Below are 461,373 nucleotides of genomic sequence, written 5' to 3'. Positions count from 1 at the left end.
CGGGGCAGACATTGTTTATCTGCCAATACGCACTGGAGCAAGAGGTCGCGGTGGCCGGTGGCAGTGAGGTGGATTCTCACTACCGCGTGACCTTGAGCAACAAAGGGGTGGGATTGGTTAGCGCCACCGCCGAACTTTCACTTCTCCCATCGCCAGACCTGAATTATTCCGCCACGGTGATTAGTGGTGGATCCCAATTGTTCTCTGATATTGCCAGTAACGGAAGTGTTGCAGGTAGCGAAGTACTGGTGATTCGCCACCCGGCAAGTCAGCCCGTAGACTTTGCCAAGTTTGCCTGGAACATTCAGCCCGGCGAATCCCTCACCAACGTAGAAGGGGACAGTGGTCACAATACCCTGCAGGGTAGCGACGGTGCCGACACCATTGATGGCAAATCGGGTAACGACACTATCTACGGCGGTGATGGCGATGATGTGATCATCGGTGGAACCGGTGCGGACAAGCTTTATGGCGAAGGCGGCAACGATACCTTCATCATTGAAGGCAATGATGGTCATGCAGATCGTGTAGAAGGTGGCGATGGGTTCGACCAGGTGATCGGTGGTGCCGGAGACGATGCCATCCGCCTGAGTGTGTTCTCTGGCGCTGCAACCGTTGAGCGTATTGATGGGTCCAGCGGCTTCAATGCGATTTACGGCACCAGTGCACACAATACCCTAGATTTTTCCAATACCGAACTCGTCAATATTCAGTTTATCGACGGTCTCGCAGGTAACGACACCATCTACGGGAGCTCGGCGAACGATAAAATTATTGGCAATAGCGGCAGTGACAAGCTCTATGGCAATGCTGGCGATGACATCTTTGTAATCGAAGGCAATGACAGCGGTTATGACCGGGTAGAAGGTGGTACCGGCTTTGACCAGGTGGTTGGCAGTGACGGCGATGACTGGTTCCGGTTCTCTGCATTCAGTGGCGATGCCCGGGTAGAGGCCATCGACGGCGGTGCCGGACTGAATCAGATCGTCGCCAGCAGCGCGAACAATACTTTGGACTTCCGGGATGTCAGTCTGATCAATATCGCTCGCATAGAGGGTGCTGCGGGTAATGACACCATCTATGGTTCCTCTATCGCAGACACCATTATAGGTGGTTTGGGTAGCGATAAGCTTTACGGTGAAGGCGGTGATGACCGCTTCCTATTAACCGTCGGCGATACTGGTTTTGAGCGTTATGAAGGCGGTGAAGGGGACGATTGGATCGTCGGTACCTCGACGGACGATAGCATTCGCTTGAGTGCCTTTAGTGGTAACGCCCGTGTAGAAGTGATCGATGGTGATGGCGGGGTAAACCAGATCCTGGGCAGTACCGCCAACAATACCTTGGATTTCTCCGAGACGCAGTTGATCTCCATCGACCTGATTGATGCGGGTAAAGGCAATGATACGGTCAAGGGCTCCACTGCGGCAGACGTCATTATCGGCGGGCTAGGCTCAGATCTGATCTACGGCAATGGTGGAGCTGATACTTTCCAAATCACCCATGGGGACACAGGCTTCGACCATTATCAGGGGGGCGATGGCGTCGACCGTTTGCTTGGTACAGAGCTTGATGACGATATTCGTCTCACTGTGTTTAGTGGTAATGGCCGAGTTGAAATCATTGACGGCGGCGCGGGTGTAAACCGACTGGTAGCGTCCAGTGCGAACAACACCTTTGATTTCAGTGAGACTCAATTACTGAATATCAATGAGATTGATATGGGCGCGGGTAACGATACTGTATACGGAACCGATAGCGCGGACAGAATTCTTGGCGGCCCCGGCTCTGACAGGCTGTATGGTAATGGCGGCGACGATGTGTTCGTTGCAACCGTAAGCGATACCGGTGCAGACCGCTACGACGGCGGTGAAGGTTTCGATACCCTGTTGGGTAGTGCTGAAGATGATGAGCTGATCTTGTCAGTATTTAGTGGTGAAGCCCGGGTAGAGAGAATCGATGGCGGCGCTGGTACAAACGTGATTCGCTCAAATACTGCCTATAACACACTGGATTTCCGTGGGGTTGAGCTGATCAACATCGGATTGATCGACGCCGGTGCCGGAAATGACACGGTGTATGGTTCAGATCTCGCTGATGTAATTGAAGGCGGTATCGGTAGCGACACCTTGTATGGTGAAGGCGGTGACGACCTGTTCAAGTTGACTGCGGGCGATACTGGCTTCGATCAATATCGCGGCGGTGCGGGTACGGATACTCTTCAAGGTACTACTGGCGATGATATATTCCGCTTCAGTGCTTTTGCCGGCGAAGCTTCGGTAGAAATTATCGACGGCAATGGTGGTGCGGATACTATTGAAGCCACCACTGCGAACAACACGCTTGATTTCTCAAATACGCAGCTGATCGGTATTGTTTCCATTGATGCCGGTGACGGGAATGACACCGTATACGGCACCTCTGGTGCGGACACCATTATTGGCGGTCCGGGTAGCGACTACCTGGATGGCGGAGATGGCGACGATACGTTTATGTTTACCGCAGGAGACACCGGCAGCGATCGTTACAGTGGTGGTAACGGATTTGACCAGCTTCTGGGTACTGATGCTGACGATGACATTATTCTGAGCGTGTTCAGTGGTGCGGCAACCCTGGAGCGCATTGATGGAAAACTGGGCGTTAACCGCATCCTCTCCAATAGTGCCAATAACACATTGGATTTCTCTAATACCGAGTTGGTCAATGTCAGTGAAATCAATGCCGGTGACGGAAATGACACGGTAATTGGTACAGAATCCGCTGACTTGATTGTCGGAGGTCTTGGCAGTGACAACCTGTATGGAAACGCCGGAGATGACGTTTTCCTACTGACCACAGGTGATACCGGCTTCGACCGCTACGAAGGTGGCGACGGTATGGACAGCGTGCACGGGACCAGCGGAGATGATGTGTTCCGACTCAGTGCCTTTAGTGGAAATGCCACTGTCGAGGCAATTGACGGAAAAGGCGGAAACGATCAAATTTCCGGCAGTTCTGCGAATAATACTTTCGACTTCCGCAATACTTCTCTGGTTAATATCGCGCTGATCGCCACCCAATCCGGTAACGATACCGTCTACGGTACGGATGCTGCGGACACCATCGAAGGCGGCCTCGGCAGCGATAACCTTTACGGAGAGGGCGGTGATGATGTATTCCTGCTAACTGCGGGAGACACTGGGTACGATCGCTATGCGGGAGGTGATGGTGCGGATGAGCTTCGAGGTACGACCGGAAACGACCTGATCCGACTGGCAGCATACTCCGGCGCTACCACCGTTGAACGAATCAACGGCAACGGTGGCCAGGATGTCATTCAGGGCACCACCGGTAACAACACCCTCGACTTCTCACAAACAGAGCTCTCCAGTATTGCTGAGATTGACGCGTCGAAAGGAAACGATACCGTTCACGGCTCTGCATCGGACGACACTATCCGTGGCGGAGAAGGCACAGATACGCTCTATGGTAATGCTGGTGCCGATATCTATATCTTCGCCCGCGGCGATGGTTCGGACTCCATCCGTGATTCAGGCTCCAGCAATGGAGATACCCTTTATTTTGAAGGTGCGATAGCGCCCGAAGAGATTTGGATCGTGAAAAATGGAGCACATTTAGATATCTATCTACTTGCTGGGTCCGAGAAGATTCAGATCGTAAGCTGGGAGTCTCTCGATAATCGTATCGAGAGTATCGCCACAGAGTCGGGAGCGAGCTTGGCTTTCGATATGATCGGAGGCCTTGCAAATACCATGACTACAATAGGTGTGCCTGTTGATGGTGCTATCTCACTTGATGCAGAGCAGCAGGCTGATGTGGCGGAAGCAATCCAAATGGCTTGGCAGTAACAGTCTTTCAGCCAGAGATGCCCTGGACTACTAAAGAATCGAAAATTTACTAGTATTACCAGGGCTACACTGGGGTCAGCTTTGAGAATTGATTAGACTTGGAAGTGAATAATGAGTAAGCAGCTTCCTCTTAAGCGGATTGACTACAATTTGATAAGCGCTGTTTTTGCATAAATAATGAACAGTTTCTGTGTGGCGTAAATACCAGTTTACGCTACCTAGAAGAACCTCTTGCTACGCTTGCTTTTTGATCATTTATAATGGGTTATCTAATTTTTGTGCGTGGGCCGGGCTGACAGAGGTTTTCGCGCGTGAAAACGTCTAAAAAGTGATCTACTTTGTAGGAGACGGGCCGTGTTTGGCGAGCTTGCCTGCAGCGGTCTCGGTATTTATGACGGCATCTCACGATTCCGATTTCTCTGAAGAGAGTACTATCAATGGTTTTATTGCGCAGGCTTCACGTGGCCACTCCGACCATTATTAAAAAAGCCCGCCTTAGTGCGGGCTTTTTTGTTTTTGAATTTTAAGTCCGCTTAAATCTGTGGGGACGGTCCGCTCTTCAAAGTGTCCAACTCGAATCGCTTGGCTACCGGCATTTAGTGTATCGAGGTATGCCAGTGTGATTGCAGCCACCTGCCAGAAAGCGCAAGTGGCCACCATTCGAATAACTTATATTTTCTTCGGGGAAATCCGCATCGTGATGTCTGCGTGAAAGACTTCCTCATCATTGGTATCAAACACGCTGACGGGCATCACCACATCCTGAGCGGAGTCCCAATGAAAGTCGTCCACCTTGCACACCGCGCGTAAGTCGGTTTTGGCCATCTTCAGGTATTGCACGGTCATGCCCACCGGAATCCAGCGGAAGTTGCCATTCAGGGATACGTCCAGGCATACGCCTCCGGCCAGTTCCGCAGCGTTACACATGGCGATGGCGTGCACGGTTTTAATGTGGTTTTGTACTGCGCGGCGCTTCTTCAGTTTTACCTCAATCAGGCCTGGCTGTATCTGTGTGAAGCGAGGTTTGATTGAACTGAAGTAGGGGGCATTGAAGCAGACAATTTTGCTCACCAGCCAGCGGCCAAGGCTGTTGTCGCCCAGGGTGTTCCAGAGTTTCAGAATTGGGCTTTTGGAGGGTACGTAGGCCATTTGCTATCTCGTGACTCGCGGCATCATAGGGTTCCCCATCGTGCCCCTTTGTTACCCGCAAATTAAGTGTCAAACTGCCCGATGGGCTTGTCCGTATCACTAGTTGTTATCCTCAGCGCTTTACCATTAGTTTTTTCTGGCGCAAATGGATTGGTTGGGCGGTTTGAGTCTATTCAGTGGGTAGGGCTCTTTAGCAGTCTGGTGCGCAGCTCGTTTGCCCCAACTAGCAGCATTTCGTAACCATTGCCAAATGCATTGGGATTGTTCCAATCCATACGCACTATCAAGTCTTCCGTGCCATCGCCATCCAGGTCACCTCTGGCCAGAAGGGTATAATCAATATCAAGGCCAGCAAGGCTACTTCGGACCACTGTTGGGCTTATTTCGACTATTTCAAAGTTGGGGAAAGCCTGTGCTATTTCTTGATTTGATGCCGGCGATGGGTCACCTCCTAGATCCGGGGTGGCACTTGCAGGTAGTTGCTGAATAAGCTCACTGGTAAGTGCAGGGGGGAAGAATGACTTTCGGGAGTTGCCTGCAGAGAAGTAGAGCTTTAATACCTCGCAGTTCACGTTCAACATGGTGAATAGTGAGAACTGATCTTCCCGAATCTCGCTTGCCTTGGTCTGCTTGATGTCTCCGCAGGTCTGAAATTGGATCGTTGATCCATTTTTTGTGTCCAGTTCGTAGTCGAATTTGCTCTCGTTGTAGTTTTTTCCGACCTCGACGAGTCCTGCGAAGTTGTCAGTATAAATAGCTTTTTCGATATGCGGGTTGCCGGACTTTTCGGTACAGGCGGAAATAATCATTACCGCAAAGAGAGTTAATAATGATCGCATGATGTCGTCCTCAGGGCTGTACCGAAACCGCAGTTTGGTGGGCAGACTTAAGGAGATTCAGAACGTATGCGTTCCTGCTGGGGCTGACCTGAGGGCGGTGGCTCTCGGTACTCGCGGCCAGCCAATTTTCGTTCTGTATGGCCTTGTTGAACTTTATGAACTGGTTTTTCAGTTTGGTAGCCCCAATGTTAAATATCATGTCGAACAATGCTAGCTGAACGTTATGCGGAAAACTGTCGAAGTTTTTTGCGTAGCCATTTGCAGTGCTATAGAGCGTGCTTAACTCGATGTAGAAACTACTGATATGCCGATCCCGCTGAATCTCTATGTCACTGTCTTTCATGATGAGTTTGCAATACTGTTTGTACCATTTAGCGCGAAAGTTCCGCTTCTGTTTTAATACGTGATCAAACTCTTGCTGCTTTTCAGCGGTGGTGGCTGGTGTCGTCGCGATCCCGTTTTGCGTGTTGTACATCGGAATCGTTGTTATGGCATAGCGGTCTGGAATCAGGTGTCCTATGCCGACGGTGACTTTGCCAACCGTATCTAAATAAAGATGGTTGTAGCGGCCTTCGTACTCTTCGAGCTTCTTCGCCACGGTGTGCTTTATTGCCGGGTTAAGAGGCATGCTTTCATTCCGTAATGATTTTCTAAGGCCTAATTTTATCTCTGTCGCTTCATGATTTGAATCGAGAGTTCAGGTACGATCGTTCAGAGTCTCGAGCATAAGGCCTAGGAATTTGATAAAGCGGGCGGAGTCTTAATATCGGTAACCGTGAAACATGCCAGGTGTGGTGGCATGACAAAATATGGTGAACAGCCTAGCTGTTAGTTTGGCGCGTAAAGCAGCATTGGCTCCTAGCTTTTATCCCACAACACCAAATCTCTGCCTACACTTGTTCTTCGATAAAAAGAATCACAGGATCGCAGATGGCCGTTTTCGTAGAAAAAGGCCTGGACGGGTGTTTCGATGTAGAGTCCAAGCTCATCATGGAATACTGCACAGCCAACCGGATACCTACCCAGGTGTTCGAGCCGTTCGATATTTGCAGTGGCAAGCTCTCCCTGAAGTATGCGCAGCTGGTGGTAGGCTGTGTTGGTGCGGTCAAGGATGCATTGAAAACCCTTGGTGCGGCGCCGCCATCTCTTGATCCCTATCCCGCCTCCCTAAGACCCTATCTCCGCCGGGCCGTATGGCCAACTACCGCAGGGAACCTGCTCAACCGCGTTCAGCGTGGGGAAATGGCGTTTGCCAAATCGGTGGCCTGGGGGCTGGTGCCGGGCAATGTCTATTCCCCGGAGTGCGACAACAATGCACTGCACTACGCACCGCCTGCGCTGGATGTGTACGCCTCTGAGGTGGTGGAGTGGTTGTGTGAATTCCGCCTGTATGTGGTGGACGGGACGATCGTGGGTGGCGGCCAGTACGCCGGTCCAGCGGGGCCCTCCATCGATATGCGCGTGGTGCACAGGGCGCTGAAAGCATTTCAGGCCGATCCTGCTGCGCCGCGGGCCTTTGCCATGGATTGGGGGGTGATGGCGAGAGGGCACACCGCCCTGGTTCAGGTAAAAGACGCCTGGTCGCTCAAAGCGTTTGGTGATATCCATGCGGCCAGTTACTACCGGGTATTGAAGGCGCGCTGGAATGAGCTGGTGGGAGCAGCGCGCGTGGAGGCGAGTGGTCAGCGGGCCGCTGCCGCGGTGTTTAGCGGCCGTTCTGTATCGATTTGAAGCGTGACTCGGCGCTGGAAATTGTGTCGTCTATTAACCCTGATGTAGTCTTTGACCCTGACTTTTCGAACCTCGCCGAACTCAAAGACATAATAAATGCCTTCATACCGCTCTTCTGCTCGCCTTTCTCGCCGCTATGCCTGCCTCGGCGTTTTGATTCTCAATATTGTGGCTGCCCTTTTGGCCGGGTGTAGCACGCCGGCACGTCAGGTGGTTTCTGAAACATACCACAGTGAGAAGCCGCGCATCGATCAATGGGCGGCAGACTGGCACAAGGATTCTGATGCCGAGTTCCGCACGGACAGGTCGGTGCTGGTGGCCACCTATGCGACAACCGAGTTTACCAGTGTGAAGCGCTTGCGCAGCACCGACGAACTGGTGTCCGCAAAAACACCGATGATTGTGGCATGGCTGGAAATGAAAAAGGGACCGCAGGCGATTCCGTTGTACAGGTATGTGGTAATCCCCCTGAAATATGTAAGCGCAGAGACACTTATCCAGCAGGGCGCCTATATCAGTGAGCAGAAAGACCTTGGGCTGCCCGCACAAACGCCTGCAGGTTCGTATAAGGGTGCCTTGGTTACCGACTGGCAATACTGCTATGCCTGCTTTGCCCAGCGCGAGATCGAAGAACTGGAAATGCGAGACCTGAACTTTCTCACATCCAATGTAAAACGCGGGATGGAAGACCGCTCGTTGGGTGGCTTGTACTTTCTGAACACGGCAGCTGCGGCACGCACGCGCTCTGCCGGTACGGCGACGTTGACCGTGGAAGTAGGGGAGCGTGCCCGGGAGCAACAGCAGGCATTTACCGATTATTACCTGAAAAACAGGGCCGCCCTGGCGGATGCCCGTGAGGGAGATGCGCGCTATCGCCGCTTCTGGCGCGAAGAGGTCGAACCGCTCCTGTTCGATGCTTTTGCCGTGTCCCAGGGTTGTCCGAAAGATTTCCAGTCGTCCCGTCAACGCTATAAGCGATTGGCACCGATATGTGTGGAACAGCGTATCCGCCTGAACCGGGAATATGTGGAATGCCGGAGCGATGCACTGGCGCGGTACGACCTGAATACTTACCAGTCTCAATTTGCGCAGCTGCAGCAGCGTGAGAGTGCGTTGTGGGCCCAGTCCAGCGGATCCCTTCGCCGCATGATGATACCGCCGCAGGAGGTGGTGCCGAAGGCGGTGAAATGGATCGACGAGGCTGCGGAGGGAATCGAAAGCGCTTACCGCGACCTGGAGAATATTGAAAAGGCAGAAGCACGGGCGGCGGCGTCAAAGCAGCGCGCGGAAGCCTTTAGTCAGGCTACCTGGCAGTCGACATTCAGTGCCATCAGCAACCGCAATGCGCAGGTGTTACAGCAGTCTCGCCAGATCAGTACCATGGTCGACCGTGCACAAACCGCACCCCGTCCGGCGTTTGGTAAACCGAACGCGGAGCGAAAACCTGCGGAATCGGATTCGGAAGCGGGAAACAAAGTGCAGTATAGGCCCGACACGGCGAGCCCTGCACTCGTCGCCGCTGCCAAGGAAGCAGAGCCCATGGGTGCCGAAGAAAATAGCGAAAATGCCTATGTGGGTGCGGGGCGCGATTATCCGTTCAGCGGAAGTTCCAGCAGCTACTATCAGCGATCCATGGCGATCGATCTGGCGGAAACCAATTTGCGCAATCAGGCGGCCGAGTTCTGCGGGAGCAGCTACAAAGCGGAGATTCGCTGGAGCCCGGATGCAGAGTGTAAGCAGAGCGCCGCGGCCGAGAGTTTTCTCTGTACACGGGATGCCCTGGTGAACTGTTACGAAAACCGCTGCGAGCGGGAATTCTGCGGAACGCGATCGCCCTAGTATTCGATCGCTTCCTTTTAATGTTTAAAGTCCGGGCACACCGGATTTTACCCCCCGGACTTTTAATCCGCGCTTACTGCTTGCCGGGAGCTTTCAGAAATTTGGTGAGTGCGGCCATATAGCGGTCAAAGTCTTCAAACTGCGGTACATGACCGATGCCGTCCAGCTCCACCAATTGCGCATTCGGAATCGCCTGCGCGGTTGTTTTGCCCAGTCTGTCATAGCGGCCGAGATTGGCGCGGATGGATTCCGGTGCGCGGTTGCGGCCAATGGCGGTGCGGTCGCGGGTGCCGATAATCAGCAGGGTGGGGGCCTTCAGGTCGCCGAATTCGTACAGCACCGGCTGGGTGAACACCATATCGGAAGTGCGTGCATCAATTTCCGCAATCTTGTCGGCGTCCGGACCAATGGTCCAGCCGGCCTGAATGGCCAGGAGCGGGTCGTAGGCCGCTTTCCATTTACCGTCAAAGTAGGCGGCGGTCATATAGTTTTTCACCTTCTCCGGGGTCTGCTGTTTTTCCTGGGCGATGGCCTGCTCGATGGGCTGATAGGGCGTGACGCGTTTCCAATCTTCCAGGCCGATGGGGTTGATCAGCACCAGCTTTTCGACGGTTTCCGGGTACATCAGGGCAAAGCGGGTGGCGAGCATCCCGCCCATGGAATGGCCGGCGACAGTGGCGCGGGAAACGTCGAGCCTGTCCAGCAGTGCCTTGGTGCTGTCTGCCAGCGCCTGAAAGGTGAACTGGAAGCCCTCCGGCTTACTGGATTTGCCAAAACCAATCTGATCCGGCGCGATAACCCGATAGCCCTGTCTGCTGAGGGCATCGATGGTGCTCTGCCAGTAGGCGCCGGAGAAGTTCTTGCCGTGCAGTAACACAACGGTTTTGCCATTGGCGTCCGCTGCCGGCGGTACGTCCATATAGACCATTTCCAGTGGCTGCTGCTGGTCGCGGAACGCAAAGGTCTCGACCGGGTAGGGGTAGTCCATATCGCTCAGGCGGGCATCCTGGGGTTTTACCGCAGGGGCGCTTGCTGCGGCCAGGGAAGCCGGCGGCCAGATCAGGCCGAGCGTGGCCATGACCAGGGGTATAAGAAATCGGGGCAACAGGGGCAGTCGGATCCACGATTGGCGGGTGGCATTCAGCATAAGTCTTCGTACTCCTTGAGGTATTGCGAATGTTCGGCTGGGTGAGTCGTGGTTCTGCTCTCTGCACGATCGCGCCGCTGTTAATTTGTTCTGTTTATAAAACGACCTGGACAGCAGCGCTGATGATCATAGCACTGATAGATGACTGACCGAATTTACCGCGATGGATTCCCGGTGGCTGTCGGGTCTACTACAGGGCATGGCTCCAAGGGGCTATTTGTGTGCGAGGAATCACAAATTTCATCGAGTTCTGTTTAAAATGGCTGCTGGTCCCTCTCCGTAGATGATTCGCCGTGAATAAATCGTGCCGCTTCATCGGCGGCCACAATGAGTTCGAGACGTAGCAATGGCCCGCACCCAGCAAATCGAAAACCACTTCCGCCAGACCGTATCCGATGCCCGCAATCTTGCCGCCACCCTGGAACAGGGCCAGGCGGAAATGCCGCTGGCCGAGCACTTCGGTAGCCTGATTCAATCTCTGGATCGCCGACCGTTTTCCGTCACGCTGCTGTGCCTGGACAAGCCCAGTCGGGAGCGGGTGCTGAAGTGGCTGTACGGCCACCAGTTTGCGGTTTTCTCACTGCAGATTTCCGGGCAGATCGGCCTTTTGGAAGTGCAGCTGAAGGACAAGGGCTACGCGGTTGAAAACAGCAGTGGCTCGCGTCAGGAGTTCGATACTTGGGAGGAGCTGGTACAGGTGGTGGGCGATTCGTCCGGCATGACGGACAGCGGTGGCCAGGAACTCACACTGGTGACGGAGCGGGTAAACGACCTGAAAAACCTCAACCTGCTGTTGCCGGATAGCACAAAATTTGTGCAGGAGTCGCCCGCATTACTGACACGTATTCTGCGCGAGACCAATATTCTGATGGTGGCAGGGCATCCGCACTACGCTTTGTCGGAAATCGAGCGCGGTGTGATCAATGATCTGATGGCGGAGATGGAAGGCTTCTGGCCGTTGCTGCCCGTGGATGAGCTTGCGGAAGAGGTAAGTATTCCGGAGAACGGCTGGTGGCAGCAAGTGGCACGCCCCAAGATCAACCTGCCACCCAAGCTGATTACCACCCATGTTGAGGCCGAACTGCCCGGGTTCCTTACTAGCCCGGAAAATGCGCTGCGCCAGACCTTGCAACTGCTGCTGCTCGGTCGCAAGGCGGAGACTGCGGTCGAGGCGGTCAACGAGCGGCTGTCTCAGGAGCTGCGTCAGCTGGAGAGCCGCAAAAAGCGCGAAGCGCGCAAAACCCAGACCAGCGCTGCGTTGGGCAATGACATGGGCTTCGCCAGTCAGCTGCGCAACCACCTCGGGGATGGGGTGAGTGACATCAATAAATCCCTGCAGGAAAAGGCCCGTCGCAACGACACTGGCACCGGCAACGCCGGTCAGCAGTTGAAGCAGTTTATCGACTCCATGCACATCGACGATTTGGCGATGGAGACGGGGTACAAATCGATCAAGCTATCTCTCAGCAACAAGTATCAGGAATCCCTTACCCGTTTTCTGCGCGACGCCTTGAAAAACGGGGTTAAACGCGATGCGGAAATGCTCAATAGCGAACTGGATTCCCTCAAGCGCTCCCTGTCCAATGAATTCAAAAGCAAGACCGGCGTGGAACCGGTACTGGAGTTCGATCCGCTCAATCGCGATGGCCTGATTGATGATCTCGCCAGCTCGGTGAATCTGGAGATGCGCTACCAAGGCGAGATGCCCAAGCGCGGCTTTTTTCAGCGTTTGGGGGAAGCGCGCCGCGCGGCCTTCGTCATTCTGATGAGTGTTTCACTGCTGGCGATGATGGGTATCAATCTGCGGGATAACCCGCTGATCGGCGTCATTATTTTCTTTGTGTTTGTTGGTGCTTTTGTGTTCACCTATTACGGCTGGAAGCGGGAGGACGAGGAGCGCCTTGAGAAAGAGGTCAGCCGCGTGCGCGAGGAAGTTCTCGGCAGCAGCCGCCGGCTATTGGGGGAACTGACCCGTGAGAAGCAGTCGCGCATCGGCGATTTTCTCGAGCGCACCAAAAAACAATGGCAACTGGTGCTGGACCGCACCTTGCAAGACTGGCAACAGCGCGAGCGCCAGACCAGCGAAAAGCAATCCCATCAGTCCCGCCAGCGCCTGGCGAATATCGATACGCTGATCAATCAGTGGCAACGGCAACAGCTACCCGCGCAGAAACTACAGGGCAGCGTAAGCAAGATCGTCAGTGATTGTCGGGCCCAACTCGAAATGCTGGTGGACGCTTGATCCATTTAACAGCTGCCCCAGCGCCGTCTCGGTCAGTGGCACATCGGTAACCAGTGCAATGTAGGAATCCGTTGTGGGGGTGTCCGGTGCAATCAGCCCCGCCTCCCACACACCGCCGCTTTCCGGGATGGTGATGGCGTTTGCCTGGCGCATGGTCAGATCCTGTCGCAATATATCCACCTCACCATTTTGATACACGCCCAGCAGGTGCAGGTAGCCGGGGTTCCCGGCTTTTATCTGCCAGCGGTATTCGGTGGCCGCAGGGACCTGGAGGGGCAGTCGCTGGCCGTTGACACGCTCCGGGTAGAGGGTGAGTTGGCGACGGTCAGGCTTACCAGGAATGGTTTTGCAGTTGCTGTTCTTGGCATATCAGATATTCGCCCAACCATTGGGTGTGCTGTTCGCTTTATCCAGTTTCTCGCGCTTGCGCTGTTCCGCTACCCGCGCCCAGTCTTCAGCCTCGTCGCGGCTGGATTGGGCATCACTTTTTTCTGCTGTGCAGCTGGATGTCATCCGCAGGCACTGGCCCAGTCCATTGCTGGCATCGCCGTGATGCTGCGCGGTCTGTTCCGCGAAAACCTTCGCCGCGTCGGCGTGCTCCTGAGCTTTGTCGCGGTTGGCTTCGGCGGTGACCTGGGCGTTGAACGCATCCAGTTTTGCATCCAGTGCGCGATTCTTTGCATCCATGGCTTCTTTGAGCAGCTCGTTGAAGCGGCTGCGACTTTCCTGCGCGGCGTCCTCGGCGTAACTCAGCAGATCCTGGATGTCGGACTTGAGGCCGTCGGTGTCGTCCCGTGTCTGTTGGGTATCCTGGGACAGCCGCTGGATCTGTGCGAGTAATTTGTCGACTTCACTGGCGTTGACGTCTGCTGTGGCGTGCGCCCGCTGCGCGGCATCGTCGAAACGCTCGGCAGACTGCATAGAGGTTTGCGCATTGGCGGACGCGGTCTGTGCGGAAGAGACTTCGCTCTGGGCGCGCCCCACCGCAGCGGTGGCCTGGGCGGTTGCAGACGCAGATTCGTTCGCCGCGCTGCCCGCCTGCGAGGAAGCCGCGTTGGCCTTGGCGCTGTCGTCTTCCGCGGACTGGCGGTTTCTCTCGGCGGTTTCCGCCTGTTGCTGTGCCTGTTCGCTGGCCTGTTGTGCAAGGTTTGCCTGTTGTTCGGTTTCTGCACGCAGACGAGCGGCCTCGGTGGCGAGATCTTCTGTACTTTGCTGTTGATTGCGGGCAGCGTCGGCAGCACGCTCCGCGGCAGACTTTTGCGTGTCAGCGGATTCCGCCGAGGAATTTGCGGTGTTTGCGTTATCTTCCGCGGCACTTGTGGCATCACCTGCGTTCTCGGCCTGCTGCTGTGCGCGCCCGGCGGAATCGGTCGCGGTATCTGCACCGGTTTGTGCGCTGGTGGCAGCGGTCCCGGCATCGCCGGCCTGGGACGCGGCGGTACCGGCGGCCTGGGACGCGTCGTTGGCCTGCGAGCGTGCAGCATCGGCAGCCTGGCCAGCGTTGCCGGCGTGGTCGCGCGCCTGCTCACTGGCGCTGCCGGCCGCGGATGCGGCGGACTGCGCTTCCTGCGCGGAGGCATTGGCACTGCTGCTTTGGGACTGCGCATTGCTCGCCGCACCACCGGCGGTCTGGGCGCTGCCCTGAGCGCTGCTGGCGGCACTGGCGGAGTTGCCGGCCTGGGCCTGTGCGTTGCTGGCCGCGCTTTGCGCGGCACTACTGGATTGTTGCGCTTGGTTGGCGGCGGCATTGGCGGTCGTGGCAGCGCGGCTTGCCTCGTGCGATGCGTTTTCTGCCTGGCGGGAGGCACGGCCGGCATCTTGTGCTTCGCGCTCTGCGGAATCCGAGGCGCTTCCGGCTCTGGCCGCGTGTCGCTGTGCTTCGCTGGTTGCCTGCTGGGATTGCAGTGACTGTTGCTGGGCGGTATTGGCGCTGCTCTGTGCCTGTTGCGCCTGCTGGCCTGATCGGTTGGCGGATTCGGTAGCCGACTGGGCCGTGCTGCGTGCCTGTTGCAGGGCTTCGCGGCTGGCCGCGGCCTGCTGCTGGGCAACACCTGCTTCGATTTCCGCGGCCTGTTTGTCGGCCTGTGCCTGCTGGGCAGCCTGGCGGGCCTGTTCGGCTTCCGCGCGAGCCCGCGCCAGTGCGGCTTCCAGTTCGCTGCGGTCTTTGGTTGTGGAATCCATGACAGTGTCCTAGTTCGTTGACCGCATTAAATGCTGTTGGCTGCAGAGCGCGCATCGGATGCCGCTTCGCGGGCATCGCCGGCGGCGTCGTTGGCAGTGCTCAGGGTGTCCCGCGCGGTGTCCACGAACCCTACGATCTGTTGCGCGCCGTTTTGCGCCTCGCCGGCATAGCGCTCGGCGGTGTCCATATGCTTTTGCGCGTCGATCATTGCGTCCATGGCTTTTTCGTTGTGTTTCCACGCGTCGGTGGCCGCATTCTTTGCATCCAGTGCTTCACTTTCGGTTTTGTCCACCGCGGCGATGGCATGTTGCTCCATTTCCGACAGCAGCTTTGCCAGTTGTTCAGAGGTCGAGCGGGCGTCGTCGCGCAGGGACTCGGCTTCCTGTCGCGCCGCCTCTGCCTGTTGCAGTTGTTGTTCTGCGCGGGCCAGGTAGTCCTGTGCACGGCGCAGTGCCTCGTCGGTCTGTTCCGCACTGCTGTGCGCCTGATAGGCGGCACTGGCGGCGGCGGACGAAGCGGACTCCGCCTGGCTCGCCTCGGACTGGGCTTCGGATGCGGCAGCAGATGCCTGTGAGGCTTCCGACTGGGCCTGTGACGCGGAAGACTGCGCCTGGCTTGCGGCACCGGCGGCCTGGCTGGCGTCGCTGTCGGCTTGTTGTGCCGCAGACTCCGCCTGTTCGGCGGCCGCACTGGCCGTCTGCTGGGCCTCGTCGGCTTCTTCCGCTTCGCTATCGGCGGTTGTGCGGGCTTCTTTTGCACTCTCCGCCTCTTCGGCAATCGCCTGGGCCTGCTGCTGGGCCAGTTCCGCCGCTTTTTGCGCGGCCAGCTGCTGTTCTTCACTGCTCACTGCGGCATCCGCCGCGCGGGTTTCGCTCTCCTGGGCCACGTCAGCGGCGCTCTGTGCCTGGTCGCGCAGGGTACTGGCGGTTTCCGATGCTTCCGCCGCGCGCTCGGCTTCCTGAGAAGAGCGGTTGGCGGCGTCCGTGGCGCTGTCGGCCTGAGTCTGGGCATCGGTTGCGGCCGTTGTGGCCTGATCGGCACCGGTTCTCGCGGTGTCGGCGGACTCGCCGGCATCTCCGGCCTGGGTGTGTGCCTCGCCGGCCGCGGTGCCGGCGTCTGTGGCCTGCGCCTGTGCGTCCTGGGCGGAGCTATTCGCCGCGCCAGCCTGGTTTTGCGCGTCTGCCGCGGATTGCCCCGCCTGAGAGGCCTGGTTCTGGGCGTCGGTCGCCGCGGCGTTTGCCTGGGACGCCTGGGTCTGTGCATCGCTGGCGGAAGCCCCGGCGGCGTTGGCCTGTTGTCCTGCGCTGCTCGCTGCGGAGCCGGCGGTACTGGCCATCTGTGCCGCTTCACTTTGATTTGCGGCAGCATCGGAACTGGCAGAGCGGGCGGCCTGTGCTTCCGAGTCGGCACTGTCCGATGCCTGGCGGGCCTCGGCGGCTTCGCGCTGCGCTTCGGCGGCGGCCTGCGCGGCCTGGTTGGCCTGCTGTTGTGCATCGCTGGCGGAGGAGCTCGATTGCTGCGCACCGCTGGCGGCCTGGCTCATGGAGTCGGTCACTGCCTGGGCCTGCTGCTGGGCCACATTCAACGCTTCCTGGTTCTGTGCCGCCTGATCTTTGGCGATGGAGGCTTCGCCTTCCGCCTTCTGTTTTTCCAGTTCGGCGTCCTGCGCAGCCTGACGGGCTTTTTCCGCTTCGGCGCGTGCCTGGGCAAGCTGCTGTTCAAGTTCGCTGCGAATGGAGCTGAATTCCTTGCTGGGCATATGTGAGATTCCTGGCAGATACGATCAATGTTGTTGTAGTTGTGTGATTTATTTCACATTTTACGGTGGCGCCTTTCAGCGAGAAAGTTCTTTCTCAAGCTCCTGCTGGGCTTTGGCTACGCGGAATTCTTCCAGCAGGTTTGTGGCGAGTCACTGGGCGAAGGTTTCTGGCCTGGACTGTCCCGAGTAGGTTTTGCAGCGCGACCAGTCACTCTCACTCAGGCGATCGATGATATGGGTGCAGGCTTCTTCCGCAAGGCCAGGCTGGCTGTGGCACGAGTCGGCGAGGCGGTCGAGCTTGCCGATCCATGCTTCAGAGAGGATTAACGCTGGCCAGGAATTCGTACTGCGCATGAGATTGTTTTTGTCGTTTTTTATTTACTGCAAGTTCAGTCGCGGATATTGGTGTCGGGAAATCCACGCTGGATGACAGCATCTGCATCGACTGGATGTGATTTTCCCGGACTCGTGTTTGATCGTCGCATTTTATGCTGCGCAATTCACGCATTAAATGGTACCCTTGTCGCATTATTGAGCACTTTCAATAAAGAGCTGGGTGATTGTGTGTAATGCACCGATTTGGCCATCTGTAACAACAACGAAAACAGCACGCATCCCATCACATGAAACAGGTCGTATCGTGTCTTTTGGCACTGACTTCGTGCATTTCGGGCAATTTGGTCTGGGGCGACAGCGAATTCAATCGCTGGAAACAGAAGCAGCGCGGCGCCTTTGAGGGATTTGTTACCGCCCGTGACCGTGAACTTGCGGAGTATTTGCGCACCAGCTGGCGTGAATTCCAGGCGCATAAGGCGCTGGTTCGCGAGCAAACGCCAAAGCCGAAACGCCGGCCTCGTGTTCCGCAATTAGAAGCATCGCGGGGAGCGATGGAACCAGCTCCGGCGAATAGCCCTTTCGGGTCTGACTCTTTAGAGCCATTACTGGCTCCCCAGCCAATACCCGCCGCACCGAAAAAAAATCCTGTCACTCAACCCGGTACTGTTTCCGAGCAGAAATCGCCGCAACAGGAAGATTTAATTCGCGTTGGTCTCAATGGTGGCGCGCTGCGATTTCCTCAGGCGCCCAACCTGCGAAACGTGCGCCTGATGCACTTTGTGCAAAACGGATTCAAATATCAGACCAACGATGAGCGATTCGGCGGTGAGCGCTATCTGTTGCCCTCAGAATCTATTTACTACAACGCGATCGACTGTCAAGACCGATCTGTAGTTCGAAGGGGTAACGCCCACTATGCTGGCGGTGAATTGACGATGCTTCACAGGTTGCCCGCCGCTCGACGCGCACCCTGCAGGGCAGTGGTTGCAGAAACGTAATTTAAAATATTGGAAAACGACACAATGAATCAAAGCGCAGTTGCTGGACTTGTGGGGCTTGATGAAAGTGCCAGCGCAGATCAGATACGGGAGGCGATCGCACAGAAAATCGTGCAATTGCAGCAGGCTCAAGCCAAGGCGCCGACGGATGTTTTGCGCAACAAGTATCAGCGGCAACTGGATCAATTGCAGCTTGCTCGTGGGCAATTAACTGCACAGGGCAACGAGAGCGGGCATGTGAATGCCGCTCTTTCGCAGACCAAAATGGCGGACCTGCCGCAGTCGGGCACGCAGTTTGACGGGGCGAACAATGTGCAAATTCGGCTTCAATCCGGTCAGCTTCTTGCCAACCGCTACGAAATTCGTGAGCAGATAGGCTCGGGTGGCATGGGCGCGGTGTATCGTGCGTACGATACGACCCGGCAGGATGAGATCGCGCTCAAAGTGTTATTACCCGGATTGGTTCGCAATGAGCGGGCCCGCGAGCGCTTTCTGGATGAAGCGCGCATCTCGTCCAAGCTGAGCCATCCGAATATCGTCAATGTATTCGACGTCCAGCAGGATGGGGATCTCTTTTTCCTGACTATGGAGCTGCTGGAGGGGCAGGACCTGCGACAGCTGATGGAGGTGCGGAGTCTCACTCGTCAGCCGTTCACCGAGGAGGAAGCCCGCGGGTTGGCGGTCACACTCGCGCAGGCACTCGTTCACGCGCACCAGTTTACTGTTCACCGGGATATCAAGCCTGAGAATATCTGGGTCACCGAAGACGGTGACTACAAGATTATGGACTTCGGTATTGCCCGCATTCAATCCGCGAGCCAGCGCACCCAGACCGGTGCGGCCATGGGGACTGCCTATTACATGGCACCGGAGCAGTTGAAGGGCAGTAACGCCATTGACGGGCGCGCCGATCAATATGCGCTGGGGGTGTTGTTGTATGAACTGCTCGCCGGTGAAGTCCCTGCGGGCCGATTCCGGCCGCTACGCGATCTTCGTAAAGATTTGAGCAAGCGTTTTACCGACGATATTGAAAAGGCACTGGATACACTGCCCGAAGGGCGCTTTGATGATATGGCCGCGTTTGCGCAGGCGTTGGAAAAAAACAAAGGCCGGACCAGGTTGAACCTGCCCTGGAAAGGAATCGGTATCGCTGCCGGCCTACTGGTGGCGCTGTTCGGCGTCGGTGGTCTGGCTTCCAGTGGATATATCGGGTTAGACAGCCTGAAAAGCCTGCTGCCCATGAGCAAGGAAGAGATTGCCATACGCAAGGCCGGTCTCGCCCGTATTCAGGGGGAAATCAAGGTGCTGAAACAACGTCTGGATTCTTCCAGACGGGGTCTCGACAGTGATCTGCGGGATGCAAAACGCAACGAGAGCCCGGAGTTGAGAGCATTGGAAAATTGGCAGCAGGTTACAGAGCAGGGCATTTTCTCAGGCCACCGTCTGACGGAGCTGGAAGGAGATTTGTCGATGGCTGAGACGTTGTTGCGCGATGAGGCCTTTGATCAGGCGCAACCGGTCTTCGAGAAAGTGCGTTCCGGTTTTTCTGCCTTATTGGAGGATTTCGATGCGGCAGCCGGGCTCCTTACGGCACAAGCGGCCTTCGATGAAGCCCGAAACGACTGGGAGCGTGTACAGGATGAGTACAGTTTGAGTGCACCTGCTCAGGTATCCGCAGCACTGGAGGCGAAGAATCAGGCAGTACTGGCCGAGCAACGGGGCGACTTTGCCGCCGCCCTGGCGGGCTGGAAATTGGGTGAGAAACAGTGGCGCGAGGCTCCAGAGGCCATGGGCGACGAGATCGCTCGTATTGATGCGGAAAGAAAGGCAGCCGTAGCGGCCGTCAAGCGCAAACGGGATGCGGAAGCGGCGGAGAAAAAGCGTCGGGCAGAGCTTGCCGCGGCAGAACAGCGGCGCCGCGAGGCAGAAAGAATGGCGGAGCAAAAGCGCCTCGAAGAGCTGGCACGTAAAGAAGAGCAGGCAAAAATGGATAAGCTGCAACCCCTTGTTCGAATCGCGCCTCGCTATCCGATACAGGCGGCGCGGGATGGCATTGAAGGGTTTGTGATCGTCGCGTTTGATATCAATGAGGTGGGTGCGGTTGAAAACGTCCAGGTGGTGGATTCGCGCCCCTTACGTGTGTTTGACCGTGAAGCAAAAAAAGCGGTATCCAAATGGAAATATAAGCCTCTGATCGAGGATGGTGTTCCAGTGCGCACGCGCGGAGTGATGACACAATTGGACTTCACTCTGCAGTAATTGGGTGAATTTTTATACGAATAACATGCGCTGTGAGTGTATGGAAATAGCCGCAAAGCGGAAAGACTTTTTGGAGAAATACATTGTTGCATTTGGGGATAGACCTCGGAACCACATTCACGGTAGCGGCCTTCGTCAACGACCGTGGCCAGCCGACCCTGTTTCCGGATTTCCACGATGCCAATGAATTCCGCACACCCAGTGTGGTGCATCTTGGGGAGGAGGGGTGTCTGGTGGGCACGCCGGTGGAAGAAATTCTGGAAGATGAACCGGGGTTACCTCACGCGCGTTTTTTCAAACTGGATATGGAGGCGAATCGGCCAGTTTTTACTGATAGCGATAAACGGGAGTGGTATCCACAGGCACTCTCGGCGCTTGTGTTAAAGAAAGTCCTCAAGGATGTCGATGCGTTTGCCCACGAAGATATCGGTGGTGTACTGATTGCTGTGCCTGCCAATTTCAACGATGCACAGCGTCGGGCAACCAAGCTCGCCGCGCAGATGGCAGGCATCTCGCAAGTAAAGTTGATTGAAGAGCCTGTGGCGGCGGCTACTTTTTATGGAGTGCATCAGGTCGGCGGAGAGCAGACCCTGTTCGTATATGATCTGGGCGGTGGCACTTTTGATGCCACGGTACTGCAGTCTTCCGAGGGTGGGCTTTACGCGCTGTCGACCCAGGGCAGTAATCGCCTTGGTGGTAAGCACATCGATGAGCGCATCGTACGGTTTATTGTCGAAGAGTTTGAGCGTCAGCACGGGTTCAAACCGGACGATCCCGTGTCGCTGCAAACCCTACGCCGTTTCGCCAATGAGGCAAAACACACCCTGGCTAAACCGGGTAAAGGCCGTGTCAACAAAACACTGGTTCTCGGAGGTCGCACGCTGGAATTTATTCTGACAAAAGATCGCTTCAACCAGCTCATCGACGATTTTGTCGATGACACTCTGGCGGTGTGTAACAGGGCATTACAGGCTTCGGGTATGGATTGGGGCTTTATCGATACCGTGCTTCTTACCGGTGGATCATCACTGCTACCTCTGGTGTTGGATAAGGTCGCGCGAGCGAGTGGCAAGGCACGTGACCAGCTGGTGTGCAAGCAACCCCATCAGGCGGTTGCCTACGGCACGGCCATTCTGGCCCAGCAGACCTTCGGCCATTCAACTGGAAAAGCACTACAGTCCATCTGTTCCTATGATCTGGGAATCCGGACCCTCGGGCGTGATGGCGAGCCGATGGTAAAAGTATTGATCGAACAGAACTCCGCGGTTCCCGCCAGTGCAGTCACCACCTTTTATACCAGCCGTGACGACCAGACCCGCATGATCATCGAGGCGGTGCAAAAACGCGGTGAGGGTGAGTCCGCGGAAGAAAAGAGTCTGGGGTATTTTGCGTTCGGCCCTATCGAAAATCCGCGCAAGAAATATCCGGTTGAAATTGAAATGTGCTATGACCTGGAAGGGATAGTGACCATCACCGCGAGGGATCCGGAAACCGGACGGGAAATTCGCCAGGTCATGGATGAAGAATCCGAAGCGTTGGATCGCGCGCTGCTCGAACAGCAGGGTTGGCTGCAAAAGCTGGATGTCAATAGTTAAAGCGTGGAAGCCAGATTGATACAGGGGCGAATTGAGAGCATTGCCGTATCCCGGGTGGGGCACGTACGTGAGCACAATGAAGATGCGGTGTTCAACGATGATGAGCTCGGCTTGTGGCTCGTCGCGGATGGTATGGGCGGACACGCTGCGGGTGAAGTGGCGAGCCAATTGGCGGTGGATACGGTGGCGCAGGACATGATGGCGGGGGATGACCTGCGCCTGGCGGTGCAGCGTGCCCACGTGGTAATTAAAGCCGCCGCTCGCGATAACCCCGCTCAGTCGGGTATGGGTACCACGCTTGTTGCGGTACAGCGATGCCGGCGTGGATTCCGGCTGATTTGGAGCGGCGATAGCCGTGTTTATGCCTGGCACGGGAAGGGGCGACTGCGACAACTGACCCGGGATCATTCCTTTGTGGAGGATCTGATTGAGCGTGGGGTTCTGAGTGAAGAGGAGGCCCAGAGTCACCCGAAAAAAAATCTGATCAATCAGGCCCTGGGCTTGGTGGAGCTACCGCATCTGAATCCGGGTGAATCCTACTATCGACCGAGCTCCAGGGGTGGGCTAATGCTTTGTTCGGATGGTGTCAGCGATATGCTCAGCCCCGGTGAGCTGAGTGATATATTGACGTCGGGTGGCAATCTACAGGAAACCGCAGCAGCGCTCACGCGTGCGATCGAAGGCACCAGTGCAACAGATAATTTCAGTTTTGTTCTGTTGGCACACCCCGCACCAGGCCTGAAAGGTCTGCTTCAGCAATGGCTCGGGCGCTAGCTCCAGCCTGCGAATTATTAATTTAGATACTTTTTTCATGGTGCAGACCCTTTCAGTATTTCAGTAAAACCGGGTACTTCAGATATTCCTGGTCGTAGTAAGGGCTGCGCTGATAGAAAAAAGCAAGCCTGGCGGAGGGGTTCTCGGCGAAGGTTTTGTCCTGTAAGCGCTTCTCAAAGGTGCTTCTCAGATCGGCATCCTGCGCCAGCATTTTTTCTGCTAAGGGAATGAGTGCGTAGGGTTCCGCGTACTCGGTACGCTGGAAAATCTGGTTGAAGAATCCCCATTGGAAAAAGGAGTCAGGGCCACGAGGGTCCAGGAGCGCAGTGGCAAGCTTTCCCAGTGGCTGGTTGGTGGATACCTCAAGGTAATCATCAACCCCCCGTTGAATGCGTTCTTGCGAGAACTTGGCATCGACACGGAAGTGGCCTTCAAACTGGGCCTTGCCAAATTCGTGAGCTTCAGCAGTGAACTGTGTAAGCGGGAGTGGTCCACCCTTGGCATCGGAAACTTCGATGCCGTGCGCTTTCAGGCGCTCGATGACGAGCTTTTCATGGCGGGGGATGTAAAAGGCTTCCGGTACGCGCACTTCTACGGCTTTAACGTCGTCTCTGAATACCGGTAATCCCAGATAATCTCTGGCTTTGCCGAGCCAGACCACACTTTCTTTGCCGCTGATGGGATTCTGTTTTTTCTCGTAGGCCATGCCTTTGAAGGGCTTTTCAGCATAGACGCTGAGGTCTGGTGTCTTGTTGGCACTCCAGGCAAGAACCTGGGTCTGTGGGCGCTGCTGCTGATCTTCCGCGATGGCCGCGCGCAGTGCATTGCCGTGCTCCGCGAGTGAGGCGAGGCTCGCCTTGATCAGTTCATAGGTGCCCAGCACACGCTGACGATACGGCTTCAGTGAGTGGTTTTCCACCAGCACGGTGGGTGTGTGACGGAGGTCGCCGAGTCCGTTGGAGTAGCGGGGGCTGGCGGTCCAGTGGCTGATGCCCTCGGCGAATTCATCGCTGTTTACGCCGAAAACCAGCGGGCCGGGAATGTGCCCGGCTTTAGTGAGTGCACTGTCCACGTTGTGCTGAAAAGTCTGTTCGAGCCAGCGGGCAATCTTCGGCGAATCGCTGGCAAAGGAGCCGTTGTAGCCATAGGTGATGTCGTACTGGTAGTCCTCACCATCTGTGACGTGGATGTCCAGGTAGAGTTCTGGCTTGTACTGGTTGATCACGTCCATCACCGCGCGCAGTTCTGGTGTGTCCAGTTTGGCGTAGTCGCGGTTCAGGTTGAGGTTGTTGCGGTTGGTGCGCCAGCCCGCGTTGTGTGGCCCGCGCTGGTTCATTCGGGTGTAGGGGCCGGCGCGTTCGTGTCCGTCGACATTCAGGATCGGGATGATCAGCAGGTTGACCTTGCTGATAAGCGCTTTCAGCGATTTGTCACCGCCGATATAGTCTCGCAGCAGCATAAAGCTGGCGTCTTTGCCGTCAATCTCACCGGAGTGGATACCCGCCTGGGCCAGCAGGGTAGGCTTGCCGTTGGCTTTCGCGTCGCTGCCACCTTCCGTCACGGTAATCAGCTGGATTTTGCGGCCGCTGTTGGCGGCACCGATATCGCTTACCTGAATATCGTCACTGGCCGCCGCCAGTCGATTGGCAAAGGCTCGGGTTACTTTGTAATCGGGGGTGGTTTTGAAGTCGCTGGCTTCCGCTGGGGTCACCCAGTCGCCTTTCTGCTGGACGAGCTTTTCCGATGCACCCTTCCAGGGAAGCAGTTTTGGGAGTGGGGCGGTCAGTTCATTGGACGCCATAACAGCAGTGCTGCTGGCCAGGACCAGCCCCGCAATAAACCGGCACAGGTGTGAGCATACGCGGTGGCGGAAGGCGGGCGTGCGATGAATGGACGTCAGGGACATTCGGGGGCTCCACGGTGTAGGTAGGATCTATCTTTATTAACGGGCCGCACTCAGGGTAGCTGCCAGCCAAATCGCTCAATCAATGTCATAAGACAGCCTCTGGGTGGTGCCACAATCTCGAGGCGCTCACTGGACTCAGGGTGCTGTATGGACAACCGATAGGCATGCAGCAAGAGTCTTGCACATTGCAGCTCTTCTGCGAAGAAGCGGTTGTGGGTGGATTTGCCGTATTTCGGGCAGCCGATTAGCGGGTGCGACAAGTGCTTGAAGTGACGACGAATCTGGTGGCGGCGGCCCGTCTTCAGTTCCACTTCCACCAGGGAATAACGGCTGCTGGGGTAGCGGTCGACGGAGTAGGGGAGCTCCACAGTGCCGAGACGCCGGAAATGGGTAATCGCATCCTGGCGGGGTAGATCGCTTTTTGGCCGTTTGCGCTGGTGCTTGAAGTCCGCCACCGGCGGCAGTGGGTGGTCGATGACACCGCTTTCCGGGCAATAGCCGCGACAGATGGCGAGGTACTGTTTGATCGAGGAGTCACTGTCCAGTTGCCCCTGCAGTTTGGCGGCTGCCTCTCTGCTTTTGCCAAACACGATCACACCGGACGTTGGTTTGTCCAGCCGGTGCACCGGGTACAGGTGCACACCGACCAGATCCCGCAGGTACTGTAGCAGGATGCGGTCTTCATGCTTGTCGATATCCGAGCGGTGCACCAGCCAGCCCTCCGGTTTGTAGGCGGCGATAAGATGGTCGTCTTCAAAAAGTAACTCTGGTGTCATTTGCGAGGCGCTGCTCGGCTGAAAACGGAATGGAATTATAAAGTGTGTCTTAGCGAGAAACACGCAGAGAGCTGAGCAGGATTGCGAAAATTTCCGGAAGAGTATTGATACGGGGCTAAAGCCAATAAAGCCAATATGGTTACCACCAAATTTTTACTGTTGATGAATACATCAACAGGAGACATGAAATGCAGTTGCGGAGCAAGCCTAGCCATTAGTGATCAAAAGTCTGACAGAAGTTGCGTCGGCCTTTGTTTTACCGGGGGGCGGGAGAAGCTGGACACAACAATATTCGCTGGCGATTCAGTTGGCAAAATGATCTTTCTGAACACATTTTTGACGGCGATTCTATATTTCTGCAGCATAACTTGTGTAGCATGTTGGCGACTTGCGGTACACGTTTTTAATACGGCGTACCAAGTAGCAATTGTTGTTGGTTTTCTGACCATATTTTTACAAGGAAGTGATGATGTTGATTGATAGGCTATCGAGCCTCCTAAAGTGGTTTCCGGTGTTTTTTGTTGCTGTTTTTACTTTTCTGGTGACTGCCTGTGTACCGGATAGCGATACACTGGATGAAATTGAGGCATTCTCCGAGCGCACAGAGACACTGCTGGAGAAGGATCGAGCACTGACGGATGAGTATGGAGCGCTGGTCGAAGAGCTTTCCCGCACTGTGAGTGAAACCGGTAGTGCCAAAGCCGCAGTAGAGTCGGGCGTGTACGACAAGTTGGCGGGAAACATGGATAGTGCACTGGCACTGGCCACTCAATATCAGCAGGAACTTGAGTCGCTGTTTGCGCAGCTGGATCAGGATTCGCCGTGCTACCACCCGGAAATTGCCGATAACCTGAAGACGGCGATCGCCGAAAAGCGCCAGATTGCGAGTGCATTGCGCCAGCTGAAGGGTGCAGACTTGGAAGAGGGCGGCGCGATTATTGTTGCACTCAATGCTACCCCAAAATCCTTTGCGGCCGGCATGAGCAATATGGTGGAGATGTTCAAGGTCTGTAAAGTGCCAGCGGCGATGGGGATGACAAAGTCCGAGCTCAACGAGCATTCGAAATCCGCGGAGAGTAGTGATTCAGAAAGCGGCGATTTTGATCATCGGTCTGCGGGCGATCTGACAGTAGAAAAGTACACAAAATCGAAGAGTGTACTTCCATTGAAACCCATTTGGATCAATCGACTTTTGCCAACCGATGTTGAAGGTATCTCGGATCTGGAGGGCGTCCAATTGAGTGATGGGGTGACGATTAATGAGGGGCTCGAGGTGGTATTGCCTGAGCCGTATCGCAGTGATCTCACCAAGCCCTTTACCTTTCGTATTACCGGTACGGTGGCCGATAAGTACAGCGAGTACCAGTTGGCGGTGGATGTAACCCGCGTCGGTTACACACCGGTGACGTCATTAAATTTTGATAATGCGGGTCTCGCCAAATGTATTGATAGCATTGCCTCGGACAAGGGTTTCCGTTTTGTGGAGGAGATCGAGAAGATTTCATGCACAGCCCATGAAGAATCTCCTCTTGCGTTAACGGAGCTATTCCAGCTTACGAATCTGACGGATATTGAGATAAACAATTTCAATATGGTGGATATGGCTAAGGCACCATTACCAAAGAGTGTTTCCGAACTGAAGTTTACCGGTGGGACCTTGGATGGGCTGCCGAAATTTACCAATATTCATGGTCGCCTGCTTCTATGGGGCGCAAAAGTTGAAGATTGGTCACAACTTTCCAAGGTGGCTGTAGAGAAAGTGTTTGTGGATGAGCGGGCAGCAGACTGCGATTTGGTGCGCTCATGGGATGAGGAACGTTCCGACCTGGTGGTGACTCACCATGGGTTGGATGCTGGGGAAAAGGTGGCGCGCATGATGCGCATGGAAGATGAGGATAATGTTACTGGCGTTGTTTCAGGGTGCACGCTGTAGCTTAGTGGTCCATGCGGAAAGTTGTGTAACTGTTCGCTTCGCCAAAGTGTCCAGCTCTGCGTTAAGAAAGCTTGAAATAGAACCACTATTCCTGCGCTTTCTCGCCTTGATCTGAACACTTTGGCTGTGCTCCTTAGTTACCGAACTTTCCGCATGGACCACTAGCTTCGGAAGCGCGCAGCCCGGGCAATCCGGTTGCGCAAAACCCGCTGTTACGCAAGGCGGCGCCCATACCCGGGCCAAGTCCGCCGACCGCTTTGACAGCAAGCAACAAACCAGAAAAGCAGCGCGGGAGTGGGACAGCTCCCGCAGCTGTTGATGGAAGTTCGGGCACACAGAGTCACTGCTCGTACGCTATTCTCGCCGGTAATTCACGAATACAATATTGGTACGTTTATTCGCTGGCTAGCTCGATGTCCTATCCCCTCCGCCCTCTCACCGAATACTTCCGCCGCTGTTATCGGGCGGACAGCTATGACCTCGCCCTGTCCAATATCACCAAGTTGCCCGCAAACCGCAGGATGTATCTCGACGGTGAGGATGCGCTCGGGTGTGGCGATCTGCATCGTATTCCTGTGGTCGGGCAGGCGGCGGAGCAGCTCGCTGCACTGGCGGACAGCTATCGCCGGGAGCGCCGCCTGGTGTACGGGACCTTTTTGATTTCTGGCAGTGTGGCGAATGCGACCGGGCTCAGCCGACAGCGCAAAATTTGCGCGCCGCTGATCTATGTGCCGGTTGCTTTCATTACGGATGAAGACCTCTTTATTGAAGCGGATGCAAGTGATGCGAGGATCAATCTGCCCCTGCTGCGCAATCTGTTGAAGCCGGATGTGGATGCATCTGCGATAGATCAATTTCCGCAGGTGCAGTGGCCCATGACGAGCAGCCTGATCACGGCAATCGGCCAGTGGCTGAAACGCTATAGCGTGCTCGGTGACCTTGAGGAACTGGGGCGCTGGCCCAAATTACAGGGAGAGGATGTGCTGAAGCGCAGACTTTCCGGGAGTGCGCTGAAGATCAGTTCGGCAACTTGTCTGGTACTTGCCGATCGCTCTCGCGGTGTGCGGGGAGTATTGCACGAGCTTGCCGCTCTGGCTGAGGCTGACCGACACTCCAATCCGGTTGTTGAGCTTCTGGGTCAAACACCATCCACTGTGAAATCTCGATCCAAGACGCGATCGGTCAGCACGCCAATGTCATTACCGGTCCTGCTGTCTGAAACACAAGCGCATGCACTCGAGAGTGCAGCAAAAAGTACGTTGAGCCTCGTATCCGGGCCGCCAGGAACGGGAAAGAGCTACACCATCGCGGCTATGGCTATCGACCGGGTGCTACAGGGCGAGTCTGTACTGATTGTTTCGAAAACCCGGCATGCTGTGGACGTTGTCGGACAGAAGTTAGCCGATACCTTTGGCTTGCAGGCGGGTGTTGTGAGTGCGGGTAGCGAAGGTCTTTCTCGTGGGCTGAAATCGCACTTGGATAGCTTGCTGAAAGAGGGGTTGCCGGCAGATGAGAGTTCTCTGGCAGAGGTGCAACAAAATCTGGCGAACCGTCGCAGACAGCTGGACCGGGTCGAGCGCCAGTTTGTGCGTTCACTGCAGATGTCTGCGGTGCAGCGCCCAAAGGGCTTGCTGGGTTTGTGGCGAAGATTTTCCGGAAAAATAGCGCGTGCGTGTACCGGGGCAAAATCTGAAATTGCGCCGCTATGGGATCTTCAGAAAACAATAGGTGAAAGCCGGAGGCAGTTTGAAACTGCTGCCAAAGCATACTTGAACACCGCACGTAATGAATGCCTGGCACATTTGCTCGAAACAAAGCGGTCTACTTTGTCGTTGTTCAACCAGGCGCTCCGTTCGCGGACCTCCAAACGGCAGGCGGAGCGGTTTGCAGCGCTGGATTTCAGCGCGGTTCTGGAGGCATACCCGATCTGGCTGGTGTGTTTGGATGAGGTAAGCGATACCTTGCCGAACATCCCGGGTATGTTTGACCTGGTGATCTTTGACGAAGCCACCCAGTGCGACATTGCCAGTGCGTTGCCAGCTCTGCAGCGGGGCCAGCGCGCGGTGATCGTCGGTGATGGAAAGCAGTTGCGACATGTTTCATTTTTATCGCGAAAAATGCAGGCGGGCATCTGGAACGATGTTATGGAAGAAAGCGGCGGTCCACCTTCCAAATTCAGTTATCGGGAGCACTCACTGCTGGATCTCGCTTCCGATGTGATCGGGAAGCAGTCAGCGATTTCTATGCTCGATGAACATTATCGCAGCAAGCCCGATCTGATCAGCTTCAGTAATGCGCGCTTCTATGGTGGCCGCCTAAAAATCATGCAGTCGCGCCCTGGCGCGTTAGATGATGCAGGCCTGTCTTTTCGTCTGGTCGACGGTGTGCGCAGTGCCAGTGGTAGAAACTCTCGGGAGCGTGATGAGGTTGTGACAGAATTGCGCGCACACCTGAATCAATACGCGCATTTACCCACAATGCCATCGGTGGGGGTGTTGTCTCCGTTTCGGGACCAGGCAGAGTATTTGGATACGGAAATTCGCAAGGCATTTAGTGCGCAGGAAATATCTCGAATGTCCCTGCGGGTTGCCACCCCATACGGCTTTCAGGGGGAGGAGCGAGATTTCATGCTGTTGTCGATTGCCATAGACCCGGTGAGCGCGCGTGCGGGAGCCTATTTGAATCGGCCGGATATGTTTAATGTGGCTGTTACCCGCGCGCGGAAACGGCAGCTGATTATTCACTCTATCGAGAAAGGCGCTCTGAGCGATGGTAATTTATTCGCGCACTATCTTGCCCATGATCATCGGAATGATCACGCGGGAGCGAGTCAGGGTGCTTGTGGGTTCGCCGCGGAAGTGCGCGAGGTTCTGGAGGAGCAGGGGGTTCAATGCTGGGTTGGTTATACCGTGGCCGGACAGGTCGTCGACGTGCTGTGTGAGCGCGATGGTCAATATTTTGGTATCGACCTGACAGGGTACCCCGGTACTTTCTGTGATTACCTGGACCTGTCCATATACCACGCCTTGCATCGGGCTGGAGTGCCACTTTTCCCGTTGCCACATAGTCAATGGCAGTCGGATCGTGAGCGATGTCTGGAGTTAATACACGGTTTTCTGAACAGGAATAACCCCTGTGTCACCGAACAGCCGTCGCTCGAAGCGGAGTCCGCTATCCGCCGGTGAGCGGAGTGTTGCGATCTGTACCATGGTGCTGCTTGTCTGCGCAGTCACCCTTGGTCAGCATCTTGGCTTTGCAATTCCCGTGTTTGCCTGAGAATATCCGGCAACGCTTTTTCGTCGGCGTCGAGGACGTCGAGGATGGCCACCAATAAGTCGGCGGAGAACATGCACTTGCTGACTTTGCTGCGCAGGTTTTCCGGGGTGACGGCGATGCCTTTGTTGGAAAGGGCGCTGGCAAGATCGTTGTAGCGCACGCCTTTCAGGGCCATGGCGGCGCGGACGTAGCGGGCGATGGCCTGCTTGTAGGGGCTCAGGGCGCGGTGGTTTTCGAGGCTTTGCTTCTGGTCCATGGTACTCTCTCTATTTGTTACGCATGATAGCCGTATGTGGTTTATTTGCAACAAAAGTGCCCGATACCCGTTGACCATCAAAAATTTACTGTTATATTTGTGACTCATATTCCACATGTGCAAGGGAGTTGAAATGACCTGGAACAACGAAAACCTGCGCCAATTGGCCGAAAATCACCCCGACTGGGTGGTCGAGGCGGAGGGCGACTGTCTGAGCGTCTCTAACGATGAGGGTGTAGATGCCTTTATTTATGTAGGCGAGCGGCAGATTGTGGTGGAGAGCATCCTGTTCCCCGTCAGCCAGGTAGAAGACGAAGCGGCCCTGAACCGGCTGATCCTGCAGACACACCAGCTGGTACCGCTGACCACCGTGGCGATAAAGAGCATTGGTGGCAATGACTATTACGTAGCCTTTGGTGCACTTTCTGTGTCCAGCAAAGACGAAGTGGTGATCGAAGAGGTGGAAACCCTGTTTGGCAATGTGGGCGATTTCCTGGACCTGTATTCCGCGCAATTTGAATTGGAGGGTGTAGCATGAGCCTGAGTAAAATCTGGACCGCACTGCGCGGCGCTGTAAACGAAGGTACTGAAGCGATTGCTGACAGCCAGTCTCTGCGTATCCTCGATCAGGAACTGCGCGAAGCGAAAAGTGAGCTGAAAGCCTGTGACGAAAACCTGACCAAGATCATGGCCAAGCGCAAGCTGGCGGAGAACAAGGCCAAGGCGCTGCAGGCGGATGTAGACAACTACACCAACCACGCCATTGCCGCGAGCGAGAAGGGCGACGAGGCGCTGGCCATTGAGTGTGCCGAGCGTGTTGCCGAGCTGGAAACCCAGCTGGAAACCGAACAGAGCATTCTGCAGGGCTTCAAAAGTTCCGAAATCACGCTGAAGAGCAATATCTCCAAGGCGAAGGCCAATGTGCGTCGCATGGAGCAGCAGATCGATCAGATCAAAGCGACGGAATCTGTGCAGAAGGCCCAGGTTGCGGTTTCCAGCCGCCATATGGGTGCCAACAGCAAAGTGAAAACTGCGCTGGACAGCATGGAGCGCATCAAGGCCAAGCAGCAGCAACGCGCTGCAGAGCTGGAAGCGGCGGAAGAGCTGGCTACCGAAGAAAGTGGCTCCAGCCTGGACGCCAAGCTGAAGTCCGCGGGCATCACCCCGGGCGGACAGGTTAGCGGTAGCGATAAACTGGCACAGCTGCTGGCTAAACGCACCCAGGCCTAAACCATGTTGATCTATAAAGTGCGACGCCTTTTGGCGTCGCTTTTTATTAGGGCCAGTATCACCACCGTTCTCGTGACCACCGCAACCTATGTGATCGGCAGTTATCTGCTGTTGTCACTGGCAGGCGAGGCGGACATTGTCGCACCGGAAAACTTCTTCTATTGGCTGGTGGTTACCGCGTCCACCGTGGGTTACGGGGATTTTTCTCCCACAACTGTGTGGGGCAAAGTGGCCGTAAGCCTGTGGGTGATTCCCCTCGGACTCAGCCTGTTTGCGATGATCGTAACCCGGGTGGGCTTTGGTGTGACTGAATTTATCCAGCGGGGCAAAAAGGGGCTGCGCAATATGAACCATGAAAACCATACGGTAATTATCGGTTGGAACGGTACCCGTACTCTGCGCCTGATCGAATTACTGCTGTCAAAAACCAATGGCGATGCTGCGGAAGTGGTGTTGTGTGTTGAGGCGGAAATCGAAAACCCGCTGCCTGGCCGTATCGACTTTGTCAAAGTCGATTCGTTCTCGCACCGGGAGAGTATGCTGCGCGCGAGCCTGGACAAGGCGGCCCGTATCATCATCGATAATCCGCTGGACGATGTGACTCTCACTACCGCATTGTTCTGCGACAAGATCAGTCCCAATAGCCACAAGACCGCCTATTTCCAGGACGAAAACGTGGGTGAGCTGTTGCGCGCACACTGCCCGAATATCGAGTGCATTCCCTCGGTGGCGGTCGAACTCCTGGCAAAATCCTCCCTCGATCCCGGTTCCGCGCGTCTGCACCGGCAGCTGCTGGACAGTACCTATGGAATGACCCAGTACAGCGTGGAATACCAGGGCGATCAGTCGATTCCCTTCGGCGCTTTGTTCGATCATTTCAAGCACGGGCTTGCAGCCACATTGCTCGGTGTGCGCCGCACGGGTGAGCAGAAAATTGAAATCAATCCATCGCTGAGCGCACCGGTAGAGGCGGGAGATACCGTCTACTACATTGCCGAGCAGCGTCTGCCGGCCAGCCGGTGTTTTGATGTAAAAGTCGATGGCAAGGAAGGTCAGGACGCATGTTTGGCAAACTGATTGATAAATTCAAAAAGCCGGAAGTGAAGCCGCAAACCCCGGAAATCATGGGCTTGCGCCTTGGAGCCAGCTTCGAGGTCGATCCCCTGGCGATTCGCCTGATACTCGATGAGCTGACCATCGAATCGTTTGAACCCACCCAGATCATCAAGGCCGCCGGCGTTGTAGATCTTGACGGTACCTGGGTATACCGCTTCTATACCGACGACGATGCCTGGCTGCAGGTGGTCGCAGAAGGCGGCCAGCGCGATGAGCATGTGGTGGATGTGAAACTGTTTCACTTCTACGACACCCGCGACATCGCGACAGACGCTACGTGGAAAAACCTGCTGGATAAAGAGATCGGCGCGGGCACCTATGCACTGGATGGCCGAGACTACCAGCGCGTATGGACCTCCACCGGCGACTACCACAACCCGGTGCACATGGCGGAGACCACCTACGACGAAGATGGTGCACATTCCAGCACCGATCAATTCACCATGCTGTTCGAGCGTCCACTAACGGACGAGCGCACAGAATCCCTGTTTCTTTCTGCAGAAGAAAAACTGGAGACAGGGGGTTACCTCAGTCGGTGTCTGGTATTGAGTACCGGCATCTCACTTACGCCATCGCAAATTACCATTCACGGATAACAAGGAGTCTCTTCGATGGAACAAAATTACGATTTACTGACAGGCATCCTGCACTTTGCTGCCTATTTTGGCATTTCGCTGGTTTTGCTGATTGCCTTCAAGTTCCTGTACGCACTGGTTACTCCGCAAGATGAATGGAAACTGATTCGTGAAGACAAAAACACCGCTGCCGCCATCGGCTTTGGTGGTGCAATTCTCGGTTTTGCCATCGCACTGGGCGGCGCTGCCAGCAACTCCGTTTCTCTGGTGGATTTCGCTACCTGGGCCCTTATCGCATTGATTGCACAGCTATTGGCCTTTGCGATCATTCGTTTCCTGTTTATGCCGCGCATCGTTACCCGTATCGAAGACGGTGAAATCAGTGCAGGTGTCATGCTCGCCGCTACCACGATTTCCGTTGGTGTTCTGAACGCCGCCTGCATGTCCTACTGAGTGGGGGACCGGTTATGAAATCGATCAAACGCAGTAAAAACATTAACCTGGCAAATATGCGCAAGCATGCCGGGCGCAACTTTGTCTTGCGCCCGGTGGCGCTGGGCATTGTTGCGGCCCTGATGGGCTGTAGTTCCAAAGAGGAAGTGAAGGTCGTCGCATCGGTGCAGGATTGTGTCGACAAGACCGAGTTGGACCAGGAGCAGTGCGAAGCAGCCTATCAGCAGGCGCTGCGCGAAGCGGAGCGCACCGGGCCGAAATACGACTCGCGCCAAATGTGTGAAACCGAGTTCGGTAACTGCCGCCAGTCCGGCAGTTTCTGGCTGCCGCTGATGACCGGCTTTATGGTTGGGCAGATGCTCGACGGCGGTAACCGCAATCGCTATTACAATCCGGTGTATCGATACACCAACCCTTTCTCCAATCATTACGACCGTTTGATGACTTCCGACGGCAGTGTGATTGGTCGTTCCGGCAAGGTGAACTACACCGTGCCGAACTCCGCTACCAAGCCCAAACCCACGGTGACCAAGACGGTTTCCCGCGGTGGCTTCGGTTCTGTTGCGTCGGCCAAGTCCAGTTGGGGCGGCGGGCGTTCCGGGGGCTGGGGGGGCTGATCCTTGCTGCGCATGCCCATCAAACCGCGCCCGCACTGGAAAGAGCGGGCGCGGGAGTTCGGATTCGGCTTTCACACCATGTATGGGGAACCCTACTGGGATGAAAGCGCCTATTATCAGTTCTCTCTCGAACAGATAGAGCGGGACCTGGAAGACCCCACCGAAGAAATCCATCAAATGTGCCTGGAAGTGGTGGCGAAGGTGCTGGCAGACGACGAGCTGTTGCGCCGTTTCTGTATCCCTGAGCGCCACTGGGGCTTCGTGCGCAGCTCCTGGGAAAACGGCGATCCCAGCCTGTACTCCCGCCTGGATTTCGCCTACACCGGCAAGGGGCCGGCCAAGCTTTACGAAAACAATGCCGACACGCCCACCAGCCTGTTTGAGACCGGTTTCTGGCAGTGGCTGTGGCTGCAGGACAACGTGGATAGTGGGGCGCTGCCGCGACAGTCGGATCAGTTCAACAGCTTGCAGGAAAAGCTGGTCAATCGCTTCAAGGATCTGCAGTTTCTGACCCCCGGCCGCGCACTGCACTTCGCCTGTTGCAAGGGCACCGAAGAAGACCGCGGCACCGTGCAGTACCTGCAGGACTGCGCGCGCGAGGCGGGCATCGATGAGCACTTTGTATTTGTCGAAGACATCGGGCGCGATGCGGCGGGGCAGTTTACCGATCTACAAGATCAGGTGATCACCTGGATGTTCAAACTCTACCCCTGGGAATTTATGTTCCGGGAGGAGTTTGGCGAGTATTTGGGGGGCAACAATATCCGCTGGCTGGAACCGCCGTGGAAATCGATCCTCTCCAACAAGGCGCTGTTACCCATGTTGTGGCGGCTGTTCCCCGGGCACCCGAACCTGTTGCCGGCGTTTTTTGAAGACGAGCTGGAAAAGGCGGCCGCGCACGATTCGCTGGTAAAGAAACCGATCTTCTCCCGCGAAGGTGCGAATATCTCCCTGGTAGAGGGGGCGTCGCTCAAGGCCGGCGGCGACCCATCGGCAGAGGCGCTTTCGGACGGGCCCTATGGGGAGGAGGGGTATATTTATCAGGCCATGTATCCGCTACCGAAGTTCGGCGACAACTACACCCTGATCGGTAGCTGGCTGATTGATGACGAGGCTGCCGGTATTTCCCTGCGGGAAGACAGCGGTCTGATCACCCTGGATTCCAGCCGCTATTTACCGCACGTTATTCTTTAGAAACGGCCCGCTTCCGTCTTCTACTAAGACTTCTCGCTTAGGGCCACTGTTCCAGTGGCCCTAAATACACCCAGCGCTTTTTGTACAGCTTGAACTGTGAGATTTCATGGAGCGCCCGCTCTTCCCCCCCGTCGTGAAACCACGCCCGAAATTCCACGATCGACGACTTTAAACCCTTTTTGTATTTGATAACCTCAAGCCTTGCCCACTGCGTGTTCAGGTCACCGTTGTTGAGCTCCGGGCAGGTGTCCGGGTGCCAGCTCTTTTTCAGGTAAGGGATATTGCCGGTGACATAGGCGCTGTAGCGGCTGCGCATCAGGGCTTCTGCGTTGTTGGGGTAGGTCTGGCCGGACAGGTAGAGTCCGCAGCACTGATCGATGGGTTTGCCGGTACCACAGGGGCAGGTGGTGGACATCAGGGCCTCGCAGTCTACGCAAATGGTCGCGCATCATAGCAGCTGGGACCGAGACTGGCAGGTCTTCGCCGGCAAGTTAAGGTGGAGGATATCTGCGCCAGACCTGCTAGGCTGAATGGAGAGGCCCGCGTTCGGGTCTGCTCCCCGGTGTGGCCGTGGTTTGGTGCCGCCGGAATGAATTGACCGAGGGTTCCCCTATGAATCGCAGCTACCCATGGGTATTTGGCTGTTTGATACTTGCGTGTCTATCGCCCAATTCTGTTGTCGCACAGAGTGATTCAGAGGGGGGCGAAAGTGTGGGGCAGCCCGGGGGAGGGCAGAGCCCTTACCTGAGCTTTTGCCAGGAGCGCTTCTATGACGAGGATGACGGAATTATTTACTGCAACTGGTCGGTAAATTTCCACTACGCGTGCCTTGCGCCTTATCCGTCCAGAATTCCGCGACAGGCGGGGTCGCTGATTTCCAAGCCCGAAGTGGTCGGTGAATGCGATAACGGAGAGCCGATTATCAAAATTCTACATTACTGACCGCTTAAGCCGAGCCGGGCGCATCAGCGAGCAGTGTCGAGATCTTTTGCTCCAGTTGATCGTAGGTAAACGGCTTCTTGATGCAGTCGAGAATGCCGTCGGCGAGAATTTCCTGCACCTTGCTTTCCACGCTGTAACCGGTGGATAGTATGGCTTTTATGTCCGGGTTGATGCGTTTCAATTCTGCGAACAACTGTTGTCCGTCCATCTGCGGCATGATCATATCCAGTAGCACCAGCTCTATGTCCTCGTAGTGCTTTTGGTAAAATCCAATGGCTTCGGCGGCGGTGGCGAATGTGTCTACCTGGTGGCCGTGCATCTCGAAAAGAGTTTTGGAATAGCTGCGCACGATGATTTCGTCGTCGACCACCATCATACGAATAGAGCGCGCACAGGGCCCGACGCTACGGCCACTTTGCTGTTTACTGCAATCATTGATAATCGGTAGATAGAGATCAAAACAACTGCCTTTGCCTACTTCTGAGCGGCATTGAATGGCGCCTTTATGCAGGTGCGTGGTGCCGTATACCGCTGCAAGCCCAAGGCCCGCGCCGCGTCCACATGCCTTGGTGGTAAAAAAGGGCTCGAAAATGCGCTGGCGGATCTCCTCTGTCATCCCCAAACCACTATCTCTGACAGTGATTTGCAGGTATTGGCCGGGTTCCAGCTGGAAATCCGAAATTGCGATGGGCTCGGTGACTGTAATATTGCTGGTGCTGAACACCAGCTGGCCGCCTGCGGGCATTGCATCCTTGGCGTTGATACCCAGGTTCAGCAGCGCACTCTTCAATTGGGCCGAATCGCCTTTTACATGTGGCAGTGCCGCGCGCAACTGCTGCCGTACCACAATGCGGCGGTCGATGGTGCGCTCCAGCATGGAACAAACATCGCGCACGATATCGTGTGTGTTGCAGTCGTGTAGCTGATAGGAACCCTTGCGGGCAAAGGTGAGGAGTTGCTTGGTGAGTTCGGCTGCATGGTGGGCGGTGGTCAGAATCTGGGTCGCATATTCGGATATTTTTGCATCGTAGGTCGTCTGCTTGATGACCTCGGCGAATCCGGCGATGCCGTGCACCATATTGTTGAAGTCGTGGGCGATACCTCCCGCGAGTTCACCAATGGCCTGCATCTTCTGTGCCTGGCGCAACTCCTCTTCGAGCAGGCGTTGCTTGGTAATGTCAGTTCCGATACTGAGCACGCCGATGGCTTCGCCGCTGTCATCGGTCAGAATTTTGTTGGTCCATGCAATCCAGACACGGGTGCCGTCTTTGGTGACATTCTCGTTGACGTTGTAGCGGTGTTCTTCGGGATGGTTGCAGATGTGGTCCATCAGCGGGCGAAGATCACGGCCAGTGGTTTCGTTCTCGGGAACGATGGTGCCGACCACATGCTTGCCGATGATTTCTTCTTCCGAGTAATCGAAAAAGCGCTGCGCGTACTCATTGAAGAAGGTGACGATTCCGTTGCGGTCCCAGCGGAGAATGATCGAGTTCGCGTGCTCTACCAGCTCTCGATAGCGCTCTTCGCTTTTGCGCAGCGCTTCATATACCTCATGGGAATCCCGGTGGTCGGTTCGAGGTTCTGATTCGGCAGGTGCGCGCAGCGCGACTCCTGTTTTTACTGTGGTTTCCATTTGTCCTTCCTGGAACCTGGGAACGTTTTTCGATTGCAACACGGCTCAACAGAATTGTCTAGTAAACGGACAATTCCGATCGCGGTGGAATCTCCGGTTGCTGCCAGCATCACATTGTTGTTGAATCCGATGGGGCTGTGAGAAATTTGATAATAGTTTCCTAACAACAGATCAGGGGGTAGGAAAGGGCATGCGCTTATTATGGGGATCGGTAACAAGATCGGTGCAGCGATGGCATCGCCTGACAGTGGCGATCGGTGGCGCAGTAGTGGTTGCCGCGCTAACCGGCTGTGGCGGAGACAAGGAAAAAAGCTCTGACAGCCCGGATTTCGCCCGTCAGGGGGACTTTCCCAGCACCTATTCGGCAGATAAGGCGGCGCCCGTACTGATTCGCGGGGCGACGGTTTTGACCGGCACCGGCGAAAAGTTGCTCAGTGCGGATGTGCTTCTCAAGGACGGCAAGATTGCGGCGGTTGGCGAAAAGCTGAAGGCCCCGAAGAAGGGCCTGGTCGTGGAGGGCGCAGGCAAGTGGGTGACGCCCGGTATCATCGATGTGCATTCCCACCTGGGAGATTACCCGGCGCCCTCGATTGAGTCCTCTCAGGACGGCAATGAAATGACCGCACCCAATACAGCGCAAGTATGGGCAGAACATTCCGTTTGGACCCAGGACCCACAGTTCGCGCTGGCCCTGGCGGGCGGGGTGACCACACTGCAAATCCTCCCGGGCTCTGCCAATCTGTTTGGCGGCCGTGGTGTGACACTTAAAAACGTACCCGGGCGCAGTGTGCAGGACATGAAATTTCCCGGCGCTCCCTACGGCCTGAAAATGGCCTGTGGGGAAAACCCCAAGCGTGTGTACGGCGGCAAGGGCAGCTTGCCATCCACGAGAATGGGTAATGTCGCCGGTTATCGGCAGGCATGGATCGACGCTAGCGCCTACAAAAAGAAGTGGGAGAACTACCACAGTAATGGTGGTGATGCACCGGACCGGGATCTGAAAATGGAAACCCTTGCCGGTGTGCTAAACGGTGAGATCCTGGTGCATAACCACTGCTACCGGGGTGAAGAAATGGCCATCATGATGGACATCGCGCGCGAGTTTGACTTCAAGATCTCCACTTTCCACCATGCGGTGGAGGCCTACAAAGTGGCCGACCTTCTGGCCGAAAACAATGTGTGTGCAGCCATGTGGGCAGACTGGTGGGGGTTCAAACACGAAGCGTTTGACATGACGGAGGCGAATATCGCCATCGTCGACCAGGCCAAGGCCTGTGCCATGATTCACTCGGATTCTGCGGTGGGTATTCAGCATCTTAATGAAGAAACCGCAAAAGCGATGGTGGCAGGTCAAAGGGCGGGCTTTGAAATTCAACCTCGCCACGCCGTTACCTGGATGACCCGCAACCCGGCGCGCGCGCTGGGCATTGAGGAGGTCACGGGAACCCTGGAAAAGGGCAAGATGGCGGATGTGGTAGTGTGGTCTGCAGACCCTTTCAGTGTCTACGCCAAGGCGGAGCAGGTGTTTATCGATGGCGTGCTGATGTTTGACCGCAGTAACCCCGAGCGGCAACCGCACAGCGATTTTGAATTGGGTATTCTGAACGCAGACGGCGAACGCCTGCCGGACGGAGGAGAGCGCTAATGGGAATTTCGAATACGCTCAAAGCCGGGGTAAAAATCACCCTGTTTTCCCTGCTCGGGTTTGCGGTTGCTGTGCACAGTGAAAGTATCCTGATCAAGGATGCCCGAATTGTGACCCTCGGTGATCAGGGAACCCTCGAGAATGGTGATCTGCTGGTTCGTGACGGCAAGATTGTGCAGGTTGCTGACGACCTCGGCGATATCACCGCTGACCTGATTATCGATGGCCGGGGAAAGGTGGTCACGCCGGGGTTGATCGCGCCCAGCAGTGAGCTGGGACTGACCGAAATCGGCGCGGCCGCTTCGACCAACGATGGTGCTGCTACCGAACAGTCCATTGGGGCTGCCTTTAATCCGCTGGTCGCGTTCAATCCTCATTCCACATTGATCCCGTTCAACCGCGCCGGTGGCCTGACGCGCGCCGTAGTGCTGCCATCGAGTGAGGACAGAATCTTTGCCGGACAGGGTTTTGCCATCAAGCTCACCGGCGATTTCGATAGCGTGACAGATCAGAACCTGGTGCAAAAGGTGTACTTTGGCGAGTACGGGGCACAGTTGTCCGGCGGCAGCCGGGCAATGGCCTACGCTCAGCTGGAGAGCGCACTGGAGCAGGCAAAAGAGTATTCAGATAATCGCGATCAGGTGCGCCGTGGGCAATGGCGCGAGCTCGACTTCGCAATGGACGACCTGGAGGCACTGCAGCCGGTGCTGCGTGGCGAGCAGCCCCTGCTGATCAGCGCGGACCGCGCCAGTGACATACTGCAGGTTCTGGCGCTGGCGAATAAATTCCAGATTCGGCCAATTATTATCGGTGGCGCAGAAGGGTGGATGGTCGCTGGTCAGCTGGCCGGGGCCCGCGTTCCGGTGGTGGTGGATGTGTTGGGCAATACGCCGGATGCCTTTGAGAAGCTGGGCGCGCGGATGGATAATGCCGCGCTTCTGCACAAGGCTGGCGTCACCGTTGCGATTAGTGGCCCTGGATACGCGGGTTCTCACAACAGCTACCTGTCGCGGCAAGCGGCAGGTAACGCGGTTGCCTACGGCTTGCCGTTTGAAGAGGGGGTACGCGCGGTAAGTGCCAATGTTGCCACGATTTTTGGCCTCGATGGGGGTGTGTTAGCCCCGGGTGGTGTTGCGGAACTGGTGCTGTGGAGTGGTGATCCCCTGGAAGTCACAAGCTTTGCCGAACTGGTGCTGATCGATGGCAAACCCCAGTCTCTCGTCAATCGTTCCACGCGGTTGCGGGATCGTTACTTACACCCCAAAGCGGGTACCGGACATGGATATAAAAACTGATGATTAGTGTAGAAATTACCGCGCTCTATGGCGGACTGTGTGCATTACTGGTGATTGCGCTGGCGTTTAACGTGGTGAAGTTCCGCCGTGGCAAAAAGGTCGGTATCGGCACCGGTGGCGATAAAGAGGGGGCGGTGTTAGTCCGGGCTCACGCCAACGCGATTGAGTACATTCCCCTGGCGCTTATCCTGTTGCTGGTAGCGGAGATCAACGGGGTTTCCGCTGTGTGGTTGCACTGTCTTGGTGGCGCACTGGTTTTTGCGCGGATTCTGCACGCGATCGGCCTGATTGGTGGAAAAGGTGGCTATCACCCGGGGCGTTTTATCGGCACTTCGCTGACCTGGTTGGTGATCATCATTCTGGCGGTGATCGATATCGCGTCAGTCTTCTGATCCCGCTTGAGCTTAAGGCCGGCTTGCAGGCAAAAAAAAGCCCGGCAAGCCGGGCATAGTACAGGGATGGAAACCAGAATATTGGTATCCAGGGGGGATTACTGATTTGCCGCCAGCGGTGTGACGTTTTCATCGCTGGACTGCTCGTCCTGCTCTTCGGCGGCGAGCAGTTCTTCCGGCTTGCCTTTACAGGCCTTGGCCAGGACTTCGCGGCGCTTGGCCAGCATCAGGCCAATTTCTTCGCTGGCTTCTTCTGAAACGCCCTCAATATTGCGCTCGATCAGAGCGGTGATGTTGGCAGCGAGTTCCAGCATCTTGTCGTGTTCTTCGGCATCTTTCTTGTTATCGAACATGGCTCCGTCTCTATCGCATTTCCAAACGGCTACTACCGCCATATTGGGCCTCCTGAGGTCTTGGTATTGTGGTTATGTGTTGTTGATGTGGATGGATGTACAGTATCTGTATGGATATTCAGTGTCAACTGCAAAAACACCACATTCCGCGCCAGTGTACGCGCTGAGGGCCGGTTAGGGCTAGCTGAGGAGGGGGAGGCTAGAAGCCGCCACCATTGTCGAGCCACTCCTGTTCCGCCGGGGTGGACTCTCTGCCAAGTGCCTGGTTGCGGTGTGGATACCGCCCGAATTCCCGAATGACCTTCTGGTGGGCGACGGCAAACCGGTGGTAGCCCGCCGCCGCCTCGGCTTCCTCGGTCGTGACGCCGGCGATATCCGGTGCAAAATCCCGTTGCAGCTGGTCGAAATAGGCCACCGACTGGTCCTGAACCTCTGCGAGCTCAGAGTGCTCGAGTGGCATGCCCGCAAACGCGCGCTGGTGGAGACCCAGGTGCTTGTGGGTGTTGTCGCGGACCATGCTTTGAGCGATGTCCAGCGCCAGCGCATCACCGGCAAACGCCTTGGCTGACCCGCGATAGATATTCCGGCTGAACTGGTCGCACAGCAGGATCAAACCCAACTGTCCGCCCTGTGCGTTCCGCCAGGTGTCCAGATGCCCGGAAATCGCCCGGTCGACACTGGTGGCGAAGCGGCTGCGAATCTCCTCGTCAAACTGGTCACTGCGCTGAAACCAGCGTGCGCGCAGGTCCTCCGCCGGGTTTGCGTTCAGGTTTGTGGTGCCAAACCAGAATTCGAGTACCTCTGCAGGCGTGACCGTTTCGGGGCTCATAGCTTGCTCCTTCAAATATTTTGTGTGGATTGCATCCAAAGTGCTTGCTGTCGACGTCCATCAGGGGAAGGGTAAAAGCAGGCATCGGGATTCCCAAAGCCTGATATCAACTGCCTAAAAAAGGTACAATCTGGCGCCATAGATGGTTGGGGTAGGTCGTTCGTCTATCTATCACCATCGCCGGGCGGGGTTGGCCGGGGCATTTCCCTGCTTTGCCTCAGATCAGTAAGAGCGAGATAACACCAATGAGAGCGAATGAAATCAAGCAACGCGGCCCACTGAATACCTGGGCGCTGGCCCTGGTGGCCGCACTGGGTATGGTCGCATCGGGCAGCCTGCTGGCCCAGGAGGAAGATACCGTGGCACCCAAGCCGCCGGTACCGCCAGCCCCGGTAGTCGCGCCAAAGCCGGTTGAAAAGGAAGCCACTAAACAGGTGCGTATCCTGCGCCAGGAAGATGGCACCCTGCGTATCCATACCCGCGACGAGAATGGCGAAAACGCGGATGTTGAGATTGACCTTGGCGAAGCCTTCGGTGGCAAGGTGACCCAGCGTATCTACGAGAAGCTGGAAGAAAAAGGCATTCTGGACGAGAAAGGCCTGGTGGTTGAGCAGGCGCTGGATTCTGTACCGCGCAATATCAGCATCGGTATCAAAGCTGACGTGGAGCGTGCCGAGCGCATCCGTGAGCGGGCGGAACGGGCTCGGGAGCATGCGGAGCGTATGCACGAGCACGCCTATGCAGTTCACGAAGAAAAGATTAAAGAGCAGCGCCGGGGAGGTCCGGACATGGACTGGTTGATCGGCATTGTGGCAATTCTCGCGGTATTCGGCACGCCGATCCTGATTGTCTGGATGGTGACTCGTAACAACTATCGCAAGAAGCAGTTGTTGATGGAGAACATCAATCGCATGGTGTCTGAAGGCCGGGATATCCCACCTGAGCTGCTGGATGCGATGGACCGGGAGGGTACCAATACCTCCAAGGATCGAGGAGTCACCCTGATCGCCATTGGTGCTGCTGTGTTTATCTGGCTTTCCATTTCCACCGGTGTGGATGTGGGTAGCCTTGGCCTGATACCCCTGTTTATCGGGATCGCCCGCTACGTCAACTGGAAGCACGACCAAAAACAAGCGGGTTAAGGGCAACCAATAAATGAACCTCGATGATGGGGATCTGATCAGGCGCGTCGTCGAAGACGGGGACCAGCGGGCGTATGCCCAGCTGGTTCGTCGCTATCAGTCACAGCTGCGATTCTCGCTCCGTCAGCTGTGCGATGGCGACCAGGGTCTTGCGGACGATATGGCGCAGGAGGCCTTTATCAAGGCCTATAAGGCGCTGCCCGCGTTTCGTGGGGATGCGCGCTTCAGCACCTGGCTGTACCGTATTGCCTACAATCTGGTCATGAGTCACAAGCGCAAAAACGCCCCGGTGGTAGACCAGGAGGCGGTGGACAATGCCCAGTCCCAGGAAAGCGTCGAAGAAGCGCAACAACTGGGTATGGCCAGGGACTTGAATTCGGCTATGGGGGAATTGAGTGATGCCCAAAGGCAGGCGGTGCATCTGTGCATGCAGCGCGGCTTTTCACACGAAGAGGCGGCAAGCATTATGAAACTGCCGCTGGGCACGGTAAAATCCCACGTTAACCGCGCGCGGGCCAAGTTGCAGTCTCTGCTTCAGGCCTGGCGGGAGGAGGTAGTCAGTGGCTGATTTCGACAAACAGTCCGCAGATTCGCAAAACGGTAATCCCCAGCAAGAGTGGGGTGGATCGGAAGGTATGGTCATCAAAAACGGTGTTGTGCACGCCGCCGGGCCCATGGGCGACGGCGAGCCAGATTTCGACACCTGGCTTTCTCAGCAGCTGCAGTTCAGCGAGCCGCACCTGGACGACGACGGCTTCTGCGAGCGGGTAATGGCGGATTTGCCGCCGGTGCCGGCCAAGCGCGCTGAGCGCCGCGCCACCCGTTACCAGTATGCGGCGGTCGTAATGGCTTCGGCGATTGTCTGCTGGCAATTCCCGCTGCGGGAAGTGCTGGTGGCTGCGGCGGAGCAGAGTATCAGTCTGTACAGCCTGGTTGGACTGGGTATGCTGGGATCGCTGGTGGCGATGACCGGCGGCATCATGGCAGCCCGCCGCTGATTGGCGGGCAATCAATTTAGCAATTCTACATCTTCACTTCTGAACGTATTCAGTTCTGATACTGGCCCAGGCGCAATTCTCCGCGCTTGGAGACCCGTATCGCTGGCAGGATCGACTTCTGCAATCCTAACTTTGCCTCCAGTTCATAGGGTACGGTATCCCCCTGCAGCCGAACCAGCTCTGTCATGGCCATGATCGAGCCCATCAGGTTGGCTGAGGCGTCTACCACAATGGCATCCTGGCCGTAGGCCGGAATCACCGGCAGATTATTCGAGGTGCCCGTTATCACTTTGTGTCCCGCGAGCTTAAGCGTGTAGTACAGTCCGGAAAGGGCCAGGGCGCTGTCATTCGGGTTGAAGACCCGCAGGTGAATGCGAAAGCGCAGGTCGCCGCTGTGGTTGTTCGGTAGCGGCTCTACCGCGGTGACCTGAACATCCGGCTTTTCGAAATTCGGTGAAAGGGATGCGCACCCCTGTACGAACCCCAGCAGCAACAGAAGTGGCAACAACCGCAGGGCTGTCTTCCGTCTGGCGAGCTTGCTTGTGACCCATCCGAGCGGACGCGCCAGTGCCTGAAAACTTCTTGTGCCGGTGACCGTATTCAATGCGTACTCCTTGAGAAATCCCATAATTCCACTACCGCTAGCCTAACCATCTGGTAGGCTCAGGGCTATACTCTTGTGGTCGTTTGGACGGGCAAGGATAGCCAATGGAGTTTGCAGAGCTTCAACCAGAACTACAGCAGTGGATTCGCGATGCGGTGAAAAGTGGGCAGCACCTTTCTGTGATGGTGGACGCCCTGCTGAAAGCCGGCTATCAGCCAGGCATATCCCAGGCGGTAGAGCAGTGTATTCTCGACCACGGGGTTGGCCTCCGCCATGCCAGCGCAACGCTCACCCAGGTCGGAAAATCCCATACCAGGGACACTTCCGCGCCCTGGATAGCAGCGCAAACCAGTGAACGCGATGCACGCTTCCATGCATTTACCGCCGACGGTAACCAGATTGACCTGGAAGACCGCCAGGTGGAAGTTCGCTTTGCCATGAAAAAGCCCAATATAGTCCTGTTCACGAACCTCCTGTCCGATGATGAATGCGATGCGTTGGTCGATATGTCCAGGCCCAACCTGCAACCCTCCCGAGTGGTGAACTCTGACCGCGGCTCCTTTGACCTCAGGAATACCCGAACCAGCTCGGGCACCTATTTCAGTCGCGGCGAAACACCGTTGATTACGGCGATTGAAGCGCGGATTGCGCGACTTCTCTGTGTCTCGGAAGACCGCGGAGAACCGCTGCAGATACTGAATTACCAGGTGGGTGCGGAATATCGGCCCCATTACGACTTCTTCAATCCGGAAAAACCGGGGAATCATGGGGTTCTTTGCTCAGGCGGCCAGCGGGTCGGCACCCTGATCATGTACTTGAATGATGTGGCATCCGGTGGCTCGACGGTATTTCCCCGGCTGGGTCTGGATGTACTGCCACAAAAGGGCGCGGCACTATTCTTTTCTTACACCAGTGATTCGGGTGATCTCGATTATCAGACGCTCCACGGAGGCAGTCCGGTCCTCGCCGGCGAAAAGTGGATTGCCACCAAGTGGCTGCGTATGCGGGAATATACGCCCGGCGCCTCCTGACAGGGCAGGGTGATGTTCCCCCGGTTCTCGAGCACGTCGTCAGTCCAAAGTCCGCCGGTGGATCCGGAGAAAGCCAAGGAGTTGGCTGAATCTCTGGAGCTTGCCAGGGTGGCACCTTCCTCTTTTACCGATGTCATCGACACGGTTTCCGAATCTTTGCTGAATATCTGGCACGGGTTTCTTGGGCACATCCCGTTTTTCGCCGCCAGCGTATTGATGTTGCTGTTGACCTGGCTGATTGCCACAGTTGCAGGAAAGTTTGCCCGGCGCTTTGCCAAAAAGACTACCCGACGCCCCTCCCTGCAGGATCTGTTGGTCCGTCTGCTACGAATCTTCATCTGGGTGATCGGGCTCCTGTTTACCGCCATGGTGCTGTTCCCGGGGCTTACGCCGGCCAAGGCCCTGGGTGGGTTGGGGTTGCTGTCAGTGGCGGTCGGGTTGGCGTTCAAGGATATTTTTGAGAATTTCTTCGCCGGCATCCTCATCTTGTGGCGTTTTCCATTCGAGGCGGGCGATGTCATCAAATGTGAAAACGTATCCGGTCGTGTAGAAGCGGTAGAGGTGCGTAATACCACAATCCGTCGTACTACCGGAGAGCTGGTGATTGTGCCGAACCTGTTTCTGTTCAAAAACCCCTGTGAAATTCTGACCGACCGCAGCAAGCGACGTTTTACCATCACGGTGGGGGTGGCGTATGGCGTGGATGTGGATGCTGCGGTGGACGTGATTGAAGAGGCTGTGCTCGCCTGTGATCTGGTCCGGGACGACGACCCGGTTCAGGTGTTCCCGCACGAGTTTGGTGATAGCAGCATCAATATCGAGGTTACCTGGTGGGCGGGCTCCACACCCCTAGAGGAGCGCAAATCCCGCGGTCAGGTGGTGGCGGCTGTCAAAAAGGCGCTGGATGCGGCGGGTATGGAGATTCCGTTCCCCTACCGCACGCTGACGTTCAAGGAGCCTCTGTCCATTGATGAGGCTCCGTCGGTGCCGGGGGGCAGCTGATCAGAGCGTGCTGTCCGGCTGATTCTCCGGGCGGGCGCTCTCGAAGGCGGGGAGTGCGGCGCAGGCTTTATTGATACCAGCAATTGTCGGGTAGTCGCTTACCGGAACACCGAAGCGCTCGGCATTATAGATTTGCGGCACCAGGCAGCACTCAAATAGCCCCGGGGCCTCACCGCCGGCAAAGTCGGTACCGCAGGCATTCAGCTGCTCGGCGAGCTGAACCTCAAGCGCTTCAAACCCCAGTCCTATCCAGTGACGAACCCATTCGACCTTCTGCTCATCCGATGCACCTAGTTCAGATTGCAGGTATTTGAGTACTCGCAGATTCTGAATGGGCTGTATGTCGCAGGCCACGTTGTAGGCGAGGGCACGGACGCGGGCGCGCGCGGTTGCGCCGGTAGGTAGCAGGGCAGGTTCTGGATGCTGCTCGTCCAGCCACTCCAGAATCGCGAGGGACTGGGTCAGTACCTCGCTGTCGTCTGTCATCAGTGCCGGTACCAGGCCCTGGGGATTCAGCTTCCGGTGTGGCGCTTCTATTTGTTCGCCCTTGAGCAGATTAACCGGATGGTACTGAAAATCGAGGCCTTTCAGGTTCAGGGCGATACGTACCCGGTAACTGGCGGAAGAGCGGAAGTATCCGTGAAGCTCCATATCAGGGGTTCCTCTACAAATGGCAGGGAGTGGGTTTGGGGCAATGGGTTAACTGCCGCGGGATGGGGAGTACCGGTATCCACGCAAACAGTTTGCGTAAACTTAGTGAAAGGCTGACAAAAATGGCGTGAAACGCCGTATAATACGCGGCCAATTTCTTTCAATGCTGTACAAACGTGCCCGATTGGCTGGAGAGTTGCCTGTCGCGCCGTTCTTCCCGTCAGCGGCAGCACCCTGCCAAAAAAATCCTGCGGCAGTGGTTACAATTGAAACCAATCTTAGTTACATTTGATATTTGGTACAACCGGATTCCTAGCAGGTACAAAAACCGCGATGACAAACGACACCACCAACAGCGAAACTCACAGCGAACCTGGGGCATTTAGTGATCCCATCGACGCCGTGCGTCCAGACGATCTACGGTTGGAAAAATTCCTGCCATATCGTTTGTCGGTTCTGTCCAACCGGGTGAGCAATGCCATCGCGGACGCGTACAGTGCGCGCTTTGACCTCACTATTCCAGCCTGGCGGGTGATGGCGATTCTCGGTCGTTTTCCGAATCTATCTGCTGCCGATCTCGTGGAGCAGACAGCGATGGATAAGGTGGCGATCAGTCGAGCGGTGTCCATTCTGATCAAGAATGACTACATCACTCGCAGTGAAGATCTCGCGGATCGTCGTCGCCAGGTGCTCAACCTGTCCGAACTGGGGCGCGACGTATACGAGCGCATCGTACCTCTGGCACAGCAGTATGAAAACGACCTGATGGGTTCGCTCTCTGCGGATGAGCGCAACCAGCTCGACAGTATCATTGAAAAGCTGATGGCGCGTGCGCAGGACTGGGCGAACCGCGGCCTGATCGACTGATCTGCTTTTCTTCTGCCATTCTTACATTCATTTAATCGAATCGACTTGTCGGTGTGCTTTTGCGCGCACGCCGCCCAGAATTTTCAGGAGTGACCATGTTTGACCACCTGAGCAGCCTGCCTGCGGACCCCATTCTCGGCCTGCTGGCCACTTACCGCGCCGATGACAACCCCCGCAAGATCGACTTGGGGGTGGGTGTTTATAAAGACGAAGCGGGGCATACCCCCGTGCTGCAGGCGGTGAAAGAGGCGGAAACCCGCCTGCTGCGCAGCGAGGAAACCAAGGCCTATGTCGGCCCTGCTGGCACCGCGGGTTTTAACACGGCTATGCAGGAGCTGGTATTGGGCGCCGGCCATCCGGCTTTGGTGGGAAATCGCGTACGCTCCGCGCAAACTCCCGGCGGCTGTGGCGCATTGCGTGTCCTGGCAGAATTTGCGAATCGTGCCAAGGAACACGCCACTATCTGGGTGAGTGATCCAACCTGGGCCAACCACGTTCCACTACTGGGTAATGCTGGGCTGCAGATCAAGAGCTACCCCTATTACGACCGCGCTACCAGCAGTCTCAAGTTCGATGAGATGGTGGAAACTCTGAAGCAGGTAGGAGAGGGCGAGCTGGTCCTGTTGCACGCTTGCTGTCACAACCCCTGCGGTGCAGATCTGAGCCGAGAACAGTGGAAAGTGCTGGCTGAAATGGCCCAGAAACAGGGTTTCACACCGTTTATCGATATGGCCTATCAGGGCTTCGGTGACAGCCTGGATGCTGATGCGTACGGATTGAGGCTGATGGCCGAATCCGTACCGGAAATGCTGGTGGCCGCTTCCTGCTCGAAAAACTTTGGCCTGTATCGAGAGCGTGTGGGTATGGCGATGGCGATCTATCGCGATGCTGATGCGGCAGACCGCGGACAGAGCCAGTTATTGAATGTGGTGCGCGGCAATTATTCCATGCCGCCGAATCACGGTGGTGCCATAGTGGAAGCGATTCTCACCGACGCCGGTCTGCGGGCGAATTGGGAGGCGGAACTCACCGAAATGCGTGAGCGCATCAACAGCCTGCGCTCCGGTCTGGTCGATAGCCTGGAAAAAGCCGGTGCGGTGGGTGACTTCCATTTTATCCAGCAGCAGAAGGGCATGTTCTCATTTTTGGGGATTACACCGGAGCAGGTGCAGAAACTGCAACAGGACTATTCCATCTATATGGTAGATTCCAGTCGCATCAGTATCGCGGGCTTGAGCCAGAGTAATATGGCGTACTTCTGTGAATCTGTTGCTGAAGTTCTAGAGTCCTGAGTCATTGTCTGAATACATTGTTTGAAGAGTTAGCCGTAAATGGAAGTTGAGGTAGAAACCACCGTGACCGAGCAGCGCGAACCTGAATCATTGGTAAAGCCCTGGGATCCAGCCAGCTGGCGCAAGCGTACTGCGCACCAGCAGCCAACGTATCGATCGGACCGTGATGTGCAGTCGGTGGAGGCTCAACTGGCGGGGTATCCGCCGTTGGTGTTTGCGGAAGAAGCTCGGGAGCTTCGCCGGCAGCTGGCGGATGTGGCGGAAGGCAAGGCGTTTTTGCTGCAGGGCGGCGACTGTGCTGAATCCTTTGCGGACTTCAATGCCAATCGCATCCGCGATACCTTTAAAGTGTTACTGCAGATGGCGGTTGTGCTGACTTTTGCTGGTAACCTTCCGGTGGTCAAAGTCGCACGAATGGCAGGGCAGTATGCGAAGCCCCGCTCTGCGGATACGGAAACCGTAGGCGGGATCGAGCTGCCCAGTTATCGCGGCGATATCATCAATGGTATCGACTTCACCGAGCAGGCGCGGGTACCGGATCCACAGCGGATGCTGACGGCCTACAACCAGTCCGCTGCCACCCTCAATTTGTTGCGCGCCTTTGCCCAGGGTGGATTGGCGGACCTGCATCAGGTACACGCCTGGAACCTGAGCTATCTGGAAAACAATCCGCAACGCGATCGCTACCTGCAACTGGCTGAGCGCCTGCAGGATGCCCTGGAGTTTATGGCGGTGTGCGGGGTGAATTCCAGTAATACCCCGGCGATCCGTGAAACTACCCTGTATACCTCGCACGAGGCGTTGCTGCTCAATTACGAGCAGGCACTGACCCGCACAGACAGCCTCACCGGCAAGTGGTATGACTGCTCTGCGCACATGTTGTGGATTGGAGAACGCACTCGCCAGCTGGATGCGGCGCATGTCGAGTTTCTTGCCGGGGTATGGAACCCGATTGGCGTGAAGGTGGGGCCGAATATGGCCACCGACGAGTTGATACGCCTGATTGACCGACTGAACCCCAACAATGAGCCCGGCAGGCTGACCCTGATTACCCGTATGGGTGCGGATACGCTCGGGGAGAAGTTGCCCGCTCTGGTGCGGGCCGTGGAGAAGGAGGGGCGCTCTGTTGTATGGAGCACAGATCCCATGCACGGAAATACCGAAAAAGCGTCCAGCGGATTCAAGACGCGTAATTTCGATAATATCTTGCGGGAAATTCGCGATTTCTTCGCCGTACACCGTGCCGAGGGTACGCACCCTGGCGGAATCCATTTGGAAATGACCGGGCAGCATGTCACCGAATGTACCGGGGGCGCCTGGAAAATTTCGGATGCCGATCTTGCCAGCTGCTACCGAACTCAGTGTGACCCGCGCTTGAATGCGGATCAGGTCCTTGAGCTGGCGTTCTGTATCTCTGAAATGTTGCGGGATGGTCGAAACGGAAACGTCTGAGTGGGTGATCTTTACGGAAAAGGGGAGAGGGATTGATGCAGCTCTATATCGGCAATAAAAACTATTCGTCCTGGTCGCTGCGACCCTGGTTGCTGGCCACGCAGCTGGATATTCCTTTTGAGGAAGTGCTGGTGCCCTTTGATGAGGGCGGTAGCTGGGACAAGTTTCGCGCCTTTTCCCCCACTGGCCTGGTACCTTGTCTCGTCGATGGCGATATTACCGTTTGGGATTCCCTGGCGATCACTGAGTATCTGTTCGAGTCGAATCCTTCTGTCTGGCCAGCTGATGTGGCTGCGCGCGCGTGGGCGCGTTGCGCTGCATCGGAAATGCATGCGGGATTTTTTGCGTTGCGCAATCAGTGCAGCATGAATTGTGGCGTGACAGTGTCTATGCATCAGATTGACGAGGCCCTCAAAAAGGACCTCGCTCGACTCGAAGAACTGTGGCGACAGGGTTTGGAGCGTTTTGGAGGCCCATTCCTGGCCGGTAAGCAATTTACCGCGGTTGATGCTTTCTTCGCTCCAGTGGTATTCCGCCTGTACGGCTACCAGCTTTCCCTGGGAGAGGATGCCATGGCTTATGCCGAGCGAATGCGGGAGCTGCCGCCAATGCAGGCCTGGGTGCGTGATGCCATCCGCGAGCCCTGGCGGGAAATCGGCCACGACAATGAGTTACTGGCGGTCGGTGATATTGTCGAGGACCGCAGGTTGTAAGCATCCCCGGGGCCACGCCGCTGGCCCCAGGTTTCAGAGTGGCCGGTCCGGCCTTCTCTATTGCTAGAACAAAAGAATACACTTAATAAGTCGTTATCAAATTGCCAAAATGATATCAATTGAACGAATCTCCTGCCTTGTTGATCAGTAGTGGGGGAATGTTCTGTCCCGTATCCGGTTTGCCGCTTCAAACTGGTAGCTTGTCCCGCCGTCGTAGATAGATATATAGCTGCGGGGTACACTCGACCATTCTGAAATCTAATAACGATATGAATACCATCCAACTTACACGAGGATCGAGTCGATGCGTCAAACATTGATCGCCATATCCATCGCCGCTGCGCTGGCAACGGTGGCCGGCTGCAGCAAAGAATCCGAACAAGCGGTTTCTGCGAAACCTTCGGAGCAGGTCTCTGCTTCTGCGGAAATTGTGTCAGAAGTCGCAAGCAATAATGCGCTGCTGGCAGAGTGGGGCGGTCCTTATGGTGGTGTGCCCGCCTTCGACAAAATGAAGGTGGAAGACCTGAAGCCAGCGCTGGAATACGGCATGGCGCAAAACCTGGACGAAATCGATAAGATCGCCAATAACCCGGAAGCGCCGACTTTTGCCAACACCATTGAAGAAATGGAGCGGAGCGGCAAAGAGTTGAGTCGCGTATTCACGTATTGGGGAATCTGGAGCGGCAATATGTCATCTCCGGAATTCCGTGCGGTGCAGGCGGAGATGGCTCCAAAGCTTTCTGCTTTCAGCTCGAAGATTATCCAGAACGATAAACTGTTCCAGCGTGTGAAGGCGGTTTACGACGCGCGCAATACCGCTGATCTGACCGCGGAGCAGAAGCGAGTAGTTGAGCTGGTTTACGATGAGTTTGCGACAAATGGTGCAACGCTGTCCGGCGCTGACAAAAAACGTTACGCGGAAATCAATACGCGCCTCGCTGAACTGCATACCAAATTTGCAAATAACGTATTGGCGGACGAAGAAGGCTACGATATTTTCCTGACCGAAGATCAGCTCGCTGGCCTGCCGGAATCATTTGTCAAAGCGGCTGCTTCCATGGCGGAAGAAAAAGGCCAGAAGGGCAAGTACGCGATCAAGAATACCCGCTCCTCCATGGATCCGTTCCTGACGTACTCGGAAGACCGTGCCCTGCGTGAAAAGGTTTGGACCAACTACTATAGCCGCGGTGACAACGGTGGCGAGCACGATAATAATGCGATCATCGCTGAAATCCTGCAGTTGCGAGACGAGCGTGTTGCGCTTCTCGGTTTCGACAATTATGCCGAGTGGCGCCTGCAAAACCGTATGGCGAAAAATCCGCAAAATGCCATTGAGCTGATGGAAGCGGTATGGCCGGCGGCTGTTGCCCGTGTGCACGAAGAAGTGGCGGATATGCAGGCCGTCGCGGATGCGGAGAAAGCCGATATCAAGATTGCGCCCTGGGACTACCGTTTCTATGCGGAGAAAGTGCGCGCGGCGAAGTACGATCTTAATTCCGACGAAGTGAAACAGTACCTGCAGTTGGATAAACTGCGTGAAGGTATGTTTTACGTAGCGGGCGAGTTGTTCAACTTTGAATTCTCGCCAGTGAAAGAAGGTAGCGTGCCAGTCTTCCATGAAGACGTAAAAGTCTGGGAAGTTACTGACAAGACCTCCGGTGAGCATATCGGCCTTTGGTACCTGGATCCCTTCGCGCGTACCGGTAAACGCTCTGGTGCCTGGGCCAGTATGTACCGCGACCACACCACCTTCGACGGCAAGGAAACCGTACTGGCTTCCAACAATTCCAACTTTATCAAGGGCGCTCCAGGGGAGCCGGTGCTGGTCGGTTGGGACGATGCGGAAACCTTCTTCCATGAGTTCGGCCACGCGCTGCATTTCCTGGCGTCCAACGTCAGTTACCCGACCTTGAACGGTGGTGTACGCGACTACACCGAGTTTCAGTCGCAGCTGCTGGAACGCTGGCTGAGCACCGATCCGATCATCGACAATTACCTGGTGCACTATAAGACCGGTGAGCCGATCCCGGCGGAGCTGGTTGCCAAGATCAAGAAGGCTGCCAACTTCAATCAGGGCTTCGCGACTACCGAGTACCTGGCATCTGCACTGGTGGATATGAAGCTGCACACGTCTGATCCGAAGGGGATCGATCCGGACAAGTTCGAGCGCGAGACTCTGAGCGAGCTGGGTATGCCGTCTGAGCTGGTTATGCGTCACCGCACACCGCACTTCGGGCATATCTTCTCTGGCGAGGGATACTCCGCAGGCTATTACGGATACATGTGGGCTGATGTGCTGACTTCTGACGCGTCTGAAGCGTTCGCGGAGGCGGAGGGTGGTTTTTACGATAAAGAAGTGGCCGGCAAACTGGTGAAATATTTGTTTGCACCGCGCAATGCGATTGACCCGGCGGATGCCTACCGTCTGTTCCGTGGGCGCGATGCGGGGATTGAGCCGCTGATGCGTGATCGTGGCTTCCCGCTGCCCGGTAGTGAGGATGACTCAACGGCATCTGCCGGCGAGTGATCCGGCCGAGTTGATCACAAGCGAAAAAGGCCGCGATGTTCCCACATCGCGGCCTTTTTTATTTCACTTTCATTCCGATTTCAATTCACTTCCGTCGTAAGGTGCCGACCGGTGAATGGCGGGTAATGAGCCGGCACTATTTTTCCAGTAGCTGATCCAGTGGTAGTTCGGTCCGGTAGCGTACCTGTTTCAGCGAAAAGCTACTTTTGATGTGGTCAATTCCCGGCAGCTCCGTCAGTTTCTTGTCCAGAAACTCCTGGTATGCGTGGAGGTTCGGTACCACTACCCGCAGCAGGTAATCGAAGTCTCCTGTCATCAGGTAACACTCCATCACTTCCGGCCACTGCCCGATGGTCGACTCAAAATGCTGTAGCTCTTTCTTCACCTGGTGGTTCAGGGTCACCTGAATAAACACGCTGACTGGGAGACCGACTTTATCCGGTTCCAACAGGGTTACTGCCCGTTTGATAAACCCCTGTTCGTGGAGGTTTTTCACCCGGCGCGAGCAGGGAGAGGGAGAGAGGCACACTTTCTCAGCCAGTTCGATGTTGGGAATCGTGGCATCTTCCTGAAGGATTTCCAGAATGTGCTTATCAATGGCATCCAGTAAATAGGCCATGGTGGTACCTGATAGTCTCTGTTGGTCTCGAGGACCCAATTATTGCAGAAATCTCATCTGAAGTGGTGATTTATAGCCGTCTGTCGGTGGAATCGTAGTGATTTTGGTATGACCTGCCCGTATTGCCGGTGATAGTTTACGGCAAACAATAAACGGCGCGGTCCCACCCGGTGTGTGACCGGCGCGGCGGTCTATGTAGCCGACAGCACAAGCGAAGGTACCCCACGATGGCGATGGTTGAAAGCGATCAGGAACTGGGCTTTGATAGCGAATACTCGCTCAAAGCGGCCTTTACCCGCGATAGCGGACGCGTATTTCTCACTGGCATAGACGCCCTTGTGCGTCTTCCCCTGATGCAGAAGCGCCTCGACGAGCAGGCGGGTCTGAATACCGCAGGTTTCATCTCGGGCTACCGGGGCTCGCCGCTCGGTGGGTACGACCAGTCCCTGTGGCGCCACAAGCAGCTGCTGGCGGACCGGGATATCCACTTCGAACCCGGGATCAATGAGGACCTGGGCGCGACCAATATCTGGGGCACCCAGCTACTCGACCACTATCGCCAGCAGGCCACGCGCGATGGCGTTTTCTCCATCTGGTACGGCAAGGGCCACGGTGTAGACCGCAGTGCGGATGTATTCCGCCAGGCCAATATCCAGGGCACCTCCCGGCACGGAGGTGTGCTGGCGTTGTGTGGCGACGACCACACGGCTGAATCCTCCATGTTTTCCCACAATACCGACCAGATCTTTGAGTCGGTGATGATGCCGTTACTGTTTCCCGCCACCATCGATGAGTATCTCACTCTGGGGTTGGCTGGTATCGCGCTGTCCCGCTTTTCCGGTCTCTGGGTCGGGTTCAAGACTATTACCGAAACCGTGGAAGCGGGTGCGTCCATTCAGGTTCCCGGGTTACCGCAGTTCGTTTTGCCGCAAGGCTTCCCGGTTCCTGCCCACGGGCTCAACTACGACCCGCATCTCAACTGGCCGGCAGAGCGGATGGAGTACGAGCGGCGCATGCTGGAGGAGCGGCTGCCGGCGGCGCGGGCATTCGCCTATGCCAATGGTCTCGACAAGAACGTTGTAAGTGCGTCGAACAAGCGTTTTGGCATTGTGACCGTGGGCAAGGCTCACGGTGATCTTCTGGAAGCGTTGAAACTGCTCAACCTCTGCGAGCAGGACTTGCTCGATGCCGGTATTTCCGTACGCAAGATCGCGATGAGTTGGCCACTTGAACCCCGCGGTATGAGTGAATTCGCGGAGGGGATGGAGCGTATTCTGGTGGTGGAGGAAAAGCGTCCACTGGTGGAAGACCAGATCAAGAACCTCTTTTACGGGTGGGATGACGCGCGCCGTCCGAAAGTAGTCGGTAAAAAAGATATTTCTGGCAATGACCTGCTGCCGGCGATCTGGGGTTTTGGTCCGGACCATGTGGCGAAAGCCATCGCTCGCTGGCTGGCGGATACGGCACTGGCAGAAAAACTGATTCCGCTGGCCGAAAAACTCGGCTCTGCGGTGCCGGCAAAAGCCACTGGACTGCTGGCACGGGAGCCGATTTTCTGTGCGGGTTGTCCGCACAACTCATCGACGAAGCTCCCTGAGGGTAGCACCGGGAGTGCCGGCATTGGCTGCCATATCATGGCGCTGGGAAAAGGGCTGCGCACGGATACGTATTCCCACATGGGAGGCGAGGGCGCGCATTGGGTGGGGCTGCACCGCTTTTCCAGCGCCAAACATATTTTCCAGAATATGGGGGATGGCACCTACAACCATTCCGGTTTGCTTGCCATTCGCCAGGCTGTGGCGAGCAAGATCAACATCACTTACAAGATCCTGTTGAACGATGCGGTCGCCATGACCGGCGGGCAACCCACCGATGCCGAGGTTACAGTACCGACACTGTCACGGCAGTTGAGTGCGGAAGGGGTGGGGCGGGTTTGCCTGGTCAGTGAAAATCCCGATCACTGGCGTCGTCGCCGGGAACAATTACCCGGGGATCTGGAAATATTTCATCGCGATGCCCTGGATGATGTACAGCGGCAGCTGCGCGATACATCGGGTGTTACAGCGATTATTTACGAGCAGGTATGTGCGGCGGAGAAACGCCGTCGTCGTAAAAAAGGTCAGATGGAAGACCCATCCCGCCGCCTGTTGATCAACCACCGCGTATGTGAAGGGTGTGGAGATTGCAGCGTGCAGTCCAGCTGTATCGCCGTCGAGCCTCTGGAAACGTCGTTTGGACGCAAGCGCCAGGTTAATCAGTCCAGCTGTAACAAAGATATGCGCTGCGCTGACGGATTCTGTCCGAGCTTCGTCAGTGTGGAAGGTGGTGAGCTCAAAAAGCCGGAACTGAACACTCTGGCCGAAGCCATTGATACTGCCAGTCAGGACCTGCGGCCTGCACCGGAGCCGAAGCTGGATCAGCCGCTGAATATTCTGGTGGCCGGCATTGGTGGCAGTGGCGTGCTGACCGTTGCGGCGTTATTGGGAATGGCGGCACACCTGGAGGATAAGGGCAGTACTACCCTCTACTTCACCGGTCTTTCTCAAAAAAATGGCGCGGTAGTGGCCCATGTAAAAGTGGGGCGCTCGCCGGAAGATATTACCACTGCACGTATTCGTGACGGTGCTGCAGATCTGCTGCTGGGTTGCGATATGGTCACCGCGGCGGGGCAGCGCAGTAAGTTTTCCAGCGGGCAGATGAAGGCAGTTGTGAACACCGCTGAAGTACCCGTGGCAGCCTTCGTGCGCGATAACGACTTGGCGTTTCCTGCGGACGCGACTGCCGGCAGCATCCAGTCTGTGGCGGGCGAGTACTTCGCGTTTGATGCCAATCGATACGCGGAATCCCTGTTTGGCGATACCGTTGCTGCGAATCTCATGATGTTGGGTTATGCCTGCCAGAAAGGTTTGTTGCCGGTAAGTCGTGGAGCGCTGGAGCGCGCGGTGACCCTTAACGGTGTCGCGGTAGAGAACAATCTTCGTGCTTTCCGCGCGGGTCGGTTGCTCGCGGAAACGCCCCGGGCCATCGATCAGATTCTGGCGCCCGCACAGGTTGTGAAAATGGTAGAGCCTCTGGAAACGGCCGAGCAACTGATTGCCCGCTTGGCCGGGGAGTTGCGGGAATACCAGAATGCGTCTTATGCGCGCCACTTCGAGACCGCACTGCAAAAGGTACAGCGGGCAGAATCGAGTATTGTTGGCGCCGGCGAAGCCGTAACGCGTGCAGCTGCGCTTAGTCTTTTCAAGGCAATGGCCTATAAAGACGAATACGAGGTGGCACGCCTTTACAGTAGCGAAAGCTTCCTGAAACAGCTGCGGGATACATTCAGTGGTGATTACAAACTCAAATTCCTGATGGCGCCACCGCTGATTGCCCGCCCCAATGCCAGCGGTAAAATCCGCAAGATTGCGCTGGGCTCCTGGATGGGTCGAGTGCTGCCACTGCTCGCAAAAGGCAAGGTATTGCGTGGAACGCCGCTCGATATTTTTGGCTATACCGCAGAGCGCCGCGGTGAGCGGCGCTGGGCGCGAGAAGTACGGGAAGTTGTATTGCAGGTTGCTGGTTGCCTCTCCGTTGCAAACCTCGCGCAGGCGGAGGAGTTGCTTTCGTTGCCGCAAAAAGTGCGTGGCTACGGACATATCCGTGCACAAAAAATGGACGAGATTGTCGAGCGCTGGCGCAACCTGCGGGCCCGGTTCAGAAACCGGGACACTGGAGCGGGGCTTGGTAATATGCTGACCGAACGGCGCTAAGAGACTTCTACACAACGCAAAAAGCCCGGAATGCCCGGGCTTTTTGCGTTTTTTTTGGCAGGAAATTTACTGTGGCTTGATGGATAAAAACGGATTGACGATTTTTCCGAAGATACCTGTCAAGGCTACCGGGGCCTCCACCACTGACAGGCAGAGGCACTCTTGATCCTGGGTGGCGGTAGGGCGGTGTACTTGCCCCGGCTCTCGCACTAGGAAATCTCCCGTTGTATACACGCCGTCGCCATCGGAAAAGCTACCGTAAAGCACCATGGTAATCTCCCTGCCGCGGTGATCGTGCTCGGCGACCTTGCTACCCGGTGCAATGCGATGAAAAGACACTTCTCGCTCATTCTGGCCCGTTTTCAGGCGTGCCTCTTTTAATCCCTTCGACAGGCGGCGCCAGTGAAGTATCGGGTTGTCTGCGAGTAACTTCCTGACCACTGGCGGTACCGCCGCAAATATCGGGTCCCAGGGTGGTCGGGGTTGGTTGTCTGAAACTGACCGGTGGCTCGCGGATACCGCTGGTTCCGCATCAATCCGCTGCATCAGCTTGCTGAAAGCGCCGGCATCGTCATTTCCTGCAGTCCCGGCGGGGGTAGCGGTGGCAAGCAGGTTGCCTCCAACACTGTTGAGCAGCTTCATCTGCGCAGCGCACTTGGGGCATAGCTGGATATGGGCCGAAACTACCAGGCTGTGGGCCCAGTTGAGGCTACCACTGGCATATTCCAGCAATAAATTGTTGTCGGGGTGGTGGTGAATCATAGCTCCCTACCTGACCTCTTTACCTGGCAATGGTGCTTTGAAGTTTCTTGAGGGCCAGACGCACGCGGGATTTAACCGTGCCCAGCGGCAGTCCTAACTCCTCGGATATTTCACTGTGGGATTTGCCTTCCACATAGGCTTTCTCGATAACGTGGCTCTGCTCTGGTGGAAGAGTTTCCAGTCCCGCGGCAATGGCGTGCTGATTGCGGGTTTGCTGCAGGTACACCAGTGGCTGCTCGTCCTGGCTGTCATCCCAGATATCTTCGACATTGAGGCTGTCGTCGGCGGCTGGTTGCCGACTGCTTCTTCTCAGCGCATCAATGCGGCAGTTGCGCATGATAGTGAACACCCAGGTGCTCGCCGCCGCCTTCTCCGGACGAAAGGTGGGTGCCTTGGTCCATACTCGGAACATCACCTCCTGAACGAGTTCATCGGCTGCCTCGGGAGCTGAGCTTTGTCCCCCGCGGCTGAACTGGAAGCCGCGGATCAAGGGGGCAAAGTGGCTAAACAGGCGCTCGAAAGCCTGCCTGTCCCGGTCGCGGCCAACGCGAACCAGCAGACTGCTCCACTCGTCGTCTCTTGTCTGATCAGGTGCCTGCACGCTGCTCTTTCCGCCCTGTGTGGGATGTATTGCGACCATGATAGCTAAACCGGTCTCCGTTTTCTGCCTGTCTGCACTTGCTCGACTTGTGTACGGAATCCGATGCGGCTTGGATCACTCAGCGAGCCGGAATAATACTCAACACGGCCACAATGGTCCGGTGGCGGGTAATCCGAAATCGGCGCCTGGGCGTAAATGACTCCATGTTCCCTGTTTGGCAAAGGAAAGAGACTCGCAATGTCTGATGTCCTGGAGCGATTAGAAGCCCTGTACGCCGATTTTCTGAAAGCGGATGCCGAATCCATAGCCGATGTTTATGCGGCCAATGTGGTTTTTCGTGATCCGGTACACCAGATTGCGGGTATAGAGGCGATGCAAGCGTATTTCGCCGGTGTGTCGGTCAACTTGCTGGAATGTCGGTTTGAATTTGAACGGACAGTCCGGGACGGGCGCTGGCACAGCCTCTGGTGGTCGATGCACTACCGTCATCCAAAACTCAAGGGTGGAGCGTTGCTGACGCTGCGTGGTGCCTCGCTAGTGGGTTTGGATGAACACGGAGACCGTGTGGTATTACATGAGGATGTATATGACCTCGGCGCAATGATCTATGAGCAGGTGCCACTGCTCGGTGTCGTTATCCGGCAGATAAAGCGGCGCCTGGGTGATCCTGGGTAATAGTGGAGGGCAGAGTGACTGATTCAGCGCGATGGTCGAACAAGTTAAACATATGGATCACCGGCGCCGGTTCCGGCATCGGCGAGGCTTTGGCGCGACGTCTTATTGCCGATGAGCACTTTGTGATTGTCAGTGGGCGAACTCGCGAACCGTTGCTCGCGATCCAGCAATCGGCACCCAAACGCGTGAAAGTGTTGGACTGTGATGTAGGAAACGACCAGTCCATGTCTGAAGCCGGGGCAGCACTGCGCGACGTGACAGACCAGCTGGACCTGGTGATTGCCTGTGCGGGTATCTGTGAATATGAGAATGACCTGACGATGGACATCGGCCGTTATCGCCGAGTCTTCAATGGGAATTTTTTCGGTGTGGTCAATACGCTCAGGGAGTCGCTGCCTCTACTGTCGAACAGTCGTGAACCGGTCTTCGTTGCTGTTGGCAGTTTGTCTTCGGTGGTTGGCTTTCCCCGTGCGGAGGCCTATGGCGCTTCCAAAGCGGCAGTGGAGTATTTCCTCCAGTCGCTGCGCGCGGACACTGTGCATGTTCCCCTGCGTACCGTTCTGGTCCGCCCCGGATTTATCGACACCCCGTTAACGAGAACGAATGATTTCAACATGCCATTTCTGATGAGCCCAGATGAAGCGGCCGAGCGTATTCTGTCCGGCTTAAAACGCAATCAGCACGTTATCGATTTTCCCCGGCGCCTGAGCTGGCCGCTGCGTATGCTCCGATGGTGCCCGGCGGTCTGGTTTCGCCTGATTGCACCTCGTCTGACCAGAATACGTAAATTGAGGAGATCGTAATGCGGATTGCGATTATTGGTAGCGGGATTTCCGGGCTGACCGCGGCTTATCTGCTGAATAAAGACCATGAGATAACACTGTTCGAGGCAGATGACCGCCTCGGCGGCCATACCGCCACGGTAGACGTCGTGGAAGGTGAGCGGAGCTTTGCGGTCGATACCGGGTTTATCGTGTTTAACGACTGGACCTACCCGAATTTTATCAAATTGATGGATCAGTTGGGTGTTGAAAATCTGGCTACCGATATGGGGTTCAGTGTATCCGCTCCGGCGTCAGAGTGCGGACGGCAACGGGAAATTGAGTATGCCGGAAATAATTTGAATGCGCTTTTCGCCCAGCGTCGAAACCTTCTGGACGGCGGTCATTGGCGTATGTTGCGGGATATCGTTCGCTTCAATCGCGCTGCAGTGGAGGACTGGAAGCGCGGCGCGCTGCACGAGTCCACAACACTTGGTGCCTACCTGGATGGCAATGGATATTCCGCTGAGTTTGCCTCGCGCTATCTTGTGCCCATGGGGTCCGCTATCTGGTCTGCGAGCATGTCTCGCATGCTGGATTTTTCGGTCGATTTCTTTGTGCGGTTTTTTTATAACCACGGACTGTTTAATCTCTTCAACCGCCCTCAGTGGCGTGTAATAAAGGGAGGTTCGAGAAGTTATATTGCTCCCCTGGCCCAATCGTTTTCCGATCGCATTCATCTCAGCACTCCTGTACAGCGTGTAATGCGTATGGGGTCGCATGTAGAGGTGGAGTATCGGCCGCCATCGGGTGAAGTGTGTTCGCAGCACTTTGACCAGGTGATCTTCGCGTGCCACTCGGATCAGGCACTGGAGATCCTCGGTGATGCCGATTCCGCCGAAAGTGACATTCTCGGCCATATTCCGTATGAGAAAAACTCGGTCGTACTGCACACCGACGAGCGCCTGCTGCCAAAACGGAAGTCGGCGTGGGCAAGTTGGAACTATCGCCTGCAGGGCGATGAGTCCGTATTGCCTGCGCTCACATACAATATGAATATTCTGCAGCGTTTAGACTCCGAAAAAACGTACTGCGTAACCCTGAATGCGGATCAGCTGATTGATCCAGAAAAAGTGATCGGGCGATTCGAGTACGCGCATCCGCAATTCTCTGTGCAGGGGAACACGGCACAAACGCGCTGGGCGGAGATTAATGGTGTCAATCGCACCTGGTTTTGTGGCGCCTACTGGGCCAATGGCTTTCATGAGGACGGTGTTGTGAGTGCGGTGCGGGTGGCCAAGGCATTGGGAGTGGATTTCTGATGCGTAGTGGCATCTACTCCGGATGGATTCAGCATCGACGATTTTCGCCGAGAACGCACTGGTTTCGCTACCAGGGATTCATGGTTTTTGCGTTTCTCGATGAGATTCCCAAGATTCTGGAGCAGTCGTGGTTGTGGTCCGCATCGGCATTTTCCCCCGCCCGTTTCTGTCGTGAAGATTTCTACGGCGATCCTTCTGTCCCACTGGATCAGGCCGTCCGTGACAGGGTGGAGCGCGCGCTCGGAGAGCGCCCTGTAGGGCCCATCGCGTTCCTGGCCAATTGGCGATACTTTGGATACAACATGAACCCCATTAGTATCTATTACTGTTTTGATGCTTCCGGGGAGCAGATCCAAACATTGCTGGTAGACGTTCACAATACGCCCTGGAATGAGCGCCATGGCTATGTGCTACCCGTAAATGGCGGAAGGGTTCAGAGAGCCATTTTCAACAAGTCGCTGCACGTTTCGCCGTTTATGCCCCTCGAACAATCCTATCATTGGCGAAGCACGACACCGGGAAAGCGCCTGACCGTGAGTATCCGCTCAGAGCAAGGAGGGGAGTGTGTTTTCGATGCCTGTATGTCGCTGCAGCGGGAGGAGATTACCCCTGCCGTATTGGCCCGCAAATTGATCCGATACCCACTGTTTACCGTAAAAGTCATTGGGGCCATTTACTGGGAAGCGCTCAGGTTATGGCTCAAGCGCGTACCCATTCATACGCACCCCAAAACGTGAATTACGAATTTTCGACTAAATTTTTGTGTTGGAGAGATTTGTCCGTCATGAACCCTATGCAGAAAGACATTGCGGAAACGGCTGTACCCCCTGTTTCTTCGGATACCGGGCAGGAGGAACTAAATTCCGCTGAGCTCCAGTGGTTCGATCGACTCGCCAGAAAGTTGGTGTTGGCAAAACTGCGCTCGATCAGTGTGGGGACTCTTTACGTTCATGAGAATTTCGGCGAAAAGTCGGTGGCTCAGTTTGGACAGGTTGCAGGCTTCTCGGATATCGAGGCGCACATTCATGTCGACGATCCGTCGACGTACACCCAGGTACTTCTTAACGGAACAATTGGTTCTGGAGAGGCCTATATGGAATCGGCGTGGCGCTCACCGGACTTGGTTCAGGTGATCCGGCTGATGGTCGCCAATGTCGACTTGCTACAGGACCTCGACTCGCGCTGGAGTTTCCTGCACAAGGCAGTGCTGAAAGTGTTGCATCGATTGAATATGAACTCTCTGCGGGGTTCTCGAAAGAATATCGCTGCGCACTATGATCTTGGAAACGATTTCTTCGGGCTTTTTCTTGATCCCACGATGTTGTACTCGAGCGCGGTGTTTCCGTCCGATGGTGCGAGCCTGACTGAGGCATCTGAATTCAAAATGGCCAGGATTTGCCGCAAGTTGCAGTTGAAGCCTTCCGACCATCTGCTCGAAATTGGTACCGGCTGGGGCGGCATGGCGGTTTACGCGGCGAAGCACTTTGGGTGCAAAGTGACTACGACCACCATTTCCCGCGAACAGTACGAATATGCAAGGTCTTGGGTTGAACGGGAAGGGCTGGGTGACAGGGTAACGCTTTTGCTCAAGGATTATCGAGAGCTGGAAGGGCAGTTTGACAAGATCGTATCAATCGAGATGATCGAAGCAGTCGGTCATCAGTACTATGCCACGTTTTTCAGTCGCTGCAGCGCGCTTCTGAAAGAGGATGGAATCATGGTGATGCAGGCGATTACTATCCAGGATCAACGTTTCGATAGCTACAAGAACAGTGTTGATTTCATTCAGCGCTACATCTTCCCTGGCGGTTGCCTGCCATCCAATCAGGTCGTCGCAAATAATGTCGCCGAGCACACCGATATGCAGATCGTTGGGCTCGACGATATTACTTTTGATTATGCAAAAACGCTCGCGTCCTGGCGTGATAAATTTTTCGAACATATCGATGATATCCGTGCTCAGGGTTTTGACCAGCGCTTTATCAATATGTGGGACTTTTACCTCTGCTATTGCGAGGGCGGTTTTCTGGAGCGGGCTATCAGTACTGCACAGTTCACCTTCGCCAAGCCCCGTTGTCGCAAGCTTCCGGATTTGCACTGATACAGTTCTCTTACCCTGATGCGAACTTTGAGCAGTTAACGGAGTTATACGAGTTCCTCAATGATCACGTCGCTACTGGTTATGTCACTTTCGGTGTTTGGTTGTGCCGCTCCGGAAGACGTCAACGAGCGCGCTGAAATAGTCGGTCTAGCGGTATCACCCGCCGATGGCGCTGCGCAATATTGCGAGTACTTCCTTCCTGATCAGGGCCAGTGGCGTGTTCTGTACTTTGATCCCGCGGGAGTGAAAATCGCAGAAAAGCGGTTGCATGGTGATCTGGTTAGCGAGCCTTTGGTCACGGAGCCCCGGCCCGAGGTCGCACAGGAGGACTTTCGGCTTGGGGAAGTCCGGGAGGTTGTACGGGCCGGTGGAGACTGGTTGCTGCGCTATCGTCCGCATGCAGGCGCGAGAATGAAGGAGCGAACTGTGCCCGTCTCGCAGCTGGATGTGGTGGACGCGGGGTTCGATGCTTATGTGCGCGAGCATTATCAAGTTCTCGCGGCAGGGGAAGCGATAGAGTTTGGCTTTGCGTCGCCGCCACACGGTCGCGCTGTTCGCTTGCAGGCCCGTTCCGCATCCTGTCGCTCGAGTGAGGCATTCCTTTGTGTCGACGTCGGTTTGGCCAGCGGACTGTTGCGCTGGATATCTGGCTCGCTTATCTACCTCGAGTACGCGGTCGCGTCTGGCGGCGCTGGATTGCCAGATCAGGATCTGCGCGCTGCCGATCGCGTCGGGCTCCGTCTCAGCAAATTCCGCGGTACCGTGAATGTGCTGGATGGCGCGGGCGAATCCCAGGTTCTCGAAATCCAGTATCACTATCGGTAGGGTGGACAAGCCCACCATTCTGGTCACTTAGCGCTGCCTACCTTTCAGTCTCTCTCCACTTTCACTCCTGTGTCACTGTTACTTCCATCCAGCTTTTCTCTAAGCGACATCTTGTATATTGCAAACCACCATGGCGCGATCTTCCACATTGGTCTAAACCTAAGAGGATACAGGCGACAAAATGTGATGAGGAGCGCCAATGAAGTTCAGTTTTATGGCCGCTGTGGGCCTGAGCGCAGTAACCCTGTTTGGCTGTGCCTATCAGCAGGAGCAGGTGTACGGAGCCGGCGATATCGTGATCGATACGCAGGGGGTCAATATGCGGCAATATCAGCTGGACTTGGCAGACTGCAAATCCATGTCGATGGCGGCGCGCAATGACGCCGGTCGACGCGGTGTCACTCGTGCCGCGGGAGGCGCGTTGCTGGGCGGTGCGCTGGGCGCAATTATTGGTGATACCAGCAGCGCCGCGGCGGGTGCTGCAGCGGCCGGTGCGCTGATCGGCGGGGTTAGTGGCGTGGGTAGTGCCCATGCTGAACAGAATTACATTGCGCGCAACTGCCTGCGCGGACGCGGGTATCGAGTGTTGAACTAGTGCTGCGGTAAGTTATTCGGCAAACCACAGGATGTTGCGCCGGGCTTGTAAGCCCGGCTTTTTTGCGTCTGGTCGCTGCTTGGTGTGCCTGTCTCCGATTCTCTGTCATCAAACTGACATGAAAAATTCATATCCCTGACTCCACCTTTTCGAATATGTCGTTAGAATCTCCGCAAAAATAGCAGGGGGTTTCATGCGCATATTTTCTAATCTGATTTTGACGGTTTTCCTGTCTTTCGCTGGTGGCTTGGTCGCCGCCGAGCCACAGGACAACGTGCACGCGAAACTCGAACAGCGTGTTTCTGCGATCATTGACCGTATGTCTGAAGAGCTTTCACCGGCCGAGCGAATTGCGCTGACGCCGGAGTCAGTGGTGGCGTTTCTCTCGCCGGAGGAGCGCGATTACCTCGGCACGGCTTTTTCCCGCTTCCAGGTAGATCGCAGTGCGGTCATTTTTGTCGCATTTGACGCGTCCTACGGAGAGACGCCGTTCTGGCTTGTTGACCAGAAATTCACTCGTCGTGCGGAGCTGGATTTTATCGTGGATGAGGAAGACCCATACCACGTGTGGTCTAAAGAGGTGGCGCCTGGTGCGGTGCACCTTGGGGTACCGAGCCTCTCCGGCGAGCTGAAACCCTATCTGGTCTTTGCTGCTCCGGCCAATGGGCGCGAGATGGTCAGAATCACTCCGCTGACGGCAGGCGCTGATGTTGAAATTGCAAAGGTCGGCGGCAAGCCGTTTATTGACGACAACGATTACTTCAATACCCTGCCGAAAGCATTGGTGGGGCTTCCGGTGCTGCGTAGTTTCGAGAGTTGGGAGCTTGTTTCCCGCTTTGTTGGGTATTTCCGTGAGACGCGCTACCCGTCATCTCCGCGCCCAGACCATTTACAGCTGACCTGGCAGGGAGACCCGGCGACCAGTGCCACGGTGCAGTGGCGGACCGATGACAGTGCGCGTCAGGGGCTACTGTGGGTGGCACCCAAAAGTGACTTCTTTGCGCGCGGCATGAAAGGAGTAGAGCGCAAGACCGCCAAATCTATCGAATTGCGCACCCGTCAGGTGGTCAATGATCCGGTGGTGCGATTGCACCGGGTTGCCTTGCAGGGACTCAAGCCCGCGACCGATTACCTCTATGCGGTGAGTGCCGACGGCGGCAAGAGCTGGAGCGAGCCGCGAGAGTTCCGCACCGCGGCGTCCGTGCCGAATGAGCCATTCTCGTTTGTCTATCTCGGTGACCCCCAGAATGGGCTGAATCGCTGGGGGCAGTTGATCCGTCAGGCCGACTTTGAATTCCCGCACGCGCGCTTCTACATGATTGCGGGAGACCTGATCGATCACGGCCAGGAACAGGATAACTGGGACCAGTTTTTCCACGAGGGCAGTTCCGTATTCGATCGTTCCATGGTGGTGCCGGCACTGGGCAACCACGACAGCCACGGTGGCCACCCGACCCTGTACCTGAAGCAATTTGCGTTGCCTGAGAACGGCAGCAGCAAGCTGGATCCCGGGCGCACGTACCATGTGACCTATCAGGACTTGCTTGTGGTGGTCATGGACTCCAACTATCACCTGGTGGAACCCGAGCTGCAGGTGGACTGGCTGGATCGAGTGCTGGGCGAGAGCGATGCACGCTGGAAAGTGGTGATTTATCACCACCCGTTCTATGCCTCCCGCGAAGGGCGTGATAACAAATCCATCCGCGATACCTGGGGCCCAATCTTCGACAAACACAATGTCGATATCGCATTCCAGGGGCACGATCACGCCTATATGCGCACTGTCCCAATGCGTGGCAACGAGCCGGTTGCCAAGGGTGAGCAGGGCACTATCTATCTGGTGGCCGTCTCCGGCACCAAAATGTATGAGCAGGAGTTACCGGAGTTTGCGGCGTTTGGTGCAGTGAATACCCGAACCTATCAGGTAATCGATGTGGACCCACTGATCGGCTCACTCAAGTACCGTGCAATTGACGATCAGGGAACGGTGATTGATGAGTTTTCACTGATGAAACCGGCGGGAAGCGCGCAGGCCAAGAGGTAATAGCGGTCCTGAAAAATATCATCCAGTGATAGATCCAGACACAAAAAAGCCCGGAATTTCCGGGCTTTTTTGTGTCTGGAACCGTTGGCGCAGTTACTGCCCCAGGGTGAACAACTGAGTGTTGCCACCAGTGGCAACGGTATTGATGGTCTTCGTTTTTTCGTTGGCGAAGCGGAACAGGTAGTGCGGACCACCGGCTTTGGGACCGGTGCCGGACAGGCCCATACCACCAAATGGGTTTACGCCAACTACCGCGCCGACCATGTCGCGGTTTACATAGCAATTGCCTGCGTCGATGCGTTTGAAAATCGCTCCGGCACGCCCTTCGATACGGGAGTGCAGCCCGAAGGTCAGGCCGTAGCCTGTAGCGTTGATCCGGCGGATTACATCTTCCAGCTCGTCGGCCTTAAAGCGCACCACATGCAGGAAGGGGCCAAATACTTCGCGCTTGAGCAGATCAAAGTTTTCAATCTCGACTACCTGCGGGCCAAAGAACGTACCGCTGGCTGGCTGTTTTGCCGCGTCGAAGGAGAATAGCGGCTTGGCTTCCTGAGCCATACGCTCGCGATGTTTCTCAAGCAGACCCAGGGCTTTTTCGTCAATGACGGGGCCGATATCGGTTTCCAGTCTGGACGGATCGCCCAGGCTCAGTTCTTCGCACGCGCCTTTCAGCATGTTCAGCAGGTTGTCCGCGATCACGTCCTGTACGCAGAGGATGCGCAGTGCGGAACAGCGCTGACCGGCACTGAGGAACGCGGATTGAATGACATCGTCCACCACCTGTTCGGGCAGGGCAGTGGAGTCCACGATCATTACGTTCTGGCCACCGGTTTCCGCAATCAATGGAACAATCGGACCATCTTTGGCAGCCAGCTGCATGTTGATGTGCTTGGCGGTTTCTGTTGAACCGGTGAAGGCAACACCGGCAACGCGCGGGTCATCCAGTAGTGGTTTGCCGACGGCGGCGCCTGTACCGGTAATCAGGTGCAGTACCTTTGCCGGAACGCCCGCTTCATGCATCAACTGGATGGCGCGGGCGGCGATCAGTGGGGTTTGCTCTGCGGGCTTCGCCAACACGCCGTTGCCGGCGGCAAGAGCGGCGACTACCTGGCCGGTGAAAATGGCCAGTGGGAAATTCCACGGGCTGATGCAGACAAAGACACCGCGGCCACACAGGCTCAGTTCGTTGCTTTCACCGGTTGGTCCCGGCAATACCGTCGGTGTGCTGAAATGCTGGCGTGCACCGTTGGCGTAGTAGCGACAGAAGTCGACCGCTTCACGCACTTCAGAAATACCGTCGTTCAGGGTTCGGCCGGCTTCGCGGCAGATCATTGCCACCAGCTCGTCCAGGTGTTGCTCGTACAGGTCGGCGACCTTGTCGAGGATCTTCGCGCGTGCATTGCCGCCGAGGCGGTTCCAGGCACGCTGGTGCTCGGATGCCAGTTCGAACGCTTGCTGAATTTGTGCCGCACTGGCGTTGGCAGTATGGCCGACCAGTTCGCCGGTCGCCGGGTTCACCACGGGCAAATCTGCCGCAGTGGCAACACCGTTAACGATGGGACCACCGGTCCAGGATTGATCCTGGGTGGCTTCCACTGCCTGCAGCAACGGCCCGACGGCATGTGGGTCAGTAAGCTCGATACCGGATGAATTTTTGCGTGGCAATGCCTCGTGGCCCAGATAGATGTCCGCTGGTACCGGGATTTCCGGATGGCGGTACGGGTTGCAGGCTTCACTTTGCTTGAGGGTATCCTGCACCAGTTCTGCGACCGGTGTTTTTTCGTCCATAAAGCGGTTGACGAAAGAGCTGTTGGCACCATTTTCCAGCAGGCGGCGAACCAGGTAGGGAAGCAGGTCTTTATGTGCGCCGACCGGCGCATAGACCCGTACCGGTACGCGCTTGCCGTGTACCGCTTCGATCTGGTCGTAAAGCAGATGGCCCATGCCATGCAGGCGCTGGAATTCGTAGTCATTCCCGTCGCCTGCCAGCTCAAGGATCAGGCCTACGGTGTAGGCGTTGTGGGTGGCGAATTGCGGGTAGATGGCATCGCGACCATCCAGAAGTTTCTTCGCGCACACCTGGTAGGAGAGGTCGGTGTGGCACTTGCGGGTATACACCGGGTAATCCGCCAGGCCCATCTGTTGCGCGTGCTTGATCTCGGTGTCCCAGTAGGCACCTTTTACCAGGCGCACCATCAGTTTGCGCCCGGTGTCGCGGCCGAGGGCGATCAGCCAGTCGGCGACGTGGGGGGCGCGCTTTTGGTAAGCCTGCAGAACAAAGCCCAGCCCCTGCCAATTGGCCAGCTCCGGATCGCGGGCGAGAGACTCAAAGATGTCCAGGGAGATATCCAGGCGCTCGGCTTCTTCCGCATCGATGTTTAGTCCCATATCGTACTTGGCCGCGGCTGCACACAGGGACTTTACGCTGGGCAGCAGTTCGGTCATTACGCGCTCGCGCTGCAGTTCGCTATAGCGCGGATGCAGGGCCGAAAGCTTGATGGATATGCCGTTGGCCTCCACCACATCGCGTTTGGTGTTGTCAGCGCCAATGGCTTCAATGGCCATCATGTAGGCGTCGTAGTAGCGCTGCGCATCGGACATGGTGCGCGCGCCTTCGCCCAGCATATCGAAGGAAAAGCGGGTGCCCGGCACGTTTTCCGCGGGGCCACGTTTGAGTGCTTCCTTGATGGTGCGACCGAGCACATACTGGCCGCCCATGATTTTCATCGCCTGCATCATGGAGGTGCGGACCATGGGCTCGCCCATGCGGCTGACCAGGCGTTTCATCATGGTAGATGGCTTTTCCGTGATGTCCGGGTCCAGCTCCACAATGTTGCCGGTGAGCATCAAACCCCAGGTGGAGGCATTCACGAACAGGGAGTCAGATTGGCCGCGATGGCTGGACCAGTTGCCAGAGTGCACCTTTTCGGCGATCAGTTTGTCGGCTGTGTCCGCGTCCGGTACCCGCAGCAGGGACTCCGCCAGGCACATGAGCGCCACGCCCTCCTTATTGGAAAGGCCGAACTGCTGAAGAAAGGCATCCAGTGTGCCGCGCTTGCTGCGCTGCTCGCGGGATTTGACCACCAGCTGGCTCGCGGTCGACAGGATTTTCTCCCGCAATGCTTCGCCCGGGCGCGGGGCCGCCAACAGCTCACTGACGCACTGGTTCTCGTCCGCATGCAGATACTTGCGGGCGTTCTGGCGCGCGCTCTTCAGTTCTCCGGCGAAGTGTGTAGGCATAGGTATTTCCTTAGAACTCCCTGGGGGAAATGGATGCAGGATAAAAACCCGGATTATGTGGGATTAATCCCAGAATTAATCTCCATTTTGGAAGAAAGTGTGGTTAAATATCGGGGTTATCCGGTTAATCACCAGTAGGGTATTTTGCTATGTCTCGGAAATTGGAAGATCTGGACCGTATTGATCGCCAGATTCTGCGGATTCTTCAGCGCGCAGGCCGCCTTCCCAATGTGGAACTGGCGCGACGCGTCAATCTGAGTCCTACGCCGTGCCTCGAACGGGTCAAGCGTTTGGAGCGTGAAGGCTTTATTAAAGAATATGTTGCGCTGCTGGACCCGCTGAAGGTCCATGCGGGCCTCGTTGTCTATATCCAGGTATCCCTGACGGATACCGCGACCGAAGCGCTGGAAGCATTCAATAAGCATTTGTCCAGTCTCGAAGAGGTTCAGGAGTGCCACATGGTGGCCGGCGGCTTTGACTACCTGGTAAAAATTCGTATCAAGGATATGCTCGGGTACCGCCAATTCCTTGGCGAAAAGCTCGCTTCGGTACCCGGTGTGCGGGAAACCCATACCTATGTGGTGATTGAGGAAGTAAAAACCGATACCTCGGTGGCTATCCCGGAGCAGGACCTCAAAAGCGGCAAGCGCTGAGTGTTCCGTGGTACCCGTCTCTGTATGGAAACGTCCGTTCCCCAGACCGTGAGCAATAACCGCCGCGCGACCTGGTTTGCGCTGGCGGCAGTGCTGTGCTGGTCTACAGTGGCCAGCGCATTCAAGCTATCCCTGCAGTATCTGTCTCCGCTGCAGTTGGTGACCATTGCGTCTGTTGTATCCACCGTGTTTATGGGGGCGGTAGTAGTGTGGCAAGGGCGTGTGCGGGAAATAGGCTGTGCCTGGCGGCATTCCCGGGGCTGGTTTCTTGCTCTGGGATTTTGCAATCCCTTCCTCTATTACCTCGTTCTGTTTCATGCCTATGATTTGCTGCCGGCACAACAGGCACAGCCTCTCAATTACACCTGGGGAGTAGTGCTTGCGCTGTTATCCGTGCCGGTGCTGAAGCAGACGTTGCGCCGGCAGGACCTGCTCGCTGGTCTGGTGTGCTATGGCGGGGTACTGGTGATTGCCACCCGGGGGAATCTGGCCGAGCTTCACTTTGAGCAGCCTTGGGGCGTTGCGCTGGCACTGCTCAGTACCCTGATCTGGTCCTGCTACTGGTTGTTGAACACCCGTATCGGTGGCAATGCGGCGGTAAATCTGTTTCTGACATTCTGTTGCGGGCTGCCCTGGTTGGCGGCTGCAGTGTGGTGGCAGGGGGGATGGCATTGGCCGCCGCTCGCCGGTTGGATTGGTGCTACCTACGTTGGCCTGTTCGAAATGGGAATCGCCTTCCTACTCTGGCAGGCTGCGCTGATGCATTGCGACAATACTGCGCGTATCAGTAACTTTATTTATCTCTCCCCGCCGTTGTCGCTGTTGCTGATTGCCCTGCTGGTTGGAGAGAGTATTCACCTGGCCACCATTGGTGGGTTGGCACTGATACTTCTGGGTGTGGCAATCCAGCAGGGTGCAGTACGGCGGTTGTTGCTGGGTCGAAAGTCGATTAAACACTTATAACAATAACGATGCATTCCGGGATATACGTAACGGCCAGATGCATTCGAAGATGAGCGAGAAACTGTCATGAATTTTGAACTGTCCGATGAACAACAGATGATTCAGGAAGCTGCGCGGCAGTTCGCTGACAGCGAACTGAAGCCGATAGCCGCCGATCTGGATAAAACCGGCAACCGCCCGCTGTTTTTACAAAAGCTCAAGGAACTGGCAGAGCTTGGGTTTATGGGAATCAATATCGACCCGGAATTCGGCGGTACAGGGGCGGGAACCGTCGCCTTCGGTCTCGCCATTACTGAAATTGCGCGGGGCTGTGCCTCCACTGCCACCACGACTTCGGTTACCAACATGGTGGCTGAAGTGATTCAGACAATGGGAACCGAAGATCAAAAAGGGTATTTTCTGCCCAAGATCTGCAGTGGCGAATACCCGGCGGGATCATTCTGTCTGACGGAGCCAAGCTCCGGTTCCGATGCTGCGGCCATGCGAACCCGTGCGGTGAAAGACGGTGATCACTACGTTTTGAATGGCAGCAAACTGTTTATCAGTAGTGCCGAGTTTGCCGGGGTGTTCGTGGTTTGGGCGGTGACCGATTCCGCAGCGCCGAAAGGAAAGGGCATTTCCTGTTTTCTGGTGGAGGCCGGTACGCCGGGACTGGTGATCGGCAAGGCAGAAGAAAAGATGGGGCAGAAGGCCTCGGTCACGAATGAAGTCGCCTTTGAAGATTGCCGTGTGCCTGCGGCCAATATGCTGGGTGACGAAAACCGTGGTTTTCGCATAGCTGCAGGTGAGCTGGCGGGTGGTCGGATCGGCATTGGCTCTCTGGCGCTCGGTATCGGGCTCGAAGCATTGGATTGCGCTCGGGCTTATTTACAGGAGCGCGAGCAGTTCGGCAAACCATTGGCCCAGTTCCAGGGTTTGCAGTGGCAGTTAGCGGATAAATTTACCGAGATGGAGGCTGCCCGTCTGTTGCTGTTACAGGCTGCATGGCAAAAGGATGTCGGCAAGCCATTCGGGCCTACAGCGTCCATGGCAAAACTGTATGCTTCTGAAAAGGCCAATGAAGCCTGTTACGTTGCCCTGCAAATGCATGGTGGTGTTGGTTACACTCGTGAGTTTCCACTTGAGCGGATGGCGCGCGATGTGCGTATCACCACTATTTACGAGGGTACCAGTGAAATTCAGCGCTTAATTATTGCCCGTCATCTACTGGAAGGCGTGCGCTAACTCGCGAGTATCGGCCACACTCGCAATAAAAAAGCCCCAGTAGCCGCACCCGGCTGCTGGGGCTTTGTGGTTTGTGGGGTAGGCCACGGTTCCCGTTTCAAAGATTTTAAGGAGGGTCGGATTTTGAATCCTCAGACTGACACACCCCAAAGACAGGCTTGGCTGGTCGGGGCGCGGGAGGCCATCCCGTTGCTTGGTGGATATATCCCCGTGGCGATTTCCTTTGGTCTGATTGCGGTGCAGTCCGGGTTTACTGCGTGGGAGTCGGTACTGATATCCACGCTCGTTTACGCCGGTGCATCCCAATTCCTGTTTGTCGCTATGGTCGCTGCCGGTGCGCCGCTGTGGTTTGTGGTGGTAATGACTTTGTTGATCAATGCGCGGCACCTGGTCTACGGCCCGAATATTGCGCCCTGGCTTTCAGGAAGCCGATGGTGGCCCTGGCTGATGCATGGATTGACCGATCAGATTTTCGCGCTGTCTCATGTGCGCCTGCCCCAGCTCCGAGCCGATGAGCGGATGGGCTGGTATATCGGTGTTTCTGTCGTTGCATGGTTCAGCTGGATTGGCGGGACGGCACTGGGGGCTGTTGCTGGCAAAGAGTTAACACAGCGCTGGCCGCTGCTCGGCGAAGTCATGCCGTTTGCTCTGCCCGCGTTGTTCCTGGTTTTACTGGCTCCGAAATTCGCGTCCAGACACTGGGCTATTACTCTTGCTGCAACGGTCACGATCGCACTTTCCTTTGCCGTGTTCGGTATGAAAAACGCCGCAATTCCAATTGCTGCCCTGTGTGGGGGGCTGGTGTATTACGGTCTTAATATCTTGGTGCGCGACAAAATTAACCGCGCTGGTGGGGGATAGAATGGGTAGCGAACTCTGGTTTGCGCTAATAGCCACTGCACTGGGCACCTTCTTGATGCGGGCACTGCCGCTGATGTGGATGCGTCGACACCTCATGCGAAAGCAGGCCGCCAATTCGCTGGATGCAATGCCTGCATGGCTTACGGTGCTCGGACCGCTGATGATTTCCGCGATGTTTGGCGTGTCGCTGGTGCCATCGACAATCAACGCCGTCAGCTGGTGGGCAACGGGTGTCGGTGTGCTGGTTACCTATGTTGTGTGGCGCTATACCCACTCGCTAGGCTGGCCGGTGTTTGCCGGTGTCGCCGCATACGGGGGCATCGTACTAATGGTCAGCGCCGGCATTTAATCGGGATTGCGGCGTACAGATCACCCTGGATGTAATTCGTGCTCAGATTGACGGTGGCGTTGGCCGCAGCAACCGGCAAGCGCTACTACACTCTGCCTATAAAGACCTGATTGTGAGAAGACTGAATTTTCGATGTCGAGTCACCTAATCGCGCTGTTAAAAGCCTGGTATCCGTTGCGGGATCGTTGCGACTGGGTTCTGGGCAGCGTCTATAAAACCGAAGGCCCCTGCTACCGAAAAGCGGGCGCAATGATGCTGTTCAGTTCCGACGGGCACCAGCTCGGTATGCTGAGTGGTGGTTGCCTCGAATCAGATATTCACCAGCAGGCCCGCCGGGTTATGCACAGCCGGCGTGCGGTTACCCTGACCTATGACGGCAGTGATGAAGACGACCTGTCGTTCCAGCTTGGGATAGGGTGTGGTGGTACCGTGCATATCCTTTTGCAGCCGGTGTATCAGGAGAATCTCTACCTTCATCTGGACCAGCTGCATCAGGCACTGCAATCATTCCGCTCCGGTTATTTTTATCAATTGATACCGGGTAGTGATGGTTCGGTGTGCACCCGCTTTATGGGCAACGATCCCGTGGAGCGTCGTTCTTTTCGGGGCAGTGCGCAGCTCGTGGAAGAGGGCACAACTCTCTGGTTGTGCACCGCGGTTTCACCGCCACCCCACCTGCTGATTGTTGGTGGTGGAATTGATGCTCGACCACTGGCAGCGATGGGGCACCAATTGGGCTGGCGTATCAGTGTCTGGGATTCTCGTCCAGCCAACGGGCGGCGAGAGTATTTTCCTCATGCCGATGAACTTCTGAGCTGTCCGGTAGAAGAGTTGCGAGACTTCGCCCGTAATCAGCAGGTCAACGCAGTGGTGTTAATGAGTCACAATATTGCACTGGATGCTGCGGCTTTGTCGGTTCTACACGGGGAGTCGCTGTTGTATCTCGCACTGCTTGGCCCGCATAACCGCCGGGATCGCGTCGTTCGCGAGGCCGGCCTCGAATCGAACCAAACACAGCAAAAGATATCCGGTCCAGCGGGTCTTGAAATCGGTGCGGACCTCCCGGAAACCATCGCGCTATCCATTCTCGCTGAGTGCCAGGCTGTGTTGAATCAGGGAAGCGGGCGATCTATCAGCGGTACGCTTGCCCATGTCTGAGCTCCGAATTGCGGCACTTATTATGGCTGGCGGTGCGTCGACGCGATTCGGTGGCTGCAAGCATCTGGCTGATGTCGATGGCCAGCCCATGCTGCTACGGGCTATTCACTGTGTTCGGGAATTGGTCACGGATACCTACGTGGTTACCGGAGCGTGGCACCGTGAAATCAGCAAGGCCTTGTGCCACGAGCGCCGCGCCGGTGTGACACTCGTACGTAACGCCGAGTGGCAAAGGGGGCTGGGTACGGCAATCGCCACAGGGGTAGGTGCACTTGAGGCCGAGTATGATGGGGTACTGATTACTCTTGCGGATCAGGTGGCCGTTACCCGTAACGATATCCGGGCACTCCTCACGCAATTTCAAGGGGATAATATGGCCTGCGGGGTTTATGCGGGAAGCCGGGGGGTGCCGGCTATATTTGGTGCGCAATATTTTGATCTTCTTCTTCGCCTCTGTGGTGATCAGGGGGCGCGGTCAATACTGAATACTGCGGAATTCCCAATTGCCGAGTGTGAAATGCCGCGCGCTGCCATTGATATAGATACCCACCAGAATCTTGTTCGTTGGCACGAAAACTAGTGGTCCATCGAATCGGACGGTTCCGAGCATACTCACCTGCGGCCTCCTGGCACAAATCTTCTCCCACTATTTCGCTGTGGGAAAATCATCAAATCTGTTTAATTCCCCACGCTTATCGTATCGACAACCTAGTGTAATCCGGGAAATGGTGCCGAAGTACTACTTTATGCAATACCGGGACTCTCCCTGGGTGGAACCGTGGTATTGACGGATAAGGGCGAAAAGTTAACGGTTTTGACGCTAACCCTTTCTCCGAGAAAGAATAATATTTGATCTTCGAAACAAACTTGGATGATTAGCAATGCGACGTTCTGCACTTAAACTGGCTTTACCGCTATTAACACTTATGGCGTGTTCCGCAAATGCGGAGACGTTTACCCTGAATAGTAGTGATATCTCTCACGGCGAATTCATGAATAAGCAGCATGAATTCCAGGGGTTTGGTTGCAGTGGCGATAATGCCTCACCGCAACTTTCCTGGAAGGGCGCTCCGGAAGGCACCGAAGCGTTCGCGTTGATGGTCTACGACCCGGATGCGCCGACGGGCAGTGGCTGGTGGCACTGGCAGCTGATCAATATTCCTGCTTCGGTAAACAGCCTTCCGGCTGGAGCAGGCGATCCAGGTAAGAAACTGGCGCCAGACGGTAGTGTCAGTATCGCCAATGACTACGGCGTAAAGGGATTTGGTGGCGCCTGCCCTCCGCAAGGCCATGGTGTACATCGATATCAGTTCACTTTGCACGCTCTGTCGAAAAAACTCACCCTTCCTGAGGGCGCATCTGGAGCCCTGGCTGGCTATATGGTGAAGGCGCACTCTCTGGCTTCCACGAACATAGAAGCCCTGTACGAGCGTAAATAAACAGCCAAAGTCTCCAGTGCTTGGAAGACTATTTCTTGCTTAGGTGGCAGGGTGCTGTAGAATTTTGCCGTATCACTGCTCGCAGAAAGCCTTTCCTGCGTATTCGCTTGAGATGATGGTTTATCTCGGTCACTCGGTGGTGTTATTCCAATGGATGGACAGGAAGCGTTGTGGTTTCAGGTAAATTAATGGGGCAGCGGGCTCTCTCGCACGAAGTGCTTAAGGATATGGCAAGAACCGCTGTTGGCGGTAGCGCTGTCCTGCCATTTTCCGTTTATTCTTCGGTCAAGGAACAGCGCTTGGCCAATGTTCCCGTTATTAAGCCGCTACTTATCTTTATTCTTGGTGGCACTAAGCTCCTGGGAAAGGAAAAGGAGAAGTGCCCCTCAGGAAGTTTTGTATTCCTCTCCAATAGCCCCGATGTGGATATGAGAAATATCCCCAGTAGCGATAATGAGTATTTTGCTGTATTGCTGGAGTTTGATTATTCTGACTTCAGTCAATTTGGACACAAACCGAAGAGTTCTAAGAAGTATTTCCAGGGGGAGATTGATAGATCATTAGGTTTGGCTCTCGGTCAGCTGATAGAGTTTTCGACTCAGGTGCCACATGAGGCCCTGAAGTTTCGCAAGCAAGAGCTATTGAACTTAATCTACTTGTCTGGTCACGAAGAGGTTTGCGCTATAGCCGAACCTCCGAGTTTGAGTCACCAGGTATATGAAATAATCAACCGTGATATCTCGGAAGATTGGGGCGTCGATCGACTTTGCACGATTTTGTGTATGAGCGAATCGACATTGCGCCGGAAGTTGAAGGCCGAAAACACAAGTGTCCAGAATATCAAGAATCGAACCAAGCTCGGCTTCGGCTTGCATTTGGTGCAAAGTACGATTGAACCCATCGGAATCATCGCTGAGCGATGTGGATATCGATCACAATCCCGTTTTACTGATCAGTTCAAGATGTTGTTTGGTATGACGCCGAGCGAGCTGAGAAAAACGCGATAGAAGGATTAGGGTGAAGCTTTGCCGGTTTTATAGGTTTTATGGGTTTTGGGGTGCGCCAACTCTTTTAGCGTGATTCGTGCATCTACCCGCCAATGAGATACGCTCGCGAACAGCAGCGCTGCTTAATCAGCGCTGCTTTCCGGGTATTCGATGACCGAAATATAGTAAGTCACCCAATTTTCAAACTGCTGAATCTCTACCTCGTCATCTAACCGCTTTCCCAGTATTGCGCGCGCAACGGGGGAATCCATTGATATCAATCCTTCCTTTACGTTGAACTCATCCGGGCCGACAATACGGTACTTCACGGTATTGCCATCTTCGTCTTCCAGCGTCACCCAGGCGCCGAAGAATACTTTTTCCCGGTCGTCGGGAATACGGTCGACCACGGTTATTTCTTCGAGTCGTTTTGTGAGGAAGCGGACACGACTGTCGATTTCTCGCAGCCGCTTCTTGCCGTAGATATAGTCCGCGTTTTCGCTGCGGTCTCCGAGTTTTGCTGCATCGCTCACGGCCTGGGTAACTCGCGGGCGTTCAACTTCCCAGAGAAGTTTTACCTCTGCACGCATACGCGCTGCCCCTTCTGCTGTTATATAGCGAGAGCCGCGTGGCCGCGGTGGGCGCCAGCGGCCCATCAGGGCTTTGCCTCTAAATTGTCGATTGCGATCCCCGGGCCAGCTTTCGGCAGCGGGAAATCAAAGATGCGGCTGTAAAATTCCAGCTCACCTTCCAGTGCCATTTTGATACTGCTCGCCGAGCGGAAACCATGTCCTTCGTCTTGGAATGTAATGTAGGCCACTGGAGTACCGCGTTCGCGCAATGCGTTTACCATGGTTTCCGCTTGGTTCGGTGGCACGACTTTATCTTCCATGCCCTGGAAGAAAATCACCGGACACTGCAGCTGTTCAATATGGTTGATGGGGGAGCGTTGCCGATAAATGTCTGTGGCCTCTGGCCAGGGGCCGACCAGATTGTCGAGATAGCGAGACTCAAATTTATGTGTATCCTGCGCGAGGGTACTCAGATCGCCGATACCGTAGTGGCTTGCACCTGCGGAAAATGTGTTATGGAAGGTGAGGGCGGCCAGTACGGTGTATCCCCCGGCGCTGCCACCTTTGATGAGCAGCCGCTCAGGATTGGCGAGTCCCTGTTCTACGAGATACTCCGCTCCGGCACAGACATCCTCGACATCGAGCAGGCCCCAGTTGTTTTTCAGTCGATCGCGGTAGGCGCGACCGTAGCCGGTACTGCCCGAATAATTGACATCCAGTATGCCGAAACCGCGGCTTGTCCAGTATTGGACCTTCAGGTTGAGGCCGGCGGAGGTTGATCCGGTAGGGCCGCCGTGGCCGAACACGATCAGGGGTGGCTTCTCATCCGGGCATCCGCGGAAATTCGGGTTGTGCGGCGGATAATAAAAACCATGTACCTCGCGTCCGTCTTTCTCAAAGGTCACTGACTGTGCTGGCGAAAAATTAGCTGCATCTATGGGGGATGAGCTACTGCTGAATACGGTTTGTATGTCGCCTGACTCTCCGGAATACAGGTACACAGCTGGGAACTCGATTGCACTGCTGCCAATAAAGAGCGCCTGGTTTTGCTCGCAGCGGACGCTTTCGAAGTCACATCCGGGGTGCTCCACTAGGGTGTGTGTGCCGCGTTTCAGGTCAATACGTGCGAGCTGCCAGCGTCCGCTTTCAGTAAATGTGCAGAACAGCGTATCCCGGTCCAGAAAGCCGTAGGTGGACATGCTGAAAACCCATTGGGGTGTGGCGAACTCTGCGGCCTTTTCCCAAAGAGGGGTGTCGCTGCCGGTCCAGTAAATATTCCACCAGTTGTTTTTGTCGGAGACGTAATACAGGTCACCGGCTGGCGACCATTGTGGCTGGAAGATGGACTCGCCTGTGCTGCCGGCTACTTTTTCGATTTTGCTAACGGCGCCATCCCGATTAAGTTCCGCAAGCATTAGCTCCGTGGCGTCCCAGGGCATATCCGGGTGGTGCCACTGCAGAAAGCTCAGTTGCTTTCCATCGGGGCTGAGGCTGGGTGAGGCGTAAAAGTCAGCACCTTCGGCGAGCACTGTGTAGTGGAGCCGTGTGCTGTCTCTCTCGTGATTTTGTTCGCCTTGCCGCTCGGCGTCATCCAGATCAATGGCGATCAATTGCGCCACTGGCTCTTGATCCGGGTTTGATTCATCTTCCAGGACACAGATCAATCGATTGTGGTGATGGTCCAGTTGCAGATCAGCGTAATGAAAGGGGCCCTCAGGGGTCACCGCTTCTGGTGTCTGGCTATCCAGTGCCATCCTGTATATACGCTGGTCGGCGGCGAGTACAAAATATACCGCGCCGTTTCCTACGGTATAGGCGCCGCCGCCATATTCGTGTGCTTTGGAGCGAACGCTCAGCGGCGCTGGAATCAAATCCCGTTTGCGTATGTTATCCGGTTCGTCGATCTCACATTGCACCAGTACCGAGCGGCCTTTTTCTGCGGGGCGGGATTCCAGCCAGTAGGCTTTTCCATCAAACAGTCGTACTTCACTCAGACGTACGTTGCCAGCTGTGAGGAGGTCGGCGTTGATTGCCGACTGCCAACTTCCGTAGGGGGCCTCTTTCTGTGTCGAATCGGGTGCTTTGTCGGTTTTATGATCACTTCTGGACAAGCTGGTTCTCCTATCGCCCGGAATATTTCTTTGCGTCATTGTACGCCGGTCGAACCGGCCGGCAAGAGGCGCTGTTTCGCCAATTGCGATTGTGCTACGCTCGGCCATACCCTAGAAAACCAAGCAAGTGCTTGGTCGGCTTTGTGTGTCACATGACGGGTTACGCGGGTCTTTGTATCTTGTGTTTCGTGCAATGATGCATGCTCAACATAGCTGGCCAAACCTGCGTCTGCCGGGAGATCCGCAATGTCTGAGTCATCGCCCGCCGCCACATTGGCTTCGTCCGATGAGGTGGTAATTACCTGTGCTTTAACCGGCGTCCTTACCAATCCCGCTCAGTACCCGGTACCGGTGACGCCACAGGAAATGGCTGCTTCTGCAAAGGAGGCTTTCGATGCCGGCGCTTCCGTCATGCATATCCATTTTCGTGTACAGGAGCCGGGCAAGGGGCATTTGCCGAGCTGGGACCCTTCGGTTGCGCGGACCATTGCCGAGGCTATTCGCGAATCCTGCCCTGGCGTTATCTTGAATTTCACCACCGGAACCATTGGTCGTGATCAGCGGGGTGCGCTGGATTGCCTGCGCGCCGGGAAGCCCGAGATTGCTGCGTGTAATGCGGGGAGTCTCAACTACCTTAAGGCCCGCGCCAGTGGCGAATGGGCGTGGCCGCCCATGCTGTTTGAAAACAGCGTGGAGAAGGTGGAGGAGCTGCTTGACGTGTGCCGAACAGAGGGGATACGTCCGGAGTTCGAGTGCTTCGATGTCGGTATAGTTCGGTCTGTTGGGATGTTTTCCGACGTAGGCATGGTCGCGCAACCGAATTACAACCTGGTGATGGGGGTAGCTTCCGGCATGCCCGCAGACAGTGATCTGCTGTCTATTCTGCCTCGTTATATGAAGCGCGGTGCGCTGTGGCAGAGCACACTGATTGGTCGTGAAGAAATCTGGCCCGTACATCGTAGAACCGCAGAGCTCGGAGGGCACTTGCGCAGTGGAATGGAAGACACATTCTATTTACCCTGCGGCGAACGCACCCGTGGAAATGGCGAGTTGATCGAGGCTCTGGTTCAGGTGGCGGAGCAGGCCGGTCGCACCGTTGTGTCTCCTGAACGGGCACGGCAGATTTTTCTCTAGGGGGAAACTGAATACGCTGGAAATGCCTCTCGGTGCGCGGGGTTGGTCGTTAATCGGTGCGACTTACACAGTGAATGGCTGGCCCTTCGCAAGATATGCAACGCCGTTCTCTGCAACTGCTAGTCTTAGATTGATTGCGCTATTTGGCGCCAGTTGGTTAAGACACTTTCGGAATATTCCGGAACCGGTTCATAGCGGTGGAGTGGAGTATGCAGGGTATTTGGGATAGCTTGGCTGCACTGGTGAACTGGGGGAACAGTCTGACCTGGGGCGGTCTTTGGGGGATCTGGTGGCTGGGCATCCTGATTGCCGCGCTGCTGCCAGCTGGCCTCTATTTCACCATTCGAACCCGCTTTATTCAGTTTCGTGCCTTTGGCCATATGCTGCGAGTAATGGCACGCAGCTTTCGCAAAGAGCACGATGGCTCGGTTTCATCCTTTCAGGCATTTGCCACCAGTGCGGCAGCTCGTGTCGGCACGGGCAATATCGCTGGCGTCGCGGTAGCGATAACCGCTGGCGGACCCGGTGCCATTTTCTGGATGTGGGTCGTTGCCATGGTCGGTATGGCGACGAGTTTCATCGAAAATACCCTGGCACAGGTATTCAAAGAACAGGGGGAGACGGCAGGGACTTTTCGTGGCGGCCCGGCCTACTACATTGACAAAGGGCTGGGGCACCGTTGGAAGTGGCTTTCCGTTGTTTTTTCCGTTTTTCTGATTATCTGCTTTGGTTTCTTTTTTAATGCGGTACAGGCCAACGCCATGTCGGAGGCGATACACGCAGCCTGGGGTGTCAATCCTATGCTGGTGGGTGCGCTGATCGCCGTACTGGCCTCATTGATCGTTTTTGGCGGGATCAAGTCCATCGGCAAATTTGCCGGGGTTGTGGTGCCGGTTATGGCATTGATCTACATCGCGATTGCCGTTGTTATCATCCTGATGAATTTTTCCCGTGTACCGGAAGTGTTCGGCCTGATCTTCAGCAATGCATTTGGGATGCAGGAGGCGGGGGCCGGTGCCTTTGGGGCTGTAGTGGCAAATGGTATAAAGCGAGGCCTGTTTTCCAATGAAGCGGGTATGGGGTCGTCCCCGAATGTGGGCGCGGTTGCCGATGTGAAACACCCGGTGGTTCAAGGTTATGTGCAGATGGCATCCGTGTTCCTGGATACCATGATGATCTGCAGTGCCACCGCGGCCATCATTCTGCTGAGTGATGTCGAGCTGGGCGGGATGGTAGAAGGTGTAACCCTCACTCAGGCGGCACTAGCCAGTGAAGTGGGTGAGTGGGGCAGCAGTTTTATTGCGCTCGCACTAATTTTCTTTGCTTTTACCTCTATTATCGCCAACTACTACTACGCGGAAACCAATATCTTTTATCTGTGGCACTCACGGGTATCTATTGCGTGTTATCGGTTTCTGTATATTGGCTTTATTCTATTCGGTGCCTGGGTGGCCTGGAGCGGGAGCTCGGGCAACTTTCAGTTGCTGTGGAACATGGCCGATATGTCCATGGGTTTTATGGCCAGCGCTAACTTGCTTGCGATACTGCTGTTGTCCGGCGTTGCTATCAAAGTGTTTGCGGACTATGAGGCACAGCGGGACCGCGGTATCGATGAGCCTGTATTCGATGCGCGCAAACACGATATTCGCGGAATCGAAAGTGATGTTTGGGGTGGCGGTCCGCATGTTCCCGGTGAGCACGACTGACCCACTACTAGCTGGCGCGCCTATTTTTTAGTGCCGACAGTGTCACCCATTCAAAGGTGTCAACTCCTGGTCGCTCTCGATCATGACCAGCGCCTGGCCGGTTTTAATTTGGTCACCGACATTGCCTGAAATGGAGCGCACGATCCCGTCGCAGTCCGATCTCAATGCATGCTCCATTTTCATCGCTTCCATGGTTGCCACGAGGTCACCACGTCGGACCCGGGTGCCCACCTCTACGCAAACCTCGATCAGGCTACCCTGCATCGGCGCCCGGATTTCGCCGCTACCCTCCAATTCAGTACCCCGGGCCGGGGTGTAGGTCTCATCGGTGAATTCCCATTGTTGCCCCGCAAAGATCAGCGTAAGCAGCGCGTTTGCCCGATACCACTGAGCCGACACCTGCTGCCCATTGATCAATACAGGCTGTTTTTTCGCGGAGGCGGCGTGCAGTGGCTGGGGGACGGCGATGTGAATGGTTTCACCGGATTCGCCGTCCAGTTGATATTCGCCATTCCCTGCTGATCTTAGGCGAAACGGGGTGACGGCTTCCCCGTCGGAAATCAGGTATTGCCGGGGAGCGGGGTAGCCTCCACTGTGCCAATTGGCGCGACCTTTGTGCAGGTCGACCGGTGATAGTGTGAGGTGGTGGAGTAATGTGACAGCGAGTGCCCTGGCGGTTTGCCCAGACGATTCAGATGCGGACCTTGCAGTAAATTGTGTGGTAATAAAGCCTGTATGAGCACCGCCACTAGCGAACGTGGAGTCCTCAAGGATCTGTTTTAGAAAAAAGCGATTGTTGCGCGGGCCAATGAGCGGGAGGTTGTCCAGCGCCTCGACCAGGTGGTTACGTGCCTGCAAACGGCTTTCTCCCCAGGCCATCAACTTCCCCAGCATGGGATCGTAGTAGGGGGAGATGTTCAGGCCTGTCTTTAGTCCGTGATCAAATCGGACTCCGGCGGTAGCGGATATGCTGCCCTCGGCTAACGCACCCGAAGGCTCCCATGCCTGAATAATGCCACTCTGGGGAAGAAATTCGTGCTCTGGGTCTTCTGCATAAAGGCGTACTTCGATCGCGTGGCCGCGCAACATCACGTCTGATTGTGCGAGGGGGAGGGGTTCTCCGCGAGCAATGGCCAACTGCCACGCGACCAGATCGGTACCTGTGATCAGTTCTGTCACGCCGTGCTCTACCTGAAGCCGGGTATTCATCTCCAGGAAATAGAAGTTTTCATCAGCGTCCAGTAAAAACTCGACGGTGCCGGCTCCGGTGTACTGGCACGCTTGTGCGAGGGCGACCGCCGACTGGCCCATTCTTGCTCGCAGCGCCGGGCTGACTGCGGGTGATGGAGCCTCTTCCACCATCTTCTGATGGCGACGTTGCACTGAGCAGTCCCGCTCGCCGAGGTGGATGCAGTTTCCCTGTTGGTCCGCAAAAATCTGAATCTCGATATGTCGGACCTGGCTCAGGGCTTTTTCCAGAATGACTTCGTCGCTGCCGAATGCGGCAAGGGATTCTGATCTCGCCGACTTGAGCTGTGCATCGAATGCCTGGGAGTCCTCGGCGATACGCATTCCGCGCCCTCCGCCACCCGCTGCGGCCTTGAGCATCAGAGGGTATCCGATTTTGTTGGCCTGGCGGCGCAATTCCGCCGTATCGTCACTGCCCTGATAACCCGGAATACACGGCACCCCGGCAGAAATCGCAAATTCTTTCGCACGACTCTTATTCCCCATCAGTTCGATGACTTCGGCAGATGGCCCAATAAACGTCAGCCCGGCCTTTTCACAGGCGCGGGCAAATTCGGCATTTTCTGACAGGAATCCATAGCCGGGGTGAACACAGTTGGCGCCACCACGCAGTGCGGCATCGATAATTTTTTCAATATCCAGATAGGATTCTTGTGGGGTGTTACCGCCAATGGGTATCGCGATATCAGCAGCCTTAACATGAGGCGCTTTCCTGTCGGCATCGCTAAAAATGGCCAATGTGGAATAGGCGTGTTGCTTTGCCGTGCGCATGATGCGCAAGGCGATTTCCCCGCGATTGGCGATCAGCAATTTGGGCATGAAGTGGCTCCCTCTCACGGAAATCCGGTTGTGCGTCAGTCGTGGCTTATCAGAAGAGTCCGGCCAGCAGGACTTAGTTGTTGCTTTTCTTGCGTGACGGCAGAATGCCCATCAACTTGCAGATAATCCCCAGCATGACTTCGTCGGCACCTCCGCCGATGGAGGTGAGCCGCAAGTCGCGGAAGGCGCGATTGATTGAAGTTTCTTCCATGTACCCCATGCCGCCCCAAAATTGCAGGCACTGATCCGGGATACTGCGAGTAAGGCGACCGGACTTGAGCTTCGCCATGGAGGCTAGCGTGGTTACATCTTCTCCGTTTACATAGGCAGAAATGGCGCGGTAAGTCAGTGCCCTGAGGCATTCGACTTCAGTCTGCATTTCCGCCAATGCGAAGTGTATGGTCTGATTGTTTAGCAGCGGTGCGCCGAAGGCTTCACGCTCCCGAACATAGTCGATCGTTGACGTGACGCAGTTTTCCAGGCCCATCAGGGTCAAGGCGGCGCCGGCGAGCCGCTCCTCCTGAAATTGCAGCATTTGAAGCAAGAAGCCACTGCCTTCATCGCCAATGCGGAAGCGCTTGGGTACCCGTACATTGTCGAAGTATACGGGCGCGGTTTCCGAAGCGCGCATACCCAGTTTGTGTAGTCGCTCACCGACAGTGACCCCCGGGGAATTCGACGGAACGACGATCAGTGACTTGTTACTGTGGGCCTTGTCGCCGCCAGAATTGACCAGCGTGCAGAAAAAATCGGCCTGGGGTGCATTGGTGATCCACATCTTGCTGCCATTGATCAGGTAGTCATCCCCATCCGCGGTTGCCGTTGTGGAAATTGCCGAGACATCTGACCCGGCACCAGGTTCTGATACCGCGATAGAGGCGATCGCTTCGCCCCGTATTGCCGGTGTCAGAAATTCGTCCTGTAACTCCCTGCTGGCAAATTTCGCCAGCGCCGGGGTGGCCATGGATGTTTGAACGGAAATTGACAGTGGCACTCCGCCACAGTGGGCCGCGCCCAGGGCTTCGAGGAAAACGGCTTCATAACTGAAATCGAGTCCCAGTCCACCGCAATAGTCTGGTTTGCTAATACCCAGCAGGCCGAGCTCGCCGAGACGCTTAAAAATATCGCGGATTGGAAAGTGGCCAGCCAATTCCCATTCTTCAACGTGGGGATTCAGTTCCTGATGTACGAACTGCTGGACCGTCCGCTGCAGTTCCCGGTGCTGGTCGGTGATGATCATTGTGCGCTTTCCTGTGTATTAGAACCTGGCCACGCCGAAGCTGTTGTCTCTCGGAGTTTTACTTTCTGCTTCTTGGCAGATATCCAGTAGCAGACCGAGAAGTGTGCGGGTATCGCGGGGATCGATAATGCCATCGTCCCACAGGCGTGCTGTGCATGAGAGAGCATCTGACCCCGCATCCATAAACGCCGCGGTATCATTTTCCAGTTTGTCCAACGCAGCTTTGTCCACTGTCCCGTTACGTTGCATTTTTTGTTCGCTCACGATGCGCATGACTTTAGCTGCCTGCGCTGCCCCCATCACCGCGGTGCGAGCATTGGGCCAGGCGAAGATGAAGCGCGGGTCGAAACCGCGCCCGCACATGGCATAGTTGCCTGCGCCATAGGAGCCGCCGACAACAATGCTGAGCTTGGGAACGCCTGCGTTGGCGACCGCCTGAATCAGTTTAGAGCCATGCTTGATGATGCCATCCCGTTCGACATCGGTGCCGACCATAAAACCTGTGGTGTTGTGGAGGAACAGCAGGGGGATGGCGCTCTGTTCGCACAGCTGGATAAACTGCGCGGCCTTGTTTGCGCCTTTGGGCGTTATCGGGCCATTGTTGCCAATCACGCCGACCACATGCCCCTGGATACGGATATGTCCACAATAGGTTTGCTGGTCGTATTCCGGCTTGAACGGCAGTGCGGCAGAAGCATCTGCGATGCGCGCGATGATTTCGTCTACCAGGTAGGGAACGCGACTGTCGGCAGGGACAATTCCCAGTAGCTCTTCGGGGGCGTATAGCGGCTCATTCCAGGTTTGCGGAGCAAGACTTTGCTGTTGAGTGGGCAGGGCGGCGACCACTTCCCGTGCGATACGGATTCCGTCGCGATCATCTTCCGCCAGATAGTCGCCAGTTCCGGCGATTGACGCGTGCATTTCTGCACCGCCTAATTCTTCTTCGCTGGCAATTTCCCCGGTGGCGGCCTTCAGTAGCGGCGGCCCGGCCAGGAACATACCTGACTGATTGCGGACCAGGATCACGTAGTCGGACAGTCCGGGCTGATAGGCGCCACCGGCGGTGGCATTGCCGTGTACCACGGTGATCTGCGGTATGCCCGCCGCGGACAATCGCGCCTGGTTGGCGAATCCGCGCCCGCCGGGGGCGAAGGTCTCATTCGCGTACATCAGGTTAGCGCCGCCGCTTTGCGCGAGAGTGATCAGCGGCAGTTGGTTTTCACGGGCAATTTGCTGGACTCGTAGCGCCTTCTCCATGCCTGCCGGAGAGATAGTCCCGCCCTTTACCGCGTAGTTGTCGACCCGCACCAGACAGCGCCGTCCGCTGACTACCCCAATGCCACAAATAGCCCCGCCGCCGGCTCCGGTGCCATCGTGGTCGTCGAACATGCGGTAACCCGCCATTGCGCACAGTTCAATAAACGGCGCACCCGGGTCGAGTAGGTGGCTCAGCCGCTCTCTTGGCAGTAGCAGCCCGCGCTCGCGGTACCGATCGGCCTTGGCGTTCTCTGCGTCGATTACCCGTTGCGCTGCGCTGTGGTATCGCCCGAGCGCAGCGAGCATCGCATCGGAGTTGCGCTGGAATTCTTCACTTGCGCTGGAGATCTTTGGTGTAACGGGTTGCATAGATGACACCGTCCGGAAATAATGCCTCAACGCTACCAAGCAAGCGCTTGGTTATCAATAGCCAATATCGTTGCAGACAGATTGTGTGCCAGCAGAAAGAGGAGATCCCCAATTGGTATACGGAGATGGAGTGGGCGACAGCGGTTCTGCTGGGAACTCGCCAGGCGACACCGGACGAAAAACTGGGAGAAAGCCGGTACGTGGTTCCGCCAGAGGGTCGGCAAGAAAGCCCGTGAAGAAGCGAACTGACACAAGCAAGGCACTTTCCAGGCTGGTAGCGGCCGGAGACGTGAGTGACCCTGCCAGTCCGAGGGGCCGGCTGCTTACTGCGGCAGCCCAGTATTTTCAGGACAAAGGCTTTGCCCGCACTACCGTACGAGATATTGCTGCAGAAGTTGGGATCCTCTCTGGAAGTATTTTTCACCACTTCAGAAACAAAGATGAGATCCTCTGTCAGGTGATGCTCGAGGTTACACGGGTAGCCCGGGCGCGTATGGCGGCCGCGGTTTCGGAGGAGCAAGATGCGCGGGGCAGGCTTCTTGCGTGCATCCGTTGCGAATTGGAGGCAATCCATGGATTGGCCGTGCCGGGCTTCTCGATTCTTGTGAGCGAATGGCGCAGTTTGTCGGCGGACAATCAGCGAGCAGTGCTCGCGGAGCGCCAGAGTTACGAGGCCATCTGGATCTCTGCACTGAATGACCGGCCGGAGGGGGCTGGCATCGCTGATGCTTCGCTGGCCCGCAAGCTGTTGTTGGGGGCCCTGGCTCACAGTCATACCTGGTTCAAGCCTCGCGGTCGCGGGTTGTCGCTCGATGCTCTGTCGGAGCAGGCGTTGTTGATGGTCTGGCATAACGGCTGACACACTTTCGGTGAGACCCCGTTCCGTGCAGCTCTGTGATGGCAGTTGGTAAACCTGTACCCCGTTGAATACATGCAAGTTCCCTGAGAACCAGTGCGCAATCAGGTGCACCGGAATCTTTTACTCTCTCGCCGAATGGCAGCCGGTGGCTGTCGTAGATTCCCGGGGTGCGATGGCGCGCCCTGGGGGGTAAGGGGTTAAAAAGGGATCTTCGGGGGCAAATCATGCCGGGACAGGAAAAGTTTCAGATTGTATCTGCGGGCAAAGTCTTGCGATCCAGAAACCCCGATGAGGTCCTGGCGCAAATGTCCAATGCCTTTTCGATCAGTGCGCCGCAGGCGCGCAAGCTATTTTTGAAAGGCTGGGTCATCAAGGATGAACTCTCTCCCGGGCAGGTTGTGCAATATCGCACGCAATTACATCAAATGGGGTTGAAAATAGAAGTTCACCCCGCGGGCAAATTTGATAACAGAGCGATTCTGGCGCGACTGAAATTTGCCAAGCAGCGACAGGAGCGCAAGACGCAGCCGGGCGCAGTAGCCGCGCTAAAGAAAGTGCCCGGTAGCCTGCCGGAGGGGATTGCGGAAAAAGCAACGACAGTCCCTTTATCTACCCCGGCAACCGGTGCCAAATCGGGTGAGGCTACACGCACCCTGAAAACAGCCCCTCCGGTAAAGGCCAGTGCGGTGAAACCCGCGCCAGAAAAAGCGGGGCGGGACACAAACAAATCTGAACAAAAGGACGGCGCTGCCCGGGCCCAGCTGCAGGCGTTGTTCTATCCCGGTGCTTCCCCCGAGGCTACCCCGGTGTCGGCGCGGATGACCTTGATTCCACAGATGCTACTTGGTGCTGCAGTACCTGCAGGTTTTGTCGCCTTCGCGATACTGTGTCTTTACCAGTTGGGAAGTGCGCTTCTGTCGTTACCGCTGGCGGTGCTTGCCGGAGAATTCGGGGCGGGTACTCTGGTGGGCAGTGCAATCGCGCTCACGTTAGTACTCTTTGTCGGCGCACTGGTGCTGCATCCTTTCTTTTTTACTCGTCAGTCGAACATACATTCCGGAGCGGGCTCCATGGGGGGGCTCGAGGCTGCACGCCTGGCAAAGCGGGACGCGCCGGGGTTCTTCCTGCTGCTGGACGTATTGCGTGATACCTGCGGCTTGAGCATCGCGAGCAAGCAGAGAGGACCAAGGAACCTCACCTCCGCCAGCGGTGTACTGACAACCGAGGTGCTGGTTACGGCGGGGACTGACATTCGGGTGGTCCGGGAAAGGTTCTCTCAGCCAAAACTGTCACTGGGGCTCGGTGCTGTGGCCACGCTTGACGGAGGGGACCTGGTCGCGCTTATCGCCAGGGCTCTGTGTAACTACAGCAATCGATGGCTCCGGACCGCGCAGGCGATCGCGTTCGGCACCTTCGATCGGCTGCAGGGGATGCAGGACGCTTTGGAGGAGGGCACGACGCTCTTCGGTGCAGACGGTGAAGTCCCGCTTCTGCTAAAGCCCCTGCACAAGGTTTTGGCGATTTGTGGTCGACCGCTGGCACCGGTGGTTGAACGCCTTCAGGGTGTACACCAGCGTTTGAGCGGACCTTTGGCGCGCAGGCTGGAGGCCCAGGCTGACAAGGCTGCCGGAGAAATGATCGGGGCGGAAGCGTTCCACGGATTTGCGGAACGCTGGAATCGCCTGCTACATGCGGATCTGGTGTGTGGTGAGATCAATCGCGAAGCACAACTACTGGGCAAGCGTTTGGCCAATCTACCGCTGGCGGTACGATGGATGTATGCAAATATGGATGCGCAAACCCTCAAAGGTATCGATGCCGCCATGGCGGAGGAAACTGACTGCTGGGCACGGGAGGAACCCGCTGGCCACCAGCGTATTGGCGCAGTGGAAGAGCACCAGGCGCATGCGCAATTGCAGCGGCTGGACTTTTCGCTACAAAAGCTATTTGTGGATTTCACTGAACTTGCCACCAGGGTTAGTCGGGTAGGGGGCGACGACAGTTGCCGGCCGGTAGAGAACCGGTTGCTACTGGAAATTGACAAGAGTAGCGAGGCCGCACAGCAGGTTCTTGCCCAATACTTCAACCGTGCGATTCCTCGGGACTTTATGTTCCTGCAGCCACCGGGTAACAGCGAACTGGCAGACCTGGACTTGCAGGCCTCGATTGACTGGCTTCGCGGCCGTTTGGTCGACTTGCAGGAGCTTGAGCAGCGGATCGCTCAACTGCAGTTGCAAGGCGCACGCATACAGATTGGTGCGGCGCTGGTGCGGGCGAATGTGCGGATTGACCCCCGTAGCTACGACCTGAGTGGAACGACGCCGGCGGCGACGGACGAATCACGCCAGGATAATCGGGTGCGTATAAAAGAGTGTCTTCAACAGCGGCAGCAGTTGCACAGTATGTTCTATCAGCGGATTACCCGGGTGATTGCGACGATGGTCGTGTCGGACCGCAGCCGCGCAGAGGAGATCGTTTTGCGTCTGCGTACATTTGAGGTATTGCGGGAGCCACTGGCCGCACTCAATCGCTACAACGATGTCGTATGTGAGTTGATCGAGCGTGCTCCCGCCCAGGAACTGCCCACTGCGGTGCTGCAGAAGTACCCGCAGCTGGTTAGCCAGCAAATTCGCCAAATTGAGCAGGGGGCGCAGACCCAGCAAGTGCCGCTAAGCCCGGTACAATTCGAGAAACTGAAATCCTGTGGGGAAGGGGAGTTGATGATACCAACGGCTGTCCGTACCAGTGATATGGTCAGTGCCCTGCAGGCGCTGGAGTTACGCGGCAAGACGGCTAGCGGCGTGGTTATGGATGCGTACCAGGAGGAGCTGGCACAGCTGTTGACTCTCTGCCTCGCAGAAGAGGCGCGCCTCAAGGTAAAGCCACTACGTCTCGCGCACATCTGACCCTTTTCGCAGGGATGTCGGGTGGAGCTCGACCCGCGACGTACTGGACTCTAGACCGCCGGGGGCTCAACCCCCGGCGAGCTTGACGGTATATTTCTTCGCTTCCAACACCGCTTTGATTTCTTCGCGCTTATCGCCTTGAATCTCGATGATCCCTTCCTTGAGCGCACCGCCACAGCCGCAGCGCTTCTTCAGCTCGGCAAGCAGTAGCTTGAGCTCCGCGTCAGTACCGTCTACACCGCGCACGCAGGTCACGCCTTTGCCCTTACGGCCTTTGGTTTCCCGTTGAATCCTTACAATACCGTCGCCCTTGTGGTGCTTCTCCTCCTTGGCGGGCTCTTTGATACGGCCGCGGTCTGTGGAGTAGACGAGTCGGTTCTTTTCGCGCATTTTGGGTTTCCTGCTGGTCGGCGGATTGCGGAATGTCGGAGAAATTCAGGTGGCGAAGCATAGCGGATCCCGGAGCTGAATCAAAAACCGGCATATTCTGCGCCTTCGGTGTCAGCTAGAATGTCTGCAATTGCATTATGGATAACGAGAAGGACCTGATTGCATGCCTCTCACGGGAACCCGCAAGTGGCTGAACGAAGTGATTTTTGGTACCGATACGCCAGCGGGGAAATATTTTGACGTCGTCTTGATTTGGGCGATTCTCCTGAGCGTGACACTGGTGGTTCTGGCATCGGTGCAAAGCCTGTGGGTTCGCTTCGGCGAAACCTTCTATGTGCTCGAGTGGTTTTTCACGGCCCTGTTTACCCTCGAGTATATGGCGCGGGTGTACTGCGCACGCGACCGCCGGGAGTATGTCACCAGCTTCTATGGTGTCGTAGATCTGCTCGCCATTCTTCCAAGTTACCTCGCCCTGATTTTCACCGGCGCCACCTACCTGATGGTTATACGCCTGTTGCGGGTATTGCGGGTTTTCCGGGTGCTAAAGCTGGTCCGCTACCTCAGTGACGCAAATATCCTGATGCGCTCCCTGTGGCAGGCAAGGCGGCGGATTTTTGTCTTCTATACCAGTGTCCTGGTGCTGTGCATCATCTTCGGCAGCATCATGTTTGTGGTGGAAGGGCCCAAGCACGGCTTTACCAGTATTCCGAAAAGCATCTACTGGACCATTGTCACCATTACCACGGTGGGCTTCGGCGACATAACTCCGCATACCCCGCTGGGGCAGGCAATTGCCTCAATGACCATGTTGATTGGTTACTCGATCATCGCCGTGCCCACGGGCATTGTTACCGCAGAGCTGGCCAACGAAATCGGGCGTGAGAAGCAGCTTGCCCGTTGCCACAACTGCGGCAAGGCCGGCCACGATGCAGATGCAGAGTACTGCAAGCAGTGTGGTTACCGCCTGGAAGACTTTGAGGAGCCGGTGGGCGAGGAGCATTAAATCCTGGCTACCCGGTTTTAGTCCGAGTCACCGGGGTAGTGCGCCTTAACAGCCCCGCGGCGATCGGATATCCTTGCGCCCCGTTTCGACGGCCGCGCCCCTCATGTGGTGGCGGCCAGAGTCCTTCTCAGATCAGCTCTCTCGATTGGTAAGTATTTCCATGGATATTCAGGGATATTGCGCCCCGGGGTTTGAGGCCCTGTACGATGCTTTTGCGGCAAATTTTCGTGACCACGGCGACGTAGGCGCTGCGTTTTGCGCAGTACAGCACGGAGAGGTTATCGCATCCCTGTGGGCAGGCAGCGCTGACCGGGCGGGAGCGGTTGCCTATCAGGAAGACACCCTGGCGAATGTATTCTCGTCGTCAAAGGGCATACTTGCGCTGATCGCATTGCAGCAGGTTGCCGCGGGCAAGCTGGATCTCGACCTTCCCGTAGCCCATTACTGGCCCGAGTTTGCCGAGGCTGGCAAGTCCAGTGTTACCGGGCGGCAGCTGTTGTGCCACCGCAGTGGCGTTATTGCGTTTCGCGATAAAGTCGCGGATGACCTCATCTATGACTGGAATGCGGCACTCGAACAAGTGGCGAAGACTGCCCCCTGGTGGGAGCCAGGAACACAGCAGGGTTACTCGCCGTTTCTCTATGGTTGGACACTAGGCGGGCTGATTGAAAAAGCCAGCGGCATCGACCTGTGTGACCTGTACCGTAAAGGCATCGGTACCCCGCTGGAACTCGACGGCGGTTTCGGTGCGGTGGGGCACCGCTCTACGCAGATTGCCGATGTGGGTCCGCTGAAAAAGCCGCTTCCTGAGTTGCGCCCTAACGCCATCGGGCGCTCAATCAAGGAGGACCGGAAGGGCCCCGTCGCCACGGCGTTTACCAACCCCGTCACTCTGATGATGGGAACCAATGGCGAGCAGTGGCGCGGCGCGCTGATTCCGGCAGCCAACGGCCATTTCAGTGCGCGTGACCTGGCTGTGGTGTATGGCGATTTGGCCAGTGCGGATCCGCGGTTGTTATCGGGCGATGTGCTTCGTGAAGCAGCTGCCGAGCAGAGTCGTGCCCGCGACGCCATTCTGCAGACGGACGTTGCCTTCGGTTGCGGTTTCCTGAAAGCGGGTACCGCTGAAGACCTGGCATTCGGCGGAGAGAAAGGGTTCGGCCACCCGGGAGCCGGGGGGAGTGTGGGCTTTGCGGACCCGGAAGCGGGAGTCGGGTTTGGATACGTCACCTCTCGTATGGGACAAAGTCTGTTTATGGATCAGCGTGCCGTAGGCCTGAAAGATTGCCTGTACCAGTTACTGTGAGCCGGTTGTGTGCAGACACTACCAATTGTCAGCCGTTAGACGGCGACCAATGAACATACCAACGGAAGTAAACCCATGAGCGATACCGTTCAACAGCTGGAAGCCCGTGTCGACGAGCTGGAAACCCGCCTGGCATTTCAGGAAGACACGCTCACCCAGCTCAATGACACCATCGCCCGGCAGGATGCCCAGTTGCGCGCGCTGCTCGGTCGCCTCAAGGAGGTGTCCGACAAGTATCAGGATCTTATGTTCGAAATGAACAAAGGCGACAAGCCCGGTGATGAAAGGCCGCCACATTATTGAGAGGGCCGGCAAACACCCTGTCGAATTTCCAATGTCTCAAGTGAAACCCATCACCGGAATGTCATCCGCGGGCAGTACACTTTCAGCGCTGCGCCTTTTTCTACGCGAGTTTCTGGAAATTTACTGATTTTCCGCTCCTTCCCCCCTGCCAGCCCTTGACAAATTTTTTCCACATAAAAATCTGACCTTTTGAACTGTTCACGGATTCGCTGGAAATTGATATGCGGCGCCTCCTTGAATTTATAAATCATTGATTTTAAAGGAAAAAATATAAGGGGGTAAAAAGTGCGCAAATCGCTGGGGGCTAGGAATTGCGCCGTATATCGCGCTGTTTACGATATTCATGCACAAAGTTATCCACAGATCTTGTGGAAGGATCTATTACACCCGGTTACATGGGAGGTGTGTCGCGCGCCCACAGGGTAATGGCAGGGGAATTCGCGAGGTGTAATCGTCCGCACTGGTGAGAATGATGATGGGGTCGGTGAACGTATTTCAGCGAGAGCATCGTAAATAAATATTCCCGCCAAATATGGGAAGTGAGCGGTAGACCGAAAGGGACTTTCCGCATAATCTTCGTGCCAATGGCGAACACGGTTCAGCCTGCAGTCAGCTTGCAACAGTGAAACTGCTTCATATTCCACCCGTCATCAGTAAAAGCGTTAGGAGAAAGCTTAATGAAAAAATGGGTCGCGATTCTTGCTCTGGGCTCACTGGTTGGTTGTACCTCCCTGGATCCTTACACCCAGGAAAGTAAAACCAGTAACGCCGCCAAAGGCGCAGGTGCCGGTGCCGTCGCAGGCGCTATCATCGGCGCGGCGACAGCCAGTAAGAGCGATCGTAAAAAAGGTGCAATCACCGGTGCTCTCGGTGGCGCAGCCATTGGTGGCGGTATCGGTTACTACATGGACCGCCAGGAGATGGCGCTGCGTCAACGTCTGGAAGGCACTGGTGTACGTGTTCAGCGTGAGGGCGACAACATTCGCCTGATCATGCCGGGCAACATTACCTTTGCTACCAACCGCTTCGAAATTCGCAATGACTTCTACGGAACCCTGGATTCCGTCGTTCTGGTTCTGAACGAATTCGACAAGACTGCTATCCGTGTTAGCGGCCATACCGATAGCACTGGTTCTGACGTTACCAACCAGACCTTGAGTGAGCGCCGTGCTCAGTCTGTGGCCAACTTCTTTACCACTCGCGGTGTTGCCGCCGGTCGTGTGCAGGCCGTGGGTTACGGTGAACGTTACCCCATCGCCAGCAATGATTCCGACGCTGGTCGCCAGGCCAACCGTCGCGTAGAGCTGGAACTGTTGCCGCTGCAATAGGCAGGGCAAACCAAGGGCGCTTCTGCGCCCTTTTTTGTGCCTGATGAGAATCAATGATTGGTGTTATCCAGGGAGAGGATGATGGCCTGGGACAATTCACTGGCAAGTGCGAAGGACCACTTGTGCGCGGTGGCCCTGAAAGCCGTAATGCTGATCGTCGCGTTGACTGGCACATATGCCGTCGCCGACGAAGTGGCGCGGGCCGAAGTAGCTGGCGATTCGCTCACCGCACCTTTGAAGCGCCAGCTCGACAAGGCGGAGCTTGTTGCGCGGGTGGAAATTACCGGAATCCACCGGCTGGTTGATCACGCTTTGTCCGAGCCGGGGATGATTGCCGTGCTGGGTTACGTTTACTCCGGGTCGGCACAGCGGGTGTGGAAGGGGGCATCGGTTGGCAGCATCGCCTTTCGAATTCACCTGGCGGACTGCCAGGAAAAATTGCAGGTAGGGCAAGAGTATCTGATTTTTGCCCAGACCAGTTCCCTCGGGTACCTGGAGCTACTCAGTTGTGAGGCCGCCGTTGCCAACTCCGACGCTGGAAACCTTCTGGCGCAGCTGGACCGGTACTATCAGGGGTAGGCCCTCGATGGTGCGGGTACACGCAAGAAGAGGGGCCTGCCGGGCACTGATTCCGGGGGGAAAGTATGATGCCGGCGAGTGTTCCACGACACGCCCATAGAATCTGCCCGAATATCTGTTTGGGCCTTTATAAGTATAAATACTTAAATGCTGGAACAATGTTCCTTGAAGTGCAGCAATAGGGGATTATTCTTATCTGTATTGGCGTCGGCTTCCTCAGTGGTGCCGAATCCACGCCAACCGATAACGACGGGGCAGGTACACCACCTGTGCTCGCCGCCAGGTCCCAGGATCTGCCCGATCGTTTTGCTCTCATTCCAACCGACCAGGGGTCAACGGGACTATGAAAAAACTACTATTGCCACTGATTATTCTTTTGCTGATTATCGGCTACTTCATGTCCAAAAAATCGGACGACTCCGTGGGCGACGCCTACGACAAAATGGAAAAGCCGGCCATAGAAGACACCCAGCCTGCGCCGGGTAGTGATTCCACCATGCCCGATTCTTCCAGTGATCCTACCATGCCGCAGGAAAGTGACGATGTGGCGCCAACCACCACCGACCCCCAATCTTCCGGCAGTAGCCTGATGGACGACACCGAAGACGCGGCGCGTGATGCTGGTGATGCGGTGAAGGGTGCGGCCGATGACGCGGGCGATGTCATGAAAGATGCCGCGGATGATGCCGGGGACGCGCTTAAAGACGCTGGCGAGGCGACCAAAGATGCGGCTGAGGATGCCAAGGACAAAGCCAAAGAGGCCTGGGACGATCTTAAAGACAAGGCCAAGAGCGAAGACGAGCCTCAGTAGTAAAATACTTTCTCGCTGTCAGTCTAAAGAAAAGGTCGCGACTGGTTCGCGGCCTTTTTCTTTTCTACGCTTTAAAAGTAGTTACGAAGTTATGACAGACGATGATCGAGCACTGTTGGCATCACGACCACGATATTCTGGAAATCCGGCCGGTAGCGGAGCTTAAACCCGCGGAATTTCGTGCGCTGGCCGCACAGGTGGACCCGGTGATCTGCGAGCACGGCAGCTTGCGGGGCCTGCTGATCGACGCGCGTCATTTCCATGGCTGGCAAAATTTTGCCACCCTGGTGTCCCACTGCGTATTCACCCGCAATCAGCACCGCCACCTGCACCGTATCGCGGTACTCTCAGACAATGTGCTGCTGGCCTTTATGCCGCAGCTTTTAAATCATTTCGTTGCGGCAGAAGTGCGGCCATTCCCTGGCACCGGGGAGGAACCCGCACTGGCATGGCTCGCGCATCCCGGGTAAATTGCTCACGCAATACCCCTCGAATTATTCGGATGTGCCCAAACCATGCAGCTGGCAGTTACCGCCGCAGATGAAACCACCGCAGCGTACGCGCAAACCCTCGCCGAATCGCTTGAACTTCCGTATCTCGGTGTCGAGCAGGAAAAATTCATCGAAGAGTTTCCCTTCGTACTGCGTCGGGGCGAGTCACTGCAGCTCTGTGCCACTGGCCGCAAAGCTCCGGGTCCTGTCACCGTTGATTTCGTCACGGGCGCCGTGGCACATCGCCGCAAGTACGGCGGGGGTAAGGGGCAGCAGATCGCCAAAGCCGTCGGAATCCGCAGCGGTTTCTATCCCCAGATTCTCGATGCCACCGCCGGCCTGGGCCGCGACGCATTTGTCCTCGCTTCCCTTGGCAGTGAAGTGCGTATGCTGGAACGTAATCCGGTGGTTTACGCTCTGCTGGAGGACGGTATTTCGCGCCTGCGCGAGGCTGCCCAGCATGATCCGGAACTCGCTCCCATTGCCAGCCGCCTGATCCTGGAGCCGAGAGTCTCCAGTGCCGCGGCCTGGCTGGCAGACCAGGGGAGCGAAACAATCCCGGTCATCTATCTGGACCCAATGTTCCCCAGTCGCGACAAGAGTGCCAAGGTCAAAAAAGAGATGGTCGCGTTCCACGAGATCGTCGGTAGCGACGAAGATGCGGATGCCCTGATGGCACCCGCGCTGGAGACCTGCTATTACCGCACGGTGGTAAAGCGACCGCGGCTCGCCCCTGATCTAAACCACAGGAAGCCGAACCTCCGCTTTGAAGGCAAGTCGGGACGCTTTGACGTGTATACCAAGCATGGCGTACCGGGCTAGCAGTTAACCGCGTTGACCGCCAGGCCGCCGAGTGATGTCTCTTTGTACTTGCTCTGCATATCGATCCCGGTCTGGCGCATGGTTTCGATCACGCTATCCAGGGGTACGATATGCGCCCCTGTACCGCGCAGCGCAAGACGCGCAGCATTGATTGCTTTCACGGCACCCATGGTGTTGCGCTCAATACAGGGTACCTGGACCAGGCCGCCGATCGGATCACAGGTCAGCCCAAGGTTGTGCTCCATCCCGATCTCTGCGGCATTCTCAATCTGATGGTTGGAACCGCCCTGAACCGCGGCCAGCCCGGCGGAAGCCATTGAGCAGGCCACCCCGATCTCTCCCTGGCAGCCAACTTCGGCTGCGGAGATCGACGCATTCTTTTTAAACAGCATCCCGATAGCGCCGGCGGTGAGCATAAATTCCACCACCTGATCTTTCAGGTCCCCGTGCTGCGCATCGTCGTGCACAAACTCCACGTAATACGCAATGGTGGCGGGAATCACGCCGGCCGCGCCATTTGTCGGCGCCGTGACAATTCGCCCGCGCGCGGCATTTTCCTCGTTGACCGCCAGTGCGAACAGGCTTACCCAGTCGAGAATCGAAAGGCCCTGGCAGCGTTCCTCCCTGGATTGTTTGGATAGCTCGCGGAAATGCTCTTCCGCGCGGCGGCGTACGCCCAGCCCGCCAGGCAGGGTGCCACTCTGACGACAGCCACGCTGAATGGAGGCATCCATGACCTCCCAGATATTCCAGAGCGCATCTTTGATCTCCTGTTCGGAGCGGAATGCCTTTTCGTTCTCCATTGCCAGTTCAGCAATGGTCCAGCCGTGCCGGTCGCACAGGGACATCAGCTCCTCGGCGGAACTGAAATCGTACGGGAGCAGGGTGGCAATCTGTTCCTTGTTGCTGAAATCTTCTTCGGAGAGAACAAAGCCGCCGCCGATGGAAAAGTAGCTGCGCTCGAACAGGCATTCGTCGCCGGCAAACGCCTTGCAGGTCATGCCGTTGGAGTGTTGTGGCAGGAACTCCTCCTTGTGAAACACAAGGTCGCGCTTTCGCTCGAAGTGAATGGCGCGCTGGCCGTTCAGGATCAATTGCTGGTGGGTGTCGATACCCGCAAGGCGGCCGTCGATAGCATCCACGTCGATGGTATCCGGCGCTTCGCCCTCGAGGCCCATCAGCACTGCCATATCGGTGCCGTGTCCGACACCGGTCAATGCCAGCGAGCCATACAGGTGGACTTCGACGCGCTCCGTCTTGACCAGGTCGCCGCGAGCGTCGAGGTCACATACAAATTGACGTGCCGCCACCATGGGGCCGACGGTGTGAGAACTGGACGGGCCAATGCCGATTTTGAATAGTTCGAAAACACTGATGCTCATGTGTTCGGTGTATCTCTCGCCATATCTCGCGGTGAACTCCGCAAGCGTTGATTATTAGTGTAGTTATTGGGCTTTTGCGACCGCGCAAAGGTGCCCTGATCTTTACAGGCGCACACGTTCGCTGAAGCGAAACGGCGTCGCAATACTGGCGGAAGAAATCAATATTTTATTTGGCGCGGGCGGGCGCCAGTGCGACAAATGGCTGGTTTGTCGCGGCCGGCGGTACAGAATGCTGTGAGAAGTGAGACGTTTTGGGGATGTGCGGTCATGTCGGAGGAGGCGCAGATTTGTTGCTCAGGGGGCTGTGGCCGTGAGCGTGGCGCGCAGTGGCGCCGGATGCCCCTCAACGGTCTTGCTGGGATCGTCTGGATCCAGGAAATCCTCCAGGGATTCAAACTGCATCCAGTCAGTACGACGCTGTTCTTCCAGGGTCGTGCGGTCCAGGTCGACGGTTTTCACGTCCACAAACCCGGTCTTGCGCAGCCAGCTTTCCAGGGTCGCGGTGCTCGGGAAGAACCACACATTGCGCATCTTGGCGTAGCGACCCTCGGGTACCAGGCATTCGCCCAGGCTACCGTCGATTGTCAGGGTCTCCAGTAGCAACTGGCCGCCCGGGCGCAAGGTTTCTCTCAGCTCGCGCAGGTGATCCAGTGGCGAGCGGCGGTGATAGAGCACGCCCATGGAAAGGGTGGTATCGAAGGCCTGCAGGCCCGGCGGTAGTGCCTCGATTCCCAGGGGCAGCACATCCACCGGTTTATCGAGGCCCAGGTATTTTTTCAGGGCGTAAAATTGAGCGACAAATTTGGCAGAAGGATCGATCCCGATAACTCGGCGCGCGCCTGCGCCATACTGCCGCCAGCAGTGGTAGCCACTGCCGCAGCCTACATCGAGCACCAGGTGGTTGGTGAGGTCGTGCAGGTGCGGTGCAACCCGATCCCATTTCCAGTCCGATCGCCATTCGGTGTCGATAAAAATATCGAACAGCGTCCAGGGGCCCTTGCGCCAGGGGTGCAGTTTCCGCAGTTGTGTTTCCAGCTCGGAAAGTTGTTGCGGGGTGGCGTCTGCGGCGCAGCCGATCCGGACTTCGGAGGCGGTTTCCTGTGAGGAGGCGGAGATATCAGGCAGCGACTCTAGCACCTGCTGCCAATCTGGCAGGTCGCCCCAGCGTGATGGGCTGAGTCCGTCGGCTATCTGTTGGGGCAGGCTGGTGAGCCAGGGGCGTAATTCCGGCGTGTGCTGAATGCCGGCGTATAACTGGGTGTAGTCAATCATGGTCAGCTTTGAGTGGAACGGGCCATCACTAGTGGTCCATGCGGAAAGTTGTGTAACTGTTCGCTTCGCCAAAGTGTCCAGCTCTGCGTTGAGAAAGCTTGAAATAGAACCACTATTCCTGCGCTTTCTCGCCTTGATCTGAACACTTTGGCTGTGCTCCTTAGTTACCGAACTTTCCGCATGGACCACTAGGAGAGGGCAGTTATAAACACGGCAATACCGGAACGCATCAGGTATCGCGCCGTTTGATGGCAATCATGGAAGCGAAATTAAAGCACTGGAACCACACGTCGACGCTATCGAAACCCACATTTTTCAGGCGGGTGCGATGGTCGTACAGGGTTTCGGGGATCAGAACGTTTTCCAGTGCACTGCGCTTCTGGGCAATTTCCAGCGCACTGTAGCCGTTGGCCGCCTTGAAAGAGTGGTGCAGATCGATCATCAACTCGTGGTGATCGGTATCGGAAAACGCCACCTTCTCTGACAGAATCAGGACTCCGCCGGGGCGCAGTCCGTCGTAGATCTTTTGCAGGATGGTTTCACGTTCATCGGTGGCGATAAATTGCAGGGTAAAGTTGAGAACCACCACGGAGGCATTTTCGATAGTTACGTTCTGTAGGTCGTCGCACACCAGTTGCACGGGAAGCTGGCCGCTGTCAGCCGCCAGTACCGTGCGCGCCCGTTCGACCATTGCGGCGGAGTTGTCCACCGCGACGATCTCACAGTCTGCCGCCGGGATTCGGTGACGCATGGCCAGGGTAGCCGCACACAGCGAGCTGCCCAGATCGTAGCAGCGGCTGCCGGCCTGGGCGTAGCGCTCCGCGAGGGTACCGATCATGGCCACGATGGTGGTATAGCCCGGTACCGAGCGCTGGATCATATCCGGGAATACATCCACCACCGACCGGTCAAACGTAAACCCTGCCACCTGGCCCAGCGGGCTGGCAAAGATATTGTCCTTTTTACTGTCAGGCTTGCTCACTGGGCGACTCACAGCTTTTCTTCGTGCAGGTCCAGTGCCAGGCCCGCGTCGCGGCCCTGGTTGCCGGTTACCACCGCGGTGCTGGCTTTGTCTGCCTGCAGGTAAGTTCGACCAACCCGCTGCAGATCGTCCAGGGTCACTTCAGTAATTCGGCGGCGGAACGCCTGGCGTACTGCGTGGGTGCGACCATACAGGTTCGAGTGGAAGGCCTTTTTGGCTTCGCCAGCTGGAGAGCCGGGTTTGTCCATGCCACCCACCACGCCCAGGATGGACTCTTCCACTTGCAGGTCGTCGTGCGTTTCGTTCAGCAGCCACTCCACGGACGCATCGAAATCTTTCAGCGTCTCTGCCATGCGCGGGTCGCGATAGGAATAGAAACGGAATGCGCCAATCGTCGCGTCGTGACTCGCCCCACCGCCGTATGCGCCGCCCTGTTCGCGAATGGTGCGGTGCAGGTAGCCGTTGCGCAGGAAGCCCCCGAGCACGGCAAGTGCCGCGGCGTCCGGGTGTGACATGGGCACGGTAGGGTAGGCTTTGGCACAGAAGTTTACCTGGCTGTTGGCCACCCACATTTCCTGTACCGGGCGCGGTGTGAAATCGTCTTTCTCGGCGCCGTAGTGGGTACCGTTGCCGTTCGCCAGCGGGGTGAGCGCGCCAGTGAAATCCGCTAGCTTCTCTTCCTCACCGATCAGCAGGAACTGACGTTCCGCACCGAGAATTTTCTGGTGAATCGCGTTAAAGGTCCCGGCGACGTTTTCGAGGCCAGCGTTACTGTCGAGACTTTTGATCAGCGCTTTCAGCTGGCGCAGTCCCTGGAGACCGCCAAACTCGTGGCTATCGGCGGCGGCGCGGTTAAACCCGGCACTGGCGGCGGCCATGGCAAGGGCGTGGCCGTTGCCGACTACAGACTGTTCGCGGCGGGCCAGGGTTTGCAAAAGCAGTTCTTTAATGCGCGGCAGTTCGTCAAAGCGCACCTGCTCCATGGTTGCCTGCATCAATTCGGTCAGGCCCTGTTGATTGGCGGCAAGTGCTTTGCCGGACAGGATGAAATGGCCTGTCTGGCTGTGCAGATCTTCGAGTCCGGTGCGTTGGCTGGTGAAGCCGTGCAGGGACCCGGCGACTGCCGCCTGCCATTGCTGGACCTGCAAATAATCTTTCTCCCCCAGGCCGACTTCGCTCAGGGTCTGGCAGTAATAGGGCAGCAGGAGGCGCTCCTGGTCGGTAAAGTCCGGTAATGAGGCCACCAGCTGTTGGTAAACCAGCCCGTTGGTGCCGGCACTATAGCGGCTGACCTTGTTGCCATTCACCTCGACCGTTTCGCCGTCCACCCGCGGTAACTCTGCGGGAATGTCTTCTACACCCACCTTGGGCAGAATGGATTCATCGTCCTTGCGTTGCTGGCGCTCCGCCAGGGCCTGGGCAGTCTGGATGATCTGTTGTTTCTCGCCATCGCTGAGTTTGGCCTTGATGTCGGCCAGGCGGTTCTTTTCCGCCTGGTCGGCGCGCGCTGCCATATCCGGATCCGGAGCCAGGACCAGGCGCACCCGGTGCTGGTTTTCCAGCAGCAATTCGCGCGCGGCATCGGCGATAAACTTTGGATCTTTGATCTGCTCGCGCAGTTTTTCCAGAGTGGCGTCGATATTCAGCAGGCCAACCGCATCGCCCCGGTGTGTGGCACCGGAAAGTGCGGTCAGGATCAGCTGCAGGCCATAGGGATAGCCATCGCCGCCGATTTCCCGCTGTTGCAGTTCAAGCTGGTGCAGCGCGGCGGAAACCTGTTCATAGGGCACCCCATTTTCCGCAACATGCTCCAGTACCTTCAGTACCTGCTGCTCAAACTCGTCCGCGCGCTCGCGCTCACTGCCTTCAATGCCACACACAAACACCAGCTCGCGCTGGCTGTCATCGAGGCCGCACAGCGGAGAGGGGGACTGACCCAGCTCGGTCGTTTCCAGAAGTTTCATCAAGGGGGAGGCGCTGTTGTCCAGTAACACACCGGACAGCAGGTGGGCTGTCAGAGCCTGTTCCAGGTCGGTTACATCGCCCAGCAGCCAGCCGAGGACGTGGTGGGTTTTCTCTTCCTGGCCTTCGTCGGCGGGCAGGGGGTATTTCTCCTCCACGCGCACTGGCGCCACATACAGTTTTTCCCGCCCGACACTGATGACTTCGTCGAGTTGATCGAATTTGTGCAGGGCTTTCTCTTCAAAGATTGCCTGGTGTTCCGCCGCTTCAATGTCACCGAACGTCATGAAGATGGCGTTACTCGGGTGGTAGTGGGTGCGGTAGAAGTCCACCAGTTGCTCGTAGCTGAGGTCCGGAATATCCGCGGGCTCGCCACCGGAGTTGTAGTGGTAGGTGGTGGTGGGGAACAGGTACTTGCTGAGTTTCTGCCACAATTGCGAGGTGACAGAGCTCATGGCGCCCTTCATTTCATTGAACACCACGCCCTTGAATACCAGGTCGCTGTCTGCATTATCCGTTTCGGCGAACTCCAGGCGGTGCCCTTCCTGGGCAAAGTCCAGCGGGTCCAGCTTGGCGAAAAAGACCGCATCCAGGTACACATCCAGCAGATTGTCAAAATCCTTGCGGTTCTGGCTGGCGAACGGGTAGGCGGTCCAGTCGGAACTGGTGAAGGCGTTCATAAAGGTGTTCAGTGAGCGCCGTATCATCATGAAAAAGGGGTCGCGCACCGGATATTTGTCGCTGCCACACAGAGCGGTATGCTCCAGAATATGGGCTACGCCAGTGGAGTCGTGGGGTACGGTGCGCAGGGCCACCAGGAAAACGTTCTCCGGGTTGTCCGCGGCAATATGCAGGTGCTGGGCGCCGGTGCGGCGGTGGCGGTACTCTTCCACGCGAACGCCAAGAGACTCGATCTCGGCACTGGTAATTGGTTCGAATGCGGGGTGTACGTTGCTCAAAAGACAGCTCCAATGGGTAATGGGCGGTGGCCCCAGGATCTACAACAGGGCCAAATCGGCGGTCATTTTAGCGCCGAGCGGCGGCGAAATGACAGGGTTGACAGGCCAGAGTGTGTAACGATCTAGTGTTGACACCAGTGCCACCGGTGCGACACTTCGGGCCGCACGTTATTTATATGTAATTGACGCAATAAATGTAGTCGATGGGAGATCTTGTGTTGAATTGGATGGATATTGCGAGCCTTGCAGGGTTTTGTATTACCTGGGCTGGCTATACGGTGTTCGCACGTCGCAAGGCCAAGACGGCCTGGTGCCTGGCGTCGTCCATGCAGTGGTATCGAGTGGAGTGGATGCTGCGCATGCTGGAGCGGGATATGCGCATGCCCGACGCCGCCATCCTCAGTAATCTTGAGCGGGTTATCGGCTTTTTTGCGTCTACCAGTATTCTGATTCTGGCGGGTCTGGTAACCGCGCTGTCCGCCAATAGCGCGGCCGTTGAGGTATTGAGCAGCCTGCCATTCGCCCAGACCACCACCGTCGAGCAATTTGAGCTGAAGGTGTTGGTGCTGATCCTTATCTATATTTTCGCGTTTTTCAATTTTACCTGGTCTCTGCGTCAGTATTCCTTCGCCAATGTACTCCTCGGTGCCGCGCCAGCGGTAGAGGAGCAGGATGTGACCCGTGAGGAGCGCCGCCGCTATGCGATCAGCGCGGCCAAGGTGATCGATCAGGCCGGGCACAGCTACAACTACGGCCTGCGCTGTTTTTACTTTTCCATGGCCGTGATGGGCTGGTTCGTGCATCCGCTGCTGTTTGTGCTGGGGTTCCTCGCTGTCGTGTGGGTGCTGTATATGCGCGAGTTCCGCTCGCGCACCCTGCAGGTGATCCTCGCCGCAGAGGGGCGCTCGCTGGATCAGGCGCGGGACAAGTAAGCTGCCGTGAACGATCGAAATTTTGACGACCTGGCGGAGCGCTTTCGCAAGCGTATTTACGGTGGGCTAAAGGGCGAAATCCGTCTTGCGGTGTTACAGCGGGACCTTGCGCCTTATGTGAGCTTGAGCGTCGAGCAGGATGCGGCACTGGTGGTGCTTGATGCGGGCGGTGGTCAGGGGCAATTTGCGTTGGACCTCGCGCAGGCGGGGCACCAGGTCTGGATCACCGATATTTCTCGAGCCATGCTGGATTTGGCAACCGAACAGGTTGCGGCGCGCGGTCTCCAGAGCCGGGTTACCCTCGCCGAGATTCCTCTGCAGGCACTCCGGGCAGCGCAGGAAATCCCGTCAGCAGATCTTCTGCTTTGCCATGCGGTGCTCGAGTGGCTGGTTGAGCCACAGCAGGCCGTGGTGCATCTTGCGGACAGCCTCAATGCCGGCGGCTACCTGTCGCTGACCTTTTATAACCGCCGGGCCCTGGAGTTTCGTCTGTTACAGCGGGGTAGCCTGCGGCAATTGGATCGGCATATCGAAAGCGATAACTGGGGTGGGCACCCCGGTAGCCTGACGCCGCAGAATCCATTGCTTCCGGAGGAGGTTATGGGCTGGGTGGAGCTGGCGGGCCTGTCTGTGGTGGCGCACAGCGGTATTCGCTGCTTTCACGATTTCATGACGCCGGAGATGCGCGACAAATTGCCCGCGGAGGCCATTGTGGAGAAGGAATTGCGCTATTCCCGTATCGATCCATACCGCCAGTTGGCGCGCTATGTCCATCTGCTGTGCCGAAAAATCTAGTAAGGTTTCTTAATCGCCCAACTGTTTTAGCAATAGCGCCTTGGCGGCGTTGATGCGGGACGCGAGATAGTCGTTGCCGCCGCGATCGGGGTGGAATTTTTGAATCAATTTGCGGTGTGCGCCGATGATCTCGTCCCGGCTGGCATTGGCTGAAACACTCAGGATGCGCCGGGCTTCCGCTACGGTCAGCTGGGGTTCCGGGTCCGGTTTGGTGTGCTTGCCACCTTCTGCATTTTCCTGAGTTTGCTCTTTGCGCGCTTTTTCCTGCTGCTTCTGGGCGCGAGCCTGGGCATGCTTGGCAATGAGCGGTGCAACCCAGGGCAGGTGGCGGCCAAAGGTGCGCCACAGTCGATTGATGATGGGGAGCACCACGGCCACCGCCGCGCCTACCCAGTGCAGGCGACCGGTGACCGCAAGCAAGACGGCTGCCAGCGCCAGAGCAACCAGCACATATTGAATGATGAGCTTGCGTCGCTGCTCGGGTGGGCTGTATTTGAATTTCTGGATTGCCAGCCAGGCAAAAATGCCGACGGCAAGAAGCAGGATCATGCGGCCCAAGGTTTACTACTCCAGGCAAGGAACGAGACGTTAGGCCGCAAGCGTATCAGATGTCGATGCGAAAGCCGACGGCCATAAAGCTGTCGTACTGCTGGCGGGCGACGGCGTTGCTGTCGTCGTAGGCATTTTCCCAGTACAGGCGCACCCGCTCATTCCAGCGGTACTGGAATCCGAGATAGTACTGAGCCAGTTTGTAGCGATCGGCGTCTATCAGTGCGGCGTCAAATTCCGGGTCATCGGAGACCAGATAGTTGTGGCCACCGTAAACGGAATAGCAGTTATCCGCCCCCCAAGTGTAGCTGAGGAAGGACTCAGACCCCTTGGCATCAAAGAAGTTGGTGATGCCCATTACGGAGCCCGCTGGGGCAAGTTCGTTGTTCTGTGAACGCTGGAATACCACGGCGCCGTAAAACCCTTTGGCAAACGCCTCTTTTCCGTAGTACATGCCGAGAGCGGTCGTCCAGTCGTTACTGCTCGAGCTGATCGGGTAGTTGCTGTCGATCAGCACCCGCTCGCCACTTGAGGTATCGAACACGAGGCCGTTGTCCGTCTGGATATCCAGCTTCACCCGATTGTAGGCGGCCCCGATAAAGAATCCGTCACCGATATCTGCGCGGTAAACCGCGGCAATGCCGTGGCTGATGCCGTACTCGCAATCTCCGACGGGGCACTCCAGTTCAATGTCCGGTCCCAGATCCACGTTGATCTCCAGGTCCGCCACATGTGCCGCGTACTGAACCCCGATCTTGAATTCGCCCGCTTCCGTTTCCCAGGACTTGCGCCAGGCGAGGGCGCTGTCAGCGCGGCCCGATCCCGTTACACCGCCGTCGGTACCCAGCGCGTAGGTGCCGCTGGCGAGACCACCGGACACGTTGTACCAGTCGGTGATATAAGTGACTTCGTAGTAAACCCCCCATTGTTTACCGGCGGAAAAGTCACCCCACTTGGGATGCTTGGCAAAGCCGTGCCCCTGCCTGAGGTACAGAGAGAGATCGGTTTCCCCCAGGGCTGCCTGTTGGTCACCCTGAATCACAACATCCTGCACGGAATTAATTGCATTCACGCCCCATTCAACGTTGAAGCCGGTATCCCAGCGGTCGTATGCGGGAACGTTCAGACCGATGCGAATTCGCGAAGCGCCATTCTGCATGGAGGTGTCGCCAAAGCTGTTCACCATATGCGCGGTGAGGTAGCCCTCCATATAGAGGGTTACCTGGTTTGACTGGTAAATCGGTACCGCGGTCACGTTAGATGCGGCAGTAATCGCCGAGGCGGCCAGTAATGTGCGGCGGATGCTTGGCATGATAATGTACTCTTTTGTCGTGTCGTTCTGTGCAATCGAATTTATGGAGTCGGGCAATCGACACAATTCGGTATTTTTCCCAAAGCAAAAATAGACCAGATCGCCACATCAATTTGGCATAATGATCCGACTTCGCAGAAATGGCAGTGTCTACTTTATTTTTGTGGGATTCGCCGCAATCAAGTCATTCAATCGCAGAATGGATTTATTCGATCGCAGTAGGTGGGGGAAGAAAAATTGAGTGAAAGCCAATCGCTAAGTCGTCAGATGTTTGGACTGGTGGTGCGAAAAAATGCGCATCCGGATATGCGAAAGTTACGGCGGGAAGCGGGCGACGCCAGTCTGCACGGAAACAAATTCTGGAGAAGTTCCTGCCTCACCATGGATCACCTCAGGAAGCATCCGCTGAAGAAGGGCGCGAGAGTGCTGGATCTGGGGTGTGGCTGGGGGCTCGGCGGGATTTTCTGTGCCAAAGAGTTTGACGCCCGAGTGACTTCCCTGGACGCGGACCCGAGTGTGTTTCCCTTCGCGGAGTACCATGCGGCGTTGAACGGGGTGGAGATTGAAACCTGGCGTTGCCGGTACGAAAAGGTCACCGAAGCGGCGCTGCGAGAGTTTGACGCGGTTATTGGCACTGATATCTGTTTCTGGGATCAGCTGGAAGCACCACTTTACAATTTGACCCGGCGTGCGCTGCGTGCAGGGGTAGGGCGGGTGATGCTGGTGGATCCGGGCCGGTCACCGTTTCGGCAGTTGGCGGAACGGGCCGCAGAAAAACTCGACGCCCAGTATATCGAGTGGCAGACTCTCCGCCCCATGAAGGCCTCGGGCTGCATAATGCTCGCGGGCAATGAATAGACACCGTCATTTACGGCAATTCGAGGTATTCCATGCAGTTTGACAAGTCTCGTATCCCGACGCCAGGCGAAGCACTACCCGGGCGCGCCGAACCGATGCCGATCGGTGGCAAGCATTTTATATCGGGTCGCTCAATGGTCGCGCCTTTTCCTGAAGGCCTGGAGCAAGCCGTGTTTGGCATGGGCTGTTTCTGGGGTGCCGAGCGCCTGTTCTGGGAGATAGACGGCGTCTGGGTGACCGCCGTGGGATATGCCGGTGGGAGTACCCCCAACCCCAATTACCAGGAAGTCTGTAGCGGTGGTACCGGCCACACAGAAGTGGTGCTGGTGGTTTTTGATCCGGAGGTGGTTAGTTACGGTGCGTTGCTGCGCCGTTTCTGGGAGGAGCACGACCCGACTCAGGGGATGCGCCAGGGCAATGACCTCGGCACCCAGTATCGCTCGGTGATTTATACCTATGGGCCTGAGCAGGCGAAACAGGCCAGCTCTTCGGAAGCTGCCTTTCAGCAGGCTCTGCAGGAAAAAGGGTACGGAGAAATCACAACCGAGATTCTGCCCGCGCCCACCTTCTATTATGCGGAAGAGGATCACCAGCAATACCTGGCGAAAAACCCCGGTGGATACTGCGGGTTAGCCGGAACCGGTGCCTGCCTGCTGCGTTGAGTAGGCAGCAGGTTCCTACCAGTCTGGATATCAGGCGGAGGCGGCGGTGTTGCGCGGATAGAGGATGTGCGCACACCAGTCGCTCCAGCTTCCCGGGTACAGCTGTGCGGGTCGACCAATCAGGTACAGTGAAAACAGGTTTACGCAGGCGGTAACGCCGGAGCCGCAGTAACACACGATATTGTCGTCTGCCGGGATGCTCTGCCAGTGTTCCCGCAGTGACGCCGCTGAAAGCACCATTCCGTCTTCATCGGTAATGGCCTGCCAGGGTTTGTTGATAGCGCCAGGGATATGTCCGGCGATAGGATCAATGGGCTCTTCATTTCCCAGGAAGCGCTTGTTTTCGCGCGCATCTACCAGTTGCCAGGGCGGGGTGTTCAGGTGTGGGTAGATGTCTTCGTAAAAGAGCAGTTCGTTCGCGGTGGCTTTCGCGGTGAAATCACCGGCGAGCGGCGTGTGCGCTTCTCCGGTTTCGATGTCCAGGTCTTCACGTTTCCAGGCATCAAAGCCGCCGTTCAGTATGGCGACCTTATCGTGCCCAAAATGCCGTAGCAGCCACCAGGCGCGGGCGGCAAACGCGAAGCGCTGCGCGTCGTACACAATGACCTGGGTATCGGCGGTAATGCCTTTGGCGCGCGCGAAATCGGTAAATTGTTGTTGCGAAGGGAAGGGGTGCCGACCGCCGTAGCGATCGCAGGGAGCGGATAGGTCCCGGTGTAAACTGGCATATTGGGCGCCGGGTATATGTTCGGCGAGGAAGGCGTTGGCACCGGCCTCGGAATTTGCAAGGTCGTATCGGCAATCAAGAATGACCACCTGGCCATCCGTGTTGTGGTGTCCCTCTTTATGCGCCAGCAGTGCTGCCAGCTCGGAGACTTCAATCACACCCTGATAGTTCATAGCTACTGCTTTTTATCGTCGTTATGGACACCAAATTAAGCCTCTACAATGAATTTGTCCAGCCTCTTGATACCCTTCTCGAAGTGGCCTGACCGCACTGCTTGCAATAACGCTTGCCAGGCTCAATACAGCTCGGAATAGCGGTTGCCGCCGGGTGTCTGGCGGTGCCGCTGTGCCTCGTCGCGGGTGCTGTCTTCTCCGCCGGTTGACGCTTCTGACTCCAGTTCAGTGGCGGTGGTGGAGGAGGGCGGCACGGCAGTTTCGCCTGAGCTTTCCGAAGGCTTTTCTGCGCTGGTCTGGCCAGTTTCTTCCGTCAGACTTGAGCCCTGTTGCTCTTCCGAACTCTCTTCCGAACTCTCTTCCGAGGTGGGGCGTGCGGAGGCGGCGTCTTCCTGTGCCTGCTGAATTTTCAGTTCGGCGATTTTTTGCTGCAGTTCCGCCTGCCGCGCAAGCTCCGCCTTGCGGCATTGATCGACACTTTCTGCAACCGATTGCTCGGGGTTATCGAGAAATTCTGCCGCGGCCTGTTCGGCGCAGTCACTCGCGGAAATGACATCGTGGGCGAGGTTAGGGAAGAGCACCCACTGGTGATTCGGGAGCTTTTTGCGCGCCTTGTTGGCGTCGTCCGCCGATAACACCGGGTCCAGAGCCCCGTGCATTACCAGCGCGGGGATGGGGGTCTGCACCGCCCTGGACTCGACCATGGGGGCCGACGGAATGGCCCAGATGCGACATTGCATCTGCATCATGTCGATGTCGGCGCGCACCGAACCACCAAGAATGCCGCTGGTGGAGGCCAGGTCCCGGGCTTTCTGAAAGTCGACGAAAGGCGCTTCTTCAAAACAGAAGTGGCTAATACCGGCGGCGTCACCAAAGTTCGGATCCAGTACCAGGCCCATAAAACTTGCGATTGCCGGTTTTAGTAATTCGGCCTGGTCCGACTCCAGTTCTTCAATGATGGCCGGGAAATCCCTGTAGAAATTTTCGTTGTACAGAGCCTGAAACAGCACCCGTAACAATCGCTGGCCTGTCAGGACAAAGTCGTATTGCTCTCCGGGGTGAATGTTCCCGGTGCTCACGGTAATAGGCGATTCATCCAGAGCCTGAACACGGGCTTCCAGCCGCTGTTCGAGGTCGGGATAGCGTTTGTTGCACTCGCTGTCATTGCGGCAGCGCTCTACACCCCGGCGGTAGGCCGCCACCACATCCTCGGGCAGTTTCTGGGTATAAATGATGTTTGGGAATACCGCGCTGTTCAGCACCATCGCGCGCACCGACTCGGGAAAATCACGGGCAACGGTCAGGGCATAGCGCGTTGAATAGGAAACCCCGTAAAGGTTGAGTTTGGGTACACCGAGGGCCTTGCGCAGTTCCTCGACATCCCTGGCGACGACCGCACTGTTGTATTGCGCCAGGTCCGCTGTTTGGCTGAGGCGGCTGTAGCAGCGCTCCATACTGTAGGTGAAAACCCGGCCTTCCTCGTCGGTACTCAGATTGCGGGTGAACGCCAGATCCGCATCCTTGATAAATTCCGTGCACGCGAGCTTGGGGGTCGCCATTCCGGTGCCGCGCGGGTCCATCACAATCAGGTCGCGGCCATCTTCCACACTCATGGCCGAGTAATTCACCCACAGCCAGTCGCTGGCATTTTCCGGTTCCAGCCCCATGCTTGCGCCGGGCCCGCCGGCGCCCAGGTGGAGGAGAGGCTCCTTATCGGGGTCGCTGATCTCGGCGAAGAAGCGCACCACTGGAAACTGTATCTTGCGGCCTGCAGGCTTCCCGTGATCCTCCGGAACTTCCATCATGTAGCACTGGGTCGTGGGCCAGCTGGCCTCCGCATCAAACCAGCAGGGCTTGGGAATCAGGCGGCTGGGGGATGGCGTAGCGCTTTGTTCCTCGGGCGCGCAGGCGGCCAATAGCATCGCCACAAACAGTGCGCCGACCATCCGGAGTTTCTGCGGGGAAGGGGGGAGGAACAGATACAAAGAGCGTAATGGCATAGGGAAATTCTGAATGTAAAAAGAGCCAGCCAATGGTCGATCATTCCGGCCGGAAGCGAGCGATGGGAGCGGAAAGGTTCCAGCGCAGCGCCGCCAGGCGAATAGACAGGGTAACCAGAACCGCGATGGCCACCACCGCCTCGCCGGGCAACACGGGGATGTCGTCCAGTATTACCAGAGCCGCAGCGCCACTCAAGGCGGCGGTGGCATAAATTTCACGACGCAGCAGCAGGGGAATATCCCCGCACAATAGATCGCGAATCAGCCCGCCGAAGGTGCCTGTCATCACTCCCATCACAATCGCGATAGCCGGAGAGTACCCGAGGTCCAGCACCTTCTGGGTGCCAATCACCACGAATACCGCCAACCCCGCCGCATCGGCGATCATCAGCAGGCGCATGGGCACACGAAGATAGCGGATGACGTAAAAACTGATTACGCCGGTAACGACCGCGATCCATAGATAGTAGCTATCGGTCAGCCAGAATACCGGGACATTCAGAATCATATCCCGAGTGGTACCGCCGCCGGTCGCAGTGACGCAGGCCAGCACCACGGCACCAAACAGATCCATCTGCTTGTGGCCCGCCGCCAGTACACCGGTAAACGCGAAGACCACGATACCGATCAGGTCGCACCAGTAGAGAAGTTGTTCCATTGAGTCCGGCTCGCAACAGTTCCAGAGTTCCAGTTCGGTGATCCAGGCAGAGTGTTGCCGGCAGTGAATCTGGAGGAGAAGGAGGCGGAGCCCGGTAGCGGGAGTGCTACCGGGTTCTAAGGTGAGCCCGCGCCCTCTGGCGTGGGATTATGGAGGGCTAAGAGGATTCGGTACAGTGCTGTCAGAAAAACGCCTGTAACCCGGTCTGTGCACGCCCGAGAATCAGTGCGTGGACATCGTGGGTACCTTCATAGGTGTTGACCGCTTCCAGGTTCATGGCGTGGCGAATTACGTGGAACTCGTCGGCAATGCCGTTACCGCCATGCATGTCGCGGGCAATACGCGCAATCTCCAGTGCTTTGCCGCAGTTATTCCGTTTCACCAGAGAAATCATCGCCGGGTCGAAGTGCTTCTTCTGCTCGTCCATCAAGCGGCCAACCCGCAGAGAGCCCTGCAGGCCGAGGGTGATTTCGGTCTGCATGTCTGCGAGCTTCTTCTGGAACAGTTGGGTTTGCGCCAGCGGTTTGTTGAACTGTTTGCGGTCCAGGCCGTACTGGCGCGCCGCGTGCCAGCAAAATTCTGCGGCTCCCATGGCGCCCCAGGAGATGCCGTAGCGGGCGCGGTTGAGGCAGCCGAAGGGGCCGCTGAGGCCTTTGATATCCGGGAACCGGTTGTCTTCCGGCACGAAAACATTGTCCATCACAATCTCACCGGTAATGGATGCGCGCAGTGAGAATTTGCCTTCAATCTTGGGTGCGCTCAGGCCTTCCATGCCTTTTTCCAGCACAAAGCCGCGGATATCGCCCTCATCGTCTTTCGCCCAGACCACAAACACATCTGCGATGGGGCTGTTGGTAATCCACATTTTGGCGCCGGAGAGGCGGTAGCCGCCGTCAACCTTCTTCGCGCGGGTCTTCATACCGCCCGGGTCGGAGCCGGCATCCGGCTCGGTCAGGCCGAAACAGCCCACCCATTCACCGGTGGCGAGCTTCGGCAGATACTTTTCTTTCTGCGCCTCGCTGCCGTAGGCGTAGATCGGGTGCATAACCAGGCTGGATTGCACACTCATGGCCGAGCGGTAGCCGGAGTCCACACGCTCCACTTCCCGGGCGACCAGGCCGTAAGAAACGTAATTCAGGCCGGCGCAACCGTAGCCTTCAATGGTGGAGCCCAGCAGGCCCAGCTCGCCCATCTCCTCCATGATTTCACGGTGGAAGATCTCGTGGCGGTTGGCTTCCAGCACCCGCGGCATCAATTTTGACTGGCAGTATTCACGTGCCGTGTCGCGAATCATGCGCTCTTCATCACTTAATTGGCGGTCCAGTAGCAGTATGTCGTCCCAGTGGGCCAGCGGCTGATTTTTGCTCATGGTATGGATCCGTACAGGGTCTCTAGAAACAGGGTTTTTAGAAATAGTGTTCTTGCGCTCTCGTCATAGTAGGCAAATGCCTGGCGATTCATAAGCGCATCCACGAAAAACCGGTCTCAGGGTGCAATGGCACAGAGCCGGTGGATTGACTGTATGGGCATCATAGCGAACAGCCATGTTGGAGTCACGTTTGTGATCACATTTTGCGGTTCGCCATCTTTCAACCGGATGACCTGCCGTTACCGTAAACAAACGTAAAACGCCTTGGCCCGCAGCTCATAAGTTTTGATAATGAAAAGAAATGCTTTTAGATCGAATCAGTTTTATGGGGTTTTTGCGGAAATTCTTCACGTTGTGCGGTCTTGTCGGTGCTGTGGCTGCCGCCGGGTGCAGTAGCCCCCAGCCGTTGCCGGCGGAGCTGCCCGGACAGGTGTTTGAGCTGCCAGAGCGCTTCAGTGCCTCCGGACAGGTGGCGACCAGTGCGCGTTGGTGGCAGGCCTTTGATGACGCGGCACTGAATGCTCTGGTCCAGGAAGCGCTGGCGGCCAACCCGGACCTGCAGGCGACCTACTGGCGGCTGCAGCAGGCCGATGCCGCCGCCGCGCAGGCACGCAGTGGGTTCTGGCCCCGATTGACCGGGTCTCTGGAGAACACCGAGCAACGCCGCGCCTCCAGCAATGAATTCGATTTTTCCGGCGCCGAAAACGAGGGCAACAGCTGGAGTGGAAACCTTGCCGCCAGCTATGAAATAGATCTGTGGGGCAGGGTGCGCAGTGGTGCCCGCGCCGCTCAGGCCGGGTACCTGGCTCAGGAGCAGAATTTCAATATCGCCGCACTGACGCTGGTTGCGGAAGTGGCGGGTGTCTGGCTGCAGTTACAGGAGCAGCGCGGGCAGGCACGTCTTCTTCAGGCGCAGCTGGACACCAACCGGCAGTCACTGCGCGCCCTGGAGCTGCGCTTTGGCAGCGGGGTGACCGCCGCCGCCGACGTCCTGCAGCAGCGCCAGCTGGTGCAGCAGTCGTTGCAGGAGCTTGAGCAGAGCCGCGCGAATACCCGCATATTGCTCACCCAGCTGGCCGCTCTGCTCGGAACCAGCGTCGAATCTCTGCCGCCATCGGCCTTTGCCGATTCCCAGCTACCGCAATTACCGGCCCTGCCGGATATCGGGATTCCATCAAACCTGCTGCTGCGACGCCCCGATGTACAGAGCGCTCAGCGTACGGTTTTACAGGGGCACTATCTTGCGGATCAAGCGTGGGCCGAACGGCTACCGACGCTTTCCCTGAGCATGCTGTTGAATGGCGGCGGTCTGGCCCTGGTGGACATTACCGAAGACTGGCTGCTGAATCTGAGCGCATCTCTGGACGGTGTGATATTTGATGGCGGCAACCTCAGGGCGCAGCAGCGCCAGCAGGAGGCCGTGGAGCAGGAGCGGTGGGCGCTGTTACGGGATACCGTGTTACAGGCCCTGAGCGAAGTGGAGCAGGCACTGATCAACGAGCAGGCCATTCGCCAGCGTTTGCAGTTTCTGCAGACCCGTTCCGAGCTCGCCGATCAGATTACCCTGCGCCAACGCCGCGCCTATGGACAGGGCACGCTGGATTTCCTGAATGTACTCTCCGCCACCAACAACCAGCAATCTCTCGAACGCCAGCTATTGACCGCGCGGCGGGAGCTATTGGAAAACCGGGTGGCCCTGTATCGCGCACTGTCCGGTGGCCTGCCCGCGCAGGATCTGCCGCAACCCGTACCGGTCGAGCTGGACGTATACCGTCAGGAATCACAATAAGTCCGAGAGCAGACGGACAATTAGAAACTGTATTTCAGGAGCTGTCATGCTGAATAAACTCAACTGGAATATCGCCATTCCGATCCTGCTGATCGTGCTGGCGTCCGTCGTCTCCAGTTGGCTGCTGCGAGAAAAACCCACCATGCAGCGCGGCGAACGCAAAGCGCCACCATTGACCGTGGAAGTGGCCACCGCCGAGTACGGTCAGTTTCCGTTAACCATCAAAGCACTCGGCAAAGTGGTCGCCCGCGAGCAGGTGGAGCTTCAGCCGCAGGTGGATGGTCGTGTTGACTGGCTGGATTACGACCTGGGTCCGGGTTCAACCCTGGCGAAAGGGCAGCCACTGACGCGCATTGAGCGCGAACCCTACGAACTCGCCCTGCAGGCCGCACGCAGCACACTGGCCGAGCGCCGCGCGGAATTGCAGCAGGAGCAGGGCCAGCGGCTGGTTGCTCAGGAAGAATTTGAATTGTTGGGGCGCTCGCTGCCGGATGCGGACCAGTCCCTGGTGTTGCGCGAGCCGCAGCTGGCAGCCGCCCAGGCGCGTATGGATGCGGCACAGGCACAGGTAAAACTGGCGCAGCGGGATCTCCGCCTCACCGAAATCCGTGCCCCGTTCAATGCACTGCTGGTAGCGCGCACTGTGGACGTTGGGGATCGGGTGGCGCCGGGAACCGTGCTCTATTCGCTGGCCGGGGCGGACCGCTTTCAAATTGAGGTTGAGGTGCCGGCTCGGCAGCTTCCACAGCTGAATACCCCCAAAGCCACCGTGCAGATTCGCGGTAGCCAGTGGCCTGAAAGCACATACCGGGATGGCCGGTTTGTGCGCGTCATACCGGTGCTGGAAGAGCAGGGCCGCCTCGCGCGAGTGCTGGTAGAACTGGACGATCCGCTCGGCCTGAAAACGCCCGGCTCACCGCAACTGTTACTCAATGATCTGGCGCGGGTGCAAATCACCGGTCAGGCTGCCGGCCAACAAGTACGCATTCCGCTGACCGCGCTGCAGGACGGCAATCGGGTATGGGTGGTGCGCGATGGCAAGATTCATATTCAATCGGTGCAGTTGTCCCACTACGACGATGAGTTCGCCATTCTCGAAAGCGGGTTGCGCGGTGGGGAGCTGCTTGTCACCACACGCCTGGCCAGTGTCACCGAGGGCATGCCTGTGCGTACAGCCGGTACAGGTAAAGAAACCGGTAAAGAATCTACCGATGGCAATCCGCGGCGAAGCCGTGCGGAGGGCCCGCCAGAACTCCCGGAGAACTCCCGCAAAGCGCGCCAGCAGGGCACCGATGGTGAACGTGGATGAGCAACCCGAACGATCCAATGGACAGAGCCCATCGCGGACCCCGCCCGGCCATCGATACCCGCCGCGGTGCCATCGCGTGGATGACCCACAACCATGTCACCGCCAACCTGTTGATGCTGGTGTTCCTTATCGGCGGCCTGATTTTTTCCCTCACCATCAAGAAGGAGGTATTCCCGGAATTCAGCCTGGATATGGTGAGCGTGAATATCTCTTACCCCGGAGCCAGTCCGGAAGAGGTCGAGCGCGGAGTGTTGGTGCCCGCAGAGCAGGCGGTGACCGGCCTTGAAGGGATCAAGGAGCTGCGCGGAAGCGCCGGCGAGGGCAATGCCAGCCTGACCCTGGAGCTGGACGAAGACGCCAATGCCAACAAGGTATTCCAGGATGTGCAGGCGGCCATCGACCGGGTTTCCACATTTCCTTCGGATATTGAGCGCCCCCAGGTGAGCCTGGCGGAGCGCAAGCGGGACGTGCTGGATCTGGTAGTGCACGGGCAGGTGGACGACCGCACCCTGCGGGCGGTTGTGATGCAGGTGTACGACAAGCTGGAGGCGCATCCGGACATCACCCAGCTGGAAGCCTATGGCGTCAAGGATTTCGAAGTGGCGATCGAGGTGCGGCGGGATGACCTGCGCCGCTATAACCTCACACTTGCGGCCATCGCGCAGCTGGTGCGCAATGCCGCGGTCGACGTTCCCGCCGGCGGTGTGAAATCAGAAGCCGGAGAAATTCTTGTCCGGGTGACCGAGCGCAAAGACTGGGCGCGACAGTTTGGCGATATTGCCATCGCTCAGAGTGCGGGTGGCGGTACCGTGCGCCTGAAAGACGTGGCGACGATTCGGGATGCGCTGGTGGATGAGCCGCGCAATATGGTTTTCAACGGTGAGCCGGCGGCCGGTATCGACGTGTTCCGGATCGGTGATCAGACACCAATGAGTGTCAGCGACGCTACCCACGAAGTGTTGCAGGAACTGCAGGAAACCCTGCCACCGGGTATGCAGGTGACGGTGCGCGATGACGACTCGGAAATTTTCAAGGAGCGCCTTTCGCTGCTGCTGAAAAACGGGTTTATTGGTCTGTTACTGGTGTTTGTGGTGCTCGGTGCATTCCTGGAGTTGCGCCTCGCATTCTGGGTGACCCTTGGTATTCCGATCAGTTTTTTGGGTGCGCTGTTGTTCCTGCCGGCGATGGATATCTCCATCAATATGGTCAGCATGTTTGCGTTCATCATCGCCCTTGGGATTGTGGTGGATGATGCGATCATCGCGGGGGAAAATATCTATGAATGGCGCCAGCGGGGCTACAGTAATTTTGACGCGGCGATAGCAGGTGCCCGCCAGGTAGCGGTGCCGCTCACCTTTGCCATTCTCACCAATATCGTTGCGTTTATTCCGCTGACCGAGTTGCCCGGGTTTATGGGTAAAATCTTCGGTGTCATTCCGTTCGTGGTGGGCGCGGTATTTGTTATTTCCTGGGTGGAAGCACTGTTTATCCTGCCCGCACACCTCGCCCATTCCAAGCGGGGCTATAAAAGCCGCTCGGCGCGTCGCCTCGCCGCACGCCAGAAACTGATCGCGCGGGGACTGGACCGGTTTGTGGAGCACCGCTTCAAGCCAGTACTCGATGCCTGCGTGCGCCACCGTTACATCACCATTTCCATTTCTCTCGCCATTCTGATTGTGATGACCGGCTACGCGGCCAGCGGGCGTATGGGTTTTACCCTGATGCCGCGAGTAGAGCGGGACTCCGGGCGCGTGCAGGTGACCTTTCCGCCGGGCACCTCCGAAGCGCAGCTTGAGCGCGCGCGCACCCAGATTATGGGGGCCGCCGATCGCATTCTCGAAGAGACCGGGCGTGAAGGGATATTTATCGGGATGCGCGGCCTGATTCGCAACGATTCCGTACAGGTGGATGTTTACCTCACACCGGGCGATCAGCGGGAAGTGACCACCGGTGATTTTGTGCGGCGCTGGCGGCGCGAGGTGGGGCCGGTGCCGGGAGCACTGAGTTCCAGTTTTGCCAGTGACCGCGGTGGGCCGGGGGCCGGGCCTGCACTTACGGTGGAGTTGCGCCATGCGGACACGGATATGCTGGAGCAGGCCGCTACCCAGCTGTCACAGGCGCTGCAGGCATTCCCTTCGGTGGGTGATATCGATGCCGGTGTTTCCCAGGGAAAACGACAACTGGACCTGACCCTTACCGATACCGCAAAAAGTCTTGGGCTGACGGCAGAGGATATCGGCCGGCAATTGCGCGCTTCACTATACGGCGCTGAGGCCATGCGTCAGCAGCGGGGCAGGGACCAGGTAAAAGTCATGGTGCGCCTGCCGGAAGAAGAGCGGGTAACCCTGGACGATGTCAGCAACATTATGATCCAGGCCGGCAACGGTCTGTGGTTACCTTTGCCCGATCTGGTGGTCATTGATCAGGGGCGTGCCTACGCCAGTATCAATCGCAGGGAAGGCCGGCGGGTAATGACCGTCACGGCCAACGTGGAACCGGCGGATCAGGCGGCGCTGGTCATAAACGAGCTGAACGAGACGACCATGCCGCAATTGCGCGCACAGTTTCCCGGCCTGAGCATTTCTTATGAAGGGCGGCAGGCGGAAGAGCGGGAGGGGCTCTCATCCCTGGGCATGACCTTCTCGCTGACGCTGGCTGTGTTGTACTTCCTGTTGGCGATTCCGCTAAAGAGTTATATCCAGCCGCTTACGGTCATGGTTGCCATCCCGTTCGGTGTCATCGGCGCTATTCTCGGGCATCTGGTTATGGGGTACGGCCTCAGCATGGTCAGCCTGTTGGGCATGGTGGCCCTCGCCGGCGTGGTGATCAATGACACTCTGGTGATGATCGAATACGGCAACCGCCTGCGCGCAGAGGGGATGCCAATCACCGACGCCATCAAGGCCGCCGCCGCCCGCCGTTTCCGCCCCATCATCCTCACTACGGTAACCACCTTTTGCGGTTTGATGCCGATGATCTTTGAAACCTCGGTGCAGGCGAAATTTATGATTCCGATGGCGATTTCCCTGGGCTACGGAATTCTTGCCGCGACCACGATTTCTCTGCTGCTGGTGCCGTGTTTGTTTTTGATGTTTTCGAGGGATCTTCCTGAATTCTTTGGGATGCTGAAACGCCGTGTTAGCAAAAGCGTGGCAGCCTGATTGCCGATATTCGGGTTGGCGCTGAGACGTAAGCGTGACCCAAAGTGGGGCTGCATATCAATCATGCTCATCACTATTTCTGTGTGTGCGCGGTCTGGTCGGGAAATCTATTTAAATTAATGGCTTACGGCTATTTGGGTTTTGGCGGGTAGTGGGCAGAGTGATGAGTTTTCAGAATGTGATATCGGATACGTGTAAGGCTAAGTCGTTGACTTTTTTGGGGTTTCTGACAGTCTAGGGAGAACGGGGTGTGAAATGGTGGCGGAGAGATATTGATCGAAATTAACCTGTTAGGCTTTTATGAACACATCCGATTTTTTAAAATTTGCAAACGAATTCAGATTCATAGAGGCAGGAGAAATTTGTCGCCTTAATGATAGGTTCACTTTCCAGCTTCGATCAGCAACCAATGGACATGGTTTCGTTTACCTTTGGGTGGAGGCAGCAGAGCACACTCATACTGTTGTTTATGTTGGGAAGGCTGGGAAGACGCTGAAAGCGCGATGTAACCAGCATCAAGGAGGATTTCATGGCGGTAGTGGTGCAGGTCTTAAAAATGCGAAATTACTTCAAGAAGGAATGAATCATGGATTCCGCTATTTTCTCTACGTAAGGAAGTCTCCACTAGTTTCTGTATGTGGAGAAGACAATATTCCGTATGAATGTGTTGAAGAGCTTGCGTTCATAAAGAAATTTAAATCCACATTGTGGAACCGAGCCTGACAATCAGCGGCAGAGCGACAGCCAACGCTACGCACCTTTTGTGTTGCTCGCTGGCGCTCAAACATTAACACAAAAGCTGCTCCGCGCTGGCTGCGCGTTAGATTAGCCAAAGATTGAAACAAGGGATAGCTAAATGTCACACCTAACTGCCGATGTTTTCGGTGTAAAAAGCACTTTGATCAAGTCTTATATTGAAAGGGATGCAGTGGATGAAAAATTTAAATCATCCATCACAGATGGAAATGAAGTGATCATATATGGATCATCGAAGCAGGGTAAAACATCGCTAATTCTTAATCATTTAACTGAAGATCAGTATGTTAAGGTTGAATGCTCTCCTCAGACTCAGCCTATTGATATTTATAAGTCGATTTTGCGACAGTTGGGTATAACTTATGTCGAGTCTGAAACCTCTGAGAAATCGAGTGAACACGGCGGCAAGATAGGAGCGGGATTCAAGATAAAAATCCCATTCTTAGGGGGTACCTCTGCCGCTGCCGAAGTAACGGACAAAGCAGCGCAGAAAACTGGCGAAAAGGCGACTTACATTGAATACAATCTGGCCTTGGCTCAAGACGTTTCAGAGCTGCTTAAAAAGTTCCACCTAGAGAAATATATTGTAATAGAGAATTTTCACTATCTCGAGTTATCCGTTCAAGAAACATTAGCCTATGATCTTCGGGTTTTTCAGGATCATCATATAATTTTTATCGTTCTCGGTATTTGGCGCGAAGCTAATAGGCTAATCCAGTTCAATGGAGACCTTCTAGATCGAGTTACAGAAGTTCCTGTCGAACCTTGGGAATCTGCCGACTTTTTGAAAGTGATTTCTAAAGGTGAAGAACTATTAAATGTCGATTTTAGCGAAGTAAAGAATCAGTTAGTTGAAGAGTCTTTCGATAGTGTTGGGGTTGTACAGGAAATTTGTAAGCATTGCTGCTTAATTGCAGGCGTATCTGAAACAGCAAATGAGACCGTTACGATTTTGCAAGAACATCTTGATCAAGCATTGTCGGTAAAAGCTCAAGAATACGGTGTTCGACATATACGTAACTTTGAGGCATTTGTAGATATTGCTCGTAGAACAAGTAATCAAAGTGGGAAGCCTTCTCTAGCATTTCCCTATTATTTTATACGCTTGTTATTAACTCATGAATTCGAAAATATCGAAAGAGGGCTATCAAGAGCCGTGTTGCTTGAGGAAATAAGAAAAATACATCATCGCCCAGATGATGTGCGATCAGGAGATCTCGGGAAGTTTCTTCATAATCTTACTGAACACCAAATATCGAAGAAGATACAGCCTCCATTTGTGGACTATGACCGTGGAGGTAAAATATTGAAGATAATTGATTCGTCTTTATATTTCTTCCTTAAAAATTGCGATCGAGAAGAGATACTTGAAGATATCCCCAACCCAATTGACGAAGAATAATCTAACAAATCAAAGCACTCGGACGCTGGTTTTCCGCTGCGCTCCAAACCAGCCGCAAATGCGTGCGTTAGTTGCTCCGAGGTATAGTATGAGAACAATTCAAGTAATTGGTTTGTTGATTGCGATTACTGCAGTTGTTCTTGGGTACCTCCTGTTATCCCCAATAGAAATTGGTAGCTCGGCTTCTGCCGCTGGCGGAGCAGGGTTTGGGCTAATGTTCCTTGTTGGTCCCGCTGTAGTACTTTCCGCTCTTTTAGTCGTGCCATCTTCAATAGCATTGCTATGGCCAGAAGTTCGTAAGCGTATTTATTTCACCGGCCCTTTTTGGAAAACCTTGTGGGTCATCAATAGTGTATTATCGTTGTGTTACCTGTGTATCGCCCTCTATCTCGGGTACATTTGGTTGGCAGCCACCACCGGTAGCTAAAAATAGCGGCTGAGCATTAGCCAGCACTGTGGTTTTCGGTTGCGCTCCAAACCAGCTACAAATGCGGGCGCTATTTCTCAGAGGTCAGTAAATATGGAATGCTGCCCAGTTTGCAAAGGTAATGCCGTTACTCGGCCTCCGGAGTGGAGCGGTGGTCGATTGACGGTTGTATGCCAAAATTGCGGAAGTTACGAAGTTTCCCCCAATTTGTATCGCGATCTTTGCCCATTGCCGGAGACTGATTGGCGAATCGAACGGTTGCGCTCGGAACTTATGGACACAGCTGATCCAAAAATGATTTGGGAGCCTACCGCGAATATCCCGGCGTTTGCGACCATCGATGCAGAAAAGCCCACAAAACTCCAGAAGAGGTTTTTGAGAGCGAAAGCTGAAGGGAAAACGATAACGGTTGGAACCATCTTTCGTGCAGGTGGAACAGACGATGAGCCCGGAAAATAACAGTCAGATGTGGTCCCGACTCTTTTTTGCCTGATCACGTCCAGTCAACTGTGCGTTGCCGTCGCCTAATAGCGATGTCTTAAGTGTCGCGGATCAATCCCGCCGTAACTCATCCTTAATCGCAATAGGATTGGGGAAATTCAATACCACGATATACGACGACACTAGGAAGGTCAGGATCGCTGTGGCCTGAATCAGGTGTGACGCCTTGCTGCCGATCAGCTGTTGGCTGACGGCGAGGAAGGCAATCAGCAGGGAGAATTCGCTGATTTGGCCGAGGCGGAAGCCGATGTCCCACGCAAGTATTTTGCGTTCGCTCTGCTGTCCGAGCAGGTAGCGAAATACCACCGGTTTGATGATCAGTACCGCTGTCGCGGCCACCAGTGCGGGGATGGCGATTTCCGGCACCATATCCAGATGGAACTGGGCCCCGAGACTGAAGAAGAACAGAATCAGGAAGAAGTCCCGCAGTGGCTTGAGGCTGAGGGCAATGTATTGGGAGATGGGACTGGTCGCGAGGGTAATACCAGCAATGAACGCGCCGATTTCCCGTGAAAGTCCCACCACTTCTGCCAGTTCCGCAACCCCCATACACCAGCCCAGCGCGAGCAGGAATACGTATTCGTGGAAACGGTCGAATTTTGCCAGTAGCGGTTGCAGCACATAGCGCACTGCGCCCCAGGCAAAAGCGATCAGTAACGGCAGTGCCGCAAAAGAAGTACCCAGGCGAGCGAAGTCGACGGAGCCGGTGCTGCCGCTCAGCAGAATCATCAGGCAGGTAATGGCCACAAAGTCCTGAAACAGCAGCAGGCCGACCATCATTTCACCCAGGTGCTTGTGATGCAGCACGGTGGTCGGCAGCAGCTTGATACCAATGATGGTACTGGAAAACATCATGGCCATACCGATCACCCACGACTCGGTGTCGGTAAACCCGAACAGGTGCCCAATAGCGTAGCCGAGCCCGAGAAACAGCGCGCAGCTGATCAGGCCAACAAAGGTGGCTTTGCGCAGTACTGAAATCAGCGCTTTCGGCTGCATGTCGAGGCCGAGCAGGAACAGCAGGAAAATAATGCCGATGCTGGACATCTCTGCCATCAGCGCAACATTGTCGATAACACCGAAGACCGAGGGACCGAGGAGGCAGCCAAGGGCGATGTAGGCTACCAGCAACGGCTGACGCCCCCAGAGCGCAAGGGAGGCCAAAACGGCAGCGCCACTGAAGATCAGGAAGAACGACTGGAACAGGGAGGTCTCAGGCACTGCGCATCCTTGAAGCAGACTGGGTTCTTGGTTATGCGGCCATTATCGGCGGGGAGTGAGTGCCGTTTCAAGCGTGGACCTGACCGAGCGTCATGCCGGACTTGATCCGGCATCCAGGTTTTGTGGGGCTGGATACCGGCATTCGCCGGTATGACGATTCTAGTTAGAGCTGAAACCAGCGGAGTACTTCCCCTTCTTTAGACAGTACCGGCTGCTGACACACTTCCCCCGGTGGATTTGCCAGAATGGATCTCGCCTGTTGAATAAACTCATGCAAGGGCGTTGCCACTTTTGCCGGTGCACTGCCGACCATATCAAAACCGAGAGCGATTGGCGCGTCCGCTTCAATGCCCTGGTAGCGCCATACCCCGTGGCTTGCATCGTATTGATAGAAGGGCAGCATACGGTGGCCGTGCTCCGCGATCAGATCGATGGCGTCGATCAGGTAGTCGACGGTTTCCTTATCCAGGAAATAGTTGAAGTTCAGTCGCACCCAGCCCGGTTTCAGAATACTTTCACCCTCGCTGACGAGTTTTTCGATGGCGGTGCTCTGCTCGTCGGTCAGGTGCAGTAGGTGGTGTCCGTAGGGGCCCGCACAGGAGCAGCCGCCGCGGACCTGAATGCCGAACAGATCATTCAGCAGGGCGACCACAAAGCCGTGGTGGAGCGGCTTGCCGGCGTGGAGCAGATGCAGTGAGACGATACTGACCCGCCGGGCTTCGGTGCCACCGAGAATCTGAATGTTGGGGTTGTGGCACCAGCGCTCAAATGCACGGGCGAGCCAGTAATCCTCCCGGGCCTCGATGGTGTCGGCACCGACCTGATCTTTGAGTGCGAATGCCATGCCCGCGCGCACGGATTCCACAATGGCCGGTGTACCGGCTTCTTCGCGCCGTTCGCCCGCGGGCAGGTAGGTGTGACGCGCGGGGCTGACCCAGGATACGGTGCCGCCGCCGGTCACTGCGGGCTGGTTTTCCGGCAGCAGGTCGCGGCGCAGAATCAGAATACCCGGTGTGCCCGGACCGCCGACAAACTTGTGCGGTGAAATAAATAGAGCGTCTTTGCTGGTCAGCTCACCGTCACCCTGCGCGTCGATTCCGACATAGGGCGCTGCTGCAGCATAGTCCCAGAACGACAGGGCGTTGTTCTGGTGCAGCAGGCGGGTTACCGCGTCAACGTCGGTACGGATGCCGGTGACGTTGGAGGCGGCGGAGAAGCTGCCAATCTTCAGTGGCCGGTCCGCATATTGATCCAGGGCCTTTTGCAGTGCCTCGAGGTTGACGCCGCCCAGATTGTCCTGGGGAATGGTGACCACTTCGGCGATGGACTCCCGCCAGGGAAGGTCGTTGGAGTGGTGTTCGTAGGGGCCGATAAATACCACCGGGCGTTTGTCATCGGCAATGCTGCCGGCGTTGCCGCCGAAGCGTTTGTAGCTGTCCTTGCGCAACCCGAGACAGTCCACCAGGCGGTTTACCGCGGCGGTGGCGCCGGAGCCGCAGAAGATAATCGCGTGGTCCTCGCCAGCGTTCACGGACTTGCGTACGGCCGCTCGGGCCTGCTCGCGAAACGCAGTGGTCTGGCGGCCGGTGGCGGAGGTTTCGGTATGGGTATTGGCGTACCAGGGTAATACCTGGTTGCGGATGGCGTCCTCAATAAACTGCAGTGCACGGCCGGAGGCGGTGTAATCCGCATAGACCAGCGGTCGCTCGCCGAAGGGCGTTTGCATGGGCATGCGCTCGCCGATGACATTGTCGCGGATCCGTTGCAGCAGTTCGGCGGTTTCCGGAGCGCAGGATGGGGCAGTGGGCGCCTGGCGGGCGGTATTATTGGTCGAATTGTTCATGGCAACCTCAATGTACTGCGCCCGCGAGGATCACCCGCGGGCGTTATTCAGAATCAGTCATTGAGCTGGTGCTATTCACCGGTTGGTATGGGCAGCTCCGTGGTGCTCTTGATTTGCTCCATGGCAAACGTGGAGGACACGTCGGAAATCCCGGAGTGGCCGATCAGCTTTTTGTAGAAGCGGTCGTAGGCGGCTACATCGCTGACAACAATACGCAGGACGTAGTCGTAGTCGCCCGCCATACGGTAGCAGTCGACCACCTCTGGCAATTCAGCCATGGCGCGGGCGAAAGATTCCGCCCACTCTGCGGTGTGCTGGTTGGTTTTCACCTGGGCGAAAACCGAGACCGGCAGGCCGAGGACTTCGGCATCCAGCAGGGCCACCTTGCGACGTATGATGCCGCTTTTCTCCAGTTTCTGTATCCGGCGCCAGCACGGGGTCTTGGTAAGGCCCACGCGCTCGGCCAGCTCTTCGATGGAGAGGCTAACATCAGATTGAAGAATGGCAAGAAGTTGTCGATCAATCGCGTCGAGTGAGGACATAGTGCTACAGCGCTCCCAAAAACGCGGGGATCGGTTCCATTATTCACTGTCTGCGTGCAGTCCCTTGCAACAAAATACCCCGGTAATTTTGAAAGGCACAGCGAGATCCGACATTGGCGGGCCTTTGAAGAATCGTTTGCTGTGCCCTGTGTCTTGCCCGTAACGATAATCTCAGTATTTCCACATCAGTAGTGGAATTTTTCCCTCCACTTATGACCATCAAAAAAGCCGGGCAATGCCCGGCCAAGCTACAGGGGAGATGTAGGAATTTTGTTTTGTGCGGGCTGTTTCCCTTACGCCGCTTCTTTGGGCGGGAACATAGGCTCGAAGAGCCCCGCGGCCATGGCCTCGCGCACTCGCGCCATCAGATCGATTTCTGTGAGCTGCTGGAGCTCTTCCAGATCACTCAATACGTAGTAAATCGGCTGCACTATATCGATGCGGTAAGGCGTGCGCAGGGTATCCACCACCTCGAACGGGGCGCGCACCGGTTCTTCGCTGAGGGCGTACAGGGTTTCTTTGGGTGACGACAGTATCCCGCCACCGTAGATGCGCAGGCCGTCTTTTGTGTTCAGTAGCCCGAACTCCACGGTGAACCAGTAAAGGCGGGCCAAATAGGCGCGCTCTTTCGGTGATGCATTGAGGCCGAGCTCGCCGTACTTCTGGGTAAAGTTGGCAAAGGCCGGATTGGTGAGCATGGCGCAGTGGCCAAAAATCTCATGAAAGATATCCGGCTCTTGCAGGTAGTCGAATTCTTCTGGGGAGCGGATAAAGGTGGCAACCGGGAACTTGCGCTCGGACAGGAGTCGGAAAAAGGTCTCGAAGCCAATCAGTGCGGGTACCCGGGCAGTTTCCCAGCCGGTTTCACGACGCAGAACCCGACTGACTTCTTCCAGCTGTGGAATGCGGTCCTGGGGGAGGTTGAGTAGCTCCAGGCCGTGCAGGTATTCATCGCAGGCGCGACCGGGCACCACCTTCAGTTGCCGTTCAATCAGGCGTTGCCAGGTCTGGTGCTCCAGATCCGTATAGGCAATAAAGCCTTCGGCATTGGGTTCACGGGCTACGTACTTACTGGGCTTTTTGCTGCTGCTCATGACTATCTCCGCGGTGGGCGGTCACGGATATGCCGCCACATCTGTTTTTATCGTCTCTCTATTCTTAGACATCTGCGCCGGGGTGCGGCAGGGGAGGTGGGGTAAAACCAGTATGCTCGAGCGGCCGCTGGCTACACTTTTTGTAAATTTAGGTTTACAGTCTGGCTATGAGAGTTGAAATTACTTGCAGTGATCGAGTGGGTATTTTGCAGGAAATCATGGGTGTATTTGCTGATTTCCGGATAAATGTACGCACTGGTGAAATTGGCGGAGACAGCGGGGACAAGGTCTACCTGTGGGCGCCTGGTCTGCTCATCACCCAGTTTCAGTCCATCGAGAAGGCACTGCAGCGGGTTCCCGGTGTTCGGAAGGTACGCCGGATCGATCTGATTCCCTCGGAACGGCGTCACTTTGAACTGGATACTCTGCTGCGGCATGTGGCAGATCCGGTGCTATCTGTCGATCCGGAAGGGCGCATCATTGCGGCCAACCTTGCCGCAGCCAGGGCGTTCGGTGTGAGCCTGGAGCAGGCACCGGGCATGCAGTTGCAGCGCTTCCTGCCGCGTTTACAACTGGAGGAGCTGCTGCGCGGTCTTACTGCGCCCCGTTACGGTTTCCCCGTTGCCGTGCGCGGTCGCCCCTATACCCTGGACTGGTCCCCAATCACGCTGGACGATGCCCCGGGTGCGGTTGCTTCACTGGCGGGGGCTGTGCTGACCTTGCAGCCTCGGGCTGCCAGCACCGGGGAAACCACCGCGCAGATGCCACCGGAGCCCCAGGTGCTTTGGGACCTCGATTTGCGTCGCAATTGCTGTCTGCAATTGCAGCAGCTTGCGCCACTGAGTGCGCCGCTGCTGATTTTGGGTGAACGGGGAAGTGGCAAAACCACTTTTCTGAATGCAGCCTATTACCTGAGCCCGCTGGCGGAGCGCGGCAGGGTATATCGCTGTTGTGGTGAAGAACTGGACCGGCAACGTATTGAATACCTTGCCGACCTCCCTGCTGAAACCGTGGTGTTGTTGGATGACCTGAATGCCGTGCCGGTTGAGGTTCAGAGGCGTCTGGCGGAAATGGTTCTGCAGCGCCATTTCAGGCCGCGACTGATTCTGACCGCCACGCAGCTCGGCGGGCTCGCGCCGGCAGTGCAGCAATTGTTTTCAGGCTGCTGCATTCAGTTACCGCCACTGCGCGCTATGCGCCCGGCAATCGCGCGCTTTTGTTCCCTGATGGTCGATCAAATCTCTCGCAGCGCTTCCGAAACCCTTGGCGCGGTGTGGCAAGGCGGCGAGCCCGACACGATTTCAGATCAGTTGAAATTAATGGACTGGCCGACAAATTTCAGTGGGCTGGAGGAGCAGCTCAGGGCGGCAATTGCACATTTGCGTGCCCGCGGCGGGGCGAATTTATCCATTGACGACTTTTCGGCGGTAGCGGACCGGGGTTCGGCGCCAGTGCAGGAGTCCTGGAGCGCCTGGGGGCGCGGATTGACACTGGCGGAGCAGATGGAAAAAGTCGAGCGGGGGATTCTGGAGGAGTTACTGCAAAACCAGCCCAAAAGGCTGCGCTCCAGCCGCGCGCTGGCTCAGCGGCTGGGCATCTCCCATACCGCTGTCGCCAACAAGCTGCGCAAATACGGACTGGCCGACTAGCGCTCGATCTTTCCGATCAGCATGTCCTTGAACATCACAAAGTCGCCCCACAGGGAGTAAAACGGATTTTTAAACGTGGCAGGGCGGTTGTGTTCGAAAAAGAAGTGGCCAACCCAGGCGAATCCGTATCCGGCCAGTGGCACTGCGTACAGCAGTGGCCAGTTTTGCGTGGCAACAGCGGTAATCACCAGTCCAATCACCAGCGTAGTGCCGACAAAGTGCAGTCTGCGACAGGTCAGGTTGCTGTGTTCATTGAGGTAAAACGGGTAGAACTCGCGGAATGAATTGAAGCGCGGAGTTTCCTCCCGGTCATTCGATTGCTGCATGGTATTTTCGGCCATCTCGCTATCCTGTTTATTGCTTATTGTATGTAGGCGTAAGTTGTCTGCTGGAGTAAGTATTGTTTTGGATGAAAGTTGATACTCCGGATTCTAACCAGAACCCGGTACTCAACGTTGGTCTGAAAGGGACATTGCAGCTTCTGGTGCACTTACAGACCGATCAGTTTCGACGGCACCTGAGGGTTCTGCTAATCTTCGCTCCAAATTTGTGATCACGTTTTTGGGCGGTTGCCGCTTCAGGGCTGTCCATGACTACAAGGAATCGCCATGCCTGGTCCTCTTTCCCACCTGAAAGTTCTCGATCTCAGCCGTATTCTCGCCGGTCCCTGGGCCAGTCAGGTATTGGCGGATTTCGGTGCTGAGGTCATCAAGGTTGAACGCCCGCACAAGGGTGATGATACCCGGCACTGGGGTCCTCCCTACCTCAAGGACGCTGAAGGGCAGGACACCGACGATGCCGCCTACTATCTCAGCGCAAACCGCGGCAAAAAGTCCATTACCGTGGATATCACTCAGGCCGCCGGCCAGAAGCTGATCAGGGAACTGGCGCAGCGGTGCGACATCCTGCTGGAGAATTACAAGGTAGGCGGGTTGGCGAAATACGGTCTCGATTACGACGCCATCCGCCAGATCAATCCGCGGATTATCTACTGCTCGATCACCGGCTTTGGACAGACCGGTCCCTACGCCAGGCGTGCCGGTTACGATGCCATGATCCAGGGTATGGGTGGTCTGATGAGTGTGACTGGCGTGCCCGAGGGGCAACCCGGTGCCGGCCCTCAGAAAGTGGGGGTCGCGGTGGCGGATCTGATGACCGGGATGTATGCGGTCTCGGGGGTTTTGGCCGCGGTGATTCACCGGGATCAGACCGGCGAGGGACAGCACATCGATCTGGCGCTGCTCGATACACAAGTGGCGTGGCTTGCCAATCAGGCACAAAACTATCTGACATCCGGCGTCAGCCCGGAGCGCCAGGGCACCGCGCACCCGAACATCGTTCCCTACCAGGCGGTACCCGCCAGCGACGGTTATTTTATGCTGGCGGTAGGCAACGACAGCCAGTTCCAGAAGTTCTGCCAGATTGCGGGGCTGGATGAGCTCGCCGCAAACCCGGCTTATGCCACCAATCGCGACAGGGTGAAAGCCCGCGATACGCTGGTACCCCTGATCGAATCGGCAACCGCCAGCAAACCCGCAGCCTGGTGGCTGGAGCAGTTGAGTGCCGCCCACGTGCCCTGCGGGCCCATCAATAACCTGCAGCAGGTATTTGCGGATCCGCAGGTAATGGCGCGGGGTATGGTGGTTGAGCAGCCGCATCCCCAGGCCGGCAAGGTGCGCACGGTGCGCAACCCCCTGGAGTTCTCTGCATCACCGCTGCAATACCAACAGGCGCCGCCGACCCTTGGCGAGCATACCCAGGTTGTACTGGAAGCCGAGCTGGGCCTGTCGCCGGGTGAGATTGAAGATCTGCGCGCACAGGGGGTTATCTGACGCGGCTCGTTTGATCGCTGCTTCGAGGGGCGCCTTTCTATCGAAGTACGCCGGTCGACGCGTGCCTATTTACGCCAATATAAAGAGCGTTGCGCCACAGGCCGTGTAGGTTTAGACGACTGCGCTAGTATCACAGCAATAAAGCTAACAGCACAAAATAAGGAAACTGTGCATGAGCGCGATATTGCTGATGGTACTCGGCCTGGGTGGTATGGCTGCGGGCTATTTTTTCTATTCGCGCTTTATTGCCGAGCGCATTTACCGGTTCGATCCTGACTTCATTACCCCGGCGCACGAATTTGAAGACGGTGTGGACTATGTGCCCACCAACAAATTTGTACTGTGGGGGCACCATTTCACCTCTGTTGCCGGTGCCGCGCCGATTGTGGGTCCGGCAATTGCCGTTATCTGGGGTTGGCTGCCCGCGTTTCTGTGGGTCGTCTTCGGCACCATATTCTTCGCCGGGGTGCACGACAGCGGTGCTATCTGGGCCAGCGTGCGCAATCGGGCGTTGTCGGTAGGTTCCCTGACCGGGCACGTGGTCGGCAAGCGTGCACGCAGCATCTTTATGATCGTGATTTTCCTGGTGCTACTGATGGTCAACGCCGTGTTCGGGGTGGTGATCGCCGGGCTGTTGATCGACAACCCGGGCTCGGTCGTGCCAATCTGGGGGGCAATCGCGGTAGCGCTGGTCATTGGCCAGCTGATTTACCGGTTCAAATTCAATCTCGCGCTGGTGTCCCTGTTCGGGGTGATAGCCCTGTATGCGCTGATTTATGTCGGCCCTTCGGTGCCGGTTTCTTTGCCGGAAACGGTGGTGGGTCTTTCCAGCAAAGCCGCGTGGATTTTGATTCTGTTTGCCTACGCCGCGGTCGCCTCTCTGTTGCCGGTATGGGTGCTGCTGCAACCACGGGATTACATCAATGGCCTGCAGCTGTTCGTCGGGTTGATCCTGCTGTATTCCGCGGTGCTTATTGCGAGCCCGGAGCTGGTGGCACCGATGATCAATCACCAGGTGCCGGAGGGCGCGCCACCCTTGATACCCCTATTGTTCGTAACGATTGCCTGCGGTGCTATCTCCGGATTTCACGGACTGGTGGCTTCCGGCACCACGTCCAAGCAATTGAATAAAGAAACCGATGCGCGCTTTGTGGGGTACTTCGGGGCGATCGGCGAGGGCGCGTTGGCGCTGGCAGCGATTATTGCAGCCTGTGCGGGGTTTGCGTCTCTGGGTGATTGGCAGGCCGTATACAGTGCCTTTGGCCAGGGTGGCGTGCAGGCGTTTGTGGACGGCGGCGCGGCCATTCTCAATCAGGGGGTGGGTATCGATGCGGCGGTTTCCGGCACCATGCTGACGGTGATGGCGGCGCTGTTTGCCGGCACCACCATGGATACCGGCTTGCGCCTGCAGCGCTATATCTTCCAGGAGTTTGGGGAGATTTACGGCATCCGCTGGCTTGGGAAGCCTTTGCCGGCCACGATGATGGCGGTGGCCTGCTGTGTGTTGCTGGCATTCGGTGCAGGGGGCGCGGACGGCTCCGGTGGACTTCTGATCTGGCCGTTGTTCGGCACCACCAATCAGTTGCTGGCGGGGCTCACGCTGCTAGTGATTTCGGTGATGCTGGTGCGTTTGAATCGTCCGGTCTGGGTCACTCTGGTTCCACTGGTCTTCCTGTTGCTGATGACGCTGGCGGCACTGCTAATTCAGCTAAATGAGTTTTACCAGAAAAAAGACTGGTTCCTGCTGAGCCTGGACCTTGTGGTACTCGTCGCTGCAATTCTCGTGACATTGGAATGTGTTTCGGCCTTTAAAAAGCCGGCTTCAGAAATCGGTGGCGAAGAGCTGTGATACACGCGCACTGATCTGGAGATGGACGGAAACCTCTGAGGAGGGTGTAACCATGGATGGCGAAAACAAGTCTGGGCTACCGAGAAACCTGAAGCTGGTGTTCCGTCGTATCAGCGCTCAGCTGGATGCCTATTACAACGCCCCTTACCGCAGTGCGCTGGCGCGGGCGGAGCGGGATGAGGAAGATCTGTTTATGCTGCTGATCTACGCCGAGTCCCTGGGTATTCCCAATCCCGTCAGTTTTTACACCCTGGAATTGCAGCCGCAAATGCTGGAGCGATTTCATCAGTGGCACCGGCGTATGGGGATGGAGCGTTCGCCATTGGATGAAATGCGTTGCTGTTAACCAAAGAGCCCAAGACCCGATGACAATATCGATCGACCTGGAACACTTACTACGCCGCAAACTGATTATGGTGGGCGGCAAAGGTGGGGTTGGCAAAAGTACGATGGCGGCCACTCTGGCGACGATCGCCGCCGGTCGCGGGCTGAAGACGTTACTGGTATCCACCGATCCCGCGCACAATCTCGGTGACCTGTTTGGGTGTGAAATCGGCTCTGCCGGATGCGAGATTCCCTGGAGCGCCGGAAACCTGCATGCGCTGGAGATTAATCCGGAGTTCGCGCTGGAAAGGTATCTCGAGTCTGTGCGGCAGCAGATGCTCCCGCATGTGGCCGTGGCATTGCGTGGACAGCTGGAGAAACAGTTGCACCTTACCCGCCACTCTCCCGGAGCGGAAGAAGCGGCGCTTCTGGATGAAATCACGCGGTTGATTCAGAATCGCGATGAATTTGATTTGATGATCTTCGATACGGCACCAACCGGCCATACCCTGCGGCTGCTTTCCCTGCCCGTGGTTATGTCGGCATGGACAGAGGGGCTTGTTGCGCAGAAAGAGCGCGCTGGGCGTTTTCGGGATGTGCTCGGGAAGTTTGCCGGCACTGTAGAGACGCCGAATCAGGCCGTGAGCGCGCAACTGGCGCCGCTCGTGGAGCGTCAGGCGCGTTTTCGGGAGTCCGCGAATGCGCTCAAAGACCCGCAACTCAGCGCGTTTGTGTTTGTCATGACAGCGGAAATGCTTCCGTTGAACGAAACCCGGCGAGCGGCGTTAGCGCTCAAGAACAGCGGGATTCCGGTTGCCGGTCTTTTGCTGAACCGGTTACTACCGGAAGAGGCCGCAGAGATTCCGTTTTTGCGGGGTGCCTGGGAGTGCCAGCAGCGGGTACTTCGTCAGATAACGGAACAGTTAGGCGGGTTGCCTAGCCTGGCATTACCGATGACAGGAAACGTTCTGCAGGGCAGGGAAGGGCTGCAGTGGTTGGCTTCACAACTGGTGAAAGCGTCAGAATCTGGCGACCGGATGCAAAAACAGCCCGGCAGTGAAACTGTCGGGCTGTTATAGAGGCTCGCCGCTTACTTACGCAAGGTAAGTTATGCGAGTGCGCGACGGCGATGAATCGGCACGGGCTGATCTACCGCAGACTGATAGCTGTCCGTGAAATCCTGCATGGATTCCAACAGTCCTTCCAGAGGCTGTTCGCCCTGGAAAGCAAAGCTGTTGAAGCCACAGCGGGTCAGGTAGGTCAGCTGGTCGCGGATAAAATTACCCACCGCACGCAGTTCGCCGGTAAAACCATAGCGCTGGCGCAACAGGCGGCCGGCGGTGAATGCACGGCCATCGGTGAACGCGGGGAAGTGAGCGGCGATCAGCGGCAGTTCGCTGGCGTAGTCGCCAATCAGGTCTGCGGTTTCGTCGCTGTCCAGCCACACACCGATTTCGTCCTTGCGGCCCGCTAGATCTTCACGCAGTTCCAGCCACACGCTCAGGGGCAGGATCACCTTGCCCGGTGCGAGGCTGCTCGCGCTGATCTCTTCATCGCCGCCCAGCGGCAACAGATTCCATTCGTTTTCGACAACCGCGCCGTCAACAATCAGTTGCGCCGGGTTTTCCGGTTGCGCGCCTACCGGCTTTTTCGCGGAGAGGTTAGCTGGCTTTGGCATATACACGCTCCTTGAATGGCTGCAGCCCGATGCGGTTGTAGGTGTCGATAAAGAACTCTTCCGGCTGACGGTTCTCTACGAACACATCGAGAATCTTGCCGATGGTCTCCGGCATTTCATCGCGGGAGAAGCTGGGGCCGAGCACTTTACCCAGGCTGGCTTTCTCATTGGCGCTGCCGCCGAGCTGAACCTGGTAGAACTCCTCGCCTTTCTTGTCGACGCCGAGAATGCCGATATGGCCAATATGGTGGTGGCCGCAGGCGTTCATACAACCGGAGATGTTCAGGTCCAGGTCACCCAGGTCGTAGAGGTAATCCAGGTCGTCAAACTTGCGCTGGATAGCTTCCGCAACCGGGATGGATTTGGCATTGGCCAGGGAGCAGTAGTCGCCACCCGGGCAGCAGATCATATCGGTCAGGGTGCCGATGTTCGGGGTGGCAAAGCCGTGTTTGCGGGCCTCCTGCCACAGGTCGAACAGCTTTTCTTGCTCCACGTCTGCCAGAACCACGTTTTGCTCGTGGGTTACGCGCACTTCGCCGAAGCTGTATTTGTCGGCGAGATCGGCGATGGCTTCCAGTTGGCGATCGGTAACGTCGCCCGGTGGAATACCGGTAGGCTTGGTGCTCAGTGTGACGGCCTGGTAGCCGTTTACGCGATGGGGGAAAGTATTGCGTTCGAGCCAGCGGGCGAACGCCTTGTCACCACCGGACTGATCGCGCAATACCGCTTCACCATGGCCTTCACTGAAGGACTTGTACGCGGGCTCCGGGAAAAACCGCTTGGACCACTCGATCACTTCCGGTGTCAATTCTTCGACGCCATCCTTGATCTGTTCCCACTCCGCTTCCACACGGCGACCGAACTCTTCCGCGCCCATGGCCTTTACCAGAATCTTGATGCGCGCCTTGAACTTGTTGTCGCGGCGGCCCAGCTGGTTATACACGCGAACGATCGCTTCCAGGTAGGAGAGCAGGTGGGTCTCCGGCAGGAAGTCGCGGATCGCAACGCCAATGATCGGGGTGCGGCCGAGGCCTCCGCCGACGAATACCTGGAAGCCGGTTTCGCCTTTGTCGTTCCTGACGATCTGTACACCGATATCGTGGGCGCGAATGGCCGCACGGTCTTCTTCAGCGCCACATACCGCAATTTTGAATTTGCGTGGCAGGAAGGCGAATTCCGGGTGGAATGTGGACCACTGGCGAATCAATTCGCAGTAGGGGCGAGGGTCGATCAATTCATCGCGGGCGATACCGGCGAACTGGTCCGTGGTGGTGTTGCGGATACAGTTACCACTGGTCTGCACCGCGTGCATTTCTACTTCCGCGAGCTCCGCGAGAATATCGGGCACATCTTCCAGGTTTGGCCAGTTGAGCTGGACGTTCTGGCGGGTAGTGAAGTGCGCATAGCCCTTGTCGTACTTGCGGGTGATGTGCGCCAGTCGACGAACCTGGCTGCTGTTCATTAGCCCGTAGGGCACCGCGATGCGCAGCATGGGTGCCAGTCGCTGAACATAGAGGCCATTTTGCAGGCGCAAAGGCAAAAATTCTTCTTCGCTCAGTTCACCGGCGAGATAGCGTTCGGTCTGGCCGCGAAACTGGGCCACCCGTTCCCGGATCAGCTTGTGGTCCTGTTCGTCGTATCGATACATAAGAGCTTGATTCCATTACTTTTTTGCGCTGGTCTCACAGCGCCCAGAGGGTCTTCTGGAGCCTATCTATGACCCTGAGTGGCGCATAACATACCAGCCGCCTTATACAAAAAATAACAATTTTTTTCGCTACCTTAGTAACCGCCGGTTATAAGTAGCTCGCCCGTGTATAACTGGCGAAATACTGCACGGTTGCACCCCGCGTGGGGATTTGATCTACTTGAGAAACCGCGTTTTTTAGCGGTGCTGCTACCTTTAAAACAATAATGATTTCTTGAGAGACGGAGTATTCCGATGAACGATCAAGCAGTAAGAGATGTAGTAGTTGTATCCGACGATAGCGATAACGTTGTAGACGCCATTGCGGCGGTGGCACTGGTGGCCATCTTTGTCGCTACCTGTATTTACTGGGTTGCCTCACAGGGCTAAGGCCCGGGCTCCCCAGAAAATAACCCTTTACCTGAGTGTCTCTTTTTATAAGAGCAGGATAGGTATTTGCGAATGATTCTTTTTACTGGCGACGTTCGGGTCGCCGGCGATGTTCTATTGGTTTTACGGTTTGAGTCGCAGGGCTAGCGCTAAAGCTGTAAATACAATTGAGAATTATTATCCGATCTTGCCCGGCAATTTTTGCTTATTGCTCAGCCCATATTGCTCAACACGGTTTTCACCACCAGCACCAGCGTTAGTACAAACAGTGCGGTGAAAATAATTCCGGCAGCAATATAGGCCTTGAAGCTTCCGCCTTTGAAATCCCGCTCGCGGTTTTTACTCGACTGCACGCCAATCGCCGCGGCGAGGGTGCTGAGCACTACCTGGCCGAATGAGGGTTTCTTGTCGTTATTTTCCATAATCCTCTCCACACATCTTGGTTTAGGAGCCTGCTTACAGACTCCTGCAGAGTAAGTGGTTAGCGAACGTAAGTCAGTCCTCGAGATTCGGGCGCAGCCAGCGTTCCAGTTCCTCAACGCTCATTTCCTTGCGCTCGGCCAGGCTTTCCAGCTGATCCCGGGAAATCTTGCCCACATTAAAATACTTTGACTCCGGGTGTGCAAAGTACCAGCCACTCACTGCGGCGGCGGGCATCATGGCGAAACTGGAAGTCAGCTCCATCCCTGCGTTTTCTTCCGCATTCAACAGTTTGAACAGGGTGGCCTTTTCCGTGTGGTCGGGGCAGGCGGGGTAGCCGGGAGCGGGGCGGATACCGCTATAGCGCTCCTTGATCAGCTCTTCGTTGCTAAGGGTTTCTTCCGGCTGGTAGCCCCAGTAGTTTTTGCGGACTTCCCGGTGCAGGTATTCGGCAAGGGATTCCGCCAGTCGATCCGCCAGTGCCTTGACCATGATTGCGCTGTAGTCGTCGTGCTTGGCCTCGTACTCCGCGGCCAGTTCGTCGGCGCCAATGCCGGTGGTTACCGCAAAGCCGCCGACATAATCTTCGACACCACTACCGACGGGCGCGATAAAGTCGGCCAGCGAGCGACACAGGCCATCGCCACCGCGCTTTTGCACCTGCTGGCGCATCTGGTGCAGGCGGGCGCGCTCGGTGGTGCGGCTTTCATCGGTGTAGACCACGATGTCGTCGCCGTCCGCATTGGCCGGCCACAGGCCAAACACCGCACGGGCTTTCAGGCGCTTGTTGTCGATGATATCGGCGAGCATGGTCTGCGCATTTTTGAACAGATCCGTTGCGGCCTCGCCGACCACTTTATCGTTCAGGATCGCCGGGTATTTACCCGCGAGATCCCAGGAGATGAAGAAGGGCGTCCAGTCGATGGTGTCGACCAGTTTTTCCAGCGGGAAATCGTCCAGTACGGTAAGGCCCGGCTTGTTCGGAACGACTGGCTTGAAGTTTGCCCAGTCGAACTGCGGGCCTGCCTTCAAGGCGTCGGGGTAAGTCAGGCGCGGGTCATTGCGTTTGCGGTTGGCGGTACGCTCGCGCACTTTTACGTACTCTTCCTGCACGCTTTTGATAAAGCCGGGACGCAGCTCGTCGGACAGCAGGTTGCTGGCAACACCCACCGCACGGGAGGCGTCTGCTACATAGACCACCTGGTTGCGTTTGAATTGCGGTTCGATCTTCACTGCCGTGTGTGCCTTGGAGGTGGTGGCGCCGCCGATCAGCAGGGGAATATCAAAACCCTGCCGTTCCATTTCCGCGGCCACGTGTACCATCTCATCCAGAGAAGGCGTAATCAGGCCGGACAGGCCGATGATATCGCAGTTCTTTTCTTTCGCGGTTTGCAGAATGGTTTCCGCAGCCACCATTACGCCGAGATCGATCACCTCGAAGTTATTACAGGCCAGCACCACGCCCACAATATTTTTGCCGATATCATGCACATCGCCTTTTACCGTGGCCATCAGAATGCGGCCGTTGGGTTTGCTGTCTGCAGTTTTCTCGGCTTCGATATACGGCTGCAGGTAGGCCACCGCCTGTTTCATAACACGGGCGGACTTCACCACCTGTGGCAGGAACATCTTGCCCTCGCCAAACAGGTCGCCAACCACGTTCATGCCGTCCATCAGCGGACCTTCGATCACATCCAGTGGACGTGTGGAGGCAGCGCGGGCTTCTTCGGTATCTTCTTCGATGAAATTGTTGATGCCTTTTACCAGCGCGTGCTCCAGGCGTTTCTTTACCGGCCACTGGCGCCAGGCCAGATCTTCCTTGCGCTCGGCAGTACTGCCATCGCCGCGGTATTTTTCTGCGATATCCAGCAGGGCTTCGGTGGCTTCATCGTTGCGATTGAGAATTACATCCTCCACCTTGTCCCGCAGTTCGTCCGGCAGGTCGCTGTAGACCTCCAGCATACCCGCATTGACGATGCCCATATTCATGCCGGCTTTTACCGCGTAATACAGGAATACGGAGTGGATAGCTTCGCGCACCGGGTTGTTGCCGCGGAAGGAGAAGGATACGTTGGAGACACCACCGGAGACATTGGCACCTGGCAGGTTCTGGCGAATCCAGCGGGTGGCTTCGATAAAGTCCACCGCGTAGTTGTTGTGCTCTTCGATACCGGTGGCGACGGCGAAGATGTTCGGGTCGAAAATAATATCCGTCGGGTTGAAGCCGACCTTGTCCACCAGCACGTCGTAGCTGCGCTTACAGATTTCAATCTTGCGCTCGAAAGTGTCCGCCTGGCCGTTTTCGTCAAAGGCCATCACCACCACGGCGGCGCCGTAGCGCAGGCACAGGCGTGCTTTCTCGATAAACTCCTCTTCACCTTCCTTCAGGCTGATGGAGTTGACGATGGGTTTGCCCTGGATGCACTGCAGGCCAGCCTCGATGACCTCCCATTTGGAGGAATCCACCATAAACGGCACCTTGGCGATTTCCGGTTCGGTGGCGCACAGATTGAGGAAGCGGCGCATGGCGGCGACGGAATCCAGCATCGCCTCGTCCATGTTGAAGTCGATGACCTGAGCCCCGTCTTCCACCTGGGTGGCGGCGATCTGCAGGGCGGTATCGTAATCCTCTTCCATGATCAGGCGCTTGAAGCGCGCAGAGCCGGTGACGTTACAGCGCTCGCCCACGTTCACGAACAGGGCGTTTTCATCGGCCACATAGGGCTCAAGGCCGGAGAGGCGCAAGGCCGGTTTGATCTCGGGCAACTTGCGCGGTGGCAGATCGGCCACGGCATTGGCAATCGCACGGATGTGGTCGGGCGTGGTGCCGCAGCAACCGCCGAGAATATTCAGGAAGCCGGCCTCTGCGAACTCTTTTACGATCGCCGCAGTTTCTTCCGGAGTCTCGTCGTACTCGCCGAATTCGTTCGGCAGGCCCGCATTGGGGTGGGCGGATACGTATCCTGCGCAGACGCCGGACAGTGCTTCCACATAGGGGCGCAATTCGGTGGCACCGAGGGCACAGTTCAGACCGACGGAGAGCGGTTTGGAGTGGGCGATCGAGTAGTAGAAGGCTTCGGTGGTCTGGCCGGACAAGGTGCGGCCAGAGGCATCGGTAATGGTGCCGGAGATCATGATCGGCAGCTCGAAACCGCGCTGGTCAAATACTTCCTGTACCGCGTAGATAGCCGCCTTGGCATTCAGGGTGTCGAAGATGGTTTCGATCAGGATCAGGTCCGAGCCGCCGTCGATCAGCGCGTTTGTGGACTCGATATAGTTCTCGACCAGCTCGTTGAAGGTCACATTGCGCGCGCCCGGATCGTTTACATCCGGCGAGATACTGGCGGTGCGGGATGTCGGGCCCAGGACACCGGCAACAAAGCGCGGCTTCTCCGGTGAGGAGAGGGCGTCAGCGGCGCGGCGGGCGACCTGGGCGGCTACCCGATTCAGTTCCGGCACCAGGTCTTCCATGTCGTAGTCGGATTGGGACAGACGGGTGGCGTTGAAGGTATTGGTTTCGATAATGTCGGCACCGGCTTCCAGGTATTCCCGGTGCAGGCGCTCGATCAGATCCGGCTGCGTTAGTACCAGCAGGTCGTTGTTACCCTTGATATCGGAGGGGTAGTCGGCAAAGCGCTTGCCCCGGTAATCCGCTTCCTCCAACTTCTCCTGCTGGATCATGGTGCCCATACCGCCGTCCAGGATCAGGATGCGCTCGCCCAGGGCGGCGTACAGCTGTTTAAGACGTTGATCGCGGGACTGCTCAGACATGGGTTTTCCTTAAACCGGGGACCAAAAGGGCGGCAATCTTAGCACAATTGCCCCAAGTCTCAGGCTTCTCAGTCACGTCTTAAGATCATGTATTTATGGCAACGGAACCAAAGGTTATAGCGTTGCTCACACTACACTCAGGTTCTGCAAATTCATCGCTCAGCAAGGAGTACACCGTGAAGATACTGATGGTGCTCACATCCCATGACCAGCTCGGTGATACGGGACAGAAAACGGGGTTCTGGCTGGAAGAGTTTGCCGCTCCCTATTATGTCTTTGTGGATGCGGGGGCCGATGTGACCCTCGCGTCGCCAAGGGGCGGGCAGCCGCCGCTGGACCCCAAGAGTGACGCAGAGGATGCCCAGACGCTCGCCACCAAGCGCTTCAGGGGCGACCCCATTGCCAAGGCTGCGTTGGCGGATACCCGCTCACTGGACGAAGTCGATGCGGAAGGTTTTGATGCGCTGTTCTTTCCCGGTGGTCACGGCCCTCTCTGGGATCTCGCCGAAGATCAGCGGTCTATCGCACTCATTCACGGGTTCCAGCGCGCGGGGAGGCCGGTTGCTGCTGTCTGTCATGCGCCTGCGGTGTTTCGGCACACTGTGTCGGAAAACGGTGAGCCGCTGGTGCGCGGTCGCAAGGTTACCGGCTTTAGCAACAGCGAAGAGGCGGGGGTGGGTTTGACGGAGGTGGTGCCGTTTCTGCTGGAAGATATGCTGAACCAGCACGGCGCGCATTACTCCAAGGGCGAGGACTGGCAGAGTCATGTGGTGACCGATGGGTTACTGATTACCGGCCAGAACCCGGCCTCATCCGAGGCCACGGCGCGGTCGTTATTGGGCGCATTGTCTGCCTAGCCGGTATTGTCGGCTATGTGGTTGGCTTTACTTGCAGGGTTTAGCGCGTAGAATACCCGACCGCAGAGCTCGGTTATTTCGGGCCTGTTTGTGGAAGCCCTGAGATTTGAGAAGGTCTATGTCAGAACAGTCGTCAGAATTGAACGTCACCATCACTGAATCTGCCCAGGAATACCTGCGCGACCTGCTGGCCAAGCAGGACTGCGAAGGTATCGCCATCCGTATGTTCGTATCCAATCCGGGTACTCCGAACGCGGAAACCTGCATCGCCTACAGTCGCCCCGGCGAGGAGAAAGAGGGCGATCTGGAAATGCAGCTGGATGGGTTCAAGGCCTACTTTGAAGGGCGAAGCATCCCGTATCTGGATGAAGCGCGAGTCGATTACTCTTCCGACAAAATGGGCGGCCAGCTCACCATCCGCGCCCCCAACTCCCGCATGCCCAAAGTTACCGATGACAGCCCCATCGAAGACCGTATCAACTACGTGCTGTACAGCGATGTAAACCCGGGCCTGGCTTCGCACGGCGGCCAGGTGAGCCTCGTGGAAGTAACCGAAGATATGTATGCGGTTTTGAAATTCGGCGGCGGCTGCCAGGGTTGTGGCATGGTGGATATGACGCTGAAAGAGGGCGTTGAGAAAACCCTGAAGGAGAAAGTGCCGGAACTGGCAGGTGTGAAGGATATTACCGACCACACCGACAAGTCTCAGGCCTACTATTGATTAGACTTTTCAGGTCAGATAAAAAACGCGGCTTTGGCCGCGTTTTTTGTTTCTGCATTTCCTTCTGCCTTTTATTCTGAAAGGCTATCTATCCATTCATGCGCTTTTTGGTTTTATTGGTCGCCTGTGCCGTTGCCGGGTCATCGGGCCAGAAGTGTTTCTGGTATTTGATGCGCAATTCCTTTTTTACTTCCTGATAGGTGTTTGCCCAGAAGCTTGCCAGGTCGCGAGTGACTTGCACCGGGCGCTGTGCCGGCGAGAGCAGGTGAATCATCAGTGGATAGCGGCCGTTGAGGATTGTCGGTGTTTGGGCGAGGCCAAACATTTCCTGCAGGCGAACTGGCAGTACAGGGGGTGACTCGGCATATTGAATGGCAATGCGGGAGCCACTTGGTACCGTCAAATGGGAGGGGGCCAGCTGATCCAGTTTTTGCTGGGTGGGCCATTCCAGTTGTGCAAGCAAAATGGCCTGCAAGTCCAGCTGTTTGAGTTGGTCGAGTTTATTCAGTCCTTGCATATGGGGGAGCAACCAGCGTTCCATGGATTGGAGCAGGGCGTTTTCATCCCAATCCGGCAGCTCATCTGCATCTATCAGGTCGGGATGTTCTGACTGTAGTGATTTTAGAAATCGCACTCGCGCAATAAGATTTTCACTTTCATCGTTCCACGGCAGAGTGCGCAATCCTCGCTGCCGGATCGCATCAAGTAATGCGCGGCTGAGCATTTCCGGTGAAAACTCTCGGGCCGGCTTGTCTTCGAGGATCAATTTCCCAAGCCGGGTTTGCTCGCTGGCAATAGCGCGTCCGGCCTGTTCATCCCAGCGCACCGCGGTTTCCCGGACGATCTGATCTCGGCAATAGGTGAAAAGCGCATCGGCGGAAATTTGCGAGGCCAGTTGAATACGCGCGTCACGCCCCTGGCCATCGAGATCAGCGACAACCAGATAATCCGCATGCGCCAGTTCGTCGTCGTGGGAAAAGTGTGCCCCTCGACCATTGGATAGCAGAAAACGTCGTTCGCGATCGTGCCGGTTTTGTGCAATTCGATCCGGGTAGGCGTGGGCGAGCAGTACCCCGGTGGTATCCAGATAGTCCGGAGTTACGCGCGTGCCAGTGTCGCTTTTCGGAAATTGCGCGTGCCAGGCCTTCGCCTGTTGCCGTATGCGGTGCACGGAACCCTGGTCTGCGCGAGCGTTGTTCCGATCTCCGGTCACCACGTCCAGGCGCTTGCGTATGTCCCTGTCCCAGCGTTGCTCGCCGCGGAAAATATCACGCTCGGAAAGTAGTGCCGCGATCAGACTGGCTTCTCGGCCGAGCCCCAGCGTGTTGCCGCAAAGCATCATGTGGGCCAGTCGCGGATGCGCCCCGAGTCTGAGCATGGCCTCGCCGTGCTCGGTGATGCGCAGGTTGTCATCCAGTGCCCCAAGCTCCTGCAGCAGCGCCCTGGCTTGAGCGGTAGGACCTGGTGGTGGCAGATCAAGCCAGCGCAGTTCCGCGGTATCCGTGACGCCCCACTGAGCCAGATCCAGCATCACTGGCGCCAGGTCACTGAGGAGTATTTCCGGAGCACTTTTTTTCGCCATGCTCCGCTGGGTCGATTCACTCCACAGGCGCAGGCTGTGACCCGGGCTGAGGCGACCGGCACGACCTGTGCGCTGTGTGGCAGACGCCTGGGAAATCTGGGTTGTCACCAGGCGGTTCATGCCGGTGTTTGGGTCAAACCGGGATTCCCGCATCAAGCCAGAATCCACCACCAGACGGATACCCTCGATCGTAATGGATGTTTCTGCGACGTTGGTGGCCAGTACAATTTTGCGCTTGCCGTCGGGGCAGGGGGCGATGGCCGCGTCCTGCTGTTGCTTGTTCAGATCGCCGTAAAGCGGCGCAACCGCGATGTGCGCGTTTCCGGCAAATGCGTCGTTTAGTGCTTCCTCAACCGCACGAATCTCCCGTACGCCAGGTAAGAACGCCAACAGACTGCCATCTTGTTGCGCCATCAGCTCCTGAATCTTGCGGCTGACCAGTGCTGGGAGCTGGCGTGCATCCTGCGGCACTTCGCGATGAGGCAGGTACTCGATTTCCACGGGAAAGGCGCGCCCTTCGCTGGTAATAACGGGGGCATCGCCGAGCAGGCTGGCCACGGCATCTGCGTCCAGTGTTGCCGACATCACCAGCAACTTGAGGTCCTCCCTGAGCACTTCCTGAGCCTGTAGACAGAGTGCCAGTGCCAGGTCCGCCTGCAAGTTGCGCTCGTGAAATTCGTCGAAAATCACCAGTGCCGTGTCCGCGAGTTCCGGGTCGGACTGCAGGAGCCGAGTGAGAATACCTTCGGTAACCACCAGGATCCGGGTGTTATCGCAGGCTTTACGCTCTCCGCGAATCTGGTAGCCGATGGTTTTGCCGAGGGGTTCCCCCAGAATATCGGCCATGCGGGCGGCGGCGGAGCGCGCTGCCAGTCGCCGCGGTTCCAGCATGATGATTCTGCGGTCTTTCAGCCACGAGGATTTGAGCAGTGCCAATGGGACCGCGGTGGTTTTACCGGCCCCGGGTGGGGCCTGTAATACGATATTTGGATGTTCGGTCAGGCTCTCCAGCAGGGCTGGCAGTACGTCCTGGATGGGTAGTTCTTTCATGGCGCGATTATAACGGCCCGGAGATGGGTGGAGGAGGGCGCGTACGATCAAATGGTTGACAGTGTCACCTTTATTTTTTATTGTTGATAGTGTCAATCAAATTTCATCCACCCGACGCTGGGCAGAGGCCGAGGCGGTTTGGTGAATAATTTTCGTGAGCGCAATCTATGAGCGAATCAACACTGAGCGACAATCTGCATCGCTTGATGCACGGCTATCGCAGCCGCCTGCGCGAAGAGGTGTCGCGGCGGGATCTCGGATTGCCGATCACCCATATCCGTGCACTCAAGGGGATCTGCCGCAACCCGGAATCCACCGCGCAATCCATTGCCCAGCGCATGCAGCGGGACAAGGCCCAGATAACGCGCGTGTTGAAGGAGCTGATTGCAGAGAAGTTGATTGAGAAGCGTCCGAATCCGAATGATGGGCGGAGCCATCTCCTGTTCCCAACGGAGCGGGGCAAGGCGGTTCTGGCCGAACTGATGACGGCGGAACAGGAAACAGCGAAGGCGATGACGCGCAGCCTGAGTGCACGCGAGCTATCCCAGTTTGCCGATCTCACCGCGCGAATGGTGGCTAATCTCTCGAAAGAATCTGAAGGAGGTCGATAGTATGTCCAGACCCGCACCACGCCTATTGGAGGTTATACAGACCCGTTTTATCACACCAAACATGTTGAGAGTCACATTGGGCGGTGAAGGTATCTTGGGGTTTCCGGCGGACCAGGAGAGCGCGTATATCAAACTGCTGTTCGAGCAGGGCGAAGGCCAGAAACCGCTGATGCGCACGTACACCATCCGCAATCAGCGCGAAAATGAAATCGATGTGGACTTCGTCGTGCACGATCACCCGGGGCCGGCAGGCAGCTGGGCGCTGGGCGCAAAACCGGGCGACCGCATACTGGTTGGAGGTCCCGGGCCTCGGAAGCTGATCAACCCCACCGGCGACTGGTTTTTACTTGTCGGCGATATGACCGCGCTGCCCGCAATCAGTGTGAACCTGGCGCTACTACCGAATACGGCACAAGGTATTGCGGTGATTGAAATAGCGAGTGAGGCGGATCGCCAGTCTCTTTCATGTCCGCCCGGCGTCGACATCGTCTGGGTGGTGTCTTGTAACCCGTCCTCGCCGGGCGAGGCGTTGTTCGATGCGGTAGCCGAATTGCCGTGGGGTGGAGGTGTGCCGTCTGTCTGGTGTGCTTGTGAATTCTCCAGCATGCGGCGGTTTCGTGCGTATTTTCGAGAGGGGCGCGCGACAGATCCGAAGCTTCGGTATATTTCCAGCTACTGGAAATATGGCCTGAGTGAAGATCAGCACAAGATCGTAAAACGTGAAGATGAATCGACAGTGGCAGTACTTTAACGGGGAGCGCGAAGATCCATGGAAAAATCATTCTGGCTGGAGAAGTGGCGCAAAAATGAAATTGCTTTTCATAACAGTGAAGCGCATCCACTGCTGGTGAAACACCTTCACCGGCTGAAACTTGAAAAAGGCGACCGCCTTTTCCTGCCACTTTGCGGAAAGACGCTGGATATAGGCTGGCTGCTCGGTGAGGGGTACCGCATAGTCGGGGCAGAGCTGAGTGAATCTGCAGTGATTCAGCTCTTTGAGCAATTGGCAATGACTCCTCAAATCGAGGAGCTCGGAGAACTGAAGAAATACTACGGTGACGGTGTCGAAGTATTTGTTGGTGATATTTTCGAACTTGCGGAATCATCCCTTGGGGCGGTCGACGGTATCTACGATCGGGCGGCGCTCGTGGCTCTGCCGGATTCCATGCGCAGTGAATACGCCGATCACCTGATCAAGATTACCCGGGCGGCGCCGCAACTATTGATCAGTTTTGATTACGATCAGAATCAGTTGCCGGGACCACCGTTCTGTGTGAATGACTCGGCCATTCGTGCCTTGTATGAAGCTGGTTACCGTGTCGAGAAAGTTGACTCTGTGCCGGTGGAAGGGGGGCTGAAGGGCAAGGTTGCAGCAGATGAGGTGGTCTGGATGCTGGAGTTCTGATGGAGAAAGCCCCGCAGGGCGCGACCTGAAGACAGCATCTGCTGCGTTACAGCTCTTGTAAAGGGCTAGCCATTCACTGCGAGCTGCGCCTACCAGCTACTGCCTTCAGGTCACGCTGCGGCATTACGGACTTGATCAGAGGTTCCCTAACCCTTAATGTGAGGGAAACACTTTTCTGGCAAAAGAATAAAAATATGCTGGATGATTGGATTCTGCCTATTGGATTTTCCTGTTTTTTGATGGCTTCTCTGGTAGCGATAGTGTCGCCGTCAAAAAACCTTCCCTGGACCTTGCGCCTGTTCCTGTTCATTTTGGGGTCGGCGGCTCTGCAGATGTCACTGGTTCGCTATGGCATGGCGGAAAGATTCACCGGGCTGATTTTTCTGATGGACCCGCTGGATATAGCTTTTGCACCCTTGGCCTACCTGTATCTGCGCAACCTGAATGGGCGGTCGATGCACCCGTTACTGGTCGCTGCACATTTCATTCCTTCCCTGATTGCCATTCTCGCAACGGTGCCATTCTGGCTCAGTGATGCAGTAAACAAACTCAGTTACTACCGAACCAGCCTGGAATTCAGTAACTGGCAGTGGCCGTCCGATGAGGGTACGGTCTGGGTGATTCTCATTCAGCTCCTTGTCTATTCACCTTTTGTGCTTGTCGAATATCACCGAAGAGTGCGCCAGTACGACGGGCAGGTGCCTTTGCACCGACCCTGGTTGCACTACTTTGTTGGTTCCTACTACTGCCTGTGGTTGTTGATCGGGACACTCGCACTCATGCAGTTTGAGGTGTCATTGCGGCACGTGCTGCTACTGGGTTTGATCGCGTTTGTGATCAGCTTTGTCGCAATTCTTATACGTGAACCAAGTTCCATTTCTGGTGAGACGGACGTCGAGCGTGTTCGGCAATCGTGGCGGTATTCCGTTGCCAAAGACAGCCTCGCTGCCCTGGCGGACAGATTGCATCAATATATGCGGATTACTCGTTGTTATCTGGATTCCGATCTGTCGCTTGAGACTTTAGCGAAGGACCTGAACACCCAGCCAGCAAAGCTGACGAAAATGTTCAGCCGCCACCTCGATATCGGGTTTTACGACTACATCAACGGGTACCGGGTAAAGGCCGCCAAGCAGATGCTTGCCGATCCCGAAATGCGCGCCCGCTCTGTTACAGACATCATGCTGGCCAGCGGCTTCAGCAGTAATTCCGTGTTCTATGCGAACTTCAAGGCTGACACGGGTATGACGCCTGCCCAGTTCCGGAAAAGAGGGCATTTGAAAGTCCCCGAAACCGTACTCGCCTGTATTTGATCGTTTCTTGGTGTTTCACAAACAATTGATTTCATTGAAGAAAATATTCTTCCGTCAAAAGTTTGCCACACGAAGGAAATACCAAAACCTGTCTCATATCGTTTTCTCACCCATAGCGAGGTGATGAGGAGAACGATAATGAAAATGTTATTTGCGGGCGTGGTATGTGCCGTGGCACTGGGCTGCGGTAAAGCTGTGGCATATAGCTGCGGGGATACAGACGTCATTTACAACCTGTATGACATGATGTCAGAAATTCAGAGTGAAAATGGCCCCGGGACCATTGGGCCGCGAAGGCTGGTTACCAATCAGACTTCTGAAATTGTGGCCTTTACCGACAAGCGGTTTATTCAGCCACACGCCCTCGATGTCGATCAAATTACCATCAAATTTACCAAGGAACACGGCACCTGGCTTGGCGGCGGAGTCGTTGAAGTGGTGTGTGCCACAGACGCGAACGGAAACGTACAGAAGCTGGATGAGGTCAAATTCAGCGGCGGGCGTCGCAACATCGGCGACCAGGTAATACGGTCATACAGCGGTCTAAAGGACAAGCGTTTATCGATTCATGCGGTGGGTATCGGAGCGGTCGGCAGCGCGCGTATTCGATTCGACTTGCTGCGCAATCCGTCAGAAGGCCAGCCGTGGGTACCTGATACGAGCGCGCCGGCAGGGCCTGTGCCCGGTTTTGCCGATGTTCACGTGCATCAGACCGCGGATCTCGCGTACAGCAAGGGGTGGTATTGGGGGAGCCACCAGCCCGGCGATCTTATGACACAGGTCACTATGTGTAGCGGGGACAACCATGGCACCCTGGAGCCGCTGGGAATCGAAATTCACGAGCTCGGCAAGGCGCATCTCGGCGAAACCAGTGGATATCCTGATTTTATCAACTGGCCGCGCTGGAACGACATCAAGCACCAGCAGGTCACATCTGAATGGTTAAAAGATGCCCACGAGCGGGGGCTGACCTTGATGGTTGCGTCCGTTGTTGCCAACCAGACGCTTGCCGCGGGTATGATCGCGTCCGGTAACCATGATAACCGTATCGCTCCCTTCGATATGGAGTCCGTCCGGCACCAGATCACCGAGCTGAAAAAAATGGACGATTCGGAAGACTGGTTTGAAATCGTACTCGATCCCTGGCATGCCCGTCGTGCGATCGCCGAAGGAAAGCTGGCGGTGATTCTTGCCATCGAAGCCAGCAACCTGTTCCCCGAATCCGACGGCCCCTGGCGTGAGCAGCTGTACGATGTATACGATATGGGTGTGAGGGCGCTACAGATCGCGCACCAAACCAACAACGATTTTTCCGGAGCGGCGTACCACCAGGATATTTTCGAGATCGTCACCCAGTTGAAGGCCTGGTACACCGGCGATGTGGATTACGCCGAGGCCAGTGATGGAGTCCATAACGACATCGGCATGAGTGCGCGCGGGTACGAGCTCTTGGACGAAATGATCCGATTAAACATGATCATTGATATGGCGCATCTACCGCTCAAATCCCAACGCGAGATTTATCAGGTCGTATCCCAGAATCACAACTACTACCCATTGTTTAACTCCCATACGCGCATCGACGAACTGCTGTATCAGGAAGATCGAGATATTCTGAATGAACACGTCACTACCGATGAGACTTTGGAGTTTTACCGGGCGACCGGCGGTGTCATTGGTTTGCGCACCGGTCTCCAGCGAATGAAGGATTACCCGGCGTCGGGCGTGGCGAATAACTGCGACGGATCTTCGCGATCAATTGCCCAGTTCTATCGATACGCTGCTGATCGCGGGGTGAAAACCGCGTTTGCTTCCGACTTCAACGGATTTATCGAAATGAACCCTCCGAGATTTGGTGCCGATGCCTGCGCAACCGCGCCGGATGAGTCCACCCGGTTAGCACAGGCTGAAGCCCAGGGAGCGGCGGATCCGTACTGGCCGGATTATGTACAGGAATACAACGAGAAAGGCACAGCGCACATCGGTTTGTTACCCGCACTGCTTTGGGATTTGAATGAGGTGGGGGCGGACGTAACCGACCTCGCGACATCGTCGGAGTCCATGGTGGCAATGTGGGAGCGAATCTACGATCCCGCGCGACAAATGGTGCAGTAGCCAGCGAGCCGGATTGTGCACGCCCGAGGGTGAGGGCCGCCAATAAGGCGGCCCTTATGGGCTCCCGCGAGTCACCGGGTATAGTATTGCCCTCGTGATTGATTTGATTACCGGTGTCGGATTTTCTACGTCCGTGATTATTCTGGGACCGTTCACCGTGCTCTACGACGTGATGGGTGGTATTCGCGGGGTTATCTATTCCGATGTGGTACACCTACACTGGCTCTACTGGTGATTATTGCGAGCTAGCTTGCCAACCTACTAGTCCGCAGTTTTCGGCGCACTCAGCGCCTTACTGTAAAAACCGGAAGTGTCAAAACAGCAAACCCGCTTTTTTCCTTCTGCGAGCATACTGCAAGCATCCTGAATACGTTTCGTACGGGTTTTCGCCTGTTTGGCGGATTCGACCCAGTGAATCCAGTCGATACGGGCAATGGTCGTTGTAGCATCCCAGGTCGCCTGGGACTGTGGTGAGGCTGTTAGCGCTTGTTTCAGATCTGCAGGTACCTCTGGCTCGGGTTCCTGTTCTACTGCTTCAATCTCAAATTCTGCAATATCACCGTGAACTGCGCCAGCGGATTCCATTAAGTCTTTATCGATCTTCAGCCAATGGCTCTTTTTCCCGTCGGGCTCGAGGACCGCTCGAAATTCGTGGCCGTTGATGGAGCCGTCGACACTGGTGCGTCCGCGCCTCGGAAGGGTCGCGCTGACTTCACCCGGAAGAATTACGAAGGCCCAGTTTTCAGCACCTTCCGAGCTTTTCGGGCGCAGTAGTTTTTCGGAGAACTCAGTCAATACTGATTGCTTGGACACTTGGAATTTCCTTCCGGTGGCTCGATTCCCGCTTAAATTATACGTTCAGTTTCGGCAATACAAATGATTTTGTATTGGTGGCAAGCGGATCTAGGGCCCGGCATTGGCATTCAGTTCCTTCTGCGCATTTTATTGGTTGTGTTCACTGTGAATCTGGAAGAACCGCGCGGATGGACTACCTGATAAATTGGCGTGCGCTAGATGTTTTTGGGTCTAGATTGTATATGCGCGTGATCCCGTATGTTTATAAACAAAAAAGGCCGGCAATGCCGACCGTTTTTTGAAAGGGAAACGCGATTTATGCTGGATTTTACCCCATGCGCTCCTTCAACGGATTGCGCAGCTGTTCTGCCATATTCAGTAGCAGGGATTCAGTAGTTTCCCAGTCAATGCACTTGTCTGTGACAGACACACCGTACTCCATTTTACTGCGGTCTTTATTGATCTTCTGGTTGCCGGCCTTGAGGTTGCTTTCCACCATGATGCCGATAATGGACTTGTTTCCGTCCAGAATCTGGTGGGTCACATTGTCGACCACCAGCGGTTGCAGCTCGTGGTTTTTGTTGGAGTTGGCGTGGCTGCAGTCGACCATGATATTTGGCACCAGACCGGCGGCTTCCAGTTCCTTTTCACACATGGCAACGCTGACGGAGTCGTAGTTTGGCTTGTCATTACCGCCGCGCAATACCACATGGCCGTATTTGTTGCCGGCGGTGTGGATGATGGCGACCTGGCCTTCTTTGTTGATACCCAGGAAGCGGTGCGGATTGGCGGTGGACTGGAGAGCGTTGATGGCCACTTCCAGGCTGCCGTCGGTGCCGTTCTTGAAGCCCACAGCGGAGGAGAGACCACTGGCCATTTCCCGGTGAGTCTGGGATTCAGTGGTACGAGCGCCGATGGCGGACCAGGAAATCAGATCCTGCAGGTACTGCGGGGAGATGGGGTCCAGAGCCTCGGTGGAGGTGGGCAGACCCAGCTCGGCGATATCCAGCAGCAATTTACGGCCGATATGCAGGCCGTCTTCGATCTTGAAGGAGTCGTCCAGGTGCGGGTCGTTGATCAGGCCCTTCCAGCCCACGGTGGTACGGGGCTTTTCAAAATACACACGCATTACGATCAGCAGGGTGTCAGAGACCTTGTCCGCCAGCGCCTTGAGGCGCTTGGCATAATCGATGGCCGCATCTACGTCGTGAACGGAACAAGGGCCGATCACAACCATCAGGCGGTGGTCTTTGTGGTCCAGAATGTCGCGCACTGCGGCGCGTCCGGCGGCTACTGAGGCTTCGGCAGCTTCGCTGACGGGCAGTTCCGATTTCAGCGCTTCCGGGGTAATCAGGATGTCCTGGGAGACGACGTTCAGGTCGTCGAACTGCTGCGTGGTCATGGTTAATTCACTACTTTTCGATAATTTTTTACGCGTCCGTGCCCGCAGGGCGTGCGCTGCGGGGCAGTTATGCTACCTAGTGGTAGGGAGCAGGGCTAGGGTTTCATTTGAAACAGTTTTAGGTGTCACGGCTTTCGAGTCGGAGCGCAATACCTGTCATTTAATCCCGCTACTAATTGGGATGAAACTGCAGGTGGTCGTATTCCTGGCTCCATGGGTAGGATGATTTTCCATCGCGTTATTTCGGGGGAAGCTCAACTAGCCGCTGCAGCAATGGGAAGTAGAGCGCGCAGCGGATAGACCTTTCTCCGCGTTGATAAAACAGGCGGCGGTAGTTTTCCAGCTGGCCCCGGTACTTCTCCAGCTGTTGGTCTAGAAAGGCTTCCTCGATTTCACCGGCGATTGGCTCTGCGGTTTTGTAGTCGACAATCCAGCGAGTATTGGTGTCATCGATAAAGGTTCTGTCGATGATATTGCGTCTCATCTGTCGGCCGCCGCTGTGCAGTTCCAGTTCCGCCGCAGAGTCCCTATGGTTGGCATCAAGCAGCCAGCGCCCGGTCTCACAATTCAGCGTATTCACCACCGCCTGCTCAACTTTACCCCGGGCTTTTTCCAGGTTGCTGCCGCTGAGCCCAGTCTGTGCGAGACGTATATCCCAAAGGGGACGTAGCTGTTCGCTCAGCTCTGCTGGCGACTTGTTTAGCATCGCGGGTGATTCGGTGAGGGTGGCCAGGGTTTCGTGGGCCACGGTGCCCGCGTGGCGGAACCAGCGCAGCGCAACCTGGCCCATGTCTGGCAGGTTGGGCTCGCTAGCTTCTGTCAGCTCCGCCGGTTTGTAATCCGGTGTGCGGTACTGGCTCAACCAATCCCGCGTGGGTGCCGCCGGACTGTCCCAGGGTTGCGGCAGACGCAAAAGATAGTCGTAATCCTTGCGCACACGCGATTCGCTGTCTTCGTGCTCGGGTGCTTCCGGCCATTTGCACCAGTTGCTCGGTTCTTCTCTCGGAATGGATGGCCAGATGCAGGCCAATAGTGCGGCGGCGCCAGGTGGCTTGAGGGTTCCTTTCTTTTCGTCCCGTTTTACGCAGGCGAGCAGGTGCAGGGAGCGAATGGCGCGGGTGCATCCAACATATAGCAAACGGGTGCCTTCCAAGCGCTCCCGTTCACTGTTGTCGTGACGCAGGTAGTCAAACAGCGGGTCTTTGTCGCCGCGGGCGCTTTTCGGGGCGAGCATAAAGCGGCTTTCGCCTTCACTGTTGAGCCACTCGGCCCAGCGCAGCAACTGGTCGCCGCCGGGCTTGCCGCCCTGGTCGAGCCCAGGAATCAGAACGTGCTCGAACTCCAAACCCTTGGATTTGTGAATGGTCATCACCTGCACACTGGCGTCCTGGCCGGGCCGGGCGAAGAGCTTTTCCAGTGCGTTGTAGAATTGGGTCCAGTCGGCAATGGCGCTGCCAGTGTCGAACTTTTCCAGTAGCTGGAAGAAGTCCTGTACATTATCCAGTTCACTTTTGTGGGCTACGGTGGCTGGGCCACCGAGGGCGAGCCACAGGCCTTCGATCCAGGTGCGCAGGGGTTTGCGGCCCCGCTGTTGCCAAGTTTGGTGTATCGACTCTGCGCAGCGGTGCAGTCGCTGACGAGCGTCGTCACTCAGCAGGGCAATCTCGTCGATTTCCTGCAGAGCCATAATCAATGGGCGAGCACTGCTATCTGTCGGTGCGCGGGTTTCTGTTCCGTCACCGGCTTGATTGCCCCAATTGGCGAGGGTGTACAGGTCCGGCAATTGCAGTCCGCACCAGGGCGCGCGGAATACGGAAAGCCAGGCAATGCGGTCACTGGGATCGAGCAGGGCGCGGGTAAGGCTGAGCAGGTCCAGCACGACCATTTTACTGGCCAGTGGTGCCAGGTCGGGGGCCTGAAAGGCAATACCGGCTGCGCTCAATGCAGGTAGTACGCGGCCGAGGTGCTTTTTCTTGCGCACCAGGATGGCGATGCGACCTTCCGGGTCCTGCTCGCGTAACTGCTGTACAAGTTTTACTGCCTTTTCCGCTTCCAAATCCCGGGTTTCGTCATTCACGCAACCGTAGAAATTCACTGCCGGCGCCTGCCACTTGGTGCTCTTGAACGCATGAGATTGCAGATAGCGCACGGCACCGCGGCTGATATTGTCCTGCGCTGGAAATGCGAGTTGGAAAGTATCGTTTACCCATTCCACCACGGCACCTTCGGAGCGGAAGTTCACCTGCAAGTCCAGTGGCTCCAGGGGCACCCGGTTGTCGTCGTGGCCAATGCCGCGGGCGCGGGCGTCGAGGAAAATGCCCACGTTGGCGTTGCGGAATCCGTAACAGGACTGCATGCCGTCGCCAACGATAAACAGGGTGCGCCCGTCACCGGGCTCCCAGCCGGCGGTGAGTTTCTCCAGCAGTTGCAACTGCATCTGCGAGGTATCCTGGAACTCGTCCACCAGAATATGTTGGGTTTGCAGGTCGAGCTTTAGTGCCAGGTCGGTGGGCTCGTCGCTGTTACCGAGGGCGATTAGTGCAGCCTGGGCGACCTCGGTGTAATCGGTGGCACCTAGCTGCTGGAACACCAGCTTTAGTTGCGCGACCAACTTCGGCAGCACCAGCGCCAGCGCCTGCAGCAGTTCCCACTGGCTTTCCTGTAATCCGGTGGGCAGATTGCGGGTTTCGTTGAACGCTTCCGATACGGAGGTGTTTTCACTCAGTTCCGCAGACAGTGCGTAAAGCCGGCTCTTGTAGGCATCGGCCCCGGGTACTTCTTTTTCCGTGGGGAAACCGTGGCGCTTGTCCACGCGCTTGCGCGGGCCATTTTTGTCCGTGACCAGCATATTGATCAGCGCCAGCCACTGGGGCAGGGCGCTGGCATCGGTACCGGGTAGCTCGACAATGCCGGCACATACTGTCAGTGGATGGGCCACGGAATTGTCGCGCAGGTAGCTTCCTGCGAAGTCTGCCAGCTCCAGCAATTCACCCTGATAAACAGACAGGCATTCAGCCAACTCCGTGAGACGATCGGTTACCAGCTCATCAATGGCAAAGTGAAAATAATCCTGCGCGCCTTTTTGTCCTACGCCCAAGAGAGGGCCCAGCCACTGATCGCGTTTTTCCAGCAGTATCTGCAACAGTTTGTTGAGCTGACCCAGGTCATTATCCAGGTGCAGCAGCAGTTGCTGCAGGGCGGTATCCGCCTCGTCGCCATCCAGGGACTTGAGCAGGTTCACCACCGCCATTTCAAAGGCGATCTGGGTTTGCTCCAGCGGTTCTCCCGGAGCACCCAGGCCACTTTCGATTGGCAACTGGCTGGCAAGGCTGCGGCACAGACCATCAATGGTCTGGATACGCAGGCGCTGGGGCATCTGCAGCAGTTGCCAGTTCAGTTCCCGATCCCGCCCCAGTAGTGCGCTGGCCAGGTCCCAGGTGATGGCATCGTGCGGGTTCTCGGGTCTTTCTGTATCCCGCGCGGTCTGCAGTGCCTCGATCAAACGCTCGCGCATCTCGCCCGCGGCTTTGCGGGTAAAGGTGATGGCGAGCACTTCTTCCGGTTGCTGGCAACTGGCCAGTAGTTTTAGCACACGCTGGGTGAGCAGGCCGGTTTTACCGGAACCCGCAGGTGCGGAAACGGCGAAGCTCCGGGTAATATCCAGTGCACGGGTGCGGGCCTCGGCGTCGATGGGCTGGGAGACGGCAGGATTGGGTACTACTTCGGTCATTGTGCTGCTTGCTCCCGTTCCGGCCACCGATTTAACGGCCAGAGTTCGCTCTGATTGGTGTTGTCCTGAGGGCGGTCGAACTGGAGGGTGGCGACGCCGTTGCGGTATTCGCCGGCAAGCAGTTCCAGGCCGTGCCGCCAGTAGTCACTGAGATCCTGCCAGGTGGTGTAGGGGGCGTCTTTCTGGGTGTCTGCCACGGGCTTGATGCCGTTAATGGGCTGCTCCAGTTCACCGCAGCCGCTCCACTTGCAATCACTGGTGCGCACCTGACCGAAGGCGATGGCCTGGGCTTGCGGTTGAAAGAGGGCGTAAAGGGGTAGCTGGGGTTCGCGAATGCGCTCCTGTAGCCACTCATTGATACTCGGTGTACCGGTTTTGTAGTCGATCACCAACTGCTCGCCGCCGTCGAGTTGATCGAGTCGGTCGAGGCGCAGATTGAACTGCAGCCCGCCGATGGAGACCTGTTGATCCCATTCGATTTTCTCCACGCGAAATGCGGGGCGCTGGGATTCGAGCTCTAGCCACTGGTCCATCAGTCGTAACAGCCGCTGTTGTTCCATGGCCCAGAAGCCGGTGGGCAGGTGCCCGTGTTTTTTGCGCATATCGCGCAGGGCATTCTCGATGGCGTTTTCGATCTGTTGATTGCGCGCATCTTCGCCCAGCGCCTTGAGTTGCGTTGAGTCGCTACAGGCTTGCCAGAATTCCGCTAACACCTGATGCACCAGATTGCCGCGCTCTGCGGGGCTGAGGCCGATACTGGGGGCCATGAAATCGCTGGCGCCGAGGCGGTAGCGCAACTGTGCGTTGAGCGGGCACAGCGCTTGCGCCTTCAGGACCGAGGCGCCGCCGCGCACGCGCTCGCAGTCTGCTGGTACGAGTGGTGGCAATGTTGTGTCGGTGATTTTTTCCAGTGCAGTCGCATCGACAAGTAGCTGGTTGTATTCCGTAAGCCCGTCGCTGTCGAAGGTCTCTGCTTCTACGCGCTCGCCAAACAGATTGCTCAGCCCCTGGTGGACGCCATCTTCTTCACAGGCATAACTGACCACGATATCGCCACTGGCATTCAGCAGGTCGCCGGTGAGTTCGCGGGCGAGTTCCAGCTCGCGCTCGGCGCTGGCGCGGGGCATCTTCCAGTGTTTTTGCCACTGGATCGGAAGCAGCGGGTTGGGTGCCGGGGTGGCGGGCCACTGTTGCTGGCCAAAGCCCACCAGGCGCAGATGATCGAAGGCGAGGCCGCCGGCTTCCAGAACGCCGAGAATCTGCAGGGGCCCATCGCGGGTTTCTGCCTGGAAGGGCGTGCGGCTCGCAATCTGGCGGAGTTGCTGCTGCGCCTGTGTGACGGACAGTGAGCCTGCGAAGGCGGAAAGCGTGGCGAAGTTCTCGAGCGCGCTCTCCCAATGCATCAGCTGCTGGTATTCCTGACTGTCGGGATTGCGCGCGCCGGGCCAGCCGAGAAGAGTAAAAATCTCTGAAAAACGCGCGGCCCAGATTTCTGCCGGTGCCCGCTGCCAGCGCCGCTGGCGATCGCCGATCTGCTCCAGTTGTCGCGGTAGCTGGGCAGAATCCAGTTTCAGCTCATCGGTAATACGTTCCGCCCAGTAGCGCAGGGTATCACCGGTGACTTTGCGCAGTTCCAGTTTGCGCAAGCGGCGGAACAGGGCGCTGCGCAGCCAGAGTTCATCGTCATTTCCCCAGAAGGGGCTGAACAGGATGTTTCGCAGTTGGGAGTAGTCCCATTCATCCGCCATAAGTTCGAGCAACTGCAGCGCAGCAGCGCCGACTGGAGTCTGCGCAAGCGGGGTACCGGCAGAGAAGTTGAATGGCAAGGTATAGCGCGGTTGCGCCGGGTCGAGAAACTGTGGCTCCAGCACGCGGGCGAATATGGATTCCACCTGGGCGCGGCACTGGCCGAGGTTATTGACCACGATGCCGACACTGACGCGGCTGTTTGTTGCGACGCTTTCTTCGAGCTTCTGTGCCGCCCAGCGCGCAGCCTGGTACAACTCTTCTTCGAGATTGGTACAGGCTGCCCGCGTGATTGTTGCCTGGCGTTTGCTTGCCGGGTGGTCGATGACATTCTCGGCTGCGCTTTCGATGATGGATTTGTACAGCGGGGATATCTGCGCGAATCCGGCGGTATCGATCTGCGGTAGTTTTGGCAGTGCACCCTCGTTGAACGCCTGTAGAATACGCAGATCGCGTTGGTCCGGAGTAATGGCATTGTGTAGACGTAACTGATGAGCGAAGGCGCGAATCATGCGAAACAGCGGGAATTCGTCGGCGCTGAGCGACAGGGCGAATTGTTCCAGCAGTGGTTCGATGGCGCTGTCGAGCTGGTCCAGGTCGTCCACCAGTTGCCACTGTAGTAACTGCGCCAGCGCTCCGTCCGCATCGCGGCACAACTGCACACTGTTCAGTAACTCTCTTTCCAGCGCTTCATCGAACGCCCGCTGCCACAGCAGTTGGCGTTGCTCGCGATTCAGTACCTGCTGTATTGCCGGTTGCCAACCCTGCTGTTGCAGGGTAAACCACAATTTGTCCAGCCAGCCCTGCATAGACTCCACCGCGGGCGGTGCCCAGCTGGCGCCGGCAGGCTGTTCGCTGGCATATACCTGCTGGCAGCGATTGCGCAGGCGGTTGTTGGGTGTCAGCAGCAGGCCTCCGGGTGGGAGTTGCGCGAGAATTTGCAGGACAGGGAATGCCGGTTGCAGCATGGAAAGGCGAACCTGATTCTTGAAATTTTATGAGCGTGTATGGCGGGTAACAGTCGCGTTTTGCGGGGGAGCTGTCAACGGTCGCGGCCGGGCTAAATAATCACCAATTAGCTCACTGGCTGATGCTGGGCGGGGGAGAACTCGGCAAACGCGAGGGCGATCCGTTGTTCTGTGTCCGGGGCACTACTCAGTAGCTGGCTTGCGCCTGCAGTCTCCGGTAGTACGAGCTTCAGCTCTTCCAGCCACCATTGCACACGACGGGCGATGGCAGGGCCTGAATCGAGCCAGCGGATACGCCGTGGTGCAAACGCGTCCAACTCTTCTCGCAGCAGGGGGAAATGGGTACAGGCAAGCACCGCGATATCCACTTTATCGCCACCGGCGGTGTGGAATATGCGGCGCAATACCGGCTCCAGATCGGCGGCGGCGATAGTGTCCCCGCGTAATTTTGCTTCAGCCAGCCGAACCAGTTCCGGTGCTGGCACATTGATTACCCGGTATCCATTGGCGAACTGCTCAATCAGCTCGCGGGTATAGCGGCGGTTGACGGTGCCCTCGGTGGCAATTAGTGCGATAACACCGCTCTCAGTCTCCTGGGCCGCGGGTTTGATGGCGGGAACGACACCGACAACCGGCTGGCTCAGTGTTTCACGCAATTGCGGCAGGGCGAGGGTGCTGGCGGTATTGCAGCCGACAACAAGAATATCGGCCCCGGTGGCTGCCATCATGGCGGAGGCCTGCTCGACGATACGCGGGCGCAGCTCCTCCTCGCTTTTGGTGCCGTAGGGGTAAAAGCCGTTATCGACCCCGAAATGCAGGGTGAGCGCGGGTATCTGCCGGCGGATCTCGCGGGCAATGCTGATGGCGCCGACGCCGGAATCGAATATCAATGCGCTGGGGGCCTTGTTAGAATGGCCGCTTCCATTGGGCATAACGAAAACCTGTTTCCCTCAATTCGGCAACCCGCTCACGGTGGCAGGGTGTGCTAATCGGGCCAAGAATACCGCATTCAGCGCCGGGACTGGCAGGTCATTTGCCCGCAGCGCGTCGCGTGGGTATTCCGGGCCACCTCAATAAGTTTAAGAGTTTTCTATGATTTCGTTTCCTCTCCAGGTCACTCTAGAGCAAGCGGTGCTGGCGGGTGTATTGGTTGTACTTTTTGTGACCATCGCTGCATGGATCAGTCGCTCTGCGGTCAACCGGCGCTTGCAGGCGCTGCAGGGAGAGCATCAGGTGGTGCTGGCGCAGCTCAACAGCAGCCGTGAGCAGGAATCCCGTCACGAGCTGGATATCCAGCAGTTGCGCACGGAGTTGGATACAAAATCCACCCAGTTGGCCCGCTATCAGGTACTGGTAGAGAAGGGGGAGGCCGCGCTTGCGGAGCAGAAGCAGCAGCTGGAGCAGACCCGGGCCAGTATGACCCAGCAGTTTGAGAACCTGGCAAACCGCATCTTTGAAGAGAAGCAGCAGGCTTTCCAACGCCGCAGTGAAGACAGCCTGCGCAAGAGCCTCGACCCGCTGGAGCGCCAGTTGGGCGATTTCCGCAAGCGGGTTGAGCATGTCTACGACCGCGAGAATGCCGAACGCAACAGCCTGATGGGGCAGATCAAGGCTCTGCGGGAACAGACCCAGCGCATCAGCGACGAGGCGCTCAACCTGACCTCTGCGCTCAAAGGCGATCGCAAAATCCAGGGCAACTGGGGCGAGGTGGTGTTGGAGCGCCTTCTGGAAGAGTCCGGCCTGCAGAAGGGCCGCGAATACGAAACCCAGGTGAGCTTTACCAGTGATGGTCGCCGCCGCCAGCCGGACGTGATTGTGCGCCTGCCGGAGAACAAAGACCTGATCATCGATTCCAAGGTCTCTCTGGTGGATTACGAACGCTATGCTTCCGCAGAAACCGATGAGGAGCGCACCGCGGCACTGAAGCAGCATGTGAACTCGCTGCGGGCCCATATCACCGGCCTCAACAAAAAGGCCTACGAGCAGCTGGAAGGGGTGCGCACTCTCGACTTCGTGTTTATTTTCGTCCCCATCGAAGCTGCCTACATGCTCGCCATGCAGGCAGACCCGGAGATGTTCCGCTTCGCCTATGAACGCCAGATTGTTCTGGTCAGCCCCACCACCCTGATGGCAACCCTGCGCACGGTGGAGAATATCTGGCGTTACGAAAAGCAGAACAAGAACGCGGAAAAAATCGCCGACGAGGCCGGCAAGCTGCACGACCAGTTTGCGCTGGTGCTGGAATCACTGGATAACCTCGGCAGTCGCATCCGCCAGGCCGATGAGGCCTATCAGGAAACCTACAAGCGCCTCGCCACCGGCCGCGGCAACGCGGTGAAGCGCATCGACAGCCTGCGAAAGCTCGGCGCCAAGACCCGCAAGCAGATTGCCGCTGACCTGCGCGAGAAAGCGGAAGATAGCCACAAGCTGCCATCACCGGAACCGAAAAACGAAGCGCTAACCGAAACTGAAACAGAGAGCGAAGCGGAATAAGTTTTGAACGCAATCTTCGAAACCTTTTCCTTCGCGCTTGCGGTCACCGCGCCGATTTTTCTTACCCTGCTGGTGGGCTACGGACTTGCGCGGGTCAAACTGCTCAGCGAATCCTTTGTCGATGATGCGTCCAAGCTGGTGTTTCTGGTAACGCTGCCGGCGCTGTTGTTTTTCAATATCTTCGGTTCCGACGCCCATCTTGGGGATGAATGGCCGCTGCTACTGGCGGGATTGATCGGCACCATGCTGACGGTTCCCCTGGCCTGGGTGGTGGCGCGACCATTGGCCTATGGCGATCGCAGTGCGTTTATTCAGGGCGCTTTCCGCGGCAATCTGGGTATTATCGGCCTTGCCTGGGCGGCAAACGCCTATGGTCCGGCGGGTCTGGCACAGGCGGCTCTGCTGATGGCGGTCATCACGATCTTTTACAATATCGCTGCGGTTGCGCTGTTTGCAGTGTATTCCCAGAAGGCCAAGTTCAGCTGGAGCAAGCTGCTAAAAGACATTGCCAGAAACCCACTGATCGTCGCGATTGTTGCGGCGTTACTGGCAAAGGCCGTTGGGCTCAAGCTGCCGCACATGGTGGTGCAAACGGGTGAGTACCTCGCTTCGGTTACCTTGCCGCTGGCTCTGTTGTGTATCGGTGCAACGCTGGATCTCAGTATGCTGCGCCGCAGTTCTTTTGGCGCTTTTGCCGCAAGTGTATTCAAGTTGCTGATCGTGCCGCTGGTGCTGTTGGGTATTGGCCTGCTGTTCCGGCTGGACACCCAATCCATGGCGATTCTGTTTCTGCTCGCCGCGACTCCGACGGCCTCTGCGTCGTTTATCATGGCGCGCGCGCTCGGTGGCAACAGCCAGCTTGCCGCCAACATCATCGCGATCAGTACACTCTTTTCTATTGTGACCGCCAGCCTCGGGCTGGCACTGTTGAAGGTAAACCTCCCATGACCGAAGTACCCGTGTGGATCCTGGTAGTTGCCGGGCTGATTATTCTCGTGCTCTCTGCCATTGCCACTTATTACTGCCTGGAACTGCGCGCCGCGCGCAAGCGTCAGGCACGGCAGTTGGCAGAGCTGGAGGCGGCGGCCGACGCGCAGCGGGACCGGGTAAACAACAGTATTCAGATTATTGCGAAAACGCTGCTGGAAGAGGGCGTGGGGCTGACCGAAGCATCCCTGCGTATCCGTGTTCTATTGGATTCGCTGCAGGTTGAGCCGGCGGTGAAAGAGGAGTTTGTGGCGTTTTATCAGGTAGCGGACAAGACCAGCCATATTCCGATTCTGGAAGATTGGAAGAAGCTTTCTCGCAAGGAGAAGTTCGCGTTTGAGAAGGAAATGGTACGTATAGAAGGCGAGTACCGGGATTTTGCCCTGGATGCGGCCAAGCGGATTTTGGGGCGGAGTTTTTAAGTCGTCATCCCGGACTTGATCCGGGATCCAGCTGCTCCGGGGTCCCAAGGACCCCAAATCATTTCTTCACCAGCAAAACCCCGGACTCCGTATGATCCGTATACGGAAACTGGTCAAAAATCGCAAAACGCTCAATGCGGTGGGTTTTGGTCAGTTCCGCCAGATTCTCCAACTGTGTCTCCGGATTACAGGAGATATACAGAATACGCGGAAAGCGCGCGATCATCGCACAGGTGTCCGCATCCAGTCCGGCGCGGGGAGGGTCTACGAGTACGGTAGAAAAATCGTAACTGTCCAGATCAAAATCTTTCAGCCGCCGAAACGGCCGCACCTTGTCAATGGCCTGGGTAAATTCCTCGCTGGATAAACGCAGGATGGCCAGATTGTCGACGCCGTTCGCCGCGATATTTTCCTGAGCCGCATTCACCGATACCTTGGAAATCTCTGTCGCCAGCACTTGGCGGAAATTCTCCGCGAGGGGAATGGTGAAGTTGCCATTGCCGCAGTACAGCTCCAGCAGATCGCCCGTTTTGTCTTCACAGCAGCTCTTTGCCCAGCCGATCATTGAGCGGCAGATTTCCCCGTTTGGCTGGGTAAAGCTGCCTTCTACCTGCTTGTACTGATACGTCCGCCCATTGATGTCGAGCTTCTCAATGACGTAATCCCGCTCCAGTACCAGCTTCTGTTTGCGCGAACGGCCGAGAATCGGAACGCCCAGACTTTCCTGCAGCGCACGTGCTTCCGCTTCCCACTCTTCACCCAGAGGTTTGTGGTAGATCAGCGTGATCAATGCATCGCCGCTCAGGGTGGTAAGGAACTCGGTGCAGAACAGGCGTTTGCGCAGGATTTCGCTGCCGTTAATGGCATCCAGTAAGGGCGGCATCAGGGCATTGATCCGCTCGGAGCCCACGGTAAACTCTTCAATCACAAACGGCTTTTTGTATTCCCCCTGTTTGTACATGGCGTAATCCACACGGCCGCCGTCCTGCCACATCTTGAACTCGGCGCGCAGGCGGTAGTGGCTCGGAGGTGAGGGAAATACCTCCGGTTGCAGGTCGGTGTAGGAGGTATAGGCTTCCCGCAAGCGGGCCACTTTCTGGTCCAGTTGTTGCTGGTAGTCGTCGGTGTTTACGCGGTGAAGAGCCATGTGTGAAGCCGTTGTCGTTGAGATGCGTTATGGGAATGATTGCCGAAACCGGATGAAGGATCGTCGGGGCGCGGATTATAGCGGATGCGGCCTCCAGATAAACGGTTGCGGACAGCTGTTACAGGTGACAGAAACAGGAGACAGGAAATGGCGCTGGGTAGATTGGAAATTGTAGTGAGCGGGCAGGGGCTATACGAGTTTACCGCAGAGGTGAATCGCTGGCTGGCCGGTCAGAATTTATTCGGCTGCGGACTGTGCACCCTCTTTATCCAGCATACCTCCGCGAGTCTGCTGATCCAGGAAAATGCGGATCCAAGTGCCCGGGTGGATCTGGAAAACTGGTTGAACCGGCTGGTGCCGGAAAATGACCCCCTCTATACCCACACACTTGAGGGGCCGGACGATATGCCGGCCCATATCAAGGCCTCCCTTACTGCGTGTAGCCTCGGCATCCCGATGGACGAAGGCCAGCTACTATTAGGCACCTGGCAGGGTATTTACCTTTGGGAACATCGGCACCACCGCGGTACGCGGAATGTGATTGTGCAGGTCTGAGTGCTCAATCCAATGCCCGCTAAAATCGGCGAGTAAGAAACGTGGTTTCCTTGGTAGTTACCGAATCACCGCTGCTGAACTTGAAGGCAAACGTCATTTTTGCGTGTTTCGGCGCAGTTGCACAGACGCGGTAGGGGAGCCAGGTCGCACCGTTTTCCCCGAGGTCGATACTCGGTGCGCCGAAAATTTTGAGACGGCCCGGTTCTGCGAGTGATACGGCAACCGAGTCCTGCTGCTTTTCGTAACCCTCAACTTTGATTTGGTAGTTGTTGCACACCGTATGCCGATCAATTCGGGTAAACAGGGCCGTACGATCCCGCCGAATCTCCACCAGTAGTTTGGTGGTATCGGTAAAACCATATATTACTCCGGTGAACGCGCACAGCATCACGAGGCCATAGCCGGCGAGTCGAGGGCGTAATATGTGGCTTGGTTCACCAGTCAATTGCGCTTCGGAGGTGAAGCGAATCAATCCCGTCGGGCGCTCCAGCTTCGTCATTACCTGATCGCAGGCATCAATGCAGGCGCCGCAGTCGATGCAGGCGGCCTGCAGGCCATTGCGAATGTCGATTCCGGTTGGGCATACCTGCTGGCAAATACCACAGTCCACGCAATCTCCCTCAGTCCCATCTCCTTTTCGGCGGCTTGCCCGGGGCTCTCCGCGGTCTTTGTCATAACAGACTGTGTGCGTATCTGAATCAAACATTACGCTCTGGAAGCGGGCATAGGGGCACGCGTGCAGGCAGATCTTTTCTCTTACCAGCCCGGCATTGAGATAGGTTAATAGCGCAATGATAAGGACCCATGTCCAGATGTCTGCGGACAGCTGGAGCTGCGTGGCGTCGGCGAAGAGTTCCCGAACGGGAACAAAGTAGCCGACGAATGTAACTGCAGTGGCGAGCGCAAGAGCGCTCCAGAGCAGGTGCTTTAGCAGGCGCCGGACGATCAGCGAACCGGAAATGCGCTGTTGCGCTTCGCGAGCGCGGGCGTGGGCCTTGCCTTCGGTGAGGTCTTCAATACGGATAAACATCCAGGTCCATATGCTTTGCGGGCAGGCAAAGCCACACCAGACACGCCCCCAGGCGACCGCGAGAAAAAACAGAAGGCTGGCGGCGGCAATCAGCAGGCCAGCGAGAAGAGAAAGGTCCCGCCACGAAATGGCGCTGCCGAAAAACAGGATACGATGCTGCTCAAAAGAAAATAGGAGCAATGGCTCACCGTCGACCTGGCCCCAGACGAGTACAAAGAACAGTGCCATTAGTGGCCAGCTGGTCAGTCTGCGCAGGTTCTGAAAGCGACCTTCGGTCAGTCTGACGTGCAGCTTACCGTCCGGATCCGGGGTGTAGTCCTGTACTACGGGGATCTTTTCCATGGTGACTTATCCGCTAGAACTTTAGCGCGGAGCCTATAGGGAGTTCCTTGATGGGGTCAGGGATAATAAAAATAATTATAATGGGTACAGATTGGTGCCGGGATCCGCTCTGGTCCTGAAAGGCTGAATGGAGGTGTGCCGGAGTGAGCGAACAATTTCGATACGAGGCGTTGGAGACCTGGCTCGAGCAGGGTATCCGGGAGCAGCGCTGGCGCGGGGGAGAGCGACTGCCTTCGATTCGCGCATTGTGCCGGGATCGACGGCTGTCTAAAGCGACGGTGCAACACGCGTTGCAGCGGCTTGAGTCCCGTGGATTGATTGAAGCGCGCCCAAAGGCCGGTCACTTCGTCGCCATTCGCCCGCCGAGCGTCCAGCAGCCGGTCAGCCGCGCACGTATCGAGGCGCCGCACCCGGTCACGGTAAGCGAGCTGTTGCTCGATATCATGGGACGTAACGCGGCATTTGATCTGTTGCCGACGTTCACCGGGGCTGAGCCTCCGTCTGGTATTGTCGCGCTCAATCGGTCGATTGCGCGGGCATTGCGGCGGCCGTCACAGGGCAGTTATCAGTACTACGACGAGCCAGCCGGTGACGCAGGCTTACGGGAGCAGCTTTCGATTTTGATGGCGCGGCGTGGCTGCCGGGTTGGAGCGGACGAGCTTTGTATAACGTCCGGTTGCCAAAACGCACTGTTTCTCGCGCTAATGGCCAGCTGTAAGCGCGGTGATGTAGTAGCCGTTGAATCGCCGGGCTTCTATGGGGTGATGCAGCTGCTCGAATACCTTGAGCTGCAGGTAATCGAAATTCCCGCAGCGGTTGATACCGGTATGGACCTGGATGCACTGGATGAGGTGTTACGTCGCTGGCCGGTGCGCGCCTGTATCGTTTCTCCGTCGTTTGCCACACCTGGCGGTGCGCTGATCCCGGAGGCGGCCAAGCAGCGTTTGCTGGCGCTTGCCGAGGAGTTTGACCTTGCGGTGATCGAGGACGACATTTACGGCGATACCGGGTTCACTTCAGTGCCGGATCCTCTCAAGGCACTGGATCGCAACGATCGGGTCATTCTGTGCAGCTCATTCTCCAAAAGCCTCTCCCGGGATCTGCGCCTGGGGTGGGTTTCCGGTGCGCGATGGCACCGCAAGATCCTGCAGACAAAACTGGTCACCCAGTTGGCCGGCAGCCGTTACCTGCAACAGGGGGTTGCCGCATTTCTCGCCGATGGAAGCTACGCTGCGCACCTGCGTCGCTTGCGTGGAGACTTGCGGGAAAAGCGCGATCAGTTGCGTGCAATACTGGGAAAATGGCCGGGCGAAGTCCGTGTGAGCGTGCCGCAGGGAGGTCTCGCGGCGTGGGTTGAACTGCCGGAGCAAGTTGACACGCTTGCCGCTTATCCGCTCGCACTGGAACAGGGAGTGGTGATAACCCCGGGCCCACTGTTTTCTGCCTCGGGACAATTTGGCAATTGCCTGAGAATCAGTTTTGCACACCCGTGGCACCCGGCGCGCCGAGAAGCGCTTGCGTTATTGCCGCGGATATTCGGGCTGACGGACGCCCAACGGGGATATGTTGGAAACCGTTAAAGGCAGTTGGTCGGCTTGGGAAGCCCTGCGATCTTACTGCCGATTTTTGCGGGGCTCGGCGGGAACAGCTGCATCAAAAATATACTGCGCCCCTTCTCTGGCCCAAGGTGCAGGCCGATATACTTAACGAGCGGTCGCATTGCGGGCGACAGTTCAAACTCACGGTAAAACGCCTGTAGCAGGCGAATAACTTCCCAGTGGTCGTGCGTCAGTTCAATCTTTTCCTGAGCGGCAATTGCGCTGGCAACTTCCGGGCTCCAATCATCGAGATTGCGCAGAAATCCCTCTTTATCCAGTGGGATTTCGCGGCCTTCGATGATCAGTGTTGCTGTCTGTTCCATCTTTCTGGCTCCCGGCTATCTAAACCAGCTGACGATCGGCTTGTGCTCGACACAAAGGGCGACCCAGCGCAGGTCATCGATGGCCGTGAGATCAGTTGCAATGGCAATGCCGCGGGCTTCGGCGTCGGCGCTCAGCACGAACACGTCATTCCCGGGGAGTTCGAGCGGAGCTTTTTCCTGCGCAGCGTAAACGCCGTCCTCTATCAGGAGTAATGCATCGCCTTCCGCAAATACATTGAGGCAGTCGCGCAGAGCACTGCCCGCATGGGGAGACTGGTTGACGATATGTAAAGTCATGTCAAAAACTCAAAACCTGATCGAAGCGACGGATTAATGACCCAGGGTCTTCCAGCAGTTGTACATCGGCGCCGGTGAGCTGTAGCTGCGACAGTGCAAGGCCCCGTTCAGTGGCGCTTCTCTGGCAAATATAAATCCGCTCCACCCCGAACATCGGCAGCGCCTGAAGGTTGCGATACAGGCTCTTTTCGGCGATGGCTTGCGGGTTTTGCGAAAGCAGCTGGTATACCCCGTCATTGATAAACAGGACTTCCGGGATCTGATCCATGGCGGCGCACGCGAGTACGGCTTCGAGACCCTCTCGGGCGAGTGTCGTCCCATAGGGCGCATGGCGACACAAAGCGAGTATGGAATTCGTCACAGGGTCAGCCTCCAAAGCTCACAAGGCGGTCGCTGAGTGCGGTCGCTTCCGCCAATTGTCCGAGCCCCGCCAGGGTAAACCCATCGGCCAGGTTTGCAGCGGGCTGTTCCAGGCGACTCGCCTCGCTTTCACTCAGCACGCCGCGGCGCTGGGCGGCGGCGATGCAGACCGTGAGATCGAGCTGGTGGGATTGCTGCAGTGCCTGCCACTGGCTGAGGAGATCCTGTTCGTCTTGCGGCGGAGTCGCCAGGGCGCTGCCGTTGTGAACACCGTCCCCGTAGAAGAACACCCGGAAAATTGAATGTCCGGATGCCAGCACGGCTTTGGCAAAACGCAGGGCGGTGCCGGCGCCCTGAGCGCTGTGAGGAGCACCGTACACTACGAGGGTAAATTGCATGGGTGTATCCACCTGATAAAGCAGGATTGGGTCAGTAAAGTGTACCGATAAAAAAATGCCCCGCAGAGCGGGGCACCGTTAGAACCGGGTCAGCGGGCTCATCAGTCGTCGGATGCGAAACCGAAGATGTGCAGCAGGCTGGTGAACAGGTTCAGAATGTTCAGGTACAGAGAGGTGGTGGCCATGATGTAGTTGGTTTCTCCACCATTCACGATACGGCTGGTGTCGTACAGGATGAAACCGGAGAACAGCAGGGCAATCACGCCGCTCAGGGCAACGCTGGCCAGCGGCATGTACACGCCGAAGAAGCTGGCGATCATCAGGCCCAGCGCGCACACCAGTACTGCGATCAGGCCGACAAACAGGAAGCCGCCCATAAAGCTGAAGTCCTTGCGGGTGGTCAGCACGTAGGCAGACAGCGCGAAGAAGATCAGAGCGGTGGTGCCCAGGGCTTGCATGATGATCTGGCCGCTGCCGGCAGCGACGTAGTAATTCAGCATCGGGCCGAGGGAGGCGCCCAGTAGGCCGGTGAACGCGAAGACGACACCAATACCTTTACTTGAATTCGCGGTGCGTGGCAGGACGAACCAGACCAGAACAATGGCTGCGATGGAGCAAATGATACCCATGCCGCGGCTCATGCCGGTGGCCATGGCAATACCCGCAGTGACTGCACTGAACAATACAGTCATTGCCAGCAGTGCGTAGGTGTTACGCAGTACCTTGGCGGATTCCGAGCGGTCCAGTGCTCCGGACTGTGTATAGACTTCTTGGCGCATTAGCGTCTCCTGCAAGTGAATATGAAATCTTTCGCGATCATATAACCAGCGCTTTAGACCTTCAAGTAGGCGCCAGGTTCTGTGAATGTCCGGTACTTGGTGAAATATAGCGTGCGACAGTGACATTATGGAAACACGCTATTCGCGCAACCGCGCTCATAGTCTTGTCTAGCTCTGATAGGAATAAATGGGGGCTGAGTGTGCGGATTGCAATATGACCAGCCCGTTTAGTGTTCACTGTCTGTTTCGCGATCACCGATGGGGACCTTGAGGTCGACGATCAGCGGTAAATGATCCGACGCCAGGCGTGTCAGTTCGCTGCGTGGAACGTGCACATCGGTAACCCTGAGCGCCGGATCCACGAATACATAGTCGATCCTGGCTTTGGGTAGCCGGCTAAAAAAAGTCCCTTTGGGTTTGTGCCCGGGTAATTGCAGTTGCGCATCTTCCAGAACCCCAGCGATCTGCTTGATTTCCGACGCACTGGGAAGTGCGTTGAAATCGCCTACCAGTATCCTGGGCTTCGGGCACTCGGGGTTTCCCATCCACTCGGGCCCAAGTAAGGCGTCGACTTGACGCTGCCGCTCACCCTTCGACAGCCCCAGGTGGGTGTTGAATACCTGAATCAGGGTGCCGTGAAAATCAATCTCCATCCAGAGTGCACCGCGAGGCTCGGCAAATTTGTGCATCCGGGAGTGTTCCGATGGTCCGGGCAGGATGTCTTTTTTGACCAGACGCACCGGCAGACGCGTCATGATGGCATCGCCATAGCGCTCATCTTCCAGGTGCATGGCGGGCTGGAAGTGACAATCCATGGACAGCAGCCGGGAGATCTGGTGGGCCTGATCCACGCCGCCGGTACGCTGCCTGCGTACATCTACTTCCTGTAGCGCAACGATATCCGGTGAGTAACGTGCGATTACCCGAGCGATCCGCTCGGGAGAGAGTTTCCCGTCCATACCCTTGCAGATATGTACGTTGTAGGTCATCACGCGCAGCTTCCGGTAGTCCTGCCTGTACGATTCCTTCTGGCGCCGGCCTGAGGTGATTATGGGTGCTGCCTTGGCGGGAGCATTTGGCGCTGCTGACTTGAGCTTCTGCGCCGGCTGCGCGCGTAGAAATGCGAGTGCAGCCTTGTGCATGTCTCTCGGCCGCCAGTGGCCGCGCCCGTCATCGGGGAAGTGGATATCTCCCGGCATCAGCGCAAAGCCATGGGTTTCCTTGCGGCTTGCACCGCCATGACTGCCACACTCGATGGCAAAGGTGATGCTTTCACCACCTGCGCACCAGCCGCTTGCGATAAAGTCTCCGGCTTCAGGGTGTCGGCACAGGTGTGCCAGGTCTTCGGTGGTTTCCTCTAGAAACGGGTGATCATTTCCGAGCACCCTGTGTCCGTCTTCCGGCAGTGAAAAGGCGCCCTCACGCCACCATCCCTTGATCTTGCTCAGCCGCTCGCCGTTTTCGCCGGTTACATGTTCCTGGTGATCTGCATAGAGCACCATGGGCGCTTTTGCTTCTTCCACAAGAATGCGTGCAATGGTCTGCTGGGGGATGTCTCTGCAGTGGATGTTGTAGAGCAGTGCAAGTGGCCCCATAGCCGATAGCGCCATGGGGGCATCCTGATCCCGCTGTTCACCGGAAGTTTTTACGGGGAACAGTTTCTGAACCCACTGACCACCGAAAAGGCGGACCCGTTGTAACTGTACACCGCGATCGGAATCTGACTTGGTACTGCCGGGGCTCTTCTGCAAGTCGGACAGCGCTTCACTGACGGCGTCGGCAAAGCTCCGCCCGTGCAGGTCTTCGTACGGCGTGGTGTCATCCTGCCCATGGTCGGAATAGATCCACACATCATAATGACGGCGGGATGAGCGGTGTGCAGCACGCCAGATTCGCGCGACCGCATCGTCGATCCCCTTGAGGGTCCAGTGAGCGAACTTAGAACTGGGGCCGCGTCGATGGGACTGTTCGTCGTACCCGAGAAGGTTCACGTAAATAATCGGCAACCCGCGGGCAATATCAATTTTTACCCCGACCGTGGAAAGTTCGCGCATCAGAATCGTGATGGCGATGCGGGTAGGGATAAACATCAGTTCCCGCATAAAGTCCTGGCCTTTTATAAGGCCGCGAAAGAAATCGACAATGGACAGTACCAGCTCGAGCAGGAGAAGGCCGACGGTACGAATCAGGCTCCACAGATTGGCGAGCAGCATGGTGATCAGGGCCAGTGGGCCAGCATCTCTAAGGGATGATCCCCATCCTTTGGAAGCGGGGCAGAAATGCGCTTCGTCATTCTCTGCGCCCCCGCGGAATGAGCTGACGTAGCAGCTTCCGCCCCTTAACAGCGGCTGGTGCCCTTCATCCAGCAGGCGCTGCTCCACCTTATTTGCCCCGTGGGACTCATACATGCGCAGCATTTCGTGTGTGTCTGCGGACATAAACCCGAAGGCGGGAACTGCCGCTCTCACGCCGTAAAAAACTTCTGCCTGCACCGCTGGTGTGGTTGCGGGTACGCCGGAGTACCAGTCGTCTACGTGGTAATGCTCGCGTTCAATCAGCTTTTTGAGGAATGGCAGCTTACCCTCGGCCAATGCGCGATCAAATTGCGGCCTAGCCAGGCCGTCGATCTGAATCAGAACCAGCGCTGGGGCGTCAGGGTCTCGTTCATTGATCTGCAATTTCATCATGCGCGCCAGCCATTCACTGCGGCTGACGCGGCGACGCCAGATTCGGAGGCGGGTGGCAATTCGGGTTAGCATTCGGGGCCTTTCAGCTCACATCATTTTCAGGTTTTGCTTTTGCCGGCGTTTTCCAACGCGGCACTGGCGGCACTGGTGACACCTTCCAAAATTTCCCACTGCGCACCGATGGTGTTTCGCAGGCGCATCCACTGGGCATACAGTGAGTCGTCCACTGGCCAGTGTTGGTGCACCAATGTTTGGTAATATGACAGGGCGGCGGATGCACAATTTTCCATGGAAAAACGCTCTGCAGTTCGCAGTGCGCCTTCGCAAAGTGCCCGGTACTCTTCGGGTGACTGATCGAATACCCACTGCAATCCAGCGATAAATTCACGCGGGCAGTGATTGAGTATCAGGCGTCCGTTAAAACGGTCATCAACGACTTCGCGGCAGCCACTGGCGTCCAGGGCGACTACCGGGACACCGGCTGCCATGGCCTCAGTCAGAACCATGCCCTGGGTTTCGCTGGTGGAGGAGAATCCAAACACGTTCATCGCACTGTACGCATCTCGCTGGGCTTCTCCCTGCAAAATACCCGTAAAGTGCAGTCGGTCCGCCAACCTCTCATCACCAAAGATTCGCGTTATGCGCTCCTGGAGCGGTCCACTGCCGACCACCAAAAAGTGGACATGGGCATTGCGCCGGGTAAATTCGAGAACGGCGCGAGATAAAAATTCGAGATTCTTTTCCTCCGCAAGACGCCCGAGGTGCCCGATCACAAAAGCATCTGCAGGAATGCCGTACCGCGCCCGGGCGGCTCGGCCGTCTCCATCACCGTAGTCATCCAGTTTTACGCCGGTCGGCACGACCTGGATTGGCGATTTCACTCCGCGCTCGCGCAATAGCTCTGCAACGCTTTCGCTGGGTGCAAACACCATGCTCGCGAGATTGCTGTAGCGGGTTGCCAGCTCTATAACAAAGCGCTTGAGCGCCTCTGAGTCTGCAGGCACATAGTGGGTGTAGCGTTCGTACAGTGTGTGGTGCGTGAAAATCAAGGGCAGCTCGCGGCTGCGGGCAATACGTAGTGCGCTCATACCCAGTAAAAAGGGGTGGTGTGAGTGCACCAGATCTGGCTCAAAAAAGTCCAGGCGTTCGGTCAGCTCGCCAGAAAGTGGCAGCGCCACCGAAAAATCACTGCCGTTGAAATTCTGGATGGCAGGTATACGCACCACATCTTTTTCGTTTTCGATCTTCTCTGAAAACTCGGGTGCTACCACCAGTACATTGTGTCCCTGCTTGCGGTACTCCCGGCAAAAGGCATCTACCGATCGCGCAACACCGCCTACATGTGGCAGGTAGGTGTTGGTGAGCATGACGATATTCACAGAGGCTTGAGCTCCATCATTTCGGTATCGGTGCTGGCGGTTTCTGCCTGATAGCCAAATGCACGGACTTCGATCGGTGGCGCCTGGCGGTGCCATTTTCCCTTCCAGGAAATTCGCGGTCTTTCCCCAGGGATGATTTCCAGTGAAATAGTACCGAAATGCGTGGGTGCCGGTCCAAACCGAATTGGGCGTTGGGCTGTGCTGTCATTTAACCACTGCGTTGGCAGTCCGGAAGCGAGGATTAGCGTTTCACCTTCCTCGCGCACAAAACAGTTGCGCTGCATGGTAACCCATTCTGCCGCTGCCCAGGCGTGCTGACCATCTCCCATGCAGCCGCCAAATGAGTGCGGGTGTATGGCTTCGGGCCACTGCCCGGTAGGTGTCGCGAGTTTGGCGACATTGCGCATCAGATCAATACAGCGGGGGTCTCCCGCGCGCAGAAGAATCTGTGCGACATGGATGGTCAGATAGGCATTGATACCGGAGTGGATCATATCCTGGAAAAACCCGCCTGACACAAAGCAGTTTTCCAGTAGAAATTCGGCGAGGTCCAGCAGTCGGGGGTCGTCTGCATCATACAACTTGAGCGGGTAGCCCGCAGCGATGGAACCGATGGCGCCTGCGTCGAGGCGGCGCTTGGGGGATGCCGGCATTGCCGGGCGCCCGAGACGCTTGGCACACCCAGTTAATATCTCATCCACCGTCAACATGAAGTCGTCGGCGTGGTTTTGAAATATTTCCGCGTCCTGCGGTTGGCCTTCGCGCTCGCAGATGGCAACTGCCGCGTGTTGGCCGGCGATACCCCAGAAATCATCCCAGAAATAACAGTCATTTGGGCCGAGATGTTCGGCGCTAAAGCCCGCTGGCAGTAGGCCACCGGCCAGACTCCCATCTTTTGCCTGGCGCTTGTTGTGAATCCAGTGGGCGCCGCGCAGCACCGGGTCGAGCCAGTCGGACTTGAGCTTTGAGTTTGTAATGCGGCAATATTGATCAATGATCCACAGTGCTTCGCCGTTGGAGTCCCACTCGCCATCCTGAGAGTGGAAATAGCCGTTGCGCTTCTGTCTGGAGGGGAATCGCTCGAGGGCGCGCTCAGCACGCTCCAGTAAACCGGCATGCAGTAGCGACTGAATCATGAAGGCGGCATCGCGGAACCAGAACCGCTTGTACGTGTAAGGCCCGGGGTAGACATCATGCGGGGAGTGCAAAATCAGTGTGCGCACCGCGGCGTCGTACATAAATTGCATCTGTGAATCGGGCACCGTCATCGCGCAGTGCTGTTCCAGGTTGTGCTTCCAGCCGGCCGGTGCATTACCGAGGTTCAGTTTGCAGTGCTGCGGAATGGTAACCAGGGTATCCAGTGTTTCCCCCGGCTCAATTCGGAAGAGGGCGGCGGCGGTTGCCATACCGACTTCGCACTCTGCATGGTTTTCGTTTCCTTCTTCGCGCAAATAGAGTGCGATGTCGCCTTTCTTGTAGTCGGACGCATGGTGGCGATCTACCGAGCGATCAAACAGAATGCGGTCCTTGCCGTCCACCAGCCACCGGTCCCTGCTGCTTTCAAGGGTGACTTTATGAATAAATGCAACGCCTTCCGGATTGCACGGGCGCAGGGCAACCACCAGCCAGCCGCCCGTGTTGTGTGTGGCTTTTAGCTGCATGTGGCAATTGTTGGCGCGTTCATCCAGTTCGGCCCACACCCGGGCGCTGAGATTGCATTGGTCGGATCCCGATTCCGTCACTACCGCCACACCGCCTTCCAGATCGAGCTGCTGAGAAACGTCATCCCGCTGAGAAGGGTACAGGTTCTCGCCGTCGTCGCCGATGATCCAGGTATCGATAGACCATCCGTCATAGTGGGGTGTCAGGAGTCCGCGTGGGTCCACAATGGGCATTTCCTCGCTGCCTGGAACACCGACCGCGGTCCAGTTTCGATGGCTGAGGTTGCAGTGGGTGATGGAAAATGCCCGAGGGATAAACGAAATATCTGCAGGATCAAACTGACGCTCAATCCAGTAGGGCCACACCCAGTCCAGATTGTGTTGAATGACTTTGCTGTTCATCAGTGCACGCGCATGGAAAATTACTCCCGCGCGCAGCAGCTCGATTGGCTCGCTGACTTCGGACGGTTCCGCAAATCGCTGCAGGCGTGCCATCACCGCCAGTGGATCGAGAAATCCATGCGCGGTCGCGAATTTACGTACGAAGAACCGCCAGGGAAGCCATTTCATCCAGGGCATTAGAGTTCTCCTTTATCGATTTTCTGGTCGATTTTTTGATTGAGCGCGCGCCGGGCCATGCGGGTCAATCCAATGATCGCAATAACGGCGAGTAGAAACCCAAGGCCGTACAGCGTCCATTCCGTGGGGCTTCGGGTGCTGCGCTCGCTGCCAATACTGGCTAGGTCTGCCGCGATTGATCCCACGTAGACGTTATTCACTGTGATGGGGATGACACCGATGAAGTTCCCGATGCAGAAATCCCGGAATCTGACCGGTGTCAGACCAAAGAAGTAATTGGACAGCTTGAAAGGGAACAGGGGCACCATCCGCGTCAGCATGATCATTCGCCAACCTTCATCCCGCAGAATCTCCCCGAGATTCGGAGGTTTCACTTTCGAGAGCAGCCAGTTGGACGCGCGCTCGCCCAGTAAATAGCGCGATATCAGAAAGGCAATTGCGGCGCCGAGCACTGTTCCCAGCACTACGTAAATCGTTCCCTTGATCACCCCGAAGACAAACCCCGCGCCCATGGTGAACACCACCCCGGGAAACAGACACACGATAGCCAGGGCAATGACCAAGATGAACCAGATTCCGGCCTGCCAGCCGAGCGTATCCATCCACTGCATCAGCTCGATGAGGCGGTCGTCCAGGTCAAAGTAGTGGAGGATCCCAAGTACAGTGACCACGGTGACACTGCAAATGACGATCAACCAGAGAGGGTTAAATTTCACGCCACTCCTGTGCTTATGGCTGCTAATGAGGTGAACGGGGGCGCTGAATGGGTTCAGGCGTCTTTCTTTAGGTTAGACAATTGAGGAGAGGGGAGTGGGGGATGTTTTGACGGGAGGGGGTGGCAGGCCTGATGGGTTTACCGATGGACACATACAAAAAAAGCCCGGCTGATAAGCCGGGCTTTTTTGTATGGCGGTGGGGCAGGGATTTGAACCCTGGGACCTGTTACAGTCAACGGTTTTCAAGACCGCCGCTTTCGACCACTCAGCCACCCCACCAAATTGTGCTGCGCATTATACCGAGCTGTTATGCGGGTACAAGTACGCGGCCGATTTTTTTAGTAACTTCAAAGGGTTAGCTGCAATTTTGAACAGCTAACCCTCTGTTCGTTACGGCAATCGCCTCCGGCTCTTAGCTCACTTCCACATCGCGCTTAACCCGAGGGTCATTGGCGGGGCGGGAGAGGGCGCGGGGGCTGTGTTGGATGTTGGCTGGTTGCGCGGTATCCAACGGACGCAGCTCGCCACGTTCCGGGCGCTTGGTTTCGATCTGCAGATCAACCAGAGGTTTCGGGTTGATGCGTGGGTCGTTACTGGCGCGCGTAGGCTTGCCGGTGCTGGCCGCTTGTACGGGTTCGGGAGATTCCGTTACCTGCACTTCCTGCGCTGCTGGCGCTTCTACCACTTCCTCGGGTTCGGCTTTTTCTTCCGCTTTCTCTGCTACCACTTCTGCTGTCTCCACTTTGGGCTCAGCTTCGGTGGCGCTTTCCGGTGCGTCTTTTGCAACCGTTTCTGCTTTCGGTGCCTCTGCTTCAGCTTCGTCACTGCGTGCAGCCGCGGTTTCTACCGGAGTTTCTGCAAGGAAGTCACCTTCTGCATGGGTCTTCGGCGTTTCGGCTTTGGGCTCAGCTTCGGTTACCACTTCTTCTGCAGCAGGCTTGCTTGCTACTTCCGGCTTGGGTTCACGCTCTGCTTCAATGGCTTTTGGCTCCGACTGCTCGGCAATGCGCTCAGCACCCTCTGCCCATGGAGAAGCTTTCGGCTTCTCTTGTGCTTGGTCCTGCTGAACTTTTGGCTCGCTGCGTTCCTGCTTCGGCTTGCGTTCCTGCGGGGCCTGATCGCGTTTGCTTTCCGTGTTGCCAGTCTTGGCTTCGGCGCGCTCTTCGCGGGCAGGGCGTTCCGCTTTGGCGGTTACTTCGCGCTGTTCGCTCTCGCGTGCACTGGATTCCGCTGCGTCGGATTTGCTTTCGCGATTGTCCTGCTGGGCCTGCTCATCGTTGCGGTTGTCACCGCCGCGACGGCCACGACGACGCGGTTGCGGACGGCCGCGCACGTTGCTCGGGCGACGCGCTGGGCGCTGTTGGTCATCACCGGACTCTGCGGCTTCCGCACTCTCCAGGTTGGTGTTTTCTACGTCGGCAGAAGCGACCTGTTGATCGTTGCGACGATCGCCACCGCGGCGGCGACGGCTGCGGCGCTGGCCGCCCTCGCGACCTTCGCGGTTTTGGTCGCGGTTGCTGTCACGGTTCTGATCGCGATTCTGGTCTCGACCGCCATCGCGGGCCGTTTCATTGCGACGCTCGGAATTGTCATCGCGACGCTTGTCACCGCGCTTGCCGCGGGTGTCTTCCTTGCGGTCATCACTGCGCTGGTCGTCGCGACGGTTGCCACGACCACCGCGTCCACGTCCGCGGCCACCGCGCTGGTTGCGATTGCGATCGCGCTGCTGGTAGTTCTTGCCGCGTCCCTTGGACTTCTTGTGCTTCTTGCGGTCGTCTTCGTCTTCACCACCAAACAGGGCGGAGATCGCGCTGATCAGACGGCTGAACAGTCCGGGCTTCTCTTCGCTCTTGGCCTTCGGCTTGGGTTTGGCAACCGGCGTCGGGGCAGGGGCGGTGTGGGCGATCTGCTGAACCGCAGGCTGGGCAACCGGGCGCAGGGGCTCGTCGTCGCTTTTGTCTGCGGATTCTTCGATGGTGCCGGCGATTTTGTACGACGTCTCCAGAGTGGTGGAGTCGTCATCGCGCAGGCGCTGAACTTCGAAGTGCGGGGTTTCCAGATCGGCATTGGGGACCACAACAACGCGGGTGTTGTTGCGGGATTCGATATTGGAAATGGCCTTGCGCTTTTCGTTCAGCAGATAAGTGGCGACGTTCACTGGAGTGATCGCGCGAATTTCTGCGCTGCGCTCTTTCTTCGCTTCTTCCTCGACCAGGCGCAGGATGGACAGCGCCAGGGATTTGGTGCCGCGAATGGTGCCCTGGCCGCTACAGCGTGGGCAGACGCGGTGTGTGGTTTCACTCAGAGATGGGCGCAGGCGCTGACGGGACATTTCCAGCAGGCCGAAGCGGGAAATACGACCAACCTGAACGCGGGCGCGGTCCATGCCGAGCGCCTTTTCCATGCGCTTTTCCACTTCGCGCTGGTTGGACTTGTTCTGCATGTCGATAAAGTCGATGACCACCAGGCCACCCATGTCGCGCAGGCGCAGCTGGCGGGCGATCTCGTCTGCCGCTTCCAGGTTGATGTTTCGCGCAGTTTCCTCGATGTCGCCGCCTTTGGTGGCGCGGGAGGAGTTGATGTCGATGGAGATTAGTGCTTCGGTCACGTCGATCACGATGGAGCCGCCGGAGGGCAGTTTCACTTCGCGCTCGAAGGCGGTTTCGATCTGGCTTTCAATCTGGTAGCGATTGAACAGCGGGATATTGTCGTCGTAAAACTTCACCTTGTTGGCGTAGTTCGGCATCACCTGGCGGGCGAATTCTGCAGCCAGTTGATAGGCACCGTTATCGTCGACGATGACTTCGCCGATGTCATCGCGCATGTAGTCGCGGATGGCACGGATGATGACGTTACTTTCCTGGAACAGGAAGTGGGGTGCTTTGGACTCGTCCGCTTCTTTCTTGATGGCGGTCCACAGTTGCAGCAGGTAGTTGAGGTCCCACTGCAGCTCTTCACCGCTGCGGCCAACGCCGGCGGTACGTACGATGATGCCCATGCCGGAAGGTACTTCCACGTTGGACAGGGCGTCGCGCAGGTCACTGCGCTCGTCGCCTTCGATGCGGCGGGAGATACCGCCCGCGCGCGGGTTGTTCGGCATCAGTACCAGGTAACGGCCGGCCAGGCTGATAAAGGTGGTGAGGGCGGCGCCCTTGTTGCCGCGCTCTTCCTTGTCTACCTGAACGATGACTTCCATGCCCTCTTTGACTACATCCTTGATCTTGATGCGGCCATCGATGTCTTTCGGGGACTTGTTAAAGTATTCGCGGGAGATTTCTTTCAGGGGCAGGAAGCCGTGGCGCTCGGCACCGTAGTCGACAAAGGCGGCTTCTAGGGAGGGTTCTACGCGGGTGATTTTACCCTTGTAGATATTGGCTTTTTTCTGTTCGCGGGTGCGATTTTCGATATCCAGGTCATACAGCCATTGGCCGTCGACCAGTGCGACACGCAGCTCTTCCGGCTGGGTTGCGTTAATCAGCATTCTCTTCATGCGTTGGTTTTTTCCTTGCGGTTGCGCAAAGGTAAAACACCGCTGAAGCTCGCAGACGTTGGTGGTACCGCCGTGGAGGGACCTTGGGCCAGTGTTCGGCCAGGTGTACACGGCTGCCTCGTATGCCGCCCGCGCAGGGGGTGCCTCCAAACTGGGCACATCTGCCGGGTACATATCGAATTAACTCTGAATACCCCTCTTGTTCGGGTGTATTCGGGTCCTGCCAGTCCGGCCCAGCGTGATTCTTTGGGCGGGTCCTGGCTACTTGCCGGGTAGGGCAAGCATGGGTCACATCTCTTCGCTCTGGGGCCGGCTCGTGGCTGGGCCCTGTTTTGGTCTAGTAGTTGCCGGCGGCGCAGGGATGGCATTGTGCATCACAGGCGCGGGCCGGGGGCCAGTTCGGTCGCTGGCGCGCAATCTCAGAGCGAGATGTAACGAGTCGAGTTTGTTCCAAGCGCTGCGGGCATCGGCCCGTCTTACCTTCGCAAAAATCCCGTATATTGTCGGGTTGGGGTCGGCGAGAGCTTCAGGAGTGGCGCTTCTGTGCGCCCTGGGCACCGTCTTGCGACGCGCTCTCGAAGGGTCTCACCGACAAAGTTTTGTTGATAACGCGGTTTTCCGCGCACCGGCCGGATTGGCGGTATTTTCTCAAGAGCGGCACCTGGGTTTTTTTATAGCAGAAAAACCGTGCACCGCCGAAAACCAGCCCCAATTCAGGCCGGCCGAATATACCACGGTCGATAGGGGGCATCAATCGAGGTATTGATTGTCGCGCTTCAAATGGGGGAGGTGTGCGGCTATCATGCGCCCCATGCGAAATACCCCCTCAAAAACTTCTCCAAACAAACCCTCCCGGGCCAAAGATTCCCGCACAGATACCTCCAGCGCTTCTTCGAGTGGGGCTGAAGCGAGTGCGGGCGGCGGCGTGGGCGTGGGCGTCCAATTTATCACTGTGCCCGAAGAACTGGCTGGTCAGCGAATCGATAATTTCCTGCAAGCGCGCCTCAAGGGCGTGCCGCGGTCTCGCGTTTATCGCATTCTCCGCAAGGGCGAGGTGCGTGTAAATAAAGGAAGGGTGAAGGCCGAGTATCGCCTGAAGGGTGGTGACCTGGTGCGCGTACCGCCAATTCGTGTTTCCGAAGAGGCACCACCGGCGGTCGCGGGTGAACAGCTCCGGCGTACGCTCGAAGCGGCCATACTGTATGACAAGGGCGGGTTGCTGGTGGTGAATAAGCCGGCGGGCCTCGCGGTCCACGGCGGCAGCGGTGTGCGGCTTGGGTTGATTGAGGCGCTGCGACAGATGTACCCCGAGAGCCCGTTTATGGAGTTGGTGCATCGATTGGACCGGGATACCAGTGGCGCAATCCTGGTTGCGCGCAAGCGGGCCGTACTGCTGCATGTGCAGAGCGAGTTGCGTGCCGGCAAGATGGCGAAGTCATACCTGGCGTTGGCTGCCGGCAAATGGCCGCGGGCGCAAAAGCTTGTTGAAGCGCCGCTGCGTAAAAACACTCTGAAAAGCGGTGAGCGCATGGTGGTAGTGGACGGAGAGGGCAAGCCCTCGACGACCCGCTTCCAGGTAGAGGAGCGCTTTAATGGCGCGACCCTGATGCGCGCCGAGCCGGTGACCGGGCGCACCCACCAGATTCGTGTGCATGCCCAGTTTGTTGGCTGCCCGCTGGCGGGAGATGTGAAGTACACCCCGGACGAGGTGAACGCAAGTTTTCGCGATCTTGGACTGAAGCGCCTTTTTTTGCACTCTGCTGGAGTGGGGTGCACGCTACCGGATGGATCCCGGGTCAGTGTTGAGGCGCCACTTCCAGGTGAGCTCAAGGCGGTTTTGACCAGGTTGCGCTGAGGTGCAGCTTTAGATCGGTATCAGGTTGTGAGGTAAGTTTCCGTGTTGGTAATTCTCGACTGGGATGGGACTGTATGTAATTCCGAGGCGCGTATTGTGAGCTGCATGCAGCGGGCGGCGAGTCGTGCGGGGCTGCCGGTGCTCGAGCCTGCGGCCATCGGCAATATTATTGGTCTCGGGTTGCCGGAGGCGATTGCCTCCCTGTTTCCCGAGGCTCACTCGGAGCAGCGTACGGATCTCCGCGATTACTACGCCGACGAGTGGTTGGCCGCTCGCAGTGAGCCGCTGCCGTTATTTGATGGCGTTGCGGCTACTCTGGATAAATTGCTGGGCGCCGGGCACGACCTGGCAGTAGCCACCGGCAAAAGCCGCCGCGGCCTGAGTCGCGAGTTTGAGGATCACGGGGTGGGGCACTTGTTTGTTGCGAGTCGCTGTGCCGATGAGACCGCCTCCAAGCCGGACCCGACCATGCTGCGCGAAATCCTTGCGGAAACCCGTACCTCACCGGACCAGGCGGTAATGGTCGGGGATACCGAGTACGACCTAAAAATGGCCTCTGCGATCAACATGCCGTCCATCGGCGTTAGCTATGGCGTGCACAGTCGGGAGCGATTACGTGAATGCGGTCCGCAGCGGGTAATTGATCATTTCTCCGAGCTGTTGGCGTGGCCGCCGCTGGTGGCCTGAGGTGCGACTCTTCAGGCCAGCGGGCTGATGTTGTGCTGTTTAAGTAGATTGATAAGTCGAATTAATGGTAGGCCGACCAGCGAGTTTGGGTCTGACCCTTCCATTTTTTCGAAGAGAGAGATCCCGAGGCCTTCTGATTTAAACGAACCTGCGCAATCCAGTGGTTTTTCCAGCTCCACATAGCGCCGAATCTCGCTTTCACTCAGCTCGCGAAAGTGCACCGAATACAATTCGCATACAGTGCGGTGCGTGCCGTCGCTGGAATCTGCCAGGCAGAGACCGGTATGGAAGTTGACTGCGCGGCCGGAGCTTTGGCGCAGTTGTTCAGTCGCCTTGTCGTCACTGCCGGGCTTGCCGAGTAGGGTGCCATTGCATTCCGCAACCTGATCTGAGCCAATAATAAGAGCGTCCGGGTAGTCGGTCGCTAAGGCCAGAGCCTTTTCTGTGGCCAGGCGGCTAGCCAGTGCGCTGGCAGATTCGCCAGGCAATGCTTCTTCATTTATATGGGGTGCGTGGCACTCGAAGGGGAGTTGCAGCTTTTCCAGCAGTTGGCGGCGGTAAGTGGAGCTGGACGCTAGAATTAGGCGGCGCATGAGAGCTTCCTTTAATGGTGGGTTCCAAGACTGCTTCGATCCGCCGAAACAGCGGTGTGCCGGGCATTGGGGCCGCTGATCATGCGTTGGATGATTTGTTTTGACAAGGCTCAGGTGAGTCCATAGAATTGCGCGCTTATGTCGATACCCCCCCAAAAGACTGCCCAGAATTCAGCGCAGAAATCGGACCAGAGATCCGCGCTGCCACGCCGCATAGACGCACGCAAGTTGGTGCAGCGCGGGCAACAGCTGGACGGTACCGTACCTCCGGAAGCACTGCCGAGACTGGCAGCGGCCACGGAGTCGGTTGAGGGCGATATAGCGGTTTCCCTGGCTTTTGCCAGAGATCTGCAGCGCAACCAGGTGGCTACTGGCCATCTCGCGTTGACGGTTGGTTTGCTGTGCCAGCGTTGCTTGCAACCGGTGAGCGAATCCATTGAAGCAGATATCGCCTTGGGGTTTGTGTGGTCTGAAGAGCAGGGTAACTCGTTGCCCAAGTCTCTGGACCCGGTGATACAGGACGGTGATGAGCTGGATCTGTATCAGGTATTGGAAGATGAGATTTTGCTCAATCTGCCCATGGTTGCTTATCACGACTGGGATTGTGTCGCTCAGGAGACATTTCAGAGTCGTGGCGAGGAGCCGGAAGCGGAAGAGCAACGAGAAAACCCCTTTAAAGTACTGGAACAGTTGAAGGGTTCGTCAAACAAGTCTTGAGTTGGTCTCGAGAGATGTTTGAAGGGTTTGGGCTCGCCGGTAGGCGCCCCGGTTCCGGTGTTAACTGTTAGGTATGTTTAGGAGCACCAAATGGCTGTTCAGCAGAACAAAAAAACCCGTTCCCGTCGCGGTATGCGTCGCTCTCACGACGCTCTGAGCGGACCGACTCTGTCCGTAGATCCGACTACTGGTGAAAAACACCACCGTCATCACGTGACCAAAGACGGTTTCTACCGTGGTCGCAAAGTGATCGACGTTGGCGGTTCTTCCGAAGAAGAGTAAGTTTTGTCCAGCCAATTTCGATTGGCCGTGGATGCGATGGGCGGGGACTTAGGTCCCCGCTCTGTCGTTCCGGCCTGCTCAAGATTTCTTATCCGCTATCCCCGGGCAGAGCTCAAGCTGTTCGGCCCCCGCTCTGAACTCCAATCCCTACTGATTAAAGAACCGCCATCCGTGCGCGAGCGCCTGGAGTTGGTGGACTGCGTCCAGGTGATTACTCAGGGCTGCAATCCGGTGCAGGCCCTGCGTCACAAGCGTGAGTCCTCTATGGCCAAAGCGTTGCAGTCGGTTTCATCTGGCGAATGCGGTGCTATGGTGACGTCCGGTAATACCGGGGCATTGCTGGCGTTGGGCCGAAGCATTCTGGGTACCGTTGAGGGTGTGAAGCGCCCCGCACTCGGTAAGTCCCTGCCTACAGCTGATGGCTCCTGTTTCCTGCTTGACCTGGGTGCCAATATCGATTGCAGCGCCGAAGACCTGTTGCAGTTTGCGCGCATGGGGATTGAGGCCCAGCGGGTATTTGCCGGGAAAGACGATCTTACGGTTGCACTGCTGAATATTGGTGCGGAAGAGCACAAAGGTACCGAAGAGATTCGTCGCGCCGGCCAGCTGATGCAGGCAGATCCCGCTATTAACTATGTGGGATTCGTCGAAGGCCACGATATTTTTACCGGTGTGGTAGATGTGGTGGTCTGCAATGGCCTGATGGGCAATGTGGCCATGAAATCAGCAGAAGGCGTCATTCGACTAATAGGTCAGAAGTCGTTCACAATTGACAAGAAGGCGCCGATAAAGCGTTTTTTTGGCCAATTAGCCATAAATCTGTTGCGAAAATGGCGGTCACAGTTGGAGCCTGGTCGCTATAATGGCGCCAGCTTTTTAGGGCTGGAAGGCAACGTCATCAAGAGTCATGGCGGTGCCAGCAGTGAGGCGTTTTACCGCGCTATGCTGACCGCAAAAGAGTGTGCTGAGTCGGATCTGGCACATTTGGTTGGAAGGGCTATGGCATACCAGGCCCAGCGTCAGACCGGCAGCGATTAACAGAAGCGCGCCGGTCTTTCGCCCTAAGCGTTGGTGTCCGCTGCACAGCCTCCCTGGAATTCAATCATTTGGTTAAAGGATGTTCCATGACCAATCCAGTTTTGGCGTTCGTTTTCCCTGGCCAGGGCTCCCAGCAAATTGGCATGCTGGCCGATGCTGCCCAGGCTTTCCCCGAGGTCGCCGCGACCTTTTCTGAAGCTTCCTCCGTACTCGGCTACGATCTGTGGGATCTGTGTCAGAACGGTGCTCAGGAAGACATCAATCTGACCGAGAGAACCCAGCCGCTGCTGCTTACCTCCAGCGTTGCCCTTTACCGTGCGTGGCAGTCCCAGGGCGGGGCGGTGCCGGCATCCATGGCGGGGCACAGCCTCGGCGAGTGGTCTGCACTGGTTTGTTCCGGCGTGCTCGCATTTGAAGATGGCGTGCGCCTGGTGCGCGAGCGCGGACGCTTGATGCAGGAGGCGGTACCGGCTGGCGAGGGTGCCATGGCCGCAGTGATCGGTCTGGACGACCAGGCAGTGGAAGCCGCCTGCGCAGCATCCGCGCAGGGATCAGTGGTATCGGCAGTGAACTATAACTCCCCCGGGCAAGTGGTCATTGCCGGCGGTGCTGCCGCCGTTGAGCGCGCCATTGAGGCTTGTAAAGCCGCGGGCGCCAAGCGCGCTTTGCCGCTGCCCGTCAGCGCGCCTTTTCATACGGAGCTGATGCGTCCTGCTGCGGAAAAATTGGCGCCGCAAATCGAGGCGACCACATTTAACGCGCCGGAAATCCCGGTGATTCACAATGTACACGCGAAAGTCGAAAGTGACCCCGCGGCTATCAAGGCGCTGATGATTGAACAGATTTTCAGCCCGGTTCGCTGGACCTCCTGCGTGCAGGCAATGGCGGCTGCGGGTACCCAGCAGTTGGTTGAATGCGGCCCCGGCAAGGTGCTTGCTGGCCTGGCCAAACGTATTGATCGCGGCTTGGGTGCGCACAATATCGAAACACCGGAGCAGTTGTCCGAAGCGGTAAATGCAACTGCGTCGTAAACGTTGCCCACAAAATCAAAAAGAAACGGAACAAAGACCTCACTGCAGTGGCATACCGCTATCGTGGTGAGTGATCGGGAGAAACTATGACAATTTCAACTTCGCTGGAAGGTAAGGTCGCTCTGGTGACTGGTGCGAGCCGCGGTATTGGCGCTGCCATTGCGGACCTGCTGGGTGCGCAGGGCGCTACCGTTATTGGAACGGCGACCAGCGCCTCCGGTGCAGAGAAAATTTCGGCGCGTTTTGCCGAAAAGGGTATTACGGGTGCCGGCAAGGAATTGAACGTAACCAGCCCGGAGAGCATTGCCGAGGTGCTGGAATCGGTGAAAGGTGAGTTTGGCGCGCCGACCATTCTGGTCAATAACGCCGGTATCACCAAAGATAACCTCCTGATGCGTATGAAAGACGATGAGTGGGAGGATGTTCTGAATACCAATCTGACCGCCGTCTATCGTGTGAGCAAGGCATGCCTGCGTGATATGACCAAAGCGCGTTGGGGCCGGATCATTAATATCAGTTCCGTGGTCGGTAGTATGGGCAATGCCGGGCAGAGCAACTACGCTGCAACCAAGGCAGGCGTGGGTGGCTTTGCTCGGGCGCTCGCGGCCGAAGTTGGCTCCCGCGGAATTACTGTCAACACCGTCGCCCCCGGTTTTATTGATACCGATATGACCAAGGTTTTGCCGGAAGCGCAGCGTGAAGCGCTGTTGGGCAAAATTCCGCTGGGTCGCCTGGGTGCCCCGGAAGAGATTGCATCCGTTGTCGCATTTTTGGCCAGCGACGCTGGCGGTTATGTGACCGGAGAGACCATTCAAGTGAATGGCGGCATGTATATGGGCTGATTTTCTCTCGAGAAAGTCGCCATAACTGATTGATTGGTAAAGAAAAATTTATCATTCAACGGTTGCTGGGAGGCGGTGCATTACATCCCGAAAAAATCAGGGTACAATGCCGCCTCGCATTAACCATAAGCTGTGTTAGCCGGTTACTGATTCGCCAATAGCGGCGAGCAAATTTCAAACAGTGACCAAAACAGATTTTTATCCACTAGGAGTTAAATTGAATCATGAGCAGCATTGAAGAGCGCGTAAAAAAGATCGTTGCTGAACAACTGGGCGTGAAGGAAGAAGATGTAAAACCTGAAGCATCCTTTGTTGAAGATCTGGGCGCTGACTCCCTCGACACAGTTGAGCTGGTAATGGCTTTGGAAGAGGAATTCGAAACCGAAATTCCTGACGAAGAAGCAGAGAAAATCACCACTGTTCAGCTGGCCATCGATTACATCAACCAGAACCTGGGTTGATTCCTGCTGGATAGCTTAAGTAAAGGGTACGCATTGCCTTTTGCTCGTACTGTCAGCACCAAAAGTGATTAGCCAGTACTGAAAGCATCGCGAGAGCCGTTCTATGTTGCATAGCGCGGCTCTCCGTTTATTTGCATAATGATAAAAAATGCATATTGATAAACAAGCGACCGACAACAGCATTCTCGTTGTGGCGCAGTAGATTTATTTCGGGGGAGGCACAAGTGTCTAAAAGAAGAGTCGTTATCACCGGTATGGGCGTAGTCAGCCCGCTCGGCAACACACTTGAGGATACCTGGTCCGCTTTGTTGGCTGGCACCAGCGGTGTCGTGCCGATTGAGACTTTTGATGTTTCTGCATTCACCACCCGCTTTGCGGCAACCGTCAAAAATTTTGATCCCGAACCCCATGTTGCGCAAAAAGAAGCGCGCAAGATGGACGTATTTCTGCAGTATGGTATGAGTGCCAGTATCCAGGCCATGGAAGACAGCGGCCTGGAAGTCACTGATGAAATCGCACCGCGTGTTGGCGCCTGTATCGGTTCCGGAATGGGCGGCATTGCGGCCATCGAAAACAATGCCATGCTGATTGCGGAGAAGGGCCCGCGTCGGGTTTCTCCGTTCTTCGTGCCTGGTGCCATCATCAATATGGTATCCGGCAACCTGTCGATTAAATACGGCATGAAAGGCCCGAACCTTTCTACCACCACTGCCTGTACCACCGGCACCCATGCGATTGGCCTTGGTCTGCGCACCATCCAGTATGGAGACGCCGACGTGATGGTTTGCGGCGGCGCGGAAATGGTTACTACTCCGGTCGGTCTGGGTGGTTTCTGCGCGGCTCGCGCGCTTTCTACCCGCAATGATGACCCGCAAGCGGCCAGCCGCCCCTGGGATAAAGACCGCGATGGTTTCGTACTGGGTGAGGGCGCTGGTGTGCTGGTGCTCGAAGAGTATGAACACGCGAAAGCCCGCGGTGCGAAAATCTACGCAGAGCTCAGTGGTTTTGGTATGAGCGGTGACGCGCACCACATGACCTCTCCCCCCGAAGACGGCGCCGGTGCTGCACTGTCCATGGCGAACGCGTTGAAAGATGCGGCGATGAACGCCTCCGCAATTCAGTACATCAACGCCCACGGCACTTCCACACCGCTCGGTGATAAAGCGGAGATTGCTGCGGTACGTTCGGTGTTCAGCGATTGCCTGGACACGCTTGCGGTCAGCTCTACCAAATCGATGACGGGGCACCTCCTTGGGGCTGCCGGGGCCATTGAAGCGATCTTTTCGGTGAAGTCCCTGCAAGATCAGGTTGCTCCGCCGACCATCAACATTGATAACGTCGATGAACATTGTGTCGGGGTAAATCTGGTTCCCCACAAAGCCCAAGAAATGAAAATTGACGCGGTACTGTCGAACTCGTTCGGGTTCGGTGGCACCAATGGCTCGCTGATCTTTCAGCGCGTCTAACTGACAGAGCAGGTGATGGCCCGGTTAATTGGAGATACGATTCCCCGGGCTGTCACCTCTATTCTCTCTCCGTGACGGATATTCTTCCTCTCTATTATTCTGCCCTCGGTGAGCAGCCCTCCGTTGTGCCCGATCGCGCGTTTCAGTACGGGCTATTGGAAACTATGCGTGCCCATACCGGGTCTATTCCACTGTTGCAGTTACACCTAGAACGACTCGCTCGCAGCGTGACTCTGGATGATGATGCCAAGCAGTCGATAGCGGCCATCGCGGCGGCGGCTGCCCTGCGCACACGAAGTTGGTCTTTCGGTGCCAGGGTGCGCCTGCGTTACGGCGTGATTGGCGAAGATTCCACACAGTCTCCACAATGGGATATCGCGGTTGTTCCACTGGAAGAATCTTCGCGCTGGGATAATGGGGTAGTGCTCGGGCTTTGCAGCACTCGTCTGGCCGCAGCTGATACCCGGTCGCCTTTTACGCGATCGGTGGCAGATTCCGTCGGTGGCGCAGTCCGACCGGAATATCTGGGCTGTAAGTTGCTGCGTCGCGATACCTACGAGCAGGCCGCGGCGGAATGGCGCGCTTCAAGTCACAATAATGAGTCCATGCCGCTGCTGGAGCCGTTGCTGTGTAATGAAAATGGCATCGTCATTGAGGGTTCCCGCAGCAATTTGCTGATCATGCGTGACGGGCACTGGTTCACCCCGAAGCTAAACCGGTATGGGGTTCGGGGGGTAATGCTACGCTGGCTGGCTGGTCAGGTTGAAATCGGCGAAGATGACTTTACGCCGTCGGACTTGCTGTCAGCAGAGGAAATTGCTGTCTGTAACAGTGTCCGTGGGGTGGTGCCGGCAAGATTGCTGCCGGTAGGGCAATCGCAACGGGATTCCCAAACCTCACCGCTTTTTAAAGACCCGGTATCGCCAGGGCAGGCCGTATCTGTCTTGCAGCAAAGAATTTCGGAAGAATTATGGTAGCGAAGAAAAAGAGCAGTAAGAAAGCTTCCACAAGAACTACTAAGGGCAAGCAATCTGGTATCGGTTTGGTCGCAAAGTTTCTGCGTGGCCTGCTGGTACTGATCGTGCTCGGTGTGATTGGGAGTGGTGCCACATTTTGGTTTGCGCAGAATGCCCTGGTGGAGCCGCTCGCGGTTCCAGTGGACGGCATGCGTATGGATGTCGAGGCAGGCAGCAATTTGTCCCGGGTCGTTCACAGGCTGGCAAGTGAAGATATTGTGCAATATCCGCGCCTGGTGCTTGCATACGCGCGCATTAAAAAGCTCGGGCACATTCATCCCGGTGAATACATGATCCCCGCGGGCAGCAATGCCATGGACCTGGTGGCACGTTTGAACCGTGGGGATGTCACCCGCTACCGTACCACAATTGTAGAGGGGTGGACCTTCGCACAGGCATTAGACCAAGTGCGGGGGGCGAATAAAATCAAGCCAACCGAGAGCGCGGCAACCGTAGAAGCGGCCGCTAAGGCGTTGGGAATAGAAGGGAATCCGGAAGGTCAGATTTTCCCAGATACCTATATCTACCGGTCGGGAACCACAGACCTGGATCTATTGCGTCGAGCCCAGCAGCGTATGAAAACGATTCTGGCGGAAGAGTGGGAGGGGCGCGCTAGTGATCTACCCTACGATAGTGCCTACCAGGCTCTGATTATGGCTTCCATTGTGGAGAAGGAAACCGGCGTGCCCTGGGAGCGAGACGAAATCGCCGGGGTTTTTGTGCGGCGCCTGAACAAAGGCATGCGCCTGCAAACAGACCCGACGGTGATTTACGGTATGGGGGATAATTACGCGGGTAATTTACGCCGTGCGGATCTGCGTGAGGCCACGCCGTACAATACCTATGTGATCAAAGGGATGCCGCCAACACCGATTGCGTTGCCGGGACGTGAAGCCATTCATGCGGCATTGCACCCGAAAGCGGGAAAAACACTGTATTTTGTCGCGAAGGGCGATGGCTCGCATCAGTTCTCGGAGACGCTCGCTGAGCACAACCGCGCGGTGCGCGAGTATCAGCTGAAGCGCCGTTCGGACTACCGTTCCAGCCCGGCGGACGTAAAACAAAATTAAAACTTGTCGAAATTGAAGATCGATTCATACATGCAAGATTTTCCCGAAGGAAAGTTCATTACGCTGGAAGGCGGCGAGGGGGTGGGGAAGTCCACCAATCTTCGATTTATCACCCGCTGGCTGGATGAACAGGGCATTTCCTACATCCAAACCCGCGAGCCCGGCGGTACACCGCTGGCGGAACAGCTGCGACACTTGCTGCTCGAAAAACGTGACGAGGCGGTAGACCCCACTGCGGAATTACTGATGGTGTTTGCTGCGCGCGCGCAGCACCTGAATCAAGTGATTAAGCCCGCCCTCGCCGAAGGAAAGTGGGTGGTATGTGATCGGTTTACGGATGCGACCTATGCCTATCAGGGCGGAGGGCGTGGGCTCGACCAGAATTTGATTGCCCAGCTGGAGCAAACGGTGCAGGGGGACCTGCGGCCGGAATGTGTACTGCTGCTGGATGTAGATCCTGAGATCGGATTGCAGCGCGCAGCTAGCACCGGAGAGGCGGACCGTTTTGAAAGTGAGCAGATCGAGTTTTTCAAAAAGGTGCGCGCCGCTTACCGCAGTCGTGCGGAAAGCGACCCCGACCGGTATCGGATCATCGATGCCTCGGTGCCACTGGAAGCTGTGCAGCAGAGCCTGGCCGTCGCGTTACACCAGATCGCAGGCTCCCCATGAGCGCGAACTCTGAACAGAAGGGTGCGGTCGAGCAACCGCTCATCCCGTCGCCATTGCCCTGGCAGGCCGCACAGTGGCAGCGACTTGGTGCCCAGTGGATAGCAGGGCGCTGCCCCCACGCATTGCTTATCAGCGGTCAGACTGGCCTGGGCAAGCGGCGTTTTGCAGAAGCCTTCACCGCCCTGCTTCTCTGTGATCAGCCGCGCCACGGCCTGGCGTGCGGCGAGTGCCGTGGCTGCCAGTTGCGGATGGCCGGCTCGCATCCGGACTTCGCCAGGGTGGTGCCGGAAAAGGAGCAGGGGCCATTAAAAGTCGAGCAGATTCGCGAGCTCGGAGATTTTGTTGGCCGCACCAGCGGCCGCGAAGGCGCGCGGGTGGTGTTGCTGGCTCCCGCGGAAGCAATGAATATCAATGCGGCCAATGCGCTACTGAAGAACCTCGAAGAACCCTCTGGGTCGGTTATTTTTCTGTTGATTACCGATCACCCTGCCGGGTTGCTGCCGACGATCCGCAGCCGTTGTCAGACTGTTGCCTTTCCGGTGCCTCCGCAGCAATCCGCCCTGCGCTGGTTGCGTGAGAGCGGGATTGAAAATGAAGATGCGGACAGTGCGCTGAACCTCGCTGGCGGCGCGCCTCTGCTGGCCATCCGGCTGATGGAGCCAGAATCGCAGGAGACACGGCAGCAGTTTCTCGCAGACCTGACTGCGCTCACACGCGGGGATGAGAACCCCGTGACACTGGCGGGGAAGTGGGAGAGTCCGGGAGAGGGGGCCGACCTGAACCTGCTATTGCAGTTCTGGCAGAGCTGGCTGGCGCTGATGCTCAAATCCCGCAGTACAGATGAGGCAGCGGAGTCGAATATCATGGCGCTGCTGCAGCGACTGCCCGGATCCGGGCCAGAAAGCATGCGGTCGGTATTCGCATTCTACGACCACTTGCTCAAGGCGCGGGGGGTACTGTCAGGGAACAGCAACCCGAACAAGCGCCTGCTGGTGGAAGAGTTGATGATCCGATGGGCGGCACTTTTTCGCTGATTTTCGCCAGCGGAAACTTGTTCTCATGACTTGCTCGACAAGGTGGACAGGTCCTGGTCCTCGGGGTAAGTTAGCGCAACAATCAATGAAACGTCGGCCGGGTGAAACACTTTTGTCCGTCGGCCGTTGTTTAAATAACAAACAAGATATAAGCCGGGTCTGAATTCCGGCGTATTCGCCGATTCTGGCGGACCACGGAAACGGGGTTGATTATGAAAGGAATGGGGGGCGGTGCCCGCAACGGCATCCTGTCGCTGAAAATTCAGGACAAGTCCGTGTTGTATGCGGCTTATATGCCGTTTGTGAAAAACGGCGGCCTGTTTATCAATACCGACAAATCCTACAACCTGGGTGATGAAGTTTTCCTGCTACTCAGCCTGATGGATGAACCAGAAAAGTTGCCGGTGGCCGGGAAGGTAGTCTGGATTACTCCAGGTGGTGCCCAGGGCAACCGTACCCCAGGTATTGGCATCCAGTTTAGTGATAAGGAAAACATCGCGCAGGGCAAAATTGAAACACTGCTGGCAGGCTCTCTTGAGTCGAGTCGCCCCACCCATACCCTGTAAAGGCCCGCCGCCTGGCGGTGGAGCCCCATCTGCCGCCCGGTTCTGAAGTGCGGACGCGCGCAATGCGGGTCCAATCTGTATAATTCCCCCTCAATTTTGCACACACTCCGATAGGCCGGGATTCATGCTGGTAGATTCTCACTGTCACCTCGACAGGCTAAAACTCGACAAATTTGATGGTGATCTGGACGATGTTCTGGAACTCGCCCGCAGCCGTGGCGTAGGCAAATTTCTTTGCGTCGGTATCAGCCTGGAAAACGTAGACCAGGTGGTATCCATCGCAGCTAGATATCCCGATGTGGTCTGTTCCGTAGGGGTGCACCCGTTGGATGTTGAGTCCGGGCTGGCGGATACAGAAAAGCTGAAGTCTCTGTCGGCAAAACCCAACGTGGTGGCGCTGGGCGAGACCGGTCTCGATTATTATTACAGCACCGAGACCAAAGAAGTGCAGCAGCAGAGTTTCGTCGCACACCTGGAGGCCGCCGGAGAAGTCGGGTTGCCTGTGATCGTGCACACCCGCGATGCCCGTCAGGATACGATCGAATTGATCAAAGCGCACGGTAGCCGCGAGCATGCCGGCGTGCTGCATTGTTTCACCGAATCCTGGGAGATGGCCAGGCAGGCCCTGGATCTCAATTACTACATTTCCCTTTCCGGGATCGTAACCTTCAAGAACGCAGAAGAGCTGCGCGAAGTCGCGAAGCAGGTGCCCCTGGATCGCCTGCTGGTAGAAACCGATTCACCTTACCTGGCGCCGGTACCTTACCGGGGCAAGCCAAACATCCCGGCTTATGTGCGCGAAGTGGCGGAATTTATCGCTGACCTGCGCGGACTCAGCTATGAAGAACTGGCCGAAGCGACCACTGCGAACTTCCACCGTCTTTTCCCTCGTGCCGCCTGAAGGTAGCGCGCTGTATTTCATTTAGGAATCACCATGTCACAACAACAGTTGCAGACCATGCTTGCCCTGCAAGATGCCATCAACACCGTCGTCAACGAAAACTGGCGTGCACAGAACTTCGCCTGGTACCGAGCCATCTGGGTGGAGAGTGCCGAGCTGCTGGATCACTACGGTTGGAAGTGGTGGAAAAAGCAGCAGCCGGAAATGGAGCAGGTAAAGCTCGAGCTGGTCGATATCTGGCATTTTGGCCTGAGCCTGGAGCTGCAGCAGGGTTCCCCGGAGGAAGTTGCCAGCAAAATGCAGCAGCAACTGGAATCGGCGGCGCTGGAAGCAGGGGATTTCCGCATAAACCTGGAAGCCTTCACCCTGAACACGCTTTCCACCAAGCAGTTCGATCTGCCGGGATTTGCACAATTATTGGCCGATTGTGACATGGGTTTTGACGAGCTTTACCGCCGCTACGTCGGCAAAAATGTGCTGAACCGTTTCCGCCAGGATCACGGTTACAAAGACGGCAGCTATGTAAAAACCTGGGAAGGCCGGGAAGACAATGAGCATCTGGCAGAGATTGTTCAATCATTGGACGCTGCAGCAGAAAATTTCAGCAACCTGCTCTATGAGGCGCTAAAAAACCGGTATCCGGGCGCTCAGAAGAATTTGGCCTGACAGTTTTCGTCTGATTCTTCTTCTGGATCAGACCAAAGGATAATGCATTTAATTTGCAAAGCCCTATAATGCGGGCGCCTGAAAACAACGGAGATACATCGTGAAAGCACCTGTTCGTGTTGCAGTTACCGGCGCCGCCGGTCAGATCAGCTACTCGCTGCTGTTTCGCATCGCTTCCGGCGAAATGCTGGGTAAGGATCAACCAGTTATTCTTCAGCTGCTGGAAATCACTCCCGCACTGGAAGCGCTGAAAGGCGTGGCCATGGAGCTTGAAGACTGTGCCTTCCCGCTGCTGGCTGGCATCGTACAGTCCGACGACGCGACCGTTGCCTTCAAAGACGTAGACTACGCACTGCTGGTTGGCGCACGTCCGCGCGGCCCTGGTATGGAGCGCAAAGACCTGCTGGAAGCCAACGCAGCGATCTTCTCCGCTCAGGGTAAGGCCCTGAACGACGTTGCTTCCCGCAACGTAAAAGTACTGGTTGTTGGCAACCCGGCCAACACCAATGCCCTGATCGCCCAGCGCAATGCGCCGGAACTGGATCCGCGCAACTTCACCGCCATGACCCGTCTGGACCACAACCGTGCCCTGACTCAGCTGGCGAACAAGACCGATTCCACCGTGAACGACATCACCCACATGACCATCTGGGGCAACCACTCTGCCACCCAGTACCCGGACCTGCACCAGGCCAAGGTCAACGGCGAAGACGCCATGGGCAAAGTTGAGCAGGAGTGGTACGAGACCGACTTCATCCCGACTGTACAGCAGCGCGGCGCCGCCATCATCAAGGCCCGTGGCGCTTCCTCCGCAGCTTCTGCGGCCAACGCTGCCATCGACCACATGCGCGATTGGGCGCTGGGTTCCGCCGAAGGCGACTGGACCAGCATGGGCGTATACAGCGACGGTTCTTACGGCATTCAGGAAGGTCTGATCTATTCCTTCCCGGTTGTATGCAAGAACGGCGACTGGGAAATCGTTCAGGGCGTGGACATCAATGACTTCTCCCGCGAGAAGATGACTGCGACCGAGACCGAGCTGGCTGAAGAGCGCGACGCCGTTGCGCACCTGCTGCCGTAAGCTTTCTGCTTCTTAGAAGTTCAAAGCAAAAAAAACCCGCACATTGTGCGGGTTTTTTTTGGCTTGAAGTTTCTGACGGTTAACTCAGAACTTCACCCTTTAGAGCACCTTAGAACTTAACGTTGCGAGGTGTACGCGGGAAGGGGATCACATCGCGAATGTTGCCCATGCCGGTGACATAGGAGACGATGCGATCGAAGCCCAGTCCAAAGCCGCCGTGGGGCACGGTGCCGTAGCGACGCAGGTCCCGGTACCAGTCCAGGTGCTCCTTGGGAATATCCATCTCGTCCATGCGCGCGTCGAGCTTGTCCAGGCGCTCTTCACGCTGGGAGCCGCCGATGATTTCACCGATGCCCGGCGCCAGCACGTCCATCGCTGCCACGGTCTTGCCGTCGTCGTTCATGCGCATATAGAAGGCTTTGATGTCCTTCGGATAGTTCAGCACGATCACCGGCTTCTTGAAGTGTTTTTCGGCCAGATAGCGCTCGTGCTCGGAGGCCAGGTCGATACCCCAGGAAACCGGGAATTCGAACTTCTCTTTGCAGTTCTCCAGGATCTCGATGGCTTCGCAGTAATTGATACGGGCGAAATCGTTATCGATGATGTTTTCCAGACGGGAGATGGCTTCCTTGTCGATGCGCTGGGCAAAGAAGGCCATGTCATCACCGCGCTCTGTCAGTACCGCCTTGAACACGTACTTCAACATTTCTTCCGCTAAATTGGCGCAGTCCGCCAGGTTCGCAAAGGCAATTTCCGGTTCCACCATCCAGAACTCCGCCAGGTGGCGGGTGGTGTTGGAGTTCTCCGCGCGGAAGGTCGGCCCGAAGGTGTATACCTTGGACAGTGCCAGGCAGTAGCTCTCTACGTTCAATTGGCCTGATACGGTAAGGAAGGTTTCCTCGCCGAAAAAGTCTTCGCTGTAATCTATATCGCCTTTGTCGGTCAGGGGCAGGTTGGTCTGGTCCAGGGTGCTGACCCGGAACATCTCACCGGCGCCTTCACAGTCGGAGGCTGTGATAATGGGCGTATGTACATAGTTGAAGCCGCGCTCGTGGAAGAAGCGGTGCACCGCCTGAGCGATACAGTTGCGCACACGTGCCACGGCACCACTGACGTTGGTGCGCGGGCGCAAATGGGCGTGCTCGCGCAGGTGCTCCATGGAGTGGCGCTTGGGTGACATAGGGTAAGTGTCGGGGTCTTCCACCCAGCCAACTACGGTCACGCTGGTGGCCAGTAACTCGATAGCCTGGCCTTTGCCTTCGGAAGCCTTGATGGTGCCTTCGATATCGACCGCGCAACCGGTAGTGAGGCGCAGTACCTCAGATTGGTAGTTGTTGATGTCCGCTTCTACGACTACCTGGATCGGGTCGAAGCAGCTGCCGTCGTGAACGGCGAGGAAAGACAGGCCCGCTTTGGAATCCCGGCGGGTGCGGATCCAGCCCTGGATGCGAGCAGTTTCACCTTCCCGCTGGCTGGATTTTAAAAGCTGTTCAATGGATTCAACTTGCATGATGGTGCTCTTGTTGTCGTTCGCGTGCCGATTGGGCATTGCCGTGGGTGTAGAAGGCCACAGTCTACGCGGTTGTTCCACGCGTCTTTTGGTCGCGCATTCCGGCGGCATCTTGCCCCCTGTGTGCCGGAAAATCCACCCCCGTGACGGGCGGCGGCCATTCCCTGACCCGCGCGAGTGGAGATATGGCTGGGCAGTCCCACTGTCCGGCAATTCCGCACCATTATAGAAGGCCGCACTCGGCCTCGTGACTCTTGGTTCAATTTACCCCTGTCCTACACTGAAAAGGTCACGGTGATGGTCTTGGAAGTTGTACCCATGGTCAAAGAAGTCGGTGGCGCGCGCGGGCGCCGGGCCTGCATCCTTCTCGCGCCCAATCAGTCTCTGTCATTTGCCGGAAACCTCTGGGTGTTCATCTCCCTGGTTGCCGTATCCCTTGGGATTAGTATTGCGTTTGCCCTCGCTGGCGCATGGATGGTGATTCCATTCGCAGGCTTGGAAATCCTCCTGCTTGGGGCATTGTTCGGCTACGTATATATGGAAGGTACGCGTAGGGAAGTAATCCGCATCAGTGATGATCGCGTAGTGCTTGATACCAGTCGCGGCAGCCTAGAGCGCCCGGTGTACCACACCGAGTTTGATCGTAATAGCCTGGCTGTATTGGTGCGTATCGGCGCCACACCGGCCGAGCCTTCCTGCGTAACATTTACCGGGCCAGAAGGTTGTCTGGAAGTTGGCGACTTTTTGACAGACGCGGAAAAAGCCGCACTGGTCGAAAAGCTGGGGGACTGTGGCTTGCGAGCGCGAAAAGAGCAGAGTTTCCGCCTGCAGGATTTTTGACCCGGCTCGACCCGGCGGTATGCCTGTCCTATATAATGTCAGCCCGAGCTTAGCGCCTCGGGTTTTTTACATCCTGTGATGTAACATTTATTGGATATTTATTGAGGGGAGGCACCGTGGCACATCCAAAGATCGGCAATCTTGCACCTGTATTTACGCTGAAGAATCAAAGTGGTGAGAAAATAGCGCTGAAGGATTTTCGGGATCACAAGAATGTGGTGCTCTACTTCTATCCCAAAGCGTTGACGCCGGGTTGCACAACGCAGGCCTGTGGGATTCGTGACAGTGCCAAGGAGTTTGCCAAGCGTGACACCGTGGTGTTCGGCTTGAGTCCAGATCCGGAGTCGAAACTGCAAAAGTTTATCGATAAGCACGAATTGAATTTCGACCTTCTTGCGGATGAGGAACACAAGGTCGCCGACAAATACGGTTGCTGGGGCCTGAAGAAATTTATGGGTAAGGAGTATATGGGCCTGATCCGTACGACATTTATTATCGACAAGTCAGGCCGCTTACAGCACATCATGGACAAGGTGAAAACGAAGTCTCACCACGATGACGTTTTGAACTGGATTGACGAGAATCTGGCTTGATGGGCAAGGGGGGAGGGCCGTAGCTCGACCGCCCGGTATATTTGGCTCCACACCATATCTAACCTCTATCTAGCCCCCGGGGAGCCGTCGGTTAGCCCTAAATGGTCACTTGCGGCTCAACAATCCCGGTGGCGGCCCTCTCTTTTTGTGCGGGGCTTAAAAAAAATTACTTGTCGTCCCTTGCATTATCCTCATATGGTCTATACTGGCTTGTGTAAAGGAGCGCCGCTCAACCGTCTGGCCCAGAGCGATTGGGTGTGGTGCGAGGAAGTAGTACAAAAAACGTTCACTCTGGGTAGGCTTCGATCGCCTGTTTTCAGGTGCGCCCCGCACCCAGGTAGTAGTCAGTCTTTGTTGAATTTGTAATCGCAATTCAAGTCGGCAATGTCACTGGCGGTGGTAATTAGGGACTCGCAGGAAGCGGGCGTAGAACAATAACCGCGGCTCAAGGAACCCATCAAGGAGCAGCTCCATGAATCATATTCAGCCAGACCCGGCTTCGCTCTCAGAAGACAAACCTCTGCAACAGGCCAGACTGTCCGGAGATCCGAACATTCTTGACCAGTTGCTGGCACCACCGGAAGCCACCAGCTTCGGTATTGCCGCTCGAGTCATCGACGTGCTGGAACAACGGATTGGAAAGGCATCTCTGGCAATTCGCCCGGTAGCATCTGACCTCAGTATGTCTACCCGGACCCTGCAGCGCCGTTTGCAGGAGCATAATCTGAGTTTTGCCTCTCTGCGCGATCACGTTCGTTTCCGCCACGCTGTACACTTCCTGAAAGACACAGCGCTGAGCGTCGATGGCATTTCCCGTATTCTCGACTTCTCTGACAGAACCAGTTTCACCAGTGCTTTTAAGCGCTGGACCGGCATGTCCCCAACCGGGTATCGCCGTCAGGTTCGCCAACGTTTTTAAGAAGTCGCTCAAGACCCCTCGCATCACGTAGTCCAGTGTACCGGTTAGCGCCGGTGCTCTGGATTGCCTCATTTTGTCAAAGCCGTTAGAGTTGGCCCCAGAATTTTGACTGACTCTATCGAGGTTTAGACCATGGATTTCTTTATTCCTGCCGCAATGGCGCAAGAGGCTGCTCCGGCTCCTCAGGGCAACCCGCTGATCACCCTGCTAATGTTTGGTGGTCTGTTTGTGTTCATGTGGCTGTTTATCATCCGCCCTCAGCGCAAGCGCCAGAAAGAGCACCAGGAACTGGTGGGCGCTCTTAAGAAGGGCGACGAGGTAGTAATGACCAGCGGCATGCTGGGCCGGGTTGAAAAGGTGGACGACGATTACCTGATTCTGGAAGTGGCTGACAACATGCAGCTCAAGTTTCAGAAAGTTGCCGTACACGCGGTTCTGCCAAAGGGCACCATCAAGAATATCTGAAGTTGATTGTCCGGCTGTGATGCTATGTGCACCACTGCGGAATGCTCAATCAGGCTTCGAAAACCCGGCAAAAGCCGGGTTTTTTTTGGCCTGAATATCCATTTCACCACCCTGGAGCCCGATTGTGAGTATCCAATACCCGCCAAAACTCCCATTGGCGAACCTGCCCACACCGCTACAGCCTCTCGACAAGATAACTGCGAAATTTTCAGCCCCGTTTGGTGGCCCAAGGATTTGGGTGAAGCGAGATGACCTGACGGAAAGTGCGATGTCCGGTAATAAGCTGCGCAAACTGGAGTTCATCATTGCCGAGGCCAGGGCCAGCGGCTGCGATACTCTCATTACCTGCGGAGGCGAGCAGTCCAACCACTGTCGGGCAACGGCGCTTGCTGCTGCAAAGTGCGGGCTAAAGGCGCATTTACTGTTACGTCAAAGCCGACAAGTGGATACGTCCGGCGCTGTTCCAGATGGGAATCTGTTGGTGGATTACCTTGCGGGTGCGCGAGTATCCCGCTACCCGCTTAAAGAATACCTTTCACGGTTATCCGAATTGTTCGACGAATGGTCGGATTGGTACGCAGATCAGGGACGAAAAGCGCTTTGTATTCCAACCGGCGGAAGTGATGGGCTTGGAATCTGGGGGTATATCGCCGGCGCAGAAGAGGTGATCGACGATTGCCGCCAGCACGGCTTTACGCCGGATCATATCGTATGTGCGACTGGCAGTGGGGGCACGCAGTCCGGTTTGATACTGGGGTGCCAATTACTCGGTGTACCATCAAAGGTGACAGGCTATGCGGTTTGTGATGATGCTGCGTATTTTATCGACAAGGTGAGGAAGGATATTGCGGACTGGGCCGGTCGCTATCCGGCAGCGGCAAACGGATTCGAGCTGAATATGGAGAGCGTCCACGTCGTGGATGATTACATCGGTCCGGGCTACGGCGTTGCCACCGATGAGGTTTTCGAAACCATTGCCTTGCTCGCGCAACAGGAAGGGTTGCTGTTGGATCCGGTATATACCGGCAAGGCTTTCCATGGTTTGCTGAAAGACATTGAGATCGGTCGCTATCGCCAAAGTAAAGAGCTGGTCTTCGTTCATACCGGCGGGCAATTCGGTATTTTTCCGCAACGCGACGGTTTTAAAAGCAGTTGGGCTGAAAAACAAACAGGTGAACCGGATCTTTGAACCAATAACGCAAGGAACAATGTCTTGGGCGGTGCCACTACATGTTCTGTTCCGCGACAGAATTCTCTGATTTAGCGAAATATTTGGTGATAAATCGATTTTTTGGCAGAAAACAGGACTATGCTGCTGATGATTGGCGGATTACTGTTCTCAATTTGCTGAAGCTGCTACTCTGGCCGGCAACGTCAGGGGCTGTCGGGCGATAAAAAGCGGCGGATCACCCGCGAGAACGCCATCGAAAGACTGTCCGAAATCGTTTTGCGCGCTGCGCGCAAGCCTGACGATTTTTCAATCAAAATAAGAGCTGTGGGGGTTGAGTTGGAATCATTCAATCAATTGTTGTTAACCCTGGATGGTTTGCTGGGCTCAGCAGCCTGGTTTCCCTGGGTACTTTTAGGGGTCGGTTTTTTCTTCACGCTGTATCTGGGCTTTCCGCAGATTCGCTATTTTGGCCACGCGATCAAGATCGTGCGGGGCAAATACGATAAGCCTGGCGACCCCGGTGATACCTCTCATTTCCAGGCACTATCCACTGCGCTTTCCGGCACGGTAGGTACTGGTAATATCGGTGGTGTTGGCCTTGCTATTTTCCTCGGTGGTCCTGCAGCCCTGTTTTGGATGTGGGTTACAGCTTTCCTCGGTATGACCACAAAGTTTGTCGAGGTAACCCTCTCCCACAAATACCGTATTAAAGCCGCGGATGGTTTTTATGCGGGTGGCCCCATGTTTTACATGGAGCGCCGCCTGAACATGAAATGGCTAGCGGTGATTTTTGCGATCGCTACCGTAATCAGCTCTTTCGGCACGGGTAGCCTGCCGCAGGTCAATAATATTGCCCAGGCCATGTACGACACTTTCGGGCTGAGCAAGATGCTTACCGGTGGGGTACTGGCAATTTTGCTGGGCCTGGTGATCATCGGCGGTATCACTCGTATCGCGAAAGTCACGTCCACGATCGTACCGGTAATGGCCGTTCTTTACATCGTGGGTGCACTGGCGGTCATTCTCTACAATTACCAGAACATCATTCCTTCGTTTAGTGCGGTCTTCGCCGGTGCCTTCAATGGTAGTGCGGCCATGGGCGGCTTCCTGGGAGCGAGTTTCGCATATGCGTTTAACCGTGGCGTGAACCGCGGTCTCTTCTCAAACGAAGCGGGTCAGGGCTCCGCGCCCATTGCACACGCCGCGGCACGGGCGGACGAGCCGGTGTCCGAGGGCATGGTTTCACTGCTGGAACCATTCATCGACACCCTTATTATTTGTACGCTTACTGGTCTGGTTATTCTGTCTTCTGGTGTTTGGACCGAGAAGCACATGAACCGCTTTGAGCGTGCCGATATGATGGTGGTGGCAGGAACCTACACCGACAAGGATGAGGCGGATGTGAAACAGCTGTTCGGTTTCCTCAGTAACCAGAGCAGCGAAGTGAAACCCTATACCGGCACTATTGTGGTGGCAGACGGCCTGCCGCTCAATAAAGACGAATTCACGGTTCTGAATTCCCGCTCTGTTGCGGAAGATGTGGAATTCCGGGTGGCGGGAGACAACTTCTCGGGTGTTTTAAATGTCAACAGTGGCCGTCTGGTAAATCCGAATGTTGATGTGTGGGGTAACTCCCTGTTGCATTCGGTGGCACTGACAAACCGGGCCTTCCAGAAAGGCTTCTTTGGTGAGTACGGCAGCTACATCGTTACGCTTGGCATTTTGCTGTTTGCTTTTTCGACAGCGATTGCCTGGTCGTACTACGGCGACCGTTCGATGATTTACCTGTTCGGCCCCAAGGCAGTGATGCCGTACAGGCTGGTTTATGTTGTGGCTTTTTTCTGGGCCGCTATTGAGGACACCACCGTAATCTGGAACCTCTCCGCGGTAGCAATCGTGCTGATGACATTGCCCAATTTATTTGGCATATCCATTCTTGCGCGAGAAATGAAAGATACCGTGAAGGATTACTGGAAGGATCCGAACCACAAATAGTGTGAGGGACACTCCAGCAAAATAAAAAACCCGGCATCTGCCGGGTTTTTTATTGCGGGCAACGCGTAGCTTAATCACACGTTCAATAGCAGGTATTCGCGCTCCCACGAGCTGATTACTCGGTTGAACTCCTCGTACTCATCCCGCTTGATCGCGGCCCAGGCGCGCACAAAAGTGTCGCCAAACATTTCAATGGCTTCCGAACATTCCGCCAGTAGGCTGAGGGCATGCTCCTGGGTGCGGGGCAGAGCGATAGGCTCCGACGAACAATCTCCCTTGTATGGCTTGCTCGGCTCAACCTTGTTCATCATGCCCAGATAGCCGCAGGCCAGTGAAGTCGCTATCGCCAGGTAGGGATTGCAATCTGCACCCGGGAAGCGGTTTTCCAGGCGCTTTGCCTGTGCCGAGCTGTCTGGCACCCGCAATCCGGTGGTGCGGTTGTCATAGCCCCAGTGCAGACTCGTGGGTGCGGCCATCTCTGGAGTGAAGCGACGATAGGAGTTCACGTTCGGAGCGAAGAAGGTAATAAACCCGGGGGTGTATTTCTGCATACCGCCGATAAAGTGCATAAATCGCTCGTTCTCTGAGCCGTCTTCATTTACAAAAATGTTTTTACCGGTTTTTGCGTCGATGATGCTCTGGTGCAAATGCAGGGCACTTCCAGGTTCATCCTCCATGGGCTTTGCCATAAAGGTGGCATAGATTCCGTGGCGCAGTGCGGTTTCTCGTACGGTGCGCTTGAACGTAAACACCTGGTCTGCGAGCTTGAGTGGATCACCGTGCAAAAAATTGATTTCCATTTGCGCGGTGCCTGATTCGTGAATCAGTGTATCCACGTCGAGCCCCTGGGCTTCACAGAAGTCGTACATGTCCTCGATGATGGGCTCGTATTCGTTTGCCGCGTCAATGCTGTAGGATTGACGTGTTTTTTCGGTCCGGCCTGAGCGCCCTACGGGAGCAGACAGCTTTTCATCCGGGTCCAGGTTGCGTTTTACCAGATAGAACTCTACTTCCGGAGCTACGACGGGCTGCCAGCCCTGTTCCGCGTACTTGTCCAGTACAAACTTGAGAATATTGCGAGTGCTGATGGGGTGGGGCTTGCCATCTCGGGTGTAGCAGTCGTGAATGATCTGCGCGGTAGGCTCGTTGGCCCAGGGGTTCAGCCGAATGGAATCCGGGTCGGGCACCAGCAACATGTCGGTATCTGCCGGGTCCACCAGTTCGTTGTGTTCATCGACATAATCACCGGTTACCGTCTGTACCAGGATGCTTTCTGGCAGGCGGCTGTCTTCGGTGAGGAATTTGTCCGTCGGGGTGAATTTGCCCCGCGCATTGCCGGACATGTCCGGTACCAGGCACTCGACTTCGGAAATCGAATGTTCCGCGAGCCACTGGGTTATCTTGTCCATGTTGCACCTTGTGATTGGAAGGCTTGTATTTGAATATCTTGCCAACGTCGCCAAACAGTAGTTTAAAACTTCACGGGCGTCGAAGAGCGATTTTCAGCGAACCGCATACATTTCGTCCTAGCTTTGATTATGGCAAGAAACCGAATTATCATTCAATAAATACCGAATAATGATTCGGCTTTTAGCGGGTATGAATTTGGAGTTTTTGATGTCTGTTGGCGCAAACGAATCACAACTGCTCGGTCACACCGATTCTTACTATGCCGCCAGTGCGAATTCCGCGCCAGAGTATTCCCCGCTTGAAGGGACCATAGAAGCTGATGTGTGCATTATTGGTGCAGGCTATACCGGTTTGTCTACGGCACTGCATCTGGCTGAGCGTAGTTTCGAGGTCGTCGTACTGGAAGCGGAGCGCGTAGGTTGGGGCGCTTCAGGGCGCAATGGGGGCCATGTGGGTGTTGGTCAGCGCAAAGGTCAGGAAGATCTTGAGAAAATGCTCGGCCTCGATACCGCTAAAGTGTTGTGGGATCTGGGGCTCGAAGCCGTGCAGCTTGTAGAACAGCTGATCGAAAAACACACTATCCGGTGTGATCTCAAGCGTGGAATCATGCACCTGGCGGCCAAGCCGAGCCACAACGCCGGCCTCAAGGACGAGGTTGAGCTGCTCAATCAGAGGTATGGCTATACGGACATCCGCTACGCAAGCCGTGAAGAGGTGAGTGGGCTCGTTGGCTCGGATCGCTTTTACGGTGGGCAGATCGACTCGGGTTCGTTGCACCTGCATCCACTCAATTATGCACTCGGCCTTGCCGATGCTGCCCGGTCTGCAGGTGTCCAGTTTTACGAGCACAGCCGGGTAACCGGATATACCGGTGGCAATCCATGTGTCGTAAATACCGATGGTGGGCGAGTGAAGGCGAAGAATGTCGTGCTTGCCTGCAACGGTTATCTTGGCAACCTGGAGCCGAGAATGGCGGGGCGTATTATGCCCATTAATAATTTTGTGCTGGCAACCGAGCCTCTGGACGACAAACTGGCACGGGAATTGATCGCGAACGACTACGCGCTTCAGGACACGCTGTTTGTGATCAACTACTGGAAGCTGTCCGGCGATAACCGCCTCGTATTTGGTGGTGGCGAAAACTACTCATCGCGCTTTCCGCGGGATATTCGAGGTTTTGTCCGCAAGTACATGCTCGAGGTGTATCCGCAACTGGCGGATACGCGGGTGGAATATGGTTGGGGGGGGACCCTCGCAATCACAATGAATCGAATGCCCAGTATCGGGAGACTGGAACCCAATGTGTATTACAGCCACGGATATTCCGGGCACGGTATTCCGACGGCTACATTTGCAGGAAAAGTCGTTGCGGAAGTTATTGCCGGAACCGAGGAAAGGTTCGATATATTGTCACGCATCCCGACGCCGCGCTTTCCTGGCGGAACCTTGTTACGTTGGCCTGGCCTGGTAGCGGGAATGCTCTATTACAGCGTATTGGACAAGCTGGGCCGATAGGGATCCTGGAAATCTGCAGTTTGCGCCTGAACTTCCTGGTGCCAGCGCACTGACCTGTCCACGCCCATGGGCTCCCTGCGCTGACGGCCATTTTTAATGAGCCGTTGCGCCAATTGTGTTACAAAGGAATTTCATCAGTAGGGAAGACGGAAGTGTCGAGCGCAGAACAGAATCGCCGCAGAAACCAGTTGTCGCCGCGACGAGAGCCGGTGCAGGCACGGGCCCGGGAGCGTACCCGTCAGATCCTGGAAACCACCGGACAACTCCTCGAACGCGTGGGGCTGAATGACCTCACTACCATTTTGATCGCCAAAGAGCTCGATGTATCTGTCGGGTCGGTGTATCACTATTTCCCGAACAAGCACGCCATCCTCTATGCGATGGGCGAACAGTGGCTGGCAAGCCTGACGGAGCGCCTGGATGAGCTCGCTGCCAGTGAGCTGGAGCAGCTCAGCCTGCGGGCATTTCTCGATGATCTGCTCACCCGATGGGTCTCCGTCTATCGCGAACAGCGGGGCTTGTTGCCGCTTGTTCAGGCGATGTGGGGTGTACCGGAACTTCATGAGCTGGATGAGCGTCACGATGAACTTGTCATTACTCACTTGATGGACATGTTCCGCCGCCTCGGATTTACCTGCCCGCCCAATGAGACCAATCGTCTCGCTCGTGCCACGCTTGAGACCTGCCACGCGATGTTGCTGGTGGTTGTCAATCAGGTGGGGGTTCGTTCCGAGCGTACCCGGGAAGACCTGCTCAATATGTTGATGGTGCTCCTGGAGCCCCACCGAAATGATGAATCCCCCTCTGGACTGGACGACATAGAGGCACCCTGAGGTTGCTTGCATGGCTATCACGAAACCCAATAAGCTCATCATCGCCATTTCCTCGCGTGCCCTGTTTGACTTGCGAGAGAGCCACCAGATTTTTGAAGAGCAGGGCGTCGACGCATTTTCCTCCTATCAGATTGAGCGGGAAAACGACATCCTGCCCAGGGGCGAAGCCTTTTCCCTGGTGGAGAAATTTCTGCAGATCAACGAGCGCCTGCCCGGCGATCCACGGGTAGAGGTGATCCTTCTTTCGCGCAACAGCGCAGATACCGGCCTGCGGGTATTCAACTCGATTGAGCACTACGGCCTGAGCATCAGCCGCGCGGCGTTTTGTAATGGCGGAAGCCCGTACCGGTATATCGCACCCTTCGGGTGCCATCTTTTTCTGTCCACCGATGGTGAGGACGTGCGCCGTGCACTGGAGCAGGGTATTGCTGCCGCGACCCTGATCCCGGGTGGCGCACGCCAGCGCGGGGATGAAGTGCTGCGCTTTGCTTTTGATGGAGATGCAGTGTTGTTTTCAGATGAGGCAGAGCAAATCTTCAAGCGGGATGGTCTGGCAGCGTTTGCCAGTGCCGAGCGTGCCTCGGCCAAACAGCCGCTGCAGGGCGGGCCGTTCAAAGGGTTCCTTGAGGCCCTGCAACATTTGCAGGGAGAGTTCTCCCCGGAAAACTGCCCAATCCGCACGGCCCTGGTTACCGCCCGATCTGCACCCGCCCACGAGCGGGTGATTCGTACTCTACGGGCCTGGAATATCCGTATCGATGAGTCGATGTTCCTGGGTGGATTGCCCAAAGGCGAATTCCTGCGCGCGTTCGGCGCCGATGTATTTTTCGATGACCAGCCCACCCACTGCGCCTCTGCCGCCGCCCACGTCGCTACCGGTCATGTCCCACACGGCATCGCTAACCAGAGCAAGTAGGGTGCTACGGACGGAAGATATTCCCGCCATTTTGCGAAATGTGGCACATATCTCACCAGTATGAGTCACTTTTCGTAACCATTTGCTCGCATTTTCCGTGCTCTTATCACGATCTGTTGGCTCGCTGTAACTTTCGCTGCTATGCTTTTCCCGCATAAAGTCGCAGAGTTTTTATAACCAATCGCTGGCGCAAAAATAATCACACTGGTTATTTTTCAAGAAACAGCCAGCTATCGACAGGGAGAGGCTATGAAGCTGCAGCAGTTGCGATATATCTGGGAAGTTGCCCACCACGACCTCAATGTGTCGGCCACCGCACAAAGCCTGTTTACCTCGCAGCCGGGGATCAGCAAGCAGATCCGCCTGCTGGAAGATGAACTGGGCGTGGAAATTTTTGCCCGCAGCGGCAAACACCTGACCCGCGTGACACCGGCAGGGGAAGCCATCCTCAAAACCGCCGGCGAAATCATGCGCAAGGTGGAGAACATCAAGCAGGTGGCACAGGAGTTCAGCAACGACAAGCGCGGAAGCCTCGCTATTGCTACCACGCACACCCAGGCCCGGTATGCTCTGCCGGCGGTAATCAAGGGCTTTATTGCCCGCTACCCGGAAGTTTCCCTGCATATGCACCAGGGAACCCCAATGCAGATTTCGGAGATGGCGGCAGACGGTACCGCCGACTTTGCCATTGCGACCGAAGCGCTGGAGCTATTCAGTGATCTGGTGATGATGCCGGTATACCGCTGGAATCGCTGCATCCTTGTGCCCAAAGGTCACGAGCTTGCACAGCTCGGCAAGTTGACCCTGGAAGATGTGGCCAGGTATCCCATTGTGACTTATGTCTTTGGTTTTACCGGGCGTTCGAAACTGGATGAGGCTTTTCTTGAAAAAGGCCTTTCCCCGAAAGTGGTATTCACCGCAGCAGATGCGGACGTGATCAAGACTTATGTGCGTCTTGGCTTGGGTATTGGAATCGTTGCGGATATGGCCGCGGTGGAAGATGAAGACAGTGATCTGGTGGCATTGGATGCGAGTGAGCTATTTGAATCCAGCGTAACCAAAATTGGTTTCCGGAAGGGAATTTTCCTGCGCGGCTTTATGTACGAGTTTATCCAGCAGTTTGCTCCGCATCTTACCCGCGAGTTGATCGATCAGGCTGCTCAGGCATCATCCCGCGCGGAAGTGGATGAGCTCTTTTCTCATATAGATCTGCCGGTGTATTGATTCGCAATAATTGATGCGAAGGTGGCGGTGCCGGGTGCTCCCTTGTGAGACCTTCTAAAACAGGGATGTTTTAGAAGAGCCCCCAGGGATGGGTTTACGGCGTGTCTCAAAAGGGAGCACCCGGTAGCGCCACCGCCACCGGATTACACAAGAACTACAGGTTCTTGAGTACTTCCTTGGCAAACTTGAAGTACACGGTGTAAACCTCCGGTTCTTTGCCTTCTTCCTCTACGACAAAAAACGGCGCGCGCTGGACGTTCAGGCGCTGTGCCAGCTGCATACCCGGGCTCTCCGGATCGCGTTCGTCGGCGATCAACGTCTCATCCAGATATTTTTCCTGATCGTTTTCCTTCAGTTTTTCCTCGACATCCCGACATTTTCCACACGGGGAACCATCGGCAAGGATTTTCTTTACCAGAGTAATTCGCATTGAATACAGCCTTATGATTCAGGCCACCGCCGCGCTTGCATTGAGAGCGGTTGATATTGGGGGCCTGTTATTGTGATACCAGTGATTGGCGCGGAATCTAGCAAGGATGTTGGTGGCAGGGAAATACCGAAGGGCGATAGGGATATAACTGGTGACTTCGCCAGCGGAGCCGGCGCTCAGGACAGCCGGGTTTCCAGTGTATCCAGCAGAATGCGTACCTTTTCAAGGCACTCGGCATGCTCTGCCGAAGGATTGGAGTCCGCAACAATTCCGCCGCCGGCAGCACAACTAATTTCACCATTGCTTGCGGTCAAAGTGCGAATGGCAATGTTGGTATCTGCGCGGCCGCAGCTGCTCAGATAGCCAATACTTCCGCAGTACACTCCCCGGGGGCTTGGTTCCAGCTCGCGAATGATTTCCATGGCGCGACGCTTGGGAGCGCCGGTAATCGAACCGCCGGGGAAGCAGGCCTGCAGCACCTCCGCATATTCCAGGTCCTCCGGTAACTGGCCGGTAATCGTGCTCACCAGGTGGTGTACATTGGCAAAACTCTGCAATTCAAATAGGTTGGGGACACGCACAGTGCCGCGCTGACAGACTTTCCCGAAATCGTTGCGCAGCAGGTCCACGATCATCAGGTTTTCGGCGCGATCCTTGGGGCTTGCACGCAGCTGCCGGGCAAGTGCCGCATCCCGTTCCTTGTTGTTGTCCCGGGGTGCGGTGCCTTTAATTGGCTCGGTCTGTAAAAAGCGGCCGTCCTCCAAAATAAAGCGCTCGGGCGACAGGCTGAGTATCTGTCCCTCCGGCAGCGACAGGAAGGCGGAAAATGGACCTGCGGCGACCTCTCGTAACGCCAAGTAAGCGGTCAGCGGGTCTCCGTCGTACGTCGAGAAAAAGCGTTGGGTAAAGTTCGCCTGATAGACGTCGCCCGCGCGGATATATTCAAGAATTCGCTCTATACAGCGGGTGTATTCACTCGCACTGAACTCGTGCTGAAACGGTCCTTTCAGGCGAAATGCATCGAGATTCGCCAGGGGGGTATCCCAGCGAACGCTTGCAAAGCGCTGGCGCAGGTCGCGCTTCTGGCTTTCTGTGCACGCAGGATGGAATACCAGGTGTGTGGCACAGAGCTGATGATCGGTAATGAGCGCCCAGCTGTACAGGCCGAAAAAGCCCGCCGGTAATGGGGTGGGGCGGTGATCCGCCGGTAAAAAGTTTCCTGCAGTTCCCAGTTCATAGCCGGCATAGCCGATGGCGCCGCCACAGAAAGGGATCTGCTGGTCGACTTCCTGCGGCGCGAGTTCGCACATCAGGTCGTCGAGGTCGGCAAAAGGCGTTTTGTCGCTGGAGGCCAATGTCAGGGTTGAGAGGGGGTCCGCACTGAGTATGTCGAAGCGACCGCCGCGGGCGCCCGCCACCCCGGAGTCCAGCCAGACCGGACAGGGCAGATCAGCCAGGGCGGCGAAGGCCACACTGGTATTTCGGGAATAGGGCAGGGAAATAATCTGCAAAACGTCAACCAAACTTCGCGCGGATTGATCACATCAAATCCGACATTGCTATCAGTGCACCCTTTGAGGCGGCGCTACTTTACTCCAAATTGTGACTCTAGCCCAATAGGTGTGGTCACCGGATGAGCGAGCGCGGATAGCTCGGAGTATTCTGTACCGCTATTCAGAAAATCTAGCTGATTCTGCGTTCGATACCCGCCTGGGACATCAGGCGGGTGGCGAGTTCCTCTACCGACAGCTCTGTGGCGTCGAGGAAGGGAATCTGCGCGCGACGCAGCATCTGCTCTACCTGGCGCACTTCAAACTCACACTGTTCCGGTGACGCATAGCGACTGTTTGCGCGACGTTCCTGACGGATGCTCATCAGGCGCCGAGGATCAATGGTCAATCCAAACAGCTTGTGCTGAAAGGGGCGCAGTATTTTGGGCAGGGAAGTGGAATCCATGTCCTCTTCGGTGATCGGGTAGTTTGCCGCGCGCAAGCCAAACTGCAAGGCGAGGTACAGGCAGGTTGGGGTTTTGCCGGAACGGGATACCCCCACCAGGATGATGTCCGCACTCTCGAACTCGCGGGTACGGCGGCCGTCGTCATTATCCATGGCATAGTGCACGGCATCGATGCGGGCGGTGTATCGGCTGTTGTTGGCAATGCCGTGGGACACGCCAACCGAGCGGTTCGGGTTGGTACCAAACAGGTTTGCCAGGGGCGCCAGGTAGCTCTCAAACACATCCAGCATCAACGCAGAACTCTGGTGTAGTTGCCCGCGAATATGATCGGACACAATGCTGGTAATGATGATGGGCTGCAGTCCGGACTCCTCGGCCGCGCGCTCAATGCGCTGCAAAACCAGATTCACCCGTGCTTCCGAGTCGACATAGGGCACCGTAACCTGTTCCACCTGCTGATCGCGAAACTGAGCCAAAAGGCTATGCCCTATACCTTCTACGGTAAGGCCGGTGCCATCAGATATGAAAAACGCTGTGCGTTTCATGGTCTTGTCGCCGGGAGTGGTATTGGCACCAGAATTTATCGGTTGGTTCATAGGGGGTCGCTTATGGATTTGTCGTGGCCGATTTCGATCAGTCTGTTTGAATAAAACAAAGATATCAAAATTTCCGCAAAGCTTTGCGATTGAATGGAATGATTGCGACAGGGTCAGCGCACTGTATGTCCGGGAAAGGTCGACAGGTAGGCTGGATGTAGTCGGGCGACGTTTTTTGTAGAAAAATTACAACAGAAAACGGGCATTTTCGGCGACGTTTGCGGGGTATTATTTACAAAACCCTTCCTTATAATCTGCCGCCAGTACAGAAGTTGCAGAGGGCAATCCATTGACCACCTATACTCTCGAGTTCGCGAAGCTCGGCATGTCGGATGTCGACAAGGTCGGCGGTAAAAACGCATCCCTAGGGGAGATGATTTCCTCCCTTTCCGGTGCAGGGGTTAGCGTACCCGGTGGTTTTGCCACGACTGCGGAAGCTTTCCGGGAGTTCCTGTCTGCAGCCGAGCTGGACAAGCGTATCGCAGAAAGGCTCCAGGGGCTGGATGTAGACGATGTCACTGCCCTGGCTGCAGCCGGCGAAGAGATTCGCCAGTGGCTACTGGATACCCCGTTCCCGGCACAGCTGGAAAAAGAAATCCGCGAGGGCTATGAGTCTCTGGGTGGTGGTGACACTGCGGTTGCAGTGCGCTCCTCTGCCACAGCGGAAGACCTGCCGGATGCCTCGTTTGCCGGCCAGCAGGAAACCTTCCTGAATATTCGCGGCATCGATGCCGTTCTGCAGGCGGTACGTGAAGTATTTGCCTCTCTCTACAACGACCGTGCCATCGCCTACCGGGTACACACCGGATACGCGGACGTCGGTGTTTACCTGTCTGCGGGTATCCAACACATGGTGCGTAGTGAAACCGGTGCCTCAGGTGTGATGTTTACTCTGGATACAGAGAGCGGTTTCCGCGACGTTATCTTTGTCACTGCGGCCTACGGCCTTGGTGAGACGGTCGTGCAGGGCGCCGTGAACCCCGATGAGTTCTATCTGTACAAACCTGCGCTGGAGGCCAAGCGCCCGGCGATTTTACGCCGCAATCGTGGCAGTAAAGCCATCAAAATGATCTACGATGCCAGCGGTGAATGCGGCCGCTCGGTCAAGACCGTCCAGGTCCCCGAAGCGGATCGCTTGCGTTTTGCCCTCAATGATGCGGAGCTTACCGAGCTCGCCAACCAGGCGCGCAAGATTGAGGCGCACTATCAGCGTCCAATGGACATTGAGTGGGCCAAAGACGGCGATTCCGGCAAACTGTTTATCGTACAGGCGCGCCCGGAGACCGTCCGCTCTCGCGATACGGGTACCAGCATCGAACGCTACAAACTGCAGGAACGCGGCGACATTCTCTGCGAGGGACGCGCAATTGGTCAGCGTATCGGCGCAGGTCCTGTCCGTGTATTGGACTCCGTGGAAGATATGGCCAAGATGCAGGACGGCGACGTTCTGGTCACTGACATGACCGACCCGGATTGGGAGCCGGTGCTGAAAAAGGCCAGTGCGATTGTGACCAACCGTGGTGGTCGTACCTGTCACGCGGCAATCATTGCCCGGGAGCTGGGTATTCCGGCGGTTGTAGGATGTGGCGATGCCACTGAAAAACTCTCCACCGGCACCCCGGTCACCGTGTCCTGCGCTGAAGGGGACACCGGCTTTGTCATGTCCGGGCAGCTCGACTTCGAACGATCACTGACCGAAGTCGCAGATATGCCGGATCTGCCGTTCAAAATCATGCTCAATGTCGGCAACCCGGACCGCGCGTTCGCCTTTAGCAATCTGCCGAATCAGGGGGTAGGGCTGGCGCGTCTGGAGTTCATCCTGAACCGGATGATCGGGATTCACCCGAAAGCCTTGCTCGAACTGGATCGTCTGCCGCAGGACCTTCAACAGAATATCCGCAACCGGATCGGTGGCTACGCATCTCCGGAAGATTTTATTGTGGAGAAACTGGTGGAAGGCATCTCCACGCTGGCTGCCGCGTTTGCCCCAAATCGCACCATTGTGCGCCTGTCGGACTTCAAGTCCAATGAGTACGCCCACCTGGTGGGCGGGCAGATGTACGAGCCCAGTGAAGAAAACCCGATGCTGGGATTCCGCGGCGCGGCGCGTTACCGCTCTAAGGATTTCCGCCAGTGTTTCGCACTGGAATGCAAAGCACTGAAAAAAGTTCGCGATGAAATGGGGCTCACCAATGTTGAAATCATGGTGCCCTTCGTACGCACGCCGGATGAAGCACGTCAGGTCGTCGAACTGCTTGAACAGAACGGGCTGAAGCGCGGCGAGAATGGCCTCAAGGTCATTATGATGTGCGAATTACCCTCTAACGCTCTGCTGGCGGACGACTTCCTGCAATATTTTGATGGTTTCTCCATTGGCTCCAACGACCTGACGCAGCTAACGCTTGGACTCGACCGAGATTCTGGCCTGGTCGCCGAGCTTTTCGATGAGCGGGACCCGGCGGTGAAAATGCTTCTGTCCCAGGCGATTCGGGCGTGCAAGAAAGCCGGCAAGTACGTCGGTATTTGTGGTCAGGGTCCGTCTGATCACAAGGACTTCGCCCAGTGGCTGATGGATGAAGGGATCGACAGCGTGTCCCTGAATCCGGATACGGCGGTGGACACCTGGTTGTATCTCGCCAATCAGCGCAGTGCGGACGAGGCATAGATACGGGATACGGTGCGAGCGTTGCACTCGGCAATGTCGTACCTTTGCAGCAAAGCGATATCCATTGGCACTTTGCTCTGGGGAAACCCTAAGCAAGATGCCAATCAAGACCCCGACTGGGCGCACTGTAGAGATATTCCCAGGTTACACGGAAAATGCGACCCAAGTGGTCGCATTTTTTTTACCTACAGCTAGGAAATTGTTCCATCGTGGCGTGGACATCTGGCGAAATGAACCGCGCCGAATCACGTTACGCGGCCTTGTGGTCGTGGAGCCGGTAATCTAAGTACATTGCCAGTTCCCATAAAACTCCCGAAACTCCGATGAAATCAATCTAAGCACGTGACATCCGGTCAATAAAATCGAACAGGCTTCCGCTGAGAAAGTCCCGATACAATTTCGTGGCGTTGCGGGAGTTTCGATTGCTGTTATTCAGACAGAAAACCTTCGATTGAAGTACTGACCGAGGTGCCACCATGCTTAGACGTTTCCTGTTCTCTCCCAATGAAGAGCCCTTGACCCGCTCGCAAGCCCGGCAATACGCGCTAGACCATTCCGGGGGGAATGTGGCCGTCCATGCAGGTGTCGCCCAAGCCGCCGCCGAAACAAGTGTGGCCGGAATGCCCCGCCATCTTGCTGCCGCACTGGTGCTGTTTGTCGGCACGCTGCTGGGTGTTCTGTGGCCCAATCTTGCGGCTGCGAGAAGCGGCGGAAACTGGTTCGACGATCAGGCCGCCATGAGTTCGTCCGGAGCCCCCTCCATTCGTATCAACCTGAGTGAACAGAAAGCCTATTTCTACAAGGGTGGAAAACTGGTTGGTGTATCACTGGTGTCATCTGGTAAGCAGGGTTTTCGCACCAGCCCGGGGAAATTCCGAGTACTGGCCAAGCGTCCAAACCACCGTTCCAGTATCTACGGAAGCTACGTTGACCGAAATACGGGCCGAGTCGTGAAAGCAGACGTGGATACCCGCAAGCATCGCCGTCCAGCGGGCACCTATTACCGCGGTGCAAAAATGAATCACTACATTCGATTTAACGGTGGTGTTGGCTTGCATGCATCAGGCCATGTCCCCCGATACCCGGCGTCCCATGGTTGTGTGCGTATGCCTCCACATATGGCTCGCAAGTTTTTCCAATATTCCCGTGTTGGTATGCCAGTCACCGTTAGTTACTGATTTAGCAATCCAATTGGCAGTCCCGCCCCGAGCGATTACCCGTTAACTGAATGGTAATCCTCGGAGATAGAGCGGGCCCGGTTTGCCGGGTGTTATCCATTGTGATGATACCCGGCATTTTTGTATGTGCGATGCAGGTGGAAAGGCGAAGCGCTATCATCGATGACCAGTCGGAAATGAATTAAATCCACCTACATCATTTGAAAATGATCGCGCAATCCGAGCGCGCGATTTCTCGGTACAGCCAAGGAACCCGCCATGAGCACAAGCCGCATATCCACTCCCGATCTATGTGATGACTACCCTGACCTGGTGCGGGTCGTCGAGCCGATGTTTATAAATTACGGCGGTAGGGAGGCATTCGGCGGCCAAATAGTGACAGTCAAGTGCTTTGAAGATAACTCACTGGTACGTGAACTGGTGGCGGAAGACGGCGCCGGAAAAGTACTGGTGGTGGATGCCGGCGGTTCCATGCGCAGGGCGTGCCTCGGCGACCTGCTGGCGGAGAAAGCCTGTAAAAATGGTTGGGCTGGCATACTCATGTACGGCTGCATTCGCGATGTGGATGCCATTTCTGGACTAGAGTTAGGAGTACAGGCGCTGGGAAGCCACCCAATGAAAACCGATAAAAAGGGCATCGGGGAACGCAATATTGCGGTGACTTTTGGCGGCGTCACCTTTAAACCTGGAGAGTATTTGTACGCCGATAATAACGGTGTGATAGTTTCTCCCCAACTGCTTATGTGATTTGGAAATATCAGAATCTGCTATTTTTGCGCTGGTCCTGCTGTCTGCGCTTGCTCACGCCATATGGAATGCGGTGGTCAAACACAGTGAAGAAGGTTTCCTACAGCTGGCGATGATCCGCAGCGTTGGCCTGCTGGTAGGCGCTGTACTGGCTACACATTTGCCGCTGCCCGGGCAAAAAGCCCTGGGTTTCCTTGTCGGCGGGGCCTTCTTCCAATACCTGTATTTTTTCCTGTTGTCCCGTTCTTACCGGGCGCTCGACTATGGCACGGCTTATCCCATTGCTCGTGGGGTCACGCCACTGATGGTGGCAACGGCCGCGCTCCTGTTTCTGGACGAATCCCTGCAGCCCCTGCAGTTGACGGGCATCCTGCTGGTCACCTGCGGTATTTTCGCGCTTATCATGAAAGAGTTGCGCGTGAGCCGCATGGGGATTCTCTACTCTGTGGGTACCGGTATCGCCATCACCGGCTACACCACGCTCGGCGCAGCGGGAGTGCGCAGCGTCGCCAACCCTCTGAGCTACGTTGCCTGGCTGGAAGTCCTTTCTGGCGGCGGTATCATTCTTGCTGTTCTGTTGACGCGCCCCTTGAAAGGGCTGGCGTTTGCGCGGGCAAACTTTCTGCGCAGTTCGCTGTCCGGTGTACTCGCTACGAGTGGCTTTGGTATCGCCCTTTGGGCAACGTCGATGATGCCGGTGGCCGCGGTTGCTGCCACAAGGGAAGTCAGTATCCTGTTTGCCTCGCTGATTTCAGTGTTTCTTCTGAATGAACGATTTTCACCCCAACGTGTCTTCGCAGCATTGATTATTTTCTGCGGTATTGGCACTCTGGCTCTGGCCTGATATTCACCGATTTCTCCATCGCTATTTCTCCGTACCTATTTCGACATACCAATGTTTGATTGCCTATAGTTGCAAGCAACCGTTGCATGATTAACAGCAGTAGGCAACTCATACCATCACATATCATTTTTGCCGTTCACTGTGCCGCGAGGCCGGGTACGACAATCGAAATTTCGACAAGGATAAGTAATGAGCACCCTGCGCCAGAAGTGGATTACCGCCCCTTTATTGAAGTGGATCAAGAAGGTTCTCCCGCCCATTTCCGATACTGAACGTGAGGCCATGGAAGCCGGAGAAGTGTGGTGGGATGCGCAGCTTCTTTCCGGGAAACCGGATTGGGATCAGCTATTGAAAATGGGGCCGCCAGAACTTACCGATACGGAACAGGCATTTATCGACGGCCCGGTGGAAGAACTCTGCAAGATTGTAGATGACTGGAAAGTGTCCTACGAGGATCACGACATCTCACCGGAGATCTGGGAGTTTCTTAAAAAGAACCGGTTTTTCGGCATCATCATACCGGAAGAATTTGGCGGCCTTGGTTTTTCTCCGAGCGCACACGCACAAATCGTCACCAAAATCTCTACCCGCAGCACGAGTGTGGGGGTCACAGTAATGGTGCCCAATTCGCTGGGGCCGGGTGAACTGTTGATGGCGCACGGAACGGATGAGCAGAAACAGCATTATCTGCCACGCCTGGCGGACGGGCGGGATATTCCCTGTTTTGGCCTCACAAGCCCCGAGGCCGGCTCCGACGCCGCATCGATGGTCGATAGCGGCGTCGTCTGTTACGGCGAGTACAAGGGCGAAAAGACCCTTGGAATGCGGGTGAACTGGCACAAGCGTTATATTACGCTCGGCCCCGTCGCGACCGTTCTCGGGCTGGCATTCAAGCTGTACGACCCGGAGCATATTCTCGGCGAAGAGGAAGAACTGGGCATTACCGTTGCTCTGGTGCCCACTGATACCGACGGCGTGACCATCGGCCAGCGACATCTCCCGGCCATGCAAGCGTTTATGAATGGACCCAATTGGGGGAAAGACGTTTTTATCCCGATGGAGTGGATTATCGGTGGCCAGGAAAATATCGGGCATGGCTGGCACATGCTGATGAGCGCACTGGCCGCTGGCCGGGGTATTTCTCTGCCGTCCCTGTCCACCGGTGGTGCCAAACTCGCAGCGCGGACCACCGGAGCCTATGCCCATATCCGCGAGCAGTTCGGTATTTCCATCGGAAAATTCGAAGGAGTACAGCGTCGCCTGGCGGAAATTGCCGGGATTGCCTATGTACTCGATTCTGCCCACAAGACCACCACTCGCGCACTGGATCAGGGGCGCAAGCCTGCAGTGGTGTCTGCCATCATGAAGGCGCACGCGACCAATGGTCTGCGCCAGGCCATCAACGATGCGATGGATATCCACGCGGGAAAGGCGATTATCGATGGCCCGTCAAATTATCTTGGCAACGTGTATCGAGCGGTTCCCGTTGCCATTACCGTGGAAGGTGCAAACATCCTTACACGGAGCCTAATGATTTTCGGCCAGGGCGCCATTCGCTGCCATCCATACCTGTTGCAGGAAATGGAAGCGGCGACCAACCCGGATGACGCAGCCGGTGTACAGGAGCTGGATGCTCTGTTACCCAAACACTTCCTGTTTCAGCTGAAGACCTTTTGTCGCGCCGTTTTCCACGGCTGGACCGGTGGGCTATTTGCCAGTAGCCCCAAGGGTGTGGGTGATGCGGCAAAGTATTATCGCCAGATGAACCGCTATTCGGCAGTCCTGACGCTGGTCACTGAAATTTCGTTGATGTCACTGGGTGGAGAATTGAAACGCAAGGAAATGATTTCTGCACGGCTGGGTGATGTCCTCAGTGAACTTTATCTTATGAGCTGCGCACTCAAGCGGTTTAATGACGATGGCAGTCCCGAGGACGATCGTCCGCTCCTGGAGTTCGCCATGCGGTCGGGTTTCCACAACATCGAAGTCAGTCTGATCGAGGTGTTTCACAATTTCCCCATACGGTTTGTGGGGCAGCTGATGCATTTTCTTACTATGCCCTGGGGGCACAGTATTCGCTCGGCGTCGGATCGTCAGGCGCGTGCCTGCGCCAATCTGATTATGGAACCCTCGGATACCCGTGATCGCCTTACCAGCGGTGTGTTTCTCGGAAACCCCGGTGACGGCATCGACGTGGTGGAACAGGCGTTTTTGAAGAGTCATGAAACGGCGGCAATACGCGAAAAGATGAAAAAGGGCGGTATTCGTGCCCTTAGTGCGGATGCAGTTGAAGAGGCGCGCTCCAGGGGCCTGATCAGCGACGACGAAGCGTCACAGATTCGATTGACCGCCGAAGCCGTCGACAAGGCCATCCAGGTTGATCACTTTGAGTCCTTAGGTGGACAAACCACAACCGGCTGATGGAGTGAGAGAGGCTTTCATGGCTTCATCTGTTGATGACCCGATCAGTTTCAATACCGCTGAGGCCTGTGTCGATGCGGTATTGGAAAAAGTTGGCAAGCGTATTGTGCTTGGGCTACCGCTTGGAATTGGCAAGGCGAATCATTTTGCCAATGCGCTCTATGCGCGGGCTGAAGCGGATCCGGACATTTCTCTGACGATATTCACCGCACTGACGCTAGAGCGACCATCTGGTGGAAGCGAGCTACAGCGTCGTTTTGTTCAACCATTACTGGACCGGCTGTATTACGAGTATCAGGATCTCGCCTACAACCAGGCTCGCCGCAAAGGGCTGCTACCGGAGAACGTCGAGGTTTGTGAGTTTTTCATGCAGCCCGGTAGCTTTCTGAACAGCCCGAGTGCTCAGCAGAGCTATGTCAGCTCAAACTACACTCATGTGCCGAGAGATCTCCTTGATCGCGGTGTAAACGTGGTTGCACAAATGGTCGCACCTGCGCCCGATGACTCTGGTGACCTGAGCCTCAGCGCCAACCCGGATTTGACGCTGCCATTGCTCGCCCTCGCCAAACAGCGTCAATATGGACAAATCACCATGGTGGGCGAGGTCAATTCGCACCTGCCATTTGTCGGCAGTGATGCGCGTGTTCCGGCGTCCATGTTCGATTTCGTAATGAGTGGGGAGAGTTTCGATCAGGAAATTTTTCCGGCACCCAACGCACCTGTCGGACTTACCGAATACGCTCTCGCATTTCATATCGCCGGCCTGGTGAAAGACGGCGGTACATTGCAGGTGGGTATTGGGGCGCTCGGCGACGCAATCTGTCATGTGTTGCGTTTACGCCAGGCCGAGAATCGTGATTTCACTGATATTCTGCACGCCTTGCAGACAGAAGCCACGTCAACAATTTGCCGGATGCCACCGGAAACTGGTGTTTTCGAGCGGGGGATCTATGGCGCAAGCGAGATGGTACCCGAGGGGTTCTTCCACTTGCGTGATGCCGGTGTGATGGTCCGGAAGGTTTACCCGGATACCGCGTTACAGCAGATTCTTAATAGTGGCCAGGCAACGGATACCGTGGACGATAGTCTGCTACTTGCGCTGCGCGACTCAGGGAGAATTCAAAGTCCATTGACCGAGCAAGACACACAGTTTTTACAGGCAATGGGTATTGTCGATCCGTCCTATAGCTGGCGCGGGCACCATTTCCTCGATCAGGGCGGTGAAATGGAAGAGTGTGATCTGCACTCCGAGCAGGGGCGTGAAAAACTCATGGGGACCTGCAAAGGGAGGGCCATCAAGCAGGGAACCTGGCTTCACGGCGGCTTCTATCTGGGTTCCAGCCGGCTGTATGAAACACTGCGCAATATGCCGGAAGAGGAGATGGACGGTTTCAATATGACCGCTATCGACTTTATCAACGATATGCTCAAGGACCCGGATCTGAAAATTGCGCAGCGGCAGTATGCGCGCTTCGTCAATTCGGCAATGATGGTAACGCTTACTGGTGCCGTCATATCCGACGGTCTCGAAGACAGCAGGGTAGTCAGCGGTGTGGGCGGACAGTACAACTTCGTCGCGCAGGCCCACGAGCTTCCCGGAGGCCGCTCCATTATCGCTCTACCGAGCACTCGCCACTCTGAGGGTAGAGTGCGCAGTAACATCCTCTGGGAGTATCCGCACTGTACAATTCCCCGTCATTTGCGCGATATCGTGGTCACAGAATACGGCGTCGCGGATCTGCGCGGGAAAACCGATCGGGATGTGATCGTCGCCATGTTGTGCATTGCCGACTCGCGCTTCCAGCAGGAGTTGCTGGAGAAGGCTCGTCATGCGGGCAAAGTGGAAGCCAACTGCGAGATTCCAGAGGCGTTTGCCAACAACACCCCGGAGCGCATTCAGGCAGCATTTGAACAGGGGCACAGGCTGGCATCGCTGCCGTACTACCCGCTCGGTACCGATCTCACCAGAGAGGAAGCTCAGTTGGCTGTCGCCTTAAAGGCAGTGAAAGAGGAGGGAAGAAAGATTTGGGAGCTATGGCCAACGCTGCGCAAAGGATTGGTGGCCTGTAAAAGCGACGCGCCGGAATTCGAATCTATCCACGCCTGTCTCGATCGTATGGGGTTCAATCGCAGTGACAGCTTTGAACATCGGCTGGAGGCGTATGTAGTCGCCGGTGCGCTGGTGCGATTCCTGGATGAGCGGCGGCCTCTCGGGGATACCGTGGTGAGTACTGGGGCAAATAATATCCGCGCAGCGGGTACCCACTAAGCTCAGTTTTCCAGCTGGCTTGCCTGTATTGCGGTCAATGCAATCGTATAAATAATATCCTCCACGAGCGCACCGCGCGACAGGTCGTTCACCGGCTTTCGCATCCCCTGCAGCATGGGGCCAATACTGATGAGGTCGGCGCTCCTCTGTACGGCCTTATAAGTGGTATTGCCTGTATTCAGGTCGGGAAAAATAAATACCGTTGCGCGCCCGGCCACCGGGCTATCCGGGGCTTTCTTCTTCGCGACATTTTCCATGATCGCCGCGTCATACTGAAGAGGCCCATCAATAACCAGATCCGGTCGCTTTTCCTGTGCCAGTTTTGTTGCCTCTCGAACCTTGTCGACATCACTCCCGGTGCCGGAAGTCCCCGTCGAATAGCTGATCATCGCCACCCGGGGTTCAATACCAAATGCCTCCGCCGAGTCTGCCGACTGTATGGCGATATCCGCAAGTTCTTCCGCGTTGGGATCCGGATTAATTGCGCAGTCTCCGTATACCAGTACCTGATCTGGCAGCAGCATAAAAAACACTGAAGATACCAGGCTGGCGCCGGGGGCTGTTTTAATCAGCTGCAGGGCAGGGCGGATTGTATTCGCGGTGGTATGGACAGCACCTGAGACCAGTCCATCCACTTCGCCCTCCGCCAGCATCATTGTGCCCAGAACCACGTTGTCCTGCAGTTGTTCCTTGGCGACAATCTCGGTCAGACCTTTGCTCTTGCGCAGTTCCACCATCGCATCCACAAACTTGTTGCGTGCGTTCTTGGGGTCGATGATTTCGACCTTGTCGGCGAGCGTAATCCCCTGTTGTTCCGCGACTCGGTGGATCTCCTTCGGATCGCCGAGCAAAACAGGCCGCGCAATACCTCGCTCGGCGCATACCACGGCGGCTTTGACGGTTCGTGGCTCATCGCCTTCCGGTAACACGATTCGCTTGTTGGCTCGGCGCGCAAGCTCTGTCAGGTGATAGCGGAATGCGGGCGGGGACAGGCGCTTGGGTCGGTTGGAGTCTTTGCCGAGGGACTCTAGCCAGTGATTGTCGAGGTGACCGGCAATGAAATCCTGAACTTTCTCAATGCGGTCGATATCATCGGTCGGTGTTTCGGTATTAAATGACTGTAATTGCAGGGCAGTTTGCCAGGTGTTGCTCTCCACAAGAATCACCGGGAGACCGGTTTCCATCGCCGGACCGCACAGTTTTCGCACCTGCGATTCAATATGATAACCACCGGTCAATAGCAGGCAGCCAATCTTGATCCCGTTCATTGCGGCGAGACAGGCTGCGACAATTACATCCGGTCTGTCGCCAGAGGTTACCAGCATGGAACCCGGCTCAAAACGGTAAATCATGTTGCCGAGGGAGCGGGAACAAAAAGTAACGCTGTGTAGCCTTCGGCTCTCCAGTTCACCGTAATTGATGATTTCGGCCTGAAAGTGATCCGCAAGATCTTTTGCACGCGGCGCTACCAGATCGGCATTCCATGGAATGCAGCCAATGATCGGTAGCGGGCTTTTACCAAACAGCGACAGGATTTCCAGACTGCCACGGCGCATTCGTGGCCCTTCAAAGACACCGGTAATATCAGCACCCGGCGCATCTGGAACCTGAGAGGGCGCGCCGACCTTATTGACGATGCACCCCACCACACGACCGGAACTGGTGCCGCCAAACGTGGTCATGGCGACTTCCAGGCGATCTTTCAATTGTTGCGTGGAATCCAGGTTCGGACACACCACCAGAACGATTTCCGCATCCAGTGTTTTGGCGATCTGCAGATTGAGCAGGTTGGCAAACTGGTTTTCGGCATTGGGTACCAATCCTTCGACAATGGCAACGTCCGCTTTCCGTGCATCCTCGTTGAAGCGAGCGAGCACTTCTTCCAGCAGATCCGCCAAGTCGTCATGGCCAATCATGGATTCCGCGTGCTGCATGCTGAAAGATTCTGCCACCTTAAGATTGGACGCCTTGCGCAGGATTTCGTTACTGCGGTCCCGATTGCGCGTATTTTTTACCGTCTCAGCAATGGGCTTGTAAAAACTAACACTCACGCCATCTCTTTCAAGCGCCCGTAACGCACCAAGGCTGACAGAGGTGATGCCGACACCGGCACTGATGGGCACCAGCATAATCGTACGTGGCATTATTAGTGGCCCCTGCCGCGAGGTATCAGTCGCGCGGCATCCCGGGCTATCACCCACTCCTCGTTGGTAGGGATCACGAGTACTGGCTTTTCGTGGTTCCCGTCGATACGACCGTGAATTGCCCCTTCAGCCCCAAAACGCGTTTTCCTGTTTGCTTCGCTGTCGAGCCGATAGCCAAGACCGTGCAGTTGCAACAACACTTTTTCCCGGATCAGTGATGAGTTTTCGCCGATGCCCCCGGTAAATACCACCGCATCGACGCTGGGTAATACACCGTGATAGGCGGCGATATACTTCGTGAGCCGGTAGCAGAAAATATCAAGAGCGAGTTGAGCGCCCTCGTGCCCATTTGCAGCAGCCTGTTCCAGGGCACGGCAATCATTGCTGAGCTCCGAAATTCCCAGGAGCCCACTTTTTTTGTTCAGCAGGTCGTTGATCTCTTTCAGACAGTAATCCATTCGCGCCCCAAGGTGCATGAGCAGCCCCGGATCAACATCGCCGCTGCGCGTTCCCATCACCAGACCTTCCAGTGGCGTAAGGCCCATGCTGGTATCGACACTCTTGCCACCAGCGATGGCAGTAATGGATGCACCGTTGCCCAGGTGCGCTGAAATGATATTGATCTTGTCAGCGGGGATCGCGAGCAGAGCGGAGGCGCGCTCCGTGACAAATCGGTGGCTGGTGCCATGCATGCCATAGCGACGAATTCCGTGTTCGCGGTAGAGAGCGTAGGGCAGGGCGTAGATGTATGCGTGGCGCGGCATTGACTGGTGAAAGGCGGTATCGAACACGGCTATCTGTGGCAAATCCGGAAAGGCCGCAGTCGCCGCCTTTATACCCAACAAGTGCGCAGGGTTGTGTAGTGGGGCCAGTGCAACGCACTGTTGGATGGCCCGGATCACCGCATCATCGATCAGTACCGATTGTGAAAACTTCTCTCCACCGTGAACCACGCGATGGCCGATGGCGACAATTTGCCTGAGCAGTTGTTCCTGGGGTTGCAGAATCTGCTCCACAAGAAACGCGATCACTTCGGTATTTCTGGCCCCTTCGGGCAGAGGTTGCGAATACCGTTTGCCATCTTGTTTCCAGTTGACTATCGGTTCAGGCTGCCCCAGCTGATCGCCTATACCGCTTAGGGAAACTTCGCCGCTGCGAGGATCAATAACAGCAAACTTCAGCGACGAACTTCCACAGTTCAACACAAGAACATGGCCACTGACTGGCAATTCGGTAGACATAGGCAATGTGAAATCTTTGCGGAATTGCCTAAAGCCTAGTTCATATTTACGACAGCCACTTCGCCGGTGGCGTTCGACAGCTACACACGGTCGAGCAGGCGAAAGTACAGTGAGACCGGTAAACAAAAAAGGGCCGCAAAGCGGCCCAATAAGTGAGTGAAACGATTCTCAGGGTATGAATCGGCTCAAACGAATCAACTTCAACAAATCAACCAAACTGGTTCATGGTGTTGTCTTTACCCGCTGCTTTCAGGGCAGCGTCACCAGCAAAGTATTCTTTGTGGTCGTCGCCCATGTCGGAGCCGGCCATGTTCTGGTGCTTAACGCAGGCGATACCCTGGCGGATTTCTTTGCGCTGCACGCCTTCCACGTAGCCCAGCATGCCTTTCTCACCGAAGTATTCTTTGGCCAGGTTGTCGGTAGACAGGGCCGCAGTGTGGTAGGTGGGCAGGGTGATGAGGTGGTGGAAGATGCCGGCTTCACGGGCAGCGTCTGCCTGGAAGGTACGGATTTTCTCGTCCGCCGCCTGAGACAGTTCGGTGTCGTCGTACTCGGCGCTCATCAGTTTGTCGCGATCGTATGCGGTCACGTCCTTGCCTTCTTCTTTCCACGCATCGAATACCTGCTGGCGGAAATTCAGGGTCCAGTTGAAGGACGGGCTGTTGTTGTACACCAGCTTGGCATTCGGCACCTGTTTGCGAATCTCATCCATCATGGCGCCGATCTGACGCACATGGGGCTTCTCGGTTTCGATCCAGATCAGGTCGGCACCGTTCTGCAGGGAGGTCACGCTATCCAGAATGCAGCGGGCTTCGCCGGTGCCCTTCTTGAACTGGAACAGGTTGGAAGCCAGGCGCTTCGGTCGCAGCAGCTTGCCTTCGCGGTTGATGATCACATCGCCGTTTTTCAGGTCGCTTGCGGCCACTTCTTCGCAGTCCAGGAAGCTGTTGTACTGGTCGCCCAGGTCACCGGGTTCATTGGTCACCGCGATCTGCTTGGTGAGGCCGGCACCCAGGGAGTCGGTACGGGCAACGATCACACCGTTATCGACGCCGAGCTCAAGGAAGGCGTAACGCACGGCGCGAATCTTGGCCAGGAAGTCCTCGTGAGGCACGGTTACCTTGCCGTCCTGGTGACCGCACTGCTTCTCGTCGGACACCTGGTTTTCGATCTGAATACAGCAGGCACCGGCTTCAATCATTTTCTTGGCCAGCAGGTAGGTCGCTTCCGCGTTACCAAAACCGGCGTCGATGTCCGCGATGATCGGTACAACGTGGGTCACATGGTTATCGATCTGGTTCTGAAGGGCTTTTGCCTTTACCTGATCACCGGCTTCACGGGCCGCATCCAGCTCGCGGAACAAGCCGCCCAGCTCGCGGGCATCCGCCTGGCGCAGGAAGGTGTACAGCTCTTCAATCAGCGCAGCTACGGAAGTCTTCTCGTGCATGGACTGGTCGGGCAGGGGGCCAAACTCACTGCGAAGTGCTGCAACCATCCAGCCGGACAGGTACAGGTAGCGGCGGTCGGTATTGCCCTCGAAGTGCTTCTTGATGGAGATCATCTTCTGCTGACCGATAAAACCGTGCCAGCAACCCAGAGACTGGGTGTACTTGGAGGTGTCCTGGTCGTAAGCGTCCATGTCCTTGCGCATGATATCCGCCGTGTAGCGCGCGATATCCAGGCCGGTTTTGAACTTGTTCTGCAGGCGCATGCGCGCGATGGATTCCGGGTTGATGGCATCCCAGGCGCTGCCGTTGGTGTCACACAGCTTGGCGGCTGTTTCGATCTCATTTGCGTAAGTGGGCATGGCAATTTTCCCTTGAACGGTGACTGCGAATAGGTTGTGCGTATCCTAGGAGTGCTGGCATAATTTGGCTAATTTATTGTCATTATTCTCACTATACAACGCATGAATGTATCGAGTGGATGTATAGCGTGAACATGACCAGATAGCCTGAAAACCATAAAAACCACCGGTCAATGAAGTCCGGTAGCGAGTGTGCCGATGAATCTGGAAAGAGCCGATCTCAACCTCCTGGTGTACCTGGACGTTTTGCTCAGGGAGCGCAATGTGACCCGTGCGGCCAGCCATCTGGGGCTGTCCCAGCCGGCCATGAGTAACGGGTTGAAACGCCTGCGCGAACTGTTTGGCGACCCGCTGCTGGTGCGCACCCGCGAGGGAATGATGCCCACGGAGCGCGCGATGGAGCTGCAACCCATGGTGCGCGAGGCGCTCGCCGCTATAGATCAGGTCATCCAGCCGAATCGCGATTTCACCCCTACGGATGCGCGCCGCACCTTCCGTATCATGGCAAGTGACTATGCGGAATCCACACTGATTCCACCGCTGCTAAAACAGCTGCGGGTGGGCGCTCCAGGTATCAGTCTAGACATCATGACTCCCAGCGATGTGAGCTTTGTGGATGTGGAGCAGGGCAAAGTCGACATGGTGATCAACCGCTTTGATTCCATGCCTCAGAGCTTCCATCAGGCGACCATATGGAGCGATACCTTTTCCTGCGTCATGCGCGCGGATAACCCGATTCTGCAAGACTACAATCTGGAGAGTTACCTGGGGGCGCAGCATATCTGGGTGAGTAAAACCGGCATGGGTGTTGGCGTCGGGGTGAACCCGGAAGATGTACAGCGCCTGGGCTGGGTGGATGAAGCCATTGGCCGTCTGGGGCGCAAGCGGGATATCTCGGTGTTTACCCGTCACTATCAGGTTGCGATGTTGCTGGCAGAGCAGAGCGACCTGATTGTCACCGTACCCACCCGCCTGGCTCAGTTGGCCTCCAGCAATCCGCGGGTGGTTTTGCGCGAGCCGCCACTCAAGATTCCCCCCCTGGAATTGAAGATGGCGTGGAGCCCACTGTTGCAGCAAAGCGCGCCGCACCGCTGGATGCGGCGCCTGATTCTCGATGTGGGCCGTCAACTTTAGGTTGAAGCCCCACAATTAATTCATTTCACGAATAGTGAAGATTGCACCTATAAATTAGTGATATGGGTGTTGCCATGTTTAGAATGCCGCAGCACTCACCAGTACCAAGAGGTCAACCATGACGGAAAGAGTCCGTATCGGCGGTCTGCAGATCGCTACAGAACTACACGCATTGATCGCGAATGAAGTGATTCCGGGAACCGGTATCAACGAGGAAGTGTTCTGGGCGGAGTTCGAAAAAGTCGTCAACGACCTTGCCCCGTTCAACCGCGAGCTGCTCGCCAAGCGCGATCAGATTCAGGCGCAGATGGACCAGTGGTACAGCGATAACCCCAACGGGTTTCGCGACCTCGACAAGTACAAGGCCTTTCTGAAAGAGATCGGTTACCTGGTAGACGCGCCAGCGGATTTCACTGCAAAAACCGAAAACGTCGATGCGGAAATCGCCACCATGGCGGGCCCTCAGCTGGTGGTGCCGGTGATGAACGCCCGATACGCCCTGAATGCGGCCAACGCCCGCTGGGGCAGCCTGTACGACGCGCTCTACGGTACTGACGTGATCAGCGAAGAGAACGGCGCGGAGAAGGCTGGGGACTACAACCCGGTGCGCGGTGCCAAGGTGATTGAGTTCGGCCGCGATTTCCTCGACCAGGCGGCGCCGTTAAACGGCGTAAGCCACAAAGATGTTACCGAATACCGTATCAACGGCTCTTTACTGGAGGCTGAGTTGGGCAATGGCAAAGTTACCGCCCTGCAAAACAGCCGCCAGTACGCGGGATACCGCGGTGCCCAGGACGCGCCGGAAGCCATTCTGCTGGGCCATAACGGCCTGCATTTTGAAATCCAGATTGACCGCAACAGCCCCATCGGCCAGACCGACAGAGCCGGGGTGAAAGACATCCTGGTGGAAGCAGCGCTCACCACCATTATGGATTGTGAAGACTCCGTGGCCGCGGTGGATGCAGAAGACAAAGTCATCGTGTACCGCAATTGGCTGGGCCTGATGAAGGGCGATCTCCAAGAGACCCTGAACAAGGGCGGCCGCAAAGTGGTGCGCACGCTTAACGCCGATCGCGAATACAAGGGCGCCGAGGGCGGCGAGTTAACCCTGCCGGGCCGCAGCCTGATGTTTGTGCGCAACGTGGGTCACCTGATGACCAACGATGCGGTGCTGGATAAAGACGGCAACGAAGTGCCGGAAGGCATTCTCGATGCCATGATCACCAGCTTGATCGCCATTCACGACCTGAAAGGTGAAGGCTCCCGGCGCAACTCCCGCGCAGGCAGCGTGTATATCGTAAAGCCGAAAATGCACGGCCCGGAAGAAGTGGCCTTTGCCAATACGCTGTTCAACCGGGTGGAAGACGCCCTCGGTCTCGCACGCAATACGGTAAAAATGGGCATTATGGATGAGGAGCGCCGTACCACGGTCAACCTCAAGGCGTGTATTGCGGCTGCTCAGGAGCGTGTGGTGTTTATCAATACCGGCTTCCTGGACCGTACCGGCGATGAAATCCATACCTCAATGCTCGCCGGCCCGATGATTCGCAAAGGCGAGATGAAGCAGTCCAAATGGATTGCCGCCTACGAAGACTGGAACGTGGATACCGGCCTCGCCACCGGCCTCAAAGGCCGCGCGCAAATCGGCAAGGGCATGTGGCCCATTCCCGATCAGATGGCGGCGATGATGGAGGCCAAAATCGGCCACCCGAAAGCCGGCGCCAATACCGCCTGGGTTCCGTCGCCGACGGCGGCCACGCTGCACGCCCTGCATTACCACCAGGTAAATGTGGCGGAAGTGCAGGATCAGCTGGCGAACCGCAAACCCGCCAGCCTGGACGATATCCTGACTGTGCCAGTGGCAGAGAACACCGATTGGAGCGATGCGGATATCCAGCGCGAGCTGGATAACAACGCCCAGGGCATTCTCGGCTATGTGGTGCGCTGGATTGACCAGGGCGTTGGCTGTTCCAAGGTGCCCGATATCAACGACGTGGGCCTGATGGAAGACCGCGCCACCTTGCGGATTTCCTCCCAGCACATTGCCAACTGGCTGAAGCAGGGTATCTGTACCGAAAAGCAGGTGCGGGAAACCATGCAGCGTATGGCGGCTGTAGTGGATCGCCAGAATGCCGCAGATCCCGCTTATCGCGCAATGGCGCCCGAATTTGATCGCAGCATTGCTTTTCAGGCCGCCTGTGAGCTGGTATTCGAGGGCTGTGCGCAGCCGAATGGCTATACCGAGCCCGTCCTGCATCGCCGTCGCCGCGAATTCAAGGCCAGTCAGCGCTAAGCGCTGCCATGTCGTGGCTTCACGACATAAACTTCGGAAAATCCAAAGCCCCGCACACGCGGGGCTTTTTCTTTGTGTAAGCTGACGGGACGTCAAATTGAGTTTCAATTAAGTAATGAGCAAAAGTCCGCCCTCTGTTGGCTACGAATTCCACGCCCACGAGAGCCACGTTGGTGGTGCCCAGTCCGGTTTTCAAAAGCTCGCGCGTGAAGTTGCGGTTGCGATTAGTTACAACGGACTGAATCACGCTGTGATGATGGCAACGCCGGAGGCGTTGGAGGATTTCGCCCTCGGGTATTCTCTGGCATCAGGGATTGTTTGCAGTGAAAAGCAGCTTCTCGATCTGGAAATTAACACTGAGCAGGACGCCATACATCTGAACGTTGTGATCAGTCAGCGCGCCTTTCACCAGTACAAAGTTGATCGAAATAAAATGCGCCGCACCGATGCGGGTTCTAGTGCGTGTGGATTATGTGGCGTCGAAGCGCTGAGAAAGGTGCTCAACCCGGCCCACAACGTCATAGACGGCGCCGACTACAGCAATCTACCTTCTCCCGGACACCTGCACGACCTTCGAACACGCTTCAGCGACAGTCAGCCCTCGCGCAACATTAGCGGTGCCATGCATGCGGCGATCTATGTGGACGTGCAGGGGCATACCCGGATCTGCAGGGAAGATATCGGTCGCCACAATGCGCTGGATAAATTGATCGGTGGGTGTGTCCTGCATGGATGGCCACTGGATCGGGGATTTATTGCCATCAGTAGCCGCTGCGGTTTCGAACTGGTTCAGAAAGCGGTGTCCTGTGGGGTGGCAACCCTGGTGAGTTTGTCATCTCCTTCCGACATCGCCGTACGCTGGGCGCGGCGCTATAGACTCAACCTGATCCATGTTCCTGGGGCAGGTACGCCTCGAGTCTACAGCGCGCTCGGTGTGCGGCGCTAAAGTATTCCGGCAACCCATCATCACTGAGAGGTATGCGTACCGTGAAGACCCCGGTAGACCGTTTTCGATTCCGACCCTACCAGCGCCCCGCAGCAGGGTGGGGCGCGTTGCGCAGTGTGGCTCACGCCTGGCTGGAAAGCCGCCAGCCATTCAAGAATCTGCGGGCCATGCTGCAAACCAACCAGAACGGCGGGTTCGACTGCCCCGGTTGTGCCTGGGGCGAAGCACCGAAAGAAGGGCGCATTCGCTTTTGCGAGAACGGTGCCAAGGCGGTGAACTGGGAGGCCTCCGGCCGCGGTGTCGACGAATCATTTTTTGCCGAGCACAGCGTGCGGGATCTTCTCGCTCAGGATGACTACTGGCTGGAATATCAGGGGCGGCTCACACAGCCGATGATGTATGACCGCGCTCGCGATCACTACCGCCCGATTACCTGGGATCAGGTATTTCAGAAAATCGCCGACTACCTGCAAGGGTTGGATTCCCCGGATCAGGCCGCGTTTTATACCTCCGGTCGTGCGAGTAATGAAGCCGCGTTTCTCTATCAATTATTCGCCCGCGCATTCGGTACCAACAACCTGCCGGACTGCTCGAATATGTGCCACGAAGCCAGTGGCGTTGCACTGAAAGCCAGTATCGGCACTGGCAAAGGCACCGTCACATACGAAGACTTCGACCACGCGGAAGCCATTTTCGTGATCGGCCAGAACCCAGGCACCAATCACCCGCGCATGTTGGAGCCGCTCAGCGAGGCTGTAGCGCGGGGTGCACAGGTAGTGGTGTTCAACCCGCTGCGCGAGCGCGGGCTGGAAAAATTCCAGGCGCCGCAAGATCCGCTGCAGATGCTTACCAACAAATCCTTCGCCATGCACACCGCTTATTTTCGACCCGCGCTGGGTGGCGATATTGCGGTGATGCGCGGTATCGCCAAGTGTGTACTGCAATGGCAGGACGAAGCCGATGCGCGAGGCGAGCCCGAAGCGGGTCCGCTGGATCGCGCGTTTATCGACGCGCACTGCCAGGGTTTTGAGGATTATCGACAGGCAGTAGACGATACAAGCTGGGACGAAATTCTCACCTTTTCCGGTTTGGAACTGGCCGAGCTGGAGCGGGCCGCGCATATTTTCTGCCGCAGTGAGGCGACCATAATTTGCTGGGCGATGGGGATCACCCAGCACCGCCATTCCGTCGCCACCATTCAGGAAATCGCCAACCTGCAAATGTTGCGCGGCCAGATTGGCAAGCCCGGAGCAGGATTGTGCCCGGTGCGCGGGCACAGCAACGTGCAGGGCGATCGCACCATGGGCATTGATGAAAGTCCTCCCCAATGGCTGCTGGATGCATTAGCGAAACGATTCAAAATTCAGGTACCCCGGGAGCACGGCCTGAATGTAGTGAAAACCATCGAGGCAATGGGACGCGGCCACGTCAAAGTATTTATTGGTTTGGGCGGTAACTTCGCTCAGGCCACTCCGGATACCAAGGCAACTCACGAAGCGTTGCGAAACTGCGATCTGACGGTGCAGATCAGCACCAAACTCAATCGCAGTCATCTCGTCACTGGTCGCGAAGCGTTGATTCTGCCGTGCCTGGGACGTACGGATATCGACATCCAGGCCGGCGGACCGCAGGCAGTTACCGTGGAGGATTCCTTCAGTATGGTGCACGCGTCATACGGTCAATTGCGCCCGCTTTCCGCGGAAATGCGCTCGGAACCGGCGATCATTGCCGGGATTGCCCAGGCTACGCTTGGATCGAATCCCGTTCCCTGGCAAACGCTGATCGATGACTACGGCCGTATTCGCGACCTGATTGCCGATGTGATTCCGGGTTTCGAAGGCTTTAACGAAAAGATCCAGCAGCCCGGAGGCTTTTACCTGCAAAACGCGGCGGGGTTGCGCCAGTGGCGCACCGAGACCGGCAAGGCCAACTTCACCGCCGAATCGCTGCCGGCGCCGCTACCCCAGGCGCTACTGGAAAAAATTGGCAAGCCCGAACACCGGGCCGACCTGGTGCTGCAGACATTGCGCTCACACGACCAGTACAACACCACGATTTACGGTCTCGATGACCGCTATCGCGGGATCAAAGGTGATCGCCGTGTGTTGTTCGCGCATATCGAGGATATTCACCGATTGGGCTTTGAAGACAGGCAACCGGTGGATGTGGTCTCCATTTGGAGTGATGACAAGCAGCGCCGTATTTCGGGCTTCAAGCTGATTGCCTTTGATATCCCAAAGGGACAGGCCGCAGCCTATTATCCGGAAGCAAATCCCCTGGTGCCGCTGGAGAGTTTTGGTCTCGGGAGCTTTACGCCTACATCGAAGTATATTGCGATTCGGCTGGAGCCAAGCACGGCTCCCGAGCGTATTGTTTAAGGTTTAAGACTGGCGGAAATTCTTACAGCACGAAACGGCGCAGCGCCGGATCCGGACGCGCATTCAGCCAGCTCTGCTCAAACACTTCATGGAGCTTCCTGTTTCTGACAGGGTCGTCACCGCGGTACTGACCAATCCATTTTGCAGAATCGGATATCAGCAGGCTCTGGCGTTCGTCTGCAATCACAAATTCCCAATCGGTGGGTTCACTGGTGTTTTGTATTTTTCGCAGGCTGATACGGCTGTCGAGGCGTTGAATTAACGGTAGTAACAGGTGGGGCTGGCGCAGCAGGGGATCGCTGTCGGTGATCAGGATTTCGACCCGGGCGTAACGGCTGCGGCGGGCAAATTGCGAAAGTGCTTCAACACACTCGGAGCGGTGGAACAGTGGGCGGGCGAGATACTGGGAAAAGATCCGCACCTTGCGGCGACTTTCTGAAAGCAGTTGAACCAGCGCTTCTGCGCAAGCACCACTGTTTTCGAGTGTATCTACGGCAGGCGCATCGGGTGTGGCGCCTGCCTGCAGTCGTTTGCGTCGATCAGCGGTTCCAGTCATCGAGATTTTCGCTGGGCTCTTTCTCGTTGAGTGTGCGCTCCATGCGCACATGGGGAATGCCCGCTTCCATAAATTCCTCTCCCGCGGCGACGAAGCCCGCGCGCTCGTAGAAAGGAATCGCTTGCACCTGTGCATTCAGATAGACGTTCTTCTGCCCGGAGAGACCGGCAAATTTACAGATGCGGCGCAGTAGCTCCAGACCCGCACCGAGACCGCGGGCTTCCTTCAGAATCGCCATGCGGCCGATCTTGCCACCGCCGGTGAGGCGACCGGTACCGATGGGCTTATTTTCGTAATACACCAGAAAATGCTGGGCGGATTCTTCCAGCTCGTCCCATTCCAGTTCGGGCGGCACATGCTGCTCTTCCACAAAGACCTTCTGGCGGATGCTGCGAATGGCATCCCGGTCCGTCTGCCAATCAGCCAGGCGTACAAACAGACTCATGAAGCGAACTCCTACTCATCATCCTGATCGTCGTATTCGAGTTGTTCAGGGTAAATGAGACTGCCCTGGGAAACCAGTTGGTCGATCAAACCATTTTCAATCGCCAGCTCCGGGTAACCGACGATCTCCCCGTGGGTGATCGTGCGGCTATCGCAAAAGGCTTCTGCAAACAGCAGCGGGGCAGGGAAGGGCTCGCCGTCGACAAACAGTAGCTCCGGGTCGCGAGAGAAGGCGCTGCGGGACCCCGGGTTCAAAATCAGGGTGCCACCTTCTTCCAGCTGTTCGCGCCAGTCTTCCGCGCTGCCGGCATCCAGGGCGACGGTTTCCGGGTACTTGGATTCCGTCATGATGGCGCCAAACCAGCGGGCGACGGTTTCCGGCTGCTTTAGCCACTCACTCAGTTGCCCCTGGACCCGGGCTACCGTAGCAGGATCAATTTCTGCAGGGTTTGCGGGCAGCGCGAGATCCTGGTCACTGTAGCGAATATGGTCGGGCAGATGCGCGGCCAGTTCGCCGCCCAGGTCTTCCAGCAAGGTGCGCGCAGAAGGGGCACGGAAGCCAATAGAAATTGTGGTGCAGCCGCCCTCGGCGACGCCCCAGTGGCTGAACTGCGGGGGCAGATAGAGCATGTCACCGGGTTCCAGCTCCCAGCTGGCTTCGACCTCAAAGTCCCGCAGGATATTCAGCGGTGTGCCTTCTACCCGCGGGCTACTGGCATCCGCCTTGGTGCCCAATTGCCAGCGCCGCACGCCTTCTGCCTGCAGCAGGAACACGTCGTAGAAGTCGTAATGGGGGCCGACGCTGCCTTGATCGGCGGCGTAGCTGATCATCACGTCATCGAGGCGCCAGTCCGGGATAAAGCGAAAGTAATCTTTGAGTTCCGCCACTTCCGGAATCCACTGATCCACCGCCTGTACCAGCAGCGTCCAGTGGGATTTCGGCAGGCTAAAAAAGTCTTCTTCGGTGAAGGGACCGCTGCGCAGCTGCCAGGGGCCATCTGCACCGCGCTCTTCGATCAGGCGGGATTCAATCTGTTCTTCCAGCGCCATACCGGCGAGCTCTTCGCCGGTGATGGGTGTTTCGAACCCGGGAAACGCATTGCGAATGAGCAGAGGCTTTTTTTGCCAGTAATCCCGCAAAAAAGTCTCCACCGGCATATCGCCCAGGTGGGTCAGAGGTTGTACTGCTTTATTCTGGCCCGACGCTGACATGCTGCGCTCCCGGTCGTTTTCTGGAAACTGGATTAGATATTGTTGGCCTGGGCCACGGCATTACCGATGTAGGAAGCCGGGGTCATCTCGCGCAGAGACTGCTTGGCTTCTTCCGGCATATCCAGCCCATCGATAAACGCCGCCAGAGTTTCTTTGGTGATGCCCTGACCGCGGGTCAGCGCCTTCAGTTTTTCGTAGGGCTCTTCGATGTTGTAGCGACGCATAACGGTCTGAATCGGCTCCGCCAGAACTTCCCAGGCGTTGTTCAGATCTTCTTCCAGGCGCGCGCGGTTGATTTCCAGTTTGCCCAGGCCCTTCATGGTGGCCGCGTAGGCAATCACGGAGTAGCCCGCGCCCACGCCCATATTGCGCAGCACGGTGGAGTCGGTCAGGTCGCGCTGCCAGCGGGAAACCGGCAGTTTGGCTGCCAGGTGCTGGAATACAGCGTTGGCGATACCCAGGTTGCCTTCGGAGTTCTCGAAGTCGATCGGGTTCACCTTGTGCGGCATGGTGGAGGAACCCACTTCACCGGCAACCACTTTCTGCTTGAAGTAACCCAGGGAGATGTAGCCCCAGATATCGCGATCGAAGTCGATCAGGATGGTGTTGAAGCGGGCAATGGCGTCGAACAGCTCGGCAATATAATCGTGGGGTTCGATCTGGGTGGTGTAGGGGTTCCAGGACAGGCCGAGGGAAGTAACGAACTCTTCCGCGTTCTGCTGCCAGTCCACATCCGGGTAGGCCGACAAGTGTGCGTTGTAGTTACCTACCGCACCGTTGATTTTACCCAGCAGCTCCACTTCGTGAATCTGCTTTACCTGACGGCGCAGGCGCGCAACCACGTTAGCCAGTTCTTTACCGACGGTGGTGGGGCTGGCGGTCTGACCGTGAGTGCGGGACAGCATGGGGACGTCGGCGAAGGTTTTCGCCAGGGTGGCGATCTCACTGACGATCTGGTTCATGGCTGGCAGCAAAACCTGGTCGCGACCGGCGCGCAGCATCAGCGCGTGTGACAGGTTGTTGATGTCTTCAGAAGTACAGGCGAAGTGGATGAACTCATTCACCGCATTCAGCTGCTCATCGCCTTTCACTTTTTCCTTCAGGAAGTACTCAACCGCCTTTACGTCGTGGTTGGTAGTGCGCTCGATTTCCTTGATGCGCTCGGCATCATCCACGGAAAACTGGGCAACGATATCGTCGAGAATCTGATTGCTGTTACCGGTGAACGGCTGCACTTCGGCAATTTTTTCATGGCGGGCCAGCTGTTGCAGCCAGCGTACTTCCACTTCCACGCGTGCGCGGATCAGGCCGTACTCGCTGAAAATATCGCGCAGGGGGGCGGTTTTGCTTTCGTAGCGTCCATCAATGGGGGAAACCGCGGTCAGTGCGGATAGCTCGACAGTCATTGTGTCTCTCCGGTAGTGAGCTCTTGCCAGATTTAACGTCCGGCGTAAATGTAAAAAATCAGTGTTCCAGGGATTCGTACTTGGATACCAGGGCATCCATTTCAGCGATCAGTTTTTTGCGCTGGAATAACAGGTGCAAACGGCGGCCGCCAAGCTGGCGCCACAGCATGGCGGACCGCACGCCGGCAAACAGCATGGTTCGAATCTGATTGGCGATGCGCTGCTGCTGGAGGTAGTTAAAGTCACCGAGTACCTGGATCCGGAAGCGGAAGGTGCTCAGAGTGTCGCTGTAAATACTCGCAAGATTGGCCGACACATTTTCGTGACCAATACCAAAATGATCCATTTGCAGCTGCGCCTTTTCCAGGCGGCTGCCAATAATGGAAAGCAGGTCTGGTTTCTTCGCCAGCTGTCGTTGCAGGTACAGGATCGATAGCACGTAGCGCAGGCAATCGGTGTATTCTGGATGATTGCGCGTAGCAATCAGCTGGCGCGCCGCGCGCAGGCCGGGAAGCAATTTCTCGACGCCGCCGAATACGTCCTCGGTGGTTTCAGGATTCTGCTGAAACAGGCTGTAAATCGCGGTTTCCATCTGGTCGGCTGGCGCGGTACCCGTCTTTGCCAGCCGCTCAACGAGAATGGCTGATTGGAATACTCCTGCCAGCGCCAGTGCTTGATCTCGCCAATTACTCAAAAGTTGCTCCCTGCGGATTTTTTGGCTTTCGGTGCGTGTTCCGGTCCGTCGCTCTCGACATCGCCTACGCCTGTGGCGCGGTCGATGACGGCGCCTCCGAGGCAGATGTCACCCTGATAGATCACCACTGACTGGCCTGGCGTGATTGCGCGCTGCGGCTCGTCGAACGTCATTGTGATCTTGCCATTTTCACCGACTAGAACATCACAATCCTGGTCACTCTGGCGATAGCGGGTTTTTGCCGCGGCCCGGAATGCCTGGGCTGGCGGAGCACCGTTGATCCAGTGCGCCTGAGTTGCTTCCAGGCCAGTGGCATACAGAAGAGGGTGGTGCTTGCCCTGGGCGACCAGCAGTACATTGCGCGAAAGATCCTTGCCGACCACATACCAGGGCTGATCACCTGCACCTTTAACGCCGCCGATACCCAGGCCCTGGCGCTGGCCGATGGTGTGGTACATCAGTCCGGCGTGTTGACCCATCACCTCGCCATCCGGCGTCTGCATCTCACCGGGCTGGGCCGGCAGGTATTGCTCCAGGAAATCCTTGAACCGGCGCTCACCGATAAAGCAGATACCGGTGCTGTCCTTTTTGCTGTGTGTGATAAAGCCGTTCTCTTCCGCGATTCGACGGACTTCCGGTTTTTCCAGCTCTCCCAGAGGGAATAGCGATTTGGCAAATTCCGCTTCGCCTACAGCGTGCAGGAAATAGCTCTGGTCCTTATTTGGATCCAGGCCCTTGCCGAGATACGTATGGCCGCCCTGATCGATGCGACGGGTGTAGTGACCGGTAGCGATGGCGTCAGCTCCGAGCATTTCCGCGTACTCGAGAAAAACTTTGAACTTGATTTCGCGGTTGCACAGGATATCGGGGTTTGGGGTGCGCCCGCCCTTGTATTCGGCGAGAAAATACTCGAACACATTGTCCCAGTACTCAGCGGCGAAATTGGCCGTGTGCAACTTGATGCCCAGGCGCGCGCAAACGGACTCTGCGTCCGCCAAATCCTGCTTGGCCGTGCAGTATTCGGTGCCGTCGTCCTCGTCCCAGTTTTTCATAAACAGCCCTTCCACCTGATAACCCAGCTGCATTAGCAGAAGGGCGGCCACGGAAGAGTCGACACCCCCGGACATACCGACGATGACGCGTTTACCCGCAGGCACTGATGATGAAGGCGTTAAAGACACTGGTGATTCCGAATCTGACATGAACTACCGGGTTGTATCAGTAAGGGGCAAGCGCGGGTTTTCAACCCTGCGATACCCTCAGAACCGCACTGGGGCGGGAAAATGGGGGCGCATTTTACCTGCGATTGAAGTCAGTGACCAATTTAGCCGTGTCTATCCCACCGCTGCCTGTTGCCGCTTGACCTGGTCGTGTCCGGAATACTCCCGCGCCACCGGTCTATATCAGCGTAGCTCCCGTTGCAAAATCAGTGCGATCGCCCAGGATTTCGATTGTTTCGGTTCCGGCTGGAGGCGGGGGCGGCGTTTTTACGCGGCTTCCGAGGGTTTCTCCCGGTGGAGGACTTAGTGCTGCGAGGCTTGCCCGCTCTTGCCGGGACCACCGGCATTTTTACTTGTTCAATTCGGTACTGCCCCGGGGGGAGGTCGCCGACCTGCCAGTCGCCAATCGCCCGCCGGATCAGGCGCAGCGTGGGAAACCCCACCGCCGCGGTCATTCGGCGAACCTGACGATTGCGCCCCTCGGTGATTGTCAGCTCGATCCAGGAGGTGGGGATCGACTTGCGTTCGCGGATCGGCGGGTTACGCGGCCAAATCACTGGTTCCGGGATGATCCGGGCTTTTGCCGGCGCGGTTTCTCCGCCCTTCAGAGTGACGCCCAGCCGCAACTGCAACAGCGCGTCGTCAGTGATTTCACCTTCCACCTGCGCCCAGTAGACTTTCGGCAACTTGTTTCTGGGGTGTGCGATGCGGTGCTGAAGTTGGCCGTCAGCGGTGAGTAGCAGCAGGCCTTCGGAGTCGAAATCGAGGCGACCAGCGGCGTAGACATCCGGCTCGGGGACGAAATCGGCCAGGGTGGGACGTCCATCCGGGTCCGTAAACTGGCAGAGAACCCCGTAGGGCTTGTTCAGCAGGATCAGCTTGCTCATAGCACTCAATATAAGCCCTGTGGCCGTATTCGCAGATTACGCGCATCCCGCCTTGGATGTAATGAAACTACAAAAACGGCCGGATATTGGTATAATCCCGCCGATTTTTAGCCGGCTCGGCGTGTGCAACGACGCAAACAATGGGCGGCAACCATGACCGGCAGCGGAATTTCGGCACATTATGCCGAGATTTCCCCGAAAAAGCCGGACGTTTAGTCAAAGAGTTACGGGAGTCAACTTAATGGGTCATATCCAAGTGCCGGCCAACGGCGAAAAAGTCACAGTCAACGCAGATGGTTCTCTGAACGTACCGAACACCCCGATCATTCCGTTTATCGAAGGTGACGGCATCGGCGTGGATATTACCCCGGTAATGCGCAAAGTGATCGACGCTGCCGTAAGCAAGGCATACAGCGACGAAAAAGCCATCGCATGGATGGAAATCTTCTGCGGTGAGAAAGCAGCTGAAACCTACAGCGGCGACTGGTTCCCAGCAGAAACCCTGGAAGCCATCAAAGAATACGTTGTCAGCATTAAAGGCCCGCTGACCACCCCGGTGGGCGGCGGTTTCCGCTCCCTGAACGTTGCCCTGCGCCAGGAGCTGGACCTGTACGTATGTCAGCGTCCGGTACGCTGGTTCAGCGGTGTACCTTCTCCGGTTAAAGAGCCGAACAAGGTAGACATGGTGATCTTCCGCGAGAACTCCGAAGACATCTACGCCGGTATCGAGTGGAAAGCCGGCACCGACGAAGCCAAGAAAGTGGTTAAGTTCCTGCAGGAAGAGATGGGCGTTAAGAAAATCCGCTTCCCGCAAGAAGTGGGTATCGGTGTTAAGCCGGTTTCCGAAGAAGGCACCAAGCGCCTGGTGCGCAAAGCCCTGCAGTACACCATCGATCAGGACCGCGACTCCCTGACCCTGGTACACAAAGGCAACATCATGAAGTTCACCGAAGGTGCTTTCGCGGACTGGGGCTACGAGCTGGCCCGCGAAGAGTTCGGCGCTCAGCCGATCGACGGCGGCCCCTGGTGCAGCTTCAAAAACCCGAACACCGGCAAGGAAATCGTGGTTAAGGACGTGATCGCCGACGCCATGCTGCAGCAGATTCTGCTGCGTCCGGCCGAGTACGACGTAATCGCCACCCTGAACCTGAACGGCGACTACCTGTCCGACGCACTGGCTGCGCAGGTAGGCGGTATCGGTATCGCGCCGGGTGCCAACCTGTCTGACGACGTTGCCCTGTTCGAAGCGACTCACGGTACTGCACCGAAGTACGCTGGTCAGGACAAAGTAAACCCGGGCTCCCTGATCCTGTCCGCAGAAATGATGCTGCGTCACCTGGGCTGGAACGAAGCCGCCGAGCTGGTTGTTAAAGGTATGGAAGGCGCTATTGAAGCCAAGACCGTTACCTATGACTTCGAGCGCCTGATGGACGGCGCTGCGCTGAAGTCCTGCTCTGAGTTCGGCGACGAAGTCATTAAGCACATGGCTTGATTGTTTAGCAGGCAAGAAACAAAAAAGGCCCCGCACCGCAAGGTGTGGGGCCTTTTTATGTCATTTTACTGCAGGCAAGGATGGTTTCCCGGCGTGCGCCGTGGGAGTGGAACGTTTGTTCCATCATGGGGGCGTCAGAAGGCAGGGGCTACGGAATAGCCGCAAATGACTGGCGGTAACGCCAGAATTTGAGGAAGGTGCGGAAGCTAATCGGGCTGCCGCACTTCCAGAAGATGAGTCAGTCGAGAACTTCTTCGGTTTCCTGCTCCCTGACAGCCTCGACCTGTGGGGCGGGGGCTGGACTGGAAGCCGGGCGAGGGGCATCGGCAGCGCTGATGTTGGCTGCGTGGTAACCCTTGTCGCCCTGGATGATGTCGAATTGCACTTGTTGGCCAGCTTTCAGGGTGCGATACCCGTCCATCTGAATGGCCGAGTAGTGCGCGAACAGATCTTCTCCACCTTCGTCAGCAAGAATAAATCCATATCCCTTGGCGTTATTGAACCACTTAACGGTACCGGTAGGCATGGCGAAATCCCTCTAATATTGCCGGGGCGACTGCAGGCCGCCTATATACATGTTGTCGTTATTGTTATCGCGCTTCATGCGCTTGCTTTTTATTCGTACAAAATCATTCGCACGATAATTGTGTACCTTCGTTAACCACTGGCGCGGTTACTACCTCTTGTAGCCAACAGCCCAGCGCTTGTCAAGTGAATACCCCCCGATGCGCTGTGCCAGCTACCGTTTGCGGTTACAATGCCGGCTCGCCATTTCTATTCTGGTGACTGGTGTACGGACTTGCGTATCGCTTGCTGAGGGCGAGAGGAAGGCTGACGCCGGCACTGTGAACTGATTCCTGAAGATTGATTGATTAGCGCTATGGGAAATTCACAAATCATTAAACTACACTCGAATCAAGGTCCTGATAACGACGACTTTGATTTTCACGGAGGGGAGGGCGGCACCGCGCTCGCGGAGGCCCGACCGCAGCTCAAGCGCCCCCCGATGTACAAGGTTGTCATGCTCAACGACGACTACACACCAATGGAGTTCGTGGTCGAGGCACTCGAGCTGTTCTTCTACGTAAATCGCGAGCGCGCCACTCAACTCATGTTGCAGGTGCACACTAAGGGAAAAGCGATCTGCGGTGTCTATACTCGAGATATAGCGGAGACCAAGGCCGCACAGGTAAACCAGTTCGCGCGCGACAATGAACATCCATTGCTGTGCGAGATCGAAGCTGACGAGGATGATGAGCGCGGCGAGGAGGGTTAAAGGAGATTTTCAGGTCGTCGGCCGATATGCCGGCGCAACAGTACCGGCCGGGGGAACCGGCAATACTTCAGGAATGCCGGGTGTGCTCAGTGACAATCCGGACGACATTGGCCAGTAAGGTTTTGAGGTTTAGATGCTCAGCAAGGATTTAGAGGTAACGCTCAATCTAGCGTTTAAGGGTGCACGGGCGAAACGCCACGAGTTTATGACCGTGGAGCACCTGTTGCTGGCGCTGCTGGACAACGAATCTGCGGCGGATGTCCTGCATGCCTGCGGTGCCGACCTCAGCGCCTTGCGTCGCGAGCTCCTGGAGTTTGTTGACTCCACGACGCCTCTCATTCCTGAGAATGATTCCGAGCGCGAAACCCAGCCTACGCTCGGGTTTCAACGTGTACTGCAGCGGGCGGTTTTCCACGTACAGTCGTCAGGCAAGAAAGAAGTAACCGGCGCCAATGTACTGGTTGCCATTTTTTGCGAGCAGGAAAGCCAGGCGGTTTACTACCTGAAGCAGCAAAGTGTCGCGCGCATCGATGTGGTGAACTACATCACCCATGGAATCTCCCGCGTCAGTTCCGGCGGCAACAATGCGCACAACAATCCAGATCCGTCTCCGGAGCAAGTGGATGAAGATTTGGGAGGCGCAGCGGAATCCGGCGGTTCCGATCCACTGGAGAGTTATGCCACCAACCTCAACCAGGAAGCGATTCTGGGCCGAATTGATCCGCTGGTAGGGCGGGCACCCGAGGTTGAGCGCGTCACCCAGGTACTGGCGCGCCGCCGAAAAAACAACCCGCTACTTGTTGGCGAGTCTGGTGTCGGCAAAACGGCAATTGCCGAAGGCCTTGCGCGCAGAATTGTCGATGGTGAAGTGCCCGAGCCACTGAAAGAAAGCACGATTTATTCCCTCGATCTCGGCTCGCTTCTCGCGGGCACCAAGTATCGCGGGGATTTTGAAAAGCGCTTCAAGGCGTTGCTTGCAGAGCTAAAAAAGCGCGAACACGCGGTACTGTTTATTGACGAAATCCACACCATCATCGGAGCCGGTGCGGCGTCCGGAGGGGTGATGGATGCTTCAAACCTGCTGAAGCCTCTGCTATCCAGCGGCCAGTTGCGCTGTATTGGATCCACCACCTTCAACGAATACCGCGGAATTTTTGAAAAAGATCGCGCGCTTTCCCGCCGCTTCCAGAAGATTGATGTGCACGAGCCTTCCGTGGAGGAAACGGTGCAGATCCTGCAAGGCCTCAAGTCCTGCTTTGAAGACCACCACAAGGTGCGCTTTACCGATTCCGCCCTTGAAGCCGCTGCGCAACTGGCAAATCGCCATATTACCGAGCGCTTCCTGCCTGATAAGGCCATTGATGTGATCGATGAAGCGGGTGCGTATCAAGCACTGCTACCGGCAGATCAGCGTATCGATACCATTTCTGTCACTGAAATTGAAAACGTTGTGGCGAAGATGGCTCGCATTCCTGCGAAAAGTGTTTCCGCCTCGGACAAAGCCGCCCTGGCGAAGCTGGATGAAAACCTGAAAATGGTTGTTTTCGGGCAGGATCTGGCCATCGAAGCCCTCAGCACTTCGATCAAACTGGCGCGCGCCGGACTTGGCGCGGAAGAGAAGCCCATTGGCTCCTTCCTGTTTGCTGGCCCCACTGGGGTAGGTAAAACCGAGCTCTGCCGCCAACTCGCGCAGGTGATGGGGATCGAGCTGATTCGTTTCGATATGTCCGAGTACATGGAGCGCCACACGGTGTCACGTCTGATCGGTGCACCTCCGGGCTACGTAGGTTTTGACCAGGGCGGCCTGCTCACTGACGCGGTCACCAAGCACCCCCACAGTGTTGTGCTGCTGGATGAGATCGAGAAAGCGCACCCGGAAGTATTCAACCTGCTGCTGCAAGTGATGGATCACGGCACGCTAACCGATAACAACGGGCGCAAAGCGGATTTCCGCAACGTTATTCTGATCATGACCACCAATGCCGGCGCGGAAGTCATGAGTCGCCGCTCCATTGGCTTCGCCAACCAAGATCACAGCAGTGATGGCATGGAGGAGATCAAGAAAATGTTCACTCCAGAATTCCGCAATCGCCTCGACAGCATCATCCAGTTCGGTGCGCTTGATATTGGCGTGGTGAAAACGGTGGTGGATAAATTCGTGGTTGAGCTTCAGGCGCAGCTCGACGAGTCCCGCGTGACACTGGAAGTGGACGACGAAGCTCGCGAGTGGCTGGCAGTGAACGGCTATGACGAGAAGATGGGCGCGCGACCAATGGCCCGCCTGATTCGCGAGAAGCTGCGCAAGCCACTGGCGGAAGCCGTGCTCTTTGGGGAGCTTTCGGAAGAGGGTGGCAAGGTTGAAGTTACCGTCGAGGATGATCAGCTGAAGATCAGGACCGCAGTCCCGGCACTCCACTGACCGTCGGTCAACCATCCAGAAACGCAAAAAGCCACCTCATGAGGTGGCTTTTTTATTGCAGCTGCAATTCCGTGAGAAATTGCAGTCCGACAATCAGCGGGCGCGGTAGGTGATGCGGCCCTTGCTCAGGTCGTATGGGGTCAGCTCTACCTTGACCTTGTCACCCGTCAGAATACGGATGTAATTCTTGCGCATCTTGCCTGAAATATGCGCGATCACCACGTGTCCGTTTTCCAGTTTTACGCGGAATGTGGTGTTGGGCAGGGTGTCGATCACCTCGCCTTCCATTTCAATGTAATCGTCTTTTGCCATGCGGCAGCAACCTTTGATTGATGTGTACTAGCTATTCCGCCAAAGCCGGCGGTGCGACGGGCGTGCATTTTGCACGAAAAGCGGCTGCAGGCCAAGTGAATCCGGGAATTGCCGAAGATTTGTGAGGAGGGGTTACCCGGCGGTCTGGTCCGACTTGAGAGTCCAGCGATTGTCCACCAGGTATTCAAGTGGCTGAAACTGATTTTTATAGGCCATCTTTTCGCACTGGCGTATCCAGTACCCCAGATACAGGCTCGGCAAGCCCAGGCGGCGGGTCCACTCAATCTGGTAAAGGATGGCGTAGGTTCCCAGGCTGCGCTTGACCTCATCGGGGTCGAAATAGGTATAAATAGCGGATACACCGCCGTTGAGCACATCCGTGACCGCAACGCCCACCAGGCGGTCACGGGCGCGAAACTCCAGGTATCGTGTGCTGCCCCATGCGTTATTCAGGAAGCTGCGGAATTGTTCGCGACTGGGCGGGTACATTTCACCGTCGCGATGGCGCTGCTCGATATAGTGCGCGTAGAGCGCATAGTGCTCATCCGTATCGATATCCTGCCGATGGAACACGTCGAGGTCCCGGTTGCGGCGCCAGCAGCGCCGTTGATTCCGATTGGGAACAAAGAGCTCCACCGGAACCCGGGCAGGTACGCAGGCCTGGCAGCTCGTGCACTGAGGGCGGTACAGGTAGTTGCCACTACGGCGAAACCCAAGCTCGGATAATCGACTGTACAAGCGCTGATCGACCGGCGTTTGCGGGTCGACAAACACCGTCGTGGCTTCCTGGTCCTCCAGGTAGCCGCAGGGGTGTGGCATGGTTGCCAGCAGGCGCACAGAATCCAGTTGGGAGTATTGGCTCACCGGTCTGTCGCCTGCTCGACTCGAATATGGTCTGCCTTCGCCACGCCTTTTCTCTCTCCGCCAATTGATAGGTATCTCTAGACCCGAGGGTAATTTGTGGTCAACGAAAACTCAAACATTCTGCGCTGCTCTTTGACTTGCTAGTCGGCCGCAAATAGTTCGGGGCCCGCTTTTGCGGGCCAGGGGTGGGGAAAGGAAGCCTGGGTGACCCCCTCTGCCAGTAATTGCTCAAACTCGTCTCGAGGCACTTCTTCCGCGCCGAGGCTGGCGAGATGCGGATTGCTGACCTGGCAATCGATCAGTTCGCAGCCCCACAGGCTGAGCTGGCGAACCAGATGGGCAAAGGCCACCTTGGATGCATCCGCTGCCCGATGAAACATGGACTCCCCGAAAAACACGCGACCTATATTGAGCCCGTACAGGCCGCCAACCAGCTGACCGTCTTGCCAGGCCTCTACCGAATGCGCATGGCCGCGCGCGTGCATTTCCGTATAAGCCCAGTGCATGTCATCTGTGATCCAGGTGCCCGAATCGTCAGACCGCGGTGCTGCACATCCACGCAATACATCCTCAAATGCCTGGTCGAAGGTAATCTCGAAACGCTGCTGACGGATAGTCTTTCGCAGGCTGCGGCTAAACTTCAGTGTCTGTGGGCGGACTACGCAGCGAGGGGAGGGAGACCACCAGAGAATTGGCTGGTCATCGGAATACCACGGGAAGATACCCCTGGTATATGCCGCCAATAGCCATTCCGGGGTCAGATCGCCGCCGACGGCCAGCAATCCATTTGGGTCTGCCAGCGCTGTGCTGGTGCAGGGAAACTCAACCCGCTCGGGGTCCAGTAGTGTAAGGATGTCATCCATGCAGTTCGCTCACCCATCGAATACGGCCTGAAACGAAAAAAGCGGCTCAAGAGCCGCCTTTTATACCATCGTATCAGCGCTTCCTGGAAACGCCCCGGCGCGAATTACTGGGCGTCGAGGTAGCGCTCAGCATCCAGTGCCGCCATACAACCGGTACCCGCTGAGGTAACCGCCTGACGGTAAATGTGGTCGGATACATCCCCTGCCGCAAACACGCCGGGCACAGACGTCTGAGTGGCGTTACCGTTCAGGCCGCTCTCTACCACAATGTAACCGCCATTCATTTCAAGCTGGCCTGCAAAAATATCGGTATTCGGCTTGTGGCCGATGGCGATGAAAACACCGGAAACGTCCAGCTCCTTGGTCGAGCCATCCTGCACGTTCTTCAGGCGAACACCGGTCACGCCATTGTCATCACCGAGGACCTCGTCCAGGGTGTGGTGCCAGCAAAGATTGATATTGCCGTTTTCTGCCTTTTCCATCAGGCGATCCTGCAGGATCTTCTCAGAGCGCAGTTCATCGCGGCGATGCACCAGGGTAACTTCGGCAGCGATATTGGACAGGTACAGGGCTTCCTCTACCGCCGTGTTGCCACCGCCAACCACGATCACTTTTTGATCGCGGTAGAAAAATCCATCACAGGTAGCACAGGCGCTCACGCCGCGTCCCTGGAATGCTTCTTCTGAGGGCAGGCCTAGGTACTGGGCGGAGGCGCCGGTGGAGATAATCAGAGCGTCACAGGTGTAGGTCTCGTTACCTTTCAGGGTAAACGGACGCTGTTTCAGGTCCACTTCGTGGATGTGATCGAAAATGATGTTGGTGTCGAAGCGCTCGGCGTGCTGCTGCATCTGCACCATCAGGTCAGGGCCCTGCAGGTCGTGCACGCCGCCTGGCCAGTTCTCTACTTCTGTGGTGGTGGTCAGCTGGCCACCCTGCTGCATACCGGTAATAACCACCGGGTTCAGGTTGGCGCGGGCAGCGTAGATGGCGGCGGTATAACCAGCCGGGCCGGAACCGAGAATGATCAGGCGATGATGATTACTCATTTCAGAACTCACTGTACTTCAGTTTTCAGATTTGGAATTCGTAGCGCCGCGGCGATGCGCGGCATGCCCCTTATTGGCAGTCGACTGAAACCCACTGGTTCGGTGTCGGACAGTCGGTAAAGGAAGGGGAGGGTTTAGCGGTACCTCCCCAATTTCGCGGGCAATGATAGGGGATGGGGCCATACCCACCAAATAGTTTGACCTAATTTATATCATTGTCCGACTTTATAGGGTGACCGTATCGCCAGCACCTGTCCAGCGAGCTGTGCATCACCGGGGAACATTAACTATGCATGAACTATTTCGCGTAACTGTTTGATTATATTGCTAAAATAAAAACCTAAAGTGATTTCTGAAGTCGCACTGCGGTAGCTTTTACCGCAAGCCTGTAGTACACAGAACCCCAGATACCCTGAAGGCCCGCTAAGAACGTGCTCTTCATGAAGACAGTAATAATCGAGGTGGCCATTGAAGGCTGAGAGTGAAACTGAATCCGGGGCGGCAATTCCGGAATCCCTGATTGCGCGAATCGTTCGCGAGGGTGCGCTGATTGCCCTGTTGGCGGGAGCACTGCTGGTTGGCATCAGCCTGTTGAGCTATAGCCCGCAGGATCCGGGTTGGTCCCATACCGGCACAGGTAGCAGTATTGACAATGCCATTGGGCCGACCGGTGCCTGGCTGGCGGATGTGTGCCTGTCGCTACTGGGTTGGATGGCATACCTGTTCCCCGTGCTGATTGGGTGGCGCGCCTACCGCATCCTGCGAGACAAAAATGCGCGTTTTCATGGCCCGTTATTCGCCCTGCGCGTGGCGGGGCTACTGCTACTGCTGGTTGCGGGTGCAGGCCTGGCGACCCTCTGCTTTAACGAATCCGTGCGACCCATGCCATTCTCCAACGGAGGCATTATTGGCGCCGCCGCGTCTTCATTTTTGGAGCGAGGGCTCGGCTATGTGGGAGCCACGATTCTATTGCTGGCGACATTTGCGATTGGAGTGACGGTGTTCACCGGCATGTCGTGGCTGCAGCTATTCGAAGATATTGGCCGCAGTGTGTTGGTTGTATTCAATTGGATGGGAAGTCGTTTCGCACGGGCCAGGAAAGCGCGGGAAGAGCAGCGTGTGGCACGGGAAGCGATTGTGGTCCGCAAGGCCGCCGTGGAAGAAGAGAAGCAGCGCACCGCCAAACGCCAGCCACCACAGATTGCCCCGACCGCTCCACCGCCCAAGCAGAGTCCGCGTGCGGCGAAAGAAAAGCAGGGCGAGCTCTTCAAGGGACCCGTTACCGGCACTTTGCCCCCATTGTCGCTACTCGACCCGGCTGACGAGAACAAGAAAGCCGGCTTCAGCCGAGAGGCACTGGAGGCGCTTTCCCGACTACTGGAGTTAAAACTGAAAGATTTCGGCGTGGTTGCGGAGGTTGTTTCCGTACTGCCGGGGCCGGTGGTCACCCGTTTTGAGATTCAGCCCGCACCGGGGGTAAAAGTCAGCCGTATCACCAACCTTGCCAAAGACCTGGCGCGCTCGCTGGCGGTGATCAGTGTGCGCGTGGTGGAGGTCATACCCGGGAAGTCGGTGGTGGGTATCGAAATACCGAACGAGAACCGCCAGATGGTGCGACTCACCGAAGTGCTTGGCGCCGAGGTGTATGAGAAGTCCAGCTCCGCGCTGACCCTGGCGCTCGGTCACGACATCGCCGGGCAGCCGGTGGTCGCGGACCTGGCCAAGATGCCGCACCTGTTGGTCGCCGGTACCACAGGCTCCGGTAAGTCTGTGGGCATCAATGTGATGCTGCTGAGCCTTCTGTATAAATCGACGCCGGATGAGGTCCGCCTGATCCTCGTTGATCCGAAAATGCTCGAACTCTCGGTCTACGAAGGCATTCCGCACCTGCTCACGCCGGTAATCACCGACATGAACGACGCCGCCAATGGCCTGCGCTGGTGTGTCGGCGAAATGGAGCGGCGCTACAAGCTGATGGCGGCCATGGGCGTGCGCAACCTTGCGGGTTTCAATCGCAAGGTAAAAGAGGCGATTGCCAAGGGCGACCCCCTGGAAGACCCAATCTGGCAGCCGGACCCCATGTCCAGTGTGCCGGAGGCGGAGCAGACCCGGCCGCACCTCAAGCCACTTCCGGCGATTGTGGTTGTGATTGATGAATTTGCCGACATGATGATGATTGTCGGCAAGAAGGTTGAGCAGCTGATCGCGCGTATTGCCCAGAAAGCGCGGGCGGCCGGTATCCACCTACTGCTGGCGACGCAGCGCCCGTCGGTGGACGTAATTACCGGTCTGATCAAGGCCAACGTACCCACGCGCATGGCGTTCCAGGTATCTTCTAAAGTGGATTCGCGCACCATTTTGGATCAGGGTGGTGCGGAGCAGCTCCTCGGACACGGCGACATGCTATACCTGCCGCCGGGTACAGCGGTGCCCATAAGGGTGCATGGCGCCTTCGTGGATGACCATGAAGTGCACCAGGTTGTGGCAGACTGGAGTCGCCGCGGCGAGCCGGAGTATATCGATGGGATTGTTGACGATTCCAACAACAGTATTCCTGTGCCGGGTATGGCCACAGAGGGCGGCGAGGAAGATCCGGAAGCAGATGCGCTCTACGATGAGGCGGTAGCATTTGTGACTAAATCCAGGAAGGCGTCCATCTCTTCGGTTCAGCGTCAATTGCGTATCGGCTACAATCGCGCCGCCCGCATGATCGAGACCATGGAGGCTGCCGGGGTTGTGTCGCCGCAACAAGCCAACGGCAATCGCGAGGTGCTGGCGCCGCCACCGCCCTGATTGCGCACCACCGTCGTACGCAGCAGATCGCACAATAGATTTTCGCAGGTTCAGGCCGGGTTCACTTGGCTCCGACTAGGCTTTAGGGACAGATCAGCAAACTGGAAGGCATCGAATGAAACGCACACTGAGCATTTTCCTGATCGCGCTGGGCTGCACCTTTGGTGCGGCTACGGCAAGTGCAGACGCCAGCGAAGAACTGAGCCGCCTGTTGCAACCCCTGGGGGCCATTTCCGGCAATTTCAGCCAGACCCTGAAGGATCAGAAAGGCAAAACCCTGCAAAAGAGCAGCGGCAACTTTTCCGTACAACGGCCGGGTCGCCTGCGCTGGCAGACCGGCGAACCCTTCCCGCAACTCCTGGTCACCAACAACAAGAAGCTCTGGTTGTACGACCCGGATCTCGAGCAGGTGACCATCCGCCCGGTAGACAACCGCATGAAGGAAACCCCGGCACTGTTGCTGGGCGGCAAGGTTGAAGAAATTCGGGGCTCGTTCAATGTCGAAAACAAGAAGGGTGCCTACTACCTGACCCCGAAACGCGCCTCGGCGCCGTTTAAATCCATGGTAATCCGCTTTGATGGCAAGGGCCTGCCCTCGGCCATGACCGTCCGCGACGGCATGGGCCAGACAACCGATATCCGGTTCAACGGGCTCAAAGCCAATCCGCAGCTGTCTTCCCGCATCTTTAACTTCAAACCCCCGAAGGGTACCGACGTTATTCGCGATGAATGATTTATTCCGGTCACCGCGCCGGCATCAGCCCCTGGCCGCACGTATGCGGCCCGACACTCTGGCCCACTATGTGGGCCAGACGCATTTATTGGGTCCGGGTAAGCCGCTGCGTGAAGCGGTAGAGCGCAGCCAGTTGCATTCGATGGTGCTCTGGGGGCCGCCCGGTGTCGGCAAGACTACTTTCGCGCGGCTGCTCGCCCAGGAGTGCGATGCGCGCTTTGCCACGCTGTCGGCGGTGCTGGCCGGGGTGAAAGAAATCCGCCAGGCCGTTGCAGAAGCCGAGCAGCACGCCGCTCAGAGTGGCCGCGGCACGATTCTGTTCGTCGATGAAGTACACCGCTTCAACAAGTCTCAGCAGGATGCCTTTTTGCCGTATGTGGAAGAGGGCACAGTCACCTTTGTCGGTGCGACAACTGAAAACCCGGCGTTTGAACTGAACAATGCGTTGCTTTCTCGCTGCCGTGTCTACCTGCTGCGTAGCCTGAGTCAGGACGAACTGGCCGGGATGTTGCGGCGTGCGCTTGCCGAAGACGAAGAACTCCGCGGGCGCCGAATCGCGATTTCCGATGAAATCCTGCACAAAATCACCCTGAGCGCCGATGGCGACGCCCGCAGCGCGCTCAACCTGTTGGAAATCGCCTGTGATCTGTCCCGGGAAGAGTGCGGCGAACAGGTAATCGACGAAGATGTTCTGGCGGAAGTGTTGACGGCGGACGTGCGCCGCTTCGACAAGGGGGGTGATTTTTTCTACGACCAGATATCGGCGCTACACAAGTCGGTGCGGGGATCTGACCCGGATGCAGCGCTGTACTGGTTTGCGCGCATGGTGGATGGCGGTTGCGACCCACTGTATATCGCTCGCCGCGCGGTGCGCATGGCAAGTGAGGATATTGGCAATGCCGACCCTCGAGCGCTTGAAATTGCCCTGAGTGCCTGGGATGTGCAGGAGCGCCTCGGCAGTCCGGAAGGGGAGCTGGCCATAGCCCAGGCCATCACCTATCTCGCGGTTGCCGCAAAAAGCAATGCCGTTTACAGCGCCTACAAGCGCGCGCTGGCCGATATCCGTCGTGAACCGAGCTATGAGGTGCCGGTGCATTTGCGCAATGCGCCCACCAGGCTGGCGAAGGAAATGGCCCACGGTGCCGACTATCGATACGCGCACGACGAACCGGATGGCTTCGCCGCGGGCGAAAACTACTTTCCCGAGGCCATTGCAGGCCGGCGATATTACGATCCTGTCCCTCGGGGGTTGGAGCTGAAAATCGACGAAAAGCTGCAAAAGCTGCGGGAACTCAACCGGAACAGCGTGCGGCAGCGATACCCGGAGCCGGAAAAGCGCTAAAATCGCCACGCGCCTCGATGGACGCTATACAAGTCCCGAAACGATTTTTGAACAGACACCGATAAGAACAAAAGGACCTGACCCCATGCAGTGGATTGCAATTGCCCTGGGCGGCGCGGTCGGCGCGGTCATGCGTCACCTCATTGGCCTTTGGAGCTACCCGGTGTTCGAACACCGCTTTCCCCTGGGCACATTAATTGTGAATGTGATCGGTTCACTGCTGATCGGGTTTGCCTATGTGATGATCGTCGAGCGGGGTGCGCTCGGCCACGAGTGGCGCCTGCTGATCATGACCGGGCTGTTCGGCGCGCTCACTACCTTCTCGACCTTCTCGCTGGAAACTGTGCTGTTGTGGCACAATGGCCAGCCTTTAACGGCGCTGGCCTATGTAGCGGTCAGCCTTCTGGTGTGTCTGGGGGCAACCGCAGCCGCCGTCACACTGGGACTGAAATATCTGTAACGCGGTAATGAATTCATCATGCTCGACCCAAAACTGATTCGCACTCAACTCGACGAAGTAGCAGCGGCGCTGGCCAAACGCGGTGTACAGCTGGACACGGCTAAGCTGGAACAGCTGGAAGAACAGCGCAAGGAATTACAGGGGCGCACCGAGTCCCTGCAGAACGAGCGCAATACCAAATCCAAAAACATCGGCCGCGCCAAGGCCGCCGGAGAGGACATTGCGCCGCTGCTGAAAGAAGTAGAATCCCTGGGCGGACAGCTCTCCGAGGCCAAGCAGGCCCTCGGTGACCTTCAGCTGCAGCTGGACGATATCCTGCTGGCCATTCCCAACCTGCCGGATGCCTCTGTACCGGAAGGTAAGGACGAAGACGATAATGTGGAAGTCGCGAAGTGGGGTGAACCCCGCAGCTTCGACTTCGAAGTACGCGACCACGTGGATCTGGGCAGCAACCTGGGTGGCCTCGACTTTGAGGTGGCGAGCAAGATTACCGGCTCCCGCTTCGCGGTCATGACTGGCCAGGTAGCAAAACTGCACCGCGCATTGGCACAGTTCATGCTAGATCTTCATGTAGAAGAGCACGGCTATACGGAAGCCAATGTGCCGGTAATAGTAAATAGCGATTCCCTGTACGGAACTTCCCAGCTGCCCAAGTTTGCGGAAGATCTGTTCAAACTGGAGGACGAGCGTAGTTTCTACCTCATTCCTACCGCAGAAGTACCGTTGACCAATTTGTACCGCGACGAGATCGTCGATGCCGATCAGTTGCCGCACAAATATGTCAGCCACACCAACTGCTTTCGCTCCGAAGCCGGCTCCCACGGGCGCGACACCCGCGGCATGATCAGGCAGCACCAGTTCGAAAAAGTGGAACTGGTTTGTTTCGCCCGCCCTGATCAGTCCATGGATGCGCTCGAACAGCTCACCAGTCATGCAGAAAATGTTCTGCAGAAACTGAACCTGCCATACCGCAAAGTAGTGCTGTGTGGTGGCGATATGGGATTTGGTGCGACCAAAACCTATGACCTGGAAGTGTGGATTCCGTCTCAGGACAAATACCGCGAGATTTCCTCCTGCTCCCTGATGGGAGACTTCCAGGCCCGGCGTATGAAAGCCCGCTGGCGCAACCCGGAAACGGGCAAGCCAGAACTGCTGCACACCCTGAACGGATCCGGGCTGGCAGTGGGCCGTACGCTGATCGCGGTACTGGAAAACTACCAACAGGCCGATGGTAGTATCGAGGTGCCGGAAGTACTGCGCCCCTATATGAAAGGCGCCACCAAGATCGGCTAAGTAGTATGGAATAAGACCTTGCGTTACCTGCCTCTCGCTTTTGATTTGAAAAACCGTCCCTGTCTGATTGTTGGGGGCGGTTCCATCGCCACGCGCAAAGCGCGGCTACTCAACAAGGCGGAGGCCCGCCTGCTGGTGGTGGCTCCGGATATTACCGATGAGCTGCGCCAGCTGGTCATGGCCAGCGGTGGCGAATACATCGTTGGCACCTATCGCAAGGAATTGCTCGATAACGCCGAAATGGTGGTTGCCGCCACTGCCGATGGCGATGTGAATGCACAGGTGTCTGCCGACGCCCGCGCACGTCGCCTGCCGGTAAATGTGGTCGACTCGCCAGAGCACTGCACCTTTACCTTTCCCTCCATTGTCGAACGCGGACCCCTGGCCATCGGCATCTCCAGCGGTGGCTCTGCGCCGGTTCTCACGCGCATGCTGCGCGCACAAATCGAAACACTGCTTTCCCCCGGGCTCGGGCTGATTGCCGAGCTGGCTGGTCGCCTGCGCGATAACGTCAAAGCCGCATTGCCGGAAGCCCAGCGCAAAGATTTCTGGCACTGGGTCTTCAATGGCCCGGTGGTTGGTCAGATCGAGCGCGGCCACAAGGCCGAAGCGGAACAAACGGTGCTGGAAGAATTGCAGCGCTGGGAACAAAAGCCCGCACCGAGCGGCGAGGTTTACCTGGTAGGTGGCGGCCCCGGTGATCCCGATCTTCTGACCTTCCGCGCGCTACGCCTGATGCAGCAAGCAGATGTGGTGCTTTACGATCGCCTGGTGTCTACCGAAGTACTGGAACTGGTGCGCCGGGATGCGGAGCGTATTTACGTGGGCAAAATGAAGCAATTTCATTCCGTGCCCCAGGACGATATCAACCAGCTGCTGGTGGATCTGGCGAAAGAGGGCAAGAAGGTTCTGCGCCTGAAGGGCGGCGACCCGTTTGTATTTGGTCGCGGCGGCGAGGAAATCGACAAGCTGGCGGAAGCGGGCGTGCCTTTCCAGGTCGTGCCAGGCATTACCGCCGCTATTGGCTGTTCTGCGTATTCCGGTATTCCGCTGACCCACCGGGATCACGCACAATCGGTGCGTTTTATTACCGGTCACCTGAAGCAGGGCGATCTGGTTTTGCCGTGGGAAGAGCTGATCACCAAAAATCAGACACTGGTGTTCTATATGGGCCTGACGGGTCTTCCCACCATTTCCGAGAAGCTGATTGCCAACGGGATGGATGCGGAAACGCCGGCGGCGCTGGTAGAGAAGGGCACCACACGAGATCAGCGGGTGATTGTTGGCACCATTGGCACATTGCCGGAACTTGCGGAAACCCACAAAGTCGAGGCGCCGGCACTCACGATTATCGGCGGTGTGGTGAAGCTGCGCGAGAGCCTCGGCTGGTACCAGTAAGCTCTCTGTCTGCGTAGGCATCCAGTCCACTAACCATTGGCAAACCCCTATCTATACTGAAAGGGATGTTTGCCTATGGTGGTTTTATGCTGTGGATGTTGCTTTGCTTTTATTGCACTCTTCTGGTGCGCAGTTTTCTGCCTCGAGAAAGTGAAATCGCGCTGCCTGACGAAGACGACAGCCACCTGCGTCGCTATTCCCGCGCTTACAAGATCAAACGTAATTGGGTGAAGAATCTCTGGATCGGCTCATCTTTGCTGATGATTTGCTTCCCACTGCTGCCGTTTATCCTCGGCCTAGGACTTTTCACGTCCTTCCTATCTTTCGCGATTCTCGACGAAACTGCCTGACGCCTCGGGCCTAGTTCAGTCTCGTGGCGGTGACGCCACCGGGTACAGCCTGGTGAGACACGCCGTAAACCCATCCCTGGGGGCTCTTCTAAAACATCCCTGTTTTAGAAGGTCTCACCAGGCTGTACCCGGCACCGCCCCCTTCGCTCAAGCACCAGCACCAGCACCAGTAATCTAAAGAAATAAACTTCTAGTTTAAGATCAGTGTGTAAGCTGCTGATTTTTCAGTAAAACTTGAAGCCTTACCTTCCACCCAATCCTGATGGCCGTTTCCAAAGAACGGGGAGAGCGGGTGTGCGCTCTGGCCGGTGGCCATATGGAAAATACCCAGCTCTTCATGGCCCGGGGCCACAACCAGACGCTCAGAAGCACCATTGGTCGCGGACTGGAAACGGGGCATATGGGAGTCGCCGGGGAGTGGGTCGGCGGGCATGGCGGTGAACCAGTTTACAGCGGAGACCGCGCGGGCCAGCGGGTGCTGGATTTTTGCGGCATTTTGAACGCCCCAGGTCTGTTCGGATAAGGGCAGGCCGCCTTCGGCCATTTCTTCCAGAACCAGATCCAGCGCGGCGATTTTCAGGTCGCGCCAGCTCTCAAACTCCGGGTTCAGCAGGTGTGCGGGTTCGCCGGAAAGCATTTCCCAGGCCGGGTATTCCACCTGGCGGTTTACGCGACCAAACTTAAAGCCTTCGTCATACCGTTTCATGTAGGTGAGCACCGGTGCGGTCGCCAGGTCGATAAAGCGCAGGCGGAAGTTGCGGACGATGCGGTAGCCCACGGAGTCGGCGCTGGCGCGGGCGCCCCAGTTTTCTACCTGTTCCAGAACGTCCGCATAATCCGCATTGCCTTTCAGTAGTGCCGCCAGATGTTGCTGCCAACGCTCGAGGAATACGGCGCGGTCGTCGAGCTGGATATCGAGCAGATCCTGTTCGGTGAAGGTTTCTTTGGCAAACAGGTCGTCGCGAATCTGTTGTTGGCGGGCGCCGAGGGCGTAGCCACCGTCGCCCATCACGCGAAGATATTCGCCGTCCATGGTGCGCGAGTTGGCGGTCCAGATACGGTGAGACGGAGGGTTATAGACGTGCGGCTGCTCCTCCAGTGACAGGTAGCCATCCCAGTAGGCAGTGCCGTCCGCCCAGCTGACAGAGCGGTTGCCTTCAAGACCAACACGGCGCGGAATTGGGCCCGCGACGGTCCAGCCGATGTTGCCCTGGCTGTCGCCGAGGACAAAATTCTGGTGGGGAATACCAAGCTCGGGAGCAAGATCGAGGGCGGCGCGAGCGGTGCCTGCATGCTCCATTTTCAGCAGGTTCATGTTTGCGCCGCGTACATCGTGCGCCACCCAGCGATAGGCGAGGGGGTTGCCGGTGTAATCTTCTCCCACCACCGGGCCCCAAATAGTCTTGCGCACTTTGAGTGTGTCTGCGGCCTGGCCTTTTATCGCAAGCGTTTCCTCAACCACATCAAACGCGCGCCAGCCGTCCGGGGTGCGGTATTGCTTTCCGTCCGGTGACATTTCCAGTGGGATCAGGTCACCCCAGTCGGCCGTGGTGTTGGTAAAGCCCCAGGCGACTTTGCCGTTGCTGCCCGCAACGATAATCGGGCCGCCGGGCAGGGTGGCGCCACGCATTTCGAAATCGGTACCGGGAATGTTCCAGCCGGCACGGTACCAGATATTCGGTACCGTGATTGCCAGGTGCATGTCGTCTGCGACAATGGCAGCACCGTGTTCCGTCAACGCGCCACCCACGACCCAGTTGTTACTGCCGAAAATCATGTCTTCGCTTTCCATGGGCTCGTAGGCCATGGGCTCACCATCTTCTACCAGTGAGGCAATATGCGTGTGTGGCAGAGCCAGGGGGCCGCGCACATCGCCGATCAACGGCGCGTCCCAGTTGCCACCCTTCGGCACGAAGAAGTGATAGAGGTCATCCGGGAGCAACTGCGCCAGGGCGTTGTCACGCAGCTCGAAATTTCCGGTGTTGCTCTGAAGCGTCAGATACATGCTGAATATGGTCAGCAGACTATCCGCCGGCGCCCATTCGCGCGGCGCAGTTTGCAGCAGGGCATATTCCCAGGGCGCAGCGCCAAGTTCTGCCAGACCAACATTCACCCCGGCGGTGTATTGCTTAAGGATCTGCTGTTGCTCTGAAGGCATGGCCGCCACATTGCGTTCTGCGCGTTTGCGGAACTGATGCAGCCGAATTTCCCGGTCGTGTTCCAGTGCAGCCTCGCCAACGAGCTCGGAAAGCTCACCGGCGGAATTTCGACGCAGCAGGTCCATCTGGAAAAAACGCTCTTGAGCATGCAGGAAGCCGAGGGCAAAAGCGGAGTCGGTGCGCGTTTCGGCGTGAATAAAGGGAATACCCTGAGCGTCTCGCTCAATGGTTACTGGCCGCTCGAGTGCCCCGGTATCCAATGTGCCGTCCAGAACCGGGAGGCTCTGGCGAAGCCACAGCCAGGTGGCGGCCGCGACAAGTAACAAGAGGACGAGGATAGCAATGGCCGTGCGCAGCAGGCGTCGTGGCCAGGGATTTGAAGTCAACATCGCAAGGGCTCTCGAGGTTTAAGTTGGCGTTGTTATTTTGGGACAGGTAGCGCTTTCTAACTAAGCGATCCAGCCGCTGGTTTCACGGAGTCTACCAGCATACGGCGGGCCGGAAATGGTTACCAGCGGACACCGATCGGTCATATTTTCGGGTGTTTCGTAGCATTACGCGCCAGAATGGCGCACAGTCTCACATTTTTATACTGTAAAACTGACCAGTCACAAGAAAAAGGTCACAACAAGCTTTTATTGGGACTGCGCTCCACGTAAGATGGCCCAACATAACTATCAATAACGACCAATTTCCATCACGCTTTTCATATAACTACAAACGCGAGGACGCGATGATGTATAACGCCGATCAGTCCGGAAAAAACCGTTCTTTTTCCCTGACCACTCTTTCCGCCGCCATTGCTGTGACCACAGCCATGAGCAGTGCCGCCTATGCTGCTGAAATCGAAGAAGTGGTTGTAACCGCGCAGAAGCGCGCGGAAAACCTGCAAGACGTGCCGATTGCCATCTCCGCTTTCACCGGTGACAGCATGAAGGCCATGGGTGTCAAAAACCTGACCGACCTGGGTAAATTTACCCCGGGTGTGGAAATGAACAACGACACACCTCTACAGCCCACCTACAGCGTGCGCGGTATCGAGACCGGTGACTTCACCGTAGGCTCTGACCCCGCTGTAGCCGTTTATGTAGACGGCGTATATACCGGCCGTGGTGCTGGCGCGGAGATTCCGCTGGCGGATATCGAGCGCGTCGAGGTCCTCAAAGGCCCACAGGGCACACTGTTTGGCCGCAACGCCACCGGTGGTGCCATCCATATCATCTCCAAGAAGCCGCAAGCGGAAGATACCGCTGAGCTGAATCTCACCGCCGGTAATTACGGTCGCGTTTCTACCGACCTGCTGCTGAACAGCGAGCTTGCAGACAACCTCTACGGCCGCTTTACCGCATCAACCAACCGTCGCGACTCTTTTGCTGAGAACCTGGCGAACGATTTCGAAGCCGGTAACATCGACACCCAAACGTACCGTGCATCGCTGCTGTGGGAACCCACTGCGAGCACCGAAGTGCTGTGGCGTGCCGAATACGGCGTAATGGATCAGGGCAGTGCACTGCGCACCTCCATCGTCCCATCGCTTCAGGCTGAGGCCGGTGGCACCGATGTATTCGGTGACTACGCACTGGATACCCCGACCATCGAAGATCGCGACTCCTGGGGAACTTCCCTGTCTGTGGTACACGATTTCGACGACTTCACTTTCACGTCTATTACTGCTTACCGCGGCTTCGACGCCCATCTGCAGCAGGACGAAGACGGCACCGCAAATCCGGATTACATGTTCGGCTCCGCCAACTTCGACGATCAGACCCAGTTCTCGCAGGAATTCCGCCTAAACGGTGCTACCGATACCCTGAAGTGGACACTGGGTGCGTCTTATTCTCGTGAAGAGCTGGAGCACACTACTGATGCGTACTTTACCGCTGGCTCCCTGGAATCCTTCGCAGTGTACGAGGGTACTAAAGCTCAGGTTGAGGCTCTCGGCCTGGACCTGACTACCACTGACATCGAGAATATGGCGTACGCTCAGCGTCAGGACATGATCGCTGCTGGCCTTGAAGGTGCCGCTGTATCCACTTTCATTTACGATTTGATGGTGCAGTCAGGCCAGGCCGACGCACTGCTGCAGGCATTGGGCGCCCCGTCTACTGTCACTGCGAGCATGCTGAATCGAGACCAAATGATTGGCCAGTTGATGGCAGGTATCGCTCCGTGGGTAGCCGCCGATACCGCGTGGAATGAGTCCGTATTCAACGCGGGCGATTACCGTTCCGCGGCCATTTACGGTGACGCCACCTGGAGCCTGACTGACAAGATGGATCTGACCGTTGGTGCGCGCTATACCGCCGACGAGAAAGATTTCTCCATCGTCAGCGACTATCAAAATACTCTGCCGATCGCATTCATCGGTGGTGAAGTTCAGCTGATGGCACCAGACGGCACACCACTGGGTGCTACCATCACTCTACCTTCCGGTCAGATTGCCGAGATTCCTTTTGGCATGGCGTTCAATAACAACGGCGTACAAAACCTGAATCAAGAACTGAGCGATTCCTGGAGCGATCTGTCTGGACGCGTGGTTCTGGACTACCGCTGGAACGACGATGTGATGACATTCATCTCTCTGGCAGATGGCTTTAAAGCGGGGGGGTTCAACAGCTTTAGCGCCGCACCAGGCATCGACCCGTCTTTCGATCAGGAAGATGTGACCAACCTGGAAATCGGCCTGAAGAGCAGCCTGTTCGACAATGCAGTGCGCTTCAACGCATCTGTGTTCGCGTACGACTACAAAAACCTGCAGCAGCTGGATCTCGTAGGTGCGCCAATTCCGAACTACTACCTGCGTAATGCCGATGCCGAAGGCCGCGGTGCAGAGTTTGAAGTTCAGTGGGCGGCCACCGACAGCCTGTTTATCGCCGGTAACTACTCCTTCCTGGATACCGAATACACCCGCTACCAGATCATTGAGGCAATCGGTGAAACGGAAGAAGACGATTCCCGTGTAGGTCAGCCTCGCGTTGGCACCCCGGAGAACAAGTTCAACCTGATGGCGGAATACACCTGGGAACTGGCAGCCGGCGGCGACGTGGTTCTGCGTGGTGACTACAACTGGACCGACGAGCGTGTTGGCTCCATCAGCGATCCGGCCCGCGTAATCCCGGACTACCAGCTGATGAACCTGCGTGCAGGCTGGAACAGCGCTTCCGACCGTTACTCTGCAGCCCTGTGGGTGCAGAACGTAACCGACGAAGAAATCGCTGGAGGCTACGGCGGCACCGGTGCAGCCATTGGCGCGAGCCCGGCCTGGCGCTTTATGCCGCGCATGTATGGTGCAGACTTCACCGTGCGCTTCTAAGCACTGGGTTTAGTCTCACAAACTGGCGCCACGCGCCATTGGAAAGGGTCGGCTTTGCCGGCCCTTTCTGCGTTTTCGGCATAGTGTTTTGATCCCGGGGAATAAGTGGCGCCAATTACTGCGCCAAAGCGACTTCCGGCATGGGAATCCACCGCAATGGATGTATGATCAAAAGCATCTAATGCAGTTCTCGGGACATGGAATGAACCTGACCTCGGAGTTGGATTCCGCTGTTTCAATAGCGGATGTCGATAGCCATTCAACGCTTTATTGGGGGGAAGACGAGGGGCGCGACCTCAGCCTGGATGAGCGCGTCGCACTTTTGACCCAGTTTCAGCGAGTACGTGCTCAGACTGAGACGCTCACCGAGCCACTATCCGCAGAGGACCTGCAACTCCAGTCGATGCCCGATGCCAGTCCCGGCAAGTGGCATATGGCGCATACCAGTTGGTTTTTTGAAACCTTTCTCCTGCAGCCTCATGCGCCCGCCTACGATCCGTTTGATCCCAATTTTCACCATCTCTTCAACTCCTACTACAACTCCCTTGGCACACCATTTTCTCGGCCACAGCGCGGGCTGCTGTCCAGGCCATCCTTGCATCAGGTCCGGCGCTATCGCCACTACGTCGATAGTGAAATTGAGCGCTGGCTGACGGAGGAAGAGGTCACGGCGGATCTCGCCAATCTGTTGGTTCTCGGCTTGAATCACGAACAGCAGCACCAGGAACTGCTGCTCACCGATATCAAGCATGCACTCTCTATAAACCCGTTGCGCCCGAGCTACCAAGAAGACATTTCAGTCGCGGAAGAGGAAGAGGGCACATCAGATCTTCGCTGGCTGAGCATCCCGGAAGACACGTACACCCTCGGCAGCGACGGGCAGCGTTTTGCCTTTGACAATGAGGGTCCGGCGCATCAGCGTTTTCAACCCGCATTTCGAATTGCCTCGCGTCTCGTCACCAACAGGGAATATCTGGAATTTCTGCAGGACGGTGGATATCAGGAGCCGCGGTTATGGCTGTCGGATGGGTGGGCTGAACTCAACCGGTCCGGTCGCCATGCCCCCATGTACTGGCACATGCGAGACGGCCATTGGCAGCAGTTTACGCTCGGTGGTATGCGCGAAATCGATCCGGATGCCCCGGTTTGTCACTTGAGTTTTTACGAGGCCGATGCCTTCGCCAGCTGGTCGGGTTACCGACTGCCGACGGAGTTTGAATGGGAGATCGCTGCCTGGTTGCACTGCCGCAATGACGCAGGGCGCACCGCTAACCTGCTGGAGTCGGGGCACTTTCATCCTGTTGCGGAGCAAACCGATTTTATTCGCGACGATCCCTCGGGCGGAACACAATTTCTGGGAAACGCCTGGCAGTGGACATCCAGCGCCTATCAGCCGTATCCGGGGTTCCGTGCCAGTTCGGATGCTGTCGGGGAGTACAACGGCAAATTCATGTGTAATCAGATGGTGTTGCGTGGCGGATCCTGTGTCACGCCACGCAGCCACATCCGGATTAGCTACCGAAACTTCTTTTACCCGCACCAGGCGTGGCAATTCTCCGGAATCCGCCTGGCAGGAGATGAAATATGAATATGGCGGCACAGGGAATTGCCGTAGTTCAGGCATTTGAGCAGGACGTATTGGCCGGGCTGGCTGCGCGGCAAAAAACACTTCCCTGCAAATACCTGTATGACGAAGCGGGATCGCGGCTGTTTGAAGAAATCTGCACACTCGAAGATTATTACCTGACGCGAACGGAAGCGGCGATTTTTGCCCAGCAGATTGAGCCCATGGCCCAAGCGATTGGCCCGAATGTCAGCCTGATTGAGCCAGGAGCGGGTAACTGTGAAAAAGCGGAGCCGCTATTACAGGCAATGCACACGCCGACCGGATACTTCCCTTTGGATATCTCGCCGGAGATTTTGCTCGCTGCGCGTCAGCGCATTCAGCAGCGCATGCCGGGCATACAAGTTGTGCCGGCGGTCGGGGATTTTACCGGCGCGGCGGTCTGGCGTGAGCTTCCTGATATTACCGGTCGGAAAGTCGTATTTTTTCCGGGGTCAACGATAGGCAACTTCACCCCGGAGCAGGCCCGATCACTATTGTGCCTGTTTGCAGAACAAATACAGCCTGGAGATGGCCTGTTGCTTGGGGCGGATCTTGTAAAAGATTCGGTGGTGCTCGAGCGGGCATACCACGACAGTAATCATGTCACGGAAGCGTTTAATAAAAACCTGCTAGACAGAATTAACCGTGAGCTCGATGGGTCCTTTAATCTCGATGCGTTTGCGCACCGGGCGTTTTATCACCGTCTGCGCCACCGGGTAGAGATGCACCTGGTCAGCCTCGAGCAACAGGCTGTTGAGGTTTGCGGCCGTCGCTTCCACTTTGACGAAGGCGAAACTATTCACACGGAAAACAGCCACAAATACACACTGAGCGCGTTGGAAAATTTATTGCGCTCAACCGGTTTTGAGCCGCGTCAATACTGGACCGATCACCAACAACATTATGCGATTTACTATGCCGAAGCAGTTTGATTTTTTTAATTTTCTAAAGTATCCAATTTTTTGCGCTGCAATAATTTCACTGCTTGCGGGGTGTACCACAAGCAGCAGCAACGGCTCCGCTGGCAATTCCAGCGGGCAAGCCGCGCAGCACATGACCGTGTACAAGTCTCCGTTTTGCCTCTGTTGCAATGACTGGATCAAGCACCTGGAAGGTAACGCCTTTGCGGTGACCAGCGAGAATGGACTGGATACCGCCAGCGTCAAACAGCAGTGGAATATCCCACCCAGTATGCACGGGTGTCACACCGGCGTGTGGAACAACCAATATGTATTTGAAGGCCACGTTCCGGCGCGGTTGATTCGCCAATTCCTTGCAAATCCCCCCAAGGGAAGTATCGGGCTGGCAGTTCCGGGAATGCCGCAGGGCAGCCCCGGTATGTACCGGGGTAAGAACTTCGAGCCCTACGTGGTCTATGCCATTCAGTCTAACGGCGAATACCGATTCTATGAAAAGGTGACCGCACCGGAAGCCAGCTAACGCAAGCCCGCAAAGTACTCCTGCCAGGCTGGAATCATCGCCCGGCAGGGGATACCCTTGCAGCCTTATATTCGATTGTTACGGCTGCGCGCAATTTGAACTCATTCACCTCTCACTCTTCCGAAACTACCCAAAACCAGTATTTACAGAAGGTTTTCACCCCCGGAATCGGACTCGCGAACTGTCACCTGCAAACCATTTTCCCGGTATTTCATCGCTCAAAACCCTGGGTACGCACCCAGGCTCAGTGGCTGGAAACACCCGATGGGGATCGTATTGCACTGCACACCCCGGTGCGCCTCGAAGATGATGCTGATCGCCCCATCGTTTTAGTCCTGCACGGCCTGGAAGGTTCGGTGGAATCGCCTTACGTACAAGGCTTGATGCCCGCGCTCATGTCTGCCGGTTTTCAGGTCGCGGTCATGCATTTTCGCGGTTGTGGCGGTATTCCAAATCTATTACCCAGGGCCTATCACAGTGGAGACAGTGAAGACCCGCGCTGGCTGGCAGGCCGGTTAAAGGCGCATTACCCGAATACGCCACTCATGGCGGTCGGGTATTCACTGGGGGGCAATGTATTGCTGAAATGGCTGGGTGAAGATGGGGATCAAAGCCCGTTAGCTGCGGCGGTCTCTGTTTCCGCACCGCTGGACCTGCACCTTTCCAGCAAACAGATGAATACCGGCTTCTCAAAGGTCTATCAGAAGCATCTGCTCGATAGCCTTAAAAAGAGCCTCGGGCGCAAGACACAGGACCCGAAATTGGCGCGGCAGATGCCCCCGCTCAATCATCCGCGCGCGTTCAGTAATTTCCGCCATTTCGACGACCACTTTACCGCGCCACTACACGGTTTCAGGGGTGTTGATGACTATTACACGCGGGCCTCGAGTCGCCCGCATCTGAACAACATCGCACGGCCCACTTGCCTGATCCATGCACTCGACGACCCGTTTGTATCGCCGGAAGCGGTCCCTTCCGATTCCGACGTCAGTGCTTCGGTCACACTGGCGATCAGCAAACGGGGAGGGCATGTGGGGTTTGTCAGCGGAAGCCTGTGGAAACCCAGATACTGGCTGGAGTCGGCTATTCCCGCCTTTCTCAAATCGCAAACCGCGGGCACTTCCCACAAAGTTTGACTTTCCAGACCCATTCCCCTAATTTCGCCCCCGCGATACGAGGTGCCTTCTGCTGCCTTGCCCCTATAGGCTCGGTTATTGGCTGAGAAGGTTAAACGGGAAGTCCGGAAATCCGGCGCTGCCCCCGCAACGGTGATCTGCTCTGTGCCTGAATAGGCGAGCGGTAAGCCCGATACCGGCCTCAGATCGAATCACGATGGAGCGGAGGGCTACCATCCTGCAATACGACCTCCCGCGCCTTGCGCGCACCGCATTGCTTCGCCTCCCTCGATCCCATGTGCATTTGTCCTTAGGGGTTGAACCTTGAATAAGATTCTTTTGAGCTGGGCCATCACATCCGCGGCCAGCGTACCGGCTTTCGCCAATACCATCGATTCCCGATCTGTGTCTGAGGGCGCGATTCCCGACCTCGAGACCATCATCGTCGTCAGTAGCCGCCAGGGCGAGCCACTGCGACGGGTTGCCACTTCCGTCGCCATACTGGATGAGAACGATATCAAGGCGCGCGGCTTCGTGTCGCTTGCGGACGTACTGCGCAGCGCACCGTCTGTGGCAGTATCCAATTCTGGCGGTATGGGTAAGGTGACCACTTTGCGCGTGCGCGGCGAAGACGGTTTCCGAACCCTGGTGCGAATCGATGGTGTGGATATTTCCGATCCTACCAGTACCCAGGGTGGGGCCCATATTCAGCATATTCTGACCAGTGATCTGGCTCGTGTGGAGCTGCTGCGCGGCCCGCAGGGGATGCTCTACGGCGCAGATGCCGGCGGTGTCGTCGATATTTCAACTCGCCGTGTATCGAACGGGCACCAGATCAATATGAGTGCTGAAGGCGGTCGCTTCGATTCAAGACGCTACAACGCCAGCGCCGGTGGCAGCACCGAGACCTTCGACTACTTCTTATCTGCCGCCAAGGCGCACACCGCCGGATTCAATACCAGCGTCAACGACACCGAGCTGCAGGACGACGATGGCTACAACAATGAGACGCTGCACGGCCGCGCTGGCTGGAATATTTCCGAGCAATGGCGCCTGGACGCGGTAGTACGGGATGTGGATGCCACCAGTGAATACGACCGCTGTGGCTGGCCGGTAACGCAGGATGTGTGCTCCGACACGTTCGGCCAGCAAAATGCCCGCGTCAGCCTTGCTCGCAACGGTGAAAACGGCCAGCAGGAACTTTCCTATTCCCGCGCTGAACTGACTCGCACCAGCTATGCAGCCGGTATTGCTTCCTACGATACCGAGGGCGATATCCAAAAGCTAAATCTGAATGGCAACGTCGACCTGAGTGGCAACCAGGCGGTGATCTATGGTCTGGAACGCCGCGAAGACTCGGTGCGCGATATGAGCCGCGATCAGTGGGCGGCTTATTCTGAATACCAGGGCAGTTACGCGGAGCAACTATTTTTTACCCTCGGCCTGCGCCACGACGATAATACGGATTTCGGCAGCCACAACAGTTTCCGAGCCAGTACCGCTTACCTGATCGATCAGGTTGCAAACGGGGCGATCAAACTGAAAGCCAGCTACGGTACCGGCTTCCGTGCACCGAGCCTGTTTGAGATTGACTACAACCGCTCGCAAAACAATCCGTTGCTGACAGCACTTACTCCAGAAGAAAGCCGTGGTATAGATCTGGGTATCGAATACTTTGGGGAGAATGCGCTGCATCTGGAACTGGTTCTTTTCGACCAGATCATTGACAACGAAATCGAATTTGACCTGAGCGACTACACCTATCGTCAGTACGGCAGTGAAAGTCAGTCCCGCGGTGTGGAGCTTGTTGCCAATGTACAGGTCTCCGAAACTCTGCAGCTTTCCGCCAACTATACCTACACCGACACAGAAACCGTCGACGACGCTCCGCGCCCGCGCCGTCCAAAGCAACTGGGCAATCTAGGGGTCCGCTACCAGCCAATCCGTGCACTCAGCGTTGCGGTAAACCTGCGCTCCAGTGCCGACGGTGTGGATATCGACGGTTCCGGCATGGATGATTATCAGGTACTGGATGCCAGTGTGCGCTATGCGTTGAACGATGCCGCCACGGTCTATTTGCGGGGCGAAAACCTCACCGATAAAGACTATGTGGAGATTGCCGGCTTCAACACCGCCGGTGCCGCGGCTTATGCCGGTGTAGAATTCAGCTTCTAAACCCGCGTTTGCCCTATTAGACCGAAAGAGGTGGCCATGTCGGACGACCAGCAAAAGAAAAATGCACGGCACAAAGCGGCCATGCAGAAACAGAAAGCCAAGGTGGATGCCCATATCGCCGCGGCAGACACCGAGCGCGGTGTCGCGGTTCTGCTGACCGGCAATGGCAAGGGAAAGTCCAGCTCGGCATTCGGCATGGTCATACGCGCACTCGGTTACGGCCACAAAGTGGGCGTTGTGCAGTTTATCAAGGGCGCGCAACTTTCCGGTGAAGAGCTTTATATCAAGAATCAGTGCCCACAGGTCAGGCTGTATCAGATGGGCACCGGTTTTACCTGGAACACCCAGGATCGCACCGGCGATATGGTAGAAGCGGAAAAAACCTGGGTGGAAGCGGTAACCATGCTCACGGACGCCAGCTATGACCTGGTGGTGCTCGACGAACTGACCTATATGCTCGCCTATAAATACCTGGACCAACAGAAAGTACTAAATGCAATCACACAGCGACCGCCGGAGCAGAGTGTGATTGTCACCGGTCGCGGTGGCGGCAGCGCACTGCAGGGCGTGATGGATACGGTTTCCGAAGTGAAAGATGTGAAACACGCGTTCAATGCAGGGATCAAAGCCCGCAAAGGCGTGGACTTCTAGCGGGCGAAACACCATGCCAGTAGTAATGGTGCAGGGCACCACATCCGATGCAGGTAAAAGTACACTCGTTGCGGCACTAGGACGCTACTTTGCCCGGCGTGGCGTGCGGGTTGCTCCCTTCAAACCGCAAAATATGGCGCTCAACAGTGCGGTAACCATCGACGATGGCGAGATAGGCCGCGCTCAGGCGTTGCAGGCGCAGGCCTGTAACCTGGAACCGCATACCGATATGAATCCGGTACTGCTTAAGCCCGCGTCCGATACAGGTGCCCAGGTCATCATTCAGGGCAGGGCGATCGGCAATATGCAGGCGCTGGATTACCACCAATATAAATCCACCGCACAGGCTGCCGTACTTGACTCATTCAACCGGCTGCGCACTCAGTACGACCTGGTACTGGTGGAAGGCGCGGGCAGTCCCGCTGAAATCAATCTGCGTGAAAACGATATCGCCAATATGGGTTTCGCCGAAGCGGTAGACTGCCCGGTGATATTGATCGCCGATATCGACCGAGGCGGTGTTTTTGCTCATCTCGTTGGCACCCTTCAATTACTCTCCGAGTCTGAACGTAACCGGGTAATTGGCTTTGTTATCAACCGGTTTCGCGGAGATATCAGGTTGCTGGAATCCGGGCTCGAGTGGCTCGAAGACTACACGGGCAAGCCAGTACTTGGCGTATTGCCCTATTTGCACGACCTCTATCTCGACGCGGAAGATGCCATCAGCACAAAGCAGGTCAACGCCGCCGGTAAACTGAAAGTTGTGGTACCAGTACTGCCGCATATCAGCAACCACACAGATTTCGATGCGTTGCGATTGCATCCGGACGTGGACCTTGAATTTGTCAGTGTCTGGAAGCCGGTTCCCGCCTGCGACCTGATCATTCTTCCCGGCAGTAAAAACGTGCGCGCGGATCTCGCGCACCTGAAAGTGAATAACTGGGCACAACAACTGGATCGCCACCTGCGCTACGGAGGAAAAATTATCGGTATTTGTGCCGGGCTGCAGATGCTCGGAACCTCGGTGCAGGATCCAGATGGGGTTGAAGGCGAGCCGGGTGCTGAAGCGGGCTTTGCTTATCTGGACTTTGATACCCGGTTAAATTCTCGGAAAGCGCTGGAAAACGTGCGCGGAATTCTCACTTTGAATACCTTAGCGTGTGAGGTACCGGTGCAGGGCTACGAGATCCACTGCGGCATTTCCCGGGGGCCGGCACTGGACCGGCCCGCGGCTCAATTGACTTGCGCCAGTGGCCAGAAGCGATCGGATGGCGCCGTCGATGCGGACGGGCAGATACTCGCCACCTATATTCACGGACTGTTTGATTCTGCTGCGGCACAACGGGCGCTACTGGAGTGGGCCGGACTCGAGCAGGCCAGTGCACTGGATTTGCAGGGGCACCGGGAACAACAACTGGATCGACTTGCAGACACCGTTGGCGAATACATGAATGGCGCCTGGCTTCAGCAGTTTGAGGGCCAGCAATGACACTGCAACGCCGCCACGCCCTGAACCTCGCCTGGTGGCTACTGCCAATGCTACTGGTGGCCAGCTTTATCTCCGCGATCGTCATAGGTGCGGTATCGCTTTCACTGACACAGGTAGCCAGTGCGCTGACGGGGCTTGGCGAAGCGGGGCTCGCGGCGGATATCGTACAGGCTATCCGCCTGCCTCGGGCTCTGCTTGCCACCGCGGTCGGCGCGGTGCTGGCAATTTGCGGCGCGATGCTACAAGGGTTGTTTCGCAACCCGCTGGCCGACCCGTCACTGATCGGAGTCACCGCAGGGGCGTCCTTTGGCGCGAGCCTCGCAATCCTGTTTGGCGCACAGGTCGCGTCAATATTTGGCAGTCTACCGGTTGTCTCTATCGCCGCTTTTTGTGGTGGTCTGGTGGCGGTGGGGCTGGTGTATCAAGTAGCGAGAGGGGTTAGCGGCACATCGGTAGCCACCATGCTGTTAATGGGTATTGCAGTAACCGCACTCTCTGCCAGCCTGACCGGGCTGATGGAATACTTTGCCGATAGCGAGATGCTGCGCCGAATCAGCCTGTGGCGAATGGGCGGCTTGGAAGCGGCCAGTTATGCCCGTGCCGCGCTGATTTTCTCTGTATTGACCGTACTGGTTGCCACCATGATGCGGTTCGGCGCATCGCTCAATGTGCTGCTGTTGGGCGAATCACAGGCCCGCCATCTTGGGGTCGATGTGGAGAAGACCAAGACCTGGCTGATCGTGCTCGCCGCCGCCGGTGTCGGCACCTCCGTTGCCGTCGCGGGCAGCATCGCGTTTGTCGGTCTGGTGGTCCCGCATATGGTTCGGCTGTGGGTTGGACCGGATCACCGGCAGCTGCTTCCGCTTTGCGCACTGGGTGGCGCGAGCCTGTTGCTGATTTCCGATACCCTCGCGCGATCCATTATCCCGCCGGTAGAAATTCCCGTGGGCCTAATTACCGCATTGATTGGAGTGCCATTCTTCGTGTCGCTGCTGAAGCGGAACAGGGAGTCGCTCTGATGGCCCTGTTGCTGCAGACACACAGCGTCACGGTTTGCGCCGACCAGCGCACCTTGGTGAGTGACATCGACCTGGAAATCCGGCCTGGCGAGCTCTTATGCGTGATCGGTCCCAATGGTGCCGGTAAATCCACCCTGTTGCGTGCGATCTGTGGGGAAGCGCCGCTGGCGCGCGGACAAGTCCTGTTCAAAGGCGCGCAAATTCAGAGTCTTTCTCCCGGGGCGCGGGCCAGCCAGCTCGCGGTGTTACCCCAACACAACCCACTTTCCTTTGCATTCACTGGCCTGGAACTGGTCGCCCTGAGCCGCAACCCGCACGCGACCGGTATCGCTCGCGACCGGGAAATCTGTATGGAGGCGATGTCCACCCTCGATGTCACTCACCTGGCCGGGCGGCTTTATCCGACACTTTCCGGTGGCGAACAACAGCGCCTGCAGCTGGCCCGGGTGATGGCGCAGATCTGGTGCGCAGAAGAGGTCGGCGACCGGTTGCTACTTCTGGATGAGCCAGCGACAAGCCTTGATATCGCCCACCAGTACGAAATGATGAAAGCCGTGAAGGCTTTTTCCCGTCGAGGGGTGGCGGTAATAATGACGGTACACGATCTGGCCCTGGCCAGTGGATACAGCGACCGCATCCTCGCGCTCAAACAGGGCCGTCGTATGGCCTACGGGGATGCACAAACGGTGCTTTCCGCCGATACCTTATCGGAGCTCTATGGCTACGCGGTAACCGTCGTAGCGCACCCGTTAACCGGCAAGCCACTGGTGTTAGCCAATGAGTGATTTTTCTACGGAATATGTGTTCAGGGAGAGGAGATGGGGGGCTCTCAACACGCTTGCCGTCGCCATCTTGACGTTTTTACTGTGTGTCAATGCGACCAGTGCCACGCAACCGATACGTATCCAGGACTCTCAGGGACACTGGATAACGCTGTCGACTCCTGCCACACGGGTAGTCGCACTGGCGCCCCACATCGTTGAAAATATTTACAGCGCTGGCGCGGGCGGCCGATTGATTGGTGCGATCAGTCACAGCGATTTTCCAGAAGCCGCGCAGCGGCTACCCGAGGTTGGGAATTACAATTCGGTCAGTTACGAAACGCTTATCGCACTCGAGCCCGATCTGGTTATCGCCTGGGGTTCTGGAAACGGGCAAGAGACCATTCAAAAACTCAGAGCGCTTGGCCTCCGGGTATTCGTTACCGAGTCACGCACACTGGACGATATTCCACGAAATGTTCGGCTGTTTGGCGCACTTGCAGGCACACGGGAACACGCCGACCGCGCCGCGGACAAGTGGCAGGAACGGCTGCGGTCACTCCGGGAGGCCAACGAGACACTGCCCGCAGTCACGGTACTGTACCAGGTATGGAATGACCCCCTGCAGACCCTCAATGGCGATCACCTGATCAGTGACGTGATCAATGCCTGCGGCGGGCGCAATGCCTTTGCCGACGCAGCGGTACTGGCCCCAAAAATCAGTATTGAATCGGTACTGGAGAGAGACCCCGAAGTCATCATCGCCAGCGGGATGGGCGAATCCCGCCCGCCCTGGCTGAATGATTGGCTGGCCTATCCAGGATTACGAGCGGTCAAAAATGAAAATCTCGTCCACGTACATCCCGACCTGATCCAGCGGCATACCTTTCGTATTCTCGAAGGTATGGAGCGGGTATGCCGCAGTCTCGCATCGGCGCGATCAAAACGCGCGCCGATTGACTGACGCCGAACACTGCACTCCATTCATCCCCACTCATCGCCTGCTCGCAGTTCATTGTCCCACGGCCAACGGGTTCGTCCGCCACTGTGCGTGAACGATATGCCGACACCTCGCTTTCAATCTCTCAACCACTGACCGCGCTCAGTCGAGTGATATCTCGGACAAAGCGTGCAGTAAACCCTGGAACCCCTACTTGAGCGATCGCTCAAATAACGCTACATTCAGCGCTGTATTAGCGCTCTCAATCCTGAAATTTGTCGTACAAGGACACCTGATGAAATCATTCTTTACCGCACTCGTCTTATTTCTCGGCATCGCATCCAGTGTATTCGCCCACGCAAAAGAACCATTTACCGAGCAGCGCTTCAATGAGCTGAAAAACGCCGGCGATGTGGTACTGGTAGATGTGTTCGCCCAGTGGTGTCCGACCTGCGCGAAGCAGCAAACGGTCTCGATTAACTAGACACTTCGGCAATAGTACTAGAGGCGAAAACGCCGGCGCTACCGGCCAGTTTCTGGTTGGCGCTCTTCTGGGCCTGGTGTGGCTACCGTGTGTAGGGCCGACGCTGGGAGCAGCAATTGCACTGGCATCGGTAGGTCAGCAGATACCCATGGCTTTTGTGGTCATGTTTGCATTTGGCGTTGGAACCGCCTCCGCGCTTTTAGCCGCAGCATACGTTTCCGGGCGACTGCTGGAGCGCTGGCGCGGAAACATTATGACCAGTGCGGACCGGGGAAAAAAAATACTGGGAGCCCTATTACTCATTTTGGGGATGATGGTGCTGACTGGACTCGACAAGGTACTGGAGGCCTTTGCGCTCGGCATTCTGCCGGACTGGGCCCTAACTCTATAACCAATGGCGCTGCATGAGGGTACTGACTGAAGCGCCAATCTCCATCCAAGAAACCACGTGGTAACCATGAAAATAGTTCGATTGATTGGCCAAATCTTCATCGCATGCCTGATTGTCCTTTCGCACGCGGTAGGCGCTCAGGAAGAGCGCGGTGCCGAGGAAAAAGCTTCTGTGCGGAAACTCCCAAAAGTCATCATCTTTGATGTCAATGAAACGCTACTGGATCTGGAATCCATGCGCGCATCGGTGGGCAAGGCATTGGGGAATAGGGAAGAGCTGCTGCCGTTGTGGTTTTCCACTATGCTCCATAACTCTCTGGTGACAACCGTGACCGGCGATTATCAGGATTTCGGCAAAATAGGGGTGGCATCACTCCTGATGGTGGCGGAAAACAACGGTATCGCACTTTCCGAAGCGCAGGCCAGGGAAGCTATCGTTCCTCCTCTATTGAGTCTGCCCCCGCATACCGATGTGGTTCCGGGCCTGACCGAATTGACGAAGCAGGGGTTCAAAATTGTCAGCCTGACAAACTCGTCAAATTCGGGCGTTAAAACGCAGTTTGAAAATGCAGAGCTGGCGGACTTTTTCACGGAGCGCTACAGCATCGAAGACATTCAGATCTACAAGCCCGATCTCCGCGCCTACCGGTGGGCACTGGCACAGCTGAAGGTAGCACCGGAAGACGCCTTGATGGTTGCGGCCCATGGTTGGGATGTGGCCGGCGCGAAAGCGGCGGGGTTGCAAACTGCGTTTATCACACGGCCCGGCAAAGCCCTATACCCGCTGGCTCCTGCCCCGGATTATGTGGTCGAGAGCGTAACCGAGCTCGCAGATATCCTGCAGCGCACCAAGTATTCGCAACCAGTCCGCTGATTGCAGGCAAACGGCAATAGTGGCCTCGCCGACGTGAAGCGCAGTGGCCGCAATCTTATCGCTGTTTGCGAAAGTTGCGTTCCTGCTGCTCCTGACGGGATTTCTCCTCAAACGAGAGCTCCGCAGTGGGGCGCAAAAGTAGTCTCTTCAACCCAATCGGATCGCCACTCACTTCACAGTAGCCGTAACTGCCGTCTTCAATTTTATCCAGCGAGCGCTGTACCTTACGCAACAGGAAGTATTTGCGCTCGGTGAACCGGAGACTCTGTCGGTTTTCTTCCTCGGCGACTGCACGGTCCAATTCATCCGCCGCTTGTAGGTCCGCCGTGGCAATTGTCTCGCGTACGGCTTCGATTTCTGCGCGCGTTTCCTCTTGAAGCTGCCGCAATCGATGCTTGAAAAATTCCAACTGCTGAGCGTTCATGTAGTCAGCTGCTGGCATATTCAGGAGTTCTTGTTCGGAGATTAAAGACATAGGGGCTTAGCGTCACTGCTGTTGATTATACTGGCACTCGAATGATATGGTGTAACATCAATGTTCCGCAAGCGTTCTATGTCATGGATCCGGTCCCGGATGCTCGGCACAGAAGCGCCCTGGCGCAGACAATCCAACCCGAGGCCGACAAAAGTGACCACAAAGCGAAAGCTGTTCCTTTTTCCCATGCTTCTTATGGCGTTTACCGCTCACGCGCAGCACACTGCACACGTGCACGGCGAGGCGCTGCTGACGATCGCCACCAGTGATGAAACTCTGCAGATTGAATTTGAATCCCCGGGAGCCAATCTGGTGGGTTTTGAACACAAACCTGAAAACCCGGATGAATTCCAAGCCCTGGCGGTAGCCACTAAGCAGCTGGCGATCCCAGCACAGCTATTGCGCTTTAGTGGGACAGAGTGCCAGCTACAAGACACCGATGTCACGCCCCCACATGGCGAGCGGGATCACGGGAGCGGCGAGCATGGTGAGGCTCATCATGAGCACGACGGACATGGCGCGCACGAGGCGCACGCGCATCACGCGGTGCACTCCGAACACTCGAGCTTCCGCGCCACGTATCTTTTTCGCTGTAAAAATCTGAACGCGCTCGAGAGCATTTACGTTACTTTGTTTGACCAGTTCCCCAATATCCACAAAATTGAAGTACAGTGGCTCACTGCCACCCGCCAGGGGGCCGTCGCTCTGACCGCGAAAAACCGAACCCTGAAACTGAAGTAATCGATGAACGTGTCCCAAATCAAACGCACACTCGGAGCCGCCGAGGACGCCTGTCGGGCTACAGGTGCACGACTCACCGAGAAGCGCAAGAATGTGCTCGCAGTACTGCTGCGAGCCAGAAAACCGCTTTCTGCGTACGATATCGTCGATCAATATCTTCGGGATTACGCTGAGCCAATTCCGGCAATGTCCGTCTACCGTATGCTGAATTTTCTGGCGAAAGAAAACCTCGCACACAAACTCAATTCCGAAAACAAATACCTCGCCTGCGCCCATATCAATTGTAAACACCACCATGGAACACCCCAGTTTCTGATTTGCGGAAGCTGCAACAAGGTCATTGAGATCGCCATTAGCCCTGAAGTCATTTCCGCCCTGACTGATGCGGTAAAAGGGGCCGGGTTTCGATTGCAATCCACTCAGCTGGAGCTCGATTGCCTGTGCGACGATTGTGCCCAGATAGCCACCACTTCAGGCTCGTGAAATGATCCAACAGGTCCCAACCAATGTAATCACCGGCTTCCTGGGTGTCGGGAAAACCACAGCCATTCAGTACCTACTGGCAAGCAAGCCCACCAACGAACGCTGGGCGGTACTGGTCAACGAATTTGGCGAGGTCGGCGTCGATGGCGCGCTGTTTGGCCCGGAGAGGGATAGCGAAGTATTTATTCGCGAGGTGCCCGGTGGTTGCATGTGTTGCGCCGCAGGCTTACCCATGCAGGTCGCATTAAACCAACTACTCACCAAAGCGCGCCCCCACCGGCTTCTGATCGAACCCACCGGACTGGGTCATCCGCGGGAAGTACTGGAAACACTGTCTGACGGCGTTCGCAATGGTGTATTGGACCTGCGCGCAACACTCACACTGGTCGATGCACGCTGCGTCATGAATGAACGCTATTTGCGCAGTGATACATTTCGCCAGCAAATTGAGGTCGCCGACTTGGTGGTCGCCAATAAATCCGACCTCTACGGGTCGGAAGACCTTGAAAACCTTCGGCGCTATCTCGCCTTCCTGCCCGGCGAGTCCGACAAACCATTGCAAACCGTGGAGCAGGGCAGGATACAGCCCGAATGGCTGCAGGCACCGAGCATGTTTCAACTCCCGGAGAAGCGCGCCCATCATCACACCCCTGTGCTGGCAGAAGACGAGCCGCTACCGGCCTGTGGCTATCAGAGGGCCGAAAACAGCGGCGAGGGGTACCACAGCTGTGGTTGGCGCTTCGATGCCACACTTCTGTTCGATTATGACAAATTGTTCTCGCTGATCAGTGGTACAGAGTGTGAGCGCCTAAAAGGTGTTTTTATTGCCGAGCAGGGGGTCTTCGGGTTTAACAAGGCCGGCGATGTTTTAACGGTGATTGAGCTGGATGACGCGCTCGAAAGCCGTGTGGAGTTGATTAACGCCGAGCCACTCGACTGGGACGCCACTGAAGCAAGCTGGTTGGCAGCCAAAGCAAGCTCGAGTGCGAGCGACGGTTAATTTCCCTGCGAACAAGTACCGCTGAAAATTTCGACCCGCCAGCCAAAAGCCGAACATCGCAATGCTATCCATGCAAAAGCCAGGGTAAAGCGCCATGTTTTCACGATAAATCAACATATTACACGGTTGCCCTCCGGTGACATATTGATATGATGTAACGTCGATGTGATACGGCTGGAAACCAATCAATGAAGCTGAAACTTGTCGCCCGCCTCTCAGTGGCGCTCCTTGTACTCTCTCCCGCAGCCCTGACTCAGGCCGCTGATCCCCTGAACGTAACAGGCGATAAGTTTCGTCAGCTAGACGAGTTGCTGCCAACCGCAAATGTCTACCGCAATGCCGGTGGGGAACCCGGACAGGCATACTGGCAACAGCAGGTGGATTACCGCATTGATGCCCGCCTAGACGAAGACAAGCGCGCTCTCAACGCCAGCCAGACCATCACCTATTCCAACAACTCGCCAGATACGCTCAAATTTCTGTGGTTTCAGCTGGACCAGAACCGGTTCCGCCTGGATTCAATGGCGGAAACCACGCTCGCGTTCGGCGGGCTGGGTAATCGGGGGCCCGGTACCCGCTCAGAGTCGCCCGAAGCACCAGCGGGAATTACTTTTGGGGAACTGCGCCGGCAACAGTGGCTTGCCGATAACGAAGTCGGCTACACCATCCGCAACGTGAAAGATGCCAATGGCAACTCTCTGCGCACCACCATTGTCGGCACCAACATGCGTGTCGACCTGGCACAACCGCTGAAGCCCGGTGAACAGCTCACCTTCAGCATGGATTTTGCCTTCAATATCGTGGAAGAAGATGCGGTTTCCGCCCGCTCCGGCTACGAGCACTTCCCGGACGATGCCCGAGACGGGGGCAACGATATCTTCCTGCTGGCACAGTGGTTCCCACGCTTACACGCCTACACCGATTACGAAGCCTGGACCAACAAGGAGTTTCTCGGACGCGGGGAATTCACCCTCGAATTCGGCAATTACGAAGTCAATCTGACCGTGCCGGCGGATCATATCGTATCGTCCACCGGAAGCCTGCAAAACCCCGAAGAAGTGCTGACAAAAACACAGCGCGATCGGTTGGAGAAGGCGCGCAATGCCAAGCGTCCGGTATTTATTGTCACCGAAGAGGAAGCACTGGAAAACGAGAAAGAAGGCACTCGTAAAACCAAAACCTGGCAGTTTAAAGCGGACAAAGTTCGCGATTTTGCCTGGGCTTCATCACGTAAATTCATGTGGGATGCCCGCGGCTATCAGCAGGGTGGCGACATCATGCCCGAGGTGATGGCGATGTCTTTCTACCCGAAAGAGGGCGGTGAACTCTGGAAAAAGTACTCCACCGAGTCCGTAATCCACACCATGGAGGTCTACTCGCGCTTTTCCTTCGACTACCCGTATCCGGTTGCACAGAGCGTAAATGGTCCTGTGGGCGGCATGGAATACCCCATGATCACCTTTAACGGCCCGCGCACTACCCTGCACGAAGACGGCAGCCGCACCTGGACTCAAGCCGAGAAACGTTTCCTGATCGGTGTCGTCATCCACGAGATCGGCCACATCTACTTCCCGATGATCGTCAACTCCGATGAACGTCAGTGGACCTGGATGGACGAGGGCCTGAACAGCTTCCTCGACGGCGTCGCCGGCCGCGAGTGGGACCCGGAAATGCCATGGGGCGTAGAACCCCGGGACATCGTCGACTACATGAAGTCCGATATTCAGGTACCGATCATGACCCAGTCAGACTCCGTACTGCGTCTGGGACCGAACGCCTACACCAAACCTGCCGCTGCCCTGAATATCCTGCGTGAAGTCATTCTCGGAAGAGAACTGTTCGATTACGCCTTCAAGGAGTATGCGACCCGCTGGCAGTACAAACGTCCGACACCGGCCGATTTTTTCCGCACCATGGAAGAAGCCAGCGGCGTGGATCTGGACTGGTTCTGGCGCGGCTGGTTTTACACCACCGATCATGTCGATATCAGTATCGACAACGTACAACAACTGCGTCTCGACACCCTGAACCCGGATATCGATTTTGAACGCCGTCGTCAGGAAGAGGCGGACAAACCGCAGCCATTGTTTGAAAAGCGCGAGCGCGATGCCGGCAATAAAACCTGGCTGGAAAGAAATAAAGACATCCGGGATTTCTACGACGAGAATGATCGTTTCACCGTCACCAACAAAGAACGCAACGAATACGCGCAGTTGCTCGCCGATCTGGAGCCCTGGGAACGGGACGTATTGAAGCGGGCACTGGACGAAGACAAAAATTACTACGTAATGGACTTCTCCAACCTGGGTGGCCTGGTCATGCCGATCTTGCTTCAGCTCACGTTCGAAGATGGTAGTGTGGAAGAACGCTATATTCCCGCAGAAATCTGGCGCCGCTCTCCAGATGCCGTATCGAAACTGGTAGTGACGGATAAAGTTCTTGAGCAAGTAGTGGTTGATCCGCGCTGGGAAACCGCTGATGTCAACAACGATAACAATCACTTCCCCCGTAGGATCAACAAGTCGCGCCTGCAAATTTACAAGGAAGAAAAGCGCACTGACCCGGTCTATCGGGACATCATGCACGACTCGAAAACAAAGAAAGAGGAGCCCAAACCGGGCTTCCACAAAAAGTAAACGGGGAGTAGGGCACCATGCGGAAACTGATCTTTCTCTTTACCATGTTGATAGCCTGCACAGCGCAGGCTCATCAGATGAAAACCGCCATTACCAGAGTGGTTTTCAGCGACCAGACTCAGAATGTTGAAATCATGCACCGGTTTTACGTGCACGATGCGGAACATGCGCTAAGCGAACTGCTCGGAAAACAGGTATACCTTTCAGAGAACAAAGAAGCGCAGGCACAGTTCGCGCGGTATATTACTGCGCACTTCCGCATGGGCGTGACGGAAGGGACTTCACTGCCCCTGACGACCATTGGTGAGGAAGTGGATGGAAAATTTATATGGGTATATCAGGAAGTACCGCGCCCAGACAACGTCTCGGAGCTCTGGTTTGCATTTGACGCACTGCAGGAGCGGTGGCCTGACCAGGTAAATCAGATAAATGTCGAGGGATTGGGCAAGGTGCGATCCCTGATTTTTGATCGCCACAGCAGATGGCAATCGCTCAACTACTGATGAGTGCACACACCATTATTCAAAGTGCGTCAGTGAAATCTCGCTGATGCCCGTAACAACTTCTATATCGGAGAACAACATGCGTAAATCCCTGCTCGCGGTTGCAATCGTGGCGATGACAGCCTGCTCAGAGTCACCTGAATCTGTCGTCGACAAAGAGAAACAGGTCACAGCTGGGGAGAACGCCCAGGTTACTGCGGAATCCTCCGCCACTTCCAATGAGAACAACCCGCTGCTGAAGGCAAGTACACTTCAGTATCAGGCCCCCGATTTCAGTAAAATCAAGGATGAGCACTTCGAGCCGGCATTTGAGCAGGGCATGCGTGAGCACCTGCAGGAAATCGAGGCCATCGCAACGAACGCGGACAAAGCGAGTTTCGCCAATACGATCGTTGCCATGGAGAAATCTGGCGCATTGCTGACCCGCACATCACGCGTCTTTTTCAACCTCTCCGGCACTGACAGTAATGAAGCGCGCCGCGCCCTGCAAAGCAAGCTTGCGCCGAAACTTGCCGCCCACTGGGACAGCATCTATCTGAACGATGACCTGTTCGCCCGTGTTTCATCCCTGTACGAGCAGCGTGTTGCACTGGAGATGGATCCAGAGTCCGAACGTCTGCTCGAAGTGTACTACGACAACTTTGTGAAGGCCGGTGCAAAACTGTCTGCAGATGAAAAAGAAACACTACGCGCGCTTAATGAAGAGCATTCCAGCCTTACCACTAAATTCAGCCAGAACCTGCTGAAGATCACCAAAGAAATCGCAGTGGTCGTCGACGACAAGGCGGAGCTTGAGGGGCTTTCCGAAAGCGCGATCAAGGCTGCCTCCCAGGCCGCGGCAGATGCCGGGCACGAAGGTAAGTACCTGATCAACATCACCAACACGACCCGTCAACCGGTCCTCACATCGCTGAAAAACCGTGAGCTGCGTCAGCGCATCTGGGAAGCGTCGGCCAATCGCGGAACTTCCGGGGAGTTGGATAATCGCCCGATCGTCCAGCGCCTGGTTCAGATCCGTGCACAGAAGGCCAAACTGCTCGGCTATGACAACTGGGCGGAATATCAGCTGGTAAACACCATGGCTGAAAAGCCCGAAAGTGTGCTGAATATGCTGAGCTCCATGGTCCCGGCAGTCGTCCGCAATACCAAAGCGGAACAAGCCGATATTCAAGCGATGATCGAGCGTGAAGGCGGCGAGTTTGAAGCTCAACCCTGGGATTGGGCTTACTACGCTGAAAAAGTCCGTCAGGACAAATACGACCTGAATGAACAGGAAGTACGTGAGTACTTTGAGTTTAATCGCGTTCTGAACGACGGCCTTTTCTATACCATGAACCGTCTCTACGGTATCCGTTTCGAAGAGCGCCCGGACCTTCCGGTCTACCATCCCGACGTGAAGGCATATGAACTGTTTGATCACGACGGCAAAAGCCTGGCTATTTTCTATGCGGACTACTTTGCCCGTGATGGCAAACGTGGCGGCGCCTGGATGAGTTCTTTTGTTGGCCAGTCCGGCCTGCTTGAGCAGAAGCCGGTGGTGGTGAATGTCATGAACATTCCAAAAGGCCCGGAGGGCGAGCCCACGCTGGTGAGCTATGACCACGTGACTACCATGTTCCACGAATTGGGTCATGGTCTCCACGGCATGTTCTCCAATGTCCGTTACCCCAGCCTGGCTGGCACCAGCGTATCCCGCGATTTCGTCGAGTTCCCGTCAACCTTTGAGGAGGACTGGGCTGGATTGCCGGAAGTACTTGAAAATTACGCTTACCACTACAAAACCGGCGAACCAATTCCGGCAGAGCTACTGGAGAAGGTGCAGAAAGCCAAAAACTTCAATATGGGCTTCGACACTCTGGAGTATATGTCTGCAGCCTTGCTGGATATGGAATGGCACGCACTGCCAGCGGACGCGGAACTTCAAGACGTAGAAAAGTTCGAGGCAGCGGCACTGAAAAAGCATGGTGTTGACCTGGCCGCAGTACCGCCACGCTACAAGTCCACCTATTTCGCCCATTCTATCGGTGGCGGCTATTCCGCCGGCTATTACGCATACATGTGGAGTGAAATTCTGGCCGCCGATGCCTTCGCGTATATTCGAGAGCGCGGTGGTTTGACGCGTAAGAATGGAGACTGGTACCGCAAGAATATCCTTGAAACCGGAAACTCCCGCCCGCCGATGGAATCCTATGTCAAATTCCGCGGCCAGGAACCCACCACTGAAGCGTTGCTTGAGCGCCGTGGTCTCAATTCAGAAGGCTAACGTGTGCTGAAAGCGCATGTAAAAGCGACGTAAATTGAACCTAAAAAGCGGGCCAATTTGGCCCGCTTTTTTTACCTGCGCTGTAGCGAGGTTTAAATTCGATCTGCAAATGCAAGAGTTTTCGCTAGTCCCACGCCGGAAAAGGGTCGGGCATGGTTCGCCAGACTATCTCGCCAGCTTCCATCTCAAGGTCGTTTAGCAGGCACTGATCCAGCCGTTCTCTGATCCATGCCTCTGGAAGATTCTGGCCGATAAACACCAACTCCTGACGGCGGTCACCGAACGGCTCCTCCCAGTTATCGAGAATATACTGTTGCTGCTCGGTGTTTTCCGGCCATTCGTCCCGCGGTACAGACGCCCAGAAATAGCCGGCCGCGCCGTGCTGGGCGATCCCGCCAGCCTGGCTCCAGGTGCCAGCGTAATGGGGACGGCTGGCCAGCCAGAAATAACCTTTGGAACGCAGCAACTTGCCGCTCAACTGGGGATCGTTAAAGAACTCGAACAGCCGCTGTGGGTGGAAAGGGCGGCGCGCGCGATAGGCGAAACTACTGATACCATATTCTTCGGTTTCCGGGGTGTGCTCGCCACGCATCTCCTTCAGCCAGCCCGGTGCCTGCTGTGCCTGATCGAAGTCGAATTTCCCGGTCATCAGTACTTTTTCGATGGGAACACTACCTTTTTCCATCGGTAGAATTTCTGCCCGGGGGTTGAGGCTGCGCAGAACGGCTTTCAACTCTTCCAGTTGCGTATCGCCAATGAGGTCGATTTTGCTGATCAGTAGAATGTCACAGAACTCAATCTGATCCACCAGCAAATCCGCCACGTTGCGCTCGTCTTCGTCGCCCAGATATTCACCGGCCTCCTTGAGCGACTCTGCCGCATGATAATCCTTGAGGAAATTGGCCCCATCCACCACGGTAACCATGGTATCCAGCCGCGCGACCTCAGACAGGCTCTGTCCGTCTTCGTCGGCAAAGGTAAACGTCTCGGCCACGGGCAGGGGTTCGGAAATTCCAGTGGACTCGATCACCAGACAGTCGAAGCGGCCTTCTTTCGCCAGTTTGGTAACTTCCAGCAGTAGATCTTCGCGCAGGGTACAGCAAATGCAACCATTGCTCATTTCCACCAGCTTTTCTTCTGTACGGTTCAGCTGCACCTCATTGTTCACGAGCGCTGCGTCGATATTGACTTCGCTCATGTCGTTGACGATGACCGCCACACGAAGATCCGCACGATTGTTCAGGATTTGATTCAGGAGGGTCGTTTTTCCGGCGCCGAGAAAACCGGAGAGCACCGTTACAGGTAACTGCGTAGTCATTTAGATAATTCCGAGTATGACAGAATGGAAAGCGTTGGGGTGTTACCCAGCAGAATCGTGGAATTACAGGCTGGGATGTTTTATTTCTTCACTCGCGCGCACGAACCACTCAAGGGTGCGCTGGCGTTGCGCCTCGCCATAAAGCTCAACAAAGCGCTTGGTCATGTAGTCCGACTCGTTCTTGAGTGACTGTATGCGGCTGTTGATAAAAGTTTCCGTCAGCTCCAGACCACAGGTGACGGTAATGCAACGCCGCCACTCTTGATAGTTCTGCGGTATAAAAGACGCTTCCATATCGCTCTTCCTCTTGCTTCTGGTTGACTGCTTAACGGCCGGCGTTAGCCGGCGGTTAAGCAATGGATAAGGTGGTATTTGCTGACTGAAGACTAGCTTGGGCTACCTTCCAGTAATTCCGTCAGGTCCGCTTGTCTGCGCGCACGAGCTGCCTCGTCTGGTCCTTGTGCTTCCTGCGTCAGCAACGCAAGGGCTTCCTCCAAGGGCAGGGTACCCAGATCCTCACCGTCGCGACTGCGAATAGCGATGGTGCCGGTATCACGCTCTCTGGCGCCGGCTACCAAAAGGAATGGCACCCGTTGTAGGGTTTGCTCGCGGATCTTGTAGCCGATCTTTTCGTTGCGCACGTCAGACTCAGCGCGCACCCCGGCTCCACGCAACAGCTTTGCTACGTCTTTCACATAAGTCGCGTGATCCTCGGTAATTGAGAGAACCACTGCTTGCACCGGCGCCAGCCAGGTAGGCAACTTTCCTGCGTGGTGCTCGATCAAAATACCGGTGAAACGTTCAAGCGAGCCGAAGAGGGCACGGTGGAGCATGACCGGACGCTTGCGCTCACCGTCTTGAGCAACATATTCAATGCCGAAACGCTCCGGTAGGTTCATATCTACCTGCAGGGTGCCGCACTGCCAGTCGCGGCCAATGGCATCGCGCAGTACAAACTCGAGTTTTGGCCCATAGAAGGCCCCTTCACCGGGGTTCACCTGATAGGTGAGCCCCATGCTTTCCAGTGAGCGCACCAGTGCGCCCTCAAGCTGATCCCAGGTGGCATCGTCGCCCATACGGTTATCGGGGCGTGTGGAAAGCTTGATCCGCACGTCTTCAAAACCGAATTGGCGGTAAATCTCCAACACGAGGGCAACTACCTCGCGACATTCCTTGTCCATCTGCTGGGGAGTGCAGTAGATATGCGCATCATCCTGGGTAAAGTGGCGCACACGCAGTAATCCGTGTAGCGCACCGGAAGGTTCGTAGCGATGCACCTTGCCGAATTCACACATGCGGATGGGCAGATCGCGATAGCTCTTGAGTCCGTGACGATACAGCAGCACGCTACCCGGGCAATTCATTGGCTTCAGCGCGAGCGCGCGGCCATCTTCCGTCTCCGTGGTGAACATGTGATCGCGGTAGTTCTGCCAGTGGCCGGAAATCTCCCAAAGACTGCGATCCATCACGTCGGGGGAGTTCATCTCTACGTAGCCCGCGTCCTGCTGACAACGACGCATATACGCAATCAGCTGCTGGAACACAGACCAGCCTTTGGGGTGCCAGAATACGGCACCTGGGGCATCGTCATGGAAGTGGAACAGGTCCAGTTCTCGACCAAGTTTGCGGTGATCGCGCTTTTCGGCTTCTTCGATACGCTGGATATAGGACTTGAGCTGTTTCTTGTCGGCCCAGGCGGTGCCGTAGATACGTTGAAGCTGTTCGTTATTGGCATCGCCACGCCAGTAGGCGCCAGACAGTTTGGTCAGTTTGAAGTGCTTCAGAAAGCGTGTGTTCGGCACATGGGGGCCGCGGCACATGTCCACGTACTCCTCATGAAAGTACATGCCCATTTTCTGCTCAGCGGGCATATCCTCAATCAGGCGCAACTTGTAGTCTTCACCGCGCTCCGAAAAGATACCAATGACCTCCTCGCGGGGCAGTACCCGTTTGACCACGTCATAATCCTTGGCGATCAACTCGCGCATGCGCTTCTCGATCGCCGCAAGATCTTCATGGGTAAACGGGCGCTCGAAGGCGATGTCATAGTAGAAACCCTCGTCAATCACAGGGCCGATGACCATTTTCGCACTTGGATAGAGCTGCTTCACTGCGTGCCCAATCAGGTGCGCACAGGAGTGACGGATAATCTCCAGGCCCTCATCATCCTTCGGTGTGATGATCTGGAGCGCCGCATCCTGCTTGATCGGGTCCACAGCGTCGACAAGCTTACCATCCACCTTGCCCGCTAGCGTATTTCTGGCAAGCCCGGGGCCAATGGCGGTCGCGACCTCCAGAACGGTCGTCGAGAGTGGAAAGGCGCGCTGGGACCCGTCCGGGAGTGTTACGAAAATGGTGGATGCGTTTTCAGTTTCAGACACGGATGACATGATTCAGGTTTCCATACGAAAGGGCAAAGCTTATAAGACGCACAAAATGACTGCGTATTAGAGGTTTTTCCCACAGCACTTCTTGAATTTCTTACCGTTACCACAAGGGCAGGGGTCATTGCGCCCAACCTTTGGGGTCGACCGTGTAACGGGCGCTTGAGGTGCACAGCAACTTTCGCTACTGCAGCAACTCGCCGCTTCCCTATCTAGCTCTTCGGTGGAGCGATTGATTTCTCCGAACATAGACCTTTCACTTCTCAGTTGTTGACCTGCACTCGTGGCACAGTTCAAATAGTTTAGAGGGGATTAATCGATACAAGCCTTTCGATCGATCACTACAGCATTGTGTGCATGGAGGCTTTCCTGATGCTCAACTTTGAACCAGTAGTCTTTTACCCAGGTCGACTGCTCCAATACTGCCTTGATTTTTCGCGCCGCATCTTCACAAAACATCAGGTTATTCGCGTTCAGCCGCGCGAATTCCTGTTCATCGCTGCGCTTGACCATGGTCTGGACCGGTGTACCGATCGCTTCCTCGAAACTGAAAATAAGGGATGGTAACGATGGCCAGCTGCTGTCACCCAATGTTAGGTCCAGATAAGCATAAGAGCGCTGGCTATGGGGTGTGGCAACGCTCGCGGCCTGTACCTGCGTCAGCAGTGCCTGTTTCTCAACTTGCGGGGTGGTGAACGCCTCATCAAGGGCGTTTGACAGCAGCTGACGTGAAAGCGCGGCGGAACAGGGACAGGTACTGGAATAGGGAATAGTTACCTGTAACCCATAGTCGTAGACGCCTTTGCAATATTGACCACTGATCGCAACGCGATAGGTCTGGTAGCCGGTCTCGTTACTCAACAGCGAAGTTTTGGGCAGCAGCAGGTCGAAAGCCAGATCAATTTTCGCGCTTTGGCTGATTCCCGACTGAGATTCGACCATTTTCCCCAGAAGTGTATCCAGGCCTTCTTTGTCACAAGTGGTCGCGGCCAGCTCGTTGAGGATCGCATGCAGCCGCGACATATGGATGCCTTTCTCGGCGGCATCGTCGAGGCTGACATACACATTCGCTGTGGCGGCAACCACCTGCTCTTGGCCGCCAGCCAGAGAGAGAGTCAGGGGAACGGCGATACCTTCCATACCAACCCACTGTAACGGGTAGGTACCCGTTTCAATCTGGGTTTTGGCGATATCGGGGAGGGATCCGGTAAACTGCATGTAACTCTTGCCTAAATCTGAAGATTCAAAAGACTCTAAGCCCGTCAACGATGTGTTGAGGGGCCTTGGTGTGCCACCGTTGCTCTATAGGTGTTTGACGCACGGGTTATCAGCGATCAAAAGAAAGGGGCATCGCGACGATCTCAGCTGCGGCAATACCATCGCTGCTGTAGACCTGTCGGCCATTGACCCAGGTGCCAACAATTTGCGAAGAAAAATCGTGTCCCGCAAACGGTGACCAGCCGCAGTGATATAGGGTGTTCTCGTTGGATACCGAGGTAGCGGTGTCTGGATCGACCAGTACCAGGTCGGCAAAGTAGCCTTCGCGGAGGTAACCTCGGCCAATCACGCCATAGCGAATCGCGGGGTTGTGCGCCGTTTTTTCGACAACCTGCGCCACACTCATACGTCCGTGTTTCACGTGGTCCATCAAGGTCAGCAGGGCATGTTGCACCAGGGGCAATCCTGCCGGTGCCTGTTCGTAATCAACCTGCTTTTCCTCCCACGTATGGGGCGCATGGTCGGTAGCAATAATGTCGATCTGATTACTATGTAACGCCTGAATCAAAGCATTGCGATCGCGCTGGCTTTTGATAGATGGATTACATTTGATCAGATTGCCGAGACGCGGGTAATCCTCGTCGGAAAACCACAAGTGATGTACGCAAGCTTCTGCCGTGATTTGCTTGCCCTGAACCGGCCCGGGCTCAAAAAGAGCCAACTCCTTTTCCGTGGTGATATGCAATACATGTAATTGACTACCGTATTTCTTCGCCAAATCAACCGCGTAGGAAGATGACGCAAAACACGCATCAGTATCACGTAGCTTTGGGTGATCTTCGATCGTCAGCACCGATTTAGAGCGCCGCAATACCTCGTGGTTTCGACGAATGATCGGGCTACTTTCACAGTGGGTAACGATCAGCGCTGGCGACTCGCGGAAAATCGTATCCAGCGCCGCAGGGTGCTCTACCAGAAGGTCGCCGGTAGAGGCACCCATAAAGACTTTTACACCACAGTGCCTGACCGGATCGAGCCGCTTGATCTGCTCGAGATTGTCCTCTGTAGCGCCCAGATAGAATGCGAAATTGGCGGCCGAGCTCGTGGCAGCTATCGCGTACTTGTCTTCGAGAGCTTCAATGGTGGTGGTGGCGGGGTTCACATTTGGCATTTCCATATAGCTGGTAATGCCGCCTGCAACCGCTGCTCGGGATTCGCTGGCGATAGTGCCTTTGTGGGTAAGGCCGGGCTCGCGAAAGTGCACCTGGTCGTCGATCATGCCCGGCAGTAGATAGGCCCCGTCTGCGTCGATCACGCGATCGCCGGGCGTTGCGGCGATTTCCGGGCAAATTTTTGCGATCCGCTCGCCAACAATTCGAACATCCGCATCGATCACATCGCCTTCGTTGACCAATCGCGCATGCTTAATCAATGTCGAGGTCATACGGATACAGGATCTCCGGTAACCCAGATTTTTCGCTGCTCCGAATCGACCTGCAGATAAAAACACGACCGCCGGCCGGTATGGCAGGCGGCGCCTTGCTGCTCTACCTGGCAGAGCACCACATCGCCATCGCAATCGAAGGCCATGGAAACCAGGGACTGCACATGGCCACTGGTCTCACCCTTGACCCACAACTGCTCGCGACTCCGTGACCAGTAGGTAACGCGCTGGGTCTCTATGGTGGCAAGCAGGGACTCTTTGTTCATCCAGGCGAACATCAGAACCGTTTTACTCTGCGCATCCTGAGTGATTACCGGGATCAATCCCTGCTCGTTAAATGCCAACTGCTCGATAACATCGTGTAGCGCCAAAGGGGCATCCTCGGGGTGCGTTTCGAGCGCGATAAAATAATCCCGTAGCATTGCCTGTCTCGCTTAACTGTTGCTGGAGGTGGGGCAGGCGCAGTCAGAAGGCTGCTGGCACAGGCGGTAATTCCACAGATGTCCGAATGCAACCAGACTGGCACCGCTAACCGTCAGAAACTTCTCACCCAACTCTCCAGCGGATTCGCCCAGGAGAACTGCGGCGGCGAGTAATATCAGGCCGGCACCACCCAGCACAACAACGCGGTAACGCTTGTGTTGCTTACAGCCCATGGTCAGCGCATATACACTGGTGGGTATTACCGCCAGCACCATCCACAGGTGAAACGCCTCGTTATCCAGGCCCAGTGCCGCCATACTAGGCACCAGTGCCAATACCAGCGGCAACGCCAGACAGTGGATAGTACACATTGCAGATAGGCCAATGGCGATCTTGTCTGTCGCTGCTGTTGTCGGTTTCATTACTACTTTTTCCTTTTCCCTGACCTGGGCTCAGGTCAAATTCGAGAAATATTTAAATCAATTAGAAAGTGCCGCGCATGCCAAGGCTGAAACTACGGCCCGGAAGCGGGGCGCGGTCTTTCAGGAAGGAGGCATGTACACGGGCTTCTTCATCGGTGAGATTGTGACCTTTCAGGAATACGGTCATGTCACCGAAGTTGCTGGCGAAGGTATAGCCCAGCTCCGCTTCCACCAGGGTGTAGCTATCGGTAGCCGTTTCCAGCTCCGCCACTTTGTCCTGCTCAAAATAGTGGGAGGCGCCGAAGCCAGCTTCCCAACCGTTTTGCGCGTAAGTCAGTTGCCCACCGAGGCGCACTGGAGGAATACGCGGCAGATTACCACCGTCTTTTAGCTTGCCGCGAATACTGTCACCCCACAGGGTCAGGGTGAAGGGCTCTGAGAACTGCCATGCCAGCTGCGCTTCCATACCGTAGAGCACGCTATCCGCTTGCTCGAACACATACACGGGCAGGGCACCGTGGTCGTGGGCATGCTCGTGCTCTTCACCTTCCTCGTGCGCATGCTCTTCGTGATCATGGCCTTCGAAATCTTCACTGGTAAAACCACTATCCCGCTCGTAGTAGAAGTTACCCACTTGGTTGTAGAACAGGTTTACCACCCAGCCGATGTCTCCGGAATGCTTGCGCAAGCTGAGATCGAGGTTGTTGGATACCTCTTCTTGCACATCGCTGCCGTAATCGAAGTGGGGCTCGTCGGTTACATGCAGGTCAAACAATGCACCTACCTCAAAGCTTCCGGTACCGATATGTGGACCGTAGGAAAAGAGTTCTGACGCACTCGGTGCACGCTGAGCGTGGGTCAGAGACAAGCCCGCGTTGTAGTCTGCGGCAAAATCCCACACCACACCTGCGGAAACACTATATGGCGTGAAATCAAGCTCATCGAATACCAGCAGTTCCGCTTCTTCATGCGCGTGCTCTTCGCCTTCGTGTTCTTCCTCGTGCTCATGCTCATGCGCTTCCCAAGGAATAGGATCGGCTTCGATAGAGACCTTCTCTACACGCGCGCCGAGCTGCCACAGGAAATCACCCATGTGCTTTTCCTGCATCAGAGCAATCGCCAGTGTGTCAGTACGACTGGGTGAGGTGAAAGCCTCTTCGCCAACTGCGGCAAAATCGCTCGACTTACCTTCAACTGAGACAGCACCGCGCCAGCCAGCCATTTCCTGTAGCAAGAGGTCCACACGCGCCTGTACCGTCTCGTTCTGGAACAGGGTGCCAATAGTGTTGTTTTCGATTTCGACGTGTTCGTAATCGGTATAACCGATGCGCGTGTTAACGCCGCTCAGCAGGTTGTTATCCAGGCTCAGTTCACTGATCAGCTGCCAGCGATCCTGTTTCAGGTCGGAGAGCACTTCCGCTTCTTCCTCGTGCTCATGCATCTCGGATTCTGCGTGCTCTTCCCCGTGCTCCTCGTCCCCATGCTCATCACCATGGGCGTGGCTGTGACCTGGAATTCCGTTTACCCGCTCCAGGCGGCCATAGGCGAGGCCAATAAAACCGTTTTCCAGCAACACGCTACCGCCGAGGTTGAAGCCTTTGCTATCGGAAGCGCTGTTTTCCAGGATGCCTACGGTACTCTCTTCGTGTGCTTCGTGTTCTTCGTGCTCCTCGCCCTCATGGTCGCGATCGGACTCGAGTTCTGCAGCACCAGGAATCTCGTAGTTATCACCCTTGCGAGTAAAACCGTCTACATGGAACGCAAAATGCTCGCCGCCACCGGTGTAGGCGAACGAGGCGTCTTCCTCGCTGTTTACGGTGCTGTGGCCGAACTGGAAGGCACCCTTGGATTCACTGGAAGAGGGCACGCGGTCATCGACCACGTTTACCACACCGCCAATGGCACCGGAGCCGTAGAAGAGGGTGGCGGGACCGCGCAGGATTTCGATCTGCTCAGCGGTGAGTGCCTCTGTGGCGACTACATGGTCCGGGCCAACGCGGGATGCGTCACTCACATCCAGACTGTTCTGGGTAATCAGTACGCGGGGGCCGCTCAAACCGCGAATCACCGGGCTGCTGGCTACGGGGCCAAAATACGTAGAGTGCACACCGACTTCGTTTTTCAGGGTTTCACCCAGAGTTGCCGCCTGCTTGCGCCGCAAACTGTCGCCGGCCAGTACGGTCACCGGCTGCGCAGATTCCATGGTGGAAGTGTGCAACGGCGTTGCGGTCACATCGATCTGCTCGATTGCTGAGCGACGCAGGGTGATAACCAAAGGCGCCACATCGGCATTTTCGAAACGCAGGGTCTGGTGGCTGTAACCGGGTGCGTTGATATGCAACTCGTTCGCTGCTCCGCTCGCCGTGTCGAGCGAGAAACGGCCCTGTTCATCGGTGCGGGTCTGCAACAGAGTACCGGTCACCTCTACCGCCGCACCGCTAATAGGGTTACCGGCTGCGTCTGTCACCTGGCCAGAGAGTGCGTTGGCCAGGCCAGAAATGGTCATCAATGCGAGGGAGATCGCTGTTTTTTTCATTATCAGTCCTTGAAACAAATCGTTCAGAATCAGTCGTCAGACGAGGCAAAGTCAAAGGTAAGAATCAGGCGCTGACTGCCGGGCGCCACTGCTGGGGATCGGTGCACGAGACCCGCACCTTCATTGCCCGCCCACAGCTCGCCTTTCAGTAGTGCTACCTCGCCAGCAGCCAGTGACTGAATGGACTGGGTAGGGGGATAGAGGCCACTTTCCCCATCACTAAGCCCACCGCTGCCGGCACCCAGCTTGCTGCGATCCAGCTGATCGTGGGGCAACCATTCAGTCGCCACACCGGAATACGTTGTAATCAGGCGGCAGGGCACCCGGTCCACGTGAAACCGGGGGCACATGGTGTCACTCAGCACACTCAGCCGGATGCCAATGGCGCTCAGGTCAAACAGGCAGGTGAACATGTCAGCCAGCAGCTCGATATCCGCACGTAAATTCGGGAACGCATTGAGACCCGGTATCACATCGCCCAGGTTTTGGATTTTTGCCTCTGGTACCACCAGTCGATGGCTATTGAAGCCTTTCTGATCCAGAAAGGCTGCACACTCTGCAGTCAGTGCCGGACTGAGCTGGCGCTGCCAGACCGCCAGATTCACCTCGTTTTCGCAAATATCCGCCAATGCATCCGGTGTCGTTGCGAACACCGCTCTACGGGAAACTCTGGAAAGTGAAACACCTGACCGACCGGAGAGTCCTACATTGCTGGGTGTCCCGGCAGGCACTGGCGTGACGCGGGGTAACTGGTTCTGCGAAGTTGACCCACCCGAGGCGCTTCGCGAGACATTTGCAGAGTTCATAACATCCTCTCCCGACTCGAGACCTGCCGGACCATCACATTAACGATATAACGTATCATAATGGGCGAGATCGCTGGAAACAACCGAAACTTGCGCCTCTACATGGCAGGAAAGGGCGTTGAGAAAGGTATTGGCAACCCCGGTCGACCACCATTTTGTGCAGATGACTGTTTTCTCTGTGGCGCCAGTCGCGATAGCCCTTCGCCAAAAAGATATGATATAACAAGTTTGACTGAGAAACCTTTAGTAGTCTGCAATGAACCAAGGACAGAATTGGCATGAACTCTGAACAATGCAACCAGGCTCCGACAGTAGCTGGCGAAACAGACGTTCTTAAGGCGAGCGCTGTCACAGCGAGCTATGGAACGCGCACAATTTTGCAGTCGCTGGATCTACATGTACAACGGGGCGAGGTATACGCCTTGCTCGGCGCCAATGGTGCCGGCAAAAGTACCACGCTAAACCTGTTTCTAGGATTTCTCGCGCCCAAAAGTGGCCAGGTGCGGGTGAATGGGGTTGACCCGGTCAAACATGCTTCGCAGGCCCGTAGTCAGCTTGCGTATATTCCCGAGAATGTCGCCTTCTACGAGCAATTGACGGCACGAGAAAACGTCGCCTATTTACTTGACCTGGCTGGCCAGAGTAGGGGGCTGGGATCGATTGATCGAGCGCTGTCAGCAGCGGGTCTTGACGCCGCCGCTTACGATCGCCAAGTGGGTGGATTCTCAAAGGGCATGCGACAGAAGGTGGCCATCGCGTTAGCTATGGCGCGGGAGGTGCCGGCGCTCTTGCTCGATGAGCCAACTTCCGGCTTAGATCCCAAAGCGACCGCCGAATTCAATCGGTTGCTGGAGCTTCTTCGCGAGAAGGGTATTGCCACACTGATGGTTACCCACGATTTGCTCAGCGCATCTGAGGTAGCCGATCGCATCGGTTTCCTCGATTCTGGGCGGCTGCTGGAAGAAGTTGCGGCAGAGGGTGCCACGGGTAGTGAACGCTTTGACGTCCGCAATCTGCACCGACGCTATGCGGGACAGGTGGCGTGAGTCTCGTTATGCGCATCGCCCGCGAAGAATGGCGGCTGCTGTTACGCGACCATGTCGCGGTATGGGGTCTTCTGTTGTTTGTACTGTTAACTCTTGTCGCGACGCTGAACGCCTACGAACACCAACGCAATGCCAATGCCCAGCAAGCGCACTACCAGGCTTTCGCCAATCAGGCGTTTGAAGCGCAACCGGACCGGCACCCGCATCGAGTGGTGCATTACGGGCACTTTGCATTCCGTCCACTCAATCCGCTGGCCGCATTCGATCCCGGAATAGATGCCTACACAGGTAACACCCTGTTTCTGGAGGGGCACCGGCAAAACACCGCTAACTTTGCCGACGCCCGCCAATCCTCCTTGATGTTGCGTTTCGGTCAACTGAGCCCTGCATTCGTGCTACAGGTGCTCGCCCCACTTCTGCTTGTATTTGTCGGGCATGCACTGATTGCCAGAGAACGTGAGTCCGGCACACTGCGCCTGTTACTGGTGCAGGGGGTAACCGGTACTCAGATAATAAGTGGCAAGCTGCTCGCGCTATTTGGCTTTGTCGGTCTGATAATGCTGCCAGCCTTGCTCGCACTTGGCTGGCTTTGCGTTAGCAGTGAAGCCTCATGGCAGTCTGCATTGATACTTGCCCTGGGATACACCGGCTGGCTTTTACTGTGGGCGCTGCTAGTGACCCTCGTTTCCAGCCAGCTCAAGCGTAGCCGTGATGCGTTACTGACACTTCTCGTCGCCTGGGCAATCTTTGTGATTCTGTTGCCCCGCTGGCTGCCAGATCTAGTAAATTCCAGTGTGCCGCTGCCGACGCGCTTTGAGAGTGCGATCCACGTCGAACGCGAATACCGCGCTTTGGGAGATGCGCACAACCCCGACGACCCGCATTTCTCCGCATTCCGAGGAAAAGTACTGGCGCAGTATGGCGTGACACGCATTGAAGACCTCCCGGTGAACTACAAAGGACTGGTGGGCATGGAGGGCGAGCGGGCTTCCAGTGCATTATTCAATCGCTACGCGAACGCACTGTTCGAGTTACAAAATAGACAAAAAAACATTGTCGATGATTTCGCCTGGCTCAGCCCGACGCTGGCCCTGCGCAGACTGTCAATGTCAGCCGCAGGTACCGACCTTGAGAATTTCCAGCGTTTCCTCAAACAGGGAGAGGCCTATCGTTACGAATTGATCCAAGGGCTGAATCAGCTTCAAGTAGACGAGCTGACCTACGCCGACGATACCAGCCCGAACAAACAAAATCGGGTCTCCCACACTCACTGGGAAAGTTTCCCTCAGTTTCAATTCCGCCCGGCACCGACCGCTGAGGTTCTAGATCGAATCCTGCCCGCGGGCTCCGTTCTGTTGTGCTGGCTGACTGTTCTTATCTTACTGATCCGGTTTGCCGGTATACGTCTCGGGAGGGCGGGGTGATGAAATCTCTTTCCAATGAATTTCGGTTGATCTTCCGCTCAAGACTCTCTGCTTTTGCCCTGCTATTTTTGCTGGTGTTATCGGGTGTGTCGGTGTGGCTGGGTGTGGATCAGGTCACGCAACAACGCCATACGATCGAGCGCCTCACTATTCTGCAGGAACAGGATGCGACGGCCGTCGCTGACCGCCACGCTGAGAAAGGTGACGCCGGAAGCTTCGCATACTACACCTTCTACAATACCTGGGACGCACCGTCCAACGCAGCATATATGGCCCTGGGAATGCGTGACGTGGCGCCCTATGTACTGCGAATTCGTGCCCTGGGCCTACAGGCACAGATTCATGACGGAGAGACATTCAACCCTGAACTGGCGTTGCCAGGGAGATTCGATTTTGCTTTTGTACTGATCTACCTGTCACCGTTATTCGTCATTGCGCTGCTGCACGACCTTATTTCGACCGAGCGGCAGTCCGGGCGGTTACGCCTGCTGATGTCTGTCCCCGACGGGTCGCGCTTGTTCCAAAGGCGCGCGGCACTGCGCTACGGATTGCTATTTTCCTGCCTCTCCTTGCCGCTGGTGATCGGCGCTCTCGCGTCGGGCACCGGGCCCCTGGCGCTCTTCATTGCGTTGATCATTACCGCCAGCTATCTGGCATTCTGGGTAGGCTTGTCATTATTGGTGTGCGCACGCAACTGGACCTCCGTAACAAATGCCACCGCACTGATGGGGAACTGGGCGCTGCTGACCTTGGTACTGCCAACGCTCGCGAACATGGTGTTGATCCGAGCTATTCCCGTACAGCAAGGCATGGACCTGATGCTGGCACAACGTGAAGCCGTACATGGTGCCTGGGAGGTGCCACGAGATGAAATGATGCAGCGCTTTTTTGACAGCCACCCCGAGTGGCGCGATACCGCGCCGCTGCCACAGGGTTTTCACTGGAAATGGTACCTTGCATTTCATCAGGTGGGTGACGAAAGCGTCGCCGAACAGGTGCAAGCCTACCGCAGCGGGCTGGAGGCCCGCCAACGCTGGACAGAGGGTCTAGGTTGGTTGATGCCCAGCGTGGGAGCCCAAGCGGCACTACATCGGATCGCGGACACTGACCTGACAGCGCAGTTAGCCTATCAAGATCGAATCACCGACTTCCATAAGCAAATCCGCAATTTTTACTATGACTTCCTGTTTAATGATTTGCCCATGGGCCGTGAGGAATTTGGCAAGCGCCCGAGTTTCAATCCGGAAACGACCGGGCCGAGCGCGATCGGCTTGATGTCACTCGGACTACTGCCACTTTGCTGGCTGGCTTTTTTCATCGGATTTCGAAGGCTGGGTGGCTTAACACCAGTCAAACAGAAACCATTGAAAAACACCGCAGTGAGCACAGCGGTAACAGCGAATGCTGCCGTATAGCGGTACCTACAGTTCTGCACTGACAGCGCCACGGCAGTTGCGCCTTATGACCGTCTGAAAGGCGAAAATCAAAAGATCGGCATCGAACAAATGATCCTGCGCGGACGGGAAGCGGGTTGCGCAATCCCCTAAAAGCGAGGCCTTCTTTTTATTGTAAGCAATCGAAAGAGAGGTCTATTGACGATTTTGTATTGTATAAGGAGACCGAAACTATGGCACATGCCCCGCGAGATATTTTGGACCAGTGGATGCAGGCCGTGAATGGCGCGGATGTAGATAGCCTGCTTGACCTGTATGATCCAAACGCCGTGCTGATTCCAACATTTTCAAACCGGATACTGAATACACCGGAAAAACTGCGCGACTATTTTGAAAAGCTGGGAAGCCGGCCGGAGTTGAGCATTGCGCTCCACGAAAAGACCCTGACCGTCCAGGAAATGAAAAGTGACCAGTATACGCTGGGGGGCATCTACAACTGGCGCTTCGCGGTTGACGGCGAACTGCTCAACTTCGAGGCGCGATTCAGTTATGTGATCGACCTCGCCAGCCCCAATCCGATTCTGCACCACCACTCATCGCAGATTCCACGCACACTGTAGTCTGTAGCCCAAAATGCGCGTACGCGCTCCCATTACGGGGTGCGCACGCCAAGGTTTATTCTTCGTAGGCAGACACCCGCGCCACATTCATGGAGTAGGCCGCATTGCCGCGCTCGGTATCTTCTGGCAGCGTGCGCAACTCTCCCTCGATGTACACCGGGTCATAGAGAAATTCCACCTGGAACCCTTCGGGGAAGTTCGCGTAGATCACCTGGTTCGGCGGCGGTGGCGGCAGGTGCATACAGGCGCCGAAGTAGGGCACCAACAGGAAACCGGTAATGGTCTGATCGTCATCAAACTCCAGCGGCACCACAAAGCCGGGGATACGCACCTGTTGGCGGTCGAACTCCGGCTTGATCTTGGTTGACTGGAGCGCCTGCTGGTAGCGCGCTTCCTCAGCGCTGGCGGGGCCGTCGATGGTCAGGGGCTCTTCCTTGGGGAACATATCTGCATCGGAGCCCTCGGCGATGGTGGCCAGATAAGCCGGTGGGTTGAGCAGGGCCTCCAGGTCTTCCTGGGGAATCAGTTCCTCCCATTTGACCTCCCGGTAGTCCACGGTTTCTTGCTCAGCCGGCGCTTCCGGCTCGCCGGGGGCTGATACTTCAGCGCTGGGGTCAGCGGCGGCAGTCGTCTGAGTGTCGCTTGCGCGCTCCGCTTCGCGGTTCTCATCACTACAGCCAACACCCAGTGAGGCTGCTAGTATGAGGGTGAACGATAGTGAACGGCCGGTTCTGTTATTTCGATTGAGCATGGCGTGTAAATGTCTGATCTTTTACGATATGTTGCATCGTACAGCTTAGCGCCCCTGAAGGAAACGCCATAAAAAGGTCGATGCAGCCAACCGCGGTTTCTGTCTGATTGGGTTGGCAGTGATCTTGCAGTGTCGGTCTTTTCAGGTGCCATCGTGATATAGGCAAGCGCCAATACGGGACCTGGCCACCCAAGCAGAACTTTTCGCGACATTTGCGGTATAAAGTCTATTCGGCGGGCTGATCGCCCGCAGTGCCAAGCACACAATAAACCAAGTTCCAAAAGAACGAACGAGTAATAAATGATGCGACGCAACCAATCTTCCTACTCTCGCCGTAGCTGCTATCTGGGGGCGCTTCTTACGGCGCTGTTTGGCCTTGCCGCCTGCGGTGGCCCCTCGGAGCCCAGCACAGACACCAGTACCCCCGCAGCAGCACTCGACCCAACCAAACTCGCCGCAGATCAGACACTGGTGCGCGGCGGCGGCTCAGAACCAGAATCCCTGGACCCGCACAAGATCTCCGGTACCGTCGAATCCGCACTATTGCGCGATCTAATGGAAACACTGGTGATTGCCGCTCCGGATGGCGGTGTCCGTCCGGCCATCGCGGAAAGTTGGGAAACCACGGACAATCAGACCTATATCTTCAAGCTGCGTGATAATGCCAAATGGACCAATGGTGATCCGGTCACCGCTGACGACTTCGTCTATTCCTGGCGTCGCCTGGTGGACCCAGCCACCGCTTCCAAATACGCCTGGTATCTCGCCGCTGCCAAGGTAAAGAATGCCCAGGACATCAGTGAGGGCAAGCAGCCGCCCGAGAATCTAGGGGTAGAGGCCCTGGACCCGCAGACCTTGAAGGTTTCTCTGGAAGCGCCGGTACCGTATTTTGTCTCCATGCTGGTACATGCCTCCACTTCACCGGTGCATCAGGCAACCGTGGAAAAATTTGGCGACCAGTGGACCCGGGTAGGGAACTACGTGGGCAACGGCGCCTTCAAGCTTACCGAGTGGGTAGTCAATGAACGTATCGAGTACGTAAAGAATGATCTGTACTGGGATGCGGCCAATGTAAAACTCGAGAAGGTGCGCAACCTGCCCATTGCCTCACCCAATGCGGAGCTGAAGCGCTACGAGGCCGGTGAAATCGACTTTGCTTACTCTATCCCCATCGAACATATCGGTCGCCTGAAAAAAGAGCGCGGGGACGAAGTCAAAACCACCCCCTACATCGGTACCTATTACTACGAATTCAACACCACACGCCCGCCGTTTGACGACGCACGCGTGCGCAAGGCACTGGCCTTCGCCATCGACCGTGACATCATGGCCTACAAGGTGATGGGGCGCGGCGAGGAGCCTTCATTCCATCTTACCCCCGGCGTGGTCAAGGGCTTTGACGCACCGCCGACGCCCTGGAGCCAGCTCGCTCAAGCCGATCGTGTCGCCAAGGCCAAGGCGCTGCTGGCGGAAGCCGGTTACACCGAGGACAACCCGCTCAAATTCAGCGTGCTGTACAACACCAATGACAACCACAAAAAGGTAGCCGTCGCCATCAGTGCCATGTGGAAACAGAATCTGCAGCATGTGGATGTCACCCTGGAAAACCAGGAGTGGAAGACCTACCTCTCCACCCGCGCCAATACCGATTTTGATATTGCCCGCGCCGGTTGGATTGGCGATTACAACGAACCGTCCACCATGCTGAAACTGTTGCTGACCGACGGCGGCAGTAACTACGCCAAATACAGCAATCCCTCTTACGACGCATTACTGGCGAAAAGCTCCAAAGAAATGGATATGGGCAAGCGTGCGGAATATTACGCGCAGGCAGAAGAAATTCTCGCGGAAGATATGCCCATCGCGCCGATTTACCAGTACGTCATCCAACATATGGTCAAGCCCCATGTGGGCGGCTACGCCGCTGATCCGCTGGATAACTACTACTCAAAAGATATGTGGATCATCGAGCACTAACCAAAAGCCCGGAGCTTCAGAGCGGGCTCCGGGTATTTTTAGCAGGGAAGCCATTCACAACAAGAACGTTACCAACAAAAGCTATAAAAGAAGTTCCATATGCTCCGATTTATCATCAAGCGCGTGCTGGAAGCCATTCCCACGCTGTTTATTCTGATTACGGTCTCCTTCTTCCTAATGCGCTTTGCGCCCGGCAACCCTTTCTCCGCTGAAATCACCATGACCCCAGAGGTGATGGCGAACATCGAGGCAAAATACGGTTTCGATAAGCCGGTCTACCAGCAGTACTTCAGCTACCTCGGTGGCCTGCTGCAGGGTGATCTTGGCCCGTCCTTCAAATACAAAGATTTCAGCGTGAACGAACTGGTCGCCCAGGCCTTGCCGGTCTCGGTCAAGATCGGCCTGTTTGCGTTTATTGTCGCGGTCACCTGCGGGGTGTGCTTTGGCACCATCGCCGCGCTGCGTCAGAACACCTGGCTCGACTACACCATCATGACCAGCGCCATGGCCGGAGTGGTGATACCCAGTTTTGTACTCGCTCCGTTGCTGGTATTGATCTTCGCTATCTGGCTCGACTGGTTGCCCGCGGGTGGCTGGCACAATGGTGCGGCCCAGTATGTGGTGCTGCCGGTGCTGGGGATGTCCCTGTACTACATCGCGTCCATATCCCGCATTATGCGCGGCAGCATGATTGAGGTGCTGAACTCCAACTTTATCCGCACCGCCAAAGCCAAGGGCCTGTCCATGCCCTACATCATCGTGCGCCACGCACTGCGGCCGGCCATTTTGCCGGTGCTGTCCTATCTGGGGCCCGCGCTAGTGGGGATTATCACCGGCTCGGTGGTGATCGAGACCATTTTCGGGTTGCCCGGAATCGGCCAGCTGTTTGTCAACGGCGCCCTCAACCGCGACTACTCCATGGTATTGGGCCTGACCATTCTGGTCGGCGCGCTCACCATCACTTTCAATGCGATTGTCGACATTCTGTACGCAGTGGTCGACCCCAAAATCCGCTACGCGTAAGCTGAGGTCACCCAGATGTTATCGACTACTGCCAATAGAGAAGCGGTTGAAAATCTTTCTACACAGCTGGAAGTCAAAGGCCGCAGCTTGTGGGACGACGCGCGCCGCCGCTTTTTCAGTAACCGCGCCGCCCTGACCAGCCTGATCATTCTTGCACTTGTCACCCTGTTTGTTTTTATCGGTCCGGCTTTGAGCCAGTTTGCTTTTGATGAAGTGGACTGGGGCGCAATGCACGCCGCACCTTCACTGGCCTCCGGCCACTACTTCGGCACCGACTCACTCGGCCGCGACCTGTTTGTACGTACCGCCATGGGCGGACGCATCTCACTGATGGTGGGTGTGATGGGGGCGCTGGTGGCGGTCCTGATTGGCACTCTCTACGGGGCCACTGCAGGCTTTGTCGGCGGTCGCACCGACCGTGTCATGATGCGTACGCTGGAAATTCTTTACTCTTTCCCGTTTATGTTCTTCGTCATCCTGCTGGTGACATTCTTCGGTCGCAATATCCTGCTGATCTTTATCGCCATTGGCGCGGTCAGCTGGCTGGATATGGCGCGGATCGTGCGCGGTCAGACCCTGAGCATTAAAAGCAAGGAGTTCGTCGAGGCGGCCACCGTTTACGGGGTATCCAAGTGGGCCATGATTACCCGGCATATTGTTCCCAACGTGCTGGGCATCGTCGCGGTGTATGCCACGCTGCTGGTGCCGCAGATGATCCTGTTCGAGTCCTTCCTCAGTTTCCTCGGGTTGGGTGTTCAGGAACCCATGACCTCCTGGGGCTCACTGATGAACGAGGGCGCCCAGACCATGGAGATCGCCCTTTGGCAGTTGATTGTGCCTGCGCTCTTTATGGTGACGACCCTGTTCTGTTTCAATTTTATCGGTGACGGCCTGCGCGATGCGCTGGACCCGAAAGATCGCTAGAGAGGTACCCATGAGCTTACTGAATGTGCAAGACCTCCGCGTCGAGTTCACCACCCCGGAAGGGGCTGTTACCGCCGTCAATGACCTGAATTTCTCCCTCGACGTTGGAGAAACCCTTGGTATTGTCGGCGAATCCGGTTCCGGGAAAACCCAGACTGTATTCGCAATGATGGGACTGCTGGCGAAGAATGGCATTGTCAGCGGCAGCGCCAATTTTAAAGGCCAGGAGATTCTTGGTTTGCCCGAACGCGAATTGAACCGGATTCGCGCCAACAAAATCGCAATGATTTTTCAGGACCCGATGACTTCGCTGAACCCCTATATGAAAGTGGGCAATCAACTGGCGGAGGTACTGGTCAAACACAAGGGATTGAACAAAAGAGACGCCCTTGTCGAAGCCGGGCAGATGCTCGACGCGGTGAAAATTCCCGAGGCGCACAAGCGCCTGAATATGTACCCCCACGAGTTTTCCGGGGGCATGCGTCAACGGGTAATGATCGCGATGGCGTTGCTGTGCCGCCCGGAACTGCTGATTGCCGATGAACCCACCACCGCCCTGGATGTTACGGTTCAGGCCCAGATTCTCACCCTGTTGAATGAGCTGAAGCGGGATTTCAACACCGCCATCATCATGATTACTCACGACCTCGGCGTTGTGGCCGGTGCCTGTGACAAGGTTCTGGTCATGTATGCCGGGCGCACCATGGAATACGGCAGCGCCGACGATATTTTCTACCGCCCCAGCCATCCGTACAGCGAGGGGCTGCTGCAGGCGATTCCACGGCTCGATTCAGAAGAGGGGGCTTTGCCCACCATACCCGGCAATCCACCCAATCTGCTCAACTTGCCCAGCGGCTGCCCATTTCAGGAGCGGTGTCACCGAGTACAGGAGCACTGCCGCCAGCAGGCCCCTGCATTGACCGCTTTCGCGCGAACGCGCATGCGTGCCTGCCACGCCGATTTAGCCGAAATTCTGGAGGCCAGCTAATGCAGAATACGCAACGCACCGATAACGAAGTTTTGCTGGATGTCCAGGCGCTCAAAGTGCACTTTTCCATCAAGCAGGAAAACGCCTGGCCGTGGACCAAGCCCGCCAATCTTAAGGCGGTAAATGGTGTAGATCTGAAGCTCTATGCCGGAGAAACCCTCGGTATTGTAGGGGAATCCGGCTGCGGTAAATCGACTCTGGCACGCGCTATTATCGGGCTCACCGAAGTGACTGACGGCAATGTCCTGTGGCTCGGCCAGGATCTCACCGCGCTGGATGAAAAATCCCTGCGCGCCACCCGCAAAGACATACAGATGATCTTTCAGGATCCCCTGGCTTCACTCAATCCGCGCATGACCATCGGCGACATTATTGCGGAACCCTTGCGCACGCTGCGCCCGGATATTCCCAAGCAAGCCGTTACCGAAAAAGTACAGGCCATGATGAAGAAGGTGGGCCTGCTGCCAAATCTGGTCAACCGATACCCCCATGAATTCTCCGGTGGCCAATGCCAGCGCATCGGAATCGCGCGGGCACTGATTCTCGACCCGAAGCTGATCATCTGCGATGAGCCGGTGTCTGCACTGGACGTTTCGATTCAGGCGCAGGTGGTCAATCTGCTCAAACAGCTGCAACGGGAAATGAACCTGTCGCTGATCTTTATCGCCCACGACCTGTCGGTGGTAAAGCATATCTCCGACCGGGTCATCGTCATGTACCTCGGCAACGCCGTAGAGGTTGGTACCAAGGACAAGCTCTTTGCTGGCCCCAGGCACCCGTACACCCAGGCATTGATGTCGGCGGTGCCGATCCCAGACCCCCAAAAAGAAAAGCACAAGCAGATCCAGTTGCTCGAAGGGGATCTGCCATCGCCGATCAATCCCCCAAGTGGCTGCGTATTTCGCACCCGCTGCCCCCATGCAGCCGAGATCTGCGCTGAACAGGTGCCGGTCTTACAGGGAGAGCTGGAGCATCAGAACGCCTGCCTGCGCAGCACGGAATTAGCGACGTAAAAGGAACTATGAACGCGATTGCAATCGAACAGCTCTGCTTCGCATACGCCGGCGGCGCACCGGTGTTGGAGATTGCCGACTGGCAGGTACCACAGGGCAGCCGCGTGTTTCTGCGCGGCCCCTCCGGCTCTGGGAAATCCACCCTGCTGAATCTGCTTTCCGGCACTCTGGTCGCGCCGAAAAAGCGAGGAGAGAGGCAGGTACAGATCTTTGGGCAGTCGCTGAGCGCACTGAGTAACCGTGGGCGGGACAGGTTCCGCGCGCAACGCATCGGTGTGGTGTTTCAGCAGTTCAATCTGATTCCCTACCTGAGCGTCATGGACAATCTTCGCCTTGCGGCGCATTTTGGTCGCGGTGGGGATGTGCGCGAGCGCGCCGCCCAATTGATCGCCCAGCTAAAACTGCCAGATGACCTGCTGCAACGGCCCGCGCAAGCACTCAGCGTGGGCCAGCAGCAGCGGGTGGCGATTGCCCGTGCACTGATCAATCGACCCCAACTGTTACTGGTCGACGAACCGACTTCCGCACTGGACCGGGATGCCCGCGATGCATTTGTGCAACTGTTGATGGAGAATTATGCCAGTGAAGAGAGCACGCTGATCTTTGTCAGCCACGACACCACACTGGCGCAACATTTTCCGGCGACCGCCGACATGCGCGACCTGAACAAGGCCTGGAATCCGGAGGCCACGAATGTTGCTTAAACTGGCATGGCGCAGCCTGATGCACCGTCGCGGCAGCGTGCTGCTGGCAGTACTTTCCGTAGCCGTAAGCCTGACGGTATTGCTCGGGGTAGAGCAGATACGCAATCAGGCCCGCGACAGTTTCAATCGCACTGTCTCCGGGGTAGATCTGATCGTTGGTGCACGCACCGGTGAGATCAATCTACTGCTGTACAGCGTATTTCGGATCGGCACGCCCAGTAATAATATTTCCTGGCAGGCATATCGCGATATTGCCGAACAGCCACGGGTTGCCTGGACTATTCCAATTTCCCTCGGCGATTCCCACCGCGGCTACCGGGTAGTTGGTACCAGCGAAGCATTTTTCAATCACTATCAGTACGGTCAGGGCAGGGCGCTGACCCTCGCCAGTGGACGGCCGTTTGCAGAGACCCACGATGTGGTACTGGGTGCCGCGGTGGCAACGCAACTAAAGTATGAGCTTGGCGACTCTGTGGTACTCGCCCACGGTTTGGGAAGCACCAGTTTCAGCCATCACGAAGAGCACCCATTTACCGTATCCGGAATACTTGAACCCACCGGTACCCCGGTAGATCGCGCCCTGTATATCAGCCTGGAAGGAATGGAAGCGGTTCACAAGCCGCACGGTCAGGCGCACACTGATCTGACACCCAGCAGTATTACCGCCTTTATGCTCGGGCTGGACTCCCGCGTCGCCACCTTTCAGCTACAACGACAGATCAACCAATACCGTGGAGAACCGTTACTGGCCATTTTGCCCGGCGTGACCCTGTCCCAGCTCTGGCAGATGCTGGGTATGGTGGAGAAAATACTACTATTGATCTCCGCCATGGTGGTTCTTGCGGCGTTGCTCGGCCTTTGCATTATGTTGCTGACCTCCATGCGCGAACGGCGCAGGGAAATTGCACTGCTGCGGGTAATTGGTGCCGGGCCACTGCAACTGTTTCTGCTGATTCAGGCGGAGGCGCTACTGGTGGTATTGCTGGGAGCAGCCGGTGCATTTCTGGCGGTATTCGCGGGTCAATGGCTTCTGGAGCCGCTGCTCAGCGAACGTTTCGGTATTTATCTGACCGGTACGCCACTGATTGAGCAGGCTGTAAAATTGATCGGCGCTGTGCTGGTAACGACGTTTATCGTCGCCGCCGTACCGGCCATCAGCGCCTATCGGCAGTCGTTGAATCAGGGGTTGCGGACACAACACTAAGTCATTGCATGGACGCCATTCCTGTGCCGTGTCCGCATTGGCAGAAACAATACCTGTGCCGTCGCTGGCTGGCACAGGTATCAGTAATCAGAACTGGTGCCTTAGGCCCAATATCAGATTACGGCCACGCAATGGAGACTGCTCTTTGACGAAAGATGTGTGCATAAATGCCAGCTCGTTCGTCAAATTCACGCCACGTAGATAAGCCTCCGTCGCGTCGTTATTAAACTGATAGCTAATCGTCATGTTCGCCATATTATAGCCATCGGTCGGTGTCTCATAGGAGGCAACACGGTCCTGACTGGCGGTGCGATAATACTCAAGATTCGCCGCGAAAGGACCGGATTCCCAGTCGTAGCGCACACCAAGGCGGCCAGGTGGCATCCGCGGCAATCGGTCGTCCTCGCTTTTCAAGTCAGCATCGACATAGTCACCAAAAACGGTCACTCGTGATGCAGGCGAGAACTGATGGCTGATCTGTCCATCAATACCGGTAAAGCCTGCGTCTGCAGCCACGTACATCAGATAGTTATGCGCAACACCCGTCGCATCTTCGGTTTCGAGATGACGGGCAAAAATGTAGTCCGTCACATCCTGGTAAAAGACACCAACTTCAAATTGCGTGTCACCGCTGGTTTTGCGGAAGGTGAGGTCAAGTGAGTCGGCAGACTCCATCATATCCGCGGAGTTTTCAGGGAAGGAACTCGATGCCCGGTTGCGCTGGGTAAGCCCCAGTTCATAAGAGTTCGTGGCCAGGTTATTACCATAGGCATAGAGTTCCCGAACATTCGGCGCGCGCTCCGTACGTCCAATCGATACAGACGCCGAGTAGGCCTCGTCAAAATTCCAGGTCGCCGCGAGTGATGTCGATAATGGACTGTGTTTCGAGCCTGGGTTGTTCTCTATGAAATCTTCAGCTGCCTCATCTCTAAAATTGTCGATCCAGTTTTCCCCATAAAGGCTGACAAACACCGGTAACAACATTTCATATCCGGGGCGAACATTCTCAATTAACGCCGGTACCGGCCGGGAAATCTCACGATTATCCTTCCGGATCGCGAATTCCACATCGAGCGGACCGAATGACCGGCTCTCATTCAGAAATACCGCATAGTTCTCTGTCTTGTACTCAATGGGCGGGCCATAACTTGTAAGCGCCATGTAAAGCGATGTTACCAAACCCGAGTTTTGTACCAGATTTACATCCAGTCCCGAAAAAGTACCATCGGTGTATTGCACACCGAAAAGACCGCTAAAGCCGAGGAGGGGCTCATGAGTGAACTCCAAACGCGCATCATAGACTTCGTTCAGGTACTGGCTGAAAAGCGAAGGGCCGTCGATTTCCTCGTGCTCATAGTCGGTATACGAGAGGCGCATACGTGTATGCGCAATACCCGGTAATAATTGCGCGTAATCGGCCCGCACATCCACACGTTCACTGCGCAGATCGATATAAGCCGTATGGTCGTCGGACGAACCAAAGGGATCTTCGAATTCGTCATGTGCCTCGCAGTGCAGGTCCGCGCCATGGGTATGGCAGACACCATTCAAGTGGCTGTGGCCTGGCAGACCGTATTCGGCGTCCTGCCGCGTATAAGCGGCGCCGATATAGCCTTTATCATTGATCCATGACGCACCCAGACTAAAATTTGAGCTTTCGGAAAAGGAGTCGGCCAGCTCATCGGCACCGAACTCGCTGGGAATATCGTAGTTCTCGCTTTCGCGGCTCGAACCTTCAACATGAAAAGCGACATTGCCGAGCCCCATTGTCATCCGTCCCACGGCAGTCTGCTCTCCGTCGCCAGACCCCAAGCGCACCTCCGTCGCGCCGGAAATCCCCCCCTCAGGGACCGCCCTCGGGACTTTACTGTCGATCAGATTTACCGCGCCGTTGATTGCACCACCGCCGTAACGGGTCGCCGCTGGTCCGCGCAACACCTCGATTGCATCGAGCAACAGTGGATCGGTGACAATGGCATGGTCTGGAGAAACGGAAGATGCATCAAATACGTTCGCGCCATCCATCAGAACCTCGATCCGGGGTACGGTCTGGCCACGAATCACAGGGCGCGAGGCTCCCGCACCAAAATTGTCGAGGTGCACACCGGGAAGGGCATTGAGCGTTTCACCCAGAGTGCCCTGGCGTCTCCGGGCCAATTCATCACCGCTGAGAACCGTCACCGGCTGTGTCGTCTGGCTGTCCAGCCCGCGGTAGGTTTCCCCGGATACCTGTATGTGCTCCAGTTCTTTGGACTGGCGGTCGTCATCGCTCAACTCAGCATTTTCCTGAGCAATCGCAGAGCCGTGCGTAAAAATCAGGCCGGAAAATACCGGCAATGCATGGGCCAGAAGCCGTTTGGGGAAATTATTCATCTGGATCCTATTGGAAATATACTCAGTGGCTTCCGCGGCAGCAGGAAACATACGGCGGAATAAAGGCACGATACATCGTAACTATTACGATGAAATGGATATACGCAGAAGTGGACACGGCTTCGACAGAGCGTAGCGAGGTATCCAAACGCGGTTTCTTATTTTACACTCGTTATGTTGCACCACAACATAATTGCGCGTGGTAATTCGGAGTCAAGCATTCCTCTCAGAAATACTTTACCCACCATAAATTGGTACTGTGCTTAAACCGAGAGAAAGTCCGAGTTGGAAAGTACAGCGCTATTATGAGCACCGCAGAAATTAACCAGACCCACCCGATGTGCTCGACCCCGAACAGGTCTCCGTAGTTTGGACCAATCAGGGTGATGACAATCTGATAAAGAATCAGCAGCACATAAAGATGCAGCAGATAGAAGAACATTGGCGCCGACCCGAATACTTCCAAAGCATCCAGCACGGCGTTTTTACGCGGTTCAAACCAGGCCAGTAAAAGGAAGGCGATGCCCAGCGTAAGAAGCAGGAAATCCAGCGATGGCGGATACTTGGTGAAATTCAAAAAAGACATGACGGTTTGCGTCGCCGTTGCACCGGCCTCCCAGGGCAGGGTTTCACCGTAGAAATTGAACCCCCGTAATAGCAGCAGCAATACCAGGAAACCGAGGCCCAATCCGATCAGGGTTTTACGACGGGTGATCGCATCCACCGCACGCCCGTATAGAGGACCGGCAAAATATCCCAGGGCGATGACACCGATCCACGGCAACAGCGGGTAGCTGATTTTGATGCGCAGCGCTTCGGTATCGAGCAGGAAGCCACGGTCATGGAGGATGGTCCAGAGGCTGTAACCAAATTCCCCCGGCTGAAAGGTAATTGGTGTCAGCAGGTTGTGGCCGAACACAATGGCGAAGCCGATGGCGCCTATCAACCAGCGTGGCAACATGACCAGCACGGAAAGTGCAATCATGCTCAGGCCGATAACCCAGATCACCTGCAACCAGAAAGTACCGAAGCTGGCCGCCCAGGAAAAATTCACCAGCGTGACTTCCAGCAAGACCAGAAACAGGCCGCGCTTGAATAGAAAACCACTCGCCGATCGCTGGTTGCCGCTACTGGGGTGCGCGTAGAGCCAGGCGGAAAGCCCGGTGAGAAACACAAAGGTTGGCGCACAGATATGTGCGGAAAGCCGGGTAAAGAACAGGGCAGGGTCGGTACTGTTCACATCCATCGGATCGGACACCTGCATATGCAGGTAAAAGCGCTCACGCACATGGTCGATCAGCATTAGCACAATCACCAGACCGCGCATGATATCAATGGACGCGATTCGGCGCTTCACTGCGGTACCCGGGGACTGCGAAAGAGACCCGACAGAGTTTAAAGGTGTAGCATCAGTAGCCATGAAATCTACTCCGTGAAGCGCCTATCGATCTTCTACAATCGATCATCAATATGGTCTAAAAGCTGTATCGAACACCTACATTATAGGTGCGCGGTGCACCCGGCATAGTCCACAGCTTGTGGTAAGAATTCGCGTAATAGCGCTTATCAAAAAGGTTATCGATATCCGCCAGCAGTGTGACCTTGCTGGTTGGTGCGTAAGTGGCAGATACATTGGCCAGCGTATAGGCAGGCAAAATATAGTCGGGATCGACGGTTTCCCCCAGGCGCTCGTCCACATAGCGAATACCCAGCGCTGCCGATGCCGGTGCGCCACGGAATTCAAAATCCCGGGTGAGCGACAGGCTGCCGGTATGCTCCGGGATATTCAGCAGCGGACTCCCGGCCGGAATTTCCACACCCCAATCAATATTCACCATATCGGTACTGGTCTTTGCATCGACGTATGCGTAAGACAGCACCAGGTTCAGGTCTTCCGCGATCTGGTTGGCAATATCCAGCTCCACACCGCGACTTTCTGCCTGTCCCAGTGCGGTCGAAAAACCGGGGTTCGCCGGATCCACGGTGAGCACATTGGATTTCTCCGCCTGGAATAGGGCGAGGGTACCGCTGGTCCGACCGTCGTCGGTCTCGAGTTTTATGCCGGTTTCGTAGGATCTACTTTCCTCTGGTTCAAAGGCAGCACCGTAGAAGTCAGAACCAGTGTTAGGACGGAAGCCTTCCGCGTAGCTCGCATAAAGCGACAACTGGGATGTTGCCTCGTACACCAGGCCGACACGCGGGCTGGTGGCAGTTTGCGACATAGTGCTACGCAGTCCGCTCAAGCGATCATCAATGCTCTGTTCAAAATCGTCGAGACGTACACCCAGCAACATCTTCCACTGTTCGGAAAGATCAATCTGGTCCTGCAGGTAAACACCCTGGGTGCGCTGTATCTGCAGTTGATTGATTTGTGCTGCCGGGTCCGGGCGAATGCCATCGTACGCGGGATCAAAGATATTGATTGCGTAACTGTCGTCCATGGAGCCCCAATCCACGCGCCAGCGGCCGAGATTGAAATCCAGTTCGAATTCGTAGGCATCGGCTCCCACGAGCAGGTGGTGAGTGAACGGCCCGGTATCGAAGGTTCCGCTCAATTCAAAGCGTCCGGAAAGATCTTCCGCCGCGTAATCCCGTGAACGGCGCTGCCGACTCAATGTGGTGCCATCGGTGTAAATCAGCTGCCGACCGTCAGAGAGCTCAGCGTCCGCAGACAGCCCTTTCTGAGTCGAATCCCTATAACCGAGCGCTGCAGAAAGGTGCCAGCCGCTATCCAGGGTGTGCTGCAGAACCAGCTGATGGCCGAGCGCCTCAATTTCAGTAGTGCCGTTTTCCGGGTCGCCGAGAAACTGGGTTACAGGCACTTCCGGAACCCCATCGACCACGATGATGCCGCGATCAAACAACGCCTGCTGCTTGATTGCCTCCAATTCATAAGTCAGTGACGTCGCGTCCGACAGACTGAACAGGAGGGAAGGGGTCAGGGCATACTTGCGGGGGTTGGTATTGCGGTATCCATCAGCATCCTCAACGGCACCATTGATCCGGAACGCAATATTCTCGGACAGAGCCCCGGTGTAATCAGCCTCAAGGCGGCTGCTGCCGAAGTTGCCGGCAGAAGCCTGCAGGTAGCCCTCGGTTTCAAACTGGGGCTTCTTGGTAACCAGATTGATGGTACCGCCGGGCTCCCCACGCCCGTACAGCGCAGACCCGGGGCCTTTCATTATCTCAATGCGTTCCACATTGGAAATATCGCGACGTCCACTGTATCCGCGCCCAGCGCTGAAGCCATTGACCAGGTAGCCACCAGGCATGGTTTCATCACCGGCAAAGCCCCGAATGGCGAAGGTATCCTGAATACCACCCAGATCGTTCTGGCGAGAAATACTCGCAGACAAATCCAGTGCGGATTGGAGGTCCGTGATCTGGTGCTGATTCAGAAGGTCTTCGGAGAGTACCTGAGTAGATTGCGGGAGAGACCGCAGTGGTACACCGCCTCGATACGGTTGCCTGTGGGCAGTAACGACAACTTCTTCGATGGCTGCCAACGCCTGGCTCGATGATGCGGACTCTACATCCGCATGGCTGTTGAAGCTCACCACGGCGACCAGCGGTGACAGCGCGAATGGAATGAAAGATGGTTTGGCGAACAGGTGTTTCAGGTACATACAAACACTTCAGGCTGAGCAAAAGCGCGATGTTACATTATCACCTAGGCACCGCCAACCAGAGGATACCCATACCTATACCCAACCACTTGGCAAATCGGCTCATCAAACATTCGGCCAGCGAGAACCAGGGGATTTAGCACACCTCACTATGTCCAATACTGTTTAGTGTTCGACAATATGTATGGGGGCGGGTAGAATCGGCTTTTGGCTCCATAAACCAACAAAATCCTCGCTCAGGCTCCAGATATGGCGATCCCGAAACCCGTCGCGCTGTACCCAACTTATGACGCCATCAAAGGCTTCAAGCCCGTCAGCCCGGACAAAACCTTCTTTGGTGATTTCCCGGAACTGAAAGATTTCCTGACCTCCGGCGAACCCTGGTGGATGGAACACTGGCTCTGGGGCCAGGAGTTTCTCAGCTATATCGGCCGCAACAAGTCTGAACATACCTACACGCGGTTTCGCAATGAAACTGAGCGATTCCTGCTGTGGGTGTTTCAAATTAAGCAAACGCCCATGGACCGACTGCGCAAGGCCGACATCCTCGAGTACGCCGATTTCTGCTGGCAGCCGCCGGTAGATTGGATTTGCCTCGCGAATCACGAAAAGTTTCAGCTCACGAATGGCCGCTATGTACAGAATCCAGCCTGGGCGCCGTTTCGGCTCAAACTACCCAAGAACCGTCCGACAGCGGGTGAAGAGCCCGATAAAAAGAAATACCGTCCGTCCCAGCAAACCCTGACCGGCATCTTTACCGGCATCATCGCATTCTACAAATACCTGATGAACGAAGAATACCTGTATGGAAACCCCGCACAGATCGCCAAGGGTGATTGCCGGCATTTCATCAGGGATGCCCAGGTAAAGGAAATCCGACGGCTAACCGAGGCGCAGTGGCAATATGTCTTCAATGTGGCACACACGATGGCCGATGAAGATCCCATCCATGAGCGCAGCCTGTTTATTATATGTGCGCTCAAGACGCTGTTTCTGCGGATATCCGAGCTATCAGAGCGCCGCGCCTGGTCACCGCTAATGAGCCATTTCTGGCAGGATACCGATGGTAACTGGTGGCTAAAAATTTACGGAAAAGGGCGCAAGTTAAGGGATATCACGGTCCCGCCAAGCTTTATTCCGTACCTGAAGCGCTACCGGCATTACCGAGGGTTAAGCCCCCTACCCGTCACCGGTGAAAACCACCCTATCGTCGAAAAAATCCGCGGTCAGGGTGGCATGACAGCACGGCAGCTGGCACGCATCGTCCAGCAGGTTTTCGACCGGGCTTACGACGAGATGCGACAAGCCGAGGGTGAAGACAGCGCGCGCAAACTGCGTGAAGCCTCGACCCACTGGCTACGGCACACCGGTGCCAGCATGGAAGTTGAGCGCGGCCGTGCACTCAAGGATCTATCTGAAGATTTAGGCCATTCCAACATGGCTACAACCGATACGGTCTATGTACAGACGGAAAACCGGGTGCGCGCAGAAAGTGGCAAGAGTCGAAAAGTCGAATAGCTGCGGGACGCTTAGTCGTCCCAGAGTATTCTTATCCGTACCGTTATCTGTAATGCTCAGCTAACCCTAGAGGACCCAATGCCTTCATCCGCTCACAGCCGCAACAGCCCGTGGCAGATTTTTCTGATCTTTTTGCGCTTGGGGCTGACCTCATTTGGCGGCCCAATTGCGCACCTTGGTTACTTTCATGAAGAATTTGTTACGCGCCGTCGCTGGCTGAGTGCGCGCAGCTACGCGGATCTGGTCGCGCTGTGCCAATTCTTGCCCGGACCGGCGAGCAGCCAGGTGGGGATCGCCCTCGGCCTGTCCCGGTCGGGATATCGCGGCGCACTGGCAGCGTGGACCGGTTTCACCATGCCATCCGCGATCGCAATGATCCTTTTTGCGCTTGGCATGACCGCCTACGGTGAGATCTTGCCTGCCGGAATTCTCCAGGGACTGAAGGTGGTGGCTGTCGCGGTGGTGGCCCAGGCAGCATGGGGAATGGCTCGCACTCTGTGCCCGGATACACAGCGCATAACCATAATGGCCGCGGCCACCTGCGCATCATTGTGGATACCTTCCGCAGCCGGCCAGGTCGGGGTGATCGTTGCCACGGGAATCCTGGGCCTGGTCATGTTCAGGCCTGGCGCGGAATCGGACCACGAACCGTTACCCATGGCTGTCGGCCATACTGCCGCCCGGTTTTGGCTTGCGCTCTTTTTCGCTCTACTGATCGGACTCCCGCTGATCGCAGAATTGTTCCCCCGCGGTACCGCCGAAATAATCAGCGCCTTTTATCGATCCGGCTCCCTGGTATTTGGCGGTGGTCATGTGGTTTTACCCCTGCTGCAGGCGGAAGTCGTAACACCGGGCTGGGTAGATGAAGAAACCTTCCTTGCAGGTTACGGTGCAGCACAGGCAGTACCCGGCCCTTTGTTCACCTTTGCTGCATTTCTTGGCACGGCGATTAACCTGGGGCCAGGAGGCTGGGTGGGCGGCCTGTTGTGCCTGATCGCGATATTTATCCCTTCCTTTCTGCTGGTTGCGGGAACCCTGCCGCACTGGGAGCGACTGCGTCAAAACACGCGCGCTCGCGCGGCGCTGACCGGTATTAATGCCGGTGTAGTTGGCCTGCTGATGGCCGCGTTGTATCAACCGGTTTGGACCAGCGCGATTCATCGTCCACAGGATTTCGCGCTGGGGCTGGCTGCATTGGTCGCCCTGGTATTCTGGAAGCTCCCACCCTGGCTGGTGGTCCTAGGTGGAGCTGTGGGAGGCTGGGTTTTGGCCTAAACAGTGGCAATTGGCGCCTTTGCCGCCACCGCAATTAGCGGAACTGGCGCTACCCGCATCCTATGACCGACTGGTTACAAATTTTGGCAGCCGATTCATGCCAAAGCACCCCTATTGTATAGGTTCCGGACTACGCAAACGCTAGGATGCGCCGCTCGTTTTACTCGGGGGGAGTATCATGTCCATCGGCCAACAACTCTATTTCGCTATTGAACTTTTCGCGCCAGAACTGGCCCACCGGGAGCGCTTCTGCCGACGCATGGCTCGCGTTCTGACGGACTACGGCACCTCGCCACTGGTTGCCCGTCAAATTGGCACCGTTCTGGCGGATGCATTGCCCAATCGCTGCGCGGACTACCATCTGGAAATGGCCCACCTCATCACATTTCACTCACCGTTGAGCGCCCTGCTCGACACCGATCAACAGGCAGCAAGAGCGATGCATTTTTACATGACGTACTTTCTGGATATCACCGCCCTGCCCTCTGGCCAGCAAATGCGCTACGCGGTGAACTAAGCCGCGTAATGAGGGAGTCAGCTCTCAAACTGAAAGCCGCGCACCTTTTCCTTGATCGCCTCGTGTGCCGCTTCCTGTTCATGGAGCAACTTGCGTCGCAACAATGCCGCCTCAAATCGCTGCTTATCGACCACGGTTTTTGGCTTCAGTGGCGGAACAGGCGTCGGCTTGCCGTCGTCATCCAGTGCCACCATGGTGAAGTAACAGCTGTTAGTGTGCCGAACTACGCGGCTACGAATATCCTCGGTAATTACCTTGATCCCTACTTCCAACGAGGTATTACCGGTGTAATTCACGGAGGCGAGAAAGGTCACCAATTCGCCTACGTTTATAGCCTGTCGAAAGACTACCCGATCGACAGACAGAGTCACCACATAGCACCCGGCATAACGGCTGGCACAGGAGTACGCCACCTTATCCAGATACGACAGCAGATCCCCACCGTGTATTTTGCCGGTAAAATTCGCCATATCCGGAGTCATCAGCACGCTCATGCTGAGCTGGTGTTCACGTGGATCTTCCATGGGTATTCCTTGTTCTTATTGGCTACTTTCTGAAACTGCGTGGGATCGCATCAATCTTCAGTTATTCTGTGGCCGCAGGGCTCACTGACACCGAGCGCTCCAGCTGACTGAATTGCCCTTGCAGGATGGCCTTTTCCTGCAGTACACGGCGGTTCTCTTCGTGCAGCGTATCTACACTCGCTTTACAGGCGACCAGCTCTGCCTCAAGTTTAGCCACCATCGTTTTCTGGATTTGAACTTCGCGAACTGCAGAGGCCTCATTGACGCGAAGCGAAGAGGCTTCTTCACCGATACGGGCGGACGCGGCGGCACTCTCACTCAATTGTTGCTGCAGCTCTGAAACGCGATCTTCCAATGCTGCAATCTGCGCCCGGCCGGCGGATTCTCTCCGGGCAAGCGCCTGCCGATCGGTTTCCTGCTCGCGAAGCTGAAAATGTGCGCTGTCCAGCTGAGTTCGCACTTCAGCCAGCTTACCGCTCAACTCATTGCTTTGCTCATTCAAAGCAGCCACCTGAGCGCGCAGCTGCTCGGCTACCAGGCGTGCCTGATCGCGCTCTTGCTGCCGGTCTTCTGCGGTTCGCTGTTGGAAATGCTCGAAGTGTTCACGCACATCCCGGTTTTCCGCTTTCAACTCGCCGAGTGATGACTTCAGCTCTGCAATCCGCGTGTTGCCCTCCCCTCGCTGGTATTCGGACTTTTCCAGCGCAGTGCGTGCCTCCGCAAGCTGCAACTGCAGATTTTTCCCCTCTGCTTCTGAAGTTTGCAACTTTTGCTCCAACTGTTCGAGCTCTGCCGTTCGCGTCGCCAGGGTACTTTTCGTACTGGCAAGCTCCTGCTCAAGATTCCCCAGCGCAGCGTCAGCTTCTTCCCGGACTTTTTGAACCTCGGCTTCCGCCATGGATTGCACACGCTCGTACACCGCCTTGATCGCATCCACCAACTCCCGCGGCAGCCCTGCAGTATCGACAGCTTCACCATCTACTTCCGTACGCCAGCGCTTCAGTAACGGTGCAATCGTGCTCTTACTGCCCGTACCAAGTTCTGCACGCACCTTATCTACGGTGGGTTCTTCACCGCGCTGCTTCAGTGATTCTGCGGCTTTGGCAATATCGATGTATCCAACTCCGATGCGCGCCATGGGTTTCTCCGTTGTACTCTGGTTATTTTTACGTACCGAATTACATATTACGTATTATTACATTATTTGTAGATTTGGAATCAATCGTTGATTCGCATTTTTTAACACACGATAATTACACTTATCGCAGGTTAGGAATCTTACCGCGTCGATTACGCAGCAAGATCCGGTACAAAACACCAAGCACAGCCGCTGATTCAAAAAATGAAAAAAAACCTCACCGACCAAATCTTTTCGCCACAGACGACACGGGAATTCCCCTCGGAACGAGACGAGAGTCAAAACCCGGTAGCAACTCATGCCGACCTGCAGGCATATCTAAACGCCGCCACATCCGACAGCACCCGTCGCGCGTACCGCTCGGCAATTCGCCAATTTGAAAAATGGGGTGGCCGCCTGCCCACGGAAGCAGACACACTGGTGCGCTACCTTTTAAGCCGCGCGGAAAGCCTGAACCCCCGCACTCTGGATCTGCACCTGACCGCGATCGGCCAATGGCACCGCTACCAGGGAATACCCAATCCGGTACAGGAACCACTGGTAGAAAAAACCATGGGCGGTATTCGCCGGGTGCACGGCAAGCCGAAACAGAAAGCCAAGGCACTGCGGCTGGAGCATATCGCCCGCCTTACCCGCCACATTCGGTCGCAACCAGAGTGCCGCAAACGAGACCGCGACCTGGCCATAGTGCTAATGGCCTTCTTTGGCGCTTTTCGGCGCAGTGAACTGGTGGCCATTCGAGTAGAAGACCTCCAGTGGGAGGAAGAAGGACTGATTGTATTTTTACCCCGGTCAAAAACGGATCAGACCGGGCATGGCCTGCAGCGCGCCCTCCCCTTTGGCGACGCAAATGTCTGCCCGGTAATTGCCCTGAAGCGTTGGCTGAAAGCGGCACACATAGACCGGGGGCCGGTGTTCCGCGGGGTGAATCGCTGGGATCAGGTGCAGGATAAGGCGCTGAATCCGGGCGCGGTGAACCAGATACTCAAGCAGCTTGGCAAGGAATGCGGGTTTGATTTCCTCGACAGTCTGAGCAGCCACAGCTTTCGCCGGGGGCTTTCAACGTCGGCTGCGCGAGAGAAGGTCGATTTTGAGCTGATCAAGAAACAGGGCGGGTGGAAAAGCGACACTACCGTGTGGGAGTACATAGAAGAAGGTCAGCGGATGACAGAAAACGCGGCAACAGTGCTAATGGACAAACTGGCAGACCACATGGCGGTTTCAGAGCCCGCCGACTAACCGTTGCGGCAACGGGCGTGCCTGTGGTCGTTGCAGAGATTTCGTCCTATCGGCTACACTGCCGCCTGAATTTACCCCCACCCGCTGCCATCAAACCATACTCAATTTCTCAACCTGGCAATCGTGATTTGTGCCGGAGAAATCCCATGGCATTGGCGGCATCCCCTACCGAACACCGATTTACTGAGCCTTTCATGAACAGCGAATTCATTCGCCCACTGTTAGACAGTCAACTGGCCTGGAGCCTGGTGCTGATTGCCGGTGTATTGCTGGTGCGTTTTCTGCTCACCCAGTCTTTCCGCAAAACCAGCTGGCAGCGCCAGGACATCCGCCGCCGCATCCATATGGTCCACAACTTTGGCAACCTGATAATGGTGCTGGGGCTGTTTGCTATCTGGGTGTCAGAACTGCGGAATTTTGCCCTGTCGATCGCGGCCTTTTCCGTGGCGATCGTTATTGCCCTGCGGGATGTGGTGCAATGCCTGGTGGGCGGTATCTATCAGGCCAGCATGCGCTCTTTCACCATCGGTGACTGGGTGAAGATTGGCGAGCAATTTGGTGAGGTCATCGACAACAATTGGCTGAGCACGACCCTGCTGGAAATCGACCCCCACGGCCTCGGCAATGGCTACACCGGCACCACGCTGTACGTACCGAACAGCGTGTTCTTTTCCCAGCCGGTAAAGAACCTGAACTTTATGCGCCGTTACATCGAACACAGTTTCTCGATTGTGCGTGAAAGCAAGGGCGAGAACCCGTTTGCCATCAAAGCCTATATCACCGAGCGCGTGCTTGAGCACTGCGAGTCGTTTAAAGATGTTGCGGAGCGCTACTGCAAGCTGATTGAGAGCCGCATGGGCGTGGACCTGGCGGGCACCGAGCCCAAGATCAAGATAACCACCAGCGAACTCGGTCACGATGTCCTGACGATTACCCTGTTCTGCCCACGGGAAGAAGCCACGGATATCGAGCAAAAGGTAACCGAAGATTTCTATCGGTTCTGGTACGGAAGAAAAGAGCCGGCTCCACAAGAGCCCGCTCTACCTCAGGCCTGACGCTAATCTCGCCGGCTCGCGCCATCCCGCTCTTCGGTCGGGCTGGCACCAGTCTCGCGCACCGCATCGCTCTTGGGATCGGTTTTAGTGGAGGTTTTGGTATAGGTTTTCGCCATGTCACGGAGTGAGCCCATTTGTTGGCCAAAGTTTCGACAACCGCGACACATCAGCAAATGAAACTTCAGCCCAAAACGCTCCCGGCGGCTGAGATCGCGCTCCATACGTTCCGAGAGCAAACGGGTGGCCTGCTTACAATTCATCATGATTTGGCTACCTCCGAACCTGACTGATCGAACCAGCCACTTTCCAGACACTCACGCAACCGCAGCCGCGCCCGGTACAGGATCACATACAGATTGCTGGTCGATAGGGAAAGCTGATCGCAGATTTCCTCCGACTCCAGTTCAATAAATTCACGCATCATAAACACTCGCGCCTGCTTCTCCGGCAAGCCATTGATACAGGCATCAAACACCCGCCAGAAGTGGTCACTGTGCACACCGCCCTGCGGGCCCGTCCAGGCGCTGGGCCTCTCCGCTTTGTGCCAGTGGCCAGCAGGATTGAACAATGCCTCGGAAAAGATCTGCTCCCGCTCTTCGTCATCCCCCAGCTCGCTGCTGGCAATGACCTTTTTCTGGTGGCGCAAGATATCGGTGATCTTGTACTTGAGGATGGAAAACACCCAGGTGCGCAGCGCAGACTGACGCCTGAAGGAATCTGCATTCTTCAGGGCACCAGCCAGCGCCTCCTGCACCGCGTCTTCCGCCAGATCGTCGTCGCGAAGCTGCAAACGGGCAAATTTCACCATCTGCTGACGCAAACCAGTAAGAAATTCGGGGTTTTGGAGGGAGTCTTCGGCCTTGCCCGCCTCCACTGGCTGCCCACTCACGGGCGTGCTTTCGGTCATCAAGTCATACTCGTAATGCAAAGCAAACCGCTGTGCCGTGTTGATTGGTCGTATAATGACGGCCATTCTTACATTTCCACCAATCCCCCGTCAGCTATGAGGAGTTACCGAGTGCTGGGATGGGCAAGCTGCCGCCTCCGTAATCGGCCTGTTGCAATCGCTTTTGCCGGCCTGTTCATTGCCATGGGCCCGGGTACCTTTACTGCCCCGGCGGCCCGTGCGGCAGAAATCACCATTGCCGTCGCCTCCAATTTTGCCGCGCCGATGAATGAGATTGCTGACGCATTCGAGTCGCAGAGCGAGCATAAGGTGCGGCTGGCCTTTGGTTCCTCTGGCAAACTCTTCGCTCAGATCCGTCACGGCGCGCCCTTTGAGGCGTTCTTCTCCGCGGATCAAGACAAGATCACCCGGCTGGTGGACAACAATCTCGCCGAGGCGGACAGCAGAATAACCTATGCCGAAGGGCGCCTCTTGCTGTGGTCTGCCACCGATCAGTACGTCGACAGCGCGGGGAAGGTGTTCCAGTCCGGCGATTTTCAGCGATTGGCGATTGCCAATCCAAAACTCGCGCCCTACGGCGCCGCCGCGTTGGAAGTGCTGACCGCGCTCGGCCTCGATACAGCGACAAAGCAAAAGCGGGTGGTGGGTGAGAATATTTCCCAGACCTATCAATTTGTCGCCAGTGGCAATGCGGAGCTTGGCCTGATCGCACTCTCTCAGGTCTATCGCAATGGCACTATTTCCGAAGGTTCCGGCTGGATAGTGCCGGAGTCGCTGTACCGCCCGATTCGACAGGATGCGGCGATTTTGACCCGTGCAAACAAAGGTGGAGATCGGGCGGTTGTCGACGCCTTCTGGGATTTTTTAGAAGGCCCCAGGGCGCGCACAATTATCGAGTCCTACGGATACCGGGTACCCGTGAATGCTGACTGATTCCGATCTCGCCGCAATCTGGTTGACCCTGAAACTCGCCACCACCGTTACCCTGCTGCTCTTGGTACTGGGCACGCCGCTGGCCTATTGGCTGGCAAAGACCCGATCCTGGTGGAAGGGGCCGGTCAGTGCCGTGGTCACGCTGCCCCTGGTATTGCCACCGACGGTGCTCGGTTTCTATCTGCTTATTTTTATGGGCCCGCAGGGGCCGCTGGGTAATTTGACCGAGTCCATCGGGCTCGGCACTCTGCCATTTACCTTTGCAGGACTGGTAATTGCCTCGCTGCTCTATTCACTGCCGTTCGTGGTGCAACCGATACAGAATGCCATCGAGGCACAGGGCCCGGGTCCCGGCGAAGTTGCAGCGACTTTGCGCTCCGGCCCCTGGGATCGCTTCTGGCATGTCACCATGCCGCTCGCCAAACCCGGCATCGTCACTGCCGCCGTTCTCGGCTTCGCCCATACCGTGGGAGAGTTTGGTGTCATCCTGATGATCGGCGGCAATATTCCCGGTGAGACGCGCGTGGTGTCGGTACAGATTTACGACCATGTGGAAGCCCTCGAATACACCCAGGCCCACTGGTTGTCCGCTGCCATGCTGGTGTTTTCGTTCTCTGTTTTACTGGCGCTGTATATGCTCCAGCGACGCAAGTCGGCCGGTGGGTGGCGCTATGGCCCCTGAGATTTCTTCTGATAAATCAATCACCGGTAAGTTCTATCTACCCCTCCGTCAGCAAGGACGTGGGGGCGACTTTGCGCTGGACGTGAATTTTGAAATTCCGGGCAATGGCGTGACGGGAATTTTTGGGCCTTCCGGCTCTGGCAAAACCACGTTGCTTCGCTGTATTGCCGGATTGCAGCCCTGCGAAACGGGCAGCCTTACGGTGAATGGCAAGACCTGGCAAAAAGCGGGAGATTGCAGGCAATCGCTTGCCGTGTATCAGCGCCCACTGGGTTTTGTCTTCCAGCAGCCGAGCCTTTTCCCGCACCTCAATGCCGAAGGCAATCTGGGATTTGCACGCAAGCGCGCAACGCAGCCGGTGAGCAATGACGAGTACGATGAGATCGTCGAACTGATGGGGATTGCCCCCCTGCTTTCACAGCGCCCGGATTCTCTGTCCGGTGGAGAGCAGCAGCGCGTGGCCATTGCCCGCGCACTACTGGTTAAGCCACGGCTATTACTGATGGACGAACCCCTCGCAGCCCTCGACCAGGCGCGCAAGCGTGAAATATTGCCGTACCTGGAAAAGCTCCATCAGTCCGTGGATATGCCCATCCTGTACGTGAGCCATTCCGTCGAAGAGGTCGCGCGGCTTGCGGATCACTTGCTGCTGATGGAAAACGGCAAGATCCAACGCGCGGGGCCGGCAACGGAGCTGCTATCGCGCACGGATTTTCCGGTTCAACTGGGCGACGATCTGGGTGTATTGCTGGAAGCCGAAGTCATTGAGCGCGACGCACAGTGGAACTTGCTGCGCGCACAGTTCGCCGGTGGTGAATTCTGGCTGCGTGACACTGGGGAAGCACCGGGAGAGAAAATTCGGCTCCGGATTCTGGCACGAGATGTAAGCCTGACGCGCACCGGCGATCAGCAATCCAGCATCCTCAATCGACTGCCCATGCGCGTACAGGAAATCACCGCGGATACCGACCCGGCCATGGTGCTGGTTCGAATGGTACCGCAGGATGCGGGCGCCCCCCGGGGCTGCACCCATGTCATCGCGCGGGTTACACGCCGATCGCTGCACGAGCTGGCTCTGCAAGAGAACTCGCCGGTTTGGGCACAGATTAAATCGGTGGCCATTGTCCGCTGATTTACGACGAATCGTTCCGACGTTTCTCACAGACATAAAAAAGGCCGGGCTGCTTGCGCAACACCCGGCCAAGGTTTACAGACGTCTAGTCGGATTAAGCAGGTTCTGAGTGGCGTTCTGTTTTTTCGCCCTCAATACCCAGCGTGTCGACGAATTCTTGCTCTTCGGTTTGCACCGATTTCTTGCCAAACAACTTCTGCACCACCACAAAGAACAGTGGGATAAAGAAGATACCCAGCAGAGTACCCACGATCATGCCACCCAGTACGCCGGTGCCGATGGCCTGCTGCGCACCGGAACCCGCGCCGGATGCAATCGCCAGAGGCAGAACACCCAGGCCGAATGCCAGCGAGGTCATGATGATCGGGCGCAGGCGGTCGCGCACGGCGTGCATGGTGGCTTCAATCAGCTCCATGCCCGCTTCCAGGTTCTGCTTGGCAAACTCCACGATCAGAATCGCGTTTTTACTGGTGAGACCCACGGTGGTCAGCATCGCCACCTGGAAGTAGATATCACGCTCAAAACCGCGCAGGTTACTCGCCACAATCGCACCGAGAATACCCAGTGGCGCCACCAGCAGTACCGCGGTCGGCACCGTCCAGCTCTCGTAAAGCGCAGCCAGACACAGGAACACGATCAGCACCGACAACACGTACAACAGCGTGGTCTGAGAACCGGCCTGCTGTTCCTGATAAGACAGCGCGGTCCACTCCAGGCCAAAACCTTCCGGCAACTGGCTCACCAGACGCTCCATTTCCGCCATGGCATCACCGGAGCTCACGCCAGGTGCGCCCTGCCCCTGGATCTGTACCGCCGGCACGCCGTTATAGCGCTCCAGACGCGGGGAACCGTAATCCCAGTCAAAGGTGGCGAAGGACGATACCGGCACCATCTCACCATTGTTATTACGCACGGACCACAGACGGAAATCCTCCGGGTTCATCCGGAATGGTGCGTCGGCCTGCATATACACGCGCTTGATACGACCGCGATCGATAAAGTCATCAATGTACTGGCCGCCCCAGGCAACCCCGAGGGTGCTATTGATATCACCAATGGACACACCGAGTGATGCGGCCTTGGCATTGTTCACCTTCAGCTTGAACTGTGGCGTATCTTCCTGGCCATTCGGGCGCACACCCGCAAGCAACGGACTCTGTGCCGCCATACCCAGCAGCTGGTTGCGCGCGTTGATCAACGCTTCGTGCCCCTGGTTGGCATTGTCCTGCAGGTACATTGCAAATCCAGCCGAGGTGCCAAGCTCCGGCAACGCCGGGGGTGAAAAGGCGTAGGCAATCGCATCCTTGATCTGGCTCAGGGCACCCATACCGCGCATGGCAACGGCACCCGCCTGCTCGGATTCTTCCTCACGCTCACCCCAGTCCTTCAGCTTGATAAAGGCCATGGCATTGTTCTGGCCACTACCGGCAAAGCTGAAGCCCTGTACCGAGAATACGGATTCCACCAGCTCGGATTCATTGTTAAGGAAGTGGTTTTCCAGCTTCTCAACAGATTCCATGGTGCGCTCCTGGGTGGCGCCAACCGGCGTCTGCACCAAAGAGAACAGCACACCCTGATCTTCCTCCGGCAGGAAGGAGCTGGGCGAGCGCACAAACAGGAACACCATCACCGCACTCAAAAGCGCGAAGATCACCATAAAGCGTCCGCTGCGGGCGAGAATACCGCGCACTCCGCGCTGGTAGGAGGCTGCGCTGCGGTCGAAATTGCGGTTGAACCATCCGAAGAAACCTTTCTTGCTACCGTGCGAACCGGGCTTCAGCATGGTCGCGCAAAGCGCCGGCGTCAGCACGATCGCAACAAGCACCGAGAAAGCCATAGCGGCCACAATGGTGGCGGAGAACTGGCGATAAATAATGCCGGTCGAGCCTTCCATAAAGGCCATGGGAACGAATACCGCCGATAGCACCACACCGATACCGATCAGAGCACCGGTGATCTGCTTCATGGATTTCTTTGTGGCTTCCTTGGGCGAGAGGTTTTCCTCATGCATCACCCGCTCCACGTTTTCCACCACCACGATGGCATCGTCCACCAGCAGACCGATGGCCAGTACCATCGCGAACATGGTGAGCATATTCACCGAAAAGCCGAGCACCGACAGCACACCGAATGTACCGAGCAATACCACAGGCACCGCGATCGTAGGAATGATGGTTGCGCGCAGGTTCTGCAGGAACAGCAGCATCACCAGGAATACCAGGATCACCGCTTCCACCAGAGTCTGGATCACGCCCTTGATCGACACTTCCACAAACGGCGTGGTATCGAAAGGAATGACCGTTTTCAGACCTGCAGGGAAATTCGGGTTCAGCTCCGCCAGTTTCTCTTTAACGGCGGCAGCGGTTTCCAGTGCATTAGCGCCGGTGGCCAGGGAAATCGCCACGCCCGTTGCCGGTGCGCGGTTGTAGCGGGTAAGAAAGTCGTAGCTTTCCGTGCCCATTTCCACTCGCGCCACATCACCCAGTTTCAGTACAGACCCGTCCGGGTTTGCCCGCAGCACCACGTTACGGAACTCTTCCGGTGTCTGCATACGGCTTTGCGCAGTGATACTGGCGGTGAGCTGTTGTCCCTGCACCGCGGGAGTGCCACCAAGGCTGCCGATTGCCACCTGAGAGTTCTGGTTGCGCACCGAAGCCATAATATCGGTCGGTGTCAGCTTGTAGGCATCAAGCTTGTTTGGATCCAGCCAGATTCGCATGGCGTACTTGGAACCGAATACCTGAATACTGCCAACACCGGGTACCCGGCTCAGCGGATCCACCAGGTTGGATACCACGTAATCCGCGATATCCTCTTTCTTCATACTGCCGTCGGTCGAGACGAAACCCGCAACCATCAGGAAGCCGGCTCGACCCTTACCCACCGTTAGGCCCTGGCGCTGCACAATTTCCGGCAACAGTGGCATGGCCAACTGCAGTTTGTTCTGCACCTGTACCTGTGCAATATCCGGATCGGTACCGTTGGCAAAGGTCAGGGTTACTTCCGCGGTACCAATAGACTGGCTGGTGGCAGACATGTACAGCAGGCCATCGAGGCCCTTCATGTTCTGCTCGATCACCTGAGTCACCGAGTCCTCGATGACTTTGGCAGACGCGCCGGGATAGGCACCGGTGATGGAAACCACGGGTGGCGCAATATCCGGGTAGCGTTCTACCGGCAATTTGCTGATCGCGAGGCTGCCGAACAGCATCACGACGATGGCGATCACCCACGCGAAGATCGGGCGATCGATAAAGAAACCTGCCATTTCAATTACCCCTTGCTGGCTTCGTTCTGTGCGTTATCTGCGGTTTCATTTTTCGGTGCGGGCAGATCCACTGGCGCAGGCGCCGCGGCCTCGCCAGCATTGACGACGACACCGGGGCGAATCTTCTGCAGCCCTTCGACGATCACACGGTCACCGGCCTTGAGACCGCTTTCCACCAGCCAGTTGCTGCCAACAGTCTGCGAAACCTGTACCGGGCGAACTTCCACGGTATTGCCTTCGCCAACCACCATCGCGGTGGTATTTCCCTTCGGATCACGTGCCACACCCTGCTGCGGAACCAGCACGGCGTTTTCACGCTGACCACTGCCAACAGCTGCACGCACATACATGCCGGGCAGCAATACATTTTCCGGATTCGGTACTACTACGCGCAGACGAACGCTGCCGGTGGTGGGATCAACACTCACCTCAGAGAATTCGAGTTTGCCAGCGTGGGGATAGGGACTGCCGTCTTCCAGCAGAATCGTTACCGGCAGGTCGTCGGTCTGCTCCATGGTTCCCGCGGCCAGTGACTTGCGCAGGTTCAGCAACTCGCTCACCGATTGGGTGAGGTCCACATAGATGGGGTCCAGTTGTTGAATCGTCGCCAATGGCGCCGCCTGGTTTGAGGTTACCAATGCCCCCTGGGTTACCGACGAGATGCCGATGCGACCGCTGATCGGCGCACTGATACGGGCGAAATCCAGCATCACTCTGGCCCGCTGTACCGCGGCCTTGGCAGAGGCCACATCCGCTTTCGCCTGTTGCAGTGCAGCAACGGCGGAATCGTTGTCCTGCTTGCTCACTGCGCCGGTCTTTACCAGTTCTTGGGTGCGATCTGCCTGCAGCTTGGACACGGTCAGGGTAGCCTGCGCCCGCTCCAGCGAAGCCTTGGCACTGTCGAAATCCGCCTGATAGCGGGCGTCGTCCAGCTGATACAGGGCGCCGCCGGCTTCCACCAGACCGCCCTCTTTAAACAGCTGATCCTTGACGATACCGTCGACCTGCGGGCGAACTTCCGCCACCTTGAAGGGACTGGTACGGCCGGGAAGCTGCCGGGTCAGGGTAACCGGCTGGGTATCCAGGGTGACAACGGTGACCTGCGGCGTGTGTCCCTGCATGGCGGGTTGTTTTTCTCCGCAGGCTGACAACAGCGCTACGGCGAGCAACAGGCTGCCGGAGATCAACGACTTCTTTTTGTGCAACATGACGACCTCGTAATTGCGTCCATACCGGTACCAACTGGTACCACCGCGATAAGTAGCTAGAAAAAATGGCGCCGCTCGGAAGCGGCGGCCATAAAAAGAACGTGACGGGCTGACTGAATGACCCGATCAGCGCATTTGCCCATGTCGGGCGAAGAAGAGTGCTTGCCGAACTGACCTGACTTAAGTGGACAGCATGGCAACTTGAGTCGATTTAAATACATTCATGAATGAATATCAACTATTTATTCATGGATGAATGTAAAGTAAGATCAACCCCCACAGCGATGCGCCAGTGTTCCGTCGCGCAGCACCTCTAATCAGGACCCGATAATGGCCAAACGAACCAAAGAAGACGCCCTGGAGACCCGCGAGAAGATTCTCGACGCGGCGGTGGAGGTCTTCGACCGGCGAGGGGTTTCCCGCCCCTCCCTGACCGAGATTGCCCAGCTGGCGGGGGTTACCCGCGGCGCGGTATACGGCCATTTTCAAAACAAGGCGGACCTGTTCAGCGCACTGGCCGACAGGATCCAGCTGCCAGACGAATCTCTCTGTCAGGCGCCCCATCAATCCTGCGACCCATTGGGCGAACTGCGTAACCGCTGGCTCTTTATGTACCGCGAGGTGATGTCAAACGAACAATGGCATCGGATCTTCGCCATCATTCTGCTGCGCTGCGAATGGGTGCCCGAAAACGGGGAAATCAACCAGCGCTGCAGCGAGGGCCACGCCGAAGGAACAGCGCGGTTGCGGAATTTGATTGAAGGTGCGGTTTCCGTCGGTCAGCTGCCCTCGGACCTCGATGTCGAGGTCGCAGTTCCCGTAGTTCACGCTGGCATTATTGGTTTACTGCAGGAATGGCTGATGAATCCCGATGCATTCAATATTGCCGAGGTCGGCGCCCGTCACGTGGAAGCCATGCTGGAAATGCTGCAAAAATCAGCCCACCTGAGAAAAACACCGGCCGCAGATCGGCCTGAAACCGCGACCGACAGCGCCAGTACTGAGTAATTTTTCATCGCCACCGATCAGATGGCGGGAAATTCATTTCTCTCATTGCCCTATTCCGGCAACCTTTCGCCTTGTTCAAGAAGCATTTCATGCCTTTCGGAGCTTTCAGCCTTTATACTTGTCCTAAGCTATAAGTCGCCACTGCTCCGGAAGCCCCCTTCCGGCCCCATTTGACAGTGGGACGCCTTGAAGTAGGACGTATAAAGAGACTCCTTATGCTTAGCAATCGAATAGCCGCACTGATATCCGGCCTTTCCCTTTCCCTCCTGGTACTCGCATCCCCGGTCGTCGCGGCCGATGACACGGAAGAGCTCAAACCCCACGAAGAACAGGGTGGAACGGCCCGCGAGATCGTCAGCAAACTCGAAATGCTGCATTACAACAAGCTCAAGGTCAGCGATGAAATGTCGGCCGGCCTGTGGGACGAGTACATCGATAGCCTCGACCCAGCCAAGAGCTATTTCCTGGCTTCCGACATCAATGAATTCCGCCAGTGGCGCACCAAGCTGGATGACGACCTCCGCGCAGGCAACGTCGACCGCGGATTCGAAATCTACAATCGCTACCGCCTGCGTATTTCCGACCGCCTGAACAATATCGTCTCGCAGCTGGAAAATGGCCTGCCCAAATTCGATTTCACCAAGGACGAATCCCTTGAGCTGGATCGCGAAAAAAGCGAATGGCCCCAATCCATCAGCGCCGCAGACGACCTGTGGCGCAAGCGCCTGAAAAGCAGCGTGCTCAACCTGCGCCTCACCGACAAGAGCGATGAAGAAATTGCCGACCTGCTCAAGCGCCGCTACAAGGGCCAGCTTAAACGCCTGAGCCAGCAGAATTCCGACGACGTGTTCGAGCTCTACATGAACTCGCTCACCCGCCTGTACGACCCCCACAGCAACTACCTGTCTCCGCGCTCCCTGGAGAACTTCAATATGAGCATGTCCCTCTCCCTTGAGGGTATTGGTGCCGTATTGCAGATGGAAGACGAGTACACCAAGGTGGCGCGACTGGTCGCGGGTGGCCCTGCGGACCGCACCGGCAAGATCAAACCCAACGACAAAATCGTGGCTGTTGGTCAGGATGAAGAAGGCGAAATGGTCGACGTGGTCGGCTGGCGCCTCGACGATGTGGTGGACCTGATCCGCGGCTCCGCCGGTACCTTCGTACGCCTGGAAACCATCCCCACTGGCGGTGACGGCAGCCACCGCACCATCACCATCAAGCGCAGCAAGGTGAAGCTGGAAGACCAGGCGGCGAAAAAAGCCATCTTCGAATTCTCTGACGGCGAACAGAATTACAAAGTGGGCGTGATCAACCTGCCGACGTTCTATATCGACTTCGAAGCCTATCGCCGCCGCGATCCCAACTACAAAAGTACCACCCGCGATGTAGCGCGACTGCTGGACGAACTTCAGAAAGAAGGTGTCGACGGCGTTATCCTGGACCTGCGCAATAACGGCGGCGGCTCCCTGCAGGAAGCCACCATGCTCACCGACCTGTTTATTGATCAGGGTCCGGTGGTGCAGATCCGCCATGCCAACGAACAGATTTCCCGGCACAACCGGTCGCGCTCCCGTGCCATGTATCGCGGCCCGCTCGTGGTACTGATCAATCGTCTGTCCGCCTCTGCCTCGGAGATCTTTGCCGGCGCAATCCAGGACTACAATCGCGGCCTTGTCGTAGGTAACCAGTCCTTCGGTAAAGGTACCGTGCAGACGATGGCGCCACTGAAGGAAGGCCAGCTGAAAATCACCCAGTCCAAGTTCTACCGGGTGTCCGGTGACAGTACCCAGCACGCTGGTGTGATGCCTGATATTGCCATGCCGCAATTGATCGACAGCGAACAGGTCGGGGAGAGCGCCTACGACACCGCGCTGCCCTGGGACCGTATCCATGCCGTGCGCCACGCCAAGTACTTCAACCTGAAGGACATGGTGCCGGAACTGTCAAAAAAGCACGACAAGCGCACCGCCGTCGATCCGGACTTTGTATTCCTGCGCAAGCAGTTTGAATACCAGTCTGAGCGCGCGAATCGCAAGACCGTATCCCTAAACGAACACGCGCGCATTCAGGAGCGTGAAGACCTGAATCAGGAAATTCTCGCAATGGAGAACAAGCGTCGCGAAGCCAAAGGCCTGGAGCCTTACGAGAACTTCGAGGCCTATGAAAAGAGTGAATCGGAAGATACCGCGCCTGTTGGTGGCCCTACCGAAATCACCCTGGAAGACGATCCTGTGCTGAATGAAGCGGGCTACATCATGGCCGACTTTATTGGCTTGAAAAAACACACCAACTCGCCGCAAGTAGCCAACTTCGACTGAATTGAGTGTGCGATAGAGCAAACGGCCTGCGGCTTTAATGAAGTGGCGGGCCGATTAAATCATTACCAAGCCCGCTGCTTTTTATCGAGCAGCGGGCTTTGGCTTTTTGAACGATTGAGAAAACTTTTCGGGGGGAGGAAAAATGAAAGTTGTATCCTTTAACGTAAACAGTATCCGCGCGCGTTTGCACCAGATGGAAACACTGGTGAAAACCCAGTCACCAGACATCATCGGCCTGCAGGAAACCAAGGTCACCGACGAAGATTTTCCGGAGGATGTGATTCGGGATCTCGGCTACGAAGTTATCTATTTCGGCCAGAAGACCCACTATGGTGTCGCCCTGCTGTCCCGCTACCCCTTTCTCAAAAAGCAGTACGGCTTCCCCACCGATGCCGACGATGCGCAGCGGCGCCTGGTTGCCGGTCAGTTCGATATCGGTGCAGACCAGCCTCTCACAGTCATCAATGGCTACTTCCCGCAAGGGGAAAGCCGCGACCACCCGGTGAAATTCCCGGCCAAGCAAAAGTACTACGCGGATCTCGATGCCTACCTGAACAACAGCTGCGACAGCAAGGCACCGGTACTGGTCATTGGCGATATGAACATCTCGCCAACCGATCTGGATATCGGCATCGGCGAACCCAACCGCAAACGCTGGCTGCGGGACGGCAAGTGCAGCTTCCTGCCGGAAGAGCGTGAGTGGCTGGAGAAAATCCATAACTGGGGTCTGGTGGACACCTTCCGTGCGCAAAACCCGGAAACCAATGATCTGTTCAGCTGGTTTGATTACCGCAGCCGCGGCTTTGACCGCGAGCCGCGCCGCGGCCTGCGCATCGACCTGATCATGGCCACCCAAACCCTTGCTGACCGCTGCGTCAATACCGGTATTGATTACGACATCCGCGGTATGGAGCGCCCTTCAGACCACGCGCCAGTGTGGGCGGAATTTGATATCTAACTAGCCAGCCTCGTGGCGCATCGGTACGGCCCCAGTGCGTCACACTTCCCTAGCCTTTTCTGCCTCTCCTCCCCGCCCCTTATCCACCTCGCAACGGCTCATGCACAAAATATCTGGATTCCAACATATTTGATTTTGCGTATATATGAATTTTCGAATACCATGCGCAGCACTGGAATAGCCCTGCTCTGTCGACTCAGGAGTACCCGATGAACCCGGTATCCGTTTTCAAATGCCTTGCCGATGACACCCGCCTGCGCAGTCTCTTATTGATTGCCAGCGAGGGGGAACTGTGCGTGTGCGAGCTGATGTGCGCCCTGGACGAGAGCCAACCCAAAATTTCACGCCACCTGGCGCAACTGCGCAATTGCGAGCTGTTGCAGGATGAGCGCCGCGGCCAGTGGGTCTATTACCGCCTGGCGCCGGACCTGCCCGACTGGATACCGGAGATTCTCCTGCAGACTCTGCAGGCAAATCCCGTATTTATTCAGGCCAACCAGCAGGCGCTGAACGAAATGCAGGACCGCCCCGGAAGCAAAAACAGTTGCTGCTAATCGAGGCTCCACTCTCGATCCCACCTCTGGACCCACTTAGTTCAATGAATCAACTGTAACGGCGTATTGAATTTCGCCTTACCCAAAAGGAAGCACCCGATGAAAATTCTCTATATCTGCACACACAATCGCTGCCGCAGCATCCTCAGCGAAGCCGTCACCAATCATCTTGGCCAGGGTCGCATCGACGCGCGCAGCGCCGGTAGTCAGCCCAGTGGCGAGGTACATCCGCTTTCCCTTGCCTACCTGGCGCAACGCGGTATCGCTACCGACGGCCTCAAGAGCCAGTCCTGGGACGAGTTTGAGAGCTGGGTTCCCGATCTGGTGGTAACCGTTTGCGACAGCGCGGCCGGTGAAGCCTGCCCAATCTGGCTGGGCGAATCGACCAAGGTGCACTGGGGGCTTGAAGATCCATCCAAACTGGAAGGCAGCGAAGAAGAGCTGGCTCAAGCCTTCAATCACACCATCGACCTTATTCAGGCGCGGGTAGAGAAAATGCTCAAGCTCGATCTGGATAAAAAATATGGTTCGGAGCTTCGCGATGCCGCCCAGGCATTGATCGCAAGCGAATAACAACCGCTTACAGGAGGTTCGTGATATGGGAATTTTTGAACGCTATCTGTCGGTGTGGGTGGGTTTGTGTATTCTCGCCGGATTACTTTTGGGGAATATAGCCCCTGAGCTTTTCCAGCAAATCGCCGGCATGGAGATCGCCCACGTCAACTTGCCCGTGGCAGTGTTTATCTGGGTAATGATTTACCCGATGATGGTGCAGGTAGACTTTTCCTCCATCAAACACGTGGGCGACAAGCCGAAAGGTCTGGTGCTGACCCTGGTGATCAACTGGCTGATCAAGCCTTTTACCATGGCAGCCCTCGGCTGGTTGTTCTTCCGGGTGATTTTTGCCGATCTTGTGGATCCGCAAACCGCATCGGAATATATCGCCGGCATGATTCTGCTGGGTGTCGCTCCCTGTACCGCAATGGTATTTGTGTGGAGCCAGCTCACCCGCGGTGATGCAAATTACACGCTGGTGCAGGTCTCGGTAAACGACGTGATCATGATATTTGCGTTCGCCCCGATCGCGGCCCTGCTACTTGGCGTCAGTGATATCACCGTACCCTGGGACACCCTGCTCCTTTCTGTGGTGCTGTATGTATTGCTGCCGCTAATCGCCGGGGTGCTCACACGTCGCGCTCTGGACAAAGCCAACGACCACAGCCGCCTGGACAATTTTCTGCAGCGGGTAAAACCCATTTCTGTGGCCGGCTTGCTGGCAACCGTGGTTCTGCTGTTTGGATTCCAGGCCGAGACCATCATCAATAGTCCGCTGGCGATTGTCCTAATTGCCATTCCGCTGCTGATTCAAACCTACGGCATTTTTGCCGTGAGCTACCTTGCCGCGCATAGAATGAAGCTGCCCCACAATATTGCAGCTCCCGCGTGCATGATCGGCACATCCAACTTTTTTGAGTTGGCGGTAGCCGTTGCTATTTCACTGTTTGGACTGCACTCCGGTGCAGCACTGGCAACGGTGGTTGGCGTACTGGTAGAGGTACCCGTGATGCTCTCGCTCGTCGCCATCGCAAACCGCACGCGCCACTGGTTTGACGGCAATACCTCTCCAGTAACCCAGGAATCAAAAGCTACCGGGGAGAAAGTATGAGCAAGCTCAATGACGAAATGCCGAATCTAATTTCGGATTGCTTCCACGACACCGACAAGAGCCAGTTAACCGCCGCCATAAACGACACAGCACCCAAGATTCTATTGCTATACGGCTCTCTGCGCGCACGCTCTTTCAGTCGGCTGGCCGCAGAAGAAGCCGCCCGTATTCTGAATCGCCTGGGCGCTGAAACCCGTATCTTCAACCCTTCGGGCTTGCCGCTACCGGATGATGCCGATGCGGATCACCCCAAGGTTCAGGAGCTGCGTGAACTCGCCACCTGGAGCGATGGCATGGTCTGGTCCTCGCCGGAGCGGCACGGGGCCATGACCGGTATCATGAAGGCGCAGATCGACTGGATCCCCCTGGCCATGCAGGGCGTGCGCCCCACCCAGGGAAAAACCCTGGCGGTCATGCAGGTGTGTGGCGGTTCGCAGTCGTTTAATGCGGTTAACCAGATGCGCATTCTCGGCCGCTGGATGCGCATGGTCACCATTCCGAATCAGTCTTCCGTGGCCAAGGCCTGGATGGAATTTGATGATGACGACCGAATGAAGCCTTCCTCTTATTACGATCGCATCGTTGATGTAATGGAAGAACTGATGAAGTTTACCTACTTACTGAAAGACAAACGGGACTACTTTACCGATCGCTATTCCGAGCGCAAGGAAACCAGCGAAGAATTTCGCCAGCGGATCGATCAGCGATCCATGTAGGCGCAAGCAACCTGAAAAGTGGTGTTGCACTCGCGACACCAGACTTTGACTCACACGAAAACAACAAGCCCTGTTGTGCAAGGACGTGCACAGGGCAACTCTCCCCCTAGACTCCCTGCAAAAAATACCGCTCTCCCGCTATTCAAACTATTTCGAACCCTCTCCTGAACTGCAAAGCCTAGACCTCACCACTGGACACTAAATCGCAAATACTGCATTTCTGTTACCAAGCAATTAACTCCGCTAATTGCCGCTATAGACAGAAAATATCTGTCACCCGTTTGCGATAAACCGGAAATATTTTCTTCACTCCGCTGCAAGACTTCTCCACAACAATGGGCGCGCCGAATGTTCGGCCGGCTGCACCGCAGTCCGAAACCTACATGAACGAGATACACATTCAGGCCCACGGGAAAGATACCGAGGATACGGTGCGCCCGCACGGCAACCAGAAGTACACATTAGGAGAGTTCCATGATCAGTTCCGTAAAACGCAACGCCTTTCCGGTTGCGCTACTATCCGCAGCGGTAATCTCCGCACTGGGAATCGCACCGACCGCCAGCGCGCAACAGACGACTTCAGCGATTCGTGGCGTAGTGACCAGCGATGGGGGGAAACCCGTCGAAAATGCCAAGCTCACCATCATTCACCAGCCCTCCAACACCCAGAGCGTTATTGAAAGTGGCAATGCAGGCCGCTTCAATGCATCCGGCCTGCGTGTGGGTGGTCCCTACACCGTGCGTGTTGAATCCGATTTTGGGGATGAGACGGTTAACGGTATTTATCTTTCCCTGGGCAATCCCTTAGTCCTCCCCATCGACCTCGACAGTGACGATGTCGAAGTGAATGAGCTTGAAGAGGTTGTTGTGACGGCAGAGGCGCTGCTGTCTGAGAACCGCGGTTCCAGCAGTGTCTTCGGTGAAGACCAGATTTCCTCCGCTGCAACCTTCAACCGCGATCTCAAGGAAATCATCCGGGCCAACCCACTGGCGGTGGTCAGCCCCGATGGCACCGAGCTGAGCATCGCGGGCTCCAACCCGAAATACAACGCGTTCACCATCGACAGCGTGGGTATCAACGATACGTTCGGCCTGCAGTCCAACGGTTACCCCACCAACCGCCCACCGATCTCCCTGGATGCGGTTGAGCAGATCTCCGTGGATTTCGCACCGTTCGATGCCCGTATCGGCAAGTTTGGCGGCGGTAACATTAACGCAGTGACCAAATCCGGTACCAACGAATATCACGGCAGCATCTATGTTGAAAATACGCCGTGGACTGGCACTGCCAAAGACGACCGACTGCCCACCGATGGCTCGGTGACCGAGATCGATATCGAGAACGAGGAAGAGACTTACGGTGCAACCTTCAGCGGCGCACTGGTCCAGGACAAACTGTTTTTCTTCTCTTCCTATGAGAAGTGGGAAGAAGAAGTCGCGTTTGATTACGACCTGAACACCCTCGCCAATCACGATGTAACCCCAGCGGAGCGCGACCGCGCCCTGGCGATCCTTCAGGATGTATACGGTCTGAGCGACACCGCAGGATCTGCGCCAGCCCCCGACAGCGATGAAAAGGTTCTGGTAAAACTGGACTGGAATATCGCCGATAACCAGCGCGCCGACTTCACCTACAGCACCCAGGAAACCCGCTCCGCGCGCAACTACACCGACGGCAGCGAAACCCTGAACCTGGGCTCCAACCTGTGGACCATGGCCCAGGACACCAGCTACTACACCGCGCACCTGTTCTCGGACTGGAGCGATGTATTCAGCACCGAGGTGAACCTGTCCTACAAGGACTATGAGCAGGCCTCCCTGACCAGTTCCAGCTGGGGGGAAATCAATATCCAGACCGAAGATGGGTATATCGTCGCCGGTGCAGACGAAAACCGCCACGCCAACGTGCTGGCCAATGAAGTGTGGAACTTTGGCGTACACGGCACCTACCTGGCCGGTGAAGTCCAGTATCGCTTTGGTGCGGAACTGGAGGACACCTGGAACTACAACCTCTACGGCCGCGATGCACGGGGCACCTGGACCTTTGACAACCTCGACGCGTTTGAAAACCGCGAAGTCGCGAGCCTCGAGTACAGCAACGCCTACACCAACAACATCGATGATATTGCCTACGATGTAAATGGCACTACCTACTCCCTGTACGGTGAAGCCACCTTCGAGCCATTCGCCGGATTTGAGCTTGTGGCCGGTCTGCGCTACGAGACACTGAGCATCGACAGCGCCCCCAACCAGAACGATAATTTTGTGGAAACCTATGGTTTCAGCAACACCGAGAATCTGGATGGACGCGATATCTTCCTGCCGCGCATCGGCTTTAACTGGGCGGTTCAGGATGACCTGACCCTGCGCGGTGGCGTCGGGCGCTTTAGCGGCGGCATGCCACTGGTGTGGGTATCCAACGCCTACACCAACGACGGCACCACCAAGGATTCCTTCTACAGCACCGATGTTGACCCTTCCGAGGTCGACTTCACCGGTGTCCCTCAGGCGGCGTTGGACGCCCTGGAACCCGGTGCCGGCAGCACCAACACCATCGCCCCCGACTTCGAGCTTCCTTCCGACTGGCGCTACCAGCTGGCTACGGACTATGTGTTTGCAATTCCGGGCGTGGGTGATGACTTCAGCTGGACCACCGAAGTCATGTACGTCGATCGTGAAAATGCGGTGTACTGGCGCGACCTGTCGCGGGTCGATAACGGCAAGCGTATCGGCGACCGCATTATCTGGGACAGCATCTATGACGGCACCGAGTTCGAAGGCAACTACGACCTGGAGCTGACCAACGTCGACAATGGTGGCCGCAGTATCATCTGGTCCACCGCCCTGGACAAAGCTTTTGACAACGGCCTCTCCTTCAACCTGTCCTACACCAATCAGGACATTACCGAAGTGAATCCGGGCACCAGCTCCACGGCGGAATCCAACTTCCAATATGAAGTAACCGAAAACCGCAATCAGCCCCTGGAAGGCACTGCCTACTACGAAATCGAGCATCGCTTTGTTCTGAATCTGGGCTACCGCGCCGAGTTCATCCAGGGTTACGCCACCAACTTCAACCTGTTTATGGAGCGCCGTTCTGGACGTCCGTTCTCCTGGACCCTGGACTCCTACCGCGATGCACACTTCGGTGATCAGGCCAGTTTTGACGACTCCGATGTCTACCTGGCCTATATCCCGTCCGGTGCAGATGACCCCAACGTGGACTTTGAAAATGGTCTGAGCTATGGGGAAATTATGGAAATGGCTCGCGCCGCCGGCGTCGATGGCTATGCCGGTGGATTCGTCGACAAATACTCTGACAACATGCCCTGGGTAACCACCATGGATCTGGCAATCAGCCAGGAAGTCCCAGGCTTTATGCCGGAGCACCGCGGTCTGGTGTACCTGACCATCGACAACTTCGCCAATCTGCTCAACGACGATTGGGGTAAGGTGTACGATCTGGAGTACCCGCAGAACAAGCTGTTCGACTTCGATGTGAATGAGGACGGCCAGTATGTGTACGACGAACCCTTCGGTGGCTTTGATTCGCGCAACTACAGCCGTTTCGAGGCAGCAGAGTCTACCTGGCGTGTGAAGCTGGGCCTGAAATACAACTTCTGATCCAGCCCCTGCGGAGCCGGAACTTTACGGCCCCGCAAAACAGAAATGGCCTGTCATTGACAGGCCATTTTTTAACGGTTTCGCGATCTATTTATTCGCCGAGCCAGCGCTCCAGCGTCTCCGCCAGGCTGTCTTTACTCAACGGCTTGGTAAGGAAATCGTCCATTCCCGCTGCCAGACAACGCCCCTCAAACTGCTCTTCCGTGGTACTGGTCAATGCCACCACCGGCAAGCGATCGTCGCTGGAATATTCGCTTTCCCACAGCCGCAACTGCTCGATAATCTCCGCACTGTGGCCGGTATTCTGCTGGCAATCCACCAGCAGCAGGTCAAAATTGTTTTCGGGTAGCAACAGCAGCGCCTCTTCGACGGAGGGAACCACCTGAACCTGATACCCCAATGCCTGCACCATTTCCTCGGTTACCCCCTGATGCTGCCGGGACTCCTCGATCAACAACAGGTTGTTTTTGCGGGGCACCGCAGATTGTTGGCTGACCACCCTCCGGCTGGCTTTTTTCTGGCCACCGAACAGCCGCAAAACCAGCGCATCGTGGAATTCTTTACGGGTCACCGGCCGGGCCAGATATTGCGCTTCCGGGTCAGCCGCGGCCAGTGGTGAAAACTCCAACTTGTGACCATAGCCCCCGAGGCATAGCAGGGGAAATTTGGTACTTTCTGTCTTGTTTGACGCAATCACCTGCGTCACGCCACTCAACATCTGCGCATCCGCGGCTGCCGGTGCCAACACCACCAGCTGGCCGCGCTCCATAAACTGCAACAGCTCATCCATCGGTGCGGTACTTCCGTCGTCCCAGACTTCACAGGACACTTCCATGCCGAAGGACTTCAATTGTTGCACGATACCGCCCACAAACAGACCGCGCTGATGCAGCAGCAGAATCTCGGTATCCTGCAGGCGTCGGTCAGGCTGTAAATAGATGCGCTGGTTTGGCTCGATCTCGAATTTGATCACCACCTGATAGCGGTTGCCCTCGTCAGATGAGTGCAGTTGCAGGTAGCCCCCCATGGCCTCCGCCAGGCCCTTGGCGATATTCAGCCCGAGTCCGGTGGTCACCTGGGTGGTGTCCATACGGGAGAATGCACCAAACAGTTCCGACTCGTCCGGCAGGATTTCACCGCGACCGTTGTCCACCAGCTTGAGCGTCAACTGCCCTTCTTCGGTTCCCACCTGCTCAAACAGGACTTCCCCCCACAGCTCACCGCTCTCAGCGATTACCGTGGCGGAGTCAACCAGATTGCGAATCAGCTGCGCGGTCTTGCGGTTATCGCCGGTCACCATGACCGGCAACTCATCACTGATCTGAAAATTGAATTCGAGGCGCTGACGCTGGGCAGCGCGCGCGGCGAACTTGAAGGCTTTCTCGATGGTTCGCACCAGATTGAACGGCGCGCGCCGCAGGTGAATATCTTTGCGCGCTACGCGGGTGAACATACCCACGTTATCAACCAGTTTCAGCTGTTGGTTGCAGGCGTTCTTGGCCAACCGCACCCATTCCCGCTGGCGCTCGGAAAGCCGGTCTCCGTCTAGCAGCGCCAGAGCCCCCAGGGAGTCAGACAGCTGGCTGCGAAATTCCTGTCCGACATTGGCCAGAAACTCATTGGTAACTTCTACTGCCGCATCGGAGTGCTTGCGCGCCGCGGCGAGATTGCTGGCCTTCTGCTGAAGCGCCTGCATGGCAGCCACGCGATCCCAGTAATTTTCAGACTCACGCCGCGCCTGGTGCGCCATCAGCCATACAAACGCCAGCGTCAGAGCACCATAGATAGCCCCGAGAATATCCGCTGTCATAAACCCCTGTAGGGCGGCCGGCACCAGAGATCCCGCCAGAAACCAGGTCAAAAAACGGTGGTATGGAGAGAATACAGAAGCCACGCTGGCGCAAAACACAACGGTATACAGCCACAGGAACTGAGTGGCCGGCGAAAAGCCCAGTAAAAATACATGGCTCAGGAGAATAACGCCCCACCAGATCGCCCCGAGGGTAGAGGCCAGGAAATATCGGTGCCGCCAGCGCTTGGGACCTGTGGCATAAATATTGTCAAAGCGGAAAACGTAATAGGCGCGGAACAGAGTGACCAGGACCAGAACAATCGCCAGGGACAGAACCAGTTTGGGTGCGAGGGTTCGCAGCTCACCGATAGCAACGGCAATGGCAAACGCCACCATGGTGAACAACATACCGCGGCGACTGTATTTGGCAATGCGCGTATCCGTGTTCCGGCATACGCGGCGATCTTTTTGAACTTTCAGTTCCGGGTGATCAAATAACGGCATAGCGATTTCCGGCGAACGCTCCCTGTGACGGAAATGTCGAGGCGCTGCAATGGCTTTTTACTGGCCCAGGCCCATAACTTCGACCAATACGGTTTTTACGAGGAAGCCCAGCAAGCCTAGACCAAGAGCAATAAACAGAATGAAAGTGCCGAAGCGACCCGCCTTGGACTCCTTCGCCAGATTCCAGACGATAAACACCATAAACAGAATCAGGCCGCCAATGCCAATGATCAGGGAATACTCTTCAAACAGCTCGAAGCTCATGACACCTCTTCTACGCGTAAATCCAGGCTTTAGCCGGGCTACATCCTTCCACCGCTCGAGAGTCGGTGAAAAATTGGCGCGTATTGTATAGGAGGTTGCAGCGCTAAACCATGTGCCCGGCGGGCGGATTTCAGGGGCACCGGCGCGGCTTCAGGCGCCTTGATAATAGTCGCTGTCGTCAATACGTGTGCCGCACTTCACCCGGCGGACCTCACGGTCTCGATACCGACTGTCATGCCAGCAGCGGGGGAGGGATTCACCGGAGAGGAAGCGCAAGTCCGCCTTGTCGAAGACCTCCGGATCCTGGACCTCTTCACCCCACAAATAGCGACCGACGACGGTAAGCTCGTACGGGTTGGCCAGTGTGACCACATCGGCCACATCGATCAGGTGATTGCCGTCGGCATTTCTCAGCAACATGGTTGACCCCTATTTCTTCTCAATACCCATCAGTATAGGGAGAAATCGGCGCCATCCGAGGATGAATTTAGGTTTCTGAACGGCGAAGCACGACGCGAAAAAGCGCCGAGATTACGATTTAGCAGAACCTCCAGGGAAATATTCGCAGCTAAACAATGAAAAAATAGAACGAAAGGTCATTTTCAGTGCAAGGCTTGTGAAACACTCCGTTTCTCGCCAAAGGAGCGCCTTAGCGCTCCAGTGTCAGTCGAGCGGATACCATCCCCTCTTCTGCCAGCGCATCCACACTGACAGAGCGAATAACGAATCGCTGCTGCAACAGGGTGTTCAGCCAGGGTTGCAGATCCTGGTAACGGGCTTCATCCACCCACAGGCGAATGCGACGGTCGCCTTCCGGCTCAAAGCGCTTGATGGTTACCTTGTGGTTATTGGCTGCCGCCGTAACCCGCTGCAGCAGAGTGCCCTGCCCCTGGGATTGGCCACCACCGCTGCGTTGAACACGCTCGAGCTGTGGGCGCTGCTTCTCAATCCACCTAACCAACTCCTGTGCGCTCTCGGCGTCGGTGCGGGCGCTGTCAAAGAAAGACTGTGCTGGCTTGAAAAGGCCAAACACTATCACGGTCAAGCCCAGGAACAGCCCGAGGATTCCGAGGGCGCGCTGGTCTCCGGGCGGCAACGCCAGCCACTTTTGCCGCCACTGTTCGATTGTTTGCTTCATAGAAATCTTTCTTCGTTATCGCAGGCGGATCCGACCGGACACACCCTCTTCCAGCTCGTTGGCCGCGAGCAGTTCGGCCTTGAACTGGCCCTGCCCCAATTTGTTAACAACAGAATCCAGTTGCCCGAGATTGGCGGCGCGCAATTGCAACACCAGCTCACCGCGGTTGCCGTCGAATCGCAGGGACTGCAGCTTAAGATCGCCGCTTTTGGCGCCCCCCCACACATTACTTAACTGTTGTAACTGGCCGGCGAACTCACCACCGCCGCCGCTGGCCTGATTCAGATACCCGGTAATCTGCCGGCGCAGGTCCGCGCTGGGTGAATCTCCCGGGAAAATCTCGCTGAACAGGTTGCGGGCAGCCTCCTCAGCATTGGCCGCCTGGATTTTGTAATAGGTACCGGCAGCGATGAAAAACACCAACTGCAAGACGAAACAGGCTGCGACCGCAATCGCAGGCTTCTTCCACCAGGGCCCCGCGTCGGACTGAAGGGCAACCTGATAAGGACCGGTTAACATATTGCCGGCAATGGTAGGTTTCAGGCTTGCAAGGAACTGCTCTTCCGCTGACGCATCGAGTACCTGTACGGAACCAAGCTGTTCCAGAGTGGCGCGCTCAAGCTCAGTCGCGTCACCCGACAGCCGCAGCTGCTCGGTTTCCGCATGCGCCCCGCTCAATTCATCGGGCTCACCGTCCGCACCGGTTTCCTGACCTTCCGCGGCAAACAGGCTTTCTGCAATCACCCCCGCCAACGGCCGGTTTACAGACAGGCCACGGCCACTGACGTGCCAGAAATGCGCACGTTCGCCATCCAGCCATACGGCGGACTCGGGGCTGGTATTGGCCAGCAAGCGGTATTCGGGGATTGCGGTGGTTACCGGCCAACCCAGGCGCTCGATTTGCGCCTTGAGAATTGCAAGCTTGAGACTCGCCACCGCCATAACGCTACAGAGGTCCCCCTGCACCGGCTCACAGACAAAGTGCAAATCTTCGACATCTTCTGCCAACTGCTCTTCGACCATGTAACCGACCGCCTGGCTCTGGCGTCGGGCTGCACGGGGTACGGTTTCGAGGCCGCTCCAGACCCAGGTCCCGGGGATAAGTAACACACCCCGTTCGCCCGGTTCGAATTCAAGGCTCACGCCAGCGGCCTCAGTGCCTTCATCTGTGTCTGCCTCGGTGTCGGTACTGACCGGGTTCACGGGCTCTGCGTCGCCGGCAAACGCCTGCGCAAAATCCACGTCTATGGCAACCGGCTGCCACTGCCCTTGCTGCCAGTACTCAAGCACGACTGACCCGGCGCCAAGCACGTGGTTGCCACTATGGGCACCCGCACCAGGCTCACGCAGCCGTAATAGTTTTACTTCCTGGCTCAATTAGACCCCCAATAATTCCTGCAAAAACTGCCCGGAGAATTCGCGCCGCTGGCGCTGTATAACTTTTACTTTTCCGGTAGTGGTGTCGAGTTTCAGAATCGACTCCCAATACTGCCGGTGCTCCAGCCCCAGTTGTACCGCAATATGCGCGACATAATACGCACTGTTGAAATCCAGATCGCCCCCACCCGAGACATTGAACGAAGACAGGTCGGCCATCTGGGTAAAGGCCACACCCGATTCCCGCTGGGTGATAAGACCCGCAACATTCGCCGACGGAAGCATTGCCGACAACAGTTCTGCCGACGCCGTATTCACGTTGACCGGCGTTCCGGCCTCGGGGAGTGCGCAAAGCTCCGGCTCAAGCTGGCGCCAGACTTCTGGCTCCATACCCTGAACTGCACTCAATTCGGACACATCCGTAATCAATGTATCGGGGGTGCGGTAAGCCAGTTCCAACCCGAGATAACCGGTATCTTCACCACCGGATGCCAGGGGGGTATCACCGGGGTCGAGCCAGTCCTCGATCGCCAGCGCCATATCCGCTTGCCCACCGAGATTGCTGACCAGACGACGCAAGACTGGCCCCGGCCCGCTGCCTGCGGAACCCCCACCGCCAGACCCGGAGCCACTGGACGCTCCAGGCACTGTTAAATTATTTACATTAAAACATCCATGTAAGTCTTTGATTAATATGCGGATCTTTCCGTTATCGGGATTGAACTCGGTCTGATGCTGCGCCCAGAGCTCATGTAGATTGTCACTGGCGGGGCCTGCGTCGCGATCCTCTTCAAAATCCTTCTCCAGCGTCACAATCGCCCAGGCTTCCGCGCCGTGTACAAACTCTGCAAGCTGGGTGTTTGCGAGAATCGCACTGGTGCGGGAAATGGCCAGGCGATTCCGCGTAACCGCGTGGGTCACTGCAGCGACAGCAATCACCATCACCAGCAGAACGGTGATCAAAGCCACGCCGTTCTGCTTCCGCAGCGGGTGGCGATCGAGCCGACCAGGCGATTGCGTGCGAATGGGGGTAAACATTACTCGCGACCCTCTTCTTCGCGGCCGCTGCGATCGTCGCTACCCTCTTCTGAGCCACCAGAGCCGGACCCGGAACTGTTTTCATCGCCGTCGCCACCGCTGGAGCTGCCGCCACTACCGCCGACGCCCGATGAAACGGTGTACTCCGGCAGTGAAAACAGTCGACGCATCTCGCCGCCGGTGCGCGTCAGCAGGGTAACTTCGATAGCCTGCGGCAAACGCAAGTCCACCGCGCCAGGCGTGGAACCAGATGAGACTGGAGGCCACTGCGCCAGCCAGGTCTGTGTATCCCGGTCAAAATACCGCACATTCAATTCGACAATTCCGTCCAGAACCGGCTCGGCTACCGGCTCGGAATCCGGGCCGCGATCGAGGATACGCCAGCGGCTGCGAAGTAGTAACGCGGTGTCATCGTCCGGCTGCTCATATCGCTCATCCTCGTTATCCGCGTATCCGATACCGTAATGCAGGCGCTGTAAATTACCGCGCGGATCACCGGTGAGGTTGGCGGCGCCGAGGCGGGTAAACTCAAATTCGTTACTCACCCCCTGAAATGCCGGTTCGTAGCCGCTGTAGCCGTTCTTTACCGGCCGCGCGGTAAACTGCCGCAGGTCATCATCCAGGCGATACATGGCCATGGACAGGCGTCGCATTTCATCGGCACGTGCATTCAATACGCGATCGGTAGTAAAGAATGTTTCCAACAGTGAATAGGAGCCGATGCCAATAATGGAAACAATCACCAGAACCACCATGACCTCGATCAGGGTGAAGCCGGCCTGGCCTGTTCGGCGGGAAAAGCGGAAAGAAGGTCGCATAATCACATCACTCCGCCACCCAGGAATCGATCGTGAGAATTGGCGGCTTGTCCGGCCAGCCAACCTGAACGACGATTTGCCGCATGCGCGGTTCACTGGTTGCCTTGACCTCAGCTGTGACTTCCCACTCCCGCTCCGCCAACAAAACCCGCTCGGTTTCCTTACCCAGGGGCGGCCAGTCAGTTCGCAAACGAATTTCAGCCAGTGCCTGTTGAGCCACGAGATTGGCGGTAAGACGCTCCTCCAGTGCAGCCTGCTGACGCACACTGTCTTGCAGGGTTTTCAGTACACTTGCGGCAATCACGCCGAAAATCACCAGCGCAACCAGCACTTCAACCAGGGTGAAACCGCGGGTTGTCCCGAGCCGTCTGTTAAGCCCAGTGCGGTTAGTAGTCATCTGCCTGCCATTCCAGTTGCATGCCGTACAGGCTGCTGTAGGAAATGATCGCTCCCCGTCCGATATCGCCATCGCGCATCAGAAAGAATGCCACCTCCACGGGAAGCACTTCACCACTGGACAGGGCTGCAAACTGGGGTTTGATTTCTTTCTCTTTCTCTTTGTCTTTGCCGCTTTCACTGCGACCGCTGGGGGCAAAGCTTGAACTACTAGTGTCCGCGCTGGGCAGCTCCGTTTGGGAAAGCACTTCCAGACGCATATTGGGCGGCAGCTCGTGAGACATAAAGCGGCCGGCGTTGGCGGCATTCGGCGTGGCCGAAAAGTCGAACTCTTCCCATTTGAGCAGCGACGAGTCATAGCGCACCACCTGATAGCGATCCTCTTCAAACACGACACCGTAATGGGCCTTATCGATCAGTGCCCGGTCCGCCACCAGCTGCAGGAGGTTTGCCAGCCGCTGAACCTCACCGGTCCAGTTACGGCTGTCGGTATTACGAAGGGAGAGCGTCGCCATGCCCGCCAGTGAGGCGATGATCACAATCACCACCAGCAGTTCGATCAGGGTAAATCCCCGTTGGCGGTGGGCCGCGACGCGCATAACAGATTCAGGCCTCAGCCTTACAGCTCGGACGCGAACAGGTCGGCAGACTCGCCTTCACCACCGGGCTTGCCATCGGCACCCAGGCTGAACAGGTCGTAGGGGCCGCTGCTGCCCGGGCTGATGTACTGATACTCGTTGCCCCAGGGGTCTTTCGGGGCTTTCTTCAGGTAGGGCTCGGTCCAGTTTTTGGCTTCCGGGAAGCCGGAAGGTTTCGCAACCAGCGCACCCAACCCCTGATCAGAGCTCGGGTACACGAAGTTGTCCATACGGTACATATCCAGCGCCGTGGAGATGGCACGGAGGTCGACGGTCGCTGCCTTGATGCGAGCTTCACCGGTACGGCCCATAATGTTTGGTACCACCAGTGCGCCCAGCACACCGAGAATCACGATCACCACCATGATCTCAATCAGGGTAAACCCCTTACTTTTACGCAGATTCTTCATTTCTCACCTCGCGTGTTCAAAATCTCTCGGCCGCCCTGCTCCCGCACGTAGCAGATCAGACAACCAGTTGGTTCATATTCATAATCGGCATCATGATGGCCATCACGATAAACAGTACGATCCCGGCCATCACCAGCAACATCAGCGGCTCAAACAGACTGACAAACGCGGTGACCGCGCCCTGCAGATCCCGCTCCTGGTTCTCCGCAGCACGCTCCAGCATCTCGTCGAGCGTGCCGGAGGATTCACCGCTGGCGATCATATAGGTCATCATCGGCGGGAAGTACTCAACGTCTTCCAGCGCCCGCCTCAGGCTGCCGCCCTCGCGCACAAATTTCTGCGCTGTTTGGAGACGCGCTTTCAGAAAATCGTTCCCCATTACACCGCTGGCAATGCCCATGGCCTGGACCAGGGGCACACTACTACCGGTCAGGATGGCCAAAGTACCGACATAGCGGGCACTCTGTCCGCCCCGCACCAGCCAGCCAATCACCGGCATTTCCAGCAAGCGATGGTGATAGCGGTAGCGGAACCCGGGCTGGCGCAAAAGAAACAGCCAGCCGATAACCAGCAGAACAAGGACCGGGGGAATAATCCAACCCCAGGAAGAAATGAAGTTACTGATCGACACCAGTATCTCTGTGGCCAAAGGCAATTGCTGGCCGGTACCGGTAAACACCTCGATCACATCAGGTACCACATACACCATCAGGCCGGTCACCACGAGCACGCAGATCACCACCAGCACGATCGGATAGATAAGGGCAAGCTGCACCTTCTGGCGGAACTGTTGCTGGGTCTCGGTGTAATCCGCGAGGCGCTCGAGCACGTCATCGAGGTGCCCGGAGTGCTCACCGGCTTCGACGGTTGCGCGGTACAATTTTGGAAATGCACGCGGGAAGCTGCCCAGCGCCTGCGCCAGGCTGTGCCCTTCCAGCACCTTGGCACGAATCGCCAGCACAATGCGGCGCACTTTCTGGTTGCGGGTCTGATTGGCGATTGCGCTGAGGGTTTCCTCCAGCGGAATACCCGCGCGCAAGAGCGTCGCGATCTGCCGCGTGAGCAGCGCCAATGGTTTGATACCGAGGCCCGGGCTACCACTTAAAAAGCTGCCGGCAGATTGCTGGGAGGACTCACCGGCGGCGGTGACTTCCAGAGGAATCAACCCCTTGGCACGGAGCTGCTGACGCGCAGCCTTGGCACTGTCTGCTTCCAGGGTACCGCGGTTTTTTCGTCCGCCGCTGTTGAGTGCCGTGTACTCGAATGCCCCCATATCAGGACTCCTGGGTAACCCGCAGTACTTCTTCCAGTGAAGTAATGCCCGCAAGAACCTTGGCCATACCGTCGTCGCGAATACTCGGGCCGAGCTTGCGCGCCTCGTTCACCAGCGCACTTTCCGAGTCGCGATCGTGGATCATCTGGCGAAGTCGCTCGTTGACCGGTACCAGTTCATAGATACCCACCCGACCGAGATAACCGCTGTGGTTACACTTTTCACAACCACCGGGGCCGTAAATGGTGGCGGTAGCCCCCTCTTCCAGCCCAAGCATGCGGCATTCAAACGCATCTGCCTCGTGGGGCTGACGGCAATCCGGGCACAGAACGCGCACCAGGCGCTGGGCCAGAACCCCGATAATGCTTGAAGACAACAGGAAGGGCTCGATCCCCATATCCACCAGGCGGGTGACCGCACCCAGCGCGGTATTGGTGTGGAGCGTGGAGAGCACCAGGTGACCGGTCAAGCTCGCCTGAATGGCGATCTGCATGGTTTCCAGGTCGCGGATCTCACCAACCATCACCACATCCGGGTCCTGGCGCAAGATCGCGCGCAGGCCACGGGCGAAGGTCATATCCGCCTTGGTATTCACCTGGGTCTGGCCGACCCCTTCCAGGTTGTATTCCACCGGGTCTTCCACGGTGAGAATATTTTTTTCCCGGTTATTGATACTGGCGAGGCCCGCGTACAGAGTGGTGGTTTTACCGGAACCGGTTGGACCGGTAACCAGCAAAATTCCGTGGGGGCGGCCGAGCAACTCGGTAATGACCTTGAGATCGCGCTCCGCCATACCCAGGTTGCGCATATCCATCTTGCCGGCCTGCTTGTCCAGCAGACGCATTACCACCCGCTCACCGGCGGACGACGGCATGGTGGATACACGGACGTCCACCTCGCGCCCGCCCATCAACAGGGAAATACGGCCATCCTGGGGCACCCGTTTCTCGGCAATGTCGAGTTTCGCCATAACCTTGATCCGCGACACCAGCAGTGGTGCCAGGGCGCGACGGGGCTGCAGCACTTCACGCAGGACACCGTCCACGCGGAAACGCACCACCAGGCGCTTTTCAAAGGTTTCAATATGGATATCCGAAGCCCCCTGCTTGAGGGATTCGGCAAAGATAGCGTTGATCAGACGAACGATAGGCGCATCGTCTTCCTGCTCCAGCAGGTCTTCGGTCTCGGGCAGGGAGTCCGCCACCGCAGCAAGATCCAGGTCATCGCCCAGGCCTTCAACATCAGAGAGATTGCCACCCTCGCGGTTTTCGTATTCCCGCTGTAACGAGCGCTGAAAGGACTCCACATCGACCGGCGCCACACCCAATGGCACCTCACACAGACGCTGTACTTCCGCCAATACCGACGGGTTCAGCGGCGCCACATACTGGCAGACCGGAGTGCCCTCCACTTCCGCCAACAGCACCTGATGCCGCTTGGCAAACGCGTATGGCAGGCGCTTGAGCACGACTTCCGCCATCACTTGACGCCCTCAGGCTCCACGGGAACGGGCTCCTGGGCATCCTGCTCGTAGCTTGCCGCAGGTGGCAGCAGGTCGGGCAGAACATCGCCGCGATTCCAGTCCCAGATTCGGCTGGTGTCGTCGCGCATACGCAGTTGCTTTTCCTGCATATCGCGGTAGCGACGACGGGTTTCCTCGTAGCCTGCAATCTGATTGCTGAGAATACGCGGACGGATAAATACCATCAGGTTGGTTTTATCCACGTCTTTCGACGAGTTGCGGAACAACCGGCCCACCCCGGGAAGGTCACCCAGCAAGGGAACCTTGTTGTTGATTTCGGTCAGCTTGTCTTCGATCAGTCCGCCGAGCACCAGAATGGCGCCATCGTCGATCAGCACCTTGGTGCGAATCTCGCGCTTGCTGGTGACAATGTCCGAAGCCGCACCGGTAACCGGCAGCACATTTTCCACTTTCTGCTCGATATCCAGCGTTACCGAGTTGTTGTTATTGACCCGCGGCGTGACCTTGAGAATGGTACCCACATCCTGACGCTGAATGGTCTGGAAGGGATCGTTGTTACTGCCAGTGGTCAACTGCGATCCGGTAATAAACGGTACATTCTGACCAACCAGAATTTCTGCTTCCTCGTTGTCCAGGGCCATGATGGTCGGCGTGGATAGAATATTTGCGTTGTTCTCAGAGGCGATCGCATTAATTGCCACGCGCACGTCGGTACCGCTCAGGAACCCAAGATTCAGACCCGCACCGACCAGGTTCAGCGGATCCAGGGAACCCGGGTTGATGGGAACACCATCCACCTCAATGGTGTTGTCCCCGTCAGGATCACCAATGGCCACATCGTTATTGAAGCCGGCAAAGATATCGTCGTCGTTCCCGGCGAGCCACTTGATGCCCAGGTCACTGCCAGACCCTTCCGTAACTTCTACAATAATCGCCTCAATCAAAACCTGCGCCCGGCGCACATCCAGTTTGGCAATTACCCCTTTCATGGTTTCCAGCAGCGATGGAGGCGCGGTAAGAATCAGCGCATTCAGCTCCTCGTTGACCTGAATACTGACCTCGACATCAGCGACCTGCTGATCTTTCTCGGTCTTCTGGATACTGCCACTCATACCCTCGAGGATTGGCTTCAGGTCCACCGCGCTGGCGTACTGCACATACACAACCGCAGTGTTGCCCTCGCCTGCCAGCGGCTGGTCGAGGCGTTGAATCACTTTCTTGAGCTGCGTGCGGGTAACCGGATCGCCGGTAAGAAGTATACTGTTGGAGCGCTCATCGACTGCAATACGCAATGGCTGCACATCATTGCCAGCCTGCTTGCCTCCGCCCTGCAGCAGCTCATTCAACACCTGCTTCACCTCTTTGGCAGAAGCAAATTCCAGCGCAACCAGCTCGATATCGATAGCTCCAGCGCGGTCTAGCTGCTTGATAAGGCGCACAATCTGATCGATGTTCGCGGCGCGGTCGGCAACAATCAGCGTATTGGTGTCCGCGTAGGCCGCCAAATGGCCCGTTTGCGGAATCAGCGGACGCAACATGGCGATCAGCTGCGCAGCGGAAATATTTTCGACCTTCACCGTGCGCACCACCAGCGCCTCACCTGGCGCGCGGGTCTGCTCGTCAATCACCGGAATTGCCTGCTGCTTGGCGAGCGCGTCGGGCACCACTTTCCAGGCATCACCCTGCTCTACCAGGCTGAAACCATTTACCTGCAATACCGACATGAAGACGTCAAAGGCCTGCGCGTGGGACATGGGGTCACCCGCGACCACGGTCACCTTACCTTTCACATTGGGGTGGACAATGATGTTTTTACCGGTGAAATCCGCAGCCCAGTTGATCAGGTCACGAATATCGGCGTTGTCGAGTGAAAGAGTCACTCTCTCCGGGGAAGACTGAGCCAGCACCGAAAAAGACAACAAAAAACCCATGGCGACTGCAACCAGTCGTCGGTGTAACACGCTCATCATTATGAATCTGACTCTAATTCTTATCTGGTCGGTAAATGGTTAGGTCTTGAAAGCGAATACCCAAGTTCCCAATTCGCTTGCCTGCACGGCGGACAAGTCCGCTAGCGGCTAGACTGCGCCCCCTGACGCTCTCGAGCCATTTCACGCAGCTGCTCAAGGCGCTCGCGAATGGACTGCTGTTTATCGGCCTGGCCAGCACTGGAGTTTGCACTGATCACCTTGGCCGCCTGGCGGGCGTAGTTCGCATACTGTTTAGGCACAGTCGGGCGACCTTCCGCATCCGGGTAGGTCAATTTTTCCATCTGACCGTTACGGCGAAGGATAATATGGTCGACTTCTACGGAATAGACCTCTGCGCCCCCCGGCAAGGTCTGTCCTACAAAAATACGCTCTGCGGGCTTGCCCCTTTCTGCGATCAAGGCGCTGGCATGCTCATTGACGCTACTGCTGAGTACACCAGAAAGTACAAGATTGAGTTGGGTGATGGGGATATTGGCCAGGTCGATTTCGGGCTCTTCCGCCTTTTTGACCGGTGCGACACCAAAAAATGCCGTTGCAGGAAGTGTCTCCGTGGTATTGCGCGACACGGAGCGACTGCTCCGTTCCGCCAACAGGCTCTGCTCACCACTGTCGCCGGGAACAGCCAGATGACCGTAAGCCATCAGGTTTACAGCAAACCAGCCGCCAACAACCGCTGTAGTCGCCAGCAGGCTCCTCTTGGCACTACTCCCCGGAGCCCCCGGATTCTGCAGTGCGGACGTAAGTGTGCGCTTGACCAAAGACATGATGAAACCCGTCGCAAACAGCGTAATTCTATTTATTGGGCGCCTATTCTCGGGGCTTCCCCCCAGAAAGGCAATGCTCTCAACCGTATAGGTTAAATAACAACCAGCGGGCGAGTAAAGCCACAAACGCCAACATACCCGCCACAGTGACCCAACATTCCGTCAAAAACAAGAAAGGCGGCCAGTGGCCGCCCCTCTTTCCGGAATAGAGTATATGAACTGAATGTTACAATTTGGTTTCCAACTCCGGCACCGCATCGAACAGATCGGCCACCAGGCCGTAGTCCGCCACTGAGAAGATCGGCGCTTCTTCGTCTTTATTAATAGCCACGATCACTTTGGAGTCTTTCATGCCCGCGAGGTGCTGAATGGCGCCTGAAATACCAACCGCGATATACAGATCCGGAGCAACGATCTTACCGGTCTGACCGACCTGCATGTCGTTCGGCACAAAGCCAGCGTCCACGGCGGCGCGGGATGCGCCCACAGCAGCGCCCAGCTTGTCGGCAACCTTGTACAGCAGCTCGAAGTTCTCGCCGTTCTGCATACCGCGACCACCGGAGATCACGACGCGTGCCGCGGTCAGTTCCGGACGGTCGGACTCGGCCAGCTCTTCGCCAACGAATTTGGAAACGGCTGCATCGTCAACGATATCGACAGTCTCCACAGCGGCGCTACCGCCTTCTGCGGCAACCGGATCAAATGCGGTAGTACGCACAGATGCCACTTTGATGGCGTCAGAGCTCTGTACGGTAGCAATCACATTACCGGCGTAGATCGGACGCTTGAAGGTATCGGGGCTCTCTACTGCGATGATGTCGGAAATCGGCTGAACGTCGAGCAGTGCCGCTGCACGGGGCAGCATGTTTTTGCCGGTCGTCGTGGCCGGTGCCAGCACGTGACTGTAGTTCTTGCCCAGGTCTGCCACCAGTTTGGCAACATTCTCCGCCAGCTGATGCTCGTAAGCCGCATTATCGGCCACCAGCACCTTGCTTACGCCGTCGACCTTGGCCGCGGCTTCACCAACCGCACCACAGCCACTGCCAGCCACCAGCACGTCGATATCACCACCAATGGCTTTAGCGGCAGCAATGGTATTCAGCGTGGCGCCCTTCAGTTCCGCATTGTCGTGTTCTGCAATTACAAGAATACTCATCAGATTACCTTCGCCTCGCTTTTCAGTTTTTCTACCAGTTCCGCTACATCGGCAACCTTGATGCCTGCCTGACGCTCGGCTGGCGGCTCAACTTTCAGGGTCTTGGTGCGCGGGGCGATATCCACACCCAGCTCTTCCGGGTTGGTTACATCCAGAGGCTTTTTCTTGGCCTTCATGATGTTGGGGAGGGAGGCGTAACGGGGCTCGTTCAGGCGCAGGTCGGTGGTGACCACCGCCGGCAGGGTCAGCTCAACGGTCTGCAGACCGCCATCGATTTCGCGGGTCACCTTGACGGAGCCCTCTTCAACATTGACTTCAGAGGCAAAGGTACCCTGCCCCATGCCAGTCAAAGCGGCCAACATCTGGCCAGTCTGGTTGTTGTCGCCATCGATGGACTGCTTGCCCAGAATCACCAGCTGCGGCTCTTCTTTATCTACGATGGCCTTCAGGCATTTGGCCACGGCGAGCGGCTGCAGCTCGGCGTCGGTCTCTACCTGGATTCCGCGGTCGGCACCCAGTGCCAGTGCGGTGCGAATCTGTTCCTGACACTGCTTCGGGCCCATGGAGACAGCGATGATCTCGCTGACCACACCCTTCTCTTTCAGGCGAACCGCTTCTTCTACCGCGATCTCACAGAATGGGTTGATGGACATCTTGACGTTGGCAGTGTCCACATCAGAACCGTCCGCCTTGGGGCGAACTTTCACGTTGTAATCGACAACGCGTTTCACGGCTACAAGAACTTTCATGAAAATCCCGTCTCAGTAGTCTACATAAAGGCCGCAATCGCTGCCGTTTACGGCGCTGACCTGCGGCATGGGTAACTCGCGCAGCCTTCCGGCTGAGTGTTTCAGCGGCCCTGCCAAAGCACCCGGAGCGAGTGTTTTAAGGCACCTGCGAGCCTGCCTCCAGTTCAAACAAGCGTTTGAGCGGCGTGTATGTTGGCCCTTTCACAGACCAAAATCAATAGTTGAATAGTAAGCCTAGCAGCCATTCATAAGATCAATTTCGAGCCATAAACAAGCCCGATTGTGCGGCTCCAGAAACCGTCTAATACGCCAGTATTTGCCAGCGGAAATGAAAATTTACGCAATTGGTGGGGTTGCACGATGCCCGATATAATCCGCCTACCTATAAATTGCCTGCCATAATTCGGCGGGTGAATAATTAAACCTGTTTGAGGAGAGACCTGTGGAACGCGAGTCAATGGAATACGACGTAGTCATCGTCGGCGCGGGCCCTGCCGGACTTGCCGCCGCAATCAAGCTGCGTCAGATCAATGAAGACATCGCCGTATGTGTTGTAGAAAAAGGCTCTGAAGTCGGTGCGCACATTCTCTCCGGCGCTGTATTCGAACCCACCGCCCTGAACGAGTTATTCCCCGACTGGAAAGAACGCGGTGCGCCGCTGGAAACCGCCGTCAATGGCGACGACATCTATGTGTTGCGCGGCCCGGAAAGCTCCCTCAAGGTGCCCGGCATGCTGGTCCCCAGCACCATGCACAACGAAGGTAACTACATTATCAGTCTCGGCAACCTGTGCCGCTGGCTCGCGGAGCAGGCTGAAGCCCTGGGTGTAGAGATCTTCCCAGGCTTTGCCGCCGCCGAAGTACTGTACAACGAAGACGGCTCGGTAAAAGGTATCGCTACCGGCGATATGGGTGTTGGCATGAACGGTGAGGAGAAAGACTCCTATATGCCAGGCATGGAACTGCACGCAAAATACACCCTGTTTGCCGAAGGCTGTCGTGGACACCTGGGTAAACAGCTGATCGCCAAGTTCTCCCTCGACGCCGATCGCGACCCGCAGCACTACGGCATCGGCATCAAGGAAATCTGGAAAGTCGACAGCGACAAGCACCAGCAGGGCCTGGTCGTACACACTGCCGGCTGGCCCCTGGACGAATCCGGCTCCGCCGGTGGTGGTTTCCTGTATCACCTGGAAGACGGCCAGGTCGTTGTGGGTCTGATTACCGACCTCTCCTACAGCAACCCCCACGTCAGCCCGTTTGACGAATTCCAGCGCTACAAACACCACCCGGTGATCAAGCAGTACCTGGAAGGCGGCCAGCGCGTGGCGTACGGCGCGCGCGCCATTGTAAAAGGCGGCCTGCAGTCCCAGCCGAAAATGACCTTCCCCGGCGGCCTGCTGATCGGCGATGACGCAGGGACTCTGAACTTCGCCAAGATCAAGGGCAACCACACCGCCATGAAATCCGGCATGCTGGCGGCGGAATCCGTTGCCGAAGCCCTGACTGCCGAGCGCACCAGCGATGAACTGACCGACTACAGCGAGCGCTACAAGAACAGCTGGGCATGGAAAGAACTGCACATGCAGCGCAACTTCGGCCCGGCGCAGCACAAGTGGGGCAACATTCTCGGTTCGGCCTACGCCTTTATCGATATCAACCTGTTTAAGGGCAAGCTGCCCTGGACCCTGAGCGACAGCAAGGCCGATCACGCGCAACTGAAACCGGCCGCGGACTGCAAGAAAATTGACTATCCGAAGCCGGACGGCGTACTGAGCTTTGACAAGCTGTCTTCCGTGTTTATCTCCAACACCAACCACGAAGAAGACCAGCCCTGTCACCTGACCCTGAAAGACAGCGACATTCCGCTGAACCACAACCTGCCCATCTTCGACGAGCCGGCGCAGCGCTACTGCCCTGCTGGCGTTTACGAAGTAATTGAGGAAGGTGACAGCAAGCGCTTCCAGATCAACGCGCAAAACTGCGTGCACTGTAAGACTTGCGACATCAAGGACCCGACACAAAATATTGTGTGGATCGCACCGGAAGGTGGTGGCGGGCCGAACTACCCGAATATGTAATCAACTGTTCACGTTACAAGTGGGGCGCCTCTGGCGCCCCATTTTTTATGCCTGAAAACCGGAAAATCCTGCACACCAAATCGAAAAAAGCCGGACGCTGTTTCCAGCGCCCGGCTTAGTAAGCATTCCCTGTTGGTTTATTACCGCTACAACTTCCAGGTTGCTCGTGGTTTCTTCTATATCAAATCAGAACTGGTATTGCGCACTCAGCGCGAAAGACTGACCGGGCTTCTGCTCAAACACGATTACGTCTGCGCGCTCGATCTCAATCGCTTCATCCAACAGATTCTGCATCTTCGCCTTCACCGTGATTTCCGCAGTGGGATACCAGGAGTAGGTCAGATCCAGAGAGTGGAATGGCTGCTCGTAAGCATCCGGCGCACCATTGCGGCCAGCCAGGTACAGACGATCGCCAAATACGTTGTAACCCAGGGTTGCAGAGTGCATACCATCGGGGGAATCGAAGCCCACCAGCATATTCACCACGTACTCGGATGCACCGGTCATTTCACGAACCGCACTGGTTGGAGCATCGGCTTCGGTACCGGCAACCAGCTCTGTTTCCTGAACGGTGACATTGCCCTGCAGGAAGAAGCTGTCCATCACTTCACCCATGAAACCAAGGCTCTTCAAGCCTTCGATTTCAATACCGGTGATCTCACCAGACTCAGCGTTAACAATCTCGCGAGCGATATTGGTATCACTGGAAGCAAACTCGAAGAACTCGATCGGATCAACAATATCTTTGTAGAACGCCGAGATCGTCAGGTTGTCGCCATTGTCGAAATACCACTCACCACGCAGGTCGAGGTTGGTAATCTCAGACGGACGCGCATTCGGGTTGCCCTGAATCTGCTCATCGGTAATCGGGTCGATGTAGATGGCATCGGTGATTTCACGCAGGTCCGGGCGAACCGCGGTTTTACTGGCACCAAAGCGCAACTGGAAAGTATCCGCCCACAGCGCACCCATATAGGTCAGAGACAATGATGGGTAAACCGCATCTTCTGCGTAGGTTGCCTGCTCAAGCTCTTCAGGATCTGAGGTGATCTGCGGATCGTCCACGCTGTAACCGTAGGGATTCCAGTCGAGCGCAACCTGGTTGTACTCTTCCCAGCGCGCACCGGCAGACACTCGCCAGGTCTCGTTCAGAGTCCAGTCCATCTTACCGAAGGCGGCTTCCGTCAGTGTTGCAGCAAGGTAACTCTGATTGTTTGCACCGGCGCGGTCAAAGACAAAGTTGTTTTCGGCATCGTCGATATTGGCATCGCCAAACACATCATCCAGGCCACCACTGAGGGTGTCTGAACCACCACTCAGGGAGCCGAGACGGAACTCGGTCTGCTTGTAGGAACGCGCTTTCTCAGTGCGGGCAAAACCACCACTCAGCTCCAGTGTTGAAGCAGAGAACTCCAGTGGCAGCGTGGTGCTCCAGCCGTAGTTGATTACCTGGTCTTCAAGCTCGGTGAAACGGAATCCCGCACTGTTTACACCAGTGCTTACACTGGATGCAACGGTTTCACCCTGTGCGTTGGTGACAGTATCCGCATTTACGGCGACTTCGTTGGGAATATCAGTCTCGGCAGTCGCATCAGAGTAGAACCAGTCAACCACCAGCTCATCCGGCGCCCAGTTCAGCAGACCGCCTGGTACCAGCGCTTTGGTGGCCGGGCCGGCAAGGTGGCTGCCTTTCACCTGGTTCACCAACATATTGCGCTCTTCGTACTTCAGGGTGTACTCACGGAAACCACGGCCATCAGAAACCTGGCGGTTTTCGTTGAAGAAATCACGCACGGAAGTATCGTCGTCGGTGTTACGTAGATACAGGCTGGTAAGGGATACCTCCTGCTCGTCCGCGTAACGGATGCCCACATTCAGGTTTCCGGTGAGATCCACGGAGTAGGTTGAGCTCTGCTCAGTGTCAGTTCGCTCATCCGGGAAACCGTAGCTGCGCTTGAGGGTCTCCTCTTCACGCCAGCGGCTCTTGTAGGAGCCACCGGCCAGGAAACCCACTTCCCAGTCGTCGCTGATGTAAAAACGGTTACCAACGCTACCTTTTACATCCATATCCGGATTGCTGGAATCTTCCTCAATAGCAATGTCTCGATTGAGGCTTTTGGCCAGCTGGCGATTGACGTCTTGCGCCGCAGCGATTGCTTCGGAGGCAGAGCCGTACTCGTTACCTTCCTGTTCCAGCACAGTACGGATATCCTGAACACCTAGGCGCCCCTTGAAACGCTGTAGTGCTTCAGTCAGGTCTGACGGCAGTGCGCGAGTGCCATCGTCGGTGCCAAAGCTATCGTCATCACCACCGCGATAGGACAGTACGTCGCCATCGGTTTCGGAGTTCATGCCGCTACCCAGCTCTACAGAGAAGGTCAGCGCATCGGGGATGCCCTTGGTGCGGATATCCACATTGCCACCACCAAAGGTCGCGGCCTGGTCAGCGGAGTAGGATTTCTGAACCGCCAGAGAATCCACCACGGATGTGGGGAAAATATCCAGCGGAATTACGCTGCGGGTCAAATCCGGGGAGGGAACAGTGGCACCGTTCAAGGTAGTACTTGAATAGCGCTCACCCAGACCACGCACGTATACAAATTTATCATTGACCAGAGTTAGACCAGACACCCGGCGCAAAGCTGCAGCAACGGTAGAGTCCCCTACTCGGCCAATCATCTCGGAACCGAGAATGTCGGTTACCACTTCTTCTTCCAGACGCTCACTGACCAGCATTTCTGCAGAGTCTTTCAAGCGCCCCTGGACCATAACTTCTTCAATTTGCTGAGCCTGCGGACCAGCAACACTGTCCATTTCTACCTGCGCAAACGCGTTAGGAGCAATGACTGAGGCCGTGGCGATAGCCAATACCAGCGGCGCTCTCTGAAACGTTTCGTTCTTTTTCATTTCCCAGGCCTCTTATCGTTCCTGAACTCTTAATCAAACAGGGCGCCGACTCCAGAATGTGAAGGCGGCGCCCTTCAGGTCAGGAATTAAATTCCCGACCGGCTATACACTTACTGCTGCTCGAACCACAGGGCCTGAGCGCGGCTACCGTCGTGCAGACCGTAGGTCCAGCCAACAGTCCAGTCGCTACCACCGGCACTGAGTGCACCGAAGTAAGCGCGGGCAACCGGGTCATCAGAACCGTCGGTGGCACCAACTACCGGGCTGATCGCGATAGCAGCGTCATTAACCATCATGCTGTCGGCATCGATAGAGAACACAGACAGAGCACCTTCCAGCAGTTGCAGACCAGTGTCGGCAGCGGCAGTCGGGTTCAGGGCAGCGTCAGCAGCAACGTTTGCGAAGGTGTTGCCATTGGCTTCAGCCCACTCCGCCAGCGCTACACCACCGATTTGCTCGCCTTTGGTCTTGTCGGCACAGGCAAAGATATTGCCTTCGATCTGAGCTTCACCGCTTTCCAGGGCAGCTGCAGTTTCAGTGCTGTCCACACGCAGACAGTAGTTGTTGCCGTCAGCACCGCTTTCGTCGGCAGCGAAGGAACCCACAACCATGGAGTTGGTGATCATCGGGAAGATGCCTTCGCGGAAGCGCCAGCCAGCACCCGGATCGTGAGTACCCTCAGCCTGTGCAGAGATGATGCAGGTCAGGCCGTCGATTTTCGGGCGGCTGTTCAGGCCAGCAGCGATCAGCGCGGAGTAGTCATTTTCACCGTCGTAAGAGCCGATACCGTCGGATTCGATACAGTGGTTACCATCGGTTTCGCTCTGGATTACCAGTGCATTGGTGATGGAGCCGCTCCAGCCTTCGTCGATGTCGATGGAGTCATCGCGCACGTACATGGCCAGATAGTTTTCGAAGCTCACTGCACCACCGAACATTTCGATGCCGTCATCGTAAGTGGAGTAAACCTGCAGGTTTTTCACGATGGTGCCAGCGCCTACGGAGCTGAAGGTAATGCCGTTCAGCTCGTCGCCGTTGGCAACTTCAGCACCGGTGTGCTTAACGCGAACGTATTCCATGTGGCCGGAGCTATCGTCGTTGTTGTCGCCACCGTAGTTGGACTGGTCTTTACCGGCAGCGCCTTCGGCCAGTACGTGACATTCGGAGGTTTGCAACTCGGCGTCGTAGGCACACTTGTTGGTGATACCGAAACCGTTGATGACCATACCGCCCCACTGCTGTACGTCTTCGGCGCCTACGGTGCCTTCAACGTCAGACAGAGAAGTGAAAGTGATCGGGTCTTGAGCGGTACCGACAGCATTCAGCTGAGAACCACGGTTTACCACCATGAATTTGGTGCTGTTCGGGAATGCTACGGTCGCGCCGGCTTGTACAGTCAGCTTCGCGCCGTCACCGCCTTCAGCGATACCAGCGGCAGCCATGGTGGTGTCGTCGTCGTAGTTGTTGCCGACAAACAGGCTGCCTTCAAAAACGTGCGCGCCACCGTTGTCCAGCTTGGAGATAACCAGGTCTACGGTCAGCGGGTTACCAGAGTCAACGAACGCTGCGCTATAGGTACAGTTGCCAGTTTCCGCATCGAACTCACCCTGTTTAACAGAACCGGCTTTCTCATAGGAAGCACAAGGATTGTCGGAGGGAGTAGTCGGAGTACCGGTACCCGGGTTGGTCACGGAATTGTCGTTGTTTTCCGGAGCAATGGTGATACCGCCGCTGTCACAACCAGCCAGCACAGCAGAAATCGCAGCTGCCAGCAGCAGCTTGTTGGATGCAAGTTTCATGGATCCCCCTAACAAGGATGAAGTGAATTAATCCGAGATTTAAAAATTCTTATCGGCCAAAGCAATTTGGACGAGGGGGAGTCTAGGAACGGAGTGTTGCGAAAATGTTACGAATGAAAGACGCGAAGAAAAAAATGAGTAAATCAATTCAAAAATATTGCAATGTTAAATTTATATTTCCGCAATATTTCTATTTGATTTCACTAATATTTCAGAGAGATCCCGGGGGAGCAAAAAATGATCAGGCGGGTGATTAATTATCACTCCGGGCAAGAGACCCTGATGGACAGGCAGTACATGAGTTTCAGTTATAAGTTGAACAAAAAAACCACTAATACTGCCCGAGTAAAAATTCTTCGCCACGGCTTTTAAGCCACAACTGGCACAATTTTGCCGGTGGCTCGCTTGGCTGACGGGGCTCAGCCCAGTCAATCAGTTGATAGTAAACATCCCTCGACATCCGTCCCTCGAGACCATTGCGGACTTCAACATAAGGAACGGGTTGGGGAGGGTCTCCATAAGGCTTGAGCAAAAGCGGATGATCTTTGTCCAGCACTATAACGTCGGCGGTGTTGCTGGTGAGCAAAATTTCACCAGAGCTCCCCTCCCCTTCACGGGCTGCCTGAGTAATCAGAAAAGGGACATCTTCTACACGAATACGCCACTTCTCCACGGGAGTGACAAGGTAATAGTGACGCCCTTCCTTCTTGAGGATACTCGCAAACAGTTTGACCAGCGGCTGGCGCTCGATTTCGGTCCCTTCATGGACCCAGCGGCCGTCCGCCCGGATCAGCATATCCATATCGCCACAGAGGTCCGGGTTCCAGGAGGCCACCGGTGGGTGCCCCTGGAATTCGTCCTGCAATTTCTGCAGCTGTTGGAAGAGCGGTTCAGCCAAAACTGCTACCCGGGGTACTCGTCGGCGTGCTTTGTGCGGGTTCGGAGGCCTGGGTTCCGCCGAGGTGACGGCGATTGGAGATATCACCAATATGGACACCCACATCCATGATGAACTCCATCAGGCCCTCGCGATCTTCGATAACATCGGCGAAAGACTTGGAGTGATAGAGCTCAACGGCGCCCTGTACCAGCGCCCAATAGGTAGAGTAGTAATAGTAGGCGGGCACCTTCTTCAGAACACCCTGCTCCATACGACGCTCAAACACCCGGTTAAGGGCGGAGGCATTGGAATTCCGCAGAGCGTGCAGCTCGGCGATCATCTCAGGCGCCAGGTTCAGGGCGATGATTTTCTCTTCCAGACGCTGGAACAGGCGGTCGCGCGCCGGATCGGCCATACGAGACTCAAAATAGGCACGGGCCGGAGCGGTGATATCGCCCTGCTCGGCAGTGGCAACCGCGCTTTTCAGGCGTTCAGTGAGGGATTTCTCGTAGTCCATCAACAAGCGCATATAGATCTCGGTTTTGGAGATGAAATGCTTGTAGATGGTGCCTTTGCCGATATCGACCCGTTCAGCGATCTGCTCGACGGTAACCTTCTCTTCACCATGCTCGAGCAGAAGCTCTAACGCCGCATCCAGGATACGTTGCTCCCGCGCGCGGAACCGCTGAACCTTCTCTTTTGCCTTATCCATACTTCCGACCTTAGCTGTCCGTGAATGTGGAGACTGAAATTGACTATTCATTCATGAATGATAGGCAATTCCCCCGGAATGGAAAAGGATTTCCCAAATTCTACAAGGGACTTTGCGCCTAATTGACAGGAAAAACCCGCGCCAGTAGCACATTTTCCGCAGTTTGGCGGGTATCACACGGCGCAGCTCCTCTTTCCCCTTCTTAAATCTAGCGCTTATAGCTCACTCGATCTGATCTTTTTTCAGCCAATCAAAGCGGAAAAGCTGAATTACGTCAGCGCAAAAAGATTTTGCCGCCAGCGGCCGCAGAAAACGTGAGGCAAGACTAAAAATATCTTGCGCTCAATGTTATGTTTTTGGATGCACAACAAAATAGAGGGCCGCCATGCCGAACCTGACCTGACAATTGGATCGCAGCTATCCGTAGATTCAGCTGCCAAATCGAATCTGATTCTAATAATGAAAGAGAGATCATGAAAAATAATCAAACTTTACTGTCGATGCAGAGCCTGATTACCGGGCTCGCTGCCGTATTGCTCGGGACAGCAATACAGGTAAATGCCGCCCCTGCACCAGCAACCCCACTCACCAGCACTGCCAGTGACATGCACGTCATTGCCCCGGTGGAACCCAAATACAACCCGCACGAACAGACACAAACATCACCGATTCCGCTGCAGACGTTTTCCATGCTGTCGGCAGAGCCCATGTCCACCTGTGATGTGGACGGTTACGCCAGTAAAAGCGGGCAGGCACTGGTAGACCACATCCTGCAGTCGCAAGGTAGCTGTATCAACGACCTGTATGATGGCAACAGCACCAGCTTTGCCAGCTTCAGCAATCAGAAGATGGTCACTGTGGCCAATGCCGCACGACAACTGACCACGGATTACGATGCCGCTGACGGTGATGCCAGCATCAACAACCTCTTCTACTTTCTGCGTACCGGGTATTACATCGAGTACTACTACCCGGAGAACGTCAGTTTCGATGGCTCGGTCCAGTCGGCCGTGGTAAGCGCACTGGATGCGTTCGTTGCCAACCCGGATTTCTACGCCCTGTCCAGTACTAACGGCTCTGCAACCACGGATGCCATTGTCCTGATCGACAGTGCGGGGGAAAACGCCCGTTACCTGCCCGTCGTGAAAGAGTGGCTGCAACGTTGGAACCCCCAGGCCGGGGCCATTTCTTCCATGCGTGCTTCGGTCAACGGAATCTTTACCGTTCTGTTCCGCGGTCACTACATCAATGACTTCGTGTCTGCCGCTGGCAGCGACACCCAGCTCATGCAATTGCTCGGTAGCTTCGCACGCTCCGACTGGATGCTGGATTCAGAATCGCAGTTCATGCAGGAAAACGCAGCGCGCGAATTGACCCGTTTCCTTCAGCACACCTCAAGCCCCGCGTACAACACCGTAGTAGCGGAGACGCAGGCAATCTTCGACCACTACAGCATGATGGGAACCGGTCAGACCGTCTGGATTGCCGCGGCGGGGAATGCGGACTATTACGGAGATTGCGCTGTATTCGATATCTGTGGATTCGAAGAGGATCTGCAACAACAGGTGCTGGCCAATAACTATACCTGTAGCAGCAGCCTGAAAATCCGCGCGCAGGATATGAACTCGGTCCAGTTTGTCGATTCCTGTGATCAACTGGCGGACCAGGAAACCCACTTCCATGAACTGTTGAACACAAACTTCAACCCCGTCGCAGACGACTTCAATACCGATCTCGAGGTTGTCGTGTTCGATGATTGGGATGAGTACAACACCTATGCCCCGCTCTTCTACGGCATCAATACCGATAACGGTGGTATGTACCTGGAAGGCAACCCGGACGTACAGGGCAACCAGGCCCGGTTTATCGCTCACGAGGCCGACTGGCTGCGCCCTGACTTCGAAGTGTGGAACCTGACCCACGAATATGTGCACTACCTGGACGGGCGCTACAACCTGTACGGCAACTTTGCCGATGCCCGCACCGGCAGTCACAAAACCGTTTGGTGGATTGAGGGGCTTGCGGAGTACGTCTCCAAAAAGAACTACAACGACACGGCGGTAAACCTCGGGCGCACAGGCGCGTTCAACCTCAGCGAAATCTTCGCCAACACCTACAACAGCGGGCAGGACCGGGTATACCGCTGGGGCTATCTTGCGGTGCGCTTCATGTTTGAGAAGCACCACAGCGAAGTGGTCCAGATCCTCTCCTACCTCCGTGCCGGCAATTACGATGGCTACCTGAGCTACATCAACAATATCGGCACAAGCTATGACAGCGAGTGGCAGTCCTGGCTACAGCAGGTCGAGAGCACGGTCGACGATGGCGGTGACGGCGGTGACAATGAGCCAAGCCCGATCGCTAACAACCAGGAGATTTCCGGTATCGCCGTGGAAGCCGCGGGTGACGACACGCTCTACTATATCGATGTTCCCGCCACAGCGGACAGCCTCAGCATTGCCATCAGCGGTGGCAGTGGTGATGCCGATCTGTACCTGCGCCATGGCAGCGAACCAACGGATACGGAATATCAATGCCGGCCGTATATTGGCGGTAACGTGGAAGTGTGTGACGTGGACAATCCGCAGTCCGGTCGCTGGTACATCCGTCTCAAAGCCTATCAGGCATTCTCCGGTGTCAACCTGCTGGCAAGCTATACCGAAACCAGTACACCCAGCTGTAGCGGTGCGCCGGTGGACTACGGCAATCTGGAACTGAATACCAGCACCTGCCTGACCGACGGTAACAGCGTCAACTATTACTACACCTATATTCCCGAGGGCACCAGCTCCCTGACCGTCAAACTGTTTGGGGGTACAGGCAATGCCGACCTCTACGTCCAGGACTCTACCTGGGCGACCAGTAGTGATTACGACCAGCGTTCCACCAACGGTGACAACAACGAAACCCTGTCAGTGAGTACCCCGGACACGGGTTGGTATTACATTTCAGTCATTACCAATGAAGGCTACACCGGCGCCGGCATTCAACTAATCGCCAACTGATCCAGCGCCCTTCCGATCCCGGCCAGCGGCCGGGATCTCCTCCACAAGTTTTCAATGCTACTATCCTGCCCGCACCATATTTGTTATTGTACACACAATAAAAAGGAGCGCGACATGACGCACAGCGATTTCGTATCAAAACTTCGGGGCACACAGCGAGCACCAGACCGACGTTGTTGGCCCACGATCACCATGGTCCTGCTTGTGGCACTGATCAGTAGCTGTGAGAAGCGCAGTCAAAGCCCGCTACTCAGACAGCTCTCGGCACCCGAAACCGAGCTCTGGACGACCGGAGGTGTACACCAGCCAGATCAGTTTGCCGCAGCACTGCAAGAACTCGACACCCTGACCGGCAATCCCAGTGCCCGCTTTGACGAACTCGACGCGCTGCTTTATTTCCTCAGAGCCTACAGCTACTTCGGCCCAATCGAGGAAATCGATGATCTGCAGTGGTTCTCCGTCGATAAAATTTTGACCCAGTTGCGACAGCACCCACTGTTCATCCAGCGCAGTGACGAAAGCGCGCGCCTGCAAGAACATTTTGCGGTTACGCTGTATCGCTACTACAACCAAACGCCACTCACCGGCCGGCTCGCTGCGCATTTGGATACGCTGTACGGTATTCTCAGTCGCCACGTAACCCATACACCAGGGAGCGAAATAACCGAGCAGGCGCGCTACACCCTTTGGGAAACCTACCGGGCCATTGGATTTCTCGCTTACGAGGCGAGAAGCAAGCCACTGATTCAACAAGCGCTACAGGCCAACAATACCGCGACGGAAATATTGACTCGCAACGCACAGGTAATCCCATCGGATGTCGATCGCGGCTTGTGGCGCCTGCAACACGCGCTCTGGGCACTGGGTAATCTGCAGGTCATCAACGAAGAAGAAGAGCGGTATTCCCAGGTCGATGAGACCGTGTGGCAACTACTCTCGAAAGACCTGCCATTTCTTTCCGATGAGGATCAGCGCAAGCTGTACACCCGCCCCTATCTGGTTTCATCGTTTCGCGGCAAGAGTGCCTGCGATGAAGAGTTCAGGGATCGCTGCCATATCCCGGCAGTAAAAACCGCGCTCCCCATCGAACACAGCTGCTCACCGTCATTGCTGATCCGCGCCAACAGTATCAGTGAGCCCGCCTTGAAATCTGCCTGTAAAACCCTGATCGCCCAGGAGGACGACTTCCACTACAAACTGCAAAGTGGGCACAGACCGGTAGAGCAGGACCACAATGATCGCCTGGAAGTGGTCGTCTTCGACAACTACAGCCAGTACAACGAGTACGCCGCACTCCTGTTTGATATCAACACCAATAATGGCGGCATGTTCCTGGAAGGCAGCCCGGGCGAACCCGGTAACCAGGCGCGCTTTATTGCCTTTGAGGCCTTCTGGAGCAATCCCGATTTCAGTATCTGGAATCTGGAGCACGAATACGTGCACTACCTCGATGGGCGCTTCAACAAATGGGGCGGCTTCGGACATTTTCCCAGCCATATGGTGTGGTGGTCTGAGGGGCTGGCGAACTATATTGCCCAGGGCGACCACTATGACAGCGCCGAGCGCGACCTGCGTAAAACACGGCCGTCGGAATATCCCTCATTGAGTGACATTTTTGCCACCACCTATGACGATGGCGGTGAACGGGTCTACTCCTGGAGCTATCTCGCCATCCGATTCCTGTATCAGCAGGACCCGGACAGCCTTGCCACCATCGCCGGTTTCCTGCGCAAAAATGACTTTGCGGGTTATCGCCAGCAGCTCGACCAGCTGGCAGAACAGTGGCAGGCGACGTTCGCAACCTGGCTGAGCGAAATTACCGTTACACAAAGCAGCACACCCAAGCAGGAAAAACTCCCGCGGACGCTGTACCGCTATCTCTACCGGGACTACCTGCAGCCAGCGGACCTTCCGGAAACACCCCGCCATCGCCATCACATCTGACGAGGCTGAGCGGCGGGCCTGCGCGCCGCCGCTCGCTCGCACCTCGCACCTCGCACTCAAAATATTCGTGGCGCAGCCGAGCCTCTTTGCATGCACGGAACAAAACAACCATTGCACACAATGTAATTATTGTTTAGCCTTATTTTGCTCTTGCGCACAAAGTAATTTATGCGCAAGCAGGGCACTCCGATATAACAATAAACGGGTATTTACGATGCAGACATCCAAAAAGATTCTGGCGATTGCCATTGCAACCGCTGCCGGCCACAGTGGGTTTATCCACGCACAATCCGATGACAACGGGGTGGGTGACGCAAACCTGGTTGAGGAAGTCGTGGTTACCGGCTCGCGAATCCAGCGCAGCACCTTCGACACCCCTTCCCCCACCTCGGTGATCGACAAGGAATCCATCAAAATGACCGGTGAACTGAACCTCAATGAGGTTCTGTCCACCATGCCGCAGTTTGGAGAGGGTTTTGACTCCACTTCCGGCAGCTACTCGTTCGGCAACTCCGGATTGAACGCCCTGGATATGCGGGACATGGGTGTGGTGCGGACCCTTTCCCTGGTCAACGGCCACCGTCCTGTGCAAATCACCACCGATGGCAACACCATGGTGACGGAGATCGGCATGATCCCCAGCGAACTGGTTGAGCGGGTGGAAGTACTGACCGGCGGCGCCTCGGCGGTTTACGGCGCTGACGCGGTGGCCGGTGTGGTCAACTTTATTCTGAAAGACGACTACGAAGGGATGTCCATCCGCTCACAGCTGGGTACATCCGAAGAAGGTGGAGGCGAGACCGGAGGTTTTACGTTCACCTTCGGTGAAAACTTTGCCAGCGACCGCGGCAACGTCGCCGTCTCCCTGGACTATTTCGAACAGAAACCACTCCTGTTTAACGAGCGCGACAGTGCCGCCGGCCGCACCCGCTACATTCCGAATCCGGAAAATACCGGCCCCGAAGACGGCATCCCGGACTTCATCATCCACAACAACATCACTTATCCGGACTTCAATATCGCCGGTAACGTGTTTGGCATGTGGAACGGGGAACAGGGAGATCTCGACTGGTACGGTATCGAGGGAGACAATGTTCGCCTGAGGACACCAGCCACTGCCCTATCCCAGGGCTGGATGGCCACCGACGGCAGCGGTTTTGACCCCAATGCCTACAACTTTGCTCGCAGTCCGTTTGAACGTCTGAACGGCTACAGCCGGGTCTCTTATGAAATTTCCGACACTACGCGCCTGTCTGCCGATCTGATGTACTCAAACACCAAATCGTACGACGAGATCGACCCCGACTTTATCTGGGGCACCTGGGTAACACAGGAAGGTCTCGAGGCCAGCGGTATTTCCGTGCCCGACGCGGTGCAACAGGTCCTCGCGGAGTACGGGGATAATTGGCTGCAAATCCCCTACACCTTTGCCAGTGCCGGCCCGCGCTGGCACAAAAACGACCGCGAGTACCTGGCACTGAGCGCCACTCTCGAAGGCCAGTTCAACAACGGCTGGAACTGGGATACCTATCTGAACAGCGGCTATACCGATACGGTGCTCACCCGCGGAAACAACCTTCGCTATGACCGCATTGATACCAGTACGTTTACCCTCATCGGCCCGTGTGTGGAAGCCGGCAATTGCCCGGAATTTTCCCCATTCACCCAGGCGTCTGAGGCCGTTAACGAATACATCATGGTCGACCACGACACCCACACCAGTGTCACCCAACACGGTTTTGCTGCAAACCTTACCGGTGATCTTTTCGAACTGCCCGCAGGCATGGTGAAGTTTGGTAGCGGATTCGAGTCGCGCTACGAAAACCTGGATTACCAGCCGTCTGAGCTGTGGCAGTCCGGATTGCTCAGCTCGCAGCAAACCCCTATCGATGACAAGAGCCGCACCGTGCACGAGGTTTACAGTGAATTGCTGGTACCGCTGCTCGCGGAAAAACCTTTGGTTGAATCACTGGAATTCGAAACCGCAGTGCGCGCGGCCGAGTACTCCACCGAAGCTGCCAATTTCACCAGCTGGAAGGCAGGACTCAACTGGGCACTGAATGACAGTGTGCGTTTCCGCAGTGTTTACTCCCTGGCGGTGCGCGCACCTCAGCTCGGCGAAATGTATCTGGGCACCAGCATTGGCTACTCGGACCTGACCGACCCCTGTGATTCCGACGAGATAGATGGCGGCCCGGCAGACGGGCGCCGCCAGCAGAACTGTTCGGCACTGGGTATTTCAGAAGGCTGGGACTCCAACCTGAAAGGTCAGCGCGGACGGGTAATTTCTGAAGGCAACGACGATCTGCGCGAAGAAGACGCCACCACCTTTACCGCGGGCTTCGTGTTTACCCCCTCTTTTGCCGAGGGCCTCAATGTCTCCATCGATTACTACGATATTGATCTTACCGACATGATCGTGCGTTTTGGCGCGAGCAATACCCTCGCACTGTGCGTCGATTCAGAATCGATCAACAACGACTTCTGCAGCCAGGTAACCCGTCTGGCGAACGGTGATGTGGATTCGGTGCGGGATACCTACATCAATGCCGACGGCGCGCGCCGTACCGGTATCGATATTGAAGCGGACTACCAGTTCAGCCTTGATGACGCTCTGGGTCTGCCCGGTGATCTCAGGCTGAACCTGGTGGCCAACCGTCAACTGGAAAGCTCATACACCGAAACCAACAATCTGACGGGTGAACTGGAGACAACGGATTACGTCGGCGAATTTGGTGTCCCGGAGTGGAAAGCAGACATCACCACGACCTACTATGCCAACGACCTCACCCTGCGACTCACAACCAAGTTTACCCAGGGCGGCCCGATAGATCTGGATGGCCGCAGCGAGCGCTATCAAAACAGCAGCATAGAAGACTCCCTGTATTTCAATCTGTGGTCCGGATACCAGGTGACAGAATCCACCCAGCTGTATCTCGGATTGAACAATCTCACCAACGAAACCTGGACGAACCACCCTTACACCTCTTACGGCTCGGCCAATTATTCCCTGCTGGGACGCTATCTGTACGCGGGGATTAACCTCAACTTCTAAGTCCGAACACTGCTTAAGTATCGTCATATGCACCCTGTACTCACAGGACTTTACCCCTGATCGGGGACTTGTCGGAGAATGTTGGACCTCTCTGTTTTGCGCCGCCTAGCGGCGCTTTTTTATGGGCAAAAAAATCCCGGCTTGTGGCCGGGATTCCTGTACTTGTGTTACGGGTAGTAATACAAGGATTAGAAGTCGTAACGCGCTACCAGACTGAAGTAGCGGGCACGACTGCGCATTTCTGTTAAACCGTAGTCTGGGTTCGTTACCAGGCCGCTGGTTCCCTGCACCGAGCGAATTTCATTGACATCCAGTGCGGCGTCATCATTCAGTGCATTGTAAATGGTGCCTTTTAACAGCAGGTCGCCATCCAGTAACGGCATGCGATACGCCAGGGAAAGATCCAGCTGTTTGCTCCAGGGCAAATTGCCGGCGGTACCGCGCGGCGCCGGATTGCCATTCTCATCATAGAAAGACACCTCGCCATAGTACTGACTGATACAGTCACTCCACGGGCTACCCTCAGCACAGCTGTCGACGCCTACCGGGTGGATACTGAAGTAGTTCTGCGGGCGACCGGAAACCACCGAGGTCACAAAACCGAAGGTGAGATCGTCGGTGATATCGTAGAAACCATTCAGTTTCAGCGCGTGGCGGTGATCATTTGGCAGATCGCCATAGCCGTGGTCCATCAGGTCTGCGTAGTCATAGGAAGTCGTCCAGCCCGGATCCGCCTGATTGTTATCGGTACGAACAAGGCCCTCGGTATTACCGTAACTGTGGGACCAGGTATAGGACGCGTCCAGGAACAGTCGATCGGTGAACTGGCCACGCAGAGAGGTTTCCAGAGCGAGGTAGCGGCGGGAAGCCTTGGGCAGCGCCAGCTCTTCCGCCGACAGGATTACGCTATCCGTCTGTCCATCGCCGTCGAAGTCATAGCGGATATTGACGTCTTCACCGGGATTCAGCAGGACGTAATAGCTGCTCTGGCCAACATTGTCTTCAATGCCGTTGGCTTCCAGATAGTTACTCAATACAGGACCGATATCAGTGTCTTCCACAGAGCGCTTAAGATCCCGGTATACACCGCGCACACCAAGCACCATGCCATCCAGCACCAGAGTTTCCACTCCGAGGGTGAATTCGTCGGAATACATACCCTCCAGATTTCCGCTGGCAATCAGTTCCGGCTCGACAATACCCTGTTGACGTACCCAGCTGTGCAGTAGTGCACCGCGACTGGGGGAACCGTCTTCATTCAGCAGCACCCGGTCATTACTGTCCATGGCACCGGGCGCGTAGTAATCAAACGTCTCGCGGGAGTATGACCCCTGGGTAATATTCATATTCGCCGATACTGGCTGATAGTAGCGGCCAAAGGTGGCAAACGCCTTGCTGTTGCCATCACCGTTGAAATCCCAGATTGCCTGAATACGGGGAGAGATGCCGTCATTCTCTACGAAGGCTGCACCACCGGTGACGGTGTTTTCGAACTGCTCGTAACGCGCACCCAGATTCAGGGTAAATTCATCAGTCACCGACCAGGAATCCTGCAGGTAAAACGCGGTCGCGCTCACGGTAGAATCCGTTCCTCGCACTCGGATACGTCGCTCCACCAGATTCGTGCCTTCCGGCTGCAGGGATGGGTCGTTTACCGTTGCCAGGCGCTGTTCCCACCAACCGCGGGCGTCACCCTCGCCATTCTGGTTTTCCTGGTAAAACACATCGACGGTGCTGTAGTCCACACCGACCTTGATTGCGTGATCCAGCAAATCGTAGCTCAGGTCAAAACGCACCTGATCGCGCACATAGTCTTCATCAAATATGGTCGAGTCACTGTGATTACTGAAGCTCACACAGGTTGTGCGGCAATCGTAAACTGAAGGGAGACTGTTCAGTGCGGAGTTGTATACCGTTTCCTGCGTGCGCCCGGCGGTAATATCCAGAATCAGATCGTCAGTCAGACGGCCGTTGTAATGCGCACCGAACACCTTCCCGCCCTCACGGCTCTCTGTGCGCCCTAGCCCGCTGCCGATCTGGTTCTGCTCCGGATCGTAGGCAAAGCTGTGGTATTCACCATTCTCTTCATTGTTGATCGCGGTGAAATCAATCGCGTGGTTGTCATTGATAAACCAGTCCAGCTTTACCAGCCAGCGATCTTCTTCCCGGGTACGGTCGTAGTAGCTGCTACCACTTGCCCAGGTATCGTCGGTCTTTCTCGGGCTGTAGAGCGCGTAGAAGAACGCCTTGTCCTGCACAATCGGCCCGCTCGCCCAGACCTGAGCTTCCTGAAAGTCCATGCCGCTCTGGCGGGTATTGATGGTGTATTCACCGGCGTTATTGGTGACTGAGCCATGCTGACTGCGCAGGGAATCCGGATCCATCCGCAACTGCGAGCCGAAGTTGAACTCATTGTTACCGGACTTGGAAACCGCATTGATAATGCCACCGAGCGCGCCGCCAAACTCCGGGTCGATAGCGCCGGTCTTTACCTGCGTCTGACTGATTGCTTCCCATGGGAGTGCGATTGAGCCAAGGCCGGTTTTAATATTCGAGACATTCAGGCCATTCAGGTAATAACCATTTTCTGCAGAAGACGCCCCGCCGAAACTGGACGCACCATTGAAGTTACTGCCGCCGGCCACAACAACCCCAGGCGCCAGCTGGGCCATGGCTTCAAAGCCGGTATTCACCGGCAGAAGTTCCAGCTTTTCCTGAGTAATCACCACACCGGCGGTGGATGAACCGGTATCCACCGGACGTCGCATGGTGCCGGTAACTTCCACGATTTCCAGCACCTCGCCCGGTACCGCCAGGGTCCCGTCGTACACCACCGCCTGCCCCACACGCACCAGCACCTCGGGCGCAGTGGACGGGCTATAGCCGTCTTTCTCGAAGCTCACGGTGTATTCACCCACCGGGAGGTTGCGCAGATTGTATTCCCCTTTTTCATTACTGGTTACGGTGCGGGTAAAGCCCTTGCCAATATGGATGACGGTTATCTCGGCACCGGCCAGCACTTTGCCACTGGCACTGATGACCTGCCCTTTCAAGGTGCCACCGGAAGTGTCTGCCGCCAGTACGCTGGTGCTCGCCAGAGTTGCACTGACCGCAAGCGCGAGCAGCTTCTTTTTTATCTCCATGGTTTCTTAAACCCTCTTTCCTGATGTCGTTATTATCTCGCGTCAAATATCTTTGCACGCAATATCAACTTAATCATATTGTGTGTACAATAACAACTAATGCGCACCACTCGAATACGAACCCGATAACAACTAGAGGGAAGGCATGACGCAGATTTCTACATCGACTCGCGGAACCACCGGCGATACATCGAAGCAGCAAGCAACGATCGGAAATACAGCGCAGGGGTACTTCCCTACGGCTTTCTACGTTGCAAATGTGATGGAAATATTCGAGCGGCTGGCCTGGTATGGGTTTTTCACCCTTTCGTCGCTGTATATGACCAACGGTGTCAGCGAGGGCGGGCTGGGGTTTTCAGAGGCTGAACGCGGCACCATTCAGGGGGTTATCCCGTTTCTGCTCTACCTGTTGCCGGTATTCACCGGCGCGCTCGGGGATCGTTACGGCTACAAGCGTATGTTCTTTTTAGCCTTCGCGATCATGACCCCGGGCTACTACCTGCTTGGTCAGGTATCAGGATTCTGGCCCTTCTTTGTCATTCTGCTATTGGTTGCGGTAGGCGCGGCCGTGTTCAAGCCTCTCGTTGTGGCAACGGTGAGCCGCACGACCAATAAGCAGAACCGCGCCCTGGGTTTTGGTATTTTCTACACCATGATCAACGTCGGTGGATTTATCGGGCCGGTGGTGGCCGGCATCGTGAAAGGCATCAGTTGGGACTGGGTATTTACTGTTGCCGCCTGCTGGATTGCGGTCAACTTTCTGTTGCTACTGTTTTACCAGGAGCCCGTTCAACGTGAGCCATTGGAAGGCGGGGCGCCGAAGGCCCGTCAGCAGCACCAGAGCGTGTTGCGAGAAATTGCCCAGGTGTTGAGGAACCGCCATTTCGTCCTTTACCTGTTGATCATGTCGGGATTCTGGGCCTGCTATAACCAGCTGTTTCTGACGCTACCTCTGTATATTCGCGATTTCGTTGATACCGCGCCCCTGTTAGCCAGAGTCGAGTCATTCAGTCCTGCGATTGCCGACACCATCAGCGACAGAAGCGGAAGACAAATTAGCCCCGAATTCATTACCGCGTTCAATTTCGGCAGTATTCTGCTGTTACAAATTGCGATCAGTCAGATCAGTAAACGGTTCGCCTCGCTACACGTTCTGATATCTGGCACCTGCATGATGGCAGCGAGTTTTTTGTGGATGGGCTTTGGCCCGGTCCTCGGCGGTATCGGTGTCGTACTCGCGGTCGTTGCCTTCTCTATGGGTGAAATGCTGACGTCTCCCAAAAGCCAGGAATATGTCGCGGAGTCCATGCCTTCCAGCCAGGCCGCGCTCTTTATGGGGTATTACTTTCTCTCCATGGCCATTGGATTCCTGGTGGCAGGCCTACTGTCAGGCTGGGGCTACGGTTACTTTGCCAAAACCCTGGGCAGGCCGGACTGGATGTGGGGGGGATTTGCAATGCTGTCCGTGTGCTGCGCAACCGCCCTGCTCTGGTACCACGTATACATTCTCGGCAACCGCCGCTGACTCATCACTAAAACCGATTAATCAGGTACTCCATGACCCGCTTACATAATCTTCAAAAGCAATTCTTCGGGCTCGGCATCGATGGAATGTTTATTACCAGTATGCCCAACATTCGCTACCTCTCCGGTTTCGCCAGCGATGAGCCGGGGGTCGCAAGCCTGCTTGTATCCGCTGAACAATCCTATCTAATTACGGATTACCGCTTTGGCGAACAGGCGCAGGAACAATGCTGCAATGGTGTCGAAGTGCTTGTGCGGGATCGCGCCCGAGAAAACCTTGGGCAAACCCTTCGCCGGCTCGCCGTGGGCAATAGCGTCCAGCGACTGGGTTTCGAACGCGACCATATCAGTTACAGTCAGTGGCAGGCCATCGCAGTGGATCTTGCCTTCGTACCAGAATATTTCAAGCCACTTAGCGGCGTGGTGGAACTACTGCGCCGTAAGAAAGACCACACGGAATTGGCGCATATGGCCAAAGCCGGTGAAGTAGCCGATAAATCACTGGAGCAACTATTCGGTAAACTCCGCCCTGGCTTGACCGAGCGTGAGGCGGCGGTTGCGCTGGAACACGCGCTACTCAAGCGCGGGTCAGAGGGCACGGCATTTCCGACTATTTTTGCTTCTGGCCCACGTAGTTCCCGCCCCCATGGCATGCCATCCGATCGACTCCTGCAAAGAGGCGACATGATCACCATTGATTTTGGCGCGGTAGTTCAGGGTTACCGATCGGATATGACGCGCACCTTCGTATTGGGCAAGGCGAGCGAACAACAGCGCGAAGTTTACGCCCTGGTCAAGGAAGCGCAAAAATTGGGGGTGGCCAGTGTTGCCACGGGAATTCCCTGCTCGGAGCCGGCTAGAATCGTGGCAGATTTTCTACGCAACAGTCCCTACGGCCGTTTTGCCGGTGACGGCCTGGGTCACGCCATTGGACTCGAAACCCACGAAAAACCCTACTTTACCGAAAGCGACGATACCCTTATCGAGGAGGGGTTTGTGATGACCGTGGAGCCCGGCATTTACATTCCGGGCTGGGGCGGTGTGCGTATTGAGGACGATATATTCGTGCGCGACGAAGGGGTTAAGAGTATTACCAACTTCCCGCGGGAGCTTATTGAAATCGCGTAATGGAGAACGGGGAAAGGTCCACTTCAGGCGCCTTTCCCTCCATCTGATCGGCGAGCAGTTCCGCACTAATCGCCGCCTGGGTCAATCCCAGGTGCTGGTGGCCAAAGGCGAAGGCAATCCGCCGGTCTTCAGGCGCGGTTCCCAGTACCGGGAGTGAATCCGGTAGTGACGGCCTGAAGCCCATCCAACGTTGCGCACCCGTATCCCGGATTCCCGGTAACAGCGCCCGAGCATGCTGGTACAGGATATCCGCGCGCGCAAAATTGGGGGCGGCGTTCAGCCCGCCCAACTCTACGGTGCCGGCCAGTCGCAACCCCTCCTCCATGGGTGTCATTACAAATGAACGTTCGAAAGACACCAGAGGCCGATTCAGTTCACATCCAGACTCCGGCAGCATCAGGTGATAACCCCGTTCGGTATCCAGCGGTACGCGATAGCCCAGCTGTGCTGCCAGCGTTTTTGACCAGGCACCGGTCGCAATAACCACTTGCCGAGACTCCAGCACAGCCCCACTGGAAAGCCGAACGTTTACAGAGCGCCCGGTGCGCTCGAGCGCGACCACATCCTCGCATAACAACTTGCCACCCGACTGTTGAAATTTCTCCGCAAGCGCCGTTACCAGGCGGTAGGGATTCACCGTATGTGCGGTGCGCGGAAAAAACAGGCCTCCCGCGACGCCGTCACCCAGTGCAGGTTCCATCAAACGGATCTCACGGGCAGAAAGTGTTTCAATCTCAACACCAAAGCTGCGCAATAGCTCAACGGTCGATTGATTTTTTTGCACGGAATTCGGTTTTTCGTACACCGTCAGTGCGCCGCGCTTGGTCATTAGTGCGGTCAGACCCGTGCGCGCCAACAGCCGGTCATAGCTTTCTATAGAGCGGCCGTTTAACGCACGCAAGTGCCGGCAGGAATTCTCCACATTCGCCGGCAGCGCCGCCATTCCAAACCGCACGAGCCAGGGTAATATTTTCGGCAGGTATCGCCAGCGAATCGACAAGGGGCCCAGCGGGTCCATCAATAGCTTCGGAACCGACAAAATGGTTTTCATATTAGCCAGGGGCAAAACCACATCCGTAGCAAAGTGTCCGGCGTTGCCGTACGAACAACCCCGCCCCGGCGTATCCCGGTCTATCAGAGTGACCTGGTGACCGCGCTGCTGTAATTGCTCGGCAACAGCAACACCCACAATACCCGCACCGATAACCACCGTACGGGGTTGTACGCTCAATGAAGATTTCACTGCTAAATCCCGCCCCTTACCCTACGGCTTCCGCGTTTCCCACTTTCAGCGCCTCAACACCGGCCTCACGGGTCAATGCGGCAAACGCATCTCTTGACTGGTTTTCGATGCGGTCGCTGTGCACCAGTACACAATCCTCAACCCGTACGCCGCCATATTTTTTGAAGCGCTCAATCTTATCCCAGTTGACCCTGAAACTGTGCTTACTGTTCGACAACTCCGCGAGCAACATCTCCATAAAATAGATACCCGGCTCAATGGTCAACGCCTGCCCAGCCTCAATATTGCGCGCGTTCCGCAGGTACGGAGCACGCGGGTCACGCAAGCGAGGACGCTCCCGTGGCGCCATCAGGTAGCCGCCTACATCGTGTACCTGCAAGCCGATAAAGTGACCCAGGCCGCAGGGAAAAAATGCGCTGGTAATACCCTCACTCACCATATCTTTGGGCGACATCATTACGAAATCGAAATCCCTCAGGATACTGGCAATCATGTAATGCGCTCGCCAGTGCAGATCAGCAAAGCACTGTCCTACTTCCACTTCCGAGACGAGCGTTTGCTGGGCAGCATCCAGCGCCTGCAAGAGGTTGGCGTAGTCACCACTGCGGAAGGCATAGCTACGGGTAATGTCGCTGGCATAGCCCAGATAGTCAGCCCCCGCGTCAATCACCAGAGAGTGGATATCCGTAAGCTGCTTTTTTTCCCGGTCCGCGCCGTGGTAATGCAGCACAGAGCTGTGAGAATTGACCGCCACGATGTTGCCATAGGGTAATTCCGCTTCCAGCACACCTGCGCCCGCCAGGTATGCATGGTGAATCTCCAGCTCGGTACCGCCGGTAAGGAATACGTCTTTCGCCGCCTGGTGCCCCTGTGCACTGCGGCGGTTGGCACGCCGCAGGCACTCCGCCTCATATGCGGTCTTGTATGCCCGGTGGTAGTGCAGTTCATTGATCAACGCCGATGGGTTGACCCGGGATTTCGGCAAGTCCGGCAGGCAGGAAGCATCTTCACCGATAAGCGCGCAGCGCTCGGTATTGCCCGCAAGCGCATTGATCACGTCGTCGAAGGACGTTGCCAGGACAATGTCAAACGCTTCCGTCCAATAGCCTTCCGGATCCGCGGGTGGTTTGTGCCAGTAGTCTTCCGGCTGGAAGTAGATAAGGCGGGGCTTTTCGCCCAGACGAAAGTCCACCGCGCATTGAGGATGCTCCAGAAGCGGCACCCAGTGTTTGAAATGCGGGTTTACCTTAAATGTGTAGTGATTGTCGTCCAGAAACGGCAGCTTGGACGAGCCGGAGTAAATGACAACGCGGTCGAACCCGTGAAACGACATGGCGCGGGTGTGGCGCCGAATAATTTCTTCGATATGCAGTTGATACAGGTTGGTCAGTGACATCCACCCTCTCCCTTTGTGCTCTTAATAGTTTCAGTGCGCTCTGTTTTGTGTACTGCCAATAACCAGCATTTCCACGCTTTGCGCTGATGAAAAACAGATTTGGGTTGACAGCCTTCGAAAACTTTATTTATTGTACACAATAACAACTAAACGCAAAGGGCTTTTTCAACAGACATTGTTGGCCACCCGTTTGCACTTTCAAACCATGATGAGGAAGTCACATGCAAATCGAATGGAGCGGCGTATTCCCCGCAGCAACCACCCAGTTCAACGCCGATGAGTCCCTGAATATTCCAGCCACACTCAAGCATCTCGATGTCATGCTGGACGCGGGAATCAATGGCCTCGTAATGCTCGGTACCGTGGGGGAAAACTGCTCACTGAGCCAGCAAGAGAAAATTGAAGTGCTCGCGGCCACGGTGCAGCATGTGGGGGGCCGGGTGCCGGTACTGACCGGTGTTTCGGAGTACACCACCTCCCAGGCCTGCGAGTTCGCCCGCGCCGCAAAAGACGCCGGCGTCGATGGTCTGATGGTACTGCCGCCCATGTCCTACAAGGCCGATGCAGATGAAATCGTCACCCATATCCGTGGCGTCGCTGCGGCTACCAACCTGCCGGTGATGGTCTACAACAACCCGGCATGCTACGGCGTGGATGTCTCCGCTGAAGCCGTGGCCGAACTCTCCCAGGTAAGCAATATTGTCGCAGTCAAGGAAGCGTCCGATGACCCCCGCCGCCTGACGGATATCGCCAACCTGGTGAGCGACGATTTTGTCCTCTTTTGCGGTGTCGACGATCTCGCTCTGGAAAGCATTGCCCTGGGTGCCCACGGCTGGATCTCCGGCCTGGTGAACGCATTCCCGCAGGAAAACCGTCTGATGTGGGATCTGGCCACCAGTGGAAACTATGAAGAGGCGCGCAAGGTATACCGCTGGTACACCCCGCTGCTGCACCTGGACACCAAACCAAAACTGGTCCAGTACATCAAGCTTGCGGTACAGGAGTGCGGCTTCGGCAGCGAGCAATGCCGCAACCCCCGCCTGACACTGACCGGTGCCGAACGCGAGTCCGTGCTGCACACCATCCACACCGCCATTGCCACCCGCCCGGTGATCAAGTAACGCCATGAGTGGAGAATTCGCCATGTACACAGCCCCTGTGCTGATCGCGGGCGAGTGGCGACAAGCGGCCGAATGCGGCCGCTTTCAGCCCACCAACCCGTCTAGCAAAGAAGCCATTGATCGCAGCTACCCGATATCGAACTGGCGGGATTGCGAGGCCGTACTGGATGCCGCGGCGCAAGCCGCCTCGGCGCTGCACTCGGTAACCGCGGAAACGCGCGCGCAATTTCTCGAGCTGTACGCCGACGCCATCGAAGCCGCGGCCGAGGAGATCTGCGCGCTGGCCCATGAGGAAACCGGCCTGCCTCTGAGCCCGCGCTTACGGGATGTTGAATTGCCGCGTACCACCGGCCAGTTGCGCGCGGCGGCGCACGCCGCCCGGGACGGCTCATGGGCCCAGGCCACCATCGATACTTCCAACGATATCCGCAGCATGCGCAGTGCTATCGGGCCGGTGGTCATATTCGGACCAAACAACTTTCCGCTGGCCTTCAATGGGCTCGCCGGGGGCGATTTCGCCGCAGCCATCGCCGCTGGTAACCCCGTAATCGCCAAGGCCCACACCGCGCACCCAGGGACTTGCCACAAGCTCGCCGGTCTTGCGTTGCAAGCCCTCAACCAGTCAGGGATGCCCGCAGCCGCGGTGCAGATGCTGTACGCCATACGTCGGGAAGACGGCTACCAGCTTATGGGCGACCCGCGGTTGGGCGCCGGGGCATTTACCGGTTCACAACCCGCGGGCCTCGCCCTCAAACAGGTCGCGGACCGCGTAGGCACCCCGTTCTATGCGGAACTCTCCAGCATCAACCCGGTTATTATGCTGCCCGGCGCCCTGCGTGAGCGCGGTGCAGATCTCGCCGAAGAATTTGCCGGCAGCTGCCTGATGGGCACGGGGCAGTTCTGCACCAACCCCGGGATGGTCATCGTCCCCGCCAACGATGACGGCGAGCTGTTTATTGCCCGAAGTGGCGAGTTGTTTGATGGCGCGGAGCCCGGAACACTACTGAGCGCCGGAACACAGCAGGGATTGCAACAGGCCATAGCGCAACTGCGCGCCGCCGGTGCCACCCAGGTCACCAATAGAAACGATATGGACAGCGCACGTTTTAGCGTACCCAACACGCTCCTGTGTGTATCCGGCGAGGGCTTTCTGCAAAACCCCAAGGCCTTTCAGACCGAGGCCTTTGGTAACGCAGCACTTGTTGTGGTGAGCGAGTCGGTACAGCAGTCCGCCGATATCCTGCGATCACTGGAGGGGAATCTTACCGGGTGTATTTACTCTTCCCGGGCAGGTGTGGATGATGAAGCCTATGACAAGCTGGCGCCGATTCTGCGCGACAAGGTCGGCCGTTTACTGAACGACAAGATGCCTACCGGCGTAGCCGTTTCGCCGGCAATGAATCACGGGGGGCCCTTCCCTGCCTCCGGTCACCCCGGGTTTACCGCGGTGGGCATACCGGCATCGATGGCCCGTTTCAGCAGGCTCGACTGCTACGACAACGTGCGACCGAACCGGCTGCCGCCACTCCTGCAGGATGGGAATCCAGTAAACGCCTGGCGCCAGGTGGATGGCAACTGGACCCGGGAACCGCTGCCCTGACCCACCCGGCCAGAGGAAGCGCGTTAACGAAACAAAAACGATAAAAAATGACTGGAGAGCAATTGTGTACGCCACCCAGGATCACACGATAAAAGTCATCGACTCCCATACCGGTGGCGAACCTACTCGCGTCGTCGTTAGCGGCGGCCCGGACCTCGGCAATGGCAGCATGGCGCAGCGACTGCAGAATTTTCAGCAGCACTTCGACCACCTGCGCACCGCGTTAATCCGTGAACCCCGGGGGTCAGATGTCATGGTCGGCGCATTACTCTGCACCCCGCAGAACCCGGGCAATGCCGCCGGAGTGATTTTCTTCAATAACGTCGGCTACCTCGGTATGTGCGGCCACGGCACTATCGGCCTCGCCGCCACCCTCGCAAGAACCGGTGCTATCGCGCCGGGTACCCACACGCTGGAAACACCGGTGGGCGACGTGCGCTTTGTACTGCATAACAACCACCGGGTGAGCGTCGAGAATGTACCCAGTTACCGTTACCGGAAAAGTGTACCGGTGTACGTAGACGGTATCGGAGGCTTCAGTGGCGATATCGCCTGGGGCGGCAACTGGTTTTTCCTGATCTCCGACCACGGGCAACACGTCAGCGCAGACAACACCGATCACCTCACTGATTTTTGCTGGCGGGTTCGGCAGGCGCTACGCGAACAGGGTATTCGCGGGGAGAACGGTGAAGAGATCGACCATATCGAACTCTTCGCGCCGCCCTCCGATCCTGCGGTGGCGGACAGTAAAAACTTTGTTCTTTGCCCGGGCAAAGCCTACGACCGATCCCCCTGCGGCACCGGCACCAGTGCAAAACTCGCCTGCCTGTATGCAGACGGAACGCTAAAGGCGGGCCAGACGTGGCGGCAGGAGAGTATTATCGGCAGCCTTTTTGAAGGCTCGGTGCAACCAGCGCCCGGGCCTGCGGGCTCGGCCAGTCCGGTTATTCCGACCATTACCGGCAGCGCCTATATCAGTGCGGAGACCACCGTCATCATTGACCCGGAAGACCCGCTCGCCCACGGTTTCTAAACAAAAAAGGCTTGCCGTTTGGCAAGCCTTTTTTGTCATGGGCTGGTGTTCAGCTGTACTTTCGCTCGTGGATGTATTCAATCATCCGCGACACCGCCTCCCGCTGATCCCGAATGTGATGGCTCAGCGCCTTGCGCGCGCCCTTCCAGTCTTTCGCCAGCAGACATTCAACGATATCGCAGTGCTCTCGCGCCATCTCGCGCTTCACCTTTTCATCGATTACCGCGTAATTGAACAGCGCGTTGTAAAACGGACTGTAGCGTTTAAAAAACTCCGAGATATAGCGGTTTCCGCAGCGCTCAATCCAGTAATCGTGCAGGTCAAAATCCAGTGCCGATTCCGCATTGCCTTTTGCCGGCCTGTTGGCCTTAAGTAACTGCTCCAGCTCGTGATCGGTAAAGTGGCCGCGCGCGAGATCCAGTGCCTTCAGCTCGAGCATTTCGCGAATATCCAGATAGTCGTGCATATCCTGCTCACTGAAAGGATGCACTCGCCAGCCACAGCGAGGGACGTGCTCGATCAACCCCTCCCCTGCCAGACGGGAAAAGATCTGCCGCACCACCGTACGGCCAGCACCGTACTGCTCCGCGGTGGCATTTTCCCGCAAGTATTCCGTGTCCTGCTTCAGGCTCCGGGTAATCACATCCTGACGAATGATGTCATAGAGCTTTTTCTCGGTGGCGTCCTCACGCGGCGGCTCGAGCTTCACGCCCTTCAAGACTTCAGGCTTCGCCTCCAGGCGGCCGTTGTCTTTGCGGTGAATTACGCCCTCGTCCACCAGCTCGTCTACCGCATGCCTTACCGGCGTGAGGCTTACCTTGTAGTGTTCAGACATGGCACCCAGAGTCAGCTTATAGGGCAGACGGCCCTCGGCCTGGAGAACGGCTTTTACATCGGATTTGATAAATTCAGTAATGGTCATTTAGCCAGCACTTGCTATTATTTTCGGCCCGCGCGGCAGCTTTTGGCCTGGCGCGGCACATAATTCAGGTAAAAATTTTACACAAGACAGGCAGTATCGCCCATGTTGGAAAAGTTGAGCAAGCTCCTCGATGTAGAGCAACTGGACACCAATCTGTTCCGTAGCCGGGAGCATGTCGAGAACTACCGCAAAGTATTGTTTGGTGGCCAGGTCCTCGGGCAGGCACTGATGGCCGCTGCGCGCACCGTCGAAGACCGCCTCCCCCACTCGCTGCACGCCTACTTTCTGCGTCCGGGCAGCAGCGAAAAGCCTGTGATTTACGATGTAGACCCGATTCGCGACGGCGGCAGCTTTACCACCCGCCGGGTAGTGGCGCGCCAGAATGGCAAAGCCATCTTTAATATGTCGACCTCCTTCCAGATCGAAGAGCCGGGGTTTGACCACCAGGTGGATATGCCCACCGAGGGTCTGATTCAGCCAGAAGAGCTCAAGAACACCCAGCAGCTGGCAGAGGAAGCCGGGATGCAGGGGGCGGCACAGAACCAGCGCCGCTACATGGTGGATTTCCGCCCGGTGGACCCGATGAGCTATTTCGACAACGCCGTGCGTGAGCCCCGCTGCATGTTCTGGTTCAAAGTGGACGGTGAGCTGTCTGACAGCCCCATCGAGCACCGCAGCGCCCTCTGTTACGCTTCGGATATGGCGCTCCTCGGCACCGCTCTGCAACCACACCCGATCAGCCTGTTCGACCCGCATCTGATGCCGGCAAGCCTCGACCACGCCATGTGGTTCCACCGCCCCTTCCGCGCAGACGACTGGCTGCTTTACGTGACCGATAGTCCATCCGCCAGCGGCGCGCGCGGCTTCTGCCGCGGCCAGATCTTTTCCCGCGACGGCAAGCTGGTTGCGTCCACGACGCAGGAAGGGCTGATCCGCCAGATCAAAAAGTAAAACGGCCTCTGGCGCCTGCGGGTGCGCAGGCGTTAAAATTAAATGAAATCAGTGGTTTACAGAAGCGGAACGGCTGTTATAATGCCGCCCGCTTCACAAGGAAGCCACAGCAGATTTCGCAATGGGATCAACGCTGTACAAGTCGGTGAGTAGCGCAGCCTGGTAGCGCACTTCGTTCGGGACGAAGGGGTCGGAGGTTCGAATCCTCTCTCACCGACCATTTTCTTTTTCTCCCCCCTTAATTTTTCCCTACTCGACAGCAACCTGCATGCAGTGATTCTATTGCCAGGTCACCTTGCCAAATTCTCCCGAACTTTCTCGCCCTTCCCGCCACTCCCCTCGCACCTCAAAAGGATTCATTGCGCCCGAAAACATTTATTGTTATTGTCGTCAAAAACAATATTAAACCGTTGCGGCGGACGCATTATGACTACCAGCACACCACCCACGCTCAATTCGGAACTGCCATCCTATGCGACGGCAAACGGGATGCAGATTGATGCCATTGACATGCACACTGCTGGCGAACCACTGCGGGTCATACTCAATGGATTTCCGGAGCTCACTGCAGACTCCATCCTCGGCAAGCGCCGCCTCGCGCGAGAACACTATGACCATTTACGACGGGCCCTAATGTGGGAACCCCGAGGGCATCGGGATATGTACGGTGCCATCGTGGTTCCGCCAAACGATAACGGTGCGGATTTTGGAGCCCTGTTTATTCATAACGAAGGCTTCAGCACCATGTGCGGCCATGCGGTGATTGCACTGGCAAAACTCGCGGTAGAGTTGGGCTGGGTAGCGCAGGTTGCACCGGACTCTGAAGTGCCGGTAACCATCGATGCACCCTGTGGCCGGATACACGCATTCGCACGCACCGACGTACGTGGACAGGTGATTTCCACACGCTTTCACTGCGTGCCATCCTTTGTGGCAGCGCGCTCGCTGACGGTGGATGTGCCTGAGCTGGGACCAATTCGTTACGACATTGCCTACGGCGGTGCGTTTTACGCGTACGTGGATGCCGCGCAATTGCCTTTTTCCCTGGCCGAACATAATGCCGAGCAACTGATTCGGGCGGGGCGATCCATCAAGCACTGTGTTCAGGCCAGCGGTCCCGACATTGTGCACCCCGTCGAGCCGGACCTGGGATTCCTCTACGGCACCATTTTTATGGACATGGCGCCTTTGCAAAAACCCTTGTCGGGTCAAACGATACCGGAGACAGGCCAGAAAGTTCTTAGCCGTAACGTCTGCGTGTTTGCCGACGGTGAACTGGACCGCTCTCCGACAGGTTCCGGTGTGTCCGGCAGGATGGCCCTGCATTTTGATCAGGGACTGTTAACAAGAGAGCAAACCCTGGTTGCCGAAAGTATTACCGGTAGCTGTTTCTCCGGAAAGATTGCCGAAACGCTGGCGTATTCCGGGCTGTCAGCAGTGATTCCGGAGATTGCAGGCACGGCACATATCACCGGGCAACACCGCTTTTACCTGGACCCGGATGACCCATTCAAGTTTGGCTTTCTGCTTGGCCATTAATTTTTATCTGACTGATAGTATTTGATTCACCATGAAATTTATCGATGCCAAAACCGTCCGCGAAACCATCACCTACCCCCGACTGATCGAGGCATTGCGCGACGCATTCCGCATGCAGGATATCGAAGTACCGCAACGGCACCACCACCACTTCTGCTATTCACACACCCACGATAACGAAAATACCCTGCTGCTTATGCCCGCGTGGCAGGCGGATGGATTTCTCGGTGTAAAAACCGTGATCGTTGCGCCAGACAATCGCAATGAGCCATCAATTCAGGGGCACTACGCCCTGTTTGATGCGAGTACCGGTACACCCAAAAGCATAATGGATGCAGCGAGTATCACTGCCATGCGCACAGCGGCCGCATCCGCGTTGGCCGCAGACTACCTGGCTCCGGCAGAGGCGCGCACGCTTCTGATGGTGGGCACCGGTACCCTGGCACCTGAACTGATCCGGGCACACTGCAGCGTGCGCCCAATTGAAAACATTTTGGTCTGGGGGCGATCGAAAGCGAAAGCGCAACAGCTGGTCGAGAGTCTTTCCGAAATGCCCTGCACGATTTCAGCGTGTGGTGATATCGAGCAGGGTATGGCGCGGGCCGATATCGTGAGCTGTGCAACCCTGAGTAAAACACCGCTGATCCGCGGAAACTGGTTGCGGCCCACACAGCATATCGATCTTGTCGGTGCCTACCGGCCGGATATGCGGGAGGCCGACGACGCGCTGATCCGGCAGGTCGCACTGTATGTGGATGTGATGCCACACGCACTGACCGAAACCGGGGACCTTAGCCTCCCCATTCAAAGTGGTGCCATCAGTGCAAATTCGGTATTGGGCGACCTCCCGGCACTCACCCGGGGCCCCGTACCTGCAACACGCACTGGGGTAACCTGCTTCAAATCAGTGGGACACGCCCTTGAAGACCTGGTTGCGGCGAGCCTGGTCTACGCCACACTGAACGCGGCCGAGAACAGCGCTGCGGCGCAGATGGAAGCACACTGAAGCACACCGCAGCGCACCGAAGCGCGCTTTCGCCCCCTTGAAAAGGCCTTCACAATGACCAGTTCCCGGGGTCGCGCCCCGGGAGAATGAACGCTACCCTCTGGCACTGTTCGCAGGATGTGTTGTCCCATCAGTTAATGCGGAGTTAATGCGCATTCAACATACTGTTGATACGCAACTAACACATCTATCACCAACAAACAGAGCCAGAACGTATTCATGCATCATTTTTGGAACACCTGCTCTTCTCCTAGATACGCATTTTGGGGCGTAATGGCCCTATTTCTCAGCATTTTCATACCTGTTGCGCATTCGGCAGACGAATCAATTTACGATGTTCGGTATGAAGTCGAGCTGAAGCCGGGTGAGGATTTCGCACATGTCCGGATCGCGGTTTCCGGCGACGCACTCCCCAGTCAGCTGACCCTGCACCTCAATCCGGAGCGCCATTCGAAAATCGCCGGAGATAATGTGACTCTGGAAGGTGACAAAGCCATCTGGAAACCGGGCAAAGATCACAGTGAAATCGAGTACCGCTTCAAAATTGACAAAAAAAAATCGTCCGGTAGTTACGACTCCTTGATGACCGACAAGTGGACGATCCTGCGCAGCGACAAGCTGATCCCGCCGATCTCCGCGCGCGCGCCCAAGTCTCTTCAGTCACGGGCGACGCTTCAGGTAAACACTCCCAAGAACTGGAATACGCTCGCGCCCTACGCCAAAGACGACAATGGCAATTTCCAGCTGAAAGATCCCGGACGCCGCTTTATTCGCCCGAAAGGCTGGATGATTTCGGGGCGGATCGGCAGCCGGCAGGACATTATCGATGGTACCGACACCGTAATCGCGGGCCCCCTCGGCATAGGCCTTCGCCGCCAGGACACACTCGCGTTTTTGGGCTGGACGCTGCCCGAGCTCAAAAAGGTGTTCCCGGAGTTCCCAAAGAAACTGTTGATTGTCATGGCGGATGACCCTATGTGGCGCGGCGGCCTATCTGGGACCCGCTCCCTCTTTATGCACGCCGACCGGCCGCTGATTTCCGGGAACCGCACGAGCAGCATGCTGCACGAGCTGGTACACGTAGGTACCGGCATTCGCGGCGACAAGGAGAGCGACTGGATCGTGGAAGGCATTGCCGAATACTACTCGCTGCAGACACTGCGCCGCACCGGCGGCATCAGCGAACGGCGCTACCAGGAGGCCCTCGAAGAACTGGCGGAATGGGGAGAGGAATCGCCGAATCTGCTGGTCAAACGCTCATCCGGACCAATCACCGCACGGGCCACGGTGGTGCTCCACCAGATAGATCAGCAGATTCAAAAGTCCAGCGATGGCAAACGCAACCTGGATGAAGTGGTTACGGCACTGGCCGCTGAGCGCGGAGAGATTACGCTGGAAAAATTCCGCAAGCTGGTGGAACAGGCCGCCGGCGAACCCGTGCCGCAGTTGGACCGCACATTTCTTACAGGCAAAAAAAAGCCCTGACGACGGGGGGGGGAGAGCGTCAGGGCCAAGACCATTAGGAGTGAAACTTGGAGGATTTCATCCTTACAACACACTGGGTGCCCGTATGGGGGCAGACACCCGGCCGGCACTACTAAACACGACGTGGGGGGAGATGTGTGCTAGCCAGCTACTCTCAGTATTGGTCAGGTCCGGGGGATTGCCAGCGAGATTGCCAAATAACTTAGAACAATTGGCAATAGAAAGCGCCGATCCATTTCATCCAGTTATTACATCCTCCACCCTCGGCGCCAAAACACTCCATGGCTCACAAATTGAGCAGAATTAACCAGATCGTGAATTGGCCTTGACTAATCTCGGGCAAACCATAGAATAGCGGCCTCTTGCACGCCCTGGCGCGCGTAAGTATCAGAAAACGCTGGGATTTTTGCTGTCATTCCGCTAAAATCCGCGGCGTTTTCATCGCTTCAAGCGACACCTATGGCTAGGTGGCAGAGTGGTCATGCAGCGGACTGCAACTCCGTGTACGCCGGTTCGATTCCGACCCTAGCCTCCATTTTCCTCCAGTCTGATTTTGAGACTGACCCAATCGGCAGACTTCCTCCACATCTGTCGATCGCCCTATCTGCCCGGATGGTGGAATTGGTAGACACAGGAGACTTAAAATCTCCCGTCCTTTGGGACGTGCCGGTTCAAGTCCGGCTCTGGGCACCACCTTCCGTTTTCTCCTAAGCTTCACTGGCACCCTTGCTCTTCCCAACCTGCTGTGGCGGCACGCCTTTCGGAAGCAAATGATATTCACCCTTTCCTGCGCAGTCGCGATCGTTGCGGCCATCGCTCTGCTCGCCAGACTAAAAAAGCCGGACGCAAAAATATCGAACGTTTTGCGTCTGCCCGCTGACGCAATACAGACCCTGCTTGGCATGAGCGCCAGGCTCGCCTGCTCTGCGCACCATATTTCAGGCTTTACATCTCAGCGCATTCAAAGTGACCTGCGCAATTATTCGCCACTGTTCTCGCTGGTATCTATCCACCAAAGCCAGGGAATCACTTGCGCAAAAATTGGTAATCTCGTCAGTGTCAAAGCAGCATTTCGCCCCTTGCAAGGTTGCGTATTCATCGGCAAGCAGAGTTCCGCGCACTTGCACGCGCAACCCACCAATATCACCCGGAATAGAGCCGAAACCAGAACCCGGCTGCAATACAAAGAGCACAGCCCTGCCCTGCAGGAACTCCTGCAAACCCAACTGCAACACGATCACGAATCCGGACTGGATACCCGAGCTCTGCTGGTAATTCAGGGTGGCGAAGTACTGGCGGAAGCCTACGGCTTAGGGATATCCCATCACACACCGCTGCTCGGGTGGTCCATGAGCAAAAGCCTGCTGGCAATATTAATCGGGCGCCTGGAAACCCTGGGGCTTGCGGATACCGCCACCGGAGATCTTTTTCCGGAGTGGCATAACGACCGCCGCAGCGAGATAACACTCGAGCATCTGTTGCAGATGTGCGACGGGCTCGAATTCGACGAAACCTACCGCCCCGGCAGCGATGCCACACGTATGCTGTTTGGCCCCCTGCCTGCTTCCCGCTATGCCCTGCAACGCCCGCTGGCGCACTCCCCCGGGCACCATTTTTCCTACTCATCGGGCAGCACCAACCTGCTGGCGCGCTGGATGCATCAAACCCTCGGAGGCACAGAGGCGGCACTGGCCTTCTGGAAAAAAGAGTTTGCAGAGCCTCTCGGCCTGACGAGCGCGATTCTCGAACTCGATAGTGACGGGGTATTTATCGGCAGCTCATACGGGTACGCCAGCGCTCGGGAGTGGGGGCAGATAGGCTGTGTACTGTTAGGTAATCCCGGCCTGGTAGATAGCGCCCCGCCATTCCTGGACCCTGCCTGGCTCACCCGCGCCACGCGCGCCAACCAAAGCGACAACGACCCGCGATATGGCTATCAATTGTGGTTGAACAACCGCACCAATCGATTGCCGCAGCTGTTTCCGCAACTGCCGGCAGACAGCTTTTTCATGCTCGGGAACCGGGAGCAAAAGCTGATGGTAGCCCCCTCCCGTAACGCAATCGTGGTCAGGCTCGGCTGGTCGGCCTCTCCCTACCCCATCGAAGACCGTTTTGGTGAAATACTGCAAACACTGCCGGGTTAACCGCGGTGTGGGCTTTCCAACATGGCCAGAAACAGTCGGGGCTCTTCGGGGCTGGCCCGAAGCCCATACTTCTCCGAAACCGCCATAAACCGCCGCAGATAATAGTGCCTTACCGGACCGTACGGAGGCATCCACTGGTCTGGGCCTTTATGCCCTTTACTCTGGTTGCGCCCATCATCTACCAGCCACAGGTTGTCCGGATCTTCTGCAAAGGCGCGCTTCTTTTCGCGTGACCAAAGGGCGCCGCCACGCTCGTGTGCCCATTTGAGTGGAACGATATGTTCCACGTCGAGATCTGAGGCCAACTCAAAGAAATTTCCGGTGTATGGGTCCATCCACAAACCGCTGGCCACCTTGCACTGACGCGCATCACGGTAGGCGATCGGCGCCAGGGAATAGCGGATCAGCAATTCGTGGCGCGTATCCTGGCAATCCCGGTCGGCATCCGACCAGCGCGGCAGCCATTCGCTGCGGCGATAGGTATTTTCGCCGGCCGTGGCAGTTATCGCAGCGCACAGCAAACCGGGGAACAGCAGGCAATAAACGAGAAAGGAACGGGAAGAAGCAAAAGCTTGAGAACGCGGCACGACAACTCCACTGGCGCATAAAAGCTCGAATGGAACTATCGTACCCGAAGAGTTGTGGCGCGGAAATTACCGGCGATAGGGTAAATTGAAAATTGTGACGGCCTCGACCCGGGCATTACCGGGCCGAGTAAACGGGATTCAGGATTTGGTTGTTGCGTCGCCACTGAGTGCCGGCCAGGCAGCCCGCAAATAAACCACCATGGTCCACAGCGTCAGCGCTGCGGCAACGTACAGCAAGATATAGCCGATTGTTTCCATAACGGGAAATTCCTGCACATCAAACGCGAGCAAAACAATGATCGCGGCCATCTGCGCCGTGGTTTTGATCTTCCCGATATAGTTCACCGCCACACTGCTGCGCAGCCCCAGCTCCGCCATCCACTCCCGCAGTGCGGACACAGCGATCTCGCGGCCAATAATCACGGCAGCAGCGATGGTAAACAGGCGGTGATCGTGCAGGTCGACCAGTAATACCAGGGCGGTGGCCACCATCAGCTTGTCAGCCACCGGGTCCAGAAAGGCACCAAACGGCGTGCTCTGATTCATTTTGCGGGCGATATACCCGTCGAGCCAGTCAGTGGCAGCAGCAATGGAGAAGATCAGTGCGGAGGCAATATAGCTCCACTTGTAGGGAAGATAGAAAACCAGCACAAATACCGGAATCAGCGCTACGCGCAGCAAGGTCAATTGATTGGCAAGGGTCATGCTGGTCCTTTTACATTCGCTGAACACACTTCGTCGGCAGTGCGTAACTTAGCAATCCGCATCCAAAAAATAAACGCCAACAGGTTTCTTTACATTACTCATTGTGCAGAGTGGAGTAAATTTCCTGGGCAAGCTTGCGGCTGACCCCCTCCACACTGGCCAGCTGGTTGACCGATGCGCGCATCACTTCCTGCAATCCACCAAAGTGGTGCAGCAATGCGCGCCGGCGCGCTGGTCCGACACCTGGGATCCCCTCCAGAGGTGACTCGCGACGTTTCTTGTCCCGCCGCTGGCGGTGGCCGGTAATCGCAAACCGGTGCGCTTCATCCCGCACCTGCTGAATCAGGTGCAGCGCAGGGGAATCGGACTCCAGCACCAGCTCGCGATTCTGGGACACCACGTGCAGCGTCTCAAACCCCGCTTTGCGGGTGGTGCCTTTGGCGACGCCAATAATCTGAACACCGGTCACACCCAGCTCATTGAGTGTATCAATGGCCTGACGCACCTGCCCCTTGCCGCCGTCGATCAGTAAAATATTCGGGAAACGGCCCTCGCCTTTGGACAGTCGCGCATACCGCCGCTGCAGTGCCTGCCCCATGGCCGCGTAATCATCCCCCGCGGTAATATTTTCGATATTGAAGCGCCGATAATCCGACTTCACCGCACCGCCAGTATCAAACACCACGCAGGACGCCACTGTCGCCTCACCACTGGAATGACTGATATCAAAACACTCCAACCGCTCGGGCAATTCCCCCAACCGCAACACCTCCTGCAAGTTCTCAAACCGGTCCTGCAGCTTCTGCTGCGACGCGGTGCGACTTTGCAGGTTTTGGCTGGCAGCCTGCTGGGCCATTTCCACCCAGGAGGCCCGATTGCCACGCAGCTTGTGCACCAGCTGGACATCCTTCCCGGATTGCTCAGTTAACGCCTGCTGCAGCGTCTCACCATCTTCCAGTGACTCGGACATCAGAATCTGACGGGGAATCTCGCGGTTCGCACCGAGGTAAAACTGCGGGATAAACGCGGAGAGCAATTCCGAAGATTCCAGACCGAGCTTCTCACTGGGATAGTAGCTGCGGCTGCCAAGAATCCTCCCCTGGCGAATAAACAGGACATGCACACAGCACAGACCACCAGAAGTCGCCGCCCCGAGCACATCCACATCGCCACCGGCACTTTCTGCAATCTGGTCCGACTGCAAACGACGCAATGCGACGATCTGATCGCGCAGGCGCGCGGCTTTTTCAAACTCCAGCGCAGCCGAGGCCTGCTCCATGGAATCGGCCAGCTCGCGAATAATCGTGTCGCTTTTACCGGCAAGGAACATTTGCGCGTGGCGCACATCGGCCTGGTAGTCTTCCGCCGATATAAAATCGACGCAGGGTGCCGTACAGCGCTCAATCTGATATTGCAGGCACGGGCGCGAACGGTTGGCGAAGACACTGTCTTCACAGGAGCGAATGCGGAAGGTTTTCTGCAAAAAATTCAGACTATCACGCACCGACGATGCATTGGGAAAAGGCCCGAAATAGTCGCCTTTCTTGCGTTTGGAACCGCGGTGGAAGGCGATTCGCGGAAAGGTATCTTTGCTGGAAAGGAAAATATAGGGGTAACCCTTATCATCTTTCAGCATCACGTTGTAGGGCGGCCGCTGCGACTTGATCAGGCTCTGCTCGAGCACCAGCGCTTCGGTTTCACTGCGGGCAACGGTCACTTCGATATCCGCAATCTTCTCCACCAGGGCCATGGTCTTTGCGGTCAATCCGGTGGCCCGGAAATAACTGCCAAGGCGGTTGCGCAGGTTCTTTGCCTTGCCGACATACAGTACCTTTCCCTGGCTATCAAACATCTGATAGACGCCGGGCTTGCGGGTCACTGTCGATAAAAAGCGCTTACTGTCGAACATGCAAAAAAATACGGCCACCGAAACAGAACAGGGGCCGGAAAGGCCCCTGTTCTAAACAATATATGACGAGCGGATTATACGCGCTAGCGTGGCATTATTCCGCCTCTATCCCAACTTCGAACGCCCTGCACCGCTAAACCGCCTCTTCCGGGTCCAGCACATTGTGCTTGACCGCCAGCAGGGTCAATTCCACATCGGAATGCAGGCCGAGCTTTTCGAAGATTCGGTACCGATAGGTATTCACGGTTTTCGGGCTCACCGCTAGGGTTTCTGCGATTTCTGCCACCTTGTTGCCGTTGACGATCATGACCGCCGTTTGCAACTCCCGCTCGGAGAGGTCCTCAAAGGGCGAGGAACCACCACTGACACTGCGTAACGCCAGCTTGGTCGCCATTGAGGAGCTGATATAGGTTTCGCCAGCAACAACCGAGCGAATCGCTCGCACCATCTCTTCCAGGTCTGCACCCTTGGTCACATAACCGGTTGCGCCCGCCTGAATCAGCCGGCTCGGAAAGAGGTCGTCGTCCAATGCGCTGACCGCGATGACTTTCGCCTTGGGAAAGCGGGGAATCAATTTACGGGTAGCCTCGAGGCCCCCCATTCCGGGCATTCGAACATCCATCAAAATGACGTCCACTTCCGTCTCGCGGACAAATGCCAGTGCGTCTTCACCACTTTTGGCTTCGCCGACAACCTGAATGTCATCGACATCTCCCAGCATGCGGGAAATACCCATACGCACCAAGTCGTGATCGTCTACCACTAAGACTTTTATCAAATTAGCCCCAACCACGGATTTTCAGCCGATTTTGCGCAAAATTTTCCTACTGAGATCAGCTCGCACAAAATCGAATTTTTTGTTATTGCTCAGCGGGTTATGTCCCGCAAAGATCCATCCACAGAGCCCTCAGAAAACATACCAGACTAGCGTCTCAATGCAAAGCAAGTGGTACGCATCTTGAAGCAAAGCGATCCATTGAAATAAAGACTGTAAACAGCAGAAAATTCGGCTCGAATTCCCGGCACCGGGATATCACTCTCCCCGCGCCAGCGAGCGTATCAGTGCCTAGGGGTAAAATCGTGGCTCTGGTTCAAGGGTTACGCCAAATTTGACCTGGATATCCGCCGCTATGTCGCGAGCCAGATCGACCACCTGTTGCCCCGCCCGGTGCCCGGGGTTTACCAGGACCAGTGCCTGGCGATCGTGCACCCCAACGCCATCGCGCTGGAACCCCCGCCAGCCGGCCTGATCAATCAACCAGCCCGCGGCCAGTTTCCAGCCACTTCCCGCCGCATAAGCCACCACGTTCGGGTGACTTTGCTTGATGGCGCTGTACTGGGCCTCGGTCACCACCGGGTTCTTGAAGAAGCTGCCGGTGTTTGGAATTTCTACCGGATTCGGCAGTTTGCTGTTGCGGATGTCGATGACCGCGGCTGCCACTTGCGACGGCGTCAGCTGATCAACGGGGGTCTTGTGCTCCTGAAAATGCTGCTGCAGCGCGGGGTAATCTACTCGCGGTTGCCAGTCGCGGCGCAACTTCAGTACCACCTCGCAAATCAGGTACCGATCTTTTGCCTCCCCCTTGAAGAGGCTGTCGCGGTAGCCGAAAGCACACTTGCTCGCCGAAAAGGTCACCAGTTTACCTGTGGCGACTTCCATGGCCGTGAGCTGCTCGAAGTGGTCCTTCAGCTCAACCCCGTAGGCGCCGATATTCTGAATGGGCGCCGCGCCGATATTTCCCGGAATCAGCGCCAGGTTTTCCAGACCGCCAACACCGGACTCTACCGTTCGCATCACCAGTTGATGCCAGTTTTCTCCGGCAGCCGCAGTGACCCGCACCCCTTCGGCAGACTCAGCGACGTCCACACCACGCATACCCAAATGCAGGGCCAGCCCCGGATAATCACCGGTGAGAACGATATTACTGCCGCCCCCGAGTGGCAGGATGGGTAGCTGCCTGTCGCGGGCAAACGCCAGCGCTTCGCGCAACTGATCAAGCGAGGTCACCGAGCAGAAGTGACGCGCCCGCGCGGCGATTGTCATGGTGTTGAAAGGTTGCAGGTCGATATCAGATTGAATCATGCACTTCCAGAATATCTATTGGCCGTACCTGTTACGCCCAGTACGGCCAGGCTTGCCGGACTGAGACACGGTCGATCGGAATACCCGCAGGCCGATCCGGCCTACCCGGGCTCAGCTGAACAGGCTGCGCATCCGCGCCAGATCCTGCTCCGTATCCACCCCGCCGGGCACCGCCTCACAGGCGTCAGCCACATGGATTGCCTGTCCGTTAAACAGGAACCGCAACTGCTCCAGCGCTTCAAATTGCTCGAGCGGTGCCATGGGCCAGCTCACAAAGAGATTTAACAGGGCTGCACGGTAAGCATAGATGCCAATATGGCGGCGCGGGTTCAGCCCCTCAGGCAGGACCGACCTGTCACCGGCAAAGGCATCCCGGGGCCAGGGGATGGGTGCTCGGGAAAAATAACGTGCCAGCCCGTTCTCTTCACACACCAGCTTGACGATATTGGGGTTTAGGAAGTCATCGACCGATTCAATAGGCTCGGCCAGGGTAGCCACACCGGCGGCCGTATTCTTGGCCAGATTGCGCGCGACCTGGTTGATCACCGCCGGCGGGATCAACGGCTCATCCCCCTGCACATTGACCAGAATACGCTCATCCGCAAGCCCCAATTTGGTTGCCACTTCCTGTAGCCGGTCGGTTCCGGATGCGTGATCGGTACTGGTCATACACACCTGGCCACCAAATGCGGCCACCGCCTCGGCAACACGATTGTCATCGGTGGCGACGATTACCCGCTCCGCGGCACTCTCACAAGCACGCTCGTAGACCCGTTGCACCATGGTTTTGCCGGCAATCTCGGCCAGCGGCTTGCCGGGTAGCCGGCTGGAAGCAAAGCGGGCGGGGATGATGACGTCAAAACTCAGATCGTCGGCGGTACTGCTCATGGGGTTTCAAAACTCTCGAGATGTTGGTGAATACGTTGATAGAACAGATCGGGAAGCTGCGCCCGAGCCTCAAGTGCCCACCAGTGGGTCTGCCAGAAATCGCGGCATTTCACCGCGTCTTTCATGGTCATGATGACCGGAGTAATCCCGTCGAGCTGCAGCTCCTGTAGGCAAAACTGGTGGTGATCCGGGAACGGCATCTCCATTACGTTGAAACCGATGGCACGCAGGGCATTGAAAAAGCGCTGGGGGTTACCGATTGCCGCAACCCCGTGGCAAGGGCCGACTTCCGGGCCCGATTCCAGCTTGAGGGTGGAAGTCTGATCCAGATTGAACTGGTGCCAGCGCGCCGGCTCCAGGTGCATGGTGAAGTCGATCTCGTCGCCGCACTGGGATTCCGCCAGCTCACCAGCCGCACCATTGACGACCACCATATCGACACTGGCCAGACGCTCGATGGACTCGCGCAGCGGTCCCCGAGGCAGCAGGTGGCCGTTACCCAGCCCCCGGTGCCCGTCCACCACACAGATTTCCATACTGCGCCACAGGCCATAGTGCTGCAGCCCATCGTCGGACAGGATGACATCACAGCCGTGCTGTTCGATCAGCGCTTCCGCCGCCTCAATGCGCTTTGGCGACACCATTACCGGCAGACCGGTCATCAGGTGCAGCATCAGTGGCTCGTCGCCGGATTCGAGGGGGTGGGACTGGGCGGTGACATCGTACGGATAGTGCTTGGCGCGACCGCCGTAACCGCGGCTAATAATGCCCGGCTTGCGACCGCGCTCCAGCAGCCAGCGGCCAAGCTCGGCCACCAGTGGCGTCTTACCGGCACCGCCCACGGTGATATTGCCAACCACGATCACCGGCACCGGCAGCGGAGCCGGCCTGTTGCGCTGTTTGCGCCAGCGGCTGCCGTGGCGAAACGCCAGCTCCAGCGGCGCCAGCAATGGCAACTGGGTACCGTTGTCATCGCCACCCTCGGTGGCCGGGTACCAGCGTTTGTTTAACCAGTCTTCAAGCGACATTGCGCTCTGCGCCCCCTATCCCTGATGCGGTGTGTTCAACAATTTTGCGGTGTTCAGCCCGCGCCCTGCATATTCTGCTGTTGCAGCAGGAGTGCGTAGCGCCCGCCCTGGGCGAGCAGCTCGCTGTGGCTGCCCTGCTCCACGATGCGCCCCTGGTCCATGACCAGAATGCAATCGGCGTTCTCAATAGTACTGAGGCGGTGGGCAATCACAAAGGTGGTCCGGTCTTTCATCACCTCGGCAAGCGCCGCCTGGATATGCCGCTCGGAGGTGTTGTCGAGGGCCGAGGTGGCCTCGTCCAGGATCAGCAGCGGCGAATCCTTCAGCAGCGCCCGCGCAATGGCCAGGCGCTGGCGCTGGCCACCGGACAGAATCTGAGCGTTGTCACCAAGCACCGTCTGCAGCCCTTGGGGCAACTCTTCGATAAAGCTGCGCGCGTGTGCCTGATCCACCGCACGCTGCACATCGGCATCCGGCTTCGATTCCAGCTCCCCGTACGCGATATTGCGGTACACGGTGTCATTGAACAGCACGATATTCTGGGAAACCAGGCTGACCTGCGCGCGCAGATCCGCCAGCGGCAAGCGGGTAATATCGACCCCGTCCAACAGTATTCGGCCGGAGGTGGGCTCGTAAAATCTCGACAACAGGCTCACCAGTGTGGTTTTGCCCGAACCGGAAGCCCCCACAAGGGCCACCGTCTGCCCCGCGCGCACGGTGAAATTGATACCCGAAAGCACTTCGGGGCCGTCGTCGTTGTAGCGGAAACCGAGATGCTCAAATGTCACCTCCCCGGTCACCTGTAGCGGCAGTGCCGCGTCGCCTTCGGCCGGCTCTTTGGGTGCGTCGAACACCTCGAAAATGCTTTCCGCGGCAGCGATCCCCTTCTGGATTTCCGCGTACACCTCGGACAGGTTGCGGATAGGCTTGGCCAGGGAAGCCGCCGCACCGATATAAGAGGCAAACACGCCCGCGGTCATGGATTCCACCATACCCGGTGCCAGCGCAAACCAGACCAGCACCGCTGTGGCGAGCCCTACAAGGATCTGAATCACCGAAACACTCGCGTTATCCGCCACCACCAGTTTCATAAACTGCTGGCGGTTGGCATTGCTCGCCGCCTGAAAACGCCCGTTTTCATATTCCTGGCCGCCGTACATGCGCACCACTTCGTAGCCGTTGATGGCTTCCTGGGTAACGTGGGTGACGTCCCCCATGGTGTTCTGAATGCGGTGACTGAGCTTGCGAAAACGCTTGCCCACAATGCCGACAATGGCTGCAATAATCGGTACAAACAGGAAAAAGGTGAGCGTGAGTTTCCAGTTCACCATCAGCAGATAGGTGAGTAATCCAATCGCGGTGAACGAGGAACGGAAAATCGTCTTGAGTGATTTGGTAATGGAGTTGGTGACCTGCTCCACGTTATACGCCACCTTGGAAATCAGGAAAGCGCCGGTGTACCGGTCGTAATAACTGCTAGGCAAGCGGCCGATGCTTTCGAACAGCTCGGAACGCAGCTGGTGAATCACCGCGCGCGCAACATACGCCAGACCATAACTGCCGACGAAATTGCCAACCGCGCGCAGTGCAATAATGAACAGCATCCCCGTCGGTACCAGCCAGCGGGCAGTCTCCTGTGGCATCTGGCCATTGGGGAAATAAGAGGCAACGTATTTGGACAGGAACCCACGCCCGGTATCGATACCAGCACCCACCGCATCCAGCAGCAATTCTGTCACCGCAATCAGGGCAACTTCCATGGTGGAAAACAGCAGAAAACCGAACACCGCCAACACAAACACCGCCCAATGTGGCGCGGCATACGAGAGCAGGCGACGGTAGGTCCTGGCTCCGTTCTTGGGTTTGCGAACCGGTTGCGGGGATTTATCCATAAACAATCAGGTCGTGTGTTAACCACCCCGTCAAACAACGCCGCCCGCAGGGTGCGGGCGGGTGGATGTGAAAGGGCTAAGGGGCCGGTGCTATCGCCGCCCGCATCAACACTTATAGATTACTGTTCGTCAGGCTGCCGCGTGGTGATGCTGAGGTGTACAAACCCCAACTGACCGGCGGCATCCATGGCGCGAACCACTGACTGGTGTTCGGCAGTGGCATCAGCGGTGATGATTAGCGGGCGATTGTACTCGCCAGCAGAAACTTCCGACAGTGCCGATTTGAGGGTAACAAGCTTCTTGTTGATCAGAGCCTGCCCATCCACAGAGTAGGAACCATCCGCATTGATCAGAATTTCAATGGTAGATGGCGGCGCCTCCGCCTGGGGCCCGGCGGCCTCGGGGAGGTTCAGTTTGAGGTGGCTTTCCTTGGTAAAGGTGGTAGACACCATAAAGAAAATCAGCAGCAGGAACACCACATCGATCAGTGGTGTGAGGTTGACCCCATCCTGCTCTTGGCTTTGGCGACGGAATTGCATCGAGCGCTCCTGAATCTCTGGCTACGGCTCAGGCGGCTTCGATACGGCGGTCGCTGTGCAGCGCATCCACCAGTTTGACGGCTTCCTGCTCCATGGTGACCACAATGCTATCCAGGCGGCGCTGGAAGTAGCGGTGCGCCATCAGCGCCGGAATTGCCACGCTCAGGCCAGCGGCCGTCGTGATCAATGCCTGGGAGATACCGCCGGCAAGGACACCCGCGTTACCGGTGCCTTCGAGCATGATGGCGGTAAACACCTGGATCATCCCCACCACGGTTCCGAGCAGGCCAATCAGGGGGGCAACCGCGGCAATGGTGCCCAGCACATTCAGGAACCGCTCCAGGTCGTGCACTACCTGACTGGCGGCTTCCTGAATACTGTCTTTCATGACATCCCGGCCGTGCTTGGAATTGGACAGCCCCGCAGCAAAGATACGCCCCAGCGGGCTGGAGTCGCGCAGTTCCTTGATCTTCTCGGTGGTCAGCTGGTTGTTACGCAGGCTCCCCCATACATCCCCCAGCAGGGTCCGCGGCGCAATTTTGCGCTCGTTGAGGGTCCACAGGCGCTCAATGAAAATAGCGATAACGGCAACGGAACAAAGCAGGATTGGCAGCATCAGCCAGCCGCCGGATTTGATGATTTCTAACACGATTGTGCCCCAGACTGCGTACGGGATTCTTATGGTTTATCGAGAGTTTTGCGGAGAGATCCCCTGCAAACTCCGGTGCCAGGCCGAGCCATTCGGTACTCATTCAGCACTACAGCGCCAAACTCTACCACAGCTATTGGCGGTGGCTAAGTATCTGATTGTTATCTTTTTTGTTGCTGTGATGCCGATACCAAAAGCGGCCACCGTCGCGCGCTCGCGCTATATCGAGCTCACCGACACCATTCCAGTGGAACTGAATGGCACCTTCTTGAGCGGTATTGAACAGCGCCGCACCGGCAGATCGATACCTGGCAGTCACATCTGCATGCGGGTGCCCGAACCGGTGCCTGTACCCCGCACTGAATACCACCCGTTCCGGCCGCGCCCATTCAATGAGTGCCGCCGAAGACGATGTGCGCGAGCCATGGTGTGGCGCCACCAGAACATCGACCGGGCCCATATCCGGATACAGGCCCTTCAACTGCGCCTCCACGCGGCTGGAGATATCCCCGGTCAGAAGAATGCGGACCTGCTTCCACTGCAGCAGTCCCACGCAACTATGGTCATTTTCCTCTCCATCCAACGCAGTCGCGCGCGGCCATAGCCAGCGGATCGAGAGATCTCCCAGTCGGGTGACCTGCCCGGCACGGCAAGGCTCGACATTCGTGCCCGCCGACAGCCGCACGCCGAGACTCCCGGGCGCGATCATGGTTGCCACATCCAGTTGCTCCAGTACGCCGGCGACACCGCCCGCGTGGTCGCGATCTCCGTGACTGACCACCAGTGCCTCCACCGCTTCCCGCCCCTGAGCCTGCAGGTAGGGCGCGACGATACTCGACCCGGCGCTCCAGCCCCCGCCGGTACTCGCGCCGGTATCAAAGATTGCCGTGGAATCACGCGAGACGGCGGTAACGGCGAGTCCCTGCCCCACATCCAATACAGTCAACGCAAAGGATTCCGGCAACGGCCGCTGCCAGCTGGTAGTACCTACGGCGAGCACCGGGATCAACAGCCACCCCAATCCGCGCCCGGGAATCCCCCTCGGCAATATCAGAAGTAGTCCCCCGAGCGCCGCCAAGACAAGCACCCAGGCATCCGGAGCCGGCAGAGAACGCCAGCCCGGTGCAAGTTGCTCGGCGAATTCCAGAAAGGCGATCAGCCAAACCAGTTGCACATCAGCCAGGGACCACAGCAGTACTGCGACCGGCTCAAACGGACACAAGGCGCCCAGCAGAATAAGCGGTAAAATCGTCAGGCCGACCCAGGGAATGGCAACCAGGTTGACCACCAGCCCGCTGAGGCTTACCCCGTGAAAGATCAGCACCGACGGTATCAGCAGGCCGATGACGATTGCCCACTGACTGCGCGCGCCATTCAAGATCCAGCCCCACAGTCTGGAGGGCCATGACTGCAGCCCCAGCGCCGTCTCAGTCAGCCCGTCCTCCACCCGCTCGCGCCCCTGAAATCGCAGCAGCAAGACTGCCACGGCAACGAAGGAAAGCCAGAACCCGGCGCTCAGAACGGCCAGCGGTTGCCAGATCAGAATCACGCACAGGGCCAGCGTCAGCCCCAGCTGGCCATTCAACCGCCGCCGCAGGACTATGGCCGACATCGCCACGACGACCATCACCAGCGCCCGCTGGGCAGACAACGGCGCACCACTGATCAGCGTATACCCGAGGGCTGCAAATACACCGGCCGCGCCAGCCAGATACAGAGGGTTACCACCCCACCGGATACCAGACACCCCGGCCACACGTCCCAGCACACCGCCCAATAGAAAGAAGCAAACCGCCACCATCCCCACATGCAGCCCAGAAATCGCCAATAAATGCGCGGTGCCGGTGTTTTGTAGAAGGTTTCTGGTCCGATCATTGATTCCCGTGCGATCCCCTAGCAACAGCGCGCGCAATAGTGACTCCTGCTGATATCGCTGCGTCCCGCTCACGTCCTGCGCGAGCTGACCACGGATCTCTTCCCGCATTCGATCAATCCCCGTCCCGCGGGCGAGAAACTGCGGCTGCAAGTCGCGATCGCGCACATAACCCGTCGCAAACACCCCCTGCTCCAGCAGCCAAGCCTCGTAGTCGAAGGTGTGCGGATTAACGCTGCCGCGGGGCTCCTTCACCCGCACGCGCATCTGCCAACTGCTTCCGGCCTCAAGGCGCGCGGCATCCGCGGGCGCCACCCGGTACCAGCCGAGCTGCAGCTTGCGGTCGAGAAAGCGGTGATCTTCTGCATCGACGACGCGTGCGCGAAAGCGGGCATCCAGGTAACCGCGAGTTGCGCTTGAAGGTGTGCCAAAAAAGGAAACCGCCGGTGCACTTTGCGGCAGGGAAACCACTTGTATCACCAGTGTATGGTCAGAGCCGTGCAGGTCTCCGGGCAGGCGCTGCTCCAGAGACTGGTGATTCGCCCAAAGCCCCCAACAGGTCCCAACCAGAAATGGCAGAAAGACTCTGGTTAACAGCGAAGCTGGCAGGCCCGAATCCCGACGCATAGCACCGCTAACTATCGCCACCACGCCCAATGCCAGAAGACCAAGCAAAATGGCACCGACCAATTCACGGGAACCCGGCAAAACGGGCCAGAACGCAACCTGGCCGATACCTGCCCCACAGGCCCCGAGACCCACGACGAGATTTGGTCGAACGTCCAATGTTATCTCTACCCTTTAAGGCCCGTCCTTATTGAGCCCGTCCCTATTAAGGCTTTCCCTGAGGAATTTCGCTACTTCAGGCCAACGTTAACTGACACACCTGTCAGACCGCACACGGATCCGTAACAATTTATTCATTTTATTTTCATCTTTCACATGTTTGTAACAATTCCGCAGCAAACTGCGCGCAACTCAAGAACACACAGCGTTCCTTCTTTTACAAACATTACGAGAGCCCCCCATGAAAAAGACCGCCATGTCGCTCGCGCTGGTTGCCGTACTTCCCTCTTTCGCCAACGCAGAAATTTTTGACTTCTACGGTAAGGCCAACGCCTCCTTCCAGTCCAACGACGAAGGTGACGGTGCAGCGACCGATGTGAAAAGTAATGCCTCCCGCCTGGGTGTAAAAGGCGAGCTGCCCCTTGATAGCGGAATCAAGGGCATCTACAAAATGGAATACCAGGTCAACATGGATGGCGAAGGTGACACCTTCACCCAGCGCAATATCTTTGCCGGCCTCGAAGGTGGCTTTGGCCAGGTAATCGGCGGCAAGTTCGATACTCCGCTCAAAATCGCACAAAAGAAAGTGGATCTGTTCAACGACCTTGAGGGTGACATCAAAAGCCTGATCACCAAAAGCGACAACCGCGAATCCAACAACCTGCAGTACACCACTCCGTCATTCGGTGGTTTCCATGTTGCCGCAGCTTACGTCAGCAATAAAGACGCAGAAATTCTCGATGACGACGGCGAACTGATCGACACGCGCGACAATGGTACTTCCGTTGCATTTGCTTACGACAACAACGGTGTTTACCTGGCCTACGCCTACGATATGGACGTAGAGGCCAACGACTGGAACGTGTCGCGTCTTGTCGCGCAATACAATTTCGGCAACCTGCAGGTTGGCGGACTGTACGAAGAACAGGAAAAAGCAGACAGCAGCAAACAGGACGGCTGGATGACTTCCGTAGCGTACAAGATCAACAACTGGACTGCGAAAGCGCAATACGGTCAGTCTGACATCGTAAAAACCGATGGAGAAACTTTCAGCCTAGGCCTGGACTACAAGCTGTCCAAAGCGGCCAAGGTGTTTACCTTCTACACCGATGAAACCGCTGCAGACAGTTACGCACGTAGCTACGTTGGCGTAGGTACTGAATTCAAGTTCTGAGGCAGAACGGTTTTCAGCACTCCGCGAGACCCCATATGGTCTCCATTCGAAAGGGGCGCCACCTACGGGTCGCGCCCCCTTCTCATTTACTGGCGCACGGAAAAAAGAAAACTGCGTCAGACGCGGCGCATCAGTGGCGCAAGCCATGTCGAGGCCCCGGCATAATCAGCCAGCTGTGCTAGGATCGGAGATTCTGAAAATAAAAAGGTCTCCTACCGTCATGCATCGCACAAAAATCGCACTGATTTTCGCATCCGCACTTCTGGTAGCCTGCAGCAAGGGCGCCGATCCTGAATCCCCACAGACATCCGCCACCAGCGAAGCGTCTCCGGAGGCTGCACAACAAGCCAGTTTACCCGCCGGCATTTCCCTGGTTGAGACCTTTGATGGCGAAGGTGCTGAGATCGCCATCCCCTACAGCAAATACAAACTCGACAACGGTCTCACCGTCGTCCTGCACGAAGACAACTCCGACCCGCTGGTGCACGTGGATGTGACCTACCACGTAGGCTCCAACCGAGAAGATCCGGGTCGATCCGGCTTTGCCCACTTCTTTGAACACATGATGTTCCAGGGCTCTGTCAATGTGGCGGACGAGGAACACTTCCGCATCATCACCGAAGCCGGTGGCAGCATGAACGGCACCACCAACACCGACCGCACCAACTACTACCAGACGGTACCGGCCAACCAGTTGGAAACCGTGCTGTGGCTGGAATCGGATCGTATGGGGGTGTTCCTTGATGCGGTCACTCAGGAAAAGTTTGAAGTGCAGCGCGCAACGGTCAAGAACGAACGAGGCCAGCGCGTCGATAACCGCCCCTACGGCCGCGCCCTGGAAACCATGTACGCCGCCACCTACCCGGATGGCCACCCCTATTCCTGGCCGGTAATCGGCTGGATGGAGGATCTCGACCGCGCCGACCTGAACGACCTGAAACGCTTCTTCCTGCGCTGGTACGGCCCAAACAACGCCGTGCTCACCATCGGTGGCGACGTCGACAAAGCCAAAACCCTGGAATGGGTGGCCAAATACTTCGGCCCGATCCCCGCGGGCCCCGAAGTCGAAAACCTGCCCAAGCAACCCGCCAAACTGGACGCGGACCGTTACGTTACCCTGGAAGACAATATCCACCTGCCGGCTCTGGCAATGATGGTGCCCACCGTCAGCTACAGCCACCCGGATGAACCCGCTCTGGATGCCGCCGCCGCGATTCTCGGCCAGGGACAGGATTCCATGCTGTACCAGCGCCTGGTGCAAACCGGCCGCGCCGTGTCGGCCAGCGTCAGCCACTCCTGTAAGGAGCTGGCCTGTGAAATGTGGTTTATCGTGATCCAGAACCCCGCCTCCGGTGAAACCCTGGCGGAAATGGAACAGGCGGTGCGCGATACCCTGACCGAATTCGCCAGCCGCGGTGTGACCGAAGATGACCTGGTGAAATTCAAAGCGGGTTACGAGTCCGGGCGCGTGTTCGGTCTGCAATCCGTTTCCGGCAAAGTATCTACTCTCGCCGCGTTTGAAACCTATACCGGCAGCCCCAAAGGTATCGACAAAGAGATCAATGCCTATCTGTCTGTCGCCACCGATGACGTCACCCGGGTATTCGACCAGTACATCGCCGAACAGCCCGCGGTGCTACTCAGCGTGGTGCCAAACGGCAAGCCGGAACTGGCCGCCGCCAAACAGAATTACGAGTGGAAGCGCACCATTCCGGAAAGCTACGCCGACGAGGAAGAAGCCCTCGCTCTGCGCCCGGTCAAAGACACTTTTGACCGCAGTGTCCAGCCAACACCCGGTGTGAACCCGCAGGTTGAACTGCCGGCGATTCAGGATGGAAAACTGGAGAATGGCGTTCGTCTGCTGGCGGTACAGAATGATGAAACCCCCACCGTCACCGTGCGCGCCGTCTTTGATTTCGGCCAACGGGATGAGCCACGTGGAAAAGCCGGTCTCACTTCGCTGATGACCTCCCTGATGAGCGAAGCGACCACCGAGCGCAGTGCCGCCGAGTTCACCGAAGCACTCAAGCGCCTGGGCGCCAGTGTCAGCGTCAGCAGCGGCCAGTATGAAACCACCGTCACGCTGAATGTGCTCGCCAAGCATCTGGATGCAGCGATCCCCCTCATGATGGAGCGCATGCTGAAACCGGCATTCACCGAGACAGATTTCAACCGCATCAAACAGCAGACCATTGAGGGCCTGCAACAGGCCCGCAAGACCCCGCAAGGTCTGGCGACCCGTGCGGTAGGCGCAGTGATGCGCGGCACCGAGCATCCGCTCAGCTATCCGGGCGACGGCCTGCCGGGTACCGTCGAGCAGATTTCCCTGCAAGACATCAAGCAGTATTACAACGCCCACTTCCCCGCCCACCTGAGCGGAGTGACCGTCAGTACCAGTGTGCCCCACGAGAAGATCATCAAATCTCTGGAAGGGCTGGCAAAGCTGAAGATCGCACAACCGGTGCGCCCCGCTATCGCACTGCAGAAGCCGGAAATCGACGGTCGCACCGTCTACCTGGTAAACAAGGAAGGCGCGGCACAGTCCAGTCTGCGCGTTGCCCAGCATGGCCTGCCCTACGATGCGCTGGGCGATTACTACCTGGCCTATCTCGGCAACTTCCCGCTGGGTGGCAACTTCAACAGCCGCATTAACCTCAACCTGCGCGAAGACAAAGGCTACACCTACGGCGCCCGCTCTTACCTGATCGGCGAGCCGCAGGAAGGCCAATACATGATGAGCTCAGAGGTGAAAAAGAACGCAACCGCAGACGCCCTGAATGAAGTACTCAAAGAGTTTGCCAAGTATGACAGCGAAGGCATGACCGAGAGCGAGTTCAATTATCTCCGTTCCGCCATCGGCCAACAGGAAGCGCGCAAGTACGAAACCCCGGGCGACAAGCTCAGCCTGCTGAACAACATCCTGCGCTACGACCTGCCACTGGACTACCGCTCACAGCAAGGCGCCATGCTTAAAGAGACCGACCGTAAAACCCTGAACAAGGTCATTACCGGCTTATTGAAACCGGAGAATATGGCGATTGTGGTGGTTGGCGACGCGGCCAATATTCGCGAAAGCATCGCGGAACTGGGCATGCCGATTGTTGAGCTGGATGAGGATGGATACGTGAAGAAAAATGATCAGGCAGAGCAATCGGAAGATTCGGCGAGCCTGAATTGATCGTATTGATTCACACCGCCTTTAACTAATACCTCCAAAATACCTGCCCCCCCGCCTTCGCGGGGGTAACGGGGGAGAGAAATAGCACTCCCGTCATTCCGGCGAAGGCCGGAATCCAGCCCCACCGGGCCTTAACCCGCCTACATACTCAGGCTTTAACGCTAGCCGCCCGAGCCGCATGCAGCTTTTTATAGCTCTCGATCAAGCGCAGATGCTTGTCCAACCCCTCCAGCTGCATATTGGTTGGCGTCAGGCCATGAAAGCGCAAGCTGCCATCGACTGAGCCCACCACCGCATCCATGGTTTCCTCACCGAACATCCGATTCAGGTTATAGCGATAGTCTTCCAACGCCAGATCCTCATCCAGCGCAATCTCCAGCACCGCTTGCACGGCGCGATAGAACAATCCGCGCTCAACGGTATTGTCGTTGTACTGCAGGAAGGTCTCCACCAGCTCCAGCGCTTCTTCATGACGCTGCAGGGCGAGATAAATGAGCAGCTTCAGCTCCAGAACGGTGAGCTGACCCCAGACGGTGTTCTCATCAAATTCCACACCAATCAGCGTAATGATGGTCTCGTAGTTGTCGATCTGGCTCTCTTCCAGTCGTTCAACCAGTTCCTCCAGTGCTTCATCTTCCAACCGGTGCAGGTTGAGAATGTCTTCGCGGTAGTCCAGCGCCTTGTTGGTGTTATCCCAGATCAGGTCTTCTACCGGATAAACCTCGGAATAGCCGGGTACCAGAATACGACAGGCCGATGCACCCAGGTCATCGTAAGTAGCCATATAGACCTCTTTGCCCATGTCTTCCAGGATTGCGAACAGGCGTTCCGCCTCAGTCTGATTGGTATCTGCATGATCGCCGGACTTGGTTTTCGGGGTAAAGTCCCACTCAACGAATTCATAATCGGATTTGGCGCTGAAGAAGCGCCAGGAAACCACACCGGTAGAATCGATAAAGTGCTCGACAAAATTGTGTGGTTCGGTAACGGCGAGACTGTTGAAGGTCGGCGGGGGTACGTCATTCAGACCTTCAAAGCTGCGCCCCTGCATCAGTTCGGTCAGACTGCGCTCCAGCGCCACATGCAGGCTCGGGTGCGCGCCGAAGGATGCAAACACGCCGCCAGTGCGCGGATTCATCAGCGTCACACACATCACAGGAAACTGGCCGCCGAGAGAGGCGTCTTTTACCAAAATCGGGAAACCCTGCTTTTCCAGCTCTTCAATACCTTCGAGAATATCCGGGTACTTTTGCAGAATCTCTTTAGGTACATCCGGCAGTGCAATTTCCTGCTCCAGAATTTCCTTTTTCACCGCCCGCTCGAAGATTTCTGAGAGGCACTGCACCTGGGCTTCCGCCAGGGTATTACCGGCACTCATACCATTACTGAGGAACAGGTTTTCGATCAGGTTGGACGGGAAATACACCGACTCGCCGTCGGACTTGCGCACAAACGGCAAGGCACAGATACCGCGGTCGGCACGACCGGAATTGGTATCAATCAGATTGGAACCACCCAGTTCACCTTCCGGATCGTAAATCTCCCGGGTGTAGTCATCGAGAATGCCCTCAGGCAAGGCATCGTCGTCTTCCAGTGCAAACCATTTTTCATTCGGGTAGTGCACGAACTCGGCATCGGCGATTTCCTCGCCAAAGAACTGGTCGTTGTAAAAGAAATTGCAGCTCAGGCGTTCAATAAATTCGCCCAGCGCAGAACAAAGAGCGCTCTCTTTGGTCGCCCCTTTACCATTGGTAAAACACATGGGCGAAGCTGCATCACGAATATGCAGAGACCAGACGTGAGGCACGATATTGCGCCAGGAAGCAATCTCGATCTTCATACCCAGGTCGGCAAGAGTTTTCGTCATATTGGCGATGGTCTGCTCCAGCGGCAGATCCTTACCTTCGATAAAGGTCTGATGCTCAGCATCCGGCTCCACCATCAGCAGCGCCTGGGCATCTTCCGCCAGGTTCTCCACCGTCTCAATCTGGAAGTCCGGTCCGGTCTGGATCACCTTCTTCACGGTGCATCGGTCAATGGAGCGCAGAATGCCCTGCCGATCCTTCTCAGAAATATCTTCCGGCAGTTCCACCTGAATCTTGAAGATCTGGTTGTAGCGGTCTTCCGGATCCACGATATTGTTCTGAGACAGGCGGATATTGTCCGTAGGAATATCCCTCGCCAGGCAGTAAACCCGCACAAAGTAGGCCGCGCACAGGGCCGAGGAAGCCAGGAAATAGTCGAACGGGCTGGGCGCCGAACCGTCACCCTTGTAGCGGATCGGCTGATCAGTGATGACCGTGAAGTCGTCGAACTTGGCTTCAAGGCGCAGGTTTTCGAGGAAGTTGACGCTGATTTCCATGGGAGCTACCAGGCATTGGGATTGGTCAATCGAGCCTAAAAAAAAGACTTTGAATAAAAATGTAAGGGCTACATTGAGCTTACATTACTGCGTACCGGCCTGCATTTAACACATGACACAGGCCGACCCGGCAAACTACTACGAAGCGGACGACGCAGTAGGGGCTCGATAGAATCGAGATACGTTAGTAATTGCCATAAGATTAGGCTTCAATTTGAGTGCTTTTTTCTCTACATAGTGCCAAGAAAAGTAAGCGATGATAAAAACAATTACAGTAACCAACACTGTATGCTCATACGGATTCAACTCAGGAAACGACATAGCAACCACCTGCTGGATCGGCCACGCGTAAATATATACACCGTACGAAATATCCCCCAACTTTCTATCTATATTTAAATTTTTTGTTGCGTAAGCGATATAAAAAATAAGATATGCGAAAAATGGAGGGGCAACATATAAGTACCAATCCTTGCCGAATGAGCCCACCAGAACTATTAAAGAAAAAATGGATAGTTTTCCGTTTACCGGGATAAGACTTCTATTTATGTAGAAAAACACACCAACGAGAAAAAACAGTCCAGGCTTGCTCCACTTGCTGTTAACCCCCAAAAGAGGAACATCTCCAAAATTAAAATATGCGAAAGCAAGTACTGCAGCTAATGTGAAATTCGCCAGGACTCTCTTAGCAAGTACGCCGATCAAACCGATACAAGCAAGCAAAAAGTAGCAATATATCTCGACGTTCAGCGTCCAAAGTGATCCATTTATGGCCTTCCGGCGATTCTCCTCAAACACCCCCGGCAAGGTCCACTCCATACGAAATATAGAAAATCCATTTTTCAAATATTCCCAAGTCTTTGGACTTGAAAAATACTCGGCCAGCGGCAGTGCCGTAAGCACGGCCCCTAAAACAAACACCGAAAGAAGAACACAAACCATCAACCCGGGTAAAACTCTAAGCGCTCTTGAAATAACGTAATCTTTAACGCCCCGATTAAGTAGACTGGCACACACCAAATACCCGCTAATCACGAAAAAGCCATGCACTGCAAAACTGCCAATCCATTCCGAACCTTCAAAAATTCGATTTAGTGGATTTTTAAGGCCATGAGTGGGCTGGATCGCAAAACTGTGGCCAAATAGAACAAGCCAAGCAAATACCAACCTAATTAGGGTGAAATTATTTTCGCGATTTCCATCGTAATCAACGAGGGTTCTAGAGTCGATTGTTGTGCTCATATATAACCTTGGCCAGCTTATTAGAATTAATAAGCTGAAATTGCTTATGACTTAGTAATTTATTATCACGCCACACGATGAACGGCCACAGGGTTTCAGCCGATGTTTTGAACCCACACCATGTTTTTGCGAGACAGTATTTTGCGCGGATATTAGCTGAATCCTCCTATAAAACAAAGACATAGCCCCCAGTACCCCACCAAATGCGAGACTGAACGATTCAGCTGCTCAATTTTTGTACTACCCAATGTCGCCCACACAACTATCAACCAGAATCTCTCACTCGGAAGTGTGAGAGCAAACACAGCGCCATATACCCGCAACTTTATACTCGCGCCTCGGAACTATCCCTCCAAATCTGTCCCACCGACGAGGTACCCATGACGTTTTCGATGAATCTGCGCAAGATCGCCCTTCCCCTTTTGCTCGCAATCCTGAGCACTCCGACATTCGCAGCCAACAAGACAGGGGTTGGCCTCGGTGTCGCCCACGACCTGGGGCTGGGCGTGACCGCACAGTTGCGAGGAACTTCGATCTTTTTCAACAGCGACGCCATCGCCGTTGATATGCGCTTGCAGAACTTCAGCAACAATCTGGGCACCATGCATGCTTACATCGATGCGGGCGGCTTTTATCGGGACGGTAACGGCAATGGCGACTATTACCAAACCGGCGTTCGTCTGCCGGTTGGGTTGAGCTTTGGTATTGCACCGAGCCTGGAGGCCTACATTCAGGCAGTGCCACATTACGCGTTCAGCGATGTGGACTATAAGGAAGGCTTTGAAGTGGACGGGGCACTGGGGGTTCGCCTCCGATTCTGATCGCTCTTTGCGGCCCTATTGCACCCCGACCGGTTTGCAATAGGGCTTCCGGGAAATTGATGCGCGTTAAACCCCCACGATGCGCGCGCGGAACTTTCGCCCTTTGATTTTCCCGCTGGAAAGCTTGCTCAATGCCTTTTTCGCAACGGGCCGCTCTACCGCCACAAAGGTAGAAAAGTCGAACAGCTGGATTTTTCCGATCTGTGTGCCATCGATACCACCGTCGCCGGTCAGGGCACCCACAACATCACCGGCACGCACCTTCTGTTTTTTGCCACCGTCGATCTGCAGCGTGGACATCACCGGACGTGTCGGCGCAATTCCCCGTGACAGCTCGGGCACTTCCAGCAGAGTAATTTTCTGCTGCATCAGTTCTTCCAGCCGCTCCAGCTTGTAAATTTCCTTTTTACTTACCATTGAGAGCGCCACGCCCTTCTGCCCTGCCCGCCCTGTACGACCAACGCGGTGCACATGCACCTCCGGGTCACGGGACAGATGGTAATTCACTACCATCGGCAACTCTTCGATATCCAGCCCGCGTGCCGCCACATCCGTTGCCACCAGAACCGAGGCACTACCGTTGGCAAACAGCGCCAGGGTGCGGTCGCGGTCCTTTTGCTCCATATCTCCGTGCAGGGCCAGGGCGGCAAAGCCTGCGCGCTTAAGGGACTGGGCCGCTTCTTCGGTTTCCTTTTTGGTATTGCAGAACACCAGCGCTGACGAGGCATCGTAACTGGCCAGTAGCTGATACAGCGCTCCAGGGCGCGCTTCATTGTTTTCCACCCGGTAGTAGTTCTGCTCAATGGTGCTCTTTGTGTGCGCCGCGGCCACTTCCACCTTGACCGGGTCCCGCAGCACGCGGGTTGCCAGTGCATCAATGGTATTCGGGTAGGTAGCGGAAAACAGCAGTGTCTGACGCTCCTTCGGCAGCTCTGCCAGAATCTGATCCAGCACCGCCTGGAATCCCATATCCAGCATGCGGTCGGCTTCGTCCAGCACCATCGTATCCACATGGCTCAGATCAAGATTGCCCTTGCGCAGGTGATCCTCAATTCGCCCCGGAGTACCGACCACGATATGGGCCCCGTGCTTGAGGGAGCCAATCTGCGGTCCAAAAGGCATACCGCCGCACAGGGTAAGAATCTTGATGTTGTGGATGGCCCGCGCCAGTTTGCGCAGCTCCCGCGCGACCTGGTCTGCCAACTCCCGGGTGGGACAAAGTACCAGCGACTGAACCCGGAACTGCTCAACCCGCAATTTGTGCAACAACCCCAGACCGAAGGCCACCGTCTTGCCCGAGCCAGTCTTCGCCTGCCCGATGACATCCTGTCCCGCCACAATGGCCGGCAGCGCTGCCGCCTGAATCTCGGTCAGGCGCTCGTAGCCCAGATCCTGCAGGTTCTTCAGGAGAGGCTTTGGTAAAGGTAGCGACTGGAAATCGCGGGGGTAGTCTGTGTCAGATTGGGTCACAATGAGGGCTCTATTGATCAAGGGGGAACGGAAGGCCGTGTATTGTAGATAACCCTTGATAGATTTCCTATCCGCAAATAGCCAGCGCATCAGCCAATATCTTTAGCGTAAATTCGTGACGAAAGGCTTCTCTTGACTGGATGCGTGTGATTTCATCCCCACCACCCAAATGTACCGCAGTGATATTGCACTGCAGTACAAGGAAAATGGAGGAGTAACGAATGGATGCAGATGTCGTGATTGTAGGTGGGGGACTGGCTGGATTAGCGACCGCCTGCGGACTGGAGGCAGCAGGAAGATCCTATCGCCTGATCGAACAGCGCTCCCTTCCTGTGTCCGATGGAATAGGTATTGTCCTGCACCCTAATGGGCTACATGCACTGAGTCAGCTTGGCGTCGACTATCGGCACCTGAATGACTATGTACCGCTAACCCATATGGTCTTCGGAACCCCGAGAAGGAATCGGGTTGTCACACAACCCGTTGGATACCGAGGTTACCCGGTGGTCTCCGCATCGCGGCCAACCTTGCACCAGTTGCTCTACAGACATGTCGACCAAAACCATTGCCTGTCTAACACGCGCGTGATCTCCAGCGTCCGCGAAGGCGGAGCGACCCGACTAACGCTCTCATCCGGCAAAATGGTGATTGCACGAGACGTAGTGTTGGCCGATGGCATAAATGGTTTGGCGCGTGAAATAGCAAAACAGCAACACTCAAAGCAAGGAGTTTGGCGCTGGGTAATCAGTGACGGCAGCGAACCGCGGCACGCATATGAAATTCATAATGGAAAATATCGACTAGGCGTGTTCCCGATTTCCCCAACCAGCACCTATGTATTTCTATGCTCCCAACCCTGCAAGTTTGACCTCGAGTCACAATTTCGCACGCCGCAACTGCGCGAGATCCTGATGAGTTTTGGAGACCTCGGCCACCGAGTCAGCGACGCTATGAGCGAAGAAACACCGATTAGATTTGATGCAATTTCCGAATCAGAAGTCCACTGGATGACTAGTAGCGGAAATTTACGAATTGGAGACTCTGCACACGCAATCTCCCCAAAATCTGGGCATGGGGGCGTCACTCGCCTTTGAAGATGCGGCAACGCTGGTACATCTTCTTGGAAATCACTCCAGAGAGCGTATTGACCAGACGTTGATACGCACTTATATATTGGCCCGGGATAAGCGAGTGCGTGCGATAAAATCGTACTCGAATCTATTTGGCAGAATCGCACACCTGCCAGGAAACTATATGAATAACCTCAAGTTCACCGGCATGAAGCTCCTATCGAGCATTCCCCTTTTCGACAATGCGAACGCGATATACAAGCCATACTTCCAGCAGAGTGCAAAACTGGAATAACCGCCCACCTGCTCAACAAATATCACCAGCGCGTGAAATACTCATTAGCGATTATTTGTGCTGCTGACCACGGCCGGCTTGCAGGGAGACCATGTATTCAAATGGCTGGAGCAGCGGCTGATAGTCGCAGCTCGCATCGAGCCGTGTCATTGCCATGGCGATACTTTCAATGGTGGAGAGACTGTTCTCCAGCGATGAGTGGCGAATGGTGTAATTCGACTGGTGATCGCCCGCAAAACTCAAACGGGGTAACCGCTGGAGCTCAGGATGCAGGTGCAACATCTTCTTGGACTTACGCCAGGTCGCGTCGATCACTACCAACTGTTCCAATGCGTTAGCTTCTTCCGCGCCCGGTGCTATCTGCTCCACCTCCGGCAACCACTCCAGCGACGGATATAGCAACGCAGACCGCGGCCGCAGTAATTCTCCTAGATCCTCACCCGACAATCTCTCCGCCACCAGCAATTCGCTATTATCAAGGCACAACCGCGCCATCCGACCAGTGTTGAACGGGTGCTTCTCCTCCAGGGGGTGCTGTATGATCAGTACCTTGATGCGATTGGGGATATGGACCAGCGCGCTGCAGTAACAGACCTTGAGCGGACGCTGGCAAGTGGGGCAGGTTTCGCGTGGCATAGAGTGATATGAACTCGGATAAATCGACTGAATCTTATACTGCCCAGTGGCTCTCCGACGCAGAGATGCCATTAGCCAACAAATTCTACCGCACCCACAAATTCCGCGGCAAAGCCCGGCGGCACGATCCCTGTCTGGTGATAAGAGATTCAGGCAAGCAGATTGTGGCCTGCGGCACTCTACGCAAGTTGACCGACAGCCAGCTGCTCACCGGCGTAGCAGTGGCCGAAGAACACCGGGGCAAAGGCATTGCGCGATTACTGCTGCAACGTATGGCTGAAGCCTACGACGACAGAACCTTCACCTTCCCCTACCAGCACCTGATTCCGTTTTACGAATCGCTCGGCTATTCCATTGTTGAGGAAGGCGGACTCCCGTCAGCCATCGTCGACCGATTCCATACCTATCAGAAACAAGGGCGGGATATTGTGATTATGCGCTACACGTGTATATCCTAGCGGATTCGCATCACACCCGCCCATCCGGGCTCCTTGTACTATTCATATTGATAGTCGACGCAAATATTTCGTATTCGAAAACTCCACTCTGACACGATTTTAAATATTTGAAATAATCCGATTAAGTGATCAATATTGCGCCTTCAGAAACCAAAGGGAGTTGGAAATGACTGAAGCCACTACAACTATACGTGACCACAAAAACACTATTCAGACTGCAAGTGGTACGATAGCTTCAATTGGACTTGAGCAAGTAGGAAAGAAAGTTGCAGGAGCACTTATAACCCCCGCAACCTGGGCGCTAAATTACGCCTCAGAAGGATCCAAGCCCGGAGCGATCGATATTGGAATATGGGCAACTGGGTTTCTATCCGCCCCTGCCGCTATTGTTACTGGATTAACAAAGGCCGTTGTCGATGACGATACTCAACGACGAATCCAAATCGTTAAATCTAAAGAGCCATCGAAATACTCCCAGTTTATCCTCCCCTGTAGCACTTACAGCTCATCGGCTCCGGAAATAGCAGCTATGACAATCGCCACCAAGGGTGGAACTGCCTGGATCAGCAATGCAGGTCTCTGGGTTTTCATTAGCGACGCGAACGGAAGCCTGGTAGCCGACTATCAACCGGCAGAATTCGTGAAAATTTACCGACCAAAGAAGCCATATCAAACTGGCATAAATGGTGGGTTCAACTGGGAGTCAGTAATAAAAAGATGAATATCAGAACTATTCCGCTACTTCTATCGGCTACTTTATTAAGCGCTTGCGGGCCAAATCAATCCGATGTGAAAATTTCAAAAGCCAAAGAGTTTGACATCTTCTGCGAACAGTTTAGCAAGGTTACGAAAACCAAAAATTTTGAAAGATTCACGCCTGAAGAGCGTGCGAAATTACTGGATGAAAAAATATCTAAAGAGATCAGTACTTCTGGTGATGCTTACATCGCATGGTCAGCGATCCAAAATGCTACACCGTCGCAAAGAGCAGGATTGTATATAGATGCAGCAATAAGCGCAGGAAATGCAAGCTGGGAATGCACAGCTATCGACAACTTTGCGGATCAAGTAGGCTCAAATTAAAGCCAAGCGGCAGGCGTGCGGCATATATCGGTTGCGCGCCTCTCGACGATCCGGGTTGACTCCACCATTTCAGCAGCCTCATCTTTCAGAGCCTCACCGCCCCCCGCTAGAACGTAGTCAACTACAACCGCCCCACCGTCAAATGCTTCCGAAAACCAGTGCCAGCGTTCATGGGTCCCACCCTCGGTGGAATACGCTACTTTTACCAGGCACGTTTTAAGGCCATCGGACTGGCCGCAGTTGTAGCTGGAATGGACATTCTGCTTGCCTGAATTTAAAGAATCCGAAATTCTGAAAAGGTACGTGGGTGTATCTACTTGCATCCGTTCCAAGCAATTAGGACGAACTTCAGCCACTTTTTTCCCCTGCTCCTCATAAAGCAGGTACTCGTGGCCAGATGGAAGCTCAGACTTACTCCATCCGCTCGAGGCTCCAATCATTACTCCAATATCAAACTCAAAAACATCCCCCAAGCTCGCCTTGCTATTACGTGAAGCTTGAAGTTCGCCATTACCGTAAAACCCACCCTTATCTGCAATAAATTCTTTAATGGAAGTGTCTGAAATATACGTCCCGATCAGAGCGACAACAAAAAGAGTGACCAAACTCACGGTCTTCAGGATTTCGCTTCGTTTATTCCAAGGAGAGAGGCATATACCGATGGTTACCAGTACAGCGATCAACACCGGAGTAATTCGCGGCCATCCTTCCACCTGAAAAATACGGTTCCAGTAGAATAGGTATTGCAAAGTAACAAAATAAAAGATCCCGACAATGGCAAAAACATTTGCCCGATAGAGCCTATCTTTCGCCAATTGCTTGCTATTGAGAGCGATGAATATGAGAAATAGTGGGACTAAAGCATCCATAGCACGAAGTGATTACAATCCTGACTAATTGAACCGACGTCTACTCTACCATGCTACCAGGGAAGCATCGCTATCTGAGCTGACTCTCGGGGCCGAACTATCCCGGTTGAAATCCCTGAAAGACCAATTTGTGAACCACCTCTCAATCGGAACGTATACCCCCCGGAGTTACCAAACGAGTTTCACTCTCTGCCTCTCAGGAGTGCGCCAACGCGTAATCGATCGCCGCGCACACCGCTACGGCCTGCGCATCATTGCACTGTTCGGGCGTCGCACGCGGGCTGTCGGGGTAAACTTCGGTTGTCGTCTTGTAGCGCGCGCTGGTTACGCTGGCGCACAGTCCCAGCTGTTTTAGCGGGTATTCGATCACTCCACGGGCCACCACCGGTGAGCCGATTATTTCATTGTTATCGTCCGCCGGGGCGATATGGGTCACCTGCTCTACCGCCGCAATCACCGCCTGCTGGAATTCGGGCTGCGGGTTTTCGCTGTCATCCACCAGATAAAAACCGTCGGGAATGCCGCCCGGGGAAAATGGCTTGCCGTCGCGGGCGGCCAGTGCCGGGCGGAATTCTGTTTCGTCGGTATCCGTGGTTTCGTGCAGGTCAATATGCATGACCACTCGATCGCGGATTGGTGAAACCAGCCGCATCAGGGCTGCGGATTCTTCGGCCGGACTGTTGTCGTAGAAGGAACGATTTGGGTCGATGGCGTTGGGGTTCCAGCGGTGGATGCGCTCGTAAGCCCAGGGACTGACGCAGGGTGCCACCAGCAGATTCACCCGGCCGGCGCAATCTGCGGCATGTTGATCAATAAACTGCAGCGCTCCGTGAACCCCACTGGTTTCGTAGCCGTGTACCCCACCGGTCACCAACGCCACCGGCAGGTCATCCTTCCAGTCGCGGCTGCGAATCGCCAGAAGCGGGAAGCTCTGCTCTCCATATTCCAACCGGCCGTACTCTTCAAGGTCGAAGCGATCATGTAGACGCTCGATCTTGCTGACCACCTCTGACTCGTAGCTGCGGTGGCGGGTCTGGCGCGACAACCACTCCGCGCGCTCCGCGTCGCCCCAGGGTTTGCCGGGGGTTCCGATTGGATAAAATGCTTGGGCTGAGCTCATAGTGGTTGTTCTCCAGAGTTGACCGGGCATGGCTACATCCGAGGCAGCCACATCCCCATGGTAGCGGCAAAGACGCCAATGGCCATAAAAACAGTCAGGGGCACCAGCGTACCTACAAAAGCAATCTGCAAGAGTGGGCCTGCATCGCGCCTCTGACAACGGAAGTACCATTCCAGCATGGCCAGAGGAACCAGATACTGGCCAACGCCCAGCGCGTAAATAAAGGGGCCAGTAAAAGTCTCCCAGTCAATTCCCCAACCGCCGGTCAGCGTCGCCCAGCCCATCAACGCCACACGTAAGAACCATACCGCGCTGGCCGCCATAAACAGGCGCATGGCCCAGCGCCGGTGCTCGGCAATGCGGCCGGCCAGTACGTTGCGCAGTGCCAGAAATGCAAACACCAGAATCAGGACTCCATCGATCGAGATGGTGATCTGCGACCAGAGATTACCCAGGCTGTGGCGGGTCCAGATCATATACAGCCCACCTACACTGGCAGTCACGGCAGCCAGCAGATAACTGCGGCCCAGCCAGCGGTGGAAAGTCGGCGCGTGTTTGCGCACCGCCGGAATCAGTTGCAACGGACCGCCACCAATCACAATCGCAGCCAGCAGCACGTGCGCTACCGCCGCAAGGTTGCCGAGCATATCGCCCTCGCGAAAGCCGGCCGGCAGGTGCTCCAGGCTCTGCAGGCCGTTCAACCCCGACTGGGCAATGGGCGGATAGAACACGGCAAAAATATAAAAAAGGAACAGTGCGTGGCCGAGTGCCGCGATACCAAACCAGGCTGTCACCGCCAGATTGACGGCCCGCCGCGAATCAAATGGGCGGGGCAGTGTTGCACTGAGTACGGCGTCGTTCATCGTTTTTCTCCAGGCGACTTATTGTGGGGCTTTTACTTGGTGAGGCTCTCCATAGCTTTCACTGCGCAGTCCTCGTGATCCTGGGCGCTAGTTGCCCAGCGACCATGGTCGGTCCTTTCCCATAGCCGAACATCGCCCATAGGCCGGAATCTGATCTCCCCCAAAAGGTGGAGATGGCGCAGCACCCACCTCAACCGCAAGACTCATGACAGCCCAACACGCCTGGTTTAGCATGCAGCAATGAAATCATCGCTCCCCAATAACCCGATACCAGAACCGCATCAGGCCAACACGGAATTGCCCAAGCTACCGGCCTGGCGACCATGGCGCGGGCCGTTTGAGCGCTGGCCACAGCTGACCGATCTACTCATCGCTATCCTCGCCTTTGTACTGACGCTGCTGATGTGGTCGCGCCAAAGCACTAGCGATGTGCTGGCCCTGCAAAGCCTGTGGGATGTCACCGCGTTTCAATGCGCCTTCGTCGGCTGCTTTGCCCTGCTGTGGCGCCGCAGCTTCCCCTGGCAGGCGCATGCCGTTGTACTCGGCGCAACCCTGATACTGGAACTGGGCTTGCCCGCCGAAGGTATCGTTGCCCTGGCGTTTTCGCTCTACAGCCTTGGCAGATACGAGGCCAACACCCGGATCAGCTTGTTTTCGGTTGCGGCGACGCTGGCGTACATAGTGCTGGACGAGCGGATACCGTTTGAACCGACGGCCGGAGGAATCGTGGCCCTGGTGCTGGCATGGGCCCTGTGGCACATCGGCCGACGGCTGCGCTTTCGCGGGGAACACCTGCGATTGCTGCAGGAGCGAGCCGAGTATCTTGAGCGGGAACGCCATGCCGAATCCGAGCGCGCTGTAGCTGCCGAGCGCACCCGCATCGCGCGCGAAATGCATGATGTGGTGGCACACCAGGTCAGCCTGATGACCGTGCAGGCCGGCGCTGCCAGAACCATCTGCCGCAACAATCCGGAAGCAGCGAGCGAAGCCATGGCTGCGGTGGAAGCCGCTGGCCGCCAGGCTCTGGCAGAAATGCGACACCTTTTAGGTGTCCTGCGCCCGGTCAGCAACGGAACAACGCTGACACCACAACCAGATCTGGGCGACCTGCCCGCCCTGATCGAAAAGGTGCGACAAGTCCTGGCCAAAGTGGAGTATGAAACCCGGGGCGATCTCAGCCGCATACCTGCCAGAACCGCCCTCGCCGCCTATCGCATCGTCCAGGAATCCTTAACCAACGTAATCAAACACGCCGGTGCTGCGGCCAGCGTGCATGTCAGTGTGCGCGCAGAACCGGGCGAACTAACTGTGTGCGTGCGCGATGACGGGCACAGCCAAAGCCAGCAAACACAGTCAGAACAGTCCGGTGGTGGACACGGTATTACCGGCATGCGCGAACGCGCTGAATTACTCGGGGGGCAATTGCACGCGGGCGCAATAGATCGCGGCGGCTTTGAAGTCTACGCGCAACTGCCCACTGAAGATGGGAGATCACAATGATTCGTGTAATGGTGGTGGATGACCAGGCGCTGGTGCGGCGTGGCTTCGCGCTGGTACTGGATAACGAGCCCGATATTGAAGTAGTGGCCGAGGCCGGCACCGGCATCGAGGCAATTAATGCGGCCCGTGAACATCGGCCCGATATAATCCTGATGGACATCCGTATGCCGGAAATGGACGGACTGGAAGCCACCGCAAAAATCCTGACAACAGACGTCGCCACCAGTCGTGTCATCATCCTTACCACCTTCGACCCCGACGAATACGTATTCCGTGCGCTACAGGCCGGCGCGAGCGGGTTTGTACTCAAAGACATTCCGCCGGAGTCACTGGTAGAGGCCGTGCGCACCGTGGCCGATGGCGGTGCCATGCTGGCCCCGGGTATCACCAAACGCCTGATCAGCGAGTTTGCACAAAAACTGGGAACCGGCCGCAACCTGGCCGAGCGGTTGGATCGGCTCACCTCCCGGGAGCGCGAAGTACTGACGGCCATTGCCGCCGGCAAGAGTAACGTCGAAATCGCCGAAGCCCTGTTTATCGGCCCGGCCACGGTAAAAACCCACGTATCCAGCCTGCTGTCAAAACTGGGATTGCGCGATCGCGCCCAGGCCGTGGTTTTCGCGTATGAATGTGGGTTGGCCAACGTCGGAGAGCGCGATGTTGGTTTCTAGTACGCCAGTTGCCACTGCCTCGACAGGGCTGCAGCGCAACTCTCTGTATAACCTGGCTGCGGTAAGCGCGTTGCTTCTCGCCATATTCCTCACACTGGGCGCATACGGACACTTTGGTGCAGTTTGGACGGAAATTTGGCACCCGGACACAGCCCTGCAACGTCGCATTCTGTTGTTTCTCCCCGGTGCAATGCTCGCCACCACCGCGGCATTGAATGCCCTAATTGCCAAACCGCTCTGGCAGGCCCGCGGGTATGCGCTCAACATCGGGCTTGTCGGTAACCTGCTGACTGCGGCATACCTTGTCTATTTGGTAGCGCGTGGTGTGCCTGGCCACCCGATTGGAGTTTTCCTAGCGTTGGAAACATCCCTTGTGATTTTGCTGGCGGGAATTCGTGCAGGGCTGGTTTGGCCGGCTGAGATTAAGGCATCCACTGAAGGGAAAATTGATCAGGAAAACGTGTTCAGTCGATCGCCCCAAACAGCCCCAACTGCCCATCCACCAGAGAATCAAAATCCAGGTCGATAAATGGCAATATGGCATCCGCCACCGGCTTAAGTTGCTTGTCGATATAGTGCTGGTAATCGATCGGTGACTGACGGTACTCCAGAGGCTCCGGACCGCTGAGGGTGATCACATAACGAATCCAGCCCTTGTTCTGGTATTTGGGTGACAGCCCCTGCTGGCGGCGGTGTTCATCGGCCAGTCGTGCGGCGCGCACCTGGGGCGGAATATTTTTGACGTATTGCTCCAGCTTGCGCCGGAGCCGTTTGCGATACACCAGCTGCTCGTCCATCTCCCCTGCCCGGGTTTTCTCCACCATCTCGCGGATATAGCCGGACGGATCAGCGCCCTTAAACACCATTCCGTAGAGTTGTGTCTGGAACTGCTTGGCGAGCACAGTCCAATCGCTGCGCACGGTTTCCAGGCCCTTGAATACCAGCTTTTCTTCGTCCCCATTCAACACCAGGCCCGCATAGCGTTTCTTGGAGCCGGCCTCGGAGCCGCGAATGGTGGGCATCAGAAATCGCTGGTAGTGGGTTTCGAATTCCAGCTCCAGTTCACATTCCAGCGCGAGCTCATCTTTGAGTTTGTTCTGCCAGCGTGTATTGATCTCGCTGGCCAGACTCTTACCGGTCGCATCCGCCTCTTCCGGGCTGGGTTTGCCACTCAGCCAGACAAAGGTGGAGTCGGTATCGCCGTAGATAACCTGATGACCAAGCTCCTCAATCCAGCGAGCGGTCTGCTGCATGATCTCGTGACCGCGCAATGTGATGGAGCTGGCCAGGCGCGTGTCGTAAAAACGGCAGCCCCCGCTTCCCAGTACCCCGTAGAAGGAGTTCATGATGATCTTGATCGCCTGTGAGCGCGCGGCATCCTTTTCCTGCTTGGCAATGTCCCGCTGTGCCCAGAGATTGGTAATGATGTCCGGCAGGAAGTGCTTGTCGCGGGAAAAACGCGCGCCGCGAAAACCGGGGATGCTGTTCTCACTTGCCTCGTCATCCGACAGTTCGCCAGTCAATCCGTCAGCCAACCCCTCAATCAGGCCCATAGGATCAATCTTGAAGGTGCGGATAATGCTCGGATACAGGCTCTTGAAATCCAGCACCAGTACGTTGTCGTACAGGCCCGGCCGGGAGTCCATCACATAGCCACCGGGGCTCGCCAGACCGCCGTCGGCCGGCAGGTTGGGCGCCACATAGCGGCTGCGGTGTAACTTGGGCAGGTAGAGGTTGGTGAAAGCCGCCACCGAGCCACCGCTGCGGTCGAGCTCCAGGCCCGTGAGCTGAGCCCGCAGGCGCAGGTAATCCAGCAAGCGGGTGTGCTGATAGATGTCCCAGACCAGACGGCAGTCTTCGAGGTTGTAGGCGGCGAGTTTGGGTTTGTTATGGCGAAAGTCGTGTTCAATCGCGGCCAGGCGGTTGTCTACATCTTCGGTGTCCTTACCCCTACCAAGCAACGTCTGGGCCACGAACTCCAGGCTGAAACTTTCAAAGTTGTAAGTGGCATTCTTCAGCCCGTCGATGCCGTCCAGCACCACCCGGCCCGGCAGTGTCACAAAGCCCTGATTACCTTCGCGGCCATCCCGCCAGCGGGCATCGGTGCCGCCGCGCCCCAGCTTAAGGCGCAGACCATGGCGCCCGGCCCGTTTAATCAGCAGCCGAAAATCAAAATCCACCACGGCCCAGCCGATGATGATGTCCGGGTCCAGGGATTGGATTCTGGCCTCCAGGGCCTGCAGCAGCGCCCGTTCGTCATCCACCCAGTGGATGGTGGTTTCAGCACTTTCGGGCTGTCCCACCATCAGCACCTCTTCCACGTCGTGCCCATACAGGCCTATGGAATACAGCTCACCCTGGCCGGAGCACTCGACATCCAGGGAAACCACCTTGAACTCTGGCCGAACTTCTGCCCCCTTAAGACGCACGTTGCGGTATTCCGTATAACCTTCTTTGGCCCGGGCCACACCCTCAAAGTAGAGGCCACCCCGGGCAAAGCGCTCCATCAGGTAGCGATCGTGGAGACGAAAATCCGCTTCGAATATCTCGATCCCGCGATCTTGCAACAGGGTCTGGGCCCGGCGGTGGACATCGATCGTAGGAAAATACAGCATGGCCGCTTCTTCGCGGCCAAAAGTCTGGAAGCCCAGCTGCTGCCAATCATGAGGGATGCCGGCCAGCGCCTCGGATACTTGGGGCCGATCCGCCACTTTGACCATAAAAACCGGGCGCTCACCCTCAATAACCAGCTTGACCGGGCCCTCGGGTGTGGCCAGCCAGTAGTGGATACAGGTGCTGCCGCGCTGATCAAAGCTGTGGCGGGTGAGGAGAAATCCTTGGGACAAGAGGCTGTACTGGCTTGATACTTGGATTAGAGATTGCAGGCATTTTACTGGATAAATACACAGATATCAGCAATTGCCAGCGCCGAGCTTAAGGGCCCCCGGGCGACCTGGTCTCATCACCAGGAAAGGCGGGCCGCTACACGCGCTTCATCCGCGTCCAATGAAAACGACCAGCCATTGCGTTCACACAGCCGTTCAACGATTCCCAGGCCAAGACCATACCCTTGCGGCGACACAGACTCGATGGGTGTGTGCCGCTCATTCACCGCACTACTAACCTGATTGGTGACAAACAGCGCGCGATCTCTGATATGAATCGTGATTGGCCCCTGGCCGTCAAGGGTGTGCTGGAATGCATTCCGCACCAGATTATTGACCGCGATAGAAAACGCCTGGGAATGTCCGCTGGCAACGGGTTTGGATAGATCATCGATTTCTACGTCGACGAATTTCCCGTTTAATAGATGGCGCTGCTGATCTATCGCCTGGCTTACCAGCGGCATTACTGAAAACTGTTCGTCGTACAAGCCATCGTCGGCTTCGCGAGCGAGGCACAAGAACATTTCAATGGTGGCTTTCATTTCAAAAGTGGCACGCTTCACTCGCTCAACCACCTTCGCATCGGCCGCAGAAAGATCGCTCTGTTCCAGTAGCTCCAGCGCGCCCATGATCACGGTGATCGGCGTCCGCAACTCATGGCTGGCAGAACCGGTAAAGTATCGCTCCCTATCAATAAACGCGCTGATCCGCTCAAGGGTCTTCTCAATGGTCGTGGCGAGCACGCCGACCTCATCATCGCCAAACCGGTAGGACTCAATGCGTTTGAGATCTTCGGCCGCCAGCTTTTTCGGGTCGATCTCCGCGACCACCTTCGCGAGCTGCACGACTGGGGCGACCGCTCTGCGCATCACAAAAATTCCCAGCCCGAAACCAAGCACACCAAGTGCAGCCACTACCCCGGTGATCGCGAGCAATAACCACCAGTCCTCTGATGACGCAGCCTCAATCCCGGCAACGTCGTAAACCACAAAGGCGGTTCCCTGTCCGCTTTCAGATGGCACTACCGCTACATGGAGCTCTTCGGACTCGAATTCATACAGTCCTTCGGCAGGATTTGTCTGCGCCCACTCCCTGAGAGATTCCGGCAGGCTGCCAATGTCATCGTATGCACGAAGGTTTATCGACATAGTGGGATAATTTTCGACGGCAAGCTGCAGCTGACGTACAAGGACACGATCCTCGCTCAACCTCATCGCGCCGAAGAACGCGAGCCCCCAAACCACGCTGAGAACCGCAACACACATCGCAAATGCAATGGCGACGCGCTTGCGTAAACTGTAGCGGTACATTACTCAACATCCTCTGCAATTCGGTACCCGATACGATGTACCGTATGAAGTAGCGGGTTTTCAAACGGCCGATCGATCGCCTGGCGCAGCTTGTACATATGCGAGCGGAGCGCATCGCCATCGGGACGCTCGTCCGCCCACAGCAAGGTTTCGAGCTCATCGCGAGCGACAACAGACGGGGCCGCCTCCATCAGTCGTTGCAGCAATCTCATACCCGCGGGAGTGAGTTCGACCCGCTGCCCCCCGCGGCGTACTTGTAAGGTGGAGCGATTCAATGTCAGATCACCGACCGTTAACAAACTGGTGGCTTTTCCGTGGCTGCGCTTGTACAGCGCCTGCAGTCGCGCGTGCAGCTCCTGCAGTGCGAATGGCTTGATCAGGTAATCATCGGCACCCACCTCGAACCCCTTGAGCTTATCGTCCAGCGTATCTCTTGCGGTCAGCATCAGCACGGGCGTTTCCACTTCCGCATCCACTCGCAGCTTGTGGCAGAAACTGAGGCCGTCCATCCTCGGAAGCATCAGGTCCAGCACAATCACGTCGAACGGGTTGGTTAACGCCAGGTGCATAGCGCTGATACCGTCATAGGCAAAATCCAGCACATAGTTATGCTTATCAAGATACGCGGCGATGTTCTCGCAAATATCGCGGTTATCTTCGACAATCAGCACTCTAATCGGTGCTTCACCTAGCGCTTGTACCATCAACGATCCCCTTGCCCGTTACGAGTTACCATGCGCTTTTTACCACGCATAGTCCAAACGCAGACCAATAAGCGGCTCGGCCTCGCTATCGTCTTGCACTACAACACCACGACGGTAATCAAACTCGGCATCGTCGCTCGATGACGCCGCGGTCAGGTTGATAACATCGAGAAAAGCCGTTGCATCCACCGGGCCAAATGCGCGGCGATAGTCAACGCGCACGTTCAACATGGCCGTGCTGTCTTTGCGGCCGACATTGCGCTCAGTGATCTCTTTCGAATAGCGCAAAGGCTCGCCCTCCCCCAACACGTCTGAATGAATGATAAACGCATCGTCTGGTCTGCCGGAAAGATATTTGTAACGCCCGGCCACCTTCCAGCGGTCGCTGATTTCCCAGGTCAGGCCCAGGGTAGCGACATGCTCGCGGTTGAACTCGGCGGCGACGGCACCGCGACCGTCCTTCCGGTCCACTTCGGCATCGTTGTAGGAGTATGTCGCGGTAGCGTAAATGCCCTCGCGAATCGTACCGTTGGCCACCACATCCATACCGTAGGATGTACCGTCGCCGATGTTGGCAAAGGTACCACTTGCCCGATCTAGGTCTACCACCAGCTTGTCGAGGTTCTGATAATATGCTTCCGTCAACACCGACCAATTGCTGGTCGGAAAGTATTCAGCCCCGATACTGGCGTGGGTGATCTCTTCGTTCCCAAGGTCGTTTGACTCATTCGCGGCGAGGTCTAAGAACCGTGGGGACTGATGAAAGAGGCCTGCGGTCGCGAAATAGCGGAAGGTATTCCCCGGCCGCCAATTGACGCTGAACCTGGGCGACGCGAAGCTTTCGTCTGCAAAACCGTCCCGCTCCAGGCGCAAGCCAGTGCGAAAATCCCAATCGCCCCGCTCAAACACCTGCTCGGCGTAACCCGCATAGCTCGTCGCTTTCTGATTGAGCGAAGAATTGATGCTCTCGGGTGTCAGTACAATGTAACGCTGGTCCGGGTCTGGCCTGAAATCATCGTCGTCGTAGACAAACCGAATCCAATCGCCATCCAGGACGGTGCTATAGTCCAGTTCCGTTTGCGTTACGCGAACACCAGCGCTGAACACGCCCCACTGATTCACTGTCTCGAAGTCGCCCCGCCAGCCGATCTCTGTCTCACCCTCACCGATGGTAATAATGTCTTCCCGCACCGGAAAACTGGACGCGGGCGATCCCTCAGGAACGAGATCCGGAAAGGATTCCCCCTCTGAACTGATCTTGTCGCTGGTGCGGTAGTAAACCTTGTTGGTCAACACCGCTTCTTCACCGATCAGAGACCGCAATGTGAAACCGTACAAATCACTATCCTGTTCGGATTTCTGGAGCGCCGCGTCTTCGAAATTGGGCGACGCAAAAACGTGGGTCACATCGCGAAAATAGTCTTCGTGCGTGTCTATCAGAAGTACTTCGAGCGTATTGCTCTGATTGATGGGCACAACCGACTTTACGATCACATCTCTCAGCACCGGCGCGCCAATATCGAGCTCTTCGATGGTTTCAAAAAACGAACCGAAGTCGAGACGACGGGCAGAAACGAGCAAGGTAGAGTCTTCCGTGATACCGGCAGGACCATCGTAACCCACTTCATAGCCCGCAATGTCGAAGCGCAGGCTCGCGGAAGGGCTTGGGTTGCCATCGGCGACCTCCAGATTGAGTAGCGATGCCGCCCTGCCCCCGTAAGCCGCACTCCACCCGCCGGGCGAAAACTCGGCACCACTGATCACGTTCGGTGCAAAAATCGAGAAGCGGCCGCCGCCACCAACATCCTCCTCTTCACCCAGGGTCGCATCAAAGTGCACCGCTTTATCAAACGGAAAATCATCAACGAACAGCAAGTTGTCCCTTGGGCCGCGGCCACGCACACTGAAGCTCGCGAATTCACTGGCGGACGCCAGACCAGGCAGACCATCCAGCGAGAGTAGCGGATCCGCGCCACCGCCAACCGCACTGCGCAACGCCTCTCGATCGAGGTAGGTACTACTTGCGGATGCAAAGGCATCCGGTTGTTGTGCCCGGACCTCCACCTCCTCAATGGCCTGCTCCCGAAGGTCGAATTCGATTTTGACATTCTTGCGCGTAACCACGCGCACACTGGGCTCATAGGAGGAACTGAACCCACCTTTGACCACATTCACCGAGTAAAGACCGGGGTCGAGCAGATCGACGACAATGCGGCCTTGTGCGTCGGTTTCCACCGACCGCGTGGAGTTGGTATCCCGCTCCCTGATCACAATCTGCGCAGATGAGAGTGGCCGGTCCGTATTCTGATCCTTCACCACAATCGTCAGCGCACCGGGGGTTTCCGCTGCGTGGGTAAAAAGTGGAGTTCCCATCAACAGCGCCGATAACGTCAACCGCGATACCTGTGTCAATTGCCTGCTCATATTGTTATTCCCTTTATTGCCCCGACAACAATCTGCCGATATTTATTGGTGAATCGGTGGGAGGTTAACAATGCAAATGTGACCGAAATGTCGCTGAAACGTGAATAGACCATCAGGGCCCGGCGACCTAACGTTGAATCAGCTGAACGGAAATACCGGCACCCTGCTATTTGGCACCTAAAGCTAGCTGTTTTCGCCTTAAGTCATAAATGGCTGTATTACACTTTTTATTCCACGGGTATATAAGGAGTTACCTCGGATGAAAAGGATGTTGAAATTTGCACCTCTCTTGGCGCCCTTGGCACTGGCGCTTTCCACCCCTGCCTCTGCGGGCGCCTTCGGCCTGACCGGCCCACAGGACTTTATTGTTCGCGTTGGCGGATACTATATGTCCCCGGGCGATGACGACGTCAGCTTCGTCGATGATACCTACCGGTATTTCGACGCGTTCCGCTCCAACGTCGATCCCGGCTCCGAGTGGGGTTGGTATATGAACCTCGAGTGGAAGCCTGTAGAGCACTGGGGCATCGAGCTGGCCTATATGGACGGCGACAACCATACCAGCAGCCACGCTGACGGCTTTTTCTCGCTGGGTTTCGACAACGTCGAGTTTCGGGATATTGCCAGTTTTGACGCCGACATCAGCACCGCAAGCCTGAAATTCTACCCCCTGGATGAGACCTGCATGGTTCAGCCGTATATCGGTGCTGGCGTTAGCTATACCGACTTCGGCGAAGGCGGCCTAAGCCGTGAAGTGCGCGACGACCTGGCCGACTTCGGCCTGCGCGGCGACTTCGACCTGGGATCTTCCTGGGGTTATACCTGGCAAGTGGGTATGGATTTCAATTTCGGACGCGAGAGCGCATGGCTGGTAAACGTTGCCGCGGTTTATGCACGATCCATGACAGATATGCGCTTGCAGCTGATGGATGACGTACCACCGCCGCCGAATGTAGAGCCGATTTATGAGTCCTATTCCGGGGACTACATCTATGATCCCTGGATGTTTAATCTGTCAGTGGGCTACAAATTTTCCTTCTGACATTTAAGATTCGGTAGATTTTATTGGGCGCTTCGGCGCCCGTTTTTATGGACGGAAATTGTACGTTGGCAATTAATTCCGCAAGGGCCTTTTTCGTGTGAAGCGGTCACTGGCAATTTGGAGACCACACAACTGCAGCGAGCGTGCCGCAATGTCCCAGGAAGACATGTATGGAATACAAAGTTCTGGGCGAAAGTGCCAAACAAATTTTGACTAACCAAAGAAAAGAATAATAATCAGTTATCAGCCAAAGAAACAGATATCGCGTACAGATATTTATCAGAACTACTCCACCCCCTAGCGAATGAAGGACCTATTTGTTTTCTTGTATCTCTCTGACAAAATCTTGGTATAACGTGGACTGTCCCAGAAGCTCTTGACCTGCGGAAATCAATCTATCCACCTCTGTATCACTCAACTTAAAATTCGTACCGATATTATTCAGGTAATTGCGCTCACTGAAGTCTTCTACCTGATCAAAACTAACTTCAACAAAGCGGAACGTAACGGGGCGATCGGGGGTAGAGTTTTCCTGAGCCCAGCGCTCCATAATCTCCCGAGTAAGTAAAACAGTATCCTCACTGAAACGAGAGATCTGATCACCAGTAACGCTTCCAGCCACTTCAAGTAATGGCGGCGAACTCGGAACTCGGGCCCACTCTTGATGTGGATGTGAGTTCGCATTTACAAGCACCAGCAGTATATGACGAGCTTTGAAGTGAGGTAAATATCTAGAAGGTCTAGAAAAATCCGGGGCCAACTCAAGCGTTCGATAATAACTCCGTAAACCCAAATTGTCTGAAATACCGCCATCCACCAAATGTAACCAAGGCTGCTGCTCCCTGTTGAGATACCCTTCAATTTGCCGTGCGACTATTTTTCGAGAAGTAGGCCCCTCTTCTGCCAATGCATCGGAGACCCAGCGAGGCCGCTCAAACCCGCAGCCCCCGGCTAAATTTTGCATCGCGATGGGAGAGAAAATTAACGGAACACCGGACGATGCTGCCACAGCACGAGCGACTGAAAAGCTCCCTACATCTACACAAAATAGGTCAAACATCTCTTGAATAAAGGGAATCCGCACACCTGTACTTAGGTCTGTTGAGTTTATTACCACCCAAGGAGAATCTGGTCGCTGAAGCGCAGACATTTCGGCACCATTAAACAAAATCTTGTCGTAATACTCTGCAGCAAGATCCCCACGCCCATACCTGGAGCTTGCCAATTTTGACCAATTGGATGGGCTCAGCGTCTTTCCGATCAGTGCTCCTTGGACGTCAGCTCGTAGGAACTTCTGCTCGTAGTCAATAAACAGTCGATCGCCATACAGTCCGTAATATGCTGCTGTAAAACTACCTCCGGATACCGAAGATATCATATCGACTTCTTGAAGTAGTGAACGGTAGCCGTACGTTGTGCGGATCTTAGTCTGAGCCAGTTCCGTCATAACTCCGTAAGACAATGCCGCAGCACGAGTACCTCCCCCAGAAAAAGCTAGCAAAACAGCGATATCCGGGGATCGCCCACTTGCCTGCAATTCACGAACTTCCCTATTGCGTTCAGGCGACCATTGCGCTAACGGCTGTACCTGTGGAGGCTTATGGGAACATGCAATGCAAAGTGCCGCCAAAGCCGTCGACATAAAAAAAACTAAGTTTTTCAGCGCATCTTTGGGCCGAACCATTAAACTTTGTAACGCGGACCAGGAAGCTCCACTCATTTCTGCCAAAGTCTGTTCAGAAATCGAACATTCAGTGTGACATGAAATTTCTATTGCATTTTTATTCATGTATTCAGCCCCAAAAAGCATACCCGAATCTACACGAAGATTTTTCAATCGAGTGTTTTTCGCTGAAAATTTAACATCCTGAGATCACTCAAAATGAAAATTTAAACCCTGCTATAGGGCCACTCAGGTCAAGATCATTTAGGACCTTTTGTGCACCGTCAAAATCCCAATCCATATACCGATAGCCGAAGATGAAATCTAAAGTATTGCACCTGTACCCAGCCCCAACAAAGGCTTGCCAGGTGGAATCCGAATCGCCGGCCCCGCCATCCAAATGAAAAGGCAAATACCAACGTGAAGACAGGTTGTATTCGCCGTTGACGCCCACAATAGCATCCCAAACGCTACCAGTATCAGAGATACGTGTACTGATAGATCGCGCCTCCACGGAGACGCGCACATCGATCGACGCGTCTAGCCACAGATATCTTGCACCGCCCAGGATGTTCAGATGCCCTCTTTCACTATCAATCAGAGCGTAGCGCACTGTTGGCGTGCCAATAAAGCCCTTGAGCTTAATATCAGTGTCGCCTTTGATATCAACTTCCCTAGATAGTGGCAGGGTAAGTTGCTTGTCATTTTTTTCCTCCACATTCAGATAGATCATATCCATGGCCAGGGTCAATCTATCCCTACGCGCTCCTATCGCACCCATAAAAGCCATATCCAGGTCATCGAGAAGTTCGCGGAACGAAATATCGATATCGCCGCCATTGGCAGAAGTACCACCAATAGACGCACCAAAAAGGTATACCTCCGCGCCAAACTCCCAATCTTCCGCTCCGGCAGAGGTTTGCGCCATTGCACCGGAGGAGCTCCCTGCAAAAATCGCAATACAGGTAAATAAAGCGCCAATACGAAACCTTACACTATGAAAAAATTTTTCCATGCCGTTGCATTTTCCTTTGAATTCACGAGATAACTATATGTTCGCTTATTGAATTTCACTCAATGGAATAGACCGAGGACGTTATCCCACGCACCTAGAAGCAGGCTCCCGGGGATAGTAAGTATCGCTGCCGGGGAAGGAAGCATGTGAATTATCACGACTTACACGCGACTTTCTGTAGGGAACTATTGCAAGATAGCGGACGTAGCGAATCGTATCGCGACAAATTTTCCATTCTAACGCCAACTGCTTTTGATTCCCGGTCGTTAATTTTTAAACTCATCAAATCACCTCAATCATCGTGCACATAGAGCGGTGACCACATAGCCCCGAAGCCATCCATGTACTAACCTCTTTGTGGGTTTTCAACACAGCATCCGAAGGGATGTGCCTTAAGAAATAGCTATTGGCGCTTCGGCGGCTTTTCGGAGCCGGGTTACGACTGATCCGACTACAGATGAAGAGTCCCGCTCAGTTTTTTGCATCCAAGGCTACCAAGGCAAGAAAGCCTTCGGGCTGAAAACATTACCTTTTTGTGAACTTCACTGGGGCAGTCATGAGACATCAATTTCGCCACCTTTTTACACAGCTATTGACGCTGATCGCATTCTCCACCCTCTCAATCGGGGCGTTTAGCGCTACAGATCCTCTCCCCTCATGGAATGACGGCGCCACAAAAAACGCCATCGTCAAGTTCGTGGATAAGGTTACTGATAAGTCTAACCCTGACTATGTAAGGCCCGAAGACCGAATTGCCACTTTCGATAACGATGGCACCTTGTGGCCTTCACACCCAATGTATACACAACTTGCCTTTGCACTCGACCGCATCAAGGTGCTGGCGCCCAAGCACCCAGAATGGAAAACCAAACAACCTTTCAAAGCGGTCCTCGACAACGACCTGGACGCGCTGACCGCATCCGGCGAAAAAGGCATTGCCGAACTGGTAATGGCATCCCACTCAGGCATGAGTACGGCTGAGTTTGAGCAGGTAGTCACAGATTGGTTCAAAACAGCAAAACACCCGCGCTTCAATCGTCACTATACTGAGCTCGCCTACCAGCCGATGCTTGAACTGCTAGAGTATCTGCGGGCCAACGGGTTCAAAACCTACATTGTCTCCGGCGGAGGTGTCGAATTTATGCGCCCGATGACCGAAGCTGTTTACGGTATCCCTCCGGAGCAAGTGATTGGCTCCAGTATCGAAACAAAATTCGAGATGAAGAACGGGAAGCCAGTACTTATGCGTCTTCCCAAGATCGATTTTATTGACGATAAATCCGGTAAGCCCGTGGGCATCAACAAGTTTATCGGCCGTCGCCCCATCGTCGCCTTTGGAAATTCTGACGGTGATCGTCAGATGCTTGAATGGACTGCAGCCGGTAACGGATCCAGTCTGAGTGGCCTAGTCTTCCACGACGACGACAAACGCGAGTACGCCTATGGTCCCGCTAAAGGGCTACCGGACACAAAGTTCGGCACCTTTTCCGAATCACTGATGAAAGAGGCCAAGAGCAAAGGTTGGGTCGTAATCAGCATCAAGGGAGACTGGAAACGAGTTTTTTCTTTCGATTAAGAGCGTAAAAAAACGATTGAATCGGAAGCCCCTCGTACAGACTGGCTTGAGCGGAAACACTATTGGGAACAAGCTAGCGTTTACTTTCGCGTCGGCAACATTCCTGCGCGGGCTGCAATACGTAATTCATCGTCTAATTTTATGAAGTAGAGATCACAGCCTTTCTATTCATTCAACTTATCTAGGCCCACCAGTTAACTTGCTTCGGCTAAATACTTTGAGGGGCTATGAGAAATTTACTTACACTACAGGGATCAACAATGCGTTATTTATACCCAGTATTGTTATTGTCAGCTGCTTTGGCAGCGTGTGACGGCAACAACTCCGCTGGAGTCTGGAAGCAGGCCAGTGCGGCAAATAATACAGCGAGTCTCGCTCGAGGTGCCGAAACACAAGTCACGCGGCCGTCACCGCAACAGCAAGCAGATTCCCAAGTAGCTGCTCAGCCCACCACGACCCCAGCGAAAATAGCCGGCAGTAAGCCGAACATCCTGCTGATCGTATCCGACGACACTGGTGTGGGCGATCTGGGGCCTTACGGAGGGGGTGAGGGGCGCGGTATGCCCACGCCCAATATCAACCGAATGGCCGCCGATGGCATGAGTTTCTTCTCGTTCTACGCGCAGCCCAGTTGTACACCAGGTCGGGCTGCGATTCAGACCGGACGCATTCCCAATCGCAGTGGTATGACCACCGTGGCGTTCCAGGGCCAGGGTGGCGGACTGCCCAAAGCCGAGTGGACATTGGGGTCGGTACTAAAAAAGGCGGGCTACAAAACCTACTTTACCGGCAAATGGCACTTAGGCGAGTCGGACTACGCTCTACCCAATGCCCAGGGTTACGACGTGATGAAGCACGCCTTCCTTTATCATGCTAACGCCTACACCTATGGCGACCCCACCTGGTTCCCAGACATGGACCCCAAACTTCGCGCCATGTTCGAGAAAGTAACCAAAGGTTCAATGTCTGGTAACGCGGGCGAGAAAGCGAAAGAGGATTGGAAAGTCAACGGTCAGTATGTGAACACACCACAGAAAGGTGTAGTTGGCTTGCCCTTCGTCGATGAATATGTCGAAAAAGCGGGGCTGAGTTTTCTCGAGGAAGCTGCGAAAAATCCCGACCAGCCTTTCTTTATCAGTATTAATTTCATGAAGAACCACCAGCCCAACATGCCGGCGCCAGAGTTCAAGCACAAGTCGATGTCCAAATCGAAGTATGCCGACGCGGTGGTGGAATTGGACACGCGTATAGGCCATGTAATGGACAAGTTGCGCGAGCTGGGTCTGGACAAGAAAACCCTGGTTTTCTACACGGTGGACAACGGCGCCTGGCAGGATGTCTATCCCGATTCTGGTTACACCCCCTTCCGCGGCACCAAAGGCACAGTACGTGAGGGCGGAAATCGGGTTCCGGCCATTGCCGTGTGGCCAGGAACGATCCCAGCTGGCGTGCATAACCACGATATTCTCGGCGGCCTAGATTTGATGGCCACATTTGCCACCCTCGCCGGGGAAACCCTTCCCAAGAAGGATCGCGAAGGTCAGCCAATCTACTTCGACAGTTACGACATGTCCCCAGTGCTCGCGGGCTCCGGAAAAAGCGAACGCACTTCCTGGTTCTATTTTACAGAGAATGAACTTTCTCCCGGTGCTGCCCGTGTCGGAAACTACAAAGCCGTTTTCAACCTGCGCGGTGACGATGGCGCCCCTACTGGCGGCCTCTCGGTTGATACCAATCTAGGCTGGAAAGGTGGATCAAAGTATGCCGCAACTGTGCCGCAGGTATTCGATCTTTGGCAGGACCCTCAGGAACGGTATGACCTGTTTATGAACAACTTCACCGAGCGCACCTGGACTCTTGTCACGATTAATGAATCGATTAAAAAGCTGATGAAAACCTACGTCGAGTATCCGCCACGCAAACCACAAAGCGAAACGTATACTGGCCCAATCACGCTCAGTGATTATCAGCGATTGAAGCATGTGCGAGAGGCACTAGAGAAAGAAGGTATTAGCCTGCCAATGCCAACAGGTAACTAGTCCGCGTGGCGACGACGATATGTCGAGCCGGTGACTAAAAGTCACAAAATTCCTTGCATTACGGTGAAGCTGTCTACATTTGTATTGCAGTGTAAAGCGGGGTCTGGAAAACCCGGTTTCCTATGACAGGTAACCGGGTTTTCTTGTATCTAGCCAGCAATGTCTCTTGGGTATCGGCAGCCGCAAACCATTGTGTGGCCTGACACACAATGCCGCTAAAAGTAGTCGTTTGGCACCCGCACCCCCCCCTCCATCAGAACCCGCGCGCTGCGGCTCATGATGGCCTTGGTTGCACTCCACTGCCCATTCGCTACTTCCGCTTCCGCACCGACACGCAAGGTGCCAGATGGATGCCCGAATGTGACGGCGTTGCGCTCGCCTGCCCCGGCGGCTTCATTGACCAGGGTACCGGGGATTGCAGCCGCGGTGCCGATGGCGACGGCGGCGGTGCCCATCATGGCGTGGTGCAGTTTGCCCATGGACAGTGCGCGCACCAGCAGGTCGATATCACCTGCGTCCACTTGCTTACCACTGGAGGCCACATAATCCTTCGGTGCCGCGACGTACGCGACCTTGGGAGTATGCTGGCGAGCGGCTGCCTCTTCCACGTTTTCTATCAGGCCCATCGCCTTCGCACCATAGGCACGAATAGTCTCGAACATGGCCAGTGCCTTGTCGTCACCGTTGATGGCTTCCTGCAGTTCGGTGCCGGTGTAACCGATATCCACTGCATTGACGAAGATCGTGGGGATACCGGCGTTGATCATGGTGGCTTTTAAGGTACCAACGCCAGGCACCTCTAAATCGTCCACCAGGTTGCCGGTGGGGAACATGGCCCCTTCCCCATCCGCCGGGTCCATGAATTCGATCTGTACTTCGGCCGCCGGGAAGGTGACGCCGTCCAGTTCGAAATCACCGGTTTCCTGTACTTCACCATTGGTGATCGGCACGTGGGCGATGATGGTCTTCTTGATGTTGGCCTGCCAGATGCGCACGGTGCAGATACCGTTTTCCGGAACGCGCTCGGCATCGACGAAGCCGCTGTTGATGGCGAAGGCGCCCACGGCGGCGGTTAGGTTGCCGCAGTTGCCGGACCAGTCCACGAAGGGTTTGTCGATGGCGACCTGGCCGAACAGGTAATCGACGTCGTGGTTGGGCTGCTCGCTCTTCGACAAGATGACGGTTTTGCTGGTGCTGGAGGTGGCGCCTCCCATGCCGTCGGTTTGTTTGCCGTAGGGGTCGGGGCTACCGATTACACGGAGTAGCAGATTGTCTCTTGCTTGGCCTGGGGTTTGGGCTCGCTCCGGGAGGTCTTGTAGGCGGAAGAAGACGCCTTTGCTGGTGCCGCCGCGCATGTAGGTGGCCGGGACCCGGATTTGTGGGGGGAAGTTTTGGGGGGCGGAGGTCATTGATGAGTCTCGCGGTTGTTTGGCGGATGCGCTTCGCTTATCCGCCCTACGGGTTGGTTCTTTCGTCATGCCGGGACCGGTTCGGGAGTCAGTGCTTCGGTTCTCTGGATGCCGGATCGGGTCCGGCATGACGATTTAAGCGGGTTTAGGCGTTGGCTTCGGCTTCTAGGAAGTCGTTGGCGAAGCGTTGTAGTACCCCGCCGGCGTCGTAGATGGAGACTTCTTCGGCGGTATCCAGGCGGCATTTCACCGGTACTTCTATGGTTTCGCCGTCTTTGCGGTGAATTAGAAGCGTTAGGGTTGTGCCTGGGGTGCGGTCGCCTAGTACGTCGTAGGTTTCTGTTCCGTCCAATCCCAAAGTTTCGCGGGTGGTGCCGGGCTGGAATTCCAGGGGCAGTACGCCCATGCCGATCAGGTTGGTGCGGTGAATGCGCTCGAAGCCTTCGGCCACGATGGCTTCCACACCGGCGAGGCGCACGCCCTTCGCCGCCCAGTCGCGGGAGGAGCCCTGACCGTAGTCGGCGCCGGCCACAATGATCAGCGGCTGCTTGCGCTCCATGTAGGTTTCGATGGCTTCCCACATGCGGGTGACTTTGCCTTCCGGCTCGATGCGCGCAAGAGAGCCCTGCTTCACTGCACCGCTTTCGTCACGCACCATTTCGTTCAACAGTTTCGGGTTGGCGAAGGTGGCGCGCTGGGCGGTGAGGTGATCGCCGCGATGGGTGGCGTAGGAATTGAAGTCCTCTTCCGGCAGGCCCATTTTCGCCAGGTATTCACCGGCAGCACTGCTGGCGAGGATGGCGTTGGACGGCGACAGGTGGTCGGTGGTGATGTTGTCACCGAGTACTGCCAGCGGGCGCATGCCTTTCAACGTGCGCTCACCAGCGAGTGCGCCTTCCCAGTATGGTGGGCGGCGGATATAGGTGCTTTGCGGGCGCCAGTGGTACAGCGGCTCGCCCTTCTCTGCTTCCGCTTTGTTGAGGTCAAACATCGGGATGTAGACCTCGCGGAACTGCTCGGGCTTCACGCTCTGTTTGACGATCGCGTCGATCTCTTCGTCGCTCGGCCAGATATCTTTCAGGGTCACCGGGTTGCCGTCTTTGTCTTGGCCCAGTACATCTTTTTCGATATCGAAGCGGATGGTGCCGGCGATGGCGTAGGCAACGACCAAGGGCGGTGAAGCCAGGAAGGCCTGCTTGGCGTAGGGGTGAATACGGCCGTCGAAGTTGCGGTTGCCGGACAGTACGGCGGTGGCGTAGAGGTCGCGGTCGATGACTTCTTTCTGGATTTTCGGGTCCAGTGCGCCGCTCATGCCGTTACAGGTGGTGCAGGCAAACGCGACCACGTCGAAGCCCTGTTGCTGCAGTTCCGGCAGCAGGTCGGCTTCTTCCAGGTACATTTTTACGGTCTTGGAGCCCGGTGCCAGGGAGGTTTTTACCCAGGGCTTGCGGGTCAGCCCGAGTTTGTTGGCGTTGCGCGCGATCAGGCCCGCGGCAATCATATTGCGCGGGTTGCTAGTGTTGGTACAGCTGGTGATCGCGGCGATGATTACCGCACCGTCTGGCATCAGGCCCTCTTCTTCCTTCCACTCTTTGGCAATACCGCGATTCGCCAGTTCGGAGACCGGCAGCAGTGCGTGCGGGTTGGAGGGGCCGGCGAGGTTGCGGCCTACAGCAGAAAGGTCGAACTTGAGTACGCGCTCGTATTCCGCATTCTTCAGGCAATCTGCCCACAGGCCGGTTTCTTTGGCGAACTTCTCTACCAGTGCTACCTGCTCGTCGTCGCGGCCGGTGAGCTTCAGGTAGTCGATGGTCTGCTCGTCGATGGCGAACATGCCGGCGGTGGCGCCGTATTCCGGCGTCATGTTGGCGATGGTGGCGCGGTCGCCCAGGCTCAGGCTGGAGGCGCCTTCGCCGAAGAATTCGAGATACGCACCGACCACGCGCTCGCGGCGCAGGAACTCGGTCAGGGCCAGTACCATGTCGGTACCGGTGATGCCCGGCTGCAGTTTGCCAGTCAGCTCGACGCCGACGATGTCGGGCAGGCGCATGTAGGAGGCACGGCCGAGCATCACGCTTTCAGCTTCCAGGCCACCCACGCCCACGGAGATTACGCCGAGCGCATCCACCATCGGGGTGTGGCTGTCGGTACCGACGCAGGTATCCGGAAAGGCGACGCCATCTTTTTGCTGCACTACCGGAGACATTTTCTCCAGGTTGATCTGGTGCATGATGCCGTTACCGGGTGGGATGACGTCGACATTTTCAAACGCGGTTTTGGTCCAGTTGATGAAGTGGAAGCGGTCTTCGTTGCGGCGCTCTTCCACGGCGCGGTTCTTTTCGAACGCGTCTTTTTCAAAACCGGGGTGTTCGACGGCCAGGGAGTGGTCGACGATCAACTGGGTGGGCACGACCGGGTTTACTTTGGCGGGGTCACCGCCCTTTTCGGCGATGGCGTCGCGCAGGCCGGCGAGGTCCACCAGTGCGGTCTGGCCGAGAATATCGTGGCAGACGACGCGCGCGGGGAACCAGGGGAAGTCGAGGTCGCGTTTGCGCTCGATGATTTGTTTCAGGGCTGCGGTGAGGTTTTCGGGTTCGCAGCGGCGTACCAGGTTCTCCGCGAGGATGCGGGATGTGTACGGGAGTTTTTCGTAGCTGCCCGGCTGGATTTTTTCGACGGCTTCGCGGGTGTCGAAATAATCGAGATCTGTGCCGGGGAGTTTTTTGCGGTATTCGGTGTTCATCGTATATCACCCGTTCGGGTTGATTGGTGCTTGATGTTCTTTACCAGTCATCCCGGACTTGATCCGGGATCCAGTGCCCGCGGGTGGTTTGGGGGACTGGATTCCGGCCTTCGCCGGAATGACAGGAAGGCCGGAATGATGGGCATTTCTTTCGTCATCCCGGACTTGGTCCGGGATCCAGTGCCCGCGGGTGGTTTGGGGGAGCTGGATTCCGGCATTCGCCGGAATGACGATTTAGAAAGCAATTAGCGCTCGGCGATCGGGGTTACCTTGCGCAGGTCCGGGCCGGTGTATTCCGCGCTTGGGCGGATGATGCGGTTGTCGGCGCGCTGTTCGAATACGTGGGCGGCCCAGCCGGTTACGCGGCTCATCACGAAGATCGGCGTAAACAGTTTGGTGGGAATCCCCATGAAGTGGTACGCGGAGGCGTGGAAGAAGTCGGCATTACAGAACAGCTTCTTCTCGCGCCACATAACTTCTTCGCAGCGTACGGATACCGGGTACAGCACGTCGTCGCCCACGTCCGCGGCCAGTTTTTCGGACCACTGTTTGATGATGGCGTTGCGCGGGTCGGATTCGGTGTAGACCGCGTGGCCGAAGCCCATGATTTTTTCTTTGCGCTCGAGCATGCCCAGCAGTTCTTTTTCTGCTTCGTCGGCAGAAGAGAAACGCTCGATCAGTTCCATCGCGGCTTCGTTGGCGCCGCCGTGCAGCGGGCCGCGCAGGGAGCCGATGGCGCCGGTGATGCAGCTGAACAGGTCAGACAGGGTGGAGGCACACACGCGCGCGGTGAAGGTTGAGGCGTTGAACTCGTGCTCTGCGTACAGGATCAGGGAGACGTTCATGACCTGCTCGTGTAGTGCGTTGGGCTTTTCGCCGCGCAGCATGTGCAGGAAGTGGCCGCCGATGGAGTCGTCATCGGTTTCGGTTTCAATGCGCACGCCGTCGTGGCTGTAGCGATACCAGTAACAGATGATGGACGGGAATGCAGCCAGCAGGCGGTTGGCGCGGTCCTGTTGCTGGTCGAAAGACTCTTCGCCTTCAAGGTTGCCGAGCATGGAGCAGCCGGTGCGCATGACGTCCATCGGGTGTGCGTCGGCGGGGATACGCTCAAGCACTTCGCGCAGCGCTACAGGCAGACCACGCATGGTTTTGAGGATGCCTTTGTAGTCCGCCAGCTGGGCTGCGGTGGGCAGTTCGCCGTTGAAGATCAGGTAGGCGACTTCTTCGAACTCGCAGTTTTCTGCCAGGTCTTTTACGTCGTAGCCGCAGTAGGTCAGGCCGGAGCCGGATACGCCTACGGTGGAAAGTGCGGTTTTACCAGCGACCTGGCCACGCAGGCCTGCTCCGCCAACTTTTTTCTCTGCCATCTCTAATTCCCCTATCAGTTTGAGTCTTTTGCTTCGTCATGCCGGCGTATGCCGGTATCCAGTTGGGTGCCTGTCGACAAGCTCTGACTGGATCCCGGGTCAAGCCCGGGATGACGCTGGGTATGTTGTTCGTCATGCCGGACTTGATCCGGCATCCAGTTTGGTGGCTTTTATCTGCCTCCGCTCTGGATCCCGGCATGCGCCGGGATGACGGTGGGTGGATCGATTACTTTTTAAAGAGTGCGTCGAGCTTGTCTTCAAACTCGTGGTAGTTCAGGTAGTCATACAGTTCTGCACGGGTCTGCATGGTGTCGACAACCGCCTGCTGGTCGCCGTTTTGCAGGATGCTGCTGTAGACGTTTTCCGCGGCTTTATTCATGGCGCGGAAGGCGGACAGTGGGTAGAGGACCATGTCGGCGCCGGACTCGCCCAGCTCGGCTTTGTTGTACAGCTTGGTTTTACCAAATTCGGTGATGTTGGCGAGGATCGGGACGTTCAATGCGTCTTTAAAGGCGCGGTAGTGTTCGAGTTCGGTCACGGCTTCGGCGAAGATGCCATCGGCGCCGGCTTCGATGCAGGCCTGGGCGCGCTCAATGGCGGCTTCCAGACCTTCCTGTGCGAAGGAATCGGTACGGGCCATGATGAAGAAGTCGTCGTCATCGCGGGCGTCGACTGCGGCCTTGATGCGGTCGACCATTTCTTCTTTGGAGACGATCTCTTTGTTCGGGCGGTGGCCGCAGCGCTTCTGGGCTACCTGGTCTTCAATGTGTACCGCAGCGGCGCCGGCGCGGATCATTTCTTTGATGGTGCGTGCGATATTGAATGCACCGCCCCAGCCGGTGTCGATATCTACCAGCAGCGGCAGGTTGGTAGCGGCGGTGATGCGGCGTACGTCTTCCAGCACGTTATCCAGACTGGTCATGCCCAGGTCCGGCAGACCATAGGAGGCATTGGCCACACCGGCGCCTGACAGGTAGATGGCCTGGTGACCGATGCGCTCGGCCATGATGGCGGTGTAAGCGTTGATGGTGCCGACGACCTGCAGCGGCTGGTTGTCTTTCAGTGCCTGGTGGAAGCGTGCGCCGGCGGATTCTGGTCTACTCATAACTGCCTCGTCTCTCATTGATTCTGATTAATTCGTTAGCTCTGCTTGGAAAGCTTGTTTTCAATATTGCTGCGCGATGCGCGGATATGGCGACGCATCAAGATTTCTGCCAGTTCGCCATCTCCTGCTTCGATAGCTTCAATAATGTGGCTGTGTTCGCGGAAGGCGCGGTGCGCGCGCGGGCTGGCCATGCCGAGCTGGTAGCGGTACATGCGCACGCGGTAATAGAGTTTGTTGCACAGGGTGTCGATCAGCAGGTCGTTGTGGGAGGCCTGTACGATGCGGAAGTGGAAGTCGAAGTCCCCTTCCGGCTGGTAGTAGGCGGTGCCCTTCCTCAGTTCTTCCTGTTGCTCGTGGCGGTTCAGCATCTGGCGCAGTTCCACCAGGTCTTCTTCGCTGCGGTTCTCAGCGGCGAGGCGGCAGGCCATACCTTCCAGCGCCTCGCGCACGTCGTAGATTTCCAGCAGGCCGCGCTCGGTGAGTTCGACCACCCGTGCGCCCACATTGACCTTGCGCTCGATCAGGCTGAGGGATTCCAGGCGCATCAGGGCTTCGCGCAGGCTGCCGCGGCTGGCGTCGAAGCGACGGGCCAGTTCCGGCTCGCTGATCTTGGTGCCTGAAGCGATACGTCCTTCGACGATATCTTTGCGTAGAGACAGGAACAGACGGTCCGCCAGGCTCTGGGTCCCGCGGGCGGGCTTACCGGTAGAAACCGAGGGTGTATCCGCATCTGGCGCGGCGGCCGCGGCTTCAGGCATGTCGCTCAAATGGTACTTGGCGGATTCCATCGTCTTCGCTATCCCGATTCTCTTGCTGGATGTGCCGCTACAAGATTGTCGACACTTTTTAGTTTGAATCAGGATATTTGCCCAACTTTTCCGCGTCAACTGCAAATTGTGTCAACATTTTATCATTTAGCGACTGACTCACAGGTCACGAATTTCAGGGCTGAACTTGCTGTCATTGAGGAGGGATCTGGAGGGATCGGAGCGGAACCGGGGTACTTCTCGCGGTTCCGGCCGGGAATGGTAGTCTTGAAATAGCGATATGGGCATAATAGCGCCCGCGCCGGCCAAGCCCGTGCCAGCGGAATCTATGCTGAACACTCTATCCTTATAAGTGTCGGCAATTGAACACCAATTCCGCCGTTTATGTAGTACCGGTAACCCGACCGGACCCAATTTCGAGAGTACCGAGCAGAACATCATCATGCCTAAGAGTATTATCAGGCGCTGGCTGCCAACTCCCGAACAGGTGCGCGCCAACAACGGCCTGAAGTTCCTTGGCACCCTGCTGCACGACCCCAACCTGTTCCACCTGAACCGCCACTCGGTGTCGGTGGCCTTTGCCGTGGGGATCTTCACCAGCTTCCTCCCCCTCCCCGGCCAGATGCTGATCGCCGCACTGCTGGCGCTGTGGTTCCGCTGCAATCTGCCTCTGTCGATGGCTCTGGTATGGGTCAGCAACCCAGTCACCATGCCGGCGATTTTCTATAGTGCTTACAAACTTGGCACATGGATACTCGGCACCCCACCCATGCAATTCAAGATCGAATTGTCCTGGGAATGGCTCACCGAAGAAGTCGGCCGTATCTGGTTGCCGCTGTTTTCCGGCTCACTGATTTTCGCCATCTTTTTTGCCACTGCCGCATATTTTTCGATGCAGGCCATTTGGCGCTGGCAGGTGGTGAAGCGTTGGAAGGCGCGCCTCGCTCAACGCAAATCCCAGCTCGATCAAAGCTGAAAAACGTTCACAGATTTACTCTCGCATTCCCGGCCGGTGTCACTCTTTGTTTTTCTTTTTTCCCATCTTTCCCCGCCAACTCCCCTACTTCTGACTTGTTTCCATTAAATATTCACCGCCATTTAAACAGGATTTTCTGCGGAAAAAGTACCGTGATTTTGACGCAGTTCTCGAAAAACCCGAACTGGTCAACCAATTAATTCAAATTCTCGGGATTTTAATTGACGAACGATTTTTCGTTTCAGTAATGTAAATATCGATCAGGCCTTATCCCCATAATAACTATCGGCCTGATCGTTATTGCAATGACCACGTTCGTGGTTTCGTAGTTTGTAATAATTTCTTTAATGAATTTCATCGCGCGGCACACTCTCCAGACGAGCTTTCTGTAAAAGCTTGTCCGTGGGTTCGTGCGCGCCGTGAAAAACAATAATGCAAGGAATTATGTAATGAATGTGCAGAAATACTCGCCTATGAAATTGGCGGCTGCGCTGTTGCTTGCTTCGCAAGCCACAGTGAGTTTTGCTGCTGATCCTGTGGGTGTCACTGCGTCTAGCGATGATGGCAATACACCTGAAAATACTCTGGACAACAATCTCTCCACACGCTGGTCCGCCCAGGGTGACGGACAGTGGATCCGATATGACCTCGGAACCAGCTACACCGTCGAGGCTCTTCAAATTGCTTTGCACAAAGGCGATCAGAGAACCGCGACCCTAGATATTCAGACCTCTGCCGACAGCAGCAGCTGGCAGACGGTTTTCTCCGGCGACCAGCCTTCCAGTACCGCGGCGTTGCAGACGTTTGATGTGAACGACACCAGCGCGCGCTACGTGCGCATTGTGGGCTACGGCAACACCTCTAACGACTGGAACAGCATCAGTGAAGTGGACATCACCACCTCAGAAGATGACCCCGGTGATCCGGGCGACCCCGGGTGCCCGGCCTGTGAGCCTGCGGTGGTCGCCACTGCGAGCAGCGATGACGGCAACGGCCCGGAAAATGTTCTGGACGATGACCTGGGAACCCGCTGGTCCGCAGATGGCAGTGGCCAGTGGCTGCAACTGGACCTGGGCCAGTCGCAGGTAGTGGGCAGTGCAAATATTGCATTCTACAAGGGAGATCAGCGCACCTCGTCGTTCGATATCCAGACCAGTGACGATGGTTCCGCTTGGGAAACCGTACTTTACGGCGGTATCAGCAGCGGTAATTCCACTGCGCAGGAAAACTTCTCTCTGTTTGAAACCGAAGCGCGCTACGTGCGCTACGTGGGTTACGGGAATAGCTCGAATTCCTGGAACTCTCTGACTGAAATGAACATCAGTGAAGAGAACGGCAACACCGATCCAGTGGGCGGTGGAAGCAGCAGTAGCAGCAGCGGTGGCAGCAGCAGTGGTGGCTCCGGGAACTGTGAAACCTCCAGCACCGGAAGCAGCGTGACCGTGGGCTGCCTGGAGTATGGCTCTGGCGGCACTCTGCCATTGGCCAACCTCGACCCGTCCGCCGACCCCGATGAAAACTTTGACCTGAGCAAATGGAAGATCACCTATCCGGATGCCAGTGAAGAATACCCTCCGCAAGTGAGCGCCAACGAGTTTTATACGGACAGCGGAACTGGCGCAATGGTATTCCAATGCCCCAACAACGGCGGTTCTACCTCCAACTCATCATACTCCCGCAGTGAGCTGCGTGAGATGCTGAACCAGAGTGCGGGAACCACCAGCCTTGGCAACAACTGGGTAATTTCCACGGCTTCCAGCTCTGACCAAAGCGCTGCTGCGGGCGTGAATGGCAATATGAAAGCCACAATCTCTGTAGACCGCGTATCCGACACCTACGATTCCGGTTCTGAGTGGCGTGTTGGTCGCGTTGTTGTTGGCCAGATTCATGCGTCTGACAACGAGCCGTTCAAGGTGTACTACCGCAAACTGCCTGGGCACACCAAAGGTTGGGTGTACATGGCCTATGAAGATTCCGATACCGAAATCTTCATTCCATTGTTTGGCGAATCCGGCACCAACGAGTACGGCCTGACCTCTACCGTTGAACCAGTGGAAGACGGTATCGAGCTCGGCGAGAAGTGGGGCTACGAAGTCAACGTCGACGGCCGTGAAATGACCGTGACAGTGACCAAGGCCGATGGCACCTGGGCACGTCAGACCATTTTCTGGGCGGAAGAGTACAACGATGACTGGTTCTACTTTAAAGCCGGTTCCTATAACCAAAACAATGGTGGCGACAGCGGCGATTACGCCCAGGTTTCCTTTTACAACTTTGAGGTTACCCACGACGGTGATAGCGGTTCTTCCAGCTCCAGCTCTGGCGGCGGCTCTTCCAGCAGCTCTTCTGGCAGTTCTTCCGGCGGTTCCTCTGGTGGGTCGTCATCCGGTTCCGGTTCTGTTCCGTCTGACCTGATGGAAAACTGCAACCAGTGGAAGATCACCTACCCCACCGGTGAAGAAGATAAAACCTTGTGCGGCGAGCCCAACAACGAGTACTTCTACGTAAACGATGCGGGCGACGGTATGGTGTTTTACGCTCCGATTCGTACCGACAACGGCACCACGCCAAACTCCAGCTACATCCGTTCAGAGCTGCGTGAGCGTGAGCCGGACGGCAGCGTGGATGTTTACTGGACCACGGATGGTCAACACATCGTGTACGTGAAGCAGGCGATCACCCATCTGCCGATGGTGAAAGATCACCTGGTAGCAACGCAGATTCACGGCAATAAAAGTGAAGGTATCGATGACGCTATGGTCCTGCGACTGGAGGGCGATCACCTGTTCCTGAGCTTTAATGGCGGCAAACTGCGGGATGATCTCACCATCAAAACCGGCTACCAGCTGGGCACCACACACGAAATTATTTTCGAAGTGGTGGATGGCCGGCACTACGCCTACTACAGCGAAGACGGCAACCTTGCCAACGCCTTCCTGTCTGGCAATGCCGACCAGTACCTGGTGCGTGACGGTTCCAACGACTATGTGATGGATCGTAGTTACGGGGACGCCTACTTCAAGATTGGTAATTACACGCAGAGTAATGCTGATCGCGAAGGTGAGTTTGCGGATCACCCGGACAATTACGGTGAAGTGGTTGTTTATGATTACTGGATTGACCACCAGTAAGTGACGTGCCCCTCGCGCTGCGGGGGCACTTTCTCGTCATGACGGGGAGTGCGTTTTCGTCATCCCGGGGTTGATCCGGGAACCAGTGCTTCGGTCCGCTGGATACCGGATCAAGTCCGGTATGACGGGTATGCCCTCTTCGTCATCCCCGGCTTGACCCGGAATCCAGTACTTCGGTCCGCTGGATGCCGGATCAAGTCCGGCATGACGGGTATGCCCTCTTCGTCATCCCGGGCTCGACCCGGGATCCAGTGCTTCGGTCCGCTGGATGCCAGATCAAATCCGGCATGACGCTTGTTTAAGATGTATCAGAAGTCCTGTCGCAATGCAGCCGCCGGTTGCACGCGACTTGCCTGGAAGGCGGGATAAAGGGTAGCAATAAGACTCAGCAGGAATCCCGCCCCGACCACCAGCGCAACATCCCCCCACTGCAATTCCGACGGAAGATAATCCACCGGATACACATCAGACTTTAAGAACTGGATACCAAACAGGGATTCCAGCCCCGCCACCGCATCGGTGACCACCAGCGAGCCGAGCACCCCGAGCGCACCACCGACCAGCGCACCCACAAGGCCAACCAGTGCCCCCTGACTGACGAAGGTCAGCAATATTTCTTTGGTGCTCGCACCCATGGTGCGCAAAATCGCGATATCACCGTGCTTGTCGATCACCACCATTACCAGCGTGGAAACCACGTTAAACGCCGCGATAGCAATAATCAGAAATACCAGCAGGCTCACCAGGTTGCGCGACATCTGGATCGCCTGGTAGAGGTTGCCGTGGGTACCGGTCCAGTCGTTACCGTAATAGCCCTCGACCGGGAGTTGATGCAACAGGCCCTGAAATACGGAGAAGGAACGCAGCATATCCTGCATGCGCATCTGCACACCCGCGCCCCCTGCCCCGCCGGCAAGGGCTTTTGCCTGTGCCCAGTCCACGATCGCCAGGGAATGGTCCAGCGCGGTGCCGGAATGGAAAATATCGACGACCTTGAACCCGGCAAGCTGCGCTGCAGAACGCCCGCCACTATTGCCACTGGCACTCTGCGGCACGATCACGGAGAGCTGCTCGCCCACACCGATTTCCAGTTTATCGGCCATGCCTTTACCGAGAATAATACCCGGCTCGGCTGGGTCACCGGTCAGCGCGGTAAAACTGCCCGGCAGTAGAAAATCGCCGATGGTCGAGACATTGACGATGGTTTCCGGGTTTACTCCCTGCACCAGTAACGGCGTCACTTCCAATCCGTTTTTGGCGAGGCCATTTACCTGCCACACTTCTGCAGCAGCGGTAATACCTTCGGCGGCCGCAATCTGATCGCGCAATGCGGTCCAGTTGATATCCGGGTTGGTGTTGTAGACGGTGGCGTGTGGCATGATGCCGAGAATGCGCTCACGCAGTTCGCGGTCAAACCCGTTCATCACCGACATGACAATGACCATCAGCGCCACGCCGAGAATCAGGCCGATCATGGACAGGCCGGAAATAAATGACACCAGTCCGGCGGAGTCCTCGTCGCTGCGCTGGGCGCCTGCGTAGCGCAGGCCGATATAGGCGGGTAATGGCTTAAACATTTTTCACCTTAAACACCGTCGCCTGGTTTCCAGTCTTCTACCAATTCACCATCTACCAGGTGCAGGCAGCGGTCGAGCGCGCCGGCCAGATCCGGGTCGTGGGTAACGATGACAAAGCTGATGCCGGTTTCGCTGTTTAAGCGGTCCATCAGTTTGTGAATTTCCTGGGCAGTAGCGCGGTCCAGGTTACCGGTGGGCTCATCCATCAATACACACGCCGGACGCGCCACCAGTGCGCGGGCGATGGCCACCCGCTGGCGCTCGCCGCCGGAGAGTTGCGCGGGCTTGTGATCCAGGCGCGCACCGAGGCCAACGGCCTGCAACATTTCCGTGGCCGCCGCGCGGGCTTCGGAGACCGGTTGCTTGCCGATCAGGAGCGGCATGGCCACATTTTCCAACGCGTTGAATTCGTTCAACAGGTGGTGAAACTGATACACAAAACCGAGGCTGCTGTTGCGCAACCAGCCGCGCTCGTTGGCATTGAGTGCGGCCAAGTTTTTGCCGCCTACCCAGGCCTCGCCGGAGGTTGGCGTGTCCAGTCCGCCCAGCAAATTCAACAGGGTGGATTTACCGGAGCCGGACGCGCCGACAATGGCGAGACGCTCACCCTTAGGCACCTCCAATTCCACACCCCGCAGTACCGCCAGTTCGTTGGCGCCCTGCCGGTAGGATTTGGAAAGTTGACGACAGGCCAGTACCACATCGGCGGCCGGGTACGGGGTCGATTCTTCCGGGTGTATTTCCACTTGGCTATTCATCTTTTATCTAATCCAGTTTGTGGGCACCACGATCACTCGTAGCGCAGCGCTTCGGCTGGGGCAATTTGTGCGGCGCGCCAGGCCGGGAACAGGGTCGCCAGCAGGCTCATAATGATCGCGGCACTTAACACCATAATGGCATCGCCCAGGCGGAATTCCGACGGCAGGAAGCTGACGAAAAATACCCGCGGGTCAAAAATCTGCGCGCCAATCACGCCTTCTATCCAGGACACAATATCCGTCAAGTTGAGCGCGATCAGGGTGCCGAGCAAACCGCCGACCAGCGCACCGATGATACCTATCGCACTACCCTGCACCACAAACACCGCCATGATCTGGCGAGAGGTTAATCCGAGGGTGCGCAACACCGCGATGTCCGAGCGCTTGTCCGCCACCATCAACACCAGCGCGGAAACGATATTGAATGCGGCCACGGCGACGATGATCATCAGCATCAGCGTCACAACGGTCTTCTCCATTTTGACCGCCTGAAACAGGCTGCCCTGGGAGTGACTCCAGTCTTCGCCGGTAAAGCCTTCCCCAAGGTTTGATGCATACCCCTGCACACGACCGAGGGCGTTATTCATATCGTCAAACTTGAGCTGCAGCCCCTGTACTTTGCCGGGCATGCGCAACAGGCGCGCGGCGTCGTCCAGGTGCATCAGCGCCATATTCTGGTCTACCTGAGCGCCCACGGAGAAAACACCGGCCACGGTAAAACGTTTTGTACGGGGGAAAATACCGGCGGGGGTAATCACCACATCCGGCAGGGTGAGAATGACACTGTCACCGGGCATGACGCCGAGCTGACGCGCGAGAATACGCCCGAGTACGATGTTGTAGCTGCGCGACTCCAGCCCATCCAGACTGCCCACCAGCATATGCTCGCCCACTGCGGACACTTCCCGCAGCGCCGCCGGGTCAACCCCCTGAAACTCCACACCCTGGGATTGATTGTTGGCCCCCAGCAGCGCGAAGCCGCGCACAAATGGACTCGCCGCCTGCACATGTGGCTGCTCGCGTAACCGGGTTGCGATGGCAGGCCAATCTTCGAGGCCGCCCTTCTGCTCCACAAATCCGTGAGGCACAACCGACAGGATGCGGGTTTTCAACTCTCGATCGAAACCGTTCATGACCGAAGTCACCACGATCAGCGCGAATACCCCCAGTGCCATACCCAGGAGGGAGAAGCCATTAATGAAGGAAATAAACTGCTGGCGTCGGCGGGCGGCCACATAGCGCAGGCCGATATAAAGAGGAACAGGTTTTATCATATCGGTGATTTAAGCGGAAAAACGCCAAGAAATCCAAGTATTTAGAGCCGGATGCGCCGCCCCGGTACCAGGTGGCAAGCACTCAGGTTTGGACGACATAATTCAGCGAGGATTCCATTTTGATAGATGTTTATTGAGTTGTTCGATTTTTGCCTTGTCCCAACCGGGTACGGCCAGCAACTGATGCCAGGCACGCACATAGTCTTGCGGCGCATAGCTGTGCCCGTACCCCATCGGTGCGACGCCCGCGTGCATATCCATGGCGAGCTGGAGCATTGTGACAATCGGATACCACTTGAGCTCGGGCGACACATCCCGCGCGCGGGTGCCTTTCATCCAGGCGGGTTCCCGGTAGGCCGCGTTTGGATCAAAGAACACAATGGGGTCGCTGCCGTGCTGAAGGTAGGCGATACGGAAGTGGCCCCAGTTGGCATCCCCGCGGTTGTAACCCTCGAAATGATTGCCGAAGCGAACCACAGCCCCCCCGCGAAATTCGGGTAGCCAGGCGGGCGAGCCCTTGTCCCGCTCTGCGGTCACCATGCGCCAGGTATCACTGCGGAACGGCGGCCCGGTCCAAAGGGCGCCGTGGAACGGATCGTCGATGATGTCGTAAAAATCAAAGGAGCGGTCGGAGTTCAGCGCACCCAGGCTCAGGCCGAAAAGGTACAACTTGGGACGGGAGCCGCCCGGTAACTTGCGCCAGTACCCATAGATTTCCTCAAAAGCCGCCCGCGCTGTCTCGCGACCATAGGCATCCTGGGTCATCAGAGCGATCGGGCTTGGCAGATATGAGTACTGGGCGGCCACACTGGCAACATCGCCACCTAACAGATACTCCACCGAATTGATGGCACCCGGATCGACCCAGCCAGTGCCGGTGGGTGTGATCAGAATCAGGTAGGAGCGCTCGAAGCCCCCTACCCGCTTGAGCTCATCCAGCGCGAGTTTGGCGCGCTGAGCGGGGGTATCGGCAGCGTTCAACCCAACATAGACGCGGACGGGATCCTTGGCGTCGCCGGTGACTTCGGCGATGTCCTTCGCCCTGGGGCGGAGAGACAAATAGCGTCGCCCCTGATGCCCCATATCTTGCCAGCGCACCAGGGAATCCGGGCCGCCCGGCTCCAGTTTGCCGGTAGGTGCTGGCAGATTCGGCGCTTCGCTGGCGTCCAGGCGTTGATAGATACCATCAACCCGGTACAGCGCCTCTTTAATCAGTAACTTGTTGAATACCGCCCAGAACAGCGCTAAAGCGCCGCACAGTGCCAGCAGCCCGGCAATCCGTCGGGGCACCCGGTGCTGGAAGCGGGCGGCCAGAAAATAAAACAAGCGACGAAATACCTTGGCGATCAGTAGCAATACCAGGAACAGCACCACCGCCACCAGCGCGATCACCATGGGGCGGACACCGGGCGCCTCTTCCAGGCCCATCAATGCGCGAACCGAATTCTGCCAGTGGGCGGCCCGCCACAGGAATCCAACTGCGAGTAGCAAACACGCCCCGCTGACCGCCCAGCGCAGCTGGGTGCGGGTCCTGTCACTCAGCGATGGCAGTTCCAAAAACCGCCACAGCCACGTCAGAAAGACACCCACACCGTAGCCTGCCGCTAGTGCAACGCCGGAGATCACCCCCTGGGTGACACCCTCCCGCGGAATCAATGAGGGTGTCAGCGAGAGCGCGAAAAAGATGGTGCCAACCAGCAGGCCACCACTGGTGAAGAAGTGCGCAAACCTCATCCGTGACTGTCCGGTTATCCTTGTTCGAGATTCAGCCTAGCACAGGGCGGTAAAAGACGCCGATCGGTGCGGCACATGAAAAACGTGAAAGATGCCGCGTGTTTCGGCAGAATATCTGGTTTAATCGTGACAACGTCCATAATCAGACTCCAATAATCAGACCGGAGAGCCCCAATGTTCTCAAGCAATCGCATGCGCAACCTGACACTCGCCAGCCTGACCTGTGCCACCCTGTTCGGCACAGCATTCACTCAGGCAGACACCGTTGAAGTCCCCGTTGGCGAACAGGGTTACGCAGCCGAGGCTGACCAGCTGCGCGGCAAGAAACGGGAAAAAGTCACCGAGGAATTCGGTGAGCCGCTCAATATTCAGGGGCCGGTGGGCGAACCAGCCATCACCCGCTGGGAGTATGCGGACTTTTTCGTCTACTTCGAATACGACCGTGTGTTACACACCGTCGCCAAGCACCGGGGCTAAGGCGAAACACGGACAAAAAACGGA

General features: G+C 56.5%; 377 protein-coding genes, 4 tRNA genes and 1 riboswitch (1 of these 382 cut by a window edge). Of the genes, 216 read left to right on the top strand and 165 right to left on the bottom strand.

Translation table 11 applies throughout. The features are described from left to right. Positions 1-3,848, top strand: partial view of a beta strand repeat-containing protein gene (locus ACXAG1_RS03745; RefSeq protein WP_475118962.1) — the 3' portion only. It extends 3,790 nt beyond the left edge of the window; the window shows 3,848 of its 7,638 coding nt (coding positions 3,791-7,638); the start codon falls outside the window, past its left edge; its stop codon occupies positions 3,846-3,848. Positions 3,849-4,517: 669 nt separating this feature from the next. Here the strand turns inward: ACXAG1_RS03745 and ACXAG1_RS03740 are convergent. The 3 genes from ACXAG1_RS03740 to ACXAG1_RS03730 all read right to left on the bottom strand — a co-directional run bounded on the left by ACXAG1_RS03740 (position 4,518) and on the right by ACXAG1_RS03730 (position 6,464). Next, entirely contained in the window at positions 4,518-4,997 is a 480-nt protein-coding gene (locus ACXAG1_RS03740; protein WP_475118961.1) for a hotdog fold domain-containing protein, read from the bottom strand. Positions 4,998-5,170: 173 nt separating this feature from the next. Then, a complete protein-coding gene (locus ACXAG1_RS03735) occupies positions 5,171-5,836 on the bottom strand; it encodes a hypothetical protein (RefSeq protein ID WP_475118960.1) in 666 nt (221 codons plus the stop codon). A gap of 10 nt (positions 5,837-5,846) precedes the next feature. Continuing rightward, a complete protein-coding gene (locus ACXAG1_RS03730; RefSeq protein WP_475118959.1) occupies positions 5,847-6,464 on the bottom strand; it encodes a lysozyme family protein in 618 nt (205 codons plus the stop codon). Positions 6,465-6,766: 302 nt separating this feature from the next. On the opposite strand from ACXAG1_RS03730, the gene ACXAG1_RS03725 reads away from it, so the two are divergent. Further along, complete coding sequence (locus tag ACXAG1_RS03725; RefSeq protein WP_475118958.1) at positions 6,767-7,567, top strand: ATP-grasp domain-containing protein; 801 nt, start codon at positions 6,767-6,769, stop codon at positions 7,565-7,567. A 96-nt stretch (positions 7,568-7,663) separates the two neighbouring features. Further along, positions 7,664-9,406 (top strand): hypothetical protein, encoded by a 1,743-nt coding sequence (locus ACXAG1_RS03720; protein WP_475118957.1) that lies wholly within the window; start codon positions 7,664-7,666, stop codon positions 9,404-9,406. 73 nt (positions 9,407-9,479) lie between these two features. Here the strand turns inward: ACXAG1_RS03720 and ACXAG1_RS03715 are convergent, their stop codons facing one another. Then, positions 9,480-10,553, bottom strand: a complete 1,074-nt coding sequence (locus ACXAG1_RS03715; RefSeq protein WP_475118956.1) for an alpha/beta fold hydrolase — start codon at positions 10,551-10,553, stop codon at positions 9,480-9,482. A gap of 346 nt (positions 10,554-10,899) precedes the next feature. On the opposite strand from ACXAG1_RS03715, the gene ACXAG1_RS03710 reads away from it, so the two are divergent. Then, positions 10,900-12,795 carry a hypothetical protein gene (locus ACXAG1_RS03710; RefSeq protein ID WP_475118955.1) on the top strand — a complete coding sequence of 632 codons (1,896 nt, stop codon included), beginning with the start codon at positions 10,900-10,902 and terminating at the stop codon, positions 12,793-12,795. On the opposite strand, the gene ACXAG1_RS03705 is transcribed toward ACXAG1_RS03710, so the two are convergent. The 4 genes from ACXAG1_RS03705 to ACXAG1_RS03690 all read right to left on the bottom strand — a co-directional run bounded on the left by ACXAG1_RS03705 (position 12,727) and on the right by ACXAG1_RS03690 (position 17,090). Continuing rightward, positions 12,727-12,966, bottom strand: coding sequence for a hypothetical protein (locus tag ACXAG1_RS03705; RefSeq protein WP_475092771.1), 240 nt, complete (start codon positions 12,964-12,966; stop codon positions 12,727-12,729). The two genes, ACXAG1_RS03710 and ACXAG1_RS03705, sit on opposite strands and share 69 nt — an antisense overlap. A gap of 198 nt (positions 12,967-13,164) precedes the next feature. After that, on the bottom strand, positions 13,165-14,976 hold the full coding sequence (locus tag ACXAG1_RS03700) for a hypothetical protein (RefSeq protein WP_475118954.1): 1,812 nt from the start codon (positions 14,974-14,976) through the stop codon (positions 13,165-13,167). Between the two features lie 26 nt (positions 14,977-15,002). Further along, entirely contained in the window at positions 15,003-16,736 is a 1,734-nt protein-coding gene (locus ACXAG1_RS03695) for a coiled-coil domain-containing protein (protein WP_475118953.1), read from the bottom strand. Between the two features lie 150 nt (positions 16,737-16,886). Further along, positions 16,887-17,090: a hypothetical protein gene (locus ACXAG1_RS03690; RefSeq protein WP_475118952.1), complete on the bottom strand. Its 204-nt coding sequence runs from the start codon at positions 17,088-17,090 to the stop codon at positions 16,887-16,889. Positions 17,091-17,359: 269 nt separating this feature from the next. Here ACXAG1_RS03690 and ACXAG1_RS03685 point away from each other — a divergent pair, with 269 nt between their 5' ends. The 4 genes from ACXAG1_RS03685 to ACXAG1_RS03670 all read left to right on the top strand — a co-directional run bounded on the left by ACXAG1_RS03685 (position 17,360) and on the right by ACXAG1_RS03670 (position 22,698). After that, positions 17,360-18,070, top strand: coding sequence for a hypothetical protein (locus ACXAG1_RS03685; RefSeq protein ID WP_475092775.1), 711 nt, complete (start codon positions 17,360-17,362; stop codon positions 18,068-18,070). Positions 18,071-18,094: 24 nt separating this feature from the next. Next, positions 18,095-20,329 carry a TonB family protein gene (locus ACXAG1_RS03680; protein WP_475118951.1) on the top strand — a complete coding sequence of 745 codons (2,235 nt, stop codon included), beginning with the start codon at positions 18,095-18,097 and terminating at the stop codon, positions 20,327-20,329. 83 nt (positions 20,330-20,412) lie between these two features. Further along, positions 20,413-21,924, top strand: a complete 1,512-nt coding sequence (locus tag ACXAG1_RS03675) for an Hsp70 family protein (protein ID WP_475118950.1) — start codon at positions 20,413-20,415, stop codon at positions 21,922-21,924. A 15-nt stretch (positions 21,925-21,939) separates the two neighbouring features. After that, on the top strand, positions 21,940-22,698 hold the full coding sequence (locus ACXAG1_RS03670; RefSeq protein WP_475118949.1) for a PP2C family protein-serine/threonine phosphatase: 759 nt from the start codon (positions 21,940-21,942) through the stop codon (positions 22,696-22,698). A 52-nt stretch (positions 22,699-22,750) separates the two neighbouring features. Here ACXAG1_RS03670 and ACXAG1_RS03665 read toward each other — a convergent pair whose 3' ends face one another. Next, entirely contained in the window at positions 22,751-24,604 is a 1,854-nt protein-coding gene (locus ACXAG1_RS03665; RefSeq protein WP_475118948.1) for a M14 family metallopeptidase, read from the bottom strand. Positions 24,605-24,654: 50 nt separating this feature from the next. Continuing rightward, the gene (locus ACXAG1_RS03660) at positions 24,655-25,380 is read right to left on the bottom strand and encodes a pseudouridine synthase (RefSeq protein ID WP_475092780.1); all 726 of its coding nucleotides are present in this window, start codon (positions 25,378-25,380) and stop codon (positions 24,655-24,657) included. A 469-nt stretch (positions 25,381-25,849) separates the two neighbouring features. Between ACXAG1_RS03660 and ACXAG1_RS03655 the strand changes: the two genes are divergently transcribed. Together ACXAG1_RS03655 and ACXAG1_RS03650 are read left to right on the top strand one after the other, a co-directional pair. Continuing rightward, positions 25,850-27,313, top strand: coding sequence for a hypothetical protein (locus ACXAG1_RS03655; RefSeq protein WP_475092781.1), 1,464 nt, complete (start codon positions 25,850-25,852; stop codon positions 27,311-27,313). Between the two features lie 413 nt (positions 27,314-27,726). Then, entirely contained in the window at positions 27,727-30,498 is a 2,772-nt protein-coding gene (locus ACXAG1_RS03650) for a DEAD/DEAH box helicase (protein WP_475118947.1), read from the top strand. Positions 30,499-30,542: 44 nt separating this feature from the next. On the opposite strand, the gene ACXAG1_RS03645 is transcribed toward ACXAG1_RS03650, so the two are convergent. Further along, positions 30,543-30,845, bottom strand: coding sequence for a DUF6471 domain-containing protein (locus ACXAG1_RS03645; RefSeq protein WP_475092783.1), 303 nt, complete (start codon positions 30,843-30,845; stop codon positions 30,543-30,545). Positions 30,846-30,978: 133 nt separating this feature from the next. Between ACXAG1_RS03645 and ACXAG1_RS03640 the strand changes: the two genes are divergently transcribed. The 7 genes from ACXAG1_RS03640 to ACXAG1_RS03610 are packed head-to-tail and all read left to right on the top strand — an operon-like array spanning position 30,979 to position 36,030. Beyond that, positions 30,979-31,383 (top strand): DUF2170 family protein, encoded by a 405-nt coding sequence (locus ACXAG1_RS03640; RefSeq protein ID WP_475092784.1) that lies wholly within the window; start codon positions 30,979-30,981, stop codon positions 31,381-31,383. Beyond that, positions 31,380-32,075: a PspA/IM30 family protein gene (locus ACXAG1_RS03635; RefSeq protein WP_475092785.1), complete on the top strand. Its 696-nt coding sequence runs from the start codon at positions 31,380-31,382 to the stop codon at positions 32,073-32,075. The genes ACXAG1_RS03640 and ACXAG1_RS03635 overlap by 4 nt, the downstream gene beginning before the upstream one ends. A gap of 3 nt (positions 32,076-32,078) precedes the next feature. Next, positions 32,079-33,152, top strand: a complete 1,074-nt coding sequence (locus tag ACXAG1_RS03630; RefSeq protein WP_475118946.1) for a potassium channel family protein — start codon at positions 32,079-32,081, stop codon at positions 33,150-33,152. Beyond that, the gene (locus ACXAG1_RS03625; protein ID WP_475118945.1) at positions 33,137-33,787 is read left to right on the top strand and encodes a YjfK family protein; all 651 of its coding nucleotides are present in this window, start codon (positions 33,137-33,139) and stop codon (positions 33,785-33,787) included. Before ACXAG1_RS03630 ends, ACXAG1_RS03625 begins: the two co-directional genes overlap by 16 nt. A gap of 15 nt (positions 33,788-33,802) precedes the next feature. Continuing rightward, positions 33,803-34,219 (top strand): DUF350 domain-containing protein, encoded by a 417-nt coding sequence (locus tag ACXAG1_RS03620; protein ID WP_475118944.1) that lies wholly within the window; start codon positions 33,803-33,805, stop codon positions 34,217-34,219. A gap of 14 nt (positions 34,220-34,233) precedes the next feature. Then, the gene (locus ACXAG1_RS03615; protein ID WP_475118943.1) at positions 34,234-34,836 is read left to right on the top strand and encodes a DUF1190 domain-containing protein; all 603 of its coding nucleotides are present in this window, start codon (positions 34,234-34,236) and stop codon (positions 34,834-34,836) included. Between the two features lie 12 nt (positions 34,837-34,848). Then, entirely contained in the window at positions 34,849-36,030 is a 1,182-nt protein-coding gene (locus ACXAG1_RS03610) for a glutathionylspermidine synthase family protein (protein WP_475118942.1), read from the top strand. A 37-nt stretch (positions 36,031-36,067) separates the two neighbouring features. Here the strand turns inward: ACXAG1_RS03610 and ACXAG1_RS03605 are convergent, their stop codons facing one another. Together ACXAG1_RS03605 and ACXAG1_RS03600 are read right to left on the bottom strand one after the other, a co-directional pair. Beyond that, positions 36,068-36,445, bottom strand: a complete 378-nt coding sequence (locus tag ACXAG1_RS03605) for a YchJ family protein (protein WP_475092790.1) — start codon at positions 36,443-36,445, stop codon at positions 36,068-36,070. A gap of 531 nt (positions 36,446-36,976) precedes the next feature. Then, positions 36,977-38,605, bottom strand: a complete 1,629-nt coding sequence (locus ACXAG1_RS03600; protein WP_475092791.1) for a hybrid sensor histidine kinase/response regulator — start codon at positions 38,603-38,605, stop codon at positions 36,977-36,979. 223 nt (positions 38,606-38,828) lie between these two features. Between ACXAG1_RS03600 and ACXAG1_RS03595 the strand changes: the two genes are divergently transcribed. Genes ACXAG1_RS03595 through ACXAG1_RS03585 form a run of 3 tightly spaced genes read left to right on the top strand, consistent with a single transcriptional unit; the run spans position 38,829 to position 41,937 of the window. Further along, entirely contained in the window at positions 38,829-40,250 is a 1,422-nt protein-coding gene (locus ACXAG1_RS03595; RefSeq protein ID WP_475092792.1) for an amidohydrolase, read from the top strand. Continuing rightward, complete coding sequence (locus tag ACXAG1_RS03590; protein WP_475118941.1) at positions 40,250-41,545, top strand: amidohydrolase family protein; 1,296 nt, start codon at positions 40,250-40,252, stop codon at positions 41,543-41,545. The genes ACXAG1_RS03595 and ACXAG1_RS03590 overlap by 1 nt, the downstream gene beginning before the upstream one ends. After that, positions 41,545-41,937 carry an MAPEG family protein gene (locus tag ACXAG1_RS03585; RefSeq protein WP_475092794.1) on the top strand — a complete coding sequence of 131 codons (393 nt, stop codon included), beginning with the start codon at positions 41,545-41,547 and terminating at the stop codon, positions 41,935-41,937. The genes ACXAG1_RS03590 and ACXAG1_RS03585 overlap by 1 nt, the downstream gene beginning before the upstream one ends. Positions 41,938-42,035: 98 nt before the next feature. On the opposite strand, the gene ACXAG1_RS03580 is transcribed toward ACXAG1_RS03585, so the two are convergent. Together ACXAG1_RS03580 and ACXAG1_RS03575 are read right to left on the bottom strand one after the other, a co-directional pair. After that, entirely contained in the window at positions 42,036-42,332 is a 297-nt protein-coding gene (locus ACXAG1_RS03580) for a YebG family protein (RefSeq protein WP_475092795.1), read from the bottom strand. A gap of 157 nt (positions 42,333-42,489) precedes the next feature. After that, entirely contained in the window at positions 42,490-43,119 is a 630-nt protein-coding gene (locus ACXAG1_RS03575; protein ID WP_475092796.1) for a DUF924 family protein, read from the bottom strand. A 245-nt stretch (positions 43,120-43,364) separates the two neighbouring features. Between ACXAG1_RS03575 and ACXAG1_RS03570 the strand changes: the two genes are divergently transcribed. From ACXAG1_RS03570 to ACXAG1_RS03560, 3 genes are read left to right on the top strand one after another with little or no spacing between them, the layout of a single operon-like run. Continuing rightward, entirely contained in the window at positions 43,365-44,261 is an 897-nt protein-coding gene (locus ACXAG1_RS03570) for a DUF6249 domain-containing protein (protein WP_475092797.1), read from the top strand. Positions 44,262-44,274: 13 nt separating this feature from the next. Continuing rightward, positions 44,275-44,829, top strand: a complete 555-nt coding sequence (locus ACXAG1_RS03565; protein WP_475092798.1) for a sigma-70 family RNA polymerase sigma factor — start codon at positions 44,275-44,277, stop codon at positions 44,827-44,829. Then, positions 44,822-45,259, top strand: coding sequence for a hypothetical protein (locus tag ACXAG1_RS03560; protein ID WP_475092799.1), 438 nt, complete (start codon positions 44,822-44,824; stop codon positions 45,257-45,259). The genes ACXAG1_RS03565 and ACXAG1_RS03560 overlap by 8 nt, the downstream gene beginning before the upstream one ends. Positions 45,260-45,308: 49 nt before the next feature. Here the strand turns inward: ACXAG1_RS03560 and ACXAG1_RS03555 are convergent, their stop codons facing one another. Beyond that, complete coding sequence (locus ACXAG1_RS03555; RefSeq protein WP_475092800.1) at positions 45,309-45,887, bottom strand: LEA/WHy family protein; 579 nt, start codon at positions 45,885-45,887, stop codon at positions 45,309-45,311. Between the two features lie 80 nt (positions 45,888-45,967). Between ACXAG1_RS03555 and ACXAG1_RS03550 the strand changes: the two genes are divergently transcribed. Beyond that, positions 45,968-46,894: a 2OG-Fe(II) oxygenase gene (locus ACXAG1_RS03550; protein WP_475092801.1), complete on the top strand. Its 927-nt coding sequence runs from the start codon at positions 45,968-45,970 to the stop codon at positions 46,892-46,894. 81 nt (positions 46,895-46,975) lie between these two features. Next, on the top strand, positions 46,976-47,896 hold the full coding sequence (locus ACXAG1_RS03545; RefSeq protein ID WP_475092802.1) for a mechanosensitive ion channel family protein: 921 nt from the start codon (positions 46,976-46,978) through the stop codon (positions 47,894-47,896). Here the strand turns inward: ACXAG1_RS03545 and maiA are convergent, their stop codons facing one another. Then, the gene (gene maiA / locus ACXAG1_RS03540) at positions 47,897-48,547 is read right to left on the bottom strand and encodes a maleylacetoacetate isomerase (protein ID WP_475092803.1); all 651 of its coding nucleotides are present in this window, start codon (positions 48,545-48,547) and stop codon (positions 47,897-47,899) included. A 333-nt stretch (positions 48,548-48,880) separates the two neighbouring features. On the opposite strand from maiA, the gene ACXAG1_RS03535 reads away from it, so the two are divergent. From ACXAG1_RS03535 to ACXAG1_RS03515, 5 genes are all read left to right on the top strand, one after another. Next, positions 48,881-49,414, top strand: a complete 534-nt coding sequence (locus ACXAG1_RS03535) for a MarR family winged helix-turn-helix transcriptional regulator (RefSeq protein WP_475092804.1) — start codon at positions 48,881-48,883, stop codon at positions 49,412-49,414. A gap of 95 nt (positions 49,415-49,509) precedes the next feature. After that, positions 49,510-50,706 carry an amino acid aminotransferase gene (locus ACXAG1_RS03530; RefSeq protein ID WP_475092805.1) on the top strand — a complete coding sequence of 399 codons (1,197 nt, stop codon included), beginning with the start codon at positions 49,510-49,512 and terminating at the stop codon, positions 50,704-50,706. A 39-nt stretch (positions 50,707-50,745) separates the two neighbouring features. Beyond that, positions 50,746-52,158, top strand: a complete 1,413-nt coding sequence (locus ACXAG1_RS03525) for a class II 3-deoxy-7-phosphoheptulonate synthase (protein ID WP_475092806.1) — start codon at positions 50,746-50,748, stop codon at positions 52,156-52,158. Positions 52,159-52,193: 35 nt separating this feature from the next. Next, positions 52,194-52,871: a glutathione S-transferase family protein gene (locus tag ACXAG1_RS03520; protein WP_475118940.1), complete on the top strand. Its 678-nt coding sequence runs from the start codon at positions 52,194-52,196 to the stop codon at positions 52,869-52,871. Between the two features lie 304 nt (positions 52,872-53,175). Beyond that, positions 53,176-55,398 carry a M3 family metallopeptidase gene (locus tag ACXAG1_RS03515; RefSeq protein ID WP_475118939.1) on the top strand — a complete coding sequence of 741 codons (2,223 nt, stop codon included), beginning with the start codon at positions 53,176-53,178 and terminating at the stop codon, positions 55,396-55,398. Positions 55,399-55,534: 136 nt separating this feature from the next. Here the strand turns inward: ACXAG1_RS03515 and ACXAG1_RS03510 are convergent, their stop codons facing one another. Then, positions 55,535-56,017 carry an Lrp/AsnC family transcriptional regulator gene (locus ACXAG1_RS03510; RefSeq protein ID WP_010130896.1) on the bottom strand — a complete coding sequence of 161 codons (483 nt, stop codon included), beginning with the start codon at positions 56,015-56,017 and terminating at the stop codon, positions 55,535-55,537. 227 nt (positions 56,018-56,244) lie between these two features. On the opposite strand from ACXAG1_RS03510, the gene ACXAG1_RS03505 reads away from it, so the two are divergent. Next, positions 56,245-59,769: an indolepyruvate ferredoxin oxidoreductase family protein gene (locus ACXAG1_RS03505; protein WP_475118938.1), complete on the top strand. Its 3,525-nt coding sequence runs from the start codon at positions 56,245-56,247 to the stop codon at positions 59,767-59,769. Positions 59,770-59,835: 66 nt separating this feature from the next. Here ACXAG1_RS03505 and ACXAG1_RS03500 read toward each other — a convergent pair whose 3' ends face one another. Both ACXAG1_RS03500 and ACXAG1_RS03495 read right to left on the bottom strand, forming a co-directional pair. Next, on the bottom strand, positions 59,836-60,531 hold the full coding sequence (locus ACXAG1_RS03500; RefSeq protein WP_475092810.1) for a ChrR family anti-sigma-E factor: 696 nt from the start codon (positions 60,529-60,531) through the stop codon (positions 59,836-59,838). Positions 60,532-60,550: 19 nt separating this feature from the next. Beyond that, entirely contained in the window at positions 60,551-61,132 is a 582-nt protein-coding gene (locus tag ACXAG1_RS03495; protein ID WP_475092811.1) for a sigma-70 family RNA polymerase sigma factor, read from the bottom strand. A gap of 237 nt (positions 61,133-61,369) precedes the next feature. On the opposite strand from ACXAG1_RS03495, the gene ACXAG1_RS03490 reads away from it, so the two are divergent. The 8 genes from ACXAG1_RS03490 (at position 61,370) to ACXAG1_RS03455 (ending at position 69,455) form a co-directional block, all read left to right on the top strand. Beyond that, positions 61,370-61,807: a nuclear transport factor 2 family protein gene (locus ACXAG1_RS03490; RefSeq protein WP_475118937.1), complete on the top strand. Its 438-nt coding sequence runs from the start codon at positions 61,370-61,372 to the stop codon at positions 61,805-61,807. A gap of 14 nt (positions 61,808-61,821) precedes the next feature. Next, entirely contained in the window at positions 61,822-62,610 is a 789-nt protein-coding gene (locus ACXAG1_RS03485; protein ID WP_475092813.1) for an SDR family NAD(P)-dependent oxidoreductase, read from the top strand. Further along, the gene (locus ACXAG1_RS03480; RefSeq protein ID WP_475118936.1) at positions 62,610-63,890 is read left to right on the top strand and encodes an NAD(P)/FAD-dependent oxidoreductase; all 1,281 of its coding nucleotides are present in this window, start codon (positions 62,610-62,612) and stop codon (positions 63,888-63,890) included. The genes ACXAG1_RS03485 and ACXAG1_RS03480 overlap by 1 nt, the downstream gene beginning before the upstream one ends. Continuing rightward, positions 63,890-64,627 carry a DUF1365 domain-containing protein gene (locus tag ACXAG1_RS03475; RefSeq protein ID WP_475118935.1) on the top strand — a complete coding sequence of 246 codons (738 nt, stop codon included), beginning with the start codon at positions 63,890-63,892 and terminating at the stop codon, positions 64,625-64,627. The genes ACXAG1_RS03480 and ACXAG1_RS03475 overlap by 1 nt, the downstream gene beginning before the upstream one ends. A gap of 47 nt (positions 64,628-64,674) precedes the next feature. Further along, positions 64,675-65,991 carry a class I SAM-dependent methyltransferase gene (locus tag ACXAG1_RS03470; RefSeq protein WP_475092816.1) on the top strand — a complete coding sequence of 439 codons (1,317 nt, stop codon included), beginning with the start codon at positions 64,675-64,677 and terminating at the stop codon, positions 65,989-65,991. A gap of 60 nt (positions 65,992-66,051) precedes the next feature. After that, entirely contained in the window at positions 66,052-66,816 is a 765-nt protein-coding gene (locus ACXAG1_RS03465) for a hypothetical protein (protein WP_475092817.1), read from the top strand. 199 nt (positions 66,817-67,015) lie between these two features. Continuing rightward, positions 67,016-67,411: a glycine zipper family protein gene (locus ACXAG1_RS03460; RefSeq protein WP_475092818.1), complete on the top strand. Its 396-nt coding sequence runs from the start codon at positions 67,016-67,018 to the stop codon at positions 67,409-67,411. Positions 67,412-67,604: 193 nt separating this feature from the next. After that, a complete protein-coding gene (locus ACXAG1_RS03455) occupies positions 67,605-69,455 on the top strand; it encodes a purple acid phosphatase family protein (RefSeq protein ID WP_475118934.1) in 1,851 nt (616 codons plus the stop codon). A gap of 93 nt (positions 69,456-69,548) precedes the next feature. Here the strand turns inward: ACXAG1_RS03455 and putA are convergent, their stop codons facing one another. After that, positions 69,549-72,695, bottom strand: coding sequence for a bifunctional proline dehydrogenase/L-glutamate gamma-semialdehyde dehydrogenase PutA (gene putA / locus ACXAG1_RS03450; RefSeq protein WP_475118933.1), 3,147 nt, complete (start codon positions 72,693-72,695; stop codon positions 69,549-69,551). 149 nt (positions 72,696-72,844) lie between these two features. Between putA and ACXAG1_RS03445 the strand changes: the two genes are divergently transcribed. The 9 genes from ACXAG1_RS03445 (at position 72,845) to ACXAG1_RS03405 (ending at position 80,349) form a co-directional block, all read left to right on the top strand. Further along, positions 72,845-73,348 carry an Lrp/AsnC ligand binding domain-containing protein gene (locus ACXAG1_RS03445; protein ID WP_475092821.1) on the top strand — a complete coding sequence of 168 codons (504 nt, stop codon included), beginning with the start codon at positions 72,845-72,847 and terminating at the stop codon, positions 73,346-73,348. Between the two features lie 24 nt (positions 73,349-73,372). Further along, on the top strand, positions 73,373-74,311 hold the full coding sequence (locus tag ACXAG1_RS03440) for a DMT family transporter (protein ID WP_475118932.1): 939 nt from the start codon (positions 73,373-73,375) through the stop codon (positions 74,309-74,311). Positions 74,312-74,377: 66 nt separating this feature from the next. Then, a complete protein-coding gene (locus ACXAG1_RS03435; RefSeq protein ID WP_475118931.1) occupies positions 74,378-75,535 on the top strand; it encodes an acyl-CoA dehydrogenase family protein in 1,158 nt (385 codons plus the stop codon). A 123-nt stretch (positions 75,536-75,658) separates the two neighbouring features. Beyond that, a complete protein-coding gene (locus tag ACXAG1_RS03430) occupies positions 75,659-76,396 on the top strand; it encodes an AzlC family ABC transporter permease (protein ID WP_475118930.1) in 738 nt (245 codons plus the stop codon). Between the two features lies 1 nt (position 76,397). Beyond that, on the top strand, positions 76,398-76,745 hold the full coding sequence (locus ACXAG1_RS03425) for an AzlD domain-containing protein (protein ID WP_475118929.1): 348 nt from the start codon (positions 76,398-76,400) through the stop codon (positions 76,743-76,745). A 132-nt stretch (positions 76,746-76,877) separates the two neighbouring features. Continuing rightward, entirely contained in the window at positions 76,878-77,903 is a 1,026-nt protein-coding gene (locus ACXAG1_RS03420) for an XdhC family protein (protein ID WP_475118928.1), read from the top strand. Continuing rightward, entirely contained in the window at positions 77,896-78,483 is a 588-nt protein-coding gene (locus ACXAG1_RS03415) for a nucleotidyltransferase family protein (RefSeq protein ID WP_475118927.1), read from the top strand. Before ACXAG1_RS03420 ends, ACXAG1_RS03415 begins: the two co-directional genes overlap by 8 nt. Before the next feature lie 412 nt (positions 78,484-78,895). After that, positions 78,896-79,342, top strand: a complete 447-nt coding sequence (locus ACXAG1_RS03410) for a YbhB/YbcL family Raf kinase inhibitor-like protein (protein ID WP_475092827.1) — start codon at positions 78,896-78,898, stop codon at positions 79,340-79,342. Positions 79,343-79,512: 170 nt separating this feature from the next. Next, positions 79,513-80,349: a helix-turn-helix transcriptional regulator gene (locus tag ACXAG1_RS03405; RefSeq protein ID WP_475118926.1), complete on the top strand. Its 837-nt coding sequence runs from the start codon at positions 79,513-79,515 to the stop codon at positions 80,347-80,349. A gap of 122 nt (positions 80,350-80,471) precedes the next feature. On the opposite strand, the gene greB is transcribed toward ACXAG1_RS03405, so the two are convergent. Together greB and ACXAG1_RS03395 are read right to left on the bottom strand one after the other, a co-directional pair. Then, positions 80,472-80,984 carry a transcription elongation factor GreB gene (gene greB, locus ACXAG1_RS03400; RefSeq protein WP_475118925.1) on the bottom strand — a complete coding sequence of 171 codons (513 nt, stop codon included), beginning with the start codon at positions 80,982-80,984 and terminating at the stop codon, positions 80,472-80,474. After that, positions 80,984-83,011 (bottom strand): S9 family peptidase, encoded by a 2,028-nt coding sequence (locus ACXAG1_RS03395; RefSeq protein WP_475118924.1) that lies wholly within the window; start codon positions 83,009-83,011, stop codon positions 80,984-80,986. Before ACXAG1_RS03395 ends, greB begins: the two co-directional genes overlap by 1 nt. A 246-nt stretch (positions 83,012-83,257) precedes the next feature. Between ACXAG1_RS03395 and ACXAG1_RS03390 the strand changes: the two genes are divergently transcribed. After that, positions 83,258-84,145: a beta-keto acid cleavage family enzyme gene (locus ACXAG1_RS03390; protein ID WP_475118923.1), complete on the top strand. Its 888-nt coding sequence runs from the start codon at positions 83,258-83,260 to the stop codon at positions 84,143-84,145. Between the two features lie 209 nt (positions 84,146-84,354). Then, entirely contained in the window at positions 84,355-85,851 is a 1,497-nt protein-coding gene (locus tag ACXAG1_RS03385; RefSeq protein ID WP_475118922.1) for an alanine/glycine:cation symporter family protein, read from the top strand. A 42-nt stretch (positions 85,852-85,893) separates the two neighbouring features. Here the strand turns inward: ACXAG1_RS03385 and ACXAG1_RS03380 are convergent, their stop codons facing one another. The 3 genes from ACXAG1_RS03380 to ACXAG1_RS03370 form a co-directional block, all read right to left on the bottom strand. Then, complete coding sequence (locus tag ACXAG1_RS03380) at positions 85,894-87,918, bottom strand: acetyl/propionyl/methylcrotonyl-CoA carboxylase subunit alpha (protein ID WP_475092833.1); 2,025 nt, start codon at positions 87,916-87,918, stop codon at positions 85,894-85,896. Positions 87,919-87,991: 73 nt separating this feature from the next. Then, positions 87,992-89,158: an acyl-CoA dehydrogenase family protein gene (locus tag ACXAG1_RS03375; RefSeq protein WP_475092834.1), complete on the bottom strand. Its 1,167-nt coding sequence runs from the start codon at positions 89,156-89,158 to the stop codon at positions 87,992-87,994. A gap of 18 nt (positions 89,159-89,176) precedes the next feature. Next, positions 89,177-90,784 (bottom strand): acyl-CoA carboxylase subunit beta, encoded by a 1,608-nt coding sequence (locus tag ACXAG1_RS03370; RefSeq protein ID WP_475118921.1) that lies wholly within the window; start codon positions 90,782-90,784, stop codon positions 89,177-89,179. Positions 90,785-91,016: 232 nt separating this feature from the next. Between ACXAG1_RS03370 and ACXAG1_RS03365 the strand changes: the two genes are divergently transcribed. After that, positions 91,017-91,643, top strand: a complete 627-nt coding sequence (locus ACXAG1_RS03365; RefSeq protein WP_475092836.1) for a TetR/AcrR family transcriptional regulator — start codon at positions 91,017-91,019, stop codon at positions 91,641-91,643. Positions 91,644-91,948: 305 nt separating this feature from the next. Beyond that, the gene (locus ACXAG1_RS03360; RefSeq protein ID WP_475118920.1) at positions 91,949-94,549 is read left to right on the top strand and encodes a hypothetical protein; all 2,601 of its coding nucleotides are present in this window, start codon (positions 91,949-91,951) and stop codon (positions 94,547-94,549) included. A gap of 66 nt (positions 94,550-94,615) precedes the next feature. On the opposite strand, the gene yciH is transcribed toward ACXAG1_RS03360, so the two are convergent. After that, complete coding sequence (gene yciH / locus ACXAG1_RS03355; RefSeq protein WP_475092838.1) at positions 94,616-94,939, bottom strand: stress response translation initiation inhibitor YciH; 324 nt, start codon at positions 94,937-94,939, stop codon at positions 94,616-94,618. Between the two features lie 163 nt (positions 94,940-95,102). On the opposite strand from yciH, the gene ACXAG1_RS03350 reads away from it, so the two are divergent. The 8 genes from ACXAG1_RS03350 (at position 95,103) to ACXAG1_RS03315 (ending at position 101,582) form a co-directional block, all read left to right on the top strand. Next, a complete protein-coding gene (locus tag ACXAG1_RS03350) occupies positions 95,103-95,942 on the top strand; it encodes an ion transporter (RefSeq protein ID WP_475118919.1) in 840 nt (279 codons plus the stop codon). Between the two features lie 160 nt (positions 95,943-96,102). Further along, positions 96,103-97,248: a serine hydrolase domain-containing protein gene (locus tag ACXAG1_RS03345; RefSeq protein WP_475118918.1), complete on the top strand. Its 1,146-nt coding sequence runs from the start codon at positions 96,103-96,105 to the stop codon at positions 97,246-97,248. A gap of 75 nt (positions 97,249-97,323) precedes the next feature. Further along, the gene (locus tag ACXAG1_RS03340; protein ID WP_475092841.1) at positions 97,324-97,551 is read left to right on the top strand and encodes a SlyX family protein; all 228 of its coding nucleotides are present in this window, start codon (positions 97,324-97,326) and stop codon (positions 97,549-97,551) included. Between the two features lie 677 nt (positions 97,552-98,228). Next, a complete protein-coding gene (locus tag ACXAG1_RS03335) occupies positions 98,229-98,879 on the top strand; it encodes a YiaD family glycine zipper/OmpA-like lipoprotein (protein WP_475118917.1) in 651 nt (216 codons plus the stop codon). An 81-nt stretch (positions 98,880-98,960) separates the two neighbouring features. Then, entirely contained in the window at positions 98,961-99,458 is a 498-nt protein-coding gene (locus ACXAG1_RS03330) for a hypothetical protein (protein WP_475118916.1), read from the top strand. 343 nt (positions 99,459-99,801) lie between these two features. Continuing rightward, complete coding sequence (locus ACXAG1_RS03325) at positions 99,802-100,269, top strand: hypothetical protein (protein WP_475118915.1); 468 nt, start codon at positions 99,802-99,804, stop codon at positions 100,267-100,269. A 101-nt stretch (positions 100,270-100,370) separates the two neighbouring features. Further along, on the top strand, positions 100,371-100,739 hold the full coding sequence (locus ACXAG1_RS03320) for a SpoIIAA family protein (protein ID WP_475092845.1): 369 nt from the start codon (positions 100,371-100,373) through the stop codon (positions 100,737-100,739). A 45-nt stretch (positions 100,740-100,784) separates the two neighbouring features. After that, the gene (locus ACXAG1_RS03315; RefSeq protein WP_475118914.1) at positions 100,785-101,582 is read left to right on the top strand and encodes a class I SAM-dependent methyltransferase; all 798 of its coding nucleotides are present in this window, start codon (positions 100,785-100,787) and stop codon (positions 101,580-101,582) included. Here ACXAG1_RS03315 and ACXAG1_RS03310 read toward each other — a convergent pair. The 4 genes from ACXAG1_RS03310 to ACXAG1_RS03295 all read right to left on the bottom strand — a co-directional run bounded on the left by ACXAG1_RS03310 (position 101,579) and on the right by ACXAG1_RS03295 (position 108,139). Next, positions 101,579-102,964, bottom strand: coding sequence for an L-serine ammonia-lyase (locus tag ACXAG1_RS03310; protein ID WP_475092847.1), 1,386 nt, complete (start codon positions 102,962-102,964; stop codon positions 101,579-101,581). The genes ACXAG1_RS03315 and ACXAG1_RS03310 overlap by 4 nt on opposite strands. A gap of 294 nt (positions 102,965-103,258) precedes the next feature. Next, positions 103,259-104,236: a tRNA 5-methoxyuridine(34)/uridine 5-oxyacetic acid(34) synthase CmoB gene (gene cmoB, locus ACXAG1_RS03305; protein WP_475092848.1), complete on the bottom strand. Its 978-nt coding sequence runs from the start codon at positions 104,234-104,236 to the stop codon at positions 103,259-103,261. A gap of 229 nt (positions 104,237-104,465) precedes the next feature. After that, on the bottom strand, positions 104,466-105,218 hold the full coding sequence (gene cmoA / locus ACXAG1_RS03300) for a carboxy-S-adenosyl-L-methionine synthase CmoA (protein WP_475092849.1): 753 nt from the start codon (positions 105,216-105,218) through the stop codon (positions 104,466-104,468). An 8-nt stretch (positions 105,219-105,226) separates the two neighbouring features. Continuing rightward, entirely contained in the window at positions 105,227-108,139 is a 2,913-nt protein-coding gene (locus tag ACXAG1_RS03295; protein ID WP_475092850.1) for an insulinase family protein, read from the bottom strand. A gap of 215 nt (positions 108,140-108,354) precedes the next feature. Between ACXAG1_RS03295 and ACXAG1_RS03290 the strand changes: the two genes are divergently transcribed. Both ACXAG1_RS03290 and ACXAG1_RS03285 read left to right on the top strand, forming a co-directional pair. Beyond that, positions 108,355-109,071, top strand: a complete 717-nt coding sequence (locus tag ACXAG1_RS03290) for a DUF599 domain-containing protein (protein ID WP_475092851.1) — start codon at positions 108,355-108,357, stop codon at positions 109,069-109,071. Positions 109,072-109,077: 6 nt separating this feature from the next. Continuing rightward, a complete protein-coding gene (locus tag ACXAG1_RS03285) occupies positions 109,078-109,866 on the top strand; it encodes a methyltransferase (RefSeq protein WP_475092852.1) in 789 nt (262 codons plus the stop codon). A gap of 9 nt (positions 109,867-109,875) precedes the next feature. Here the strand turns inward: ACXAG1_RS03285 and ACXAG1_RS03280 are convergent, their stop codons facing one another. Beyond that, entirely contained in the window at positions 109,876-110,415 is a 540-nt protein-coding gene (locus tag ACXAG1_RS03280) for a J domain-containing protein (RefSeq protein ID WP_475093943.1), read from the bottom strand. Between the two features lie 55 nt (positions 110,416-110,470). Then, positions 110,471-111,727, bottom strand: coding sequence for a porin (locus ACXAG1_RS03275; protein WP_475118913.1), 1,257 nt, complete (start codon positions 111,725-111,727; stop codon positions 110,471-110,473). 237 nt (positions 111,728-111,964) lie between these two features. Here ACXAG1_RS03275 and ACXAG1_RS03270 point away from each other — a divergent pair, with 237 nt between their 5' ends. Both ACXAG1_RS03270 and msrA read left to right on the top strand, forming a co-directional pair. Further along, positions 111,965-112,585, top strand: a complete 621-nt coding sequence (locus tag ACXAG1_RS03270) for a class I SAM-dependent methyltransferase (protein ID WP_475092854.1) — start codon at positions 111,965-111,967, stop codon at positions 112,583-112,585. A gap of 32 nt (positions 112,586-112,617) precedes the next feature. Further along, complete coding sequence (gene msrA, locus ACXAG1_RS03265) at positions 112,618-113,247, top strand: peptide-methionine (S)-S-oxide reductase MsrA (RefSeq protein ID WP_475092855.1); 630 nt, start codon at positions 112,618-112,620, stop codon at positions 113,245-113,247. Positions 113,248-113,277: 30 nt separating this feature from the next. Here the strand turns inward: msrA and ACXAG1_RS03260 are convergent, their stop codons facing one another. From ACXAG1_RS03260 to ACXAG1_RS03245, 4 genes are all read right to left on the bottom strand, one after another. Then, entirely contained in the window at positions 113,278-114,147 is an 870-nt protein-coding gene (locus ACXAG1_RS03260) for a sulfurtransferase (protein WP_475118912.1), read from the bottom strand. 122 nt (positions 114,148-114,269) lie between these two features. Next, positions 114,270-116,147: an alpha/beta fold hydrolase gene (locus tag ACXAG1_RS03255; protein ID WP_475118911.1), complete on the bottom strand. Its 1,878-nt coding sequence runs from the start codon at positions 116,145-116,147 to the stop codon at positions 114,270-114,272. A 40-nt stretch (positions 116,148-116,187) separates the two neighbouring features. Further along, positions 116,188-116,805, bottom strand: a complete 618-nt coding sequence (locus tag ACXAG1_RS03250) for a trimeric intracellular cation channel family protein (protein ID WP_475118910.1) — start codon at positions 116,803-116,805, stop codon at positions 116,188-116,190. Between the two features lie 181 nt (positions 116,806-116,986). Beyond that, positions 116,987-118,174 carry an acyl-CoA dehydrogenase gene (locus ACXAG1_RS03245; protein ID WP_475092859.1) on the bottom strand — a complete coding sequence of 396 codons (1,188 nt, stop codon included), beginning with the start codon at positions 118,172-118,174 and terminating at the stop codon, positions 116,987-116,989. A 301-nt stretch (positions 118,175-118,475) separates the two neighbouring features. Between ACXAG1_RS03245 and ACXAG1_RS03240 the strand changes: the two genes are divergently transcribed. The 6 genes from ACXAG1_RS03240 (at position 118,476) to ACXAG1_RS03215 (ending at position 127,018) form a co-directional block, all read left to right on the top strand. Then, complete coding sequence (locus ACXAG1_RS03240) at positions 118,476-119,963, top strand: efflux transporter outer membrane subunit (RefSeq protein ID WP_475118909.1); 1,488 nt, start codon at positions 118,476-118,478, stop codon at positions 119,961-119,963. 46 nt (positions 119,964-120,009) lie between these two features. Further along, complete coding sequence (locus ACXAG1_RS03235) at positions 120,010-121,272, top strand: efflux RND transporter periplasmic adaptor subunit (protein ID WP_475118908.1); 1,263 nt, start codon at positions 120,010-120,012, stop codon at positions 121,270-121,272. Between the two features lie 17 nt (positions 121,273-121,289). Next, positions 121,290-124,433, top strand: coding sequence for an efflux RND transporter permease subunit (locus ACXAG1_RS03230; protein ID WP_475118907.1), 3,144 nt, complete (start codon positions 121,290-121,292; stop codon positions 124,431-124,433). A 300-nt stretch (positions 124,434-124,733) separates the two neighbouring features. After that, positions 124,734-125,156, top strand: a complete 423-nt coding sequence (locus tag ACXAG1_RS03225; RefSeq protein ID WP_475118906.1) for a hypothetical protein — start codon at positions 124,734-124,736, stop codon at positions 125,154-125,156. Between the two features lie 133 nt (positions 125,157-125,289). Continuing rightward, entirely contained in the window at positions 125,290-126,591 is a 1,302-nt protein-coding gene (locus ACXAG1_RS03220; RefSeq protein WP_475118905.1) for a hypothetical protein, read from the top strand. 88 nt (positions 126,592-126,679) lie between these two features. After that, entirely contained in the window at positions 126,680-127,018 is a 339-nt protein-coding gene (locus ACXAG1_RS03215; RefSeq protein ID WP_475118904.1) for a hypothetical protein, read from the top strand. 552 nt (positions 127,019-127,570) lie between these two features. On the opposite strand, the gene ACXAG1_RS03210 is transcribed toward ACXAG1_RS03215, so the two are convergent. The 4 genes from ACXAG1_RS03210 to phhA all read right to left on the bottom strand — a co-directional run bounded on the left by ACXAG1_RS03210 (position 127,571) and on the right by phhA (position 132,219). Then, on the bottom strand, positions 127,571-128,740 hold the full coding sequence (locus tag ACXAG1_RS03210) for a cation:proton antiporter (protein WP_475092864.1): 1,170 nt from the start codon (positions 128,738-128,740) through the stop codon (positions 127,571-127,573). 163 nt (positions 128,741-128,903) lie between these two features. Further along, positions 128,904-130,583, bottom strand: coding sequence for an aminotransferase class V-fold PLP-dependent enzyme (locus ACXAG1_RS03205; protein ID WP_475118903.1), 1,680 nt, complete (start codon positions 130,581-130,583; stop codon positions 128,904-128,906). A gap of 71 nt (positions 130,584-130,654) precedes the next feature. Next, positions 130,655-131,125 (bottom strand): Lrp/AsnC family transcriptional regulator, encoded by a 471-nt coding sequence (locus ACXAG1_RS03200; RefSeq protein ID WP_406827804.1) that lies wholly within the window; start codon positions 131,123-131,125, stop codon positions 130,655-130,657. A 293-nt stretch (positions 131,126-131,418) separates the two neighbouring features. Continuing rightward, the gene (phhA, locus tag ACXAG1_RS03195; RefSeq protein WP_406827803.1) at positions 131,419-132,219 is read right to left on the bottom strand and encodes a phenylalanine 4-monooxygenase; all 801 of its coding nucleotides are present in this window, start codon (positions 132,217-132,219) and stop codon (positions 131,419-131,421) included. A gap of 197 nt (positions 132,220-132,416) precedes the next feature. Here phhA and ACXAG1_RS03190 point away from each other — a divergent pair, with 197 nt between their 5' ends. Beyond that, on the top strand, positions 132,417-133,868 hold the full coding sequence (locus tag ACXAG1_RS03190; RefSeq protein ID WP_475118902.1) for a TyrR/PhhR family helix-turn-helix DNA-binding protein: 1,452 nt from the start codon (positions 132,417-132,419) through the stop codon (positions 133,866-133,868). On the opposite strand, the gene ACXAG1_RS03185 is transcribed toward ACXAG1_RS03190, so the two are convergent. Continuing rightward, the gene (locus ACXAG1_RS03185; RefSeq protein ID WP_475118901.1) at positions 133,865-134,209 is read right to left on the bottom strand and encodes an Mpo1-like protein; all 345 of its coding nucleotides are present in this window, start codon (positions 134,207-134,209) and stop codon (positions 133,865-133,867) included. The genes ACXAG1_RS03190 and ACXAG1_RS03185 overlap by 4 nt on opposite strands. A 267-nt stretch (positions 134,210-134,476) precedes the next feature. Between ACXAG1_RS03185 and ACXAG1_RS03180 the strand changes: the two genes are divergently transcribed. The 4 genes from ACXAG1_RS03180 (at position 134,477) to ACXAG1_RS03165 (ending at position 138,952) form a co-directional block, all read left to right on the top strand. Further along, positions 134,477-135,700 (top strand): CaiB/BaiF CoA transferase family protein, encoded by a 1,224-nt coding sequence (locus ACXAG1_RS03180; RefSeq protein WP_475118900.1) that lies wholly within the window; start codon positions 134,477-134,479, stop codon positions 135,698-135,700. Positions 135,701-135,872: 172 nt separating this feature from the next. Beyond that, positions 135,873-137,549, top strand: coding sequence for a carbon starvation CstA family protein (locus ACXAG1_RS03175; protein ID WP_475118899.1), 1,677 nt, complete (start codon positions 135,873-135,875; stop codon positions 137,547-137,549). A 52-nt stretch (positions 137,550-137,601) separates the two neighbouring features. Next, positions 137,602-137,895, top strand: a complete 294-nt coding sequence (locus ACXAG1_RS03170; protein WP_475118898.1) for a cory-CC-star protein — start codon at positions 137,602-137,604, stop codon at positions 137,893-137,895. A gap of 19 nt (positions 137,896-137,914) precedes the next feature. Continuing rightward, complete coding sequence (locus ACXAG1_RS03165; RefSeq protein ID WP_475118897.1) at positions 137,915-138,952, top strand: ArsA family ATPase; 1,038 nt, start codon at positions 137,915-137,917, stop codon at positions 138,950-138,952. A gap of 29 nt (positions 138,953-138,981) precedes the next feature. Here ACXAG1_RS03165 and ACXAG1_RS03160 read toward each other — a convergent pair whose 3' ends face one another. Both ACXAG1_RS03160 and ACXAG1_RS03155 read right to left on the bottom strand, forming a co-directional pair. Continuing rightward, entirely contained in the window at positions 138,982-139,551 is a 570-nt protein-coding gene (locus tag ACXAG1_RS03160; RefSeq protein WP_475118896.1) for a DUF934 domain-containing protein, read from the bottom strand. Beyond that, on the bottom strand, positions 139,535-141,199 hold the full coding sequence (locus ACXAG1_RS03155; RefSeq protein WP_475118895.1) for a nitrite/sulfite reductase: 1,665 nt from the start codon (positions 141,197-141,199) through the stop codon (positions 139,535-139,537). The genes ACXAG1_RS03160 and ACXAG1_RS03155 overlap by 17 nt, the downstream gene beginning before the upstream one ends. Positions 141,200-141,493: 294 nt before the next feature. Here ACXAG1_RS03155 and ACXAG1_RS03150 point away from each other — a divergent pair, with 294 nt between their 5' ends. After that, positions 141,494-141,628: a hypothetical protein gene (locus tag ACXAG1_RS03150; RefSeq protein WP_475092875.1), complete on the top strand. Its 135-nt coding sequence runs from the start codon at positions 141,494-141,496 to the stop codon at positions 141,626-141,628. 212 nt (positions 141,629-141,840) lie between these two features. On the opposite strand, the gene ACXAG1_RS03145 is transcribed toward ACXAG1_RS03150, so the two are convergent. Together ACXAG1_RS03145 and metH are read right to left on the bottom strand one after the other, a co-directional pair. Beyond that, positions 141,841-142,050, bottom strand: coding sequence for a DUF2970 domain-containing protein (locus ACXAG1_RS03145; protein WP_475092876.1), 210 nt, complete (start codon positions 142,048-142,050; stop codon positions 141,841-141,843). Between the two features lie 73 nt (positions 142,051-142,123). Next, positions 142,124-145,819, bottom strand: a complete 3,696-nt coding sequence (metH, locus tag ACXAG1_RS03140; RefSeq protein WP_475092877.1) for a methionine synthase — start codon at positions 145,817-145,819, stop codon at positions 142,124-142,126. A 176-nt stretch (positions 145,820-145,995) separates the two neighbouring features. Here metH and ACXAG1_RS03135 point away from each other — a divergent pair, with 176 nt between their 5' ends. Both ACXAG1_RS03135 and nfuA read left to right on the top strand, forming a co-directional pair. Next, positions 145,996-146,676 (top strand): type 1 glutamine amidotransferase domain-containing protein, encoded by a 681-nt coding sequence (locus ACXAG1_RS03135; protein WP_475092878.1) that lies wholly within the window; start codon positions 145,996-145,998, stop codon positions 146,674-146,676. A gap of 118 nt (positions 146,677-146,794) precedes the next feature. Further along, a complete protein-coding gene (gene nfuA, locus ACXAG1_RS03130) occupies positions 146,795-147,397 on the top strand; it encodes a Fe-S biogenesis protein NfuA (RefSeq protein ID WP_475092879.1) in 603 nt (200 codons plus the stop codon). A gap of 88 nt (positions 147,398-147,485) precedes the next feature. Here the strand turns inward: nfuA and hrpB are convergent, their stop codons facing one another. Continuing rightward, positions 147,486-150,029 (bottom strand): ATP-dependent helicase HrpB, encoded by a 2,544-nt coding sequence (hrpB, locus tag ACXAG1_RS03125; RefSeq protein WP_475118894.1) that lies wholly within the window; start codon positions 150,027-150,029, stop codon positions 147,486-147,488. A gap of 167 nt (positions 150,030-150,196) precedes the next feature. Here hrpB and ACXAG1_RS03120 point away from each other — a divergent pair, with 167 nt between their 5' ends. The 6 genes from ACXAG1_RS03120 to ACXAG1_RS03095 all read left to right on the top strand — a co-directional run bounded on the left by ACXAG1_RS03120 (position 150,197) and on the right by ACXAG1_RS03095 (position 155,708). Next, positions 150,197-150,640, top strand: a complete 444-nt coding sequence (locus ACXAG1_RS03120; RefSeq protein WP_475118893.1) for a MarR family winged helix-turn-helix transcriptional regulator — start codon at positions 150,197-150,199, stop codon at positions 150,638-150,640. Between the two features lies 1 nt (position 150,641). Then, complete coding sequence (locus ACXAG1_RS03115) at positions 150,642-151,391, top strand: siderophore-interacting protein (RefSeq protein WP_475092882.1); 750 nt, start codon at positions 150,642-150,644, stop codon at positions 151,389-151,391. An 18-nt stretch (positions 151,392-151,409) separates the two neighbouring features. Beyond that, on the top strand, positions 151,410-152,045 hold the full coding sequence (gene tmpT, locus ACXAG1_RS03110; RefSeq protein ID WP_475092883.1) for a thiopurine S-methyltransferase: 636 nt from the start codon (positions 151,410-151,412) through the stop codon (positions 152,043-152,045). A 194-nt stretch (positions 152,046-152,239) separates the two neighbouring features. After that, the gene (locus ACXAG1_RS03105) at positions 152,240-153,358 is read left to right on the top strand and encodes a helix-turn-helix transcriptional regulator (protein WP_475092884.1); all 1,119 of its coding nucleotides are present in this window, start codon (positions 152,240-152,242) and stop codon (positions 153,356-153,358) included. Between the two features lie 138 nt (positions 153,359-153,496). Beyond that, positions 153,497-155,473: a membrane dipeptidase gene (locus tag ACXAG1_RS03100; protein ID WP_475118892.1), complete on the top strand. Its 1,977-nt coding sequence runs from the start codon at positions 153,497-153,499 to the stop codon at positions 155,471-155,473. An 85-nt stretch (positions 155,474-155,558) separates the two neighbouring features. Then, entirely contained in the window at positions 155,559-155,708 is a 150-nt protein-coding gene (locus ACXAG1_RS03095) for a sodium:solute symporter family transporter (protein WP_475093944.1), read from the top strand. A 26-nt stretch (positions 155,709-155,734) separates the two neighbouring features. Here the strand turns inward: ACXAG1_RS03095 and ACXAG1_RS03090 are convergent, their stop codons facing one another. The 5 genes from ACXAG1_RS03090 to murI all read right to left on the bottom strand — a co-directional run bounded on the left by ACXAG1_RS03090 (position 155,735) and on the right by murI (position 165,046). Beyond that, positions 155,735-156,286, bottom strand: a complete 552-nt coding sequence (locus ACXAG1_RS03090) for a YdeI/OmpD-associated family protein (RefSeq protein WP_475092886.1) — start codon at positions 156,284-156,286, stop codon at positions 155,735-155,737. 310 nt (positions 156,287-156,596) lie between these two features. After that, entirely contained in the window at positions 156,597-157,670 is a 1,074-nt protein-coding gene (locus ACXAG1_RS03085; protein WP_475092887.1) for a 3-deoxy-7-phosphoheptulonate synthase, read from the bottom strand. A gap of 238 nt (positions 157,671-157,908) precedes the next feature. Next, positions 157,909-161,400 (bottom strand): UvrD-helicase domain-containing protein, encoded by a 3,492-nt coding sequence (locus tag ACXAG1_RS03080; RefSeq protein WP_475118891.1) that lies wholly within the window; start codon positions 161,398-161,400, stop codon positions 157,909-157,911. Then, positions 161,397-164,114: a PD-(D/E)XK nuclease family protein gene (locus tag ACXAG1_RS03075; protein ID WP_475118890.1), complete on the bottom strand. Its 2,718-nt coding sequence runs from the start codon at positions 164,112-164,114 to the stop codon at positions 161,397-161,399. Before ACXAG1_RS03075 ends, ACXAG1_RS03080 begins: the two co-directional genes overlap by 4 nt. 107 nt (positions 164,115-164,221) lie before the next feature. After that, positions 164,222-165,046, bottom strand: a complete 825-nt coding sequence (murI, locus tag ACXAG1_RS03070) for a glutamate racemase (RefSeq protein WP_475092890.1) — start codon at positions 165,044-165,046, stop codon at positions 164,222-164,224. Positions 165,047-165,206: 160 nt separating this feature from the next. Here murI and ACXAG1_RS03065 point away from each other — a divergent pair, with 160 nt between their 5' ends. The 3 genes from ACXAG1_RS03065 to ACXAG1_RS03055 are packed head-to-tail and all read left to right on the top strand — an operon-like array spanning position 165,207 to position 168,016. Then, positions 165,207-166,607, top strand: coding sequence for a DNA recombination protein RmuC (locus tag ACXAG1_RS03065; RefSeq protein ID WP_475118889.1), 1,401 nt, complete (start codon positions 165,207-165,209; stop codon positions 166,605-166,607). 3 nt (positions 166,608-166,610) lie between these two features. After that, entirely contained in the window at positions 166,611-167,555 is a 945-nt protein-coding gene (locus tag ACXAG1_RS03060) for an AEC family transporter (RefSeq protein WP_475118888.1), read from the top strand. Next, complete coding sequence (locus ACXAG1_RS03055) at positions 167,552-168,016, top strand: DUF2489 domain-containing protein (protein ID WP_475118887.1); 465 nt, start codon at positions 167,552-167,554, stop codon at positions 168,014-168,016. The genes ACXAG1_RS03060 and ACXAG1_RS03055 overlap by 4 nt, the downstream gene beginning before the upstream one ends. 58 nt (positions 168,017-168,074) lie before the next feature. Here ACXAG1_RS03055 and trmA read toward each other — a convergent pair whose 3' ends face one another. After that, entirely contained in the window at positions 168,075-169,163 is a 1,089-nt protein-coding gene (gene trmA, locus ACXAG1_RS03050) for a tRNA (uridine(54)-C5)-methyltransferase TrmA (RefSeq protein WP_475092894.1), read from the bottom strand. 147 nt (positions 169,164-169,310) lie between these two features. On the opposite strand from trmA, the gene ACXAG1_RS03045 reads away from it, so the two are divergent. After that, the gene (locus tag ACXAG1_RS03045) at positions 169,311-169,718 is read left to right on the top strand and encodes a secondary thiamine-phosphate synthase enzyme YjbQ (RefSeq protein WP_475092895.1); all 408 of its coding nucleotides are present in this window, start codon (positions 169,311-169,313) and stop codon (positions 169,716-169,718) included. A 19-nt stretch (positions 169,719-169,737) separates the two neighbouring features. Here ACXAG1_RS03045 and ccoG read toward each other — a convergent pair whose 3' ends face one another. Continuing rightward, positions 169,738-171,090: a cytochrome c oxidase accessory protein CcoG gene (gene ccoG / locus ACXAG1_RS03040; protein WP_475118886.1), complete on the bottom strand. Its 1,353-nt coding sequence runs from the start codon at positions 171,088-171,090 to the stop codon at positions 169,738-169,740. Between the two features lie 143 nt (positions 171,091-171,233). On the opposite strand from ccoG, the gene ACXAG1_RS03035 reads away from it, so the two are divergent. After that, positions 171,234-172,670, top strand: a complete 1,437-nt coding sequence (locus ACXAG1_RS03035; protein WP_475118885.1) for an aminotransferase-like domain-containing protein — start codon at positions 171,234-171,236, stop codon at positions 172,668-172,670. On the opposite strand, the gene ACXAG1_RS03030 is transcribed toward ACXAG1_RS03035, so the two are convergent. The 11 genes from ACXAG1_RS03030 to rne all read right to left on the bottom strand — a co-directional run bounded on the left by ACXAG1_RS03030 (position 172,667) and on the right by rne (position 185,357). Continuing rightward, positions 172,667-173,011 carry a TusE/DsrC/DsvC family sulfur relay protein gene (locus tag ACXAG1_RS03030; RefSeq protein ID WP_475092898.1) on the bottom strand — a complete coding sequence of 115 codons (345 nt, stop codon included), beginning with the start codon at positions 173,009-173,011 and terminating at the stop codon, positions 172,667-172,669. The genes ACXAG1_RS03035 and ACXAG1_RS03030 overlap by 4 nt on opposite strands. A 15-nt stretch (positions 173,012-173,026) precedes the next feature. Further along, entirely contained in the window at positions 173,027-173,308 is a 282-nt protein-coding gene (tusB, locus tag ACXAG1_RS03025) for a sulfurtransferase complex subunit TusB (RefSeq protein WP_475092899.1), read from the bottom strand. A 1-nt stretch (position 173,309) separates the two neighbouring features. After that, a complete protein-coding gene (gene tusC, locus ACXAG1_RS03020) occupies positions 173,310-173,669 on the bottom strand; it encodes a sulfurtransferase complex subunit TusC (protein ID WP_475092900.1) in 360 nt (119 codons plus the stop codon). A gap of 4 nt (positions 173,670-173,673) precedes the next feature. Next, a complete protein-coding gene (gene tusD, locus ACXAG1_RS03015; protein WP_475092901.1) occupies positions 173,674-174,066 on the bottom strand; it encodes a sulfurtransferase complex subunit TusD in 393 nt (130 codons plus the stop codon). 101 nt (positions 174,067-174,167) lie between these two features. Continuing rightward, positions 174,168-174,845 (bottom strand): Bax inhibitor-1/YccA family protein, encoded by a 678-nt coding sequence (locus ACXAG1_RS03010; protein WP_475092902.1) that lies wholly within the window; start codon positions 174,843-174,845, stop codon positions 174,168-174,170. A gap of 227 nt (positions 174,846-175,072) precedes the next feature. Further along, complete coding sequence (locus ACXAG1_RS03005) at positions 175,073-177,604, bottom strand: endonuclease/exonuclease/phosphatase family protein (RefSeq protein ID WP_475118884.1); 2,532 nt, start codon at positions 177,602-177,604, stop codon at positions 175,073-175,075. A 26-nt stretch (positions 177,605-177,630) separates the two neighbouring features. After that, on the bottom strand, positions 177,631-178,911 hold the full coding sequence (locus tag ACXAG1_RS03000; protein WP_475118883.1) for a glycosyltransferase: 1,281 nt from the start codon (positions 178,909-178,911) through the stop codon (positions 177,631-177,633). Then, positions 178,908-181,151 (bottom strand): hypothetical protein, encoded by a 2,244-nt coding sequence (locus tag ACXAG1_RS02995; protein WP_475092905.1) that lies wholly within the window; start codon positions 181,149-181,151, stop codon positions 178,908-178,910. Before ACXAG1_RS02995 ends, ACXAG1_RS03000 begins: the two co-directional genes overlap by 4 nt. After that, positions 181,151-181,867, bottom strand: a complete 717-nt coding sequence (locus ACXAG1_RS02990; protein ID WP_475092906.1) for a TVP38/TMEM64 family protein — start codon at positions 181,865-181,867, stop codon at positions 181,151-181,153. Before ACXAG1_RS02990 ends, ACXAG1_RS02995 begins: the two co-directional genes overlap by 1 nt. Positions 181,868-182,058: 191 nt before the next feature. Beyond that, positions 182,059-182,146, bottom strand: a tRNA-Ser gene (locus ACXAG1_RS02985). Positions 182,147-182,279: 133 nt separating this feature from the next. Beyond that, the gene (rne, locus tag ACXAG1_RS02980) at positions 182,280-185,357 is read right to left on the bottom strand and encodes a ribonuclease E (RefSeq protein ID WP_475118882.1); all 3,078 of its coding nucleotides are present in this window, start codon (positions 185,355-185,357) and stop codon (positions 182,280-182,282) included. Positions 185,358-186,282: 925 nt separating this feature from the next. Here rne and rluC point away from each other — a divergent pair. Together rluC and ACXAG1_RS02970 are read left to right on the top strand one after the other, a co-directional pair. Next, entirely contained in the window at positions 186,283-187,212 is a 930-nt protein-coding gene (gene rluC / locus ACXAG1_RS02975; protein ID WP_475118969.1) for a 23S rRNA pseudouridine(955/2504/2580) synthase RluC, read from the top strand. Positions 187,213-187,254: 42 nt separating this feature from the next. Further along, positions 187,255-187,899 (top strand): HAD-IA family hydrolase, encoded by a 645-nt coding sequence (locus tag ACXAG1_RS02970; protein ID WP_475118881.1) that lies wholly within the window; start codon positions 187,255-187,257, stop codon positions 187,897-187,899. A gap of 11 nt (positions 187,900-187,910) precedes the next feature. Here the strand turns inward: ACXAG1_RS02970 and ACXAG1_RS02965 are convergent, their stop codons facing one another. Continuing rightward, positions 187,911-188,492 (bottom strand): Maf family protein, encoded by a 582-nt coding sequence (locus ACXAG1_RS02965; protein WP_475092918.1) that lies wholly within the window; start codon positions 188,490-188,492, stop codon positions 187,911-187,913. A gap of 138 nt (positions 188,493-188,630) precedes the next feature. Here ACXAG1_RS02965 and ACXAG1_RS02960 point away from each other — a divergent pair, with 138 nt between their 5' ends. The 15 genes from ACXAG1_RS02960 (at position 188,631) to ACXAG1_RS02890 (ending at position 201,332) form a co-directional block, all read left to right on the top strand. Further along, the gene (locus tag ACXAG1_RS02960; RefSeq protein WP_475092919.1) at positions 188,631-189,209 is read left to right on the top strand and encodes a YceD family protein; all 579 of its coding nucleotides are present in this window, start codon (positions 188,631-188,633) and stop codon (positions 189,207-189,209) included. A gap of 90 nt (positions 189,210-189,299) precedes the next feature. Then, positions 189,300-189,491, top strand: coding sequence for a 50S ribosomal protein L32 (gene rpmF / locus ACXAG1_RS02955; protein ID WP_043316110.1), 192 nt, complete (start codon positions 189,300-189,302; stop codon positions 189,489-189,491). A 3-nt stretch (positions 189,492-189,494) separates the two neighbouring features. Continuing rightward, entirely contained in the window at positions 189,495-190,529 is a 1,035-nt protein-coding gene (gene plsX / locus ACXAG1_RS02950) for a phosphate acyltransferase PlsX (protein WP_475092920.1), read from the top strand. 86 nt (positions 190,530-190,615) lie between these two features. Further along, the gene (gene fabD / locus ACXAG1_RS02945; protein ID WP_475092921.1) at positions 190,616-191,560 is read left to right on the top strand and encodes an ACP S-malonyltransferase; all 945 of its coding nucleotides are present in this window, start codon (positions 190,616-190,618) and stop codon (positions 191,558-191,560) included. An 86-nt stretch (positions 191,561-191,646) separates the two neighbouring features. After that, entirely contained in the window at positions 191,647-192,402 is a 756-nt protein-coding gene (gene fabG, locus ACXAG1_RS02940; RefSeq protein WP_475092922.1) for a 3-oxoacyl-ACP reductase FabG, read from the top strand. Between the two features lie 224 nt (positions 192,403-192,626). After that, positions 192,627-192,863, top strand: a complete 237-nt coding sequence (gene acpP, locus ACXAG1_RS02935; protein ID WP_010130751.1) for an acyl carrier protein — start codon at positions 192,627-192,629, stop codon at positions 192,861-192,863. Between the two features lie 224 nt (positions 192,864-193,087). Continuing rightward, positions 193,088-194,329, top strand: a complete 1,242-nt coding sequence (gene fabF, locus ACXAG1_RS02930) for a beta-ketoacyl-ACP synthase II (RefSeq protein ID WP_475092923.1) — start codon at positions 193,088-193,090, stop codon at positions 194,327-194,329. Between the two features lie 71 nt (positions 194,330-194,400). Further along, on the top strand, positions 194,401-195,306 hold the full coding sequence (locus ACXAG1_RS02925) for an aminotransferase class IV (protein WP_475118880.1): 906 nt from the start codon (positions 194,401-194,403) through the stop codon (positions 195,304-195,306). Then, positions 195,300-196,415 (top strand): endolytic transglycosylase MltG, encoded by a 1,116-nt coding sequence (gene mltG / locus ACXAG1_RS02920; RefSeq protein WP_475118879.1) that lies wholly within the window; start codon positions 195,300-195,302, stop codon positions 196,413-196,415. The genes ACXAG1_RS02925 and mltG overlap by 7 nt, the downstream gene beginning before the upstream one ends. A 30-nt stretch (positions 196,416-196,445) precedes the next feature. Further along, the gene (gene tmk / locus ACXAG1_RS02915; RefSeq protein WP_475092926.1) at positions 196,446-197,084 is read left to right on the top strand and encodes a dTMP kinase; all 639 of its coding nucleotides are present in this window, start codon (positions 196,446-196,448) and stop codon (positions 197,082-197,084) included. Next, positions 197,081-198,118 carry a DNA polymerase III subunit delta' gene (locus ACXAG1_RS02910; protein ID WP_475092927.1) on the top strand — a complete coding sequence of 346 codons (1,038 nt, stop codon included), beginning with the start codon at positions 197,081-197,083 and terminating at the stop codon, positions 198,116-198,118. Before tmk ends, ACXAG1_RS02910 begins: the two co-directional genes overlap by 4 nt. Positions 198,119-198,330: 212 nt before the next feature. Continuing rightward, complete coding sequence (locus ACXAG1_RS02905; RefSeq protein ID WP_231757434.1) at positions 198,331-198,684, top strand: PilZ domain-containing protein; 354 nt, start codon at positions 198,331-198,333, stop codon at positions 198,682-198,684. Between the two features lie 124 nt (positions 198,685-198,808). Further along, positions 198,809-199,585: a TatD family hydrolase gene (locus ACXAG1_RS02900; RefSeq protein ID WP_475092928.1), complete on the top strand. Its 777-nt coding sequence runs from the start codon at positions 198,809-198,811 to the stop codon at positions 199,583-199,585. Between the two features lie 33 nt (positions 199,586-199,618). Beyond that, positions 199,619-200,251, top strand: coding sequence for a dUTP diphosphatase (locus ACXAG1_RS02895; RefSeq protein ID WP_475092929.1), 633 nt, complete (start codon positions 199,619-199,621; stop codon positions 200,249-200,251). Between the two features lie 100 nt (positions 200,252-200,351). After that, entirely contained in the window at positions 200,352-201,332 is a 981-nt protein-coding gene (locus tag ACXAG1_RS02890; RefSeq protein ID WP_475118878.1) for a malate dehydrogenase, read from the top strand. Between the two features lie 109 nt (positions 201,333-201,441). On the opposite strand, the gene asnS is transcribed toward ACXAG1_RS02890, so the two are convergent. Then, on the bottom strand, positions 201,442-202,842 hold the full coding sequence (asnS, locus tag ACXAG1_RS02885; protein WP_475118877.1) for an asparagine--tRNA ligase: 1,401 nt from the start codon (positions 202,840-202,842) through the stop codon (positions 201,442-201,444). Positions 202,843-203,160: 318 nt separating this feature from the next. Here asnS and ACXAG1_RS02880 point away from each other — a divergent pair, with 318 nt between their 5' ends. The 6 genes from ACXAG1_RS02880 to ACXAG1_RS02855 all read left to right on the top strand — a co-directional run bounded on the left by ACXAG1_RS02880 (position 203,161) and on the right by ACXAG1_RS02855 (position 208,825). Next, positions 203,161-203,682, top strand: coding sequence for a DUF2244 domain-containing protein (locus ACXAG1_RS02880; RefSeq protein ID WP_475092932.1), 522 nt, complete (start codon positions 203,161-203,163; stop codon positions 203,680-203,682). 116 nt (positions 203,683-203,798) lie between these two features. After that, complete coding sequence (bcp, locus tag ACXAG1_RS02875) at positions 203,799-204,275, top strand: thioredoxin-dependent thiol peroxidase (protein WP_475092933.1); 477 nt, start codon at positions 203,799-203,801, stop codon at positions 204,273-204,275. A gap of 472 nt (positions 204,276-204,747) precedes the next feature. Then, entirely contained in the window at positions 204,748-205,194 is a 447-nt protein-coding gene (locus ACXAG1_RS02870; protein WP_475092934.1) for a helix-turn-helix domain-containing protein, read from the top strand. A 132-nt stretch (positions 205,195-205,326) separates the two neighbouring features. Further along, positions 205,327-205,659, top strand: a complete 333-nt coding sequence (gene yajC, locus ACXAG1_RS02865; RefSeq protein WP_475092935.1) for a preprotein translocase subunit YajC — start codon at positions 205,327-205,329, stop codon at positions 205,657-205,659. A 121-nt stretch (positions 205,660-205,780) separates the two neighbouring features. Next, positions 205,781-206,848 (top strand): D-cysteine desulfhydrase family protein, encoded by a 1,068-nt coding sequence (locus tag ACXAG1_RS02860; protein ID WP_475093946.1) that lies wholly within the window; start codon positions 205,781-205,783, stop codon positions 206,846-206,848. Positions 206,849-207,166: 318 nt separating this feature from the next. Beyond that, a complete protein-coding gene (locus ACXAG1_RS02855) occupies positions 207,167-208,825 on the top strand; it encodes an alanine/glycine:cation symporter family protein (RefSeq protein ID WP_475092936.1) in 1,659 nt (552 codons plus the stop codon). A gap of 74 nt (positions 208,826-208,899) precedes the next feature. Here ACXAG1_RS02855 and ACXAG1_RS02850 read toward each other — a convergent pair whose 3' ends face one another. Further along, positions 208,900-210,234 carry a glutamine synthetase family protein gene (locus ACXAG1_RS02850; protein ID WP_475092937.1) on the bottom strand — a complete coding sequence of 445 codons (1,335 nt, stop codon included), beginning with the start codon at positions 210,232-210,234 and terminating at the stop codon, positions 208,900-208,902. 208 nt (positions 210,235-210,442) lie between these two features. Between ACXAG1_RS02850 and ACXAG1_RS02845 the strand changes: the two genes are divergently transcribed. From ACXAG1_RS02845 to cysB, 4 genes are all read left to right on the top strand, one after another. Continuing rightward, positions 210,443-211,750 (top strand): NAD(P)/FAD-dependent oxidoreductase, encoded by a 1,308-nt coding sequence (locus ACXAG1_RS02845; RefSeq protein ID WP_475092938.1) that lies wholly within the window; start codon positions 210,443-210,445, stop codon positions 211,748-211,750. Positions 211,751-211,902: 152 nt separating this feature from the next. After that, positions 211,903-212,583: a TetR/AcrR family transcriptional regulator gene (locus tag ACXAG1_RS02840; RefSeq protein ID WP_475092939.1), complete on the top strand. Its 681-nt coding sequence runs from the start codon at positions 211,903-211,905 to the stop codon at positions 212,581-212,583. 10 nt (positions 212,584-212,593) lie between these two features. Further along, positions 212,594-213,499, top strand: a complete 906-nt coding sequence (locus tag ACXAG1_RS02835) for a 5'-nucleotidase (RefSeq protein ID WP_475092940.1) — start codon at positions 212,594-212,596, stop codon at positions 213,497-213,499. A 249-nt stretch (positions 213,500-213,748) separates the two neighbouring features. Then, a complete protein-coding gene (gene cysB, locus ACXAG1_RS02830; protein WP_475118876.1) occupies positions 213,749-214,723 on the top strand; it encodes an HTH-type transcriptional regulator CysB in 975 nt (324 codons plus the stop codon). A gap of 154 nt (positions 214,724-214,877) precedes the next feature. Here cysB and ACXAG1_RS02825 read toward each other — a convergent pair whose 3' ends face one another. From ACXAG1_RS02825 to ppsR, 3 genes are all read right to left on the bottom strand, one after another. Next, on the bottom strand, positions 214,878-215,153 hold the full coding sequence (locus ACXAG1_RS02825) for a hypothetical protein (RefSeq protein WP_475092942.1): 276 nt from the start codon (positions 215,151-215,153) through the stop codon (positions 214,878-214,880). Positions 215,154-215,329: 176 nt separating this feature from the next. Next, positions 215,330-216,664 (bottom strand): aminodeoxychorismate synthase component I, encoded by a 1,335-nt coding sequence (gene pabB, locus ACXAG1_RS02820; RefSeq protein ID WP_475118875.1) that lies wholly within the window; start codon positions 216,662-216,664, stop codon positions 215,330-215,332. A 172-nt stretch (positions 216,665-216,836) separates the two neighbouring features. Beyond that, positions 216,837-217,706, bottom strand: coding sequence for a posphoenolpyruvate synthetase regulatory kinase/phosphorylase PpsR (gene ppsR, locus ACXAG1_RS02815; protein ID WP_475092944.1), 870 nt, complete (start codon positions 217,704-217,706; stop codon positions 216,837-216,839). 289 nt (positions 217,707-217,995) lie between these two features. On the opposite strand from ppsR, the gene ppsA reads away from it, so the two are divergent. The 6 genes from ppsA (at position 217,996) to ACXAG1_RS02785 (ending at position 227,830) form a co-directional block, all read left to right on the top strand. Then, a complete protein-coding gene (gene ppsA, locus ACXAG1_RS02810; RefSeq protein ID WP_475092945.1) occupies positions 217,996-220,371 on the top strand; it encodes a phosphoenolpyruvate synthase in 2,376 nt (791 codons plus the stop codon). A 620-nt stretch (positions 220,372-220,991) separates the two neighbouring features. Next, a complete protein-coding gene (locus tag ACXAG1_RS02805; protein ID WP_475092946.1) occupies positions 220,992-221,549 on the top strand; it encodes a L,D-transpeptidase in 558 nt (185 codons plus the stop codon). 258 nt (positions 221,550-221,807) lie between these two features. Next, positions 221,808-222,296: a ribonuclease E activity regulator RraA gene (gene rraA, locus ACXAG1_RS02800; protein ID WP_475118874.1), complete on the top strand. Its 489-nt coding sequence runs from the start codon at positions 221,808-221,810 to the stop codon at positions 222,294-222,296. A 1-nt stretch (position 222,297) separates the two neighbouring features. Beyond that, entirely contained in the window at positions 222,298-223,140 is an 843-nt protein-coding gene (locus ACXAG1_RS02795) for an EamA family transporter (RefSeq protein WP_475092948.1), read from the top strand. Positions 223,141-223,329: 189 nt separating this feature from the next. Beyond that, positions 223,330-225,561, top strand: a complete 2,232-nt coding sequence (locus ACXAG1_RS02790; protein ID WP_475118873.1) for an acyl-CoA dehydrogenase — start codon at positions 223,330-223,332, stop codon at positions 225,559-225,561. A gap of 19 nt (positions 225,562-225,580) precedes the next feature. Beyond that, the gene (locus ACXAG1_RS02785) at positions 225,581-227,830 is read left to right on the top strand and encodes an acetyl-CoA hydrolase/transferase C-terminal domain-containing protein (protein ID WP_475118872.1); all 2,250 of its coding nucleotides are present in this window, start codon (positions 225,581-225,583) and stop codon (positions 227,828-227,830) included. Positions 227,831-227,832: 2 nt separating this feature from the next. Here the strand turns inward: ACXAG1_RS02785 and pta are convergent, their stop codons facing one another. The 3 genes from pta to ACXAG1_RS02770 all read right to left on the bottom strand — a co-directional run bounded on the left by pta (position 227,833) and on the right by ACXAG1_RS02770 (position 233,022). Continuing rightward, positions 227,833-229,974 (bottom strand): phosphate acetyltransferase, encoded by a 2,142-nt coding sequence (pta, locus tag ACXAG1_RS02780; RefSeq protein WP_475092951.1) that lies wholly within the window; start codon positions 229,972-229,974, stop codon positions 227,833-227,835. Positions 229,975-229,976: 2 nt separating this feature from the next. Beyond that, positions 229,977-231,215, bottom strand: a complete 1,239-nt coding sequence (locus ACXAG1_RS02775) for an acetate kinase (protein WP_475092952.1) — start codon at positions 231,213-231,215, stop codon at positions 229,977-229,979. A 208-nt stretch (positions 231,216-231,423) separates the two neighbouring features. Beyond that, positions 231,424-233,022 (bottom strand): isocitrate lyase, encoded by a 1,599-nt coding sequence (locus tag ACXAG1_RS02770; RefSeq protein ID WP_475118871.1) that lies wholly within the window; start codon positions 233,020-233,022, stop codon positions 231,424-231,426. A gap of 198 nt (positions 233,023-233,220) precedes the next feature. On the opposite strand from ACXAG1_RS02770, the gene ACXAG1_RS02765 reads away from it, so the two are divergent. The 4 genes from ACXAG1_RS02765 to ACXAG1_RS02750 all read left to right on the top strand — a co-directional run bounded on the left by ACXAG1_RS02765 (position 233,221) and on the right by ACXAG1_RS02750 (position 239,773). Then, a complete protein-coding gene (locus tag ACXAG1_RS02765) occupies positions 233,221-234,156 on the top strand; it encodes a LysR family transcriptional regulator (protein ID WP_475118870.1) in 936 nt (311 codons plus the stop codon). 118 nt (positions 234,157-234,274) lie between these two features. Further along, on the top strand, positions 234,275-236,449 hold the full coding sequence (locus ACXAG1_RS02760; protein WP_475118869.1) for a malate synthase G: 2,175 nt from the start codon (positions 234,275-234,277) through the stop codon (positions 236,447-236,449). A gap of 115 nt (positions 236,450-236,564) precedes the next feature. Beyond that, a complete protein-coding gene (gene fdhD / locus ACXAG1_RS02755) occupies positions 236,565-237,395 on the top strand; it encodes a formate dehydrogenase accessory sulfurtransferase FdhD (protein WP_475118868.1) in 831 nt (276 codons plus the stop codon). Positions 237,396-237,427: 32 nt separating this feature from the next. Continuing rightward, positions 237,428-239,773, top strand: a complete 2,346-nt coding sequence (locus ACXAG1_RS02750) for an FdhF/YdeP family oxidoreductase (protein WP_475118867.1) — start codon at positions 237,428-237,430, stop codon at positions 239,771-239,773. Positions 239,774-239,795: 22 nt separating this feature from the next. Here ACXAG1_RS02750 and ACXAG1_RS02745 read toward each other — a convergent pair whose 3' ends face one another. The 7 genes from ACXAG1_RS02745 to ACXAG1_RS02715 form a co-directional block, all read right to left on the bottom strand. Next, complete coding sequence (locus ACXAG1_RS02745; RefSeq protein WP_475118866.1) at positions 239,796-240,329, bottom strand: DUF7931 domain-containing protein; 534 nt, start codon at positions 240,327-240,329, stop codon at positions 239,796-239,798. After that, the gene (locus tag ACXAG1_RS02740; RefSeq protein WP_475092959.1) at positions 240,313-240,774 is read right to left on the bottom strand and encodes a GNAT family N-acetyltransferase; all 462 of its coding nucleotides are present in this window, start codon (positions 240,772-240,774) and stop codon (positions 240,313-240,315) included. Before ACXAG1_RS02740 ends, ACXAG1_RS02745 begins: the two co-directional genes overlap by 17 nt. Positions 240,775-240,785: 11 nt before the next feature. Further along, the gene (locus ACXAG1_RS02735; RefSeq protein WP_475118865.1) at positions 240,786-241,985 is read right to left on the bottom strand and encodes a JmjC domain-containing protein; all 1,200 of its coding nucleotides are present in this window, start codon (positions 241,983-241,985) and stop codon (positions 240,786-240,788) included. A gap of 32 nt (positions 241,986-242,017) precedes the next feature. Next, positions 242,018-243,391, bottom strand: a complete 1,374-nt coding sequence (gene purB / locus ACXAG1_RS02730; RefSeq protein ID WP_475092961.1) for an adenylosuccinate lyase — start codon at positions 243,389-243,391, stop codon at positions 242,018-242,020. A gap of 58 nt (positions 243,392-243,449) precedes the next feature. Next, positions 243,450-244,085 carry a high frequency lysogenization protein HflD gene (hflD, locus tag ACXAG1_RS02725; RefSeq protein ID WP_475118864.1) on the bottom strand — a complete coding sequence of 212 codons (636 nt, stop codon included), beginning with the start codon at positions 244,083-244,085 and terminating at the stop codon, positions 243,450-243,452. Continuing rightward, complete coding sequence (mnmA, locus tag ACXAG1_RS02720; protein WP_475118863.1) at positions 244,082-245,287, bottom strand: tRNA 2-thiouridine(34) synthase MnmA; 1,206 nt, start codon at positions 245,285-245,287, stop codon at positions 244,082-244,084. Before mnmA ends, hflD begins: the two co-directional genes overlap by 4 nt. A 224-nt stretch (positions 245,288-245,511) precedes the next feature. Next, entirely contained in the window at positions 245,512-246,192 is a 681-nt protein-coding gene (locus ACXAG1_RS02715; protein WP_475118862.1) for a pseudouridine synthase, read from the bottom strand. 241 nt (positions 246,193-246,433) lie between these two features. On the opposite strand from ACXAG1_RS02715, the gene icd reads away from it, so the two are divergent. Continuing rightward, the gene (gene icd, locus ACXAG1_RS02710; protein ID WP_475092965.1) at positions 246,434-247,684 is read left to right on the top strand and encodes an NADP-dependent isocitrate dehydrogenase; all 1,251 of its coding nucleotides are present in this window, start codon (positions 246,434-246,436) and stop codon (positions 247,682-247,684) included. 238 nt (positions 247,685-247,922) lie between these two features. Here icd and cspD read toward each other — a convergent pair whose 3' ends face one another. Next, entirely contained in the window at positions 247,923-248,210 is a 288-nt protein-coding gene (cspD, locus tag ACXAG1_RS02705; protein ID WP_475092966.1) for a cold shock domain-containing protein CspD, read from the bottom strand. A gap of 354 nt (positions 248,211-248,564) precedes the next feature. Here cspD and clpS point away from each other — a divergent pair, with 354 nt between their 5' ends. Continuing rightward, a complete protein-coding gene (gene clpS, locus ACXAG1_RS02700; RefSeq protein WP_475092967.1) occupies positions 248,565-248,960 on the top strand; it encodes an ATP-dependent Clp protease adapter ClpS in 396 nt (131 codons plus the stop codon). Positions 248,961-249,093: 133 nt separating this feature from the next. After that, a complete protein-coding gene (gene clpA / locus ACXAG1_RS02695; RefSeq protein ID WP_475092968.1) occupies positions 249,094-251,379 on the top strand; it encodes an ATP-dependent Clp protease ATP-binding subunit ClpA in 2,286 nt (761 codons plus the stop codon). A 93-nt stretch (positions 251,380-251,472) separates the two neighbouring features. On the opposite strand, the gene infA is transcribed toward clpA, so the two are convergent. The 4 genes from infA to trxB all read right to left on the bottom strand — a co-directional run bounded on the left by infA (position 251,473) and on the right by trxB (position 254,464). Further along, positions 251,473-251,691, bottom strand: a complete 219-nt coding sequence (gene infA / locus ACXAG1_RS02690; protein WP_010130378.1) for a translation initiation factor IF-1 — start codon at positions 251,689-251,691, stop codon at positions 251,473-251,475. 132 nt (positions 251,692-251,823) lie between these two features. Then, positions 251,824-252,555 (bottom strand): arginyltransferase, encoded by a 732-nt coding sequence (locus ACXAG1_RS02685; protein WP_475092969.1) that lies wholly within the window; start codon positions 252,553-252,555, stop codon positions 251,824-251,826. A 140-nt stretch (positions 252,556-252,695) separates the two neighbouring features. Continuing rightward, positions 252,696-253,418 carry a leucyl/phenylalanyl-tRNA--protein transferase gene (aat, locus tag ACXAG1_RS02680; protein WP_475118861.1) on the bottom strand — a complete coding sequence of 241 codons (723 nt, stop codon included), beginning with the start codon at positions 253,416-253,418 and terminating at the stop codon, positions 252,696-252,698. A gap of 104 nt (positions 253,419-253,522) precedes the next feature. Continuing rightward, complete coding sequence (gene trxB / locus ACXAG1_RS02675) at positions 253,523-254,464, bottom strand: thioredoxin-disulfide reductase (protein WP_475092971.1); 942 nt, start codon at positions 254,462-254,464, stop codon at positions 253,523-253,525. A gap of 468 nt (positions 254,465-254,932) precedes the next feature. On the opposite strand from trxB, the gene ACXAG1_RS02670 reads away from it, so the two are divergent. From ACXAG1_RS02670 to ACXAG1_RS02640, 7 genes are all read left to right on the top strand, one after another. Then, positions 254,933-257,257: a DNA translocase FtsK gene (locus ACXAG1_RS02670; RefSeq protein WP_475092972.1), complete on the top strand. Its 2,325-nt coding sequence runs from the start codon at positions 254,933-254,935 to the stop codon at positions 257,255-257,257. Positions 257,258-257,372: 115 nt separating this feature from the next. Continuing rightward, on the top strand, positions 257,373-257,990 hold the full coding sequence (gene lolA / locus ACXAG1_RS02665; RefSeq protein WP_475092973.1) for an outer membrane lipoprotein periplasmic chaperone LolA: 618 nt from the start codon (positions 257,373-257,375) through the stop codon (positions 257,988-257,990). Continuing rightward, a complete protein-coding gene (locus ACXAG1_RS02660; protein ID WP_475118860.1) occupies positions 257,983-259,332 on the top strand; it encodes a replication-associated recombination protein A in 1,350 nt (449 codons plus the stop codon). Before lolA ends, ACXAG1_RS02660 begins: the two co-directional genes overlap by 8 nt. Positions 259,333-259,417: 85 nt before the next feature. Further along, positions 259,418-259,792 (top strand): fluoride efflux transporter CrcB, encoded by a 375-nt coding sequence (crcB, locus tag ACXAG1_RS02655; protein WP_475092975.1) that lies wholly within the window; start codon positions 259,418-259,420, stop codon positions 259,790-259,792. An 18-nt stretch (positions 259,793-259,810) separates the two neighbouring features. After that, positions 259,811-261,085 carry a serine--tRNA ligase gene (serS, locus tag ACXAG1_RS02650; RefSeq protein WP_475092976.1) on the top strand — a complete coding sequence of 425 codons (1,275 nt, stop codon included), beginning with the start codon at positions 259,811-259,813 and terminating at the stop codon, positions 261,083-261,085. 18 nt (positions 261,086-261,103) lie between these two features. Further along, positions 261,104-262,483: a siroheme synthase CysG gene (cysG, locus tag ACXAG1_RS02645; RefSeq protein WP_475092977.1), complete on the top strand. Its 1,380-nt coding sequence runs from the start codon at positions 261,104-261,106 to the stop codon at positions 262,481-262,483. A 65-nt stretch (positions 262,484-262,548) separates the two neighbouring features. Beyond that, a complete protein-coding gene (locus tag ACXAG1_RS02640; protein WP_475118859.1) occupies positions 262,549-262,833 on the top strand; it encodes a hypothetical protein in 285 nt (94 codons plus the stop codon). 190 nt (positions 262,834-263,023) lie between these two features. On the opposite strand, the gene ACXAG1_RS02635 is transcribed toward ACXAG1_RS02640, so the two are convergent. Further along, positions 263,024-265,381, bottom strand: a complete 2,358-nt coding sequence (locus ACXAG1_RS02635; protein ID WP_475118858.1) for a penicillin acylase family protein — start codon at positions 265,379-265,381, stop codon at positions 263,024-263,026. Between the two features lie 347 nt (positions 265,382-265,728). Here ACXAG1_RS02635 and ACXAG1_RS02630 point away from each other — a divergent pair, with 347 nt between their 5' ends. From ACXAG1_RS02630 to ACXAG1_RS02565, 14 genes are all read left to right on the top strand, one after another. Then, positions 265,729-268,305 (top strand): TonB-dependent receptor, encoded by a 2,577-nt coding sequence (locus ACXAG1_RS02630; protein ID WP_475118857.1) that lies wholly within the window; start codon positions 265,729-265,731, stop codon positions 268,303-268,305. 202 nt (positions 268,306-268,507) lie between these two features. Continuing rightward, positions 268,508-269,893: an ergothioneine biosynthesis protein EgtB gene (egtB, locus tag ACXAG1_RS02625; protein WP_475092981.1), complete on the top strand. Its 1,386-nt coding sequence runs from the start codon at positions 268,508-268,510 to the stop codon at positions 269,891-269,893. Then, positions 269,890-270,843, top strand: a complete 954-nt coding sequence (egtD, locus tag ACXAG1_RS02620) for an L-histidine N(alpha)-methyltransferase (protein WP_475118856.1) — start codon at positions 269,890-269,892, stop codon at positions 270,841-270,843. The genes egtB and egtD overlap by 4 nt, the downstream gene beginning before the upstream one ends. 121 nt (positions 270,844-270,964) lie before the next feature. After that, the gene (locus ACXAG1_RS02615) at positions 270,965-271,351 is read left to right on the top strand and encodes a DUF411 domain-containing protein (protein ID WP_475118855.1); all 387 of its coding nucleotides are present in this window, start codon (positions 270,965-270,967) and stop codon (positions 271,349-271,351) included. A gap of 95 nt (positions 271,352-271,446) precedes the next feature. Next, positions 271,447-272,487 carry a hydrolase gene (locus tag ACXAG1_RS02610; protein ID WP_475118854.1) on the top strand — a complete coding sequence of 347 codons (1,041 nt, stop codon included), beginning with the start codon at positions 271,447-271,449 and terminating at the stop codon, positions 272,485-272,487. Positions 272,488-272,537: 50 nt separating this feature from the next. Continuing rightward, a riboswitch (cobalamin riboswitch) is annotated at positions 272,538-272,685 on the top strand. A 105-nt stretch (positions 272,686-272,790) separates the two neighbouring features. Next, entirely contained in the window at positions 272,791-274,641 is a 1,851-nt protein-coding gene (locus ACXAG1_RS02605) for a TonB-dependent receptor plug domain-containing protein (protein WP_475118853.1), read from the top strand. Between the two features lie 36 nt (positions 274,642-274,677). Next, positions 274,678-275,292: a cob(I)yrinic acid a,c-diamide adenosyltransferase gene (cobO, locus tag ACXAG1_RS02600; protein ID WP_475092986.1), complete on the top strand. Its 615-nt coding sequence runs from the start codon at positions 274,678-274,680 to the stop codon at positions 275,290-275,292. A gap of 13 nt (positions 275,293-275,305) precedes the next feature. Continuing rightward, positions 275,306-276,781, top strand: coding sequence for a cobyric acid synthase (locus tag ACXAG1_RS02595; RefSeq protein WP_475118852.1), 1,476 nt, complete (start codon positions 275,306-275,308; stop codon positions 276,779-276,781). Then, the gene (locus ACXAG1_RS02590; protein ID WP_475092988.1) at positions 276,778-277,800 is read left to right on the top strand and encodes a FecCD family ABC transporter permease; all 1,023 of its coding nucleotides are present in this window, start codon (positions 276,778-276,780) and stop codon (positions 277,798-277,800) included. The genes ACXAG1_RS02595 and ACXAG1_RS02590 overlap by 4 nt, the downstream gene beginning before the upstream one ends. Beyond that, positions 277,800-278,585: a heme ABC transporter ATP-binding protein gene (locus ACXAG1_RS02585; RefSeq protein WP_475092989.1), complete on the top strand. Its 786-nt coding sequence runs from the start codon at positions 277,800-277,802 to the stop codon at positions 278,583-278,585. Before ACXAG1_RS02590 ends, ACXAG1_RS02585 begins: the two co-directional genes overlap by 1 nt. Beyond that, positions 278,578-279,525 (top strand): cobalamin-binding protein, encoded by a 948-nt coding sequence (locus tag ACXAG1_RS02580; protein WP_475092990.1) that lies wholly within the window; start codon positions 278,578-278,580, stop codon positions 279,523-279,525. Before ACXAG1_RS02585 ends, ACXAG1_RS02580 begins: the two co-directional genes overlap by 8 nt. Positions 279,526-279,796: 271 nt before the next feature. Then, complete coding sequence (locus ACXAG1_RS02575; RefSeq protein WP_475118851.1) at positions 279,797-279,985, top strand: hypothetical protein; 189 nt, start codon at positions 279,797-279,799, stop codon at positions 279,983-279,985. Further along, the gene (locus tag ACXAG1_RS02570) at positions 279,927-280,376 is read left to right on the top strand and encodes a cytochrome c biogenesis CcdA family protein (RefSeq protein WP_475118850.1); all 450 of its coding nucleotides are present in this window, start codon (positions 279,927-279,929) and stop codon (positions 280,374-280,376) included. The genes ACXAG1_RS02575 and ACXAG1_RS02570 overlap by 59 nt, the downstream gene beginning before the upstream one ends. 66 nt (positions 280,377-280,442) lie before the next feature. Next, positions 280,443-281,249, top strand: coding sequence for a haloacid dehalogenase type II (locus tag ACXAG1_RS02565; protein WP_475093947.1), 807 nt, complete (start codon positions 280,443-280,445; stop codon positions 281,247-281,249). A gap of 55 nt (positions 281,250-281,304) precedes the next feature. On the opposite strand, the gene ACXAG1_RS02560 is transcribed toward ACXAG1_RS02565, so the two are convergent. Further along, on the bottom strand, positions 281,305-281,691 hold the full coding sequence (locus ACXAG1_RS02560; RefSeq protein WP_475092993.1) for a TraR/DksA family transcriptional regulator: 387 nt from the start codon (positions 281,689-281,691) through the stop codon (positions 281,305-281,307). Between the two features lie 93 nt (positions 281,692-281,784). Between ACXAG1_RS02560 and ACXAG1_RS02555 the strand changes: the two genes are divergently transcribed. The 6 genes from ACXAG1_RS02555 (at position 281,785) to ACXAG1_RS02530 (ending at position 289,350) form a co-directional block, all read left to right on the top strand. Next, positions 281,785-282,465 (top strand): ZrgA family zinc uptake protein, encoded by a 681-nt coding sequence (locus ACXAG1_RS02555; RefSeq protein WP_475092994.1) that lies wholly within the window; start codon positions 281,785-281,787, stop codon positions 282,463-282,465. Positions 282,466-282,468: 3 nt separating this feature from the next. Continuing rightward, positions 282,469-282,948 (top strand): Fur family transcriptional regulator, encoded by a 480-nt coding sequence (locus ACXAG1_RS02550; RefSeq protein WP_475092995.1) that lies wholly within the window; start codon positions 282,469-282,471, stop codon positions 282,946-282,948. 1 nt (position 282,949) lies between these two features. Beyond that, the gene (locus ACXAG1_RS02545) at positions 282,950-283,948 is read left to right on the top strand and encodes a CobW family GTP-binding protein (protein ID WP_475118849.1); all 999 of its coding nucleotides are present in this window, start codon (positions 282,950-282,952) and stop codon (positions 283,946-283,948) included. 188 nt (positions 283,949-284,136) lie between these two features. Then, a complete protein-coding gene (locus tag ACXAG1_RS02540) occupies positions 284,137-286,584 on the top strand; it encodes a M1 family metallopeptidase (protein ID WP_475118848.1) in 2,448 nt (815 codons plus the stop codon). A gap of 17 nt (positions 286,585-286,601) precedes the next feature. Further along, entirely contained in the window at positions 286,602-287,087 is a 486-nt protein-coding gene (locus ACXAG1_RS02535) for a DUF6702 family protein (RefSeq protein WP_475092998.1), read from the top strand. 79 nt (positions 287,088-287,166) lie between these two features. Then, entirely contained in the window at positions 287,167-289,350 is a 2,184-nt protein-coding gene (locus ACXAG1_RS02530; RefSeq protein WP_475092999.1) for a M3 family metallopeptidase, read from the top strand. Positions 289,351-289,474: 124 nt separating this feature from the next. Here the strand turns inward: ACXAG1_RS02530 and zigA are convergent, their stop codons facing one another. The 10 genes from zigA to ACXAG1_RS02480 form a co-directional block, all read right to left on the bottom strand. Further along, positions 289,475-290,668 carry a zinc metallochaperone GTPase ZigA gene (gene zigA, locus ACXAG1_RS02525; protein ID WP_475093000.1) on the bottom strand — a complete coding sequence of 398 codons (1,194 nt, stop codon included), beginning with the start codon at positions 290,666-290,668 and terminating at the stop codon, positions 289,475-289,477. A 63-nt stretch (positions 290,669-290,731) separates the two neighbouring features. Then, positions 290,732-290,962, bottom strand: coding sequence for a hypothetical protein (locus ACXAG1_RS02520; protein ID WP_475093001.1), 231 nt, complete (start codon positions 290,960-290,962; stop codon positions 290,732-290,734). A gap of 92 nt (positions 290,963-291,054) precedes the next feature. Then, positions 291,055-293,058 (bottom strand): threonine--tRNA ligase, encoded by a 2,004-nt coding sequence (gene thrS / locus ACXAG1_RS02515; RefSeq protein WP_475118847.1) that lies wholly within the window; start codon positions 293,056-293,058, stop codon positions 291,055-291,057. A 57-nt stretch (positions 293,059-293,115) separates the two neighbouring features. Further along, complete coding sequence (locus ACXAG1_RS02510) at positions 293,116-293,301, bottom strand: SEC-C metal-binding domain-containing protein (RefSeq protein WP_475118846.1); 186 nt, start codon at positions 293,299-293,301, stop codon at positions 293,116-293,118. 63 nt (positions 293,302-293,364) lie between these two features. Next, a complete protein-coding gene (gene folE2, locus ACXAG1_RS02505; RefSeq protein ID WP_475093004.1) occupies positions 293,365-294,270 on the bottom strand; it encodes a GTP cyclohydrolase FolE2 in 906 nt (301 codons plus the stop codon). Between the two features lie 109 nt (positions 294,271-294,379). Then, the gene (locus ACXAG1_RS02500; RefSeq protein WP_475093005.1) at positions 294,380-295,714 is read right to left on the bottom strand and encodes a dihydroorotase; all 1,335 of its coding nucleotides are present in this window, start codon (positions 295,712-295,714) and stop codon (positions 294,380-294,382) included. Next, entirely contained in the window at positions 295,711-296,136 is a 426-nt protein-coding gene (gene hisI / locus ACXAG1_RS02495; RefSeq protein ID WP_475093006.1) for a phosphoribosyl-AMP cyclohydrolase, read from the bottom strand. The genes ACXAG1_RS02500 and hisI overlap by 4 nt, the downstream gene beginning before the upstream one ends. A 12-nt stretch (positions 296,137-296,148) precedes the next feature. Continuing rightward, positions 296,149-296,559 (bottom strand): MerC domain-containing protein, encoded by a 411-nt coding sequence (locus ACXAG1_RS02490; RefSeq protein WP_475093007.1) that lies wholly within the window; start codon positions 296,557-296,559, stop codon positions 296,149-296,151. 61 nt (positions 296,560-296,620) lie between these two features. Continuing rightward, positions 296,621-299,095 (bottom strand): TonB-dependent receptor, encoded by a 2,475-nt coding sequence (locus ACXAG1_RS02485; RefSeq protein ID WP_475118845.1) that lies wholly within the window; start codon positions 299,093-299,095, stop codon positions 296,621-296,623. Positions 299,096-299,124: 29 nt separating this feature from the next. Continuing rightward, complete coding sequence (locus ACXAG1_RS02480; RefSeq protein WP_475093009.1) at positions 299,125-299,748, bottom strand: DUF1826 domain-containing protein; 624 nt, start codon at positions 299,746-299,748, stop codon at positions 299,125-299,127. Between the two features lie 431 nt (positions 299,749-300,179). On the opposite strand from ACXAG1_RS02480, the gene ACXAG1_RS02475 reads away from it, so the two are divergent. From ACXAG1_RS02475 to ACXAG1_RS02460, 4 genes are all read left to right on the top strand, one after another. Further along, a complete protein-coding gene (locus ACXAG1_RS02475; RefSeq protein WP_475118844.1) occupies positions 300,180-300,947 on the top strand; it encodes an ABC transporter ATP-binding protein in 768 nt (255 codons plus the stop codon). Between the two features lie 8 nt (positions 300,948-300,955). Continuing rightward, positions 300,956-302,371 (top strand): ABC transporter permease, encoded by a 1,416-nt coding sequence (locus ACXAG1_RS02470; protein WP_475118843.1) that lies wholly within the window; start codon positions 300,956-300,958, stop codon positions 302,369-302,371. Continuing rightward, complete coding sequence (locus ACXAG1_RS02465) at positions 302,371-303,786, top strand: ABC transporter permease (protein ID WP_475118842.1); 1,416 nt, start codon at positions 302,371-302,373, stop codon at positions 303,784-303,786. The genes ACXAG1_RS02470 and ACXAG1_RS02465 overlap by 1 nt, the downstream gene beginning before the upstream one ends. A gap of 212 nt (positions 303,787-303,998) precedes the next feature. Continuing rightward, a complete protein-coding gene (locus tag ACXAG1_RS02460) occupies positions 303,999-304,385 on the top strand; it encodes a nuclear transport factor 2 family protein (protein WP_475118841.1) in 387 nt (128 codons plus the stop codon). Between the two features lie 55 nt (positions 304,386-304,440). Here ACXAG1_RS02460 and ACXAG1_RS02455 read toward each other — a convergent pair whose 3' ends face one another. Beyond that, on the bottom strand, positions 304,441-305,136 hold the full coding sequence (locus ACXAG1_RS02455) for a DUF3299 domain-containing protein (RefSeq protein WP_475118840.1): 696 nt from the start codon (positions 305,134-305,136) through the stop codon (positions 304,441-304,443). A gap of 300 nt (positions 305,137-305,436) precedes the next feature. Between ACXAG1_RS02455 and ACXAG1_RS02450 the strand changes: the two genes are divergently transcribed. From ACXAG1_RS02450 to ACXAG1_RS02420, 7 genes are all read left to right on the top strand, one after another. After that, positions 305,437-307,113, top strand: coding sequence for a peptide ABC transporter substrate-binding protein (locus tag ACXAG1_RS02450; RefSeq protein ID WP_475118839.1), 1,677 nt, complete (start codon positions 305,437-305,439; stop codon positions 307,111-307,113). A gap of 99 nt (positions 307,114-307,212) precedes the next feature. Then, positions 307,213-308,136 carry an oligopeptide ABC transporter permease OppB gene (gene oppB / locus ACXAG1_RS02445; RefSeq protein WP_231757345.1) on the top strand — a complete coding sequence of 308 codons (924 nt, stop codon included), beginning with the start codon at positions 307,213-307,215 and terminating at the stop codon, positions 308,134-308,136. A 15-nt stretch (positions 308,137-308,151) separates the two neighbouring features. After that, entirely contained in the window at positions 308,152-309,060 is a 909-nt protein-coding gene (oppC, locus tag ACXAG1_RS02440; RefSeq protein ID WP_475118838.1) for an oligopeptide ABC transporter permease OppC, read from the top strand. Between the two features lie 10 nt (positions 309,061-309,070). Further along, positions 309,071-310,048, top strand: coding sequence for an oligopeptide ABC transporter ATP-binding protein OppD (oppD, locus tag ACXAG1_RS02435; RefSeq protein WP_475118837.1), 978 nt, complete (start codon positions 309,071-309,073; stop codon positions 310,046-310,048). Further along, on the top strand, positions 310,048-311,061 hold the full coding sequence (oppF, locus tag ACXAG1_RS02430; RefSeq protein WP_475093018.1) for a murein tripeptide/oligopeptide ABC transporter ATP binding protein OppF: 1,014 nt from the start codon (positions 310,048-310,050) through the stop codon (positions 311,059-311,061). The genes oppD and oppF overlap by 1 nt, the downstream gene beginning before the upstream one ends. Before the next feature lie 8 nt (positions 311,062-311,069). Further along, positions 311,070-311,765, top strand: a complete 696-nt coding sequence (locus ACXAG1_RS02425) for an ABC transporter ATP-binding protein (RefSeq protein WP_475118836.1) — start codon at positions 311,070-311,072, stop codon at positions 311,763-311,765. After that, complete coding sequence (locus ACXAG1_RS02420) at positions 311,755-312,969, top strand: ABC transporter permease (protein ID WP_475093020.1); 1,215 nt, start codon at positions 311,755-311,757, stop codon at positions 312,967-312,969. Before ACXAG1_RS02425 ends, ACXAG1_RS02420 begins: the two co-directional genes overlap by 11 nt. A gap of 87 nt (positions 312,970-313,056) precedes the next feature. Here the strand turns inward: ACXAG1_RS02420 and ACXAG1_RS02415 are convergent, their stop codons facing one another. The 3 genes from ACXAG1_RS02415 to ACXAG1_RS02405 form a co-directional block, all read right to left on the bottom strand. After that, positions 313,057-315,342 carry a TonB-dependent receptor domain-containing protein gene (locus ACXAG1_RS02415; protein WP_475118835.1) on the bottom strand — a complete coding sequence of 762 codons (2,286 nt, stop codon included), beginning with the start codon at positions 315,340-315,342 and terminating at the stop codon, positions 313,057-313,059. Between the two features lie 226 nt (positions 315,343-315,568). Next, positions 315,569-316,699 carry an acetyltransferase domain-containing protein gene (locus ACXAG1_RS02410; RefSeq protein WP_475118834.1) on the bottom strand — a complete coding sequence of 377 codons (1,131 nt, stop codon included), beginning with the start codon at positions 316,697-316,699 and terminating at the stop codon, positions 315,569-315,571. Between the two features lie 118 nt (positions 316,700-316,817). After that, the gene (locus ACXAG1_RS02405; protein WP_475118833.1) at positions 316,818-318,968 is read right to left on the bottom strand and encodes a TonB-dependent siderophore receptor; all 2,151 of its coding nucleotides are present in this window, start codon (positions 318,966-318,968) and stop codon (positions 316,818-316,820) included. A gap of 249 nt (positions 318,969-319,217) precedes the next feature. Here ACXAG1_RS02405 and ACXAG1_RS02400 point away from each other — a divergent pair, with 249 nt between their 5' ends. From ACXAG1_RS02400 to ACXAG1_RS02390, 3 genes are all read left to right on the top strand, one after another. Beyond that, positions 319,218-320,486 (top strand): tyrosine-type recombinase/integrase, encoded by a 1,269-nt coding sequence (locus ACXAG1_RS02400; RefSeq protein WP_475118832.1) that lies wholly within the window; start codon positions 319,218-319,220, stop codon positions 320,484-320,486. Positions 320,487-320,564: 78 nt separating this feature from the next. After that, positions 320,565-321,761, top strand: a complete 1,197-nt coding sequence (chrA, locus tag ACXAG1_RS02395; RefSeq protein WP_475118831.1) for a chromate efflux transporter — start codon at positions 320,565-320,567, stop codon at positions 321,759-321,761. 178 nt (positions 321,762-321,939) lie between these two features. Further along, positions 321,940-322,278, top strand: coding sequence for a hypothetical protein (locus tag ACXAG1_RS02390; protein ID WP_475118830.1), 339 nt, complete (start codon positions 321,940-321,942; stop codon positions 322,276-322,278). A 17-nt stretch (positions 322,279-322,295) separates the two neighbouring features. On the opposite strand, the gene ACXAG1_RS02385 is transcribed toward ACXAG1_RS02390, so the two are convergent. Both ACXAG1_RS02385 and ACXAG1_RS02380 read right to left on the bottom strand, forming a co-directional pair. Further along, entirely contained in the window at positions 322,296-322,802 is a 507-nt protein-coding gene (locus tag ACXAG1_RS02385; protein ID WP_475093027.1) for an acyl-CoA thioesterase, read from the bottom strand. A gap of 61 nt (positions 322,803-322,863) precedes the next feature. Continuing rightward, a complete protein-coding gene (locus ACXAG1_RS02380) occupies positions 322,864-323,940 on the bottom strand; it encodes a DNA-binding protein (protein WP_475118829.1) in 1,077 nt (358 codons plus the stop codon). Positions 323,941-324,144: 204 nt separating this feature from the next. On the opposite strand from ACXAG1_RS02380, the gene ACXAG1_RS02375 reads away from it, so the two are divergent. Then, positions 324,145-325,179 (top strand): site-specific integrase, encoded by a 1,035-nt coding sequence (locus ACXAG1_RS02375; RefSeq protein ID WP_475118828.1) that lies wholly within the window; start codon positions 324,145-324,147, stop codon positions 325,177-325,179. A 194-nt stretch (positions 325,180-325,373) separates the two neighbouring features. After that, positions 325,374-326,234, top strand: a complete 861-nt coding sequence (locus ACXAG1_RS02370; RefSeq protein ID WP_475118827.1) for a mechanosensitive ion channel family protein — start codon at positions 325,374-325,376, stop codon at positions 326,232-326,234. Between the two features lie 2 nt (positions 326,235-326,236). Here the strand turns inward: ACXAG1_RS02370 and ACXAG1_RS02365 are convergent, their stop codons facing one another. Beyond that, positions 326,237-326,497 (bottom strand): zf-HC2 domain-containing protein, encoded by a 261-nt coding sequence (locus ACXAG1_RS02365; protein WP_475093031.1) that lies wholly within the window; start codon positions 326,495-326,497, stop codon positions 326,237-326,239. Then, entirely contained in the window at positions 326,494-327,207 is a 714-nt protein-coding gene (locus ACXAG1_RS02360; RefSeq protein ID WP_475118826.1) for an RNA polymerase factor sigma-70, read from the bottom strand. The genes ACXAG1_RS02365 and ACXAG1_RS02360 overlap by 4 nt, the downstream gene beginning before the upstream one ends. A gap of 45 nt (positions 327,208-327,252) precedes the next feature. On the opposite strand from ACXAG1_RS02360, the gene modA reads away from it, so the two are divergent. The 3 genes from modA to modC are packed head-to-tail and all read left to right on the top strand — an operon-like array spanning position 327,253 to position 329,888. Continuing rightward, positions 327,253-328,074 carry a molybdate ABC transporter substrate-binding protein gene (gene modA, locus ACXAG1_RS02355; protein WP_475093033.1) on the top strand — a complete coding sequence of 274 codons (822 nt, stop codon included), beginning with the start codon at positions 327,253-327,255 and terminating at the stop codon, positions 328,072-328,074. Further along, on the top strand, positions 328,064-328,756 hold the full coding sequence (gene modB, locus ACXAG1_RS02350) for a molybdate ABC transporter permease subunit (RefSeq protein WP_475093034.1): 693 nt from the start codon (positions 328,064-328,066) through the stop codon (positions 328,754-328,756). The genes modA and modB overlap by 11 nt, the downstream gene beginning before the upstream one ends. Then, the gene (gene modC, locus ACXAG1_RS02345; RefSeq protein ID WP_475118825.1) at positions 328,746-329,888 is read left to right on the top strand and encodes a molybdenum ABC transporter ATP-binding protein; all 1,143 of its coding nucleotides are present in this window, start codon (positions 328,746-328,748) and stop codon (positions 329,886-329,888) included. Before modB ends, modC begins: the two co-directional genes overlap by 11 nt. A 94-nt stretch (positions 329,889-329,982) precedes the next feature. Here the strand turns inward: modC and ACXAG1_RS02340 are convergent, their stop codons facing one another. Next, positions 329,983-333,156 carry an efflux RND transporter permease subunit gene (locus ACXAG1_RS02340; RefSeq protein WP_475118824.1) on the bottom strand — a complete coding sequence of 1,058 codons (3,174 nt, stop codon included), beginning with the start codon at positions 333,154-333,156 and terminating at the stop codon, positions 329,983-329,985. Between the two features lie 5 nt (positions 333,157-333,161). Further along, a complete protein-coding gene (locus tag ACXAG1_RS02335) occupies positions 333,162-334,364 on the bottom strand; it encodes an efflux RND transporter periplasmic adaptor subunit (RefSeq protein WP_475093037.1) in 1,203 nt (400 codons plus the stop codon). A gap of 330 nt (positions 334,365-334,694) precedes the next feature. Here ACXAG1_RS02335 and ACXAG1_RS02330 point away from each other — a divergent pair, with 330 nt between their 5' ends. From ACXAG1_RS02330 to ACXAG1_RS02295, 8 genes are all read left to right on the top strand, one after another. Then, positions 334,695-335,372, top strand: coding sequence for a TetR family transcriptional regulator (locus ACXAG1_RS02330; protein ID WP_475118823.1), 678 nt, complete (start codon positions 334,695-334,697; stop codon positions 335,370-335,372). Positions 335,373-335,587: 215 nt separating this feature from the next. Further along, complete coding sequence (locus ACXAG1_RS02325) at positions 335,588-337,693, top strand: carboxy terminal-processing peptidase (protein WP_475118822.1); 2,106 nt, start codon at positions 335,588-335,590, stop codon at positions 337,691-337,693. A gap of 142 nt (positions 337,694-337,835) precedes the next feature. Continuing rightward, the gene (gene xthA, locus ACXAG1_RS02320) at positions 337,836-338,651 is read left to right on the top strand and encodes an exodeoxyribonuclease III (protein WP_475093040.1); all 816 of its coding nucleotides are present in this window, start codon (positions 337,836-337,838) and stop codon (positions 338,649-338,651) included. Between the two features lie 209 nt (positions 338,652-338,860). Further along, positions 338,861-339,205, top strand: coding sequence for a metalloregulator ArsR/SmtB family transcription factor (locus tag ACXAG1_RS02315; protein WP_475118821.1), 345 nt, complete (start codon positions 338,861-338,863; stop codon positions 339,203-339,205). 99 nt (positions 339,206-339,304) lie between these two features. Then, the gene (locus ACXAG1_RS02310) at positions 339,305-339,778 is read left to right on the top strand and encodes an arsenate reductase ArsC (RefSeq protein ID WP_475118820.1); all 474 of its coding nucleotides are present in this window, start codon (positions 339,305-339,307) and stop codon (positions 339,776-339,778) included. A 25-nt stretch (positions 339,779-339,803) separates the two neighbouring features. Beyond that, entirely contained in the window at positions 339,804-340,871 is a 1,068-nt protein-coding gene (gene arsB / locus ACXAG1_RS02305) for an ACR3 family arsenite efflux transporter (RefSeq protein ID WP_475093043.1), read from the top strand. Continuing rightward, positions 340,868-341,587 (top strand): arsenical resistance protein ArsH, encoded by a 720-nt coding sequence (arsH, locus tag ACXAG1_RS02300; RefSeq protein WP_475118819.1) that lies wholly within the window; start codon positions 340,868-340,870, stop codon positions 341,585-341,587. Before arsB ends, arsH begins: the two co-directional genes overlap by 4 nt. 474 nt (positions 341,588-342,061) lie before the next feature. Then, the gene (locus tag ACXAG1_RS02295) at positions 342,062-345,211 is read left to right on the top strand and encodes a TonB-dependent receptor (protein WP_475118818.1); all 3,150 of its coding nucleotides are present in this window, start codon (positions 342,062-342,064) and stop codon (positions 345,209-345,211) included. 91 nt (positions 345,212-345,302) lie between these two features. Here the strand turns inward: ACXAG1_RS02295 and ACXAG1_RS02290 are convergent, their stop codons facing one another. From ACXAG1_RS02290 to ACXAG1_RS02215, 16 genes are all read right to left on the bottom strand, one after another. Continuing rightward, positions 345,303-347,507 (bottom strand): hybrid sensor histidine kinase/response regulator, encoded by a 2,205-nt coding sequence (locus tag ACXAG1_RS02290; RefSeq protein WP_475118817.1) that lies wholly within the window; start codon positions 347,505-347,507, stop codon positions 345,303-345,305. 57 nt (positions 347,508-347,564) lie between these two features. Continuing rightward, positions 347,565-347,771, bottom strand: a complete 207-nt coding sequence (locus ACXAG1_RS02285; RefSeq protein ID WP_475093047.1) for a DUF2788 domain-containing protein — start codon at positions 347,769-347,771, stop codon at positions 347,565-347,567. Positions 347,772-347,921: 150 nt separating this feature from the next. Then, positions 347,922-348,191, bottom strand: coding sequence for an acetyltransferase (locus ACXAG1_RS02280; RefSeq protein ID WP_475118816.1), 270 nt, complete (start codon positions 348,189-348,191; stop codon positions 347,922-347,924). A 229-nt stretch (positions 348,192-348,420) separates the two neighbouring features. Further along, positions 348,421-348,909: a type II secretion system protein GspM gene (gene gspM, locus ACXAG1_RS02275; protein ID WP_475118815.1), complete on the bottom strand. Its 489-nt coding sequence runs from the start codon at positions 348,907-348,909 to the stop codon at positions 348,421-348,423. A 15-nt stretch (positions 348,910-348,924) separates the two neighbouring features. After that, the gene (gspL, locus tag ACXAG1_RS02270) at positions 348,925-350,286 is read right to left on the bottom strand and encodes a type II secretion system protein GspL (RefSeq protein WP_475118814.1); all 1,362 of its coding nucleotides are present in this window, start codon (positions 350,284-350,286) and stop codon (positions 348,925-348,927) included. Continuing rightward, complete coding sequence (gene gspK, locus ACXAG1_RS02265; protein WP_475118813.1) at positions 350,287-351,255, bottom strand: type II secretion system minor pseudopilin GspK; 969 nt, start codon at positions 351,253-351,255, stop codon at positions 350,287-350,289. It lies immediately after the preceding gene. 68 nt (positions 351,256-351,323) lie between these two features. Continuing rightward, on the bottom strand, positions 351,324-352,142 hold the full coding sequence (gene gspJ, locus ACXAG1_RS02260) for a type II secretion system minor pseudopilin GspJ (protein WP_475093052.1): 819 nt from the start codon (positions 352,140-352,142) through the stop codon (positions 351,324-351,326). 7 nt (positions 352,143-352,149) lie between these two features. After that, positions 352,150-352,539, bottom strand: coding sequence for a type II secretion system minor pseudopilin GspI (gene gspI, locus ACXAG1_RS02255; RefSeq protein WP_475093053.1), 390 nt, complete (start codon positions 352,537-352,539; stop codon positions 352,150-352,152). After that, a complete protein-coding gene (locus ACXAG1_RS02250; protein ID WP_475118812.1) occupies positions 352,529-353,137 on the bottom strand; it encodes a type II secretion system protein in 609 nt (202 codons plus the stop codon). The genes gspI and ACXAG1_RS02250 overlap by 11 nt, the downstream gene beginning before the upstream one ends. Before the next feature lie 20 nt (positions 353,138-353,157). Then, the gene (gene gspG / locus ACXAG1_RS02245; protein ID WP_475093055.1) at positions 353,158-353,586 is read right to left on the bottom strand and encodes a type II secretion system major pseudopilin GspG; all 429 of its coding nucleotides are present in this window, start codon (positions 353,584-353,586) and stop codon (positions 353,158-353,160) included. 55 nt (positions 353,587-353,641) lie between these two features. Then, on the bottom strand, positions 353,642-354,859 hold the full coding sequence (gene gspF / locus ACXAG1_RS02240; RefSeq protein WP_475093056.1) for a type II secretion system inner membrane protein GspF: 1,218 nt from the start codon (positions 354,857-354,859) through the stop codon (positions 353,642-353,644). Position 354,860: 1 nt separating this feature from the next. Further along, positions 354,861-356,339 (bottom strand): type II secretion system ATPase GspE, encoded by a 1,479-nt coding sequence (gene gspE / locus ACXAG1_RS02235; protein ID WP_475093057.1) that lies wholly within the window; start codon positions 356,337-356,339, stop codon positions 354,861-354,863. Beyond that, entirely contained in the window at positions 356,339-358,273 is a 1,935-nt protein-coding gene (gene gspD / locus ACXAG1_RS02230) for a type II secretion system secretin GspD (protein ID WP_475118811.1), read from the bottom strand. Before gspD ends, gspE begins: the two co-directional genes overlap by 1 nt. A gap of 140 nt (positions 358,274-358,413) precedes the next feature. Then, positions 358,414-359,097 (bottom strand): type II secretion system protein N, encoded by a 684-nt coding sequence (locus tag ACXAG1_RS02225; RefSeq protein WP_475118810.1) that lies wholly within the window; start codon positions 359,095-359,097, stop codon positions 358,414-358,416. A 226-nt stretch (positions 359,098-359,323) separates the two neighbouring features. Continuing rightward, complete coding sequence (locus ACXAG1_RS02220) at positions 359,324-360,253, bottom strand: electron transfer flavoprotein subunit alpha/FixB family protein (protein WP_475118809.1); 930 nt, start codon at positions 360,251-360,253, stop codon at positions 359,324-359,326. Beyond that, positions 360,253-361,002: an electron transfer flavoprotein subunit beta/FixA family protein gene (locus tag ACXAG1_RS02215; RefSeq protein WP_475118808.1), complete on the bottom strand. Its 750-nt coding sequence runs from the start codon at positions 361,000-361,002 to the stop codon at positions 360,253-360,255. The genes ACXAG1_RS02220 and ACXAG1_RS02215 overlap by 1 nt, the downstream gene beginning before the upstream one ends. Before the next feature lie 442 nt (positions 361,003-361,444). Here ACXAG1_RS02215 and ACXAG1_RS02210 point away from each other — a divergent pair, with 442 nt between their 5' ends. Next, positions 361,445-363,082, top strand: coding sequence for an electron transfer flavoprotein-ubiquinone oxidoreductase (locus ACXAG1_RS02210; RefSeq protein WP_475118807.1), 1,638 nt, complete (start codon positions 361,445-361,447; stop codon positions 363,080-363,082). Between the two features lie 186 nt (positions 363,083-363,268). Here the strand turns inward: ACXAG1_RS02210 and ACXAG1_RS02205 are convergent, their stop codons facing one another. The 4 genes from ACXAG1_RS02205 to ACXAG1_RS02190 form a co-directional block, all read right to left on the bottom strand. Next, positions 363,269-365,989: a TonB-dependent receptor domain-containing protein gene (locus ACXAG1_RS02205; protein WP_475118806.1), complete on the bottom strand. Its 2,721-nt coding sequence runs from the start codon at positions 365,987-365,989 to the stop codon at positions 363,269-363,271. A gap of 110 nt (positions 365,990-366,099) precedes the next feature. After that, entirely contained in the window at positions 366,100-367,788 is a 1,689-nt protein-coding gene (locus tag ACXAG1_RS02200; protein WP_475118805.1) for a serine/threonine protein kinase, read from the bottom strand. A 331-nt stretch (positions 367,789-368,119) separates the two neighbouring features. Continuing rightward, a complete protein-coding gene (locus ACXAG1_RS02195) occupies positions 368,120-368,686 on the bottom strand; it encodes a DUF1285 domain-containing protein (RefSeq protein ID WP_475118804.1) in 567 nt (188 codons plus the stop codon). Then, positions 368,679-369,380 carry a TetR/AcrR family transcriptional regulator gene (locus tag ACXAG1_RS02190; RefSeq protein WP_475118803.1) on the bottom strand — a complete coding sequence of 234 codons (702 nt, stop codon included), beginning with the start codon at positions 369,378-369,380 and terminating at the stop codon, positions 368,679-368,681. The genes ACXAG1_RS02195 and ACXAG1_RS02190 overlap by 8 nt, the downstream gene beginning before the upstream one ends. Before the next feature lie 473 nt (positions 369,381-369,853). Here ACXAG1_RS02190 and ACXAG1_RS02185 point away from each other — a divergent pair, with 473 nt between their 5' ends. The 3 genes from ACXAG1_RS02185 (at position 369,854) to ACXAG1_RS02175 (ending at position 377,384) form a co-directional block, all read left to right on the top strand. Further along, positions 369,854-372,385, top strand: coding sequence for a M9 family metallopeptidase (locus tag ACXAG1_RS02185; RefSeq protein WP_475118802.1), 2,532 nt, complete (start codon positions 369,854-369,856; stop codon positions 372,383-372,385). 114 nt (positions 372,386-372,499) lie between these two features. Further along, the gene (locus ACXAG1_RS02180; protein ID WP_475118801.1) at positions 372,500-374,329 is read left to right on the top strand and encodes a collagenase; all 1,830 of its coding nucleotides are present in this window, start codon (positions 372,500-372,502) and stop codon (positions 374,327-374,329) included. Positions 374,330-374,543: 214 nt separating this feature from the next. Continuing rightward, entirely contained in the window at positions 374,544-377,384 is a 2,841-nt protein-coding gene (locus ACXAG1_RS02175) for a TonB-dependent receptor plug domain-containing protein (protein ID WP_475118800.1), read from the top strand. A 188-nt stretch (positions 377,385-377,572) separates the two neighbouring features. Here ACXAG1_RS02175 and ACXAG1_RS02170 read toward each other — a convergent pair whose 3' ends face one another. Beyond that, positions 377,573-380,527: a TonB-dependent receptor gene (locus ACXAG1_RS02170; protein ID WP_475118799.1), complete on the bottom strand. Its 2,955-nt coding sequence runs from the start codon at positions 380,525-380,527 to the stop codon at positions 377,573-377,575. Positions 380,528-380,672: 145 nt separating this feature from the next. Between ACXAG1_RS02170 and ACXAG1_RS02165 the strand changes: the two genes are divergently transcribed. Beyond that, entirely contained in the window at positions 380,673-382,052 is a 1,380-nt protein-coding gene (locus ACXAG1_RS02165) for an MFS transporter (RefSeq protein ID WP_475118798.1), read from the top strand. A 32-nt stretch (positions 382,053-382,084) separates the two neighbouring features. Then, the gene (locus ACXAG1_RS02160; RefSeq protein ID WP_475118797.1) at positions 382,085-383,179 is read left to right on the top strand and encodes a M24 family metallopeptidase; all 1,095 of its coding nucleotides are present in this window, start codon (positions 382,085-382,087) and stop codon (positions 383,177-383,179) included. Here ACXAG1_RS02160 and ACXAG1_RS02155 read toward each other — a convergent pair. Continuing rightward, on the bottom strand, positions 383,163-384,422 hold the full coding sequence (locus ACXAG1_RS02155) for an NAD(P)/FAD-dependent oxidoreductase (protein ID WP_475118796.1): 1,260 nt from the start codon (positions 384,420-384,422) through the stop codon (positions 383,163-383,165). The two genes, ACXAG1_RS02160 and ACXAG1_RS02155, sit on opposite strands and share 17 nt — an antisense overlap. Positions 384,423-384,438: 16 nt before the next feature. Then, positions 384,439-385,818, bottom strand: a complete 1,380-nt coding sequence (gene pepQ, locus ACXAG1_RS02150) for a Xaa-Pro dipeptidase (RefSeq protein ID WP_475093074.1) — start codon at positions 385,816-385,818, stop codon at positions 384,439-384,441. Between the two features lie 221 nt (positions 385,819-386,039). Here pepQ and ACXAG1_RS02145 point away from each other — a divergent pair, with 221 nt between their 5' ends. From ACXAG1_RS02145 to ACXAG1_RS02135, 3 genes are all read left to right on the top strand, one after another. After that, positions 386,040-386,939 carry a dihydrodipicolinate synthase family protein gene (locus ACXAG1_RS02145; protein ID WP_475118795.1) on the top strand — a complete coding sequence of 300 codons (900 nt, stop codon included), beginning with the start codon at positions 386,040-386,042 and terminating at the stop codon, positions 386,937-386,939. A 22-nt stretch (positions 386,940-386,961) separates the two neighbouring features. Further along, positions 386,962-388,539 carry an aldehyde dehydrogenase (NADP(+)) gene (locus ACXAG1_RS02140; protein ID WP_475118794.1) on the top strand — a complete coding sequence of 526 codons (1,578 nt, stop codon included), beginning with the start codon at positions 386,962-386,964 and terminating at the stop codon, positions 388,537-388,539. 64 nt (positions 388,540-388,603) lie between these two features. Then, a complete protein-coding gene (locus tag ACXAG1_RS02135) occupies positions 388,604-389,572 on the top strand; it encodes a proline racemase family protein (protein WP_475118793.1) in 969 nt (322 codons plus the stop codon). 49 nt (positions 389,573-389,621) lie between these two features. Here the strand turns inward: ACXAG1_RS02135 and ACXAG1_RS02130 are convergent, their stop codons facing one another. Then, positions 389,622-390,494, bottom strand: a complete 873-nt coding sequence (locus ACXAG1_RS02130; protein WP_475093078.1) for a GntR family transcriptional regulator — start codon at positions 390,492-390,494, stop codon at positions 389,622-389,624. Positions 390,495-390,596: 102 nt separating this feature from the next. Between ACXAG1_RS02130 and ACXAG1_RS02125 the strand changes: the two genes are divergently transcribed. The 8 genes from ACXAG1_RS02125 to ACXAG1_RS02090 all read left to right on the top strand — a co-directional run bounded on the left by ACXAG1_RS02125 (position 390,597) and on the right by ACXAG1_RS02090 (position 397,619). Beyond that, positions 390,597-391,445, top strand: a complete 849-nt coding sequence (locus ACXAG1_RS02125) for an acyl-CoA thioesterase (RefSeq protein ID WP_475118792.1) — start codon at positions 390,597-390,599, stop codon at positions 391,443-391,445. A gap of 143 nt (positions 391,446-391,588) precedes the next feature. Continuing rightward, positions 391,589-391,665, top strand: a tRNA-Pro gene (locus ACXAG1_RS02120). A 206-nt stretch (positions 391,666-391,871) separates the two neighbouring features. Next, entirely contained in the window at positions 391,872-392,984 is a 1,113-nt protein-coding gene (locus tag ACXAG1_RS02115) for a proline racemase family protein (RefSeq protein WP_475118791.1), read from the top strand. A 31-nt stretch (positions 392,985-393,015) separates the two neighbouring features. Further along, entirely contained in the window at positions 393,016-393,990 is a 975-nt protein-coding gene (gene lhpI, locus ACXAG1_RS02110) for a bifunctional Delta(1)-pyrroline-2-carboxylate/Delta(1)-piperideine-2-carboxylate reductase (protein ID WP_475093081.1), read from the top strand. 273 nt (positions 393,991-394,263) lie between these two features. Further along, positions 394,264-395,475, top strand: a complete 1,212-nt coding sequence (locus ACXAG1_RS02105) for a hypothetical protein (protein ID WP_475093082.1) — start codon at positions 394,264-394,266, stop codon at positions 395,473-395,475. 461 nt (positions 395,476-395,936) lie between these two features. Continuing rightward, positions 395,937-396,010: transfer RNA gene (locus tag ACXAG1_RS02100), tRNA-Cys, on the top strand. Positions 396,011-396,081: 71 nt separating this feature from the next. Further along, positions 396,082-396,168 (top strand) — tRNA-Leu (locus ACXAG1_RS02095). Positions 396,169-396,245: 77 nt separating this feature from the next. Beyond that, positions 396,246-397,619 (top strand): serine hydrolase domain-containing protein, encoded by a 1,374-nt coding sequence (locus ACXAG1_RS02090; protein WP_475093083.1) that lies wholly within the window; start codon positions 396,246-396,248, stop codon positions 397,617-397,619. On the opposite strand, the gene ACXAG1_RS02085 is transcribed toward ACXAG1_RS02090, so the two are convergent. The 11 genes from ACXAG1_RS02085 to ACXAG1_RS02035 form a co-directional block, all read right to left on the bottom strand. Continuing rightward, complete coding sequence (locus tag ACXAG1_RS02085; RefSeq protein WP_475118790.1) at positions 397,616-398,206, bottom strand: HNH endonuclease family protein; 591 nt, start codon at positions 398,204-398,206, stop codon at positions 397,616-397,618. The two genes, ACXAG1_RS02090 and ACXAG1_RS02085, sit on opposite strands and share 4 nt — an antisense overlap. A gap of 138 nt (positions 398,207-398,344) precedes the next feature. Beyond that, positions 398,345-398,911: a CDP-diacylglycerol--glycerol-3-phosphate 3-phosphatidyltransferase gene (pgsA, locus tag ACXAG1_RS02080; RefSeq protein ID WP_475093085.1), complete on the bottom strand. Its 567-nt coding sequence runs from the start codon at positions 398,909-398,911 to the stop codon at positions 398,345-398,347. Between the two features lie 94 nt (positions 398,912-399,005). Next, a complete protein-coding gene (gene uvrC, locus ACXAG1_RS02075; protein ID WP_475093086.1) occupies positions 399,006-400,820 on the bottom strand; it encodes an excinuclease ABC subunit UvrC in 1,815 nt (604 codons plus the stop codon). A 133-nt stretch (positions 400,821-400,953) separates the two neighbouring features. Continuing rightward, positions 400,954-401,598: a response regulator gene (locus ACXAG1_RS02070; protein WP_475093087.1), complete on the bottom strand. Its 645-nt coding sequence runs from the start codon at positions 401,596-401,598 to the stop codon at positions 400,954-400,956. Positions 401,599-401,886: 288 nt separating this feature from the next. Then, positions 401,887-402,903: a UDP-N-acetylmuramate dehydrogenase gene (murB, locus tag ACXAG1_RS02065; protein WP_475118789.1), complete on the bottom strand. Its 1,017-nt coding sequence runs from the start codon at positions 402,901-402,903 to the stop codon at positions 401,887-401,889. Between the two features lie 111 nt (positions 402,904-403,014). Further along, positions 403,015-403,770 carry a 3-deoxy-manno-octulosonate cytidylyltransferase gene (gene kdsB / locus ACXAG1_RS02060; protein WP_475118968.1) on the bottom strand — a complete coding sequence of 252 codons (756 nt, stop codon included), beginning with the start codon at positions 403,768-403,770 and terminating at the stop codon, positions 403,015-403,017. 17 nt (positions 403,771-403,787) lie between these two features. Then, on the bottom strand, positions 403,788-404,819 hold the full coding sequence (gene lpxK / locus ACXAG1_RS02055) for a tetraacyldisaccharide 4'-kinase (RefSeq protein ID WP_475093089.1): 1,032 nt from the start codon (positions 404,817-404,819) through the stop codon (positions 403,788-403,790). A gap of 53 nt (positions 404,820-404,872) precedes the next feature. Continuing rightward, a complete protein-coding gene (gene msbA, locus ACXAG1_RS02050) occupies positions 404,873-406,711 on the bottom strand; it encodes a lipid A export permease/ATP-binding protein MsbA (RefSeq protein ID WP_475118788.1) in 1,839 nt (612 codons plus the stop codon). 119 nt (positions 406,712-406,830) lie between these two features. Then, positions 406,831-407,250, bottom strand: a complete 420-nt coding sequence (locus ACXAG1_RS02045; RefSeq protein WP_475093091.1) for an ExbD/TolR family protein — start codon at positions 407,248-407,250, stop codon at positions 406,831-406,833. A 28-nt stretch (positions 407,251-407,278) separates the two neighbouring features. Beyond that, positions 407,279-407,899, bottom strand: a complete 621-nt coding sequence (locus ACXAG1_RS02040; RefSeq protein ID WP_475093092.1) for a MotA/TolQ/ExbB proton channel family protein — start codon at positions 407,897-407,899, stop codon at positions 407,279-407,281. Positions 407,900-408,032: 133 nt separating this feature from the next. Continuing rightward, complete coding sequence (locus ACXAG1_RS02035; protein WP_475118787.1) at positions 408,033-410,558, bottom strand: DNA internalization-related competence protein ComEC/Rec2; 2,526 nt, start codon at positions 410,556-410,558, stop codon at positions 408,033-408,035. 241 nt (positions 410,559-410,799) lie between these two features. Between ACXAG1_RS02035 and ACXAG1_RS02030 the strand changes: the two genes are divergently transcribed. Together ACXAG1_RS02030 and ACXAG1_RS02025 are read left to right on the top strand one after the other, a co-directional pair. Further along, positions 410,800-411,732: a porin gene (locus tag ACXAG1_RS02030; RefSeq protein WP_475093094.1), complete on the top strand. Its 933-nt coding sequence runs from the start codon at positions 410,800-410,802 to the stop codon at positions 411,730-411,732. A gap of 220 nt (positions 411,733-411,952) precedes the next feature. Next, positions 411,953-414,910: a M16 family metallopeptidase gene (locus ACXAG1_RS02025; RefSeq protein ID WP_475093095.1), complete on the top strand. Its 2,958-nt coding sequence runs from the start codon at positions 411,953-411,955 to the stop codon at positions 414,908-414,910. Positions 414,911-415,058: 148 nt separating this feature from the next. On the opposite strand, the gene ACXAG1_RS02020 is transcribed toward ACXAG1_RS02025, so the two are convergent. Both ACXAG1_RS02020 and ACXAG1_RS02015 read right to left on the bottom strand, forming a co-directional pair. Next, positions 415,059-417,272, bottom strand: coding sequence for an OsmC domain/YcaO domain-containing protein (locus ACXAG1_RS02020; RefSeq protein WP_475118786.1), 2,214 nt, complete (start codon positions 417,270-417,272; stop codon positions 415,059-415,061). 138 nt (positions 417,273-417,410) lie between these two features. Beyond that, positions 417,411-418,514 (bottom strand): acyltransferase family protein, encoded by a 1,104-nt coding sequence (locus ACXAG1_RS02015; protein WP_475093097.1) that lies wholly within the window; start codon positions 418,512-418,514, stop codon positions 417,411-417,413. Between the two features lie 380 nt (positions 418,515-418,894). On the opposite strand from ACXAG1_RS02015, the gene ACXAG1_RS02010 reads away from it, so the two are divergent. Next, positions 418,895-419,335 carry a hypothetical protein gene (locus ACXAG1_RS02010; protein WP_475093098.1) on the top strand — a complete coding sequence of 147 codons (441 nt, stop codon included), beginning with the start codon at positions 418,895-418,897 and terminating at the stop codon, positions 419,333-419,335. 66 nt (positions 419,336-419,401) lie between these two features. Here the strand turns inward: ACXAG1_RS02010 and dbpA are convergent, their stop codons facing one another. After that, complete coding sequence (gene dbpA / locus ACXAG1_RS02005; RefSeq protein WP_475093099.1) at positions 419,402-420,805, bottom strand: ATP-dependent RNA helicase DbpA; 1,404 nt, start codon at positions 420,803-420,805, stop codon at positions 419,402-419,404. Between the two features lie 221 nt (positions 420,806-421,026). Here dbpA and ACXAG1_RS02000 point away from each other — a divergent pair, with 221 nt between their 5' ends. Continuing rightward, positions 421,027-421,899, top strand: coding sequence for an FAD-dependent oxidoreductase (locus ACXAG1_RS02000; protein WP_475118785.1), 873 nt, complete (start codon positions 421,027-421,029; stop codon positions 421,897-421,899). 322 nt (positions 421,900-422,221) lie between these two features. Here ACXAG1_RS02000 and ACXAG1_RS01995 read toward each other — a convergent pair whose 3' ends face one another. Next, the gene (locus tag ACXAG1_RS01995) at positions 422,222-422,806 is read right to left on the bottom strand and encodes a tRNA-uridine aminocarboxypropyltransferase (RefSeq protein WP_475118784.1); all 585 of its coding nucleotides are present in this window, start codon (positions 422,804-422,806) and stop codon (positions 422,222-422,224) included. 65 nt (positions 422,807-422,871) lie between these two features. Here ACXAG1_RS01995 and ACXAG1_RS01990 point away from each other — a divergent pair, with 65 nt between their 5' ends. The 3 genes from ACXAG1_RS01990 to ACXAG1_RS01980 all read left to right on the top strand — a co-directional run bounded on the left by ACXAG1_RS01990 (position 422,872) and on the right by ACXAG1_RS01980 (position 424,347). After that, on the top strand, positions 422,872-423,264 hold the full coding sequence (locus tag ACXAG1_RS01990) for a GNAT family N-acetyltransferase (protein WP_475118783.1): 393 nt from the start codon (positions 422,872-422,874) through the stop codon (positions 423,262-423,264). A 166-nt stretch (positions 423,265-423,430) separates the two neighbouring features. Then, the gene (locus ACXAG1_RS01985) at positions 423,431-423,985 is read left to right on the top strand and encodes a hypothetical protein (protein ID WP_475118782.1); all 555 of its coding nucleotides are present in this window, start codon (positions 423,431-423,433) and stop codon (positions 423,983-423,985) included. Beyond that, positions 423,982-424,347, top strand: a complete 366-nt coding sequence (locus ACXAG1_RS01980) for a hypothetical protein (RefSeq protein ID WP_475118781.1) — start codon at positions 423,982-423,984, stop codon at positions 424,345-424,347. Before ACXAG1_RS01985 ends, ACXAG1_RS01980 begins: the two co-directional genes overlap by 4 nt. Here ACXAG1_RS01980 and ACXAG1_RS01975 read toward each other — a convergent pair. From ACXAG1_RS01975 to ACXAG1_RS01965, 3 genes are all read right to left on the bottom strand, one after another. Next, the gene (locus tag ACXAG1_RS01975) at positions 424,344-425,216 is read right to left on the bottom strand and encodes a hypothetical protein (RefSeq protein ID WP_475118780.1); all 873 of its coding nucleotides are present in this window, start codon (positions 425,214-425,216) and stop codon (positions 424,344-424,346) included. The genes ACXAG1_RS01980 and ACXAG1_RS01975 overlap by 4 nt on opposite strands. A 196-nt stretch (positions 425,217-425,412) precedes the next feature. Further along, on the bottom strand, positions 425,413-426,336 hold the full coding sequence (locus ACXAG1_RS01970) for a M14 family metallopeptidase (RefSeq protein ID WP_475118779.1): 924 nt from the start codon (positions 426,334-426,336) through the stop codon (positions 425,413-425,415). 32 nt (positions 426,337-426,368) lie between these two features. After that, positions 426,369-427,199: a DUF2306 domain-containing protein gene (locus tag ACXAG1_RS01965; RefSeq protein ID WP_475118778.1), complete on the bottom strand. Its 831-nt coding sequence runs from the start codon at positions 427,197-427,199 to the stop codon at positions 426,369-426,371. 240 nt (positions 427,200-427,439) lie between these two features. On the opposite strand from ACXAG1_RS01965, the gene ACXAG1_RS01960 reads away from it, so the two are divergent. The 3 genes from ACXAG1_RS01960 to ACXAG1_RS01950 are packed head-to-tail and all read left to right on the top strand — an operon-like array spanning position 427,440 to position 429,899. Further along, positions 427,440-428,699 carry a sensor histidine kinase gene (locus tag ACXAG1_RS01960; protein ID WP_475118777.1) on the top strand — a complete coding sequence of 420 codons (1,260 nt, stop codon included), beginning with the start codon at positions 427,440-427,442 and terminating at the stop codon, positions 428,697-428,699. Further along, positions 428,696-429,370 (top strand): response regulator, encoded by a 675-nt coding sequence (locus ACXAG1_RS01955; protein WP_475118776.1) that lies wholly within the window; start codon positions 428,696-428,698, stop codon positions 429,368-429,370. Before ACXAG1_RS01960 ends, ACXAG1_RS01955 begins: the two co-directional genes overlap by 4 nt. Then, positions 429,357-429,899: a hypothetical protein gene (locus tag ACXAG1_RS01950; protein ID WP_475093107.1), complete on the top strand. Its 543-nt coding sequence runs from the start codon at positions 429,357-429,359 to the stop codon at positions 429,897-429,899. The genes ACXAG1_RS01955 and ACXAG1_RS01950 overlap by 14 nt, the downstream gene beginning before the upstream one ends. On the opposite strand, the gene ACXAG1_RS01945 is transcribed toward ACXAG1_RS01950, so the two are convergent. From ACXAG1_RS01945 to ACXAG1_RS01930, 4 genes are all read right to left on the bottom strand, one after another. Beyond that, positions 429,835-432,216, bottom strand: a complete 2,382-nt coding sequence (locus ACXAG1_RS01945) for a DNA polymerase II (protein WP_475093108.1) — start codon at positions 432,214-432,216, stop codon at positions 429,835-429,837. The two genes, ACXAG1_RS01950 and ACXAG1_RS01945, sit on opposite strands and share 65 nt — an antisense overlap. A 116-nt stretch (positions 432,217-432,332) precedes the next feature. After that, positions 432,333-433,565: a sensor histidine kinase gene (locus ACXAG1_RS01940; RefSeq protein WP_475093109.1), complete on the bottom strand. Its 1,233-nt coding sequence runs from the start codon at positions 433,563-433,565 to the stop codon at positions 432,333-432,335. Then, the gene (locus ACXAG1_RS01935) at positions 433,565-434,269 is read right to left on the bottom strand and encodes a response regulator transcription factor (RefSeq protein ID WP_475093110.1); all 705 of its coding nucleotides are present in this window, start codon (positions 434,267-434,269) and stop codon (positions 433,565-433,567) included. Before ACXAG1_RS01935 ends, ACXAG1_RS01940 begins: the two co-directional genes overlap by 1 nt. Before the next feature lie 39 nt (positions 434,270-434,308). Next, positions 434,309-436,693, bottom strand: coding sequence for a TonB-dependent receptor (locus ACXAG1_RS01930; RefSeq protein WP_475118775.1), 2,385 nt, complete (start codon positions 436,691-436,693; stop codon positions 434,309-434,311). Positions 436,694-436,961: 268 nt separating this feature from the next. Here ACXAG1_RS01930 and ACXAG1_RS01925 point away from each other — a divergent pair, with 268 nt between their 5' ends. Further along, on the top strand, positions 436,962-437,735 hold the full coding sequence (locus ACXAG1_RS01925) for an OmpW/AlkL family protein (protein ID WP_475093112.1): 774 nt from the start codon (positions 436,962-436,964) through the stop codon (positions 437,733-437,735). Positions 437,736-438,048: 313 nt separating this feature from the next. Here the strand turns inward: ACXAG1_RS01925 and ACXAG1_RS01920 are convergent, their stop codons facing one another. Then, positions 438,049-439,572, bottom strand: coding sequence for a patatin-like phospholipase family protein (locus tag ACXAG1_RS01920; RefSeq protein ID WP_475118774.1), 1,524 nt, complete (start codon positions 439,570-439,572; stop codon positions 438,049-438,051). Positions 439,573-439,612: 40 nt separating this feature from the next. Continuing rightward, a complete protein-coding gene (locus ACXAG1_RS01915; RefSeq protein ID WP_475118773.1) occupies positions 439,613-440,413 on the bottom strand; it encodes a hypothetical protein in 801 nt (266 codons plus the stop codon). Between the two features lie 556 nt (positions 440,414-440,969). Here ACXAG1_RS01915 and ACXAG1_RS01910 point away from each other — a divergent pair. Continuing rightward, on the top strand, positions 440,970-441,989 hold the full coding sequence (locus tag ACXAG1_RS01910; protein ID WP_475093115.1) for an HAD family hydrolase: 1,020 nt from the start codon (positions 440,970-440,972) through the stop codon (positions 441,987-441,989). 260 nt (positions 441,990-442,249) lie between these two features. Beyond that, positions 442,250-444,028 (top strand): arylsulfatase, encoded by a 1,779-nt coding sequence (locus ACXAG1_RS01905; RefSeq protein ID WP_475093116.1) that lies wholly within the window; start codon positions 442,250-442,252, stop codon positions 444,026-444,028. A gap of 215 nt (positions 444,029-444,243) precedes the next feature. Here ACXAG1_RS01905 and prpF read toward each other — a convergent pair whose 3' ends face one another. From prpF to ACXAG1_RS01880, 5 genes are all read right to left on the bottom strand, one after another. Beyond that, positions 444,244-445,437, bottom strand: a complete 1,194-nt coding sequence (gene prpF, locus ACXAG1_RS01900) for a 2-methylaconitate cis-trans isomerase PrpF (RefSeq protein ID WP_475118772.1) — start codon at positions 445,435-445,437, stop codon at positions 444,244-444,246. 145 nt (positions 445,438-445,582) lie between these two features. Next, positions 445,583-448,180: a Fe/S-dependent 2-methylisocitrate dehydratase AcnD gene (gene acnD / locus ACXAG1_RS01895; RefSeq protein ID WP_475118771.1), complete on the bottom strand. Its 2,598-nt coding sequence runs from the start codon at positions 448,178-448,180 to the stop codon at positions 445,583-445,585. Positions 448,181-448,425: 245 nt separating this feature from the next. Further along, a complete protein-coding gene (gene prpC, locus ACXAG1_RS01890) occupies positions 448,426-449,550 on the bottom strand; it encodes a bifunctional 2-methylcitrate synthase/citrate synthase (RefSeq protein WP_475118770.1) in 1,125 nt (374 codons plus the stop codon). A gap of 226 nt (positions 449,551-449,776) precedes the next feature. Continuing rightward, on the bottom strand, positions 449,777-450,655 hold the full coding sequence (gene prpB, locus ACXAG1_RS01885) for a methylisocitrate lyase (protein ID WP_475118769.1): 879 nt from the start codon (positions 450,653-450,655) through the stop codon (positions 449,777-449,779). 35 nt (positions 450,656-450,690) lie between these two features. Next, complete coding sequence (locus tag ACXAG1_RS01880; RefSeq protein ID WP_475118768.1) at positions 450,691-451,443, bottom strand: GntR family transcriptional regulator; 753 nt, start codon at positions 451,441-451,443, stop codon at positions 450,691-450,693. Between the two features lie 421 nt (positions 451,444-451,864). On the opposite strand from ACXAG1_RS01880, the gene ACXAG1_RS01875 reads away from it, so the two are divergent. Further along, a complete protein-coding gene (locus tag ACXAG1_RS01875; protein ID WP_475118767.1) occupies positions 451,865-452,398 on the top strand; it encodes a DUF2062 domain-containing protein in 534 nt (177 codons plus the stop codon). A gap of 449 nt (positions 452,399-452,847) precedes the next feature. Then, complete coding sequence (locus ACXAG1_RS01870; RefSeq protein ID WP_475118766.1) at positions 452,848-455,529, top strand: polysaccharide lyase family 7 protein; 2,682 nt, start codon at positions 452,848-452,850, stop codon at positions 455,527-455,529. A gap of 308 nt (positions 455,530-455,837) precedes the next feature. On the opposite strand, the gene ACXAG1_RS01865 is transcribed toward ACXAG1_RS01870, so the two are convergent. From ACXAG1_RS01865 to ACXAG1_RS01850, 4 genes are all read right to left on the bottom strand, one after another. Next, positions 455,838-457,106: a lipoprotein-releasing ABC transporter permease subunit gene (locus ACXAG1_RS01865; protein WP_475093124.1), complete on the bottom strand. Its 1,269-nt coding sequence runs from the start codon at positions 457,104-457,106 to the stop codon at positions 455,838-455,840. Between the two features lie 8 nt (positions 457,107-457,114). Continuing rightward, positions 457,115-457,864 carry a lipoprotein-releasing ABC transporter ATP-binding protein LolD gene (gene lolD, locus ACXAG1_RS01860; protein WP_475118765.1) on the bottom strand — a complete coding sequence of 250 codons (750 nt, stop codon included), beginning with the start codon at positions 457,862-457,864 and terminating at the stop codon, positions 457,115-457,117. Between the two features lie 32 nt (positions 457,865-457,896). Beyond that, positions 457,897-459,138, bottom strand: a complete 1,242-nt coding sequence (locus ACXAG1_RS01855) for a lipoprotein-releasing ABC transporter permease subunit (RefSeq protein ID WP_475093126.1) — start codon at positions 459,136-459,138, stop codon at positions 457,897-457,899. Between the two features lie 102 nt (positions 459,139-459,240). Continuing rightward, positions 459,241-460,872, bottom strand: coding sequence for an alpha/beta hydrolase (locus tag ACXAG1_RS01850; RefSeq protein WP_475093127.1), 1,632 nt, complete (start codon positions 460,870-460,872; stop codon positions 459,241-459,243). Positions 460,873-461,046: 174 nt separating this feature from the next. Between ACXAG1_RS01850 and ACXAG1_RS01845 the strand changes: the two genes are divergently transcribed. Next, entirely contained in the window at positions 461,047-461,349 is a 303-nt protein-coding gene (locus ACXAG1_RS01845) for a hypothetical protein (RefSeq protein WP_475093128.1), read from the top strand. Positions 461,350-461,373: the final 24 nt, after the last annotated feature.

Source organism: Microbulbifer sp. ABE4_465 (assembly GCF_056160765.1).
The sequence above is the reverse complement of the archived record's forward strand: the minus strand, read 5'-3'. Positions and strand labels throughout refer to the sequence as shown.

Coding starts and splice junctions, on each gene's coding strand:
- ACXAG1_RS01990 (WP_475118783.1), top strand. CDS start 422,872: ATGCCATTAGCCAACAAATTCTACCGCACCCACAAATTCCGCGGCAAA.
- ACXAG1_RS02175 (WP_475118800.1), top strand. CDS start 374,544: ATGCAGACATCCAAAAAGATTCTGGCGATTGCCATTGCAACCGCTGCC.
- ACXAG1_RS03220 (WP_475118905.1), top strand. CDS start 125,290: ATGTCACACCTAACTGCCGATGTTTTCGGTGTAAAAAGCACTTTGATC.
- gspJ (WP_475093052.1), bottom strand. CDS start 352,142: ATGCGACCTTCTTTCCGCTTTTCCCGCCGAACAGGCCAGGCCGGCTTC.
- ACXAG1_RS03080 (WP_475118891.1), bottom strand. CDS start 161,400: ATGACCGAAGTAGTACCCAATCCTGCCGTCTCCCAGCCCATCGACGCC.
- tmk (WP_475092926.1), top strand. CDS start 196,446: ATGCAAGATTTTCCCGAAGGAAAGTTCATTACGCTGGAAGGCGGCGAG.
- aat (WP_475118861.1), bottom strand. CDS start 253,418: ATGGATGACATCCTTACACTACTGGACCCCGAGCGGGTTGAGTTTCCC.
- ACXAG1_RS03555 (WP_475092800.1), bottom strand. CDS start 45,887: ATGGGATTTCTCAAGGAGTACGCATTGAATACGGTCACCGGCACAAGA.
- ACXAG1_RS02740 (WP_475092959.1), bottom strand. CDS start 240,774: ATGAGTCTGTTTGTACGCCTGGCTGATTGGCAGACGGACCGGGATGCC.
- ACXAG1_RS02485 (WP_475118845.1), bottom strand. CDS start 299,095: ATGAAAAAAACAGCGATCTCCCTCGCATTGATGACCATTTCTGGCCTG.
- ACXAG1_RS03150 (WP_475092875.1), top strand. CDS start 141,494: ATGAACGATCAAGCAGTAAGAGATGTAGTAGTTGTATCCGACGATAGC.
- nfuA (WP_475092879.1), top strand. CDS start 146,795: ATGTCAGAACAGTCGTCAGAATTGAACGTCACCATCACTGAATCTGCC.
- ACXAG1_RS02750 (WP_475118867.1), top strand. CDS start 237,428: ATGCGTACCGTGAAGACCCCGGTAGACCGTTTTCGATTCCGACCCTAC.
- ACXAG1_RS02530 (WP_475092999.1), top strand. CDS start 287,167: ATGCGTAAATCCCTGCTCGCGGTTGCAATCGTGGCGATGACAGCCTGC.
- ACXAG1_RS01910 (WP_475093115.1), top strand. CDS start 440,970: ATGAGACATCAATTTCGCCACCTTTTTACACAGCTATTGACGCTGATC.
- ACXAG1_RS02965 (WP_475092918.1), bottom strand. CDS start 188,492: ATGCGCCGCCTAATTCTAGCGTCCAGCTCCACTTACCGCCGCCAACTG.
- ACXAG1_RS01930 (WP_475118775.1), bottom strand. CDS start 436,693: ATGAGCAGGCAATTGACACAGGTATCGCGGTTGACGTTATCGGCGCTG.
- ACXAG1_RS02170 (WP_475118799.1), bottom strand. CDS start 380,527: ATGGAGATAAAAAAGAAGCTGCTCGCGCTTGCGGTCAGTGCAACTCTG.
- ACXAG1_RS02630 (WP_475118857.1), top strand. CDS start 265,729: ATGTATAACGCCGATCAGTCCGGAAAAAACCGTTCTTTTTCCCTGACC.
- lpxK (WP_475093089.1), bottom strand. CDS start 404,819: ATGTCGCTTGAAGACTGGTTAAACAAACGCTGGTACCCGGCCACCGAG.
- ACXAG1_RS02000 (WP_475118785.1), top strand. CDS start 421,027: ATGGATGCAGATGTCGTGATTGTAGGTGGGGGACTGGCTGGATTAGCG.
- ACXAG1_RS02995 (WP_475092905.1), bottom strand. CDS start 181,151: ATGCCCTGGATGAAATGGCTTCCCTGGCGGTTCTTCGTACGTAAATTC.
- ACXAG1_RS03510 (WP_010130896.1), bottom strand. CDS start 56,017: ATGGCCTATTTACTGGATGCCATTGATAAGCACATTCTGGAAATCCTT.
- gspD (WP_475118811.1), bottom strand. CDS start 358,273: ATGGGTTTTTTGTTGTCTTTTTCGGTGCTGGCTCAGTCTTCCCCGGAG.
- ACXAG1_RS02250 (WP_475118812.1), bottom strand. CDS start 353,137: ATGCGCGTCGCGGCCCACCGCCAACGGGGATTTACCCTGATCGAACTG.
- ACXAG1_RS03730 (WP_475118959.1), bottom strand. CDS start 6,464: ATGCCTCTTAACCCGGCAATAAAGCACACCGTGGCGAAGAAGCTCGAA.
- ACXAG1_RS02960 (WP_475092919.1), top strand. CDS start 188,631: ATGTCGATACCCCCCCAAAAGACTGCCCAGAATTCAGCGCAGAAATCG.
- ACXAG1_RS02200 (WP_475118805.1), bottom strand. CDS start 367,788: ATGAAACTTGCATCCAACAAGCTGCTGCTGGCAGCTGCGATTTCTGCT.
- ACXAG1_RS03685 (WP_475092775.1), top strand. CDS start 17,360: ATGAAACAGGTCGTATCGTGTCTTTTGGCACTGACTTCGTGCATTTCG.
- ACXAG1_RS03280 (WP_475093943.1), bottom strand. CDS start 110,415: ATGATCCTGCTTCTTGCCGTCGGCATTTTTGCCTGGCTGGCAATCCAG.
- ACXAG1_RS02590 (WP_475092988.1), top strand. CDS start 276,778: ATGACACTGCAACGCCGCCACGCCCTGAACCTCGCCTGGTGGCTACTG.
- rne (WP_475118882.1), bottom strand. CDS start 185,357: ATGAAGAGAATGCTGATTAACGCAACCCAGCCGGAAGAGCTGCGTGTC.
- ACXAG1_RS02185 (WP_475118802.1), top strand. CDS start 369,854: ATGAAAAATAATCAAACTTTACTGTCGATGCAGAGCCTGATTACCGGG.
- ACXAG1_RS02115 (WP_475118791.1), top strand. CDS start 391,872: ATGACTACCAGCACACCACCCACGCTCAATTCGGAACTGCCATCCTAT.
- ACXAG1_RS03465 (WP_475092817.1), top strand. CDS start 66,052: ATGATCACGTCGCTACTGGTTATGTCACTTTCGGTGTTTGGTTGTGCC.
- ACXAG1_RS01845 (WP_475093128.1), top strand. CDS start 461,047: ATGTTCTCAAGCAATCGCATGCGCAACCTGACACTCGCCAGCCTGACC.
- ACXAG1_RS02850 (WP_475092937.1), bottom strand. CDS start 210,234: ATGGACAAGATAACCCAGTGGCTCGCGGAACATTCGATTTCCGAAGTC.
- ACXAG1_RS02870 (WP_475092934.1), top strand. CDS start 204,748: ATGAATCATATTCAGCCAGACCCGGCTTCGCTCTCAGAAGACAAACCT.
- ACXAG1_RS03715 (WP_475118956.1), bottom strand. CDS start 10,553: ATGCTGAATGCCACCCGCCAATCGTGGATCCGACTGCCCCTGTTGCCC.
- ACXAG1_RS02290 (WP_475118817.1), bottom strand. CDS start 347,507: ATGCCGTTATTTGATCACCCGGAACTGAAAGTTCAAAAAGATCGCCGC.
- ACXAG1_RS01975 (WP_475118780.1), bottom strand. CDS start 425,216: ATGGATGCTTTAGTCCCACTATTTCTCATATTCATCGCTCTCAATAGC.
- icd (WP_475092965.1), top strand. CDS start 246,434: ATGGGTCATATCCAAGTGCCGGCCAACGGCGAAAAAGTCACAGTCAAC.
- ACXAG1_RS03500 (WP_475092810.1), bottom strand. CDS start 60,531: ATGATTCACCACCACCCCGACAACAATTTATTGCTGGAATATGCCAGT.
- gspE (WP_475093057.1), bottom strand. CDS start 356,339: ATGGCGGAAGTCGTGCTCAAGCGCCTGCCATACGCGTTTGCCAAGCGG.
- fdhD (WP_475118868.1), top strand. CDS start 236,565: ATGAGCAAAAGTCCGCCCTCTGTTGGCTACGAATTCCACGCCCACGAG.
- ACXAG1_RS02325 (WP_475118822.1), top strand. CDS start 335,588: ATGCTTAGCAATCGAATAGCCGCACTGATATCCGGCCTTTCCCTTTCC.
- purB (WP_475092961.1), bottom strand. CDS start 243,391: ATGACTGTCGAGCTATCCGCACTGACCGCGGTTTCCCCCATTGATGGA.
- folE2 (WP_475093004.1), bottom strand. CDS start 294,270: ATGCAGTTTACCGGATCCCTCCCCGATATCGCCAAAACCCAGATTGAA.
- infA (WP_010130378.1), bottom strand. CDS start 251,691: ATGGCAAAAGACGATTACATTGAAATGGAAGGCGAGGTGATCGACACC.
- ACXAG1_RS03700 (WP_475118954.1), bottom strand. CDS start 14,976: ATGGATTCCACAACCAAAGACCGCAGCGAACTGGAAGCCGCACTGGCG.
- ACXAG1_RS03250 (WP_475118910.1), bottom strand. CDS start 116,805: ATGGAACAACTTCTCTACTGGTGCGACCTGATCGGTATCGTGGTCTTC.
- ACXAG1_RS02220 (WP_475118809.1), bottom strand. CDS start 360,253: ATGAGTATTCTTGTAATTGCAGAACACGACAATGCGGAACTGAAGGGC.
- ACXAG1_RS02845 (WP_475092938.1), top strand. CDS start 210,443: ATGTCTGTTGGCGCAAACGAATCACAACTGCTCGGTCACACCGATTCT.
- maiA (WP_475092803.1), bottom strand. CDS start 48,547: ATGGAGCTTCACGGATACTTCCGCTCTTCCGCCAGTTACCGGGTACGT.
- ACXAG1_RS03245 (WP_475092859.1), bottom strand. CDS start 118,174: ATGAGCAAAAATCAGCCGCTGGCCCACTGGGACGACATACTGCTACTG.
- ACXAG1_RS03380 (WP_475092833.1), bottom strand. CDS start 87,918: ATGCCCAAATTGCTGATCGCCAATCGCGGGGAAATCGCCTTGCGCATC.
- gspM (WP_475118815.1), bottom strand. CDS start 348,909: ATGAAGCAAACAATCGAACAGTGGCGGCAAAAGTGGCTGGCGTTGCCG.
- ACXAG1_RS01955 (WP_475118776.1), top strand. CDS start 428,696: ATGATTCGTGTAATGGTGGTGGATGACCAGGCGCTGGTGCGGCGTGGC.
- cmoB (WP_475092848.1), bottom strand. CDS start 104,236: ATGATTGACTACACCCAGTTATACGCCGGCATTCAGCACACGCCGGAA.
- ACXAG1_RS03475 (WP_475118935.1), top strand. CDS start 63,890: ATGCGTAGTGGCATCTACTCCGGATGGATTCAGCATCGACGATTTTCG.
- ACXAG1_RS03515 (WP_475118939.1), top strand. CDS start 53,176: ATGCGTCAAACATTGATCGCCATATCCATCGCCGCTGCGCTGGCAACG.
- ACXAG1_RS03520 (WP_475118940.1), top strand. CDS start 52,194: ATGCAGCTCTATATCGGCAATAAAAACTATTCGTCCTGGTCGCTGCGA.
- ACXAG1_RS03690 (WP_475118952.1), bottom strand. CDS start 17,090: ATGCGCAGTACGAATTCCTGGCCAGCGTTAATCCTCTCTGAAGCATGG.
- ACXAG1_RS03170 (WP_475118898.1), top strand. CDS start 137,602: ATGGATGGCGAAAACAAGTCTGGGCTACCGAGAAACCTGAAGCTGGTG.
- ACXAG1_RS02580 (WP_475092990.1), top strand. CDS start 278,578: ATGAGTGATTTTTCTACGGAATATGTGTTCAGGGAGAGGAGATGGGGG.
- ACXAG1_RS02165 (WP_475118798.1), top strand. CDS start 380,673: ATGACGCAGATTTCTACATCGACTCGCGGAACCACCGGCGATACATCG.
- ACXAG1_RS03030 (WP_475092898.1), bottom strand. CDS start 173,011: ATGGAACAGACAGCAACACTGATCATCGAAGGCCGCGAAATCCCACTG.
- ACXAG1_RS03360 (WP_475118920.1), top strand. CDS start 91,949: ATGTCCAATGCCTTTTCGATCAGTGCGCCGCAGGCGCGCAAGCTATTT.
- ACXAG1_RS02215 (WP_475118808.1), bottom strand. CDS start 361,002: ATGAAAGTTCTTGTAGCCGTGAAACGCGTTGTCGATTACAACGTGAAA.
- ACXAG1_RS02190 (WP_475118803.1), bottom strand. CDS start 369,380: ATGGATAAGGCAAAAGAGAAGGTTCAGCGGTTCCGCGCGCGGGAGCAA.
- pgsA (WP_475093085.1), bottom strand. CDS start 398,911: ATGACCCTTGCCAATCAATTGACCTTGCTGCGCGTAGCGCTGATTCCG.
- ACXAG1_RS02615 (WP_475118855.1), top strand. CDS start 270,965: ATGACCGTGTACAAGTCTCCGTTTTGCCTCTGTTGCAATGACTGGATC.
- ACXAG1_RS02500 (WP_475093005.1), bottom strand. CDS start 295,714: ATGACCTCGACATTGATTAAGCATGCGCGATTGGTCAACGAAGGCGAT.
- pepQ (WP_475093074.1), bottom strand. CDS start 385,818: ATGTCACTGACCAACCTGTATCAACTGCATATCGAAGAAATTATTCGG.
- yciH (WP_475092838.1), bottom strand. CDS start 94,939: ATGCGCGAAAAGAACCGACTCGTCTACTCCACAGACCGCGGCCGTATC.
- ACXAG1_RS01855 (WP_475093126.1), bottom strand. CDS start 459,138: ATGATAAAACCTGTTCCTCTTTATATCGGCCTGCGCTATGTGGCCGCC.
- ACXAG1_RS02205 (WP_475118806.1), bottom strand. CDS start 365,989: ATGAAAAAGAACGAAACGTTTCAGAGAGCGCCGCTGGTATTGGCTATC.
- serS (WP_475092976.1), top strand. CDS start 259,811: ATGCTCGACCCAAAACTGATTCGCACTCAACTCGACGAAGTAGCAGCG.
- ACXAG1_RS03200 (WP_406827804.1), bottom strand. CDS start 131,125: ATGTCCTCACTCGACGCGATTGATCGACAACTTCTTGCCATTCTTCAA.
- ACXAG1_RS02880 (WP_475092932.1), top strand. CDS start 203,161: ATGGTCAAAGAAGTCGGTGGCGCGCGCGGGCGCCGGGCCTGCATCCTT.
- prpB (WP_475118769.1), bottom strand. CDS start 450,655: ATGAGTAGACCAGAATCCGCCGGCGCACGCTTCCACCAGGCACTGAAA.
- ACXAG1_RS03315 (WP_475118914.1), top strand. CDS start 100,785: ATGCAGCTGGCAGTTACCGCCGCAGATGAAACCACCGCAGCGTACGCG.
- ACXAG1_RS03625 (WP_475118945.1), top strand. CDS start 33,137: ATGTTTGGCAAACTGATTGATAAATTCAAAAAGCCGGAAGTGAAGCCG.
- ACXAG1_RS02405 (WP_475118833.1), bottom strand. CDS start 318,968: ATGTACCTGAAACACCTGTTCGCCAAACCATCTTTCATTCCATTCGCG.
- ACXAG1_RS03655 (WP_475092781.1), top strand. CDS start 25,850: ATGTTGATTGATAGGCTATCGAGCCTCCTAAAGTGGTTTCCGGTGTTT.
- greB (WP_475118925.1), bottom strand. CDS start 80,984: ATGGGCCGCTGGCGCCCACCGCGGCCACGCGGCTCTCGCTATATAACA.
- ACXAG1_RS03550 (WP_475092801.1), top strand. CDS start 45,968: ATGGAGTTTGCAGAGCTTCAACCAGAACTACAGCAGTGGATTCGCGAT.
- prpF (WP_475118772.1), bottom strand. CDS start 445,437: ATGACCTCCGCCCCCCAAAACTTCCCCCCACAAATCCGGGTCCCGGCC.
- zigA (WP_475093000.1), bottom strand. CDS start 290,668: ATGACTACGCAGTTACCTGTAACGGTGCTCTCCGGTTTTCTCGGCGCC.
- ACXAG1_RS02025 (WP_475093095.1), top strand. CDS start 411,953: ATGCATCGCACAAAAATCGCACTGATTTTCGCATCCGCACTTCTGGTA.
- ACXAG1_RS03470 (WP_475092816.1), top strand. CDS start 64,675: ATGAACCCTATGCAGAAAGACATTGCGGAAACGGCTGTACCCCCTGTT.
- ACXAG1_RS02550 (WP_475092995.1), top strand. CDS start 282,469: ATGAACGTGTCCCAAATCAAACGCACACTCGGAGCCGCCGAGGACGCC.
- egtD (WP_475118856.1), top strand. CDS start 269,890: ATGAATATGGCGGCACAGGGAATTGCCGTAGTTCAGGCATTTGAGCAG.
- ACXAG1_RS03455 (WP_475118934.1), top strand. CDS start 67,605: ATGCGCATATTTTCTAATCTGATTTTGACGGTTTTCCTGTCTTTCGCT.
- ACXAG1_RS01940 (WP_475093109.1), bottom strand. CDS start 433,565: ATGTACCGCTACAGTTTACGCAAGCGCGTCGCCATTGCATTTGCGATG.
- ACXAG1_RS03680 (WP_475118951.1), top strand. CDS start 18,095: ATGAATCAAAGCGCAGTTGCTGGACTTGTGGGGCTTGATGAAAGTGCC.
- asnS (WP_475118877.1), bottom strand. CDS start 202,842: ATGCAAGTTGAATCCATTGAACAGCTTTTAAAATCCAGCCAGCGGGAA.
- modB (WP_475093034.1), top strand. CDS start 328,064: ATGCTGACTGATTCCGATCTCGCCGCAATCTGGTTGACCCTGAAACTC.
- murB (WP_475118789.1), bottom strand. CDS start 402,903: ATGATTCAATCTGATATCGACCTGCAACCTTTCAACACCATGACAATC.
- phhA (WP_406827803.1), bottom strand. CDS start 132,219: ATGAGCAGCAGCAAAAAGCCCAGTAAGTACGTAGCCCGTGAACCCAAT.
- ACXAG1_RS02570 (WP_475118850.1), top strand. CDS start 279,927: ATGTGTTCGCCCAGTGGTGTCCGACCTGCGCGAAGCAGCAAACGGTCT.
- gspF (WP_475093056.1), bottom strand. CDS start 354,859: ATGGGGGCATTCGAGTACACGGCACTCAACAGCGGCGGACGAAAAAAC.
- ACXAG1_RS02905 (WP_231757434.1), top strand. CDS start 198,331: ATGAAAGGAATGGGGGGCGGTGCCCGCAACGGCATCCTGTCGCTGAAA.
- msbA (WP_475118788.1), bottom strand. CDS start 406,711: ATGGATAAATCCCCGCAACCGGTTCGCAAACCCAAGAACGGAGCCAGG.
- ACXAG1_RS03415 (WP_475118927.1), top strand. CDS start 77,896: ATGTCTGAGCTCCGAATTGCGGCACTTATTATGGCTGGCGGTGCGTCG.
- ACXAG1_RS02285 (WP_475093047.1), bottom strand. CDS start 347,771: ATGAGCTTCGAGCTGTTTGAAGAGTATTCCCTGATCATTGGCATTGGC.
- hrpB (WP_475118894.1), bottom strand. CDS start 150,029: ATGAAAGAACTACCCATCCAGGACGTACTGCCAGCCCTGCTGGAGAGC.
- ACXAG1_RS03100 (WP_475118892.1), top strand. CDS start 153,497: ATGAAAATGTTATTTGCGGGCGTGGTATGTGCCGTGGCACTGGGCTGC.
- ACXAG1_RS03350 (WP_475118919.1), top strand. CDS start 95,103: ATGCCTCTCACGGGAACCCGCAAGTGGCTGAACGAAGTGATTTTTGGT.
- rraA (WP_475118874.1), top strand. CDS start 221,808: ATGAGCACAAGCCGCATATCCACTCCCGATCTATGTGATGACTACCCT.
- ACXAG1_RS02805 (WP_475092946.1), top strand. CDS start 220,992: ATGCCCCGCCATCTTGCTGCCGCACTGGTGCTGTTTGTCGGCACGCTG.
- cobO (WP_475092986.1), top strand. CDS start 274,678: ATGTCGGACGACCAGCAAAAGAAAAATGCACGGCACAAAGCGGCCATG.
- ACXAG1_RS03335 (WP_475118917.1), top strand. CDS start 98,229: ATGAAAAAATGGGTCGCGATTCTTGCTCTGGGCTCACTGGTTGGTTGT.
- metH (WP_475092877.1), bottom strand. CDS start 145,819: ATGTCTGAGCAGTCCCGCGATCAACGTCTTAAACAGCTGTACGCCGCC.
- ACXAG1_RS02415 (WP_475118835.1), bottom strand. CDS start 315,342: ATGAATAATTTCCCCAAACGGCTTCTGGCCCATGCATTGCCGGTATTT.
- ACXAG1_RS03585 (WP_475092794.1), top strand. CDS start 41,545: ATGATTAGTGTAGAAATTACCGCGCTCTATGGCGGACTGTGTGCATTA.
- ACXAG1_RS02490 (WP_475093007.1), bottom strand. CDS start 296,559: ATGAAACCGACAACAGCAGCGACAGACAAGATCGCCATTGGCCTATCT.
- ACXAG1_RS01970 (WP_475118779.1), bottom strand. CDS start 426,336: ATGAGCTCAGCCCAAGCATTTTATCCAATCGGAACCCCCGGCAAACCC.
- ACXAG1_RS01875 (WP_475118767.1), top strand. CDS start 451,865: ATGCCTAAGAGTATTATCAGGCGCTGGCTGCCAACTCCCGAACAGGTG.
- lhpI (WP_475093081.1), top strand. CDS start 393,016: ATGAAATTTATCGATGCCAAAACCGTCCGCGAAACCATCACCTACCCC.
- ACXAG1_RS02365 (WP_475093031.1), bottom strand. CDS start 326,497: ATGATGAATTGTAAGCAGGCCACCCGTTTGCTCTCGGAACGTATGGAG.
- oppF (WP_475093018.1), top strand. CDS start 310,048: ATGCAGAATACGCAACGCACCGATAACGAAGTTTTGCTGGATGTCCAG.
- ACXAG1_RS03630 (WP_475118946.1), top strand. CDS start 32,079: ATGTTGATCTATAAAGTGCGACGCCTTTTGGCGTCGCTTTTTATTAGG.
- hisI (WP_475093006.1), bottom strand. CDS start 296,136: ATGCTACGGGATTATTTTATCGCGCTCGAAACGCACCCCGAGGATGCC.
- oppB (WP_231757345.1), top strand. CDS start 307,213: ATGCTCCGATTTATCATCAAGCGCGTGCTGGAAGCCATTCCCACGCTG.
- ACXAG1_RS03185 (WP_475118901.1), bottom strand. CDS start 134,209: ATGGCCGAAAATACCATGCAGCAATCGAATGACCGGGAGGAAACTCCG.
- msrA (WP_475092855.1), top strand. CDS start 112,618: ATGCAGTTTGACAAGTCTCGTATCCCGACGCCAGGCGAAGCACTACCC.
- ACXAG1_RS02045 (WP_475093091.1), bottom strand. CDS start 407,250: ATGCAATTCCGTCGCCAAAGCCAAGAGCAGGATGGGGTCAACCTCACA.
- ACXAG1_RS03325 (WP_475118915.1), top strand. CDS start 99,802: ATGAAAAAACTACTATTGCCACTGATTATTCTTTTGCTGATTATCGGC.
- ACXAG1_RS02895 (WP_475092929.1), top strand. CDS start 199,619: ATGTCACAACAACAGTTGCAGACCATGCTTGCCCTGCAAGATGCCATC.
- ACXAG1_RS02145 (WP_475118795.1), top strand. CDS start 386,040: ATGCAAATCGAATGGAGCGGCGTATTCCCCGCAGCAACCACCCAGTTC.
- ACXAG1_RS02380 (WP_475118829.1), bottom strand. CDS start 323,940: ATGGCGCGCATCGGAGTTGGATACATCGATATTGCCAAAGCCGCAGAA.
- mltG (WP_475118879.1), top strand. CDS start 195,300: ATGGTAGCGAAGAAAAAGAGCAGTAAGAAAGCTTCCACAAGAACTACT.
- ACXAG1_RS01995 (WP_475118784.1), bottom strand. CDS start 422,806: ATGCCACGCGAAACCTGCCCCACTTGCCAGCGTCCGCTCAAGGTCTGT.
- ACXAG1_RS02360 (WP_475118826.1), bottom strand. CDS start 327,207: ATGGCCGTCATTATACGACCAATCAACACGGCACAGCGGTTTGCTTTG.
- ACXAG1_RS02745 (WP_475118866.1), bottom strand. CDS start 240,329: ATGACTGGAACCGCTGATCGACGCAAACGACTGCAGGCAGGCGCCACA.
- ACXAG1_RS03635 (WP_475092785.1), top strand. CDS start 31,380: ATGAGCCTGAGTAAAATCTGGACCGCACTGCGCGGCGCTGTAAACGAA.
- ACXAG1_RS03440 (WP_475118932.1), top strand. CDS start 73,373: ATGGAAACGTCCGTTCCCCAGACCGTGAGCAATAACCGCCGCGCGACC.
- ACXAG1_RS02535 (WP_475092998.1), top strand. CDS start 286,602: ATGCGGAAACTGATCTTTCTCTTTACCATGTTGATAGCCTGCACAGCG.
- ACXAG1_RS03505 (WP_475118938.1), top strand. CDS start 56,245: ATGGCGATGGTTGAAAGCGATCAGGAACTGGGCTTTGATAGCGAATAC.
- gspI (WP_475093053.1), bottom strand. CDS start 352,539: ATGACTACTAACCGCACTGGGCTTAACAGACGGCTCGGGACAACCCGC.
- murI (WP_475092890.1), bottom strand. CDS start 165,046: ATGCCCAATGGAAGCGGCCATTCTAACAAGGCCCCCAGCGCATTGATA.
- ACXAG1_RS03045 (WP_475092895.1), top strand. CDS start 169,311: ATGGCGCTGGGTAGATTGGAAATTGTAGTGAGCGGGCAGGGGCTATAC.
- ACXAG1_RS01985 (WP_475118782.1), top strand. CDS start 423,431: ATGACTGAAGCCACTACAACTATACGTGACCACAAAAACACTATTCAG.
- ACXAG1_RS02510 (WP_475118846.1), bottom strand. CDS start 293,301: ATGTTCGGAGAAATCAATCGCTCCACCGAAGAGCTAGATAGGGAAGCG.
- ACXAG1_RS02565 (WP_475093947.1), top strand. CDS start 280,443: ATGAAAATAGTTCGATTGATTGGCCAAATCTTCATCGCATGCCTGATT.
- ACXAG1_RS02770 (WP_475118871.1), bottom strand. CDS start 233,022: ATGCCCACTTACGCAAATGAGATCGAAACAGCCGCCAAGCTGTGTGAC.
- xthA (WP_475093040.1), top strand. CDS start 337,836: ATGAAAGTTGTATCCTTTAACGTAAACAGTATCCGCGCGCGTTTGCAC.
- ACXAG1_RS02765 (WP_475118870.1), top strand. CDS start 233,221: ATGAATCTGGAAAGAGCCGATCTCAACCTCCTGGTGTACCTGGACGTT.
- ACXAG1_RS01915 (WP_475118773.1), bottom strand. CDS start 440,413: ATGGAAAAATTTTTTCATAGTGTAAGGTTTCGTATTGGCGCTTTATTT.
- ACXAG1_RS02160 (WP_475118797.1), top strand. CDS start 382,085: ATGACCCGCTTACATAATCTTCAAAAGCAATTCTTCGGGCTCGGCATC.
- uvrC (WP_475093086.1), bottom strand. CDS start 400,820: ATGTTCGACAGTAAGCGCTTTTTATCGACAGTGACCCGCAAGCCCGGC.
- ACXAG1_RS02030 (WP_475093094.1), top strand. CDS start 410,800: ATGAAAAAGACCGCCATGTCGCTCGCGCTGGTTGCCGTACTTCCCTCT.
- acpP (WP_010130751.1), top strand. CDS start 192,627: ATGAGCAGCATTGAAGAGCGCGTAAAAAAGATCGTTGCTGAACAACTG.
- ACXAG1_RS03530 (WP_475092805.1), top strand. CDS start 49,510: ATGTTTGACCACCTGAGCAGCCTGCCTGCGGACCCCATTCTCGGCCTG.
- ACXAG1_RS01925 (WP_475093112.1), top strand. CDS start 436,962: ATGTTGAAATTTGCACCTCTCTTGGCGCCCTTGGCACTGGCGCTTTCC.
- clpS (WP_475092967.1), top strand. CDS start 248,565: ATGGGAAATTCACAAATCATTAAACTACACTCGAATCAAGGTCCTGAT.
- thrS (WP_475118847.1), bottom strand. CDS start 293,058: ATGTCATCCGTGTCTGAAACTGAAAACGCATCCACCATTTTCGTAACA.
- ACXAG1_RS03525 (WP_475092806.1), top strand. CDS start 50,746: ATGGAAGTTGAGGTAGAAACCACCGTGACCGAGCAGCGCGAACCTGAA.
- ACXAG1_RS01865 (WP_475093124.1), bottom strand. CDS start 457,106: ATGTTTAAGCCATTACCCGCCTATATCGGCCTGCGCTACGCAGGCGCC.
- ACXAG1_RS02450 (WP_475118839.1), top strand. CDS start 305,437: ATGATGCGACGCAACCAATCTTCCTACTCTCGCCGTAGCTGCTATCTG.
- tusB (WP_475092899.1), bottom strand. CDS start 173,308: ATGACTTTACATATCGTCAACCAGTCTCCCCATGCGGGCAGTGCTCTG.
- ACXAG1_RS03615 (WP_475118943.1), top strand. CDS start 34,234: ATGAAATCGATCAAACGCAGTAAAAACATTAACCTGGCAAATATGCGC.
- ACXAG1_RS03425 (WP_475118929.1), top strand. CDS start 76,398: ATGGGTAGCGAACTCTGGTTTGCGCTAATAGCCACTGCACTGGGCACC.
- pta (WP_475092951.1), bottom strand. CDS start 229,974: ATGCCACGTACGATTATGCTGGTGCCCATCAGTGCCGGTGTCGGCATC.
- ACXAG1_RS01950 (WP_475093107.1), top strand. CDS start 429,357: ATGTTGGTTTCTAGTACGCCAGTTGCCACTGCCTCGACAGGGCTGCAG.
- ACXAG1_RS03330 (WP_475118916.1), top strand. CDS start 98,961: ATGGCCTGGGACAATTCACTGGCAAGTGCGAAGGACCACTTGTGCGCG.
- gspG (WP_475093055.1), bottom strand. CDS start 353,586: ATGAAGAATCTGCGTAAAAGTAAGGGGTTTACCCTGATTGAGATCATG.
- ACXAG1_RS02010 (WP_475093098.1), top strand. CDS start 418,895: ATGACGTTTTCGATGAATCTGCGCAAGATCGCCCTTCCCCTTTTGCTC.
- ACXAG1_RS01880 (WP_475118768.1), bottom strand. CDS start 451,443: ATGGAATCCGCCAAGTACCATTTGAGCGACATGCCTGAAGCCGCGGCC.
- ACXAG1_RS02335 (WP_475093037.1), bottom strand. CDS start 334,364: ATGTTGCACAAAAAGAAGTCGTTGATCTCCGGCAGCCTGTTGCTCGCC.
- ACXAG1_RS02455 (WP_475118840.1), bottom strand. CDS start 305,136: ATGCTCAATCGAAATAACAGAACCGGCCGTTCACTATCGTTCACCCTC.
- ACXAG1_RS03320 (WP_475092845.1), top strand. CDS start 100,371: ATGATCGAGCACTGTTGGCATCACGACCACGATATTCTGGAAATCCGG.
- ACXAG1_RS02735 (WP_475118865.1), bottom strand. CDS start 241,985: ATGTCAGCGTCGGGCCAGAATAAAGCAGTACAACCTCTGACCCACCTG.
- ACXAG1_RS03610 (WP_475118942.1), top strand. CDS start 34,849: ATGCCCATCAAACCGCGCCCGCACTGGAAAGAGCGGGCGCGGGAGTTC.
- tusD (WP_475092901.1), bottom strand. CDS start 174,066: ATGCAATTTACCCTCGTAGTGTACGGTGCTCCTCACAGCGCTCAGGGC.
- trmA (WP_475092894.1), bottom strand. CDS start 169,163: ATGGCTCTTCACCGCGTAAACACCGACGACTACCAGCAACAACTGGAC.
- ACXAG1_RS02460 (WP_475118841.1), top strand. CDS start 303,999: ATGGCACATGCCCCGCGAGATATTTTGGACCAGTGGATGCAGGCCGTG.
- ACXAG1_RS02835 (WP_475092940.1), top strand. CDS start 212,594: ATGGCTATCACGAAACCCAATAAGCTCATCATCGCCATTTCCTCGCGT.
- ACXAG1_RS03345 (WP_475118918.1), top strand. CDS start 96,103: ATGGATATTCAGGGATATTGCGCCCCGGGGTTTGAGGCCCTGTACGAT.
- lolD (WP_475118765.1), bottom strand. CDS start 457,864: ATGAATAGCCAAGTGGAAATACACCCGGAAGAATCGACCCCGTACCCG.
- ACXAG1_RS03165 (WP_475118897.1), top strand. CDS start 137,915: ATGACAATATCGATCGACCTGGAACACTTACTACGCCGCAAACTGATT.
- ACXAG1_RS02130 (WP_475093078.1), bottom strand. CDS start 390,494: ATGACCATTACTGAATTTATCAAATCCGATGTAAAAGCCGTTCTCCAG.
- ACXAG1_RS02465 (WP_475118842.1), top strand. CDS start 302,371: ATGAAATCTCTTTCCAATGAATTTCGGTTGATCTTCCGCTCAAGACTC.
- ACXAG1_RS03085 (WP_475092887.1), bottom strand. CDS start 157,670: ATGACCACGCAGCAGTTCGACGACCTGAACGTCGTCTCCCAGGACATC.
- ACXAG1_RS02020 (WP_475118786.1), bottom strand. CDS start 417,272: ATGGAAATCAGCGTCAACTTCCTCGAAAACCTGCGCCTTGAAGCCAAG.
- ACXAG1_RS03385 (WP_475118922.1), top strand. CDS start 84,355: ATGCAGGGTATTTGGGATAGCTTGGCTGCACTGGTGAACTGGGGGAAC.
- ACXAG1_RS03005 (WP_475118884.1), bottom strand. CDS start 177,604: ATGCTAACCCGAATTGCCACCCGCCTCCGAATCTGGCGTCGCCGCGTC.
- ACXAG1_RS03565 (WP_475092798.1), top strand. CDS start 44,275: ATGAACCTCGATGATGGGGATCTGATCAGGCGCGTCGTCGAAGACGGG.
- ACXAG1_RS03175 (WP_475118899.1), top strand. CDS start 135,873: ATGAGCGCGATATTGCTGATGGTACTCGGCCTGGGTGGTATGGCTGCG.
- ACXAG1_RS03225 (WP_475118906.1), top strand. CDS start 124,734: ATGAACACATCCGATTTTTTAAAATTTGCAAACGAATTCAGATTCATA.
- ACXAG1_RS02180 (WP_475118801.1), top strand. CDS start 372,500: ATGACGCACAGCGATTTCGTATCAAAACTTCGGGGCACACAGCGAGCA.
- ACXAG1_RS02425 (WP_475118836.1), top strand. CDS start 311,070: ATGAACGCGATTGCAATCGAACAGCTCTGCTTCGCATACGCCGGCGGC.
- ACXAG1_RS03145 (WP_475092876.1), bottom strand. CDS start 142,050: ATGGAAAATAACGACAAGAAACCCTCATTCGGCCAGGTAGTGCTCAGC.
- ACXAG1_RS03075 (WP_475118890.1), bottom strand. CDS start 164,114: ATGCTGCAACCGGCATTCCCTGTCCTGCAAATTCTCGCGCAACTCCCA.
- ACXAG1_RS03375 (WP_475092834.1), bottom strand. CDS start 89,158: ATGATCATCACCGACCAGCACCGGGAACTGCAGCGGACGGTCCAGCAG.
- ACXAG1_RS02560 (WP_475092993.1), bottom strand. CDS start 281,691: ATGCCAGCAGCTGACTACATGAACGCTCAGCAGTTGGAATTTTTCAAG.
- ACXAG1_RS02555 (WP_475092994.1), top strand. CDS start 281,785: ATGTTCCGCAAGCGTTCTATGTCATGGATCCGGTCCCGGATGCTCGGC.
- ACXAG1_RS03230 (WP_475118907.1), top strand. CDS start 121,290: ATGGACAGAGCCCATCGCGGACCCCGCCCGGCCATCGATACCCGCCGC.
- ACXAG1_RS02375 (WP_475118828.1), top strand. CDS start 324,145: ATGAAAAAAAACCTCACCGACCAAATCTTTTCGCCACAGACGACACGG.
- ACXAG1_RS02090 (WP_475093083.1), top strand. CDS start 396,246: ATGATATTCACCCTTTCCTGCGCAGTCGCGATCGTTGCGGCCATCGCT.
- ACXAG1_RS03640 (WP_475092784.1), top strand. CDS start 30,979: ATGACCTGGAACAACGAAAACCTGCGCCAATTGGCCGAAAATCACCCC.
- arsH (WP_475118819.1), top strand. CDS start 340,868: ATGAGCAAGCTCAATGACGAAATGCCGAATCTAATTTCGGATTGCTTC.
- ACXAG1_RS02400 (WP_475118832.1), top strand. CDS start 319,218: ATGGCGATCCCGAAACCCGTCGCGCTGTACCCAACTTATGACGCCATC.
- ACXAG1_RS02225 (WP_475118810.1), bottom strand. CDS start 359,097: ATGTCTTTGGTCAAGCGCACACTTACGTCCGCACTGCAGAATCCGGGG.
- ccoG (WP_475118886.1), bottom strand. CDS start 171,090: ATGGAAAAGATCCCCGTAGTACAGGACTACACCCCGGATCCGGACGGT.
- arsB (WP_475093043.1), top strand. CDS start 339,804: ATGGGAATTTTTGAACGCTATCTGTCGGTGTGGGTGGGTTTGTGTATT.
- ACXAG1_RS02715 (WP_475118862.1), bottom strand. CDS start 246,192: ATGAGCAAGCTGATCCTGCTGAACAAGCCCTACGGGGTTCTCTGCCAG.
- ACXAG1_RS03105 (WP_475092884.1), top strand. CDS start 152,240: ATGCTGGATGATTGGATTCTGCCTATTGGATTTTCCTGTTTTTTGATG.
- ACXAG1_RS03240 (WP_475118909.1), top strand. CDS start 118,476: ATGCTTTTAGATCGAATCAGTTTTATGGGGTTTTTGCGGAAATTCTTC.
- ACXAG1_RS02660 (WP_475118860.1), top strand. CDS start 257,983: ATGAATGATTTATTCCGGTCACCGCGCCGGCATCAGCCCCTGGCCGCA.
- prpC (WP_475118770.1), bottom strand. CDS start 449,550: ATGGCAGAGAAAAAAGTTGGCGGAGCAGGCCTGCGTGGCCAGGTCGCT.
- ACXAG1_RS02540 (WP_475118848.1), top strand. CDS start 284,137: ATGAAGCTGAAACTTGTCGCCCGCCTCTCAGTGGCGCTCCTTGTACTC.
- ACXAG1_RS03115 (WP_475092882.1), top strand. CDS start 150,642: ATGTCCAGACCCGCACCACGCCTATTGGAGGTTATACAGACCCGTTTT.
- ACXAG1_RS03180 (WP_475118900.1), top strand. CDS start 134,477: ATGCCTGGTCCTCTTTCCCACCTGAAAGTTCTCGATCTCAGCCGTATT.
- ACXAG1_RS01850 (WP_475093127.1), bottom strand. CDS start 460,872: ATGAGGTTTGCGCACTTCTTCACCAGTGGTGGCCTGCTGGTTGGCACC.
- ACXAG1_RS02825 (WP_475092942.1), bottom strand. CDS start 215,153: ATGCGAATTACTCTGGTAAAGAAAATCCTTGCCGATGGTTCCCCGTGT.
- ACXAG1_RS03735 (WP_475118960.1), bottom strand. CDS start 5,836: ATGCGATCATTATTAACTCTCTTTGCGGTAATGATTATTTCCGCCTGT.
- ACXAG1_RS03665 (WP_475118948.1), bottom strand. CDS start 24,604: ATGTCCCTGACGTCCATTCATCGCACGCCCGCCTTCCGCCACCGCGTA.
- ACXAG1_RS03605 (WP_475092790.1), bottom strand. CDS start 36,445: ATGTCCACCACCTGCCCCTGTGGTACCGGCAAACCCATCGATCAGTGC.
- ACXAG1_RS03445 (WP_475092821.1), top strand. CDS start 72,845: ATGTCTCGGAAATTGGAAGATCTGGACCGTATTGATCGCCAGATTCTG.
- ACXAG1_RS01965 (WP_475118778.1), bottom strand. CDS start 427,199: ATGAACGACGCCGTACTCAGTGCAACACTGCCCCGCCCATTTGATTCG.
- ACXAG1_RS01935 (WP_475093110.1), bottom strand. CDS start 434,269: ATGGTACAAGCGCTAGGTGAAGCACCGATTAGAGTGCTGATTGTCGAA.
- ACXAG1_RS03710 (WP_475118955.1), top strand. CDS start 10,900: ATGGCCCGCACCCAGCAAATCGAAAACCACTTCCGCCAGACCGTATCC.
- ACXAG1_RS03620 (WP_475118944.1), top strand. CDS start 33,803: ATGGAACAAAATTACGATTTACTGACAGGCATCCTGCACTTTGCTGCC.
- ACXAG1_RS03575 (WP_475092796.1), bottom strand. CDS start 43,119: ATGAGCCCCGAAACGGTCACGCCTGCAGAGGTACTCGAATTCTGGTTT.
- ACXAG1_RS02015 (WP_475093097.1), bottom strand. CDS start 418,514: ATGAGCACAACAATCGACTCTAGAACCCTCGTTGATTACGATGGAAAT.
- oppD (WP_475118837.1), top strand. CDS start 309,071: ATGAGCTTACTGAATGTGCAAGACCTCCGCGTCGAGTTCACCACCCCG.
- ACXAG1_RS02330 (WP_475118823.1), top strand. CDS start 334,695: ATGGCCAAACGAACCAAAGAAGACGCCCTGGAGACCCGCGAGAAGATT.
- ACXAG1_RS02105 (WP_475093082.1), top strand. CDS start 394,264: ATGGCCCTATTTCTCAGCATTTTCATACCTGTTGCGCATTCGGCAGAC.
- ACXAG1_RS01870 (WP_475118766.1), top strand. CDS start 452,848: ATGAATGTGCAGAAATACTCGCCTATGAAATTGGCGGCTGCGCTGTTG.
- putA (WP_475118933.1), bottom strand. CDS start 72,695: ATGCCTACACACTTCGCCGGAGAACTGAAGAGCGCGCGCCAGAACGCC.
- ACXAG1_RS03490 (WP_475118937.1), top strand. CDS start 61,370: ATGTCTGATGTCCTGGAGCGATTAGAAGCCCTGTACGCCGATTTTCTG.
- ACXAG1_RS02585 (WP_475092989.1), top strand. CDS start 277,800: ATGGCCCTGTTGCTGCAGACACACAGCGTCACGGTTTGCGCCGACCAG.
- ACXAG1_RS03580 (WP_475092795.1), bottom strand. CDS start 42,332: ATGGCGGTAGTAGCCGTTTGGAAATGCGATAGAGACGGAGCCATGTTC.
- yajC (WP_475092935.1), top strand. CDS start 205,327: ATGGATTTCTTTATTCCTGCCGCAATGGCGCAAGAGGCTGCTCCGGCT.
- ACXAG1_RS03410 (WP_475092827.1), top strand. CDS start 78,896: ATGAATAAGCAGCATGAATTCCAGGGGTTTGGTTGCAGTGGCGATAAT.
- ACXAG1_RS03340 (WP_475092841.1), top strand. CDS start 97,324: ATGAGCGATACCGTTCAACAGCTGGAAGCCCGTGTCGACGAGCTGGAA.
- ACXAG1_RS01960 (WP_475118777.1), top strand. CDS start 427,440: ATGAAATCATCGCTCCCCAATAACCCGATACCAGAACCGCATCAGGCC.
- ACXAG1_RS01905 (WP_475093116.1), top strand. CDS start 442,250: ATGCGTTATTTATACCCAGTATTGTTATTGTCAGCTGCTTTGGCAGCG.
- ACXAG1_RS03420 (WP_475118928.1), top strand. CDS start 76,878: ATGTCGAGTCACCTAATCGCGCTGTTAAAAGCCTGGTATCCGTTGCGG.
- fabD (WP_475092921.1), top strand. CDS start 190,616: ATGACCAATCCAGTTTTGGCGTTCGTTTTCCCTGGCCAGGGCTCCCAG.
- ACXAG1_RS03590 (WP_475118941.1), top strand. CDS start 40,250: ATGGGAATTTCGAATACGCTCAAAGCCGGGGTAAAAATCACCCTGTTT.
- ACXAG1_RS03720 (WP_475118957.1), top strand. CDS start 7,664: ATGCCTTCATACCGCTCTTCTGCTCGCCTTTCTCGCCGCTATGCCTGC.
- ACXAG1_RS03435 (WP_475118931.1), top strand. CDS start 74,378: ATGAATTTTGAACTGTCCGATGAACAACAGATGATTCAGGAAGCTGCG.
- chrA (WP_475118831.1), top strand. CDS start 320,565: ATGCCTTCATCCGCTCACAGCCGCAACAGCCCGTGGCAGATTTTTCTG.
- ACXAG1_RS03010 (WP_475092902.1), bottom strand. CDS start 174,845: ATGCGCCAAGAAGTCTATACACAGTCCGGAGCACTGGACCGCTCGGAA.
- ACXAG1_RS01980 (WP_475118781.1), top strand. CDS start 423,982: ATGAATATCAGAACTATTCCGCTACTTCTATCGGCTACTTTATTAAGC.
- clpA (WP_475092968.1), top strand. CDS start 249,094: ATGCTCAGCAAGGATTTAGAGGTAACGCTCAATCTAGCGTTTAAGGGT.
- cysB (WP_475118876.1), top strand. CDS start 213,749: ATGAAGCTGCAGCAGTTGCGATATATCTGGGAAGTTGCCCACCACGAC.
- ACXAG1_RS03650 (WP_475118947.1), top strand. CDS start 27,727: ATGTCCTATCCCCTCCGCCCTCTCACCGAATACTTCCGCCGCTGTTAT.
- rpmF (WP_043316110.1), top strand. CDS start 189,300: ATGGCTGTTCAGCAGAACAAAAAAACCCGTTCCCGTCGCGGTATGCGT.
- cspD (WP_475092966.1), bottom strand. CDS start 248,210: ATGCCTACCGGTACCGTTAAGTGGTTCAATAACGCCAAGGGATATGGA.
- ACXAG1_RS02470 (WP_475118843.1), top strand. CDS start 300,956: ATGCGCATCGCCCGCGAAGAATGGCGGCTGCTGTTACGCGACCATGTC.
- ACXAG1_RS03600 (WP_475092791.1), bottom strand. CDS start 38,605: ATGGAAACCACAGTAAAAACAGGAGTCGCGCTGCGCGCACCTGCCGAA.
- ACXAG1_RS03160 (WP_475118896.1), bottom strand. CDS start 139,551: ATGCCAAAGCCAGCTAACCTCTCCGCGAAAAAGCCGGTAGGCGCGCAA.
- modC (WP_475118825.1), top strand. CDS start 328,746: ATGGCCCCTGAGATTTCTTCTGATAAATCAATCACCGGTAAGTTCTAT.
- ACXAG1_RS02575 (WP_475118851.1), top strand. CDS start 279,797: ATGAAATCATTCTTTACCGCACTCGTCTTATTTCTCGGCATCGCATCC.
- ACXAG1_RS03570 (WP_475092797.1), top strand. CDS start 43,365: ATGAGAGCGAATGAAATCAAGCAACGCGGCCCACTGAATACCTGGGCG.
- ACXAG1_RS03215 (WP_475118904.1), top strand. CDS start 126,680: ATGAGAACAATTCAAGTAATTGGTTTGTTGATTGCGATTACTGCAGTT.
- ACXAG1_RS02420 (WP_475093020.1), top strand. CDS start 311,755: ATGTTGCTTAAACTGGCATGGCGCAGCCTGATGCACCGTCGCGGCAGC.
- ACXAG1_RS03725 (WP_475118958.1), top strand. CDS start 6,767: ATGGCCGTTTTCGTAGAAAAAGGCCTGGACGGGTGTTTCGATGTAGAG.
- ACXAG1_RS03055 (WP_475118887.1), top strand. CDS start 167,552: ATGACCGAAGTACCCGTGTGGATCCTGGTAGTTGCCGGGCTGATTATT.
- ACXAG1_RS02310 (WP_475118820.1), top strand. CDS start 339,305: ATGAAAATTCTCTATATCTGCACACACAATCGCTGCCGCAGCATCCTC.
- ACXAG1_RS02295 (WP_475118818.1), top strand. CDS start 342,062: ATGATCAGTTCCGTAAAACGCAACGCCTTTCCGGTTGCGCTACTATCC.
- ACXAG1_RS02790 (WP_475118873.1), top strand. CDS start 223,330: ATGAGCACCCTGCGCCAGAAGTGGATTACCGCCCCTTTATTGAAGTGG.
- ACXAG1_RS03740 (WP_475118961.1), bottom strand. CDS start 4,997: ATGGCCTACGTACCCTCCAAAAGCCCAATTCTGAAACTCTGGAACACC.
- ACXAG1_RS03065 (WP_475118889.1), top strand. CDS start 165,207: ATGATTTCGTTTCCTCTCCAGGTCACTCTAGAGCAAGCGGTGCTGGCG.
- ACXAG1_RS03255 (WP_475118911.1), bottom strand. CDS start 116,147: ATGCCATTACGCTCTTTGTATCTGTTCCTCCCCCCTTCCCCGCAGAAA.
- ACXAG1_RS03370 (WP_475118921.1), bottom strand. CDS start 90,784: ATGCAACCCGTTACACCAAAGATCTCCAGCGCAAGTGAAGAATTCCAG.
- ACXAG1_RS03460 (WP_475092818.1), top strand. CDS start 67,016: ATGAAGTTCAGTTTTATGGCCGCTGTGGGCCTGAGCGCAGTAACCCTG.
- ACXAG1_RS02635 (WP_475118858.1), bottom strand. CDS start 265,381: ATGTTGACTTCAAATCCCTGGCCACGACGCCTGCTGCGCACGGCCATT.
- ACXAG1_RS02520 (WP_475093001.1), bottom strand. CDS start 290,962: ATGGAAGCGTCTTTTATACCGCAGAACTATCAAGAGTGGCGGCGTTGC.
- ACXAG1_RS02785 (WP_475118872.1), top strand. CDS start 225,581: ATGGCTTCATCTGTTGATGACCCGATCAGTTTCAATACCGCTGAGGCC.
- lolA (WP_475092973.1), top strand. CDS start 257,373: ATGAAACGCACACTGAGCATTTTCCTGATCGCGCTGGGCTGCACCTTT.
- oppC (WP_475118838.1), top strand. CDS start 308,152: ATGTTATCGACTACTGCCAATAGAGAAGCGGTTGAAAATCTTTCTACA.
- ACXAG1_RS03660 (WP_475092780.1), bottom strand. CDS start 25,380: ATGACACCAGAGTTACTTTTTGAAGACGACCATCTTATCGCCGCCTAC.
- ACXAG1_RS03205 (WP_475118903.1), bottom strand. CDS start 130,583: ATGAACAATTCGACCAATAATACCGCCCGCCAGGCGCCCACTGCCCCA.
- ACXAG1_RS03695 (WP_475118953.1), bottom strand. CDS start 16,736: ATGCCCAGCAAGGAATTCAGCTCCATTCGCAGCGAACTTGAACAGCAG.
- ACXAG1_RS02595 (WP_475118852.1), top strand. CDS start 275,306: ATGCCAGTAGTAATGGTGCAGGGCACCACATCCGATGCAGGTAAAAGT.
- tmpT (WP_475092883.1), top strand. CDS start 151,410: ATGGAAAAATCATTCTGGCTGGAGAAGTGGCGCAAAAATGAAATTGCT.
- ACXAG1_RS02340 (WP_475118824.1), bottom strand. CDS start 333,156: ATGGCAGGTTTCTTTATCGATCGCCCGATCTTCGCGTGGGTGATCGCC.
- ACXAG1_RS03390 (WP_475118923.1), top strand. CDS start 83,258: ATGTCTGAGTCATCGCCCGCCGCCACATTGGCTTCGTCCGATGAGGTG.
- egtB (WP_475092981.1), top strand. CDS start 268,508: ATGAACCTGACCTCGGAGTTGGATTCCGCTGTTTCAATAGCGGATGTC.
- ACXAG1_RS02760 (WP_475118869.1), top strand. CDS start 234,275: ATGACGGAAAGAGTCCGTATCGGCGGTCTGCAGATCGCTACAGAACTA.
- ACXAG1_RS03645 (WP_475092783.1), bottom strand. CDS start 30,845: ATGGACCAGAAGCAAAGCCTCGAAAACCACCGCGCCCTGAGCCCCTAC.
- ACXAG1_RS02385 (WP_475093027.1), bottom strand. CDS start 322,802: ATGGAAGATCCACGTGAACACCAGCTCAGCATGAGCGTGCTGATGACT.
- ACXAG1_RS03310 (WP_475092847.1), bottom strand. CDS start 102,964: ATGAGCATCAGTGTTTTCGAACTATTCAAAATCGGCATTGGCCCGTCC.
- ACXAG1_RS02140 (WP_475118794.1), top strand. CDS start 386,962: ATGTACACAGCCCCTGTGCTGATCGCGGGCGAGTGGCGACAAGCGGCC.
- acnD (WP_475118771.1), bottom strand. CDS start 448,180: ATGAACACCGAATACCGCAAAAAACTCCCCGGCACAGATCTCGATTAT.
- ACXAG1_RS02910 (WP_475092927.1), top strand. CDS start 197,081: ATGAGCGCGAACTCTGAACAGAAGGGTGCGGTCGAGCAACCGCTCATC.
- mnmA (WP_475118863.1), bottom strand. CDS start 245,287: ATGTCAGATTCGGAATCACCAGTGTCTTTAACGCCTTCATCATCAGTG.
- ACXAG1_RS02775 (WP_475092952.1), bottom strand. CDS start 231,215: ATGTCTACCGAATTGCCAGTCAGTGGCCATGTTCTTGTGTTGAACTGT.
- ACXAG1_RS02370 (WP_475118827.1), top strand. CDS start 325,374: ATGAACAGCGAATTCATTCGCCCACTGTTAGACAGTCAACTGGCCTGG.
- ppsR (WP_475092944.1), bottom strand. CDS start 217,706: ATGAACCAACCGATAAATTCTGGTGCCAATACCACTCCCGGCGACAAG.
- ACXAG1_RS03235 (WP_475118908.1), top strand. CDS start 120,010: ATGCTGAATAAACTCAACTGGAATATCGCCATTCCGATCCTGCTGATC.
- ACXAG1_RS03120 (WP_475118893.1), top strand. CDS start 150,197: ATGAGCGAATCAACACTGAGCGACAATCTGCATCGCTTGATGCACGGC.
- crcB (WP_475092975.1), top strand. CDS start 259,418: ATGCAGTGGATTGCAATTGCCCTGGGCGGCGCGGTCGGCGCGGTCATG.
- ACXAG1_RS03535 (WP_475092804.1), top strand. CDS start 48,881: ATGACAAACGACACCACCAACAGCGAAACTCACAGCGAACCTGGGGCA.
- ACXAG1_RS03155 (WP_475118895.1), bottom strand. CDS start 141,199: ATGTATCGATACGACGAACAGGACCACAAGCTGATCCGGGAACGGGTG.
- trxB (WP_475092971.1), bottom strand. CDS start 254,464: ATGAGTAATCATCATCGCCTGATCATTCTCGGTTCCGGCCCGGCTGGT.
- ACXAG1_RS02280 (WP_475118816.1), bottom strand. CDS start 348,191: ATGTTGCTGAGAAATGCCGACGGCAATCACCTGATCGATGTGGCCGAT.
- ACXAG1_RS02545 (WP_475118849.1), top strand. CDS start 282,950: ATGATCCAACAGGTCCCAACCAATGTAATCACCGGCTTCCTGGGTGTC.
- ACXAG1_RS02475 (WP_475118844.1), top strand. CDS start 300,180: ATGAACTCTGAACAATGCAACCAGGCTCCGACAGTAGCTGGCGAAACA.
- ACXAG1_RS02390 (WP_475118830.1), top strand. CDS start 321,940: ATGTCCATCGGCCAACAACTCTATTTCGCTATTGAACTTTTCGCGCCA.
- ACXAG1_RS02315 (WP_475118821.1), top strand. CDS start 338,861: ATGAACCCGGTATCCGTTTTCAAATGCCTTGCCGATGACACCCGCCTG.
- ACXAG1_RS02900 (WP_475092928.1), top strand. CDS start 198,809: ATGCTGGTAGATTCTCACTGTCACCTCGACAGGCTAAAACTCGACAAA.
- ACXAG1_RS02125 (WP_475118792.1), top strand. CDS start 390,597: ATGTTGGAAAAGTTGAGCAAGCTCCTCGATGTAGAGCAACTGGACACC.
- ACXAG1_RS02640 (WP_475118859.1), top strand. CDS start 262,549: ATGTTTGCCTATGGTGGTTTTATGCTGTGGATGTTGCTTTGCTTTTAT.
- ACXAG1_RS03275 (WP_475118913.1), bottom strand. CDS start 111,727: ATGCCAAGCATCCGCCGCACATTACTGGCCGCCTCGGCGATTACTGCC.
- fabG (WP_475092922.1), top strand. CDS start 191,647: ATGACAATTTCAACTTCGCTGGAAGGTAAGGTCGCTCTGGTGACTGGT.
- ACXAG1_RS03480 (WP_475118936.1), top strand. CDS start 62,610: ATGCGGATTGCGATTATTGGTAGCGGGATTTCCGGGCTGACCGCGGCT.
- ACXAG1_RS03260 (WP_475118912.1), bottom strand. CDS start 114,147: ATGAACTATCAGGGTGTGATTGAAGTCTCCGAGCTGGCAGCACTGCTG.